The sequence below is a fragment of the Pseudooceanicola antarcticus genome, assembly GCF_900215355.1.
GTDB classification, from domain to species: Bacteria; Pseudomonadota; Alphaproteobacteria; order Rhodobacterales; family Rhodobacteraceae; genus Pseudooceanicola; species Pseudooceanicola antarcticus.
In genome coordinates this window covers 1-445,171 of sequence record NZ_OBEA01000004.1, presented here as the reverse complement: position 1 = coordinate 445,171, position 445,171 = coordinate 1, and the positions used below count along the sequence as shown (strand labels likewise).

General features: G+C 66.1%; 411 protein-coding genes, 6 tRNA genes, 1 other RNA gene, 3 pseudogenes and 1 riboswitch. Of the genes and pseudogenes, 187 read left to right on the top strand and 234 right to left on the bottom strand.

Going from position 1 to position 445,171, the window contains the following annotated elements:
* Positions 1 to 696: DNA adenine methylase (locus CRO50_RS12825; RefSeq protein ID WP_097146303.1), on the top strand; the 696-nt coding region annotated here is incomplete at its 5' end.
* A gap of 439 nt (positions 697 to 1,135) precedes the next feature.
* Here CRO50_RS12825 and CRO50_RS12820 read toward each other — a convergent pair.
* From CRO50_RS12820 to CRO50_RS12780, 9 genes are all read right to left on the bottom strand, one after another.
* A complete protein-coding gene (locus CRO50_RS12820) occupies positions 1,136 to 1,897 on the bottom strand; it encodes a MauE/DoxX family redox-associated membrane protein (RefSeq protein WP_179747274.1) in 762 nt (253 codons plus the stop codon).
* Positions 1,898 to 1,908: 11 nt separating this feature from the next.
* Complete coding sequence (locus tag CRO50_RS12815; protein ID WP_179747273.1) at positions 1,909 to 2,733, bottom strand: DUF305 domain-containing protein; 825 nt, start codon at positions 2,731 to 2,733, stop codon at positions 1,909 to 1,911.
* 76 nt (positions 2,734 to 2,809) lie between these two features.
* A complete protein-coding gene (locus tag CRO50_RS12810; RefSeq protein WP_143516919.1) occupies positions 2,810 to 3,214 on the bottom strand; it encodes a c-type cytochrome in 405 nt (134 codons plus the stop codon).
* Entirely contained in the window at positions 3,211 to 4,590 is a 1,380-nt protein-coding gene (locus CRO50_RS12805) for a multicopper oxidase family protein (protein WP_097146301.1), read from the bottom strand. The genes CRO50_RS12810 and CRO50_RS12805 overlap by 4 nt, the downstream gene beginning before the upstream one ends.
* A gap of 1 nt (position 4,591) precedes the next feature.
* Positions 4,592 to 5,032, bottom strand: coding sequence for a c-type cytochrome (locus CRO50_RS12800; protein ID WP_097146300.1), 441 nt, complete (start codon positions 5,030 to 5,032; stop codon positions 4,592 to 4,594).
* Between the two features lie 87 nt (positions 5,033 to 5,119).
* On the bottom strand, positions 5,120 to 5,440 hold the full coding sequence (locus CRO50_RS12795; protein WP_143516918.1) for a hypothetical protein: 321 nt from the start codon (positions 5,438 to 5,440) through the stop codon (positions 5,120 to 5,122).
* A 321-nt stretch (positions 5,441 to 5,761) separates the two neighbouring features.
* Entirely contained in the window at positions 5,762 to 6,091 is a 330-nt protein-coding gene (locus tag CRO50_RS12790; protein ID WP_097146328.1) for a helix-turn-helix transcriptional regulator, read from the bottom strand.
* Positions 6,092 to 6,102: 11 nt separating this feature from the next.
* Complete coding sequence (locus tag CRO50_RS12785; RefSeq protein WP_097146298.1) at positions 6,103 to 6,354, bottom strand: type II toxin-antitoxin system RelE family toxin; 252 nt, start codon at positions 6,352 to 6,354, stop codon at positions 6,103 to 6,105.
* A 1,526-nt stretch (positions 6,355 to 7,880) separates the two neighbouring features.
* A complete protein-coding gene (locus tag CRO50_RS12780; protein ID WP_097146297.1) occupies positions 7,881 to 8,585 on the bottom strand; it encodes a YoaK family protein in 705 nt (234 codons plus the stop codon).
* A 264-nt stretch (positions 8,586 to 8,849) separates the two neighbouring features.
* Between CRO50_RS12780 and speB (CRO50_RS12775) the strand changes: the two genes are divergently transcribed.
* From speB (CRO50_RS12775) to CRO50_RS12765, 3 genes are all read left to right on the top strand, one after another.
* The gene (gene speB / locus CRO50_RS12775; protein ID WP_097146296.1) at positions 8,850 to 9,812 is read left to right on the top strand and encodes an agmatinase; all 963 of its coding nucleotides are present in this window, start codon (positions 8,850 to 8,852) and stop codon (positions 9,810 to 9,812) included.
* A 693-nt stretch (positions 9,813 to 10,505) separates the two neighbouring features.
* Positions 10,506 to 13,913, top strand: coding sequence for a Hint domain-containing protein (locus CRO50_RS20150; RefSeq protein ID WP_179747272.1), 3,408 nt, complete (start codon positions 10,506 to 10,508; stop codon positions 13,911 to 13,913).
* A 593-nt stretch (positions 13,914 to 14,506) separates the two neighbouring features.
* Positions 14,507 to 16,237 (top strand): Hint domain-containing protein, encoded by a 1,731-nt coding sequence (locus tag CRO50_RS12765; protein ID WP_097146295.1) that lies wholly within the window; start codon positions 14,507 to 14,509, stop codon positions 16,235 to 16,237.
* Here the strand turns inward: CRO50_RS12765 and CRO50_RS12760 are convergent.
* From CRO50_RS12760 to ssrA, 10 genes are all read right to left on the bottom strand, one after another.
* On the bottom strand, positions 16,179 to 16,772 hold the full coding sequence (locus CRO50_RS12760) for a nucleotidyltransferase family protein (RefSeq protein WP_097146294.1): 594 nt from the start codon (positions 16,770 to 16,772) through the stop codon (positions 16,179 to 16,181). The genes CRO50_RS12765 and CRO50_RS12760 overlap by 59 nt on opposite strands.
* The gene (locus tag CRO50_RS12755; RefSeq protein WP_097146293.1) at positions 16,769 to 17,014 is read right to left on the bottom strand and encodes a ribbon-helix-helix domain-containing protein; all 246 of its coding nucleotides are present in this window, start codon (positions 17,012 to 17,014) and stop codon (positions 16,769 to 16,771) included. The genes CRO50_RS12760 and CRO50_RS12755 overlap by 4 nt, the downstream gene beginning before the upstream one ends.
* The gene (locus CRO50_RS12750) at positions 17,011 to 17,208 is read right to left on the bottom strand and encodes a DUF4169 family protein (RefSeq protein WP_097146292.1); all 198 of its coding nucleotides are present in this window, start codon (positions 17,206 to 17,208) and stop codon (positions 17,011 to 17,013) included. Before CRO50_RS12750 ends, CRO50_RS12755 begins: the two co-directional genes overlap by 4 nt.
* A 37-nt stretch (positions 17,209 to 17,245) precedes the next feature.
* Complete coding sequence (locus tag CRO50_RS12745) at positions 17,246 to 17,530, bottom strand: hypothetical protein (RefSeq protein ID WP_097146291.1); 285 nt, start codon at positions 17,528 to 17,530, stop codon at positions 17,246 to 17,248.
* A gap of 133 nt (positions 17,531 to 17,663) precedes the next feature.
* Positions 17,664 to 19,058: a class II fumarate hydratase gene (gene fumC, locus CRO50_RS12740; protein ID WP_097146290.1), complete on the bottom strand. Its 1,395-nt coding sequence runs from the start codon at positions 19,056 to 19,058 to the stop codon at positions 17,664 to 17,666.
* A gap of 181 nt (positions 19,059 to 19,239) precedes the next feature.
* Positions 19,240 to 19,797 carry a class I SAM-dependent methyltransferase gene (locus CRO50_RS12735; protein WP_097146289.1) on the bottom strand — a complete coding sequence of 186 codons (558 nt, stop codon included), beginning with the start codon at positions 19,795 to 19,797 and terminating at the stop codon, positions 19,240 to 19,242.
* 192 nt (positions 19,798 to 19,989) lie between these two features.
* Positions 19,990 to 20,508 carry an SspB family protein gene (locus CRO50_RS12730; protein ID WP_097146288.1) on the bottom strand — a complete coding sequence of 173 codons (519 nt, stop codon included), beginning with the start codon at positions 20,506 to 20,508 and terminating at the stop codon, positions 19,990 to 19,992.
* Between the two features lie 112 nt (positions 20,509 to 20,620).
* On the bottom strand, positions 20,621 to 21,889 hold the full coding sequence (gene chrA / locus CRO50_RS12725; RefSeq protein ID WP_232617819.1) for a chromate efflux transporter: 1,269 nt from the start codon (positions 21,887 to 21,889) through the stop codon (positions 20,621 to 20,623).
* Between the two features lie 162 nt (positions 21,890 to 22,051).
* Positions 22,052 to 23,167, bottom strand: a complete 1,116-nt coding sequence (locus CRO50_RS12720; protein ID WP_097146287.1) for a THUMP domain-containing class I SAM-dependent RNA methyltransferase — start codon at positions 23,165 to 23,167, stop codon at positions 22,052 to 22,054.
* Between the two features lie 149 nt (positions 23,168 to 23,316).
* Positions 23,317 to 23,666, bottom strand: a transfer-messenger RNA (tmRNA) gene (ssrA, locus tag CRO50_RS12715).
* Positions 23,667 to 23,746: 80 nt separating this feature from the next.
* On the opposite strand from ssrA, the gene CRO50_RS12710 reads away from it, so the two are divergent.
* The gene (locus tag CRO50_RS12710; protein WP_097146286.1) at positions 23,747 to 24,571 is read left to right on the top strand and encodes a GNAT family N-acetyltransferase; all 825 of its coding nucleotides are present in this window, start codon (positions 23,747 to 23,749) and stop codon (positions 24,569 to 24,571) included.
* Between the two features lie 51 nt (positions 24,572 to 24,622).
* On the opposite strand, the gene tyrS is transcribed toward CRO50_RS12710, so the two are convergent.
* A complete protein-coding gene (gene tyrS / locus CRO50_RS12705; RefSeq protein ID WP_097146285.1) occupies positions 24,623 to 25,876 on the bottom strand; it encodes a tyrosine--tRNA ligase in 1,254 nt (417 codons plus the stop codon).
* Between the two features lie 64 nt (positions 25,877 to 25,940).
* On the opposite strand from tyrS, the gene CRO50_RS12700 reads away from it, so the two are divergent.
* The 4 genes from CRO50_RS12700 (at position 25,941) to pgi (ending at position 31,179) form a co-directional block, all read left to right on the top strand.
* Positions 25,941 to 27,071, top strand: coding sequence for an anhydro-N-acetylmuramic acid kinase (locus tag CRO50_RS12700; RefSeq protein ID WP_097146284.1), 1,131 nt, complete (start codon positions 25,941 to 25,943; stop codon positions 27,069 to 27,071).
* 245 nt (positions 27,072 to 27,316) lie between these two features.
* Entirely contained in the window at positions 27,317 to 28,768 is a 1,452-nt protein-coding gene (gene zwf, locus CRO50_RS12695; RefSeq protein WP_097146283.1) for a glucose-6-phosphate dehydrogenase, read from the top strand.
* Between the two features lie 74 nt (positions 28,769 to 28,842).
* The gene (gene pgl, locus CRO50_RS12690; protein ID WP_097146282.1) at positions 28,843 to 29,514 is read left to right on the top strand and encodes a 6-phosphogluconolactonase; all 672 of its coding nucleotides are present in this window, start codon (positions 28,843 to 28,845) and stop codon (positions 29,512 to 29,514) included.
* Between the two features lie 60 nt (positions 29,515 to 29,574).
* Positions 29,575 to 31,179 (top strand): glucose-6-phosphate isomerase, encoded by a 1,605-nt coding sequence (pgi, locus tag CRO50_RS12685; protein ID WP_097146281.1) that lies wholly within the window; start codon positions 29,575 to 29,577, stop codon positions 31,177 to 31,179.
* Between the two features lie 473 nt (positions 31,180 to 31,652).
* On the opposite strand, the gene CRO50_RS12680 is transcribed toward pgi, so the two are convergent.
* Positions 31,653 to 32,081 carry a cupin domain-containing protein gene (locus CRO50_RS12680; protein ID WP_097146280.1) on the bottom strand — a complete coding sequence of 143 codons (429 nt, stop codon included), beginning with the start codon at positions 32,079 to 32,081 and terminating at the stop codon, positions 31,653 to 31,655.
* A 238-nt stretch (positions 32,082 to 32,319) separates the two neighbouring features.
* Between CRO50_RS12680 and CRO50_RS12675 the strand changes: the two genes are divergently transcribed.
* Positions 32,320 to 32,589, top strand: coding sequence for a DUF2798 domain-containing protein (locus tag CRO50_RS12675; protein WP_097146279.1), 270 nt, complete (start codon positions 32,320 to 32,322; stop codon positions 32,587 to 32,589).
* Positions 32,590 to 32,707: 118 nt separating this feature from the next.
* Here the strand turns inward: CRO50_RS12675 and eno are convergent, their stop codons facing one another.
* The 4 genes from eno to guaA form a co-directional block, all read right to left on the bottom strand.
* The gene (gene eno / locus CRO50_RS12670; protein ID WP_097146278.1) at positions 32,708 to 33,982 is read right to left on the bottom strand and encodes a phosphopyruvate hydratase; all 1,275 of its coding nucleotides are present in this window, start codon (positions 33,980 to 33,982) and stop codon (positions 32,708 to 32,710) included.
* 129 nt (positions 33,983 to 34,111) lie between these two features.
* The gene (locus CRO50_RS12665) at positions 34,112 to 35,011 is read right to left on the bottom strand and encodes a DMT family transporter (RefSeq protein ID WP_097146277.1); all 900 of its coding nucleotides are present in this window, start codon (positions 35,009 to 35,011) and stop codon (positions 34,112 to 34,114) included.
* A 138-nt stretch (positions 35,012 to 35,149) separates the two neighbouring features.
* Entirely contained in the window at positions 35,150 to 35,638 is a 489-nt protein-coding gene (locus CRO50_RS12660; protein WP_232617820.1) for a Fur family transcriptional regulator, read from the bottom strand.
* A gap of 185 nt (positions 35,639 to 35,823) precedes the next feature.
* A complete protein-coding gene (guaA, locus tag CRO50_RS12655) occupies positions 35,824 to 37,389 on the bottom strand; it encodes a glutamine-hydrolyzing GMP synthase (RefSeq protein WP_097146325.1) in 1,566 nt (521 codons plus the stop codon).
* A 144-nt stretch (positions 37,390 to 37,533) separates the two neighbouring features.
* Here guaA and CRO50_RS19950 point away from each other — a divergent pair, with 144 nt between their 5' ends.
* Positions 37,534 to 38,358 (top strand): universal stress protein, encoded by an 825-nt coding sequence (locus tag CRO50_RS19950; RefSeq protein WP_179747271.1) that lies wholly within the window; start codon positions 37,534 to 37,536, stop codon positions 38,356 to 38,358.
* Positions 38,359 to 38,502: 144 nt separating this feature from the next.
* Entirely contained in the window at positions 38,503 to 40,047 is a 1,545-nt protein-coding gene (locus CRO50_RS12645; protein ID WP_097146276.1) for a trimethylamine methyltransferase family protein, read from the top strand.
* Positions 40,048 to 40,067: 20 nt separating this feature from the next.
* Here the strand turns inward: CRO50_RS12645 and CRO50_RS12640 are convergent, their stop codons facing one another.
* The gene (locus tag CRO50_RS12640; RefSeq protein WP_097146275.1) at positions 40,068 to 40,367 is read right to left on the bottom strand and encodes a DUF6477 family protein; all 300 of its coding nucleotides are present in this window, start codon (positions 40,365 to 40,367) and stop codon (positions 40,068 to 40,070) included.
* Between the two features lie 522 nt (positions 40,368 to 40,889).
* Here CRO50_RS12640 and CRO50_RS12635 point away from each other — a divergent pair.
* Positions 40,890 to 41,741, top strand: coding sequence for a DUF6456 domain-containing protein (locus tag CRO50_RS12635; RefSeq protein WP_332835705.1), 852 nt, complete (start codon positions 40,890 to 40,892; stop codon positions 41,739 to 41,741).
* A 151-nt stretch (positions 41,742 to 41,892) separates the two neighbouring features.
* Here CRO50_RS12635 and CRO50_RS12630 read toward each other — a convergent pair whose 3' ends face one another.
* Positions 41,893 to 42,618 carry a VIT1/CCC1 transporter family protein gene (locus CRO50_RS12630; protein ID WP_097146273.1) on the bottom strand — a complete coding sequence of 242 codons (726 nt, stop codon included), beginning with the start codon at positions 42,616 to 42,618 and terminating at the stop codon, positions 41,893 to 41,895.
* Positions 42,619 to 42,779: 161 nt separating this feature from the next.
* Here CRO50_RS12630 and CRO50_RS12625 point away from each other — a divergent pair, with 161 nt between their 5' ends.
* Positions 42,780 to 43,703 (top strand): LysR substrate-binding domain-containing protein, encoded by a 924-nt coding sequence (locus CRO50_RS12625; protein ID WP_097146272.1) that lies wholly within the window; start codon positions 42,780 to 42,782, stop codon positions 43,701 to 43,703.
* A 20-nt stretch (positions 43,704 to 43,723) separates the two neighbouring features.
* On the opposite strand, the gene CRO50_RS12620 is transcribed toward CRO50_RS12625, so the two are convergent.
* Positions 43,724 to 44,266: a peroxiredoxin gene (locus CRO50_RS12620; protein ID WP_097146271.1), complete on the bottom strand. Its 543-nt coding sequence runs from the start codon at positions 44,264 to 44,266 to the stop codon at positions 43,724 to 43,726.
* A 254-nt stretch (positions 44,267 to 44,520) separates the two neighbouring features.
* On the opposite strand from CRO50_RS12620, the gene lipA reads away from it, so the two are divergent.
* Both lipA and CRO50_RS12610 read left to right on the top strand, forming a co-directional pair.
* On the top strand, positions 44,521 to 45,471 hold the full coding sequence (gene lipA, locus CRO50_RS12615; RefSeq protein ID WP_097146270.1) for a lipoyl synthase: 951 nt from the start codon (positions 44,521 to 44,523) through the stop codon (positions 45,469 to 45,471).
* A 244-nt stretch (positions 45,472 to 45,715) separates the two neighbouring features.
* Positions 45,716 to 46,228 (top strand): DUF2267 domain-containing protein, encoded by a 513-nt coding sequence (locus CRO50_RS12610; protein ID WP_332835706.1) that lies wholly within the window; start codon positions 45,716 to 45,718, stop codon positions 46,226 to 46,228.
* Positions 46,229 to 46,371: 143 nt separating this feature from the next.
* On the opposite strand, the gene CRO50_RS12605 is transcribed toward CRO50_RS12610, so the two are convergent.
* The 3 genes from CRO50_RS12605 to hpt all read right to left on the bottom strand — a co-directional run bounded on the left by CRO50_RS12605 (position 46,372) and on the right by hpt (position 48,109).
* The gene (locus CRO50_RS12605; RefSeq protein WP_097146268.1) at positions 46,372 to 47,262 is read right to left on the bottom strand and encodes a cytochrome c; all 891 of its coding nucleotides are present in this window, start codon (positions 47,260 to 47,262) and stop codon (positions 46,372 to 46,374) included.
* Between the two features lie 101 nt (positions 47,263 to 47,363).
* A complete protein-coding gene (locus CRO50_RS20145; protein WP_179747269.1) occupies positions 47,364 to 47,528 on the bottom strand; it encodes a hypothetical protein in 165 nt (54 codons plus the stop codon).
* Positions 47,525 to 48,109, bottom strand: coding sequence for a hypoxanthine phosphoribosyltransferase (gene hpt / locus CRO50_RS12600; protein WP_097146267.1), 585 nt, complete (start codon positions 48,107 to 48,109; stop codon positions 47,525 to 47,527). The genes CRO50_RS20145 and hpt overlap by 4 nt, the downstream gene beginning before the upstream one ends.
* A gap of 46 nt (positions 48,110 to 48,155) precedes the next feature.
* On the opposite strand from hpt, the gene CRO50_RS12595 reads away from it, so the two are divergent.
* Positions 48,156 to 48,599, top strand: a complete 444-nt coding sequence (locus tag CRO50_RS12595) for a type II toxin-antitoxin system RatA family toxin (protein ID WP_097146266.1) — start codon at positions 48,156 to 48,158, stop codon at positions 48,597 to 48,599.
* Here the strand turns inward: CRO50_RS12595 and CRO50_RS12590 are convergent.
* From CRO50_RS12590 to CRO50_RS12580, 3 genes are read right to left on the bottom strand one after another with little or no spacing between them, the layout of a single operon-like run.
* Positions 48,590 to 49,063, bottom strand: coding sequence for a CinA family protein (locus CRO50_RS12590; RefSeq protein ID WP_097146265.1), 474 nt, complete (start codon positions 49,061 to 49,063; stop codon positions 48,590 to 48,592). The genes CRO50_RS12595 and CRO50_RS12590 overlap by 10 nt on opposite strands.
* Complete coding sequence (locus CRO50_RS12585) at positions 49,060 to 49,557, bottom strand: phosphatidylglycerophosphatase A family protein (protein WP_097146264.1); 498 nt, start codon at positions 49,555 to 49,557, stop codon at positions 49,060 to 49,062. The genes CRO50_RS12590 and CRO50_RS12585 overlap by 4 nt, the downstream gene beginning before the upstream one ends.
* On the bottom strand, positions 49,554 to 50,678 hold the full coding sequence (locus CRO50_RS12580; protein WP_097146263.1) for a bifunctional 2-C-methyl-D-erythritol 4-phosphate cytidylyltransferase/2-C-methyl-D-erythritol 2,4-cyclodiphosphate synthase: 1,125 nt from the start codon (positions 50,676 to 50,678) through the stop codon (positions 49,554 to 49,556). Before CRO50_RS12580 ends, CRO50_RS12585 begins: the two co-directional genes overlap by 4 nt.
* Before the next feature lie 193 nt (positions 50,679 to 50,871).
* On the opposite strand from CRO50_RS12580, the gene dusB reads away from it, so the two are divergent.
* Genes dusB through ntrX form a run of 5 tightly spaced genes read left to right on the top strand, consistent with a single transcriptional unit; the run spans position 50,872 to position 58,179 of the window.
* Positions 50,872 to 51,891: a tRNA dihydrouridine synthase DusB gene (dusB, locus tag CRO50_RS12575; RefSeq protein WP_097146262.1), complete on the top strand. Its 1,020-nt coding sequence runs from the start codon at positions 50,872 to 50,874 to the stop codon at positions 51,889 to 51,891.
* Complete coding sequence (locus CRO50_RS12570) at positions 51,888 to 53,024, top strand: two-component system sensor histidine kinase NtrB (protein WP_232617821.1); 1,137 nt, start codon at positions 51,888 to 51,890, stop codon at positions 53,022 to 53,024. Before dusB ends, CRO50_RS12570 begins: the two co-directional genes overlap by 4 nt.
* Positions 53,024 to 54,397: a response regulator gene (locus CRO50_RS12565; protein WP_097146261.1), complete on the top strand. Its 1,374-nt coding sequence runs from the start codon at positions 53,024 to 53,026 to the stop codon at positions 54,395 to 54,397. The genes CRO50_RS12570 and CRO50_RS12565 overlap by 1 nt, the downstream gene beginning before the upstream one ends.
* 55 nt (positions 54,398 to 54,452) lie before the next feature.
* Complete coding sequence (locus CRO50_RS12560; protein ID WP_097146260.1) at positions 54,453 to 56,768, top strand: sensor histidine kinase NtrY-like; 2,316 nt, start codon at positions 54,453 to 54,455, stop codon at positions 56,766 to 56,768.
* Complete coding sequence (gene ntrX, locus CRO50_RS12555; RefSeq protein WP_097146259.1) at positions 56,761 to 58,179, top strand: nitrogen assimilation response regulator NtrX; 1,419 nt, start codon at positions 56,761 to 56,763, stop codon at positions 58,177 to 58,179. The genes CRO50_RS12560 and ntrX overlap by 8 nt, the downstream gene beginning before the upstream one ends.
* Before the next feature lie 80 nt (positions 58,180 to 58,259).
* Here the strand turns inward: ntrX and CRO50_RS12550 are convergent, their stop codons facing one another.
* The 3 genes from CRO50_RS12550 to CRO50_RS12540 all read right to left on the bottom strand — a co-directional run bounded on the left by CRO50_RS12550 (position 58,260) and on the right by CRO50_RS12540 (position 61,470).
* On the bottom strand, positions 58,260 to 58,835 hold the full coding sequence (locus CRO50_RS12550) for a retropepsin-like aspartic protease family protein (protein ID WP_332835707.1): 576 nt from the start codon (positions 58,833 to 58,835) through the stop codon (positions 58,260 to 58,262).
* 57 nt (positions 58,836 to 58,892) lie between these two features.
* Positions 58,893 to 59,537, bottom strand: a complete 645-nt coding sequence (locus CRO50_RS12545; protein ID WP_097146257.1) for a MarC family protein — start codon at positions 59,535 to 59,537, stop codon at positions 58,893 to 58,895.
* An 85-nt stretch (positions 59,538 to 59,622) separates the two neighbouring features.
* On the bottom strand, positions 59,623 to 61,470 hold the full coding sequence (locus CRO50_RS12540) for an ABC-F family ATP-binding cassette domain-containing protein (RefSeq protein WP_097146256.1): 1,848 nt from the start codon (positions 61,468 to 61,470) through the stop codon (positions 59,623 to 59,625).
* A 502-nt stretch (positions 61,471 to 61,972) separates the two neighbouring features.
* On the opposite strand from CRO50_RS12540, the gene ndk reads away from it, so the two are divergent.
* A complete protein-coding gene (gene ndk, locus CRO50_RS12530) occupies positions 61,973 to 62,395 on the top strand; it encodes a nucleoside-diphosphate kinase (RefSeq protein WP_097146255.1) in 423 nt (140 codons plus the stop codon).
* Positions 62,396 to 62,492: 97 nt separating this feature from the next.
* Here ndk and CRO50_RS12525 read toward each other — a convergent pair whose 3' ends face one another.
* From CRO50_RS12525 to CRO50_RS12515, 3 genes are all read right to left on the bottom strand, one after another.
* Positions 62,493 to 62,828, bottom strand: a complete 336-nt coding sequence (locus tag CRO50_RS12525) for a TfoX/Sxy family DNA transformation protein (RefSeq protein ID WP_097146254.1) — start codon at positions 62,826 to 62,828, stop codon at positions 62,493 to 62,495.
* A gap of 219 nt (positions 62,829 to 63,047) precedes the next feature.
* Positions 63,048 to 63,122: transfer RNA gene (locus CRO50_RS12520), tRNA-Asn, on the bottom strand.
* Between the two features lie 145 nt (positions 63,123 to 63,267).
* Complete coding sequence (locus tag CRO50_RS12515; protein ID WP_097146253.1) at positions 63,268 to 64,179, bottom strand: MBL fold metallo-hydrolase; 912 nt, start codon at positions 64,177 to 64,179, stop codon at positions 63,268 to 63,270.
* 39 nt (positions 64,180 to 64,218) lie between these two features.
* Here CRO50_RS12515 and CRO50_RS12510 point away from each other — a divergent pair, with 39 nt between their 5' ends.
* Positions 64,219 to 65,520, top strand: coding sequence for an ATP-binding protein (locus CRO50_RS12510; protein WP_097146252.1), 1,302 nt, complete (start codon positions 64,219 to 64,221; stop codon positions 65,518 to 65,520).
* A 22-nt stretch (positions 65,521 to 65,542) separates the two neighbouring features.
* Positions 65,543 to 66,472, top strand: a complete 930-nt coding sequence (locus CRO50_RS12505) for a glycosyltransferase family 61 protein (protein WP_097146251.1) — start codon at positions 65,543 to 65,545, stop codon at positions 66,470 to 66,472.
* Between the two features lie 55 nt (positions 66,473 to 66,527).
* Here the strand turns inward: CRO50_RS12505 and rsgA are convergent, their stop codons facing one another.
* Complete coding sequence (rsgA, locus tag CRO50_RS12500; protein ID WP_179747268.1) at positions 66,528 to 67,460, bottom strand: ribosome small subunit-dependent GTPase A; 933 nt, start codon at positions 67,458 to 67,460, stop codon at positions 66,528 to 66,530.
* Between the two features lie 305 nt (positions 67,461 to 67,765).
* The gene (locus CRO50_RS12495; protein ID WP_097146249.1) at positions 67,766 to 67,984 is read right to left on the bottom strand and encodes a hypothetical protein; all 219 of its coding nucleotides are present in this window, start codon (positions 67,982 to 67,984) and stop codon (positions 67,766 to 67,768) included.
* A 280-nt stretch (positions 67,985 to 68,264) separates the two neighbouring features.
* On the opposite strand from CRO50_RS12495, the gene CRO50_RS12490 reads away from it, so the two are divergent.
* Together CRO50_RS12490 and CRO50_RS12485 are read left to right on the top strand one after the other, a co-directional pair.
* Positions 68,265 to 69,212: an AraC family transcriptional regulator gene (locus CRO50_RS12490; protein ID WP_097146248.1), complete on the top strand. Its 948-nt coding sequence runs from the start codon at positions 68,265 to 68,267 to the stop codon at positions 69,210 to 69,212.
* 279 nt (positions 69,213 to 69,491) lie between these two features.
* Positions 69,492 to 72,632 carry an Ig-like domain-containing protein gene (locus CRO50_RS12485; protein ID WP_143516916.1) on the top strand — a complete coding sequence of 1,047 codons (3,141 nt, stop codon included), beginning with the start codon at positions 69,492 to 69,494 and terminating at the stop codon, positions 72,630 to 72,632.
* Positions 72,633 to 72,988: 356 nt separating this feature from the next.
* Here the strand turns inward: CRO50_RS12485 and CRO50_RS12480 are convergent.
* Positions 72,989 to 73,064, bottom strand: a tRNA-Ile gene (locus tag CRO50_RS12480).
* A gap of 337 nt (positions 73,065 to 73,401) precedes the next feature.
* On the opposite strand from CRO50_RS12480, the gene purM reads away from it, so the two are divergent.
* Together purM and purN are read left to right on the top strand one after the other, a co-directional pair.
* Positions 73,402 to 74,445, top strand: a complete 1,044-nt coding sequence (purM, locus tag CRO50_RS12475; RefSeq protein WP_097146246.1) for a phosphoribosylformylglycinamidine cyclo-ligase — start codon at positions 73,402 to 73,404, stop codon at positions 74,443 to 74,445.
* Positions 74,445 to 75,029 (top strand): phosphoribosylglycinamide formyltransferase, encoded by a 585-nt coding sequence (gene purN, locus CRO50_RS12470; RefSeq protein WP_097146245.1) that lies wholly within the window; start codon positions 74,445 to 74,447, stop codon positions 75,027 to 75,029. The genes purM and purN overlap by 1 nt, the downstream gene beginning before the upstream one ends.
* On the opposite strand, the gene CRO50_RS20140 is transcribed toward purN, so the two are convergent.
* Together CRO50_RS20140 and CRO50_RS12465 are read right to left on the bottom strand one after the other, a co-directional pair.
* On the bottom strand, positions 75,026 to 75,202 hold the full coding sequence (locus tag CRO50_RS20140; RefSeq protein WP_157791777.1) for a hypothetical protein: 177 nt from the start codon (positions 75,200 to 75,202) through the stop codon (positions 75,026 to 75,028). The genes purN and CRO50_RS20140 overlap by 4 nt on opposite strands.
* Before the next feature lie 102 nt (positions 75,203 to 75,304).
* Entirely contained in the window at positions 75,305 to 75,736 is a 432-nt protein-coding gene (locus CRO50_RS12465) for a winged helix-turn-helix transcriptional regulator (RefSeq protein ID WP_232617822.1), read from the bottom strand.
* A gap of 132 nt (positions 75,737 to 75,868) precedes the next feature.
* Here CRO50_RS12465 and CRO50_RS12460 point away from each other — a divergent pair, with 132 nt between their 5' ends.
* Both CRO50_RS12460 and rnd read left to right on the top strand, forming a co-directional pair.
* The gene (locus CRO50_RS12460) at positions 75,869 to 76,978 is read left to right on the top strand and encodes an NADH:flavin oxidoreductase (protein ID WP_097146244.1); all 1,110 of its coding nucleotides are present in this window, start codon (positions 75,869 to 75,871) and stop codon (positions 76,976 to 76,978) included.
* A gap of 101 nt (positions 76,979 to 77,079) precedes the next feature.
* A complete protein-coding gene (gene rnd / locus CRO50_RS12455; RefSeq protein ID WP_097146243.1) occupies positions 77,080 to 78,240 on the top strand; it encodes a ribonuclease D in 1,161 nt (386 codons plus the stop codon).
* A 3-nt stretch (positions 78,241 to 78,243) separates the two neighbouring features.
* On the opposite strand, the gene CRO50_RS12450 is transcribed toward rnd, so the two are convergent.
* Entirely contained in the window at positions 78,244 to 78,684 is a 441-nt protein-coding gene (locus tag CRO50_RS12450; RefSeq protein ID WP_097146242.1) for a GNAT family N-acetyltransferase, read from the bottom strand.
* Entirely contained in the window at positions 78,684 to 79,184 is a 501-nt protein-coding gene (locus CRO50_RS12445) for a hypothetical protein (RefSeq protein ID WP_097146241.1), read from the bottom strand. The genes CRO50_RS12450 and CRO50_RS12445 overlap by 1 nt, the downstream gene beginning before the upstream one ends.
* A gap of 147 nt (positions 79,185 to 79,331) precedes the next feature.
* On the opposite strand from CRO50_RS12445, the gene CRO50_RS12440 reads away from it, so the two are divergent.
* Positions 79,332 to 79,736 carry a SufE family protein gene (locus tag CRO50_RS12440; protein ID WP_097146240.1) on the top strand — a complete coding sequence of 135 codons (405 nt, stop codon included), beginning with the start codon at positions 79,332 to 79,334 and terminating at the stop codon, positions 79,734 to 79,736.
* A 22-nt stretch (positions 79,737 to 79,758) separates the two neighbouring features.
* On the opposite strand, the gene CRO50_RS12435 is transcribed toward CRO50_RS12440, so the two are convergent.
* From CRO50_RS12435 to CRO50_RS12425, 3 genes are all read right to left on the bottom strand, one after another.
* Positions 79,759 to 80,265: a hypothetical protein gene (locus CRO50_RS12435; protein ID WP_097146239.1), complete on the bottom strand. Its 507-nt coding sequence runs from the start codon at positions 80,263 to 80,265 to the stop codon at positions 79,759 to 79,761.
* Positions 80,262 to 80,903, bottom strand: coding sequence for a DUF1638 domain-containing protein (locus tag CRO50_RS12430; protein WP_097146238.1), 642 nt, complete (start codon positions 80,901 to 80,903; stop codon positions 80,262 to 80,264). Before CRO50_RS12430 ends, CRO50_RS12435 begins: the two co-directional genes overlap by 4 nt.
* 97 nt (positions 80,904 to 81,000) lie before the next feature.
* On the bottom strand, positions 81,001 to 81,699 hold the full coding sequence (locus tag CRO50_RS12425; protein WP_097146237.1) for a corrinoid protein: 699 nt from the start codon (positions 81,697 to 81,699) through the stop codon (positions 81,001 to 81,003).
* A 186-nt stretch (positions 81,700 to 81,885) separates the two neighbouring features.
* Here CRO50_RS12425 and CRO50_RS12420 point away from each other — a divergent pair, with 186 nt between their 5' ends.
* The gene (locus CRO50_RS12420; protein ID WP_097146322.1) at positions 81,886 to 82,980 is read left to right on the top strand and encodes a PA0069 family radical SAM protein; all 1,095 of its coding nucleotides are present in this window, start codon (positions 81,886 to 81,888) and stop codon (positions 82,978 to 82,980) included.
* A gap of 149 nt (positions 82,981 to 83,129) precedes the next feature.
* Here the strand turns inward: CRO50_RS12420 and bmt are convergent, their stop codons facing one another.
* The 3 genes from bmt to CRO50_RS12405 all read right to left on the bottom strand — a co-directional run bounded on the left by bmt (position 83,130) and on the right by CRO50_RS12405 (position 86,564).
* Entirely contained in the window at positions 83,130 to 84,140 is a 1,011-nt protein-coding gene (gene bmt, locus CRO50_RS12415) for a betaine--homocysteine S-methyltransferase (RefSeq protein ID WP_097146236.1), read from the bottom strand.
* 38 nt (positions 84,141 to 84,178) lie between these two features.
* Positions 84,179 to 86,074: a phosphatidylglycerol lysyltransferase domain-containing protein gene (locus CRO50_RS12410; protein ID WP_143516915.1), complete on the bottom strand. Its 1,896-nt coding sequence runs from the start codon at positions 86,072 to 86,074 to the stop codon at positions 84,179 to 84,181.
* Between the two features lie 178 nt (positions 86,075 to 86,252).
* Positions 86,253 to 86,564 (bottom strand): DUF1476 domain-containing protein, encoded by a 312-nt coding sequence (locus CRO50_RS12405; protein ID WP_097146234.1) that lies wholly within the window; start codon positions 86,562 to 86,564, stop codon positions 86,253 to 86,255.
* Between the two features lie 225 nt (positions 86,565 to 86,789).
* Here CRO50_RS12405 and purC point away from each other — a divergent pair, with 225 nt between their 5' ends.
* Together purC and purS are read left to right on the top strand one after the other, a co-directional pair.
* Positions 86,790 to 87,548: a phosphoribosylaminoimidazolesuccinocarboxamide synthase gene (purC, locus tag CRO50_RS12400; RefSeq protein ID WP_097146233.1), complete on the top strand. Its 759-nt coding sequence runs from the start codon at positions 86,790 to 86,792 to the stop codon at positions 87,546 to 87,548.
* 14 nt (positions 87,549 to 87,562) lie between these two features.
* Positions 87,563 to 87,796 carry a phosphoribosylformylglycinamidine synthase subunit PurS gene (purS, locus tag CRO50_RS12395; protein WP_097146232.1) on the top strand — a complete coding sequence of 78 codons (234 nt, stop codon included), beginning with the start codon at positions 87,563 to 87,565 and terminating at the stop codon, positions 87,794 to 87,796.
* A gap of 139 nt (positions 87,797 to 87,935) precedes the next feature.
* Here purS and CRO50_RS12390 read toward each other — a convergent pair whose 3' ends face one another.
* Complete coding sequence (locus CRO50_RS12390; RefSeq protein WP_097146231.1) at positions 87,936 to 88,400, bottom strand: GFA family protein; 465 nt, start codon at positions 88,398 to 88,400, stop codon at positions 87,936 to 87,938.
* Between the two features lie 143 nt (positions 88,401 to 88,543).
* Between CRO50_RS12390 and purQ the strand changes: the two genes are divergently transcribed.
* From purQ to CRO50_RS12370, 4 genes are all read left to right on the top strand, one after another.
* Positions 88,544 to 89,212, top strand: a complete 669-nt coding sequence (gene purQ / locus CRO50_RS12385) for a phosphoribosylformylglycinamidine synthase subunit PurQ (RefSeq protein ID WP_097146230.1) — start codon at positions 88,544 to 88,546, stop codon at positions 89,210 to 89,212.
* 366 nt (positions 89,213 to 89,578) lie between these two features.
* The gene (locus tag CRO50_RS12380) at positions 89,579 to 91,333 is read left to right on the top strand and encodes a sensor histidine kinase (RefSeq protein WP_097146229.1); all 1,755 of its coding nucleotides are present in this window, start codon (positions 89,579 to 89,581) and stop codon (positions 91,331 to 91,333) included.
* A gap of 20 nt (positions 91,334 to 91,353) precedes the next feature.
* Complete coding sequence (locus CRO50_RS12375) at positions 91,354 to 92,691, top strand: sigma-54-dependent transcriptional regulator (RefSeq protein ID WP_097146228.1); 1,338 nt, start codon at positions 91,354 to 91,356, stop codon at positions 92,689 to 92,691.
* 672 nt (positions 92,692 to 93,363) lie between these two features.
* Complete coding sequence (locus tag CRO50_RS12370) at positions 93,364 to 96,105, top strand: Rne/Rng family ribonuclease (protein ID WP_097146227.1); 2,742 nt, start codon at positions 93,364 to 93,366, stop codon at positions 96,103 to 96,105.
* Between the two features lie 105 nt (positions 96,106 to 96,210).
* Here the strand turns inward: CRO50_RS12370 and CRO50_RS12365 are convergent, their stop codons facing one another.
* Positions 96,211 to 96,456, bottom strand: a complete 246-nt coding sequence (locus CRO50_RS12365) for a sulfurtransferase TusA family protein (protein ID WP_097146226.1) — start codon at positions 96,454 to 96,456, stop codon at positions 96,211 to 96,213.
* Between the two features lie 136 nt (positions 96,457 to 96,592).
* On the opposite strand from CRO50_RS12365, the gene CRO50_RS12360 reads away from it, so the two are divergent.
* From CRO50_RS12360 to CRO50_RS12350, 3 genes are read left to right on the top strand one after another with little or no spacing between them, the layout of a single operon-like run.
* Complete coding sequence (locus CRO50_RS12360; RefSeq protein ID WP_097146225.1) at positions 96,593 to 97,339, top strand: cytochrome c biogenesis CcdA family protein; 747 nt, start codon at positions 96,593 to 96,595, stop codon at positions 97,337 to 97,339.
* A gap of 58 nt (positions 97,340 to 97,397) precedes the next feature.
* Entirely contained in the window at positions 97,398 to 98,639 is a 1,242-nt protein-coding gene (locus CRO50_RS12355; protein ID WP_097146224.1) for a hypothetical protein, read from the top strand.
* Entirely contained in the window at positions 98,636 to 99,976 is a 1,341-nt protein-coding gene (locus CRO50_RS12350; RefSeq protein ID WP_097146223.1) for a cytochrome P450, read from the top strand. The genes CRO50_RS12355 and CRO50_RS12350 overlap by 4 nt, the downstream gene beginning before the upstream one ends.
* A gap of 231 nt (positions 99,977 to 100,207) precedes the next feature.
* Here CRO50_RS12350 and CRO50_RS12345 read toward each other — a convergent pair whose 3' ends face one another.
* Positions 100,208 to 102,616 carry a GcvT family protein gene (locus CRO50_RS12345; protein WP_097146222.1) on the bottom strand — a complete coding sequence of 803 codons (2,409 nt, stop codon included), beginning with the start codon at positions 102,614 to 102,616 and terminating at the stop codon, positions 100,208 to 100,210.
* Between the two features lie 201 nt (positions 102,617 to 102,817).
* Here CRO50_RS12345 and CRO50_RS12340 point away from each other — a divergent pair, with 201 nt between their 5' ends.
* Positions 102,818 to 103,987: a DUF2254 domain-containing protein gene (locus CRO50_RS12340; protein ID WP_097146221.1), complete on the top strand. Its 1,170-nt coding sequence runs from the start codon at positions 102,818 to 102,820 to the stop codon at positions 103,985 to 103,987.
* A 133-nt stretch (positions 103,988 to 104,120) separates the two neighbouring features.
* Here CRO50_RS12340 and CRO50_RS12335 read toward each other — a convergent pair whose 3' ends face one another.
* The 5 genes from CRO50_RS12335 to CRO50_RS20135 all read right to left on the bottom strand — a co-directional run bounded on the left by CRO50_RS12335 (position 104,121) and on the right by CRO50_RS20135 (position 108,826).
* The gene (locus tag CRO50_RS12335; protein ID WP_097146220.1) at positions 104,121 to 104,570 is read right to left on the bottom strand and encodes a hypothetical protein; all 450 of its coding nucleotides are present in this window, start codon (positions 104,568 to 104,570) and stop codon (positions 104,121 to 104,123) included.
* 4 nt (positions 104,571 to 104,574) lie between these two features.
* Positions 104,575 to 105,903: an HlyC/CorC family transporter gene (locus CRO50_RS12330; RefSeq protein WP_097146219.1), complete on the bottom strand. Its 1,329-nt coding sequence runs from the start codon at positions 105,901 to 105,903 to the stop codon at positions 104,575 to 104,577.
* Between the two features lie 159 nt (positions 105,904 to 106,062).
* The gene (locus CRO50_RS12325; protein ID WP_097146218.1) at positions 106,063 to 107,001 is read right to left on the bottom strand and encodes a site-specific tyrosine recombinase XerD; all 939 of its coding nucleotides are present in this window, start codon (positions 106,999 to 107,001) and stop codon (positions 106,063 to 106,065) included.
* Between the two features lie 3 nt (positions 107,002 to 107,004).
* On the bottom strand, positions 107,005 to 108,687 hold the full coding sequence (locus CRO50_RS12320; protein WP_232617823.1) for a hypothetical protein: 1,683 nt from the start codon (positions 108,685 to 108,687) through the stop codon (positions 107,005 to 107,007).
* Positions 108,677 to 108,826, bottom strand: coding sequence for a hypothetical protein (locus CRO50_RS20135; RefSeq protein WP_179747267.1), 150 nt, complete (start codon positions 108,824 to 108,826; stop codon positions 108,677 to 108,679). The genes CRO50_RS12320 and CRO50_RS20135 overlap by 11 nt, the downstream gene beginning before the upstream one ends.
* Before the next feature lie 132 nt (positions 108,827 to 108,958).
* On the opposite strand from CRO50_RS20135, the gene CRO50_RS12315 reads away from it, so the two are divergent.
* Both CRO50_RS12315 and aroB read left to right on the top strand, forming a co-directional pair.
* Entirely contained in the window at positions 108,959 to 109,504 is a 546-nt protein-coding gene (locus CRO50_RS12315) for a shikimate kinase (protein ID WP_097146217.1), read from the top strand.
* Entirely contained in the window at positions 109,501 to 110,619 is a 1,119-nt protein-coding gene (gene aroB, locus CRO50_RS12310; protein WP_179747266.1) for a 3-dehydroquinate synthase, read from the top strand. Before CRO50_RS12315 ends, aroB begins: the two co-directional genes overlap by 4 nt.
* 237 nt (positions 110,620 to 110,856) lie before the next feature.
* Here the strand turns inward: aroB and CRO50_RS12305 are convergent, their stop codons facing one another.
* Positions 110,857 to 111,909 (bottom strand): aromatic ring-hydroxylating oxygenase subunit alpha, encoded by a 1,053-nt coding sequence (locus CRO50_RS12305; protein WP_097146216.1) that lies wholly within the window; start codon positions 111,907 to 111,909, stop codon positions 110,857 to 110,859.
* A gap of 139 nt (positions 111,910 to 112,048) precedes the next feature.
* Between CRO50_RS12305 and CRO50_RS12300 the strand changes: the two genes are divergently transcribed.
* From CRO50_RS12300 to CRO50_RS12230, 15 genes and pseudogenes are all read left to right on the top strand, one after another.
* Positions 112,049 to 112,963, top strand: a complete 915-nt coding sequence (locus CRO50_RS12300) for a LysR family transcriptional regulator (RefSeq protein WP_097146215.1) — start codon at positions 112,049 to 112,051, stop codon at positions 112,961 to 112,963.
* Positions 112,964 to 113,126: 163 nt separating this feature from the next.
* Entirely contained in the window at positions 113,127 to 114,149 is a 1,023-nt protein-coding gene (locus tag CRO50_RS12295) for an ABC transporter substrate-binding protein (RefSeq protein ID WP_097146214.1), read from the top strand.
* Positions 114,150 to 114,177: 28 nt separating this feature from the next.
* Positions 114,178 to 114,963 (top strand): ABC transporter ATP-binding protein, encoded by a 786-nt coding sequence (locus tag CRO50_RS12290; RefSeq protein ID WP_198431816.1) that lies wholly within the window; start codon positions 114,178 to 114,180, stop codon positions 114,961 to 114,963.
* A complete protein-coding gene (locus CRO50_RS12285) occupies positions 114,960 to 115,733 on the top strand; it encodes an ABC transporter permease (protein ID WP_097146213.1) in 774 nt (257 codons plus the stop codon). The genes CRO50_RS12290 and CRO50_RS12285 overlap by 4 nt, the downstream gene beginning before the upstream one ends.
* 230 nt (positions 115,734 to 115,963) lie before the next feature.
* Entirely contained in the window at positions 115,964 to 116,476 is a 513-nt protein-coding gene (locus CRO50_RS12280; RefSeq protein WP_097146212.1) for a DinB family protein, read from the top strand.
* A 35-nt stretch (positions 116,477 to 116,511) separates the two neighbouring features.
* On the top strand, positions 116,512 to 117,507 hold the full coding sequence (acuI, locus tag CRO50_RS12275; protein WP_097146211.1) for an acryloyl-CoA reductase: 996 nt from the start codon (positions 116,512 to 116,514) through the stop codon (positions 117,505 to 117,507).
* A 265-nt stretch (positions 117,508 to 117,772) separates the two neighbouring features.
* Positions 117,773 to 118,189, top strand: a complete 417-nt coding sequence (locus CRO50_RS12270) for a universal stress protein (protein WP_179747265.1) — start codon at positions 117,773 to 117,775, stop codon at positions 118,187 to 118,189.
* 12 nt (positions 118,190 to 118,201) lie between these two features.
* Positions 118,202 to 119,845, top strand: a complete 1,644-nt coding sequence (locus CRO50_RS12265) for a BCCT family transporter (RefSeq protein ID WP_097146210.1) — start codon at positions 118,202 to 118,204, stop codon at positions 119,843 to 119,845.
* A 177-nt stretch (positions 119,846 to 120,022) separates the two neighbouring features.
* Entirely contained in the window at positions 120,023 to 121,438 is a 1,416-nt protein-coding gene (locus CRO50_RS12260; protein WP_097146209.1) for a cryptochrome/photolyase family protein, read from the top strand.
* A gap of 46 nt (positions 121,439 to 121,484) precedes the next feature.
* Positions 121,485 to 121,790, top strand: a pseudogene (locus CRO50_RS12255) (FAD-binding domain-containing protein); the annotation flags it as partial.
* A 389-nt stretch (positions 121,791 to 122,179) separates the two neighbouring features.
* Complete coding sequence (locus tag CRO50_RS12250; protein ID WP_097146207.1) at positions 122,180 to 122,626, top strand: TrgA family protein; 447 nt, start codon at positions 122,180 to 122,182, stop codon at positions 122,624 to 122,626.
* A gap of 14 nt (positions 122,627 to 122,640) precedes the next feature.
* Entirely contained in the window at positions 122,641 to 123,768 is a 1,128-nt protein-coding gene (locus CRO50_RS12245) for an NUDIX domain-containing protein (protein WP_097146206.1), read from the top strand.
* A 57-nt stretch (positions 123,769 to 123,825) separates the two neighbouring features.
* Positions 123,826 to 124,863, top strand: coding sequence for a cysteine synthase A (locus tag CRO50_RS12240; RefSeq protein WP_097146205.1), 1,038 nt, complete (start codon positions 123,826 to 123,828; stop codon positions 124,861 to 124,863).
* Between the two features lie 4 nt (positions 124,864 to 124,867).
* Positions 124,868 to 127,381, top strand: a complete 2,514-nt coding sequence (locus CRO50_RS12235; RefSeq protein WP_097146204.1) for a DUF3772 domain-containing protein — start codon at positions 124,868 to 124,870, stop codon at positions 127,379 to 127,381.
* A gap of 102 nt (positions 127,382 to 127,483) precedes the next feature.
* A tRNA-Ser gene (locus tag CRO50_RS12230) sits at positions 127,484 to 127,573 on the top strand.
* Between the two features lie 163 nt (positions 127,574 to 127,736).
* Here the strand turns inward: CRO50_RS12230 and CRO50_RS20130 are convergent.
* The 3 genes from CRO50_RS20130 to CRO50_RS12215 form a co-directional block, all read right to left on the bottom strand.
* Positions 127,737 to 127,874 (bottom strand): hypothetical protein, encoded by a 138-nt coding sequence (locus CRO50_RS20130; RefSeq protein WP_097146203.1) that lies wholly within the window; start codon positions 127,872 to 127,874, stop codon positions 127,737 to 127,739.
* A gap of 91 nt (positions 127,875 to 127,965) precedes the next feature.
* Positions 127,966 to 129,591: a chaperonin GroEL gene (groL, locus tag CRO50_RS12220; protein ID WP_097146202.1), complete on the bottom strand. Its 1,626-nt coding sequence runs from the start codon at positions 129,589 to 129,591 to the stop codon at positions 127,966 to 127,968.
* A 124-nt stretch (positions 129,592 to 129,715) separates the two neighbouring features.
* Positions 129,716 to 129,952 carry a hypothetical protein gene (locus CRO50_RS12215; protein WP_097146201.1) on the bottom strand — a complete coding sequence of 79 codons (237 nt, stop codon included), beginning with the start codon at positions 129,950 to 129,952 and terminating at the stop codon, positions 129,716 to 129,718.
* Between the two features lie 147 nt (positions 129,953 to 130,099).
* On the opposite strand from CRO50_RS12215, the gene CRO50_RS12210 reads away from it, so the two are divergent.
* The 8 genes from CRO50_RS12210 (at position 130,100) to CRO50_RS12180 (ending at position 135,217) form a co-directional block, all read left to right on the top strand.
* Positions 130,100 to 130,834 carry a Crp/Fnr family transcriptional regulator gene (locus tag CRO50_RS12210; RefSeq protein ID WP_097146200.1) on the top strand — a complete coding sequence of 245 codons (735 nt, stop codon included), beginning with the start codon at positions 130,100 to 130,102 and terminating at the stop codon, positions 130,832 to 130,834.
* A 197-nt stretch (positions 130,835 to 131,031) separates the two neighbouring features.
* Positions 131,032 to 131,316, top strand: coding sequence for a hypothetical protein (locus CRO50_RS12205; RefSeq protein WP_097146199.1), 285 nt, complete (start codon positions 131,032 to 131,034; stop codon positions 131,314 to 131,316).
* 39 nt (positions 131,317 to 131,355) lie between these two features.
* A complete protein-coding gene (locus CRO50_RS12200) occupies positions 131,356 to 131,700 on the top strand; it encodes a hypothetical protein (protein ID WP_097146198.1) in 345 nt (114 codons plus the stop codon).
* A 197-nt stretch (positions 131,701 to 131,897) separates the two neighbouring features.
* Positions 131,898 to 132,641, top strand: coding sequence for a hypothetical protein (locus CRO50_RS12195; RefSeq protein ID WP_097146197.1), 744 nt, complete (start codon positions 131,898 to 131,900; stop codon positions 132,639 to 132,641).
* A gap of 25 nt (positions 132,642 to 132,666) precedes the next feature.
* Positions 132,667 to 133,473: a transglutaminase-like domain-containing protein gene (locus CRO50_RS12190; protein ID WP_097146196.1), complete on the top strand. Its 807-nt coding sequence runs from the start codon at positions 132,667 to 132,669 to the stop codon at positions 133,471 to 133,473.
* 94 nt (positions 133,474 to 133,567) lie between these two features.
* The gene (locus tag CRO50_RS12185; RefSeq protein ID WP_097146195.1) at positions 133,568 to 134,089 is read left to right on the top strand and encodes a hypothetical protein; all 522 of its coding nucleotides are present in this window, start codon (positions 133,568 to 133,570) and stop codon (positions 134,087 to 134,089) included.
* A complete protein-coding gene (locus tag CRO50_RS20390; RefSeq protein WP_143516914.1) occupies positions 134,086 to 134,292 on the top strand; it encodes a hypothetical protein in 207 nt (68 codons plus the stop codon). Before CRO50_RS12185 ends, CRO50_RS20390 begins: the two co-directional genes overlap by 4 nt.
* A gap of 46 nt (positions 134,293 to 134,338) precedes the next feature.
* Complete coding sequence (locus CRO50_RS12180; RefSeq protein ID WP_097146194.1) at positions 134,339 to 135,217, top strand: transglutaminase family protein; 879 nt, start codon at positions 134,339 to 134,341, stop codon at positions 135,215 to 135,217.
* Between the two features lie 49 nt (positions 135,218 to 135,266).
* Here CRO50_RS12180 and CRO50_RS12175 read toward each other — a convergent pair whose 3' ends face one another.
* Both CRO50_RS12175 and CRO50_RS12170 read right to left on the bottom strand, forming a co-directional pair.
* Entirely contained in the window at positions 135,267 to 137,579 is a 2,313-nt protein-coding gene (locus CRO50_RS12175; RefSeq protein WP_097146193.1) for a hybrid sensor histidine kinase/response regulator, read from the bottom strand.
* A gap of 72 nt (positions 137,580 to 137,651) precedes the next feature.
* A complete protein-coding gene (locus tag CRO50_RS12170; RefSeq protein WP_157791778.1) occupies positions 137,652 to 138,128 on the bottom strand; it encodes a putative pterin-binding protein in 477 nt (158 codons plus the stop codon).
* Between the two features lie 116 nt (positions 138,129 to 138,244).
* Here CRO50_RS12170 and CRO50_RS12165 point away from each other — a divergent pair, with 116 nt between their 5' ends.
* From CRO50_RS12165 to CRO50_RS12150, 4 genes are all read left to right on the top strand, one after another.
* Positions 138,245 to 138,799 (top strand): response regulator transcription factor, encoded by a 555-nt coding sequence (locus CRO50_RS12165; protein WP_097146191.1) that lies wholly within the window; start codon positions 138,245 to 138,247, stop codon positions 138,797 to 138,799.
* Between the two features lie 166 nt (positions 138,800 to 138,965).
* A complete protein-coding gene (locus CRO50_RS12160; protein WP_097146190.1) occupies positions 138,966 to 141,995 on the top strand; it encodes a methyl-accepting chemotaxis protein in 3,030 nt (1,009 codons plus the stop codon).
* A gap of 40 nt (positions 141,996 to 142,035) precedes the next feature.
* Complete coding sequence (locus CRO50_RS12155; protein WP_097146189.1) at positions 142,036 to 143,094, top strand: protein-glutamate methylesterase/protein-glutamine glutaminase; 1,059 nt, start codon at positions 142,036 to 142,038, stop codon at positions 143,092 to 143,094.
* Between the two features lie 90 nt (positions 143,095 to 143,184).
* The gene (locus CRO50_RS12150; protein ID WP_097146188.1) at positions 143,185 to 143,640 is read left to right on the top strand and encodes a chemotaxis protein CheD; all 456 of its coding nucleotides are present in this window, start codon (positions 143,185 to 143,187) and stop codon (positions 143,638 to 143,640) included.
* A gap of 530 nt (positions 143,641 to 144,170) precedes the next feature.
* On the opposite strand, the gene CRO50_RS12145 is transcribed toward CRO50_RS12150, so the two are convergent.
* The 28 genes from CRO50_RS12145 to CRO50_RS12010 all read right to left on the bottom strand — a co-directional run bounded on the left by CRO50_RS12145 (position 144,171) and on the right by CRO50_RS12010 (position 162,971).
* A complete protein-coding gene (locus CRO50_RS12145; RefSeq protein ID WP_143516912.1) occupies positions 144,171 to 144,368 on the bottom strand; it encodes a Pam3-gp28 family putative phage holin in 198 nt (65 codons plus the stop codon).
* Positions 144,343 to 144,543: a hypothetical protein gene (locus tag CRO50_RS12140; RefSeq protein ID WP_097146186.1), complete on the bottom strand. Its 201-nt coding sequence runs from the start codon at positions 144,541 to 144,543 to the stop codon at positions 144,343 to 144,345. Before CRO50_RS12140 ends, CRO50_RS12145 begins: the two co-directional genes overlap by 26 nt.
* Complete coding sequence (locus tag CRO50_RS12135) at positions 144,540 to 144,719, bottom strand: hypothetical protein (protein ID WP_143516911.1); 180 nt, start codon at positions 144,717 to 144,719, stop codon at positions 144,540 to 144,542. Before CRO50_RS12135 ends, CRO50_RS12140 begins: the two co-directional genes overlap by 4 nt.
* Positions 144,719 to 145,606, bottom strand: coding sequence for a lysozyme family protein (locus CRO50_RS12130; protein ID WP_097146184.1), 888 nt, complete (start codon positions 145,604 to 145,606; stop codon positions 144,719 to 144,721). Before CRO50_RS12130 ends, CRO50_RS12135 begins: the two co-directional genes overlap by 1 nt.
* The gene (locus CRO50_RS12125) at positions 145,603 to 145,833 is read right to left on the bottom strand and encodes a hypothetical protein (protein ID WP_097146183.1); all 231 of its coding nucleotides are present in this window, start codon (positions 145,831 to 145,833) and stop codon (positions 145,603 to 145,605) included. The genes CRO50_RS12130 and CRO50_RS12125 overlap by 4 nt, the downstream gene beginning before the upstream one ends.
* Positions 145,830 to 146,294 carry a hypothetical protein gene (locus CRO50_RS12120; RefSeq protein WP_097146182.1) on the bottom strand — a complete coding sequence of 155 codons (465 nt, stop codon included), beginning with the start codon at positions 146,292 to 146,294 and terminating at the stop codon, positions 145,830 to 145,832. Before CRO50_RS12120 ends, CRO50_RS12125 begins: the two co-directional genes overlap by 4 nt.
* Entirely contained in the window at positions 146,294 to 146,875 is a 582-nt protein-coding gene (locus tag CRO50_RS12115) for a hypothetical protein (RefSeq protein WP_097146181.1), read from the bottom strand. The genes CRO50_RS12120 and CRO50_RS12115 overlap by 1 nt, the downstream gene beginning before the upstream one ends.
* A complete protein-coding gene (locus tag CRO50_RS12110) occupies positions 146,875 to 147,234 on the bottom strand; it encodes a hypothetical protein (RefSeq protein WP_097146180.1) in 360 nt (119 codons plus the stop codon). Before CRO50_RS12110 ends, CRO50_RS12115 begins: the two co-directional genes overlap by 1 nt.
* 3 nt (positions 147,235 to 147,237) lie before the next feature.
* Positions 147,238 to 147,651, bottom strand: a complete 414-nt coding sequence (locus CRO50_RS12105) for a hypothetical protein (protein ID WP_097146179.1) — start codon at positions 147,649 to 147,651, stop codon at positions 147,238 to 147,240.
* A gap of 179 nt (positions 147,652 to 147,830) precedes the next feature.
* Positions 147,831 to 148,220: a hypothetical protein gene (locus CRO50_RS12100; protein ID WP_097146178.1), complete on the bottom strand. Its 390-nt coding sequence runs from the start codon at positions 148,218 to 148,220 to the stop codon at positions 147,831 to 147,833.
* 51 nt (positions 148,221 to 148,271) lie between these two features.
* Complete coding sequence (locus CRO50_RS12095; protein ID WP_097146177.1) at positions 148,272 to 149,084, bottom strand: major capsid protein P2; 813 nt, start codon at positions 149,082 to 149,084, stop codon at positions 148,272 to 148,274.
* A 12-nt stretch (positions 149,085 to 149,096) separates the two neighbouring features.
* Entirely contained in the window at positions 149,097 to 149,222 is a 126-nt protein-coding gene (locus tag CRO50_RS20480) for a hypothetical protein (RefSeq protein WP_269778121.1), read from the bottom strand.
* Positions 149,223 to 149,485: 263 nt separating this feature from the next.
* A complete protein-coding gene (locus CRO50_RS12090) occupies positions 149,486 to 150,127 on the bottom strand; it encodes a helicase HerA domain-containing protein (RefSeq protein WP_097146176.1) in 642 nt (213 codons plus the stop codon).
* Entirely contained in the window at positions 150,124 to 150,780 is a 657-nt protein-coding gene (locus CRO50_RS12085) for a hypothetical protein (RefSeq protein ID WP_143516910.1), read from the bottom strand. The genes CRO50_RS12090 and CRO50_RS12085 overlap by 4 nt, the downstream gene beginning before the upstream one ends.
* Positions 150,689 to 151,090, bottom strand: coding sequence for a hypothetical protein (locus CRO50_RS12080; protein ID WP_097146174.1), 402 nt, complete (start codon positions 151,088 to 151,090; stop codon positions 150,689 to 150,691). The genes CRO50_RS12085 and CRO50_RS12080 overlap by 92 nt, the downstream gene beginning before the upstream one ends.
* Positions 151,083 to 151,343 carry a hypothetical protein gene (locus CRO50_RS12075; RefSeq protein WP_097146173.1) on the bottom strand — a complete coding sequence of 87 codons (261 nt, stop codon included), beginning with the start codon at positions 151,341 to 151,343 and terminating at the stop codon, positions 151,083 to 151,085. The genes CRO50_RS12080 and CRO50_RS12075 overlap by 8 nt, the downstream gene beginning before the upstream one ends.
* Positions 151,340 to 151,537 carry a hypothetical protein gene (locus CRO50_RS12070; RefSeq protein WP_097146172.1) on the bottom strand — a complete coding sequence of 66 codons (198 nt, stop codon included), beginning with the start codon at positions 151,535 to 151,537 and terminating at the stop codon, positions 151,340 to 151,342. Before CRO50_RS12070 ends, CRO50_RS12075 begins: the two co-directional genes overlap by 4 nt.
* A 952-nt stretch (positions 151,538 to 152,489) precedes the next feature.
* Positions 152,490 to 152,678 carry a hypothetical protein gene (locus CRO50_RS12060; RefSeq protein ID WP_143516909.1) on the bottom strand — a complete coding sequence of 63 codons (189 nt, stop codon included), beginning with the start codon at positions 152,676 to 152,678 and terminating at the stop codon, positions 152,490 to 152,492.
* 630 nt (positions 152,679 to 153,308) lie between these two features.
* Entirely contained in the window at positions 153,309 to 154,001 is a 693-nt protein-coding gene (gene phoB / locus CRO50_RS12055; protein WP_097146169.1) for a phosphate regulon transcriptional regulator PhoB, read from the bottom strand.
* Between the two features lies 1 nt (position 154,002).
* A complete protein-coding gene (phoU, locus tag CRO50_RS12050; RefSeq protein WP_097146168.1) occupies positions 154,003 to 154,740 on the bottom strand; it encodes a phosphate signaling complex protein PhoU in 738 nt (245 codons plus the stop codon).
* A 34-nt stretch (positions 154,741 to 154,774) separates the two neighbouring features.
* Positions 154,775 to 155,572, bottom strand: a complete 798-nt coding sequence (gene pstB, locus CRO50_RS12045; protein ID WP_097146167.1) for a phosphate ABC transporter ATP-binding protein PstB — start codon at positions 155,570 to 155,572, stop codon at positions 154,775 to 154,777.
* 22 nt (positions 155,573 to 155,594) lie between these two features.
* Complete coding sequence (gene pstA / locus CRO50_RS12040; RefSeq protein ID WP_097146166.1) at positions 155,595 to 156,953, bottom strand: phosphate ABC transporter permease PstA; 1,359 nt, start codon at positions 156,951 to 156,953, stop codon at positions 155,595 to 155,597.
* Entirely contained in the window at positions 156,950 to 158,413 is a 1,464-nt protein-coding gene (gene pstC / locus CRO50_RS12035) for a phosphate ABC transporter permease subunit PstC (protein WP_097146165.1), read from the bottom strand. The genes pstA and pstC overlap by 4 nt, the downstream gene beginning before the upstream one ends.
* 101 nt (positions 158,414 to 158,514) lie before the next feature.
* Entirely contained in the window at positions 158,515 to 159,543 is a 1,029-nt protein-coding gene (locus tag CRO50_RS12030) for a substrate-binding domain-containing protein (protein WP_097146164.1), read from the bottom strand.
* A gap of 212 nt (positions 159,544 to 159,755) precedes the next feature.
* Entirely contained in the window at positions 159,756 to 160,796 is a 1,041-nt protein-coding gene (locus CRO50_RS12025; protein WP_097146163.1) for an ATP-binding protein, read from the bottom strand.
* 32 nt (positions 160,797 to 160,828) lie between these two features.
* Positions 160,829 to 161,350, bottom strand: a complete 522-nt coding sequence (locus CRO50_RS12020; protein ID WP_097146162.1) for a gamma carbonic anhydrase family protein — start codon at positions 161,348 to 161,350, stop codon at positions 160,829 to 160,831.
* Positions 161,347 to 161,988: a guanylate kinase gene (gmk, locus tag CRO50_RS12015; protein WP_097146161.1), complete on the bottom strand. Its 642-nt coding sequence runs from the start codon at positions 161,986 to 161,988 to the stop codon at positions 161,347 to 161,349. The genes CRO50_RS12020 and gmk overlap by 4 nt, the downstream gene beginning before the upstream one ends.
* Before the next feature lie 92 nt (positions 161,989 to 162,080).
* Complete coding sequence (locus tag CRO50_RS12010; RefSeq protein WP_097146160.1) at positions 162,081 to 162,971, bottom strand: YicC/YloC family endoribonuclease; 891 nt, start codon at positions 162,969 to 162,971, stop codon at positions 162,081 to 162,083.
* 246 nt (positions 162,972 to 163,217) lie between these two features.
* Between CRO50_RS12010 and CRO50_RS12005 the strand changes: the two genes are divergently transcribed.
* Positions 163,218 to 163,967 carry a PAS domain-containing protein gene (locus CRO50_RS12005; RefSeq protein ID WP_332835708.1) on the top strand — a complete coding sequence of 250 codons (750 nt, stop codon included), beginning with the start codon at positions 163,218 to 163,220 and terminating at the stop codon, positions 163,965 to 163,967.
* Between the two features lie 114 nt (positions 163,968 to 164,081).
* On the opposite strand, the gene CRO50_RS12000 is transcribed toward CRO50_RS12005, so the two are convergent.
* Positions 164,082 to 165,449, bottom strand: coding sequence for a class II 3-deoxy-7-phosphoheptulonate synthase (locus CRO50_RS12000; RefSeq protein WP_097146159.1), 1,368 nt, complete (start codon positions 165,447 to 165,449; stop codon positions 164,082 to 164,084).
* Positions 165,450 to 165,628: 179 nt separating this feature from the next.
* Here CRO50_RS12000 and CRO50_RS11995 point away from each other — a divergent pair, with 179 nt between their 5' ends.
* Together CRO50_RS11995 and CRO50_RS11990 are read left to right on the top strand one after the other, a co-directional pair.
* Positions 165,629 to 166,636, top strand: a complete 1,008-nt coding sequence (locus tag CRO50_RS11995) for a GlxA family transcriptional regulator (protein ID WP_097146158.1) — start codon at positions 165,629 to 165,631, stop codon at positions 166,634 to 166,636.
* 125 nt (positions 166,637 to 166,761) lie between these two features.
* Positions 166,762 to 166,980, top strand: a complete 219-nt coding sequence (locus CRO50_RS11990) for a hypothetical protein (protein ID WP_143516908.1) — start codon at positions 166,762 to 166,764, stop codon at positions 166,978 to 166,980.
* Between the two features lie 16 nt (positions 166,981 to 166,996).
* Here CRO50_RS11990 and CRO50_RS11985 read toward each other — a convergent pair whose 3' ends face one another.
* A complete protein-coding gene (locus CRO50_RS11985) occupies positions 166,997 to 167,272 on the bottom strand; it encodes a hypothetical protein (RefSeq protein ID WP_218844986.1) in 276 nt (91 codons plus the stop codon).
* Between the two features lie 289 nt (positions 167,273 to 167,561).
* Positions 167,562 to 168,341: an SGNH/GDSL hydrolase family protein gene (locus tag CRO50_RS11980; RefSeq protein ID WP_097146155.1), complete on the bottom strand. Its 780-nt coding sequence runs from the start codon at positions 168,339 to 168,341 to the stop codon at positions 167,562 to 167,564.
* A 702-nt stretch (positions 168,342 to 169,043) separates the two neighbouring features.
* On the opposite strand from CRO50_RS11980, the gene CRO50_RS11975 reads away from it, so the two are divergent.
* Positions 169,044 to 169,625, top strand: a complete 582-nt coding sequence (locus CRO50_RS11975; protein WP_218844985.1) for an invasion associated locus B family protein — start codon at positions 169,044 to 169,046, stop codon at positions 169,623 to 169,625.
* Between the two features lie 82 nt (positions 169,626 to 169,707).
* Here CRO50_RS11975 and CRO50_RS11970 read toward each other — a convergent pair whose 3' ends face one another.
* The 4 genes from CRO50_RS11970 to CRO50_RS11955 are packed head-to-tail and all read right to left on the bottom strand — an operon-like array spanning position 169,708 to position 173,969.
* Entirely contained in the window at positions 169,708 to 170,916 is a 1,209-nt protein-coding gene (locus CRO50_RS11970) for a beta-ketoacyl-[acyl-carrier-protein] synthase family protein (protein WP_097146153.1), read from the bottom strand.
* Positions 170,913 to 171,176 (bottom strand): acyl carrier protein, encoded by a 264-nt coding sequence (locus CRO50_RS11965; RefSeq protein ID WP_097146152.1) that lies wholly within the window; start codon positions 171,174 to 171,176, stop codon positions 170,913 to 170,915. Before CRO50_RS11965 ends, CRO50_RS11970 begins: the two co-directional genes overlap by 4 nt.
* Before the next feature lie 34 nt (positions 171,177 to 171,210).
* Positions 171,211 to 172,302, bottom strand: coding sequence for a UDP-3-O-(3-hydroxymyristoyl)glucosamine N-acyltransferase (gene lpxD, locus CRO50_RS11960; protein WP_179747264.1), 1,092 nt, complete (start codon positions 172,300 to 172,302; stop codon positions 171,211 to 171,213).
* Between the two features lie 29 nt (positions 172,303 to 172,331).
* A complete protein-coding gene (locus tag CRO50_RS11955) occupies positions 172,332 to 173,969 on the bottom strand; it encodes a L,D-transpeptidase family protein (protein WP_097146150.1) in 1,638 nt (545 codons plus the stop codon).
* Positions 173,970 to 174,344: 375 nt separating this feature from the next.
* On the opposite strand from CRO50_RS11955, the gene mepK reads away from it, so the two are divergent.
* A complete protein-coding gene (gene mepK / locus CRO50_RS11950; RefSeq protein ID WP_097146149.1) occupies positions 174,345 to 174,911 on the top strand; it encodes a peptidoglycan L,D-endopeptidase MepK in 567 nt (188 codons plus the stop codon).
* A 101-nt stretch (positions 174,912 to 175,012) separates the two neighbouring features.
* Here mepK and CRO50_RS11945 read toward each other — a convergent pair whose 3' ends face one another.
* Together CRO50_RS11945 and eutB are read right to left on the bottom strand one after the other, a co-directional pair.
* The gene (locus CRO50_RS11945) at positions 175,013 to 175,993 is read right to left on the bottom strand and encodes a cyclodeaminase (protein WP_097146148.1); all 981 of its coding nucleotides are present in this window, start codon (positions 175,991 to 175,993) and stop codon (positions 175,013 to 175,015) included.
* A complete protein-coding gene (eutB, locus tag CRO50_RS11940) occupies positions 175,983 to 176,966 on the bottom strand; it encodes a hydroxyectoine utilization dehydratase EutB (protein WP_097146316.1) in 984 nt (327 codons plus the stop codon). Before eutB ends, CRO50_RS11945 begins: the two co-directional genes overlap by 11 nt.
* A gap of 263 nt (positions 176,967 to 177,229) precedes the next feature.
* Between eutB and CRO50_RS11935 the strand changes: the two genes are divergently transcribed.
* From CRO50_RS11935 to CRO50_RS11925, 3 genes are read left to right on the top strand one after another with little or no spacing between them, the layout of a single operon-like run.
* Positions 177,230 to 178,414 carry a M24 family metallopeptidase gene (locus tag CRO50_RS11935; protein WP_097146147.1) on the top strand — a complete coding sequence of 395 codons (1,185 nt, stop codon included), beginning with the start codon at positions 177,230 to 177,232 and terminating at the stop codon, positions 178,412 to 178,414.
* A gap of 3 nt (positions 178,415 to 178,417) precedes the next feature.
* A complete protein-coding gene (argE, locus tag CRO50_RS11930) occupies positions 178,418 to 179,572 on the top strand; it encodes an acetylornithine deacetylase (RefSeq protein ID WP_097146146.1) in 1,155 nt (384 codons plus the stop codon).
* Positions 179,562 to 180,242 carry a GntR family transcriptional regulator gene (locus CRO50_RS11925; RefSeq protein ID WP_097146145.1) on the top strand — a complete coding sequence of 227 codons (681 nt, stop codon included), beginning with the start codon at positions 179,562 to 179,564 and terminating at the stop codon, positions 180,240 to 180,242. The genes argE and CRO50_RS11925 overlap by 11 nt, the downstream gene beginning before the upstream one ends.
* An 82-nt stretch (positions 180,243 to 180,324) precedes the next feature.
* On the opposite strand, the gene CRO50_RS11920 is transcribed toward CRO50_RS11925, so the two are convergent.
* Entirely contained in the window at positions 180,325 to 181,449 is a 1,125-nt protein-coding gene (locus tag CRO50_RS11920; RefSeq protein WP_097146144.1) for a 5-methyltetrahydropteroyltriglutamate--homocysteine S-methyltransferase, read from the bottom strand.
* A gap of 190 nt (positions 181,450 to 181,639) precedes the next feature.
* On the bottom strand, positions 181,640 to 185,434 hold the full coding sequence (gene metH / locus CRO50_RS11915; protein ID WP_097146143.1) for a methionine synthase: 3,795 nt from the start codon (positions 185,432 to 185,434) through the stop codon (positions 181,640 to 181,642).
* 324 nt (positions 185,435 to 185,758) lie between these two features.
* A riboswitch (cobalamin riboswitch) is annotated at positions 185,759 to 185,961 on the top strand.
* Between the two features lie 110 nt (positions 185,962 to 186,071).
* On the opposite strand from metH, the gene CRO50_RS11910 reads away from it, so the two are divergent.
* The 3 genes from CRO50_RS11910 to CRO50_RS11900 all read left to right on the top strand — a co-directional run bounded on the left by CRO50_RS11910 (position 186,072) and on the right by CRO50_RS11900 (position 189,510).
* Positions 186,072 to 187,307 carry an aromatic ring-hydroxylating oxygenase subunit alpha gene (locus CRO50_RS11910; protein WP_097146142.1) on the top strand — a complete coding sequence of 412 codons (1,236 nt, stop codon included), beginning with the start codon at positions 186,072 to 186,074 and terminating at the stop codon, positions 187,305 to 187,307.
* On the top strand, positions 187,304 to 188,386 hold the full coding sequence (locus CRO50_RS11905; protein ID WP_097146141.1) for an FAD-binding oxidoreductase: 1,083 nt from the start codon (positions 187,304 to 187,306) through the stop codon (positions 188,384 to 188,386). Before CRO50_RS11910 ends, CRO50_RS11905 begins: the two co-directional genes overlap by 4 nt.
* A 131-nt stretch (positions 188,387 to 188,517) precedes the next feature.
* Positions 188,518 to 189,510: a hypothetical protein gene (locus CRO50_RS11900; protein ID WP_097146140.1), complete on the top strand. Its 993-nt coding sequence runs from the start codon at positions 188,518 to 188,520 to the stop codon at positions 189,508 to 189,510.
* A gap of 21 nt (positions 189,511 to 189,531) precedes the next feature.
* Here the strand turns inward: CRO50_RS11900 and arsB are convergent, their stop codons facing one another.
* From arsB to CRO50_RS11860, 8 genes are all read right to left on the bottom strand, one after another.
* Positions 189,532 to 190,563 (bottom strand): ACR3 family arsenite efflux transporter, encoded by a 1,032-nt coding sequence (arsB, locus tag CRO50_RS11895; protein WP_179747263.1) that lies wholly within the window; start codon positions 190,561 to 190,563, stop codon positions 189,532 to 189,534.
* A 174-nt stretch (positions 190,564 to 190,737) separates the two neighbouring features.
* A complete protein-coding gene (dctP, locus tag CRO50_RS11890; RefSeq protein ID WP_097146138.1) occupies positions 190,738 to 191,715 on the bottom strand; it encodes a TRAP transporter substrate-binding protein DctP in 978 nt (325 codons plus the stop codon).
* Between the two features lie 21 nt (positions 191,716 to 191,736).
* Complete coding sequence (locus CRO50_RS11885) at positions 191,737 to 192,621, bottom strand: SMP-30/gluconolactonase/LRE family protein (RefSeq protein ID WP_097146137.1); 885 nt, start codon at positions 192,619 to 192,621, stop codon at positions 191,737 to 191,739.
* A gap of 41 nt (positions 192,622 to 192,662) precedes the next feature.
* Positions 192,663 to 194,555 carry a bifunctional sugar phosphate isomerase/epimerase/4-hydroxyphenylpyruvate dioxygenase family protein gene (locus CRO50_RS11880; protein WP_097146136.1) on the bottom strand — a complete coding sequence of 631 codons (1,893 nt, stop codon included), beginning with the start codon at positions 194,553 to 194,555 and terminating at the stop codon, positions 192,663 to 192,665.
* A 6-nt stretch (positions 194,556 to 194,561) separates the two neighbouring features.
* Positions 194,562 to 195,857 (bottom strand): TRAP transporter large permease, encoded by a 1,296-nt coding sequence (locus CRO50_RS11875; protein ID WP_097146135.1) that lies wholly within the window; start codon positions 195,855 to 195,857, stop codon positions 194,562 to 194,564.
* Positions 195,850 to 196,371, bottom strand: coding sequence for a TRAP transporter small permease (locus tag CRO50_RS11870; RefSeq protein ID WP_097146134.1), 522 nt, complete (start codon positions 196,369 to 196,371; stop codon positions 195,850 to 195,852). Before CRO50_RS11870 ends, CRO50_RS11875 begins: the two co-directional genes overlap by 8 nt.
* 85 nt (positions 196,372 to 196,456) lie before the next feature.
* Entirely contained in the window at positions 196,457 to 197,443 is a 987-nt protein-coding gene (gene dctP, locus CRO50_RS11865; protein ID WP_097146133.1) for a TRAP transporter substrate-binding protein DctP, read from the bottom strand.
* A 45-nt stretch (positions 197,444 to 197,488) separates the two neighbouring features.
* Complete coding sequence (locus CRO50_RS11860) at positions 197,489 to 198,367, bottom strand: shikimate dehydrogenase (protein WP_097146132.1); 879 nt, start codon at positions 198,365 to 198,367, stop codon at positions 197,489 to 197,491.
* A gap of 254 nt (positions 198,368 to 198,621) precedes the next feature.
* Between CRO50_RS11860 and CRO50_RS11855 the strand changes: the two genes are divergently transcribed.
* On the top strand, positions 198,622 to 200,196 hold the full coding sequence (locus tag CRO50_RS11855) for an alpha/beta hydrolase fold domain-containing protein (protein ID WP_232617825.1): 1,575 nt from the start codon (positions 198,622 to 198,624) through the stop codon (positions 200,194 to 200,196).
* 208 nt (positions 200,197 to 200,404) lie between these two features.
* On the opposite strand, the gene CRO50_RS20125 is transcribed toward CRO50_RS11855, so the two are convergent.
* Entirely contained in the window at positions 200,405 to 200,581 is a 177-nt protein-coding gene (locus tag CRO50_RS20125; RefSeq protein WP_157791780.1) for a hypothetical protein, read from the bottom strand.
* Positions 200,582 to 201,228: 647 nt separating this feature from the next.
* Between CRO50_RS20125 and CRO50_RS11850 the strand changes: the two genes are divergently transcribed.
* The 5 genes from CRO50_RS11850 to CRO50_RS11830 are packed head-to-tail and all read left to right on the top strand — an operon-like array spanning position 201,229 to position 207,364.
* Complete coding sequence (locus CRO50_RS11850) at positions 201,229 to 202,575, top strand: ABC transporter substrate-binding protein (RefSeq protein ID WP_097146130.1); 1,347 nt, start codon at positions 201,229 to 201,231, stop codon at positions 202,573 to 202,575.
* Positions 202,576 to 202,633: 58 nt separating this feature from the next.
* The gene (locus CRO50_RS11845) at positions 202,634 to 203,878 is read left to right on the top strand and encodes a carbohydrate ABC transporter permease (RefSeq protein WP_097146129.1); all 1,245 of its coding nucleotides are present in this window, start codon (positions 202,634 to 202,636) and stop codon (positions 203,876 to 203,878) included.
* Positions 203,879 to 203,883: 5 nt separating this feature from the next.
* Complete coding sequence (locus CRO50_RS11840) at positions 203,884 to 205,089, top strand: carbohydrate ABC transporter permease (protein WP_416061099.1); 1,206 nt, start codon at positions 203,884 to 203,886, stop codon at positions 205,087 to 205,089.
* Between the two features lie 5 nt (positions 205,090 to 205,094).
* Positions 205,095 to 206,360 carry an MGH1-like glycoside hydrolase domain-containing protein gene (locus CRO50_RS11835; protein ID WP_097146315.1) on the top strand — a complete coding sequence of 422 codons (1,266 nt, stop codon included), beginning with the start codon at positions 205,095 to 205,097 and terminating at the stop codon, positions 206,358 to 206,360.
* The gene (locus CRO50_RS11830) at positions 206,342 to 207,364 is read left to right on the top strand and encodes an ABC transporter ATP-binding protein (protein ID WP_097146127.1); all 1,023 of its coding nucleotides are present in this window, start codon (positions 206,342 to 206,344) and stop codon (positions 207,362 to 207,364) included. Before CRO50_RS11835 ends, CRO50_RS11830 begins: the two co-directional genes overlap by 19 nt.
* A gap of 109 nt (positions 207,365 to 207,473) precedes the next feature.
* Here the strand turns inward: CRO50_RS11830 and CRO50_RS11825 are convergent, their stop codons facing one another.
* From CRO50_RS11825 to CRO50_RS11810, 4 genes are all read right to left on the bottom strand, one after another.
* The gene (locus CRO50_RS11825; RefSeq protein ID WP_143516907.1) at positions 207,474 to 210,179 is read right to left on the bottom strand and encodes an Ig-like domain-containing protein; all 2,706 of its coding nucleotides are present in this window, start codon (positions 210,177 to 210,179) and stop codon (positions 207,474 to 207,476) included.
* Between the two features lie 625 nt (positions 210,180 to 210,804).
* The gene (locus CRO50_RS11820; RefSeq protein WP_097146125.1) at positions 210,805 to 211,872 is read right to left on the bottom strand and encodes an amidohydrolase family protein; all 1,068 of its coding nucleotides are present in this window, start codon (positions 211,870 to 211,872) and stop codon (positions 210,805 to 210,807) included.
* Positions 211,869 to 213,776 (bottom strand): TRAP transporter permease, encoded by a 1,908-nt coding sequence (locus tag CRO50_RS11815; protein ID WP_097146124.1) that lies wholly within the window; start codon positions 213,774 to 213,776, stop codon positions 211,869 to 211,871. Before CRO50_RS11815 ends, CRO50_RS11820 begins: the two co-directional genes overlap by 4 nt.
* A gap of 21 nt (positions 213,777 to 213,797) precedes the next feature.
* Positions 213,798 to 214,793 (bottom strand): TAXI family TRAP transporter solute-binding subunit, encoded by a 996-nt coding sequence (locus tag CRO50_RS11810; RefSeq protein WP_097146123.1) that lies wholly within the window; start codon positions 214,791 to 214,793, stop codon positions 213,798 to 213,800.
* A 110-nt stretch (positions 214,794 to 214,903) separates the two neighbouring features.
* Here CRO50_RS11810 and CRO50_RS11805 point away from each other — a divergent pair, with 110 nt between their 5' ends.
* Complete coding sequence (locus CRO50_RS11805) at positions 214,904 to 215,800, top strand: LysR family transcriptional regulator (protein WP_097146122.1); 897 nt, start codon at positions 214,904 to 214,906, stop codon at positions 215,798 to 215,800.
* A 78-nt stretch (positions 215,801 to 215,878) separates the two neighbouring features.
* Here CRO50_RS11805 and CRO50_RS11800 read toward each other — a convergent pair whose 3' ends face one another.
* From CRO50_RS11800 to CRO50_RS11780, 5 genes are all read right to left on the bottom strand, one after another.
* Positions 215,879 to 217,861, bottom strand: a complete 1,983-nt coding sequence (locus tag CRO50_RS11800) for a CocE/NonD family hydrolase (RefSeq protein ID WP_097146121.1) — start codon at positions 217,859 to 217,861, stop codon at positions 215,879 to 215,881.
* A gap of 82 nt (positions 217,862 to 217,943) precedes the next feature.
* Positions 217,944 to 219,596 (bottom strand): ABC transporter ATP-binding protein, encoded by a 1,653-nt coding sequence (locus tag CRO50_RS11795; RefSeq protein WP_097146120.1) that lies wholly within the window; start codon positions 219,594 to 219,596, stop codon positions 217,944 to 217,946.
* Positions 219,589 to 220,410: an ABC transporter permease gene (locus CRO50_RS11790; protein ID WP_198431821.1), complete on the bottom strand. Its 822-nt coding sequence runs from the start codon at positions 220,408 to 220,410 to the stop codon at positions 219,589 to 219,591. Before CRO50_RS11790 ends, CRO50_RS11795 begins: the two co-directional genes overlap by 8 nt.
* A gap of 8 nt (positions 220,411 to 220,418) precedes the next feature.
* The gene (locus tag CRO50_RS11785; protein WP_198431822.1) at positions 220,419 to 221,366 is read right to left on the bottom strand and encodes an ABC transporter permease; all 948 of its coding nucleotides are present in this window, start codon (positions 221,364 to 221,366) and stop codon (positions 220,419 to 220,421) included.
* A 116-nt stretch (positions 221,367 to 221,482) separates the two neighbouring features.
* On the bottom strand, positions 221,483 to 223,069 hold the full coding sequence (locus CRO50_RS11780) for an ABC transporter substrate-binding protein (protein WP_097146117.1): 1,587 nt from the start codon (positions 223,067 to 223,069) through the stop codon (positions 221,483 to 221,485).
* Between the two features lie 220 nt (positions 223,070 to 223,289).
* Between CRO50_RS11780 and CRO50_RS11775 the strand changes: the two genes are divergently transcribed.
* A complete protein-coding gene (locus CRO50_RS11775) occupies positions 223,290 to 224,093 on the top strand; it encodes a helix-turn-helix domain-containing protein (protein WP_097146116.1) in 804 nt (267 codons plus the stop codon).
* Between the two features lie 441 nt (positions 224,094 to 224,534).
* Positions 224,535 to 226,886 carry an autotransporter outer membrane beta-barrel domain-containing protein gene (locus tag CRO50_RS11770; RefSeq protein WP_143516906.1) on the top strand — a complete coding sequence of 784 codons (2,352 nt, stop codon included), beginning with the start codon at positions 224,535 to 224,537 and terminating at the stop codon, positions 226,884 to 226,886.
* A gap of 233 nt (positions 226,887 to 227,119) precedes the next feature.
* Here CRO50_RS11770 and CRO50_RS20385 read toward each other — a convergent pair whose 3' ends face one another.
* From CRO50_RS20385 to iscR, 17 genes are all read right to left on the bottom strand, one after another.
* Positions 227,120 to 227,758: an acetyltransferase gene (locus CRO50_RS20385; RefSeq protein ID WP_097146114.1), complete on the bottom strand. Its 639-nt coding sequence runs from the start codon at positions 227,756 to 227,758 to the stop codon at positions 227,120 to 227,122.
* A gap of 1 nt (position 227,759) precedes the next feature.
* Positions 227,760 to 228,827 (bottom strand): hypothetical protein, encoded by a 1,068-nt coding sequence (locus tag CRO50_RS11760; RefSeq protein ID WP_097146113.1) that lies wholly within the window; start codon positions 228,825 to 228,827, stop codon positions 227,760 to 227,762.
* Positions 228,824 to 229,669, bottom strand: a complete 846-nt coding sequence (locus tag CRO50_RS11755; protein WP_097146112.1) for a beta-keto acid cleavage family enzyme — start codon at positions 229,667 to 229,669, stop codon at positions 228,824 to 228,826. The genes CRO50_RS11760 and CRO50_RS11755 overlap by 4 nt, the downstream gene beginning before the upstream one ends.
* Positions 229,650 to 230,876 (bottom strand): dTDP-4-amino-4,6-dideoxygalactose transaminase, encoded by a 1,227-nt coding sequence (gene rffA / locus CRO50_RS11750; RefSeq protein ID WP_097146111.1) that lies wholly within the window; start codon positions 230,874 to 230,876, stop codon positions 229,650 to 229,652. The genes CRO50_RS11755 and rffA overlap by 20 nt, the downstream gene beginning before the upstream one ends.
* 419 nt (positions 230,877 to 231,295) lie before the next feature.
* A tRNA-Arg gene (locus CRO50_RS11745) sits at positions 231,296 to 231,372 on the bottom strand.
* Positions 231,373 to 231,454: 82 nt separating this feature from the next.
* Entirely contained in the window at positions 231,455 to 232,465 is a 1,011-nt protein-coding gene (locus CRO50_RS11740; RefSeq protein ID WP_097146110.1) for a methyltransferase, read from the bottom strand.
* A 212-nt stretch (positions 232,466 to 232,677) separates the two neighbouring features.
* Complete coding sequence (locus tag CRO50_RS11735) at positions 232,678 to 233,898, bottom strand: cysteine desulfurase (protein ID WP_097146109.1); 1,221 nt, start codon at positions 233,896 to 233,898, stop codon at positions 232,678 to 232,680.
* Positions 233,899 to 233,947: 49 nt separating this feature from the next.
* Positions 233,948 to 234,481 (bottom strand): YIP1 family protein, encoded by a 534-nt coding sequence (locus tag CRO50_RS11730; RefSeq protein WP_097146108.1) that lies wholly within the window; start codon positions 234,479 to 234,481, stop codon positions 233,948 to 233,950.
* Positions 234,481 to 234,972, bottom strand: a complete 492-nt coding sequence (locus CRO50_RS11725; RefSeq protein ID WP_097146107.1) for a YIP1 family protein — start codon at positions 234,970 to 234,972, stop codon at positions 234,481 to 234,483. The genes CRO50_RS11730 and CRO50_RS11725 overlap by 1 nt, the downstream gene beginning before the upstream one ends.
* Entirely contained in the window at positions 234,972 to 236,288 is a 1,317-nt protein-coding gene (gene sufD, locus CRO50_RS11720; RefSeq protein ID WP_097146106.1) for a Fe-S cluster assembly protein SufD, read from the bottom strand. Before sufD ends, CRO50_RS11725 begins: the two co-directional genes overlap by 1 nt.
* Positions 236,288 to 237,043: a Fe-S cluster assembly ATPase SufC gene (gene sufC / locus CRO50_RS11715; RefSeq protein WP_097146105.1), complete on the bottom strand. Its 756-nt coding sequence runs from the start codon at positions 237,041 to 237,043 to the stop codon at positions 236,288 to 236,290. Before sufC ends, sufD begins: the two co-directional genes overlap by 1 nt.
* A 26-nt stretch (positions 237,044 to 237,069) precedes the next feature.
* Complete coding sequence (locus tag CRO50_RS11710) at positions 237,070 to 237,675, bottom strand: O-methyltransferase (RefSeq protein WP_097146104.1); 606 nt, start codon at positions 237,673 to 237,675, stop codon at positions 237,070 to 237,072.
* A gap of 1 nt (position 237,676) precedes the next feature.
* Entirely contained in the window at positions 237,677 to 237,991 is a 315-nt protein-coding gene (locus CRO50_RS11705) for a heavy metal-binding domain-containing protein (RefSeq protein WP_097146103.1), read from the bottom strand.
* Positions 237,988 to 238,794, bottom strand: a complete 807-nt coding sequence (locus CRO50_RS11700; protein WP_097146102.1) for a polysaccharide pyruvyl transferase family protein — start codon at positions 238,792 to 238,794, stop codon at positions 237,988 to 237,990. Before CRO50_RS11700 ends, CRO50_RS11705 begins: the two co-directional genes overlap by 4 nt.
* The gene (gene sufB / locus CRO50_RS11695) at positions 238,794 to 240,323 is read right to left on the bottom strand and encodes a Fe-S cluster assembly protein SufB (protein WP_097146101.1); all 1,530 of its coding nucleotides are present in this window, start codon (positions 240,321 to 240,323) and stop codon (positions 238,794 to 238,796) included. The genes CRO50_RS11700 and sufB overlap by 1 nt, the downstream gene beginning before the upstream one ends.
* Positions 240,324 to 240,418: 95 nt before the next feature.
* Entirely contained in the window at positions 240,419 to 241,477 is a 1,059-nt protein-coding gene (locus CRO50_RS11690) for a cysteine desulfurase family protein (protein ID WP_097146100.1), read from the bottom strand.
* Between the two features lie 79 nt (positions 241,478 to 241,556).
* Positions 241,557 to 242,018 carry a Fe-S cluster assembly transcriptional regulator IscR gene (gene iscR / locus CRO50_RS11685; protein WP_097146099.1) on the bottom strand — a complete coding sequence of 154 codons (462 nt, stop codon included), beginning with the start codon at positions 242,016 to 242,018 and terminating at the stop codon, positions 241,557 to 241,559.
* 332 nt (positions 242,019 to 242,350) lie between these two features.
* Between iscR and CRO50_RS11680 the strand changes: the two genes are divergently transcribed.
* From CRO50_RS11680 to CRO50_RS11660, 5 genes are all read left to right on the top strand, one after another.
* Positions 242,351 to 243,007, top strand: a complete 657-nt coding sequence (locus CRO50_RS11680; RefSeq protein WP_097146098.1) for an alpha/beta hydrolase — start codon at positions 242,351 to 242,353, stop codon at positions 243,005 to 243,007.
* A gap of 37 nt (positions 243,008 to 243,044) precedes the next feature.
* A complete protein-coding gene (locus tag CRO50_RS11675; RefSeq protein WP_097146097.1) occupies positions 243,045 to 243,281 on the top strand; it encodes a hypothetical protein in 237 nt (78 codons plus the stop codon).
* Between the two features lie 150 nt (positions 243,282 to 243,431).
* Positions 243,432 to 244,571: an HD domain-containing protein gene (locus CRO50_RS11670; RefSeq protein WP_097146096.1), complete on the top strand. Its 1,140-nt coding sequence runs from the start codon at positions 243,432 to 243,434 to the stop codon at positions 244,569 to 244,571.
* 264 nt (positions 244,572 to 244,835) lie between these two features.
* A complete protein-coding gene (locus tag CRO50_RS11665; protein WP_097146095.1) occupies positions 244,836 to 246,527 on the top strand; it encodes a tetratricopeptide repeat protein in 1,692 nt (563 codons plus the stop codon).
* Positions 246,528 to 246,784: 257 nt separating this feature from the next.
* Positions 246,785 to 247,666, top strand: coding sequence for a helix-turn-helix domain-containing GNAT family N-acetyltransferase (locus CRO50_RS11660; RefSeq protein WP_097146094.1), 882 nt, complete (start codon positions 246,785 to 246,787; stop codon positions 247,664 to 247,666).
* A gap of 65 nt (positions 247,667 to 247,731) precedes the next feature.
* Here the strand turns inward: CRO50_RS11660 and mfd are convergent, their stop codons facing one another.
* Together mfd and CRO50_RS11650 are read right to left on the bottom strand one after the other, a co-directional pair.
* Complete coding sequence (gene mfd / locus CRO50_RS11655) at positions 247,732 to 251,202, bottom strand: transcription-repair coupling factor (protein ID WP_097146093.1); 3,471 nt, start codon at positions 251,200 to 251,202, stop codon at positions 247,732 to 247,734.
* A gap of 3 nt (positions 251,203 to 251,205) precedes the next feature.
* Positions 251,206 to 251,724 carry a component of SufBCD complex gene (locus CRO50_RS11650; RefSeq protein ID WP_097146092.1) on the bottom strand — a complete coding sequence of 173 codons (519 nt, stop codon included), beginning with the start codon at positions 251,722 to 251,724 and terminating at the stop codon, positions 251,206 to 251,208.
* A 263-nt stretch (positions 251,725 to 251,987) separates the two neighbouring features.
* Here CRO50_RS11650 and hemB point away from each other — a divergent pair, with 263 nt between their 5' ends.
* Both hemB and CRO50_RS11640 read left to right on the top strand, forming a co-directional pair.
* Positions 251,988 to 252,989 carry a porphobilinogen synthase gene (gene hemB, locus CRO50_RS11645; protein WP_097146091.1) on the top strand — a complete coding sequence of 334 codons (1,002 nt, stop codon included), beginning with the start codon at positions 251,988 to 251,990 and terminating at the stop codon, positions 252,987 to 252,989.
* Positions 252,990 to 253,155: 166 nt separating this feature from the next.
* On the top strand, positions 253,156 to 253,719 hold the full coding sequence (locus CRO50_RS11640; RefSeq protein ID WP_097146090.1) for a lipid-binding SYLF domain-containing protein: 564 nt from the start codon (positions 253,156 to 253,158) through the stop codon (positions 253,717 to 253,719).
* 63 nt (positions 253,720 to 253,782) lie between these two features.
* On the opposite strand, the gene CRO50_RS11635 is transcribed toward CRO50_RS11640, so the two are convergent.
* Positions 253,783 to 254,046, bottom strand: a complete 264-nt coding sequence (locus CRO50_RS11635) for an usg protein (RefSeq protein ID WP_097146089.1) — start codon at positions 254,044 to 254,046, stop codon at positions 253,783 to 253,785.
* Positions 254,047 to 254,240: 194 nt separating this feature from the next.
* Here CRO50_RS11635 and gyrA point away from each other — a divergent pair, with 194 nt between their 5' ends.
* From gyrA to CRO50_RS11620, 3 genes are all read left to right on the top strand, one after another.
* Positions 254,241 to 256,973, top strand: a complete 2,733-nt coding sequence (gene gyrA, locus CRO50_RS11630; RefSeq protein ID WP_097146088.1) for a DNA gyrase subunit A — start codon at positions 254,241 to 254,243, stop codon at positions 256,971 to 256,973.
* A gap of 35 nt (positions 256,974 to 257,008) precedes the next feature.
* Positions 257,009 to 257,848, top strand: a complete 840-nt coding sequence (locus CRO50_RS11625; RefSeq protein ID WP_097146087.1) for a LysR family transcriptional regulator — start codon at positions 257,009 to 257,011, stop codon at positions 257,846 to 257,848.
* Between the two features lie 490 nt (positions 257,849 to 258,338).
* A complete protein-coding gene (locus CRO50_RS11620) occupies positions 258,339 to 259,061 on the top strand; it encodes a hypothetical protein (protein WP_097146086.1) in 723 nt (240 codons plus the stop codon).
* Positions 259,062 to 259,137: 76 nt separating this feature from the next.
* Here the strand turns inward: CRO50_RS11620 and CRO50_RS11615 are convergent, their stop codons facing one another.
* From CRO50_RS11615 to CRO50_RS11600, 4 genes are all read right to left on the bottom strand, one after another.
* Positions 259,138 to 259,647, bottom strand: coding sequence for a GNAT family N-acetyltransferase (locus CRO50_RS11615; protein WP_097146085.1), 510 nt, complete (start codon positions 259,645 to 259,647; stop codon positions 259,138 to 259,140).
* A gap of 8 nt (positions 259,648 to 259,655) precedes the next feature.
* Entirely contained in the window at positions 259,656 to 261,137 is a 1,482-nt protein-coding gene (locus CRO50_RS11610; RefSeq protein ID WP_097146084.1) for a carboxypeptidase M32, read from the bottom strand.
* Positions 261,138 to 261,140: 3 nt separating this feature from the next.
* Entirely contained in the window at positions 261,141 to 262,274 is a 1,134-nt protein-coding gene (gene ctaA / locus CRO50_RS11605) for a heme A synthase (protein WP_097146083.1), read from the bottom strand.
* A gap of 62 nt (positions 262,275 to 262,336) precedes the next feature.
* A complete protein-coding gene (locus CRO50_RS11600) occupies positions 262,337 to 263,071 on the bottom strand; it encodes an RNA methyltransferase (protein ID WP_097146082.1) in 735 nt (244 codons plus the stop codon).
* 456 nt (positions 263,072 to 263,527) lie between these two features.
* Between CRO50_RS11600 and CRO50_RS11595 the strand changes: the two genes are divergently transcribed.
* Positions 263,528 to 264,145, top strand: coding sequence for a thiamine phosphate synthase (locus CRO50_RS11595; RefSeq protein WP_097146081.1), 618 nt, complete (start codon positions 263,528 to 263,530; stop codon positions 264,143 to 264,145).
* A gap of 39 nt (positions 264,146 to 264,184) precedes the next feature.
* Here CRO50_RS11595 and olsA read toward each other — a convergent pair whose 3' ends face one another.
* The 3 genes from olsA to CRO50_RS11580 all read right to left on the bottom strand — a co-directional run bounded on the left by olsA (position 264,185) and on the right by CRO50_RS11580 (position 266,208).
* The gene (gene olsA / locus CRO50_RS11590; RefSeq protein WP_097146080.1) at positions 264,185 to 265,021 is read right to left on the bottom strand and encodes a lyso-ornithine lipid O-acyltransferase; all 837 of its coding nucleotides are present in this window, start codon (positions 265,019 to 265,021) and stop codon (positions 264,185 to 264,187) included.
* Position 265,022: 1 nt separating this feature from the next.
* Positions 265,023 to 265,841, bottom strand: coding sequence for an L-ornithine N(alpha)-acyltransferase (olsB, locus tag CRO50_RS11585; RefSeq protein WP_097146079.1), 819 nt, complete (start codon positions 265,839 to 265,841; stop codon positions 265,023 to 265,025).
* 184 nt (positions 265,842 to 266,025) lie between these two features.
* Positions 266,026 to 266,208: a DUF3553 domain-containing protein gene (locus tag CRO50_RS11580; protein ID WP_097146078.1), complete on the bottom strand. Its 183-nt coding sequence runs from the start codon at positions 266,206 to 266,208 to the stop codon at positions 266,026 to 266,028.
* A gap of 55 nt (positions 266,209 to 266,263) precedes the next feature.
* On the opposite strand from CRO50_RS11580, the gene CRO50_RS11575 reads away from it, so the two are divergent.
* Positions 266,264 to 266,869, top strand: a complete 606-nt coding sequence (locus CRO50_RS11575) for a histidine phosphotransferase family protein (protein ID WP_097146077.1) — start codon at positions 266,264 to 266,266, stop codon at positions 266,867 to 266,869.
* Positions 266,870 to 267,042: 173 nt separating this feature from the next.
* Here the strand turns inward: CRO50_RS11575 and CRO50_RS11570 are convergent, their stop codons facing one another.
* The 7 genes from CRO50_RS11570 to CRO50_RS11540 form a co-directional block, all read right to left on the bottom strand.
* Positions 267,043 to 268,323: a glutamate-5-semialdehyde dehydrogenase gene (locus tag CRO50_RS11570; protein WP_097146076.1), complete on the bottom strand. Its 1,281-nt coding sequence runs from the start codon at positions 268,321 to 268,323 to the stop codon at positions 267,043 to 267,045.
* 38 nt (positions 268,324 to 268,361) lie between these two features.
* On the bottom strand, positions 268,362 to 269,495 hold the full coding sequence (proB, locus tag CRO50_RS11565) for a glutamate 5-kinase (protein ID WP_097146075.1): 1,134 nt from the start codon (positions 269,493 to 269,495) through the stop codon (positions 268,362 to 268,364).
* Complete coding sequence (gene obgE / locus CRO50_RS11560; protein ID WP_097146074.1) at positions 269,483 to 270,529, bottom strand: GTPase ObgE; 1,047 nt, start codon at positions 270,527 to 270,529, stop codon at positions 269,483 to 269,485. Before obgE ends, proB begins: the two co-directional genes overlap by 13 nt.
* Positions 270,530 to 270,577: 48 nt before the next feature.
* Positions 270,578 to 271,183, bottom strand: a complete 606-nt coding sequence (locus CRO50_RS11555) for a GNAT family N-acetyltransferase (RefSeq protein ID WP_097146073.1) — start codon at positions 271,181 to 271,183, stop codon at positions 270,578 to 270,580.
* A 105-nt stretch (positions 271,184 to 271,288) separates the two neighbouring features.
* The gene (gene rpmA, locus CRO50_RS11550) at positions 271,289 to 271,558 is read right to left on the bottom strand and encodes a 50S ribosomal protein L27 (protein WP_097146072.1); all 270 of its coding nucleotides are present in this window, start codon (positions 271,556 to 271,558) and stop codon (positions 271,289 to 271,291) included.
* 27 nt (positions 271,559 to 271,585) lie between these two features.
* The gene (locus tag CRO50_RS11545) at positions 271,586 to 272,230 is read right to left on the bottom strand and encodes a 50S ribosomal protein L21 (RefSeq protein ID WP_097146071.1); all 645 of its coding nucleotides are present in this window, start codon (positions 272,228 to 272,230) and stop codon (positions 271,586 to 271,588) included.
* A 261-nt stretch (positions 272,231 to 272,491) separates the two neighbouring features.
* Positions 272,492 to 273,418, bottom strand: a complete 927-nt coding sequence (locus tag CRO50_RS11540; protein ID WP_157791783.1) for a DUF2059 domain-containing protein — start codon at positions 273,416 to 273,418, stop codon at positions 272,492 to 272,494.
* A gap of 255 nt (positions 273,419 to 273,673) precedes the next feature.
* Between CRO50_RS11540 and CRO50_RS11535 the strand changes: the two genes are divergently transcribed.
* Positions 273,674 to 273,763: transfer RNA gene (locus CRO50_RS11535), tRNA-Ser, on the top strand.
* A gap of 354 nt (positions 273,764 to 274,117) precedes the next feature.
* Entirely contained in the window at positions 274,118 to 274,654 is a 537-nt protein-coding gene (locus tag CRO50_RS11530) for an AAA family ATPase (RefSeq protein WP_218844984.1), read from the top strand.
* Between the two features lie 108 nt (positions 274,655 to 274,762).
* Here the strand turns inward: CRO50_RS11530 and CRO50_RS11525 are convergent, their stop codons facing one another.
* The 6 genes from CRO50_RS11525 to CRO50_RS11500 all read right to left on the bottom strand — a co-directional run bounded on the left by CRO50_RS11525 (position 274,763) and on the right by CRO50_RS11500 (position 281,682).
* Positions 274,763 to 275,845 carry a hypothetical protein gene (locus CRO50_RS11525; RefSeq protein ID WP_097146069.1) on the bottom strand — a complete coding sequence of 361 codons (1,083 nt, stop codon included), beginning with the start codon at positions 275,843 to 275,845 and terminating at the stop codon, positions 274,763 to 274,765.
* Positions 275,846 to 275,858: 13 nt separating this feature from the next.
* Positions 275,859 to 276,653, bottom strand: a complete 795-nt coding sequence (locus tag CRO50_RS11520) for a hypothetical protein (RefSeq protein WP_097146068.1) — start codon at positions 276,651 to 276,653, stop codon at positions 275,859 to 275,861.
* Between the two features lie 52 nt (positions 276,654 to 276,705).
* Positions 276,706 to 278,691 (bottom strand): glycosyltransferase, encoded by a 1,986-nt coding sequence (locus CRO50_RS11515; protein ID WP_097146067.1) that lies wholly within the window; start codon positions 278,689 to 278,691, stop codon positions 276,706 to 276,708.
* Positions 278,692 to 278,694: 3 nt separating this feature from the next.
* Entirely contained in the window at positions 278,695 to 279,417 is a 723-nt protein-coding gene (locus CRO50_RS11510) for a hypothetical protein (protein ID WP_143516904.1), read from the bottom strand.
* 220 nt (positions 279,418 to 279,637) lie between these two features.
* Positions 279,638 to 280,429 (bottom strand): RlmE family RNA methyltransferase, encoded by a 792-nt coding sequence (locus tag CRO50_RS11505; protein ID WP_097146065.1) that lies wholly within the window; start codon positions 280,427 to 280,429, stop codon positions 279,638 to 279,640.
* 140 nt (positions 280,430 to 280,569) lie between these two features.
* Entirely contained in the window at positions 280,570 to 281,682 is a 1,113-nt protein-coding gene (locus tag CRO50_RS11500) for a Ppx/GppA phosphatase family protein (protein ID WP_097146064.1), read from the bottom strand.
* A gap of 345 nt (positions 281,683 to 282,027) precedes the next feature.
* Between CRO50_RS11500 and CRO50_RS11495 the strand changes: the two genes are divergently transcribed.
* From CRO50_RS11495 to CRO50_RS11445, 11 genes are all read left to right on the top strand, one after another.
* Positions 282,028 to 282,330 (top strand): virulence factor, encoded by a 303-nt coding sequence (locus CRO50_RS11495; RefSeq protein ID WP_097146063.1) that lies wholly within the window; start codon positions 282,028 to 282,030, stop codon positions 282,328 to 282,330.
* A gap of 117 nt (positions 282,331 to 282,447) precedes the next feature.
* Positions 282,448 to 283,353, top strand: coding sequence for a methylenetetrahydrofolate reductase (locus tag CRO50_RS11490; RefSeq protein ID WP_097146062.1), 906 nt, complete (start codon positions 282,448 to 282,450; stop codon positions 283,351 to 283,353).
* A 157-nt stretch (positions 283,354 to 283,510) separates the two neighbouring features.
* Entirely contained in the window at positions 283,511 to 284,470 is a 960-nt protein-coding gene (locus tag CRO50_RS11485) for a methyltetrahydrofolate cobalamin methyltransferase (protein WP_097146061.1), read from the top strand.
* A gap of 252 nt (positions 284,471 to 284,722) precedes the next feature.
* Positions 284,723 to 284,998, top strand: a complete 276-nt coding sequence (locus CRO50_RS11480; protein WP_097146313.1) for an STAS domain-containing protein — start codon at positions 284,723 to 284,725, stop codon at positions 284,996 to 284,998.
* The gene (locus CRO50_RS11475; RefSeq protein ID WP_097146060.1) at positions 284,995 to 285,360 is read left to right on the top strand and encodes a response regulator; all 366 of its coding nucleotides are present in this window, start codon (positions 284,995 to 284,997) and stop codon (positions 285,358 to 285,360) included. The genes CRO50_RS11480 and CRO50_RS11475 overlap by 4 nt, the downstream gene beginning before the upstream one ends.
* 14 nt (positions 285,361 to 285,374) lie before the next feature.
* Positions 285,375 to 287,558: a chemotaxis protein CheA gene (locus CRO50_RS11470; RefSeq protein WP_097146059.1), complete on the top strand. Its 2,184-nt coding sequence runs from the start codon at positions 285,375 to 285,377 to the stop codon at positions 287,556 to 287,558.
* A complete protein-coding gene (locus tag CRO50_RS11465; protein ID WP_097146058.1) occupies positions 287,551 to 288,009 on the top strand; it encodes a chemotaxis protein CheW in 459 nt (152 codons plus the stop codon). Before CRO50_RS11470 ends, CRO50_RS11465 begins: the two co-directional genes overlap by 8 nt.
* The gene (locus CRO50_RS11460) at positions 288,006 to 288,866 is read left to right on the top strand and encodes a CheR family methyltransferase (RefSeq protein WP_097146057.1); all 861 of its coding nucleotides are present in this window, start codon (positions 288,006 to 288,008) and stop codon (positions 288,864 to 288,866) included. Before CRO50_RS11465 ends, CRO50_RS11460 begins: the two co-directional genes overlap by 4 nt.
* An 18-nt stretch (positions 288,867 to 288,884) precedes the next feature.
* Positions 288,885 to 289,271, top strand: a complete 387-nt coding sequence (locus CRO50_RS11455; RefSeq protein WP_097146056.1) for a response regulator — start codon at positions 288,885 to 288,887, stop codon at positions 289,269 to 289,271.
* Positions 289,271 to 289,687 (top strand): hypothetical protein, encoded by a 417-nt coding sequence (locus tag CRO50_RS11450; protein WP_097146055.1) that lies wholly within the window; start codon positions 289,271 to 289,273, stop codon positions 289,685 to 289,687. Before CRO50_RS11455 ends, CRO50_RS11450 begins: the two co-directional genes overlap by 1 nt.
* 751 nt (positions 289,688 to 290,438) lie before the next feature.
* On the top strand, positions 290,439 to 291,194 hold the full coding sequence (locus CRO50_RS11445; RefSeq protein ID WP_097146054.1) for a LuxR family transcriptional regulator: 756 nt from the start codon (positions 290,439 to 290,441) through the stop codon (positions 291,192 to 291,194).
* 340 nt (positions 291,195 to 291,534) lie between these two features.
* On the opposite strand, the gene CRO50_RS11440 is transcribed toward CRO50_RS11445, so the two are convergent.
* From CRO50_RS11440 to CRO50_RS11425, 4 genes are all read right to left on the bottom strand, one after another.
* Positions 291,535 to 292,809: an MFS transporter gene (locus CRO50_RS11440; RefSeq protein ID WP_097146053.1), complete on the bottom strand. Its 1,275-nt coding sequence runs from the start codon at positions 292,807 to 292,809 to the stop codon at positions 291,535 to 291,537.
* A gap of 173 nt (positions 292,810 to 292,982) precedes the next feature.
* Complete coding sequence (gene tsf, locus CRO50_RS11435; protein ID WP_097146052.1) at positions 292,983 to 293,858, bottom strand: translation elongation factor Ts; 876 nt, start codon at positions 293,856 to 293,858, stop codon at positions 292,983 to 292,985.
* A 77-nt stretch (positions 293,859 to 293,935) separates the two neighbouring features.
* Positions 293,936 to 294,718, bottom strand: coding sequence for a 30S ribosomal protein S2 (gene rpsB / locus CRO50_RS11430; protein WP_097146051.1), 783 nt, complete (start codon positions 294,716 to 294,718; stop codon positions 293,936 to 293,938).
* A 232-nt stretch (positions 294,719 to 294,950) separates the two neighbouring features.
* Positions 294,951 to 295,919: a HupE/UreJ family protein gene (locus CRO50_RS11425; RefSeq protein ID WP_157791786.1), complete on the bottom strand. Its 969-nt coding sequence runs from the start codon at positions 295,917 to 295,919 to the stop codon at positions 294,951 to 294,953.
* 369 nt (positions 295,920 to 296,288) lie between these two features.
* On the opposite strand from CRO50_RS11425, the gene CRO50_RS11420 reads away from it, so the two are divergent.
* The 3 genes from CRO50_RS11420 (at position 296,289) to CRO50_RS11410 (ending at position 298,970) form a co-directional block, all read left to right on the top strand.
* Positions 296,289 to 297,197: a PfkB family carbohydrate kinase gene (locus tag CRO50_RS11420; RefSeq protein ID WP_097146049.1), complete on the top strand. Its 909-nt coding sequence runs from the start codon at positions 296,289 to 296,291 to the stop codon at positions 297,195 to 297,197.
* 38 nt (positions 297,198 to 297,235) lie between these two features.
* Entirely contained in the window at positions 297,236 to 298,138 is a 903-nt protein-coding gene (locus CRO50_RS11415) for a pseudouridine-5'-phosphate glycosidase (RefSeq protein ID WP_097146048.1), read from the top strand.
* Positions 298,139 to 298,268: 130 nt separating this feature from the next.
* Complete coding sequence (locus CRO50_RS11410; protein WP_097146047.1) at positions 298,269 to 298,970, top strand: DUF502 domain-containing protein; 702 nt, start codon at positions 298,269 to 298,271, stop codon at positions 298,968 to 298,970.
* A 137-nt stretch (positions 298,971 to 299,107) separates the two neighbouring features.
* Here the strand turns inward: CRO50_RS11410 and CRO50_RS11405 are convergent, their stop codons facing one another.
* Positions 299,108 to 300,181: a patatin-like phospholipase family protein gene (locus tag CRO50_RS11405; RefSeq protein ID WP_097146046.1), complete on the bottom strand. Its 1,074-nt coding sequence runs from the start codon at positions 300,179 to 300,181 to the stop codon at positions 299,108 to 299,110.
* Positions 300,182 to 300,234: 53 nt separating this feature from the next.
* On the bottom strand, positions 300,235 to 301,008 hold the full coding sequence (locus CRO50_RS11400; protein WP_097146045.1) for a 3-hydroxybutyrate dehydrogenase: 774 nt from the start codon (positions 301,006 to 301,008) through the stop codon (positions 300,235 to 300,237).
* 319 nt (positions 301,009 to 301,327) lie between these two features.
* Between CRO50_RS11400 and CRO50_RS11395 the strand changes: the two genes are divergently transcribed.
* The gene (locus CRO50_RS11395; RefSeq protein WP_179747261.1) at positions 301,328 to 303,175 is read left to right on the top strand and encodes an extracellular solute-binding protein; all 1,848 of its coding nucleotides are present in this window, start codon (positions 301,328 to 301,330) and stop codon (positions 303,173 to 303,175) included.
* 82 nt (positions 303,176 to 303,257) lie between these two features.
* Entirely contained in the window at positions 303,258 to 303,605 is a 348-nt protein-coding gene (locus tag CRO50_RS11390; protein ID WP_097146044.1) for a CsbD family protein, read from the top strand.
* A gap of 3 nt (positions 303,606 to 303,608) precedes the next feature.
* Here CRO50_RS11390 and CRO50_RS11385 read toward each other — a convergent pair whose 3' ends face one another.
* Entirely contained in the window at positions 303,609 to 304,232 is a 624-nt protein-coding gene (locus tag CRO50_RS11385) for a helix-turn-helix domain-containing protein (RefSeq protein ID WP_097146311.1), read from the bottom strand.
* A 78-nt stretch (positions 304,233 to 304,310) separates the two neighbouring features.
* Here CRO50_RS11385 and CRO50_RS11380 point away from each other — a divergent pair, with 78 nt between their 5' ends.
* The 4 genes from CRO50_RS11380 to CRO50_RS11365 all read left to right on the top strand — a co-directional run bounded on the left by CRO50_RS11380 (position 304,311) and on the right by CRO50_RS11365 (position 309,199).
* The gene (locus tag CRO50_RS11380; protein WP_097146043.1) at positions 304,311 to 305,846 is read left to right on the top strand and encodes a class I adenylate-forming enzyme family protein; all 1,536 of its coding nucleotides are present in this window, start codon (positions 304,311 to 304,313) and stop codon (positions 305,844 to 305,846) included.
* Positions 305,830 to 306,489 carry a DsbA family oxidoreductase gene (locus tag CRO50_RS11375; protein ID WP_097146042.1) on the top strand — a complete coding sequence of 220 codons (660 nt, stop codon included), beginning with the start codon at positions 305,830 to 305,832 and terminating at the stop codon, positions 306,487 to 306,489. Before CRO50_RS11380 ends, CRO50_RS11375 begins: the two co-directional genes overlap by 17 nt.
* Before the next feature lie 129 nt (positions 306,490 to 306,618).
* Positions 306,619 to 307,836, top strand: coding sequence for a multidrug effflux MFS transporter (locus CRO50_RS11370; RefSeq protein ID WP_097146041.1), 1,218 nt, complete (start codon positions 306,619 to 306,621; stop codon positions 307,834 to 307,836).
* A gap of 148 nt (positions 307,837 to 307,984) precedes the next feature.
* Positions 307,985 to 309,199: an NADP-dependent isocitrate dehydrogenase gene (locus CRO50_RS11365; RefSeq protein WP_097146040.1), complete on the top strand. Its 1,215-nt coding sequence runs from the start codon at positions 307,985 to 307,987 to the stop codon at positions 309,197 to 309,199.
* A gap of 414 nt (positions 309,200 to 309,613) precedes the next feature.
* Here CRO50_RS11365 and CRO50_RS11360 read toward each other — a convergent pair whose 3' ends face one another.
* The gene (locus CRO50_RS11360) at positions 309,614 to 311,680 is read right to left on the bottom strand and encodes a methyl-accepting chemotaxis protein (RefSeq protein WP_097146039.1); all 2,067 of its coding nucleotides are present in this window, start codon (positions 311,678 to 311,680) and stop codon (positions 309,614 to 309,616) included.
* 153 nt (positions 311,681 to 311,833) lie between these two features.
* A complete protein-coding gene (locus tag CRO50_RS11355; RefSeq protein ID WP_097146038.1) occupies positions 311,834 to 312,394 on the bottom strand; it encodes a type 1 glutamine amidotransferase domain-containing protein in 561 nt (186 codons plus the stop codon).
* 242 nt (positions 312,395 to 312,636) lie between these two features.
* On the opposite strand from CRO50_RS11355, the gene CRO50_RS11350 reads away from it, so the two are divergent.
* The 3 genes from CRO50_RS11350 to CRO50_RS11340 all read left to right on the top strand — a co-directional run bounded on the left by CRO50_RS11350 (position 312,637) and on the right by CRO50_RS11340 (position 314,292).
* On the top strand, positions 312,637 to 313,263 hold the full coding sequence (locus tag CRO50_RS11350; RefSeq protein WP_097146037.1) for a YitT family protein: 627 nt from the start codon (positions 312,637 to 312,639) through the stop codon (positions 313,261 to 313,263).
* A gap of 62 nt (positions 313,264 to 313,325) precedes the next feature.
* Entirely contained in the window at positions 313,326 to 313,949 is a 624-nt protein-coding gene (locus tag CRO50_RS11345; RefSeq protein ID WP_097146036.1) for a YitT family protein, read from the top strand.
* Positions 313,950 to 313,959: 10 nt separating this feature from the next.
* Complete coding sequence (locus tag CRO50_RS11340) at positions 313,960 to 314,292, top strand: DMT family transporter (protein ID WP_097146035.1); 333 nt, start codon at positions 313,960 to 313,962, stop codon at positions 314,290 to 314,292.
* A 192-nt stretch (positions 314,293 to 314,484) separates the two neighbouring features.
* Here the strand turns inward: CRO50_RS11340 and CRO50_RS11335 are convergent, their stop codons facing one another.
* Positions 314,485 to 315,357 (bottom strand): NAD(P)-dependent oxidoreductase, encoded by an 873-nt coding sequence (locus tag CRO50_RS11335; RefSeq protein ID WP_097146034.1) that lies wholly within the window; start codon positions 315,355 to 315,357, stop codon positions 314,485 to 314,487.
* Between the two features lie 133 nt (positions 315,358 to 315,490).
* Here CRO50_RS11335 and CRO50_RS11330 point away from each other — a divergent pair, with 133 nt between their 5' ends.
* From CRO50_RS11330 to hflX, 5 genes are all read left to right on the top strand, one after another.
* The gene (locus tag CRO50_RS11330; protein ID WP_097146033.1) at positions 315,491 to 317,983 is read left to right on the top strand and encodes a penicillin acylase family protein; all 2,493 of its coding nucleotides are present in this window, start codon (positions 315,491 to 315,493) and stop codon (positions 317,981 to 317,983) included.
* 225 nt (positions 317,984 to 318,208) lie between these two features.
* On the top strand, positions 318,209 to 319,585 hold the full coding sequence (gene trkA / locus CRO50_RS11325; protein ID WP_097146032.1) for a Trk system potassium transporter TrkA: 1,377 nt from the start codon (positions 318,209 to 318,211) through the stop codon (positions 319,583 to 319,585).
* Between the two features lie 9 nt (positions 319,586 to 319,594).
* The gene (locus tag CRO50_RS11320) at positions 319,595 to 321,145 is read left to right on the top strand and encodes a potassium transporter TrkG (protein ID WP_097146031.1); all 1,551 of its coding nucleotides are present in this window, start codon (positions 319,595 to 319,597) and stop codon (positions 321,143 to 321,145) included.
* Between the two features lie 132 nt (positions 321,146 to 321,277).
* Entirely contained in the window at positions 321,278 to 321,517 is a 240-nt protein-coding gene (gene hfq / locus CRO50_RS11315; RefSeq protein WP_010140812.1) for an RNA chaperone Hfq, read from the top strand.
* Positions 321,517 to 322,788, top strand: a complete 1,272-nt coding sequence (hflX, locus tag CRO50_RS11310; protein WP_179747276.1) for a GTPase HflX — start codon at positions 321,517 to 321,519, stop codon at positions 322,786 to 322,788. The genes hfq and hflX overlap by 1 nt, the downstream gene beginning before the upstream one ends.
* A 42-nt stretch (positions 322,789 to 322,830) precedes the next feature.
* Here the strand turns inward: hflX and CRO50_RS11305 are convergent, their stop codons facing one another.
* The 3 genes from CRO50_RS11305 to CRO50_RS11295 form a co-directional block, all read right to left on the bottom strand.
* Positions 322,831 to 323,343, bottom strand: a complete 513-nt coding sequence (locus CRO50_RS11305; RefSeq protein WP_097146029.1) for a c-type cytochrome — start codon at positions 323,341 to 323,343, stop codon at positions 322,831 to 322,833.
* A gap of 129 nt (positions 323,344 to 323,472) precedes the next feature.
* Entirely contained in the window at positions 323,473 to 323,937 is a 465-nt protein-coding gene (locus CRO50_RS11300; protein ID WP_097146028.1) for a DNA polymerase III subunit chi, read from the bottom strand.
* A 3-nt stretch (positions 323,938 to 323,940) separates the two neighbouring features.
* Entirely contained in the window at positions 323,941 to 325,395 is a 1,455-nt protein-coding gene (locus tag CRO50_RS11295; RefSeq protein ID WP_097146027.1) for a leucyl aminopeptidase, read from the bottom strand.
* 220 nt (positions 325,396 to 325,615) lie between these two features.
* Between CRO50_RS11295 and lptF the strand changes: the two genes are divergently transcribed.
* From lptF to CRO50_RS11260, 7 genes are all read left to right on the top strand, one after another.
* A complete protein-coding gene (gene lptF, locus CRO50_RS11290) occupies positions 325,616 to 326,770 on the top strand; it encodes an LPS export ABC transporter permease LptF (protein ID WP_179747260.1) in 1,155 nt (384 codons plus the stop codon).
* Positions 326,767 to 327,882: an LPS export ABC transporter permease LptG gene (lptG, locus tag CRO50_RS11285; RefSeq protein ID WP_097146025.1), complete on the top strand. Its 1,116-nt coding sequence runs from the start codon at positions 326,767 to 326,769 to the stop codon at positions 327,880 to 327,882. The genes lptF and lptG overlap by 4 nt, the downstream gene beginning before the upstream one ends.
* The gene (locus CRO50_RS11280; protein ID WP_232617827.1) at positions 327,882 to 330,140 is read left to right on the top strand and encodes an LPS-assembly protein LptD; all 2,259 of its coding nucleotides are present in this window, start codon (positions 327,882 to 327,884) and stop codon (positions 330,138 to 330,140) included. Before lptG ends, CRO50_RS11280 begins: the two co-directional genes overlap by 1 nt.
* A gap of 135 nt (positions 330,141 to 330,275) precedes the next feature.
* On the top strand, positions 330,276 to 331,538 hold the full coding sequence (locus tag CRO50_RS11275) for a peptidyl-prolyl cis-trans isomerase (RefSeq protein WP_179747259.1): 1,263 nt from the start codon (positions 330,276 to 330,278) through the stop codon (positions 331,536 to 331,538).
* Positions 331,539 to 332,381: a 16S rRNA (adenine(1518)-N(6)/adenine(1519)-N(6))-dimethyltransferase RsmA gene (rsmA, locus tag CRO50_RS11270; protein ID WP_097146023.1), complete on the top strand. Its 843-nt coding sequence runs from the start codon at positions 331,539 to 331,541 to the stop codon at positions 332,379 to 332,381.
* Between the two features lie 96 nt (positions 332,382 to 332,477).
* Positions 332,478 to 333,896: a GMC oxidoreductase gene (locus tag CRO50_RS11265; RefSeq protein ID WP_097146022.1), complete on the top strand. Its 1,419-nt coding sequence runs from the start codon at positions 332,478 to 332,480 to the stop codon at positions 333,894 to 333,896.
* Positions 333,893 to 334,273, top strand: coding sequence for a hypothetical protein (locus tag CRO50_RS11260; RefSeq protein WP_097146021.1), 381 nt, complete (start codon positions 333,893 to 333,895; stop codon positions 334,271 to 334,273). The genes CRO50_RS11265 and CRO50_RS11260 overlap by 4 nt, the downstream gene beginning before the upstream one ends.
* A gap of 99 nt (positions 334,274 to 334,372) precedes the next feature.
* On the opposite strand, the gene CRO50_RS11255 is transcribed toward CRO50_RS11260, so the two are convergent.
* The 3 genes from CRO50_RS11255 to prfA all read right to left on the bottom strand — a co-directional run bounded on the left by CRO50_RS11255 (position 334,373) and on the right by prfA (position 337,138).
* A complete protein-coding gene (locus CRO50_RS11255; RefSeq protein WP_097146020.1) occupies positions 334,373 to 335,044 on the bottom strand; it encodes a DUF4167 domain-containing protein in 672 nt (223 codons plus the stop codon).
* Between the two features lie 190 nt (positions 335,045 to 335,234).
* The gene (prmC, locus tag CRO50_RS11250; protein WP_097146019.1) at positions 335,235 to 336,092 is read right to left on the bottom strand and encodes a peptide chain release factor N(5)-glutamine methyltransferase; all 858 of its coding nucleotides are present in this window, start codon (positions 336,090 to 336,092) and stop codon (positions 335,235 to 335,237) included.
* A complete protein-coding gene (gene prfA / locus CRO50_RS11245) occupies positions 336,089 to 337,138 on the bottom strand; it encodes a peptide chain release factor 1 (protein WP_097146018.1) in 1,050 nt (349 codons plus the stop codon). Before prfA ends, prmC begins: the two co-directional genes overlap by 4 nt.
* Before the next feature lie 62 nt (positions 337,139 to 337,200).
* Between prfA and CRO50_RS11240 the strand changes: the two genes are divergently transcribed.
* The gene (locus CRO50_RS11240) at positions 337,201 to 337,488 is read left to right on the top strand and encodes a hypothetical protein (RefSeq protein ID WP_097146017.1); all 288 of its coding nucleotides are present in this window, start codon (positions 337,201 to 337,203) and stop codon (positions 337,486 to 337,488) included.
* A gap of 171 nt (positions 337,489 to 337,659) precedes the next feature.
* Here CRO50_RS11240 and speB (CRO50_RS11235) read toward each other — a convergent pair whose 3' ends face one another.
* Both speB (CRO50_RS11235) and CRO50_RS11230 read right to left on the bottom strand, forming a co-directional pair.
* Entirely contained in the window at positions 337,660 to 338,628 is a 969-nt protein-coding gene (gene speB, locus CRO50_RS11235) for an agmatinase (RefSeq protein ID WP_097146016.1), read from the bottom strand.
* Position 338,629: 1 nt separating this feature from the next.
* A complete protein-coding gene (locus CRO50_RS11230; protein ID WP_097146015.1) occupies positions 338,630 to 339,799 on the bottom strand; it encodes a M20 aminoacylase family protein in 1,170 nt (389 codons plus the stop codon).
* A 63-nt stretch (positions 339,800 to 339,862) separates the two neighbouring features.
* On the opposite strand from CRO50_RS11230, the gene mazG reads away from it, so the two are divergent.
* From mazG to CRO50_RS11205, 5 genes are all read left to right on the top strand, one after another.
* Complete coding sequence (gene mazG / locus CRO50_RS11225) at positions 339,863 to 340,690, top strand: nucleoside triphosphate pyrophosphohydrolase (RefSeq protein ID WP_097146014.1); 828 nt, start codon at positions 339,863 to 339,865, stop codon at positions 340,688 to 340,690.
* A 90-nt stretch (positions 340,691 to 340,780) separates the two neighbouring features.
* Complete coding sequence (locus CRO50_RS11220; RefSeq protein WP_097146013.1) at positions 340,781 to 341,791, top strand: Fe(3+) ABC transporter substrate-binding protein; 1,011 nt, start codon at positions 340,781 to 340,783, stop codon at positions 341,789 to 341,791.
* A gap of 188 nt (positions 341,792 to 341,979) precedes the next feature.
* A complete protein-coding gene (locus CRO50_RS11215; protein WP_097146012.1) occupies positions 341,980 to 342,918 on the top strand; it encodes a nucleoside hydrolase in 939 nt (312 codons plus the stop codon).
* Entirely contained in the window at positions 342,915 to 343,361 is a 447-nt protein-coding gene (locus CRO50_RS11210; RefSeq protein WP_097146011.1) for a GNAT family N-acetyltransferase, read from the top strand. Before CRO50_RS11215 ends, CRO50_RS11210 begins: the two co-directional genes overlap by 4 nt.
* 55 nt (positions 343,362 to 343,416) lie before the next feature.
* Complete coding sequence (locus CRO50_RS11205) at positions 343,417 to 344,844, top strand: protein adenylyltransferase SelO (protein ID WP_097146010.1); 1,428 nt, start codon at positions 343,417 to 343,419, stop codon at positions 344,842 to 344,844.
* On the opposite strand, the gene CRO50_RS11200 is transcribed toward CRO50_RS11205, so the two are convergent.
* Complete coding sequence (locus CRO50_RS11200; protein ID WP_097146009.1) at positions 344,841 to 345,497, bottom strand: DUF2238 domain-containing protein; 657 nt, start codon at positions 345,495 to 345,497, stop codon at positions 344,841 to 344,843. The two genes, CRO50_RS11205 and CRO50_RS11200, sit on opposite strands and share 4 nt — an antisense overlap.
* 36 nt (positions 345,498 to 345,533) lie before the next feature.
* Here CRO50_RS11200 and CRO50_RS11195 point away from each other — a divergent pair, with 36 nt between their 5' ends.
* The 13 genes from CRO50_RS11195 (at position 345,534) to CRO50_RS11135 (ending at position 359,360) form a co-directional block, all read left to right on the top strand.
* Positions 345,534 to 346,235: an endonuclease/exonuclease/phosphatase family protein gene (locus tag CRO50_RS11195; protein WP_097146008.1), complete on the top strand. Its 702-nt coding sequence runs from the start codon at positions 345,534 to 345,536 to the stop codon at positions 346,233 to 346,235.
* 53 nt (positions 346,236 to 346,288) lie between these two features.
* The gene (locus CRO50_RS11190; protein ID WP_097146007.1) at positions 346,289 to 347,551 is read left to right on the top strand and encodes a cation:proton antiporter; all 1,263 of its coding nucleotides are present in this window, start codon (positions 346,289 to 346,291) and stop codon (positions 347,549 to 347,551) included.
* Positions 347,548 to 348,069 (top strand): DUF1697 domain-containing protein, encoded by a 522-nt coding sequence (locus CRO50_RS11185; protein WP_097146006.1) that lies wholly within the window; start codon positions 347,548 to 347,550, stop codon positions 348,067 to 348,069. Before CRO50_RS11190 ends, CRO50_RS11185 begins: the two co-directional genes overlap by 4 nt.
* A gap of 77 nt (positions 348,070 to 348,146) precedes the next feature.
* Positions 348,147 to 349,028 (top strand): DMT family transporter, encoded by an 882-nt coding sequence (locus CRO50_RS11180; protein ID WP_269778122.1) that lies wholly within the window; start codon positions 348,147 to 348,149, stop codon positions 349,026 to 349,028.
* 260 nt (positions 349,029 to 349,288) lie between these two features.
* Positions 349,289 to 350,380, top strand: coding sequence for an OmpP1/FadL family transporter (locus CRO50_RS11175; RefSeq protein ID WP_097146005.1), 1,092 nt, complete (start codon positions 349,289 to 349,291; stop codon positions 350,378 to 350,380).
* A 242-nt stretch (positions 350,381 to 350,622) separates the two neighbouring features.
* A complete protein-coding gene (locus tag CRO50_RS11170; RefSeq protein ID WP_097146004.1) occupies positions 350,623 to 351,732 on the top strand; it encodes an OmpP1/FadL family transporter in 1,110 nt (369 codons plus the stop codon).
* 173 nt (positions 351,733 to 351,905) lie between these two features.
* Complete coding sequence (locus CRO50_RS11165; protein WP_097146003.1) at positions 351,906 to 352,778, top strand: ATPase; 873 nt, start codon at positions 351,906 to 351,908, stop codon at positions 352,776 to 352,778.
* Between the two features lie 35 nt (positions 352,779 to 352,813).
* Complete coding sequence (locus CRO50_RS11160; RefSeq protein ID WP_097146002.1) at positions 352,814 to 353,764, top strand: homoserine O-succinyltransferase; 951 nt, start codon at positions 352,814 to 352,816, stop codon at positions 353,762 to 353,764.
* A gap of 157 nt (positions 353,765 to 353,921) precedes the next feature.
* Entirely contained in the window at positions 353,922 to 354,890 is a 969-nt protein-coding gene (locus CRO50_RS11155; protein WP_097146001.1) for an alpha/beta fold hydrolase, read from the top strand.
* Between the two features lie 47 nt (positions 354,891 to 354,937).
* Positions 354,938 to 355,951, top strand: coding sequence for an alpha/beta fold hydrolase (locus CRO50_RS11150; protein WP_097146000.1), 1,014 nt, complete (start codon positions 354,938 to 354,940; stop codon positions 355,949 to 355,951).
* 57 nt (positions 355,952 to 356,008) lie between these two features.
* Entirely contained in the window at positions 356,009 to 356,878 is an 870-nt protein-coding gene (ppk2, locus tag CRO50_RS11145) for a polyphosphate kinase 2 (protein WP_097145999.1), read from the top strand.
* Positions 356,871 to 357,491, top strand: coding sequence for a TetR/AcrR family transcriptional regulator (locus tag CRO50_RS11140; RefSeq protein WP_097145998.1), 621 nt, complete (start codon positions 356,871 to 356,873; stop codon positions 357,489 to 357,491). Before ppk2 ends, CRO50_RS11140 begins: the two co-directional genes overlap by 8 nt.
* Positions 357,492 to 357,560: 69 nt before the next feature.
* Entirely contained in the window at positions 357,561 to 359,360 is a 1,800-nt protein-coding gene (locus tag CRO50_RS11135; RefSeq protein WP_097145997.1) for a methyl-accepting chemotaxis protein, read from the top strand.
* Positions 359,361 to 359,848: 488 nt separating this feature from the next.
* On the opposite strand, the gene rpsI is transcribed toward CRO50_RS11135, so the two are convergent.
* From rpsI to CRO50_RS11115, 3 genes are all read right to left on the bottom strand, one after another.
* Positions 359,849 to 360,337: a 30S ribosomal protein S9 gene (gene rpsI, locus CRO50_RS11125; RefSeq protein ID WP_097145995.1), complete on the bottom strand. Its 489-nt coding sequence runs from the start codon at positions 360,335 to 360,337 to the stop codon at positions 359,849 to 359,851.
* Between the two features lie 3 nt (positions 360,338 to 360,340).
* Positions 360,341 to 360,802 (bottom strand): 50S ribosomal protein L13, encoded by a 462-nt coding sequence (rplM, locus tag CRO50_RS11120; protein ID WP_097145994.1) that lies wholly within the window; start codon positions 360,800 to 360,802, stop codon positions 360,341 to 360,343.
* Positions 360,803 to 360,967: 165 nt separating this feature from the next.
* Positions 360,968 to 361,390, bottom strand: coding sequence for a PaaI family thioesterase (locus CRO50_RS11115; RefSeq protein ID WP_097145993.1), 423 nt, complete (start codon positions 361,388 to 361,390; stop codon positions 360,968 to 360,970).
* Between the two features lie 56 nt (positions 361,391 to 361,446).
* On the opposite strand from CRO50_RS11115, the gene CRO50_RS11110 reads away from it, so the two are divergent.
* The 4 genes from CRO50_RS11110 to gluQRS all read left to right on the top strand — a co-directional run bounded on the left by CRO50_RS11110 (position 361,447) and on the right by gluQRS (position 365,720).
* Positions 361,447 to 362,235, top strand: a complete 789-nt coding sequence (locus tag CRO50_RS11110; RefSeq protein WP_097145992.1) for an enoyl-CoA hydratase — start codon at positions 361,447 to 361,449, stop codon at positions 362,233 to 362,235.
* A 400-nt stretch (positions 362,236 to 362,635) separates the two neighbouring features.
* Complete coding sequence (trmFO, locus tag CRO50_RS11105) at positions 362,636 to 363,973, top strand: methylenetetrahydrofolate--tRNA-(uracil(54)-C(5))-methyltransferase (FADH(2)-oxidizing) TrmFO (RefSeq protein WP_097145991.1); 1,338 nt, start codon at positions 362,636 to 362,638, stop codon at positions 363,971 to 363,973.
* A gap of 266 nt (positions 363,974 to 364,239) precedes the next feature.
* On the top strand, positions 364,240 to 364,845 hold the full coding sequence (locus CRO50_RS11100) for a class I SAM-dependent DNA methyltransferase (protein WP_157791788.1): 606 nt from the start codon (positions 364,240 to 364,242) through the stop codon (positions 364,843 to 364,845).
* Entirely contained in the window at positions 364,842 to 365,720 is an 879-nt protein-coding gene (gluQRS, locus tag CRO50_RS11095; RefSeq protein ID WP_097145989.1) for a tRNA glutamyl-Q(34) synthetase GluQRS, read from the top strand. Before CRO50_RS11100 ends, gluQRS begins: the two co-directional genes overlap by 4 nt.
* Before the next feature lie 27 nt (positions 365,721 to 365,747).
* Here gluQRS and hisI read toward each other — a convergent pair whose 3' ends face one another.
* On the bottom strand, positions 365,748 to 366,107 hold the full coding sequence (hisI, locus tag CRO50_RS11090) for a phosphoribosyl-AMP cyclohydrolase (RefSeq protein ID WP_097145988.1): 360 nt from the start codon (positions 366,105 to 366,107) through the stop codon (positions 365,748 to 365,750).
* A gap of 79 nt (positions 366,108 to 366,186) precedes the next feature.
* Between hisI and CRO50_RS11085 the strand changes: the two genes are divergently transcribed.
* Both CRO50_RS11085 and CRO50_RS11080 read left to right on the top strand, forming a co-directional pair.
* On the top strand, positions 366,187 to 366,636 hold the full coding sequence (locus tag CRO50_RS11085; RefSeq protein ID WP_097145987.1) for an iron-sulfur cluster assembly scaffold protein: 450 nt from the start codon (positions 366,187 to 366,189) through the stop codon (positions 366,634 to 366,636).
* 57 nt (positions 366,637 to 366,693) lie between these two features.
* Positions 366,694 to 368,100 (top strand): methyl-accepting chemotaxis protein, encoded by a 1,407-nt coding sequence (locus CRO50_RS11080; RefSeq protein WP_097145986.1) that lies wholly within the window; start codon positions 366,694 to 366,696, stop codon positions 368,098 to 368,100.
* A 186-nt stretch (positions 368,101 to 368,286) separates the two neighbouring features.
* On the opposite strand, the gene CRO50_RS20475 is transcribed toward CRO50_RS11080, so the two are convergent.
* From CRO50_RS20475 to sciP, 5 genes are all read right to left on the bottom strand, one after another.
* Positions 368,287 to 368,409: a hypothetical protein gene (locus tag CRO50_RS20475; protein WP_269778123.1), complete on the bottom strand. Its 123-nt coding sequence runs from the start codon at positions 368,407 to 368,409 to the stop codon at positions 368,287 to 368,289.
* A gap of 126 nt (positions 368,410 to 368,535) precedes the next feature.
* Positions 368,536 to 370,626, bottom strand: a complete 2,091-nt coding sequence (recG, locus tag CRO50_RS11075) for an ATP-dependent DNA helicase RecG (protein WP_097145985.1) — start codon at positions 370,624 to 370,626, stop codon at positions 368,536 to 368,538.
* Positions 370,623 to 373,049, bottom strand: a complete 2,427-nt coding sequence (gene ligA / locus CRO50_RS11070) for an NAD-dependent DNA ligase LigA (protein ID WP_097145984.1) — start codon at positions 373,047 to 373,049, stop codon at positions 370,623 to 370,625. Before ligA ends, recG begins: the two co-directional genes overlap by 4 nt.
* Positions 373,050 to 373,161: 112 nt before the next feature.
* Positions 373,162 to 373,881 (bottom strand): response regulator transcription factor CtrA, encoded by a 720-nt coding sequence (ctrA, locus tag CRO50_RS11065; protein ID WP_097145983.1) that lies wholly within the window; start codon positions 373,879 to 373,881, stop codon positions 373,162 to 373,164.
* A gap of 94 nt (positions 373,882 to 373,975) precedes the next feature.
* On the bottom strand, positions 373,976 to 374,254 hold the full coding sequence (gene sciP, locus CRO50_RS11060; protein WP_097146308.1) for a CtrA inhibitor SciP: 279 nt from the start codon (positions 374,252 to 374,254) through the stop codon (positions 373,976 to 373,978).
* A gap of 180 nt (positions 374,255 to 374,434) precedes the next feature.
* On the opposite strand from sciP, the gene mnmA reads away from it, so the two are divergent.
* Positions 374,435 to 375,580, top strand: a complete 1,146-nt coding sequence (mnmA, locus tag CRO50_RS11055; RefSeq protein WP_097145982.1) for a tRNA 2-thiouridine(34) synthase MnmA — start codon at positions 374,435 to 374,437, stop codon at positions 375,578 to 375,580.
* 142 nt (positions 375,581 to 375,722) lie between these two features.
* Here mnmA and lpxB read toward each other — a convergent pair whose 3' ends face one another.
* The 13 genes from lpxB to pyrH form a co-directional block, all read right to left on the bottom strand.
* Positions 375,723 to 376,880 (bottom strand): lipid-A-disaccharide synthase, encoded by a 1,158-nt coding sequence (gene lpxB, locus CRO50_RS11050; RefSeq protein WP_097145981.1) that lies wholly within the window; start codon positions 376,878 to 376,880, stop codon positions 375,723 to 375,725.
* Positions 376,880 to 377,734: an LpxI family protein gene (locus tag CRO50_RS11045; protein WP_097145980.1), complete on the bottom strand. Its 855-nt coding sequence runs from the start codon at positions 377,732 to 377,734 to the stop codon at positions 376,880 to 376,882. Before CRO50_RS11045 ends, lpxB begins: the two co-directional genes overlap by 1 nt.
* 3 nt (positions 377,735 to 377,737) lie before the next feature.
* The gene (lpxA, locus tag CRO50_RS11040; protein WP_097145979.1) at positions 377,738 to 378,538 is read right to left on the bottom strand and encodes an acyl-ACP--UDP-N-acetylglucosamine O-acyltransferase; all 801 of its coding nucleotides are present in this window, start codon (positions 378,536 to 378,538) and stop codon (positions 377,738 to 377,740) included.
* Positions 378,539 to 378,541: 3 nt separating this feature from the next.
* On the bottom strand, positions 378,542 to 379,015 hold the full coding sequence (gene fabZ, locus CRO50_RS11035) for a 3-hydroxyacyl-ACP dehydratase FabZ (protein WP_097145978.1): 474 nt from the start codon (positions 379,013 to 379,015) through the stop codon (positions 378,542 to 378,544).
* Between the two features lie 132 nt (positions 379,016 to 379,147).
* On the bottom strand, positions 379,148 to 379,837 hold the full coding sequence (locus CRO50_RS11030; RefSeq protein WP_232617828.1) for an OmpH/Skp family outer membrane protein: 690 nt from the start codon (positions 379,835 to 379,837) through the stop codon (positions 379,148 to 379,150).
* 7 nt (positions 379,838 to 379,844) lie between these two features.
* Positions 379,845 to 382,193, bottom strand: a complete 2,349-nt coding sequence (gene bamA, locus CRO50_RS11025; RefSeq protein ID WP_097146306.1) for an outer membrane protein assembly factor BamA — start codon at positions 382,191 to 382,193, stop codon at positions 379,845 to 379,847.
* A gap of 154 nt (positions 382,194 to 382,347) precedes the next feature.
* Complete coding sequence (locus CRO50_RS20470; RefSeq protein ID WP_269778124.1) at positions 382,348 to 382,479, bottom strand: hypothetical protein; 132 nt, start codon at positions 382,477 to 382,479, stop codon at positions 382,348 to 382,350.
* 195 nt (positions 382,480 to 382,674) lie between these two features.
* Positions 382,675 to 384,033, bottom strand: coding sequence for an RIP metalloprotease RseP (rseP, locus tag CRO50_RS11020; RefSeq protein ID WP_097145977.1), 1,359 nt, complete (start codon positions 384,031 to 384,033; stop codon positions 382,675 to 382,677).
* Positions 384,034 to 384,039: 6 nt separating this feature from the next.
* Positions 384,040 to 385,224, bottom strand: coding sequence for a 1-deoxy-D-xylulose-5-phosphate reductoisomerase (gene dxr, locus CRO50_RS11015; protein WP_097145976.1), 1,185 nt, complete (start codon positions 385,222 to 385,224; stop codon positions 384,040 to 384,042).
* 1 nt (position 385,225) lies between these two features.
* A complete protein-coding gene (locus CRO50_RS11010) occupies positions 385,226 to 386,014 on the bottom strand; it encodes a phosphatidate cytidylyltransferase (protein WP_097145975.1) in 789 nt (262 codons plus the stop codon).
* A 4-nt stretch (positions 386,015 to 386,018) separates the two neighbouring features.
* Positions 386,019 to 386,693 carry a polyprenyl diphosphate synthase gene (gene uppS, locus CRO50_RS11005; protein ID WP_232617833.1) on the bottom strand — a complete coding sequence of 225 codons (675 nt, stop codon included), beginning with the start codon at positions 386,691 to 386,693 and terminating at the stop codon, positions 386,019 to 386,021.
* A gap of 134 nt (positions 386,694 to 386,827) precedes the next feature.
* Entirely contained in the window at positions 386,828 to 387,391 is a 564-nt protein-coding gene (gene frr, locus CRO50_RS11000; protein ID WP_097145973.1) for a ribosome recycling factor, read from the bottom strand.
* A gap of 145 nt (positions 387,392 to 387,536) precedes the next feature.
* Positions 387,537 to 388,268, bottom strand: coding sequence for a UMP kinase (pyrH, locus tag CRO50_RS10995; RefSeq protein ID WP_097145972.1), 732 nt, complete (start codon positions 388,266 to 388,268; stop codon positions 387,537 to 387,539).
* A 110-nt stretch (positions 388,269 to 388,378) separates the two neighbouring features.
* Between pyrH and miaA the strand changes: the two genes are divergently transcribed.
* The 6 genes from miaA to CRO50_RS10965 all read left to right on the top strand — a co-directional run bounded on the left by miaA (position 388,379) and on the right by CRO50_RS10965 (position 396,727).
* The gene (gene miaA / locus CRO50_RS10990; RefSeq protein ID WP_097145971.1) at positions 388,379 to 389,260 is read left to right on the top strand and encodes a tRNA (adenosine(37)-N6)-dimethylallyltransferase MiaA; all 882 of its coding nucleotides are present in this window, start codon (positions 388,379 to 388,381) and stop codon (positions 389,258 to 389,260) included.
* Between the two features lie 82 nt (positions 389,261 to 389,342).
* Positions 389,343 to 390,137: a helix-turn-helix transcriptional regulator gene (locus tag CRO50_RS10985; protein WP_097145970.1), complete on the top strand. Its 795-nt coding sequence runs from the start codon at positions 389,343 to 389,345 to the stop codon at positions 390,135 to 390,137.
* A 375-nt stretch (positions 390,138 to 390,512) separates the two neighbouring features.
* The gene (locus tag CRO50_RS10980) at positions 390,513 to 392,153 is read left to right on the top strand and encodes an ABC transporter substrate-binding protein (protein ID WP_097145969.1); all 1,641 of its coding nucleotides are present in this window, start codon (positions 390,513 to 390,515) and stop codon (positions 392,151 to 392,153) included.
* Between the two features lie 136 nt (positions 392,154 to 392,289).
* Complete coding sequence (locus tag CRO50_RS10975) at positions 392,290 to 393,333, top strand: ABC transporter permease (protein WP_097145968.1); 1,044 nt, start codon at positions 392,290 to 392,292, stop codon at positions 393,331 to 393,333.
* 13 nt (positions 393,334 to 393,346) lie between these two features.
* A complete protein-coding gene (locus CRO50_RS10970) occupies positions 393,347 to 394,543 on the top strand; it encodes an ABC transporter permease (protein WP_097145967.1) in 1,197 nt (398 codons plus the stop codon).
* A gap of 84 nt (positions 394,544 to 394,627) precedes the next feature.
* Entirely contained in the window at positions 394,628 to 396,727 is a 2,100-nt protein-coding gene (locus tag CRO50_RS10965) for a dipeptide ABC transporter ATP-binding protein (RefSeq protein WP_097145966.1), read from the top strand.
* An 89-nt stretch (positions 396,728 to 396,816) separates the two neighbouring features.
* Here CRO50_RS10965 and CRO50_RS10960 read toward each other — a convergent pair whose 3' ends face one another.
* Complete coding sequence (locus CRO50_RS10960) at positions 396,817 to 397,350, bottom strand: hypothetical protein (protein ID WP_097145965.1); 534 nt, start codon at positions 397,348 to 397,350, stop codon at positions 396,817 to 396,819.
* Between the two features lie 169 nt (positions 397,351 to 397,519).
* On the bottom strand, positions 397,520 to 398,122 hold the full coding sequence (locus CRO50_RS10955) for a lytic transglycosylase domain-containing protein (RefSeq protein ID WP_097145964.1): 603 nt from the start codon (positions 398,120 to 398,122) through the stop codon (positions 397,520 to 397,522).
* Positions 398,123 to 398,375: 253 nt separating this feature from the next.
* Between CRO50_RS10955 and ssb the strand changes: the two genes are divergently transcribed.
* Complete coding sequence (ssb, locus tag CRO50_RS10950) at positions 398,376 to 398,924, top strand: single-stranded DNA-binding protein (protein ID WP_097145963.1); 549 nt, start codon at positions 398,376 to 398,378, stop codon at positions 398,922 to 398,924.
* Between the two features lie 60 nt (positions 398,925 to 398,984).
* On the opposite strand, the gene mgrA is transcribed toward ssb, so the two are convergent.
* Positions 398,985 to 400,019, bottom strand: coding sequence for an L-glyceraldehyde 3-phosphate reductase (gene mgrA, locus CRO50_RS10945; protein ID WP_097145962.1), 1,035 nt, complete (start codon positions 400,017 to 400,019; stop codon positions 398,985 to 398,987).
* A 362-nt stretch (positions 400,020 to 400,381) separates the two neighbouring features.
* On the opposite strand from mgrA, the gene CRO50_RS10940 reads away from it, so the two are divergent.
* A complete protein-coding gene (locus CRO50_RS10940) occupies positions 400,382 to 401,167 on the top strand; it encodes a GNAT family N-acetyltransferase (protein ID WP_232617829.1) in 786 nt (261 codons plus the stop codon).
* A gap of 73 nt (positions 401,168 to 401,240) precedes the next feature.
* Positions 401,241 to 403,058 carry a translational GTPase TypA gene (gene typA / locus CRO50_RS10935; RefSeq protein ID WP_097145960.1) on the top strand — a complete coding sequence of 606 codons (1,818 nt, stop codon included), beginning with the start codon at positions 401,241 to 401,243 and terminating at the stop codon, positions 403,056 to 403,058.
* A 103-nt stretch (positions 403,059 to 403,161) separates the two neighbouring features.
* On the opposite strand, the gene CRO50_RS10930 is transcribed toward typA, so the two are convergent.
* Entirely contained in the window at positions 403,162 to 403,938 is a 777-nt protein-coding gene (locus CRO50_RS10930) for a pyrroline-5-carboxylate reductase family protein (RefSeq protein WP_097145959.1), read from the bottom strand.
* 194 nt (positions 403,939 to 404,132) lie between these two features.
* On the opposite strand from CRO50_RS10930, the gene CRO50_RS10925 reads away from it, so the two are divergent.
* Positions 404,133 to 404,933: an endonuclease/exonuclease/phosphatase family protein gene (locus CRO50_RS10925; protein WP_097145958.1), complete on the top strand. Its 801-nt coding sequence runs from the start codon at positions 404,133 to 404,135 to the stop codon at positions 404,931 to 404,933.
* A gap of 151 nt (positions 404,934 to 405,084) precedes the next feature.
* Here CRO50_RS10925 and CRO50_RS10920 read toward each other — a convergent pair whose 3' ends face one another.
* Positions 405,085 to 405,375, bottom strand: coding sequence for a DUF1330 domain-containing protein (locus tag CRO50_RS10920; protein ID WP_097145957.1), 291 nt, complete (start codon positions 405,373 to 405,375; stop codon positions 405,085 to 405,087).
* A 12-nt stretch (positions 405,376 to 405,387) separates the two neighbouring features.
* On the bottom strand, positions 405,388 to 408,039 hold the full coding sequence (gene alaS / locus CRO50_RS10915; RefSeq protein WP_097145956.1) for an alanine--tRNA ligase: 2,652 nt from the start codon (positions 408,037 to 408,039) through the stop codon (positions 405,388 to 405,390).
* A 677-nt stretch (positions 408,040 to 408,716) separates the two neighbouring features.
* On the opposite strand from alaS, the gene CRO50_RS10910 reads away from it, so the two are divergent.
* A complete protein-coding gene (locus CRO50_RS10910; protein ID WP_097145955.1) occupies positions 408,717 to 409,109 on the top strand; it encodes a DUF983 domain-containing protein in 393 nt (130 codons plus the stop codon).
* A gap of 80 nt (positions 409,110 to 409,189) precedes the next feature.
* Here CRO50_RS10910 and CRO50_RS10905 read toward each other — a convergent pair whose 3' ends face one another.
* The 3 genes from CRO50_RS10905 to CRO50_RS10895 are packed head-to-tail and all read right to left on the bottom strand — an operon-like array spanning position 409,190 to position 412,627.
* Positions 409,190 to 410,101 (bottom strand): SDR family NAD(P)-dependent oxidoreductase, encoded by a 912-nt coding sequence (locus CRO50_RS10905; protein WP_232617830.1) that lies wholly within the window; start codon positions 410,099 to 410,101, stop codon positions 409,190 to 409,192.
* Position 410,102: 1 nt separating this feature from the next.
* Positions 410,103 to 410,912, bottom strand: a complete 810-nt coding sequence (locus CRO50_RS10900) for an enoyl-CoA hydratase/isomerase family protein (RefSeq protein ID WP_097145954.1) — start codon at positions 410,910 to 410,912, stop codon at positions 410,103 to 410,105.
* Positions 410,909 to 412,627: an AMP-binding protein gene (locus tag CRO50_RS10895; RefSeq protein ID WP_097145953.1), complete on the bottom strand. Its 1,719-nt coding sequence runs from the start codon at positions 412,625 to 412,627 to the stop codon at positions 410,909 to 410,911. The genes CRO50_RS10900 and CRO50_RS10895 overlap by 4 nt, the downstream gene beginning before the upstream one ends.
* A gap of 120 nt (positions 412,628 to 412,747) precedes the next feature.
* Between CRO50_RS10895 and CRO50_RS10890 the strand changes: the two genes are divergently transcribed.
* The 4 genes from CRO50_RS10890 to CRO50_RS10875 all read left to right on the top strand — a co-directional run bounded on the left by CRO50_RS10890 (position 412,748) and on the right by CRO50_RS10875 (position 416,244).
* Entirely contained in the window at positions 412,748 to 413,245 is a 498-nt protein-coding gene (locus tag CRO50_RS10890) for a MarR family winged helix-turn-helix transcriptional regulator (protein ID WP_157791792.1), read from the top strand.
* Positions 413,246 to 413,329: 84 nt separating this feature from the next.
* On the top strand, positions 413,330 to 414,358 hold the full coding sequence (locus CRO50_RS10885) for a TRAP transporter substrate-binding protein (RefSeq protein ID WP_097145951.1): 1,029 nt from the start codon (positions 413,330 to 413,332) through the stop codon (positions 414,356 to 414,358).
* An 82-nt stretch (positions 414,359 to 414,440) separates the two neighbouring features.
* Positions 414,441 to 414,965 carry a TRAP transporter small permease gene (locus tag CRO50_RS10880; RefSeq protein WP_097145950.1) on the top strand — a complete coding sequence of 175 codons (525 nt, stop codon included), beginning with the start codon at positions 414,441 to 414,443 and terminating at the stop codon, positions 414,963 to 414,965.
* Positions 414,952 to 416,244, top strand: coding sequence for a TRAP transporter large permease (locus tag CRO50_RS10875; RefSeq protein ID WP_097145949.1), 1,293 nt, complete (start codon positions 414,952 to 414,954; stop codon positions 416,242 to 416,244). The genes CRO50_RS10880 and CRO50_RS10875 overlap by 14 nt, the downstream gene beginning before the upstream one ends.
* A gap of 41 nt (positions 416,245 to 416,285) precedes the next feature.
* Here the strand turns inward: CRO50_RS10875 and CRO50_RS10870 are convergent, their stop codons facing one another.
* The 4 genes from CRO50_RS10870 to CRO50_RS10855 all read right to left on the bottom strand — a co-directional run bounded on the left by CRO50_RS10870 (position 416,286) and on the right by CRO50_RS10855 (position 420,082).
* Positions 416,286 to 417,188, bottom strand: coding sequence for a DMT family transporter (locus CRO50_RS10870; protein WP_097145948.1), 903 nt, complete (start codon positions 417,186 to 417,188; stop codon positions 416,286 to 416,288).
* A gap of 88 nt (positions 417,189 to 417,276) precedes the next feature.
* On the bottom strand, positions 417,277 to 418,041 hold the full coding sequence (locus CRO50_RS10865; RefSeq protein WP_097145947.1) for an ABC transporter ATP-binding protein: 765 nt from the start codon (positions 418,039 to 418,041) through the stop codon (positions 417,277 to 417,279).
* A complete protein-coding gene (locus CRO50_RS10860) occupies positions 418,038 to 419,075 on the bottom strand; it encodes a FecCD family ABC transporter permease (RefSeq protein WP_097145946.1) in 1,038 nt (345 codons plus the stop codon). Before CRO50_RS10860 ends, CRO50_RS10865 begins: the two co-directional genes overlap by 4 nt.
* Entirely contained in the window at positions 419,075 to 420,082 is a 1,008-nt protein-coding gene (locus CRO50_RS10855) for an ABC transporter substrate-binding protein (protein WP_097145945.1), read from the bottom strand. Before CRO50_RS10855 ends, CRO50_RS10860 begins: the two co-directional genes overlap by 1 nt.
* A 295-nt stretch (positions 420,083 to 420,377) precedes the next feature.
* Here CRO50_RS10855 and CRO50_RS10850 point away from each other — a divergent pair, with 295 nt between their 5' ends.
* Complete coding sequence (locus CRO50_RS10850) at positions 420,378 to 420,959, top strand: hemerythrin domain-containing protein (protein WP_157791794.1); 582 nt, start codon at positions 420,378 to 420,380, stop codon at positions 420,957 to 420,959.
* Between the two features lie 113 nt (positions 420,960 to 421,072).
* Here CRO50_RS10850 and recA read toward each other — a convergent pair whose 3' ends face one another.
* Positions 421,073 to 422,146, bottom strand: coding sequence for a recombinase RecA (gene recA / locus CRO50_RS10845; protein WP_097145943.1), 1,074 nt, complete (start codon positions 422,144 to 422,146; stop codon positions 421,073 to 421,075).
* A gap of 180 nt (positions 422,147 to 422,326) precedes the next feature.
* Between recA and CRO50_RS10840 the strand changes: the two genes are divergently transcribed.
* Entirely contained in the window at positions 422,327 to 422,926 is a 600-nt protein-coding gene (locus CRO50_RS10840; RefSeq protein WP_097145942.1) for a sulfotransferase family 2 domain-containing protein, read from the top strand.
* A gap of 30 nt (positions 422,927 to 422,956) precedes the next feature.
* On the opposite strand, the gene CRO50_RS10835 is transcribed toward CRO50_RS10840, so the two are convergent.
* From CRO50_RS10835 to CRO50_RS10825, 3 genes are all read right to left on the bottom strand, one after another.
* Positions 422,957 to 425,302 (bottom strand): hybrid sensor histidine kinase/response regulator, encoded by a 2,346-nt coding sequence (locus CRO50_RS10835; protein ID WP_416061098.1) that lies wholly within the window; start codon positions 425,300 to 425,302, stop codon positions 422,957 to 422,959.
* A 121-nt stretch (positions 425,303 to 425,423) separates the two neighbouring features.
* Positions 425,424 to 426,590 (bottom strand): RsmB/NOP family class I SAM-dependent RNA methyltransferase, encoded by a 1,167-nt coding sequence (locus CRO50_RS10830; RefSeq protein ID WP_097145941.1) that lies wholly within the window; start codon positions 426,588 to 426,590, stop codon positions 425,424 to 425,426.
* Positions 426,587 to 427,996, bottom strand: coding sequence for an FAD-binding oxidoreductase (locus CRO50_RS10825; protein WP_097145940.1), 1,410 nt, complete (start codon positions 427,994 to 427,996; stop codon positions 426,587 to 426,589). The genes CRO50_RS10830 and CRO50_RS10825 overlap by 4 nt, the downstream gene beginning before the upstream one ends.
* Positions 427,997 to 428,770: 774 nt before the next feature.
* On the opposite strand from CRO50_RS10825, the gene CRO50_RS10820 reads away from it, so the two are divergent.
* The gene (locus CRO50_RS10820) at positions 428,771 to 429,697 is read left to right on the top strand and encodes a carbohydrate kinase family protein (protein WP_097145939.1); all 927 of its coding nucleotides are present in this window, start codon (positions 428,771 to 428,773) and stop codon (positions 429,695 to 429,697) included.
* A gap of 48 nt (positions 429,698 to 429,745) precedes the next feature.
* Here CRO50_RS10820 and CRO50_RS10815 read toward each other — a convergent pair whose 3' ends face one another.
* The 8 genes from CRO50_RS10815 to guaB form a co-directional block, all read right to left on the bottom strand.
* On the bottom strand, positions 429,746 to 431,179 hold the full coding sequence (locus CRO50_RS10815; protein ID WP_179747275.1) for a mannitol dehydrogenase family protein: 1,434 nt from the start codon (positions 431,177 to 431,179) through the stop codon (positions 429,746 to 429,748).
* Positions 431,180 to 431,259: 80 nt separating this feature from the next.
* Positions 431,260 to 432,264 carry an ABC transporter ATP-binding protein gene (locus CRO50_RS10810; protein WP_097145937.1) on the bottom strand — a complete coding sequence of 335 codons (1,005 nt, stop codon included), beginning with the start codon at positions 432,262 to 432,264 and terminating at the stop codon, positions 431,260 to 431,262.
* Between the two features lie 39 nt (positions 432,265 to 432,303).
* A complete protein-coding gene (locus CRO50_RS10805; protein ID WP_097145936.1) occupies positions 432,304 to 433,134 on the bottom strand; it encodes a carbohydrate ABC transporter permease in 831 nt (276 codons plus the stop codon).
* Positions 433,135 to 433,257: 123 nt separating this feature from the next.
* Entirely contained in the window at positions 433,258 to 434,130 is an 873-nt protein-coding gene (locus CRO50_RS10800) for a carbohydrate ABC transporter permease (RefSeq protein WP_097145935.1), read from the bottom strand.
* Between the two features lie 99 nt (positions 434,131 to 434,229).
* Entirely contained in the window at positions 434,230 to 435,540 is a 1,311-nt protein-coding gene (locus CRO50_RS10795) for an ABC transporter substrate-binding protein (protein ID WP_097145934.1), read from the bottom strand.
* Between the two features lie 132 nt (positions 435,541 to 435,672).
* Positions 435,673 to 436,629: a sugar-binding transcriptional regulator gene (locus tag CRO50_RS10790; protein ID WP_097145933.1), complete on the bottom strand. Its 957-nt coding sequence runs from the start codon at positions 436,627 to 436,629 to the stop codon at positions 435,673 to 435,675.
* A 15-nt stretch (positions 436,630 to 436,644) separates the two neighbouring features.
* Positions 436,645 to 437,352 (bottom strand): HAD family hydrolase, encoded by a 708-nt coding sequence (locus tag CRO50_RS10785; RefSeq protein WP_097145932.1) that lies wholly within the window; start codon positions 437,350 to 437,352, stop codon positions 436,645 to 436,647.
* A 169-nt stretch (positions 437,353 to 437,521) separates the two neighbouring features.
* The gene (gene guaB / locus CRO50_RS10780) at positions 437,522 to 438,970 is read right to left on the bottom strand and encodes an IMP dehydrogenase (protein ID WP_097145931.1); all 1,449 of its coding nucleotides are present in this window, start codon (positions 438,968 to 438,970) and stop codon (positions 437,522 to 437,524) included.
* Positions 438,971 to 439,403: 433 nt separating this feature from the next.
* Between guaB and CRO50_RS10775 the strand changes: the two genes are divergently transcribed.
* On the top strand, positions 439,404 to 441,452 hold the full coding sequence (locus tag CRO50_RS10775) for an ASKHA domain-containing protein (RefSeq protein WP_097145930.1): 2,049 nt from the start codon (positions 439,404 to 439,406) through the stop codon (positions 441,450 to 441,452).
* Positions 441,453 to 441,655: 203 nt separating this feature from the next.
* Positions 441,656 to 441,729: transfer RNA gene (locus CRO50_RS10770), tRNA-Gly, on the top strand.
* Between the two features lie 178 nt (positions 441,730 to 441,907).
* Here CRO50_RS10770 and CRO50_RS10765 read toward each other — a convergent pair.
* The 4 genes and pseudogenes from CRO50_RS10765 to CRO50_RS19940 all read right to left on the bottom strand — a co-directional run.
* Positions 441,908 to 442,021, bottom strand: a pseudogene (locus tag CRO50_RS10765) (IS5/IS1182 family transposase); the annotation flags it as partial.
* Between the two features lie 5 nt (positions 442,022 to 442,026).
* Positions 442,027 to 442,611: a DUF805 domain-containing protein gene (locus tag CRO50_RS10760; protein WP_157791796.1), complete on the bottom strand. Its 585-nt coding sequence runs from the start codon at positions 442,609 to 442,611 to the stop codon at positions 442,027 to 442,029.
* 142 nt (positions 442,612 to 442,753) lie between these two features.
* Positions 442,754 to 442,903, bottom strand: a pseudogene (locus tag CRO50_RS10755) (IS5/IS1182 family transposase); the annotation flags it as partial.
* A 1,063-nt stretch (positions 442,904 to 443,966) separates the two neighbouring features.
* Entirely contained in the window at positions 443,967 to 444,575 is a 609-nt protein-coding gene (locus CRO50_RS19940; RefSeq protein WP_143516901.1) for a hypothetical protein, read from the bottom strand.
* Positions 444,576 to 445,171: the final 596 nt, after the last annotated feature.

Here is a 445,171-nt window from a genome sequence, read left to right as displayed (position 1 = left end):
GAGCCCTTCGTGGGCATGGGCGGCGTCTTCCTGCGCCGCACCTGGAAGCCTAAGTGCGAGGTCGCAAACGACCTCAACGGCGAAATCACGAACCTCTTCCGCATCCTCCAGCGGCATTACCCGCAGCTAATGGACGTCATGCGCTTTCAGATCACCTCACGCCGCGAGTTCGAGCGACTGCGCGCACAGGACCCAGCCGGGCTCACGGACCTGGAGCGAGCGGCGCGCTTCCTCTACCTGCAGCGCCTGGCCTTCGGTGGCCAGGTCGGTGGTGTCTTCGGCGTGGCCAGCGACCGCGGTGGTCGCTTCAGCCTGGCGCGTCTTGAACCGCTGCTGGAAGCCGCACACGAACGCCTGGACGGTGTGATCTTCGAGAACCTGGACTGGAAGGATCTGCTGCAGCGCTACGACAGTTCGCAGGCGTTGTTCTACCTCGATCCGCCGTACTGGGGCGGGGAAAACGACTACGGCAAGGGCCTGTTCGCACGCGACCAGTTCGCCGAGATGGCCGAGCTGCTGGCGGGCATCAAGGGCGCGTTCATTCTTTCGATTAATGACCGGCCGGAGATCCGCGACATGTTCGCCGGTTTCCAGATCGAGCCGGTGAGGCTGAAATATACTGTCGCAAAGAGTGGCGCGTCCGAGGCGGCAGAGCTGATTATCTCGAACCGCGAGCCGACGGTCGGGTTGCTCTAGGTGGCGGTAGCGAGGTCGGCGGCTGAAGCTGCCGGCCTCTTATGATCGCCAAACAAACCGCAGTCGTGAGCCGCATAGGTGACTAGAACAGGTACGCCACGACCGGACCTTAGCCGACCTTCGCACCTGGCGCATCGGACGACCGGTCCCAGCCCTTCCACGACATTCGTGCAACACGCAGCATGACGCCAGGCACTTACACCAAGGGCGGAGAGCCGACATTCGCTGCACTTCGCACGGATGACCGTTTTGCGCAAAATCAGAAAGGCTGCACTGCTGTGGTTGTTAGTCAGCTGGACCCGACGCCTGCGTCGTAATCCTGCTGGTCACCGCCACCCTCAAATCCACGATCGCGTCAGAGCACGTTGCCTAAGTCATATCCTTCTCAGGCCGGTCAGCTGGAAACCGGGGCGTCACGACGACGCCCCGATTTTTCATCTTATGACCCGAGAGCACGCAGGCCCATCCAAAGGCCCATCAAGATCATCATCAGGTTCTCGGTCAGGGAAATGAAGCCGAGCGGCACGTTGGAGTTCCCGCCGACGCAAGCGCATTTTAACTCGCGCTTGTCGATATAGACTGCCTTGAACACGCTGACCGTCCCGATGGTCCCGATGACCAGGGCAACGGGCGCAGAAATCCATGTCAGGACGCCCGCGGTCATCAAGATGCCAGCCAGCGCCTCACCGTAAGGGTAGATCTTGCCGTAGGGCACCCAACGTTTCGCCAGCAAGTCGTAGTTCAGGAACATGGTCGAGAACTGCTCGACATCCTGAAGCTTCTGGATCGCAAGCACCGTCATCGACAGCGAGATGAACCACTGGAAGCTCTGCCAAGTCAGGATCGTCCCGTATTGGTGCCAGGCCAGCCCAAGCGCCAGCAGGGCACAGACTGAAAAGATCGCGATGACAGGGCGGTAGCTCGTGTCGCTCTGCTCTTCCTTGGGCGGGTCGATGCCAAGGAAGATGCGCAGGTCGTCATGCCCCCCGATCCGGTCCCCGTCGATGAAAGTCTGGGGTGTCGTCTTGACGTCGTGCTCGCGCTTGAAGGCCTCGGTCTCGACCTTGGTCTTAAGGTGGTGATCTTCGACGGTGTAGCCGTTGCGCTCCAGCAGATCCTTGGATTTCAGACCAAAAGGGCAAGTGTGCTCAGGCATGACCATGCGATAGAGAACGGCGGTTTTTTTGGTATCTTTTCGCATAATCGTCTTCCTCAATTCGTGCAGGTGTACTGACCGCGGAAACCGGCCTCGTAGTCAGGGCCCGCGCTGATGATGATATCCTGAAGGCTGTCATCTTCCGTATCGCGCATCTGAATCGTGATCGGGTCAGCCGTGAAGCTTTCTCCGCTACCATCCAGCTGGACAAGATCCCCGCTGATCTTGACCAGAGCAGTGCCGCTCCCCGCCACGAACACGGCCGGGCTCGTCTCGGTGTAGGTGAAGCTGCACGCAGCCCCATCCGGCAAGACTTGCGCAATATCTGCCTGCGTCAGGAATTCGGGATCGACCTTGGAGACGACCTCGCTGGACAGGGCGTCTCGAGCGGATTTCAACTCGGCTGCCGGTTCATCCCCGGCGGGGGTCGCCTGTCTGTTCGCCGATATGTCTGCGATCAGATAACGCATCTCCGCAATTTCCTTGTCCTGGGCGTAGATGATGTCATCCGCCAAGGCGCGCACCCTTGGATCGGTGATTTCCGCGCGCGACGACGTCATGATGGCGATTGAATGGTGTGGGATCATCGCCCGCATGTAAGCCCGGTCCTGCACCGTCACCTGACTGCGCACCAACCAAAGCGCCCCTGCGAAAACGATGATGGAGCCCGCGAAGATCGCGATATTTAGCCTGCGGTTCTTGTACATGCCAAGCATGAAGGCCAGCATGACGAAGGCCATCACCGCCCCCATGACAATGGCCATGTAGGCGCGCGTTTCCGACCAGAAGACATGGCTGACCAAGTAGGTGTTCAGGTACATCAACCCGAACATCAGGACCGTGGACACGCTAATCATCAGGAAAAAGCGGGAATAGGCCATCGTTACCTCCAAGTGCGTTTAAGGGAACAACAACCTTCCAGTGGGTGGATGTTCCCTAAAAGTTGACTTTTTCGGCCTATTCCTGCTGAGTTCTTTCACGTTGATAAGCGCGTTCGCGCTCGGGCCAGGTGGATTTGATGTATTCGAGGATCGCTCGAATTTCCGCATCCCTCAGGCTGTCGCCAAAGCCCGGCATGTCACTTTCATATCCCCCACCGACCACTGCGGCAGTCCCATCCCGCGTGATGCGGAACAGGGTGTTGTCGCCATGATGCCAGGTGTGCCCCGTGGCGTCATGGGGTGGTGCAGGTAGACGGCCGTCGGGACCGGGGCCGCGCCAGTCCGGCTGCCCCTGAAGCTCCGCCCCATGGCAGGATGCGCAGTACTGCTGATACAGAGCTGCGCCATCGATGCCTTCCTCTGCCGCGACAGCGTGAGCCCAGCTTGCAAGGGTTGCCGCAAGTGCGGTCAGCCCCTTCATGTGACCATGATCCAGTTCGTCATGCCCGACGCTGCGTGCCCCAGCATGTGGCAATGCAGCAGCCACTTTCCCGGGTTGTCCGCAACGAAGGCGATCTCCGTCGTCTCATTAGGCATGACCAGAACCGTGTCACGTAACGGACCAAGGCGTCCGTCTGCCCTGCGCACCCTGAAATGCATACCGTGCAGGTGCATCGCATGTGGGAAAATCGTGTCATTGGTCGTGCGGATGCGCGCAGTCTCCCCGCGCGACAGGGTGGCTAAAGGCGTATCTCCTAGCCCGGCCTGTCCGGCCAGCGCCCAGTACTGGCCTTTCTCCACCAACTCCTGCCAGCCCAGTCTTTGTCCGTTGAAGGTGGCGCTCTCCAAGCCACGCATTGCACCGCCCTGCAGCGGCATCTCAAGGACAGGCGCGGCGTCGACGCCCACAACCTCCATGCGTGGATTGCGTGGCAAGGGCTGAGGCGCACCGCGAGGCACCGACGCGGCACGTCCGTCAACAGAGACGTCCGCCAGTACGCGCCAGGTATCATCCGCTGCGGCAAAGAGGAGCCCTGCGGTTTCCCCTTCCGCTGCGATTACATCGACGATCAGATCCATGCGCTGTGCCGGTGCAAGCACAAGCGTATCCGTCACCGGTTCTGGTGTGTCGAGCGGCATGCCATCGAGAGCCACCTTCCAGCCAGTCAGCCCCTCCAGTTTCAGGCCGAAGATCCGGGCGTTGGCCGAGTTGATCAGTCGCACCCGCAGCCGCTCGTTCTGCCGGGCCGAAAGCCTGTAGTCGTAGCGCCCGTTCACGCCCACGAGGTTGCCGATCTGGCCTCCGTGGCTGCGCAGCATTGGCGCCGCGAAATTATCGATAAACAGGCCCGTATCGGGGTCAATCAACCAGTCGTCGATCATAAGGACCTCGTCCCGATCCACATCAGGCGGCGTCGCCTCTTCGATAATCAGGGCTCCGGAAAGACCCCGCGCGACCTGTTCCATCGAATTGGTATGGGCGTGATACCAGTAGGTTCCCGCATCGGGCAGTTTGAAGGCATAGTCGAAACTCTCGCCGGGCGGCACCGCGTTCTGGGTCAGCCCCGCGACACCATCCATGGCGTTGTCGATACGGATGCCATGCCAATGGACCGAGGTTGGCACCTCCAACGTATTCATCAGCCGGCGCTCCAACCGGCTGCCCTGAGCGGCGCGGATGACAGGGCCGGGAATCGTCCAGTCGTAGCTCCAGACCGGCGTCGCCGGATAGCCACCCGGGGCGAGCTGCACCGTGGCTGCCTTGGCCGTCAGGAGCGCCATATCCTGCGCCTGTGCAGGGCGCGCGAGCGGGACAGCGGCGAGGCCTGCGCAAAAGGCGCGTCGTGTCATCTTCATGTCAGTTGATCCCATTGGCGCGCTGTATTTCGCGGACGTAGGTGATGATGGACGTCACGTCCGCACGGGTCACCCCGGGCTGCGGCGGCATGTCTCCGAATTGCCAATGGTGCGCGCGAACGCCATTCGCAGCCGCCATCTGAAAGGCCATGTCGCCATGATGCGACGGTTCATAGATCTTGTGGATCAGAGGCGGGGCGATCCCCATTTTCCCGGCGGCATTATCGCCATGGCAATCGGCGCAGACCGCATCGAAGGCCCGCTTCCCCATCGTCCCCTCGGACGACAGCGTATCAGGCAGCGTGACGGCCACCATGGGCGCGCCATCCTCTGGCGCCGTGGTCTCCTGAACGGGGGCGATTTGCTCTGAGGAGCGGGTGACTGCATAGGCACCAAGCGCCACGACAATTAGCGCTGACCCGGTGAGGGTGAATTTGTTCATGGGAGTATCCTGATCTGCACGGCTTTGCAGGCCGCGCGCTCTGATGATGAGGCGACGGAAATCGCCCCAGGTTCAACTGGAGTTAGCTCAGGCGCGAGGAGGCGGGAGGTCCAAGGACAAGATGATCGTCATGCCACTTCGGGGCTCAGGCCACTTATGACCGAACGGCACTAGATCGCTTTCATGCAGGAGTTGACTGCAATCCAGAATGGCATGGGACGCACAGGTCAACATATCAGCGCAAGGCGCATCGACCTGGTGATGATTATCGGAGGTTTGCCGATCTGCTGGCAACATCGTTTCCGGACAGGCCGCACAGTCATGCACCTCCGCCGCCGCGGCAGAAATTTGCGGGAAGGCTGCCAGCAACAAGATGCTTGTCAGAAAGATGACGGCGATCAGACGCATCAAGACCCTCCATTCAAGCACCATAAGTGGGTTCTGACGACGCTGCGGTCAATCCCGAAATGAAGTATCGCCTGGGGCGGAGAGCGGACATCCGACACGCCAGGCGCGAAGGTCCGGTGTGGGCCGAAAGCTCCAGGTCGGGTGGACAGCGGCCCGCCCAAGTCTATGTCCGCTTCCTGCGCACAGCGGTCATTGATGCTGAGTGCAGCGAAGGACCGCTCCCCGCCCTTTATGTCAGTGCCTAGCCTTATACCGCGCCAAGCACGAATGTCGTAGAAAGGCTGACAGTTGCCTTCTGCCTTGCTTGCCTGGTCAACCTTCTCAGATCAGGTCATCGACCGCTACACCCAAGGCATCCGCTAGCTTCTTCATCGTTTCCACGGTACCGCCGCGCTTGCGGGTCTCGAGCTGGGTGATTTGGACTCGGTTCACCCCGGAGGCCTCGGCCAGGGCAGCAGCTGTCAGGCCGCGCCAGTCGCGATAGACCCGCACCGGGTGCTCTCCGTTCAGGATCCGGTTCACGTACTCGGCCGGGACGCTTCCGTCGCCGGCCTCCATGGCCCGATCATAGGCCTGCAGGTCAGAGAGATCCTCAGCCGCCTGGCGCAGACGGTCGTACTCTGCGCGGGAAATAGTCACCATCTCGTTCATCATCGCATCCTTCAGTCGTAGACCCCGCCGCGGGGGCCGATTGCCAGCACGTCCAGGACCTCGCCGTGATCGCTCATGATCACCCGCCAGTCACCGACCCGCAGCCGGATGCCCTCGCGGCCCTTCAGCGCCTTGACGTTGCTCGCCAGCGACGAGGGGTTTTCGGCATATTGCCCGATCTTGCCGGTGATCCTCTTGGCTTCGTTCCTGGGCATCTTGCGAAGAGTGCGGATCGCAGCAGGTTTGTAGGTGATCGGCTTCATATGATGCTTGTAGCTATTGAGCTACATTTTGTCAAGTGTGTGTAGCTATATGGCTACATTCTCGCCTATGTAGCCGCCTGAAGCCGTGGGACACTTGTCTTGCAACCCTTTGATTTCACTGATGCGGCGTATGCTGTGGCGCGGGACGCAATTTCGCTGATCTGGAAGGTTTTTTCAGTGTCCGCGCCTGTACGGGGCGGGGCACCACCTCCCTGCATGATGATTGAAGAGACACGAAATGGTCCGGGGTTTGCCCAGGCCGTCTGCACTTAGGGCGCTTTTGGGGGTTTGGCCGGACCTCGAAGGTCGCGGTCTGTGATCTGCTGACGTGGGTCCGGCTTCTGGTGGAGCGTGGAGGGGGAGGGAGACATGAGCGGTGGCCCACGCCAGGTGTCGTGCAAGCTCTCTGCCAGCCCCTCCGCCACATTCATCCCAAGAGCTGCATGAACGGGTGGCAACGAGTCGAAGGTCGGAGAGCGGGAGTTCGCTGCGTGTCAGACCAAGGTCTACTCAGCGGACAAAGCTTCCGTTCCCCTTAATCGTGCGAATGCAGTCTTTCGAAGACTGACTGTTTCTTGCAATTCCTGTTGACCAAGCCAGCTCAGGCATTTCGTGGTATACGAGGCAAAATAAAGGCCAACGCTGCACCAGAGATGTAAAAAGTACAAATCATCGGCTGGAATAGCAACGGGAGAACGATCGCAATGTACGCTCCGGATAAAATCCCGATGGGGTGCCCAAACGCAATGAAGAAACCTGCGATAGCACCGACGCAAGGATATGCAGCCACAATCCATAAAACGTCCGTGACCCAACCCTTACCCATCCTTGGGAAGACAGACAACGCCCAAACGCTTGCGGCGAAAGCTGCGATTCCTGCCATGTACCACGGGCTCATTGGCCCGTGACCCGGGTTGACGTCTGCTTCATAGATGAATGCTGAACCTCCAGCGCAGAGCGCTGCAAAAACCATGCTGATGCAGATTCTCACCGAGTTGATCCTTCCTTGGATCCGAGCATTACATGACGAGCCTTTCAAATTTACATACAAGAAGGAGGCGAAAATTGGAACCCCAAACAGATTAATCCGAGCAACCATCAAACACAGTGCTGCACTCGAAATGCTGAATTTCGTGCGTCGTGCAGCATGCGGCAATCTGGGCTCGGTTCCTGCCGTTCTCCGCGCCTCATCCAAAGGTCGGCTCCGGGCCGGGAGCGTTAATTCGCAGCGCCTGGCTCGGAGGTTTTCAAAGGCTCGGCAGCATCCCAAAGCCAGGCCATAGGCGCACCCACAACCATATCCGCTACGTGTCATCGTCCCCATTTGAGCGCGAGGCGCGAGGGCGGCCTAGAACATGGCGGGACAAAGCAAGCGGCGGGTCTTGATGCCTTGGGCGCCGGGGCCCGGTCTTCAGCCTGCACCGCGATCATGGCTGCGGCCCTTGGATAACCCTCGGCTCAGGGCCGTGCAGGGCACGCGGCGTATTCATCGTCCGTGCGAAATGGCGTGCCGCCTGGCGTCCGATCTAGTCGGAGCGCGGCAGCTGGCGCGCACGGAAGACTTCCGGCAGGGCGATGGCCAGGAGGCAGCCTCCGGCCAGGGCAAAAAGCCAGGTGCCCACGTGGTCATAGAGCATGGCGCCGCCGATCCCTCCGCAAGCGAAGGCAGAGAGCGTCAGGACATGCAGCCGCAGCTTCGGCAGGGCCGCGTCTTTTGAGCCTCCGGGTGACAGGAGCGCGGCCAGGCCGATGCCGATGTCCGTGGCCATCCCCGATACATGCGTGGTCCGGACGCGCGAGCTGGAGATCAGTGTCGTGACCGCGTTCTGAAGGCCCATCACGAGGCTCAGGCTGCCGACGAGAACCATGTGCGAGATGCTCTCTGAGGACGACAGGACAAGGCCCAGGGCAAGGACGATCCCCCCTTCGGCCGCAATGGCTGCGGCGTAGATTGATCGGATGCCACGCTGCTCTCCGAAGGAAATGAAGGCCGCGGCGAGGGCTGCCCCGCCGATGAAGAGGGCCAGGAGAAGCAGGAAGCCGACACTTGTTCGCCAGGAGCCGCGCGCAACTTCGTCGGCGAAGGCCGAGAGGTTGCCCGTCATATTGGCGGTGAAGGATTGCGCCACGAGAAAGCCAACGGCGTTCAGCGCCCCGGCGATGGTGGACAGGGCCGCCGCAAGGTAGCTGTCAATCGTCCCGTTTCGTTCATCGCCGACATGGATCAGCATGTTCCGGCCTCGCTCAGTTGCCTCTACCATCCTGGTGCCGCGACCTTGGTGCCGTGAATGCCAGATGGCAATGCGGCTCTTCTTCCGCCTGCAAGCTGTTGGCGGTCCTCGACAGGCCAGCGTCGGGGCGACGGTGGGTTGCCCGTGTTGCCCGATGCCTCGATTGCGGGCGGCAGGTCACGCGAGCCGATGCTTCGGGTCAGGGGCCCTCGACCTTGGGGGCGGGCTCTGTCTAACCTGCGGCGAAGTTGGATGGGGGTGCATATGACACGACATGGCTATGAAACCGGGCGGCTGAACCTGCCTTTCGTGGGGATCTGTACCTTCGGGAAGTACCCGCTTGTCGAGGATTGGAATGCCATCGACGCCGATGTGGCGGTCATGGGCGCGCCCTTCGATGCCGGCACCCAGTGGCGGGCGGGGGCACGGATGGGGCCGCGCGGCGTACGGGAGGCCTCGACGCTGTTTTCCTTCGGCCACGCCGGCGCCTATGACCACGAGGATGATGTCACCTATCTTGATCCGGCGCGGGTCAGCATCGTCGATATCGGTGACGCGGATATCATCCATACTGACACCCTGCGCAGCCATGAGAACATCGAATACGGGGTGCGCCGCATCCTGGCCTCCGGTGCGCTGCCGGTGGTCATCGGGGGCGACCATTCGGTCAACATCCCCTGCATCAACGCCTTCGAGGGGCAGGAGCCCTTCCACCTCGTGCAGATCGACGCTCATCTCGACTTTGTCGATGAGCGCCACGGGGTCCGCTACGGCCATGGCAACCCGATGCGCCGCGCCGCCGAGAAGAGCTATGTCACCGGGCTGACCCAGCTGGGCATCCGCAATGTCAGCTCGACCTCGCGCGAGGGCTACGAGGATGCGCGGGCCATGGGCTCGGACATCCTGTCGGTGCGCCAGGCGCGGACACTCGGCACCGAGGCGCTGCTGCGCCGCATCCCCGAGGGAGAGCGGATCTACCTGACCATCGACATCGACGCCTTCGACCCCTCGATCGCGCCGGGCACGGGCACGCCCAGCCATGGCGGCTTCCTCTATTACGAGGTGCTGGAGCTGCTGGACGGGATCGCGCGGCGCAACGAGGTGGTGGGGATCGACCTGGTGGAGGTGGCGCCGGACTACGATCCCACCGGCTCGACCTCGATCCTGGCGGCGCAGGTGCTGATGAACCTGATCGGCCGGGTGGCCCATCACAGGCAGGGCCTCTAGGGGCGGCAAGCGGGGTGAGAGCAGGGGGCAGGCAGGGGGTGCCCAGGCCGAATCAATGCCTCACCTCCTGGCGCTCCATACGAGACCGTTTGCATTTGCGATGCAATTTTCTCTGGCACTTTTGATGTAACTTGGCCACAGAAGTACCTGTGCACATGTGGAAAGTGGTCAAAATGTGGAGGGAATGGGGCCGCAATCGCAGGTAGAAACTGTTTCAACGATAGAAACGAATGCGGCAGCATTCTGGCGGCCGGCCTATGCGGTGACACCATAAGTCATTATTTATCATCAGCTTAGCGCAATTCACATGGCTTTTGCGTGTCAACAATCAGCGCCTTTCAGGGGCTGAAAGTGACTGAAAAGCGGCGGCGTCCGCGGGGCGGTGCCTTTTTCGTGCCTTTTTCTGGCCCGGTTTTCCCTTTGAGGGTGGGGTCATAAACGGTAACACCGTAGTGCCCGACTGGGAGGGCACCTTTTCGGGGCCATGGGGCGGTCCCTTGAGAAACGTCTTGCGTCTTGATGATGCGGACCGGGTTCAGAACCGGAACCGGCTTGGCCGGAGCGGTTCGGACATGCCTGTAACGGGACCCCGGTGTCATCGGTTGTCGGAAGACGTCTATTTTTCTTCGCGCAGACCCGGCAAGGGCGCGCGGCCGGTCGGGAAATGACCGGGGGTAGAGAGAGGGTGACGACATGGGCGGTTCGTACTGGTCCTATGGAGGCGGCTACGGCGGCGGCGACGACGACGATTGCCATGACGGCTACGGCGGCGGCTCCTCCCCGGACGGCTATGTGGACGGCACCTCTGGCGCCGACACCATCGACGCCGCCTATACCGGGGACCCGGACGGCGACCGGGTCGACAACGACGACGCAATCCTGGATGGCGAGACCGGCGACGATGATATCGTGCTGGCCGGTGCCGGTGACGATTCCGTCTCGTCCGGCGCCGGTGACGATGATGTCTATGCGGGCAGCGGCAATGATACGGTCTCGGCCGGCACGGGCGAGGACATGGTCTCGGGCGGGCTGGGCAGCGACAGCCTGTCCGGTGACAGCGGCAACGACCTGATCTACGGCGACACCGGCTCTGCCCCCGATGCGGGCGGGCGCGAGGATTTCGACTGGGACAAGCTGAAGGATTACTACGGCAACCGGGTCGATGACGGTGATTACCTGAAGGACCAGACCCAGGACACCGGCCAGGTCAACGTCACCTTCTCGACCGAGAACACCTGCTGGTCGCCCCAGACCTACTACCGCGACGATCAGCAGAACGTCGACGGGGTGGTGCCCGAGGACGGCAGCAGCAGCGTCGACAGCACCTCCGGCATGATGTCCTACCTGGACACCAAGGGCGAGACGGCGACCTACAGCTTCGACTTCTCCGCCGAAGTCGATGATGTCACCTTCCGGATCAACGACATCGACCTGAAGTCGAAGGTCATCATCCGTGCCTATGACGAAGACGGCAATCAGGTCGATATCGAGGTCGACGCGGGCAGCTATGTCATTGCCAGCGACAACGACGGCGCGGAGGGAACCGAGACCCTTCTCTCGGGCGTGCCCTACCACGACCTCTCCCCGACCTCCGGCCATACCTCGGCGCTGGTCACCATTCCCGGTCCGGTCACCAAGATCGAGATCGTGCACACCCAGGTCGACCACGGCACCTCGGGCATCATCCTGACTGACATGTCCTATGACGTGACCAGCAGCGTAGAGGATGGCTCTGTCACCACCCATTCCGATGGCAACGACGTCATCGACGGCGGCTCGGGCGAGGACACGCTCTTTGGCGAAGGCGGTGACGACACGCTTGCGGGCGGGGCCGGCGCGGACCTGTCCTATGGCGGCGCCGACCGCGATACCTTCCTTGGCGGCTCTGACGGCGATCACGTCGATGGCGGCGAAAGCGGCGACGATTGGGATACGCTGGACCTGCGCGGCTACAAGGTCTCGGTCGAGGAAGCCTCAGGCGATGATGAGGCCGGGACGGTCACCTTCTATGACGGCGACGACAATGTCACCGGCACGATGACCTACGAGAATGTCGAGGAGGTCCTTGTCGACCCCTCGCCGCCGGATCCCAGCAGTGACGGGATCGTTTCGGGCACCTCCGGCGATGACTCGATCGATGTCGGCTATACCGGCGACCCGGATGGTGATTTCGTCGACAATGACGACGCGATCATCGTCGGCGACAGCGGCGATGACGACGTGATCGACGCACGCTCGGGCGATGACACCATCGCGGCTGGCCAAGGCAGCGACGAGGTCTATGGCGGGGCGGGCAACGACTCCATTTCGTCCGGCTCCTCCAGCCAGCTGAACGATCACGAGACCTTCGACGGCATCCCCTACGAGACCGGCGCCGACCAGCTGGATGACCGGGACTACGTGGACGGTGGCACCGGCGATGACACGATCTCGACCGGGGACGATGCGGACACGATCATCGGTGGCGAAGGCCATGACAGCCTCGACGGCGGTATGGATGACGACGTGATCTATGGCGGTGCCGGCAACGACACCGTCGACGGCACGCTGAACGGCACGATCCCCGGCTCGCTCGGCAATGACCTAGTCTATGGCGGCTCGGGCGATGACAGCCTGGTCGCGGGCATCGACGCCTTCTCGGACTACTCGGGCGATGATCCGAACCTGCCGCTGTTCTCTGATCCGGCCACCTCGGATCCCAACCCCGATGACGGCAAGGACACCGTCTATGGCGGCATGGGCAACGACACGATCATCACCGGCGATGATGCCGACCTGATCGACGGCGGCTCGGGCGAGGACCTGATCTACGGCGGTATCGACGACGACACCATCACCGGCGGCCGTGACGCGGACGAGATCTATGGCGGCCATGGCTCGGACAGCATCGACGGCAACTCCGGCGACGACGTGATCGACGCCAGTGCCTCGACCAGCTCGATGGATTACGCCAACGAGCCCGATGCCACCGACCCGGTGCCGACCAACGACATGGACGTGGTCCGTGGTGGACGGGGCAATGACTCGATCACCACCGGCGACGACGATGATGTGCTCTATGGCGGCTCGGGTGACGATACGCTGGATGCGGGCATCGACGAGGACACCATCTATGGTGGCCGTGGCGCGGATGTGATCCTTGCCGGGTCTGGCGACGACTCGGTCGAGGGGGCCTCGGGCGATGACGCCATCTCGACAGGCACCGGTGCCGATGAGGTCCTTGGTGCGGCGGGCGATGACACGATCACCAATGACGAGGACGACCAGGCCGACCAGATCTACGGCGGCGGTGGCCGCGACGTGATCACCGGCGCCGGGATCGGCGACTTCATCGACGGCGGCGCCTCGGGCGACGACTACGATACGCTCGACCTGACCAGCGCGGCGCCCACGGGTGGCCATATCAAGATCAACTACACCTCGCCCGACAAGGAAGACGGTGAGGTCGAATACTACGACGCCGGCAACAACTACCTCGGCAAGTCGACCTTCGCGGATATCGAGAACATCGTGCCCTGCTTCACCCCCGGTACGCTGATCGCCACGCCGCGTGGCGAGGTGCGCGTCGAGGAGCTGCAGGAAGGCGACCGGGTGATCACCCGCGACAACGGCATGCAGGAGATCCGCTGGATCGGCACCCGCAACCTGAGGGGCGGAGAGCTGATGAAGGCGCGCCACCTGCAGCCGGTGCTGATCCGCCGCGGCGCCCTGGGCCGTGGCCTGCCCGAGCGTGACATGGTGGTCAGCCCGAACCACCGGATGCTGATCAACAACGACAAGACCGCGCTCTACTTCGAGGACCGCGAGGTTCTGGTCTCGGCCAAGCACCTGACCGGCCTCGACGGCATCGAGCGCCTCGAGACGGAGCGGACCACCTATATCCACTTCCTCTTCGAGCAGCACGAGGTCGTTCTGTCGGACGGTGCGTGGTCGGAAAGCTTCCAGCCGGGGCAGCAGACCATGGACGGGCTGGGCAATGCGCAGCGCAACGAGATCTTCGAGCTCTTCCCCGACCTGCGCCAGAGTGCCGGGCTCGAGGGCTACGCCTCTGCCCGCAAGACGCTGAAGAAGCACGAGGCCGAATTGCTGACCTTCGGATAGAAAGTGAGCTAGCAGCCGGGCCATGTCATCGGGGGACGACATGGCAAGGCCGCCGGATCTTTGTCCGGTGGCACCCGGCCCGCCCGAGGCGCTGTTGGCGGAGGGGACCTTAAGCCTGCCGACAGCTCCTCGGGTGCGGTTGGACCCCTCTGGGCCAGCGAACCCCGGCCATCGACCGTCTCGCGGATTGCGACAATATCGAGGCGTAACATGGTGAATAAAAAGTAAATTTCCTGACTGCACGCGCCTGGGTTGCGAATCAACGCGGCCAGGCGCCTGTGCTGATTGACCTATGGCGCATGGCTGACCTGCGCGTCAGTTGACGCTCCGGTCATTTGCACGTCGAGCGGAAAGGTAAATTGTTTGCCGTTGCGCGACAGATCTTGTTCGTACGCCATCATTGCGCTGCTTTCCGAGCAAATCACCCGGCACCGTTTGCGTTTTTCCGAAAAGTTTGTCTAAGTCAGCTCCGGGGGCGCAAAGGTCGGGCGCTGCCGGGGAGATCCCGGAAACCGGCCTTTCATGATGTCAAAGAACAAGAACCGGCATGACGACGCCCGGCAGGTAGAGATTCGTGCTTCGAGAGGTTTACGATGACTAGTAGATATGGCGGCAGCCACGATGGATCGGGTCGCTCGATCACCGGCACCGACCGCGATGACAACCTCGATGGCACCGATTGCGATGACACCATTCAGGGTGGCAACGGCAATGACGATCTCGACGGCCGGAACGGCGACGACAAGCTCTATGGCGGCCATGGACGCGACACGCTGTCCGGGGACCATGGCGACGACTACCTCGAAGGCGGTACGGATCACGACAAGCTCTATGGTGGCGAGGGTCACGATACGATCGATGCGGGTGACGGTGATGACACGATCATCGCCCATTCCGGCGATGACGTGATCTATGGCGGCTCGGGCCATGACAAGGTGCTGGGCGACGACGGCAACGACCAGATCTGGGGCCACGACGGCGACGACAGGCTGGACGGGGATTCCGGCGACGACACGATCTTTGGCGGCTACGGCAATGACGACATCGAAGGTGAAGACGGCCACGATGCGCTTTATGGCGGCGATGGCAGCGACACGATCACCGGCGAGAGCGGCGATGATCTGATCGACGGCGGCAACAGCCGAGACAAGCTCTTTGGCGGCGAAGGCCGGGACACCATCGACGGTGGCGGCGGAGAGGACTCGATCGAGGCGGGCCGGGGCGATGACTCGGTCTATGGCGGCCAGGGCCAGGACACGATCCACGGCGGTTCAGGCGATGACTTCCTGAACGCCGGCGACGAGGGCTGGAACCGCTCGACGGATACGCTCTACGGCGGCCAGGGCAACGACACGCTGGAAAGCAACGGCAACCAGGACCAGCTCTATGGCGGTTCGGGTGACGACGTGCTGCGCGCCGTGGCCGATGGCACCAACCTCAACAATCTCTACGTCTACGGCGGCGAAGATCCCGGCGATACCGATTGGGACGTGCTGGACCTCTCGGAATACTACGCCATGTATCCCGACCTGCAGATCATCTACGAAGAGGGTGGCCCCGGCCTGGAAGACGGCCGCATCCTGATGAAGACCGGCAGCGGCCAGGAACTGGGCCGCATCACCTACCGTGGCATCGAGCAGATCCGCACCACCAGCGTCCCGGACGGGACCATCTGCTTTGCCCCCGGTTCGCTGATCGCCACCATGCGTGGCGAGGTGCCGGTCGAGCAATTGCAGCCGGGCGACCGGGTGATCACCCGCGACAACGGCATGCAGGAGCTGCGCTGGATCGGGAAGCGGACCCTCGGCCCGCAAGAGCTGGCCGCCGCGCCGCACCTTCAGCCCGTGCTGCTGCGCGAGGGCGCGCTTGGCAACGGGTTGCCGCACCGGGACCTCGTGGTCTCGCCGCAGCACCGCATGCTGATCCGCTCGGACCGGGCCTCGTTGCTTTACGAGGAAAGCGAAGTGCTGGTGGCGGCCAAGGACCTGGCAGGCATGCCGGGGGTCGAGCGCCTGTCAAACCGGGAGGTCACCTATCTGCACCTGCTCTTTGACCAGCACGAGGTCATCCTGGCCAATGGAGCATGGTCAGAAAGCTTCCAGCCGGGCGATTACTCGATGAAGACGCTGGACCAGGCGCAGCGGGCCGAGATCCACTATCTCTTCCCCGAACTGGCCGAGACCCGTCATCTCGATGGTTTCGCCTCTGCCCGTCGCAGCCTGAAGTCCCACGAGGCCCAGGTCCTGCGCGCCGAGGGCGGCATCGTCAGCGGCCGCGAGAGCGCCGCCATTCTGACCATGCCTCGGGTGCATCGAGGTCGGTAGTGGCATGGGCGCCGGGCAGGGGCACCAGGCGCAGCAGATCCTTGTGAGCGGCGATCACGGGCGAGGCCCCGCGGTCGCCGTTCAGCTTTTCAAGCTCGGGCATCAGCGCGGCGGGAAAGAGCACCGGGTGCCCCGGTGTCTCGCCGCTGGCGCCGCGCAGGATGGGCAGGGGGGTGCCCTGGAAGGCAGAGGCGAGGCTCTGCAGATCCTCGGTGGTGATCTCGGGCATGTCGGCGGGCAGGATCAGCACGCCACGCAGGGGCATGTCGAGCGCCGCCACGGCGGTACGGATCGAGGCGCCCATGCCCTCGGCGGCCTCGGGCACGGCAAGGGGCCTCGCATCGAGGCCCTGCAGCACGGCGGCGCGGGGGTGGTCGAGGGCCGGCAGCGGGACCAGGACCGGGCCAAGCCGGGCCGCCAGGCAGCGCCGCGCCATCAGCCGCAGCAGCGGCTCTCCGTCGATCTCTTCCAGCAGCTTGTCGCCTCCGCGCATCCGGCGCGAGGCGCCTGCGGCCAGCAGCAGCGTGGCGATCATCGGCCCGGCTCTGGCCCGGCGGCCGCCTCGCGCTTCACCGCCCGCAGCACGTAGAGCCGGATCGCCGAGGCCAGCCCGATATCCACCCCGCGCGCATTGTCGATCTCTGCTGCCAGCTGGTTCACCGGCTTCTCTGCCGCCTCTGCCAGCCGCTTGAATTCCTTCCAGAACTCATCCTCCAGAGACACCGAGGTCCGGTGGCCCTGAAGCGTCAGGGAGCGCTTCACCGGCCGGGCGCTCATGCCTCGGGCTCATCCGTGCCGGGCTCGCGCTTGTGACCATCCAGCTGCCGCCGGGCGGCCTCTTCGCGCGCCTCGCTCTGCGTGCGTTCGGCGCGGGTGCGGCCGAACTTGGCCGCATTGGCATCGCCGCGCGCCTTCTTCTCGGCGCGGGCCTTCTGCTTGCGGAACTGGTTGAGGTTGGTGATCTCGGCCATGGAGAAATCCTAGCACGGCCCCCTCGGGGTGTCAGCGCTATTTGCGCATCGGCCCCTCGGGCCGGTAGCGGTCCATCACACGGTCCAGGGCCGCATTTGTGATCGCCGGATTGGCCGCTTGCAGGCAGGGCAGCAGGACCGCCTTGTTGGCCCTCTGGCGCGGCCCCGAGGGCGCATGGCCGGGATCGGGGCGGACATCGGCGAAACAGGCGACGAATTGCGCCTCCTCGATGCCGAGATCGGCGGCGATGAGATCGGTGGGTCGGGTCTGGGCGCTGGCGGCCAGGGGCGCGAGCATCAGCAGCAGGGCAAGGCGGGTCATCGGGGTTCCTCTCTTCCGGACCCTCCTGATACGCTGCGCGCCGGGCTTTCCGTCGCCAAAAGGCACGGGCCCTGCCGGAAACGCGAAACGGCGCCCCGAGGGGCGCCGTCTGCAAATCTTCAGGTCGAGGCGATCAGCCCTTGGGGCCGATCATGTCCTCGGGGCGCACGACGCGGTCGAAGGTCTCTTCGTCGACGAAGCCCAGGCCGATGGCCTCTTCCTTCAGGGTGGTGCCGTTCTTGTGCGCGGTCTTGGCAACCTTGGTGGCGTTGTCGTAGCCGATGGTCGGTGCCAGCGCCGTCACCAGCATCAGGCTTTCCTTCATCAGCTTGTCGATACGCTCGACATTGGCGCGGGTGCCCACGACCATGTTGTCGGTGAAGGCCGAGGCGCTGTCCCCCAGCAGCTGCATCGACTGCAGCACGTTGTAGGACATCATCGGGTTGTAGACGTTGAGCTCGAAGTGGCCCTGGCTGCCGGCAAAGCCGATGGCCGCGTCGTTGCCCATGACATGGGCGCAGACCATGGTCAGCGCTTCCGCCTGGGTCGGGTTCACCTTGCCCGGCATGATCGAGGAGCCCGGCTCGTTCTCCGGCAGGATCAGCTCGCCCAGGCCCGAGCGCGGGCCGGAGCCCAGCAGGCGCATGTCGTTGGCGATCTTGAACAGCGAGGCGGCGACGGTCTTCAGCGCGCCCGAGAACATGACCATCGCGTCATGGGCGGCCAGGGCCTCGAACTTGTTGGGCGCGGTGACGAAGGGCAGGTCGGTGATTTCCGCCATGTTGGCGGCGACCATCTCGGCCCAGCCCTTCTTGGTGTTCAGCCCGGTGCCGACGGCGGTGCCGCCCTGGGCCAGCTCGTAGATGTCGCCAAGGGCCGACTTCACGCGCTCGATGCCCTTGCGGACCTGGTGCGCATAGCCGCCGAATTCCTGGCCCAGGGTCAGCGGGGTCGCGTCCTGGGTGTGGGTCCGGCCGATCTTGATGATGTCCTTGAACTCTTCCGACTTGGCTTCCAGTGCCGCGGCCAGCTTCTCCAGTCCGGGGATCAGCGTGTCGCGGGCGGCCATGGCGATGCCCACGTGCATCGCGGTCGGGAAGGTGTCGTTCGACGACTGACCCATGTTGCAGTGGTCGTTCGGGTGCACCGGCGACTTCGAGGCCAGCTCGCCGCCCAGCATCTCGATGGCGCGGTTCGAGATCACCTCGTTGGCGTTCATGTTCGACTGGGTGCCGGACCCGGTCTGCCAGACCACCAGCGGGAAGTTGTCGTCGAACTTGCCCTCGATCACCTCACCGGCGGCGGCGATGATCGCATCGGCGATCTCGGGCTCCAGGGTGCCGAGCTCCTTGTTGGCCATGGCACAGGCCTTTTTGACCACGCCAAGCGCGCGGATGATCGGAACCGGCTGCTTTTCCCAGCCAATGGGGAAGTTCATGATCGACCGCTGGGTCTGAGCGCCCCAGTACTTGTCGGCGGGAACTTCAAGAGGGCCGAAGCTGTCGGTTTCGGTACGGGTCTGCGACATGTCAGGTCTCCGAAAAGGAACGTCGCAGGTGGTTTACCGTATCACGGCACGGTTTCAATGCCGTTCCCGCTAACATTTTCCATATGGAGGGGGCCTGAAGGCCCGGAAACGCCTCTTGTGATCACAAAGGGCGGGGCCTTGAGGGGAAACGGGCCGCGCCGGGCTGCGGCCCGATGCGGGCTCAGTTGGCGCGGCGGCGGAACTCGAAGACCCGCGCCGGGGGCAGGTTGGCCCAGACCGTGCCGCGCTTGCGGGCGGTGATACCCATCTCGGCCTGGGTCTCGGGCGGGATCGGGGCGTTCGGGCTATAGGTGATCTGGGCGAAGACACCGCCCGGCGCCATGACCTTGAAGGCATTGCCGACCACCTCGCGCTGGATCTGCGGACGGGCCAGCACCGGCACGCCCGAGATCACGCAGCCAAGGTTCGAGACGCCGATCTGTTCGATCTCCTGCGCGGGGCGGTTCAGCACCGTCACGCCGGGGAACTTCTGGCGCAGCTCGTCGCAGAACCGGGCGTTGAGCTCCATCAGGATCAGCCGCTCGGGGGCGATACCGCGCTCGAGGATGACCTTGGTGAAAGAGCCGGTGCCCGGCCCGATCTCGAGGATCGGTCCCTCGACGCTTTCGACCCCTTCGGTCATCATCCGCGCCACTGCCGCGGAGGAGGGCGCGATCGCCGAAACCTCTTTCGGCTTGCGCATCATCTGACCCAGAAACACCGTGAAATCGCTGGCCAATTGTCCATCCCCCTGGCTGCTGCCGACGTGTCGTGGCTTGGCTATGGAATGGCAATCCGGGCGGCGCCAAACAAGGGATCTTTCCTGAGTTTACAAAAAATTCACCGAAGTCCCGGCTCCGCCTGCAGGGGCCCGGATGCAAAAGGACCCGCGCCTGAGACGCGGGTCCTGAAATCTCTGGTCGCAGTGCGCCTACTTGCGGAAGGCGTCGAGGCTGACGACCTCTGCATCGCCGCTGGAGCCTTCGCCGTCGGACTTCTCGGAAGCCTTGGAACGGTCGCGCAGCGGCGGCGGGCTGTCGGGCGGGGTGGGATCGTCATCGCCCTCGTCCTCGTCGTCGAACTCGTCGTCGTCCTGATCCTGGGTCTCGAAGCGCAGGCCGAACTCGACCGAGGGGTCGACGAAGGTCAGGATCGCGTCGAGGGGGATATACATCCGCTCGGGGCTGTCGCCGAAGTTCAGGGTGACGGCGAAACCTTCTTCCGAGACATCGAGGTCTTCGAACCAGTGCTGCATGACCACCGTCATCTCGGTGGGGTAGCGGTCGCGCAGCCAGGCGGCGAGCTCGACCTGGTCATGGGTGGTATCGAAGGTGATGAAGAAGTGATGCGCGCCGGGCAGCCCGTTTTCAGCCACGTCCGTCAGTACGTCATGGATCAGCTTGCGCATCGCGCGGTGCATCAGGTTTCCGTAGTCGATGGATCGGGCCATTTTGTTCTTCCGGGGGACACTTTTGGCAGAGCATAGGGGATTCGAATTAAAACGGAAGGCGATGTGGCAGAATTTCCGGGCATCGCTCTCTTGCGGGGGGGGATCGGGCGGCTCACAGGGCCAGAATCTGCGTCGCCAGACCCAGCCCTGCCATCACCGCGAGGCTTTCCAGAAGGCCCCTGCGCAGCCCGATCAGAAGGCCCGCGGCGGCCAGGATCAAGAGCGCGGGGATGGGCTGGAAACTGCTGAGCTGGGGCAGCGGCAGCGGGCCCAGGCTGCCGATCAGCGCAAAGAGCACATGCAGCGCGAACCACAGCGCCAGCGAGGCGATGACGCCCACAACCGCCGCCGTTATTGCCGCCAGCGCGGCCCTCAGGCGGGGCTGGCCGAGCAGGCGCTCCACATGCGGGGCGAAGGTGAAGATGAAGAGGAAGCAGGGCAGGAAAGTCACCCAGAGCGTCAGCACGCCTGCCGCCAGCCCCAGCCCCGGCCCCTGCCGGAGCGCGCCCGCCACCATGGCGACGAACTGGGTGACCAGGATCAGCGGGCCCGGCGTGGTCTCGGCCAGGCCAAGGGCGTCGATCATCTGTCCGGGGCTCAGCCAGCCGTGGGTTTCGACCGTGACCTGGGCCATCCAGGCCAGCAGCGCATAGGCGCCGCCGAAGCTGAGCACCGCCAGGCGGGCGAAGAAGGCGCCGAGCTCGAACAGGAAGGTCTGGCCGGCAAGATGCAGCGCCAGCAGCGGTGCCAGCCACGCCAGCCCCCAGGCCAGCGCCACAAGCAGGCTGCGCCGCGCGCCGGGCCCCTGGGCGGGCGCGGGTGCGGGCGGGTTGGATGCGCTGGCTGGTTGCAGCAGCCCCCAGGTCCCTGCTGCCAGGATCAAGAGCGGGAAAGGCAGGGCGAAGGCGAAAAGCGCCACGAAGGCGCCCATGGCCCACAGCCGTTGCGCCTTGCCGGTTAGCGCCTTCTGCGACAGTCGCCACAGCGCCTGGCAGACCAGCACCACGACCAGCGCCTTGATGCCGAGGAAGGCGGCCTGCACTTCGGGCAGGGTGCCCCATTCCACATAGGCCAGCGCCAGCAATGCCACCACCAGCGCGCCGGGGGCCACGAAGAGCATCCCGGCCAGCAGCCCGCCCGCGATGCCACGCAGCCGCCAACCGGCATAGGTGGCCAGCTGCATTGCCTCGGGTCCGGGCAGCAGCATGCAGAAGCTGAGCGCGCCCAGGAAGCCCTCTTCCTGCATCCACCTGCGCCGCTCGACCAGCTCGCGGTGCATCACCGAGATCTGCGCCGCTGGTCCGCCGAAGCTGACCAGGCCGATGCGCCCGAAGGCGGCCAGCATCTGCCGCCACGAGGGCGTTTCCTGGGGGATTTGCATCGCTAGGTCCTCGGTCCTGGGGCTCCTGGCGGCACCATTTCGGCCGCGGCGAGGGCGGTCAAGCCCGCTTCGCGCACCGCGGATTTCAGGTGCTGCGGCGCGACCGCGAAGCCACGCCACCGAAGCCAGGTTGCCCGTCAGGCGCGCTCGCAGAAGTGATGCTCAGGGCAGGGGGGCAGTGTGGTAGAGCGTGACCTTCAGCCCGCCGTGATCGACCGGGGGCGTCGTCGGCAGGAAGGGCAGCCCGCTGGCCCGCGCCAGCCCGCCATCCGAGGTGATGATCGCCGCGCGCCAGCCACTGAACCGCTCGCGCAGGACCTCTCCGATCCGGGCGTAAAGGGCAAAGAGCTGCCGCCGGTCGCCGATCCGCGCGCCGTAGGGCGGGTTGATGATCACCAGGCCCGGCTTGCCCTCGGGCCGCGCGATGTCCGAGAGCGCGCGGTGGTGGAAGCGGATCGCCCCTGCCAGCCCGGCCGCGTCGGCGTTGCGCCCGGCCATCTCGACGGCACCCGCGTTGCGGTCAGAGCCGTGGAAGTCGGGCAGATCCGTCGCGGGCGCGGGGGCCTCGGCACGGATCTTGGCGTAGAGCTCGGGCTTGAAGGTGGCGAGATGCTCGAAGGCAAAGGCCCGGTCACGGCCGGGCCAGAGGCCGGCGGCGATCTCGGCCGCTTCCAGCACGAAGGTGCCCGAGCCGCACATCGGGTCCAGCACCGGCTCGTCGCCCCGGTAGCCCGCCTGGCGCAGGAAGAGCGCGGCCAGGGTCTCGCGCATCGGGGCCTTGCCGACGGCGGGCTTGTGGCCGCGCTTGTGCAGCCCCTCGCCGCTGGTGTCGACGCTGAACTGCACGTAGTCGCGCTGGATACGGGTCTTCAGGGTGAGTTGCGCGCCGGGGTCGATCGTTGCGCCGAAGTCCTCGGACAAGGCCCGCTCGATCCGCTCCTGGGCGGCCCCGGCGTGGTAGATCTTCGATTTCTTCGAGGCCACGACCTCGACCCGCAGCGGCACGTCCGCGCGCAGCACCTCGCCCCAGGCAAAGCCGCGCGCCCGCTTGTCGAGCTGCGCCAGGTGAACCGCCGGAAAGCCGCCGATCCGCGCCAGCACCGCATTGGCGCCGCGCAGTTTCAGGTTGGCACGCCAGACCGTGGTCCACTGGCCTTTCAGCACCGCGCCGCCGGGCACGGGCTCGGCATGGGTGAAACCGGAGTCACGGGCCTCCTCGGCCAGGATCTCTTCGAGGCCGGGGGCCCCTTGCAGGAATATCTCGAATGCAGCGCTCATGGCGCCTGATACAGCGAAGCGACAGCAGAGGCGAGAGCCAAGGCCGCGCTTTCGCCTTCCCGCCAGGGGGCCAATCGCGGACGGATCTTGCCCGCTTTGCAGAGGCGAAGCGCTTGGCGCGAAAAAAGCGATGGAATGGGGGGGAGGTAAGTGCAGGTTTCTGTTGCCAGGTACCTGCGAACCCCGCCTTAAGCTGCTAGGCCCAAGGGCTTAAGTTTCGGTATTTCTAACTGCTTACGCAGCCAGAGCAACCGGAGCACGATTGTTGTTGGCAATTGTACTTAGCGAACCGATAACGGTGGTATCTCACCGGGACAAAGCTACATCTTTACACGTTCGTCGATCCTATTTCGGCCCCATGATCCCCCAACAAGGGATGTATGGTGGAGCCGCCGGGTACCGCCCCCGGGTCCGATCCGCTTATTACATGCGCGTTTATGCCCATAGTCACCGAAGTGACAGCTGAGATATAGGGCGGCTGCAGGCGGATTTGAAGGGGGAAACTGAACGGATTTTCCTCTCTGCCTTGACCCGGCCCCACGCGGCGGCAACCCTGAGCCGCCACGAAGAGGAGCCCTGATGACCACCGCCACCTATCGAACCGCCCGCGCCGAGGACCTGGCACTGATGGCCGAATGGGCCGCCGCCGAGGGCTGGAATCCGGGCCTTGAGGATGCCGCGCCCTTCCATGGCGCCGACCCCCAGGGCTTCTTCCTGGCCGAGGTCGAGGGCGCTCCTGTGGCCTGTATCTCGGTGGTGAACCATGCGCCGGATTTCGCCTTCCTGGGCTTCTACATCTGCAAACAGGCGTTTCGCGGGCAGGGCATCGGCATGGGGCTCTGGACCCATGCGCTCGGGCATGCGGGCACGCGGACGGTGGGACTGGATGGCGTCGCGGCGCAGGAGGCGAATTACGTCAGGTCCGGTTTCACCCGGCAGGGCATGACCCGGCGGATGTCAGGCCAGCTCGAAGGGCAGGGCGATCCCGCCATCCGCTCCGTGACCCCGGTCGATCTGCCGCAGATCCTGGGCTTGGACCGCGCCGCCTGCGGCTATGACCGCGCGGCCTTCCTGACCGGCTGGCTGACCGAGACCGAGGCCCGCCGCAGCCTGATCGCCCCCGAGGCGCAGGCCTTCGTCACCATCCGTGGTTGCCGTGAGGGGGTGAAGATCGGCCCCGTGGTGGCCCCCGATCCAGAGACCGCCCTGCGGCTGATCCGCGCCGCCCTGGCCGCGCTGCCTGCAGAGCCGGTCTTCATCGACATCACGCCGCAGAGCCCCCTTGGAGCCGTGCTGGAAAGCCTTGGCTTCGTCGAGACCTTCGCCGCCGCCCGCATGTACAGGGGCCCGGCACCCAAGGGAGACGGCCGGCTGATGGCCGTGGCCTCGATGGAGCTGGGATGAACGCAAAAGGGGCCCGCAAGGGGCCCCTTCGCAATCCGTTTTCGGCTGGGCTCAGCCCGCCAGCTTGACCAGCGCGTGGCGCTTCTTGCCGGCGGAAAGCTTCACCGTCTGCGACAGCGCGGCTGCGTCCAGCATCAACCCGGCATCGGTCAGCGGTGCATCGTCCAGCTTGGCGCCATTGTCGGCGATCAGGCGCTTGGCCTCCTTGCCGGTCTTGGCCAGGCCAGAGCGCACGATGAGCTGCGCGATGGAGATCCCGTCGCCCACTTCCTCGGCGGTCAATTCCAGCGTCGGCAGATCACCCCCGACGCCGCCTTTCTCGAAGACCTCGCGGGCAGTGGCCTCGGCGGTCTTCGCGGCCTCTTCGCCGTGCAGCAGCGCGGTGACGGCATTGGCCAGGATCACCTTGGCTTCGTTGATCTCGGAGCCGCCGAGCGCACCCAGGCGGTCGCATTCATCCACCGGAAGCTCGGTGTAGAGCTTGGCGAAGCGGCCCACGTCGGCATCGGTGGTGTTGCGCCAGAACTGCCAGAACTCGTAGGGGCTCAGCATGTCGCCGTTGAGCCAGATGGCGCCATTGGCGCTCTTGCCCATCTTCTTGCCGTCCGAGGTCGCCAGCAGCGGCGTGGTCAGACCGTAGATCTCGTGATCCAGCACGCGGCGGGTCAGGTCGATGCCGTTGACGATATTGCCCCACTGGTCCGAGCCGCCCATCTGCACCAGGCAGCCGTAGCGCCGGTTCAGCTCGAGGAAGTCGTAGGCCTGCAGGATCATGTAGTTGAATTCGAGGAAGGACAGCGATTGCTCGCGATCCAGGCGCGACTTCACCGATTCAAACGACAGCATGCGGTTGACGCTGAAGTGGCGACCGATGTCGCGCAGGAACTCAAGGTAGTTCAGCCCGTCCAGCCATTCGGCATTGTTCAGCATCAGGGCGTCCGAGGGCGCTTCGCCGTAGGAGAGGTAGCGCGCAAAGACCTGGCCCATGCCGTCGATGTTGGCCTGGATCTGTTCCGGCCCCAGCAGGGGGCGCTCGTCGCTGCGGAACGAGGGATCGCCCACCTTGGTGGTGCCGCCGCCCATCAGCGTGATCGGCTTGCCGCCCAGCTTCTGGAACCAGCGCAGCATCATGATGTTCATCAGGTGGCCCACGTGCAGCGAAGCCGCCGTGGCGTCATAGCCGATATAGCCGGGCACAACCCCCTTCAGCAGCGCCTCGTCGAGGCCCTGGTAATCCGTGCAATCGGCCACGAAGCCGCGTTCCTGCATCACATTGAGGAATTCGGATTTGGGGGTGTAGGTCATCGCTCTTGTCCGTATCAGGGTTGCGCGGCAACCTATAGTCATAGGGACCTCGAAGGGAAAGACCATGTCGAAGCGCAATTCCAGCCGGCCCGTGCTGCGTGTCCTCGGCGCCATGTCGGGCACTTCGCTGGACGGGGTCGATGCGGCCGTGGTCGAAACCGACGGGCAGCGCATCACGGGCTTCGGCCCCTCGGCCTATCGCCGCTACAGCGATGCCGAGCGCGCCTGCCTGCGCGCGGCACTGGGCCTCTGGCCCGGCGAGGCGCCCGACCGCCTCGCCGCCGCCGAAGCGGTCATCCAGACCGCCCATGCAGAGCTCCTGTCGGGGTTCGAGGGCATCGACCTGGTGGGCTTTCATGGCCAGACCCTGGCCCATGAACCGCGCGGGCGGGGCACCTTCCAGGCGGGCAATGGCGCCGATCTGGCCCGCACCCTTGGCGTGCCGGTGGCCTGGGATTTCCGCTCCGCCGATGTGGCCATGGGCGGCGAGGGCGCGCCGCTGGCACCCTTCTACCACCACGCCCTGGCCCGCCACCTGTCCGGGACCCGCCCCATGGCCTTTCTCAACCTCGGAGGCGTCGGCAACCTGACCTGGGTCGATCCGCTGCACCCGGCACCCGAGACCCCCGGCGCGCTGCTGTCCTTCGACACAGGCCCGGCCAATGCGCCCATCGACGACCTGATGCAGGCCCGCCGGGGCCTGGCCTACGACAGGGACGGTGCGCTGGCCGCGCAAGGGACCGTCGCCGAGGGCGCGCTGGAGCTCTTCCTCGACGATCCCTATTTCTCGCGCCTGCCGCCGAAGTCGCTCGACCGCAACGATTTCGCCACCATGGTGCGCCTCGTGGGCGAGCTCTGCGATGCCGATGCCGCCGCCACCCTGACGGCCATGTCCGCCAGCGCCGTGCTGCGCGGGATGGAGCATCTGCCCCATCCCCCAGAGCGCCTGCTGGTCACCGGCGGGGGGCGGCTCAACCCGGTGCTGATGGAGATGCTGGCCGTCTCTCTCGATTGTCCCGTGGTGCCGGTCGAGGACGCGGGTCTCGATGGCGACATGCTTGAGGCCCAGGCCTTCGCCTTCCTCGCGGCGCGGGTCTATCACGGGCTGCCCACCTCCTGCGCGGGCACCACCGGGGTGAAGATGGCCATCGGCGGCGGCGAGATCTCGCGGCCGACCGCAGGGGCGCTGAGCTGATCTCATCACCAGGCTGAAAACACTCCCGCCGGAGGCGGCGTGCCTCCTGCAAGCTGCGGAAATGCCCGGCCCTTCAGCACCGCGCCCCGCATGTGTGGCCCCGATCCCGCACCCAGCCCCGATAGGGGAAGTTATCGCTAACACAACCCATTGGCAGCGCCGTGTTCTCTGCTATGGTGCGCCCGTGCCGCGGTGCGGCAGGGCCCCGGCCCGGATGTCTCAAAGCTCTAGGGAAAGGAGCTCCGATGGTCTCGCGCGTGATTCCCGTCGATCCCTTCGATCTGGTCATTTTCGGCGGCACTGGCGATCTTGCCCGACGCAAGATCCTGCCGGGTCTCTATCGCCGCTATTGCTCGGGCCAGATGGAGGACAACTCCCGCATCATCGGCGCCGCGCGCTCCGAACATGAGACCGCCGAATTCCGCCAGATGATCGCCGATGCCATTGCCGAGTTCGACCCGAAGAGCGGCTCTCCCGAGCAACTGGAAGGCTTCCTCGAGCGGCTGGAATACGTCCAGGTCGACGCCCTGGGCGAGGCCGGCTGGAAAGAGCTGGCCGCGCTCATGGGCGAGAACCGGGTGCGCGCCTTCTATTTCTCCGTCGCCCCCAGCCTTTTCGGCGCCCTGGCCGAGCGCCTGCACGCCCATGGCATTGCCGATTCCGAGACCCGCATCGTGGTCGAGAAGCCCTTCGGCAAGGACCTGGCCTCGGCCAAGGCGCTGAACGCGGCGCTGGCCGAGCATTTCGACGAAAGCCAGATCTACCGGATCGACCATTACCTGGGCAAGGAAACCGTCCAGAACCTGATGGCCGTGCGCTTCGGCAACATGCTGTTCGAACCGCTGTGGAATTCCCAGTACATCGACCACATCCAGATCACCGTGGCCGAGACCGTGGGGGTCGACGGGCGCGGCGAATACTATGACCGCTCGGGTGCGATGCGGGACATGGTGCAGAACCACCTGATGCAGCTCCTGTGCCTGACCGCGATGGAGCCGCCCGCCAAGTTCGACCCCGACGCGGTGCGTGACGAGAAACTGAAGGTGATCCGCGCGCTCAACGCCGTGCCGCTGGAGGACGTGGTGCGTGGCCAGTACCTAGCCGACGGCAAGAAGCCGGGCTACCTGGAGCACGCGGGCGATCCCGACAGCAAGACAGAGAGCTTCATCGCCCTGCGGGTCGAGGTCTCGAACTGGAGATGGGCCGGCACGCCCTTCTACATGCGCACCGGCAAGCGGCTGCGCGCCCGCAGCTCGGAAATCGCCGTGGTCTTCAAGGAGACCCCGCATTCGATCTTCGGCGAAGAGGCTGGCCGGCACCGCAACGTGCTGACGATCCGCCTGCAGCCGAACGAGGGCATGGACCTCTTCGTGACGATCAAGGAACCGGGTCCGGGGGGCATGCGTCTTGTCGACGTGCCGCTCGACATGACCTTCGCCGAGGCCTTGGGCCCCGAGGCCGAGGATGTGCCGGACGCCTACGAGCGGTTGATCATGGACGTGATCCGCGGCAACCAGACGCTGTTCATGCGCGGCGACGAGGTCGAGGCCGCCTGGGCCTGGGCCGATCCGCTGATCGCCTCCTGGGAAAACCGCGGCGACAAGCCGGTGCCCTATGAAACCGGCTCGACCGGGCCGGAAGAGGCGCTAGCGATGATGCACAGGGAAGGACGCCGCTGGCGCGACATCCGCGCCTGAGGCATTCTGGCCGCGACCAACGGGACAGCGCCCCCGCGGGCGCTCCCTTCACCACGGGCTGATGGGACAGGACTATGGAATTCAAGGAATATCCCGACCGGGATCTGCTGGCGCTGAGCCTGGCCGATTCCCTCGCATCCGAGCTGGGCGCTGCGCTGCGCCATGAGGACCGGGTTACCTTCTGTGTGCCCGGCGGAACCACGCCGGGGCCGATCTTCGACGCGCTGACCGCCGTGAAGCTTGAGTGGGACCGCGTTGACGTCGTGCTGAACGACGAACGCTGGGTGCCGGAAAGCTCGCCGCGGTCCAACACCGCGCTGCTGCGCCAGCGGCTGCTCCAGGGCCATGCGGCGGCGGCCAGCCTGCTGCCGCTGCACGTCGACGTGCCCGAACCCGATGCGGCCATGGATGGCCTCTCTGAGGGGCTGCGCCCGCATCTGCCGATCAACGTGCTTCTGCTGGGCATGGGCACCGATGCCCATACCGCCAGCCTCTTCCCCGGCGCCGACCGCCTGGCCGAGGCCCTGGCCCCGGATGCGCCGATCCTGCTGCCGATGCGGGCCGAGGGCGCGGGCGAGCCGCGCATCACCATCACCGCGCGCTACCTCAAGGGCGCCATGTCCACCCACGTGGTGATCATGGGCGACGAGAAGCGCCGGGTGCTGGAAGAGGCCCAGCACAAGAAGCCCGAGCAGGCGCCGATCGCGGCCATCCTGCCCGGCGCCGTGGTCCACTGGGCCCCCTGAACCCTTTCCCGTCGGGCCGGGGACACCGGCCCACCCCCGTATTCCAAGGAGCATCCAGCCATGTGGCAAGATATCTCTCGCCTCGCCGAGGCCTACGGCGACCGCGCCATCCTCGATCTCTTTGCTGCCGACAGTGCCCGTTTCGAGCATTTCTCGGTCAGCGCCGACGGGCTGCTCTTCGACTTCTCGAAAACCAATATCTGCGCCGAAACCCGTGAGGCCCTGCTGGCGCTCTGCACCGCGGCCGATCTGCTGGCCAAGCGCGAGGCCATGTTCGGCGGCGCGAAGATCAACGAAACCGAGGGGCGCGCCGTGCTGCACACTGCGCTGCGCAACCTCTCTGCCCAGCCGGTCGAGGTCGACGGTGCCGACGTGATGCCCGGCGTTCTGGCCACGCTCGAGCGCATGCAGCAATTCTCGGACGCCGTGCGGGCTGGGGACTTCGAGGGGCAGGGGGGCCGGATCACCGATGTGGTGAACATCGGCATCGGCGGCTCTGACCTTGGCCCGGCCATGGCCGAGATCGCCCTGCAACCCTTCGCCGACGGGCCGCGTTGCCATTTCGTCTCCAACGTCGACGGGGCGCATATCCATGACGCCCTGCGCGGGCTTGACCCGACCCGGACGCTGGTCATCGTCGCCTCGAAGACCTTCACCACCATCGAGACCATGACCAATGCCCGCACCGCCTGGGACTGGATGGCCGAGAAGGTCTCGGACCCCGGTGCGCAATTCGCTGCACTCAGCTCGAACCAGGAGAAGACCGCGGAATGGGGCATCGACACCTCGCGCGTCTTCGGCTTCGAGGATTGGGTCGGCGGGCGCTATTCCATGTGGGGGCCGATTGGCCTGGCGGTGATGATCGCCATCGGCGCCGAAGCCTTCCGCGAGTTCCTCAAGGGCGGCGAGGCGATGGACAGCCATTTCCGCTCTGCGCCGCTGCAGGACAACCTGCCGGTGCTGCTGGCCCTCGTCGGGATCTGGCACAACCAGGGCCTGGGCTATGCCACCCGCGCCGTGCTGCCCTACGAGCAGCGCCTGGCCCGTCTGCCTGCCTATCTCCAGCAGATGGAGATGGAGAGCAACGGCAAGCGCGTCGCCATGGATGGCAGCGACCTGCAGATCCACTCAGGCCCCGTCGTCTGGGGCGAGCCGGGCACCAATGGCCAGCATGCCTTCTACCAGTTGATCCACCAGGGCACCCGCGTGGTGCCGTGCGAATTCATGGTCGGCATCGAGGGGCACGAGCCCGAGCTTGCGCATCAGCACGATCTGCTGATTGCCAATTGCCTGGCCCAGTCCGAAGCGCTGCTGCGTGGCCGCTCGCTGGACGAGGCGACAGAGATCATGGCCGCCAAGGGCCTGGAGGGCGCCGAGCTGGAGCGCCAGGCGCGCCACCGCGTCTTCCCCGGCAACCGTCCCTCGACCACGCTGGTCTATCCCAAGCTGACGCCCTTCGTGCTGGGCCAGATCGTGGCGCTCTACGAGCATCGTGTCTTCGTCGAGGGGGTGATCCTGGGCATCAACTCCTACGACCAGTGGGGCGTCGAGCTGGGCAAGGAACTGGCGGTGAAGCTCTCTCCGATCCTCTCGGGCGAAGAGGGGACCGAAGGCAAGGATGGCTCGACCGCAGGGCTGGTCGCGGTGATCCGCGCGGCGCGCTGAGCAGCAGCTTCCGACCGAGATCCCAGCGCTGATGAAGGGGCCAGTGCAGGCTCGCCGAGAGCGGGCCCATGGCCCTTTGTCCGCGCTGGCCGCACGGCATGTCTGAAAAGGCAAAAATGGGAGGCGGGAGCGGGACCCCGCCCCCCAAGGACTTGTCCGCAAGGCGGTGTGGGGCGCCATATCGCACAAGCCCTTCGTGGCCCAGCTTCCGGCACTCGGGAAACGGCGCCAGGGACAGACGCTCTTCCGGAAACGGACCACGAAGCCTGTTCGGCGGACGCCCGAACAAGGGTCGCCCGCCTGACAACAGCAGAACTCTTACATGCCGAAACAATGGCACTCGTTACGCCAGCCTCTGAAGGCCTTGTGAGAGTTACGGCGCCTGCTCGGGAAGAGTTTCAGCCTCTGCGATGTTTTTCCGAAAAAAGTGCAATGGCATGAAATCCATGGTGAAGCTCATGCCGCCGCGCGGGTCATGCGCCGGGGATGTCGAAGCCCTCTGGCGCCAAGGTGAAGCCTGCGAAGTCGAAAGCGGGCGAGACGGTGCAGCCCACCAGGGCCCAGCCCCCAAGCGCCCTGGCCGCCTGCCAATGACCCTCGGGCACGATGCCTTGCGGGCGCTGCCCCGCGGCCAGGTCGGGGCCCAGGATCTGCGTCTCTGCCGGACCCTCGTCGCTGGCCGAGATGCGAAGGGCCACCGGGGCGCCGGCGTAGTGGTGCCAGATCTCTGCGGCATCGACATGGTGCCAATGGCTGGCTTCGCCCTCGCGCAGCAGGAAATAGATACAGGTGCCCGCCGCGCGGCTGCCCTCGTCGGCCCGGGCAATCCAGGTCTGGCGGAAATGGCCGCCCTCGGGGTGCGGAGCGAGGTCGAGAAGGGCGATGATCTCATCTGCGGTCATGGAGAGCTTCCTTGGTTGTCCGGCGGCGGGCCCGTGTCCCGGCCTACCCGCGATTGACACTGACATGGACCCGAGGTAGCCAATCGACGCCGAAAAACGCAAGGCCGGTTGGTTAGCCCGGTCACGATCTTCGCCCCGAGCGGCGGATGGATCGCGAGTGTATCGTTTCCGATTCCAGGCGCCCACCCCACGGGCGCCCGACGGATGATCTCCGGGGGTGCCCCCATCGGAGATAGCAATGACCAAGACCTCCCCGCCGCCCGCGGCACCTCAGACCAAAGCCGTGGTGATCCTGGCGCAGCTCTTCATCTCGTGCCTGATGGCGCTGGCGATGACCTTCTGCATGTCGATCCTGCCCTTCGGGTTCAACCCCGGTTGGTTCGCAACCTGGATGCAGCGCTGGCTGACCGCCTGGCCCGTGGCCTTCCTCTTCGCGCTGGTGATCGGCCCGATGTCCTTCAAGCTGGCCGGGCTGACCCTCGGCCTGGGGGCGCGCATCCGGGGCTGACCGGAGCCTGCGTTTCAGGGGCGCGCCTCAGGCCCCCCCTGAAACGCAACGCGCCCCGCAGCCAGGGGCTCGGGGCGCGCGCGAGAGATCAGGCATTTCACCTGATCGTCGGAAGGGCTTACTTCAGGATCGAGCGGCCGGCGTATTCGGCGGTCTCGCCCAGCATTTCCTCGATACGGATCAGCTGGTTGTACTTGGCCAGCCGGTCGGACCGGGCCAGCGAGCCGGTCTTGATCTGACCGCAGTTGGTGGCCACGGCGAGGTCGGCGATGGTGGCATCCTCGGTCTCGCCCGAGCGGTGCGACATGACGTTGGTGTAGCGGGCGCGATGCGCCATATCCACGGCCTTCAGCGTCTCGGAGAGCGAACCGATCTGGTTCACCTTGACCAGCATGGAGTTGGCCACGCCCTGTTCGATGCCCATGGCCAGGCGCTCGGGGTTGGTGACGAAGAGGTCATCGCCCACCAGTTGCACCTTGTCGCCCAGCAGGTCGGTCAGCAGCTTCCAGCCTTCCCAATCATCCTCTGCCATGCCGTCCTCGATCGAGATGATCGGGTAGGCGTCGCAGAGCGCTTTCAGGTAGTCGGCGTTCTCGGCCGAGGTCAGGGACTTGCCTTCGCCCTTCATCTCGTACTTGCCGTCCACGAAGTATTCGGTCGAGGCGCAGTCGAGGGCCAGGTAGATGTCCTCGCCGGGCTTGTAGCCGGCCTTCTCGATGGACTTCAGGATGAAGTCGAGCGCATCGGTGGTCGAGCCCAGCTCGGGCGCGAAGCCGCCTTCGTCGCCAAGGCCGGTGGACATGCCGGCGGCCGAGAGCTCTTTCTTCAGGGTGTGGAACACTTCCGAGCCCATGCGCACGGCTTCGCGGATATTCGCGGCCGAGACGGGCATGATCATGAATTCCTGGATGTCGATCGGGTTGTCGGCATGCTCGCCGCCGTTGATGATGTTCATCATCGGCACCGGCAGCACGCGCGCCGAGGTGCCGCCGACATAGCGGAACAGGGGCTGGGAGGTGAAATCGGCAGCCGCCTTGGCCACGGCCAGCGACACGCCGAGGATGGCGTTGGCGCCCAGGCGGCCCTTGTTGGGGGTGCCGTCGAGCTCGATCATGGCGGCGTCGATGCCCTGCTGCTCGGTGGCGTCGAAGCCGACGAGGGCCTCGGCGGTCTCGCCGTTGACCGCCGCGACCGCTTCAAGCACGCCCTTGCCCATGTAGCGCGACTTGTCGCCGTCCCGCTTCTCGACGGCCTCGTGAACGCCGGTGGAGGCGCCCGAGGGCACGGCGGCGCGGCCCAGGGTTCCGTCTTCGAGGATCACGTCGACCTCGACCGTGGGATTGCCGCGGCTGTCGAGAATCTCGCGGGCGTGAATGTCGATAATGGTGCTCATCTGGAAATATCCTCTGTCCAGGGGCCTTTGACCCGTTTTGTAGAGGCACAATCCAGGCTTGGAAAGGCGGGGCTGCAAAGATTGCCGCTTTCCGCGGAATGTTTGCAGCCGGGCACCGCGCCCTGCGCCTCAGGGCAGCGGAGTGGCGCGACTTTCAGCCAAGGTCCTGCGCGCCAGGCGGCGTTCGCGCAGGAAGGTGTAAAGGCCCGAGCCGAGGATCAGCGTGGCGCCGATGTAGGTCATCAGGTCCGGGATCTCTCCGAAGACCAGCGCGCCCATGATCAGGGTGAAGAGAAGCCGGGTATAGCGGAAGGGGGTGACAGCCGAGGCATCGCCAATGCGGGTCGCCAGCAGCACACAGTAATAGCCCGCTGCCATCGACAGGAAGGAGAGCAGCATCATGCCCGATTGCGGCAGGCTCATGCCCTGCCAGCTGCGCCCCTCGATGGCCAGCAGCACGAAGCCCGTGGGCACCAGGATCGAGAAGGCCAGGAAGGCCGCCACGGTCGAGGGCAGGGCCTCGGGCATGCGCCGGGCCGAGAGGTCGCGCACCGCGACCGACAGCACCGCGCCCAGCACCAGCAGCGCCTCGGGGCGGAAGCCTTCGAGACCCGGCCGGATCACGATCAGCACGCCGACGAAACCAACCCCGATGGCCGACCAGCGCCGCCAGCCGACGCTTTCACCCAGAAAGAGCGCCGCGCCCAGGGTGATCGCCAGCGGGGTGGCCTGGAAGACCGCGCCCACGGTGGCAATGGGCACCAGCGCCAGTGCCGAGATGAAGAAGAGGGTCGAGAACCCCTCGGCAATGGTGCGGGTGATCACCGCCGGATGGCGCGACAGCGGCCCCAGCACCGGGGCGCGTTGCCCCGCGCAGATGGCGCCGAAGAGGATGATCCCGCCGGTGCCGAGCAGCACCATGATCTGGCCCGCCGGAAGGCTGCCGGTCAGGAACTTGTTGAACCCGTCCTCGATGGTGAAGAAGACCATGGCAAGGATGACGAGGGCGATGCCCCTGAGGTTCTGCATTGTACGGGTCCGGAAACTGGGAGAGGGGCCGCGGCCCTTGGCAATGGCGCCGGGCTAGCACCGGCCTTGCGGGGCCACAAGCTCTGCCTGCGCATAGCCGGGTTCGCGCCCATGCGCGGGTCCCGGCCCCGGTGCGTCCTAGTGCCCGGCCTTCTTCGCGGGTGTGTCCCCGCCGATCGCATCGTCAGCCTCTGCGACCCGATCCTCTTCGGAGGTGGCCTCTGGCACGCCGTAGAGCTCCAGCCGGTGGCCCTGCAGCCGGTAGCCCAGCTTCGCGGCGATCTTTTCCTGCAGGGCTTCGATCTCGGGGTCGCAGAACTCGATCACCCGCCCCGTGGTCACGTCGATGAGGTGATCGTGGTGGGCGCGCTCTGCATCCTCGTAGCGCGCGCGGCCATCGCCGAAATCGACCTTTTCCAGGATGCCGGCCTCTTCAAAGACCTTCACCGTCCGATAGACCGTCGCCAGAGAGATCTTCGGGTCGCGGGCATTTGCGCGGGCGTGCAACTCTTCCACGTCGGGGTGGTCGCGCGACTGGTCCAGCACGTCCGAGATCACCCGGCGCTGTTCCGTCATCCTCAGCCCCGCGCCTTCGCAACGGTGTCGTATCGTGTCTCTCTTGGCCATCTGAACCTTGCGCCGGTGGTGGAGCCCTTTTTCTCAGGTCGCAGCCGGGGCGGCAAGGCTTTTGGCCGGACCGGCAGGCGGAGGCGCGCCGGCCCCGGATCAGCGCCGGTTCAGGCAGCAGAGAGCCCGAATGGAAAAGGGCGCCGCGATCTCTCGCAGCGCCCCTGAATGCGATACCGGAGGGATCACTCCAGCTCGATCGTCCCCGGAGGCTTCGAGGTGCAATCGTAGAAGACGCGGTTGATGCCCTTCACCTCGTTGATGATCCGGGTCGAGGTCTCGCCCAGGAACTCATGGGTGAACGGGTAGTAGTCGGCGGTCATCCCGTCGACCGAAGTCACCGCGCGCAGGGCCAGCGCGTAATCGTAGGTGCGGCCATCGCCCATCACGCCCACCGTGCGCATCGGCAGGATGGCGGCGAAGGCCTGCCAGATCTCGTCGTAGAGACCGTGCTTGCGGATCTGGTCGATGTAGACCGCATCCGCCTTGCGCAGGATCTCGAGCTTGTCGCGGGTGATCTCGCCGGGGCAGCGGATCGCCAGGCCGGGGCCGGGGAAGGGGTGGCGGCCGATGAAGCTGTCGGGCAGGCCCAGCTCGCGGCCCAGGGTGCGGACCTCGTCCTTGAACAGCTCGCGCAGCGGCTCGACCAGCTTCAGGCCCATCTTCTCGGGCAGGCCGCCGACGTTGTGGTGGCTCTTGATCGTCACCGAGGGCCCGCCGGAGAACGAGACGCTTTCGATCACGTCGGGATAGAGCGTGCCCTGGGCCAGGAACTCGGCGCCCTCGATCTGGTCGGCGTATTTCTGGAAGACGTCGATGAAGAGCTTGCCGATGGTCTTGCGCTTGACCTCGGGGTCCGAGACCCCCTCGAGCGCGCCGAGGAACAGGTCGCTCTCATCGGCGTGAATCAGGTTCAGGTTGTAGTTGTCGCGGAACATCTTCACCACCTGCTCGGCCTCGTTGAGGCGCAGCAGACCGTGATCGACGAAGACGCAGGTCAGCTGGTCGCCGATGGCCTCGTGCAGCAGGATGCCGGTGACCGAGCTGTCGACGCCGCCGGAGAGGGCGCAGATGACCTGCCGGTCGCCGACCTGTTCGCGGATCTTGGCGATCATCTCTTCGCGGTAGGCGCCCATGGTCCAGTCGCCGGTGAAGCCCGCATCCTTGATGAAGTTCTCGTAGAGGGTCGCGCCGTTCGGGGTGTGGTGCACCTCGGGGTGGAATTGCACGGCGTAGAAGCGGCGCTCGAGGTCGGCGGTGATGGCGAAGGGCGCGCCCGGCGAGGTGCCGTAGACCGCGAAGCCGGGGGCCAGCTTGCTGACGTGATCGCCGTGGGACATCCAGACCTGCTCGCGGCCTTCCAGGAACCAGCCGTTCAGCAGGTCGATGCGCTGCTCGGCAGGCTGCACGTAGGCGCGGCCGAATTCGGCAGTATGGCTTTCGCCGGCCTCCACCATGCCGCCGAGGTCCTGCATCATGACCTGCTGGCCATAGCAGATCCCCAGGATCGGCACGCCAAGGTCATAGACCTCCTTCGGCGGACGCGGAGAACCTTCGCGCACCACGCTGTCGGGCCCGCCCGAGAAGATCACGGCCTTGGGCGCGAACTCGGCCAGGAAGTCGGCGGTGACATTCTGGTAGGGGTGGATTTCGCAATAGACCTTCAGCTCCCGCAGGCGGCGCGCGATGAGCTGCGTGACCTGGGACCCGAAGTCGATGATGAGAAGGCGGTCATGGGATGTCTGGATCATGTCCACGCCATAGAACGCGGCGCGAAAGGAGGCAAGAGAGGAGCGCGCTCCGCAATGGCCAATCCTGTTGAATTGCGCCTCTCGGGGGATCATCTTGGGAAGATGGAGGGTGCAGGAGAGCGCCCATGCCGAAGGGAGGCCCCCATGCCCAGCAAGATCCTTGTTGCCACCGACCTGTCGATCCGCTCTGAACGGGCGCTGCGGCGCGCGGCGCAACTCGCGGTGCAGCACGAGGCCGAGCTCACCGCGCTCTGCATCATCGACGAGGACCTGCCGGTCAAACTCGCCCATAAGGTGCGCGAGGACATGGTCGACGAGCTGGCGCTGCATTGCGAGGGTCTGGACCACGGCCATGCCATCCAGCGGGTCGAGATCGCCGAGGTGGTGCAGGGCATCCTCAAGGTGCTCGAGGAAAGCGGCGCCGATCTGCTGGTGCTGGGCATCCACCGGCACCGTCCGCTCTGGGATCTGGTCTATGGCACCACGATGGAGCGCATCCTGCGGGTGGCCCAGGTGCCGGTGCTGCTGGTCAAGACCGTGCCCCATGCCCCCTATGCCCGCATCCTGGCCGGCATCGACATGTCCGAGGCCTGCGCCCTGTCGATTTCCGAGGCGCATGAGCTGTCGTCCGAGGCCGCCATCAGCGCCTTCCACGCCGTGCATGTGCCCTATCGCGGGCTGGTGGCGCCGCATGGCTCTGCCGAGGCGCTCTCTCCCTTCCTCGACGAGGCCGAGAGGGCGATGGAAACCTGGTGGGAGAGCGCCGATCTGCCTGCCGCCTGCGAGATGCCGCGCGCCGAATCCGCCGGGCGGACCGAGCTTCTGATGCAGAAGCTGAACGAGGTTTCGCCCGATCTGCTGGCTATCGGTGCCCATGGGCGGTCAAGCTTCACCCCAACCATGCTGGGTAGTTTCACCGAGCAGATCCTGCGCGATCCGCCCTGTGACGTGCTGGTGGTGCGCCGCTGAGACGGCGGGGTCCCTGACCCTCGGGCAATTTGACGCGTTCGCGCTTTTTCTGTCGCTTTTGCCCCGCCGATGCCGCTTGCGGCGGGCGACGGGGCGGGGCAGTTGGCTATCTAGAAGTCAGAATTCGGCAGGGAGGCATGCGGCATGACGGAAGCAGCGGAGCGGAAGCGCGGTCGAGGTGGTGGCGGCGCGGCACGGCGCGCGGCGCGTACGGCGGTGTCGATCGACTGCGCCCCGGTGATCCAGCGCGGCATTCCCAACATGGAGATGCTCTCGGAAGAGGCGCTCGAGATCATCGAGACCAATGCCGAGACGGTGCTGGAAGAGATCGGCGTCAACTTCGTCAACAATCCCGCGGCTCTGGAGCGCTGGCGCGAGGCCGGGGCCGACGTGCGTGGCGAGCGGGTGCATATCCCGCGTGGCCTGGCCCGCAAGCTCTGCAAGACCGCGCCCGGCAGCTTCACCCAGCTGGCCCGCAACCCCGAACGCTCGGTCGAGATCGGCGGCAAGGGGCTGGTGCTGGCGCCTGTCTATGGCCCGCCCTTCGTGCGCGACCTCGACGGCGGCCGCCGCTATGCCACGATGGAAGACTTCCGCAAGTTCGTGAAGCTGGGCTACATGTCCAAGTGGCTGCACCACTCCGGCGGCACGGTCTGCGAACCGACCGACGTGCCGGTGAACAAGCGCCACCTCGACATGCTGCACGCCCATATGACGCTGTCGGACAAGCCCTTCATGGGCTCCGTGACCGAGCCCTCCCGCGCCGAGGATTGCGTCGAGATGTGCAAGATCCTCTTCGGTGAAGAGGTGGCGACCTCGCAGCCGGTGATGACCTCGCTGATCAACATCAACTCGCCGCTGACCTTCGATGACGTGATGATGGGCGCCCTTGAGGTCTATGCTTCGAACATGCAGGCCTGCATCGTGTCGCCCTTCATCGTCGGCGGAGCCATGGCGCCGGTCTCGACCGTGGGCACGCTGACCCAGGTGCTGGCCGAGGTGCTGGCGGGCGTCGCCTATTCGCAGCTGATCCGCCCCGGTGCGCCGGTGATCTTCGGTGCCTTCGTCACCTCGATCGACATGAACTCGGGCGCGCCCACCTTCGGCACGCCGGAAGCGTCGCAGATCCTCTACGGTGCGGGCCAGCTGGCGCGGCGGCTCGGGCTGCCCTTCCGGTCTGGCGGCGGGCTCTGTGGCTCGAAACTGCCCGACGCCCAGGCCGCCTACGAGACCTCCAACACGCTGAACGCCGCCCTGCTGGGGGGCGTGAACTTCATGCTCCACGCCTGTGGCTGGCTGGAGGGCGGGCTGGTCTCGTCCTTCGAGAAATTCGTGCTGGATGCCGATCAGCTGGGGGTGCTGCACCGTCTCGCCGCGGGCGTCAGCCACGATGAAGAGGCCCAGGCCATGGATGCGATCAGAGAGGTCGGTCCGGGCGGGCACTACCTGGGCTGCGGCCATACCCAGAGGCATTTCCAGAGCGCCTTCTGGCGTTCCGACGTGCTGGACAACAAGCCCTTCGAGACCTGGTCCGAAGAGGGCGCGCGCGACAGCCAGCAACTGGCCAGCCTGCGGGTCCAGAAGCTGCTGGATACCTACCAGCAGCCCGCCATGGCCCCCGAAAAGGCCGAGGAACTGGCCGCCTTCGTGGCGCGGCGCAAGGCAGAAATGCCCGACGCCTTCGCCTGAGGTCATCGCACGCCCGAGGTTCAGCCCTCGGGCGTGCGGGACGCGGCAGAGACCAGCCGCGCCTCTCCGATCAGAGCCGCCAGCAGCCGGATGTGGCGCTGCGGCGAATAGGTCCCCGCGCCGATACGGCGCTGGTCGTCCAGCTCTGCCTCGCGCTCGAGCAGGTCCAGCGCCGCGGCGCCGTGCCGGCGCGGTGCCGGCTGACCCAGCAGGGGCGGCAGATGGCGCTCTCGCTGGTAGTCCTCGGCCAGTTGGCGCGCCGCGCCGACCAGGAGTTTCGGCCGTTTGAGCTGGCCGAGCATCGCGTGAATGTCCTGCATATCCAATCCTCGTCCTTGTTCTGGTGCTGGGCCGCGGCATGCGGCAGGCCGAACATGGCACAACCTATTCGGGTGTTGCGTCTCAGGCGGGGGCGCGCGCGGTGCTGCAAGAATAGTTTATGCTTTCGAAACAATGGTTGAGGGCGAGGTTAACGATTAACCTTTATGAAACCTTAACGCCTGACCTTGTGGATAAACTGGGGGTAACCCAGGTTAACGAGACTGCCGAACGAGACCGATATGAGCCCGACAGAGCATTGCGATGTCCCTGCGGCGGGTGGGTTGCCCCCCTGGGTCCCGACCGCCGCGCGCCATTATCTATGCCATACGGAACGCGGGGTACCGATAAGACAACTGGCGCGCGAAGCGGGCTGCCACCCGTCGACCGTGCTGCGTCAGATCCGCCGTTTCGAGACACTTCGGGATGATCTTCTGGTCGACTGCGCCCTTTCCCGGCTGGGACGGGAGGGCTGCGACAGGGCGGTTTCGGCACGGTCAGGCCAGACCGAGGATGGCTCGACCATGAAGACTGTTGCCAGGGAAGATCTCGACACTCCGATCACTGAAACCATTCTGCGGCGGGATGCGCTGCCGGTGCTGCGCCACCTTGCGCGCCCCGGCACCGTGCTTGCCGTGGCCCAGGACATGGACAAGGCGGTGGTGGTGCGTGACCGTATAGACGGCTCTCCGGACCGGCTGGACGTGGTGTCCCGCCAATTGGCCGAGGCCATGGCCCTGAAGGATTGGATCAGCTGCAAAAGCACCGGGCGCGTGGCGCGCTACAGTATCACCTCGCAGGGCAGGGCGACGCTCAACACCTTGATTGCAAAGTCGGAAAACGCCGCGCGTGGCTTCGCCGAGGGCATGGCGCGTTTCGAGACCGATGAAGAGGGCGAGGCGGGCGATGGCGCGGAAGAGGCATTCCGGGGCCGGGGCTGGGCCACCGATACCCCGGTGGCGGCGCTGGCCCGGCGGCGCGATCGCGATGGCCAGCCCTTCCTGCGGCCCGAGCTCGTCCGGGCCGGAGAGCGGCTGCGCGAGGATTTCGAGCTGTCCCAGATGGGCCCGCGTGTCACCCAGGACTGGGACCGCTTCATGACCGCAGGCGTCTCGGATGGCAGCGGCGGTCAGCCCTCGGGGCCGCTGCGCGGCGCAGAGGCGGCGCGCGCGCGGGTCTCGGAGGCGCTGCGCAATCTCGGGCCAGGGCTGGCCGATGTGGCACTGCGCTGCTGCTGCCATCTGGAGGGGCTGGAGACCGCTGAGCGCAAGATGGGCTGGTCGGCGCGCTCTGGCAAGATCGTGTTGCGCATCGCGCTGGAACGTCTGCACCGGCACTACCAGGAGCTGCCGCAGGAAAGCCGGATGATCGGCTGAGCCCTGGGCCCTGCCTGCCTCGCGTCCGGCACCCATGGGCGTCACCTGTTAGGCGACATTAACGGCGGGTCTGATCATGCGACAGGCCCGCCGCCTTTTTGTCTCTACTACGGAAACAAAAAATCTTAATCTTAACGATTGTGGCGCGGCTCTAGCCGCCGACCACCAGACCCACCACATAGGCCACCAGCGCGCAGGCGGTGCCGACGGCGATGGTCTCCCCCAGGGTGCGCAGCAGTTTCTCTCCGGTGGCGCTCCAGCGCAGCAGGCCGAGCGCGCAAAGCGCCGCCAGGGTCGAGAAGATCGAGGCCAGGAAGATGGTGTTCGACGGCGGGTAGAGGAAGTAGGGGATCAGCGGCGCCGCGCCGAAGACCAGGAAGCTGCAGAAGGTCACCAGCCCGTTCACCGCCGGGCGCTCTTCCGCCGGGTCGTGCATGCCGAACTCATAGGTCATCATCAGGTCGGCCATGATTGAAGGGTGGTGCACCATGATGTCGGCCGTCGCATGGGCGTCCTCGCGCGTCAGTCCGCGCTGATGCAGGATGGTCTCGAGCTCGTCGCGCTCATGGTCGGGGTTCTCGGCGATCTCACGCAGCTCCATCTCGCGGCGCGAATGGTAGAGGTCGTGCTGGGCGCGGCCCGAAAGGAACTCTCCCAGCCCCATCGAGACGGCGTCGGCGAAGAGGTTGGCCAGGCCGAAGACCAGCACCGCCAACCCGCCGATCTGCGCGATGCCATCGGATTGCGCCCCGGCGAAACCCGAGACGATGGCGAAGGTGGTGACGATGCCGTCATTGCCGCCGTAGACGATCTGGCGCAGATATTCCTGCGCGCGCCCAAGCTGATGTGCATCCCGCCGATGTTGTGCCCAATCCATGGTCGATCCCCTGTCTGACGGGGCGGGGTCTAGCGCGGGAGTGCCTTCAGGCAAAGCGCGAACGACTCGCAGTGGTTCGATCCTGCAACAATCCCCCTGAACAGGGGGTATGCCGCAGAGGATAGGCTTGAATTTCATTCCCGCGCGGATGAAGAAAATTCATGAACCTGACGATCCGCCAATTGAACTACTTCAAGTCGCTTGCGACGCATCGCAACTTCGGCCGCGCCGCGGAGGCGGTGCATGTCTCGCAACCGGCGCTTTCGGTGCAGATCCGGGACATGGAGCAGGCCCTCGGCGCGCAGCTGGTCGAGCGGCGCAGCCGGGATGTGGCGCTGACCCCCTTCGGGCGGCTGGTGCTGGCGCAGACCGAGAAGGTGCTGACCGAGATGCAGGCGCTGAAGGACCTGGCGCGCTGGAACGGCGGTCTCTCCGGAGAGCTGCGGCTCGGCATCATCCCGACCATCGCCCCCTACCTTCTGCCCGCCGCCCTTGGCGCCATCCGTGCCGATGATATCGGCCTGGTGATCCAGGTGCAGGAGGGCAAGACCGCGCGCCTGCTGGAGGATCTGCATACGGGCCGCCTGGATGCCATCGTCCTGGCCCTGCCGCTGGAGAACGAGAAGGGCCTGGTTTTCGAGCCGCTCTTCGAGGATCGCTTCCTGCTGGCCGGCACCGAGGCACGGCTGACCGCGCTCGGCGGGCGCGAAAACAGTCTCAGGCCGGATCACATCGGGCCCGATACGCTGCTGCTTCTGGAAGATGGTCACTGCCTGACCGACCAGGCGCTGGAAGTCTGCGGCCGCGGGCAGGAGCATGCGCAGATCAACATGGGGGCCTCGTCGCTCTCGACGCTGTCGCGGCTGGTCGCAGCGGGCTTCGGGCTGACGTTGCTGCCAGAGCTGGCGGTCGGTCGCGAGGCCGAGGGGCTGTCGCTGCGCCGTTTCGGCGGGCAGGAGCCCTCGCGGCAGGTGGCGCTGGTGCGGCGGGCCTCGTCCATCGACGACGGCTGGTTCCGTACCCTGGCGCATATCCTGGCCCGCGCGGGCCAGGAGATCACCGAAGAGGTGCGCGCCGCCCACTAGCCGGGGCGACGCATGGGCCATCAGGCCGCGGCGCGGGCCGCTTCCAGGTACGCCAGCAGGGTCTCGGGGGAGGACTCGCCGTAGGGGTCTTCGCCGTGGTTGTCGCTGATGCCGGGCTCTTCGAACCAGGCTTCGACGACACCGTCCTTGACGATGGCGGCATAGCGCCAGGAGCGCAGGCCGAAGCCCAGGTTGTCCTTGTGCACCAGCATGCCGACACGGCGGGTGAACTCGCCCGAGCCATCGGGGATCACCTTGACGTTCTTGATGCCCTGGGCCTTGGCCCACTGGTTCATCACGAAGCTGTCGTTGACGGACATGCAGTAGATCTCATCGACGCCGAGGTCCTGGAACTTGGCGAAGTTGTCCTCGAAGCCTGGCAGCTGGTAGGTCGAGCAGGTCGGGGTGAAGGCACCGGGCAGCGAGAACAGGATGACGCGCTTGCCGGCGAAGTAATCGTCGGTGGTCATGTCCTGCCAGCGGAAGGGGTTCGGGCCTTCGATGCTTTCGTCACGCACGCGGGTGCGGAAGGTAACCTGGGGGAGTTTCGTGCCGGGCTGCATGGCATCATCCTTTTCTCTGAGCGTTGGTCGGCCTCTTGTTAGAATTGTTCCAATCGCGGTGCAAGTCGGGTTCCGCGGTGCGGCATGGAGTTGCTGCTATTTTCTCTTGCGAATTCAGCTGCTAACAATGTTCGATGCCGCGCCTTTCTGCACCTGCATGGCAGCCATTCCGTAAATGCAGGACCGACATGCGCAACTGGTCCTTTCCTGTGCGCCCCGCTATGATAGCCCTCAGCCCGTAAGAGGAGCCAGATATGCGTGATCTCAAGATCCCCGAGCAGCGTCACCCGGAAAAGGCGCACCGCCCAGACAATGCCCAGCCCCGCAAGCCGGACTGGATCAGGGTCAAGGCGCCCACGTCGAAGGAATACAACGAGACGCGCAAGATCATGCGGGACAACAATCTCGTGACGGTCTGCGAAGAGGCAGGCTGTCCGAATGTCGGCGAATGCTGGTCCCAGGGTCACGCCACCATGATGATCATGGGCGAGATCTGTACCCGCGGCTGCACCTTCTGCAACATCGCCACCGGCCGTCCCGATGAGCTGGATGTCTTCGAGCCGGGCCGCGTCGCCCATGCGGTCGAGAAGCTTGGCCTGAACCACGTGGTGATCACCTCGGTCGACCGTGACGACCTGGACGATGGCGGTGCCGACCACTTCGCCCAGACCATCCGCGCGGTGCGGCATCGCTCTCCCTCGACCACCATCGAGATCCTCACCCCCGATTTCCTGAAATGCGCCCCCGAGGTGCTGGAGACCGTGGTCGAGGCGCGCCCCGACGTGTTCAACCACAACCTGGAAACCGTGCCCGGCCTCTACCAGGAGGTCCGCCCCGGTGCCCGCTACTTCCACTCGCTGCGCCTGCTGCAACGGGTGAAGGAGATGGACCCGACGATCTTCACCAAGTCCGGCATCATGGTGGGCCTGGGCGAAGAGCGCCCGCAGGTGCTGCAGGTGATGGATGACATGCGCGCTGCGGATATCGACTTCATGACCATCGGCCAGTACCTGCAGCCGACGCCCAAGCACCATGCGGTCGACCGCTTCGTGACGCCCGAGGAATTCGCCAACTACGAGAAGGCGGCCTTCAACAAGGGCTTCCTGATGGTCTCGGCCACGCCGCTGACGCGCTCGTCCTACCACGCGGGTGACGACTTCGCCCGCCTGCGCGAGGCGCGGATGAAGAAGCTGGGCATGGCCTGAGCAAACGCGGGACCTGAGCCCGGCAGGGGCGGGGGGAGACCCCGGCCCCGGTCCATTCAATTGCGAAAGGGCGCCCCAGAGGTGCAGCCCTTTGCAATGAATGGTGCGGCTGCGGTCTGTAGCCGAAATCATTTCTGAAATGACGCTGTGCGGGACAGTGGCGCCCTAGGAAGTCCTTCGGGGGCTTCGGCGCCTAAGGTCGGCTGTGCGAATGCAACGGTCATTCGTTTATTCGACAGATCTCGTGAATTTCGATATCGGTGTGGGAAACGATGCCGTTGAAGGGAACCAGCCCCCCATGCCAATGCCATGGACATATCGACACGCTTCCAAGGAATGGCGCGCTTTCCTCGATGATGTGAAAGAGCGCATGTCCCTTGAATCCGACAACATGGCGTACACGGCGGTCGATGCGGTCCTCCAGGTGTTTCGGCGTCGTTTGAACGCTCAAGAGGGTTTGGAATTCGCAAGTGTCCTGCCGAGCGTTCTTCGTGCGATTTTCGTGCACAACTGGGATGTTACGGAACCCCGCGCTGAATTTTATGACCGCGAAAAGCTCGTTTCCGAGGTCAAAGCGGTGAGGGTGAACCACAACCTGACGCCGGACAATGCCATTGAGGCAACGGCATGGGCGGTTCGGCGAACCACCAACCGGAGAGACTTCGAGCGAGTGTTAGCGAAGCTACCGGCCGAAGCACGCGACTTTTGGCAAGTGGATGTCACCGATCCTGCCGAGCTAGAGCAAAGGATCATCTAGCTGCTTTGCAGCATCCGTCACTCTGGACTCGAAGCGGACATTGCGCTTCAAGCTTCCGAGCTGCACCGGCATTTGCATAGGGCGCCGCGAGGGCGCCCTCTATTGCGTTTTCAATGAGACGGCAGGTTGTCCCGGCATTCGGCTCACTCCACCGCTGGAACCGCCTTCACGTAGGCGGCAATCGCGGCACGGTCCGTGGCGGAGAGGTTGGCGGTGTTCTGCACCACCTCTGCCATTTCGCCACCGGCAACGTCGAAGTCAGGCGTGAAGCCCGAGGCGAGGTATTCGGCGATTTCATCCTCGCTCCAGCTGAGACCGCCGGAGGTGATGTTGGGGATCGTGCCCTGACCCGAGGGGTTGGGCGCGCCGCCCAGCCAGCGGGAGGTGTCGAGCCCGCCAAGCGCATTGCGCGGCGTGTGGCACTCGGCGCAATGGCCAAGCGCTTCGACCAGGTAGCGGCCCCGTGCCAGGGGCTCGCTGTTGACCTCTTCCATGACGAACTCATCGCGGAAGAAGAGCAGCTTCCAGCCGCCAAGGCTGCGGCGGATGTTGAAGGGGAAACCAACGTCATGGTCGCGGCTGGCGGTCTCGGTCGCAGGCAGCGTGTCGAGGTAGGCGCGCAGGTCGGCCACATCCTGCGGCCTGGCCTTGGCGTAAGAGCCATAGGGGAAGGCGGGGTAATAGTGCTGCCCGGCCGGAGAGACCCCGCGCAGCATCGCATTGGCCAGGTCGGCCACGGTCCAGGCGCCGATCCCGGCGGTCTCGGAGGTCGAGATGTTGGGGGCGTAGAAGGTGCCGAAGGGGCTGGGGAAGGCCTTGCCGCCGGCCAGGATCAGCCGCGCCTCACCCTCGGCGCCGGGGGCCGCATGGCAGGAGGCACAGCCACCGGCGTTGAAGATCGCCTCTCCGTGCTCGGGATCGCCGGTGAGCCCGGCGGTGACCGACGGGTCCAGCGGCTTCGGCGCGGTCAGCACCCAGCCCACCCCGGCGGCGATTATGATCAGGACGATAAGGCTTGCCAGGATCTTGCGCATCGGATCCTCCCCCGTGCTGGCCGGGCACAGCGGCCCTTTGCCGCAGGGTTAACCCAGCACGGCCAGAGCGCAACAGGCAAATTCTGACGTTGCCGTGACGCCTAGCGCCGGGGCAGGCGTTCGGGCTCCAGCCACTCGGGGAATCCGAAGAGCTGTTCAAGCCCCCAGATCGCCAGGCAGAGGGCCACCACCGCGGCCACCAGCTTGACCCGCTTCGCCGAGGGCGGATTGCGGGCCCAGCGGGTGGCGCGCAGCAGCCAGATCATTCGGGCTCGGTGAAGCGCACCTTGCCGATGAAGGGCAGGTTGCGATTGCACTGGGCGTAGTCGATGCCATAGCCCACGACGAACTCGTCGGGGATCTCGAAGCCGATCCAGTCGGCCTTCATGTCCGCTTCGCGCCGCGAGGGCTTGTCGAGCAGCGCGATGGTCTTGATCCGCGCCGGATCGCGCGAGCGCAGCAGGCCCATCACGTGTTTCAGCGTATGGCCGGTGTCGACGATATCCTCGACCACCAGCACGTTGCGGCCCTCGATCTCGCCGCGCAGGTCCTTCAGGATGCGCACCTCGCGCGAGCTCTCCATGGCGTTGCCGTAAGAGGAGGCCTCGAGGAAGTCGACCTCGACATCGCGGTCCGACAGTTCTCGTGCCAGATCGGCGATGAAGACGAAGGAGCCGCGCAGCAGCCCCACCACCACCAGCCGCTCGTCGGCGGGGAAGGTGGCCCGGATTTCATGGCACAATGCCTCGATCCGCGCCGCGATGGCCTTGGCAGAGATCATTTCGTCGATGACATATGGACGCGTCACGGTCTTCCCCCTTGAATGTCGCGGCCTAGTATAAGACATGAAAACCCCAGCAGAAACCAGAACGTATGGGAAGCCCTGTCCGCCGATGCCGACCCATTCCGAGACCCGCAAGCTGCCCTATACGGCCCAGCAGATGTATGACCTGGTGGCCGATGTGTCCGCCTATCCCAAGTTCCTGCCCTGGTGTTCTGCCGCGCGCATCCGCTCGCGCAGGCACGAGGGCGACCACGAGGTGATGGAGGCGGACCTGGTGATTTCTTTCAAGGTGTTCCGCGAGCGGTTCGGCAGTCGGGTCGTGCTCTGGCCCGAGCAGATGAAGATCGACACCGAGTATCTCGACGGTCCCTTCCGCTACATGAAGTCCAACTGGACCTTCCGCGAGGCCGAAGCGGGCTGCGAGATCGACTTCTTCGTCGATTTCGAATTCAAGAACGCGGTGCTGCAGGGGATCATCGGGGTGGTCTTCAACGAGGCCATGCAGCGCATCGTGCGCGCCTTCGAGCGCCGCGCGGCAGAGCTCTACGGCTGAAGCGCCGCCAGCAGCATGTCCAGCGCGTAATCGGTTGCCCGGCGCCGTACCTCGGCGCGCCCCAGGGCGCCGAAATCCACCGTCACGCTCAGCGTGCCCTCGGCGCCGGTCAGGGCAAAGCAGACGCGCCCCTCAGGGTCATCGCCCGAGGGGCCGGGGCCCGCGACGCCGGTGGTGGCGACGACCAGATCGGCACGCAGTCCGGCGCGCGCGCCACGGGCCATGGCGCGGGCGACCTCTTCCGAGACCACGCCGTGTTCCACGATGACCTCGGGCGGGACTTCGAGCAGCGCTTCCTTCACCGCCACCGCGTAGGAGACCACGCCGCCCAGCACCACCGAGGATGAGCCCGGCACATCGGTCAGCGCGGCGGCGATCAGCCCGCCGGTGCAGCTCTCGGCCGTGCCGAGGCTCAACCCCCGTTCGCGCGCGGCGCGGATGACGGAGGCGGCAAGCGCGCTCATGCCATCAGCACCAGGTGCGATAGGGCGGCCAGGGCGACGACGACCACCGCCGCGAAGACGCCGGCGATCAGGTCATCCAGCATCACCCCCAGGGCGTCGTTGCGCCGGTCGGCGCGGCCGACCAGCCAGGGCTTCCAGATGTCGAAGAGACGGAAGGCCAGGAAGGCGGTGACCCAGCCGGGCCAGAGCGCCGAAAGCGGCGCGCCGACATGCGCGGCCCCCAAGGAGACGGGCAGGAAGGCCACGAAGATACCCACCACCTCGTCGACGACGATCTCCGAGGGGTCGTGATCCGCCTTGCCGGCGGTCTCGGCCTTCACCGACCAGAGGCCGGCAAACCAGACCACGATCAGCGCCAGGACCAGCAGCAGCGGCCCGCCCAGCCAGTGCAGCAGCACCGCCAGGAGTAGCCCCGCCGCGCTGCCCCAGGTGCCCGAGGCCGGTTTCAGGTGGCCGGTGCCACCGACGGTGGCAATGAGATGAGAGAGGGTCATGCCTTCACCAGCAGGGCCGTCGCGATGGACGCGATCCCTTCCTTGCGCCCGGTGAACCCGAGCTTTTCAGATGTGGTCGCCTTGACCGAGATGCGAGAGACCTCGAGGCCCATGATCTCGGCCATGCGGGCCTGCATGGCCCCGGCATGAGGCCCGATCTTCGGCGCCTCGCAGATGATCGTACAATCGACGTTCGAGATCGCATAGCCCTTCGAGGCCGCCAGTTCGACCGCATGGGCCAGGAAGATATGGCTGGCGGCGCCCTTCCACTGCGGGTCCGAGGGCGGGAAGTGACGCCCGATATCGCCTTCGGCCAGGGCGCCGTAGATCGCGTCGGTTACCGCATGCATGGCCACATCGGCATCGGAATGGCCCAGCAGGGCGCGGTCGTGGGGGATCTCGACACCGCAGAGCCAGACGCCGGCCCCCTCGGTGAAGGCATGCACGTCGTAACCATTGCCCAGTCGGATATCCATTTGGCCTCTCAGTATCTTCTCGGCCCGAGCGAAATCGCCGGGGTGGGTGATCTTCAGGTTCTCTTCGGCGCCCGGCGTGATGGTCACGGCAAGTCCGGCGGCGCGGGCGACCTCGACATCATCGGCGGCACCGCCGGGGTGGGCGGCATGGGCCGCCAGCAGCGGGGCAAGGCGGAACCCCTGCGGGGTCTGCGCCCGAAAGAGCCCCTCGCGCGGGGCGGTGCCGGTGACCTGGCCCGCCGCGCCGCGCCAGAGTGCATCGGTGACCGGCAGGCCCGGTGCCGCCGCCTCGGCCTGCTGCAGGGCGTCGCGCACATCGGCGATGACCTGTTGCGGGACGCAGGGCCGCGCCACGTCGTGGATCAGCACGGTCTCGACCTTCGCCGGGTCCAGGGCCGCAAGCCCCGCCCGTACCGAGGCGTCACGGCTTGCCCCGCCGGGCACGCGCAGGATATCAGACGGCAGCTCCCGGCCCATGTCCTCGGGGTGGAGAACCACCACGATGGGCCAGAGCCCGGCCTTGCGGATCGCCGCGATCGTCCAATCCGCGACCCGGCGCCCGGCCAGGGGCTGCCACTGTTTCGGCAGCGGTCCACCGGCCCGGCTGCCCCGGCCGGCGGCCACGATGATGGCGGCGTCGCTCATGTGTTGCGGTTCCGATCCTTGGGGTCCTTGGCAGAGGAATAGGCGCAGCAAGGCGCGGGGGCAATGGCGGGAGGCTCTGTCCCTCGCCTAAAAAACGGGCATGTGAGGTGCCCGCCAGGAAGTAATTAGGGCCGTTTTGTTGTTAGTCACACGGATTCGGTCTAACGCATAAGCGGATGCTCAAGGTTTAAGCATGTCTGTAACTGATCTCTTCGCAAACTCTGTTCCGCCGGTCTGCCTCGCGCCGCTGGCCGGGATTACCGACCGTCCGTTTCGGGACCTGGTGGCAGGGTTCGGTGCCGATCTGGTCGTTTCTGAAATGGTGGCCAGCCAGGAAATGGTCCAGGCCAAGCCCGGCACCCGCGAGCGCGCCGAACTGGGCTTTGGCGATGCCACGACCTCGGTGCAGCTTGCCGGCCGCGATGCCTATTGGATCGGCGAGGCCGCGCGAATGGTCGAAGGGCAGGGCGCGGGTATCATCGACATCAACATGGGCTGCCCGGCCAAGAAGGTGGTCGGTGGCCTGTCGGGTTCGGCGCTGATGCGCGATCTCGACCATGCGCTGACCCTGATCGAGGCGGTGGCCGAGGCGGTCTCGACCCCGGTGACGCTGAAGATGCGTCTGGGCTGGGACGACGACATGATCAACGCCCCCGAGCTGGCGGCCCGTGCCGAGGGCGCGGGCGTGCAGATGGTGGTGGTCCATGGCCGCACCCGTTGCCAGTTCTACAAGGGCTCCGCCGACTGGGCCGCGATCCGCGCGGTGAAAGAGGCGGTCTCGATCCCGGTGGTGGCCAATGGCGACATCACCGACCTGGAGAGCGCGCGCGAGGCGCTCAGGCTCTCCGGCGCCGATGGCGTCATGGTCGGACGCGGGGCGCAGGGGCGCCCTTGGCGGCTGGCCCAGATCCGCGACGCGCTTGCCGGAAGAACGCCCTGCAAGACCCCGGACGCAAATGAATTTTCCGACATGGTGGCCAGCCACTACGAGGCCGGTCTCGGCTTCTACGGCTCCGATCTTGGGGGCCGCGTGCTGCGCAAGCACCTGGGCTGGTACATGGACCATGCCGCCACACCTGCCGCCCTGCGCGGCCAGATCCTGCGCTCCACCGAGCCTTCGCAGGTCTTCGCCCTGTTGCCGGAGGCGCTTGCCGCCGGCCCCGACGCCCGAACTCAAGACGCCCATCCCCAACCGGAGGTACGCGCCGCATGAATACGCGGTCCATTCCCTTCGAGTCCGAGGAGATCGCCGCCGCCATCGCCGATGTCGAGAATACGCCCGTCTGGGCCTCTCTTCCCGTCCCGGCGCTGCTGCTCGACCCCGATGACTCGATCATCTCGATCAACGCAGCCGCCGAAGGGTTCCTGAATACCTCGGCGCGCTCGATCCGCGGCCAGAAGGTCTGGGAACGGGTGATGATCGACAGCCCGCTGGAAGAGGCCTTCCAGCGCGCCCGCGACACGGCCTCTCCGCTTTTCGTCAACGACGTGGACGTGGGCACCGGCGAGCGTGCGCCGCTGCATTGCAACCTGCAGATCTCTCCGCTGAACGACCGGCCGGGGTTCATGCTGTTCCTGATCTCGCCGCGCGAGCTGGCGGGGCGGATGACCCAGGATCACAGCGTGAAATCGGCGGCCAAGTCGGCCATCGGCATGGCCGAGATGCTGGCGCATGAGATCAAGAACCCACTGGCGGGCATTACCGGCGCGGCGCAGCTGCTGTCGATGAACCTCTCCAAGGAGGACATGGAGCTGACGGACCTGATCGTCAGCGAAAGCCGCCGCATCGTGAAGCTGCTGGAGCAGGTCGAGCAATTCGGCAACCTGACGATGCCCAACATGAAGGCGGTGAACCTGCACGACGTGCTGGACCGGGCGCGGCGCTCCGCGCTTCTGGGCTTCGGCGCCGAGATGAAGATCATCGAGGATTACGACCCCTCGCTGCCGCAGGCCCTGGGGGACCCGGACCAGCTGCTGCAGGTGGTGCTGAACCTGCTGAAGAACGCCGCCCAGGCTGCCGGCAGGGAGGGTGGCACCATCCGCCTGCATACCTATTTCGAACATTCCTTCCGCCTGCGCCGCGCAGACGGGAAGGGAAAGAGCCTGCCCTTGCAGATCGAAATCGAGGATGACGGCCCCGGCCTGCCGGAAGACATCGCCGGCGACATCTTCGACCCCTTCGTCTCGGGCCGGGAGAACGGCACGGGCCTGGGCCTGGCGCTGGTGAGCAAGATCATCTCGGACCATGAGGGCTGGATTTCGGTCACCTCGGTTCCGGGCAAGACGGTGTTCCGCATTTCGTTGCCGCGGGCGCCCAAGGAAATCCTCGAGAAGGAGAACAAGTGATGGACGGTACGATCCTGGTTGCAGATGACGATCGCACGATCCGCACGGTCCTGACCCAGGCGCTGACCCGCGCCGGTTGCAAGGTCCATGCCACCTCGTCGCTGACCACGCTGATGCGATGGGTCGGCGAGGGCAAGGGCGACGTGGTGATCTCGGACGTGATGATGCCCGACGGAAACGGGCTCGAGATGCTGCCCAAGATCGCCCAGGACCGGCCCGGCCTGCCGGTGATCGTGATCTCGGCGCAGAACACCATCATGACCGCCATCCAGGCCGCCGAGGCCGAGGCCTATGACTACCTGCCCAAGCCCTTCGACCTGCCGGACCTGATGAAGCGCACCGCGCGCGCGCTGGAGCAGCGCCAGCGTGCGCCTTCCTCCAAGCCCACCGAAGAGATCAAGGAACGGCCCGACGAGCTGCCCCTGGTCGGTCGCACGCCCTCGATGCAGGCGCTCTATCGCCTCGTGGCGCGGGTGATGAACACCGATCTTCCGGTGCTGATAGCTGGTGAAAGTGGGACCGGCAAGTCCCTGATCGCCAAGGCAATTCACGACTTCAGCGACCGCCGCAACCTGCCGTTCATCGCCGTCTCCGCCTCGGATCTGCAGGACCTCGAAGGCCCCGCCCGCATCCTGGCACGGGCCAAGGGCGGCACCGTGCTTTTCGACGAGGTGGCCGATATCGACCAGGAGGTCCAGGCCCGCATCGTGCGCATGATGGACGGTGCGACCGACAACCTGCCGCGCTTCATGGCGACCTCGCAGACCGATCTGAACCGCGCCATGGAAGAGGGCGACCTGCGCCAGGATCTCTTCTACCGGCTGACCGGCGCCACCATCAACGTGCCCGCCCTGCGTGAGCGCGTCGACGATATCCCGCTGCTGGTCGAGCATTTCCTGCAGCGCGCCGAGCGTGAAGGCGCCCTGCGCCGCTACCTGGCCGAGGATGCGCTCGAGATGATGCGCACCTACTCATGGCCCGGCAACGTGCGCCAGCTCGAGAACGCCATCCGCCGCCTGGTGCTGACCGCCCGCACCGACGAGATCAGCCGTGCAGAAGTGGAAAGCGTCCTGGGCAACCAGCCCGAGACCGAGCCACTTCTGGGCGGGCAGGGCGAGAGCGAGAAGCTCTCTGGCTCCGTCGCCCGTCACCTGCGGCGCTACTTCGACCTTCATGGCAACATGCTGCCCCCGCCGGGCCTCTATGCGCGCATCCTGAAGGAGGTCGAACTGCCCCTGATCGAGATCGCGCTGGAAGCCACGGGCGGCAATCAGGCGAAATGTGCCGATCTTCTGGGGATCAACCGGAATACCCTGCGCAAGAAGATCACCGATCTGGATATTCGCGTGACACGCCGTCGGAAGTTGATGTAAAAACGCCACAGAAGCGTGGCCTTCGGGGGACAGCCTCCCGGTAGAGCCACAATATATGGCGTTGGTGCCTCAAGGCACCACATCAGGGCGGGAGCAGCCTGTGGCTACGCGGGCACGACAATTGAACTGGAACAGGCTCGTAAGACTGAGCCGACAAAGGCGGGTCCAGAACATCGCGACCCTTGGCCTGGTGATCCTGGGCCCGGTTCTGGTGCTCTCGACCTTCTTCGTGCTGGGGCCCCTGGATCTTGGCAGCTCCTCGATGGCGCTGCGACTCGTCCTGCTGGCCGACTTCGTCTACGTCACCGTCGTCGCGGCGCTGGTGGCGCAGCGCGTGGCCCGCATGGTGGCCGCAAGGCGGGCCCAGTCGGCGGGTTCTCGCCTGCACCTGAGGCTCACCGGCACCTTCACCCTGATGGCGCTGATCCCCACGGTCTCGGTCGCCATCTTCGCCGCGCTGACGATCAACATCGGGCTCGAAGGCTGGTTCTCGGACCGGGTGCGGCAGGTGGTGGGCACCTCCATGGCCGCAGCGCGCGCCTATGAGGACGAGCACCGGCAGGACCTGACAGACGATGCCAAGCTGCTGGCCAATGCGCTGGACGGCGCGCGGGATGCCAACTTCTTCATCGGGGACGGAGAGCTTCGCCAGCTGCTGAATTCCGGCCAGTCGCAGATCCAGCGCGGCCTGAAAGAGGCCTATGTGATCAATGGTGCCGGCGAGATCCAGGCGCGCGGCGAACGCAGCTATCTCTTCGATTACGAGGAACCCAGCCGGTCCGATTTCGACCGGGCACGCGGCGCGGGCGTCGCCATCATCGAGGATTGGGACAACAACGAATTCCGCGCCCTGGTGCCGCTTCGCCGTTTCCCCGACCGTCTGCTTTATGTCAGCCGCGAGGTCGACGGCGGTATCCTGAGCCTGCTGGACGACACCCAGGAGACCGTGCGCCTCTACCAGCAGCTGGAAAGCGAGCGCGGGCGGGTGCTATTCGAGTTCGCGCTGCTTTACCTCGGCTTCGCGGTGATCCTGATCCTCGCCGCGATTTGGCTGGGCCTGTGGTTCGCCGAACGGCTGTCGCGTCCGGTGGGGCGCCTGACTTCGGCGGCCCAGCAGGTCGGTGGCGGCGATCTGGACGTGCGGGTCTACGAGGAGGCCGGCAACGACGAGTTCGCGCTTTTGTCACGCTATTTCAACCAGATGACGCGTGAACTTAAGCGGCAGCGTGAAGAGCTTCTGGAAAACACCGCGCAGATCGAGACGCGACGGCGGCTCTTTGACTCGGTGCTGAGCTCTGTCACCTCCGGCGTGGTCGGGCTGGATGCAGAGGGTCGCGTGACCTTCGTCAACCGCTCCGCCGAGACGCTTCTGGGCTGGGACGGGCTGGAAGAGGCGCGGCCGCTTTCGGTGGCGGTGCCCGAGTTCGGGCCGCTCTTCGAGCAGCTGCGCCGCGGCGGGCCGCAGGTGGTGCAGGAAGAGATCAAGGTGACCCGCAACGGACGGCTCGAGAACCTGCTGGTACGCATGGCGCTGCGCCGCAATGCCTCTGGCCTGCGCGAGGGCTACGTGGTGGCCTTTGACGACGTGACCGACCTGGTCTCGGCCCAGAGGATGGCGGCTTGGGGCGACGTGGCGCGCCGCATTGCCCACGAGATCAAGAACCCGCTGACGCCGATCAAGCTCTCGGCAGAGCGTATCCGGCGCAAGTTCGGCCGCTTCCTGGAGGAAGAGCAGGAAACCGACCTGGAGAGCCTGACCGATGTCATCGTGCGCCAGACCGATGACCTGCGGCGGATCGTCGACGAGTTCTCGAAGTTCGCCCGGATGCCGGAACCGACGCGGCGGGACGAGGATCTGACGAAGATCCTGCGGGATGCGGTGGTGCTTCAGCGCGCAGGACAGCCCGAGGTGACCATCAGCGCTGACCTGCCGGAAGAGCCGGTGGACGCCGAGCTGGATGCGACGATGATCAGCCAGGCGCTGACCAACCTGATCAAGAATGCCGGCGAGGCCACGGAGGTGCTGGCCGAGCGGGGCGCGCCGGACGGCTGGGCGCCCGAGATCCGCGTCTCGATGGCGCGGCAGACAGAGGATGGCCTGCCCATGGCCGAGATCCGCATCGCGGACAACGGCGTGGGCCTGCCCGAAGACCGGGCGCGGCTGTTTGAACCCTATGTGACGACGCGGGACAAGGGCACCGGCCTTGGCCTGCCGATCGTCAAGAAGATCATCGAGGAACACGGCGGCTCGTTGTCGCTCGAGGATGCGGAGCCCTTCACGGAGGGCGCCCATGCCGGGGCGATGGCGGTGATCCGGCTGCAACTGAAGACGCAGCCCGCCGAAGGACAGGCAAGAGGACGACATGAGTGACATTCTGATCGTGGATGACGAGCGCGATATCCGGGAGCTGATCTCGGATATCCTGAAGGACGAGGGCTACTCGACCCGGCTGGCGGCCAATTCGACCGATTGCATGCGTTCGGTCACCGATGAGACGCCGGCCCTGATGATCCTGGATATCTGGCTGAAGGACAGCGAGATGGACGGCATCGACATCCTGAAGTCGGTGAAACGCGACTACCCCGAAGTGCCGATCATCATCATCTCGGGGCATGGCAATATCGAGCTGGCCGTGGCGGCGATCAAGCAGGGTGCCTACGATTTCATCGAGAAGCCCTTCAACATCGACCAGCTGCTGGTGGTGATCCGCCGCGCCATGGAGACCTCCCGCCTGCGCCGCGAGAACTCCGCGCTGCGCAAGAAGGGCGGCGACAGCGCCGAGATGATCGGCAATTCCGCCGCCTTCCGCACCATGCTGAGCCAGCTCGACAAGGTCACCAAGTCCAATGGCCGCGTCATGCTGACCGGGCCGTCCGGGGCCGGCAAGGAGGTGGCCGCGCGTTATGTCCACGTGAACTCGACCCGCGCCGATGCCCCCTTCGTGGTGGTCAACTGCGCCCAGATCGAGGCTGACCGCATGGAAGAGGTGCTCTTTGGCCGCGAGAGCGGCGAGCGGGGCATCGAGCCGGGTCTGCTGGAACAGGCCGACGGCGGGGTGATCTATTTCGACGAGGTCGCCGACATGCCGCTTGGCACCCAGTCCAAGATCCTGCGGGTGCTGGTCGATCAGCAATTCCTGCGCGTCGGCGGGTCTGAGAAGATCAAGGTGGACCTGCGGGTGCTCTCGTCGACCTCCCGCGCGCTCGAGGCCGAGATCGCGGCCGGGCGCTTCCGCGAAGAGCTTTACCATCGTCTGAACGTGGTGCCCGTGCCGGTGCCTTCGCTCTCCGAGCGGCGCGAGGATATCCCGGTGCTGGCCGATCACTTCGTCGAGGTGCTGAACCGTTCCCAGGGCCTGCCGCTCAGGCGGCTTTCGGACGAGGCCTCGGCGCTGATGCAGACCATGGCCTGGCCCGGCAATGTCCGCCAGCTGCGCAACGTGATCGAGCGGATCCTGATCCTCGGTGATGGCAGCGACGAGATCGACGTGACAGAAGTGCCGGTCGAAGAAGAGCGCGGCCCTGACAAGGAGGGGCGCGTCGTGCTTTCAGGCTCGCTGGCCATGCTGCCGCTGCGCGAGGCCCGCGAGGCCTTCGAGCGGGAATACCTGCTGACCCAGATCAACCGTTTCGGCGGCAATATCTCGAAGACCGCGCAGTTCGTCGGCATGGAGCGCTCGGCGCTGCACCGCAAGCTGAAGAGCCTCAACGTGGTCACCACCAACCGTGCCGGCGGCCGGATTGCCCGCGTCGACGAGCTGACAGAGGATGCGGCGGAGTGAAGGTATCGCCTGCGAAGTGCAGTGCAGGCACCTGATATGCAAAGAGAAAGCGCCGTCCCGAGGGGGCGGCGCTTCTTTCGTCAGCGGGTCAGGCGCAGGGCCTGGCCGGTGATCTCGATATGGGAGAAGCGGCTGAGGTAGGACATGCCCAGAAGCGGCATGTCGAGTTCTCCATCGTTGACCATGGCGCGGACGTCGCGGTCCGTGACGGGGCCCAGGGTAACCTCGCGCAGGCGCACCGGGGCGACGCGGACGGTGCCATTGGCGGTGCCGGCCCGGCCCGAGAAGATCAGGCTCTCCATCGGCAGACCGGCGGCGCGGGCGGCGTCACGGGTCAGTACGATATCGGTGGCGCCGGTATCGACAAGGAAGCGCATCGGCGCGCCGTTGACCTCAAGCACCGCGTAGAAATGGCCATCGGCCTGTTGCGGCAGGGTGATCACCTGGCCCTCGACGCGCTGCGCCGGGGCGAGGGTGCTGCGCACCTGGTCCCAGAGGCCGACCCCGGCGATCACCGCGACGAAGATCAGCGCCCAGAGCAGCGCATGGCGCAGCAACTGGCCGGTCTTGTCCCGATGAGAAACGAAGTAATAGCCGCCGATGGCAGCCAGCAAGATGCCCAGGTAGGCCAGATTTCCGACGTCGTATCCGCTCATACACAGCATATAGGGGCAGGGGATGGCGCTGTCACCATCCCGACCGCCCGCGCGGGCTCACGAAGCGGCGAAGCCGAAGTCGCGCAGCCCTTCGAGGACGAATTGCACCGAGAGCGCCGCCAGCAGCATGCCCAGAAGGCGGGTCACCACGTTGATTCCGGTGCGGCCCAGGGCGCGTTCCATCAGGCCCGCGGTCAGGGCCAGGCCGAAGACCAGCAGCAGCACCGCCAGCACCACGGTCAGCACCAGCGCCAGCCCGGTCAGCCCCGGATGCTGCCCGGCCAGCAGGATGACCGAGGCGATGGCGCCGGGGCCCGCGATCAGCGGAATGGCCATGGGAAAGACCGATGGGTCGGCCTCGTCGGGGTCGCTCTCGGCCTTGGCCTCGGCCTCTTCACTGGTGTCCTCGCGGCGCTTGGTGCGCCGCTCGAAGAGCATGTCCAGAGCGGTCAGGAACAGCAGCAAGCCGCCGGCGATGCGGAAGGCGGGCATGGAAATGCCAATGAAACCAAGAACCTGCTCACCAAAGATGGCAAAGACCGCCAGGATGCCGAAGGCGATGATGCAGGCCCGCGCCGCGATCTCGCGCCGCCGCCTCTCGGTCTGGCCCTGGGTCAGGGCGGCAAAGAGCGGCGTCAGACCGATGGGGTCGATGATCACGAAGAGCGTGACGAAGGCGGTGATCAGGAAGGCTGTATCCATGGCAGGCTCCGGCGATTTGGTTCAGCTTGGCCGGGCAGGGACGCCGGGGCAAGCCCCCGAGGCACGCCCTCGCCGGGCCGGGGGATCAGGCCTCGGCCTTCTCCAGCTTCTCGAGCGCGGCCATCCACATGGTTTCGGCCTTGCCCATGGCGTCGCGGACCTCGGCGTACTTGCGGTTCCAGACCTCGAGCTCGCCCACCTTGCTGTCCTCGTAGAGGGCCGGATCGGCCAGCTTCTTCGACAGCTTCTGGGCCATGTCTTCCAGCTTCTTCACCCGCTCCTCGCACTTGCGCACATCGCTGCGCAGCGCCAGCACCTGGTCACGGGACGGCCGCTTGGGCTTGGGCTTCGGCGTCTCGCTCTTCACCGGCTTGTCGGGGGTCAGCAGCAGCTGGCGATAGCTCTCCAGGTCGCCCTCGTAGGGCTTCACATGGCCATCCTTGACCAGCCAGAGCCGGTCGGCGACGAGGCTCAGCAGGTGCATGTCGTGGCTGACCAGGATCACCGCGCCGGTGTAATTGGTCAGCGCCTCGACCAGCGCCTCGCGGCTCTCGATATCCAGGTGGTTGGTCGGTTCGTCGAGGATCAGCATATGCGGCGCATCGAGCGTCGCCAGCAAGAGCGACAGACGCGCCTTCTGCCCGCCCGAAAGCTTGCCGACCAGGGTCTCGGCCTGCTCGGCCCCGACCCCGAAGCCCGCCAGCCGGGCCCGCAGCTGTGCCGGGGCCTCGTTCGGGCGCTCGCGGCGCACGTGGTCGATGGGGGTCTCGTCCAGGTAGAGCTCTTCCACCTGGTGCTGGGCAAAGAAGCCGATGCGCAGCTTCGAGCTCTTGACGATTTCGCCCTCCATGGCCTGCAGCCGGTCCGAGAGCAGCTTCGACAGTGTCGACTTGCCCTCGCCGTTGCGGCCCAGCAGGGCGATGCGGTCATCCTGGTCGATGCGCAGATCCAGCTTCCGCAGCACGGGCTTGCCGTCGTAACCCACCGAAACCCCTTCGGTTTTCAGGATCGGCGGAGAGAGCTCCTCGGGCTGGGGGAAGGTGAAGCGGCGCAGCGCGGCTTCCTGCGGCCGGGTGATCGGAGTCATCTTCTCCAGCGCCTTGACGCGGGATTGAGCCTGCTTGGCCTTGCTGGCCTTGGCCTTGAAGCGGTCGACGAAGCTCTGCAGATGCGCCCGGCGGGCCTCCTGCTTGCCGGCCTCGGCCTCGGCCACCGCCAGCTTGGCGGCGCGGGTGCGGGCGAAGGTGTCGTAGCCGCCGGAATAGAGCGTCAGCTTGCGGTCTTCCAGGTGCAGGATGTGACCCACGGCGCGGTTCAGCAGGCCGCGGTCGTGGCTGATCACCAGCACCGTATGCGGATAGGTCTGCAGGTAGCTTTCCAGCCAGAGCGCGCCTTCCAGGTCAAGATAGTTGGTCGGTTCGTCGAGCAGCAGCAGGTCGGGCTGGCTGAACAGCACGCCGGCCAGCGCCACGCGCATCCGCCAGCCGCCCGAGAAGGCGGAACAGGGCATCTTCTGCTCGGCGTCGGTGAAGCCCAGGCCCTTCAGGATGCTCGCCGCACGGCCCTCTGCGGACCAGGCGTCGATATCGGCCAGACGGGTCTGGATATCGGCGATCCGCGTCGCGTCGGTGGCGCTTTCGGCCTCGGCCAGCAGGCCGGCGCGCTCGGTGTCGGCGGCCAGCACGGTGTCGATCAGCGAGACCTCGTTGCCGGGCACCTCCTGGGCGACGCCGCCGATACGGGCGCGAGAGGGCAGGGTGATCGCACCGCCGTCCAGCGTCAGCTCGCCCCGGATCAGGCGAAAAAGCGTGGTCTTGCCGGTGCCGTTCCGGCCGACGATGCCCACCTTGTGGCCTTCGGGAATGGTGACGGAGGCCTCTTCGAGAAGCGGGCGACCGGCGACGGAATAATTGATCGAGGAGATACGCAACATGGGCGCTCTCTGCCGGAAGCGGAGGGGGGCGTCAATGAGAGCTTAAGGCAGGGTGCGCAGGGACATGGCGGCTCTGGTGGCGAGCGCTGCGAATCCGGGCGGGTTAACAGGGACTTGGACCGCGAAAACCGCTGTCGGCATCGCGTCGGTATAACGTCGGTATTGCGTCGGTACTTCGCACCGATTGGCCCCGGTTAACGCAGCGCGCGCCGGGCTGCCACGCAACACCCCGCCCCCTCTGCCCATCACCAGGCAGAAAATACTCCGGGGGGAGGGCTCCGGTACGGAGACCGGGGGGGCAGAGCCCCCCACCTGCCTCGACCCCACCTGCCTCGACCCCACCTGCCTCGACCCCGCCTGCCTCGACCCCGCCTGCCTCGACCCCACCTGCCTCGGCGACAGCCGCCCCAGATACCCGCTTTTCAAAGCGCGGTGCCCATGCTACGCGGGCGCGGATATTTCCCGGCGGGCAGGACCCGCCCTGACTTCAGAGGACAGTGACATGGCCACCGAACGTACCCTTTCGATCATCAAGCCCGACGCCACCCGCCGCAACCTGACCGGCAAGATCAACGCCAAGTTCGAAGATGCCGGCCTGCGCATCGTCGCCCAGAAGCGCATCCAGCTGACCATCGCCCAGGCTGGCGAATTCTACGCCGTGCACAAGGAACGCCCCTTCTTCGGTGAGCTGACCGAGTTCATGGCCTCCGAGCCGGTCGTCGTGCAGGTGCTGGAAGGCGAAGGCGCCATCGCGAAGAACCGCGAAGTCATGGGCGCCACCAACCCCGCTGATGCGGCCCCCGGCACTATCCGCGCCGAATTCGCCGAGTCGGTCGGTGAGAACTCCGTCCACGGCTCCGACGCGCCCGAGACCGCGGCCCAGGAGATCGCATTCTTCTTTTCCGGCCTCGAACTGGTCGGCTGAACCCTGCTTGAGGGTTGAGATTGAAACGCGCGGGGGCAACCTCGCGCGTTTTTCGTTGAGTATTGCCGGTGATCTTGCCGACGCCAGTCGGGCCGCCTCAGAGCGGTCCGGGCAGGCCGATCCGGTCGAGGAACTGTTGGAGCTCCGACCCCGGCGTCTCGCGCCCGGCCTTCGCCTGCTCGCGCAGCGCATCGTAGCGCTGCCGCATCGCCGCCTTCTCGGGCCCCGCGGCATCGGTCCAGGGGCGTCCCTGCAATCCGAGGCAGAGCGCCATGTAGCCCGCGAAATGCGCCGCCATCCCGCTGCGCATCGCCGCCAGGTAGGCCGCATCGCACCCCATCTCCCTCAGCGCCTCGGCAGAGGTGATCCCGGCGCGGGCAAAGGCCCTTTCCATGGCGGGGCCAAGATTGCGGATGGTGGTGACGGGGCTCATGCCCGAAGCCTGCGCCGCCAGACGCCCCCCGTCAATGGCAGAGCCCGCATCCTGCGGCGGGCGAGGGGGCCTGGGGCTCTCGGGGCTGAGGAAGGCCCTGAGGACCGGCCTGGAACCTCCTGCATCTGAGATGATCCGATGTGCCCCGGCAGGCGGCAAGGCGGCCGAGGTCAGAGAAGCAAAAAAGCCCTCAAGTCGCTGGGACTTGAGGGCTTTTTATGGCTCCGGCGGTAGGGATCGAACCTACGACCAATTGATTAACAGTCAACTGCTCTACCGCTGAGCTACGCCGGAGCATCTGGCGTGAGGCTGGCTGGGAAGCGATGTTCCGTGGCCGCTGCCTCGCGGTGTGGGCGGGGTATAGCAATGCGATTCCGGCTCGGCAAGAGCCATTCCGACAGAAATCCGCGATTTTTTTCCTGCCCCTGCGACAGGCGGTTCAAAGCAGGGAAAAGCGCGAGGCGGGACCAAGGGGCTTGGCGCAGGAAACCTTGGATTTACCCATCAGATCAATGAGATGAGCCAGCACATTGCGCGCCGCTGCCGGCAGGAGCGACGGGTCGATGTCGGTATAGACACGGCCCGCGAGGGTGGTGGCATCGGCGGGGCCATGGGCGAGGGCGGCCAGAAGCGCGGCCTCGCGGCGCTCGCGGTGCTGGATCAGCCAGGCGAGGCGGGCGTGGGGCTCGGGCACCGCGTCACCGTGGCCAGGCAGGTAGAGCCGGGCCGGGATCTCCTGCAGGCGGCGGCAGGAGGCCATGAAGTCGGTCAGATCGCCATCGGGCGGCGAGACGAGGGAGCTGGACCAGCCCATGACCAGGTCGCCGGTGAAGATCACGTCGCCCATGGCGAAGCAGAGGTGGTTGCCGAAATGGCCGGGTGTCCAGAGCGCGCGCAGCGACCAGCCGGGCGCGGCGATGAGCTCCATGTCGGCCAGCGGGATGTCGGGGGTGAAGGCCAGGTCGGTGCCCTCGCCGCCGCCGAGATCGCCCGAGCCGGCGAGTTCCCGCATCACCGCCGAGCGGCCCGCCAGGGCATCGCCAAAGGCCAGCACCGGCGCCCCGGTGGAGGCCGAGAGCGCGCGGGCCAGCGGCGCGTGATCGGCATGGGCGTGGGTCACCAGGATATGGCTGACATGCTGTCCGGGGCCCACGGCCTGCAGGATGGCGCGCAGATGGGTGGCCAGGTCGGGGCCGGGGTCGATCACCGCCAGGGCGGTCTCTCCGACCAGGTAGGTATTGGTGCCCGGTCCGGTGAAGGGCGAGGGGTTCGGCGCGAGAATCCGCCGCACACCGGGCGCAACCGTTTCGGCGCGGCCGGGCACCGCGTTGAACGTCTTTTCCGAGGTCATCCCGCTTTCCTCTGCTTCCACAGGTGACTAGGGTATCGCATGTTCTTCGAATGGCTCAAACGATATGTGCCCCGCGGGCTCTATGGCCGGGCTGCCCTGATCCTGGTGCTGCCGGTGGTGACCATGCAGCTCGTGGTCTCGGTGGTCTTCATCCAGCGCCATTTTGAAGGCGTGACCGAACAGATGACCCGCTCGGTCAGCCGTGACGTGAACCTTGTGCTCTCGGAGATCTCGGACGGCGAGGAACTGGCGGTGGCCGAGGCGCTGGAGATGGAGGTCCTGGTGCTGCCCATCTCGGAGGTGCCGGCGCAGGACAGTATCCGCTGGTATGACCTCTCGGGCCGGGTGGTGGCGCGGACGCTGCGGGAGCTTGCGCCGGGGATGCTGGTGATCTCGTTGCCCGACGATTATGCGGTCGAGCTCTACCTGCGCTCGGATGGCCCGCAGGAGGCGCTCCTGATGACCTTCGACCGGCAAAGGGTGTCGGCCTCGAACCCGCATCAGCTGCTGGTCAACATGGCCTTCTTCGGCGTGCTGATGACGGTGATCTCCTTCATCTACCTGCGCAACCAGCTGCGCCCGGTGACGCGGCTTGCCAAGGCGGCGGAGGCCTTCGGGCGCGGCCGGCACATAGAGTATCGCCCTGCCGGGGCGGTCGAGGTGCGGGCGGCGGGTCACGCCTTTCTCGACATGCGCGCCCGGCTGGAGCGCCAGATCGAACAGCGCACCTTGCTTCTCTCCGGGGTCAGCCACGATCTGCGCACGCCGCTGACCCGGATGCGCCTGGCGGTGTCGCTGCTGGAGGACGGCGAACGCGAGGAGCTTGAGCGCGACATCGAGGACATGCAGTCGATGCTGGACGAGTTTCTGTCTTTCGCCCGTGGCACCTCGGAAGAGGCAGAGACCCGGGTCGATCCTTTGGCGCTGGTGCGCGAGATCGTCCATGACGCCGGGCGGGCGGGGCAGGATGTCAGGCTGGTCCTTGCCAGGGGCGAGGGCGAGATGGCGCTGCGGCCGCTGGCCATCCGGCGGGCGGTCGAGAACCTGATCGGCAATGCGGTGCGCTATGGCACCCGCGCCGAGGTCAGCGTCGAGCTGACCCCGCGCAGCCTGCGCATCCGGGTCGAGGACGACGGGCCGGGCATCCCGGCGGACCGGCGAGAGGAGGCGATGAAGCCCTTCACCCGGCTCGACACCGCGCGCAACCAGAACCGTGGTTCGGGCGTTGGCCTGGGGCTTTCCATCGCGGGGGATACGGCGCGCATGCACGGCGGCATCCTACGACTGGGCGACAGCGAGGCCCTGGGCGGGCTTTGCGCCGACCTGGTGATCGCCCGCTAGGCCGCTATGGGGAAGGAACCAGATGTCTCTTGATTTCAAGGTGGTCGAGGGGGCACAGGCCGCCCCGATGCAGCGCGATCCGCGCCGCCCGCACCGCTTGCTGACGCGCTTTTCGCTGCGCGATGCGCAGGGCCGGGCGCTGCGGGACTGGCCGCTGCTGACCTCGCTCGACACCACGTTCCCGGTCAACCGCCGCCTGCCGTCGCCGGCCGAGGCCCATGTGCCTTCCGCGATCTATGGCGGGTTCCTGTGCGATACCTTCGGGCACACCCTGACCGAGAGCATCGTGGATCTGGCCGCCGTGGCCGAGCTTGCCGCCGCCCGGCCCGGCTTGCCGATCCTCTGCCATATCGAGCCCCGGATGGGCGCGGCACCGCAGAAGATGCCGCAGGAGAAGGGCTTCTTTTCCTTCTTCCTTCGGCAACTGGGGCTGGACTATGCGCGCCTGCGTTTCATCACCGCGCCGATGACGGTGGGAGAGCTGCTGATCGCGCCCTCTCCCTTCCGCCGCAAGGCCCGCTACCAGCCCCATGCCGCGGCGCTGCTGGATCGCTACTTTGGCCTGCCGGGACAGGGACCCGAGAAGATCTACTTCAGCCGAAGCCGCTGGACAGCGTCGCGCCTGGTCGATGAGCCGAGCATCGAGGCGCAGGTGCGCGAACACGGCTACGAGGTCGTGCATCCGCAGGAGCTGAGCCTGGAGGACCAGCTTCGCATGATACGCGGCGCGCGCGCGCTGGTCGGTCCGCAGGGCACGGCGCTGCATTGGTCGCTCTACTCGGGCAGCCTGCGGCAGGTGATCTCGCTCGGCTGGGCCTCGGGATTGCAGAAAGGCATCTGCGCCCTGCGCCAGCAGCAGTATGTCGAGATATCGGGCCGCCGGCCCAGGGGCGAAGCGCTGCGCGTCCGCGCCGTCTCGCCCAGCCAGCTGGAGCGGTTCCTTCAGGAGTGATCGCGGGGCAGGCGGCCCTGTCGGCGCCTGGAGGGGCTGCGCCGCCCAATGACCGTCAGCGTCGCTTGCTGCGGGGCTTGGTGACCTTGTTGTTGCGGGGGCCGGTCTGCACCGGGGTGTTGGTCAGGTTCTCTTCCGTGAGCTTGCGCCAACGGCCCACCCGCGCCGGATCGACCGTCCCTGCCGCAACCGCGGCCTGAACCGCGCAACCGGGTTCATGGTCATGGGTGCAATCGCGGAACCGGCAGCCGTCGGCCAGCGCGACGATCTCGGCGAAGAGGGTATCGAGCCCGGCCGAGACGTCGGCGACATGCAGCGATCGCATGCCGGGCGTGTCGATCACCCAGCCGCCTCCGGCAATGGCGTGGAGCGAGCGCGAGGTGGTGGTGTGCCGGCCCTTGGCATCCCCCTCGCGGATGGTGCCTGTCAGCTGGGCCGTCTCGGCGGATGGTCTGGACAGGGTGTTCAGCAAGGTCGACTTGCCGACCCCGGAAGAGCCGACAAGGGCGACGGTCTGCCCCGCGCCGCACCACGGCGCCAATGTCTCTGCCGCCTCGGGCGCCTTGGCATTCAGCATGACCACGGCCAGCCCGCGTTGCAGCGCCTCGGCCTGCCGCAGGTATCCATCGGCATCGTCTGTCTGATCGACCTTGGTCAGGACGATCACCGGCGCAGCCCCAGAGTCGTTGACGAGCGCCAGGTAGCGCTCAAGCCGTCCCGGATTGAAGTCCTCGTTGCAGGAGGTGACGATGAAGAGCGTATCGACATTCGCAGCGATCAACTGCGCCTGCCTGCGGCCTTCGGTCTTGCGCTGCAAAAGCGTCTGCCTGTCCAGCCGCCGGACCAGCAGCCCGGTGTCGGGGGCCACCAGAACCCAGTCGCCGACAGCGAACTCGGTCGTCTTCGCCTGCGCGGGCAGGGTGAGCCTGACCGGCCCCAGTTCAGAGATCGCGCTGATCCGGTCCCGGTGTACGGTGGCGATGCGCATGGGCGCAAGCCCCGCTTCCTCGGGCTGCAACTGGGCGTGATGGAATGCCGACCAGCCGAGGGAGGTCAATGAGATTGCGGGCTGATCGGATGAAATGGTCACGCCAGACTGAATGGCCGTGGAACCGGGTCATTGCAAGCTTATCCTGCCGCAGGAGCGGGGCAGGACGGAGGCGGCCGTGGGACGAGGCTGGATCTGGAGTGGCGAGGATTGAGGAGAGGCCCGACAAGCTGACTTGGCGCGTCATTGGGGGCCGGCGGCTCGCCGAGGGTCGGGCGGGGTCTGGCCGGTCTCTGGACGCACCGCTAAAGCGCGTTGCGCAAATCGACGGTCTGTTTCAGCATCTGGATCTTGGCCTCGTAGAGGCGCCGCGCCTTCGGGAAGAGGTCGAGCTGCCTTTGATAGAAGTCTATCCATGTCTCCAAGTCATCGAGCGGGAAGCTGTAGGAGCTGCCCTCGACGTGAAGGGTCACATTGCCGCCACGCCAGTCGATTTCACAGTCTTGCTCTGCATGTTCTGACATCGTGCACCGTTTACCTGCTCAAGCACTTGCTACACGTCAGCAGTGTGCCGCTGAGTGGGTGGGGCCGTCCATCCGGATTTTTGTGTCAACTGGCCCGGCGCATTGTGCGGGGTCTTTTCCGTCTTCCGGACGCCGCGCCAAGAGCGAAGCAACCTGATGACGCACTGCGAAGCCTTGGTCGAGGCCAGTGCAGCGGGTCGGTCCAGAGCCTGCCTTGACCTTGCTTGAAGCAACGTCGATCATCGCCGGGACTTGTTGAGGCGTATGACTCGTGAATGACATGGCGGCAAAGGGCGGCACTTTGCAAAGGCAGTCCGCAGGCCGGGGTGTCGTTTCTGCGCAGGGCTCTCAATACCTCGACATGACCGTCTTCCCAGGCGGGGCCATGCTCGTGACCTCCTGTATCGAGGTCGATGAGCCGACCGAGATATGCTTTCCCCATGATGAAAATGGCCAGCATGTCTCTGCCCAGTATTTCCTGTCGGGCGAGGCCAGTATCGTCATGGGAAACGGGCAGCGGCAGCATTGGACGCAAGACGCAACATCCGTGATCCGCAGTGACACCCCCGGTTTCCGGCTGTTCGTGGAGCCGGGGCAGGTCCTGCGTCATGTTTGCGTGGCGATGTATCGTGACGATCTGAGTGAACGCCTGGATGAAACAAACGGCCCGCAGCTTGCGCGCCTGATGGCGTCTGATGCGACGGTCGATCTGGCTGTGCCTGTCCCAACGGAGATGCGGGTCCGCAATACCGCGCAGCGGCTGCATGACCTGCGCGCGGCGACCGGCCTGGACAGCGTCAAGGCAGAGGGCCTGGCGATCAGCTTTCTGTCCGAGGTTCTGACCAGCTATGTTCAATTGGCACTGGACGGGGCCGACACGCGCAGCGTCTTGCCATGGCAGGCCCACGGGGCACAACGGCTCAAGGCGGCCATTGATGCCGATCCGGACCACAGCTTCGCCGAAGGTGAAATGCTGGAGCGCTTCGCAATGGGCGATCAGATGGCGCGGCGGGTGTTTCAGGCAGAGTTTGGAACCACGCTTGCGGCCTACACACGCACCGCGCGCTTTGCCAAGGCACAGGCAGCGCTGCGCGACGGCATCACTTCGGTAAAGCAAATCAGCTTTGCCTGTGGCTATGCGCATATCGGCAATTTCACCCGCGCCTATAAGCAGCACTTCGGGGAAACCCCTTCGGAGACCCGCGCGCGGGCCACGCGGTCGCGCTAGCTCCTGCACGGGACCAAAGAATTATCATTCTAGGAAAAGATTTATCATAAGAGGCCCGGCCTCTTGCCAAAGCCTTGATCCCTTTGCAGAAATCCGGCGTCTGAGAACCCGGGGTGCGGGCCGCACCCCCAAGATGCTGATGCCAGGATGATCCGGGGGGGCCGCCCCTTTCAGCGCAGACGACAGGCCGATTTAACGCGACACCGGGTGGGTCGTGGTTGGATTGGTGTGGGTTTTCTGAACTGACATCAATGCAACCGCGGCAGGTATCCGACAATTATGGATGAACTTGCGATGGCTGGACTACTGATGCGGACTCTTTTTTCCGGCGGCGCTGGCAGCGACAAAGCCAACATGAGTGCCGGTAAACGCAATCTCTGTCTTGAATACATTGCCGTCATCTGCGCGACCCTGCTTGCCCTCGCATCCCCCGCAGCGGCCTTTGATGCGCCATCGCGTATCGAGCGAAATTTGGTCCTGAATTCCGGATGCCGGCTACGCGTCTTCGTCGAGAATTTGAATGGCGGCTTGGCAGCTGCACGCATTGAACCTTTGGGCTTTGGTTCTGCACAAATCCAAGTGGCAGGTGGGGCAGCTTATTTCAACGGAGGTATCAGCCCCACTTACTCGGCGATCACCTCTGCGAATTTGGAAGCGCACTGCGGTCTGGCAGATGTCGCAAACCTTGTTCAGCAAGGCGCCTCGGAGACCTATGCCGCCCAAGGCTATATGGGGGCTTCCTTTGAGGCAACACGGACCAGCGACGGTGCTCGCTATGCCTTCCTCGCCGAAATCAGCGGGGTAGCGGGAACCACGGCTTCAGTCGGTCAGACCCTTGTCAATACGGCACCGACGGTGTCGCTCGGCAGCCTCAGCGGGCCGGACGGCAGCGGCAAGTATACCGTGGTCGCCACGCTGTCTGAAAGCAGCTCTGATTTCACAGCCTCTAGCCTGAATTTGACAAACGCCACCGCGACAGTGTCCGGCAGCGGCAGCAGCTACTCCATCGTTCTGACCCCATTGCTGGATGGGGACGTCAGTGTATCCGTCGCAAAGGAGGGCTTTACCGACAGCGGAGGGCTGGGAAATTGGGCCGCCTCGAATGAAGTGACTTTTTCAGCTGACATCACCGCGCCTACGGTCAGCATTGGCGCCTTCACCGGTCCGCTGAACGGGGCGCAGTCGGCGGTGATTACCCTCTCCGAGCCCAGCACCGACTTCACCCTTGCCGACCTCTCCCTGACCAATGCAGACGCCACGCTGACCGGGTCGGGCACCAGCTATACCGCCGTGCTGACGCCGCTGGCGGATGGACCGGTGGCGCTGTCGGTGGCGGCGGGCACCTTCAGCGATGCCGCCGGGAACAAGAACGCCGCTGCGTCGAACGAAGCCACCACGACCTACGACGGCACCGCGCCCGTCATACGCCCCATTGGCGATATCTCTTTCGAAGCCGATCCATCCGGAACCCGGCAGATTGGCTTCTCTACAATCGTTGATGACAACGTCGACAGCGGCATAGCCCCCATCTTTACGCTGAATGGTGATGTGATCACCTCCCCCCACGACTTCCCGATCGGGGCGAACCTGATCAAGATCAACGCGACGGATGCGGCGGGAAATCAGGCTGTCGAGGAAGAGTTCACCATCACGATCACGCCGGGCGACGCGCCGGACAGCCCTGTCCTGACGACAACGGTGATCAATGCGAACCGCTCCATGACCATTGGGGGTACCGCTGAGGCGGACGGGACCGTTCGCGTCACGTTTCCCGACGCAACCGTGAAAACGGTCACGGCGACCGGCGGCACATTCTCTGTCACCTCGGCGGCGGACATGACCGGTGGGACCGTCTCTGTCACTGTCGAGGATAACCTGGGCTATGTGTCGCCGGCCGCAACGGTAGACTTGTTCCCGGATTATGAAGCGCCCACCGTCAGCATCGGCGCTTTCAGCGGCCCGCTGAACGGGGCGCAGTCGGCAGAGATCACCCTCTCGGAGGACAGTACGGACTTTACCCTCGACGACCTCTCCCTGACCAATGCCAGTGCAACGCTGTCGGGGTCCGGCAGCAGCTACACGGCGGTGCTGACGCCGCTCGCAGAGGGGCCAGTGGCCCTGTCGGTCGCGGCGGGCACCTTCAGCGACGCCGCGGGGAACCTGAACACAACGGCATCGAACGAGGTGACCACATCCTATGATGCCACAGCGCCATCGGTCAGCATCGCATCGTCCAGCACAACCTTTGCCGGGGCCGCGTCCATTGAGGTTGCGATCACCTTTTCCGAAGACGTGATCGGTTTCGCCGCAAGCGACGTGTCCGTTGCCAATGGCATGGCTACGGGGCTTTCGGGAAGCGGTGCGGACTATCTTCTAACGGTCACGACGAGCGGCAAAGGGGATACCCAGATCTCGATTCCCGCCGCCGTCGCAACAGATCTGGCAGGCAATTCCAACACCGCGTCGAACACCCTGTCCATTTCCAACACCGTCGTCGCGCAAACGCAGAAGGCCATCGCGCAGTTCATTCAATCGCGGGCGACGCAGCTGATCGCCAGCCAGCCAAACCTCACCGGGTTTCTCTCTGGCAGCAACACCGGTGCCATGACCGTGGATGTGACACGTGGCAGAGGTGAATTCGCGTTCGCCAGCGCGCCTGGCGCCGGCAATGGCGTCTGGGCACGGCTGACCGGTTCCTGGACACAGGAGGACACGCGGAGCACCCGCTATGCCTTCGGCGTCATCGGGAGCCACGTCAAACTGTCTCCGGATCTGCTGATTGGCGGCATGGTTGAATTCGACACCCTGAGCCAGGAGGAGGGCGCCAGCCGCATAGATGGCCATGGCTGGCTGATCGGTCCCTATTTCGTGGCGCGCAGCCCGGCCCATCCATTGTTCTTCGAGGGCATGCTTCTTTACGGGCAGACGAAGAACGATATTTCGCCCTTGGGAGCGGATGCAGACAGGTTCGAGACAGAACGGCTGCTTGCACAGCTCAAGGTGACCGGAGAAATCAACCAGGGTCGGACAACATGGATGCCTTCAGTTCAGCTGTCCTACACGACCGATACCCAGAAGGCCTACACCGATGGGCTTGGCAACCTCATTCCGGAGCAGGGTCTTGAACTGACCCAGGCCGAGATTGGCCTTGATGTCCGTCACCAGATTGGCCTGCCGGGGCGCAGCGGCGCATGGGAGCTGACGGGCGGCCTTTCCTTTGTCGGCTCTTCTGTCAAAGGGTCGGGGAACGCGTCGCTGGTCGTGCCGGAGTACGCGGGCGGACGTGGCAAGGTGAAGGCGGGGGCGAGCTACACACTCGCCAATGGCGCGATCTTGACGGTGGATGCCTTCCATGACGGAATCGGCACGGCGGGTTATGAAAGCTCAGGGGTGCAGCTCGGGTTCAATCTGACGTTCTGAACGAGCCCCTTCCCGCAGGGCACCGAGGGTTGGCTGAGTTTCAGAATTCGGCAGCTCGGAAACGGCGGCGAAGCCTCTGTTGTCAGGAGAAACCGACACGGCTTTCCGCCGAGGCTCAAGCCGCTCAGGGCTGGCTTGAGCCGATCGCGGCTGACCTCGGGCGGTTGGTGCCGGGCCTGGTGTGATGCTGAGGCTTGCACCAATGTCATGCAAGGGCCGGTCGCTGAGGTTCCCGCCTGTGGTCTCTCGGGCAAGCCGGGGCGCTTCGGCTGCCCCCGTTTGTCGGGTTAACGGCATCGAAAGCCCTCAGGCGTGGTCCACAACGTCATTCAAAACAAAGGGGAAAAGGGGAGTTTTGGTAGGCCCGGCAGGATTTGAACCCGCAACCAAAGCGTTATGAGCGCTCTGCTCTAACCGTTGAGCTACAGGCCCCCTTGGGCCATGGATATGGCGCGTCGCTGCGGGGGTCAAGCTTGTGCGGGGCGCTCGGGCGCGATGCGGGACGGGCAGGGGCCGGGGGCGCGTCGGAGGGCCAGTTCGGGCGGCAGGTTCGGGCATCGCGGGCCGATCGTGGGCAGGTTCCGCGCACCCGAGAGGGACGGGCCGGCGACCGGGCACCTGCCTCGCAGAGCGCTCCGAGCGCTGGATTGGGGCATGCGGAGGGGCCGGAGCTGGCCTCAACCACCCGCACGGGCCAGCTTTCCGATTGCGCGCGGGCTTCGGATCGGCTAGCCGAACGCTCAACCCAGGAGCACGCGCGGAGGTCCCGATGGACAAGGGCAAAAACGGCATCACCTATGCCGAGGCAGGGGTCGATATCCAGGCCGGCAACGATCTGGTGGATCGCATCAAGCCGGCCGCCAAGGCAACGCAACGGCCCGGCACCATGTCCGGTCTCGGCGGCTTTGGCGCGCTCTTCGATCTGAAGGCCGCGGGCTACGAGGACCCGATCCTTGTCGCCGCAACCGACGGCGTGGGCACCAAGCTGCGCATCGCCATCGACACCGGCAATGTCGACACCATCGGCATCGACCTGGTGGCCATGTGCGTCAACGACCTGGTCTGCCAGGGCGCCGAGCCGCTGTTCTTCCTCGACTACTTCGCCACCGGCAAGCTGGAGCTCGACGCCGCCGCGCGCATCGTCGAGGGCATCGCCGCGGGCTGCAAGGCCTCGGGCGCGGCGCTCATCGGTGGTGAGACCGCCGAGATGCCGGGCATGTATGCCAAGGGCGATTTCGACCTGGCGGGCTTTGCCGTCGGCGCCATGGAGCGCGGCCAGGACCTGCCCGCGGGCGTGGCCGAGGGCGATGTCCTGCTGGGCCTGGCCTCGGACGGGGTGCATTCCAACGGCTATTCGCTGGTGCGCAAGATCGTCGAGACCTCGGGCCTCGGCTGGGATGCCGATTGCCCCTGGGGCGAGGGCACGCTTGGCGCGGCGCTGCTGACGCCGACGCGTCTTTACGTGAAATCCTGCCTCGAGGCGGTGCGTGCCGGCGGCGTCCATGCGCTGGCCCATATCACCGGCGGCGGTCTGACCGAGAACCTGCCCCGCGTCCTGCAGGGGTTGGGCGCCGAGATCGACCTGGGCTCCTGGAAGAAGCCCGGCGTCTTCAACTGGCTGCAGGAGCAGGGCGGCATCGCCGAATCCGAGATGCTGAAGACCTTCAACTACGGCATCGGCATGGTGCTGGTGGTCTCTGCCGATCAGGCCGAGGCCCTGACCGCGCTGCTGACCGAGGCGGGCGAGACCGTCTCGACCCTGGGCCGGGTCACCGCCGAAGAGGGTATCCGCTACACCGGCCAGGAGGGCTGATGGTGTCCAACGGGCCGAAGCGTGTCGCCATCCTGGTTTCGGGTGGCGGGTCGAACATGGTGAAACTGGTCGAGAGCATGACCGGAGATCACCCGGCGCGCGCCGTGCTGGTCGGTTCCAACGATCATGGGGCAGGGGGTCTGAAGCGGGCAGAAGAGATGGGCGTGCCCACCTTCGCCGTCGACCACCGCCCCTTCGGCAAGGATCGCGCCGCCTTCGAGGCAGAGCTGATCCGCCACCTTGACGCGGCCCGGCCGGACATCCTGTGCCTGGCCGGTTTCATGCGTATCCTCACCCCGACCTTCATCAACCACTACGCGGGCCGGATGCTGAACATCCACCCCTCGCTGCTGCCGAAGTACAAGGGCCTGCACACCCATGCGCGGGCGCTCGAGGCAGGTGATTCCGAGGCCGGTTGCACGGTGCATGAGGTCACGGCAGAGCTGGATGACGGCCCGATCCTGGGCCAGGCGCGGGTGCCGGTGGTCCCGGACGATACGCCCGAGACCCTGGCCGCGCGCGTTCTGGCGGAAGAGCACAAGCTCTACCCGGCCATGCTGCGCAAGTTCGCCGAAGCGCTTTAACGGATCAATTCGAGCGAGGCCGAATTGCCCCGCCAGGCCATGTCGGGCGCCACATCGGCTTTCGGCATCACCTGTGCGAGCAGCATGAAAGCCAGAAGCAGGGCGGCGGCGGTCAGGCCTTTGACGGGAAGTCGAAAGGCGGGGGCTGGGGTATGGGCAAGGGACTGGGCCATGTCATGTCCTTTCGGTTTGAGGGCACCGGCAGGTTAGCGCGGGCTCAAACGTTACGGAAATGAATGGTTGTACGGATTTGCATTCCGGTTCGTGATGATGTGTCAGCGCTGGCGCGCGTCGAATTTCGCCCGTGCGGCCTCGACCATATGCATGTGCTCCTTGGTCCAGGAGTAGAACGCCAGGAAGGTCGGCAGCAGGCTGCGACCCAGCGGGCTGAGGCTGTACTGCACCGCCACCGGCGCCGTGTTCAGCACCTCGCGGGTGACCAGGCCGTTGCGCTCGAGCTTGCGCAGGGTCTGGCTGAGGCTCTTCTGAGAGATCCCCTCGAGCCGCCGCTTGACCTCGTTGAACCGGGTCGGGCCGGAGGAGAGCACGGAGAGGATCATCATCGACCACTTGTCGGCGATCTGATCGATGATATCGCGGCTGGGACAATCCGAGGCGAAGCACTCGGGTCGCAGCGGCTGGTCCGGAGAGCATGTCTCATGCATGGCGGGAATCGGGCCTTGATCCCTGGGGGCCATATCTTCCATGGGGTTACCTCCGGTTCAGCGGGTTTCCTGCAGGTGACCTGGTGCATCACAGGTGCCTGATTGACACTAGGTATCCAACTTATACCTAGGGGGCAACGACAGACTTCCTGTCTCAGCAAAAGAGGATAATCCATGAGCTCCCCCACCGAGACCCTGTTCCGCCCTTTCCGTCTGAAGGGGCTGGAGCTGAAGAACCGTATCGTCATGGCGCCGATGACCCGGGGCATGGCCCCGGAAGGCCAGCCGGGTCAGCCGCAGGTCGACTACTATCGCCGCCGCGCCGAGGGTGAGGTGGGGCTGATCCTCTCCGAGGGCACCGTCATCGACCGCCCGGCCTCGCGCAACCTGCAGGGCATTCCCTTCTTCCACGGTGAGGCCCTCGAGGGCTGGAAGCAGGTCATCGACGGCGTGCATGCGGCGGGCGGCAAGATGGGGCCGCAGATCTGGCACACGGGCTCGACCCGCGCCGGCGAATGGGAACCCGAGGCACCGGTGGAAAGCCCCTCGGGCCTGGTGGGCCCCGGTGATCCGCGCGGCAACGCCATGACCGAAGCCGATATCGAGGCCACCATTGCCGCCTTCGGCAAGGCCGCCGGCGATGCCAAGCGGCTTGGCTTCGACGTGGCCGAGCTGCACGGCGCCCATGGTTACCTGATCGACCAGTTCTTCTGGTCCGGCACCAACCTGCGCGACGACGCCTGGGGTGGCGCCTCGATCGCCGAGCGGTCGCGTTTCGCCGTCGAGGCCGTCCGCGCCGCCCGTGCGGCCGTTGGCCCCGACTTCCCGCTGATCCTGCGCCTGAGCCAATGGAAGCAGCAGGATTACACCACCAAGCTGGCCGTGAACCCGCAGGAGATGGAGCAATGGCTGCAGCCGCTGGTCGAGGCCGGCGTCGACATCATCCACGCCTCGCAGCGTCGCTTCTGGGAACCCGAATTCCCCGAGATCGACGGTGAAGAGGGCCTCAACTTTGCGGGCTGGGCCAAGAAGCTGACCGGCGTGCCGACGATCTCTGTGGGCTCGGTCGGGCTCTCGGGTGAATTCCTCGCCGCCTTCGGTGGCGAAGCCAGCCAGGTGACGCCGCTCGACAAGCTGGTGCGGCGGATGGAGAACGACGAGTTCGACCTGATCGCGGTCGGCCGGGCGCTGCTTTCGGATGCCGACTGGGTGTCCAAGGTCCGCGCCGGTGCCTCGGATCAGCTGCGTGGCTTCAACGCCGCAGACCTGGCAGAGCTTGTGTGACCGGGCAGGGGGGGCAACAGCCCCCCCTTTCCATCCGCGCGCAAGGCAAGTATGACGGGAATTTGAAGGCAGGACGTATCAGGATCAGCAGAAAGCGATAAATGCAGACGATTACCCGCACCGAGGAGCTGGCCGCCTTTTGCGCCGAGGCGAAAAACCATCCCTACGTGACCGTCGATACCGAGTTCCTGCGAGAACGCACCTATTATTCCCAGCTTTGCCTCGTGCAGCTTGCCATGCCGGGCGAGGATGACGAGACCGCCGTGCTGGTCGATCCGCTGTCGAAGGAGCTTTCGCTGGAGCCGCTCTACGAGCTCTTCCGCGATGAGAACGTGGTCAAGGTGTTCCATGCCGCGCGCCAGGATCTGGAGATCTTCTTCGTCGACGCGGGTCTGATCCCCAAGCCACTCTTTGACACCCAGGTTGCCGCCATGGTCTGCGGCTTTGGCGAACAGGTGGGCTACGAGACCCTGGTGCGCCGCATCGCGCGCGAGAGCCTCGACAAGTCGAGCCGCTTCACCGATTGGTCGCGCCGTCCGCTGACCGAGGCGCAGAAGAAATACGCCCTGGCCGATGTGACCCATCTGCGCCGGATCTACGAGTATCTCTCGGCCCAGCTTGAAAAGGACGGCCGCGCCGCCTGGGTGGCCGAGGAGATGGGCATCCTGACCAACCCCGAAACCTATATCGTCCGCCCCGAGGATGCCTGGCAGCGGGTGCGCACCCGCACCAATTCGGGCCGCTTCCTGGGCGTGCTGCGCGAACTGGCGAAGTTCCGCGAGAGCTATGCCCAGTCCCGCAACGTGCCGCGCAACCGGGTCTACAAGGACGACGCGCTGGTCGAGCTGGCCTCGACCAAGCCGCAGTCGCCGCAGGATCTGTCCCGCGCCCGGCTGCTGCTGCGCGAGGCCCGCAAGGGCGAAATCGCCGATGGTATCCTGGCTGCCGTGAAGGCCGGTCTGGAATGCCCCGAGGCGGATCTGCCGAAGCCCGACAAGAGCAAGGAAAAGCTGCAGGTGAACCCGGCGCTGGCCGATATGCTGCGGGTGCTGCTGAAGGCCAAGTCCGACAATGCCGGCGTGGCGCCGAAGCTCATCGCCGCGACCTCCGAGCTTGACGAGCTGGCCGCCGGTCAGCGCGACGTCCCCTCGCTCAGCGGCTGGCGGCGCGATGTCTTCGGAGCGGATGCGATCCGGCTCTGCGAAGGCAAGATCGGCCTCGCCACCAAGGGCCAGAAGGTGATCACCGTCGACCTGGGCTGAGCTCTAGAGCGCCTTTGCGAACCACACACGATCGAAGCCGCCCTCGACACGACGGGCGGTTTCTTCGTATCCAAGGTGCGGATAGATCGCCAGGTTCTCGACCATCTTCGCATTTGTGTAGAGCGTGGCGCGGCTGAAGCCCCGCGCCCGGCCGCTGTCCTCGAAATGCTGCATCAGGGCGCGCCCGATGCCGTGCCCCGCGGCCTCCGGCGCCACGGCGATGCTTTCCAGGAACCAGGCGTCTTCATGGGCGAAGGCCACGGTGTAGCCCAGCACACCGCCATCGCCGTCCCAGACCGAAACCTGTCCGGCGGCGATCTGGGCCGGGACATCGGCGAGCATGGGCGCGGGCTTGCGCCCGATCAGCGGGATGTAGCGGGCATAGGCGGACCTTGCGCAGGCGGCGACCTGAGCGGCATCCCCTGGTCGCGCCGCGCGGATCATCAGCGGCGCGAGGTCAGGGCGTTGGAGGCGCTCAGCACCTCGATGGTGCGGACCTGGGCCAGCTCGGTATCCGAGAGCCGGACCGCAGCGGTGTAGCGGCGGGTCTGGACCGGGCCGGTGGCGGGGAATTCGGGCAGGTAGGTGACCATCTCGTAGCGGGCCACGCCGGGGGTGCCGGGCAGCTCGCGCAGGCCTACGTCGAAGCTGCGCACCGAGCTCGAGATCCCGGTCACGCGGACGATGGCCCCGCCGGGGATGCGTTCGACCACCAGGCCTTCGAGGCCTGCAATGCGGTCACGCAGGTCTGCGTCGGGCTTGTTGGCGAAGGCAGATCGCTTGGGGATCAGCGGATTGTCCTGGGCGGCGGCTTCCGCGGCGCTCAGCTCTCGGGATTCGGCGCTGCCGAACCAGTTGAACGGGTTCAGGCGGCTGTCCCGCACGTAGCCGCAGCCAGAGACCCCGAGGGCCGCGATGAGCAGGACGGGAAGAAACTTGCGCATGGATGATCCCCTTGTCGTTCCCAAAACCTCTAGCGCGTTGCGGAGGTCTTGAAAAGCCGGGGCTTTTCGCCAGATGGGCAGGGGCAGGGGCTGGACCTTCGCCGCCGGCTGTCCTAGGCCCGGTGAGAGAGCGAAAAGGAGAGCCCCATGGCCCAGGAGGCCTTCGAAGACATCGTTGCCGATTTCGAGTTTCTCGAGGATTGGGAAGACCGCTATCGCCATGTGATCGAGCTTGGCAAGGCCATGCCGCCGCTCGATGATGCGCTGAAGGTCCCCGCCACCAAGGTGGATGGCTGTGCCAGCCAGGTCTGGCTGCACATGCGGCCCCAGGAGGGCATCTTCCATTTCGACGGCGAGAGCGATGCGATGATCGTGCGCGGCCTCATCGCCGTTCTGCATGCGCTTTACGACGGTGTGCCGATGACCGACCTCGGCAAGATCGACGCCCAGGCCGAACTGGCGCGGCTCAGCCTTCAGGATCACCTCTCGGCGCAGCGCTCGAACGGGCTGCGGGCGATGATCCAGCGTATCCGGGAACAGGCGACCGCCTGAACAGGCGGGACCGGGGCGGTCCTCAGCCGGGCAGATAGCCCCTGAGGCCGTGGAACCACAGGTCGATCTCGAGCGCGAGGCCGACCTCGAAATCATTCAGCTCCGCGCCGCTCCAGCGGTGCTGCTCGAGCCGGGCGAGGTAGTCGCGCCGGGCCTGGTCGTCCTTGCCGGACAGCGGTAGGGTCTCGGCGGCGCGCAGCAGGTCGATGCGCTTGTGCACCTCGCGCATGCCCGAGAAGGCCTCCATCATCGGGCGGGTCAGCTGCGGGTCCTTCTGCCAGGAGCGGCCGGCGAAGACCTCCTGCACCACGCGGTTGCCGGCGCCGAGGCAATCATAGGCGACACAGCCCGGAAAGCCCTCGGCGGTCAGCCTGTCGTGGATAGAGCACTGGTGGCCCGAGAGGTTGCGGCAGGGCTCGCCCGGATTCTTGTCGAAGGCGAAGTCATCCCCCTTGTCGAAAGCCAGCGCCAGGCAGCAGAGCGCGGCGCAGCGGGAACAATCGGTGGCGAGGATGTTGTCGTCGGTCACTTGGCTGTCCGTTCCAGGGCGGTGGCGAGGTCGCCATATCCCGTGAAACGGCGGGTGAATGCAAGGCCCAGCCTGTCGGCGGCCTCCTGGGCGCGGGCGGTCAGCGCCGGGTCCTCGGTCTGGGCCAGGTAGACCAGGCTTTCGTAGTGGCCGAAGTACATCGGCAGCAGCTCTGGATGACGGTCGAGGCCGAGGGGCTTCCAGACGAAGGCGTCGAACTGGCGGGCCAGGAAATCGGTGAGATAGAAGGCGGTGATCTCGTCGCAGGCCGCGAAGGTCTCGACCCCGTCGAAGAAGGCGTAGCAATGGGCGCCGGGCAGCATCTCGACCCCCAGCCGGTCGCATTCGGCCTGCAGCAGCCCCCCGGTGCCGCAATCGCCGTAGAGCACCATGATCCGTTCGTAGCGGCTGCGCTGCGCCTCGACGGCGGCGGTGACGGCGGGGGTGATGCGCTCGGGCGTGTTGTGCAGGATGGCGGGCAGGCAGAGCAGCTCGATATGCTGCCAGCCATTGAGCCGTTTCAGCGCCAGCACCTCATGGGCGAGAGCGCCGCAGGCGATCAGCAGAAGCGGCGCGCGGCCCTCGCTGAGGTCGGCGCCCTGGCTGGTCAGGATCTGGTCGCTTGGAATATCGGGCATGCTCTGGCCCCGGCCTTGGGGTGGGTGAAACCCACCACGTAGATGGGGGCGCGGGCTGGAAGCCCGCGCCACACGGGCGTTGATCAGGCCGGCAGGCTCAGGCGGGGGCCTGGTTGTGCTTGCGGGCGATGAAGGTCTTGGCGGTTTCGACCGCCACGGCAGCATCGCGGCAATAGGCATCGGCACCGATCGCGCGGCCAAATTCCTCGTTCAGCGGCGCGCCACCCACCAGGACGATGTAGTCATCGCGGATGCCCTGGTCCTTCATCGTGTCGATGACGACCTTCATGTAGGGCATGGTGGTGGTCAGCAGGGCCGACATGCCGAGGATATCGGGCTGCTCTTTCGCGATGGCTTCGAGATAGGCTTCGACGGCGTTGTTGATGCCGAGGTCGATGACCTCGAAGCCCGCGCCTTCCATCATCATCGAGACCAGGTTCTTGCCGATGTCGTGGATGTCGCCCTTCACCGTGCCGATGACCATCTTGCCGATGGTGCGGGCGCCGGTTTCGGCCAGCAGCGGCTTCAGGATGGCCATGCCGCCCTTCATCGCATTGGCCGCCAGCAGCACCTCGGGCACGAAGAGGATACCATCGCGGAAATCGGCGCCGACGATGGTCATGCCGCCGACAAGCGCCTCGGTCAGGATGCGGTAGGGTTCCCAGCCGCGTTCCAGAAGGATGTTCACCCCTTCCTCGATCTCTTCCCTCATCCCGTCATAGAGGTCGTCCATCATCTGCTGGACGAGTTCCTCGTCATCGAGGTCGGCGAGAATGATATCTTCTTCGTCGGACATTGGTCGGTCTTCCCATATTCCTGCGCGCTTACCCGAAGGCATCCTTCAGCCTTGTCGCAAGGTGGCCATCCTGACTTTCCGAAATGCGACAGATGAGTGAGTGCCGACGACCATTACAGGGCGAAGGGAAAGAATTTCTGAAAAGGAATCATGGCGCGGCGAAAGTGGCAGAGCTATGTTCCCCATATGTTCCATGATCCTGCCCATCCGATCGACAAGAGCCGCCGCAAGGGACGCGCCGCTGCCTCAAACGAGGCGGGGCGCTACGAGAAACTCGTCTCGGTGCCCGTGGATGACGGCTGGGAGGTGGTCGAGGACGAGGTGCCGCAGATCCGCACCGAGCTGCGCCAGGAACGCGCGCGTTCCATGATCAGCTACAACCGCTCGCCGGATCTGCCCTTCGACCGTTCGATCAACCCCTACCGCGGCTGCGAGCACGGCTGCATCTATTGCTTTGCCCGCCCCACCCATGCCTACCTCGGCCTCTCGCCGGGGCTGGATTTCGAGACCCGCCTGGTCGCCCGCCCCAATGCCGCCGAGGTGCTGGCCAGCGAGCTGGGCAAGCGCAGCTACAAGGTGGCGCCGCTGGCCATCGGCACCAATACCGATCCCTATCAGCCCGTCGACAAGTCCTGTGGCATCATGCGCGACTGCCTAGAGGTGCTCTGGGAACATCGCCACCCGGTGGCCATCGTCACCAAGGGCACCGGCATCCTGCGGGACCTCGATATCCTGCGCAAGATGGCCAAGCTGGGGCTGGTGCGGGTCGGGATCTCGGTCACCTCGCTGGACCGCGATCTGGCCCGCCGGATGGAGCCCCGCGTGCCACCACCCGAGAAACGGCTGCAGGTGATCCGCTCGCTGGCGCGGGCCGGGGTGCCGGTGCGGGCCATGGTCTCTCCGGTGGTGCCGGGCCTGACCGATGCCGAGATCGAGACGATCCTGGCCGCCTGCGCCGGCGCCGGCGCCAGCTCGGCCAGCTGGATCATGCTGCGCCTGCCGCAGGAGGTCTCTCCGCTGTTCCAGGACTGGCTGGCAGAGCATTACCCCGACCGCGCCAAGCGGGTGATGACCCGGCTGCGCGAGATGCATGGCGGCAAGGATTATTCCTCGGACTGGCACAAGCGGATGCGCGGCGAGGGAGCCTATGCGGCCATGGTGGCGCAGCGCTTCCGGGCGGCGGTGAAACGGCTGGGGCTGGATACCGCCCAGCCCGATCTGCGCTGCGATCTCTTCCGGGTGCCGGTGAAGCCGGGCGAGCAGCTGTCGCTTTTCGACTGAGGCGCCCGGTCAGGGCCCATTGCGCGCCATGACACGCGCAGGCGCCGGCCCAGGGACCGGCGCACAGCCGCGTTTCTCGCTGCCGCAAGTGACGTGCCATGCAGCAGGCGGGCCGCCCAGGGCGGCACCAGCCTGAAGCCTTTCGGCGCTCAGCCGCGGCGGCGGCGGTTGCGGCGGGGCGCGGGGACGTCGTCTCCGGTGCCGTCGGAGGCGGAAGAGAAGCCGCCCAGGAGCGCGGTGATCTGGTCCAGCGTCGGACGCGGGCCGCGCGGGCGGGTCGACAGGGCGTCATGCATCTTCTCGAGATGTGCCGCCATGGTGCCACAGCAGCCGCCGATGATCGTGGCACCGCAATCGCGGGCCATGACGGCATATTCGGCCATCAGCTCGGGCGTGCCGTCGTAGTGGATATGGCCATCCTCGTACTTGGGGATGCCGGCATTGCCCTTGGCGATGATCGGACGCTCCACCCCATGGGCCGAGAAGCCCAGCACGGTGCGCAGCAGGTCCGAGGCGCCGACACCGCAATTGGCCCCGAAGGCCATGGGCGGATTGTCGAGGCCGCGTACCAGCTTCACCATGTCTTCCGAGGTCAGCCCCATCATGGTGCGCCCGGCGGTGTCGAAGCTCATGGTGCCGCACCAGGGCATGTCGGCCAGCTTGAAGGCCTCGGCGGCGGCGGCATATTCCTCGGGCGCCGAGATGGTCTCGAGCCAGAGCACATCGGCGCCGCCCTCCTTCAGACCTTCGGCCTGTTCGTGGAACATCTCGACGGCGAGCTCATGGGTGAGCGGGCCCATGGGGGCCATGATCTCTCCGGTCGGGCCGACGGAGCCGGCGACCACCACGACGCGCCCGGAGGCATCCGCCACCTCGCGGCCGATCTCGGCGGCGGCGCGGTTCAGCTCGCGCACCTGGCCCTCTGCACCGTGTAGCTTCAGTCGAGAGGCATTGCCGCCGAAGCTGTTGGTCAGGAAGATATCCGAGCCGGCATCGACGGCGAGGGAATAGAGCGTCTTTATGCGGTCGGGGTGTTCGAGGTTCCAAATCTCGGGCGCATCGCCCGAGCTGAGGCCCATGTTGAACAGGTTGGTCCCCGTGGCGCCATCGGCCATCAGCCAGTCACGGGTTTCCAGCAGGCGGGACAGGGCATTGCTCATCGCGGCTCTCCTTGATGGCGCTTGTGCGGCAGCGGACCCTAGCGGGGCCGGGGTGAATCCCTCCCTCCATACGCAAGGGGGGCAGCCGAGGAAAGGGGATCATCGGCGGTGATCGCGGGCCGGCGCATGGCAAGCGCCAGATCAAGCGCGCCCAGCACAAGGGACAGGCGGCCCGGCGCGGCCATGTAGAGGCGCTGGCGGCGCGGTGCGAAGCTTTCCTTGAAGCGGGTCAGACCGGCGCCGCCGGAGCGCTGCGCCACGAGGCGGCGCAGCCGGGCCGAGAGCGGGGGCTCTTCCTCCCTGGCCGCGGGCATGGCGGCCAGCGAGAGCGGCAGCCGCAAGCGGCGGGCATCCTCGAGCGCGGCGCAGATCAGCGCATGCATGGTGCCATCCGGCAGATCCCCTCCGTGGCGCATCAGGTCGAGGCAGAGCTGGTTGTGGTTCTGATGGAAGGTGACGAAGGCAACCAGGTGGCCGTGCTGCCGCGCCCCGTAGACCCGCTGCGCCTGCACGTAGGAGGGGGCATAGCGCCCGGTCGAGAGGCCGCGTGCCCGGCCATGGGTGCGTTTCCACTCGGCGTCGAGGCGGGCCATCTCGGGGAAGGGAAGCTCGGTCGCGCGGGTCACCTCGATCCCGGCCTTGGCGGCCTGGCGCAGCTTGCGACGCAACTGGCGATGGCGCGGCCCCTCCAGCGAAAAGGCACCGGGGTCGATGAGCGCCTCGTCGGCCACATGCAGCAGATGCCAGCCCGCCCGGCGCGCCTCGACCGCCTGGCGGGCCGAGCACTTGTAGACGATCGGCATCCGGTTCGAGCCGCGCGCCGCCTGGACCAGCCGGGGCAGCAGCGGCGCCAGCGACCCCGCCAGCGGGTCGAAGAGCAGGGTCAGGGTCTGGGGGGTATCGACGCAGAGCCCGCCCGCGCTGGCCGAGCCCAGAAGCCGCGCGCCGTTCTGCCGCGCCACGCCGCTTTCGGCGCGCGGGGCGTGCTCCAGCAGCAGGTCGGGCACCTGTCGCGGCACCTGGGCGCGGTTCGCCGGGTCCTGTGCCGGGCGCGGGCGAAAGACATGGGCGGCGGCCAGGGCGCCGGGGATCAGGTAGTAGACCAGTCGGAAGGCGAGGATGGCCGCGATCAGCTCTTCTTCCGCGAGCTCGGGCAGCAGGGCCAGCAGCGAGAGCTCGAAGGGGCCGATGCCGCCGGGGGTGCCGGCAAAGAGCCCGGCGCCGAGCGCCAGCAGGAAGACCGGCAGGTAGCTGGCGAAGCCCGGCGCCTCGGGCAGCAGCACCCAGAGCGCGGCAGCGGCGGCGCAGGTGTCGATGGCGGCGAAGACGGTGATGGCGGTCATGGCCTGCAGCGAGGGGAAGCGGAAGCGCAGCCGCGCCACCTTGAGCTCGGGCACGAAGAGGGCGATGGCCGGCAGGGTGAGGAAGATCGCCAGCGCCATGAGCGCCAGCCACTGCGGCAGCAGCTGCGGCGCGAGAAGAAGACAGGCGGCGGCGGTGACCAGCGCCCAGGCCACCAGGAAGGAGGCCGAGACCGCCGCCGTCACCTGCGCCGCGCGCAGCGGGCCCAGCCGGGGCAGCAGACGCCAGCGCGCCAGGGTGCCGGTGACCACGCCGAGGCCCAGAAGCTGCGCCAGCGCGATGGCCGAGATCCCCGAAAGCTGCGCCTCGCGGTCCGGGATGGCGGTGCGCAGGTGGCGATGGATCACCCCGTCGTAGCGTCCGAGCGCCCAGAACGAGAGCGCCGTGGCCAGCCCGGCCAGCAGCCATTGCGCGGCCCGCACCTCGCTCAGCGCCTGGGAGATCTGTTGCGGATCAAGCCCGCCCAGCCTGTTGCGCAGCAGCCAGAGGCAGGCGATGCCCACCACCAGAGGGGCCACGTAGCGCAGCCCGCGCCGGTATCCGCGCTGCGGGACTTGCAGAACCTGCGTCATCACCTTCCCCTTGCTCCCCATCGGGGAACAGGAGGTAGGCAAGCTTTCTTGCCAGCCCCTTAACGCGGGACCAGCTGGATGCGCTGCATTCTATCGGCCGGCCATGGGCCGGATGCGACGGATGCGACGAGGGGGGTGCGAAAACCGGGCCCCTGTGGCGGGGCCCGGTTACCGTGTCTCAGGTGTCGGCGAGCGCGGCCTTGGCCTCGGCCAGGGCGCGGGCATGCCGGGCGCGTATGTCGGCCTCGTCGGCTCGCCCCGAGAGATCCTCGACCAGCTTGCCGATGACATCCTCATGGCCCGGCTCGCTCAGATCGGCCTTTACCAGCGAGGTGGCATAGGCCTCGGCGGCCTCGCCATCGAGTTCCAGGAGGCCGGCCGCCCATTGCCCGAGCGCCCGGTTGCATCGCGCCTCGGCGCGGAACAGCATCTCGCTGTCATGGGCAAACTTGGCTTCAAAGGCGGCTTCACGGTCTTTCAGACTGGACATACAGGCGTCCTCCTCTTCACAGTGACGGCAGCGGGATAGCGGCTGCGGGTTCAGGATACTGCCAGCCTGACCCTGCGTGAAGCGGGAATGCCCCACGCCCTATGACGTTTCCGCGACAGGGCGCAGCCGTTGCGACTGCCCGCTGCTTGCCCCGCGCCCGGGCTTCGACTAAGAGGGCCGGATACGGGGCCGAGTCCCGATTTCCCGCATGAAAGGCCAGTGCCCATGGCGCGACGCAAGAAAATCTACGAAGGCAAGGCCAAGATTCTATATGAAGGCCCCGAGCCGGGGACCATCGTTCAGTATTTCAAGGATGACGCCACCGCGTTCAACGCCCAGAAAAAGGACGTGATCGAGGGCAAGGGGGTTCTCAACAACCGCCTGAGCGAATTCTTCATGACCGGGCTGAACAACATCGGCGTGCCGACCCACTTCCTGCGTCGGCTGAACATGCGCGAGCAGCTCTGCCGCTCCTGCGAGATCATCCCGCTGGAAGTCATCGTGCGCAACGTGGCTGCGGGCTCCATGTCCAAGCGTCTCGGCATCGAGGAGGGCACCCAGCTGCCGCGCCCGATCGTCGAGTACTGCCTGAAGAACGATGACCTCGGCGACCCGCTGGTCACCGAAGAGCACATTGCCGCCTTCGGCTGGGCCAGCCAGCAGGACATGGACGATATCGTCCACCTGGCGCTGCGCGTGAACGACTTCCTCTCGGGTGTCATGATGGCGGTCGGCATCAAGCTGGTCGACTTCAAGATCGAGATCGGCCGGGTCTACGAGGGCGATTTCCAGCGCCTCGTGGTGGCCGACGAGATCAGCCCCGACAGCTGCCGCCTCTGGGATATCGAGAGCGGCAAGCACCTGGACAAGGACGTGTTCCGCCGCGACCTGGGCTCGCTCACCGATGCCTACACGGAAGTGGCCCAGCGTCTTGGCGTCCTGCCGCGCTCTGCCGGCACCACCAAGCCCACACTGATCAACTGAAGGAGCCAGGCGCGATGAAAGCCCGTGTCCATGTCATGCTGAAAACCGGCGTTCTCGACCCCCAGGGCGAGGCGGTCCGCCATGCGCTTGGCGGCCTTGGTTTCGACGGTGTCGAAGGCGTCCGCCAGGGCAAGGTGATCGAGCTGGATCTGGCCGATGGCACCTCCGAGGCGACGGTGACCGAGATGTGCGAGAAGCTTCTCGCCAATACGGTGATCGAAAGCTACTCGATCGAGATGAACGCCTGATCAGGCGTCATCCGCTTCGCAAGTTCTGAAAAGTCCCGCCGCGCGTCCCGCCGGCGGGACTTTTTCGTCCGGCACTGCCGAAAGCACGGCAGGCTTGGTCCGGGCTCCTGCCGGGACAGGTCTGCCCGGCGCGAGCCCGTCAGGGGCGGGCGCGGGCGAAGGCGGCGATCAGCTCGGGGAAGGCTGCGGGGTCCGGGAAACGGTCGAAGGCATGCGGTGCCAGCTCGGGCACCCAGGGCAGGGCCTCGGCCCGCTGGGTCTCGATGAAGGGCTCTGTCCAGGCGGGCGCGTCGAAGAGCGCCGGGCGCAGGTTGACGAAATCCATCCCGGCGACATCCGTGTAGCACCAGCTGTGGCACTGCGGGCAGGCGTAGTGGGTCAGCATATCGCTGTCGCCGCGCCCGGCCTCGACCGGCGCGCCAGCGGTGACCTTGAAGGCATCGCGCATGACCATCATGGTAAGCGAGAAGGCGCTGGAGGACATCTTTCGGCAACCGTCGCAATGGCAGGCGGCGGTCATGAAGGGTGGCGCGGTGATCTGCATCTGCAGGGCGCCGCAGCGACAGGACCCCGTGGCTGGTTCGTGGGCTGTGGGGTGTGGCATGCGCGCTCTCCGTCCCTTGCAGGGCCGGGGCTAGCATATCGCGCCGGCACGGGCGAGCTTTCTCTCGGCGGCGCAGGCTTGATCCGCCAGCACCTTGCGCGTAAGAGCCTGATCAGATCCCATCCCGCGCCACGGAGCCTGCCATGAAAGCCGCCGTCCTCGTCTTCCCCGGTTCGAATTGCGACCGTGACCTGCAAGTGGCCTTCGAGAAGGCCGGCGCCGAGGTCTCGATGGTCTGGCACAAGGAAGCGGAGCTGCCAGAGGGGGTGGATATCGTCGGTGTGCCGGGCGGTTTCTCCTATGGCGACTACCTGCGCTGCGGCGCCATCGCGGCGAACAGCCCGATCTGCGCCTCGCTGAAAACCCATGTCGAGCGCGGTGGCTATGCCATCGGCGTCTGCAACGGCTTCCAGGTGCTGACCGAGACCCGCATCCTGCCCGGCGCCCTGCTGCGCAATGCCAACCTGAAGTACATCTGCAAGACGGTGCCGCTGAAGGTGCAGACCTCTGACAGCATCTTCACCCGCGCCTACAACGCCGGCACTGTGGCCCATATCCCGATTGCCCACCACGACGGCAACTACCAGGCGGATGCGGAGCTTCTGGCCGAACTGCGCGGTGAGGATCGGGTGGCCTTCACCTACGAGGACAACCCCAATGGCTCGGCCGGCGATATCGCCGGCGTGCTCTCGGCCAACCGCCGGGTGCTGGGCATGATGCCCCACCCCGAGCGCGCCGCCGATGCAGGCCATGGCGGTGTCGATGGCGCGGGCGTGTTCCAGGGCATCATGGACGCCCTGGTCGAGGCCTGAGGTCCTGACGCCTGAACCCGTGACGGGCCGGGCAGGGGGCGCTGCCCCCGTCCGCTGACGCGGACTCCCCCGGAGTACTTTCAGCCTGGTGATGAGACCAGGGCCGCAAGGACAGGCGGCCTCCTTCTCCGTGAAGAGCGTGCCACGCTCCCCTTGCGAAAGTAGGGGGCCCGGAAGGGCTCTGACCCGCTGCATCACCAGGCCTGAAATACTCCCGCCGGAGGCCTCCGGACGGTGCGGCGCATCACCTCCGCCGGCTCACGGGGCGCTCGGCTCTGCCCCGGACCCGGCAGATCGGCGCTTTGCCGCCTGTCACCATGCGGAGCCGCCTTGAGCGCCCCCCTGCCGCCGGTGTAATTTGCCGCAATGGATGCAACTTCCGCCCCCGGCGGCCTGCCTGGCCGCACCATCTCCTGGCGTGCGCGCATCGCGCTGGCGCTCTTTCTCGTCGTGGTGGTGGCCATCATGGCGGTGACCAACGTCATGCTGATGAGCCGCTACACCGAGCCGACCCGCACGCGGGCCGAGCTGAGGCTGGCGCTTTTCGGGGCCAACATCGTCAGCGAATTGCAGCTGAATTCCATCGTGCCGCAGCTGCTGGCCCGCGACCAGGAGCTCATCGGGGCGCTCAACTCCGGCGATTACTCGAGCTCGACCCAGCGGTTGATGTCCTTCCTCGACGAAATCAGCGCCGCAAGCCTCGTGCTGCTGGACGAGGACGGGCGCATCGTGGCCGCCACCGACCGCACCCGGCTTGGCGAGAACCACCGCCAGAGCCGCTACTTCGTCGAGGCGCAGCGCGCCAATGGCACCGTCTTCAGCACCATCCCGCGCGAGAGCAGCGGCTATTCCTTCTATTATTCGCGCCGGATCGAGTACCAGGGCCAGATGATCGGTGTGATCATGGTCGAGGCCGACCTGGCCAAGTTCGAACGCTCCTGGGCCGGCATCTCGGATGCACTGGCGGTGAAGGACAGCGAGGGCCGGGTGATCCTGTCGACGGAACCGCTGTGGCGCGGGCTGACCGAGGAAGAGGCCGTGGCGCGCGAAACGCCGGCCTCGGCCATAGAGCGGGCGCTCTTTGCCACCACCGACTGGACCACCGACGTGGATGGCTACCTGGAGGGCGAGGCGGTGATGCGTGTCGCCTCTCGCATTCCCTTCCGCGGCTGGCAGGTTGTCAGCTACACCTCCTACCAATCGGTGCGTGAGCGGGTGAACGGGGTGCTGGCGCTCGAGATCATGGGCTTTGCCATGCTGCTGGCGCTGGCCTTCTACGTGCTCAGCCGCAAGACCATGCTGCGCCTGGCGCTCTTCCAGCGGGAATCGGCGGACCTGCGGGCGCTGAACGAGCGCCTGCAGCGGGAAATCGCCGAGCGTGAACGGATGGAAAAGAACCTGGAGGTGGCCGAGCAGACCATCGCCCAGAGCCAGAAGCTGGCCGCCCTGGGCGAGATGTCGGCCGCCGTGGCCCATGAGTTGAACCAGCCCCTGGCGGCGATGAAGACCTACCTGGCGGGCGCGCAGCTTCTGCTGCGCCGGGCCCGCCCCGACGAGGCGCTGGCCTCGTTCAGCCGCATCGACGACCTGATCGGGCGCATGGGCGCCATCACCCGGCAGCTGAAGAGCTATGCGCGCACGGGCGGCGATGCCTTCACCCAGGTCGACGTGGCCGAGGCCCTGGCCTCGTCCCTGTCGATGATGGAGCCGCAGCTGCGCCAGCGCCGGGTGCGCATCACCCGGGCGCTGCCGGAAAAGCCGGTGCTGGTCATGGCCGACCGGGTGCGGCTCGAGCAGGTGATGATCAACCTGCTGAAGAACGCCCTGGATGCCACGGCCAACGTGGACCAGGCGCAGATCGACATCATCCTGTCGGCGGGCGAGACGGCCATGCTGACGGTGCGCGACAACGGCGAGGGGATCCAGGATCTCGATGCGCTGTTTGAACCTTTCTACACCACCAAGCAGCCCGGTGACGGCACCGGGCTCGGGCTGGCGATCTCCTCTGGCATCATCGCGGATCTGGGCGGCAGGCTCACGGCACGGAACGCAGAGGCGGGTGGGGCTGTTTTTGAAGTACAGCTTCCTATCTTGTCCGAGGACATCGAGGCAGCCGAATAAAACATGAGCGGAGAAAAACCATGCAGAAGGCCATGAAGATCGCGATCGTCGACGACGAGCAGGACATGCGTCAGTCGATCAGCCAGTGGCTGGCCCTCTCGGGCTATGACACCGAGACCTTCCCCAGTGCCGAAGAGGCATTGAAGAAGCTCGGACCCGACTATCCCGGTATCGTCATCAGCGACATCAAGATGCCGGGGATGGACGGGATGACCTTCCTGAAGAAGCTCATGGGGACCGACAGCTCGCTGCCCGTGATCATGATCACCGGCCATGGCGATGTGCCCATGGCGGTGGAGGCCATGCGCCTTGGTGCCTTCGACTTCCTGGAAAAGCCCTTCAACCCCGACAAGATGACCCAGCTGGCCAAGAAGGCCGCCAATGCGCGGCGCCTGACCATGGACAACCGCCAGCTGCGCAAGGAGCTTTCGGACGGTGGCCAGCTGATGAAGAAGCTGATCGGCACCTCGCCGGTGATGGAGCGCCTGCGCGAGGACATCCTGGACCTGGGCCAGGCCGACGGTCACGTGCTGATCGACGGCGAGACCGGCACCGGCAAGACGCTGGTGGCCCATGCGCTGCATGCGGTCGGCGCGCGGGCCGGCAAGAAGTTCGTGCTGCTGTCCTGTGCCGCGCTTGAGGAAGAGCAGCTGTCGAAGCGGCTTTTCGGCCCGATGCAGCCCGAGGACGTGCAGCTGCCGGCCATCGAGGAAGCCCGTGGCGGCACCCTGGTGCTGGAAGATGTCGAGGCGCTGTCGGAAAGCCTTCAGGCCCGGCTGCTCTCGGCGATCAACGAGCAGGGCACGCCCGCCGAAACCCGCATCGTGGCGATCTCGAATCTGCAGGAGCAGGATCGCACCTGCGAGGACGTGCTGCGCCCCGATCTCTTCTACCGGCTCGCCGCCCTGCGGATCACCGTGCCGCCGCTGCGCCAGCGCGGAGAGGACATCCTGGCGCTCTTCACCCGCCTCAGCGAGCAATTCGCCGATGAATACGGCTGCGACGCGCCGCAGGTCACCGCCCAGGAAGCCGCACAGCTGCTGCAGGCGCCCTGGCCCGGCAACGTCCGCCAGCTGATCAATGTCGCCGAACGCGCCGTGCTGCAATCGCGCCGGGGCTCGGGCACCATCGCCTCGCTGCTGATGAGCGAGAACGAGGAGATGCAGCCGGTGATGACCACCGAGGGCAAGCCGCTGAAGGAATACGTGGAAGCCTTCGAGCGCATGCTGATCGACAACACCATGCGGCGCCACAAGGGCTCCATCGCCTCGGTGATGGAAGAGCTCTGCCTGCCGCGCCGCACGCTGAACGAGAAGATGGCCAAGTACGGCCTGCAGCGGGCCGACTACCTCGGCTGAGCACCCTGTTTGGTGATGGAGAGGGGGGAAGGGGGCTCAGCTTCCTTCCCCCGGAGTTCCTGGGGCCGCCCTGGCGAGCGTGGCAAACGAACGTCTCGGGGCGGGGGACCTGATTTCAGGGCCTCTTCTGGGCCCCGGAACAGGGGCTGAGGGCCGGTGATCCTTGACCGTGTGATCAAAAGCGCATCGAAACGCTGCTTCGCGCAGCAGTTGTGTGATTTTCTGCATTGTCATGTACCCTCTCTGCACCTTATGTTCATGGAACGGCCATATGCGCAGTCCCGGAAGGACCGCAGTGGCTTTCGAGAGTTTCGCTGGCAGGAGATGTGACGGATACGACCTCCGTCTTCGTGCCAGATGGATAGACCCCAAGGGGTTTTGCACTTGCCGGATGGTCCGAGGACCGCTCCGGTTCAGAATGGGCGGCACGAGCCGGCACCAGGAAGTTTCGGCCCAATACTGGCCGGGCTTAACCGGGCCGAAGCGCCGTCGGAGAAGAAACGCGATGAGGCGCGAGAGGATCGAGACAGGCAGGAGGCACGCCCATGCAGGCGGCCCTTGCCCCGTCGACGCCCGTGACCAAATCGCCCCTGACAGTCACCCCGCAAGTCACCTCGCTCCGCCCGGATACGTTCCGGGGACCGGGGCTCTTGCGGTGTGCAATTGGTACCCATGGCAAAGAAAATGCTCATTGACGCCACCCACGCGGAAGAAACCCGCGTCGTGGTGGTCGACGGAAACAAGGTTGAAGAGTTCGACTTCGAATCCGAAAACAAGCGCCAGCTCGCTGGCAACATCTACCTCGCAAAGGTAACCCGTGTAGAACCTTCGCTGCAGGCGGCCTTCGTCGACTACGGCGGAAATCGTCACGGCTTCCTGGCCTTCTCGGAAATCCACCCGGATTACTACCAGATCCCCGTCGCGGACCGTGAGGCCCTGATGGAGGAAGAGCGCGCCTATGCCGAGGCACAGCGCGCCCGTGAGGAAGACGAAGACAAGCCGAAGAAGCGCTCGCGTTCGCGGTCCCGCTCCTCTTCCAAGGCCGAGAAGACCGAAAGCGGCGACGCCAAGGTCACGCAGGACGTCGACTCCGGCTCTGCAGAGGCGCCGGAAAGCGATCAGATCGAGGGGATGGAAACCATCGACCTCGGCGACGAGAGCGGCGACGAGGGCAGCTCTCCGATGATGACCGTGCGCGACACGCCGGTCGAGGAACCCGAGGAGGAGACCTCCGAGGACAGCGCTGACACCTCCGGTGATGACAACGCCGATGATGCGGACGACAGCGACGAGGACGACAAGCCCCGCGCCAAGCGCAGCACCGCCGGTGAAAAGGACAGCGACATCGAGTCGGTGGCCGACGACGACGAGCCCGAGGACATCCGTCCGCCGCGCAAGCCGCGTCCCAAGCGCTACAAGATCCAGGAAGTCATCAAGGTTCGCCAGATCCTGCTGGTGCAGGTCGTCAAGGAAGAGCGCGGCAACAAGGGCGCGGCCCTGACCACCTACCTCAGCCTGGCCGGTCGCTATTGCGTTCTGATGCCCAACACCGCCCGTGGCGGCGGCATCTCGCGCAAGATCACCAATGCTGCCGACCGCAAGAAGCTGAAAGAGATCGCCACCGAGATCGACGTGCCATCGGGTGCCGGTCTCATCGTGCGGACCGCCGGTGCCAAGCGCACCAAGTCCGAGATCAAGCGCGACTACGAATACCTGCAGCGGCTCTGGGAACAGATCCGCGAGCTGACGCTGCAGTCGATTGCTCCGGCGAAGATCTACGAGGAAGGCGACCTGATCAAACGTTCGATCCGCGACCTCTACTCGCGTGAGATCGACGAGGTTCTGGTGGAAGGCGAACGCGGTTACCGCAACGCCAAGGACTTCATGAAGATGATCATGCCGTCCCACGCCAAGAACGTGAAGCACTACACCGAGCAGCTGCCGCTCTTCGCGCGCTTCCAGGTGGAAAGCTATCTCGGCGGCATGTTCAACCCGACCGTGCAGCTGAAATCCGGTGGCTACATCGTGATCGGCGTGACCGAAGCGCTGGTGGCGATCGACGTGAACTCGGGCCGGGCGACCAAGGAAGGCTCGATCGAGGAGACCGCGACCAAGACCAACCTGGAGGCCGCCGAAGAGGTGGCACGCCAGCTGCGTCTGCGTGACCTTGCCGGCCTGATCGTCATCGACTTCATCGACATGGACGAGCGCAAGAACAACCTCGCTGTCGAGAAGAAGCTGAAGGACAAGCTGAAGACCGACCGCGCCCGCATCCAGGTGGGCCGCATCTCGGGCTTCGGCCTTCTCGAGATGTCGCGCCAGCGTCTGCGCCCCGGCATGATCGAGGCGACGACCCAGCCCTGCCACGCCTGCCACGGCACCGGCCTCATTCGCTCGGACGACAGCATGGCCCTGCAGGTCCTGCGCCAGATCGAGGAAGAGGGCACCCGCCGCCGCTCGCGCGAGGTGCTGGTGAAATGCCCCGTCGGCATCGCCAACTACCTGATGAACCAGAAGCGCGAACATATCGCCGTGATCGAGGCGCGCTACGGCATGTCCGTGCGCATCGAGGGTGACGTGCACCTGGTCTCGCCGGACTTCGAGCTCGAGAAGTTCAAGACCGCGACCCGCAAGGTGGCAGAGCCCACCCATGTGGTTTCGGTGAACACCTCGCTGATGGAAGAGATCGACGAGATCGTCGAAGCCGAAGAGCAAGAGGAAGAGAAGGCCGAAGAGGACACCAAGGAGCAATCCTCGGGTCAGAGCCAGGCTCAGCCCGCTCCGGAAGCTGCCGAGGGCGAGGAACAGCCGAAGAAGAAGCGCCGTCGTCGGCGTCGTCGGCGGAAGAGCAAGAACGCCTCTGAAGGCGGTTCGGGCGATGACGCGATGAACTCGGGCGATGATGCGGTGAGCGGCGACGACAATGACGCCGGCGCTGGCAAGACCGAGGCGAAGTCCGACGCGGCCAAGTCTGACGAGGCCAAGCCGGAAGAGACCAAGGCAGAGGCCGCACCTGCGGAAGCCGAGGCCCCTAAAGCCGAAGCCCCGAAAGCTGAAGCTCCTGAAGCCGAAGCTCCCGTGACTGCAGAAGCCTCCGAGGCCCCCGCAGAGACTGCGGAAGCCGAAGCGCCCGCTGCCGAGGCACCCACTGAGGCAGCCGTTGCCGAAGAGGCCCCCGCAGAGGAAGCGCCCGCGGAAGAGGCCAAGGCCGAAGCGCCTGCCGCCGAAGCTGAAGCCGAAGCGCCGGAAGCCGAGGCCGAGGTGACGCCTGAACCCGAGGCCGCCCCGGTGGCCGAAGAGGCACCCGCTGCCGAGGAAGCTCCGACCCCGGAGCCCGTCGCGGCGGAAGAGGCCCCCGAGGTCCAGGAAGAGCAAAAGCCCAAGAAGCGCGGCTGGTGGTCCCTGGGGGGCTGATCCCCGCAGGACCCGAGATCCAGCTAGGCTGAAACGATGAAGGCCGCGCCCCAGGGCGCGGCCTTTTCTCTTGTCTCGTTGCCTCTGGATCGGCCGCCTGTCGCTTCAGCTCTGGGCGTCGGGCGCGCCCCGCAGGATCAGGAAGCTCAGGGTCTCGCCGCTCTCTTCGGACGAAAGCAGCTCATGCCCCGCCTCGGCGCAGAAATGCGGCAGGTCGATGCGCGCCATCGGGTCGTCTGCCAGCAGCCGCAGCCGGGTGCCGGGCGCCATCTCGCGCAGGCGCTTCTGCGCCCGCAGGACGGGCAGGGGGCAGCGCAACCCGCGCGCGTCGATTTCAGTGATCTCTTCCATGGGTCCTTGCTAGGCCGCGCCGCCTGGGCTGTCCAGATCCCCGCGATGTCGCAGCTGACCCGATCCATGCCCCGAAACACAGGCCTGTGACAGGATGACAGGTGACGCCGCGCGCTTCGCAGGATACTCGTTTGCCATGTTCGGAATCGAGATCATGGACGCCGCGCTGCTGCCGGCGATGTTCATCGCGCTGATGGCGGGGCTCCTGTCCTTCCTCAGCCCCTGCGTGCTGCCCATCGTGCCTCCCTACCTGGCCTATATGTCCGGCGTCTCGCTGTCGGATCTTGGCCAGCATGCGCGTGGCAAGAGCCTTCTGGCGGCGCTGTTCTTCGTGCTGGGGCTCTCGACCGTCTTCCTCTTCCTCGGCTTCACCGTCTCGGCGGCGGGGCAGATCTTTCTCAGCTGGCAGGGCTGGTTCAATACCGCCGCCGGCATCGTGGTGATGATCTTCGGCGCCCATTTCGTCGGCGTCTACCGGATCGGCTTCCTCGACCGCGAAGCCCGCCTCGACGCCGGGGACCGGGGCGGCAGCGCCTTTGGCGCCTATGTGCTGGGCCTGGCCTTCGCCTTCGGCTGGACCCCCTGCATCGGTCCTCAGCTCGGCGCGATCCTGTCGCTGGCGGCACAGGAGGCCTCGGTCACCCGTGGCACGGCGCTGCTGGCGGTCTACGCCGCGGGGCTGGGCATTCCCTTCCTGCTGGTGGCGGCCTTCCTGCCGCGGCTCACCGGGCTCATGGGCTGGATGAAACGCCACATGGAGCAGATCGAACGGGTCATGGGGCTTCTGCTTTGGACCATCGGCCTGCTGATGCTGACCGGCGGTTTCTCCCGCTTCTCCTATTGGCTGCTCGAGACCTTCCCGGCCCTGGCCAGCCTCGGCTGAGCCGAGGGCGCTTCACCCGCGCGTCACCCCGCGTTAAGCTGCGGCCAAGCGAGGGTAGATGAGCAGCCAGACCCCAGAGAGCAGAGCACAGGAAAGCCCGCAGGCGGGACTGCGCCGCCATGTCTTCTACATCCCCGGCTATGACCCGATCCATCCCCGCCGCTACCGCGAGCTTTACCGCCGCGAGGCGGCCGAGCAGGGGCGGATCTCGGGCTACGAGGTCACGCTGAAGGGGCGGCAGGGCCAGCAGAGCTACGGCTGGGAGGTCACCGGCCAGATCGAGGGCGCCCGGAGCCATGCAGATATCGAGGTGCTGGTCTGGTCCGACATCGTGCGCGGCTCCATGGGTCACGGCATCGCCGCCACCTACCTGGCGCTGGCGCGCACGGCCTGGGTCTATGTCTCGACCGGGGCGCTCTTCCGGCTGATGCGCCTGCGCAAGGGGCCGGTGATCGCGGCGCTCTATCCGGTGGGGTTCCTGCTGCTGCAACTGGCCCTGGCCCTGGCGCTTGCCTGGGGGATCTTCGACGCCCTGGCCTGGCTGGGGCCGCTGGCGCAGCTGCCGGGTGCCCTGGCCGGGCTCGCTGCTGCCTATGCGGTGCTGCGCTGGTTCAAGGCGCGCGACGGCAAGTTCTTCGCCTACTACCTGATGCATGATTATGCCTTCTCGGCGCGCTATCGCGGGGCCAACCCGCCCGCGCTCGAGTCCCGGCTCGACAGCTTCCGCGCCCGCATCGCCGAGGCGCTCGCGGGCGATGTCGACGAGGTGCTGGTGGTGGGCCATTCCTCGGGGGCGCATCTGGCGGTCTCGATCCTTGCCGACCTGATCCGGTCGGGCGCGCGGGCCAAGGACGGACCGGCGCTGTCCTTCCTGTCGCTCGGGCAGGTGGTGCCCATGGTCTCTTTCCTGCCCGAGGCGGGGCGGCTGCGTGGCGATCTCGCCTATCTCTCGACCCGGCCGGAACTCTTCTGGCTCGATGTCACCGCCCCCGGTGACGGCTGCGCCTTCGCGCTCTGCGATCCGGTCAGCGTTTCCGGCGTGGCGCCCGAGGGCAAGCGCTGGCCGCTGGTGATCTCGGCGGCCTTCACCCAGACCCTCAGCCCCGCGCGCTGGCAAGAGCTGAAGCGGCGCTTCTTCCGGCTGCATTTCCAGTACCTCTGCGCCTTCGACCGGCCCGGAGACTACGATTATTTCCGCATCACCGCCGGACCACGGACCCTGGCCGAGCGCTTCGCGGGGCGCGCGCCCTCGAAGAGCCGCATAGAGACGCCGGTGAACCGCTACAGGGGCACGACATGACGCCGCCTAAGCCTCCGTCCCGTCCTGACCGGGTGGCGCTCTGGCGCTATGCGAAGCTTTTCAGGGCGGACCTGCTTTCGGCCCAGCCGGCGCGGCTCTACCGGGCCTGGATGGCCGAGTTCCGCACGCCCTTCTTCCGCTCTTTCCTGGTCAACCAGCCGGATCTGGTGGCCGAGGTGCTGAAGGCGCGCCCCGAGGATTTCCCGAAAAGCGACCGCGTGGCCGAGGGGCTGCGGCCGATCCTCGGCAATTCGGTCTTCCTGACCAATGGCGCCACCTGGGAGAGGCAGCGCCGCATCATAGATCCGGCCTTCGAGGGCGGGCGTCTGCGCGATACCTTCCCGGCGATGCAGGCGGCGGCGCGGGCCTGCGCCGACAGGCTCGGGCCCGGCGAGGTCGAGTTCGAGGCCGAGGCCAGCCATGCCGCCGCCGACGTGATCTTCCGCACGCTCTTCTCGATCCCGATCGAGCACGAGATGGCGGCGCAGGTCTTTGCCGAGTTCCGCGCCTACCAGCAGGCCCAGCCCATCGTGAACCTCGCGGCCTTGGTGCCGCTGCCGCGCTGGATGCCGCGCTTCCTGCCGCGCCGCGCGCGCCGGGCGGGGCGACGTATCCGCGCCCTGATCACCGCGCTGACCGAGGCCCGCATGGCCCAGATCCGCGCCGGGACCGCGCCCGACGACCTGGCCACCAAGATCATGACCACCCGCGATCCCGAGACCGGAGAGACCTTCTCGGCCGCCGAGATGGTCGACCAGGTGGCGATCTTCTTCCTGGCGGGCCATGAGACCTCTGCCTCGGCGCTTGGCTGGACGCTTTACCTGCTGGCCACCCATCCCGACTGGCAAGAGGCCCTGGCGGACGAGATCGCCGGGGCGGGCGCGCTCGACTTCGCCGCCATGTCGAAGCTGCGCCTGACGCGCGATGTCTTCCGCGAGGCGCTGCGGCTCTACCCGCCGGTGCCGATGATGGTGCGCCAGGCCGCCTGTCCCGAGCATTTCCGCGACCGCGAGGTGCCTCAAGGCAGCCAGATCGTGCTCAGCCCCTGGCACCTGCATCGGCACGAGCGGCTCTGGGAGGCGCCCGACGCCTTCGACCCGGCCCGCTGGCAGAGCGAGAACGGCAGGAAATGCCAGCGCGAGGCCTTCATTCCCTTCTCGGCCGGGGCCAGGGTCTGCACCGGGGCGGGGTTTGCCATGCTGGAAGGCCCGCTGCTGCTGGCAGAGATCCTGCGCCGCTTCCGCGTGATCCCGGTCGAGGGCAGGGTGCCCGAGCCTGTGGCCCATCTGACCGTCAGAAGCCGCACGGGGATCTGGTTGCGGCTGGAACACAGGTAGGGGGGCTCTGCCCCCTTGGTCCCGTGCCGGGACCAATTCCCCCGGAGGTATTTTCAGCCTGGTGATGAGGCGGGACAGCGCCTGGTGAGGCGGTGGATTTGCTTGACCGAGAGCGTCCAAGCTCCCGTGATCGAAAGTCCGGCGCCCCGAAGGAGGCGTCTCTTTCCTTTCACCCGTAGCTGAACTTGTGCAGTGGGGAGCGCGGCAGGCGGGGGCGGGCGCCCTGCGACGTCAGCCTCTCATGCGCCGCGCCTCGGGGTCGAAGTCGGTTTCGGTGATCGTCACGGCCTTGCGCATCTGGCCGAGGATCTCGACCTCGACCTCGGTGCCCGGTCGGACGACCTCCGCAGGCAGGAAGCCATGGGCTAGGGATTGGCCGAGGTGGTGGGAATAGCTGCCCGAGGTGCAGAAGCCCATGACCTCTCCGTTAAGCCAGATCGGTTCGTCGCCGTGGATATCGCTATCCGCGGCGTCGATCTTCAGGCCGATGAGCTTGCGCGCCGTGCCTTGCTGGCGCTCGGCCTCGGCAGCAGTGCGGCCGATGAAGTCGACGGGTTTGGACCATTGGATGAATCGGTCGAGCCCGGTTTCGCCCGGCGTGTAATCGGGGCCGTACTCCCTGAGCCAGGAGCCGAAGAGCCTGTCCATGCGCAGGGACATCATGGCCCGCATGCCGAAGGGCTTCAGCCCCAGGGGCTGGCCTGCCTGCCAAAGCACCTGCCAGAGGGCGCGCTGTGCCATGGGATCGCAGTAGATCTCGTAACCGAGATCCCCGGTGTAGGAGACGCGCTGGACGATGCAATCCGCCATGCCCACGGTCATCCGCGCCACGTCGAGGAAGCGCAGCTTAGAGATGTCGGCCCGCGTGCAGCTCTGCAGCAGCTCTGCCGCCCTGGGGCCCGCGATCTGGAAGCCGGTGGAGCGGTCCGAGATGTTCTCGACGCCGACGCCTGCCTCGGCATGGGTCTCGAACCAGCGCATGTGGTAGCCCTGCGCGCCATAGGAGGCCGTCAGGCGGAAGTCCCCCTCGGCCAGGCAGGAGATGGTGAAATCGCCGATGATGCGGCCCGAGCGGGACAGCATGGGCGTCAGCGAGATCCGCCCCGGCGCGGGCACCCGGCCTGCCATGAGGCGATCGAGCCAGGCGCGGGCACCGGGGCCGGTGACGCTGTACTTGCCGAAGTTCTGCACCTCGTTGATGCCGACGCCCTCTCGCACCGCGGCCACTTCGCGCGCGGTGGCGGCGAAGGCGTTGGAGCGGCGGAAGGAGGGGGTCTCGTAGCGCGGCTCGTTGCCCTCGGCGAAGTAGTTGGGCACCTCGAGGCCGAACTGCTGGCCCCAAACCGCGCCCATCTGGTCGAAGATGTCGTACATCGGCGTGGTGCGGAAGGGACGGGCGGCGGGCTTTTCCTCGTTCGGGTAGGAGACCGAGAAGCGGGTGCGGTAGTTCTCCATCACCTTGGGCAGGGTGTAGCCCGCCGTGGTCCAGGAGCCGTAGCGGGCCACGTCCATGGCCGAGGTGTCGCGTTCGCATTCACCCTCGATCATCCATTGCGCCAGCATCAGCCCGACGCCGCCGCCCTGGCTGAACCCGGCCATGACCGCGCAGGCGGACCAGTAGTTCCTGAGGCCCGTCACCGGGCCAACCAGGGGGTTGCCATCGGGGGCGAAGGTGAAGGGGCCGTGGATCACGCTCTTCACGCCTGCGGTCTGCAGCACCGGGAAGCGCTCGTAGGAGAAGGCGATGGAATCGGCGATCTTGTCGAGGTCGTCGGGCAGCAGCTCGTGGCCGAAGTCCCAGCGGGTGCCGTCGACCGCCCAGGCGCGGGGCTTTTTCTCGTAGAAGCCGATGCAGAGGCCACGGCCCTCCTGGCGCAGGTAGCTTTCACCGGCCGGGTCGACCACATGGGGGTGTTCGGTCTCGCGTTCGTAGATCTCGGGGATATCGTCGGTGACGATGTAATGGTGCTCCATCGGCATCAGGGGCAGGTAGAGGCCCGCCATGGCCGCGACCTCGCGCGCCCAGAGACCACCGGCGTTGACCACGTGCTCGGCATGGACTGTGCCCTTGTCCGTGACCACGTCCCAGGTGCCATCGGGGCGGGGGTTGGTCTCAATCACCTTCGTGTGCGTATGGATCGTGGCGCCGCCCATCCGTGCGGCCTTGGCATAGGCATGGGTGGTGCCCGAGGGGTCTAGGTGGCCATCCAGCGGATCCCAGAGCGCCCCCACCACGCCGTCGATATTGGTGATCGGGCAGCGTTCCTTGATCTCGGCGGGGCCCAGGATCTCGGTGTTCAGCCCCATGTGCCGGTGCTTGGCGCGTTCGGCCAGCATGTAGTCGAAGCGATCCTGGGTCTCCGCAAGCGTCAGACCCCCGGTCTGGTGCAACCCGCAGGACATGCCGGTGATCTCTTCCAGCTCGCGGTAGAGCCCGATGGTATAGCCTTGCAGGGCCGCCATGTTGGTATCGCCGTTCAGCGTATGGAAGCCCCCCGCCGCATGCCAGGAGGAGCCGGAGGTCAGCTCGGAGCGCTCCAGCAGCATGACATCGGACCAGCCGAGCTTGGTCAGGTGATAAAGCACCGAGCAGCCGACAACGCCGCCACCGATGACCGCAACGCGGGTCGTGGTTTGCATGGGAACCTCCTGTTGTTGACACGATGCTGAGGCGCAAGCGGGGCAGGCGGCTAGTCCTTCTGCGACAGGGGGTGTCGTTTTCCGTGCCGGGGCCGTCGGCTGCGGCGCGCAGGGCCGGGCGGTGCCGTGGAAACGTGCAACGGGCAGAGCGCTCTTTCCCGCCGGCGCCAATGCGCTAGGTTTGGCGGGAAGGAGATCCCAATGCTGCCAACGCTCTTGCGTCGCCTGCACGCCTTTTCACGCCGCCTGGTGGTCCGCGTCGCGCTCATCGCCGCGCTGGCCTTCCTGGCGCTGGCGTTGTCGAAACTGGGCGCGCGGGTGATCCCGGAGGGGCTGGACCCGCTGGTCGGTGGCGAGGCGGTGGACAATATCCTGAAGATCATCGCCAACTCCATGCTGACGGTCACGACCTTCTCGCTGACGGTCATGGCGGCGGCGCATCGCATGGTGGCCTCGAGCTGGACGCCCAGGGCGCACCAGATGCTGCTGCAGGACACGGTGACCCACACCGTGCTGGCCACCTTCGTCGGCGCCTATCTCTACGCGCTCTCGGCGATCATCCTGCGCGATCTCGAGGTCTTCCAAGGGCGCGGGCTGATGGTGCTCTTCGGCATGACCCTCTTGGTGGTGGCGCTGATCGTGGTGGCGATCATCCGCTGGATCTCGCATCTCGAGATGCTGGGCAGCCTGATCAACACCGCGCAGCGGATCGAGGAAAGCACGATCGAGGCGATGCGCATGCGCATGTGCCACCCGGCCCTCGGCGCCCACGCCCTGGACCCGGAGAAGATCCCCGAGGGCGCGGAGGAGGTGCGCGCGGACAAGAGCGGCTACCTGCAACAGCTTTTCCAGGACCGGCTGCAGACGGCGGCAGAGCACCACGACGCGCGGATCTGGCTGCTGCACCCGGTTGGTGGCTTCGTGCATCGCGGCGAGGTGCTGGCGCGGATCTCGGGCGGCGGAGAGGCGCTGGCGGGGAAACTGCGCGAGAATGCGGTGCTGGGCAGCCTGCGCAACTTCGACCAGGATCCCGGCTTCGGCCTGACCTGCCTGTCCGAGATCGGCGTCCGGGCGCTGTCGCCCGGCGTCAACGACCCCGGCACGGCGCTGGACGTCCTGCACCGCATCCTGCGGATATTCCTCGATACCGAGGGCGAGGCACCGGATGAGGTGCGCCTGGACCGGCTCTATCTGCCCGCGCTCGACCGCGCTTCCTTGCTGATCGAGGCGCTGCGCCCGCTTCTGCTGGACGGCAAGGACCGTCCTGAACTGCAAACTCCCTTCACCCGCGCGCTTCAGGCCCTGGGTGAGCAAGATGACCCGGCGCTCTCAGAGAGCGCCCGCGCTCTCGGCAAGGACTTCCGCACGTAACCCCCGGCAAAGCGCCCGTCAAAAGCGCCTCTTCCCTCTCCATCCGATGGCTGAAAATACTGCGGGGGGAGGCTCCGGCACGGAGCCGGGGGGCTGGCCCGCCCCCCTTTGCCCGCTCACCTCCGGCGCATGCTCAGCGCTTTCGCGCGGCCTCTTCGGCAGCGATCTGGGCGTCGATCTCGCGGTTCAGCCGGATGGCGAAACGCTTGCCTTCATCGCGGAGATTAGAGGGAAAGAAGCCGTTGGCCAGAGCCAGGAACAGCGCCTCGTGGCTGGCGAAGGTGCCAAGGGCTGCGATGTACCACAGCACTTCGCCCCGCTTCTGGCGCGCCGCCAGGTCGGCATTGCCACGCGCCCGGAAATGACTGCGCAGGCGCCCGCGCACCCCTTCGCGGCGGCTTTCCGAGATCCCGACGTAGAGGCTCGTGAAGTTCTCGGGCCAATTGTAGAGATAGGCGTCGATCTCTTGGCCCGCCTGCACCTTCCGTACCGGGTCGCTGGCATGGCCTATGACGTAGATGCCCGGCCCCTTGGGCAGCGCGAGGTAATCGGCCAGCAATCGGGGCTCGGACCAGCGCAGCACGGGCTCAGAGCGGATCGAGCGGGCGGATCTTCAGCCGGGTCAGGCGGTTTTCCTTGCGCGCGGTCACCTCGAAGCGGAAGCCGTGGAACGAGAAGACCTGCCCCACGGTGGGGATCATCTGCGCCTCGTGGATGACCAGGCCGGCGATGGTATTGGCCTCTTCATCGGGCAGCGACCAGTCCTGCGAGCGGTTCAGGTCGCGGATCGTCATCGCCCCGTCGACCAGGAAAGAGCCATCCTCGGCGCGGCGCACCGTGTGTTCGGCGGTGGCCGGGTCGAACTCGTCGGTGATCTCGCCGACGATCTCTTCCAGGATATCCTCGAGCGTGATCAGGCCCTGCAGCGCGCCGTATTCATCCACCACCAGCGCGAAGTGGGTGCGGATGTGCAGGAATTGCCGCATCTGCTCGTCCAGCGAGGTGGTGTCGGGGATGAAATAGGGCGCCATCATCACGTCGGTGATCTTGAAATCCGCCAGCGCCTCGGCCGGGGCCTCGCCCTCGGTGGCCAGCTTGTAGGTGGCGCGGAAGAGGTCCTTGGCGTGCAGGATGCCGATGATGTTCTCGGGGTCGCCATCGTAGACCGGCAGCCGGGTGTGGCTGGAGGTCAGACATTGCGCCAGGATCTCTTTCGGGGTGTCGGCGGCCGAGATCATCTCGATCCGCGAGCGGTGCAGCATGATCTCTTCCACCGTGCGGTCGCCCAGGTCCAGGGCGCCCAGGATGCGATCGCGGTCCTCCTTTTCGACCACGCCTTCGGAGTGGCCCAGGTTCAGCGCGCCCGCGATCTCTTCGCGCACCGCCAGGATCTGGCTGTCGGGGTCGGTCTTTACGCCGAAGACGCGCAGCACGCCACGCACCAGCAGCCGCACCAGGCTGACGATGGGGGCGAAGATGGCGATGATGAAGGCAATCGGCGCCGAGACCTTGCTGGCCGCGGTTTCCGCATTGGTGATGGCATAGGTCTTGGGCAGCACCTCGGCAAAGATCAGCACCAGGAGCGTCATCACCAGCGTGGCGATGGCGACGCCGCTGTCACCGTAGAGCGCGGTAAAGAGCGAGGTGGTCAGCGAGGTCGCCAGGATGTTGACCAGGTTGTTGCCCAGCAGGACAGAGCCGATCAGCCGCTCGTTGTCCTCGGTGATCTGCAGCGCCCGTTCCGCCCCGCGCGAGCCCTTGTCCGCCTGCGCCCGCAGCTTGCCCCGCGAGGCCGCCGTCAGCGCGGTTTCCGAGCCCGAGAAGAAGGCCGAGAAGACCAGCAGCGCAAGGATGGCCCCGGCGGTGATCCAGAAGGCGCCGTCGAGCGAAGTGGCAAATGTGGATGCGGATTCCATGAGATCTCCCTTTGGAAGGGGTTATGGGGTGCCGCGCGGCCCGGTTCAAGCGCCCACGGGGCCGGGCGATGGCAATCAATGGCATGGCGGCGGCGACAGGGCGCAGCAGGGTGCAGTCAGCAGGCCGTCGGCAGGTGGTCCGGGCCGGGCACGAAGGGCCTACTTGCGGGCCAGCGGGTGGTGGGTCTCGACCAGCTCGCGCAGGCGGGCCTCCAGCACATGGGTGTAGATCTCGGTCGTGGCCAGGTCGGCGTGACCGAGCAGGGCCTGGATGGCGCGCAGGTCGGCGCCGTTTTCCAGCAGGTGGGTGGCGAAGGCATGGCGCAGCCGGTGCGGCGTGACGCGATCGGTGGGAATGCCGGCGGCCTTGGCGATCTCCTTGATCAGCGCGTAAAAGCGGTGCCGGGTCAGATGCCCCTCCGAGGAATGGGAGGGGAAGAGATAGCGGCTCTCGGTCAGGCCCTTGGCGCGGGCCTCCGCCTCGGCGGCATCGCGGGCGGCCAGCCAGTTCTGCAGCGCCTCGCGGGCGGGTTCAGAGAGCGGCACCATCCGCTCCTTGCCGCCCTTGCCCGAGATCAGCAGCATCTGCGGATCGCCCCGCGTGGCGGCGACGGGCAGCGAGACCAGCTCGCTCACCCGCATGCCGGTGGCATAGAGCAGTTCCATCAGGCAGGCATTGCGCAGCCGGTCGGCAGGGGAGCGCCCCTGCGCGGGCGCGGCGCTCAGAAGCGCCTCGACCTCTGCCATGCTCAGGGTCTTGGGCAGGGTCTTGGCGCGGCCCGGACCGCGGATCTGGATCGCCGGGTTCTCTTCCCGCCAGCCTTCCTCGAAGGCGAAACGATAGAGCTGGCGCAGCGCCGAGAGCCGCCTTGCACGGGTGGCGCGCGACAGCCCCTCGGCATCGCAGAAGACCAGGTAGTCCTCGATATCGCTGCGGCTTGCCCCGGCCAGACCCGGCCCCCGGCGCTCGAACCAGCGGGCGGCATCCTTTAGGTCGCGCCCGTAGGCCAGCAGCGTGTTGCGCGCGGCACCGCTTTCGGCGGCCTGCGCCTCGAGGAAGGCCGAGATCCAGAGATCTGGGTCAGAGGGCCCGGCCATGGCTCAGCCCCTCTCGTCGAGCAGCAGCAGCTGCAGCGCGGCGGAGCGGGCGGTTTCCTCGAGCCCGATGGCGCGGAAGGTGGCCAGCGCCGGGGCGATGTCGGGCAGGTTGCCCTGCATGGCGAAGGCATAGAGCTGCATGGCCTCCAGGATCGCCTCGCCCAGCTGGCCGTCGCTGATCAGCCGCTGGATGCGCTCCGGCGGACGGGTGGTGGCGGCGAAGCCTCGGGTGATGATCTTGGCACGGGTCGAGGGGGCCTCGACGGCAGAGGGCTGCCCCTTGGCCAGCGCCAGCAGGAAGGCCTCGGTGGGGCCGGCGGGCGCGATCTGGCGCGAGAGCGCGGCGGCCTCGGGGGCGAGCAGCACCGCGCGGGTCGCCAGCCGCCCGGCGAGATCCTCGCGCTCGGTATAGGGCACCAGCCGCTTGCCATAGAGCGCCGCGAAGGTGGTCTCGAGCCCGGCGTCCTGCATCGCCTGCCAGGCCTCGGGCAGGCGCTCGGCGACGATCTCGGGGTCGGGGCGGGGCACGGCGATGGCCGCATCGAAGGCCTGCACCGCCGCGACCCGGTCCCAGATCCCGCCCGAGGCAGAGGGCTTGCCGCCGGAATAGAGGCCCAGCAGGCGGTTCTCGGGCAGCGCCCCGGAGCGCGCCAGCCGTTCGGCCGCCTCGAGCGCCGCCTTCCAGCCGGCACGGCCGCGCAGGTCGTAATAGGCATAGGCGCGCGGCAGGTCGGAGGTGGGCAGGGGCTCTCCGATGGCCTCGGAGAGGCGGAAGAGCAGGGGGGTGATATTGGCCGGCGGCGGCAGGGCCAGGGCGGTGTCGTCCAGGTCCACGTGCAGGAAACGGGTCAGCAGCCGCTCTTCCGAGGGCTCCAGCGTGCCGAGCGCGCTGGCGGTCTCTAGCAGCAGCGCGGCGGTTTCCCAGTCGCGGTTGCGGGCCAGGCAGAAGATGCGGATCGACTGGCTGGGGGCGACATCGGGGTCGCCCGCCACGCGGCGGCAGGGCTGGGTCTCGATCCCCGCCAGCAGAGACAGGTCGAACCAGCGCGAAAACAGCGCAGGGCTGCGGGTCTGGCCGGCACGTTCTATCAGCGCCAGGGCCGGATCGAGCGCGCCGATCTCGGCCAGCCTGTCGATCCGTGCCAGCAGCAGCGGGTCCTCGGCCTCGGGATCGCGCGCCGCATCGGCGGGCGGATCGGCCTCGGCCAGCAACAGGGTGAAGAAGAGCGCCTGCATCGCCGGCAGCCCGGTGACATCCAGCAGGTCGATGCGGCGCAGCAGGGTCTCGGTCTCGGAGCCCTGCCAGAGGGTGACCGGCAGCCCGGTGACAGAGGCGGGCAGCAGCCCGACCGCCCCGGCGTTGGAAGCGCCAAGGGTCACGGTCCGCACCTCGGGCACCAGGGCAGAGGTCGCCACGTCAGGCTCGGGCGGGGTGATGCCGGCCTGGTTCAGCGCATCCAGCCAGTCGATGGCCGAGATGGGCTCCCCGGCGGCCGAAGACCCCGACCCGGAGCCCGCGCGTCGCTCGGGCTGGGTCACCGGATCGGCGAAGGTCACGTCGAAACCACCCGAGGGGCGGCTGTCGCGCATCTGCTCAAGCCCGAACGACTGCGCCACGGCAGCACCCGGCCCGAGGGCCAGCGCCAGGGCCGTGGCACGGCAGAGCTGGCGCCTGCTAGTCAGCATCCAGCACCACGGGGGTTCGGATCTCCTGTTGGGGCGGCGCGAAGTCCGCGCCCAGCCAGGGGCCGACATAGGCGTAGGCCACGAGGGCGATTCCCGCCAGGAAGGCGAGGAAAAGCAGCCATTTGAGGATGCGGAGCATGAAGTTTCAGTCCTGTTTGCCTGTAGTTTTGACAAGTTATAACTGGCCTTTTACGCAAGATCACGTCATTCAGGCGCGAAACTTTTCAAATGGCAGTGCGGTGCCGAAGGGTCGGCGCCGTTCAGGGGTAAGATGGGCTGGAAGCTGAAGAAAAGCGTGGTGATGGTGGGGATGATGGGCGCCGGCAAGAGCGCCGTCGGCAAGGCCACCGCACAGCTGCTTGACGTGCCGTTCCGTGATTCCGATGCCGAGATCGAAGCCGCGGCCAATATGACCATCGCCGAGATCTTCGCCCGCGACGGAGAGGACTTCTTCCGCAAGAAGGAACGCCAGGTCATCGCCCGGCTCCTGGAAGAGACCCCTTCGATCCTTTCGACCGGCGGCGGCGCCTACATGTCTGAGGAAAACCGCCGGTTGATCTCGGATCATGGCGCGGCGCTCTGGCTGGATGCGGATCTCGATCTGCTCTGGAACCGTGTGCGCCACCGCGACACGAGGCCCCTGCTGCGCACCGCCGATCCGCGCGCCACGCTGCGGGATCTCTACGACCGGCGGGTGCCCATCTACCGCATGGCCGAGATCGCGGTGCAGAGCCTGCCCGGTCTGTCGGTCCATGAAATGGCGGGCCGCGTGGTCGAGGCCCTGTCCGAACATCAGGATTTGCTGGAGGCAGCATGAGCGAGCAATTGCGGGAAACCCTGCGCGTGGAGCTTGGCGCGCGTGGCTACGATATCGTCATCGGGCCGGGCCTGCTGGCCGAGGCCGGCGCCCATGTGGCGCCGCTCCTGCGCCGCAAGCGCGTGGCGGTGCTGACCGACGAGACCGTCGCGGCGCTGCACCTTGAGGCCCTGCGCGACGGCCTGGCCGCCGAGGGGATCGAGATGGTCTCTCTGGCGCTGCCCGCGGGCGAGGCCACGAAATCCTGGCCGCAGTTTTCCCGCGCCGTGGAATGGCTGCTGGAACAGAAGATCGAGCGCTCTGACGTGGTGGTCGCCCTGGGGGGCGGCGTGATCGGCGATCTTGCGGGCTTTGCCGCAGCCGTGCTGCGCCGGGGCGTCCGCTTCGTGCAGATCCCGACCTCGCTGCTGGCGCAGGTCGACAGCTCGGTCGGTGGCAAGACGGGGATCAATTCCCCCCATGGCAAGAACCTGGTGGGCGCCTTCCACCAGCCCAGCCTGGTGTTGGCCGATACCCAGGTGCTGGCCAGCCTCACCCCGCGCGATTTCATCGCCGGCTATGGCGAGGTGGTGAAATACGGGCTGCTTGGCGACGCCGCTTTCTTCGACTGGCTGGAAGAGAACGGCCCGGCGCTGGCCGCGGGCGACATGGCGGCGCGGGTCGCGGCGGTCAAACGCTCCTGCGAGATGAAAGCCGAGATCGTCGCCCGCGACGAGACCGAACAGGGCGACCGGGCGCTGCTGAACCTCGGCCATACCTTCGGCCATGCGCTGGAATCGGCGACCGGATACAGCGACCGGCTGCTGCACGGCGAAGGCGTGGCCATCGGCTGCGCCCTGGCCTTCGAGCTCTCCTCCCGCCTTGGCCTCTGCGCGCAGGAAGCGCCCTCGCGGCTGCGCCAGCACCTGCGGGCCATGGGCATGAAGGTCGACCTGAAGGACATCCCCGGAGACCTGCCGGGGGCTGAGGCGCTGATGGCGCTGATGGCCCAGGACAAGAAGGTGGTGGACGGCAAGCTGCGCTTCATCCTGGCGCGCGGTATCGGCGAGGCCTTCGTGACCTCCGACGTGCCGGGCGAGGCGGTGCGCAAACTGCTGGACGACGCGCTGGCTTGAACCAGCGAAGGGGGCCTTGCCCCCCGCGCCTGCGGCGCTCCCCCCACAGTATTTGTGGCCATCGGATGGAAGCATGGATTTCTCTATCCGATGGCTGAAAATACTGCGGGGGAGACAGGCGCAGCCTGACGGGGGCGGAGCCCCCGACCTTTTCTCTGTCGCCATCCGGCGACGGGGCGGAGCCCCCAACCTGTTCTTTGTCGCCATCCGGCGACGGTGGCAGAGCCCCTCCCGATGTCAGATCGCGGTGACGATGCCCAGCTTCTCGAGCCATTTCTGATACTGGATCAGCGGCAGGTCGCCGGGCCGGATCGGCAGTTCCACCTTGCTCCAGAAGGGCGGCAGCAACCAGGGGCGCTGGCTCTCGATGATCGGCTTGTCCTGCTGACGGACATGGGCGGCCATCTCGGTATAGGTGGCGTCGCGCTCCGGGGCGGTGTCGTAGTCGCGGGCGAAGATCCAGAAATTGCGGGTGCGGTTCCAGTCCACCGGGCAGGTGGCCAGCCAGATCACGTAGCGCCCGCCGGGGCTGTCCTTTACCAGCCGGATCACGTTGGGCATGCCGACGTAATCGGTGTAGCGCAGCTTGACGGGCGCCGCCCCAGCGCCGCCGCCGGTCATCAGCCCGGGCGGCTGTTCGGTCTCGTAGCTGAGCACCAGCTGGCTGCCCTCGCGCCAGACCTCGTGCTCGGGCGGTTTGGGATGATCCTGGGACCCCAGGATGCCTTCGTGGACCCAGGGAAAATGCGTATCGTCGAGCGTGCCCATGATCATCCGGGTCGCGGAGGTGCGCATCTCTTCCGCCTCGTTGAGACGTATCTTGCGGAAGGCGGGATCGTCGTGTTCGGGGAAGGGGGGCAGGTCGTAGGTGGCCTGCTCGGCCAGGCAGACCCAGATCAGCCCATAGGCCTCGCGCGCCCGGTAGGCCGTCAGATCGGCTGCGGCGGGGATCTTGCGCCCCTCGGGCAGCTGCGGGATGCGCGCGCAGCGACCGCCCTCGCCGAAGGCCCAGCCGTGGTAGGGGCATTGCAACGCCGGCTTGCCATCCACCGTGACGACCTTGCCCAGCGAAAGCTGGGCCTGGAAATGAGAGCAGGTGTCGGGAAAGACCTGCACCGTCGCTCCCATCCGCGCCAGCACGAGGCGCTGGCCAAGCAGGCGGACGGCGACGGGTTTGTCGCTCAGGTCCGCCCCGGCCAGGACCGGGTGCCAGAAGGGCCGCATGCCTGCGCGGAAGCCCGCGATGGCCTCTTCGCTTGGCTGGTCTTCGGTAAGATGGGCGCGGGCCATGGGCGTCTCCTTCGATCTGACCTGGCGGGTATGGCGGTCCTGAGCGCTCAGGGAAATTGCCGTTTTGCGGTGCAACACATCGAAAAATGTGTACGGTCTGCCGCAAGGCCCCGGTGCACGGGGCGAAGGAGAGCCGCCCATGCACAACCGTTCCCTGCGCTACATTGATGCCGTTGCCCGCCATGGCTCGATCCGTGCCGCCGCCGAAGCGGTGAACGTCGCGCCCTCGGCCATCAACCGCTACGTGCTGGAGCTCGAGGCCGACCTCGGCGTGCCGCTTTTCGAGCGTCTGCCGCGCGGCATGCGGCCGACGGCGGCCGGAGAGATCCTGCTGATGCACATCCGCGGCACGCTGAGGGAATACGACCGCGCGGTGTCCGAGATCGGCCAGCTGAAGACCGGCACGCGGGGGCAGGTGACCATCGCCTCGGTGGCCAGCCCGCTTTGGGGTCTGTTGCCAGCGGCCATCGACACCTTCTCGCAGCGCTACCCGCGGGTCGAGTTCTTCGTGCGCGAGTTCGACATGGACCAATGCGTCCGCGAGGTGGTCGAGGACCGGGCCGACCTCTGCCTGATCTTCAATCCGCCGCCGCGCCTTTCGTTGCGCCAGGTGGCGGGGGCGGATTTCCCGCTGGGGGTCATCGCCGCGCCGGATCACCCGATCACACAGAGAAAGACCGCCAAGCTGGACCACCTGCTGGGCTACGAGCTGGTGCTGCCAGACGGCTCGACCTCCATCGCGCGCGAGATCGACCACGTTCTGGAAACCCGTGACCTGCGGCTGAAGGCGCAGTTCGTCTCGTCCTCGGTGGCCTACATGATCGCCCATGCGGCGCGGGGCGGGGCCCTTGGCATCATGACCCCGGTGGGGATCGAGGACTACCTGCGCGACGGACGGCTTGTCTTCCTGCCGCTCACCGATCACGGAATCCGCCCGCAGCGGCTGATCGCCGGGGCGGCGGATGCGGCGGTCTCGGTCGCCGCCGCCAACTTCAGCCGCCACCTGCGCGGCCACCTCCAGGCCTGGGCCGAGACCGGAGATCTTCCGGCCTGACCCCCGTACCGTACTAAAAATTAGAACGCATCAGTCCAATTTATGCTCTGGATGCGTTGTCAGTGCGATGGTTCTCTACGCCCATGCAAGGTTCCGGCCGGCCCAGGAGACGGGCTTGGCCGGTTCCGGTGCGGATAGAACCAACCAATGGACGGGACTTCTCATGTATCTTGGCAGGAAAGCCATTCCCCTGATCTCTGCCCTTGCCCTGAGCGCAAGCGCCTTTGCCGCGCAGGCCGAGACCGATCTGAAATTCGCCCTCGACTGGCGCTATGAAGGCCCCGCCGCAGGCTTCCTGCTGGCCGAGGACATGGGCTTCTTCGCCGAAGAGGGCCTGAACGTCACGATCGACACCGGCACCGGCTCGGTCAACACCATCCCGCGCGTGGCCTCGGGGCTCTACGACATGGGCTTCGGTGACATGAACAGCCTGATCAAGTTCCTCGACGCGGACCCGGCCCAGCCGGTGACCGGCGTGGCCATGGTCTATGACAAGCCCACCTTCGCCATCGTCGGGCGCAAGTCGCTTGGCATCACCGAGGATCCGAAGTCCGTCGAGGGCAAGACCCTGGGCGCTCCGCCGCCCGATGGCGCCTTTGCCCAATGGCCGATCTTCCAGGAAGTGGCCGGCATCGACACCTCGACCGTCACCGTCGAATCCATCGGCTTCCCGGTGCGTGAGCCGATGCTGGCCAATGGCGATGTGGACGGCGTCTTCGGTTTCGCCTTCTCGGTCATCCTGAACCTCAAGGCCCAGGGCACGCCGGAAGAGGATATCGTCAACATCCTGATGGCCGACCACGGGCTCGAGCTCTACGGCAACGCGATCCTCGCCAACGAGACCTTCGCCGCCGAGAACCCCGAAGCCGTCACCGGCTTCCTGCGCGCCGTGATCAAGGGCTTCGCCGCCGCGATCGAAGACCCGGCTGCAGGTGCCGCCGCCGTCGTCGCCCGTGATGCGACCCTGGACCCCGCCGTCGAGGAAGAGCGCCTGCAGATGGCCATCGACATGAACATCAACACCCCCTGGGCACAGGAAAACGGCATGGGCGGTATCGACGCGGCCCGTCTGGATGCCTCCTTCGAGGCGCTGAAAGCGCCCATGGGCCTGACCGGCGCCGTCGGCCCCGCGGATGTCTTCGACAGCTCCTTCCTGCCTGCGGCGGAAGAGCGGATGCTGCCGTAAGGCACCCTTCGACCCGGAAAGACTGCATATGCATCTTGTGAATATTGATGACGTCGAGATGCGCTACGGGGGGCCGGAAGGCACCCTGGCGGTCTCGGGGTTGAACGTGAAAATGGACCGCGGCGAGTTTGTCGCCGTGGTCGGCCCCTCGGGCTGTGGCAAGTCCACCCTTATGAAACTGACCACCGGCCTGCAGCGCCCCCAGAAGGGCGCTGTCGTCGTGGCGGGGCAGGAGGTGACCAAGCCGATCTCGATCGTCGGCATGGCCTTCCAGAACCCGATCATGCTGCCCTGGCGCACCACGCTCGACAATATCCTGCTGCCGCTGGAGATCGTCGAGAAACACCGCCGCCGCATCCGCACGCACCGCAAGGAATACATCGAGAAGGCCGAGCACCTGCTGGAGCTCGTCGGTCTCAAGGGCTTCGGCCCCAAGTATCCCTGGCAGCTGTCGGGCGGCATGCAGCAGCGCGCCAACCTCTGCCGCGCGCTGATCCACGAGCCCGAGCTTCTGATGCTGGACGAGCCCTTCGGTGCGCTCGACGCCTTCACCCGCGAAGAGCTCTGGTGCGTGATCCGCGACCTGCATGCCAGCAGCGACGTGACGGTGATGCTGGTGACCCATGACCTGCGCGAAAGCGCCTTCCTGGCGGATCGCATCCTGGTGCTCTCGGCCCGGCCTGGCCGGGTCATCGCCGATCACCGGGTGCCCTTCGAGCGCCCGCGCGAGCTGGATCTGCTCTTCGACAACGACTTCAACCACCTGGTGCAGGACCTGCATTCCGAGATCGCCCGCGCGAGGGACGCCGCATGAGCGCGCAGAAGAAGGGGCTGACCTTCATCCAGCTTGCCCCCTGGATCTATACCGCCGCGCTTTTCGCCCTGTGGGAGGCTGCGGTCTGGCTCTTCGATCTGCCGGTGACCTTCCTGCCCGCGCCCTCGCGCATTGCCGAGGCCATCGTGCAATACTGGGGTGCGATCTGGTCGAACTCCCTGCAGACGCTCTACACCACTCTGCTGGGCTTCGCGCTGGCCATGGTCGGCGGGCTCGCCATCGGGCTTCTGATCGGCTGGTCGCGCTCGATCTATGCCGGTCTCTACCCGCTGATGATCGGCTTCAACGCCATCCCGAAGGTGGCCGTGGTGCCGATTCTCATCATCTGGTTCGGCATCGGCTCGGTGCCCGCGATCATCACCGCCTTCCTGATCTCGTTCTTCCCGATCGTGGTCAACGTGGCCACGGGCCTTGCCACCATCGAGCCCGAGACCGAGGACATCCTGCGCGCCCTCGGCGCCAAGAAGATGGACATCATGATCAAGGTCGGCATCCCGCGCTCGATGCCCTACTTCTTCGCCTCGCTGAAGGTGGCGATCACCCTGGCCTTCGTCGGCTCGGTGCTGTCGGAGACCGTGGGCTCTAACAATGGTCTGGGCAACATGATGGCGGCGGCGCAGAGCCGTTTCAACGTGCCGTTGGTCTTCGCGGGCCTTGTCATGCTCGCCATAGAGGGCATCGTCATGTACGCGATCATGGCCTGGATCGAGCGCCGCATGACCGGCTGGGCACACCGCTCGTCGATGTAGTGAGACCCGTCTCGGAAACGCTCCGGGGGAGCGTGTCAGGGTCGAACGGGCGGAGCCCTGACCCGCGCAGGACAGGCTCCCGGCGACACATCGCCAACGGTCCTTAGGCAAGGACTGACAGAAGCGGCGGGGCCGGTCCGGGTCCGCCGCTTTTTCTGTCGCAGGGAAGGGGGCTTGCATTCGGCGCGGCGGCGCGTTGATATCCGGTCACGACGCGACGGGAGGCCAAGATGATCAGCCCCGAATATTGCTGTACCATGGCGCAGTACAACGCCTGGCAGAATCGCCAGGCCGGCGCCGCCATGGCGAAGCTTTCGCCCGATGAGCTGAGCCTTGACCGTGGCGCCTTCTTCGGCTCGATCCTGGGCACGGCGAACCACCTCCTGTGGGGCGACACCATCTGGATGTCGCGCTTCGCCGGTCTGCCCGCACCCTCCGTTGGTATCAAGGAGAGTGCGAAGCTCCACGGCACCCTGGCCGAATGGCAGGCCGAGCGCTTTCGCATGGACGGTCATATCCAGGTCTGGGCCGAGGGCCTGGGCGCGCTGGATCTGACCGGCGCGCTGACCTGGTTCTCGGGCGCGGCACAACGCGAGATCAGCAAGCCCCTGGCGACGCTGATCCTGCATTTCTTCAACCACCAGACCCATCACCGTGGACAGATCCACGCGATGCTGACCGCCGCCGGGCAGAACCCCGGCGATACCGACCTGTTCCTTATGCCCGAGACCGGGCGAGGTTGAGACGGCCCCAAGAGGAGGGGGAGAAAGGGAGTGAGATGTTCAAGGCCTTGATGATGGAGAAGCCCGAGGGCGCGGAGGAGGCGCAGGCCGTGATCCGCGAGATCTCGGAAGCGGACCTGCCGGCTGGCGAGGTGCTGGTGGCGGTCGAATATTCGACCGTCAACTACAAGGACGGGCTCTGCCTGTCGGCCAAGGGCGGCGGGTTGGTGCGCAACTACCCCCATGTGCCCGGCATCGACTTCGCCGGCACGGTCGAGGCCTCGGACGATCCGCGCTACAGCCCCGGCGACAAGGTGGTGCTGACCGGCTGGCGGGTCGGCGAGGCCTATTGGGGCGGCTACGCGCAGAAGGCGCGGGTGAAGGCCGACTGGCTGGTGCCGCTGCCCGAGGGGCTGACCCCGCGTGAGGCCATGGCGGTCGGCACCGCCGGTTTCACTGCCATGCTGGCGGTGATGGCACTTGAGGACCACGGGCTGGTGCCGGGCAAGGGCCCGGTGCTGGTGACCGGGGCCGCCGGTGGCGTGGGCTCGGTCGCCACGGCGATCCTGGGGCACCTGGGCTACGAGGTGGCCGCCGTCACCGGACGGCCCGAGACCGCCGACTACCTGACCGCGCTCGGAGCCACGCAGATCGTGCCCCGCGCCGATCTGGCCGAGACCGTGAAGCGGCCCTTGGAAAGCGAGACCTGGGCCGGCTGCGTCGACGCCGTCGGTGGCGAGATGCTGGCCCGTGTGCTGGGCCAGATGTCCTATGGCGCCTCGGTCGCCGCCGTGGGTCTGGCGGGGGGCTCCAAGCTGCCTGCCACGGTCATTCCCTTCCTGCTGCGCGGCGTGAACCTGCTGGGCATCGACAGCGTGATGCAGCCCTACGAGAACCGCCTGCGCGCCTGGGAACGGGTGGCGCGGGACCTGCCGATGGCCAAGCTCGAGGGCATGATCCAGCCCGCGACGCTGGAGGATCTGCCGAAGCTGGGCGCCGAGATCCTCTCGGGCCAGGTCAAGGGCCGCGTCGTCGTCGACCTGGGCGCCTGAGCCCCCGCTTCCGGCCGGAAATGTACCGAAAGGGCCTCGCGCATGCGGGGCCCTTTCAGGTTGCACCCGAGGGAATTACCCGTTCTGGTAGAGCTGCGGGCAAGGAGCGACGTGGAAATGTCGTTTTTGCGCGCAAAGGCAGCGCGTCACGTCCTTGTCACGGCGTGAAACGTCCTAGTCTTTGCCCAGGGGCAATACCGCCCCGCAGCGGTTCGGGACCAGATCCCGCCAAGAGAACCCTGCACGGAACGAGAAGGAGGTCAGAATGTACACCAAGATCATGGTGCCGGTGGATCTCGCCCATGTCGACAAGCTGGAGAAATCCCTGAGCACCGCGGCCAAGCTCGCGGATAGCTTCGGGGCATCGCTTGTCTACGTGGGCGTTACATCGGCGCTTCCCGGCTCGATGGGGCATACGCCCGACGAGTACCGCGAGAAGCTGGAGGACTTCGCCAAGGCCGAAGGCCTGTCCCATGGTGTCAGCACCGAGGCCCTTGCCAAGCTGGACCCGGATGTCACCGCCGACCTCAACCGCGCCCTGCTGGAAGCGGTCGACGAATGCGGCGCCGACCTGGTGGTCATGGAAAGCCACGTGCCCAACATCACCGATTACATCTGGCCCTCCCACGGGGGGCACCTGGCGAGCCACGCCAAGGTATCCGTGATGATCGTGCGCGGCTGAGGGAGAATAGAAATGAGTGACGATATCGACGAACAGGGTATCCCGGCTCCGGAAGGGGCGGCGGATATCATCGACACCGAATACGAGATCGGTCAGGACAATATCGACGGCCAGGTCGGGCCCTTCGGCTTCGACATCCACAACCCGGTGTTCCTGGTCTCGGGACTGGCGGTTGTGGCCTTCGTCTTCTACACGCTGGCGCTGCCGGAACAGGCCGGCACCGCCTTCTCATGGCTCTTCGGAGCGGTGACCAAGGGCTTTGACTGGTTCTTCCTCGGCGCCGCCAACATCTTCGTGCTGTTCTGCCTGCTGCTGATCGTGACCCCGCTGGGTTCGGTCCGCCTCGGTGGGGCAGAGGCGACGCCCGATTACAGCTACATCGGCTGGTTCGCCATGCTCTTTGCCGCCGGTATGGGCATCGGGCTGATGTTCTACGGCGTCTCGGAACCGATGAGCCACTTCTCCAGCTCCCTGGGCGGCACCGCCGCAGAGGGCGGCGTACGCACCGACTGGGCCCCCCTGGGTGCCGCGGCAGGTGACGAGGCCGCGGCCATCCGGCTGGGCATGGCGGCGACGATCTTCCACTGGGGGCTGCACCCCTGGGCGATCTATGCCGTGGTGGCGCTGGCGCTGGCGCTCTTCAGCTACAACAAGGGTCTGCCCCTGACCATCCGCTCGGCCTTCTACCCGGTCCTGGGCGAACGCGTCTGGGGATGGTGGGGCCATTGCATCGACATCCTCGCGGTCTTCGCCACGCTCTTCGGCCTGGCCACCTCGCTTGGTTTCGGCGCGACGCAGGCCAACGCCGGCCTGGCCGAGCTCTTCGGCATCCCGGTCAACGACACCGTCGAGGTTCTGCTGATCACCGGGATCACCGCCATCGCCCTGATCTCGGTGCTGCGTGGTCTCGACGGCGGGGTGAAGATCCTGTCCGAGATCAACATGGGCCTGGCCTTCCTGCTGCTGCTCTTCGTGCTGATCGCAGGGCCGACGCTGGCCATTCTGACGGGCTTTGCCGACTACCTGGTGGCCTATGTGGAGTACCTGCCGGCGCTGTCGAACCCGGTGGGCCGTGAGGACGTCAACTTCATGCAGGGCTGGACCAGCTTCTATTGGGCCTGGTGGATCTCCTGGAGCCCCTTCGTCGGCATGTTCATCGCCCGTGTCTCGCGCGGTCGTTCGGTGCGCGAATTCGTCATCTGCGTGCTGCTGATCCCCTCGCTGGTCTGCGTCCTGTGGATGTCGGTCTTCGGCGGCGTGGCGATCCAGCAGGTCGTGCAGGACGGCTACACCGCGGCGCAGGACGCCGATCTGCCGGTGCAGCTGTTCAAGATGCTCGACGCGCTGCCGCTGGCGGGGATCACCTCGCTGATCGGCATCGTGCTGGTGATCGTCTTCTTCGTCACCTCCTCGGACTCCGGTTCGCTGGTGATCGACACGATCACCGCGGGCGGCAAGGTCGATGCGCCGGTGCCCCAGCGGGTCTTCTGGTGCATCTTCGAGGGCGCCGTGGCCATCGTGCTGCTGCTCTCGGCCGGGGGCTTGGCATCGCTGCAATCCATGGTGATCTCGACGGGTCTGCCCTTCACCATCGTTCTGCTGGTGATGTGCTTCGCCATCTGGCGTGGCCTGCGGGCTGAGCGCAACGGAAGCTGAGGCTTGCGACCGCGAGGCGCCCCATTGGCGCCTGGCACCTGAAAGAACAAGAGGGGCGGCGCGTCATTCCGGCGCGCCGCCCCTTCGTCTCTCTGCCCCGCGCAATCGCCCTGATGCGGGCCGCTGCGAGTGATCCGCAAGGCTTGCGCCTGCGTAATCTCCGCACAAGGAGACCCAATGCCAGATCCCTGCCTTCTGTGGCTGCGCCGCGACCTGCGGCTTGCCGATCATCCCGCGCTCTGCGAGGCCATCTCCCGCGGCGCGCCGGTCATTCCCATCTACATCCGCGATGACAGCGTTACCCGGCTGGGCGCCGCCCCGGCGCTGCGGCTTGAGCTGGGCCTCGCGGCGCTCCAGTCCGAGCTCGAGGCGCTCGGCGCGCGGCTGATCCTGCGCACGGGCGATGCGCTGGAGGTCCTGAACGAGCTTGTGGCCGAGACCGGCGCAGGCGCGGTCCACTGGCAGCGGCTTTACGATCCGGCCGCGATCCGCCGCGACAGCGCGGTGAAGACCGGGCTCTCGGAGGCAGGCGTAACCGCGCGCAGCTTCGCCGGACATCTGCTGTTCGAGCCCTGGCAGGTGGAGACAGGGCAGGGGAGCTACTACAAGGTCTACTCGCCCTTCTGGAAGGCGGTGCGCGGCCGCGACCCCGGCGCGCCCCTCGCCGCGCCTTCCAGCTGGCCCGCGCCCGAGGACTGGCCTGACAGCGAGCGGCTGGAGGACTGGCAGCTTTCGGCGCCGATGCGTCGCGGGAGGTCGGTGGTGGCCTCTCATGTCCGGGCGGGCAGCAGCGCGGCGATGGCGCAGCTCGACAGTTTCGTCGCCGACCGGATCGACCGCTACGGGGCAGAGCGTGATTTCCCCGACCGCCCGGCCACCTCGGACCTGTCGCACCACCTGACCGTCGGAGAGATCTCTGCACGCCAGTGCTGGCAGGCAGGATGGCGGGCTCTGGAAGAGGGCAAGGCCGGGGCCGAGACCTTCCTGAAAGAGCTGGTGTGGCGCGAGTTTGCCTACCACCTGATGTACCACACCCCCCATATCCTGGAGCAGAGCTGGCGCGACGGCTGGGAGGCCTTCCCCTGGCAGGCCGACGAGGACGCGCGGGTGCTGGCCTGGAAGCAGGGCCGCACCGGGGTGCCATTGGTCGATGCGGCGATGCGGGAGCTCTTCGTCACCGGGCGGATGCACAACCGAGCGCGGATGATCACCGCCTCTTATCTGACGAAGCATCTGCTGGTGCATTGGCGGATCGGCCAGGCCTGGTTCGAGGATTGCCTGGTCGACTGGGACCCGGCCTCCAATGCCATGGGCTGGCAATGGGTGGCGGGCTGCGGACCGGATGCCTCCCCCTACTTCCGTATCTTCAACCCCGAGACCCAGGCCGAGAAATTCGACCCCGAGGCGCTCTACCGCCACCGCTGGCTGGCCGAAGGGCAGGCAAAGCCCTCGCCCGAGGCGCTGCAGTTCTACGAGGCGGCGCCGCTGTCCTGGGACCTGTCGCCCGAGGATGCGGTGCCGGCGCCTCTGGTGGGATTGAAGGAAGGGCGTGAGAAGGCGCTGGAGGCCTATGAGGTCGTGCGGTCCGGATAGCCGGAGGAGGTTGGTGCGCCGGGTGAGTATTCATGTTTAATGCATTTGGGACCCGGCCTCCAATGCCATGGGCTGGCAATGGGTGGCGGGCTGCGGCCCGGATGCCTCCCCCTACTTCCGCATCTTCAACCCCGCGACCCAGGCCGAGAAATTCGACCCCGAGGCCCTCTACCGCCACCGCTGGCTGGCCGAAGGGCAGGCAAAGCCCTCGCCCGAGGCGCTGCAGTTCTACGAGGCCGCGCCGCTGTCCTGGGACCTGTCCCCCGAGGATGCGGTGCCCGCGCCTCTGGTGGGATTGAAGGAAGGGCGTGAGAAGGCGCTGGAGGCCTATGAGGTCGTGCGGTCCGGGTAGAAGGAGGAGGTTGGCGCGCCGGGTGAGCGTGCATGTTTAATGCATTGTACCTAAACGGAAATATAGGTTTCTTAATGCATTGGTTGAGCTTTGTTGCGCCATGGTCCAGGCCGCCCGACGCGGCCGGAGCCGCAGGTGTTTGTGCCTGCCAATTCAGCTTTGAGATGTGCTCAGGATCGGAAAGCCGACTGCGGATCGGGCTGATCCAATGGTCATCCATCGCCTGAATTGGCCCCGATTTGGCCATATTCGTATAGGCTTATGCCATACCGTGCAGGGCCCGCGCGAATGCCGTTCAATTGCGAATGGCGAAACCTGCGACTTGCCATCTTCACCGCGAAGATGCGAAGTCTTCTGGCCGGGCAGGAAGAAATGGGTGAGGGCAGCATATGTTCACCATGGGCAAGGTGAGTGCGGCAGTGGTCTTGGGGGGCACCGGGTATCTGGTGGCCACTCAGGTCATGGATGTCTGGGAGGAAGAGTTCCGTTTCGGCTACTTCCCCTGGGTGAGCCTGGGCATCGGGCTCTGGGCCGGCTGGACCATCATCGGCCGCCGCATCTCGGGGCGGTCCAACCTGTCCCATGTGGTGGCCTACGGGCTGACCGGTATGCTGATCATGGTGCTCATGGGGCTCTTCATCTTCGCCGGCAACGAGGCCCTGCGAAAGGCGCTCGGCCGGCGCTATGACAACCCCGCCGAGGCGATCGTCGACATCTTCCCGATCGCCGGCGACTGGGGCATGAACCTGCTGCATCCGCATATCCTTGCCACACTGGTGGCGGGTGGGGTGCTGGCCGCCCTGGCGGCGCGCGTCATCGACCGGATCTGGAAGTGAGGCCGGGGCGCGAGATGGGCACAAATCTCTTCATCTATGGCCCCCTTTGCATCCCGGTGATGATGCAGATCGTCGCCGGATGCCGCCCGCAGGAGGAACCGGCGTTCCTCGAGGGCTACCGCGTGGCCCCGCGCCAGCCTGACGGGGTGCCGCTGCTGGTCCAGGCACCGGGCGAGGTGGCCGAGGGGATGCTTCTGCGCGGGGCGAGCGACGAGATGGTCGAACGGATCGCCCATTTCGCCGATGCCCATGGGCTCGAGCCCGCCTCGCTTTTGATTTCCGCGCCCGAGGGGCCTCTGCGGGCCATGGCGTTTCGCGGCCAGACCGGGCGCTGGCCCGTGGCACCGGGCAATTGGTCGGCCGCCACCTGGGCCGAGGTCGCGGGCGAGGAAGCCTGCCATGCGGCCCATGAAATCATGAAGTTGCGCGGCCGTTTCTCGGGCGAGGCGCTGCGCTTCCGGCTGGGACAGATCCGTGCCCGCGCGGCCTCTCGCGTCGCGGCGCTGCATGAGCAGGTACCGCATCGGGTGGGCAGGGGGCCAAAGGACCCCTGGGTCGAGGAGATCGGCCAGCGCGATGACCACGCGGGCTGGTATTTCACCCGCACCTTCGATCTGCGCCACCAGACCTTCGCCGGGATGGGCTCGCCCCAGATCCGCCGCGAGGTGCTGCTGGCCCCGGATGCGGCCATCGTGCTGCCCTATGACCCAGAGCGCGACAGCGTGCTGCTGGTCGAGCAGTTCCGCCTGGGCCCCTACGGGCGCGGCGAAATGCTGCCCTGGATGCTGGAGCCCGTGGCAGGCCGCCTTGATCCGGGCGAGAGCCCCGAGGATTGCGCTCGCCGCGAGGCGCGCGAAGAGGCCGGGGTGGCGCTCGGCGCGCTGCATCATGTCGCCGGATGCTACCCCAGCCCCGGTTGCAGCACCGAGTTCCACCATTGTTTCATTGGGATCTGCGAGCTGCCGGAGATCGGCCAATATGGCGGCGGGCTGGCCGAAGAAGTCGAGGACATCCGGACCCATATCCTGCCTTTCGACAGGGCCATGGAATTGATGTCCTCGGGCGAGGCCAGAAACGCGCCGCTTATCCTCTCGCTGCTCTGGCTTGCGGGCAAGCGTTCCGAGTTGCGGGGGGCCGCTTGAGTTGCCCCCCCGTCGCGGATACATCTGGGCCAACTAGAGTTTGGAAGGATATCCCCGATGCATATCGCTCAGGACCTGGCACAGGCGGTCGGCAACACGCCCCTGATCAAGCTGCGCCGCGCCAGCGAGGAGACCGGCTGCACCATTTTGGGCAAGGCGGAGTTCCTAAACCCCGGACAATCGGTGAAGGACCGGGCGGCCCTGTTCATCATCAAGGATGCCATCGCCCGCGGTAAGCTGGCTCCGGGCGGCACCATCGTCGAGGGCACCGCCGGCAACACCGGCATCGGCCTCGCGCTGGTCGGTGCCTCCATGGGCTTCAAGACGGTCATCGTCATCCCCGAGACCCAGAGCCAGGAAAAGAAGGACATGATCCGCCTGGCCGGTGCGGAACTGGTGCAAGTGCCTGCTGCGCCCTATAAAAATCCGAACAATTATGTCCGCTATTCGGCACGGCTGGCCGAGGAGCTTGCCAAAACGGAACCGAATGGTGTGATCTGGGCAAACCAGTTCGACAACGTCGCCAACCGTCAGGCGCATGTGGAAACCACCGGCCCCGAGATCTGGGAACAGACCGACGGCAAGGTCGACGGCTTCGTCGCCTCGGTGGGCTCTGGCGGGACGCTGGCCGGCGTGGCCATGGCGCTGCAGCCCAAGGGCGTGAAAGTGGCGCTGGCCGATCCCTCGGGCTCTGCCATGTACAACCACTACACCAATGGCGAGCTGCGCGCCGAGGGCACCTCGATCACCGAGGGGATCGGCCAGGGCCGGGTGACCGCGAACCTCGAAGGTTTCACCCCCGACTTCGCCTACCAGATCCCCGACAGTGAATCGCTGCCGCTGGTCTTCGACCTGCTGGCGCAGGAGGGGCTCTGCCTCGGTGGTTCGACCGGGGTCAACATCGCCGGCGCCATCCGCATGGCGAAGGAGATGGGTCCGGGTCACACCATCGTGACCGTGCTCTGCGACTACGGCAACCGCTACCAGTCGAAGCTCTTCAACCCCGAGTTCCTGCGCGCCAAGGGTCTGCCGACCCCGTCCTGGCTGACCGAGGCGCCGCGCTCGATCCCCGGTGTGTTCTCGGACGAGGAGTAACCTGATGCAGGCAGCGCGCAGAGGCGTCACCGTGGCCTTGCCGATCCATCGCCCCGGCGCGCTGCTTCGTCTTTTCGTCCTGATACTGACCGCCCTGGCATTCTGCTGGGGCGCACCGCTTTCTGCCCAGGAGGGGCAGGGCAGCCCTGCCGCGCTCTCCGCCGAGGATATCTCGGCCTGGGAAGCGGTCGCCACCCGCGCCGAAGATGCCATCGAGAGCGATCGGGCGTCGGATGCGGCCTTTGAAGAGCTCAGGTCGCAGCTGGCCGGCTGGCGCAGCCGCTTCGAGGCGGCGCGCAGTGCCAATTCCGCCGCCATCAGCGCCGTCGAGGCGCAGATCGACACCCTGGGGCCGGTGCCCGAAAGCGGGGAAGAGCCGCAGGCGGTGGCCGAGCAACGCGCCATGCTGGAAGAGCGGCGGTCCGAGTTGCAGGAACCCGTGCGGCGCGCCGAGATCGCCTTCAGCCGCGCCGATGCGCTGATCCGTTCCATCGACACCAGCCTGCGCGCCCGCCAGGCCAAGGCGCTGTTGCGGCTCGGGCCCTCGCCGCTGGACCCGACCAACTGGCCCGGCGCGCTGGACGACCTGGGCGGCTTCCTGCGCGCCATCGGTGTCGATGTGCGGGATCACTGGAAGACCCCGGTGCAGCGCGACATCTTCCGCCAGAACCTGCCCGTGGTCATCTTCCTGGTCATTCTGGCGCTTGTGCTGGTCGCCCGAGGCCGCGGCTGGATCGAGACCCTGGCCCTTCGTCTGCTCGACCAGGAGCGCTCGGCCGCACGCTGGCTGGTCTCCTTCATCGTTTCCCTGGGCCAGATCCTGCTGCCGGTGCTGGGGCTGGTGCTTCTATCCACAGCCGCGATCTCGAGCGGGCTCCTGGGCACGCGGGGCGAGACCATGATCTCGGCGCTGCCCGGTGCTGGTTTCATGATCTTCGCCACCCGCTGGCTGGGCGATTTCGTCTTCCCAGTCTCGGAGCGTTCGGGCCTGATGCTGGCTCTCAGCCAGTCGCAGCGCCGCGAGGGGCGGGTCTATGCCAATGTGCTGGGGCTTCTGCTGGGCGTCTACTGGCTGGCACAGGAAGCCAGCGACCTCGAGGACTGGCCCGCCCGGACCACCAATGTGCTGATCTTCCCGCTGCTGGTGGTGCTGGGGCTCTTCCTGCTGCGGATCTCGCGCTTCCTGATCCTGCATGGTCGTGCCGAGGCCGAAGAGAGCGACGGCAGCACCAGCTTCCGCCAGCAGCTGGTGTTCTTCCTTGGCCAGTCGGTGGCCGTGCTTGCCGTCCTTGGGCCGGCCCTGGCCGCGATCGGCTACTTCCACGCCGGCACCGCGCTGGTGCTGCAGATGTTCTACTCGCTCGAACTGCTGGCACTGGTGTTGATCCTGCAGAAGGCCTTCGTCGAGATCTTCGTGGTGGTGACGGGCGACCGCACGCGGGCCTCCGAGTCGCTCTTGCCGGTGATCATCGCCTTCGTGCTGAACCTCATCGCCTTGCCCTTCCTGGCGCTGATCTGGGGCGCCCGGCAGACCGACCTGTCAGAGCTCTGGACCAAGTTCCGCGCCGGCTTCACGGTCGGAGAGACCCATATCTCTCCCAGTGACTTCCTGCTCTTCATCCTGGTCTTCGTGCTGGGTTACGGGCTGACGCGCCTCGTGCAGGGCGCCATGCGCACTTCGGTCCTGCCCAAGACGCGACTGGATATCGGCGGGCAGAACGCGGTGATCTCGGGGCTGGGCTATGTCGGCATCTTCCTCGCCGCGCTCATCGCCATCACCTCTGCCGGCATCGACCTGTCGTCGCTGGCCATCGTCGCCGGCGCCTTGTCGGTCGGCGTCGGTTTCGGCCTGCAGACCATCGTGTCGAACTTCGTCTCGGGCATCATCCTGCTGATCGAGCGGCCGATTTCCGAAGGCGACTGGATCGAAGTGGGCGGCGAGATGGGCTTTGTCCGCTCGATCTCGGTGCGCTCGACGCGGATCGAAACCTTCGACCGGACCGATGTGATCGTGCCCAATGCCGATCTGATCTCGGGCAAGGTGACCAACTGGACCCGTGGTAACCTGATCGGTCGCCTGATCGTGCCCGTGGGCGTGGGCTATGGCAGCGACACCCGGCATGTGGCGAAGATCCTGCAGGAGATCGCCGAAGAGCAGCCCCTGGTGCTGCTGAACCCGCCGCCCGGCGTTATCTTCACCGCTTTCGGGGCGGATTCGCTGAACTTCGAGATCCGCGCCATCCTGCGGGACGTGACCCAGATCCTCGTGGTCCAGACCGAGATCCTGCACCGCATTGCCGAACGCTTCTCGGAAGAGGGCATCGAGATCCCCTTCGCGCAGCGCGATATCTGGCTGCGCAATCCCGAGGCGCTGCAACCGAAACAGGACACCCCATCGAAGGGACCCGTGGCAAGCCAGCCCTCCGAACCGACCTCCGCAACGCCCCCGACGGGCCCCGCGCCGAGCCATCTGCGCGACCCGGACGCGGGCGGAGAGGGCGACGGCGGGGACCGTTGACAGCCCCATTCGGCTGCGCCGCGAAGTCATCGGAAAAACCTTCGTTTTTTTGTCCGAGGCCTCTTGCAAAGCCCCGCCGTTCACGGCTAAAGACGCCTCCACGGAGAGGTGGCCGAGTGGTCGAAGGCGCACGCCTGGAAAGTGTGTAGGCGGGAAACCGTCTCCAGGGTTCGAATCCCTGTCTCTCCGCCACTTACCCAAGTGACAACGTTGAAATGATCCGGCCTCGGCCGGATTTTTTCGTTGTGGCGGGGGGATGTGGCGCGCGCGCCGGCCGCGCTGCAGTAAGCGGGCGGGGGGCGATCACCACCAGGCACCTGGCCCGATGGTGATCTGCGTGGACGCAGGGATGCGTCTATTTCTTCTTCTTGTGCTCACCGAGACTGACGACGGTCTTGGACTTGCCGAAGTCGGAGGTCGCAAGGACCTTTTCCTTCACCTTCTTCGGTTTCTTGGCTTCCCGGTTGCCACGTTGCTTGTCACCTTTGGACATTTTCTTCTCCTGGATCTGGGGTGTCATCTGACTGACAGATTGATTGCTGTGGTGCCTGGCCCCGCGGGGGCAGGCAGGGGGCGGCGGCGGTCTACATCATCCCGGCCATCTCCATCTCGTGGCCGGACGCGAAGGGGCGGGCCTTCTGCGCCACCATGGCCTCGGTTGTGATCAGCAGCCCGGCGATGGAGGCGGCGTTCTTGAGCGCGATGCGCACGACCCTTGTCGGGTCGATGACGCCGGCCGTCAGCATGTCGCCATAGCTCTCTGTCTGGGCGTCGAAGCCGAAGCTGGGGCTGTCGTTCTCGATCACCTTGCCGACCACGAGCGAGCCATCGGCCCCGGCATTGGCCGCGATCTGGCGCAGAGGCGTCTGGATCGCGCGGCGGATGATCTTGATCCCGGCGTCCTGGTCGGCGTTCTCGCCGTTGAGGCCTGCCAGGATCTTGCCGGCATGGACCAGCGCCACGCCACCGCCGGGCACCACGCCTTCCTGCACCGCCGCGCGGGTGGCGTTGAGCGCATCGTCGACACGGTCCTTGCGCTCCTTCACCTCGATCTCGGTCGCGCCACCAACCCGGATCACCGCGATGCCGCCGGCCAGCTTGGCCAGACGCTGCTGCAATGCCTCCTTGTCGTGGCCCGCATCCGCGTCCTCGATCTGCGCGCGAAGCTGCGCCACCCGCGCCGCGATCGCCGCCTTGTCACCCGCACCGTCGATGAGCGTCGTGGAATCCTTGGTGATGGTGGCCTTCTTCACCGTGCCCAGCATGTCCAGGGTGACGGTCTCGAGCCTGGTGCCCATCTCTGCCGAGATCACCTGGCCGCCGGTCAGCACGGCAATGTCCTCCATCAGCGCCCGGCGGCGGTCTCCGAAGCCCGGCGCCTTGACGGCGGCAACCTTCAAGCCGCCGCGCAGCTTGTTGACCACTAGGGTTGCCAGCGCCTCGCCCTCGATGTCCTCGGCGATGACCAGCAATTGCTTGTCGGCCTGGATCACCGCCTCGAGCAGCGGCACCATGGAGACGAGAGAGCTGAGCTTCTTCTCGTGCAGCAGCACGACGCAATCCTCCAGGAGCACCTCCATCTTCTGGGGATTGGTGATGAAGTAGGGGCTGAGGTAGCCGCGGGGGAACTGCATGCCCTCGACCACTTCGGTCTCGGTCTCCAGCCCCTTGTTCTCTTCGACGGTGATGACGCCTTCCTTGCCGACCCGGGCCATGGCACTGGCGATCTGACGGCCGATCGCGGCGTCGCCGTTGGCGGAGATAGCGCCGACCTTGGCGATCTCGTCGCTGTCGCCGACCGGGCGGGACATGGACTTGATCTCGGCCACGACGGCGCTGACCGCCTTGTCGATACCGCGTTTCAGATCCATCGGATTCATCCCCGCCGCGACGGATTTCATGCCCTCGCGGACGATGGCCTGGGCCAGGACGGTGGCGGTCGTGGTGCCGTCACCGGCCTCGTCATTGGTGCGGGAGGCGACCTCCTTCACCATCTGCGCGCCCATGTTCTGGAAATGATCCGAGAGCGCGATCTCCCTGGCGACCGAGACGCCGTCCTTGGTGATGCGCGGTGCGCCGTAGGATCTGTCGAGAATGACGTTTCGGCCCTTGGGACCGAGGGTGACCCTGACGGCATTTGCCAGCGTGTCGATGCCCTTGAGCATCTGGTCACGGGCATCGGTACTGAAGCGAACTTCCTTGCCGGACATATGTGAATTCCTGGAATTGAGGTTGGAAAAGAGGGGCAGGGCTCAGACAAGCACGCCGACCCCGGTGGCGTACGCCGCGGCGCGGTGCCCTTGCGGGGCTCCAGGCGCGGGCGACCGCACCGGTTTAAGGGCGTTGGACAGAGCTTTCGCTGGCGATGATTGCATTGATCAGATCGGCGACGGATCGGTGGTGGGCCATTTCGACCTCGGTGCCGACTGCGCCCAGATGGGTGGCGGCCGCGTCGCGAAGGACGCCCTTGATCTCGTGCTCGGGCAGCAATCCGCGCTCGTGCAAGGCAAGCAGCAGCGCCTCGCAGATCGAGAGCGCAGCCTGGCCTGCGGGTTCGCTGGCGGTAGACATCCGGGTTTCCTTCCCTGGCACCCCGAGCCGAACGAAGCTGAGGCTCAAATGCATCCGTACTTCTGACAGGAAGTGGTCTAAGCTGGACTGATCCAAAGCAGTGTCCGGGCCGAATTCCGCTTTTGGTCAAGCAAGCCAAGAGGCGATATGACGTCGGTTGAACACAGCCCCCTGACCCGCAAGCTTTCGGCCTTCGTGGCCCTGACCAAGGCCGAACTGGCGGTGCTGGACCGTTTGCACAAGCGCCGCCGGATCTTCCGGGCCGGGCATGACATGGTGCATCAGGGCCAGTCGGCGCAGACCGCGTTCATTCTCTATGAGGGCTGGGTCTGTTCCTACAAGTTGCAGGCGGACGGCACCCGGCAGATCGTCGATGTGCAGGTGCCGGGGGACTTCCTTGGCCTGCGCAGCGTTCTCCTGCGGACCTCCGATCACAGCTTCGAGCCCATCGTCGATATCGAGGCCGTCGAGGTTCGCGCCAGCGATCTGCTGGAGGCTTTCGCCCAGACCCCGCGTCTGGCCACCGCCATCCTCTGGGCCGCGTCACGGGACGAGGCCATGGTGGTCGAGCACCTGGTGGGAATCGGTCGGCGGGACGCGGATGTGCGCATGGCGCATTTCCTGCTGGAGCTGGGTGCCAGGCTGGCGCTCGTCGGCATGGGCCGCGCCGAGGGTTTCGACTGCCCGCTGACCCAGTACCACCTGGCCGACACCCTGGGGTTGAGCGCGGTGCATGTGAACCGCACCCTGCGGCAACTGCGTGAGCGCGGGCTGGTGACCTTCCGCGATGGCCACGTGCGCTTCCACGACCACCAGGGGCTGGTGGATCTGGCCGAGTTCGATCCGGCCTACCTCGATCAGACCGGGCCTCTGCTGACCTAGATGCTGCGCCACTGGCCTCGGCGGGACGGGCGAGGGGGCTGATCGGGCCACTTTGCGCGGCGGGACTAACATACGTCAGCGCCGCTCTGTCCGGAGCCGCGTAGAAGGGAAGAAATCGTTCCACTGGGCACGCCCCGATCCGAGGGGCCGTCACCAGGGTGAGCGACGGATCTGCCAATACATATCGGAGACTTGAGATGACCATGCGGTCGACCAGATCGACGGTGACCTTTGCCCATCCGTTCACCTTGCCGGGATACGCGGGCGATTTGCCTGCGGGCGACTACGAAGTCCTGGCCGAAGAGGAGCTCCTCCAGGGGCTGAGCTTCGAGGCCTACAGGCGGACCTCGACCTTCCTCATGGTGCGCGGCTTCGGCGCGCGCGCCGGACGAAGCGAGATGCGTCCAACGACAGAGAACGACCTGCAGGAAGCGCTGAGCCGCGATGCGGCCACCACCTCTCGCACTCAGACTGAACATTAATCACAGCGTGGCGGCGCTTTCTCCGCCGGAGGACAGAATATGAACACTCCCGCATGGCTCAAGCCTGGTATCTACGGCGCCGTTTTCGGTGCGATCTTCGTCGGCGTTGTCGGCTTCACCTGGGGCGGCTGGGTCACCGGCGGCACCTCGAACGACAGGGCGGTTGCCATGGCGCATGACAACGTCGTCGCCTCGATGGTGCCCGTCTGCCTCGACATGGCGCGTTCGGACCCGGCCCGCATGGCGAAGCTCGAGACGATCCGCGCCGCATCGAGCTACCAGCAGCGCAATGCGCTGATGGAGGCCGGCTGGTCGACCATGCCGGGCACCGATGCGCCGGACCGCGACATTGCGCAGGCCTGCCTGAAAGAGCTCAAACTTTGAGAACCAGGCGCGCTCTTCTTGACGACAACGGGGCCCGTCGGGGCATCCGGGCAGATCGCGGGCAGGGGCGTCATGCGCCCACTCGCGATGATGCCGCCGGGGTGTCCCTTGGGCCCAGGGCCGCAACGGCCATGCCCATGACCCGTCCGGTCGCGCGGGGGGCGGGGCTGTTGGCCCGCTCCCTCGCAGGACTTTCCATGCTGGCCAGTGTCCTGACGGCGCTCGCCTTTCCCGCCTTCGCGCAGGACGGCAGCGGACCGATCCCCGACAATGCAGTGGCGCGAAGCTATGGCGGCGGCTGGGTCTGCGAATTGGGCTACCGTGTTGAAGGCGCCAGGTGCCGCGCGCTCGATATCCCGGAAAACGCCTATCCGACCGGGCGCAGCTACGGCGCCGGCTGGGAATGCATCCGTGGCTATGAGGACGTGAGCGGGACCTCCTGCAGTCCGATCCCGGTGCCCGCCAACGCCTTCCTGAGGTTCTCGGGCTACGACTGGCAATGCGAACGCGGCTACCGCGAAGAGCGCGACGCCTGTGTTCCCATCGTTCTGCCTGACCATGCCTATCTGAGCGACGAGCGCTCGGGCACGGGCTGGACCTGCGATCGCGGCTATGCGCCCTTTGCCGGTGCCTGCATCCCGATCGCCGTGCCCGCCAACGGCTATCTGACCAACGCGAGCTATGGCGCCGCCTGGGCCTGCGAGCGGGGCTTTGTCAGGGTCGAGGACCGATGCGACGCCATCGTCCTGCCCGAAAACGCCTATCTCGATCCGGCCTCCTACGGGCCGGGCTGGCGTTGCGAGCGGGGCTACACGCCGCAATCTGGCGCCTGTGTCGAGATCGTTCTGCCGCAGAACGCCTACCTTGACCAATCCGGCAACAGGTGGAGCTGCAATCGCGGCTTCCGACGCTCTGAGGGGAGGTGCATTCTTGGACGCTGACGTTTCACGACCTGGCGATACTGCGATGCGTGTCAGCATCGGCTGCCGCTTGCGATACACCTTCCCGCAGCCCACACCGCTGATCGCGCTGCTGAATGTCCACTACTCGCGCTTCGGCGATCTGGAACGCGCGGACCACATCGTCACCTCGCCCAGCGTGCCGCTTGAAAGCTACCGGGACGGCTTCGGCAACTGGTGCACCCGGCTGCTGGCACCAGAGGGGGATTTCACCCTCTCGACCAATGGCATCTTCCGCGACACCGGCTTGCCCGACCAGGCCACGCCCGGCGCAGAGCAGTTGAGGGTCGAGGACCTGCCGTTCGAGACCCTCGTCTTCCTGCAGGGCAGCCGCTATTGCGACACCGATCTGCTCTCGGAAGAGGCCTGGCAGCGGTTCGAGCACATTGCGCCCGGATGGGGCAGGGTGCAGGCGATCTGCGACTTCGTGCATGGGCACGTCCGCTTCGACTACATGCAGGCGAAGGCCACGCGCACCGCCTCTCAGACCCTGGCCGAACGCCAGGGCGTCTGCCGCGACTTCGCCCATCTGGCTGTCGCGCTCTGCCGCTGCATGAACATTCCAGCCCGCTATTGCACCGGCTACCTCAGCGATATCGGCGACCCGCTGCCGCATCCGCCGGGGGATTTCGCAGCCTGGATGGAGGTCTTTCTTGGCGGCGAATGGCACATGTTCGACCCGCGCAACAACAAGCCGCGGATCGCCCGGATCCTGATCGCGCGCGGCCGCGACGCTGCCGATGTGCCGCTGACCCAGACCTTCGGCGCCAACACGTTGACCGAATTCGAGGTGTGGACAGATGAACTGCCCTGATCGCCCCGCGCTTTTTGACCATTGCACAGGCGTCGCGCCCCGGTCCTCCGTGGCGCGCGCTGCATCCCAGGCATCATCGGAAAGGAGCACGCCCATGGACAAGCTGACCAGCAAGACCATCGCCGTCTTCGCCCGAGAGTTCACCGTTCCGGGCTTTGCCGAAACCCTGCCCGCCGGGGACTACGAGATCGAGACCGAACTGGCCTCGCCGCCCGACACGCAGCACCCCGAAGCCTGGAAGGCCTCTGTGCTGGTGAAGCTTCATCCCCGAAGCACCCATCCCGGATTGTCCCGCACCCTGACCGTCTCTCTTGCCGACCTCGAGCTTGCGCAGGCCAGGGACAAGCTGACCGACCGGGCTCTTGCCGATGTCTTCCTCGAAGAGATGCTGGCCGATCCGATGGTGCGCCTGGTGATGCAGGCCGATGGCGTCTCTGAGGCGCATCTGCGCCACCTCTATGCTTGGCAGGCGCCCCTTGAGGGCGATGCTTCGGCGGCCAGCACAGGCGCTCCGATGCTTGAGGAGGCCTCGAGCCAGGCGAGCGCAAACGAAGGCCTGCCATCTGGCCCTGACGCGCCAGCCGAGCGCCACCCCAAGCTGGAGAGCCAGACGTGACCAGAAAGTCCAACGCCGCCCGCGCAGGGGATCTGCAGACCAAGCGCGCCACGGGCGATGTCCCGCAGCAACGCCAATGCCTGCGTTGCGAAGCCAGCTTCTGGAGCGAAGGCTTCGGAGAGCGGATCTGTCGGCGCTGCAAGGGATCGAACTCCTGGCGCAACGCCGTGCCCGCCGGTCCATCCTCTACGCGCCGCCGCTGATCCGCCCGCGCGGATTCTGCGCTCTTCTGCCGATTGGACCCCCGCCTTGGCCTGTCTCGACATCCTTCACACCACCACCTACCGCTACCGGCAGGCGGTCTCTCTCGGGCCGCACCGGATGATGCTGCGCCCACGCGAGACGCGGGAGCTGCGGCTGCTCAGCTATGCCCTGACCACCACGCCGGAGGCGCATGTCACCTGGGCCCATGACGTGGCCGGCAATGCCATCGCCACGGCCAGTTTCACCACGCCCACCGATCACCTGGTGATCACCAGCCGCGCCCGCGTGGAGTTGACCGCGCCCGCCTGGCCGGTCTTCGCCATTGCCGCTGCCGCCACCCGCTTTCCCTTTGTCTATGCCGACGACGATTGGACGGACTTGGGCGCGCTGACGCTGCCGCAATATGCCGACGCCGGGGGCCGCCTTGCCCTCTGGGTCGAAACCTTCGTCATGGCGCGCCCGACCGATACCCTGGCCCTGTTGAAGGACATCAGCTTCGGGGTCTTTAGCCAGATTTCCTATCAAAGCCGCGATGACGAAGGCACCCAGTCGCCGGGGCAGACCCTCGACCGGGGGTGGGGCTCCTGCCGCGATTTCGCGGTGCTCTTCGCCGAGGCCGTCCGCCACCTCGGGCTCGGGGCGCGCATCGTCTCGGGCTACCTCTCGGACGCCGAAGCGGGGTTCGTCGGCTCGGCGGGTTCCGGGTCGACACATGCCTGGGTCGAGGTCTTCCTGCCCGGTGCCGGCTGGATCGCCTTCGACCCCACGAACCGCAGCGTCGGGTCGGGCAACCTGATCCCGCTCGCCGTGGCCCGCAACATCGCCCAGGCGACGCCGGTCGCGGGCACCTTCCTGGGAACCAACGCCGACTTGATTTCGATGGAGGTGCTGGTCCGGGTGGAGAACGCCACCGCGCCCAGCTGAACCACGGGGCAGGTACGCACCCGGACCCGCACTGGCGGAAAGAGCCCGCTCAAAGGGCAGGGGGGCCGCCTCCACGATCCCGCGCCAGGCGCCGCCGGCGGCGTCCGGGGCCATCGGCCTGGTCTTCGGTCAGCAGGCGGCGGATGACCTGCGCCCGGATCGGCTTGGCGATCACGTCATCCAGCCCGCTGGCCAGCAGCCTTTCCGAGACCTCCTCTCCGACATGGGCGGTCAGAGCGACGATCCGCGCCTCGCGGTTGGGGCCCTGGCCATTGCGGATGGTCGCGGCAGCCTCGATCCCGTCCATCACCGGCATCGAGACATCCATCAGGATGCAGTCGAAGGGCCGCTCCTGGGCCGCGCGCACGCCGGCGGCACCATCGGCGGCCTCGATCACCACGTGGCCATCGCGCTCCAGCAGGCGGCGGGCGACGAAGCGGTTGGTGGGATTGTCCTCGACCAGCAGGATATGCTGCGGCCGGATCGGCCGTTGGGTCGGGGCCAGCTGCGGCGCGCGGGCCGCGGGCGGATCGGTCGCGGGCAGCGGAAGCCGCAGCGTGAAGACAGAGCCCTTGCCCGGCGCGCTGGCCACCTCGATCTCTCCGCCCATGGCGCGGGTGAGCTGGCGGGCGATGCCCAGCCCCAGCCCGGTGCCCTGGATCTGGTGCTGCAAGGCACCGTCAAGGCGGACGAAATCGTCGAAGATCCGCTCCAGCTCGGCCTCGGACATGCCAAGGCCGGTATCGCGCACCAGGATCTCGACCATCTCGTCCTCGCGGCGCAGCTCGATGCTGACCGAGCCGCGCCGGGTGAATTTCACCGCGTTGGAGACCAGGTTCAGCAGCACCTGCCGCAGCCGCGTCCCGTCGCCGGTCACCCAGCCCACCTCTGGCATGCCGATGCGGAAAAGCCTGTTGTTCTGGGTCTTTGCGCGGGGCATCTCGCTGGTCAGCACATCTGCCACCAGCCGATCCATGTCGAAGGTCGCGCGCCGGATGGTGATGTCTCCGCCCTCGATCTGGGTGATGTCCAGCACGTCGTTGACCAACTGTAGCAGGGTCTGGGCGGAGTTGCGGATCACCTCGAGGAAGCCCGGCACCTCACGCGGGTCGTCGTTCTCGGCCAGCAGGTCGATGGTGCCGAGAATGCCATTGAGCGGGGTCCGCATCTCATGGCTGATCACCCCGAGGAAGCGCGCCTTGGCCCGCTCCGCGGCCAACGCCTTGTCGCGTGAGGCCTTCAGCTCGGCCTCGACGGCCACCTGGTGCGAGACGTCGCGGATCATGCAGACCAGCATCGAGGCGCCGAAGCTCTCGGTGCTGTCCATCGACAGCTCGACCGGAAAGCGCTGGCCTTGGCTGTTGCGCCCGATCAGCCGGTAGCCGGTGCGGATACCCTGTTCGCAGGCCTCGAAGAGGGTGGATCCGGTCGCCGGACGGGTCCCCAGGGGCAGGTCATGCCGCAGGAAGCGGCCCACGGGCAGGCCGTCCAGCGGCTGCCCCGCCTCGCCGAACATCTTGCGGGCGGCGCGGTTGGTGTTGCGGATCATGCCCTTGCGGTCCAGCATCAGGATCGCATCGCGCGAGGTCGAAAAGATCATCTCGAGCCGGGTCGAGGCCACCTGCTTCTGCGCCAGCCGTTTCTGCGAGATCCGCGCCAGTGACCGGAAGAGGATCACCATGGCGGTCAGCGCCGCCAGCAGCACCAGGCTTGCGGCGGCAAGTCCTTGCAGGACCGAAAGAACCTCCAGCCGGGCCTGGTCGGACTCCGTGACCAGCTCCAGGTTGGCATGCGACAGCATGCGCCGCAGTGCAGGCCGCTCGGCCTCCAGCCGGAAGTACAGATCATCCAGCCGCGTCTTCAGCGCGTCGTTCGGCAGATCGATGATCTCGGCCTGCCCATAAACCTCGTCGCGCAGGTGCGCGAAGGCGCCCCCCAGGGTCGTGTCGCGCAGCGCGCGGCTGTAGAGCGCCGAGGCCGAAAGCGTATCGACACGACTATAGAGGATATCGTAGCGCCGCCGCACCTCCGACAGGGCTTCAGGGAGCGAAGAGGGGGCCAGGCCCCCGTCCGTGGCGAGCGGCCCCGCCGCAGGGGGGAGGTCGGCGGCGGCCAGTCGCGCCACCCCCGTGGCCCCCTGCAGCTTGAGATATTCTACCTCGAGCTGCGCCAGCGTCCATTGCACGTTGTCGGCGGGGGAAGACGCGAGCTCATCCAGCTTCTGGCGCACCTCGGTCAGAAGAAAGACGATCACCATGATGCAGATGGCCGAGATCGTGCCAAGGATGGCCAACCGGATGACCCCGGCGTCGAGGCTGGTGCCGCTGCCCGTCCTCCGATCCGCTGTGCTGCCCCTTGCCATACGGCCCTGCCTTCTGCTGCCGCGCCAGCCCGGCGCCCTTGGCCGAGCGGAGGCCGGCGGCCCCCGAGGGCCCTATTTCAGCGCCATGCGATCGAGCTGCCAGATCGAGTTGGAATAGATCACCTCGGATCGAAACTCAGGTGAGGAATCATAGGGATAGACGAGCCAGAGCGGCCCCTTGCTGCGCAGCGTCATGGGCGCGCCGTTCCGCTCATAGGCCAGGATTGCGCCATCGGGCCGGAAGCTTTCGACGTCGATCTCGATCGAGTAGTCATTGGCGGCGGTCAGTTGCAGTTGCCCGTCGGTCACCCCGAGATGGGCCAGCAGATCGACCATCCGGACGCCCCGGAACCGCTGCATCCCTTCGGTCCAGATCGTGCTGGTCTCGAACTCCGCCACCGGCAGTCCGGCAAGCGCGTCGTGGTCGAAGCTTTCGATTCGGTCGGGCAGGGTGAAGGTCAGAAGAATGTCACCGGCCCGCGCCGGCAGCGCGGCCAGGGACAGCCAGAGGCCAAGCACCGCCACAGCCTGCATGAGATATCTCGTCATGTTCAGCATTCCTACACTGTGATTGGCCAGACAAGGCTGCGCCGTTAAGGGAATGGCTAGCGGCAATATATTAATGTTCCCTCTAGCGCGCCGATGACGCGCGGATCGGAGGGGCAATGACCCGGATTCTCTTCGTCGACGATCATGCGCTCCTGCGTGATACGCTTGCCGCATGGCTGCGCGCGCGCGGCTGGACGGTCGATTGCCATGACAGCCTGGCGCAGGCGCTGGCCGCGCCGGGGGCGGACCTGATCATGGTCGACCTTCGTCTGCGCGGCCTGAACATGCACGACGGCCTGTCCCGACTGCGCGCAGGTTTCGGCTCGCTGCCGATTGTGATCATGGCCGGCGCCCACGACGCGGAAGAGGCCGGGCAGGCGTTGAGCGCCGGCGCCGATATCCTGCTGGGCAAGGCCCGGCCGCCCGAGGAAATCCACCGCGAACTCAGAGGTTTGATCGACGAAGCTGCCCACCCCGGTCCCGATCTGAGCACCCGCGAGATAGAGGTGCTCTCCGGTCTCACCGCAGGACTATCCAACAAGGAGATCGCCCGCGATCTGGGCCTTCAGGAGGTTACGGTGAAGCTGCATATGCAGCGGCTCTGCCGCAAGCTGGGCGCCCGCAACCGTACCCATGCCGCGCTGATCGGGCGGGACATCGGATTGGTGTGAAGGCACCGGATTGGCTGCAATTCTTTGCAAATCAATGGGCTCTCACCGCGAAACACCTGTGCGGATTAAAGCAATCTTCACGGCTCTCGCCCATACCGAGCCGGATCCCGTCGCTCTGGCGGGGCAAAGGTAACTTGCTTGGAACTCGGGCTTTCAGGGGAAACATATGGGTATTTCAAGAGTGCGCATCGCCTTGCGTCTACCGGCAGCATTCTTCCTGATCGTGGCCATGTCGCTGGGATTCATGGGGTATCTCACCTATTCCTCGGCCAAGCACACGCTGATCGAGAACGGCGAAAGCGAATTGCTGCAGATCGCAGAGGCGCGCTCGGAAGCGCTGGAGAACTGGTCGGCAGAGGCCACCACGGATCTCGAGATCCAGGCGCACAACCCCTTGGTCAAAAACGCCCTGCGTAGCTTCAACGCGGCCTGGCAAACCCTCGGCCCGGAGGCCGCCGACCGGCTGCGGGATCTCTTTCCCGCAGAGCAGGGGGCGGCCCTTGTCGATCCGGCGGACGGTTCGGTCTATTCCCGTATCCATTCGCGTTTTCACAGCCATTTTGAAGGGGTTGCACGGCGCGGCGCATATGCCGACGTGATCCTCTTCAACCCCGCCGGAGAGGTGGTCTATTCCGTCCAGAAGGCAGAGGATTACGCTGCCAGCGCCAAGGACCACCCAGGCGTGCCATTCTTTGAAACCCTGCTTGAGGTTCTGGACGCAGAGGGCGGAAACGAAACAACTTTCGTCGATTTCTCAGGCTACGGATCAACCGGGCAGAGCTCTGCCTTCCTGATCGCCCCTGTGATGCAGGGGGAAGATGTGACCCTCGGTGCCATCGCCTATCGGATCACCGCGGCCACCATCATGAGCAACCTCGGACGCCTGGGCGGGTTGGGTGAAACCGGCACCGATTTCGTGATCGGCGCGGACGGGATCGCCCGAACGCCGGCCGCGAACTGGGGCGGCTCGGCTCCCGATGCTGCCTCGCCCCTGCAAACGGCGCTCGCGGGCTCAAGCGGAGTTACCCTGGCGCCCTTGGCTCAAAGCCTCATCGAGGGCCAGGCCACCGGCTTCGCTCCGGCGGATGTCTTCGGCCAGCGGTGGATCTGCGTCGTCCAGATGGCCGAGGCGGAAATGCTCGAGGCGGTCTCGGGTGTCCTCGGATCGACCCTGACCTATGGCACGATCATCCTGCTCCTCGCCGCGGTGATCGGCACCTTTATCGCCCTGAGCGTTACGCGCCCGTTGCGTGACCTCTCGGGAAGTATCGCTGCGGTCAGCCAGGAAGACTACGCGACGCCGGTCCCCCATGTGGCGCGGGGCGACGAGCTTGGTGCGATCTCGCGCTCGCTCGATGCGCTCCGGGGCAAGCTTCTGGAAACGCAGGCCATGCAGCGCGACATGGCCTTCCAGAGCGCCGCACTGGCGTCGACGTCGGCGGCGCTGATGATCACGGATGATGACTTCAACATCACCTACATGAATGACGCCGTGCGAGAGATGATGCGCGGGCAGGTCAACGAGTTCCGCAAGATACAGGCCAGCTTCGACCCCGATGCCCTGATCGGCGTCAACATGGATATCTTCCACGGCAAACCCGACCAGATCCGCGCCCTGATCAACAAGCCGGAACGCCTGCCGTTCCGCACAGACATCCGCGTCGGCGATGCCCGCGTGCAGATCGAGCTGAACGCGGTCTGGGACAGCGAGAAGACCTTCTGCGGCCTCGTTGTGGAGTGGATCGACGTGACCGAGCTGCGCCGGCGCACCGCTGTCCTGAATGCTATCGACAGCGGACAAATCTTCGCGGAATGCGATGCGCGGGGCATGTTCCTCAGGCTGAACGACAACTACCTCGATCTGGCCGGTGTGCAGGCCGAAGCGGTGCTTGGTCAGCGCTTTACCGATCACATCCATCTCGAAGGCGGCGAAGGTGATCTGCATGCCCAGGTCATGAGGGGCGAAACCGTCCAGGGTCGCTTTGTCATCAGCCGCAAGGGTCAGGACGATGCCTTGGTCGAAGGCGGCATCTACCCGATCACAGACCGGCGCGGCGACACCACCGGCATGACCCTGATCGGCTCGGACGTCACCGCGGCGCAGCAGTTGCTGCGCGAGGCCGAGGCGCGTCAGAAGGCGATGCAGGAGGCGCAGCAGAGCGTGGTCGAGGCACTGCGGGTCGGCATGCGCGACATTTCCAGCGGCGATCTGACCTCGCGCCTCAACACACCTTTCGCCCCGGAATACGAGCAGTTGCGGACCGATTTCAACGACGCGCTCGAGAACCTGACCCGCGCCATGGCCAATATCGCCCAGCAGACCAACGCCATGCACAATGAAACCGCCGAGATCGTGAAGGCCGCCGATGAGATGTCGGTCAGGACCGAGCGCCAGGCGATGACCCTGCAAGACACAGCCTCGAGCCTGGATGAGCTGACCACGAACATCGGTCAGACCGCCGATGGCGCGGCCCGTGCCAACCAGGTGGTGACCGAGGCCCGCGCGCGGGCCGAAGAGAGTGGCTCCATCGTCGACGAGGCCGAGACCGCAATGGCCGAGATTTCGGCCTCCTCCAAGGAGATCGTCAAGGTGATCTCGGTGATCGACGACATCTCCTTCCAGACCAATCTCCTGGCGCTCAACGCCGGGGTCGAGGCCGCGAGGGCAGGGGAGGCAGGCAGGGGCTTTGCCGTTGTGGCCACGGAAGTGCGCGCCCTGGCGCAGCGCTGCGCAAATGCCGCCGCAGAGATCAACCAGCTGATAACTGTTTCAGGTCAACATGTCTCCCGCGGGGTCGAGCTGGTTGGCGTTACCGGTGAAACCCTGAAGAAGATCGTAAGCTCGATCTCCGAGATTTCGGACTACATCGCCGAGATCGCGCAGGCGGGCAAGGAACAGAGTATCGGTCTGAACCAGGTGAACTCGGCGGTAAACCAGATCGATCATGTGACGCAGCAGAATGCCGCCATGTTCGAGGAAACGACCTCGGCCAGCCACGAGCTGGCGCGTCGGGCCACAAGTCTCGCGGAAACCATTGGCCACTTCCGTGTTGGAGAGGAGACAGCGCCGCTGCCAAGCCGCAGCAAGGCCAGTTCGCCGCCTGCCAGGCGACCCTCGGCGGTTCCGAGTGTCCAGGGCAACCTGGCCGTGGCGCCACGTGCCACGCCGGAAGCAAGTGACTGGGAAGATTTCTGAAACGCGATGATCCCGAAGCCTCAGACCGGATGGAGTTTCGATGAACCTGTCGAGCCCGCAAGACAAGACCCGCGTGTTGATCGTGGACGACCAGCCTTCGGTGCAGAGCCTGATCCGCCACGCGTTGAGTACGGATCCGACAATCGAGGTCGTCGGTGTCGCCAATGATGCCTATATGGCCCGCGAGATGATCAAGAAGCTGGACCCGGACGTGCTGACCCTGGACGTCGAGATGCCGCGCATGTCGGGCCTGGACTTCCTTGAACGCCTGATGCGGCTTCGTCCGATGCCGGTCGTGATGTTCTCCTCGGTGACCCAGCAGGGCAGCGAAAATGCGGTGCGGGCGCTGTCTCTCGGCGCGGTTGACGTGCTGCCAAAGCCAGTCAGCGGGGTCACGGCCGATGGGTTGGAGAAATTGGTTTCGCGGGTCAAGACGGCGAAGCGCTTCAAGCGCGGGACGGACGCCACCCAGGTCCCGGACCGTGACGAACATGCGCCGCAAGCCGAATTCGGGCGCTGGAACGGAAAGATCGTGCTGGTCGGAGCTTCCACCGGCGGTGTTGCCGCGGTCGAGACCGTGCTGCGACGCATGCCGCGGAACACCCCTCCGATCGTGATCTCGCAACATATGCCCGAGAGCTTCCTGGTGAGCTTCGCACGACGGCTCGATGACATCCTGCCGCAAATCGTGCAGCTGGCCATGGATGGCACAACGCTGGAGCAAGGGCATATCTACCTTGCGCCGGGTGGCAATGAACACACGGGAATCCGCCGCGCAGGCCGTGGGTACCAGATCATGGGGATCGCTGCGCCGAAGCGAAATGGGCATATCCCATCGGTGGATGAGCTCTTCCTGTCGGCGGTCGACGTGGCCGAGAACGTGGTGTCGGTGCTCTTGACGGGCATCGGCAAGGATGGCGCTTCGGGAATGAAGGCGCTGAAGGAAAGAGGTGCCTATTGCATCGGTCAGGACGAGGCGACGAGCGTGGTTTACGGCATGCCGCGCGCGGCGGCGGAGTTGGGCGTTCTGGATGAACAATTGCCTCTGGACCGGGTCGCGCAGTCCATCTGCGCCTCATGCGATAGCCGACGAAGCTGACGGGAGCAGAATGTGAAACAGGCAAGAGGCAATGGCCCACACATTAACATAACACAGGGCGAATGGGCCGTCTCAGACGTGAAGGGCGGGATGATCACGACCATTCTGGGAAGTTGTGTCGCCACTTGTATATGGGACCCGGTGCGCGGCGTTGGCGGGATGAACCACATCCTGGTCGCGCGCTCTCATACCGCACTCGGGGTCAATGACTTTGCCGGCGTCAACGCGATGGAGCTGCTGATCAATGGACTGGTGCGTTTAGGTGCGGTCAGGTCGCGGCTCAACGCCAAAGTGTTCGGCGGCGCCAACATGATCAACGGTCTTTCCGACATCGGGCATACCAACGGGAGCTTCGTGATCGAGTTCCTCGAACGCGAAGGCATCCCGTTGATTGGCAAGAGCCTTGGCGGCACCTCGGCGCGCCAGATCAAGTTCATCGTCGACGAGGGGCGCGTGATGCAGCGGACCGTCGCCGCAGCGCCCGAAGTGGTTGCCACGGCACCGAAGCCCGAGCGGGAAGAGCGCAATGGCGTCGAGCTGTTCTGAGAATCCCAGGCCGGGGCTGGTTGGTCCCGACCTCGTGTAGGTACCGACGGGCTGAGACTTCGCATGGGGTTGCCTTGCAGTCTTTAGGAGCATTCCGTTTTGAGCGTAGGAGCGTAGCGTCGGAGTAGTTCTTAGGTGCGCGAAGCTCTGTCTCAGGATCACCGGGATCCCGGCTCTGGCTTGGGGGAGAGAACACAGTGCGATATCGCGGACCTCTCGGGTGAGGATTTCTGTTTCAAGATAGCTACATGCGCTGCAGAGTGTAGCCAGAGGCTCAAGGATGTTCTCGTGTATCGCTGTTGTCCGAGCGCTCTCTGCATTAACCAAATATTTACATAATACTGATTATCGCACTTTGCAGGATACCAAGATTGCCCCTTTGCCTGAGCTCTGACACCACATCTAGACGTTAAGTTTATTTACCGTCAACCCCCGTAAGCTCGAAGACCAGGACAGCGGGAACGGTAACTAAGGCAAGGAAAAGCCCCGGAGCTTAAAGCGCCGAGGCCAAGACGCCGCATAGTGCGTTGTTACCAAAGCGATTTCAGGGCGCTGCGCTTCTCTGCGATGGAGAGACCCAGGGCACCGGCCCCGGTCAGCGCGCCCGCGATCTGCTGCGCGGCTTCCGCATCGGCGTAGCCGTTTGCCAGGAGAAACCCGGCGGCGACCGTGGCAGCGTGGCGGATGATCGCCCCGCCCGCCTTACGCAGCAACATGGCTTTGAGCATGAAATTTCCTTTCGTTTTCGATGGTTGCAAGACGTTCCTCTGCCGCGCTCATGCGCCGCTCTAGGCTCTCGGTCTTCGCCAGGGCCATTCCCAGGCGAAACCAGATCCCCCCGACACCGGCGGCGGTGATCAGCGATAGGCCAGCCTGCGCGGCGTCCAGGAGCTCGGCGGTCACTTGAGCGCCCCCGAGGCTTTCAGGGCGCGGTAGCTCACATAGAGGCCACCGGCGACCGTGACCCACTTGGCAAGCTTGGCCCCGCTCTCGGCAGCGTCTCCGGCCTCATGAGCGGCCCAGCCAGCGCCCAGGACGCCAGCGACGGCCAGCCCGCCCCAGATGATCGGCGCAACCATCAGACCCACTGCCCCGACGCCTGGCGCAGCGCGTTGAGTACGCTCGACGTGCTGACGGTGGCGCTGTTGCCCGCATAGCCGTCATAGTAGGAGCGTCCCGCCTTGGTCCCGGTCAGCACCGGCAGACCGGCCCAGACACGTGCCAGGCGATTGCCGAAGTCCTCGGCGGACATGTTGCCCGACTGGTAGGAGTTGAGGCCCTGCGCCTCCATCAGGCTGACCGCAATGCGGTCCTGGGTGTTCGCGTCGAAGGTATCGGAAAGCGAAACCGTGCCCTGTCGCACCTGATCCCGGAGCGTGCCCCGGATCACCTGATAGCGACCTGCCGCGCTCGATGCCGACCCGGCGGCGACGCTGCTATCCTGCCAGTTGAGCACCTCGCCCACGGTCATCGTGGTGATGGGACGCGGCGGGCTGAGCTTCGATCCGCCGTACACCTGGTTGTAGCCGCCCGGCGCTTCTGCGCTGCCGATCAGGTCCAGAATGTTCTGGACATTGAAGGCCCCGGCGGAACCGCCCGCGCTCGCGCCTCCGCCCGTCGCCACTGCGCCGCTGTCACTTCCCCAGGAATGCCCAGGCAGCGGCGATCCGGTGCCCGAGCTGCCGCCCGAGTTTTTACCAAAGCCGCCCGATCCGATCTTGCCCAGGACCCAGCCCAGGAGAGGTGCGAAATTGAAGCCCATTTGGCCCCCCGATTGCTGTTGCTGTTGCTGCTGCTGGTCGGCCTGCCACGCCGAATAGGCGTCCATGGCGGTGCCGTTCGAGTATTCGTCACCGGCACCCACCATGGGCGCGCCGGTGGCGCTCATGCCTTCGGCCTGCTGCTTCCAGATCAGGAAGCCAGCGCCCAGGAACATGACAGCCGCAAGGCCCCCGCGTCCGCTCATGGCGCTTCCTCCGGCTCGGGCGGCGGTGCTTGCCACTCAGCCCCGTCCCACGTGTGCTCGGGCGTCGGGCGCGGCGGCACCTCTATGGTGCCTGCCGGGTAGTCTGCCGCCGTGATCTCGGGCCGGAGCTCGACGAGTTGACCATCGGGCAACGTCACCGATCTTGCCGCGCAGTCGATAGCGACGAAGTAGCCAAGCGCAGGGTGCCAGAAGTGCTTTTCGGTCATTGGCGAAGCTCCGCGAAATCGCTTGCGCTGCTGAAGCGGTAGTAATGGTTGGGCGGAATGATCGCGCTGCCGCGCGCCTGGTAAATCGTGGTGCCCGTGTGCGAGGTCGTGCCGCCGCCCGAGGCCCCGACAGTCACCCAATTGGCGGCATCAGTGGAGACGCGCACATTTGCGCCGTTGCCGGTGAAAGTCACCACGATCGGGCGCCCGGTGGTGTTGTGGTAGTTGGTGTTGTTGCTGCGGCTGACGCTCTGCCAAGTCTCTCCGGCCATCCCCAGGGGTGCCTGAATTTCGTTCCCGTTCATGTCGGTCAGCGACATGCCGAATTCCAGCATCTTGACCCCACGCCAGAAGATCCCGGCGAGACCGGCCCCGACATGCTCAAGGCTCAGTTCTTCGCCGGTCGGCGCGTCGGCCAGGGAAAGCGGCAGACTCGGCGGCGGTGCGCTAAAACCACTCATCACGCGCCCCTTTCGATTTCGGCCACGCAGATGCTCACGGCGCTGCCGCTGTCATTGCGCGCGTAGACCGCTGCGGACGTGTCCAGGGAAAGCGCCTGGCCAACGGCCAGGGGAAGCCCCTGCCCGGCCACCGCTGCCGCTGTGCCGCCGATATAGACCTTGCCCGCGCCGTCGTTGGCCAGGATCAATTCCGCCCGGTTGCTGTTGGCCGCGGCCAGGAGCGTAACCGCGGCGTCGCCAGCAGACACCGGCAGCGGAGTGTTGAACATGTCGCCCGGTTCGATATTGGCCGCGATGGATCCGCCCAGGGTAAGGCGGCTGTCCTGAATTTCGCCCTTGCCAAAGGCCAGCTTGACCCGGTTGTCAGTTGCGCCGGTGTTCCGAAGCTCCATGGTGCGAAGCCCGCCGGACGGCGTAAGGGTCAAGCCCGCTTCAAAGTCCGAGGATTGCCCGCCCTCGAAAGCGATCTTGAAAGGTGCCTGTGCCTCCAGGCAGGTCACGAAGGAGGCATCCCGGAAAGTCTCGATGGAGCCGCCCGCAGGGATGACAAGCTCTCGCGTGGTATAGCTGACGTCCGCCATTACTTCCCCCAGATTTTCGACACGGCGAAGGCCAGAGCCGCCGCAGGGATGCCGATCTTAATCAGTTGGTCGGAGAGCTGCGCGCCCTCGGTGCGCCCGGCCTGCTGGGTCTGGTGCAGTGCCAGGGAAAGCGCGTCGGAGGCCGTCTGAGTGGTCTGCCCACCCATATCGACCACGCCGCGCGCCAGGTCGGCAAATTCGGCCAGGGCCTCCTTGCCCAGCTCAAAGGCTTCATCCGCGACCATGTGTACGGACACGTCGCCTTCGGCGCTGACGCCCAGGGCGCCATTGTCGCCCGCGACTCGACCGTCGCGGGTGTTGTTCGTCGTCGCGCTGCTGCTACTGCTGCTGCTGCCCATTCGTCAGGCCTCCAATTCGACCACGTAGGAGGCAATGCCCCCCTCTTGTTGCAAAATCCGAACCAGGCCGGGGCGCTGCGTCCAACACCGCAGGCGACGGGCACCCAAGCCCCTTGCCATTGCGCGCCAGCGCCAAAGGACTTCGCGCGCCAGGCTCACGCCTTCCACCGGCCGCGCGGCGACCGCGTTGAGCACCAGGTCGCAGCCATCGGGTTCATGGGCGAGCGACCACACCAGGCAGCCGACGCGCTGACCGTTTGCCAGGATATCCATGGCCTGCATTTCGCCCGCCTCGACCTGGCGGCGGAAGGCCGACACGTCGCGCTCATCATGGGCGGCGATACTGCGGAGATCCGCCGCGATCTGGTCTGACCAGGACACGGGCGAAAACCACAGCTTCAGCGCATCAGAAGCCACAGCGCGCCCCCCACGATTGCCCAGGGCAGAACCTGCTGCGCGAGGCTGCGGTTCTGTTCCTGGAAGAACGGCGCGAAGGTCACGGAATTGCCCCCGCTCTGCGCGTCCGAGATTGCCGGACCCGAGGAAAGGGAGAGCCCAAGGCTCGGCATAGGCCCCGCTGCTGACATGCCGCCCCCTTACTTCTTGAAGGCGAAGTAGATGCCAGCGCCGACGAGCCCGACCATCAGCAGGGTATCCAAGGGAATGCCCGCCGCGCTGGTCTGCTGGCCGCCCCAGGATGCTTGCTGAACCGTGGCGGTCCCCTCGGGCTGGACGCCCATCCCGGACAGGATCGCAGAGCCGAACCCGGAAAGGGCGTCGAAGAAACCGGTTTGGCCGTCCAGCTGGGTCGTATTGACGCCAGCCGCCGCCGCTGCCGTGGTGCCGGTGGCGCCAACCGGGGTGCCGAAGTCGAGACCCAGACTCGACCAGAGGTCGACAGCCGGAATATTGGCGCCGAACGACAGGTTCGGGCCGGAGGCGGTGCCGCCGGTGGTCCAGGCGGGATTGCCGAAGGAGAGAGCCATTTTGTCCCTTTCGTTGATCAGGCGCGCCCCATGAGGGGCGCGCGGTTACGCTCAGACGGCGGTTCGGCCCTGTACACTCTCGGTGTAGATCGAGAAATTGCCGGTGGCGGTGAAGTCGGCTTTCAGCCGGAAGTCGGAAACCGCCATGGGCAGTGCTTCGGCCAGGATGTTCTCTGCCAAGAAGTCCACGTGCGTGAAGCCTGCCTGCGGCACCCGGTCGATCACATCGTAGTGGGCCGCGCGGATGTTCTTGGACATTTCCAGGATCTTCCGGTTGTCCCAGAGGATTTCGATTTCCCCGATATCGTCGGTGGTGACGTGCATGGCGCACATCGAGTAGCCGCCGCGCATGATGTCGGAGATTTCGGCCTCGCCGATGACGCCCTGATTGTGGACGTAGCGCTGCATGCGCAGGTGCGGCCCGAAGGGGCGACCCGGCGACTGCATGGCGTAGACGTTCAGGCTGTTGACGGTGATCCCGTCGGCCAGGTCCATTTCCAGCGAAAAGGACGTGATGCCGCCTTTGGTGCCGTATGCGGTCTGCTGCTGGCCCGCAATCGTCTGCATCCAGGGCCGCGCCAGGAAGAGAGGCAGAACGCCCGCTTTCATGGCCTGGCCGTAGTACTTGTTCAGCTTCACCAGGTCGGCGGCAGTGATCTGAATTTTCGTGTCGCCATCGACCAGGAGGCGGATTTCGTCGATGTAGGAACCCCAGTCCGCAACCGGCACATCGCGCGGCACCGCGTCCACGTTCATCTCGATGTACAACCGCTCGTAGGTCAGGCCCAGGGGCAGCTGCACGGATGCGGTTTGACCCGCGCCGATGCCCAGGGGCGTCGGCATTTTCTTGATGGGCTTGGCCATATCAGCTCCCCCTTAGTTGCCGTAGCCCTGGCGGGCGTTCGAGATGCCCGGCACGTCCGCGAATTGGGCCATGATCGCGCCAGCGATCAGGACGCCAACGGCGACGATTGCCACGCCTTTCACATCGGTTTTCTTCATCTTGTGGGCCTCCTAAACCCAGTAGCCAGTTTGCGTTTCGGTCGCGGCCTCGCGCCGCTTCATGGCGCTGGTGATCGCAATGACGATCAGCCCCGAGGCGACCCCCGCAACGATGGTTTTCAGCATGTGTCACGGCCCCCTTGCCGCTGTTTGCCTGGTCAACGTGGAGGCCCAGAAGGCGACCAGACAAACGCATTGCGCCCCGGCTGCGGGACGTATCCGCAACCGGGGCGCAACAGGTCCGAGACAGGACCGGACAGGGCCTAGAACGTGATCTTGCCGCGCTCGATCTGCCCGGCTTTCTCGTGGATGTATTCGAGGTTTCGGAGTGCCTGGACGGTGCCGCGATCCTGCCCCAGCACATCGGCGGCGGCGCTCACATCGCGCGGCCCGTTCTGGCGCAGGACGTAGCTTTCAGAGCAATTGCCCCGGAACCTGGTCGAGACTTCGGCCAGGCGCTGAGACAAGCCCAGGACTTCGATTCCGAAGTGCCGCCCCCGGCTGCACACATTGGCGAAGCCGGGGCATTTCTCAGCGCCGCCATGAACGGGAAAGCTCAGGTTCATTTCCTCAACTACCAGCGTCAGAGGCCAGCCCTTCCGCCCGCCGCTGTCCTTGTAGATCGCCTGGGCGGCCAGGAGGGTATCACAGAGCTGGTCCAGGTGTTCGGCTTCGGCACCGGCGCGCGGCACGTATGCCAGGCGAAACCCGCGCACGTTCTCTGCCATCTTGCCCAGGAGCTGCCGCCCGTTGGAAACCCGCGCCATGCGCTGCGCCTGGTACTCGTCCAGGGGATCGAAGACGACGACGCGCCCCCGCCCCTTGAGGATCTGCTTTGCCAGGCTCGACTTGCCCGACCCCGACGCGCCCCAAATGCCGATCCGGCCTGCGTTGCTTGCGCTCATGCCGCCTGCCGCTCCTCGTCCATGAAGTCGAAGGCGCGCGACGGATCCGGCGCGCGCTCCTGCGTGTCCGCTTTCTCCTGGGCCGGGCCCTGGTCCCGGTTCGCCGGCCGCGCGCGCTCGGCCCGCATTTCAAGCATGATCGTGCGCACCACAAGCGCCTTAGCGACCAGGAACGGCCCGGCGGTCAGCAGGTGCCCGAGGGTTTCACTGCCTGGCTGGAGTGCTTGCGGGTAGTAGATCCGCAGCAGCTCGTAACAAGCATCAGAGGCCGCGCGCGCGGTAGGCTCTTCGCCGGGCTGGATTGCCAGCGGCGCAAAGCGCGGCATGACAAGGCCCGGCACGTTGAAGGCTGCCGAAAAGACGACGCCATAGAAGGTTTCTTGGTCAATCGGGGGCGCGGGTGGCGCTTCTCCGATCTCCTGGCCTTCGGACATGACGCGCGGCGCGGTCGGTCGGGAAGGCCCGTCGGCGTCCAGGTCGGGCACTTCGATGCGCCGAAGGTACGCGGCAAGCTCGTCCTCATGCCCCCCGGCTTCCGCCTGCGGTGTGGCGTGGAGCTGGTCAGTTTCCGAGGAAGTCGCGGCCTGCATCCGTGTCGGTTGCGGGGGCGCTTCGCTCGGGATGCGGTTCAGGTTCGCCGGGTTCATGTTCAAGGGGTGCCTCGCTTTCGGTCGTAGTGCGTTCGGTTTTTGCGCTTTCGCGGGGGGAGTGCGTGAGGTTTGCGGCGTCGGGCGCTTTCATGCCCCCGGTGCCCATGTGGAGCTTGACCAGCTCGGCGCTGTCACGTGTGCCCCACTTCGCATGAAAGTGGCACGGGTAGACCGTGCCGCTGGCGTCCTGACGCCAGGAGCTGCAATGCAGATAGGCCTTGCCGCGCTTGTCGGTCTTCAGCTCGACGGGCGAGCTGCAGCACGGGCATTCGATCCGGCCCAGGATCGCGGAACGGGTGACGGCATTAGGCATTGGGCGCGCCCTCCTCGTCGAAGGCGGCGAGGATCGCGCCGCGCTGAATGTGGGTGTAGAGGCCCGAGATTTTCGGCCCATCCGTCCAGGCGACCCAGATATTCGCCCATCCCCCGATTTCGCCCAGCCTGACTGTACCAGGTGCGAGCGCGCGGGCGCGCTCGGCGGCGTAGGCAATGGCGCTGCTCAGATGCAGGTATCGGCGCGGCCTCTCCTGGTCTGGCGTGTCGACAATCCATTTCCAGTAGCTCACGCGCTCCCCTCCCGTTCGTCCAGGTACGGCGTGATCCGGTCCACGCGCTCGGCCATTTCCACCAGAAATTCCGCCATGCGATCCACCAGGGCCGAGGCCATTTCGGCGCGCACCAGGAACGGTGCGGATTTTACCTCCTGGGCAGACTTAGCGAGCGCCCGCGCTTGCTGCGCGAGTCCGGTTGGTTCGTTCATTGTCCCTCTCAGTTCTGACGCGAGTGAGCGTCATGGATATGTGATCACATAACCTTTCGTGAGGGAAGCCATTTTCCGCCCCGTGGAGTGCGTCCACCCCTGTCGGGCTACCCGAGGTCACAAATACCCCTCAAGGCCTCCCCTGCCCCCGGAAATCGGCCCTCTCGGGCTTCTGGGTGTCACCCCTGCCCTACCCTGCCCTCTTCTAAGCAATTCACGGTTGCAACATGCGCCAGCGTATCCATTAGGGCGCGACCAGAAGAAAGCGGAGGCCCGCCAGGGCGTCCGGTTTCCATCTCGCCCGGCGACTAGCCGGGCACCTCGTATCCTACCGGAGCGAAGCGCCGGGGGGTGGTTCCTATGGGAACCATGGAGGGGGGGTGCAAATTGCACCCCCTTTAAGATGCAAATTGCACCCCCTTTAGGGTGCAGGATGCACCCCCTTTTATTTCTGGGCGCCGGAGTTATCCACAGGCGCTTTCATCTTCCCTCGGTCCCATCATTTCCATCGCCTTCAATGGGCCATATTTCGCGCTCAGGAACCGCCACGCGGCGTCCCTCTGGCGAGCCTCTTGGACCCTGTGAGCCTCGTGGTCGGCTGGGGTGTCCGCTGCACCTGGGACGCGTAGAAGCCAGGTCGTTGGCACACCTCGCCCCCCCTTCCAGTTCCGCGCGGGGCGGATGCAACCTTCGTCACGCAGCGCCCGAAACGCTCTCTTCACGCTGTCCAACGAGCAGCCCGTATCGGCCATCAGTTGCTCTCGCGTGACGGTGACGCTGGGCCGGTCAAACTCAGCCCGGCTCCACATCTTTTCAAGGATTAGAAGCCTTGTTCCTTTGGCGCTAGTCGCGGCCATTGCGGCCTTCTTGGTCTGCCGGGTTGCGGCGCAGGCCGCACGGTATTCAGCATCTGAGGCGTAGCCCTTACGCTTCCAATGAGGATCTCGCCTGGTCATTTCCGACCACCTTCGCGCCTCAGCATTTCGGCCAGCTTGTCGGCCGCGTAGCAGGTCGGAAGATTGCCGATTGTCTCGTCCTTGATCATCCGTCGGACATGGGTTCCAACCGCTGCTTTGGTCCTCCCGAGCGCCCTGGCAATCGTCGCATTGTCGATTCCGGCCGCGTGCCCGATCCGGATCATGTCCGCCTCGAAACCACTAATAAACCGCCCTCTCGCCATATCTTGACCCCTTACTCCCGCAGGTGTATTTTACGAGTCAGGCCCTATTGGGGTGATGCGTCCCTGGTCGGGCGCGTCGGCTGGCCTCCGGGGCCAATTTGCGTCCCCGGACTGCCAGCCCCCCTACTCTCTCAACCTCCTGAAACTGCAATGAAATCAGTTACCTATAATACTGATTACCGAGTTTATTCACGCCCGCTCAGCCTCTCTGTATGACGTTCCAGTTCTGGCAACTACGGCGTCAATGAGGAGCGTTGATCTCGACGGTTGTGACGCAGACCTTGATCAGGCGCCTATAAAGCCCGGCCTCAAGATGTTGCGAAGCGCGGGCGGCGGCTGCCCCGTTTGGAGGACCGCGTTCAACTTTCACGGCTCGCTTCGAAGATGCAAGACATCGAAGCGAGCATCCGAGCCGAGGTGATCCAGGGGTCCGCCCCAAACCGCCGCCATGAGCGACGCAGAAACCTGTCGGGCCAAAGATAGCCGAACCGACCCAGCCAAGAAGAAGAGCGGCGTCAGGGAGAACTCATCTCGTCCGACGCCGCCCTGAACCTCAGTGGTCAGTGGTTCTCACCGCCCTGCCCCATGCCCTCAGCCGAGCGCGTAGCCGGCGCCGCGGACGGTGCGCAGCGGATCCTCGCCTCCATGGGCGCAGAGCGCCTTGCGCAGCCGACCGATGTGGACATCCACGGTGCGGGTGTCGACGTAAATGTCACGCCCCCAGACCCTGTCCAGCAGCTGCTCGCGCGACCAGACGCGGCCGGGTTTCTCCATGAAGGTCGAGAGCAGACGGAATTCCGTCGGGCCCAGCTTCAGCTCCTTGCTGGCGCGCGTCACCCGGTGGGTCTCGGCGTCGAGGATGATATCCTGGTATTCCAGCCGCTCGCCCATCGAGGCCGGACGGGTGCGCCGGAGCTGGGCGCGGACCCGTGCCATGAGCTCGATCACCGAATAGGGCTTAACCACGTAGTCGTCGGCACCGGTCTCGAGACCGCGCACGCGGTCGACCTCTTCGGAGCGCGCCGAGAGCATGATGATCGGAACCGCACGGGTCTCGCTGCGCATCTTCAGCTGACGGCAGACCTCGATGCCCGAAAGATTGGGCAGCATCCAGTCCAACACGATGATATCAGGGGCAATTTCATCAACGAGAAGGATCGCCTCCTCGCCGTTTTCGGCACGTGACACACGGAAGCCTTCGGCCTCCAGGTTGTAGGCCAGAACCTCCCGCTGTGCCGGTTCGTCTTCGACGACCAGAACGGTGGGTTGCTGATCTGCAGCCATATTACTCTTCTCCACTCATCGGCGCGCGGGGCGCCACGTTCAGATCGGTTGAGGTCTTGTCACCCTTCTGGCGGGCTTCCTCGGGGGCGCTGCCGGTGACCAGGTAGACCACCTGTTCGGCGATGGAGGTCACATGATCCCCCATGCGCTCGGTGTTCTTTGCGATGAAATGCAGGTGCATGCAGGCGGTGATGTTGCGCGGATCTTCCATCATGAAGGTCAGGAATTCGCGGAAGAGCGCGTTGTACATCTGGTCGATGTCGCGGTCGCGGTCGATCACGTCCTGGGCCAGCACCGCATCCCGCTGGATGTAGGCGTCAAGCGCGTCGCGCAGCATGGCCTCGACCTCTCGGGCCATGCGGCGCAGCGCGGTATGGGCGCCGGCAATGGGCTGCATCTGGACCAGCACCGAGGTGCGCTTGGCCATGTTCTTGGCGTAGTCGCCGATGCGCTCGAGGTTGCCGGCGATCTTCAGGATCGACAGGACGATCCGCAGGTCGGTTGCGGCGGGCTGGCGCAGGGCGATGATGCGCGCGGCCTCATCCTGGATCAGCTCTTCCAGCTCGTCGATGACCAGGTCGGCCTTGCGGACCTGCTCGGCCATCTCCTCGTCCCGCGCCTCAAGCGCCTCGGACGCATCAAGGATGGACTGTTCGACCAGCCCGCCCATCTTCATGATACGCGCCTGGACGGCCTCCAGATCGCGGTCATATGCGCTCGCAATATGCTGTTCTACCATGGGAAATCGGGCTCCTCACCCTTTGCGGTCCGGATCAGCCGATCCGGCCAGTGATGTAGCTTTCGGTGCGCGGGTCGACCGGGTTGGTGAAGATCTGGCTGGTTTCGCCATATTCGACCAGGTTGCCCAGGTGGAAGAAGGCGGTCTTCTGACTGACGCGGGCGGCCTGCTGCATCGAGTGGGTCACGATGACCACCGAGTAGCTGTCGCGCAGCTCGTCGATCAGCTCTTCGACCTGGCCGGTGGCGATCGGGTCGAGCGCCGAGCAGGGTTCGTCCATCAGCAGCACCTCGGGCTCGGTCGCCACGGCGCGGGCGATGCAGAGGCGCTGCTGCTGACCACCCGAAAGCCCGGTGCCCGGTGCGTGCAGCCGGTCCTTGACCTCGTCCCAGATGGCGCCGCGGCGCAGGGACTTCTCGACAATCACGTCGAGATCGGCCTTGGACTTGGCCAGGCCATGGATGCGCGGGCCATAGGCGATGTTGTCGTAGATCGACTTCGGGAAGGGGTTCGGCTTCTGGAACACCATGCCGACCTTGGCGCGCAGCTGCACCGGGTCGACGCGCTTGTCGTAGATGTCTTCTCCATCCAGCAGGATCTGCCCCTGCACGCGGCAGATGTCGATGGTGTCGTTCATCCGGTTCAGGCAGCGCAGGAAGGTGGATTTGCCGCAGCCCGAGGGCCCGATGAAGGCGGTGACGGTCTTGTCCTGGATCTGGACGTCGACATCCTTGATGGCATGGGTGTCGCCGTAGAAGACCTGAACCTTGTCGGCGGCAATCTTGATGGCTTTGTCGGTCACTTCGTTCTCCAGGGAAGGCGAGTCGTACATGGGTCTGTCCCTATCCTATCAGTTACCAGCGGCGCTCGAAGCGACGGCGCAGGATGACTGCAATGATGTTCATGGTCATGAGGAAGAGCAGCAGGATGATGATGCCGCCCCAGGCACGCTCGTAATAGGCAGGATCGGCGCGCTTGGCCCATTCGTAGATCTGCGCGGGCATGGCCGAGTTCGGATCGAGGAAGCCCGAGGCCACCCCGTCGGGATAGTTCGAGGCGATATAGCCCACCATGCCGATCAGCAGCAGCGGCGCGGTCTCGCCAAGGGCCTGGGCCAGGCCGATGATGGTGCCGGTCAGGATGCCGGGCATGGCCAGCGGCAGCACGTGGTGGAACACCGATTGCATCTTCGAGGCCCCTACCCCGAGCGCCGCATCGCGGATCGAGGGCGGCACCGATTTCAGCGAGGCGCGGGTCGAGATGATGATCGTCGGCAGGGTCATCAGCGTCAGCACCAGGCCCCCGACCAGCGGCGCCGATTGCGGCAAGTGCATGAACTGGATGAACACGGCAAGGCCCAGGATACCGAAGACGATCGACGGTACAGCGGCCAGGTTCGAGATGTTCACCTCGATCAGGTCGGTCCAGACGTTCTTCGGCGCGAATTCCTCGAGATAGATCGAGGCTGCGACACCGATGGGCAGCGACAGCAGCAGCACCACCAGCATCATGAAGAGCGAGCCCAGCATCGAGACGCCGATCCCGGCCTGCTCGGGGCGGCTTTCCGAGGCATCGGCGCCAAGGATGAATGACCAGTTGAAGGTGCGCGCCACGGCCCCGGCCTCTTTCAGCTGGTCGATGATGTCGAGGTGCTCGGCATCGAGGTTCTTGTCGCGGGCGAGATCCTCGCGGGTGACGCGGCCCTTCAGGTAGCCATCCACGCGGGAGGAGGCCAGCACGCGGAAGCTCACCGTCTCGCCGATCTTCTCGGGGTTGGCGATCACGTAGTCGCGGATCTCGGCTGCGGCAGAGGCCGAGACCATCTTGCGCAGGTCGGCGCCCTTCTCGAAGGGGCTTTCAACGCCGTTCTCTTCGAGCACGCGGAACAGGGCCTGATCAATCAGGGGGTTATAGCCGAAGGTCGAGACCTTCTTGATCTCTTCCGGGTCGCGGTTGCCGTTCTTGTCCAGCTTCTCGGCCTGCAGTTCGACCGGCAGCGAGATGAAGGTCTGGGTGTAGGCGGGCACGCCGTTGCGGACGATGGAGACCAGCAGCAGGACCAGGAAGAGCAGGCCGATGCCGACGGCGGCCATGCCGTAGAACTTGAAGCGGGCCTCGGCGGCATTGCGGCGCTTGGTGCGGGCGTCGAGCTCCAGCAGCGAGCCCGAGGCGGGCTTTTGCGGCGCGGCACCGGATGCGGTTGCGTCGGTCATTCGTATTGCTCCCGGTATTTGCGCACGATCCAGAGCGCGAAGACGTTGAGGCAGAGGGTGATGACGAAGAGCGTCATGCCGAGGGCGAAGGCCACCAGCGCCTCGGGAGAGGCGAAATCGGCGTCCCCGGTCAGCTGGCTGACGATCTTGGCGGTGACGGTGGTCATCGCCTCGAAGGGGTTCATCGACAGCCGTGCGGCGGCGCCGGCGCCAAGCACCACGATCATGGTCTCGCCGATGGCGCGCGAGGCGGCCAGCAGGATGGCCCCCACGATGCCCGGCAGGGCGGCGGGCAGCACCACCTGCTTAACGGTTTCGGACTTGGTGGCGCCCAGACCCAGCGAGCCGTCACGCATCGCCTGGGGCACGGCGTTGATGATGTCATCGGAGAGCGAGCTGACGAAGGGGATCAGCATGATCCCCATGACGAGGCCCGCGGTCATCACCGCGCGGCCGCCGCCCATCCAGCCCGCGCCGTCGGGACCGAAGGCCTGGAACAGCATCGGACCCACGGTCAGCAGCGCGAAGAGGCCGTAGACAATGGTCGGGATACCGGCCAGCACCTCGATCATCGGCTTGGCGAAGCTGCGCACCGTCGAAGAGGCGTATTCGCTGAGATAGACCGCCGCGAAGAGGCCGATCGGCACCGCCACCGCCAGCGCGATGACAGAGATGTAGAGCGTGCCCCAGAGCAGCGGCAGGATGCCCAGCTCTGAGCCGCCGCCGAAGGAAGGCGCCCAGGTCAGGCCGAAGAAGAAATCGAGCGCCGGGTAGAGCTTGAAGAACTCGATGGTGTTGAACAGCAGCGAGGCGATGATCCCGACCGTGGTCAGGATGGCCAGCGAGGCGGCCAGGATCAGCAGCGCCAGGATAACCTTCTCGACCGAGTTGCGGGCGCGGAAGTCCTTGTCGGCGCGCACCATCCCCAGGCCGAAGCCCGCCAGCGCAATCAGCAGCACGACGCCGGTGCGGATCATGTTGCCGGTGGCGTTCATCTCGCGCCAGGCTTTCGCGGCGACCAGGATGGGCGCTTCGACGTCAGAGCCAAGCGCCACGCCGACCGCGCCGAGGCGGTCGCGGATGTTGGTGGTTTCAACGCGGATGTCCGTGGCCTCGGCCTCGGTCATGGCGCCCTGCTCTACCGCGAGGTCCAGCCCCTCTGCGATGCGGCGGACGTCGGACATGACAAGGCTCAGCTCGCCTTCGTTGGCGTAGCTGGTTTCGGGCACGAGGTGCTCGACCCGGTTCTGGATCACCATGGGCTGGGCGAAGAGCCAGAGCACCAGCGCCAGCAGCGCGGGCACGCTCACCAGAAGCGCGGCATTGGAACCGTAGTAGGCCGGCAGGGAATGCAGGTGACGGCTGTCCCCTCCCGCCGAGACCAGGGCGCGGCGGCGGCCCAGCAGGTATCCGGTGGCGGAAAGCGCCAGGACAATGAGGAAGATCCAGGTTGCCGGCATGAAATACTCGCTGGATGGTCGTTGCGGCGAAAAGGCTCCTGGCCGGGTAACGGCCAGGAGCCCGGAGACGAGCGGCCCCGAGGGGAGCCGCCCAGAGAGACTTACATGGTCTCTTCGTTCTCGATCATGGCCTGGGTATCGGCCAGCTCGGGATCGGAGACGAGGCCATAGGCGCTCAGCGGGCCATCGGGGCCGGCGATCTCGTCAGCGACGAAGAACTGCGCGAACTCTTTCAGGCCGGGGATGACGCCGATGTGGGCCTTCTTGATGTAGAAGTACAGCGGACGCGAGACCGGGTATTCGCCGGAAGCGATGGTGGCGGTCTCGGGCTCGACGCCGGACATGGTGGCCACTTTCAGCTTGTCGGTGTTGTTCTCGTAGAACGCCAGGCCGAAGACGCCGATTGCGTTCGGGTTGCTGTCGATCGAGGCCAGGGTCTCGGTGTAGTCGCCGTCGATATCCACGGACTTGCCGTCGGTGCGGACCGCGATGCAGGCGTCTTCCGCGTCGTCTTCGGACATGCCGGAGGCGATCATGGCTTCCAGAGCGCCGGTGGTTTCGCAGCCAGCCGCCAGGACCTTCTCTTCAAAGACCTCACGGGTGCCGTGCTTGGTGCCGGGGATGAAGGCCAGGATCTCGGCTTCGGGCAGCTCGGCGTTGAACTCGGACCACATGGTGTAGGGGTTGTCGACCAGCTCGCCATCGACGACCACTTTCGGGGCCAGGGCGTTGTAGAGGTCGGCGGGCTCGAAGGCGGTGAAGGCCGGGCCGTCCAGCTGCGAGGCGAAGACGATGCCGTCATAGCCGATGCGGACCTGGATGATGTCGGTCACGCCGGCTTCGGCACAGGCCTTGATCTCTTTTTCGCGGATGGCGCGCGATGCGTTGGCGATGTCGATGGTGTTTTCGCCGACGCCTTCGCAGAAACGCTTGAGACCAGCGGAGGAGCCACCGGACTCGACCACCGGGGTCGGGAACTCGAAGTTCTCGCCGAAGGCTTCTGCCACGATCGAGGCGTAGGGCAGAACGGTCGAGGACCCGGCAACCTGCAGGTTGTCACGGGCAGCGGCCGCAGAGGCGGAAACGGCGGCGACGGCCAGGGCCGAGGCGGTCAGCTTCATGAAGGACATTGAATGCTCCTGTTATCTGAGAGACCGCCATCCCCCGGCGGCCTTGCCCCTTGCTCCTAGAGCGGGCTCGCAATGGTTTTGCGACAGATACGTAACAGTTACATGACAGTGTTTATCCTTATTCTGCCGAACCTTAGGGAAAGCGCCCCGGAGAATCGGCCGGAAATATAGACAAATCTCTGCCGTTGTTGACAAATCCCTGACAGGAAAGCTCAGCCGAGGGGCAGGACGATGCGGATCGAAGTGCCCTCTCCGAGCACCGAAGAGATCCGCATCCGGCCGCGATGGCGGTTCACGATGTGCTTCACGATGGCGAGGCCCAGGCCGGTTCCGCCCATTTCGCGCGAACGGTGGCTGTCGACACGGTAGAATCGTTCGGTGAGTCGCGGGATATGGATCTCGTCGATGCCCGCGCCGTGGTCGCGGACGGTCACCGCGACCCCCTGCCCCTGCAGCTCCGACATCTGCGCCACGGCCGAGAGGGTCATCTCGACCCGCTTGCCGGCGCGGCCGTACTTGATGGCGTTCTCGACCAGGTTGGTCAGCACCTGGCGCAGCTGATCGGAATCGCCTTTCACCTCGACCGGGCCATCCTCGGCGGTGATCTCGAGCTCGACATCGGCGTCACGGGCCAGCGGCGCCAGCGCGTTGCGCACCGATTCCATCAGCCCCAGGATCTCGACCCGCTCGGTCGGACGCACCCGCGCCTCGCCTTCGACCTGGCTCAGCGACAGAAGATCGCGGACCAGCCGCTCCATGCGCCCGGCCTCGTTGGCCATGATGCCAAGGAAGCGCGCGCGCACCGCTTCATCGTCCTTGGCCGGGCCCAGCAGGGTCTCGATGAAACCGATGAGCGCCGTCAGTGGCGTGCGCAGCTCGTGGCTGACATTGGCCACGAAGTCGCGGCGCATCTGTTCGGCCTGGGTGAGCTCGGTGATGTCGTGGAAGACCACCACCGCCCCCTGTCCCAGGGCCGTATCGACGTAGGTGCAGGTGACCTCGAAGTTCTCCTCCTGCCCGCCGCGAGAGGCCAGGTACTGGGTCTTGTGGACCTGATGGTCGCCCAGGCAGTTCTCGACGGCGTCGAGGACGGCGGGCTGCCGGATGACGGTGATGAAGTGGCGCCCGGTGATCGCGGGGCCGAGCAGCGCGGCGGTCAGCGAATTGGCGGCGATGACGCGCTCTCCGTGTCCGACAAGCAGGGCGGGCATCGGGATGGCGGCCAGCAGGGCCGAGATCGAAGCTTCGGTCATGTGCGGCGGTCCCCCTGCCGATGCACGGGCGCTTAGAGCGCTCGCAGCCCGGCGCGGAAGCGGCGGGCGTTTTCCTGGTAATGCAGTGCCGAGGCGCGCAGGCGCTGTTCCCAGTCGGGGCCCAGTTCCTTCACCACCTTGCCCGGCGCGCCAAGCACCATCGAGTTGTCGGGGATCTCGCGCCCTTCGGTGACCAGCGCGCCGGCGCCGATCAGGCAGTTGCGCCCGATCTTCGCCCCGTTGAGCACGATGGCCCCCATGCCGATCAGCGAGTTGTCCCCGATCACGCAGCCATGCAGCATCGCCTTGTGGCCCACGGTGACATTGGTTCCGATGTGCATGGGAAAGCCCATGTCCGTGTGACAGACGGTGTTTTCCTGTATGTTCGACCCGGCGCCGAGGCGGATCTCCTCGTTGTCACCGCGCAGGGTGGCGCCGAACCAGACAGAGCTGTCCTCTTCCAGCACGCAGCTGCCGATGACATTGGCATCGGGCGCCACCCAGGCGCTGCCGGCAAGCGCGGGGATGCGGTCGTCCAGCGCGTAGATGGTCATGCCTCGCCCTCGTATTCCGCGTTCAGCTGGCGCACCACGTCGACCACGCCGGGCTGCTGGCTGAGCCGCAGGCGCTCGGCCTCGATGATGGTGCGCAGGCGGGTCTCTGTCGCCTCCAGGTCGTCGTTGATCAGCACGTAGTCATATTCCGGCCAGTGGCTGATCTCGTCGCGGCTTTGCTGCATGCGCTTCTCGATCACCTCGGCGCTGTCCTGGGCGCGGCTGATCAGGCGGCGCTCAAGTTCTTTCATCGAGGGCGGCAGGATGAAGATTGACAGCACGTGCTTGCCAAGCGCCGAGGCGCGGATCTGCTGCCCGCCCTGCCAGTCGATATCGAAGAGCAGGTCCTTGCCCGAGTTGATCGCATCTTCCACCGGCCCGCGGGGGCTGCCGTAGGAATTGCCGAACACCGTGGCGTGCTCCAGCATGTCACCGCGAGAGACGAGATCCTGGAACCCCTCCTTCGACATGAAGAAGTAGTGCACGCCATCCACCTCGCCGGGCCGCGGCGCACGGGTCGTGGCCGAGACCGAGAAGCGGATGTCGCGATCCCATTCCAGCAGGCGGCGCGACAGCGTCGATTTGCCGGCGCCCGAGGGGGAGGAGATGATGATGAGAAGGCCGCGCCTCTGGGACATGTCTTTCGTCTTTCGGGATAGCCGTGTCAGGTCGCCTTCGCCTTATGCAGGTTTTGCCCCGGCGGACAAGTGCGGCGATGCGGACGGCCGGCTTACTCGATGTTCTGCACCTGCTCGCGCATTTGGTCGATGAGGGTCTTCATCTCGAGCCCGATGGCGGTTAGCGCCTTGTCCTGAGCCTTGGAACACAGGGTATTGGCCTCGCGGTTGAACTCCTGGGAAAGGAAATCCAGCTTGCGGCCCACGGGCCCCTCCTGGGCCAGAAGCGCGCGGGCGGCACCGACATGGGTGCGCAGCCGGTCCAGCTCTTCGGTGACATCGGCCTTGATCGCCAGCAGGGCCAGTTCCTGAGCGAGGCGGTCGGGGTCCTGGCCCCCTGCCCCCTCGAGCACCCGCGCCATGGCGGCCTGCAGCGCCTCTTTCTGACGAGGCGCGCGTTCGACGGCGGCGCGCTCGGCCTCGCCTGTGAGTGTCTCGATCGCATCGAGCTGCGCCGAAAGCACCGAGGCGACCGAGCGGCCCTCTCCGGCGCGCATCTGCAGGAAATCCTCGAGCACCGCATCGAAATCGGCCAGCAGCGCGCCGCGCAGGGCCTCGTTGTCTTCCTCGGGCGCGCTGGCCTCGAGCACGCCGCGCATGCCGAGGATCTCGGCGGCGGAGCTGGGACGCAGCGCCAGCCCCCTGGCCTCGGCCCGGCTTTCGGCAAGGCTCAGCGCCTCAAGCATGGCGTCCAGCTGAGCGGTGTTGACCGCAAGCGTGCCGCTGCTGTCATCCCGCGACAGCCGCAGGTTCAGCGTGACAGAGCCGCGCGACAGCGCCTTTGTCAGCGTCCCGCGCAGCGCCGCTTCCAGCCCCGGCACCCAGTCGGGCACCCGCAGTCGCAAATCCAGCCCCTTGGCATTGACCGAGCGCAGCTCCCAGCTCCAGCCATGGCCCAGACCTTCGCCCCGCGCGGTGGCGAAGCCCGTCATTGAATAGGTCATGGCCCCTCCGTTGTGCCTCGCTCCGGGCGACCTGGTGCCGTCAGTGGCGGTTAACCATTGGTCGAGAAATCCCGGAAATTTCCTCTCGATACTGGCATATTAATGGATACGTAACCTCTGTGAAGATAGCTTTAACCATAGGTGGTGCGGCCTCTGGCCCCGCTGCCGCCGGATGTCTTCCGGCGCAGGCTTTGGCTTTGACGTGAAACGACAGAGGGTTGCCATGAAAAAAGCTGGAGTTTCGAGATGTCGCAGAGCGGAGGCGACGGGCGCACCGTCATCAGCATGGCCGGATTCGTGAATCAGGCCCGCTTCACCACCGTCCAGGAGGTCGAGGCCTATTGGGAGGCGATCCGCGGCGGCCGCCTCGTGCCGCGACGCTCGGACATCGACCCGCGCGGGATCGAGCGGGCGCTGGAATACGCCTTCATCCTGGAACGGGTCGCCCCCGGTATCGCGCGGTTGCGCATCGCCGGCTCTCACCTGTCGGACCTGATGGGGATGGAGGTGCGCGGCATGCCGCTCTCGGCCTTCATGACGCCCCAGGGCCGCAACCAGCTGGGCGAGATCCTGGAAGAGGTCTTCGACAACCCCGCCAAGGCCACCATCGACCTGCTGGCTGAACGCGGCATCGGCAAGCCCGAGATCGAGGCCAAGCTGCTGCTGCTACCGATGAAGAGCGACCTCGGCGATATCTCTCGCGTGCTGGGCTGTCTGGCCACCACCGGAGAGATCGGCCGCGCGCCGCGCCGCTTCGAGATCACCGGCAGCCGCGTCACGCCCCTGCTTGGCGACTTCATGCAGAACGAACCTGCCGAGGAAGGCTCTGACCCCGGTCCCGAGATCCCCAAGCGGATCGAGCCCGCGCCCCGCCGTGGCCTCTCAGAGCCCCCCGCGGCGCCTTTCCTCCCGTCCAGCCAGGGTGCCACAGGTTCTACCCGGCCCAGGCTGAAGCCCGGCCCCCGGCCTTACCTGCGGGTCGTGGACGACGAATAGGCCCGCGCCCGGCGCTCTCGTCGGTGACCTGAGCCCCGGAATGAAAACCGCCGCCCGGTCTCCCGGACGGCGGTTTTGTTTTTCTGCAATCGCGGACCCTGGCCCGTGCCCGGATCAGCCGTTGGCGGCCATACGGGTTTCGCGCAGGCTGACAAGCTCTTCGGCGACCATGAAGGCCAGTTCGAGGGCTTGCGAAGCATTCAGGCGCGGGTCGCAGGCGGTGTGGTAGCGATCCGAGAGATCCTCTTCGGACACCGCGTAGACGCCGCCGGTGCATTCGGTGACATCGTTGCCGGTCATCTCGAAGTGGACGCCGCCGGGGACGGTGCCATGGGCACGGTGCGTGGCGAAGAACTCCTGCACCTCCGAGAGCACGGTGTTCACCTGGCGGGTCTTGTAGCCGGTGTTCGACTTGATGGTGTTGCCATGCATCGGGTCGCAGACCCAGACCACGTTGGCACCTTCGCTCTGAACGGTCTCGATCAGGCGCGAGAGATGCTCGGAGACCTTGCCGGCGCCGAAACGGGCGATCAGGGTCAGACGGCCCATCTCGTTGTTGGGGTTCAGCTTCTCCATCAGGACCTTGAGGTCCTCGGCGGTGGTCGTCGGGCCGCACTTCAGGCCGATGGGGTTCATCACGCCCGAGCAGAACTCGACATGGGCACCATCGGGCTGACGGGTCCGGTCGCCGATCCAGATCATGTGGCCGGAACCAGCCAGCCACTTGCCCGAGGTCGAATCCATCCGGCAGAGCGCTTCTTCATATTCCAGCAGAAGCGCCTCGTGGGAGGTGTAGAAATCGACCTGGCGCAGCGCATGCTGACGGTCGGACTGGACGCCCGCGGCCTGCATGAAGTCCAGCGTGTCCGAGATCCGGTTCGCCATGTCGCGGAACTTCTCGGCCTTGTCGGAGGCGGTGAAGCCCAGGGTCCAGCGGTGGACCTGGTTCACATCCGCATAACCGCCGGTCGAGAAGGCGCGCAGCAGGTTCAGCGTGGCCGCGGCCTGGGTGTAGGCCTGCAGCATCTTGCCGGGGTTCGGGATACGCGCTTCCGGCGTGAAGGCCAGATCGTTGATGATATCGCCGCGGTAGCTGGGCAGCTCGACGCCGCCGATGGTCTCGGTCGGAGCCGAACGGGGCTTGGCGAACTGGCCGGCCATCCGGCCCACCTTCACCACGGGCACCTTGGCGCCGAAGGTCAGCACCATGGCCATCTGGAGCATCACCTTGAAGGTGTCGCGGATGCTGTCGGCTGAGAATTGATCGAAGCTTTCGGCACAATCGCCACCCTGCAGCAGGAAGGCCTCCCCCCGGCCTGCTGCGCCCAATGCGTCACGCAGACGGCGGGCCTCCCCGGCAAACACCAGGGGCGGATACTTCGAAAGCTGAGCCTCTACGGCGTGCAGTGCTTCCTGATCCTGATAGTCAGGCATCTGCACCCGCGGCTTGTTGCGCCAATCGGACTTCTGCCAGGTCCCCATCTTTTCCTCCGGGTTCAAGCTTCTTGAGGCGTCACCCTATAAAGGAGATAGCGCTAAAGGGCTACAAATCTTTTGCGACGCTTGACGTCGCAGGTTTGCTCTGCGCTCATATCCGAATTCCGGCGGCAGCCCCCCTGCCCGGCGGGACCCAACCGACACTCTCAAGACCAGGTGCAAGCATGCCGGAGCCCCGCAGCCCGCTCTCTTCGGTTTCCAGCTCAAGCCCGCGGCCGCGGCGCTTCCTTTTCATCCTTCTGGACAGGTTCACGATGCTCTCCTTCGCCTCGGCGCTGGAGTGTCTGCGCATTGCCAATCGGATGGCCGGGGAAACCGTCTACAGTTGGACCCTGCAAAGCGAAGACGGCGAGCCGGTGACCTGCTCTGGCGGCGTCAGCTTCGGCGTCGACGGCCCGCTGGGAGAGGTCGGGCGCGAAGATTTCGTCATGCTCTGCGGCGGCGTGGCGATCCAGGAGACGGCGACGCGCAAGCTGCTGGCCTGGCTGCGCCGCGAATCCCGCAAGGGCGCGGCCCTGGGCGGGCTCTGCACCGCCGCCCATGTGCTGGCCCGCGCCGGCCTTCTGGACGGCAAGCGCGCCACGATCCACTGGGAAAATCACGACAGTTTCGCCGAGGAATTCGACGAGGTGACGCTCACCAAGTCGGTCTTCGTGGTCGACGGCAACCGCATGACCACCGCCGGCGGGACCTCCTCGATCGACCTGATGCTGAAACTGATCGCCGATCACCTGGGAGAGGACATCGCCAATGCGGTGGCCGACCAGCTGATCTATTCCTCGATCCGGACCGACCAGGACACGCAGCGGCTGTCCGTGCCGACCCGCATCGGCGTGCGCCACCCGAAGCTCTCTCAGGTCATCCAGATGATGGAGGCCAATATCGAAGAGCCGATCAGCCCGGCGATCCTGGCCAAGGAGGTGGGCATGTCGACCCGCCAGCTGGAGCGGCTCTTCCGCCGCTACCTCAACCGCTCGCCCAAGCGCTACTACATGGAGCTGCGCCTGCAGAAGGCGCGCAACCTCTTGATGCAGACCGATATGTCGGTGATCAACGTGGCGCTTTCCTGTGGCTTCGCCTCGCCCTCGCATTTCTCCAAATGCTACCGGGCGCAGTACCAGACCACCCCCTACCGCGAACGCGGCAGCCAGGGCACGCGCCTGTCGATCTGAGCCGGGTCGCCCGCCGATATTGCAACGATCTCCGTGACTTCAAAGATCACGCCTTGCAAAGAGGGTGGCGCAAAGCCCATAATTCCACCCGTGAGGGTAATTGTGACCAAGCCGGGAGGGTCCTGATGCAAACGAACAGAGCCAAACGCCGCGTGCAATTCGTCTGCGCCGTTTTCCTGCACATTCCGCTGGTGGCAATTGCCGCCTATGCGATCTCGGAAGGCTTCATGGATCACCTGCGCATCCTGCTGGTCGGCCTCGTGGCGACCCTGCTGGGGACGGGCATGATCGTTCCCTATATCGGGCGCGTGCTTGAGGGTGGCGAGATGGAGCCCTCTGCCTGAGCCCCTGCCCGTTGGGTCAAAGGAAGAGGTAGAGAACCCAGGTCAGCAGCAGGACCTTCGCGGCCAGCACCATGAGCACCAGGCCACGGTTTTCCGGCGCGCGCAGCATGTCCCAGAAGCTTTCCTTGACGGCCTCGGCCTGCGGCGCGAAGAGCTCCGCCTCGATATTGGTGTAGACATGGGCACCTGGGCCCTGCGCCGGATCAGGCTGGGCCATGCAGAGCGAGGCCAGCCGTTCGTTCCAGCTGCGGAAGGCTTCGCGCATCTCGGGATCGGCGGTTACGTCGTGCAAGGCCTCCTGCCTCTCGCGCCCCTCCAGGAGACCGATAGCCAGTTCGGCAGCGCGTGCGCTCTTGTCATCTGTCACGCTGTTTAACGCCTCCTTCCCCGGCGAGGATTCTGCAAAACTTCGGACCGACTGTGAATCACCTGCTCCGTCGGTTCAATGCAACTCTTGTCTGCAGGCTTCAAACTGCAGTTCGGGGAAGACACGTCCAGCGTTACGTCGGAGTTTCAGGTTTGGATCAAAAAAGATCTTGCCGATGTTCCGGGGAGCCTGCTGGCGCCCCGGAGCCCTCTTCCTACTGGTTGAAATAGGCCGCCACCGCATCTTCGGCAACCTGCTGAAGGAAGGCCGCATCCTCGTCCGAGATCGCGCCCTCGTATGTGTAGGGGTTTCCGACCACGCTGTCGTCATAGAGCGTTGCCACAATGGTGGCCGCACCGAGGTAGCTGCCAAGAAGCGTGGGATGGCTGTTGTCGGACTTGTGCAACGCGATCTCCGGACGCCGGGCCTTGGCCAGGGCGAAGGCCTCACCGGTCGGAATGACCAGAGCGCCGACGCGGTTGCCCTCTCCGGTGTAGCCATCCGAAATCAGCTCGGTCATCTCGGGATCGTAACGCTTGTGACCCTCGGCATAGGCCGGGGTCATGTAGAAGGCTGCCTCGCCGCCGCGCTCGGTGATCCGCGCCACGAGGTGATCTGCGGCGTCGGCAAAGCGCTGGTGCTTGTCCTCGCTCAACATGGCGCCCGAGTTGCCCTGCAGGATGACAAGGTCATAGCCCTTCGCTCCCCCCAGATCGAGATAGGCGTCGATGGGCTGCTGATCCAGGTAGCCCCCCGAGATCGCGGCGAGCTTGTAGCTGAAATCCCGCTCGGGGTAGAGCGCGCGGGCCATGCGGACGGCGTGGTTGTGCAGGCTGTCACCGTAGTAGAAGTAGCTGTTGCCGACGAAGAGGACCCGCGCCGGGGCCTCGGACGGCGGCAGGACCTCGGGTCGCGCCTGGGCAAATGCCTGGCTGCCAAGGGTGCTCAGACCCGCCAAGGCGAGCACGGCGGTCATACGGAAAAATCCGGTCATTCTATCTCCTCCCAAAAGTGGGTCGAGCATAGGAAGCTGCCGTAGTTGCGACTATTGGAATTAACTCAACGACAGTTGCACCAATCGCATCTTTCAGTTCCGGCGCATTTGAGAAGAACCTGAGCGAGTTTCCCGCGATTTCCGGGCCGACCCGCCCCTGCGCGCGCTGCCGCGAAGGCTTCCTTTACCAAATCGTGCCAGCTTGTCGGGGTGTCCTTCGTCTCATGTCCTCTTGACGAAGGGCAGACTTCCTCCCTGTCTGACTGGCCGCGCCTTAGGGCGCGGCTTTTTTCCGCCGGTGGACCGGCAGAGGCCTGCCGATGCCTGTTCCGGGCCACTGCGAACCGGCGCCGGACTGGGGAAAATCCTTCAAATGCCTGCAAAACAGACGCTGATCACGCCCGCTACAGGGCTGTCATATTTCCGTGTTGACTACCCCCGGCAAACCTCCTAGCGTGACCTCAAATACAAGTCGGCCAGTCCGACGGGGAGCATAAACTACGGAAAAAGGGGCCTTTTCGGGCTCCTTTTTTCGTTGGGCAAAACGCCTGTCGCCTTGCCCCGCGCAACCCATCCGAGAGCGCTGAAATCCCGGCGCATCCGGGGCGAGCGGCGGCCTGAAGCCACCCCACCAGGGGGGCCTGACTCGGCCCATCTGTCATGTTAAGCGGGCCGTAACGCAATCACTGAATGGGATACAAGATGCGCTCTCTCTTCACCTTGCCGGCCTCTGCCCTGGCTCTTTCGCTGCTGGTCACCCCCGTCCTGGCGCAGGACGCAGACCTGGACATGGGACAGGGCTCTGACGCAGAGCCCCAGGTGGGCCAGACCTACAGCCGCGAACAGATCGGCGATTGGAACATCGACTGCGTGAAAGCCGAGGATGGCCAGGAAGAACCCTGCCAGATGACCCAGCTGATGACGCGTGAAGATGGCAACCCGATCGCCACTGCCGCCTTCTTCAAGACGCCCGAGGGCTCTCAGGCAGCCGCCGGTGCCACGATCATGGTCCCGCTCGAGACCCTGCTGCCCGCCGGCCTGCTGCTGAATGTCGATGGCAACCAGGACAAGGCCTACAACTTCAGCTTCTGCAACGCCTCGGGCTGCGTCGCCCGCGTGGGCTTCACCGAAGCGGAGATGGCCACCTTCCGCGCCGGCGCCGTCGCCACCCTGACGATCCGTCCAGCGGCTGCCGCCGACGTGGCCGTGCCGATGAAGCTGTCGCTGACCGGCTTCACCAAGGCCTTCGAGCAGGTGACCGCAGTGCCCTCGATCGGCAACTGATCTCCGCCCCCGGATTGCGAGACGCCGCGGCCCGTAAGGACCGCGGCGTTTTGCTTGTCAGAAAGTAAGAAGGCGGCGCGGGTCAGATCCGGCGCAGCGCCATGACCGCGTTCAGCCCGCCGAAGGCGAAGGCGTTGGACAGGGCCACCTCGACCTGCACTTCGCGGGCCTCGTTCGGCACAACGTCCAGGGCGCATTCGGGGTCGGGCTCTTCGTAGTTGATCGTCGGTGCGACCACACCGTCGCGCAGTGCCATGATGCAGGCCAGCAGCTCGACCGCGCCGGTGCCGCCGATCAGGTGGCCGTGCATCGCCTTGGTCGAACTGATCATCACCTCGTCCGCATGACGCCCGAAGACATCCGCCACGGCGGCGCTTTCGGTCTTGTCGTTGGCGGCGGTGCCGGTGCCATGGGCGTTGATGTATTGCACGTCCTCGGGGTTCAGCCTGGCATCCTTCAACGCGCCCGAGATCGCCCGCGCGGCCCCCTGCTTCGAGGGCATGACGATGTCGGAGGCATCCGAGGACATGGCGAAGCCCACCACCTCGGCCAGGATCTCTGCGCCGCGCTTCTTGGCGTGCTCAAGTTCCTCGAAGACGAAGATGCCGGCACCTTCGCCCTGCACCATGCCGTTGCGGTTGGCGCTGAAGGGGCGGCAGCCGGACTTGGACATGACGCGCATGCCCTCCCAGGCTTTCACGCCGCCGAAGCAGAGCATGGATTCGGAGCCGCCGGTGATCATCGCCGGGCTCATGCCCGTGCGCACCATCTGGAAGGCCTGGGCCATGGCGTGGTTCGAGCTCGCGCAGGCCGAGGAGACCGTGAAGGTCGGGCCCTTGAGGTTGAACTCCATCGAGACATGGCTGGCGGCGGCGTTGTTCATCAGCTTCGGCACGACGAAGGGGTGAACGCGGTTCTTCCCCTCCTCGTAGACCGAGCGGTAATTCTCGTCGATGGTGGTCATGCCACCACCGGAATTGCCGAGGATGGCGCCGGTCTTGTGAGCCAGCTCTCCGGCGAAGGTCAGCCCGGATTGCGAAATCGCCTCGCGGGCGGCGACCAGGGCAAACTGGGTGAAACGGTCATAAAGCGCCATCTGCTGGCGGTTGAAGAGCCCCTCGGAAGAGAAGCCCTTCACCTGGGCGCCGATATTCACCGAGAGGCGGTCGGCGTCGCGCACGTCCAGCTCGGCGATGCCACAGCGGCCCTCGCGCATGGCCTCGAGGGTTTCGGCCACGTCATGGCCCAGGGCATTGATCGTGCCTGCGCCCGTAATGACGACCCGTTTCACGAATTCTGTTCTTTCACCAATTTCTCGACGCCGGCGACGATCGAGGCGACATCCGAGATGTCGAAGTCGCTTTCCTGCGGATCATTGGCGTTGAAGGGGACCTGGATGTCGAAGGCTTCCTCGATGGCGAAGATGCTTTCCACGAGGCCAAGGGAGTCGATCCCCAGGTCCTCCAGCGTGCTTTCCATCTTGACGTCAGAAGGCTCGAGTACCGCCTGTTCCGCGATGATCTCGACGACCTTTTGCTTGATGTCCGACATGGATGCGATCCCCTCTCGCTGGCTCGCTGTGGATTTAGTCGTTCTGACCCGACTTGAAAACAGCTTTCTGCAAGTCGGCGACCTGTTTCAGCAGGCGTGGCAGGCGTCTCAGCGCCTTGTAACTCTCTATATGGCTGTCCATTTTGACCGCCGGGTAGCCCATGACGACGCGTCCCGCGGGCACGTTCGACAAGATCACGCTGGCGCCTGCGGCAACCACGCCGTCGCCCACGAAGACATTGTCGGAAACCCCCACGCGGCCCCCCAACACCACGTTGTTGCCGATCCGGGTGGACCCCGCCACGGCGACGCCCGAGGCCATCAGGCAATCCCGGCCGACGGTCACATTGTGGCCGATCTGGCATTGATTGTCGATCTTGCAGCCGTCGGCGATGCGGGTGGCGCGGATCGTGCCCGCGTCGACGGTGGTATTGCAGCCGATCTCGACATCCGCGCCGATCTCGACCGCGCCCAGGGAATGGATGCGCACCCAGGCCTGGGCCTTGGCGTCGGTCTCTCCGCCAAGGCTGGAGCGCGCCATCTCGACCGAGCCCGCCTCGGGGGTGACGAAGCTGAAGCCGTCGCCGCCGATCACCGCGCCGGGATGGGCGGTGAAGCGTGCGCCGATCTTGGCCCGCGGGCCGATCTTGACGCCCGCATGCAGCAGCGCGCCTGCGCCGAGGCTGGCGTCCCAACCGACATAGCATTGCGGCCCGATGACAGAGCCCGCGCCGATCTTCGCCCCCTTGGCGATGAAGGTGAAGGCCCCGACCGAGACCCCCTCGCCCAGCTCGGCCTCCGGCGAGACCTGCGCCAGCGGAGAGATCCCCGGCTCGTAGCCCCAGCCCGGATCGAGCATCGAGGTGACCGAGGCCAGCCCCATGCGCGGACGTGGCACCATGACGGCGGCCTCCAGTCCGAAAGCCTGCCAGTCGGCCCCCTCCCAGAGCAAGGCCGCGCGAGCCTGGCCCTTGGGCAGGCCGGCCGCGAACTCGGGTTTCATGGCGATGGCCAGATCGCGCGGGCCGGCCTCGGCGGGCTCGGCCACGCTGTCGATCTCAAGGGTGCCCTTGCCCAGCACCTCGGCGCCCAGGGCACGGGCGATCTCGTTCATGGAATATGGCATCTGGGTCCTTCCCGCACTTGCGCGAAGGTTTAGCTGTTCCCCAGTTCCAGCACCACCCCTTCGGCAGCCAGGGCGCGCCAGATCCGGGCATCGCGGCCATAGATATCGTCGCGGTACTGGATGTGACCGCGCGCATCCGAGAAGGCGGTGCGGTAGACAAGGTGCACCTGCAGCGGATGTTCCAGGTCGATCTGGGTTTCGCGGCCCGTCGCCAGAGTGCTCTGGAAGACGCCCTTTGGGTCGGCCTCCTGGTAGCCAAGCAGCGTATAGGCAAAGTCGAAGGGATCGGCGAGCCGGATGCACCCGTGGCTGAACGCCCGGACCGAGCGGGCAAAGAGGCTCTTGGACGGGGTGTCATGCAGGTAGATGTTGTTGGCGTTCGGGAACATGAACTTCACCAGGCCAAGCGCGTTCGAGCGCGAGGGCGGCTGCTTCATGTCGAAGGGGAAGTTGGCTTCGGTGAACTGGGTGAAGTCCACCGCGTCCCGAGGCACGATCCGCCCGCGCGCGTCGATCAGGTTCAGATGCCCTGCGGCATTGGGGTTCTGCTGGATCTGCGGCAGGTATTCCCCGACGACGATGGAGCGCGGCACGTTCCAGGTCGGGTTGATGATCATGTGCTCCATGACATCGCTGAACTCGGGGCTGCGACGGCCCTCCATGGCGCGGCCGACCACGGCGCGGGTCTCGAAGACCACCTCGCCCTTGTCGATCAGCTTGGCGCGGAAATCAGGCAGGTTCACCCAGACGCGGCGCTCGCCCAGGGGGCGGTTGATCCAGCGCTCGCGCTCCATGGCGACGATGATGGATTGCAGCCGCTCTTCCTGGCTGGTGTTGATTGCCTCCAGCGTGGCCGGGCCTACGACGCCGTCGGGCTCCATGCCGTTGTCGCGCTGGAAGCGCTGCACCGCTTCGACCATGGCCTTGTCGTAACGGGTCGAGGCGCGCGGCGCGAGATAGCCCATGCGGATCAGCCGGTCGCGCAGCGCCACCACGGCGGAACCGCTGTCGCCCTCTTCCAGCTTCTTGGCCCGCACCACGGGGCCATAGCCGCCAGCCGAGAGATCGGCCTGCATGCGCATCTTGGCCCGCATCAGGTTGCGGTATTCCTCGGTCTGCGGCGGCAGCGCGCGCACGAAGGCCAGCGGCGCGTCGCCGGTGATCCCGAGCAGGTATTGCGAGGCATCGCGCAGCGGCACCTCGCGGACGATCTCGTCATCGACCTCCGAGGGAGTCAGGATACCGGTCTGCAGATCGGTCGCCACGTCCAGCCAGATCTCGCTGAGCAGAACGTCGAGCCGCCCGCGATCCCGTTCGCTGACCGCGGCCGCCATCTGCGCCGTCAGATCCGCGGTGTCGAACTTGTCGCCCGGCAGCCCGTGCAGCGGCGCCATGCGGATCGCCTCGAGCAGGGCCGCGCGTCGCGCGGCGTGGTCTGCCCCTGCGCCGGTCCAGATCGGCGCGTAGTCCCGGCTGCGGTAGAAGGCGGCAAGCGCCCGGTCGCGGGACGCGCCTTCGGCCACGGCGGTCTTGAAACCGGTCAGGGCAAAGCCCGCGTCATCCTGGGCCCGCGCGCCGGTTCCGGCCGAAAGCGCCAGGGCGCTGGCCAGAAAGACCGCAGTTCCGAGGCGCGAGAGGCCTGAGGCGGGATGGAGCCGAAAATTCATGGGCGATCTCCTGGAAACCGGGCTGGAACACATACAAATCGAAGGTGTGCCAAGGGCTTGTGACTGTCCACTCACATTTGGGTCAGGGCCGGATTCGCCCCTGCCCCGATGCATAACGGCGACGTGGCCGGCTGAAAATGGCGGAAATCCGGTAGTTTTATGGGCAAGATTCAGCCGAAAACCGCTGATTTGATACAATGCTACAGGTTCCCCTGTTTAAGAAAAAAGAGAACCGTGTCATAAAAATCCCGCATCTGGGGGGATGCAGATGTGAACCGCCGCCAAGGCGGGAGATAGGTAAACCGCTGGTAAGGCGGACGAAATGATCGGTCTGACAGGTTGAACAGGCCGAACAAGCGACGGGACAGCGCTACAATGACCAAAGGCACAGCGAGCATTTCGCGCCGCGCCCTACTGGGTGCATTCGCCGCGACAGCACTCACCGCGGCTCCGACATTTTCGAAGGCAGCAGGCTTCCTTCGCAATGCGGGCGACATCCGACGTATCCGCATGTACTCGGCCCGTACGGGCGAGCACCTGGACATGATCTACTGGATCGAAGGCGAATACCTGCGCGACAGCCTCTCCGAGATTTCTCATTTCTTCCGCGACTGGCGCACCGACGAGGTGAAGACGGTCGATCTGCGGACCATCGACATCATGGCGGCGTCGCATTCGCTGATGGAGGTCGACGAGCCCTACCTGCTGCTGTCGGGCTACCGGACGCCCGCCACCAACTCGATGCTGCGCTCGAAGTCGCGCGCCGTGGCGCGCAATTCGCTGCACATGCAGGGCCAGGCCGCGGATCTGCGACTGGCGACGCGCTCGGTCAACCAGATGGCCTCGGCTGCCGAAAGCTGCCGCGCCGGCGGTGTCGGCCGCTACTCCGGTTCCAACTTCGTTCACATGGATTGCGGCGACCTGCGCCACTGGGGCGCCTGAGCGCTCCACTCTCCTACCAAAATGGAAACGCCGTCCGGGTCCCACGGGCGGCGTTTTTCGTTGCGGGCCTGCCGGAAGCCAGGCCGTCCGCGTGACAATGCTCAGGTTTCGATCAGGGTTCCCGCGCCCCCCGTGGCCTCCAGCGCATAGGTTGCAATGGCCGTGTCCTGCACGCCGGTGCCGGTCAGATCGCAGATCGTCACCTCCTCTGCAGAGCGCCGTCCCGCGACCTCGCCAAGGATGACCTGCCCCAGCTCGGGTGGCTCGTCTGCCATCAGCCCGGCCGCGCGGGCAGCGCGCAGCTCTCCCATCGTCTCGCACTGGCTGACCCGGTCGCAGACGTAGAGATCGGCGCGGGCCACGGCCTCTGGCTCCAGCTCTGCCTTGCCCGCCTGGTCAGAGCCCATGGCGGTGATATGCAGCCCCGGATGCAGCCACTCGGCGCGCAGGATCGGCTGGGTCGACGGGGTGGTGGTGATCACCAGCTGGCTGCGCCGCACCAGCGCTTCGGGGTCGTGGGTGGCCTGGGCCCGGGCGCCGGTGGCCCGGGCGATGTCCGCGGCGCAGGCGCGGGCCTTTTCAGGATCGCGGCCCCAGACCAGGCAATGCCGATAGGGCCTGACAAGATAGGCGGCGCGCGCCTGCAGACGCGCCTGAACGCCGGTGCCCATGATACCGCAGACGCGCACCTCCGGGGCCAGGTGGCGCGCAGCGACCGCGCCCGCGGCGGCAGTCCTGAGGTCGGTCAGATAGCCGTTGTCGAGAAACACCGCCTGCACCAGCCCGGTGCTGGCCGACAGGAGCACCATGAGCCCGTTGAGACTGGACAGCCCCAGCGTCGGATTGTCGAAGAAGCCCGGAGAAACCTTCAGCGCGAACCCCTCGAGCCCCGGCACCCATGCGGTCTTCACGTCGACCTCGCCATTGACCTGCGGCAGGTGCATCGACAGCACCGGCGGCATCACCACCCCGCCGCGCGCCAGGGCCGCGAAGGCGGTCTCGACCCGGTCGATCAGGGGCAGGTCCAGGTCCAGCGTGGCGCGCAGCTGGGTCTCGGTCAGGATGCGGATCTCATGGCTCATGGTGTTGTCCTTCCAGCTCCAGCGCGCCGAGGGTCACGGGCTCTCCGTTGATCACCCGCTTGAACTGCGCCATGTCGACATTGCGCCCCGTCAGGACGGTGGCGGCAGGCCCTGTCAGCTTCAGCTTGCCCGCCAGCAGCGCCGCGATCCCAACGACAGAGCCGCCCTCCGCCACCAGCCGTTCCGCATGGAAGACCGCCTGCATGGCGCGGTAGATCTCGGCCTCCGAGACCAGCACCACCTCGTCGAGCAGCGCGGCACAGAGCGGATAACTGAGCGCATTCTGCAGCCCGATCCCGCCGCCCAGGGAATCCGCCAGGCTGGCGACCTCGGTGACATAGACGGGATGACCCGCGGCCAGCGCCTCGGCCATGGCGGCACCGCGATCCATCGAGACGCCGATGATGCGGATGCCCGGCTTGATCGCCTTCGCCGCCAGCGCGATGCCCGCGGCCAGGCCGCCGCCCGAAAGCGGGATGATCAGCGCCTCGAGGTCGGGCCGGGCCGAAAGCAGCTCCAGCCCGATGGTGCCCTGCCCGGCGATGACATGGGCATTGTCGAAGGGCGGGATCTCGATCAGGCCCTCGGCCTCGGCCAGCCGGGTTGCCTCGACCTGCGCCTCGTCCTGGCTGCGGCCCGCCAGGTGGACCTCGGCGCCCTGGGCGCGAATGCCCTCGACCTTGGCCTGGGGCACCAGTTCGGACAAGCAGACCACCGCGCGCAAACCGCGCTGGCGGGCGGCAAAGGCCACCGCGCGGCCATGGTTGCCGGTAGAGCAGCAGACCACCCCCGGCCCCTCGACCTGCGCCACCGCATTCACCGCACCGCGCAGCTTGAAGGCCCCGGTGGGCTGACAAAGCTCGAGCTTCAGCAGCAGCTCGACGCCCAGCCGATCCGAAAGCGCGGCGGGCACCAGCGGTGTGGCGTCGGCCAGCCCACGGATGCGGGCGGCCGCTGCCATCACGTCGCTCATCCCCGGCGCGCCGGGGATGGCATCGGGCGCGGGTCCGGCCCGCTTATCCGCAAGGCGCCGGGTCGCGGCGCTGGCAAGGTTTTCGGGGCTCATCGCATTATCCGTATTGACCGGCCTTCAAGGCTTCTGGCTGATGATGTGCACAACAGATCCGAGTCGCAAAGAGCTCCTGTCAGATTCGCGCCCCTCCGGGCACCCTTGACAGCGAAACCTCCAAAGCGCCCAAGATCCCTGCCCATGATGTGTACAAATCAGAGGATATCATGTCCGCCAGCAAGGCCCCCTTCTCTGCCGCCGAATACCAGCGGCGTCTGCGCATCACCCGCAAGGCCATGGCCGAGGCGGGGATCGACGTGCTCTTCATCACCAACCCCTCGAACCAGAACTACCTGACCGGCTATGACGGCTGGAGCTTCTACGTCCACCAGGGCGTCATCCTGCCCATGGACGGAGAGCCCTATTGGTGGGGTCGCCTGCAGGACGCCAACGGCGCCAAGCGCACGGTCTGGATGGATCACGAGAACATCCTCTTCTACGCCGACCGCTACATCCAGAACCCCGACAACCACCCGATGGAGGACCTGGCCAGCCACCTGCGGATCATGGGCTACGGGGACTCCAGGATCGGCGTCGAGATGGAGACCTATTTCTACACCGCCAAGGGCCATGCCGTGCTGCTGGACGGTCTGCCCGAAGCCGAGATCGTCGACGCCTCGACGCTGGTCAACTGGCAGCGTCTGATCAAGTCCGACGAAGAGCTGGCCTTCATGCGCCGTGCCGCCCGGATCTCGGAGCTGGTGATCGAGCGCGCCATCGAACTGGCCGAGCCGGGCATGCGCAAGCACGACCTGGTGGGCGAGCTCTTCAAGACCGCCGTGCAGGGCGAAGATGACAGCTGGGGCGACTACCCGGCCATCGTGCCGCTGCTGCCTTCGGGAGAGGACGCCAGCGCCCCGCACCTGACCTGGAACGGCGAAGCGCTTCAGCGCGGCGAATGCACCTTCATCGAGCAGTCGGGCTGCTACCGCCGCTACCACGCGCCGCTCTGCCGTTCGATCTTCTTCGGCAAGCCGCCCAAGTTCATGTCCGACGCCAGCCAGGCGCTGACCGAAGGTCTGAACGCCGGGATCGAGGTCGCCCGCGCCGGCAACCGCGCCTGCGACATCGCCCGTGCGCTGGATTCCGAGCTGCTGAAGGTGGGCATCGAACGGCCCAACCGGGCGGGCTATGCCGTGGGTCTCTCCTACCCGCCGGACTGGGGCGAGCACACCGTCTCGATCCGGGCGCTGGACGAGACCGTGCTGGAACCCGGCATGACCTTCCACTTCATGCCCGGCCTCTGGATGGACGACTGGGGTCTCGAGACCACCGAGACCATCCTGATCCGCGAGGACGGCGCCGCCGAGACGCTGTGCAACATGGAACGCAAGCTCTTCGTGAAGGACTGATCCGTGCTGGAACGCAGCATCGACATCCTCGGGGACCTGGTGGGCTTTCCCACCATCTCTTCGGACAGCAACATGGATGCCATCGGCTATATGGCAGAGATCCTGCGCGCCGCCGGGGCGCGGGTCGAGATCCTGCGCGACGCCTCGGGTCAGAAGGCCAATCTCTGGGCCACCATCGGGCCCGAGGCGGATGGCGGCCTGGTCCTCTCGGGGCATTCCGACGTGGTGCCGGTGGCGGGCCAGCCCTGGAGCCGCGACCCCTTCGCCATGGTGCGGCAGGACGGGCGGCTCTACGGGCGCGGGACCTGCGACATGAAGGGCTTCATCGCCGCCTGCCTGGCGCTTGCCCCGCAGATGGCGGCAGCGGTCGGCGACAGGCCCTTTCATTTCGCCTTCACCCATGACGAAGAGGTCGGCTGCCTCGGCGGACGGGCCCTGGCCGAAGAACTGTCGCGCCGCGAGGTCCGCCCCGCCATGGCGCTGATCGGAGAGCCCACCTCGATGCAGCTCGTCGAGGGGCACAAGGGCTGCTGCGAATACACCGTGCGCTTCACCGGCACCGGCGGTCATGGGTCCTCTCCCGAGCTGGGGGTCAACGCGGTGGAATATGCCACCCGCTACATCACCCGCCTGCTGGAACTGCGCGCCGAGCTGAAGGCCCGCGCGCCCGAGGGTTCGCCCTTCGAGCCTCCCCATACCACCATCAACATCGGCGCCCTGCATGGCGGTACGATCCACAACGTGATCCCCGCCGAGGCGCAGCTGGACTGGGAGATGCGGCCGGTGAACATGGCCGACCAGGACTTCGTGAAAGAGACCATCGCCCGCTTCGTCGCCCAGGACCTGGTCCCCGAGATGCAGGCCCGCGCAGAGGGCACCGGGATCTCGACAGAGGTCATGGGAGAGGTCTGCGGGCTACTGCCCATGCCGGAAAACCAGGTCCGCGACATGATCCGCGGCCTTACCGGCGCCAACGGGGTCAACTGTGTGCCCTTCAACACCGAGGCCGGGCTGTTCCAGCAGATCGGCATGGATGCGGTGATCTGCGGGCCGGGCTCGATCGCCCAGGCGCACCAGCCGGATGAATACCTTGAGGTCGACCAGCTGGCGAAATGCCTCGAATTGCTCGACGGGTTGATCGCGGCCCATGGGCGCTGAGGGCACCCCCTCGGCACTGGACCGCGCCGATGCGCTGGAGGCCGAGCTGCGCGCGCGCATCTGCCTGCTGGACTACGCCCCCGGAGAACGCCTGTCGGAAACCGAGCTGGCCGCCGAATTCGGCATCTCACGCACCCCGCTGCGCAAGGTGCTGGCCCGGCTGGAGGGGGCGGGCCTGCTGGTCTCGCGCCACGGGGTGGGCACCTTCGTCACCGAGCTGGACGATGAAGAGCTTGACCAGGCCTATGCGCTGCGGCTCGAGCTGGCCAGCCTGGCCGCCCGCCTCGATCCCGCCCTGCCGGACCCCGAGGCCCTGTCGCGGTTCCGCCACCTGGCCGAACGGGCCCGTTCGTTGCGGCCGAACCCCGACAGCCCCCGCCCGCTGGCTCAGCTGATCTACGATTTTATCCAGGCCCAGGCGCTGCTCTCGACCAACCGGCCTTTGATGGATTTCGCCACCCATCTCTACACCCAGACCGCGCGGCTCTGGGTGCATTCGCTCTATACCTCGGATCTCGACCTGGCCGAGGAGATCCAGCTCTTCGCGCGCGAGGTCGAGGATATCCTGCAAGCCCTGGAGGCCGGCGACCTGGAGGCCGCGGCCCTCATCCACCGGGCTCATGTGTCCCTGTCCTGGCGACGCCTGCGGGCCCGGCGCGGCACCGGGTAAACCAGATCACCCCCCTGCCGGGCAAAGGAAAAGGGCGGCGCCAGTGCAGCGCCGCCCTTCCTGTCTGTCGGTCCGGGAAAGATCAGGCGTCGTCCCAGATCTCTTCCGCGACCTTGATCACCAGCTCAAGTTTGCGGCGCTGGTCATCCATGGTCAGGTTGTTGCCCTCTTCAGTGGAAGAGAAGCCACACTGCGGCGCGATGCCCAGCTGGTCCATGTCGACGAACTTCGAGGCATCCTCGAACTTGCGCTTGATCTCGTCGATGGGCTCGAGCTCGGGCGTCTTGGTGGTGATGAAACCGGCCATGATGCGCTTGTTGCCCTTGGGCAGCAGGCGCAGGGGCTCAAGCCCGCCGGCGCGGTCGGTGTCGTACTCCATGAAGTAGACGTCCACGTCGGCCTTGTTGAAGATCGCATCCGCGGCGGCCTCGTAGCTGCCTTCGGCGGCGTGGGTCGACTTGAAGTTGCCGCGGCACATGTGCATGCCGATGGTCATGTCGGCGGGACGGTCCTTGATCGCCTCGTTCAGCATCCAGGCATAGCGGTCGATCAGCCAGTCGGGGTCCTGGCCACGCTCGGCCCAGATCGCGCGGTGCTTGGGGTCACCGAGGTAGGCGAAGAAGATGTCGTCCAGCTGCAGGTAACGGCACCCGGCGGCATAGAAGGCGTCAACGGCCTCTTTCCAGCAATCGGCCAGGGCCGCGGTGAAGGCCTCGGGATCCTTGTATTCCTCGACGAAGATGTCTTCCGGCGCGGTGCGGAAGTGAGCCGCCGAGGGGCCGGGGATCGAGATCTTGGGGCAGACGCCGGTGTGTTCCTTGACGAACTTGAAATGCTCGAGCATCGGGTGATCGGCCGGGAACTTCAGCTTCTGGGTGATCGTCGACACGGTCGGCGCGGTCTTCACGCCGTGGAAGGCGATGCCCGCCTCAGGGTCGCGCTGCTCCAGGTCCAGGCCATTCAGCATGCCCATGTAGTCGAAATGCCAGAAGGCGCGACGGGCTTCGCCGTCGGTGACAACCTTCAGGCCGACCTCTTCCTGCATCTTGATCATCGCCGGGATCTCGCGGTCCTCGATCTCCTTCAGCGCGTCGCCGGTGACACCGGCCTTGCGGGCCTCGGCAATGGGCTTGGGCCGCAGCAGCGAGCCCACGTGATCGGCGCGAAACGGCGGTTTGAGGTCAGATTTGACCAGCTCGTCCTTCATCTTGATCTCCTTCCCGGAATCTGTCCCGGTTGGCCGGGCTCTCGGCAATATGTATACACAATCCGTGCCAGAGGTGAACAGGCTGACGCCACTTCCCGGCAAATAATCACCATGAAAAACAAGTGTTTCGCCCCATGCCAAAGGACCCCGCCGGCTGGCGGGGCCCTGCATGCATTCCTGTCCCTCCCGCCTATTCGGCGGCGATCACCTGGGGCGCTTTTCCGGGCACGTAGTTGAGGATCGGCCCCAGCCAGCGCTCGACCTCTTCCACCGCCATGCCCTTGCGGGCGGCGTAATCCTCGACCTGGTCGCGTTCGACCTTGGCAACGCCGAAATAATAGCTCTCCGGATGCCCGATATAGAGCCCCGAGACCGAAGAGCCGGGCCACATGGCATAGCTCTCGGTCAGCTCGACGCCGGTGGCGGCGGTGGCATCCAGAAGCTCGAAGAGCGTTGTCTTCTCGGTGTGATCGGGCTGGGCGGGATAGCCGGGCGCGGGACGGATCCCGGCATAGGGCTCGCGGATCAGCTCTTCGGGGGTGAAGGCCTCTTCCTTGGCATAGGGCCAGAGCTCTCGCCGCACCTTCTCATGCATACGCTCGGCGAAGGCCTCGGCGAAGCGATCGGCCAGCGCCTTGACCAGGATCGAGGAGTAATCGTCGTTCTTGCCCTCGAAGGCCTCGGCGATGGCGATCTCTTCCACGCCCGCCGTCACCACGAAGCCGCCGACGTAATCCGCCACGCCGTCGGGCGCCACGAAGTCGGCCATGGCGACATTGGGCCGGTCGCCCCGCTTGCTGGTCTGCTGGCGCAGGGTAAAGAGCTTCGCCTTCTCCTCGGTCCGCCCCTCGTCCTTCCAGAGCCGGATATCGTCGCCCTCGCCATTGGCCGGCCAGAAGCCCACCACGGCGCGCGGGGTGAACCATTTCTCGTCGATGATCCGCTGCAGCATGGCCTGGGCATCCTCGAAGAGCGATCGCGCGGCCTCGCCCTGTTTCGGATCTTCCAGGATCTTCGGGTAGACGCCCTTCATCTCCCAGGTCTGGAAGAACGGGGTCCAGTCGATGTAGCGGGCCAGTTCGGCGAGGTCCCAGTCCTGGTAGACCTTGGTGCCAAGGAAGCTGGGCTTGGCGGGCGCATAGCCCGAAAAGTCGATCTTCAGCTTGTTGGCCCGCGCGGCCTCCAGTGGCAGGCGGGTCTTGGCGGCTTCGGCGCGGGCGTGTTTCTCGGCCACGTCGGCATACTCGTCGCGGATGTTGGCGACGTATCCGGCCTTCACCTGCTTTGACAGAAGCGAGCTGACCACGCCGACCGCGCGGCTTGCGTCGGTGACATAGATCGCCTGGCCCAGGTCGTAGCGCGGATGGATCTTCACCGCCGTATGCACGCGGCTGGTGGTGGCGCCACCGATCAGCAGCGGGATGTCGAAGCCCTGGCGCTCCATCTCCGAGGCGACATGGACCATCTCGTCCAGCGAGGGGGTGATAAGGCCCGAGAGGCCGATCACGTCGACCTTCTTCTCCTTCGCCACGGCGAGGATCTTTTCGGCAGGCACCATGACGCCCAGATCGATGATCTCGTAATTGTTGCAGGCCAGCACGACGCCGACGATGTTCTTGCCGATGTCATGCACGTCGCCCTTCACGGTGGCCATCAGCACCCGACCCGCGGCCTGCTGCTCTTCGCCGCCATTGAGGCGCTTTTCCTCTTCCATGTAGGGCAGCAGCACGGCCACGGCCTGTTTCATCACGCGGGCGGATTTCACCACCTGCGGCAGGAACATCTTGCCCGCGCCGAAGAGATCGCCCACCACGTTCATCCCCGCCATCAGCGGACCTTCGATGACATGCAGGGGCCGTTCGGCCGCCTGACGCGCCTCTTCGGTATCGGCGTCGATATATTCGGTGATGCCGTTGACTAGCGCATGTTCCAGCCGCTTCTCGACCGGCAGCTCGCGCCAGCTCAGGTCTTTCTCGCGGCCCTTGGAGCCGCCCTGCCCCCGGTAATCCTCGGCGATCTCCAGCATGTTCTCGGTGGCGGAATTGCCATTGGCGGGGGTGCGGTTCAGCACCACGTCCTCGCAGGCCTCACGCAGCTTCGCGTCGATCTGGTCGTAGACCGCCAGCTGACCGGCGTTGACGATACCCATGTCCATGCCGTTCTGGATGCCGTGGTAAAGGAAGACCGCATGCATCGCCTCGCGCACGGGTTCGTTGCCACGGAAGGAGAACGACAGGTTCGACACCCCGCCCGAGATATGCACATGCGGGCAGGTCTCGGTGATGCGCTTGGCGGCCTTGATGAAATCCAGCCCGTAGTTGTCATGCTCCTCGATGCCGGTGGCGACGGCGAAGACGTTGGGATCGAAGATGATATCCTCGGGCGGGAAGCCCACCTCTTCGGTGAGAATCCTGTAGGCCCGCTGGCAGATGGCGACCTTGCGGTCCTCGGTATCGGCCTGGCCTTTCTCGTCGAAGGCCATGACCACCACGGCGGCGCCATAGGCGCGGCACAGGCGGGCGTGATGCAGGAAGGCCTCTTCGCCCTCCTTCAGCGAGATCGAGTTGACCACCGACTTGCCCTGCACGCATTGCAGCCCGGCCTCGATCACCTCCCACTTTGAGCTGTCGATCATGATCGGCACACGGGCGATATCGGGCTCGGCGGCGATCAGGTTGAGGAATTCGATCATCGCCTGGCGCGAGTCGATCAGCCCCTCGTCCATGTTGATGTCGATGATCTGTGCGCCGTTCTCAACCTGCTGGCGGGCGACATCCAGCGCCTCGGCATAATCGCGGTTGGTGATCAGCTTGCGGAACTTCGCAGAGCCGGTGACATTGGTCCGTTCGCCGACGTTGACGAAGGGGATCTCCCTGGTCAGGACGAAGGGCTCCAGCCCCGAGAGACGCATCTGGGGCACGTGGCCGGGGATCGCGCGCGGGGCGAGGTCCTTCACCGCTTCGGCCAGGGCGCGGATATGGTCGTAGGTCGAGCCGCAGCAGCCGCCGACCACGTTGACCAGCCCGTCGGCGGCAAAGCCCGCGATCAGCTCGGCCATCTCTTCCGGGGTCTGGTCGTATTCACCCATCTCGTTGGGCAGGCCGGCGTTCGGATAGGCGCAGATCAACGTATCTGCGACGCCCGAGAGCTCGGCGACATGGGGGCGCATGGCATCGGCGCCAAGGGCACAGTTCAGACCCACGGTCAGCGGCTGCGCATGGCGCACCGAGTGCCAGAAGGCCGTCGGCGTCTGCCCCGAGAGCGTCCGTCCCGACAGGTCGGTGATCGTGCCCGAGATCATCACCGGCAGCCGCTCGCCGCGCTCGGCGAAGACCTCTTCGCAGGCAAAGATCGCGGCCTTGGCGTTCAGCGTGTCGAAGATCGTCTCGATCAGCAGGATATCGGCTCCGCCCTCGAGGAGCGCGCGGGCCTGTTGGGCATAGGCCTGGCGCAGGTCGTCGAAGCTGACGGCGCGGTAGCCGGGATTGTTCACGTCGGGGCTGATCGAGGCCGTCCGGTTGGTCGGCCCGAGCGCCCCCGCCACGTAGCGCTTCCGCCCGTCCGCCGCCTCGGCGCGATCCATGGCGGCACGGGCCAGTCGTGCGCCTTCGACATTCAGCGCATGCACCTGGCTTTCCAGACCATAATCCGCCTGGGCGATGGTGGTGGACGAGAAGGTATTGGTCTCGACGATATCGGCCCCGGCCATGGCGTACTGGAAGTGGATCTCTTCGATCACCTCGGGCCGGGTGAGGTTCAGCAGGTCATTGTTGCCCTGCTGGGGCTTCTCCTCGCCGCCCGGCACCGGGGGCAGGCAGCCACAGCCGCAACCGCATCCGGCACCATGGCCGTGAAAGTCCTCCTCGGCGAGCCCGAGCTTCTGGATCTGCGTGCCCATGGCGCCGTCGAGGATCAGGATACGCTCGGCGGCAGAGGCACGGATCTGCGAGAAGACGGGAGAGAGGCTGAGGGGCTTGGATGACATGATCACTCGCGGCTGCTGAAATTCCGGGCGCTACGGCAGACGCACCGCCCCAAGAGCTGAGTAACGCTCCGTTCTCCGCGCATCCACCTCATATCCGGCATGGAAAACATGAGGTTCATTCATATTCACCCGGCCGCGCCCCGGCCCGGCGCTTGATTCTGCCCCTCCGGGTGCCCTGCGGCCTCCGCCCGAGGGGGACGCCCCGCCAAACCCTCTCCGCCACTGTGGATTTTGCGCTGCGGCATGCCATGCTGCGAAGCCGAAAGTCTCGATTGTGCGCTACCATGTCGCAATTGCCGGATCGCGTCATGGGGACCGCCCTATCCTTCGGAGCAGATGTAGGGTGCGGCCTTTCGGGGCCGAGAATTGGGAAGCCGGTGAAAGGCCGGCGCTGCCCCCGCAACGGTATGAAACGCAAGGCATTCCACCAGCAGCCACCGGAGAGGATTATCCGGGAAGGCGGCGGAATGCGGGGGGATCTCCCAGGTGTTTCAAGCCCGGAAACCAGCCCTGCATGACGTCAAACCGCGGGCGGCGGTGGCGACGGTCATGTGTCGCGCGCTCCTCCGTGCGGCCGGGCCGCCAGCCGTTGTCCAAGACCCAGATCCGGGCGAGACCCGGCCAAGGAGGCAAGGCCATGGACCCTCAGGCCAAGGCACGAGACATGCTCAGCCGGCGCAAGCCCGGCCATTCGCTGGAACAGGGGTTCTATACCGACCCCGAGATCTTCCAGTTGGACATGCAGAACATCTGGTACCGAGACTGGCTCTTCGTGACGCCTGCGGTCGCTCTGCCCAAGACCGGCAGCTATGTCACCCACAAGGTCGGCCCCTACCGCGTGGTGATCGTCAAGGGCAGCGACGGCGAGATCCGGGCCTTCCACAACACCTGCCGCCACCGGGGCTCGGTGCTGTGCAAGGCGCAGCAGGGCCAGGTGGCGAAGCTGGTCTGCCCCTACCACCAGTGGACCTACGAGCTGGACGGCCGCCTTCTGTGGGCGCGCGACATGGGCGCCGACTTCGACGCCTCCGCCCATGGTCTGGGGCCGGTGCATTGCCGGGTGGTCTCGGGGCTGGTCTACATCTGCCTTGCAGAGGACGCGCCCGATTTCGACGCCTACGCCGAGATGGTCACCCCCTACCTCGACGTGCATGAGCTGACCAACGCCAAGGTGGCACATCAGTCGACCATCATCGAGAACGGCAACTGGAAGCTGGTCTGGGAAAACAACCGCGAGTGCTATCACTGCGCCGGCAACCACCCGTCGCTCTGCCGCACCTACCCCGAGGATCCGACGATTTCGGGCGTGGCCGCTGACGGCAAGTTCCCCGAGAAGGTCGAGACCCATTTCAACCGGCTGGAAGCCGCCGGGGCGCCCTCGCGTTTCCAGCTGGCCGAGGGCGGCCAGTACCGGATCGCACGGATGCCGCTGCTGGACGGTGCGCAGAGCTACACGATGAACGGCAAGATCGCCGTGCAGAAGCGCCTGGGCCGCGTGCCCTTCCTCGATGCGGGCACCCTGCTGAAGTTCCACTACCCCACGACCTGGAACCACTTCCTGTCGGATCACTCCATCACCTTCCGCGTCACCCCGATCAGCGCCACCGAGACCGAGGTCCAGACCACCTGGCTGGTCCACAAGGACGCGGTCGAAGGCGTCGACTACGACCTGGAAAAGCTGACCGAGGTCTGGACCCACACCAATGACGAGGACCGCCAGGTGGTCGAGGACAACCAGCAGGGCATCCTCTCGCCTGCCTACAAGCCCGGCCCCTATTCCTCCAGCCACGAAGATGGTGTGATCCAGTTCACCGACTGGTACTGCGAGACCCTGGGCAACCGGATCGACCCGGTGAGGCTGGCCGCGGAATGAACGTCCCCAACCGTACCCTCGCCCAGCCGATCAGCACCTGGGACGGCTCTGCCATGCTGGAATGCGTGGCCGTGCTGCCCGAGGCGCCCAATGTCGTGACCTTCAGCTTTGCCGCCGAGGATCGCTCGATCTTCTCCTACCTGCCCGGCCAGTTCATCACCCTCGAGCTGCCGGTGCCCGGCGGGCCGCTCTATCGCACCTACACGATCTCATCGTCGCCCTCGCGGCCGCTCTGCCTGACGATCACCGTCAAGGCGCAGGAGGGCTCCATCGGGACGCGCTGGATGCTGGACAACCTGACCCCCGGCATGCGGCTGAAATCCACCGCGCCGGGCGGCACCTTCACCAGCCACCACCACCGGGCGGACAAGTACCTGTTCATCTCGGCGGGCTCCGGCATCACGCCGATGAAGTCGATGACCACCTGGTTCTACGACACCGGCCGCGCCTCGGATATCGTCTTCGTCAATTGCGCCAAGCGCCCCTCCGAGATCATCTTCCGCGAAACGCTCGAGCACATGGCCTCGCGCACCGATGCGCTGAAGCTGAAATGGGTGGTCGAGGAAAGCGACCGCTACCGGCCCTGGGCTGGCTACGAGGGCATGTTCAACCAGCTGATGCTGGGCCTCATTGCCCCAGACTACCTGGAGCGCGAGGTCTTCTGCTGCGGCCCCGAACCCTTCATGCAGGCCGTCCGCGAGGCGCTGCAGGGGCTGGGCTTCGACATGGAGCACTACCACCAGGAAAGCTTCGGCGCGCCCGAGGCCGATCAGCCCGCCGACCCCTCCGAGGACGATGTCATCCCCGACGAGGCGATCTCGGCCCAGGTCCATTTCGCCGCCTCGGATGTCACCGCCACCTGCGCCGAGACCGACACCGTGCTTTCGGCAGCGCGCGGCGCGGGGCTCAACATCCCCTCGGGCTGTACCTTCGGCGTCTGCGGTACCTGCAAGATCCGCAAGACCAAGGGCGAGGTGCATATGGTCCACAACGGCGGCATCACCGATGACGACATCGAGGCCGGCTATATCCTGGCCTGCTGCTCGCATCCCATCGGCGAGGTCGAGGTCGAGGTCTGACATCCCCGGACCGTTCCCTTCGGTCCCATCTCGGGCCGGTCCTCTCCTGGGCCGGCCCATTTTTCCCACCCATGGCTCTGGGCGGCAGGCCACGGCTTCTGTAGCCTGCGGTCAGCAGCACGGGGGAAGCGATGACGGGCCATCCATTTGAAGAACGCGCGCCGCATGAGGCGGGATTTTCCGCGCGCTTCCGATCAGAGATCCTGCCGATCTTCCGCCAGAGCCGCGAAGAGGCCCGCCGCAAGGCCAGCAACGCCCGCATCGCGGTACGGATCATGCTGGTGTTGGGCTTCGGCGGCGCCCTGTGGCTGTTCCTCTTTTACCCATTCACCAATATCGTGCCGCGTATTGTCGCCCCGGCCTTCGTGATGATCTTCACCGGCGTGATCGCGGCCCTCACCTTCCAGTGGACCAGGAAGGCTTTCAACAATCGCATCAAGCAGGCCATCACGCCGAGCTTTCTGCGCCACCTCGAAATCGACCACTACCAGAGCCGCCCCGAGCAAGACTTCCGGCACCTGCGCAAGCTGCGCCTTCTGCCTGCCTATGATCACAGCCGTGCCGAGGATGGGTTCAGCGGGCACTGGCGCGACGTGCCCTATGAGCTGGTCGAGGCAGAGCTGGACGAGAGGCGCTCTCGTGGTGATGACGAAACTGAATATGTCACGGTCTTCAAGGGGCTGGTGATCCGGATCGGCTGCCCCACGCCCATGCCCCTGACCCGTTTCGAGCCCAACGAGGAAGGCCTTCTGGGGCGCTTGCAGTCGGGCTGGCTGAAGGCCCAGGGACTACGCCGCGTCGACTATGGTCCGGGGCAAGGCGCCCTGCCCTTCGCGGTCTTCTCGACCGATCCCGAAGAGGCCCGCGCACAGCTGCCGCCGCCCTTCCTGCGCATGCTGGAAACCCTGGCCCAGGGAGAAGGTCTCGCGCCCCGGCGGCTGGAGGCGGCTTTCGACGGACCGAACTTCTACCTCTGCCTGCCCCGCACCGAGAGCTTTCTCGAGATCGACGCCTTCGAGCTCAGCGAAGAGGACTTCGCGCTAAGTTGCCGCGAGGCACTGGCGGACATGGCCCTGCCGCGCCAGATCATCGACCTGCTGATCGACGGGCCGCAACCGGCCTGAGCTGCCGGCCCCCGCCGGGTCTCAGCCCGGAAAGCGCTTGCGGGTACCGTTGGCCAGGGCCACGAGCGAGAGCATCACCGGCACTTCGACCAGCACCCCCACCACCGTGGCCAGCGCCGCGCCGGAAGAGAGCCCGAAGAGCGAGATCGCCACGGCCACCGCCAGCTCGAAGAAGTTCGAGGTGCCGATCAGGGCACAGGGTGCGGCGATGCGGTGCGGGACGCCCAGCAGGTAGGCCGCGCCATAGGCCAGCGCGAAGATGCCATAGCTCTGGATCAGGATCGGCACGGCGATGAGCGCGATGAGACCGGGCCGCGCCAGGATCACGTTGCCCTGCAGTCCGAAGAGGATCGCCACCGTGGCGATCAGCCCCACCATCGACCAGGGTTTGACCCGCGCCGAAAAGGCCTCGATCTTTGCAGTAGTGCCCAGGGCGCGACGGGTCAGCAGACCGGCGGAAAGGGGCAGCACGACGTAGAGCAGCGTTGCCAGCAGCAGGGTCTCCCAGGGGACGGTGATCTCGGTCACGCCCAGCAGGAAGGCCACGATGGGGGCAAAAGCCACGATCATGATCAGGTCGTTTACCGAGACCTGCACGAGGGTATAGGTGGCGTCACCGCGGGTGAGCTGCGACCAGACAAAGACCATGGCCGTGCAGGGCGCCGCCCCCAGCAGGATCAGCCCGGCGATGTATTGCGAGGCATCCTCGGGGGCGATCCAGGGGGCGAAGACATGCTCGAAGAAAAGCACCGCCAGCAGCGCCATGGTGAAGGGCTTCACCAGCCAGTTGACCACCAGCGTGACCAGCAGGCCCCTTGGCTGTCTTGCCACCCCGGCGACGGCGGTGAAATCGACACCCACCATCATCGGGTAGACCATGGCCCAGATCAGCACGGCAACCACCAGGTTGATCGAGGCGACCTCGGCCGCCGCGATGGCAGTCACCAGGCCCGGTGCCAGGAGGCCGATGACGATGCCCGCGACCATCGCCAGCGCGACCCAGAGGGTCAGGAAGCGTTCAAAGCGGCCCATGGGGCCAGAGGTCTCGGACATCTCGGTCTCCTGCAGCGGCGGGCCATTGCCCTGCCTCCGCATTGCGACCTTGCGCGGGTCAAGGCAAGAGCCTTGGCAAAACCCGCGTCCAGGCGTTGCAGCGGCGAAACGAAAAAGGCCCCGCCGCGAATGCGGCGAGGCCCGGTCAACTGCCCCAGGAGCAAGCCAAATGACTTAGAGGTCGTTGATCGCGTCGACCATGCCCTCGGGCCAATTGTCGGACAGCGGCGAGCTCAGGTACTGCTCCTGCGCGTAGGCCCGGAAGGCGTCGAGATCGGGGGTGTAGACCTTCAGGCCTTCGCCCTCGAAGAAGGCGACCAGCTCGGCTTCCTGGTCGAGGTACTGCTGATCGGACCAGGCGGTGGCCTTGTCGGCAGCCGCCTGCATGGTGGCCTTCTGCTCATCCGTCAGTTCGTCCCAGACCATCGACGAGACCAGCAGCATGCCGAAGCCGACGTTGTGGCCGGTCAGGGCGATCTGGTCGGTCACCTCGTGGAACTTCATCTGCCGGTTGTTGGGCAGCGGGTTGTCCTGGCCGTCCACGACGCCGGACTGCAGCGCGGTGTAGAGCTCGGTGTAGGGGATCGGCACGGGGTTGGCGCCCAGGGACTTGCCGAGGAACTGCCAGCTTTCGCCGCCCGGCATGCGCAGCTTGACGCCGGAGAGATCCGCCGGGGTCATGTAGTCCTTGTCGCCCTTCAGGTTCAGGTGACGGGTGCCGTAGTAGAAGGTGCCGAGGATCTCGACCTTCAGCTTGTCGCGCGCGATGGCCTTCAGCTCTTCGCCCACTTCGCTGTCGAAGATGGCCTTCAGGTGGGCCTGGTCACGCACCACGTAGGCGGCGCCCAGGATGTCGAACTCGGGCGCCTGCTGGGCCAGGTCCGACGGCGGCAGACCGGCCATCTGGATGTTGCCGCGCTGCAGACCGATGAGCTCGGTGCCCTGCTTCATCAGCGTGGCGCCGAAGTAGGGCTGGAAGGCGAAGTCGTCGCCCAGCTCCTTGGCGAAGATCTCGGTCATTGCCTTGGAACGCGGCACTTCGGCCGGGTTCACGTCCGAGAAGATCAGCTCGACCTGGGCCGTGGCGGCGCCGGTCATGGTGAAAGCTGCCAGAGCGGCGGCAGCCAGGGTGCGGAAGCTATATTGGATCATGGTATCCTCCCTTGGAGAGCTTCAAAGTGCGAAGAGATTTTCCGGCACGCCCTGCCCCACGCCCTCGATGGCAAAGACGGAACCGGCCAGAGGCTCGGCCGCCAGTTGCTCGGGACTGAGGAACTTGAAGGCAGAGGTGACGAAGAGGGTCTTGTGATCCCGCCCGCCGAAGCAAAGGCAGGTGGGATTGGTGACCGGCAGAGAGATCTGCCGGTCGATCCGGCCATCCGGTGCATAGCGCACCACCTGGCCGCCCGCGAAGAAGGCCTGCCAGAGACAGCCATCGGCATCCACACAGGCCCCGTCGGGGCGAATGCCGGTGCTGGCGTAATCGGCCAGGACCTCGCGGCTGGTGATCTCGCGCCCGGTCTCGTCGAGACCGAGCCGCCAGGTCACATGCCGGCGGGTATCGGTGAAATACATGCTGCGCCCGTCAGGCGCGAAGGCGATGCCGTTCGAGACGATCACGTCGTCCAGCATCCGGGTCATCGTGCCATCGGGATCGACGCGGTAGAGACCGCCCAGCCCTTGGGCAAGACCATTGTCCATGGTGCCGATCCAGAGCGACCCGTTGGCATCCACCCGCCCGTCGTTGAGACGCGTGGCCGGCATCGCCTCACCCGGCGTGCGGGCGAAGGGCAGCCACTCGCGGCTCTGCGGCGCGCGGTGGACGAGCTCCAGGTCACGGGCGGCCAGCAGCCCTCCGGACCGGGTCATGGCGATGGACCCAAGGTAGGTGCCGGGATGGGCCTCTGCCTCGGCCGCGCCGCTTGCGGGGTCGAGCTGCCAGAGCGTCGGCTGCTCGATGTCGATCCACCACAGCAGCCCGCGCGTCGCGTCCCAAAGCGGGGTTTCCCCGAGCTGGGCATCGACCTTCTGAATCAGTTCCACGTTGCGGTCGGACATCCTGTCTCCTGTTCTTGACCTGGGCACGAGGGCGAGCGGCGTCATAGGCGGGGCATTCCCGGCTGCGGCGCCAGGCGGCGCTGAGCGGCGATGCGGAAGGGTGCGTTCGGCGCGCCGTAGCCGGCGTAGCCGTTCTTGCGCTGGCAGATCTCGATGAAGATCCCGTCGCCCACGGAGCGCGAATAGACCTGGAAGAAGGACCCGCCCTTGCCGTCCTCGTCATAAAGGATGTGCTCGGCCTTCAGCCTTTCGGTGAAACCGGGCGAGAGCGAGAGCCTTGCGGCCAGGTCATCATAGTAGTTCTCGGGCATCGGCAACGGCTGGAAGCCGCAGAGCCGCATCTCGGAGACGCAGGCAAAGATGTCATCGGTGGCAAAGGCGACGTGTTGCACGGACGAACCGAAGCTGTCGGCGATGAAGCGCCCGGCGAAGGTGCGGTGCGTCTCGGCGCCGTTCAGCGTGACACGCAGCCCGCCGTCGGGGCTCTCGATGGCCTGGCTGCGCACCAGCCCGCCGGGGTCCACCACGTCGACGGTGGCCTGTTTCTCGACCTCGAAGAGCGACAGGTAGAAGAGCGACCAGGTCAGCATCTCCTCGTAGTTCATCGTCTGGCCAATGTGGTCGATGCGGGTCAGGCCGGCCTCATGGGCGGCACCGCCGGGGGCGGGTTGGAACTCGATCTCCCAGACCTTGCCCAGATCCGAGCTGCGGTCGATGAAATGCAGCAGACCAGAGCCGACACCGCGGATGGCGGGGATCTCCAGCTCTCCGGGACCGACGGGCTGGCTGAAGGGGGTGGCCCCCAGGGCGCGGGCGCGGGTCACCGTGGCCTCGGCGCTTTCCACCGTCAGGCCCACGTCGCAGATGTTCAGGCCATGGGCGATATGCGCGGTATGGGCGAAGCCCTCCTGCTCGGTGTTCAGCACGATGCGGATCTCGCCCTGCTGCCAGACCTCGACCTGCTTCGAGATATGCTTGCCGGCGCGGTGGAAGCCAAGCGAGCCCAGAAGCTTGCGCAGGCTCTCGGCCTCGGTCTCGGAGGCGGCGAATTCGACGAAGGCAACGCCCTCGGTGGCAACGCGGGCGGGGATGTCGGGCAGGCTCTGGGCCAGCCCCGGTTCGCTGCGCTTGACCTGATCCATCAGGTAGATCAGCGAGCGGTGGCCGTCCTGGGCGATGGCCTTGGGGCTGCCGCCGCGGAACTGGTCGTTGAAGACCTCGAGGCTGATCGGCCCGTCATAGCCGGTGGCGGCCACGGCGCGCATGAAGCCCGTGACATCCAGGTCGCCCTCTCCGGGCATGTTGCGGAAGTGGCGCGACCAATAGAGCAGGTCCATCTCGATCAGCGGGGCATCGGCCAGCTGGACGAAGAAGATCTTGTCTCCCGGAATGCTGCGGATGCTCTCGGGCGAAAGCTTGCGACCCAGAGTATGGAAGCTGTCGACGATCAGGCCGATGTTGTCGTGATTGGCGCGGCGCACCACCTCCCAGGCATCGCGGTGATCCCAGACATGCCGGCCCCATGCCAGGGCCTCGTAGCCAACGCGCAGCCCGCGCGCCGCGGCGCGCTCGCCCAGCTCGGAGAAGTCGGCGGCCATACGGTCGATGCCGCCAAGCGCCTTGGGGTGCACCGAAGAGCAGACCAGCACCAGGTCGGTGCCCAGCTCCTGCATCAGGTCGAACTTGCGCTCCATGCGGTCGAAGGCGCGGCCCCGCTCGGGCTCGGGCAGGCCTTCAAAATCGCGGAACGGCTGGAACAGCGAGATTTCCAGCCCGTGGTCCCGCACCATGGCGCCCACCTCTCGCGGAGAGGCGTCGAAGGTGATGAAATCCTGCTCGAAGATCTCGATTCCGTCGAAGCCCGCCGCCGCGATGGCGGCGAGCTTTTCCCGAAGGTCCCCTGCGATGCAGACAGTGGCGATCGAGGTTTTCATGGTGCCTTACCCCTTGTACCCAAGCAGACGCGGCAGCCAGAGCACGAAGTCCGGCACGAAGGTGATGATCCCGAGCGCCACGAAGAGCGCGAAGAGGAACGGCAGCAGGTCGCGCACGATCTTGCCCAGGGGCTGCTTGGTGATCGACGACACGATGAACAGCAGCAACCCGTAGGGCGGCGTGATCAGGCCCAGCATCGCGTTGACCACGCAGACCACGCCGAAATGCACCAGGTCGATGCCCAGGGCCTGCGCCGTGGGAATGAAGATCGGCACGATGATCAGCAGGATGGCCCCGCTCTCGAGGATGCAGCCCAGCACGAGGAAGAGCACGTTGAGCGCCAGCAGGAAGCCCACGGGGCCCAGGTCGTATTGCGCCAGGAAGGCGGCCAGCTGATCCGGCACGTTCTCGCGGGTGACCACATACTGGAAGGTCAGCGCCCCGGCGATCAGGATGCCGACGGTGGCGGTGGAGCGGGCCGAGGCCAGGAGGGTCTCGAAGAACTGCCCGGCGGTCACCGAGCGGTAGAGCACCACCGAGATCGCCAGCGCATAGAAGGCGGCGACGGCGGCGGCCTCGGTCGGGGTCATGACCCCGCCGTAGATCCCGCCCAGCAGGATCACCGGCAGCAGCAGCGCCGGGATGGCGCGGAAGGTGACGCCCGGCATGTCGCGCAGCGGGATCGCCTCGTCGACATCGAAGCCCCGGCGGTGCGCGATGATCATGTTCATGGTCATCATCGCCACCCCCATGAGCAGCCCCGGCATGATCCCGGCGGCAAATAGGTAGCCCACCGACTGGTCCGAGACGAGCGCGTAGAGCACCATGGGAATGGAGGGCGGGATGATCGGACCGATGGTCGCCGAGGCGGCGGTGATCGCTGCGGCGTAGGACTTGGTATACTTCCCGTCCTTGGTCATCATGTTGATGATGATCTTGCCCATGCCGACCGCATCGGCCACGGCCGAGCCCGACATGCCCGAGAAGATCAGCGAGGACACGACGTTGACGTGGCCGAGGCCCCCCTTGAAGCGCCCGACCAGCGCCTGGCTGAAGCGCAGCAGACGGTCGGCCAGAGAGCCGATGTTCATGATGTCGGCGGCCAGGATGAACAGAGGGATCGCCAGCAGCGTGTAGCTGTTGAACAGGCCCTGCAACAGGGTTTCGGAGGCAATCGACGGGTCGAAGCCGCGCATGATCAGGTAGACGGACGAGCCGCAGATCATCGCCAGCCCCATCGAGAGGCCGCCGAAGGCAAGGAAGGCGATCAGCAGGATCGAAACGGTAAATGGATCAGTCATAGTCGTGGGTATCCGCCGTTTTGGGCGTGTCGAAGGCCGGGCCTGCGCCGGTGATGCCGCGCCAGATGGAGATGCCGCAGCGGATGACAACGGAGATTGCGAAGGGGACGTAGATCGCGAAGACATGGTCGAAGCGGATCTTCATGTAGGACGTCTTCTCGATCGCCATGAAGTCGATGTAGCCCCAGACCTGGGGCAGCGTCCAAAGGAAGATCCCCGCGCAGATCGTGCCGGTGATCACGTCCAGCGCGCGACGGGCCCAGCGGGGCAGCGCGGCATAGAGGATGTCCAGCCGGATCACGTCGCTTTCGCGCACCACGAAGGCATAGCCGAAGAGAATGCCCCAGAGCCAGGCGATGGAGACGAACTCGACCGTCCAGCCCAGCGGGAGGTTCAGCAGATAGCGGAACACGATCTGGATCAGGAAGCTCATGAAGAGCGCCCCTAGGATCAGCGCCAGAATGACCTCGGCACCTTTCCCGCCCCATTTAAAGAGTGATTTCAAACGCTCCATTCATACCCCGTTCAGCTTGCCGTGCACGGCGTGTCGTTGAGAGTGCCCGAAGCCGGCTGTCCGCGGCTCCGGGCACCCCGTTGCATCAGAGCCCGTTAATCCCTTCAAGCACGCCCTCCGGCCAGTCGACCGAGAAACGCGAGTTCTTGAAGACGTCGAGCACATGGGTGCGGAAGGCGGCCTTGTCGGGCTCGTAGACGTCGAGCCCCTCGGACACGAAGAAGTCAACCAGCTCGGCCTCCTGGCGGATGGTGTCTTCGTCCATGGCGGCCTGGAACTCCAGCGCGCATTCCTGGACCTTGGCCTGTTGGGCCTCGTCGAGGCTGTTCCACTTCTGCGACGACATCGAGAAGGTGTTCGAAGCGATCAGGTGGCCGGTCAGGATGATCTGGTCGGTCACCTCGTAGAACTTCATCTGCTTGTCGGCGGGCAGCGGGTTGTCCTGGCCGTCAATGGCGCCGGTCTGCAGCGCGGTATAGACCTCGGTGAAGGCCAGCGGGGTCGGGTTGGCGCCAAGCGCCTCGCCGACGAATTGCCAGCCCTCGCCGCCGGGCATGCGCAGCTTGATGCCGGCAAGATCCTCGGGCGTCATGATCTTCTTGTCGCCACGGATGTTGACGTGGCGGGTGCCGATATAGGGCCAGGCCAGGACCTTGACGCCGGTCTTCTCCTCGATCTCGGCGATCAGCCCGTCCAGCACGTCGCTGTCGAAGGTCGCGCGCATGTGCTCGTAGTCGCGCCACAGGTAGGCGGTGCCCAGGATCGAGGTCGCGGGCACCTGGTTGTAGAAGTCGAAGATGGCGAGGTTCGCCATGTCCAGGTTGCCGCGCTGCAGGGCGGTCAGCTCGGTGCCCTGCTTGAACAGGGTGGCCCCGAAGTAGGGGGTGAAGGTGAAGCCCTCGCCCAGGCAATCGCCGAAGTGGTCCTTCAGCAGCCGCGAGCGGCGGTCGGTCTCCTGCACGGTGTCCGAGTAGATGATCTCGACCGTGTCGGCGCTCGCGACGGACGCGCCCGTGCCGGCCATGATGGCCAGCGCAAGCGCGCTTGCGGTTCCCTTGAAAGTGATATCCATGCGTTCCTCCCTATGACGCATCCTGTCGAGGCCGGCGGGCCGACCTCAATTGAACGAGTCGAATGCCTCCCGCATCCGCTCGATGTCCGCTTCACGGCCCGTGAACAGGCCGAAGGCGCGAACAGCCTGGTAGAGAGCCATGCCCGACCCCGGCAGCACCGCGCAGCCCTTGGCGCGCGCTGTGGCCAGCAATTCCGTCTCCAGCGGGAAATAGACGATGTCGGCGACCCAGTGGTCCGGCCGGATCATCTCTTCGGGCAGTGGCAATCCTGGTAGTTTCTCCATCCCCACGGGGCTGGCATTGACGATCCCCGAGGCCTCGGCGGCGGCGGGGGCGATATCGGTGACAAGCCGGGTACGGCCCTGGCCGTAGTGCTCAGTCAGCAGAGCCACGAGGTCGGCGGCGACCTGGTCATTCACGTCGCGGACCGCCAGCTGTTCGACGCCGCCATCCAGCAGCGCATGGGCCACGGCCCCGCCTGCCCCGCCGGCGCCCAGCAGAAGCACCTTGTCGCGCGGCGCCTGCGGCAGGCCCTGGCGCAGACTCTCGCCGAAGCCCCAGTGATCGGTGTTGTGACCCGAGCGGCGCCCGTCGCGCAGCACCACGGTATTCACCGCGCCCACGTTGCGCGCCGCGGGCGAAAGCTCGTCCATCAGCGGCAGCACCGCGCGCTTGAAGGGATAGGTGACATTGAGCCCGTCGAAGCCCTCGGCCTCGAGCATCGCAAGGATGTCTGCGGGATCTTCCGGCAGGTCGCGGACCTGGGAATCGACCAGGTGGTACTCGTAGGACAACCCCGCCGCCCCGGCCGCAGCCAGGTGCATGCGCGGCGTACGGGAGCCCCCGATACCGCTGCCGAGAAGTCCGATCTTCAGGGCGCGTGCAGGGCTGTCGCCTGCCTGCGCCACCATGGTGCCAGTCACTTGCGGAAATCCTCCCAGGCGCTCCGTCTCTTGACGACACAATGGACTCGATGGTTAATTAAGTCAACGCTATGTTCGCTACGGTACAATTCCGCACCGCAGCATGGCTGGAAGACCTTGGTTTCGCGTCTATTTGCCAATAGGTTGCCGAGGCGCGTTAAGGGTGAGGGAGGGCGAAAGCCATGGGAGAGGCGGGCCAGAGCGGCAAGTCGGCAGAATCAACGCGAGGGGGCTGGAAGCAGAACCCAGACGCGGTGCGCGACAATATCCTGCAGGCGGCCCGAGAGGTCTTCGCCCAGCACGGGCTGTCCGGGGCGCGGATCGACGAGATCGCCAAGCGCACCCGCACGTCCAAGCGGATGATCTACTACTACTTCTCCGACAAGGAGACGCTCTATCAGGCGGTGCTCGAGGATGCCTATGCGCGCATGCGCAAGGCAGAGGATGCGCTGGATCTGGCGCGGCTGAACCCGGTGGCGGCGCTGCGCCAGCTGGCCGAGTTCACCTTCGAGCACCACAGCCACGCCAAGGACTTCGTCCGGCTGGTGATGATCGAGAACATCCACGAAGGCGATCACATGTCGAAGCTGACCTCGATCTCGGGGCAAAACAGCTCGGCCATCGCCCACCTCGAGGACATCTACCGACGCGGCGTGGAAATGGGGCTTTTCCGGCGGGGCCTCACGGCCTCGGAGCTGCACTTCCACATCTCGGCGGCCTCGGTCTTCAACGTCTCCAACCGCGCGACCTTCTCGCACATCTTCGGAGACGACCTTTTCACCGATCGCGGCCAGCAGAAGCTGCGCCGCCAGGTTGGCGACATGATCCTGGGCATCGTGATGAAGCCCGGCCTGTCCGCCGAAACCGATGTGCCACGCGCAAGGGAGGAAGCACGCATGATCAACCCGGACATCTTCCGGTTCCTGGAAGTATGGGACGCCAAATGGGCGACACTGGCGAAGGGGGCCACCGCGGCCGACCGCCGGGTCCATTTCGAAAGCATCGCGCGCGACATGCGCCTGCCCACCCCCTCGGATGTCGAGACCGACGAAGAGCATTGGATCGACAGCGACGGCGGCCCGGTGCGCGTGCGCATCTTCCGCCACGACAGCGGCGGCACCCAGCCGGCACTGATCTACATGCATGGCGGCGGCTGGATGCAGGGCAGCCCAGAGACCCATTGGGACATCACCGCCCGCATCGCCTCGTGGAACCGGCAGACCGTGATCTCGGTCGATTACGCCCTGGCCCCCGAGCACCCCTTCCCCGAGGGCTTCCTGCAGATCCTCGCCGTGGCCCGATGGGCCCATGAGAAGGCCGCCGATCTGGGCATCGACCCGGCCCGCATCGCCATCGGCGGCGACAGCGCCGGCGGCAACCTGGCCGCGGCCGTGGCGCTCTCCTGCCGGGACGAGGGCATCCCGCTGGCGGCACAGCTGCTGATCTACCCGGCCTGCGATTTCGACCGCTCGCGCCCCTCCTACGAGGAGAATGCCGAGGGTCCGCTGCTGAAAGTGGCCGGGATGGCGGCGACCAATGCGCTCTATTGCGACGACGTAGAGCAGCTGAACTCCGACCCGCGCATCGCGCCGCTCTCTGCCGAAAGCCACGCGGATCTGCCGCCCGCCTATGTCGCGGTGGCGCAGAACGATCCGCTGCGCGACAGCGGCCTGGCCTATGCCGAGGCGCTGGAGGCGGCAGGCGTGTCCGTCACCGTCGAGCGCGGCGAGGGGCTGATCCACGGCTACCTGCGCGCAATGGAATACTGCGCCGCCACCGAGACCCGACTGCGCGAGATGTCGGCCTGGCTGGCCAAGACCGTCGGCTGACAAAGCGGGGGCGGTCCAAGGCCGCCCCCTGCCCTTGCCTCTGTCCGCGTGGGGTCCGGGCATGCCGGCCCAGGTGCGTTACCTGCCGCCGGCGACGGCACCGCAGCTAGGGCCAGACACCAAAGAGCACCGTGCCAAGCTGGCAGAGGCCAGGCCCAGGCATTGCCGCCGCTCCCTCCACGGCCGCCCTTTTCGATGACATTCCGGATCAGATGAATAGCGAAATAGCGGCGGATTTCGCGTCGTAAAACCGCTTGGCCTGCAGGCGAATCAGCCCGGCGCGCATATTGCCATTGAGCTTGGCAAACACGCGATCCAGACGATCCGGCCTCACATCCAGCAGGCGTTTTGAATGAGCAGGCCGCACGTCTTGCGGGCCCGGCATTTGAGTTCGGGGAAATGAATTCCCGCGCCAGCAGGACGAAATTTGCCACCTTGCGAAAGGGCGATTTCGCCGGGCCCCACGGCGCATTTTCATATCAACACCCAGCAAACTGGTAGGTCAGCGATTTGGGCCAACAGGTCACTTCGGCCAACCCCTTGCCCTGTTGGGAGATAGCGCCAACATTTCTGGCACTTATCAAGGATCGCTGCCCAATCTCTTCGCAACGCACCTGCTAACCCCACAGGCGGGAAACGATAATATCAATACCGCGCAAAAGCGCCACTCATTGCGGCACTCTCCCATTTTTTGATCATCCGGTCAGACAATCCGCCCCCGAATGCAATTGAGTCTTGCCCCAAGGTAAATCAACGGGCCAGCCTGAAAGCGGAGGAGAATCGTGTGTCCCTGACCTGTCATCAGAACGGGCTCGACGCCGCTTGGCAGCGTGTGACCCATTCGGCTGAGCCCCGTTTCGGCGGGCCGGTGGACAGGGCCTGCATGCGACGCGGGACGCGTCGGGCAGCGCTTACGACATGCAGACATTCTCAATGCGGCAACCGACCTCTGACCGCCCGGCGCCATTTGCGTCCGGGACCGGGGGCGATTTGCCACGCGGCACTTATTGCAACCAAGGGGAGGAACCCAAGATGACTATCAAGACAGCCATGTGGTCCGGAGCGGCTCTGGCGCTCGCACTGACGGCCACCAGTGCCGGGGCGGACACCATCCGCTTCTGGACCACCGAGGAACAGCCCGAGCGCCTGGCCAAGCAGGAAGCCATGGCCGCTGCCTTTGCCGAGGAGACCGGCAACGAGGTCGAGGTTATCCCGGTGACCGAAAGTGATCTTGGCACCCGCGCCACCGCGGCCTTTGCGGCAGGCGATCTGCCGGACGTGATCTATCATACCCTGCAATACGCCCTGCCCTGGGCCGAGGCCGGTATCCTCGATACCGATGCCGCCACCGACGTGATCGAGGACCTGGGCGCCGACACCTTCGCGCCCGGCGCGCTGAACATGGTCGGCATGGACGGCAGCTTCGCCTCTGTTCCGGTCGATGGCTGGACGCAGATGATCGTCTACCGCAAGGACCTCTTCGAGGCCGCGGGCCTCGAGGCGCCCACCACCTACGCCGCCGTCGAGGCCGCGCTGGAAGCGCTGCATAATCCGCCCGAGATGTTCGGCTTCGTCGCCGCAACCAAGGTGGACGAGAACTTCATGAGCCAGGTGCTGGAACACGTGCTGCTGGCCAATGGCGTGACCCCCGTCGACGAGACCGGCTTCAAGCCGCTGGACGAGGCCAAGACCACCGAGGTGCTGGAGTTCTACAAGAAGATCGCCGAGGCCTCGCCTCCGGGGGATCTCTACTGGGACCAGTCGCGCTCGCTCTACTTCTCGGGCAATGCGGCGATGATCATCTGGTCGCCCTTCATCCTGGACGAGCTGGCCGGTCTGCGCGACAGCGCCCCGCCCACCATCAACGATGATCCCACCTCGCCCGAACTGGCCTCGCTGACCGGCATCGTGACTTCCTTCGCCGGTCCCTCCAATCCCGATGGCGCCGCCTGGGGCGATACCCGCTACTTCGGGATCACCGCCGATGCCAACACGGACGTGGCCATGGAATTCGTCGAATACTCGATGGGTCCGGGCTACATGGAGACGCTCTCCATCGCGCCCGAGGGCAAGTTCCCGACCCGCCGCGGCACCGCCGAGAACCCGACCGAGTTCGTCGAGGCCTGGGCCACGCTGCCCGTCGGCGTCGACCGCAAGGCGCCGCTTGGCGATCTCTACGCCCAGGAGATGATCGACGAGATCGTCGCCGGTCTGGACACCGCGCAACGCTGGGGCGTGGAAGCGGGCCAGCTGGCCCTGGCCTCGAAGATGATCAACAGCCAGATCATCAACCGTGTCGTGCGCGAGTACATCGACGGTCAGATCGATGCCTCTGCCGCCGTGGCGAAGATGAACGAGGAGCTGGGCGCGATCGAGTGATCGCCCCGGCCCGGCAGGCCCTTCGGGGCCTGCCATCCCCTTCCGGAAGAGCAAAGACATGTCCGAAATGACCCCACCCACAGGCTCCGGCCCGCTGGCGCGGCGCGAGGCCCGGCTGGCCTGGTCGCTGCTGGCGCCAACGCTGTTCGCCGTGGCCGCCGTGGTGATCCTGCCGCTGCTCGCCGTCTTCTGGATCAGTTTCAAACCCGTGGCGCTGGCCGACCTGCGCGCCCCCGCCCCGGTGGTCCGCGAGGACCTGCGCGGCCGCCCCGAAGCCGCCGGTGACGAGGCCACGGTCCGCTACCGCCTGCGCAACTCCAGTCAGGATCAGGTGGTCGCCGATGTCGTGCTGACAGACACCTGGACCGAGGGCCTGACAGTTCTCGAGATGGACCCGCGCTGTACGCTGCAGGGCACCGCCTTCCGCTGCGAGTTCGGCGACTGGGAGGGCGGCTTCCGCGACCAGCTGACCATCCCCGTGACGGTCGAGCAGGCCTATTTCGACAATGGCGCCGAGGTCGACGAGACAGAGGTGGTGATCACCGGCAAGGCGCAATCGGTGCTGACCTCGAACGAATTCACGCTGGAGAACTTCGCCGCCATCTTCGACGGCCAGGAGTTCTGGAATGTCCTCTGGGTGACCCTCTTCTACACCGTCGTGGGCACCGTGGGGGCGCTGGTCACCGGGCTTTTCGCCGCCATGCTGCTGAACCATTCCTTCATGGGCCAGGGCATCCTGCGCGGGCTCTATCTCTTCCCCTACGTGGCGCCGGTGATCGCCGTGGCCTTCGCCTGGCTCTTGCTGCTCGATCCCTTCTCGGGCTCGCTCAATGCGCTGCTGGTGCAAATGGGCGTGACCGATCAGCCGATCAACTTCTTCGGCCAGCGCCCGCTGGCGCTCTTCACCGTCACCGGCTTCGAGATCTGGCGCTATTTCCCGCTGTCCTTCCTCTTCATCCTGGCGCGCATGCAGTCCATCGACACCGACATGTACGAGGCCGCCGACATGGACGGTGCCTCTCCGTTCCAGAAGTTCTGGTACCTGTCGCTGCCGATGCTCCTGGGCATCCTGTCGGTGCTCTTCCTGCTGCGCTTCATCTGGACCTTCAACAAGTTCGACGACATCTTCCTGCTGACAGGCGGCAACGCGGGCACACGGACGCTGACCGTGAACGTCTATGAGCAGGCCTTCGCGCTGTCGAACATCGGCGCCGGTGCCGCCGTGGCCGTGGTCATCTTCGGCTGCCTGCTGCTCTTCTCGGCCTTCTTCTTCAAGTTCATCAGCCGGGAGGAAGGTCTGTGAAATACCTGCGCTTCGGATATATCACCGCGCCGGTGCTGGGTGCGCTCTGGCTTTTCGTGATTGCCACCACGGTCTCGGTCGCCATGTCCTTCGCCACCGGCGCCGCCTTCCGCCCCTCCTTCACGCTCTCGGTGGCGATCGGTGCCCTGCTGGGCTTCGGCGCGCTCTACCTGCAATCGGCCAGCATGAGTGCCGCCGCCGCGGTGCTGGGCCTCGCCGTGACACTGGCCGCAGGCGCGGCCCCGGTGGTGGTGGGCGACGGTGTGGGGCTGACGGCGCTCGCGCTCACCGCGCTGGCCACCGGCCTCGGCGCGGGGGTGCCGCTGGCGCGGTTCCTCGACGAGATGCCGGCGGGTGCCCTGACCCGTCACGAGTTCGAGGGCGCGGTGCTGAAATTCCTCATGGGCTTCGGCTACATCTTCTTCACTGCGCTGGTGGTCATCCCCTTCTACGTCATGGTCATGACCAGCCTGAAGAACCAGTCCGAGCTGATCCAGAACCCGCTCGATTTCTCCATCGACCTCAGCCAGGGCTGGCTGCTCTTCCGCTCCTATGTCGAGCTGATCCGGGATTTCCGCTTCGGAGAGTATCTCTGGACGTCGTTCTACATCTCGGTGCTGACGGTCTTCATCACCCTGGCCTTCGCCATCCCCGGTGCCTACGCCGTGGCGCGGCTGCGTTTCAGGGGCCGGGCGGCCTTCTCGCGCTCGATCCTGCTGATCTACATGGTGCCGATGATCGTGCTGGCGCTGCCGATCTACATCGCCTTCTCGATGACAGGCCTGCGCAACTCCATCGCCGGGATCGTGATGATCTACCCTGTGACGACGATCCCGGTGGCGCTCTACATGCTGCAGGGCTACTTCCGCGGCCTGCCCGCCGAGATCGAGGAGGCCGGCCTGATGGACGGGCTGTCGCGCCTGAGGGTGATCTGGCTGATCACCCTGCCGCTGTCGCTGCCCGCGCTGGCCTCGGTGTCGCTTTACGTCTTCATGATCGCCTGGAACGAGTTCCTGCTGGCCTTCATGCTGCTGGATGACCCGTCGAAGTTCACCCTGACGCGCGGCATCGCCAGCCTCAATTCGTCAGAGATCCCGCGACAGCACCTGATGGCGGGGTCGGTCATCGCCACCCTGCCTATCATGGCCATCTTCCTTGGCCTCGAACGCTTCATGACCAAGGGCCTGACCGCAGGCTCGGTGAAAGGATGATCATCGTGGACGATCTGGACGAGCAGGCTCGCGCGATCCTGAAGGGCAACGACCGGGGCGGCTACACCGTGCCGACCGGGGGCCTCTATCCCTACCAGTGGAACTGGGACTCGGTCTTCGCCGCCGCCGGTTTCGCCGAGCATGACCTGTCCCGCGCCTGGGAGGAGATCGAGACGCTCTTCTCGGGGCAGTGGTCCACCGGGATGGTGCCCCACATCATCTTCCACAAGGTCGATCCCTCGTATTTCCCCGGCCCCGACATCTGGGGCGGCGTCGGGCCCCTGCCCTCGTCCGGGATTTCCCAGCCGCCGATTGCCGCGACCTTCATCCGGGCGCTGCATGCGCTGGACCCCGAGGGCAGCAAGGCCCGCGTCCGCGCCCTGATCCCGCGCCTGCGCGACTGGCACCGCTGGTTCTTCGACTGGCGCGGCGAAGGCGGCGCGATCTGCGTCAGCCATCCCTGGGAGACCGGCCGCGACAATTGCCCCGACTGGGACGGCCCCTTCGCCAACATCCAGCCCGAGGGGGTCGAGCAGTACTATCGCCGCGACACCACCCACGTGAAGGAGGACGAGCGCCCGCGCTCCTACGATTACGACCGCTATCTCTACCTGGTGAAACTGGGCCATGACTGCGGCTGGGACGAGGCGCATCTGAAAGAGGTCTCTCCCTTCCGGGTCGCTGATCCAACGATGACCTTCACCCTGCTGCGCGCCAACCGCGACCTGCTGGCGCTCAGCCAGGCCTTCGGCGAACCCACCGACGAGATCGAGGGCTGGATCGCCGCCATCGAGGCGGGCTCCGAGCAGCTCTGGAACCCCGAGATCGGCGCCTACGACTGCCTCGACATGCGGACCGGAGAGCACACCGGCGTGATCTCCTCGGCCTCCTTCCTGCACTGGTTTGCGGGCGTCGGCGAGGACCGGATGCTGGCGCATTACGACCGCATCACCAGTGATGTGCGCTTCTCGATGCCCTCGACCGATCCGGCGCATCCGCAGTACGAGCCGCGCCGCTACTGGCGCGGGCCGGTCTGGGGGATGATGAACTGGCTCATTGCCACCGGCCTGCACGAAGCCGGTCACGAGGACCGCGCCGAGGCGCTGCGGCTCAACACCGCCGAGGTCATTCGCACGGGCGGCTTCGCCGAATACTTCGACCCCCGCGACGGCAGCCCCGCCGGGGGGCGCAACTTCACCTGGACCGCCGCCACCTGGCTGGGCTGGGCCTCTCCGAATACGAAAGGGATCACATGTCCAGTATCGAGCTGAAATCGGTCGAGAAATGGTTCGGCCCGCTGCAGGTCATCAAGGGCGTGGACCTGGCCATCGAGGAAGGTGAGTTCATCATCTTCGTCGGCCCCTCGGGCTGCGGCAAGTCCACCCTGCTGCGCATGATCGCCGGGCTCGAGGAAACCTCGCGCGGGCAGATCATGATCGACAGCCGCGACGCCACCGCCGAGCCGCCCTCGAAGCGAGGGCTGGCGATGGTTTTCCAGAGCTACGCGCTTTATCCGCACATGTCGGTGCGCGACAACATGGGCTTTTCGCTGAAGGCCGCGGGCGCGCCCAAGTCCGAGATCGACGAGAAGGTGAACCACGCCGCCGCCGTGCTGAAGCTGGAGCCCTACCTGGACCGGCGGCCCAAGGACCTTTCCGGCGGCCAGCGTCAGCGGGTGGCCATCGGGCGCTCGATCGTGCGCGACCCCACGGCCTTCCTCTTCGACGAACCGCTGTCGAACCTCGACGCCGCCCTGCGCGTCGAGATGCGCTACGAGATCGCCAAGCTGCACCAGTCGCTGAAATCGACCATGATCTACGTGACCCACGACCAGGTGGAGGCGATGACCCTGGCCGACCGTATCGTGGTGCTGGATGGCGGTCGGATTGCCCAGGTGGGCTCGCCGCGCGAGCTCTATGAGCGGCCCGCCAACCTCTTCGTGGCGCAGTTCATCGGCAGCCCGAAGATGAATGTCTTCCCCGCCTCCGCCGTCGCCGCCGAGGCACGCCCGGCCGAGGCCGAGAGCATCGGCATCCGGCCCGAGCACATCTCGATCACCGCGCCTGGCGCCGGGGTGCTCGACGGTACGGTGGACGTGGTGGAATACCTGGGCGCCGACACCTTCCTCATCGTCGATTGCGGCGCGGCGGGTCAGATGACCCTGCGCATCACTGGAGATACCGAGCTGGCGCCGGGCACCGCCATCGGCCTGGCCTTCCCGCCCGAGAAGACCCATGCCTTCAACGCCGAAGGCCTGGCGATCCCCGCCACCTGACACGGCCCGCCCCCGTATCTGTGGCGCTGCCTCGGTCGCGTCCAATCCGAACGAAAAAGCCCTGCCCCGAGTGATCGGGACAGGGCCTGTCTTTCAGCGCGGCGCGGTCTCAGAAACCGTAGTTCACCGAGACACTGGCCGAGTAGGTCTCGCGGCCATTCAGGTGCTCACCCGAGAGCGACAGCCGCAGGGCGCCGTCCTTGCTGGCAAGCGCCGTCAGGTCCAGGCCATAGCCACAGCCCTCGACCGTTCCATTGGCCTCGTAGCGCTCGCAGACGAGGCTGGGCGAGATGCTCAGCTTGGCCGAGGCGCCATCCCTGGCCGACAGCGGCAGGTCCAGCGTCGGGGCCATCTGCACCCGCGCCAGCGTCACCGTCGGCACCATCAGGCTCAGGCCGTTCTGGCTCAGCCCATAGGCCTCGCCGTAGAAAGCCAGCTCGCCGATCCGGGTCTCGCCGTAGCTCATGGAAAGTTCCGGTGCGAAGGTGGCCCAGCCCAGATCGACAGAGCCTTTCAGCGCCGCGCCCAGCTCGAAGCTCTCGCTGTGGTAGTCACCGCTGAGCGAGAGGATGTCATCGGCCATCTCGAGACCATGTTCGCCCATGCCATAGCTGGCATAGGCCTGGCCCAGGAGCGTGTCCGAGAAGGCATGCAGCACATAGGCCCCGGCCAGCAGCGAGTTGCTGTCCTCGCTGCCCGAGAAGGCACCGGTGAACTCGGAGCTTGCGAACTCGGCCTCCAGGAAGACACCGGCCATGGTGGCTGCGCTCAGGTCCTTCTCGAGCGCGCCGCGCAGGTAGAAGTAGCTGCTGTCGATGTCATCCTCGCCATCCGTGCTCGAGAACTCCATCTCGCCTTCCAGCACGGCACGCATGCCGTTGCCCAGCACGCCAACGCCGTTGATCGAGCCGTCGCCCGCATAGCCCTGGCCGTTGGCCGCGAAGTTGAGCGTCCCGCTCAGCGGCTCGCTGCCGGCGCCCTTGCGCTCTGCGGCCTTCGCCATCATGCCGGAATGGCGACGATGACGCTGACGCAGGTGACCCAGCATCTGCTTGACCATCACGTCGCGCACCTGGTTCTCGCGTTCCGCCAGCACGTCGGCCACGGTCAGCCCCTCCACCGCGTAGGTGTTGGAGAGCTCGTTGCCATTGCCGGCCGCGTCCTCTGCCACATCGGCGGGTATCGAGATGGCGATGTCGTCGCCGATCACCGGCTCCACGGTCAGGTGGTAGACCGAGGTTCCCGGAGTCTGCACTTCGAGGTCGGTGATCTGACCGCCGACGATCTCGATATCCGAGATCTCGAGGCCGGTGACATCCTCGCTGAAGGTGGCGACCACGAGGAAGGGATCAATGGCGATCTTCGCGGGGCCCTGCAGCGACACGGTGGGCGCGGTGCCGTCGTAAAGCCGCGAGAGCTGCTTGGCCGCGGTGCTGAGGTTGCCCGCCGCATCCTCTGCGGCCTCGGCTGCCACGTCGACCGTCACATCGCCATCCGTGGTGACCTCGACGTCGAAGGTGTAGACGCTGCCGCTGCCCGCAAGGTTCTTGGCCGCGCCGTTGCCGACCACGATATCATCCAGCTGGAAGCCGGTGACGTCTTCCGAGAAGGTCGCCTTAACCTCGAAGGTATCCGAATTGGTCGGGTTGGCAACGACCGCCGTCAGCTCGAGCGTCGGCGCGACGGAGTCGTAGCTGATGCCGTAGGGCTGTATCGCGGCGTTGGTGTTGCCTGCCACGTCAGAGACACTGCCCGTAAGCATGCCGACGCTTACCGCGCCCTGGCCCGCGGGAACCACATCGAAGGTGTAGGAGTCGCCAGAGCCGGCAAGGTTCTCGGCCGCGCCATTGGAGACCGAGATGTCCAGAAGCGAGAAGCCGGTGATCTCTTCCGAGAACTCCACGGTCATCTTCAGGGGCGAGCTGTTCGTCGGATCGGGGTTGGTCGAGGTGATCTCGCCCTCGGGCTTGGTGCCATCATAGAGGCGCGTCAGCTCGGTGGCGGCGGTGTTGGTATTTCCCGCGGCATCCTGGGCCCCTCCGGCGGGGACACTCACGGCAACGGTGCCATCCGACGACGGGCTCACCTCGATGAAGTAGAGCGTGCCCGATCCCGAGACGGAGGTCACGGTGCCATTGCTCACGGAGACGTCCGGTTTGCCGAAACCGGTAACTGTCTCGCTGAACTCCGCCTTCACCGTGAAGGCGGAGTTGATTGCAGACGGGTCCTGCGAGCTCAGCGTGACATCGGGTCTGGTGGCATCATAGAAGCGCGTGAGGCTCGAAGCCGCCGTATTGCCGTTGCCCGCAGCGTCGCTGGCCCGATCCGCTGCCACGTCAACTTTCACCGTGCCGTCAGCTTCCGGCTCCACGGTAAAGGTGTAGGTGTCCCCGGAACCCGACAGGCTCTTGGCCTCGCCATTGCCCACGGTGACGTCACCGATGGTAAAGCCGGTCACGGATTCCGAGAACTTGGCCTGCACGGTGAAGGAGCTGTTGAGCGGGCTGCTGGATGTCGAGGTAAGAGACAGGCTCGGCGGTGTCGTGTCCGGCAAGCTCACCCCATCCGTGCCGATCGTGTAGTTGCCCGCCGGCGCGATTTCCGTCCCGTTCAGCAGCGTGAACGAGTAGCCGATATAGGTGTCTTCAGCGAAGGATACCGAAGGGCCTGTCTGGCTGAGCCCGGTCACATCAGAGGCATCGACACCGATACATGCAGCGATGAACGCGGTCGTCAGCTGGCTGGATGCGGGTTCAGGGGTCGTGCTGTAAGCGTAGAGGGCGCCACCCGCGAACTGGCTCTCAGGGGGATCCAAATTGAAGTTGCTCAGCCGTGAATAGGCATGTTCCTGGCCAGCATCGGTTTTCACAAACGCAGTCGCAAAGCAATTTTCCGCCAGAACGGTGCTGAACGTGCCACCGTCGCCCTCCGAAAATGCCAATGCGCTTACCGGCATCAAGCTTGTGACCGCCGCAAGGCCTGCAGCGGCTATCCTGCTCAAACTCATATGACTTATCCCTTAGGTTCTTCTTCGTTCGTCCCCTGTACCGGAACGTGCCGATATCGAACGCGCAGCTGCACAGGCCCGGCGCAGACGACAGATCGCCGCAACCAGGTCAGGATGCTGAAATCAAACGATTATTTCGGATACACACTCAATGCAGGGCAGGAATCCGAGCAGGCCGCCAGTACATTGACAGTACACCGGCGTATACGCCGCGGCAGCAGCGCCGAAAAGGGCCAGCCCCCCGCTTTCAAATGGAAAGATGATCTGTAGCCAGTGGGCCACAGATCCCGCTCACGGCCTCCGCCCGTTGCAGCAACGGCAGTGCCCTACCCGCCCCTGGCGGCATGCAGGACCGGAACCGCGCAACGCGCAAGGCCGGGGCCACCGCCTCGCCGCGTCGCCCGGAGCGACAGGGCCGCTCCGGGTCGCATCGTCAGATCTTGAAGACCTTGCGCGCGACGTCCTCGTAGAAGGACTTCTTCGCCGCGTCGCTGACATCCATGTGGTCGAAGACCCCGACCTCTTCGGGAACGTACTGCCAGGGGTAGTCCATGGCGTACATCATGCGATCCTGGCCGATCACCTCCTGGACATATTTCACCGGCGGGGCCCAGCCCACGCCCGAGGAGGTGTAGTAGAAGTTGTCGATCAGGTAGTCCCAGGCCCGGCGCTTCAGCGGCTGCACGTTGGGATGGCGGCCCGTCTTCGAGATATGCCCGTGCATGTAGTCGATCCGGTAGAGCCAGTAGGGCAACGCCTCGCCGCAGTGGCCCAGGACGATGTTCAGCTTCGGGAAGCGGTCGAAGAGCCCCGAGACCACCAGCCGCAGCGCATGCAGCCCGGTTTCACAGGCGAAACCATAGACGGCAGCGTCGAGGCAGCGCGGCAGGAAGGGGTCGATCATGTCGGCGGGCGGCGTGTTGGGGTGCAGGTAGATCGGCACGTCCAGCGCCTCGGCCGCCTCGAAGAGGCCCCAGTACTTCTCGTCATCCAGGTAGACGCCAAGGGTGTGCGAGTTCAGGATGCCGCCGCGCAGGCCCAGCTTGGTCACGCCGCGTTCCAGCTCCTTCTCGGCCTCGCCGATGTCGAGCGGCGAGAAGGCCGCGAGACCGACGAAACGGTCGGGGTTGGCGGCGATGCCCTCGGCCAGCATGTCATTGGCCATGCGTGCCAGCGCGGTGCCCTGGCTGGGCTCGAAGACCTGCACACCGGGGCTGGAGAGCGCCAGCACCGCCATGTCGATACCCGCTGCATCCATGTCGGCCAGCCGCTCTTCGCCCAGCGAGGTGATGCGGCGGTTGTGGGCCTGTGCCTTCTCGGTCGTCGACTTGCCGAAGAAGCCCCAGAGGCTCTGGAAGCCCGGATCATTGATCGAGCCGTCGTCGAGGCCCTTGATGTAGAGATCCTTGATCTCCTTGGGCAACCAGGCCTCTTCGGTTGCGATCCGCTTGTAGGGCGGATTGGGGTTGCGCGGAGGCATGTCGGGATAGCGCACACTCATGTCGTTCGTCCTTCTTCAAGTGTCTTGTCGTCAGGTATCCGGGAAGAGGCCCCCTGCCCGCTGCCCGCGAAGCGGGTCAGCAGCCAGGCAGCCGGGATGGAGGCCAGCGCGCCGATCAGCGCGGGCAGGCTTGCGGGGGGCAGCACGGCGGTCATCCCGCCGATACAGAGCGCCAGGGCGCCCACCATCAGGCGCCGGGCACCGCCGCCATAGGCGCGGCGGTTGGCCAGCACCTCGGCCAGCAGGAAGCCCGCCACGGCGATGGTTATGACCGAGACCGCGATCTCTTCCCATGTGCCGTGCCAGACAAGCGCCGGGTTCAGCGCGAAGACGAAGGGCAGCAGGTAGGCGGTAACCGCCAGCTTCACGCCCGTGACGCCGGTCTGCCACATGTCCGATCCGGCGATCGAGGCCGCCGAGTAGCTGGCGATGGCCACCGGGGGCGTCAGCATCGACAGCAGGCCGAAGTAGAAGATGAAGAGATGCGCGCTCATCTGCTCCACGCCCGCCTTGACCAGCGCAGGCGCCAGCAGCACCGAGATCACCACGTAGACGCCGGTGGTGGGCATCCCCACCCCCAGGATCACGGCCAGGGCGGCGGTGGCGGCGAGCAGCGACATCAGGCCTCCGGCGGCGGCGATCTTGCCAAGCGCCAGGGTCAGCGCGAAGCCCAGGCCGGTGACGTTGATCGTGCCGATGACGATGCCCGCCACGGCGCTGACCAGGATCACCGGCACCAGCGTCCGCCCGGAGGTCGCCAGAAGGTCGGCGAGGAAACGCAGCGACAGCGTCTGGCGCGGCGCGCGGATGAGGTTCAGCGCAAGGGCCGCGAGCGCCGAATAGAGCGCCGCCTTGCCCGCCCCGTAGCCCAGCACGAAGAGGAACCAGATCAGCACACCGAGCGGCGCCAGCAGCGGCCAGGCGCCAAGCAGCGCGGGGCCGGGTTTCGGCAGGTTCTCACGCGGTTCGCCCTCGATCCCGTGGGCCACGGCAAAGCGGTCGACCTGGCGATAAAGCAGGTAGTAGTAGAAGAGCGCGGGCAGGAAGGCGGCGATGACCACGTCCCCGTAGCCCACTTGCAGGAATTCGGCGATGACAAAGGCGGTGGCGCCCATCACCGGGGGCGCGATCTGCCCGCCGTTCGAGGCCACGGCCTCGATGGCGGCGGCATAGCGCGACGGGAAGCCCGCCTTCTTCATCATCGGGATGGTGACCACCCCGGTGGACATGACGTTGGCCACGGTCGAGCCCGAGAGCGTACCGAAGAGCGACGAGGCCAGGATGGCCACCTTGGCCGGTCCGCCCCGGCGGTGCCCCATGAGCGAGAGCGCCAGCCGTGTCATGGCGTCCGAGCCTCCGACGGCGGTCAGTACCACGCCGAAGAGGATGAACCCCATGATCTGGTTGGCGGCCACGTTCAGCACGAGGCCCGGCACGCCGTTCGAGTCGTTGTAGACGTAAAGCAGGTAGCGCGCGGGTTTCAGGTAGGCCCCCTCGAAGAGCCCCGGCGCCAGCCAGCCCCAGAAGCCATAGGCCATGAAGACCACCCCCAGCACCGCCAGGACCATGCCGCAGTGACGGCGTGTGGCCTCCAGCATGCCGGCGATGGCAAGGGCTGCGGGCACCCACTTCTCGGGCCCCCGCAGATGGGCCGTCAGCAGCCAGTCCTCGTAGTTCCAGGCCAGCCAGACCCAGCCGCCCATGGCGGCCAGGGCAAAGGCCAGGTCGGGCCAGCGCCAGGCCCCGGAAAGGGGCTTGGCCACCAGGCCCGCCAGCACCGCCAGCCCCAGCACGACGGCCAGGTACTGCTCGGTGATGACGACGGCGCCGAGGCGCCCCGGCAGATCGAGGATCCAGGCGATCCCCAGCACCGGCAGTAGCCCGGTGACGATCCGACTGCTCATGTCAGCTCTCCTTCGCCGCGCTTACTGCAGGGCAGCGTCGCGGGCGGCGTTTTCCTCGGACCAGATTCCCTTCTCGGTGAAGAAGGCGACGGCGGCCGGGTGGTAGGGCACCGTGTTGGTGGGGGCGGCCATGCGCTCCTGCGCGGCGGCGGCCAGCGGCGGGTAGTCCGCCTTGAGCCCCGGCAGACCGTCGTAGAGCGCCGTCAGGATCTCCGTCGCATCCTCGTCCGAGAGATCGGCAGAGGTGGTCAGGTAGACGTCATAGGCCGAGACGGTGACCGGCTCGGTGATCTCGGGCATGCGCGGATTGGGCGCGACGGTAAGCAGGTAGACACCGTTGAAGAGGTCGTTGATCCCCTCGCTGGTGGCGCCCTCGCCGGTGATCGACAGGTAGCGGATGCCGCCGGGGATGGTGGCATGGGCCTGCTGGGTCAGCGGAATGCCGACGGCCACGCCGGTGGCATCCACCGCGCCCTCGGTCAGCGCCTCGATCCCCTGGCCCAGGCCGGCGACGGTGACGCCCTCGACCTCGTCCAGCGACAGGCCACCGGCCTGCAGGATCGCCGTGTTCACCCGCCCCGTGGCCGCCTGGGCCGAGAGCTCGGTGATGACCTTCTTGCCGGCCAGATCCGACACTTCGGTCATGCCACTGTCGGCGCGCACCACCAGCGCCTGGCGCAGGGGCCAGAGCCGCGCCAGCACGCGGATGTCGGTATAGGGGTCATTGCCGTATTCCCCACGATACCACGCGCCTGCGTCGATCGAGGAATTCAGTCCCAGCGTCACCTCGCCCGCGTCGATGAGCGGGATGTAGACCGAAGAACCGGTGAACGGCTGCACCGTCACCTGTCGTTCCAGGCTCTCTTGCAGCGAAGCGGCGATGCCGCCGCCGATGGTGTAGTACAGCGTGCCTTGCGGATTGGTGCCCAGCGTGATGCGCCCCTGAGCCTGAGCGGGTGATGCCACGCCAATGGTGGCGGCCATCGCGCAAGCGGCGGCCAGATAACGTACAATCATGATTTTCCTCCCTTGCCGACGGCTCCTCTTCCGCCGGGAGGTCAGGTTAGCATTGTTCGATTGTCCCTTTTGATGAATGTTTGGTAGATATTCATTCAGGAGCTTTATGAATGACCGTCTCTCACCTCACCCTGCGTCAACTGCAGGCCATCCGGGCGATCTATGACGCCGGGCAGATCTCGGCAGCGGCAGAGGCGCTGGCGGTCAGCCAGTCCGCCGCCAGCGTCCTGCTGGGCCAGGCCGAGGCGACCCTGGGCACGCGGCTCTTCGACCGGACCACGCGGCGGGTGACGCCCACCGAGGCGGTGGAGCAGATCATCGGCATCGTGAACCGCATCCTGTCGGACGTGGCCTCGATAGACGCGGTGATGACCGACCTGAAGGAGCTGGAACGCGGGGTGGTGCGGATCGCCGCCACCCCCGCCACCGGCATCGCCCTGCTGCCGCGCACGGTCGAGCGGTTCCTGTCGGCGCATCCGCGCATTCATCTGGACATGAACGATTGCGCTCCGGACCAGTTCTTCAGCCTGATCCGTGACGAGAAGGTGGATTTCGGCATCGGCATCCCGCCCGGCGACCGGGCCGATTTCGACTACCGGGTGCTGCACCACGATCCCGTCCACCTGGTCTGCCACCGCACCCATCCGATGGCGCAGCGCAGCGAGGTGCCCTGGCGGGCGCTCGACGGAGAGCCGCTGATCCTGGCGCGGCGCAACTATGGTGTCAGGGAACAGGTCGAAACCACGATCCGCGCTGCGGGCGGCACGCCCAACGTGATCACCGAGATCGGCTTTCTCTATTCGGCGGAATGGATGGTGGCCAGCGGCATGGGCATGGCCGCCTTCCCGGCCCGGCTGGCCCAGGCGATCCACAACCCCGAGGTGGTAGTGCTGCCGCTGGTCGAGCCGGTGATCACCCGCACCATGGCGGTGATCAGCCGCAGGGGCCGCAGCCTGTCTCCGCCCGCCCAGAGGTTCGTGGAAATGCTGGCGGCGGATCTCAGGTAGACCCGCCCCCCGGTGGCATCGCGTGGCATGGCAAAGGGCCCGGCCGCTTGCGCAACCGGGCCCTCTTTTCCCCTCGACTTACATGAAGTCGCGCGGGATCTCCTTGTCGAAGCTCTTGCGGTGAACTTCCACGCCGTTCTCGAAGCCCACGACCTCTGCCGCGATCTGCCAGTGGGTCGCCGTGCTGCTCATCGAGACGCTGGACTTGGTCAGCGTCTCCCAGCCTTCGCGCTGCACCCGGATCTCCCAGGCGATATCGCCGCGCGACGACAGCGGGTCATTGCCGATCGACCAGTCCTCGCTGCGGATCTCCTGGCTTTGCAACCCGCTCTCGGGGTGCACCTCAAGGCCGGTGTCCTCGTAGATCCGGAAGTGGGTCAGCCCGGTGACCTGATCGCGCACCACCTCGCGGCGGGTTTCGGGATCGGCGAGCATCTCGTACTCGGGCAGCGGGCTGGGGTTCTCGGGCTCGGGCACGGTGATCTTCTCATGCGCACCCAGCTCGGGCAGCGACAGGCGGATCGAGCCGGTGTCGATGGTCAGTCCCGGTGCCTCGGGCGAGGGCAGGATCTGCGGCCAGTAGGAGGTCGAGAGCGCCAGCTTGATCCGGTGACCCGGCGCGAAGCGGTAGCCCATGGCGTCCAGCTGCATGCGCACCTCGACCATGCCCTCGGGCATCGCCTTGGGCTCGGCATAGCTGTCGCGGTGCGCCAGGTTGAGCACGCCATAGCAGGCGCGGGTCTCGGTGCCGTCGGGATGCACGTCGATGATCCGCACCGCCAGGTTCTCGCGGTCCGCCGTGCAGGAGAGGTCGAGCGTCAGCGTCGGCGCGCCGAGGTAGACCGCCTCGGCCTCCAGCGGCGCCGTCTCGAAGTAGAGCGAGCCGCCATTGTCGACCCGCTGGTCGCCTGCCACTTCGGCATCGGGCTTCAGGGTGAACCACTCGCCGGCGGCGATGCCGGTATCGAGCGGCGAGCGCAGGTAGTGCGCGCCCACGCCCTCGCCCTGCCCCGGCACCAGCGCGCCGGTGCCCGATACGGACCAGAGCGCTTCGCTCGGGCTGTCCCAGCTCTGCTTGGCGATCCAGTAGCCCGGATCACGCTCCCGCCAGGCGGCGGGCTTCGGTCCATCCAGGATATAGGCGCGCATCTGCGGGATGGCCTCGGCGCCGGTGTCCTCGTCCGCCAGCCACTTCTTCCACCAGGCGATGGCCTCGCCGTGGAAATCGGCGCGCGGCTTGGGCCAGGCGAAATGCGGGTACTTGTGGACCCAGGGGCCAAGCAGCGCCTTGGCGTTGTCGGGCATCCCCTCGACCGCCTTCAGCGGCGTGTTGCGGTAGCCGTCGGCCCAGCCCGCGATCACGAGGGCGGGCACCGGGAAACCCTCGAAGTCCTCGCAGATCGAGCCATGCTCCCAGAAGGCGTCACGGCGCTGGTGCGACAGCCATTCCTCCATGAAGAAGGGCTGATCGCGTAGGCGCTCCAGCCACATCCCGCGCCAGGCGTCGCCCACCAGGTCGCGGTCGGGCGTGCGCGACTGGTAGGCCAGCATGGTGGCCGCCCAGGAGAGCTGCGCAGAAAGGTGGGTGCCGTTCTTGTAGTGGATGTCGTCGTTGTAACGGTCCACCGTCGAGGCGATCGAGATCACCGCCTTCAGCTGTGGCGGCTTCAGGGCGGCCACCTGCAGGCAGTTGAACCCGCCCCAGCTGATGCCCATCATGCCGACATTGCCGTTGGACCAGGGCTGGGCCGCGATCCATTCCAGCACCTCGCAGGCGTCGGAAAGTTCGCGCGGGGTATATTCGCCGTCGATCACGCCCTCGCTCTCGCCCGAGCCGCGTATGTCGACGCGCACGCCCGCGATGCCGGCCTCGGCGAAGACCGGATAGGTGCTTTCGTCGCGCGGGTCGGTGCCACCGCGCTTGCGGTAGGGCAGATACTCCAGCACCGTCGGCACGGGTGTCTCCAGCGCGCCGTCGGGCATCCAGATGCGGGTGGCCAGCCGGGTGCCGTCGCGCAGGGTGATCCAGGTCTCTTCCGAGACGCTGTGGGTCTTGGACATGTCTTTCGTCCTTTGGTTCGGGTGGCTTTGGATTGGTGTGTCATGCGGAGGAGCCGCCTGGCGGCTCCCCCTCGGGCCTGGGTCAGCCCTGGGCCGGAGCGGTCTGCCCGTCCGCGGTCTTGCGGCGGGAGAGGACCTCTTCCAGCCAGCCCAGCTCCATCTCGGGAACCGAGGCCAGGAGCTCGGCCGTGTAGTCGTCGAAGGGCGGAGAAAGCACCTGGGACTTGGGTCCGAAGCGCACCAGCCGCCCGCGATGCATCACCGCCACGCTGTCGGCGATGGCGCGCACGATGGCGATGTCATGGGTGATGAAGACATAGGACAGCCCCTTCTCGGCCTGCAGCCTGAGCAGCAGTTTCAGGATGCCATCCGCCACCAGCGGATCCAGCGCCGAGGTGGGCTCGTCGCAGATGATCAGCTCGGGCTCGGCGGCAAGGGCACGGGCGATGGCCACGCGCTGCTTCTGCCCGCCCGAGAGCTCTGCCGGGTAGCGGTCGATATAGGCAGCGCCCAGTTCGATCTGGTCCAGCAGCTCGACCACCCGCGCCCGGCGGGCGGCGCCGCGCAGGCCGGTGTAGAAGCCGACGGCACGACCGATGATCTGGCCCACGGTCTGGCGAGGGTTCATCGCGGTATCTGCCATCTGGTAGATCATCTGCATCCGGCGCAGCTGCTCACGCGAGCGGTGCTTCAGCTTGGGCGGCAGCGGGGTGCCGTCGAAGGTCACCGTGCCCGCCGCCTGCGGCAGCAGCCCGCAGGCCACCCGCGCCAGCGTCGACTTGCCCGAGCCGCTTTCGCCGACAATCGCCAGGGTCTGGCCACGCGGCACATGCAGGCTCACGTCATGCAGCACCTGGAAGGCGCTGTAGAAGGCGTCGATCCCGCTCATCTCGAGGAAGTGGCCCGACTGGTCGGGGGCCTCCTCGTGGCGGATCGAGCGGACGTTGACCAGCTTGCGGGTGTACTCCTGCTCGGGCGCCTCGATGATCTGGCGGGTCGTGCCATGTTCCACCGTTTCGCCGTGGCGCAGCACCATGATGTCGTCAGAGACCTGCGCCACCACCGCCAGATCGTGGGTGATGTAGAGCGCCGCTGTGCCGGTCTCTTCGATGGCCCCCTTGATCGCGGCCAGGACCTCGATCTGGGTGGTCACGTCCAGCGCCGTCGTGGGCTCGTCGAAGACGATCAGGTCGGGCTGGGGGCAGAGCGCCATGGCGGTCATCGCCCGCTGCAGCTGCCCGCCAGAGACCTGGTGCGGGAACCGCTCGCCGAAGCTGTCGGGATCAGGCAGGCCCAGCAGGGCAAAGAGATGCCGGGCGCGGGCCATGGCTTCCTTGCGGGTCGCCAGACCGTGGCGCAGGGTGGCCTCGATCACCTGGTCGCCCAACCGGTGCGCCGGGTTGAACGAGGCCGCCGCCGATTGCGAGACATAGCAGACGCGGGCACCGCGCAGGGCGCGCACGCCGGATTTGCCGAGCTTGAGGATGTCGGTGCCGTCCAGCAGCACCTCGCCGCCGGTGATCCGCACCCCGCCCCGGCCATAGGCCAGCGCCGCCAGGCCGATGGTGGATTTGCCGGCACCGGATTCCCCGATCAGCCCCAGCACGCGGCCGGGCTCCAGGTCGAAGTCGATGCCCTTGACGATCTCGATCTCATGGGGCGCCTCGCCCGGCGGATAGGCGGTGGCGCCGATCTTCAGGCCACGGACAGAGAGAAGAGGTTTCGGATCAGCCATCGCCGCGTCCTCCCTTCAGGCTGGAGGTGCGCTTCAGCAGCCAGTCCACCACCAGGTTGATCGAGACGGTCAGCACCGCGATCGCCATGCCGGGCACCAGGGCCGCGGAGACGCCGAAGATGATGCCATCCTTGTTGTCCTTCACCATGCCGCCCCAGTCAGGCGTAGGCGGCTGGATGCCGAGGCCCAGGAAGGACAGGGTCGAGATGAAGAGCACCGCGAAGGCCAGGCGCAGGCCGAACTCGGCCAAGAGCGGGGTCAGCGCATTGGGCAGCACCTCGCGGAAGACGATCCAGAGGGTGCGCTCGCCGCGCAGGCGGGCGGCCTCGACGAACTCCATAGCCACCAGGTCCATGGCCAGGGCGCGGCCCAGGCGGAAGACGCGGGTGGCGTCGAGCACGGCCATGACGACGATCAGCACGCCCAGGGTCTGCGGCAGGGCCGAGAGCACGATGAGCGCGAAGATCAGCGTCGGGATCGACATCAGCAGGTCGTTGAGGCGCGACAGGCCCACGTCGACGAGGCCGCGCATGACGGCGGCCACGAGGCTCAGCACGACGCCCAGGGTGAAGGCCAGCAGCGTTGCCACGACGGCCACGAAGAGCGTCATGCGTGCGCCCCAGATCAACCGCGACAGCAGGTCCCGGCCGAGGTTGTCGAGGCCCAGCGGGAACTCCGCCGAGCGCTCGGCCCAGGGGGCGCCCAGCACAACGTTGGGATCGTAAGGAGCAACCCAGGGCGCCAGCAGCGCGCCCAGCACGCAGACCGTGATGCCGAGGATGCCGACCCAGGCCGATACGGGAATGGTTTTCAGCGTCTGTTTCATCGCGGATGCCTCAGGCGCGGATTGGCGAAGATCGACAGGATGTCGGCGGTCATGTTGAGCAGGATGTAGATGGCGGCAAAGACCAGGCCGCAGCCCTGCACCACGGGCAGGTCGCGCACCGTCACCGCATCGACCATGTACTGGCCCATGCCGGGATAGACGAAGACCACCTCGACCACGACGACGCCGACGATCAGGTAGGCCAGGTTCAGCGCCACCACGTTGATGATCGGCGCCAGGGCATTGGGCATGGCGTGGCGCAGGATGATGCGCCAGGCCCCCAGGCCCTTGAGAGCGGCGGTTTCCATGTAGGCCTGCGACAACAGCGACAGGATCGCGGCGCGGGTCATCCGCATCATGTGCGCGATCACCACCAGCACCAGCGTCGCCACCGGCAGCGCGATGGTGTGCAGCTTCTCGATCAACGACATGGAATCGTAGACGGTGGCCGGGAAGACCGCGAGCGGGGTCTGCACCACCAGCCAGAGGATCAGCAGGTAGGCCACGAAGAACTCGGGCAGCGAGACCGCGGCGAGAGAGACCATGTTGATCAGCTTGTCGGGCCAGCGATCGCGGTAGAGCACCGCCACCAGCCCCAGGCCGACGGCCAGCGGCACGGCGATGACCGCGGCGCAGCCTGCCAGCAGAAGCGAATTGCCCATGCGCGACCACAGCTGGTCGGCAATGACCTGGCCACTGGCCCAGGAGGTGCCGAAATCGCCCTGCAGGATGCCTCCGGCCCAGGCGAGATAGCGCGAGACCATGGGCTCATCGAGGCCCAGTTCGGCGCGGATGTTGGCGACGGCCTGCGGCGTGGCGGCCTGACCGAGGTAGGTCGAGGCGAAGTCTCCGGGCAGCGCCTCGATGCCGCAGAAGATCAGCACCGAGCTGGCAAAGAGCAACAGCAGGCTGAGACCCAGGCGACCCAGGATGCGGCTCGACATCGGGTAACGGGCCCTCAGCGCCTGAAGGCGTCGCAGCGCCAGCAGCGAGGCGGGAATATCGGAACGGGTTTCACTCATGATTGTTGGCGGGGGGCGCGAACGCCCCCCTTGCCTCCTCAGGCTGCGATCCAGCAGCGGCTGGCCACCTGGCCGTTGGACAGGTCGTTGCCCATGTCATCCACCCAACCCTTCAGGTTGGAGGCGCGTGCGTTCAGGTAGTTGTTGAACACCGGCAGGATCAGACCCGAGGTGTCGCGCACCATCACCGCCATCTTGCGGTAGAGATCGCGGCGCACTTCCTGGTCGGTTTCGGCACGGGCCTTCAGCAGCATGGCGTCGAACTCGGGGTTCTTGAAACGGGTGTCGTTCCAGGTCGAGGTCGAAAGCTGCGTGGTGGTGTAGCGGATGTCCTGGGTCGGACGGCCACCCCAGTAGGAGGCGCAGAAGGGCTTCTTGTTCCAGACGTTGGACCAGTAGCCGTCATCGGGCTCGCGCTTGACCTGCAGGTCGATGCCGGCGGCCTTGGCGTCCTGCTGGAAGAGCACGGCCGCATCCACGGCGCCGGTGAAGGCGGCGTTGGAGGTGCGCAGTTCGATCGGGCCCGAGTGACCGGACTTCTTGTAGTAATGCGCGGCCTCTTCGGGATCGTAGACGCGCTGCTCGATATCGGTGGGCGCCAGGGCATAGGCCTCGTTCACCGGGTAGTCGTTGCCCAGGGTGCCGTAGCCGCCCAGCACCTGGTCCAGCATCGCCTGGCGGTTGATCGACAGCTTCAGCGCCATGCGCAGGTCGTTGTTGTCGAAGGGCGCGGTGTCACCGAACATCAGGAAGGAATAGAAGCCCTTGCCGGGGGTGCTGATGGTCTCGACGTTGGGGGCGCGGCCCAGCAGGCCCATGGTCTTGGGATCGAGCGAGTTGATGAAGTGCACCCGCCCCGAGGACAGGGCCGCGATACGCGCGGTGTTGTCGTTCATCACCAGGATCTCGACGCTGTCGGCAAAGCCGCGCTCTTCGTTCCAGTCGTCCTCGTTCTTCGTGAAGGCGATCCGCACGCCGGGCTCGAAGCTTTCCAGCTTGTAGGGGCCGGTGCCGATGACATTGTTCGGGTCATCCATGCCACCGTTCTTCTGGATCTGCAGGTGGTAGTCCGAGAACAGCAGCGGCAGGTCGGCATTGCCGTTCTTCAGGGTGACCACCAGGTCCTTGCCGTCTTCCTCGATGGTCTCGATATCGGCCAGCAGGCCCAGGGCGGCGGACTTGGAGTTCTCGTCGCTGTGGCGGCGCAGGGTCTGGGCCGCATCGGTCACGGTGAAGGCGGTGCCGTCGTGGAAGCGCACGTCCTCGCGCAGCTTGAAGCGCCAGGTCTTGGCGTCGGAAGAGGACTCCCAGCTGGTGGCCAGCGCCGGCAGCGCCTCGCCGGTGGCGGGCTCGGTGGTGACCAGGCGGTCCCCCCAGGTGAAGGCGACGGTGAACATGGTCGAGCCGGCATAGGTGCCCGGATCAAGCGTGTCCGTGGTCTGGCCGCCGTCGAGGCCCAGCTTCATCGTGCCACCCCGGTTGGGCGTTTCCTGCGCCTGTGCGCTGCCCGGCATCCAAAGCGCCGAGGCCCCTGCTGCGGCCATGGCGGTGCCAAGGAAGCGGCGGCGGTTCAGGCCCCCGGTAAGGGTGGATGAGATGAGGCTCTGGGGAGTCTTCTTGTTCATGGGCGGGTCTTCCTACCTTGTTGACATGACGAGACCTCCGGCAAATTGCTCCTGCCGGACGATGGGCGTCTCTGACTCTGACCGGGTCCTGTTGACCCTGCGGCAGAGACCGTCGACGCGGATCTCTGAGTGTTGTGCCCTTCGGTGCCATGGCTTCCAGAGGCTCGACAACTTCGCAAACTGACGCTACCTGAAGCGAAATGACGCGAGATCGGGGCTCATGACCGCAAAAAATGATGTGTATGCCAACAATCTCAGGTACGCTTGCGACAGCCGCGCCTCGATTGCGCAGATCTGCCGCGAAATCGGGCTGAACCGGCAGCAATTCAATCGCTACCTCTCGGGTCAGAGCCGTCCGTCGGGTCACAACGCGCAGAAGATCTCGCGCTACTTCGGTATCCGCGAAGATCTGCTGGATCTGCCGGTCGAGAAGTTCCGCGCCGCCTTCGACGGCTCGGGGCGCATCCCGATCCTGTCGCCCGGCAATATGCTGGACGATGGCTTCCCCGGAGACCTGGTCGAGCTGCGCCAGTACCTCGGCTACTACGAGACCTATCACAAGTCGCTGTCCTGGCCGGGCATGATCGTGCGCTCTGCCACCTTCCTGCGCGAACAGGGAGGCCGGGTCTACACCAAGTCAATCGAGCGCATGAGGGACCCCGCCGCCGGCATCCGCCAGATGTCGAAATACGTCGGTCAGGCCGCCTACTGGCGCAACCGTGTGTTCTTCTCGGAATACCACCACCACGCCCACCCCTTCCTGTCGCAGGCGATCCTGCTGCCCTTCGGAGAACACCAGAAGAGCTACCTGCGCGGGATCTCCACCGGGGTGGCCTGGCGGCACGAGAACATGCCCTACTCGACCCGCATCATCCTTCGCGCGGTAGGCCGCACCCCGGACACGCGGCTCCTGCTCCAGCAATGCGGGCTGGTCCCGGAAGAGAGCCCCGCCATCCCCCTGCCCGTCCGCCGCTACCTGAACACCGACACCGCGCCGCAGCTGTTGACGGTGCCGCAGGACTAGGCGTGAGACAGATCAAAGGCGCGCATTCGGGGCGTCTGGCAGGCGCATCGACCTCCTTGGCATCGGCCTGGCATTGAGGTGCGTCTGCGCTGTTCACTGAGGGCGCCGAGGGCCTCTGCCCACGCAGGGCACGGTCGGCGCGCGCCGTCTCGCCTTGCTCAACTCCCCGCCCCGCTTCAGCAACACCTCGTTGCCGCCAGAGAGCGCTGCCCTCGTCTGACCTCCTCTCCGGGTGACGGGTTCCGGCACGGCAAGTGACTGGAAGATCAGGAAAATGCAGGCGCATTCGGTTGCCCCGCCTCGGCCGAACGAGACAATTCGGCAACGAATGGTTTCTATCCCCTCAAATCCATACTGAGCCGTATTTTGCCCCCTCGAAGCGGCATAGCTTGCGCTTGGGACACGCAAACTGAAACCGGAAGACGAGATAGGGACATGCTCATGCTTCGACCAACCACCCAGATTTCATTGATCGCGCTACTTGCCGTCGCACCGCTCGGGGCTGCCGCCGACCTGCCGACCTCTGCCTGTACTCCGTCCTTCCCCGTGGATTCGGACGTGGTGACCTGCACAGGTACCGGGGAAGGCTTCATCGCCGAGGATGCCGACAACCTTGTGGTCACCGTGGAAACCGGCGCCGTGATCTCGGAGGTCGAGAAAGAAGCGATCTACGCGGACGATGGACTGGACCTGACCAACAACGGCACTGTCACCTCGAGCGAGGACGACGCCATCTACGCGGGCGACGGATCGAAGGTCACCAACAATGGCACCATCACTTCGACCTTCTACGAGGACGGGGATGGCTACGACGCGGTCGACCTGGGCGACGATGCCGTGGTGATCAACCGCGGCACCATCTCGGCCGAGGACAATGGCGTCGAGGTCAACAACGACGGCGACATCACCAACTCGGGCAGCATCACCGGCCGTGATAGCGGCGTGCGCGGCCAGGACGGCACCAAGATCGTCAACGAGGAAGGTGGCGTGATCACCGGCACCTTCAAGGACGCGATCCACATCAACGGCGACGATGATGGCGACGACGCGGACATTACCAACTACGGCGAGATCTACGGCGGCGACGACGGCATCTACATCGACGATGACGGCATCGTGCGGAACTACGGCACGATCCAGGCCCTGGAGGACGCCATCGACGCCTGGGACGATCTGCAGGTGATCAACGAAGGCACGCTCGACGCGGGCGACAACGGCATCGAGGCCGAGGACGGTGCAGAGATCACCAATGCCGAAACCGGCGAGATCTATGGCGAAGAGAATGGCATGGATCTCGAAGATGGTGCGGTCGTCCGCAACTTCGGCAAGATCCAGGGCCGTGCAGAGATCGGCATTGAAGCCGGCGATGATGCCGAGATCACCAACTGGGGCAGCATCCTGGGCGACGGCGACGCGATCAACGTCGACGACAACGCCACCATCGTGAACATGGCCGCCGGCACCATCATCTCGGACGAGGAAGACGCCATCGACCTCGACAGCGGCTCGGTGCTGAATTACGGGCTGATCCAGTCGTCCAACGGCGAGGCGGCGATCGACTTCGACGAGTCCGATGTGCTTGTCTCGACCATCACCAACCATGGCATCATCACCGGCATGGTGGCGATCAACGTCGCGCTCGGCGATGACGAGAAGAGCCAGGCAGTCGAGAACGCCATGACCCAGGTGGTGATCAACCACGGCACCATCACCGGCACCGGCGACTACGCGATGCAACTGGGCGCCGGCGCGGACACGCTGGACATCTATTCCATGGACATCAACGGCCTGGTCGACCTGGGCGATGACGAGGACACCCTGATCGTCCGCGAGACGGTACAGAACGGTGTGGTCTACTTCGCGTCCGACCCCGAGATCCTGAACATGGACGAAGCCCCCGATACCGCGGTCTACGATGACCTGAAGCTGGTCGTCGCCTCGCGCGAGAGCTTCGCCAATGCCGATGCCTTCACCTCGGGCCAGATGATGCAGCTTGGCAAGTCCGCGCTGGTGCCGATGCCCGAAAGCACCGGCGGGCTGGCCTTCGCCGACGCCGGGATGGGTCATGGGTCCTGGTGGGCCACAGGCTCGGCCGGGGTCTTCGACGGTGACGCCTCCGGGCGGGTCAGCATCGGTCATGACTTCGACAAGGCCGGTGTCTTTGTCTCCTACGGGCGGCTCTCGGCGGCCTCCTCGGCGGATCATGACGTGATCTCGGGCACCACGGTGCTGGGTCTGCACGGCGGCCATGGCTCGGACAGCGGCGCAGAGATGGTCGGCATCGCCTACATGGGCTTCGGCGACATGGAAGTGCGCAGCCCGGCCAGCGCCAGCGGCGACGGCACGGCAGAGACCCGCGTCTTCGGCCTGGCCGGCTCGATCTCGACGGCACCGACGGCCTCGGGTGTCTCGCTGGTCGCTCGTGCGGGTCTGGAGCGCCTGCAGATCGGTGCCATGACCATGTCCGGCCTCGGCGGCGCCACCTTCGGCGCGCGCGACGTGACCACCGGCTTCCTGTCGCTGGAAGCACGGCTCGAGCACGGCCTGTCGGGCGGAATGATCCTGACGCCCTTCGTCGGCGTGGATGTGCTGCATACCAATGGCGAGGATGTCTCGATGACCCTCGGGTCCGGCAGCACCACCTTCGCCACCGGCGCCGGGGGCACCAAGGCGCAGATGAGCATCGGCACCGAGCTGAGCCAGGTCGGCCAGCCCTGGCACCTGCGGCTTGAAGGTCAGTACGACGACACCGGCGCAGCCGGTGCCAGCGTGACCGCCGGCCTGCGCTTCTGATCCTCGCGCCAGGCGCCAGGAGAAACGGCAATGCCCCGCAGATCCTGCGGGGCATTTGCCTGCGGCCCGCGTGGCAACGGCGCATGCCGAGACTGTGCGTCTCTCAGCCAGAAGAGATCGCTCGTGTCACCGCTCCTTTTCGGAGCCGTGGCGCATGCAGCGCGACTTAAATCAGTGCATCCTGACCCTGGAAAACACGAGGCTGTTCTTGTGGAGTGGCCTGCAAGGTCACTCTAAGTTTGGTCAGTTCTGCGCTTGAAGACTGCAGGGTTGCCAGCGACCATAGTGTAGGGCGGCACATCCTTGGTGACGATCGCCCCTGCGGCCACGACAGCACCATCGCCGATCGTCCGCCCGTCAAGGATCACAGAACCCGTTCCCAAGACTACCTGGGAGCCGATCTTGCAGTTTCCAGACACGATGCAGCCGGGGTGAAGCGTCGTGTAGGCGCCAACTTCGGTATGATGTCCGAAAGAGACCCTCCGCCCCATGCGCACATGTCCGGAGATGCGGGAATATCCCGCAACAACGCAACCGGCATCAATAGAAGAGCCCGCCCCGATTTCGGTCCGCTTCGAAACGGTTGCCGAGGGGTGGATCAAGGTTTCGAACTCGAAACCCGCCTCGGACATTTCGACGATCCAGTCGCGCCGCTGCGGAGTTGCAAGGGAACAGATCAATCTGGCGTTCCCGGCCACAGCATGCACATCTTCATGCCAATGGACGGGGAGGCCCGCCACGTTGCCCGCGCATTTGGCTCTGTCCAGGTTCTCGATGCATCCGACAAATTCGACATCCGCAATGGCTTCGAACATGTCGATGAAAACCTCGGTGTAGGCGGTTGTTCCCATGATCAGAACGGTACGAGGCATGTCAGGATCCAGTCGAAATGAGTGACCGCAGATGCGGGGTCATGCGCGAGACGGAGATCGCGCAGGTCATCTGATCTGCGATGGTGGATTGGCAATTTTCAACCATGGCGCGGCGTCGGGGTTCGTCCCGAACCAGAGACAGGATTTCTCCGGCCAGCTCATTGATCGGTGCGGAAAGATAGTCGATGCCGGGACGCATCGGGACAGGCACGGACAGAGGCACCGAGGCAACCGCGGCCCCATTTGCTGCGGCAAGGCACCATCGCATCCAGGGCGTATCCCAATGCATCTTGTGAAGGTGCACCAGAACCTTCGCTCTGTTCACCAGTTTGGTCCTTTCCTCTCCCCAGATTGGCTTCTCCGGGACGACAACCGTCAAACCCAACCTTTCGAGTTGCTCTCGCAAATTGCCCAGTTCCGCCCTCCGGCTTGCGGATTTCAGCGAGCCGATGAACACGACGTCGATATCTCGTTGCAGTTCCAGGTCTCTGCCAAAGGCGGGTTGCTGCCCGACCGGAGCAAATTCAGCCTCGATGCCCAGCCCTTGCAGATAGAGACGTTTCTGCTCGGTGCTCGTGAAGATGCGATCGAGCCAGCCTTTTCTCAATCCCCGTTCGAGCATGGCGAAGTTGTCGACCAGAAAGCGAAAGAGCTGGACCGAAACCTCATGTCGATACGGGCGGTATAGTACACGATCGAAAGGGCGGGAAAGGAAGTGGAGAAACGGTTTCGTCCAATGGCGCCCTGTATGGACGGGGCTCAGGCGGCTTGCGAGGTGCAGGGTTCGCATGGGAACGTCGGGGGGCGGAAGGGGCTCGAATATCCATACGGCGACTTTCCGGTCGGAGCTTGGGTTGCGCTCCAAGAGGCGAGATGTGCGTCGCATTGACCCGACCGCGCCCATGATCAGGACAAGTTCGCCCCTGAGCAGATCCGGATCACCGTCGCCGCAGCACGACACCCTGAAACCCTGTTGCCTTAGTTCATCCGCGGCCTGCTCTTGAAACAGCGCTTCAACCCCTTGCTGTCTTGAGACGAGAACAACGTGGCCTGAACTCTCGCCAGTCATGCGGTCAGAACCTCGGCCCGAAACTCCCGCGCTGTCATCAGGGGCCGTGCAGACAGCCTCGCCAGTTCGGCAGCATGTTTGACCAGCTCTTCATTTGTCGTCAGCGACTTGCCACCTGGGCTACGTAAGTTGTCTTCCAGTCCCGTACGCAGTCCATTTGCCTGCGCCACGGCGAAAAGGTGCGCAGGCAGTTGCCATCGACCGACACCGCCAAGGCTCAGAACGGTCTCTTGCGGCAGTTGTGCGTGCAACGCCCCGATTGTCAGTGCATCCGCCTGCGCACCGGCCGGAATGCCCAGAATGGCGTTTACGTAGAGCGGCTGGGTCAGCACGTTACGGCTGATCAAGTGATTGAGATATGACACCATGCCCAGGTCAAAGACCTCAAGTTCGGGCGTGACGCCGTTCTCTTGCATCCGCTGCGCCAGGGCGATGATGTCGTCAGGGTGATTGACACTCGGCCCGGTCGAGAAGTTCAGGGAAGACAGGGTAAGTGACGCCATATCGGGACGTGCATCTGCGGGGAGATCAAGTACCGCGGCGCGCTCTTGCAGCGTTTGGCCATGGCGTCCACTGGTCGATGCGACCAGGACCATGTCGGAGGTCGCGGGATTGGCGCGCAGGGCACGGAACAGATCGGCATAGAGCTTGGGGTCATTGGTGGCTTCACCGGTTTCCGTCCTGACATGGAAATGTCCGATCGCGGCACCCGCAGATGCGCAAGCGGCAGCATCCGAGACGATCTCATCCACGGAATATGGAACGGCCGGATTGCGCGACTTGTCCGAAACGGCTCCGGTAAAGGCCACGTTGACGATGAGTCTATTGTCCAATTTGGGCATAGGCGTTGCGACTTCCCTCTTTGCTGCACCAGTCCAATATCGCTTCTATGACGACCTCCTGATCCGAACCGAGATCATGCCAAAGCGGCAATCGTAGAAGGCAATCGGCCGCCCTTTGCGTGTTTGGCATCGGCCCGACCTGACGTCCGAAGCGTTGGCCGGCAGGCGAGCTGTGCAGCGGTACGTAGTGAGACACGGCATTGATACCGAAAGCCCTGAGGTGCTGCATGAGGTCTGCGCGAATTTCACGGCTCGGGAGAACGACAAAGAAGCAATGCGCATTGTGTTTGCAATTCCGGGGCGGGTCGGGAAGTGAAAAGTGACCCTGCGCGGCGGGCTCTGCCAGTGCGGCCTTGTACCGGCGCCACTGTTCCAGCCGGCGTTCTGTTATGTGCGCTGCTGCGCGCAGTTGGACCGAAAGGAACGCCGCCGTCATCTCATTGACGACCATGGACGATCCAATATCCTGCCAGGTGTAGAAAGCGGTCTGACCAGTCAGAAACTTGGCTCGGTCTGTACCTTTCTCCCGGATGATTTCGGCGCGTTCCAACAGGTCTCTGTCGTTGATGACCAGCGCGCCACCTTCGCCTGAGCTGATGTTCTTTGTCCCATGAAAGCTGAAACAGCTAAGGTGCCCATGACTTCCGGCAGGTTGCCCATTGTAGAAAGAGCCGTAGGCCTGTGCCGCGTCTTCAACCAGCTTGATACCGTGCTCACGTGCAATCAGGAGAAGGCTCTCCATGTCGGCCGGAACACCGGCGTAATGCACGACAAAGATCGCGCGAGTGCTGGGCCCGATTGCCCGGGCGACCGCTTCCGGGTCGAGGTTGAAGGTGCTGGGGTCAACATCGACGAAGACGGGACGGGCGCCACGCAATACGACGGAGGTAGCCGTTGTTGAGAAAGTGAACGAGGGCATGATGACCTCGTCGCCGGGTTGCAGATTCAACAAGATCGCAGCCATTTCGAGGGCGGCAGTGCAAGACGGAACCAGGAGCGCTGGCGCCTTGCCGACCTGATCGGAGATCAGGGCCTCGCAGAGTTCGCTGTAGGGGCCGGGAGCCGCGATGGAGCGGTTCTTGATTGCATTGGCAATTTCGTTTTCTTCGGTCCCGACAAGGTACTGTCTGCAAAAAGGTATCAAACATGGCCTCCAAAACGTCTCTGCGGGTCGCAGATGGCGTAGCGCGCCAAGAAAGACGCGCATCACCTCAATCGTACTACGAATGTACTATGCGTAGTCCGTCAGCGGAGGCTGATGCAAGCGTAGTGTAGCAGGTCACCAGCTCTGCAGAGTGCTCCTCCAGTCGGCGAACGGCTCAAGGCCTGATAGCGTTGGGAAGGCCGAGGCGGTGTGTATATGGCGGGCACGACAGCTCAATCCAACGGAGCTTCGATCAAGGCCATCAAGCTTGGCCTGCCGCATCTGTCCCCGCCGTATTCCTTGCCGAACACAGCTGGACCCCGAACGAAGTCGGAGCCTGTATGGGGGCATGAGAGCCTGACTGAAATCGCACATTATAAGCGTGGCGCGAATAAGAAGGCGATGATCTTGAGAAAACGGGTTGCAAAGCCCGAGACACAGCAAACGCAAGCAGCTGATAGATACAACAAATACGAGTAAAGTGGCGCACCCGATAGGATTCGAACCTATGGCCTCTGCCTTCGGAGGGCAGCGCTCTATCCAGCTGAGCTACGGGTGCCTGTCGCGGCTCTATAGCCCGACCGGAAGCAGGCCGCAATGGTCCCCGCGTCCGGTCGCGCAACTTTCTGTCAGGATGCCGGTCAGGCGCGGGTGGCGGTCGCCAGCATCGTCATCTCGGGGATCATGCCGCGCACTTCGACATTCGCGAAACCGGCCTCCGTCAGGGTCTCGGCCAGCCAGCCGGCGTCGAGAGAGCGCGCCTCGGGCGTGAAGGCCGTGTGCTGCAGCTGCCAGAGCGCGGCCAGCGCCGGGCCGGTACGATCGGCCTCGACGATGAAGTCGTGGATCAGCAGCTTGCCGCCCGGCTTCAGCGCCGCCATGGCGCGGGCGATGAGATCCGCATGCGCCTCGCCCGGCACACCGGAAAAGAGATAGGACATCAGCACAAGATCCTGGCCGCCTGGGAACTCGGTCTCAAGCGCATTGCCCTCGAGGTAGGTGATGCGATCCGACAGCCCCGCCTGCTCGACATACTTGCGGCCCAGGGCCGCGACATTGGGGAACTCCAGCACGGTGGCCGTCAGGCCGGGGGTCTTGCCGCAGAGCACGATGTCGAAGGCCGCGGTGCCGCCGCCCACGTCCAAGAGCTTCTTCTCGCCCGAGAGGTCCAGCAGCTTGGCCAGCTGGCGCGCCGGCCCCAGAGAGCCCGCGTGCTGACTTTCGGAATAAAGCTTGGCCTCTTCCGGGTCCGAGAACCAATCGGCATAGGAGCCCGTGTCTTCCTCGCCAAGCTCGCCCTTCAGCGCGCCCTCGATCTGGTCCAGCAGCGGATACATCTGCTTGCCGACCTGCAGCCGCAGGTAATCGCCGAAATCGTATTTCGCCCCCTTCACCAGGAAGGCCTCTGCCGCCGGGGAATTCGAGAACTTCCCCCCCTCGACCGAGACCAGCCCCATCCCCGCCAGCGCGGTCAGCAGCGTCATGGCGCGATCCTCGTGCACCCCTGCCGCACGCGCCAGCTCCGCGGCGCTCCGGGCGCCGCCTGCGAGTTCGGTGAAGACCCCAAGTTCCAATGCCGCGAATAGCGCCTTGGATCCCATGAATCCAAAGGCAATCTGGGAAACTTCGTCGGCTTCGGTCAGCAGGGTCATGTGGGGCTCCTTTGGTTGTTGCCTATGCCCCGCAGCCTAACAAGCCTCAGGCATATTGAAACCCGAGGGCCGGAAAACGACGTGCAAAATGTCGGAAACGCACAATGCGCCCGCAGCACGACGCGAAACGGGGGCGCCCCAGCGGATGCGCCCCCGTTCGATTTGCAGTCCGGATGCCTCAGCCGATGGCACGCGCTCCGGGGATTACCGCCTCAGGCGAAGAGATCATGGGCCAGCTCCAGCGCCTCGATCAGCGTGTCGACCTCGGCGCGGGTGTTGTACATGGCGAAGCTGGCGCGGCAGGTGGCGGTGACGCCCAGGTGCTCCATCAGCGGGCCGGCGCAATGGTGGCCGGCGCGGACGGCGACGCCCTTCTTGTCGAGGATGGTCGAGATATCGTGGGCATGGGCCGCGCCCTCGAGGGTGAAGCTGAAGATCGCCCCCTTGCCCTTCGCCTGCCCCTGGATGTTCAGCCAGTTGAGCCTGTGCAGCCGGGCCGAGGCATATTCGGCGATGTCGCGCTCGTGGGCGGCAATGGCCTCCATGCCGATGTCCATGATGTAGTCCAGCGCCACGCCCATGCCGATCATCTGCACGATGCCTGGGGTGCCGGCTTCAAACCGCATCGGCCCGTCGGCATAGCAGATGCCGTCGCGGGTGACTTCCTTAATCATGTCTCCGCCGCCCAGGAAGGGGCGCATCTCGGCCATCCGCTCCTTGCGGATGTAGATCGCGCCGGAGCCCGAGGGACCGTAGAGCTTGTGACCGGTGATGGCGTAGAAATCGCAGCCGATGGCCTGGACGTCGACGGGCATGTGCACCGCCGCCTGGCTGCCGTCGATCAGCGTGGCGATGCCGCGCGCGCGGGCGGCGGCGCAGACGGTGGCCACATCGACCACGGTGCCCAGCACGTTGGACATCTGGGTCAGCGCGACCAGCTTGGTCTTCGGCCCCATGGCCGCGATGACCTTCTCGGGATCGAGAGAGCCATCGGCCTCGGGCTCGACCCACTTCAGCACCACACCCTGGCGTTCGCGCAGGAAGTGCCAGGGCACGATGTTGGCGTGATGCTCCATCACCGACAGGACGATCTCGTCACCGGCCTCAAGGCGCGGTGCGGCCCAGCCGTAGGAGACCAGGTTGATCCCCTCGGTGGTGCCCGAGTTCATCACGATCTCGTCTTCGGAGCCGGCATTGAGGAAGCGGGCGATCTTGCCGCGCACGCCTTCGTATTTCTCGGTGGCGAGGTTGGACAGGAAGTGCAGGCCACGATGGACGTTGGCGTATTCCTGGCTGTAGGCCTGGGTCACCGCGTCGATCACCGCCTGCGGCTTCTGCGCAGAAGCGCCACTGTCGAGATAGACCAGCGGCTTGCCGTTCACCTCGCGCGAGAGAATGGGGAAATCCGCCCTGATCGCGTTTACATCAAACATATCTTCCTCCAGTCCCGAGGGCCGCGCCCGCGGCGCGCTGCGGGACACGTCAATCCATCAAGAAGGCCGGCTCTCCGACGCTGGCCACCAGCAGGGAGGCCAGCACAAGGGTCAGCACGAAGACCGCCGCCAGCAAGGCGACCGCCTTCCAGCGTGTTTCAAATCCATGCGCCGCGGCGATGAAGCAGACGGCCATGTAAAGCATCCAGATCCCGGCCACCATGCTGACGATCGGGGCCAGTGGCGGGATGGCGAAGCCGATCACCACAAGCGCGATCTGCACGGCGAGGCGGATAAGTTGCAGCCAGAGCACCACGCGCAGCATCACCGAGACACCCGCATGCCCGCCGAGCTGCGCGCCGATGACGCTGAGCAGCCAGGCCGAGACCCAGATCACCCCGCCCGAGACCAGCGCCAGCAGGATCGGCGAGAGGATCAGACCGTAGACCAGCCCGTTCATCACCGAGACCAGCGCCAGCACCAGCATCGGCACCTGCGCCGGGATCTCTGCCGCCAGCAGGCGCAAGGCCCCGCTGCGCGGATCGAGCAGGCTTTCGCGTGCCAGGTTGAACCATTCGCGCATCAGCCGGACTCCCCGCCGCGTTCAGAGCGCAGCAACCCCGCGATCCAGATCCAGAGAAAGGCCGCGCACCAGAGCGCGCCGACCAGGGACTTTGCCGGACCGGGGCCGATGAAGCCCCCGACCAGGCCGTAAAGCAGCATGATCGGCGTCGCCGCCACCAGCGCCCAGAAGAGCGCCAGCCGCGCCGAATAGCCAGAGCCCTGCCCGCCCAGCACACCCGCCACCAAGCGCGTCAGCCCGGCCAGCAGGTAGAGCACCAGCGGCAGGATGAAGACGATCCCCATAAGGGAGGCGCCGAGCAGCATCGGCAGGTCGTCACCGGTCAGATGCGCTTCGCGGGCCAGGCGCGGCCATTGCGCGACGAACATCGCAATGCAGCCGCCCATGCAGAGCGCCAGCGCCCGGTCCTCTCGCGGGCCATCCGCCAGCAGGCGGTCCAGCACCGGGCCGGGGGCCCGGTAGCTGGCCGCGATATTGCGCAGCAGTGACATCAGCCCCGACGACGTTCCAGCCAGGCGGTCAGCCGCTCCAGCAGGGCCTCGCGCAGGGTCTCGTCCTCGATCTCGTCCAGCGCTTCGGCGAGGAAGGCGATGGTCATCAGGTCCTGCGCGGTCTCGGCATCGACCCCGCGCGACCGCAGGTAGAAGATCGCCTCTTCGTCGATCGCCCCCGAGGTCGAACCATGCGAGCAGGCCACGTCATCGGCGTAGATTTCCAGCTCGGGCTTGGCCAGGAAGGTGCTGTCACCGTCCAGCAGCAGCGACTGGCTGATCTGGTAGCCATCGGTCTTCTGAGCGCCCTCCTTCACCAGGATCTTGCCCTGGAAGACACCCGTGGCCCCGTTGCGCAGCACCTTCTTGAAGACCTGGCGGCTTTCGCAGTTCAGCGCGTCATGGGTCACGAAGACCGTGTCGTCGTGATGGAACTCGCGCCCGTCGCCCATGCAGGCGCCGGCCACGTGGGCCATGGCGTCATCGCCGGTCAGCTCGATCACCGCTTCATTGCGGGTCATCACGCCGTTGGCGGTCAGGGTGAAGCTCTTGAACAGGCTTTCCCGGCCGAGACGGGCGAAGATATGGGTGGCGGCACGGCGTTCGTGGTCGCGGCCCTGGGTGCGGACATGGTGGAAGCGCGCCTCGTCGGCGACCTCGACCTCCATGACCTTGTTGAAGCGCGCGGCGGCGGGGCCGTTCTCCAACAGGGTCAGCTCGGCGCCCTCTTCCAGCTTGATCACGTGGTGCAGCATGACATCCGAGGTCTCGGACTCGTGCCGGTAGATCAGGCTGACGGGCTTTTCGGCCTTGCCCGAAACGCGGATCAGCACGCCATCGGTGGCAGCCCAGGTGTTCAGGGCGGCCAGCGGACGCTCGACCGGATCCTGGCCGCGTTCTTCGAGCACACCATAAAGATCCTTGGCCCAGTGGATGTCGCTGGTGGCCTCGGCCAGGCGCTCGATGCTGACACCGGCCAGCTCCAGCGGATCGCTGTCCTCGGCCGAGAAGACACCGTCGACGAAGACGATCTTCACCCGGTCGATCTGGTCGAAGGTCGGCGCCTCCTGCGGATCGAAAAGAGCCGCCTGCGGGGCCTCGGCCTGCACCAGGCCCTGCGGCTTGGTGAAGCGCCAGTATTCGTCACGCGGCTGCGGCAGGCCCATGGACTGCACGCGGGCCAGCGCGGCCTCGCGCGCGGGCACCGACCAGCCCGAGCTTGCGCCCGGCGACAGCGCGGCCATGCGGGCCTCGGTCGCCGTGGTCCGGGCAGCCGAGGGCTTGGTCTTGATGGAACGGGAGAGGATCGCAGACATTACTGCACCTCCGCCAGCAGGTCGGCATAGCCGTTCTGCTCGACTTCCAGGGCCAGCTCGGGGCCGCCGGTCTTGATGATACGGCCATCGGCCATGATGTGGACGACATCCGGTTTGATGTGGTCCAGCAGGCGCTGGTAGTGGGTGATGACCAGGAAGCCGCGGCCCTCGTCCCGCAGCGCGTTGACGCCTTCCGAGACCAGCTTCATCGCATCGACATCAAGGCCGGAGTCGGTCTCGTCGAGGATGCAGAGCTTGGGCTCGAGCATCGCCATCTGCAGGATCTCGTTGCGCTTCTTCTCACCGCCGGAGAAACCGACGTTGACCGGGCGCTTCAGCATCTCGGCGTCGATCTTCAGCGCCTTGGCCTTTTCACGGACAACCTTCAGGAACTCGGTCGAGGACATTTCTTCCTCGCCGCGCGCCTTGCGCTGCGCGTTCACCGCGGTGCGGAGGAAGGTCATGTTGCCGACACCGGGGATCTCGACCGGGTACTGGAAGGCCAGGAAGACACCCAGGGCGGCGCGCTCTTCGGGGTCCATGTCCAGCAGGTCTTCACCCAGCAGCGTGGCCTCGCCCTCGGTCACCTCATAGCCCTCACGGCCGGCGAGCACATAGGACAGGGTCGACTTGCCAGAGCCATTGGGGCCCATGATCGCATGCACCTTGCCGGCTTCGACCTTCAGGTCGACGCCCTTCAGGATCTGCTTATCTTCTTCTTCCAGTTTGACGTGCAGGTTCTTGATTTCCAACATGTTCTTGCCTTTCCTCACGCAACGCCTCAAGCGTGCGTCATCATACGGATAACATCCAGAAGCCGGTCGGAGGGGACCGGCATGGGGTTGATTTCAAAGACGGCCAGGCGGCCGATCAGGGTCGGTTGCCCCACGAAATCCTCGATCTCGTGGTATTGCTCCCGTTTGCGGTAATCATCGAGCAGCAGGGTCACCGGCTGCGTGATGTTGAAGGCCGTGGCCAGGACGCAGCCCGTCCGGAAACGCCCGTCCACCAGCACCACATCCGGCTGGGTCGCCAGGCGGCCCTCCTGCCAGATGCCAAGCGGGTAAGCGGCGAAGCGGCGCCAGTCGCGGTCATCCACCGGATGCCCCCACTCGCGGGTCGGCCCGACCTCGGCATGGATCACCTCGACCTGCCCGCGCGGCGGGTTGGCCTCGAAATAGGCGCGCATCATGCGGGCCCAGTTGCCGTCACTCTCGACCGAGGTCACGGTCTTGCCCATCTCGGCCGCCATCACCGTCGAGCCCCCGGAGCCATACTCCAGGATGGCCTTCGCACGGGAATAGGCCAGGGCCACGGCCTGGCCCTCTGCCTCCGGGAAGGTCAGTTCGGGGCGCTCGGGCGCTGAGAGATGGGCGGCGCGGGTCACTTTACTCGATGACCACCGCGGTGCCCGAGACCGAGACCATCAGCATGCTGTCGCCGACCACCTCGTAGTCCAGATCGACGCCCACCACCGCATTGGCGCCGAGGCGCGCGGCGCGTTCCTCGAGCTCGCGCATGGCGGTGTCGCGGGCATCCTGCAGCTTGCTTTCGTAGGCCCCGGAGCGGCCACCGATGATATCGGTGATGCCGGCGAAGAAATCGCGGACCACATTGGCACCCATGATCGCCTCGCCGACCACCACACCACGGTAATCGGTGATGCGACGGCCCTCGATGGAATTGGTCGTGGTGATGATCATTCTAGGCTCTCCTCAACGGATTTCAGAGCGGCGGGGAAGCTCTGCAGCAGATCCCCCTTGGAACGGGCCACGCCCGCGGCATAGGGCAAGGCGCCCGTGGGCAGCTGCGCCAGCATCCCCGGCAGGTCACCCAGCTCGACCGGACGCGGCAGCGCCCGCTCGACTCCGGCGGCATAATCCAGGAACTTCAGCGCCGGAGAGGCATGGATGCCTTCCGGGTTCAGCCAGGTATTGGGCACCCCGAAACTGTCGGCCACGATCAACCCGTGCAGGGACGAGCTGACCACATGGGCGCAGGCGGCGATCTGGCGGCAGACCTCCAGCGCCTCGCCGCGCACGTCGATCAGCTCCAGCACCGGATGCGCCGCGACAAGGGCGCGGAAGGCCGGATCCTGCAGCTGCGCGTAATGCGGGATCAGCCCGATGCGGTCCTGGCGCGCGGGCGCGTCCATGACCTCGGACATCAGCAGCCCCGGATCGCCGTAGCCCGGCACCGAAACCCCCAGCAGGCTTTCCGAGATCGGGCCGCGCAGCAGTGCCACGTCGACATTCTCAAGGAAATCCGTCTGCACGGGCTTCAGCATCCCCGTGCCCCAGACCACCGGCTTGCGACCATCGGCGCGCGGCGCACGATTGCTCCGCCGCACTACATGCATGATCGAACCGATGGCGAAGACATCCACCTGGCCGGGCTTGCCCCACGCCACCTCACGACCCGAAACACGGGCCACGATGGCGCGGGAGATGGCGTCGCCGAAATTCGGCTTCGCCGCCCACCAGTAGAGCTTCAGGGGCGCGTTCATCAGCCGACGGAGCCTTCCAGCGAGATCGCCACCAGCTGCTGCGCTTCCATGGCGAACTCCATGGGCAGCGCCTGAAGCACGTCCTTGCAGAAGCCGTTGACGATCAGGGCCACGGCCTCTTCCTCGTCCATGCCGCGGCTCTGGCAGTAGAACATCTGATCGTCATCGACCTTCGAGGTGGTGGCCTCGTGCTCGACGCGCGAAGAGTTGTTCTTCACCTCGATGTAGGGAACCGTATGCGCCCCGCAGTCGGAGCCGATCAGCAGGCTGTCACACTGGGTGTAGTTCCGGCTGTTCTGCGCCTTGGGGTGCATCGAGACCTGGCCACGGTAGGTGTTCTGCGCATGGCCGGCAGAGATCCCCTTGGACACGATGCGCGAGCGGGTGTCCTTGCCCAGATGGATCATCTTGGTGCCGGTGTCGGCCTGCTGGTAGTTGTTGGTGATGGCGATCGAGTAGAACTCGCCCTGGCTCTCGGCACCGCGCAGGATGCAGGAGGGGTACTTCCAGGTCACCGCAGAGCCGGTCTCGACCTGGGTCCACATGATCTTGGAGCGGTCGCCACGGCAATCGGCACGCTTGGTGACGAAGTTGTAGATGCCGCCCTTGCCCTCTTCGTCGCCGGGGAACCAGTTCTGGACGGTCGAGTATTTCACCTCGGCGTCCTCTTCGACGATGATCTCGACCACGGCGGCATGCAGCTGCGCGGTGTCGCGCTGCGGCGCGGTGCAGCCTTCCAGGTAGCTGACGTAGCTGCCCTTGTCGGCGATGATCAGCGTGCGCTCGAACTGGCCGGTGTTCTCGGCGTTGATGCGGAAGTAGGTCGACAGCTCCATCGGGCAGCGCACGCCCGGCGGCACGTAGACGAAGGAGCCATCCGAGAAGACGGCCGAGTTCAGCGTGGCATAGAAGTTGTCGGACACGGGAACGACCGAGCCGAGGTACTTCTTCACCAGCTCGGGGTGCTCGCGGATCGCCTCCGAGATCGAGCAGAAGATGACGCCGGCCTTCTTCAGCTCTGCCTGGAAGGTGGTGCCCACGGAGACCGAGTCGAAGACCGCGTCGACGGCGACCTTGCGCTCGGGCGCGGCCTCGTCCTTGATCTCTTCGGCGCCCTCGACACCGGCCAGGATCATCTGCTCTTTCAGCGGGATGCCCAGCTTCTTGTAGGTTTCCAGCAGCTTGGGGTCCACGTCATCGAGGGACTTGGGCTTTTCTTCCATGCTCTTGGGGCGGGCATAGTAGTACTGGTTCTGGAAGTCGATCGTCGGGTATTCGACCATCGCCCAATCGGGCTCTTCCTTTTCCAGCCAGCGGCGGTAGGCCGCCAGGCGCCATTCGGTCATCCACTCGGGCTCGAGGTTCTTGGCCGAGATCAGGCGGACGATATCCTCGTTCAGACCGAGGGGCGCATAGTCCATCTCGATATCGGTATCCCAGCCATACTTGTAGGTGTTGATCTTGGCGACGGCATCCACCGTTTCCTGATCGACGCCTTCCTTGACTTCGGGCGTATCCATCTTGCTCATGTCATCGTCCTGTTCGCTTCGTCTTGCGACGCTTCAATCGTCCTGGCCCGCCCGGATCTGCTGTCCGGGTCCGGCCCTTGTGGCGTGTCGGTCCGTCAGGCGGCCCGGTCGCGCCGTTTCCTGCGTTGCGCCAGCCAGGCCTCGGCCAGGCGCAACGTGTCATCTTCCGTCGTCTCGGGCCCCAGGCTGACACGCAGCGCGCCCGAGGCGGCCTCGTCATCGTAGCCCATGGCGCGCAGCACCTGGCTGGCGCGGACCTTGCCGCTGGAGCAGGCCGACCCCGCCGAAACGGCGAAGCCTGCGAGGTCCATCTGCATCACCTGCGTCTCGCCCTTCCAGCCGGGCGTGACGAGGCAGGTGGTATTGGGCAGGCGCTCTGCCCCTGCCCCGGCGATTTCCGCCGCCTCGCCCATCTGGGCCAGGCCTTCGCTCAGCCGGGCCTCGAACCCGTCGCGCAGGGTCCGCACCCGGTCCCAGGCGCCATCCGCCAGGTCGGCGGCGGCAGCCTCGGCAGCGGCCCCGAAGCCCGCGATGCCGATGACGTTCTCGGTGCCGGCGCGACGGCCCATCTCCTGGCCTCCGCCCTTCAGCTGGGCCGGGATATCCGTGCCGCGCTTCATCACCAGCGCGCCCACGCCCTTCGGGCCACCCAGCTTGTGGGCGCTGACAAGACCCATGTGGCAACCCAGCCAGTTGAAGGCAATGGGCAGCTTGCCGAAAGCCTGGGTCAGATCCGACAGCCACAGCCCCTCGGGCAGTTTCTGGATCACCCCGGTCTCGCTATTGGCCAGTTGCAGCGCAGTGGCGGCGGGATCGGCGACGCTGACCCGACCGTCGCGGTCAACCGGCAGCGGATCGCCCACGCCCCAGGCCCGCACGGCGTCATGTTCGATATCGGCCACCGCAAGGCCCCGGCCAGCCATGGCCAGCGCCGCACCTTCGGTGGCTGAAGAGACAAAGACCACATCGGCGCCATCGGCACCAAGCGCCGTGGCCACCTGGGCACGGGCCTTCTCGATCAGCGCCTTGGCCTTCCGCCCCTCCTGGTGCACCGAAGAGGGGTTACCGGCCACATCCATCGCCGCGACCATCGCCTCGCGCGCCTCGGCGCGCAGCGGGGTCGTGGCGTTGTAATCCATGTAGGCGCGTCTCATGGCCAGACCCTCGCACAGTGCGCCCAGGCGCGGGGGGCAACGCTCGCGCCCCCGGGCAGGTGATATGCAGCGCGGATCGTCATTCCTCGTCCACGACCTCGAAGAGGGTCGGCACCGCCGGGCAGGGTGCCAGGCCGTTCTTCACCACGTCCCCGAGGGTGGTCTGATGCAGGAAGACATAGACATGGGCCGAGAGCCCCTCCCACAACCGGTTGGTCACCGACTGCGCGCGCGAGCCCGAAAGCCCGCCCGAGACCCCTGCCCCCTTGTGCATCGCCGAAACCGTTTCATCGACCGCCGAGAGCACGTCAACGACGCGGATCTCGCTTGCCGGACGGGCCAGCTTGTAGCCGCCGCCCGGTCCCCGGACAGAGCTCACCAGCCCGGCGCGACGCAGTTTGACGAAAAGCTGCTCGAGATAGGGCAGCGATACCGACTGGCGCTTCGAGATATCTCCGAGCGCCACCAGGCTGCCCTCGGGCTGCAGCGCGATATCTGCCAGTGCAACCATGGCATAGCGCCCCTTGGTGCTGAGCTTCATCAGCCTTCTCCCATCGTCACGATATGCCCTGGCTGCAAACGGCCCAGGCCCGGCCCCGGTAATGCCCCGTTCCAGGGCGCCCGGAAAGTTGATTTCATTGACCTTCGCCCCGGCGCGGATTATCTCGCTTTGCAACCCGTCGCCAGAGGAGAGACCTCTTTAGAATTCTTCTAAGGTGGTCGACTATATTCGTCAAGAATGAAGCGACGCCGGAAAGGGCTTTCCACCGGGGACCGAACCGGGGGCCTTTCCGCGCACCGCCGCGGCGTGAGAGACAGAGAAATTACAGCCGGAGCCGCGAAACGGCCCGCGCCAAGGTGAGGACGTACTGAATGCCCGAGGTCATCTTTCCCGGACCTGAAGGCCGCCTGGAAGGCCGCTACCACCCCCAGAAAGACAGAGACGCGCCGATCGCCATCGTGCTTCATCCGCATCCCCAGTTCGGCGGGACGATGAACAACAAGGTTGTCTACAACCTGCATTATGCCTTCTACAACATGGGCTTCACCGTTCTGCGCTTCAATTTCCGCGGCGTCGGACGCAGCCAGGGTGAATACGACCAGGGCGTGGGCGAGCTGTCGGACGCCGCCTCGGCGCTGGACTACCTGCAGTCGATGAACTCGAACTCCAAGCATTGCTGGGTCGCCGGTTTCTCCTTCGGTGCCTGGATCGGCATGCAACTGCTGATGCGCCGGCCCGAGATCACCGGCTTCATCTCGGTCAGCCCGCCGGCCAACATGTACGACTTCTCGTTCCTCGCGCCCTGCCCCTCGTCGGGCCTGATCATCAACGGCGCCGCCGACCGTGTCGCGCCGCCGGCCGACACCCAGACCCTGGTCGGCAAGCTGCAGGAACAGAAGGGAATCACCATCACCCACGAAGAGGTCGATGGCGCCGGACACTTCTTCTCGGAAGAAGAGCAGATGGAGACCATGCTGGGCTCGGTCAGCGACTACGTGAAGCGCCGCCTGACCGAAACCTCGCGCTGATGCGGGGCCGGGCGAGGAACAGGATGGGGGCACAGCGATGAGCAGCAGCCTGGAAACCCTCGCGGCCAAGCTGGCGGAAGATTGCCTGAAGGCGATGAAAGCCACCGGCCACGAAAGGCTCTACGTCGAACTCGGCAACGTGATCGGCGCCTCGTCCCAGACCCTGGAAGAAGCCTTCCTGACCGAGGTCCGCATCCGCCTGTCCGACCAGGCCGCGCGGGAATTCCTGATCCGAAGGGTCCGGGAACTGAAAGACCAGGGCGCGCCGGAGTAACGGCGCCCCTATCCCGGCGGCGCGCAGCTGCCGGGCCCCGCCCTTCGGCGGCTTCCCACTCGCAGCCTTCCCCCCCGCAGTCTTTCCGGCCACCCTTGCCCTTTGCCGCCGCGCGGCCTAGGCCTCGGACGACGCCGAAAGGACCTGCCCATGGATCACCTCCGCCTTGCCCGCCAGCTGGACTTCCTCAGGGAGGCCGACAAGCTGAAGGGGGTCACCCGCGCCTCCACCCTGACCGACCAGTCGCGCCCCGAGAACTCGGCAGAGCACTCCTGGCAGGCGGCCCTCGGCGCGCTGATCTGGCTGCCCGAGGTCGAGACGGAGATGATGGACCGCATCATCGCCATGCTGCTGCTGCATGACCTGGTCGAGATCGACGCGGGGGATCAGCCGATCGACCTGCCCCATGATGCCCAGGCCCTTGCCCTGGCCGAGACCGCCGCCGCCGACCGTCTCTTTGCCCTGCTCCCCGAAGACCAGGGCCCCGGCCTGCGGGCGCTCTGGGAAGAGTTCGAGGCCATGCAGAGCGAGGCCGCGCGCCTGGCCAAGACCGTCGACTTTGCCATCCCCGTGCTGCAGGTCTGGGCCGCCAACCCGCGCCGCGCCGATCACGAGCTGGTCGCCCGCGACAACACCGCCACTGGCCGCGCACGCCATATCGCCACCACCCGGCCCGCGCTCTTCGACTACCTGCACGCAGAGATGACCTCGGGCGCGCCCGAGACCGTCGCCCGCAGCGCCTTCCTGGCCGAGGCCGACCGGCTGAAGGGCATCGACCGCGCCACCACCCTCTGCGACGCCTCGCGGCACGAGAATTCGGCCGAGCATTCCTGGCACCTGGCGCTCTATGCGCTGGTGCTGGGCGAACATGCACCCGAGGGGGTCTCGCTCAGCCGCGTGATGCGCATGCTGCTGCTGCACGACCTGGTCGAGATCGACGCGGGCGACGTGCCGATCTACGCCCAGACCGCCGAGGGCCAGGCCGAGACCGAAGCCGCAGAGCTGGCCGCCGCCACCCGCCTCTTCGGCCTGCTGCCCGAAGGCGAAGGCGCGCCGCTGCTGGCGCTCTGGCAGGAATTCGAGGCCGCGCGGACCCCCGACGCGCAATTCGCCAAGGCCCTCGACCGCTTCCAGCCGCCGCTGCAGAACCTCGCCTCGGGCGGCGTCTCCTGGAGGGCCCACAATGCGACATTCGAGATGGTCGAGGCCCGTGTCGGTGCCCCGATCGCCCGCTCGATGCCCGCCTTCTGGGATCACATCGCCCCGCAGATCCGGGATTTCCTGGGCTGAGCGCCCACCGAGACGCAGGGACGCCTCCGGCGGGAGTATTTCCAGCCTTGTGATGAAGCAGGTCGTGCCCCGGAAGCGGCCTCCGCCTGCCTTCGGGCGCTTGGACCACCTCCATGGCAAAAGTAGGCCGCCTCTCCGGGCCCACGCCCAGCTCATCACAAGGCTGAAAATACTCCGGGGGAGTCTCCGCAGGAGACGGGGGCAGAGCCCCCTTTCCCTCGCCCCGCCAAGCGGCCATTCTGCCGCCAACTAGCGGAGCCTCCCATGACCTACCCTTTCGATCTCGGCAGCTATTCCCTGCCCATCACCACCACCTCCGCCGAGGCCCAGCTGTGGTTCGACCGGGGCCTGGCCTGGACCCATGGCTACCACCACGAAGAAGCGATCCGCTGCTTCCAGCGCGCCCTGGAGGCAGATCCGGCCTGCGCCATGGCCCATTGGGGCGTCGCCTATGCGGCGGGTCCGAACTACAATTACCCCTGGCGACTGATGGATATGCCCACTCGCCAGCAGGGCCTCTCGACGGCACGGGGGGCGACCCTGGCCGCGCTCAGGCTCGCGGATGACGTGACCCCGGGTGAAGCGGCGCTGATCCGGGCGCTTGCGGCGCGCTACCCCCAGGACACCCCGATCCAGGACATGGCCGCATGGGACCGCGACTTCGCAGATGCCATGCGCGCGGCCCATGCCGCCCACCCCCTTGACCCCGACATCGCCTGCATCTTCGCCGAGGCGCTGCTGAACCTCACCCCCTGGCAGATGTGGGACCTGAAGACCGGCCAACCCGCGACGTGTGCCGCCACGGAAGAATGCCGCGCGGTGCTGGAGGCCGCCCTGGCGCGGCCCGGCGCCATGCGGCATCCGGGGCTGCTGCATCTCTACATCCACCTGATGGAGATGTCGCCCACCCCCGAAGCCGCACTCAAGGCCGGGGATGCGCTGCGCTCCCTGGTGCCCGACGCCGGGCACCTCGTGCATATGCCCACCCATATCGACGTGCTCTGCGGCGCCTACCAGGACGTGGTGTTCTGGAACCAGCGCGCGGTCGAGGCCGACATGAAGTGGTACGCCCATGCGGGCGGGATGGATTTCTACACCGGCTATCGCCAGCACAACCTGCATTTCGTGCTCTATGGCGCGCTCTTCCTCGGACAGATCGAACCGGGCCGAGAGGCGCTGCGCCTGCTGGAGCAGACCACCCCCGAGGCTGTGCTGCAGATAGAAAGCCCACCCATGGCCGACTTCTTCGAGAGCTTCCTGGCCATGGAGCCGCACCTGCTGATCCGCTTCGGTCGCTGGCAGGAGCTGCTGGAGCTGCCCCTGCCCGAGGACCCGAAGCTCTACGCCTCCCGCATGGCCTATACGCTCTATGCCAAGGCGCTGGCCCATGCCGCGCTCGGCCAGGTGGATGCGGCGCTGGAGATGGAACAGCGCTACCTTTCCGCCGCCGCCGCCGTGCCCGAGTCCCGGCTGATGCATAACAACCGGGTCATCGACCTGCTGGCCGTGGCCACCCAGATGCTGCGTGGAGAGATCCTCTATCGCCAGGGCGCTTATGACGAGGCCTTCGCCGCGCTGCGCCGCTCGGTCGCGCTGGACGATGCGCTGCCCTACGACGAACCCTGGGGTTGGATGCAGCCCGCCCGCCACGCGCTCGGTGCACTGCTGTTTGAGCAGGGCCATGTGGCGGCGGCGGAAGAGGTCTACCGCCAGGACCTCGGCCTCGTGCCGGGGCTGGCGCGCGCGGCGCACCACCCCGACAACGTCTGGTCGCTGAAGGGCCTGGTGGATTGCCTCGAGGCCCGCGGCGACAGTGCCGAGCTGCCCCAGCTTCGCCAACGCCTGGACATGGCCCTGGCCCGCGCCGACGCGGGAATCGGCGCCTCCTGCTTCTGCGCGCAGGCGGCCATGGCGGCGCAGAGCGCCTGTTGCAGCAGTGCTGGGAAGGAGAAGTGAAGCACCGGATGGTGGGGTGACACCCATCCGGCGCCCTGTGATCGACAGGTCACAACCCATACGGGCAAGTATTGAGGAAGGGGAAGGAAGGGCGCCGAAATTCCCTCTTAGCGGTCAAACATGTTCGCAAATCACCAGCGTCCAGCAGGCCTTTCGGGGTGAAAATCGTTGTCTGGCCTGGTCCCGCCCGGACCGTTACCTGACCAATGTCAGATACCCATTGACCTACGGCTATTGCCTGACTTAAGTCAGGCACCATGAGCAACGACCCGATCGCCCGCTATCGCCGTTTCAGCCGCGCCGTCACCAAGGAGGTGGGCGCGCTGGATCAATCCTTTCTCGGCCGTGGCCGCCCGCTGGGAACCGCGCGGGTGCTGAATGCCATAGGCCATGGCAAGACCGAGGTCTCGGTCCTGAGGGATTACCTCGGGCTCGATTCAGGACTGCTCAGCCGCCTGCTGCGCGGGCTTGAGACAGAGGGGCTGGTGACCACCAGCGCCCACCCGGAAGACGCCCGTGCCCGCGTTGCGCGGCTGACAGAGGCCGGAGAGGCGGAATTCCAGGCCTATGAGGCGCTGTCCAACGACCGCGCCACCCGCGCCCTGGCCCGTCACCCGCATCCCGAGGCCCTGCTGGCCGCCATGGACCTCGTGGCCTCGGCCCTGGGGCGGGACTCCATCGAGATCGTCGAGGCCGATCCGCGCGATCCGGCCTCGCGCCTCTGCCTCGAGGCCTATTACGCAGAGCTTGCCGCCCGTTTCGACACCGGCTTTGACGTGTCGCTGTCCCGCGACCCCGAGGCGACCGACATGATCCTGCCGCGCGGCAGCTTCCTGCTGGCGATGTCCGACGGCATGGCCATCGGCTGCGTCGGGCTGAAGGGCTCGGGCGGGCCGGTGGCCGAGATCAAGCGTCTCTGGATCTCTCCCTCGGCCCGCGGGCTGGGCCTGTCGAAGCGCCTGATGACAGAGATCGAGGCGCGGGCACGGGCGCTTGAGATCACCACGCTCAGGCTCGACACCAATTCCAAGCTGCCCGAGGCCGTAGCGCTTTACCGCAATACCGGCTGGAGCGAGATCGACCGCTTCAACGACGACCCCTATCCAGATCATTTCTTTGAGAAAAACATCTCAAGTTAAAGTAAAGGGGCAGCGCCGACAGACGCTGCCCCAATGCCTTTCCCTGCCGTCGCCCCAGGCCTTGCCTAGCGCTTGGCGCGCGCCTTCTCGGCGGCGATGACCTTCTCGGCCAGGTCGCGGGCAATCGAGAAGGCGCCCTTGATGCGGTCGGCCTCGCTCTTCCAGTCGCGGCGCAGCACGATCTTGTTGTCCTTGACCTTGGCCAGGCCGCGCTCGTCGCGAATGAATTCGACAAGGCCCTCGGGGCTGGCGAACTTGTCGTTGTGGAATTGCACCGTGGCCCCCTTCGGCCCGCCGTCGAGCTTGGCGATGCCGGCGCGTTTGCACATGGCCTTGATGCGGACCACCAGCATCAGCGTGTTGACCTCCTTCGGCAGCTTGCCGAAGCGGTCGATGAGCTCTGCGGCGAAGCCCTCCAGCTCGACCTTGGTCGAGAGACCCGAGAGGCGACGGTAAAGCCCCAGGCGAAGGTCCAGGTCGGGCACGTAATGCTCGGGGATGAGCACCGGCACACCGAGGTTGATCTGCGGCGCCCATTGATCGTCGCTGTCGGTCAGACCCTCGGCCTCGCCCGATTTGATCTTGGCAATCGCCTCCTCCAGCATCGACTGGTAAAGCTCGTAGCCCACATCGCGCATGTTACCGGACTGCTCTTCGCCCAACAGGTTGCCGGCGCCGCGAATGTCGAGATCCTGGGACGCCAGCGTGAAGCCCGCGCCCAGGGTATCGAGGGAGCCCAGCACCCGCAGGCGCTTCTGCGCCGTGTCGGTCAGCTTGGCACGCGGCTTGGTGGTCAGATAGGCATAGGCACGGGTCTTGGCGCGGCCCACGCGGCCACGGATCTGGTAGAGCTGCGCCAGGCCGAACATGTCGGCGCGATGCACCACCATCGTATTGGCGCGGGGGATATCCAGCCCGCTCTCAACAATGGTCGTCGCCAGCAGCACATCGAACTTGCCGTCGTAGAAGGCGTTCATCCGCTGATCCAGATCGCCCGCCGCCATGCCGCCATGGGCGGTGACGAAGCTGACCTCGGGAACCTGGGTCTTCAGGAAATCCTCGATCTCGGCCAGGTCGCTGACGCGCGGCACCACGTAGAAGCTCTGTCCGCCGCGGTAGTGTTCGCGCAGCAGGGCCTCGCGGATGGTCACCGCGTCGAATTCGCTGACATAGGTGCGGATGGCCAGGCGGTCGATCGGCGGGGTGCCGATGATCGACAGGTCGCGCACGCCGGAAAGGCTGAGCTGCAGGGTCCGCGGGATCGGCGTCGCGGTCAGGGTCAGCACATGGACATCGGTGCGCAGCTGCTTCAACCGCTCCTTGTGGGCCACACCGAAGCGCTGCTCCTCGTCGACGATCAGCAGCCCGAGGTTCTTGAAGCGGATGTTCTTGGCCAGCAACGCATGGGTGCCAACGGCGATATCGACGGTGCCATCGGTGATGCCATGCCGGGTGCGCGTTGCATCCGATGCGTTAACAAAGCGGGACAAGGGGCTGACTTGAATGGGGAAACCCCGAAAGCGCTCAGCGAAGCCCTGGTAGTGCTGACGGGCCAGCAACGTGGTCGGCGCGATCACCGCCACCTGCACACCGGACATGGCTGCCACGAAGGCCGCCCGCAGCGCCACCTCGGTCTTGCCGAAGCCCACGTCGCCGCAGACCAGCCGGTCCATCGAGTGGCCCGAGCTCATGTCCCCCAGCACGTCCTCGATGGTCGAGAGCTGGTCGTCGGTCTCCTGATAGGGGAAGCGCGACAGGAAGGCGTTCCACTCGGCCTCGGGCGGCTCCAGGATCGGGGCGCGGCGCAGGGCGCGCTCGGCGGCGACGCGGATCAGCTTGTCCGCCATCTCGCGGATGCGCTCTTTCAGCTTCGCCTTCTTGGCCTGCCAGGCGCCGCCGCCCAGCTTGTCCAGCAGCCCCTCTTCATGGCCGTAGCGCGACAGCAGCTCGATGTTCTCGACCGGCAGGTAGAGGCGGGCGTTCTCGGCGTATTCCAGCAACAGGCATTCATGCGCCGCACCGGCGGCGGTGATCACCTCCATCCCGTGATAGCGCCCGATGCCGTGATCGACATGAACCACCAGGTCACCGGGGCTGAGGCTCTGCGCCTCGGTCAGGAAGTTCTCGGCCTTGCGCTTCTTGCGGGCCGAGCGGATCAGCCGGTCGCCCAGCACATCCTGTTCCGAGATCACGGTCAGCGGCCGGTCGTGCCAGCGGCCGGTGAAGCCGTGCTCCAGCGGCCAGACGGCCAGGTGCAGGCCGGTCCTGCCGATCCGGGCGGCATCCCTGACGTGGATCGCCTCGGCCAGACCCTCATCGGCGATCAGCCCCTCGAGCCGCTCCCGCGCGCCTTCGGAATAGGAGGCCACGACCACCGGACCCTCTTGAAGTCTTGCCTGAATATGCTTCGACAAGACATTGAAGAGGCTTACGTTTTCAAGCTGCCGCTCGGGTGAGAAGTTGCGCCCCTGGCGGCCGCCGGCATCCAGCACGCCAGGCCCCGGCGACTGCGCCAGCGGCGACAGCTGCAACACGCGGCGGGCGGCGATCTGCTTTTCCCAGGCGGCATCGTCGAGATAGAGCAGCCCCGGCGGCACGGGCTTGTAGACCGAGTCCATCCGGCCGCGCTCGCCCATGGCGATGCGGCGGCTCTCGTATTGATCGGCGATGGTATCCCAGCGGGAAAGCCGCGCCGGGGTGGCCTGATCGTCAAGCGAGATCGTGGCGCCCGGCAGATAGTCGAAAAGGGTTTCCAGCCGCTCGTGGAAGAAGGGCAGCCAGTGCTCCATGCCCTGCTGCTTGCGCCCGGCGCTGACCGCCTCGTAGAGCGGATCATCGGTGCCGGCGGCGCCGAACTCGATCCGGTAATTCTGCCGGAAGCGGGTGATCGCCGCCTCATCCAGGATCACCTCCGAGACCGGGGCCAGCTCGACCAGCTCCAGCTTGTCGGTGGTGCGCTGGCTGCCCGCATCGAAGCGCCGCGCGCCGTCCAGCACATCGCCGAAAAGGTCCAGCCGCACCGGGCCGGAGGGGCCCGGCGGGAAGATGTCGATGATGCCGCCGCGCACGGCATAGTCGCCCGGCTCGGCCACCGATTGGGTCTGCGAAAAGCCCATGCGAACCAGGAACTGGCGCAGCGCGGCCTCGTCGATGCGGTCGCCGACGCGGGCCTGGAAGGCGGCGTCCTTCAGCACCTCGCGCGCCGGAATACGCTGGGTCGCGGCATTGAGCGTGGTCAGCAGGATGAACTGCTCGGGCATGCCATGGACCAGCCCCGCCAGCGTCGCCATCCGCGTGGCCGAGATATCGGCATGGGGAGAGACCCGGTCATATGGCAGGCAGTCCCAGCCGGGGAAGGTCACCACCGGCATCTGCGGCGCGAAGAAGCGCAGCGCATCGGCCATGGCCGCCATGCGCTTGTCGTCGCGTGCGACGTGGATCACCGGGGCGCCACGGCCCTCGACCTCCTTGACCAGCAGCGCTGCGTCGAAGCCCTCGGGCGCGCCGCCCAGGGTGAAATGTCTTTGCTCGGCCATGGATCAGCCCCCAAGAACGCCCAGAGAGGCGTTGACATACATGCCCCAGAAGGCCGTCACCAGCACCGCCAGCATGCCGATGGCCTGGATGGCCAGGCGCAGCCCGCGCAGGCGGGAATAGATCTGGGCCATGGTCAGCTCCTGCCCGGCAATCCGCCGCGCGGTGCGCACCGACAACAGCCAGACCAGGCTCATCGGGAAGCCGATGAGCAACAGCGCCTGGCAGAACTCGACCCAGTAGAAGAAGCCCAGGATGCCCAGCACGGTCAGCACGAAGCTGAGCACGCCGACCACGATCACCCCGGCATTGTCCGCGATATAGAGCATCCGGCCGGCGTTGATCCGCACCAGCTCGCGCAGGTCGGCCTCGACCTGGCCGCCCTTGCGATGCGCCCGCATCACCATGTCAAAGGGCACGCCCATGACGAAATGGCTGGCCGAAGACCAGACGACAGCCAGCGCAATCCAGAACCAGAGGTTGGAGAAGGAACGCAGGTCGATCAGTTCGAAAATCGTGGCCATGCCGCTCACGGGGCGTTGTCCTTTCCGTCCGATCCTTCCGCTCCTGCCCGATATAGCCTCCGCATCGGCGATTGCCCACCCCCTCGAAAGCCCGCGCCGTGAAAGCCCCCTCCATTGAGGCCCGTGCCGCGAACGCCCGCCCCGCCTGAGGCGCGCGCACCAAGGCCGCATCGTCGCAGCCCCGCCCATGGGCGGCGGAAAGGCTTGAGCCCGGCTGCCGATCCGTGGCACCTCTCGGTCAACAGCCACCCCGGAGCACCCGCATGCAGCCGATCCACGCCCCCTTCCCCGCCACCCGCCTGCGCCGCACCCGCAGCTCCTCTGCGATCCGCGACCTGGTGCAGGAACACCGCGTCTCGGCGGCGGACATGATCTGGCCGGTCTTCATCTGCGAGGGCCATGGCGTCGAACAGCCGGTGCCCTCGATGCCCGGCGTCCTGCGGCGCTCGGTCGACAAGGTGGCCGAGGCGGCCTCGGAGGCCTATGACCTGGGCATCCCCGCCATCTGCCTCTTCCCCTATACGCCCGACGAGGGCCGCACCGCCGATGCCGCCGAGGCCTGGAACCCCGACAACCTGTCAAACCGCGCCACCCGCGCCATCAAGGCCGCCTGCCCCGAGATGCTGGTGATGACCGACGTGGCGCTTGATCCCTATTCCGACACCGGCCAGGACGGCTACGTGGTGGATGGCGAGATCGTCAACGACGAGACCGTGGCCGCGCTCGTCAAGCAGGCGGTCAGCCAGGCCGAGGCGGGCGCCGACATCATCGGGCCCTCGGACATGATGGACCACCGGATCGGCGCCATCCGCGATGCGCTCGAGGCGGGCGGGCATCGCAACGTGATGATCCTCTCCTATGCGGCGAAATATGCCTCGGCCTTCTATGGGCCCTTCCGTGACGCGGTCGGCGCCTCGGGGGCGCTGAAGGGCGACAAGAAGACCTACCAGATGAACCCCGGCAACTCGGACGAGGCCCTGCGGCTGGTCGCCCGCGATCTTTCCGAGGGGGCCGACATGGTGATGGTCAAGCCCGGCATGCCCTATCTCGACATCTGCCGCCGGGTGAAGGACCAATTCGGCGTGCCGACCTTCGCCTACCAGGTCTCGGGCGAATACGCGATGATCATGGCGGCGGCGCAGAACGGCTGGATCGACGAGGAGCGCGCCATGGTTGAAAGCCTGCTGGCCTTCAAGCGCGCCGGCTGTGACGGGGTGCTCAGCTACTTCGCCCCCGCGCTTGCCCGCCTGACCGGCGGCGCCTGAGTGGAAACCCGCCCTTTTCGAGGGGCGGGTGATCAACACTTGGTGACAGCCCTGCCGGGCAACGCTATGAATGGTGCCATAACAAGCCGGGACACCCGGCAGAGGCAGCATCCATAGGGCTCCGCGTGTCGAAGACGCGTCGTGAGCCGGGCAGAAGGGCAGAGACATGACCCAATTCACGCGACGCGCGTTCACCTTTTCCGCGCTGGCCGCCGTGCCGGCGCTCAGCGCCTGTTCGGGCAATGGCTACAACAACAACGGCGGCGCCACGATCGACGCCCGCGTCGACGCCACCCTGGCGCAGATGTATTCGCAGTTCCCGCAGACCCGCGACCTGGCCCAGAAGAGCGCCGGCATGCTGGTCATGCCGCTGCTGACCGAGGCCGGTTTCGGCATCGGCGGCGGCTACGGCCGCGGCGCCCTGCGCGTCGGTGGCGCGACGGTCGACTACTATTCGGCCACCCGCGCCAATATCGGCATCCAGATCGGCGCCCAGCAATATGCCCATGTGCTGTTCTTCATGACCGAGCAAGCGCTGCAGGATTTCCGCATCAACGACGGCTGGGCCGCCGGTGCCGATGCCGAGGTGGTCTTCTCGAACCTCGGAGAGACCATCCGCGCCGAGACCACCACCGCACTGGCCCCCGTGGTCGCGGTGATCTTCGCCCAGGCGGGCCTGAAGCTGGGCGCGACCATCGAAGGCCTGAAGTATTCGCGCATCATTCCCTGAGAGGCGTGAGAGCCGAACCATTCAAGGGGCGCCTTCGGGCGCCCCTTTCTCATTCCGCCCCCTTCAACAGTACCGCAGCTCACCCACCACGTTGCGCCATTCCCCTGCCCCCAGCATCTTCCTGTGTGCGAAGCGGACCGAGTGCAGCGGGCCCTCGATTTCCTCCTGCCAGAACTCGATGAAGGCGAAGAGCTTGGGGTGGTCCGGGGCCAGGTCGTACTCCTGCCAGATGAAGCTCTGCAGCACGTTCTGGTAGTCCGGCAGACGGTAGAAGATCTCGGCCGTGGTCAGCCCGTATCCGCGCAGCATCAGCTCGGTTTCACGCATGCGTCTCTCTCCTTTTCCAGCACCTGTGGAAAAAGCTTCGCTCGCGAGAATTAAAAATCAACAAAAACAGTATGTTGGCAGCCGCTTGGGCTGGCTGCCAAAAGCCTGTCCCGGCAAGGATTGCACCCCAGATAAAGGCGGTGCTATAGTTGAGCCAACAAGATATAGAACCGCGCGAAGGCAGGCTTCATATAGTGACCGATACCCCGGAAATCCCTGAAAACGAACAGGAAAATCCCCCCGCTCCGCTCAGCGGCCCGTCGATCTCGATCGCCGATGAAATGCGGTCTTCCTATCTCGACTATGCCATGTCGGTCATCGTCAGCCGGGCGATCCCGGATCTGCGCGATGGCCTGAAACCTGTGCACCGTCGGATCCTCTTTGCCATGCACGAGGTCGGCAACACCCACGACAAGGCCTACCGCAAGTCGGCACGCCCCGTGGGCGACGTGATGGGCAAGTACCACCCGCACGGCGACAGCGCGATCTACGACGCGCTGGCCCGGATGGCGCAGGACTTCTCGATGTCGCTGCCGCTGCTGGACGGCCAGGGCAACTTCGGCTCCATGGACGGGGACAAGCCCGCGGCCATGCGTTACACCGAGGTGCGCATGGACAAGCCGGCCGCCTACATGCTGTCGGATATCGACAAGGATACGGTCGACTTCCAGGACAACTACGACGGCAAGGACCGCGAACCCTCGGTCCTCCCCGTGCGCTTCCCCAACATGCTGGTCAACGGTGCGGGCGGTATCGCCGTCGGCATGGCGACCAACATCCCGCCGCACAACCTGGGCGAAGTCATCGACGCCACCCTAGCCCTGATCGAGGACCCGGACCTGTCGACCGAGGAACTGATCCAGTACGTGCCGGGCCCCGACTTCCCGACCGGCGGCGTGCTGCTTGGCCGCTCCGGTGCGCGCAAGGCCTACCTCGAGGGCCGTGGCAGCTGCATCATCCGCGCCAAGACCCACGTGGAAGAGCTGCGCAAGGACCGCTACGCCATCGTCGTGGACGAGATCCCCTACCAGGTGAACAAGTCCGCGATGATCGAGAAGATCGCCGAGCAGGTCCGCGACAAGAAGATCGAGGGCGTGGCCCACGTCCAGGACGAATCCGACCGCGAAGGCGTGCGCGTGGTGGTCGAGCTGAAGCGCGATGCCACCCCCGACGTGGTGCTGAACCAGCTCTTCCGCTTCACGCCCATGCAGACCTCCTTCGGCTGCAACATGCTGGCGCTGAACGGCGGCAAGCCCGAGACCCTGACCCTTTACGGTTTCCTGTCGAACTTCGTCGACTTCCGCGAAGACGTGGTGGCGCGCCGCACCGCCTACCTGCTGCGCAAGGCGCGTGAGCGGGCCCATATCCTTTGCGGCCTGGCCGTCGCCGTCTCGAACGTGGACGAAGTCGTGGCCACCATCCGTGCCTCTGCCGATGCCGCCGAGGCGCGCGAGAAGCTGATGACCCGCAAGTGGCCGGCCGAAGAGATCGCGCCCTACATCCGTCTGATCGACGATCCGACCCACAAGATGAACGAGGACGGCACCTACAACCTGTCCGAAACCCAGGCCCGCGCCATCCTGGAGCTGCGCCTGCAGCGCCTGACCCAGATCGGCGTGAAAGAGGTGACGGACGAGCTGCAGGAGCTGGCGGGCAAGATCAAGGAATACCTGGAAATCCTGGGCTCGCGCGAGCGGATCATGCAGATCATCTCGGACGAGCTGCGCGAGGTGAAGGAGCTCTTCGCCGTGCCGCGTCGCACCGAGATCGTCGACTGGTCCGGCGACATGGAAGACGAGGACCTGATCGAGCGCGAGGACATGGTCGTCACGGTCACCGCCGGTGGCTACATCAAGCGCACCCCGCTGGCCGACTTCCGCGCCCAGAAGCGCGGCGGCAAGGGGCTTTCGGGCGGGGCGATGAAGGATGATGACGCGGTCACCAGCCTGTTTGTCGCCAATACCCATACCCAGCTGCTGTTCTTCACCACCGAGGGCATGGTCTACAAGATGAAGACCTGGCGTCTGCCGCTTGGCGGACGGACCTCGAAGGGCAAGGCGGTGGTGAACATCCTGCCGATCCCGACCGGCGTCTCGATCGCGGCCATCATGCCCGTCGACCGCCCGGAAGAGGAATGGGCCGACCTGCAGATCGTCTTCGCCACCTCGGCCGGCGATGTGCGCCGCAATGCGCTGTCGGACTTCACCAACGTGATGCGCAACGGCAAGATCGCCATGGACCTGCCGGAAGGCGTCAGCCTGGTGAACGCCCGCATCGCCTCGGAAGAGGAAGACGTGATGCTGGTCACCGCCTCGGGCCGCGCGATCCGCTTCCCGACCACGGCCGTGCGCGTCTTCAAGGGCCGCAAGTCCACCGGCGTGCGGGGCATTCGCCTGTCCGAGAACGACGCCGTCGTCTCGATGTCGGTCATCCGTCACTTCGAGGCCACCTCGGACGAACGCGCCACCTACCTCAAGATGCGCCGCCTGATGGCCGGCGTCACCGAAGAGGCCGAGTCCGACGAGGAAGAGGGCAACGCCGACAGCCTGCTGTCGCAGGAACGCTACGCCGAGATGTCGGCGGCAGAGAACCTGCTGCTGACCATCACAGAGGGCGGCTCGGGCAAGCTCAGCTCCTCGCATGACTATCCTGTACGCGGTCGGGGTGGCATGGGGGTCACGGCGATGGATAAAGCGATGCGCGGTGGCGCAATTGTTGCCTCCTTCCCCGTGGATATGGATGATCAAATCATGCTCGCTACGTCGCGCGGACAATCCATCCGCGTGCCCGTCGACGGAATTTCCTTCCGTTCCCGTAGCGCAGGCGGTGTACGTGTGTTTAATACCGGTGCAGAGGAACAAGTCGTCTCCGTCGCTCGCATTGTCGACCAGGGCGACGAGGAAGACAGCGAGGGCGCAACCGACTGAAAGGTCGGGCGCTCTCTGCCTGGGGGCAGAAGGCTTTGAAGAACTGGGACGATCTCCGCTATCTCGTCGCCGTCCACAAGACGGGGTCGATGAGCGCCGCGGCAAGGTTGCTGGATACCAATCCGGCAACCGTGTCCCGCCGCCTCGCCCGCCTGTCAGAGACCCTGGGCTTCGATCTCTTCCTCAAGACCCCGCAGGGCTGGACCTCGAACGAGGCCGTCGGTGAGCTGATCGAGACGATCACCACCTTCGAGAACGAGATCTCCTCCTACCTCAATGCCCGCGACAGCCTGGACGAAGAGGTCTCGGGTCATGTGAACGTCGGGTGCTCGCCCTCGATCATCAACTACGTGCTGTTTCCGGGGCTGAACGAGTTCCTGACCAAGAACAGCAACCTCAGCCTGTCGTTCACCAACAACTTCTACCAGGATGCGCTCGGCGACAGCGACATGTTCATCTCTGCGGTGCGCCCGCAGCAGGGCCGCCTGGTCGTGCGCTTCATCGGCAAATACGCCACCAACGTCTATTGCTATCCCGACAGTCCGCGCAGCGGGCAATGGATCGGGCTGCAGCCGATGCATGATCGCTATCCGCCGCAGCAGCACGCACGCACCATCATGGGCGGACGCGACCCCTCGGTCCGGCTCGAGACCCTGATGGATACGACCAATGCAGTCCGCACCACCCGATTCCCCGGAATCATGCCTGTGGTCGCCGCCAAGACAGATCCCGAGCTGGTTCTCTACGATTCCGACAGCCGGCCGCTGCATACGCCGCTCTATCTGTGCTTCCACGAGACCCGCCGCAAGGACCCGCTGCTACAGCTCGTCGCGGACTGGATCACCGAGCGTTTCAGCACATCCGAGAACGTCTGACCTCTTGCAGTAATGCAACCACAGGTATGCGACAGACACGTATTGTACGCGTCGTTCTCTACTCCCATAATAAACTCCAATGATTGATCAAAGAAACGGTAATCAGTTTCGTGTAACCAGTAACCCATTGGATTTCATATTCATTCCGCGTGCTGTCGGGGCGGCCCCTCGGCGTTCTTCCTTCGGCAAACGGTTCTGAGGTCCCTCGAAAGCCCCTCTACGCGCCTGTTCAGCGGCGGATGTCAATCTCCGCAGGAGCTTTCACCAAAGGCTTGACGCTTCTACCCCGTCAAACCCTTCACTGGGCCGGCAGGAACAGCCGGCCCACTTTCTTTTCGGCAACAGCGCAACGGCGACATACGGTAGCATATCTTTACATTTGCGGCTCCGAGACCAATTAAAGGGAGATTATCTCCTCCCGGACCGTCCCGGAGGTGGCCTCTGGCCACCGCTCACAGACACTCCCGCGCCGCCCAAGAAAGCCAAAGCCATGCCGAAGCACCTTCTCAAACTCTCCTATCTCCTGTTCGCCATGGGGCTCGGCCTCTCTGCCGCTCCGGCCTCGGCCCAGCTCGTTCTCGACGGCGGCGTCAAGGTCGAGCTCGCCCATAACGATGGCTCCGGGGTCAACACCAAGCACATCGCAGGCTCTTTCTCCGGGCTGGTCTACAATGACATCGGCCTGCAGCTGGATCTCAGCGTCGGCAAGCACGAGCAGTTCACCTCGACCCAGCCCGCCGCGACGCTGCACCTCTACCATGCCGCCACCGAGAGCCTGACCTATGGTGTCTTCCTCAGCGCCGAGGACCGCCGTCCGGGGAATTCCTATTTCTACGGCGCCGAGATCGCCTATGCCTCCAACGGTTTCGGCATCGAGGCCTTCGCCGCCTACCGCGATGATATCTCTTCCTCCACCGATGGCACCCGCTACGGGATCGACGTCAGCTATCGCCCCGATGACAGCAAGTGGACCTTCTTCGGCGGCGCGCGGGCCGATGACGGCATGCCGCTGGAACAGACCTACGCCTTCCTCGGCGCCAGCTACGAGATCCGCGATGGCGTCAACCTGGGCCTGACCGCCGGGCGCAACGACGACGGCGACACCATCGCCTCCGCCATGTTCACCCTGCAGTTCGGCCAGGGCAGCACCTTCCGCGCCCGCGACACGATGGAGCTCTTTCCGGGCAACCGCTCGCTGCTCCCCCTGAGCTGAGCCTTCCCGCACAGGACACCGAAAGGGCCGCCCCCGGAAGGGAGCGGCCCTTTTTCAATTCCGGCGCAGGCGCGGATCAGGCGCGGCGGAAGTGGCGATAGACCAGGTCGGCGGGATCGTTGCGCGGCGCCGCCGGGTCGAGCACGGCGCCCAGCCTATCGGCCAGGCGTCGCGAGCGGGTGTTTTCGGCATCCACGTAGCTGACCAGGGTCTCCAGACCGCGTCGGTCGCGGGCCCAGTCTCGCAGGGCGGCCGCCGCCTCGAAGGCGATGCCAAGGCCTTCCGCGCCGGGATAAACCATCCAGCCCAGCTCCCATTCGGGAAAGAGCGGGCCCGAGTTGATGCCGACACTGCCCAGCACCGCGCCCGTCGCGCGCTCTTCGATCATCAGCGAGCCTACGCCGAAGAGGCTCCATTGCGCGTGATCGGAACAGAAGATCCCCCAGGCCCCTTCGGTATCGAAGGGGCCGCCCATGTAGCGGGCCCGCTCGGAGGCCATGAAGGCACCATAGGCCGGCCAGTCTCCGGCCCGCATCGGGCGCAGCACCAGGCGCTCGGTGCCAAGGGTGGGGATCTCTTCTGCCATGGGCCCTGTCAGAGCCCGTAGAGATCGCTGAACTTGGTCTCGATGTAATCCAGCAGCGGCCCGGCCGAGGGGGCCTCGCCGCAGGCACGGGTGATGACCTCTTTCGGCTCGTAGAGCCCACCGTGACGCTGCACCTTCTCGCCCAGCCAGCTGGTGGCAGAGCTGGTCTCGCCCTTGGCCAGCGCCGCATCGAGATCCGGAAGGTCCTTGCGCATCGCCTGCGCCAGACAGCCGGCATAGACATTGCCCAGCGAATAGGTGGGGAAATAGCCGAAAAGACCCAGCGACCAATGCACGTCCTGCAGGCAGCCGAGCGAGGCACGCGGCACCGCATAGCCGAAATCGGCCTCGAACCGCTCGTTCCAGGCCGCTTCCAGGTCAGCCGCCTTCAGATCACCCGAGATCAGCGCGCGCTCCAGGTCGAAGCGCAGCATGATGTGCAGGTTGTACTGCAGCTCGTCCGCCTCGGTGCGGATGAAGTCCTTCTGCACCCGGTTCACCGCCGCGTAGAAGGCCTCGGGGCTGTCGACGCCGATATCGCCGAAGGCCTCGCGCATCTGCTCGTAGATCCAGCCGGTGAAGGCCCTCGAGCGGCCAAGCTGGTTCTCGTAGATCCGGCTCTGGCTTTCATGCACCCCCATCGACACCCCCTGCCCCAGCGAGGTCAGCAGATAGCCCTGGTCGATGTTCTGCTCGTAGCAGGCATGGCCCACCTCGTGGATGGTCGAATAGAAACAGTTGAAGGGATCTTCCGGGTTGGTGCGGGTGGTGATGCGCACGTCATTGCCCGAGCCCGAGCTGAAGGGATGCACCGCCTTGTCGATCCGGCCCCGGTTCAGGTCATAGCCGAAGGCCAGCGCCAGGCGCGAGGCAAAGGCCATCTGCTCGGCATCGGGGAAAGAGCCCTTCAGCCCCGCCGGCGCGGGCTTCTCCAGCACCTTGCCGCGCAGCTCGACCAGGCGCGGGCGCATCTCGTCGAACATGGCGCCGAGCTCGGCCGCGGTGGCGCCGGGCTCGTAGTCATCGGCCAGCGCGTCATAGAGATCCCCGCCTTGCGAAAGCGCCTGGGCCTCCTGCTGGCGCAGCTCGATGACGCGGGCCAGCACCGGGGCGAAGGCGGCGAAATCGTCCTTGGCGCGCGCCTCGGCCCATTGGCCCTGCGCGACCGAGGTGACGCGGGCGATCTCGGCCGAGAGCGCCGCCGGCAGCTTCGAGGCCCGGTCGAAGCTGCGCCGGATATGGCGCAGCTTGGCCGTATCGGCCTCGGTCATCTCGCTGCCTTCGCAGGCGGCAAGCCAGTCGCCGACGCGCGGATCGGTGCGGCGCGCATGCAGGACCTGCTCCATCGCGGCCATTTCCTCGGCGCGCTGCTCGGCGGCGCCACGGGGCATCACGGTTTCCTGGTCCCAACCGAGACGGCCGGCGACCTGGCCCAGGGCCTCGGTGTCCTTCTGGAAGGCAAGAAGATCGGCAAGCGGGGTATTGGTCATGTCTCAGCCTCGGACGCTGGTGGAAACGGGATAGGCGGCGGCGAAACGGGCGCGCAGGATCAGCACCCACAGCAGCACGGCGACAACCTGGTGGGTGATCGCCACATGCAGATGCGCGGCGGTCATCACGGCGGCGATGCCCAGGGCGATCTGCCCCCAGAGCGCGATATAGGCCGCGGTGAAGGCGCGGCGCGTCGCCTTGTTGGCACTGCGCCGGCCGCGCAGGAAGACCACGGTACCGAAGATCAGCAGCAGGTAGCCCGACATGCGGTGGATGAACTGCACCAGCCCGGGGTTTTCCAGGAAGTTGCGCCATAGCGGTTCGATATCAAAGGCATAGGGCGGGAAGAACTGCCCGCCCATGGTCGGCCAGTCGGTGTAGGAGCGCCCGGCATCGATCCCCGCCACAAGCGCGCCCAGCAGGATCTGCAGGAAGGCGAAATGCATCCAGCCGGTGGCCAGGGAGAAGGCCTTGGCCTCACGCGCCCGGCGCGCCTGCATCAGGTCCCGCTCTTCCCGGCTCAGCTCGAAGATGTACCAGGCCAGCAGGCCAAGGATGATGAAGGCCAGCCCCAGGTGCGTTGCCAGCCGGTAGGAGGCCACGCTCAGCATGCCCTCGCCGAGGCCGGAATGCACCATCCACCAGCCGATCGCCCCCTGCAGGCCACCAAGCGCGCCGACGACGAAGGCCTTCCCCTTCCAGCCGGGCGGGATCTTGCCCGCCGCAAGGAAGCCAAAGAAGCCAATCGCCCAGACCAGGCCGATGACACGGCCCAGCTGACGGTGGCTCCATTCCCACCAGTAGATCTGCTTGAAATCGGCAAGCGCCATCCAGGAGTTCATCTCGGTGAACTGCGGGATCTGCTGGTAGAGCGCGAACTCGGCCTCCCAGTCCGCCTGGTTGAGCGGCGGCAGCGCGCCCGTGATGGGCTTCCACTCGGTGATCGAAAGGCCGCTGTCGGTCAGACGGGTCATGCCGCCGACGATGATCATCGCCGCGACCATGAGAAAGAGCAGGACCATCCAGATCCTGACCGCCCCGCGAGAGCCCCGCTTGGCGGCGTCGATCCCCCCGGCCCGCGTCTCGGGACGGGTGTCGCTACCCACCTCTTCAAAGATGCTGCGTTTCTCGCTCATGAGGCCCTCATCTGGCTGTGCTCGGCCAGCGGAACCTAGTCCTCGACAGGGACAGGGGCAAGTCAGTCGCCGCGTTCCTTCCAGCGGACCATCTGACGCAGGATGCCATGCAGCATCTGCACGTCCGAGCGCGTCATCGCCATGCGGGACCAGAAGTTGCGCAGCACCAGCTTCATGCCCTCGGCCTTGGTCTCGGGGAAGAAGAAGCCCGCCTCTTCAAGCCGTCCCTCGTAGTGATCGGCCAGCTTCTCGATCTCGACCTGGCTGGCCCAGTCGGCCCCGGCCATCTCCATGCGCTCGGGTTCGACATCCACGGCGCCACGACGCCACTCATAGGCGGTCAGCAGCACGCATTGCGCCAGGTTGAGAGAGGCGAACTCGGGGTTCACCGGCACGTTGATGATCGCATTGGCCTTGGCGATATCGTCGTTTTCCAGGCCCGCGCGCTCCGGGCCGAAGAGCACGGCGACCCTCTCGCCGGCGGCGATCTTCTCGCGCGCCATCTCCATGGCCCGCTCGGGCGTCACCACGGGCTTGGTCAGCCCCCGCGCCCGCGCGGTGGTGGCGAAGACAAAGGTGCAATCCTCGAGCGCGCCGGCGGTATCCTCGGCCAGCACCGCCTCGTCCAGCAGCCGCCCCGCCCCCGAGGCCAGCGCCACGGCACGCTGGTTCGGCCAGCCGTCGCGCGGCGCCACCAGGCGCATCCGGTCCAGCCCGAAATTCCACATCGCCCGCGCAGCACCGCCGATGTTTTCCCCCATCTGGGGGCGGACGAGAACGAAGACAGGCTGGGACATTGGATACCTCGGACAGTGAAAGCCCTCTCCTAGCCGCGCCGGCGCGCCCTGTCGAGGCCCGGACCGCCCGCCGCAACCGGACGATGCCTCCGGCGGGAGTATTTCAGGCCTTGTGATGATGCGGGACAATGCCCCTCCGGGCGGCCTCCTTTCCAGCCGGGAGCGTGGCACGCCCCTGAAGGAGACGGAGGGCACCCGGAGGGCTCCACCTGCCGCATCACCAGGCTGGAAGTACTCCGGGGGTGAATTGAGCCCGGAGGGCTCAAGAGGGGGCAGCGCCCCCTGCGCCCTGTCGAACCTGCGCACCGTCAGGTTGAAAGGTTCGATGCCGCGCGGCTGACACCGCCAAAGCAAGGGGCGCTGCAAACAGCGGCAAGGCTGGGCCCCCTGGCCCCGCAATCCCTTGGCAAGCCGGGCCCTTCCGCGCTATAGCAGCCTGAAATTCAAGAGGATCGCATGTCCCAGGAAGAGCAGCCGCAGATCTACCTGATCTCCCCGCCCGAGTTCGATCTCATGGCCTTCCCCGAGCAGCTGGCCGCCGTGCTGGATGCCCGGGAAGTCGCCTGTGTGCGCCTGGCCCTGGCCAGCCATGACGAGGACCGCATCTGCCGCGCCGCCGACGCGCTGCGCGAGGTGACCACGCCGCGCGACGTGGCGCTGGTGATCGACCGGCACTTCCTGCTGGCCGAACGGCTTGGGCTGGACGGGGTGCACCTTGATGACGGCGCGCGCTCGGTGCGCAAGGCGCGCAAGGCGCTCGGGCCCGATGCCATCGTCGGCGCCTATGCCGGGGCTTCGCGCCATGAGGGCATGAACGCCGGGGAAGCCGGCAGCGACTACGTAGCCTTCGGCCCCATGGGCCCCTCCTCGCTTGAGGATGGCGAGACCGCCGCCTTCGAGATCTTCGAGTGGTGGTCGCAGATGATCGAGATCCCCTGCGTCGCCGAAGGCGGCCTGACCCAGGAGCTGGTCACCAAGCTGGCCCCGGTCACCGACTTCTTCGGCGTCGGAGCAGAGATCTGGGACAACGAAGATCCCGTCGGCGCGCTTGCGGCCCTCACCTCGGGCTTCTGAGAGGCCCCGTAGGGCGGGTTTTCAACCCGCCTTTCGCGCCTAACCCGCCTGTTGCCAATCCCAGGGCATGCCCTCGCGCACCCGGCGCTCGCATTCGGCCGCCAGCGCCTTGCGGTCGGGGAAATCGGCCACCCGCAGCGGCGGGTGGTAGATCACCTCGACCCCGCCCTGGGGCCGCGCGGCCATGACTTTCAGGAAGTTGCCGCCGAACTCCATGTCGCCCCACCATCCGTATAACCGCGCCGGCGCGCCCTCGGGCGCCCTGTAGAGCAGCGTCACGGGTTGCACCTGGAATAGGGGGTCCAGACCCTTGTCCAGGAAGACCGCGAAGAGACTGGTCTTGAACGGCAGCACCCGCTTGCCATCGGTCGAGGTGCCCTCGGGGAAGACCATCAGCCGCTGACCCGCTGCCAGCCGCTCGCGCAGCTGATCCTGCTGCCGCTTCGCCTCGCCGCGCTTGCGGTCAATGAAGACGGTGCCCGCCGCGCGGGCCAGGTGGCCGATGCCGGGCCAGTTGCGGACCTCGGATTTCGACACGAAGAACACCGGACCCGGTGCAGAGAGGCTGAAGATGTCCAGCCAGGAGACATGGTTCGAGACCATGGCCCCGGCGCCCTTCATCGGCTTGCCCGTCACCTTCAGCCGCATGCCGGCGCAGCGGAAGAACATCCGGCAGACCAGGTGCTGGAAGACCGGCGTCACCGGGCGGCGCAGGCCGCAGAGCGGGGCCTCGACCATGCGCACCAGCAGCAGTGCGGCCAGGCTGACCAGCAGGATCAGCGCCAGCGGCAGCAGGCGCAGCACCGCCCGCAGCTTGTCGGCGGTACCGAGGTGGACGGGATCGGGCGGCTCGGGCGAATTCCAGGTGGTGGTCATCTCAGCCCTCGCGCCGGAACAGCTTGCTCTGCTTCTCGTTGAGCAGCGCAGTATCCAGGATCAGGCAGACATCCGTGGTGTTGAAGGCGTGATCGACGAAGGCCCCCTCGCCGATGAAACCGCCAAGCTTCAGGTAGCCCTTGATCAGCGGCGGCACGGCGCGCATCGCGGCCACCCGGTCGAGCTTCTCTTCGGGCACCAGGTCCATCGGCTGGAAGGCCTCTGCGCGGGCCCGCACCCGCACCGGCTCGGGCGCCAGGTGGCGGGCGTGCAGCACCGAGAGCGGCGCGGCCAGCGCCTCGATATCCGTGCCGTGGAAAGAGGCGGTGCCGAAGAGCAGCTCGATCCCGCGCTCGGTCACGTAATCGGCCAGGGCGGCCCACATGAGCATCATCCCCGCCCCGCCCCGGTAATCCGCATGCAGGCAGGAGCGGCCAAGCTCCAGCAGCTTGCGCCCCGAGGTGGTGAGCTTGGTCAGGTCGTATTCATCGGCCGAGTAGAACTGGCCGACCTTCTCGGCGGCCTCGCCGGTCAGCAGACGGTAGACGCCCACCACCTGCGCCTCCAGCCCGCCGGGGCGGGCGTGGTCGATCAGCAGCAGGTGGTCGAAATAGGGGTCGAAACGGTCCTGCTCCAGCTGTTGCTCATGGTCGACCATGGCACCGCCGCCGCCCAGTTCCTCGACGAAGACCCTGTAGCGCAGATGTTGCGCGGCGCGCAGATCCGCCGCGTCCCGCGCCAGCCGGGTCTCGAACTGAGGCGCCTGTCGGGCCGGGCCCGAGAGATTCGGGTGGTCTGGTCTGTGGCCGGTGCCGGTCATCGAGAGATTGCGCGTCCTGTAAGCAGAAACTCCGGCAGTCCCACGCCGGAAGGCCGACGCCCCCGCGCCGGTAGCGCGGTTTTAGGCAACGAGGCCCGGTGAAGCAAGAAGCGCGGTCCCGGAGAGATTAGGAATTTGGTTGCAACGACAAGTTGTCTTAACCTTTCGGTTACCATTGAAGGGTTCAGTGATCGAAGACCGGGATCAGGTCGATCCTGGAGCCATCAATGACGACCTTGCCGGCCTCGGGGAAGTTCACCGTGATCCGGCCGGCGATATTCGACTGGACCTGGCCCAGCCCCCAATCCGGTTGCAGGGGATGGCGCACCATCATTCCGGGTTCCAGCAGGTTGTTTAAATCGCTCATCCAAGGCCTCGTGGCTGGGGGTGGGTGTCATGTTACAGAGTAAGGGGTCACATCAGTGCAGACCACGCATCTTCTCGCATCTCTCATCGGATCACGCATCTGTCACGATCTGATCTCACCTGTCGGTGCGATCCAGAACGGGTTGGAGCTCCTGTCACTCGAAGGCGCCGTGCGCGGCCCCGAGATGATGCTGATCTCCGACTCGGTCTCGGCGGCCTCCGCCAAGATCCGCTTCATGCGCATCGCCTTCGGCATGGCCGGCCAGGGCCAGAAGATCGGCCGGACCGAGGTCGCCTCGGTGCTGGAGGATCTCAGCCAGTCGAGCCGCATCACCTATGACTGGACGCCCACGGGCGATTTCGACCGCGGCCAGATCCAGGAGGTCTTCCTGGCCCTGCTCTGCATCGAAAGCGCCATGCCCCATGGCGGGGTGATCTCGGTCACCCGTGCCGATCTGCCGGGCAAGACATGGGAGGTCTCGGGCCCCGCCCTTGCCGCCCGCCCCGACCCGCAGCTCTGGGAGGTGATCCAGGGCCGTGCTGATGGCACCGCCATAGCGCCCGCCCATGTGCAATTCGCCCTGCTGCCCGCCCTGGTCGCCGAGCGGCATGAGAGCATCGATCTTCTGGTCACGGAGGACAGCCTGACCCTGCGCTTCTGAGGCGGCAGAGAGCGCTGTCCGGCGCGGCAGGAGCCTGCGTTCCAGAGCCTGCCGTCCCAAGGCGCGCGGCTGGCCGATCCGGGCCTGCGGCGACGGGCCTGCGGCCCCCTCTTCGTGACATGCAAACGGCGCGGCCCGGGGGCCACGCCGTTCACCCTGTTGCCGTCCCCGGATCAGGCGCGGGTCGTACCGTCGCCCACCACCAGGTACTTGAAGCTGGTCAGCTGCTCGGCCCCCACGGGGCCGCGCGCATGCATCTTGCCCGTGGCAATGCCGATCTCGGCTCCCATGCCGAACTCGCCACCATCGGCGAACTGGGTCGAGGCGTTCCACATCAGGATCGCGGAATCGATGCGCTGGAAGAAGCGCTCGGCCACGCTGGCATCCTCGGTCACCACGCCCTCGGTGTGGCTCGAGGAATACTGACGGATATGTGCGATCGCCTCATCCACGTCGGCCACCACCTTGGCGGCGACGATGCTGTCCAGGTATTCCTTGCCCCAGTCCTCTTCCGTGGCCGCGACCACGCCGGGGATCTGCGCCAGCGTCTTGTCGCCGCGCACCTCGACGCCCTTGTCCACCAGCGCGCGCAACACGCCCTGGCCGATGGTCTTCACCACGTCTTCGTGGATCAGCAGGCATTCCACGGCGCCGCAGATGCCGGTGCGCCGGGTCTTGGCGTTCAGCACCACGTCCAGCGCCTTCTGCGGATCGGCGGCCTTGTCGATGTAGATATGCACGATGCCCTCGAGGTGGGCAAAGACCGGCACCCGCGCCTCGCGCTGCACGAGACCCACGAGGCCCTTGCCCCCGCGCGGCACGATAACGTCGATGTAGTCGACCGCCTTCAGCATCGCGCTGACCGCCTCGCGGTCGCGGGTCGGCACCAGCTGGATCGCCGCCTCGGGCAGACCCGCAGAGCGCAGGCCCTCTAGCAGGCAGGCGTGAATGGCGCGCGAGCTGTGGAAGCTCTCCGAGCCGCCGCGCAGGATCACCGCATTGCCTGCCTTGAGGCAGAGCGCACCCGCATCGGCGGTCACATTGGGGCGGCTTTCATAGATCACGCCGATCACGCCCAGGGGCGTGCGCACGCGGCGGATCTTCAGTCCCGTGGGCTGTTCCCATTCGGCGATGACTTCTCCGACCGGGTCCTTCTGCTCGGCGATGGCACGCAGGCTGTCGACGATGCCGCGGATGCGCTCCTCGTCCAGCTTCAGCCGGTCCATCATCGCCGGGCTCAGGCCCTTCTCGGTGCCATAGGCCAGGTCCTGCTCGTTCGCCGCGATGATCTCGCGGCGGGCGGACCACACCGCCTCGGCGGCGCCGATCAGCGCCGCATGCTTGCGCTCGGCGCTGGCAAAGGCCAGCTCGGCAGAGGCGGCCTTGGCGGCGGCCCCGATGCCGTTCATCATTTCTTCAATGCTCTGGTCTTGGTTTGTCTGGGCGTCTTTCATCCCGGTCTCCTCTCGCGCGGGCGGCGGCCTCCCTCAGCCTAGCCTGCCCGCTGGATCATGGCCATGTCATCCCGGTGCACAAGGGCCGCACGGCCCGGATAGCCCAGGAGTTCCTCGATCTCGCGGCTCTGGTGACCTGCCAGCGCCCGCGCCTCTTCGGCGGTATAGCGCGTCAGGCCCTGCCCCAGAACCGCCCCCGATGGGCCAAGGATTTCGACCGGTTCGCCCCGGCCGAAGCTGCCCTCCACGCCCGTGACCCCCGCCGGCAACAGCGAGCGTCCCTTCTCCAGCGCCGCAACGGCGCCCTGATCGACGATGATCCGACCCTGCGGCTTCATCGAGACAATCCAGCCCTTGCGCGCCGCAGAGGGATCGCCATGAGCGCTGAACCAGGTCGCCGCGGCGCCGGTTTCCAGCGCCATCAGCGGGTTGCCGCGCGATCCCAGGGTGATCGCCATGGCGCAGCCCGCGCCGGTGGCGGTCTTGGCGGCCATCAGCTTGGTCTTCATGCCGCCCTTCGACAGGCCGGAGCCCGCGTCGCCCGCCATGGCCTCGATCTCGGGGGTGATGCGCTCGACCAGGTCGAAACGGCGCGCCTCCGGGTCGGCATGGGGGTTGGCGGTATAAAGCCCGTCGACATCCGACAGCAGCACCAGGCAATCAGCGCCCACGGTCACGGCGACCTGGGCCGCCAGCCGGTCGTTGTCGCCATAGCGGATCTCGTCGGTGGCGACGGTGTCGTTCTCGTTGACGATGGGCACGGCGCCGAAGCCCAGCAGGGTCTCCAGCGTGTTGCGAGAGTTCAAGTAGCGGCGGCGGTTGGCGCTGTCTTCCAGCGTCACCAGCACCTGCGCCACCTTGATGCCATGCTGGCCGAGCCCGCCCTGGTAGGCGGCGGCCAGGCCGATCTGACCGACCGCCGCGGCGGCCTGCGCCTGTTCCAGCGGCAGCGCGCCAAGGCCCAGACCCAGCACCCCGCGCCCGAGCGCGATCGAGCCCGAAGAGACCAGCACCACCTCGGTGCCGCCCGCCTTCAGGGCTGCCACGTCATCGCAGAGCGATTGCAGCCAGTCGCGGCGCAGCTCGCCGGTTGCGGCATCGACCAGAAGGGCCGAGCCGATCTTCACCACGAGGCGCCGGGCGCCTTTCAGAGAAGGTCTCAGGGCTGCCACGCGCTCTCTTCCTCATCACCGCCGTCTTCCTTCTTGCGGCGCAGGCGGTCGTCGTCGATCTGCGCGCGCAGGGCCCGCAGCACCTCTGTCGTGCCCTCGCCCGAGGCGCCGGACATGTACATGACGGGGCCGCCGGTCACCTCTTCGAGGAATTCGCGCTGCATCTCGCGCAGCTCGTCATCCAGGGCATCGACCTTGTTCAGCACGGTGATGCGCGGCTTGTCGGCCAGGCCCTCGCCATAGGCCTCGAGCTCTCCGATGATGGTCTCGTAATCCTCGGCCACCTCGTTGGCGGTGCCGTCCACAAGGTGCAGCAGCACGGCGCAGCGCTCCACGTGGCCCAGGAACAGGTCGCCCAGGCCGCGGCCCTCCGAGGCGCCCTCGATCAGGCCGGGGATGTCGGCGACGACGAATTCCACGCCATCCACGCCGACCACGCCCAGATTGGGGTGCAGCGTGGTGAAGGGGTAATCGGCAACCTTGGGCCGCGCGTTCGAGGTCGCGGCCAGGAAGGTCGACTTGCCCGCATTGGGCAGACCCAGCAGGCCCACGTCGGCAATCAGCTTCAGGCGCAGCCAGATGGTGCGCTCGACCGCGTCCTGGCCCGGGTTGGCCCGGCGCGGCGCCTGGTTGGTCGAGGTCTTGAAATGGGCGTTGCCGAAACCGCCATTGCCGCCCTTGGCCAGCACGAAGCGCTGGCCGACCTCGGTCAGGTCGGCGATCACGGTCTCTTCGTCCTCTTCGAGGATCTCGGTGCCGACGGGCACGCGCAGGATGATGTCTTCCCCATCCCGGCCGGTCGACAGGCGGCCCATGCCGCCCTGCCCGTTCTGGGCGAAGAAGTGCTGCTGGTAGCGGAAGTCGATGAGGGTATTCAGCCCCTCGACCGCGACGGCGATCACATCGCCTCCGCGGCCACCATTGCCGCCGTCGGGGCCACCGTATTCGATGAACTTCTCGCGCCGGAACGAGATACACCCGTTCCCGCCCGCGCCCGAACGAATATAGACCTTTGCGAGATCGAGGAACTTCATGACTTTATCCCTGCCGCAAAGGTCGCTTAACTCAGGCGGACCGGCGGCTCAATCGAGTTTTCTGATATAGGTCCAGGTGGGCACCTTTGCCCCCCTTGCGACCGAATAGGCTTCGGCATCGCCAACATAGCCGAAACCGGACTTTGTCAGCACCCGGGCAGCGCCGGGATTGTCCTGGAACACCGAGGCAAAGAAGCTGCGGTCCCCCAGCGGGTTTGCCGCCACCAGCGCCTGAACGGCGGCCGAGGCGACGTTGGAATTCCACCAGCTTGGCGCGACCCAGTAGCCGATCTCGCTCTGCTCGCCGTCCATGCGCTTCAGGCTGATGACGCCCTTCAGCTCTGCACCACCGGCGCGGCTGCTGTCGATGGCCCAGATCACTTCCCGCGGCGAGGGCTGCAGGGCCCGCGCGATGAAGCTCTCGGTCGAGCCCGGTGGCAGCGGATGCGGAATCGAGGTGGTCATCTTGGCCAGCCGCTCGTCCGCCGCGTATAGATCAATCAGACCGCTGTCGGAATAGCGCAGCGGGCGCAGGTCCAGCTCGTCGCCCGGAACGGTCGGCTGATCATAGGCCGGCGCATCCTGCTTGGCCGAGGCCGCCAGGATGGCGCCACTGCGGGACTTGATCGGGTCTTTGATACTCGCGTCGCTCATTGGAGGTGCTCCTCTCAGGGGGTCTGGGACCCCTCACCACCGAAACGGCTAAGGGGACCGGCTGGCTGCCGATCCCCTTTTTCTCATGCGCGAATGAAGGTCGGCTTACTCGGCGGCTTCTGCCACTGGCAGCACCGAGATGAAGGTCCGGCCCTTGAGGCCCTTGTGGAACTTCACGTTGCCGTCGACGGTTGCGAAGATCGTGTGATCCTTGCCCATGCCGACGCCTTCACCGGGGTACCACTTGGTGCCGCGCTGACGTGCCACGATGTTGCCGGCGATGACTTGCTCACCACCGAATTTCTTGATGCCGAGGCGGCGACCGGCAGAGTCGCGACCGTTGCGGGAAGAACCGCCAGCCTTTTTGTGTGCCATCTTGCGTGTCTCCTGTTAACGGGGCCCTTACTGGGCCAGTTCCTTGGCTTGCTCGACCCAGCCTTCGCGCTGGATACGACCCTTGAACGACAGCTCTTCATCGAACTTCTCGATGTCGGCTTCGGTCCAGGCGGCGATCTGGGCGAAGGAGGTGATGCCGGCGGCAACCAGCTTCTTCTCCAGCGCCGGGCCAACGCCCGAAAGCTTCTTCAGGTCGTCTGCACCCTCGGCCTTGGCGGCCTTCGGAGCAGCGGCTTTCTTCTCGGCCTTCTTCTCGGTCTTCGGAGCGGCAGCAGCAACGGCTGCGCCCGAGATCGAGCCGGCACCGACGGCTGCCTTGACACCGGACTTGTCGCCACCTTCGGCGAGGATCTCGGTGATCTTCAGCAGGGTCAGCTGCTGGCGGTGGCCCTTGGTGCGCTTCGAGCTGTGCTTACGGCGGCGCTTGACGAAGTTGATGACCTTGTCGCCCTTGACCTGATCAATGATCTCGGCCTGGACGGCAGCGCCGGCCACGAAGGGGGCGCCCACGGTCACGCTGTCGCCACCCAGCATGAGAATCTCGTTGAATTGGACTTTTTCACCGGCATCGGCTGCCAGCTTTTCGACGCGCAGCAGGTCACCAGACTGGACCTTGTACTGCTTGCCGCCGGTTTTCAGAACCGCAAACATGTGCTCTTCCTTTACTTCTGACGCGTCCTGCGGCCCCCTGACGGGTGTTCATGACCTGGTGGTCGCCGGTGAACTGCGCGCCCTGTCCTGGGCGAAATTGAAACGCCCGGCGAAGCGCGGAGGCCTGCCGGGATGGCGGGCTTATCATCGCAGCGAGGCATCTTGTCAAGCCGGAACTTCCCGGTTTTCCCAGCCGCAGAGGGCTTTGCGCCAAGGCTCCTGTCCGGCCCGCCCCGCCGTAGCACCGGCAGGTCCCGGTGCCTAGAGCTCCTCGCTCGAGTTCGCCCCCACCATCAGCGCCGCGGCGGCCTCGAAACGATCGGCCATCACCTCGTATTGCACGGCGTTCATCAGCTCGTAGACGCGCTGCATGTCGGGATCTTCCAGCGCCTCGGCATAGGCGTCGATCTCTTCGGTGGAGAAGTCCTCGTAGGTCAGCGCCGCGCTGGCCATGCCGGCCTCGATACCGTCATCGGCGGCCATCTCGCGAAACTGCCCGGTGATCAGCGCGCGCAGCTCGTCGTCGCCGACGCTGAGCTCGATCACCCCGGCATTGCGCGCCGCGATCATGAAGCGGCTCTGCACCTCGGCCATGGCGAGCGCACCATCGCTGGTCTCATCCAGCGCCGAGATCAGCCGCTCCAGCGCCGACAGCCGCGCGATGTCCCGTGCTGCCATCACTTCTGCCAGGGCCGCCTCGGCCTTCTCGCCTCGCTCGGCATCGGTCGAAAGATGCGAGGCGTTCTCGACCTCGACCAGCCGCTGCCCCAGGTCAGAGCCGTAGAACTCCTGCGCCGTGGCCATTTCCTTCTCGGTCAGCGTGGCCGAAAGCATGTCCAGCGCCAGGTCCTGGATCGGATCGTTGCGGAAGACACGGGCCGCCATCACGTCCCAAAGCGTGCGGAAGCCGCGATCCTCGATGCCCAGCATGGCGGGCCCGTTGTCGGCGCTCTGCACGATGCTTTCCAGCGCCGCGTCGAAGCCGGTGACCTTCAGAAAGTCCCGCGCCTCTTCCCGAGTCGCGCTCTGTCCGGGCAGCACGCCCGACAGCAGCAGCGCCAGCGCGGTCAGCAGCACCATCCCCAGGGGGCGCAGGTCCGGCAGGGGGCGGCTCTGCGCGCGGGCCCGTGCGGACGCGGGCGCACAGTCGCGGTGACGTGGCGTCAGGGCGGGTCGGGACGGTCTCATACGGTCTCTCCTCATGTCTTTATCCAGATTGAAGGACGCGGCGCCCGAATATCAAGGGGCTTCGCGCTCACAACCCCGCGCGCATGGCCTGCACGGGGCCTCAGCGGGGGCCTTTCCGGCGCACTGCGCCGCCCTGCCCCGCGGCACCCGCGACAATCCGCTGAGCCTGCCTTTCGACATTTCCTGCATCTTGCGGTGAAAACCCCTCTTGAACCCTCTCGCGTTTCTCTTTAGACGGCCCTCCACGACCCCCGCGGAGAGGTGCCGGAGTGGTCGAACGGGGCGGTCTCGAAAACCGTTGATCCTTCACGGGATCCCAGGGTTCGAATCCCTGTCTCTCCGCCACTTACCTTGGTAAGTCGCTGCTTTCACACACAGCTTTATGGCATTTGGGGGTTCCACACCCCCAGCCTGCCCCATGATGGCCCTGCGCCTTCTGCACGCGTCTGTCTCGATTCCCGGTCAGCTTGCAGGATTTCAGGAAGTGCTGCGCCTTGTGTCAGGCCACCAGCCACGCGATTGGCTCACGCCTCGGGCATGGTGAGTTTCCAACCAGCTGCAGGCCAGAAACGACGCCCGGCTCCTGCCGGCCCTTGGCGGACCTCCGTGGCGACCGCGGCAAAGGTCGGCCCATGGCCCATGGCGCAGGTTTCGGCGTCGCGGCACCAGATGAATCACAAGCACTGTAGGAGCTTTGCCTTGAACCGAAGGTTTGTACTGCTGACGGGATGTTCCGGCGGCGGGAAATCAACTTTGTTGCAGGCCCTGAGCGAGCGCGGCTTTGCCACGGTCCAGGAGCCTGGCCGACGCATCGTGGCAGAACAGCTGGCGGGAGCAGGCGATGCCCTGCCATGGGTCGATATGAAAGCCTTCGCACGGCGGGCCATCGAGGTCGCCCTGTCCGACCTGGAGGCTGCGCAATCTGTTGATGATATCGTGTTCTTCGACCGTGGCTTGATCGACGCCGCCGTTGCCTTGGCGCACGCAGGCGGCCCGACGATAGAGCAGACACTCGGAGAGACCCTCGTCTACGAGAGGCGGGTCTTCATTGTCCCGCCATGGCGGCAGCTCTTTGCTGCAGACGCCGAACGCAGGCACGGTTTCGATGCTGCCGTGCAGGAACACCATCGAATTGAAAAGGCTTTGGAGACTCTCGGCTATTTGCCAACAGAGCTGCCCAAGGTGGCGGTTCAAGAGCGGGCCGAATTCGTGCTGAAAGACTGCGGAGTGCTCTGAGACAGAGGTCCGCCCCGTCCGCGCAGCCTTTCCTGCGCAGCCTCGGCGCTCGTCCGCTCCTCCCGTTCAGCGCGCCTCCCCCTCCGGCCCATTCCCTGCGCATGTCCCTCATGCCGCGGGCCTTGCCGCGTCCTTCGCCGCCGGCCGCGCCAGGGGTTCGGGCGGCGGATCGCCGTGCAGCCTGGCCAGTTCGCACCATTGCTGGTGATAGCGCAGCACCTTGGCGAACCTGGGATCCAGGTGCTGCTGGTAGCCCGGCGGCGGCGGCGCGCCGTGAAGGCGGGCGTAAAGCTGGTCATGCAACAGATGCGCCTCGATATCGGAAGGGTTGAGGGCGCGGGCGCGGGCCGCATGATCCAGCGCCAGGTAGGGGTTGCCATGCGCCCGCGCCCGCTGGCCGAGGCGCAGGTGCAGGATGGCGCGGCCGTAGAAGCCCTTCGGCAGGGTCTCGATGAAAGCCTCGACGCGGGCGGCGGAGAGGCGTTTTTCCTCGAAGAGATAGAGCACCGCGCCCAGGTCGGGATAGCGCGAAAGCTCGCCCAGGATCGGTTTCAGCACCTCTGCCAGGCGTCCCTCGAGCAGCGGGTCGACTACCCCCTGCATGCCGCCCATATGCGCCGACACCACCGCCGCCACCTGGTGATAGCCATTGCGGACGGTCAGCAGGCGGTTGCGGGGCACCTCGCTGGTGCAGAAGAAATCCGCCGCGTTCCGCTCTCCGGTGATGACCGTGTAGTCGAGCGCCGGGTCGGCCAGCAGGCGTGACAGGCCCGGTGGCAGCCCCTCGGCCTGGCTGAAGCGGATGAAGGCGCCGCCGGCGAGGCCCGCGTAGGTCTCGGGCGACATGGCCAGGATGCGCGCGCCGGGGATCGCCTGGCCGAGGATCAGAGCGCCATAGGCCCCCATCGAGCCGCCGATCACCACCACCTCGTCATAGCCCGCCGCAAGTTCGCAGAGATAGCGCTGCGTCGCCGCCAGCGAGGGCGCCCCGTCTCCAAGCGGCACCCCGTTGAAATACCAGCCATTCTCGGGGCTGTTCAGCAACAGCAGGTCATGGTCCGGCCCCTCGAGCACCTTGAAGTAGTCGAACCGGCGCGGAGGCTTGCCGACCGCCGAGACGCCGATCACCAGCCGCCGCGCGCCACGGCGCATCAGCAGGGCGTAGTCGGAAAGCCATTGCCGCTCTGCCATGCCAAGCGCCCTCCTAAACCGCTGCCGCCAGCATCCACTCATGCGGAGTGCCCTCCAGCCGGGCGGCGACCTGGGCGTAATTGCCCAGGATCTGGCTCAGCGGTTCGGGGTTCATCTTGCGATGCGAAGGGGCACGGGGGACCTCCTCGCAGCCCATCACCCGGCCGGCCAGGGCGCGCGTCGCCTCGGCGAAATTGCCATTGGCGGCGAACATCTCTTCGTAGATCAGCTCATGGGCGTTGGAGAGCGGCATCAGCATCCTCTGGATCGCCCGATCCATGGCAATCAGCCGCTCGATCTCGGGCAGCAGCGCCTCGACCGGCAGCTCGATCATGGGCTTCTCCTCTTCGACCTCGCCGGCGGCGGCGAACCACTTGCCCGAGGCATTGAGCAGCGCCTCCGAGACGATCAGGCGCAGCTTGTTGCGGCGGATGATCTGGATGATCGGGCTGTCGCGCTTGTCGATGAACTCGACCAGGAAGGGCCGCGCGCCGGTGACATCCTCCGAGACGGGGATCAGGTTCAGGCCCCAGTATTTCAGGTCGAGCAGCAGCTTGCGCCCGCGCGCCTCGCCGCGCAGCTCTTCGATGTAATCGGCAAAGAGCCTCTGGTGGCGGATCGGCCAGACCCATTTCGGGTCCTCCGCCACGCGCCGGGCCACGTAGCCGTAGAAGCCGCGCTCGGCCTCCAGCTTGGCGCTCATGATCTCGTGGCAGTTCAGCCCGCCGCAGCGTTCCAGCAGGTCGCGGAAGACCGTGGTGCCGCTGCGGTGGCGCCCCAGCAGGAAGATCAGGTCGGTCTGGGCCATCGGCCTCTCCTTTCATCGCGGAAATTGGCGGAACCTGCGCGCCAGCTCAGGCTCATTGGGCGACCCCCTCGGCATAGAGGGCACGCGCCAGCGTCTGGGCCTGGGCGGGATCGGCGCGGCACATCTCTAGGGCGGCCTCGCGCACCATCATCCGGCTGCCGGCGTTCTGCCCGCGCGACCAGGGCCAGGACATCGAGCCCCTGCGGAACCGGTAGTGGAACCCCTCTCGCGGCAGCATCGCCGCCTGGTGGCCGCGCGCGGTGAAGCGCAGCCAGAAGGCCCAATCGTCGCCCTCGCCATTGCGGCGGGTGGCGTCGAAGCCGATGTCGCGCAGGATCGCCGTGGGGATCAGCGCGGTCATGCGGTAGTCGTTCTCTAGCAGATGCAGGTGATCGCCCAGCAGGTGGCGCAGCACGGGCTCGGCGCTTTCGCCGAAGTTGCGCCGCTGCGGGATCACCGCCTGGGGGCGGGCGGGATGTTCGTTCCAGGCCTCCAGCGCCTCGGCCAGAAGCTCCGGCGCCAGCAGGTCATCGGTATCGAGGAAAAGCGCCAGCTCGGTCTCGCAGGCGGCGATCAGCGTGTTGCGGGCCGCCAGTAAACCGCCGTTCGGCTGACGGATCACCCGGCAGTCGGGCAGCAGGGCGCTGGCGTAGTCGAACCATGGCCGATGGCTTTCGGGGCTGCCATCATCGCAGATCAGCACCCGCGGCGGGCCGGCGCTCTGCCAGGCGAGGCTGTCGATGGTCTCGACGAACTCGTGATCGGGGCGAAAGGCCGGGATCAGCACGGTCACATCCTCTATCCCGGCGCGGCGCCGGGGCGCGGCATGCAGGGTCCGGCCACGCTTTGCGCCGAGCGCACGGTCGTAGACCTCTCCCATCTGCCGGGCGATGCGCTCGGGCGCCAGGGTCTCGCGGCAATGGGCGCGCAACTCGGCGCAGAGCGGCGCGGCCTGCTCCAGCATGCGGGCCATCTGCCGCTGCACCCCGGCGACCGAGCGCATCTCGGCATCAAGCACATGGTGCAACTGGCTTTCGGGGAAGAACTCGGCCATCGGGGTGCCGTCGCGCACCACCGGCAAGAGGCCCGCGTCAAGGCTTTCCACGCAGGCATAAGAGAAAGTCTCGGCCGAGCCCAGGTGCGGGGCGATGGCGCCGGGTTCCAGCAGGTCCAGGGCGCGCTCGCGCGGCAGGTAATCGCTGAAGAAGACCGTATCGCGCAGGCCGGGCGCCAGGCGGGCGCGGACATAGGCCTGCATGTCGTGCTGCCGGAAGGGCGTCTCGACGATGCGCCCAATGAGCCGGATCTGCCGCAGCGGGTGGACGTCGTGCAGCAGGTTGGCCAGGTAGATCAGCTTGTCGATCCCCTTCGACAGCGAGATCCGGCCCATGTAGAGGATCTCGTCCCTGAGGCCGGCAAAGCGGTCCTCGGCGTGGCGGAAGACGTAGGGCTCGCGCACCACTTCGACCTGGCGCCTGATGCCATAGCTGCCCAGCCTTTCGGCGGCGGCGAAGGAGGGGGCGATCACCAGGTCCGAGCCCCTGGCCTGCTGACGTTCGCAGAGGTTGTTCATCCGCGCGGGCCCCGGCAGGGGCAGCTGGTCGGCCTCGAAGAAATCCTCGATGAAGCCGTGGTTGTAGGTCACCAGAAGCTGGTCGTGCGCCCCGCGTTCGGCCTGCAGCTTCTGGAAGGCGGTCAGGCAGGGGGCGAGGAAATCGGTGGCCTCGACCACGTCGATGCGCCAGTCGCGCACCTTCTCGGCGATACGATCCGCAAGCCAGGTCGAGACGAAGAGATTATGCGCCTCCACCGGACAGATGCGCCAGACCTGGCGCGGGTCCAGCGCCTCGACATGGACGTTCTCGGGCGCGAAGGGCGCGTAGGAGACGGGGCGCTGGAAGGGCTGCGCCTCGGACCAGGTGAAGAGGAAGACCTCGTGCCCCGCCGCGCGCATCGCCGGCACCATGTATTCGAGGTAGGTGGCGATCCCGCCCGAGGGGGCCAGCGGCGTCTCGCGGGAGACATAGAGGATGCGCATCGCTCAGCCCTCGTCCAGGGCAAGGACAGCGAAATGATCGAGCTTCAGGGTATAGGTGCCCGCCAGCGGCAGCTCGAGGATCAGCAGCGCCTCGGTCACATCCCCGAGCGACAGCTCTTCCATCGCCGCCGGGCCGATCCGCGCGGAATGCTCGAAAGGCATGGTCGAGACGGGGATACGGTAGTTCAGGTGGTCGGTGACCTTGCCGCCCTGCCGGTGCAGCCGCAGGTTCAGCGTCACGCTGCGCGGGATCTGGGCGCTGTTGCCGGCCGCGATGTCGAAGAAGGAGACCGTGTCGATGCGCAGCCCGGCCGCGCGCTTCAGCGCCTCCAGCGAGACCGCGGTCTCGAGCGTGACCCAGCCGGGCTTCACCGCCATGGGGAAGACCGGGTTGACCGAAAGCCGCGCCACGCCGCGTCCGTTGCCCCCCATGCCATCATGCAAAGCCTTCATAGAGACGGTGGCCCCGCAATCGCCGTTCTCGGTATCGAGCCCCATCCAGACGCCCTTGGCGAAATGCTTGTAGGGTTCGACCGAGACCGGCGCGATGGGCCGTGCCTCGGCAAAGAGCTGGCCCAGCCCCGTCTCGATATCGCAATAGCTGTCCAGCTCGGCCGGGGCGATGGCCGCGATATGCCCTTCGACCTCGGCGCGCAGGATACGCATCATGCGTTCCATCCCGCCCATCTGGGTCCTGATCCGGCCCAGGCTCCTTTGCACGTCCATTGCCACCTCCGCTGGCCGTTCCGGCAGCGCGCGCCCCCCGCATGAGGGCCGCCGCCATGGAGGCGACTCTGGGTCAGAGGTGGTTAATTGCCCGTAAAGGGCCGCGAGGAAGCCTGGTCGGATGCCGCTTCTGCGTCATCCCGCCGCGCCAAGGGGGCCGGGCTGCCCCGTCCCGTGCGAGGCACGCAACACCGGGGGAGCCGCCGTTTGGGACCTGCGCTCAGTAGCGCGGATCTTCCGGGTCGTGCTCGTCCGCCACCTCGCCGCGGCCCCGGAATCCGGTTGCGACGACGAACTTCTCGGAGCTGTCGGAGCGCGACGAGGGCGGCTTCATGTGATGCACCTTGGTGAAGCGCTGCTTCAGCACCTTCTGCAGCTCGCCCTCGGCGCCGCCGGCCAGCACCTTGGCCACGAAGGTGCCCCCCTCGCTGAGCACGTCGAAGGCCAGGTAGGCCGCGGCCTCGCAGAGGGCGATGATCCGCAGGTGGTCAGTCTGCTTGTGGCCCGAGCTCGCGGCGGCCATGTCGGACATCACCACATCGGCCTCGCCGCCCAGCCATTCCTTGACCTGCGCATCGGCATCGTCGCTCATGAAATCAAGCTGGTGGACCTCGGCGCCGGGGATCGGATCGACCTCCTGCAGGTCGACGCCGACAATGCGGCCGACGGCCTTGCCACTCTTCTCGCCCAGGGCGTTGATGCGCGGCACGGCGACCTGGATCCAGCCGCCGGGGGCGCAGCCCAGGTCGACGACACGGGCACCGGGCACCAGGAAGCGGAACTTGTCGTCAAGCTCCATGATCTTGAAGGCGGCGCGGCCGCGGTAGCCCTCGGCCTTGGCGCGCGCCACGTAGGGGTCGTTCAGCTGGCGCTGCAACCAGCGCGTCGACGAAAGCTTGCGCCCGCGCGCGGTCTTCACCTTCACGGTCAGGTCGCGGTACCCACGGCCCGAGCTGTTCTTGCCAGTCGGTGACTTGCCAGTCGGTTTCTTGGCCACGGCCTGCCCTTTCATCTTACCCAAAATACGCCGGGGAAAAGCCGGTGCTGCCCCCAGGGGGCGGAAATCCACCCCGATATGCGTCGAGATCCTGCGTAGAATAGCAAAATGGACCCGCTGTCAAAGCCTCAGCGGCACATCCCGGCCGCGGGCGCTCAGAACGGGCCGTCCTCCAGCGCGCCATCCGCTGACATCTGCGCATAAAGCAGCCCCTCGCGCAGGCCCCGGTCGGCAACGCTGAGCCGGTCGGTGGGCCAGCAGCGCAAGAGCGCCTGCAGGATTGCAGAGCCCGACATGATCAGCGTCTGGCGGTCCTGACCGATGCGCGGATCGCGGCGGCGGCCCTCGGGGCCGAGGTCCAGGTAGCCCCGGATCACCCGGTCGATCTGGTCGCTGGTCATCTGCAGCCCGTCCACCTTGGTGCGGTCATAGCGCTTGAGCCCGAGATGGCTGGCGGCGACGGTGGTGACCGTGCCCGAGGTGCCGATGATCTGGAACCCCTCGCGGGTCTGCTCGTCCTTGTAGGGGGCGAATTCGGCCAGGCTTTCCTCGAAGAACCAGGACATCAGCGCGAAACGCGCGGAATCGTCCTCGACGTCGCGGAACTGGTCGCGCAGGGTCGCCACGCCCAGGGGCACCGAGATCCAGTCGACCACCTTGGCCGCCGGGAAGGGGCTCTCGGGCGGGTGGAACCCGGCGTGCAGACGCATGATCGCCCGCGGGCGTTCCCGGTGCGGCACCGAGGTCAGGTCGATCCAGACAAGCTCGGTCGAGCCGCCGCCGATGTCGACCACCAGCAGCTGCTCGGTCCGCGTGCTGACCAGCGGCGCGCAGGAGATCACCGCCAGGCGGGCCTCCTCCTCGGGCTCGATGATCTCCAGCTTCAGGCCGGTCTCACGGCGGACCTGGTTGATGAAGCTCTTGGCATTGGTCGCACGGCGGCAGGCCTCGGTGGCCACCAGCCGCATGTGCCGGACCCTGTGCCGCTTCAGCTTCTGCTGGCAGATACGCATGGCCTGGATCGTGCGCGCCATGGAAGAGCGCGACAAACGACCAGACCGCTCCAGCCCGGACCCGAGCTGGACGGATTTCGAGAAACTGTCGACCACATGAAACTGCGAGCCCTTGGGTTGGGCAATCAGCATGCGACAGCTATTGGTTCCCAGATCCAGCGCAGCATAAAGCTCCGAGGGATCATGGGGTTTTGATGCGGGGCTCTCGACCGGTTTCGGGAAGGCGCCCGCACCTTTGGGACGCCTGGGCGCCATCGTTGCGCCCTCCATTTTCGTGTTACCCGTGAAGGTAGTCACTTGCAGAGGGCAACGCAAGATGATTGCGCGCCCGCGGACATGCGGCAACGTAGGGAAAGCGGCGATCCATGGGGCCGGGCGCGACCAGAGGTGGGTTGGCACCCACCCTGCCCTCACGGCCTCTTCCGCCCTTTGACCGGCACCCGAAGCGCGAGGTTCCGGCGGGTAGGTTCACCCCGCCGTCCCTGCCCCGCAGGCGCCGCACCGGCCTCCCGAAGGTCGCTTTCCCGCCCGGCCAGGTCGCGCCCCGGCAGGCCTGCCGCGCAAGACCGCCGCAGATTGGACAAAACCCGAGGAGCCCAAATGCCCCAGCTCACCACACTCTACTGGCGCGACATTCCCGCCCAGGTCATCGTCGGCAAGGGCCGGCGCGCCGCCAAGGCCCCTCTGCCCGAACGCTTTGAACAGGCCATTGACCGCGCGGCCATGGTCTCGGGCGCGGCGGGAACGGACGATTACCTCGCCGAATGGCGCAAGGGAGACCCCCGCGACGTCGAAGGCGACGCACAACAGGTCGCAGACGAGGAAATCGCCCGGCTCGACGCCGCCTATGATCAGGAACGACTCAAGGCGCTGATCGCCAATGGCGGCCACGCCCCGGACTGACGCGAACCCCGGCCCTGCGCCGTTCCATCCGACACGACGCCCCACAACCGCCCGACCCACAACCGCCCGACCGATAACCGAAAGACCCGATCCCCCAGACCAACGCGGAGAAACACCTTGGCCCTCGTCCCCTTCCGCCGCCGCACCGCCGGCCCGACCGCCGACCTTGGCGCCCTGCTCGCGGGGTATTCGATCGAGGTCATGCCCCGCACGGCCGCCAAGATCGACGACTTCCGTCCGCTGCTGCCGCAGGGCACCCGCGTCTATGTCGCCCATATCGAGGGCACGCCCATCGACGAGATGGTCGCCACCGCGGCCCGGCTCTCGGACGAGGGCTTCGACGTGATGCCCCACTTCCCGGCCCGCATCATCAAGGATGCGCCGACGCTGGAAGACTGGATCGCCCGTTACCAGGGCGAGGCCGGGATCTCCCAGGCGCTGCTGCTGGCCGGTGGCGTGAAAGAGCCGCACGGCGACTTCCACTGCTCCATGCAGCTGCTCGAGACCGGGCTCTTCGACCGCGCGGGCTTCACCCGGCTGCATGTCGCGGGCCACCCCGAGGGCAACCTGGACATCGACCCCGACGGCTCGGACGCCAAGGTCATGGAGGCGCTGCGCTGGAAGCAGGCCTTCTCGGAGCGCTCCGATGCGCAGATGGCCATGGCCACCCAGTTCGCCTTCGACGCCGACCCGGTGCTGGCCTGGTCCCGCCGCCTGCGTGACGAGGGCATCTCGCTGCCCATCCACCTCGGCATCGCCGGACCCGCCAAGCTGCAGACCCTGATCAAGTTCGCCATCGCCTGCGGTGTCGGCCCCTCGCTGAAGGTGCTGCAGAAACGCGCCCTCGACGTGACCAAGCTGATGCTGCCCTACGAGCCCACGGAGCTGCTCTCGGACCTCGCCCAGGCGGAGGACCTGGGCCTGATCGAGCAGCTGCATGTCTTCCCCCTGGGCGGCATTCGCGCCTCGGCGGACTATGCCGCACGCCATGGCGCCCCCGCCACCCGGACCGCCAGCGGATGACAGAGGGGGCTGGCGGCAGACCCGTCAGCCTCTCATGGCCCGCTTACCGGAAGGTTGGCGGACCGTGCGCCCGGCACCGACGTAATACCGACGTGATACCGACCGGCTGCCGACTGGCCACCGCCCCCGGTTTCACCGCCCCCAAGGGAAGAGACCAATGACCCGCACCATTCTCGAATCCGCGACCAAGACCGTGACCATCGGCTTTGACGAGCCCTTCTGCGTCATCGGCGAACGGATCAACCCCACAGGCCGCAAGAAGCTGGCCGCCGAGCTCGAGGCGGGCGATTTCTCGACCGTCGAGAGGGACGCGCTGAACCAGGTCGCCTGCGGTGCTGCCGTGCTCGATATCAACGCCGGGGTGGTCTATAACTCCAACCCCAATCCCAACGAGACCGAGCCGCCCCTGATGCGCAGCATTGTCGAGCTTGTTCAAGGGCTTGTGGACACGCCGCTCTGCATCGACAGCTCCGTTCCCGGTGCGCTGGAAGCCGGTCTCGCGGTGGCCAAGGGCCGCCCGCTGGTGAACTCCGTCACCGGCGAGGAGGACCGGCTGGAACTCGTTCTGCCGCTGATCAAGAAGTACAACGTGCCGGTGGTGGCGATCTCCAACGACGATACCGGCATCTCCGAGGATCCCGAGGTGCGCTTCGCCGTGGCCAAGAAGATCGTCGAACGCGCCGCCGACTACGGCATCCCCGCCCATGACATTGTCGTCGATCCGCTGGTCATGCCCGTCGGCGCCATGGCCACCGCCGGCCGCCAGGTCTTTGAACTTGTTCGCAAATTGCGCGACGAGCTGGGCGTGAACACGACCTGCGGCGCCTCCAACATCTCCTTCGGGCTGCCGCATCGCCACGGCATCAACGCCGCCTTCCTGCCCATGGCGATCGCCTCGGGCATGACCTCGGCGATCATGAACCCGGTCCGCCAGGTCGAGATGGAGGCCGTGAAGGCCGCCAACCTGCTGATGAACGCCGACCCGAACGGCGGCGAATGGATCGGCTTCTCGCGGGTGATCGACGCCGTGGCCGAAGGCGCGACCTTCCCCGATGCCGCCCGCGCCGCCGCCGCCGCGGGCAGCGGTCGCGGAGGCCGTCGCCGCCGTCGCGGCTGAACCATCCTGCAAGATTGAAACGGCGCGCGGGGCTCTCTCCGCGCGCCGTTTTCCTTTTCGCAACACATTAATTTATCTCATATTTTCCGCTTTCCTGTGGCGACCACGACGCGCTTCGCGGCAATTGGTCCGGAAAGCCTCGGGGCGCGTAACTTCGTCTTAACGCGCCCGGCCCTATGACCTTCGTGACGCAATGGAACGATGGGAGTCTGGCATGTCGATGCTGCGCCTTCTGGTACCGGGCAGGTGGCCATGACTGAGCCGCTGGTGCTACAACCCAAGCTGGATCTGCCAGCGGCCGCCCCGCTGGCGGAAGAGCTGAAGGCACGGCTCGACGGTGATCTCGTGATCGACGGCAAGGAGGTGACGCAGCTCGGCGCCCTTTGCCTGCAGGTGCTCCTGGCCGCGGCGATCTCCCTGAAGGGCAAGGGTCACAAGATGACCATGACCCACTTCAGCGACAAGGTCGTCGAACAAATGGCCCAGATGGGCTTTTCCCCCGAAACCTTGGCGGAGGGCCGGGCATGAGTTTGAAAGTTCTCGCAGTCGATGACAGCCGCACGATGCGTGACATGATCCGCATGGCGCTGATGCCCGCAGGCTTCGATGTCCACCTGGCCGAGGACGGCGTTCACGGCATCGAGGTGCTCGACGGTCTCGAACCGGACGCGATCATCACCGACATCAACATGCCCCGCATGGACGGCTTCGGCTTCATCGACGCGGTCCGCGACCAGGCGGAACACCGGGCGACGCCGATCCTGGTGCTGACCACCGAAAGCGCCCCGGAATTGAAGATGCGCGCGCGCGAGGCCGGGGCCACCGGCTGGATCGTCAAACCCTTTGATCCGGCGAAATTGGTCAAGGCACTTCAGATGGTTGCCGGATAGGAGGAGGGCTGGAGATGTCCGATCAGAACGACCCGATGGCGGAAATCCGCGCCTCCTTCTTCATCGAATGCGAGGAACTGATGGAGGCCCTGCAGGACGGCCTGCAGGAACTGGACGACGGCAGCGAGGAACCCGAGACGATCAACGTCGTCTTCCGCGCCGTGCATTCGATCAAGGGCGGCGCCGGGGCCTTCGGCCTCGAGGCGCTGGTGCGTTTTGCCCATCGGTACGAAACCGTTCTGGACGAGGTCCGCAACGGCTCGCTGCAGCCCGACAGCGAGGCGATGAAGCTCTTCTTCCTTGCCGCCGACCACCTTTCCGACCTGGTGCGCGCCTGCCGCGACGAGACAGAGCTGGACGAGGCCACCAGCGACGAGCTGCTGACCCGCCTCGACGCGCTCTTGGGAGAAGACGGCGGCAGCGAAGAGGTGGAACCCGAGGAGTTCGAGGTCCAAGGCCTCAGCCTCGCGCTCGACCTGCCGGATCTCGACGTCGACGACACCGAGGCGAACGACAGCACCCTCTACACGGTCCGTTTCAAACCCGAGCAGGAGCTCTTCGCCACCGGCAACGAGCCCCTGATGCTGCTGCGCAATCTCTGTGATCTCGGTGAAGCGACAGTGCGCTGCAACTTCGACGACCTGCCCTCTCTCACCGATCTCGCCCCCGAGACGCCCTATGTGGAATGGATCATCGAGCTGAAGACCGAGGCCGCGGAGCCCGAGATCCGTGACATCTTCGAGTTCGTCGACGGCCTCTGCGAACTCGAGATCACCGGCCCCCAAGGTGAAGCCGCCGCGCCCGCGCCCGACGCCCCCGCCGAAGAGCCGCCCGCGCCGCCCGAACCCGCCGCCGAAGCAGCAGATCCCGCACCCGCGCCGGAACCGCCGGCCAATGTCGTGCCCATGGGCAACAAGGAGCCGCCTGCCCCGGAAACCGCCAAGGAACCCGAAGCGGAAAAGAAGCCCGCCACCCCTGCCGCCAAGTCCGTGGTCCGGGTCGATCTCGAGCGGATCGAACGGCTGGTGAACCTCGTGGGCGAACTGGTGATCAACCAGGCCATGCTGTCCCAAAGCCTCGACGAGGCGGGTCTCTCCCCCCATTCCGATGCGATGAACGGGCTGGAAGAATTCCAGCGCCTGACGCGCGACATCCAGGATTCGGTGATGATGATCCGCGCCCAGCCGGTCAAATCCCTGTTCCAGCGCATGTCCCGGATCGTCCGCGAATCTTCCGCTGCGGTGGAAAAGGAAGTCCGCCTGGTGACCGAGGGCGAGGCGACCGAGGTCGACAAGACCGTGATCGAACGCCTCGCCGATCCGCTCACCCATATGATCCGCAACGCGGTTGATCATGGGCTGGAGGCCACCGAGAAACGCGAGGAACTGGGCAAGTCCCGCGCCGGCACGGTCACCCTGACCGCCGCACATCGCTCCGGTCGCGTGATCATCGAAGTGGCCGACGATGGTGCCGGCATCAACCGCAAGCGCGTGCAGGAGATTGCGGCCAACAAGGGCCTAATCTCTCCTGACGCGCAGCTCTCCGACAGCGAGATCGACAACCTGCTGTTCCTGCCCGGTTTCTCGACCGCCAAGCAGGTGTCGAACCTCTCTGGGCGCGGTGTCGGCATGGATGTGGTCAAGACCTCGATACAAAGCCTTGGCGGCCGGATCACCATCAATTCGGAACCCGGCAAGGGCACGACCTTCTCGATCAGCCTGCCACTGACCCTGGCCGTTCTCGACGGCATGGTGGTCAATGTGGCCGAGGAAACGCTGGTTTTGCCGCTCAACGTCGTGGTCGAGACCCTCTCGCTTGGCCCGGATGATGTCCAGATGCTGCGCCCCGGCAACTACGTCGTACGCTGGCGCGGCGGCTTCGTGCCGCTCTACGATCTCGGCGTCATGCTGGGCTACCGCAGTCATCGCAAGACCGATCCCGGCTCGATCGTGCTGCTGATCGTTCTCGAAGACGGCAGCCGCGCCGCGCTGGTGATCGACGGCATCCAAGACCAGCGCCAGGTGGTGATCAAGGGTCTCGACGACAGCTTCTACCGGGCGCCTGGCATCGCCGCGGCGACCATCCTCGGCGACGGCCAGATCGCCCTCATCCTCGACCCCGCCGACGTCATCTCGGGCATGGGTCATATCCGCGGTACGGATCTCATGCTTTCGGAAAGGAAGATCGCAAATGAGTGAACAGGGCCAAAACAAAGACCTGGAATTGCTGACATTTCGGGTCGCCGACCAGGAATATTCACTGGACATCATGTCGGTGCGGGAGATCCGAGGCTGGACCCGCACGACGCCCATGCCCCATGCGCCGGACTACATGCGCGGGGTGATCAACTTGCGTGGCACTGTCCTGCCGGTGATGGACCTGGCCAGGCGCCTCAACCTGCCGTCACAGGAGACCAATGAGCGCAACGTGATCATCGTGGTAAAGCTTAGCGGTACGCTGACCGGGCTCCTGGTCGACGCGGTCTCCGACATCGTCGCCATTACCGAAGACGATCTTCAGCCGCCGCCGGATATCTCCTCGGATCCGCAAATGTCCGTCGTCCGATCCCTGACGGTCATCGACGATCAGATGATCCGCGTTCTCGACCTCGCCGCCGTCGTGCCGGTTTCCAGCGACGAGGCCGCATGACGCGCAGTGCAGGTGATACCTCGGCCCTGGTGATGGACGACAAGTCCTTCGCAGCGATCGCCACCATGGCCAAGGATGAGGCCGGGCTGGTCCTGCCGGAAGGCAAGATGACCATGGTGCAGTCGCGTCTACGCAAACGCCTGCTGGCCACCGGGCAGCCGGACTATGAAAGCTACTGCCGCTTCGTCACATCGCCTGCCGGCGAGAATGAACGGCGCTATATGATCTCCGCCCTGACGACCAATGTCTCGCATTTCTTCCGCGAGTCCCATCACTTCGACATCCTTCGCGACAAGGTCGTGCCGGTACTCCTGCAAAAGGCCCGCAACGGCCAGCGGGTACGCATATGGTCCGCCGGCTGCTCCTCGGGCCAGGAGCCTTACTCGATCTCAATGTGCCTGCATTCCGCCGCACCAGAACTGGTGTCGAAGGACGTGCTGATTCTCGGCACCGACATTGACCCGGCAATCCTCGAGAAGGCCGAGGCCGCGGTCTACTCAGAGCAGCAAGTCTCCGGGATTCCCGGCGAAATGCGAAACAGCTACATGGAGCTGGACCGCGGGTCGGGGCAATACCGGGTCAACTCGGCAATTCGCAAGATCGTTCGCTTCCGCGAGCTGAACCTGCTCAGGGACTGGCCCATGAAGGGCCAGTTCGACGTGATTTTCTGCCGCAACGTGGTGATCTATTTCGACGCACAGACCCAGGCCTCCCTCTGGCCTCGGTTCCGGCAACGGATCATCGACAATGGATGGATCTTCCTTGGCCATTCCGAGCGAATCTCGGATTCAGCCATGAGGCTCTTCGAACCCAATGGAATGACCGCCTATCGCGCGGCCGCCAACAAGGCACCCTAAGTCGGGAAGGATGATTGAATGGCCCTGAGAGACCAGATCAGAATCATGGTTGTGGATGACATGTCCACCAGTCGCGGGCTTATCACCCAGGCGCTGGACGCCTTCGGAGTGCGCAATGTGGCGACCTCCTCTGATGGCCCGACCGCGCTGAAGACGCTCGAATCGAAGCCAGTCCACCTGGTCATTTCGGACTTCAACATGCCGGGCATGGACGGGCTGCAACTGCTTCATCAATTGCGCAGTGGCGCCAAGACCAAGGGGGTCGGCTTCATCCTGATCACAGGCAAGGCCGACAAGGCGATCATCGACAAGGGTAAGCAATTGGGAATGAATAACTTTCTCAAGAAGCCCTTCGAGCCAAATGATCTAAGAGCCTGTATCGAGGCGGTGGTCGGACGGCTCTGATGTCAGATGCACCAGATCCATATGCCTCGGAGGCACCGCTGGGTCATCTTGACCTGCCCGCACCGGAACTAGCCGAGATCCTGGCCGGCCAAGTCGCCGGTCTGCGCGGGCTGACCTCGGGTCTCGAGGAGGCGCTTTCGGCCAGCCTGTGCTCGTGCAAGCCTCTGACGGAGGACGCGTTCCTGACGCTGCAGCGGATCGACTACATGCGACAGGCCCTGAAAGACCTGGAGGGCATCCTGCAGCGATTTGGCCCCAGCCTGGACTGGTCCGAGGGCCATGGGGTCACCCATGAAGCGCTGCATGCCTCCGTCGACATGGGCGATTCCATCAAGCCGATCCTGAAGGCCTCGAAGAACAGGCCCCAGGAGGAAGATACGCCGACACATGGCTCTGGGGATCTCGATCTCTGGTAGCGGGGTGTCTTGTCGGCTCTCGGTCTCGGAGGGCGCTCCGTCCTGCGGCAGAGGATTGAGCCTTCTGCATGTGATGGACCAGCCATGTGAAGGTCGTGCCACCGCGACAATGCGCTGGCCAATCGGGCATTTCCGCCAGATCCTCGGGCTGGCGCCTCTTCCCGGCAGGTCCCCGAAGTCCGCCTCCGAATGGCGGGTTTCCGGGGCCTGCGCTCAGGCTATGCGGCCGGGCGGCCTCACCTTTGGGACGGTAGCCCGAGGCCAACGCAAGAAGGCTCACAGTCTGTGCCCCGGGGCTTGAGGAAATCTACTTCGACGACAAGGATCTCTGCGCAGGCTCCAATCCTTAAAGCCCCATTTTCGCACAACCGACCCTGAGCGCTGCATCAAGCTTTGGAAGCGTGAGCAAGACGGTTCCGCAGCAGCGCCGTAGTCACCTAAAGCGGACCGCTCACCCCGCGCCCGGCTTTCGGTCCTATCCCCTCTTTCGGAGACTGCCGCCCCTGAACAGACCCCGCGGCCAGTCCATTCCCCGCATGACCTCTGCCGTATCCTCTCCGGGTTCGGGAGACCATGTGCAGGTCTAGCGGTACCCAAGACTCCTCTCGCACGGCTTGACCCTGCGTCTCGACAAAGTAGCGTCACTCGGGATAAACCCGCTTGTGAACGAATTACTTATCGAGTGCCTGAATCGAACCAGATTTTGCTGGTCAGGCACGCCGGGCCCTGTGCCGAGAGGTTTTGAAACGTCATGTTGCGCCGAGAATATCTCGAACAAATTACCAACGCGCCGTCCATCGAAGCGCTCTGGGAATTGCATTGCGCGCGCATGGCCACCTACGGCTTCGACCGGCTACTCTACGGCTTCACCCGCTATCGCACGGCGACCTCGCTCGGCGACCCCGAGGATTTCGTCATCCTGACCAACCACTCCGAAGCCTACCGTCAGGCCTTCATGGACAACGGGTTGTATTTTCACGCACCGATGGTCCGCTGGGCGCTGGACAACGAGGGCGCCTGCTCCTGGCGTATCCTGGGTGAGATGACCGCCTCGGGCGTGCTGACCGAGAGTGAGCGCAAGGTGATCGAGTTCAACCGCTCGATGGGCGTGACCGCGGGCTATTCGATCTCGTTCCGCTCGATCTCGCCCCGGACCAAGGGGGCCATCGCGCTGACCGCACGGCCTGGCATGAGCCAGGAAGAGGCCGATGCGGTCTGGGCCGAACACGGCCGCGACATCGTGATCTTCAACAATGTCGCGCATCTGAAGATCCTCACCCTGCCCTATTCCGGCCCAGCCCGAGAACTGACCCGCCGCCAACGCGAGGCGCTGCAATGGGTGGGCGACGGCAAGACCATGCAGGATATCGCCCTGCTCATGGGGCTGACCACGGCCACGGTGGAGAAGCACCTGCGCCTGGCCCGAGAGAATCTCAACGTCGAAACCACCGCCCAGGCGGTGCTGAAAGCGGCGTTTCTCAACCAGATGTTCATCTTCGACGCCTGATGCGACCCGGTTTGGCTTACCAAAGGTAAGGTATTCCAGCATTTTTGCCCGATTCCGCTAACCAATTGGTATCAGGTAAGGTTTCCCATACTTCCGAATATGTACGTAAGCGAGCAATCTGAACGCGTTCCGTGAGTGGTGGCTTTGAGCCATGGAACATCCGGTTCGCAACCTTGTCATTTCAAGGCCCTGCGGATCGGCCGGGAAACCGGAGCCGGCGGGCGGGGGCGTATTGATCAGCCCTCGCTTCCGGCACATTGGGGGGCCCTCGTCCCATCCCCTTTCGACGAGCCCCTGCCAGGGGCGGTGCCGATTGTCCCGATCGGCACCGCTTCACATTTCAGGCCGTCCGCCCCGGAAAGCCGCGTCCGATGCCGCGCCAGCCCGCGAGGGTCAGCACGAAGACCCCGATGGTGGCGATCAGGAAGGGCGCCAGCAAGGCGGTCTCTCGCGGCACCAGCTGCGAGGCCAGCTCGACCGACAGGCCCGACAGCGCCAGGCCGACCGGCATCATCCCCCAGGAGCAGAGCCGGTAGAGCGAATTGACCCGCCCCAGAAGCGCATCCGGAACCGCCCTTTGGCGGAACGAGACCGAGACCGTATCCCAGAGCAGCCCGAAGAAGGAAAAGAGCATCAGCGCCACCGAGAGGCCGAGCCCGCTTTCTACCAGCAGGAGCAGCCCAAAGGCGAAGCCGCAGGCCAGCGAGGCGCATTGCGCCACCCGCGCGCCCCCCAGCCAACGGATGATCGGGCTTGCGACGAAGCCCGCGACGATGCCTCCGAAGGCGCCGGCAGAAAGCACCAGCCCGAAGGCCTCGGCCCCAAGGTGCAGGTTCTCCTGCGCGTGCAGCACGAGGCCGACCACGATCATCTGGTGCAAGAGATTGAAACCGCCGGTGAAAACCGCCAGCAGCCGCAGGGTTGGCTGGTTGACGAGAAAGCGCAGCCCCTCGCCCAGCTCCTGGCGGATCGAGGCCCTCGCGGGGCGCTCTCCGCGCCGGGGGATGGTGATCCGGGCGAGGATCAGCGCCGCCACCAGGTAGGCCGCCGCATTGACCACGAAGGGCAAGGGCAGCGCCAGGCCGATCAGGAAGGCCCCGAGCGCCGGGCCCAAGAGGGTGTTGCCGACCAGTTCGACGGTCCAGAAGCGGGCGTTGGCGGCCTCCAGCCGGTCGTGATCGACGATCGAGGGCAGCACGGTCTGGGCCGCCGTATCCCGGAAGACCTCTGCGATCCCGATGACTGCGGCGCAAAGCGCCAGGGCCGTGAAGAGCAGCGGGTCAGAGACCCCCTCGGCCTGCGGCGGCTCCAGCGGCAGGGCTTGCCAGATACAGGCGGCTGCCATGCCGAAGGCCAACCCGCGGATCAGATCCATCGCAAGCAAAAGCCGCTTGCGCTGCACCCGGTCGGTGACGAGGCCCGCCGGAATGGCGAAAAGGAACCACGGCAGGCGCAGGGCCACGGGCATCAGGGCGATCAGGAAGGGGTCTCGGGTCAGGTGGGTCGCAAGCCAGGTCCAGGCCAGCGTGGCGATCCCGTCGCCGAGGTTGGTGAACCCGGCCGCCAGCAGGAAGCGGCGGAAAGGGCGCCTGTCATGAGGGGAAAGAGCAGTCATCGGTGGGGGTCTTCTGTTGGTCCTGCCGTCAAGCTAGCGCCTCAAGCGCGGTTGAGCACAAGCGCAAAAGACCCAGCCTTGCCAAGGGCTTCCTGGTGCACCCCGAGGCTGCATGCAAAAAGGGCCGGGAAAACCCGGCCCTTTCGCAAACGTCCACCCGAGGGCGGAGAGGATCAGCCCTGAGCGGCCTTGGCCACTTCCGCGGCGAAATCCTCTTGTTCCTTCTCGATGCCTTCGCCGACCTGCAGGCGAATGAAGCCAGTGATCTCGGCGCCGGCTTCCTTGGCGGCGGCCTCGACGGTCAGGTCGGGGTTCACCACGAAGTCCTGACCCAGCAGGGTCACTTCGCCGAGGAACTTCTTCATGCGGCCGATGATCATCTTCTCGATCACGGCTTCCGGCTTGCCGGATTCGCGGGCGATGTCGATCTGAACCTGACGCTCTTTCTCGACGACGGCGGGGTCCAGCTCGGCTTCGTTCAGCGCGGCGGGGTTGGCCGCTGCGATGTGCATGGCAACCTGCTTGCCGAAGGCTTCGTCGCCACCCTTCATGGCAACCAGCACACCGATCTGGCCGAGGCCCGGAGCAGCGGCGTTGTGGACGTAAGCGGCCACGACATCGCCTTCGATCTTGGCCATGCGGCGCAGGGTCATGTTCTCGCCGATCTTGGCGATCTTGTCGGTCAGGACCTCGGAAACCTTCTTGCCGCCCATGTCGGCATCGGCCAGCGCTTCCACGCCATCGACGCCGGCTGCAACCTTGGCGATGCCCGAGACCATTTCCTGGAACTCGGCATTCTTGGCAACGAAGTCGGTCTCGGCGTTCACTTCGACGGCAACGCCGGTGGTGCCGGCGACTTCGACGGCCACGAGGCCCTCGGCCGCGGTGCGGTCAGACTTCTTGGCGGCCTTGGCCAAGCCCTTGGTGCGCAGCCAGTCGATGGCGGCTTCCATGTCGCCGTCGGTCTCGGTCAGCGCCTTCTTGGCATCCATCATGCCTGCGCCGGTCATCTCGCGCAGTTCTTTAACCTGTGCAGCAGTGATCGCCATGGGGAGATCTCCTTGTCTGGAAGTAGAGTCCGGCCGCGGATATCACGCGGCCGGTGACAGTTCTGTAACGCGGGCGCTTACGCCTGGGCTTCGGTCGCAGCAGCTTCTGCGGCCACGGCTTCTTCTTCGTAGCCTTCGACCAGCTCGCCGACGTCCACACCTGCGGCACCCAGCTGGGCGGTCATGCCGTCCAGTGCTGCGCGCGAGGCCAGGTCGCAGTAGAGCGCGATGGCACGGGCCGCGTCATCGTTGCCGGGGATGATGTAGTCCACGCCTTCGGGCGAGCAGTTGGTGTCGACGATGGCGACAACCGGGATGCCCAGCTTCTTGGCTTCGGCGATGGCCAGCTGCTCTTTCTTGACGTCGATGACGAAGAGCAGGTCGGGCACGCCGCCCATTTCGCGGATACCGCCGAGGGAGGCTTGCAGTTTGGTCTGCTCGCGTTCCATCTGCAGGCGCTCTTTCTTGGTCAGGCCTTCGGCGCCGCCTTCCATGCGTTCGTCGATTTCCTTCAGGCGGTTGATCGACTGGGAAACGGTCTTCCAGTTGGTCAGCGTGCCGCCGAGCCAACGGTGGTTCATGTAATACTGGGCGCACTTCTCAGCCGCTTCGGCGATCGGTGCGGAGGCCTGACGCTTGGTGCCGACGAAGAGAACGCGGCCGTTCTTGGCCACGGTTTCGCGGATCACGTTCAGAGCGGCGTCCAGCATCGGGACGGTCTGGGTCAGGTCGAGAATATGGATGCCGTTGCGCGCGCCATAGATGAACTCGCCCATGCGGGGGTTCCAACGCTGCGTCTGGTGGCCAAAGTGGACGCCAGCTTCGAGGAGCTGACGCATGGAGAACTCGGGAAGAGCCATGCTGTTTACCTTTCCGGTTTGCGCCTTGGCGGGGGTGTGAGACCAGATGGTCAACCGGTGGACTTCAGGGATGTCTCCCCTGAACGCCCGACCCCGCCTGCGGGATTGAATGGCGGTCCTATAAGGCCAATCTCAGCGCTGCGCAATCCCCTCTGTCACGCTTTGTTGAGCAAAGCTGAAAAGGGCCCGCCGCCGGGGTGTGCCCGGGGGTGCGCACAGAGCTGCGAATGGCTCAGGCCAGGGCGCGACCGAGCAGCAGGGCGATGGCGCCCGCGCCGACCAGAAGCGAGCCCAGGTGGCGGATCCTGCGCGGCATGAAGCGCTCGTGCCCGACCCAGTTGCCAAGCAGCACGAAGAAGCCCAGCAACACGATGGCATAGCCCGCCCAGAGGCCCATACCGGCGCCGAGGATGGCCGCGATCTCGTTCTTCACGGGCAGGCCGAGGCCGCGCAGCGCCTGGCCAAGCGCCAGGCCGTGCAGCGCGGAGGCCAGCGCTACCAGCGCCAGGCGTCCCGCGCCGATGTAGGGACGAAGGAAGTTCGCCGCGACCACCGCCAGGGTGACGCCGATACCCATCATCAGCAACGGCAGGCCCGAAAGCCAGACCGGCAGCGTGGTGACCAGCGCGCCCACCCAGAGCGCGATCGTGCTGCCCGCCGCGTAGAGGCCCACTTGCATCAGCTGCGGCTTGGAGCGCGGGCTGACCATGCAGACCGCCAGCAGGAAGAGCACATATTGCGCCCCCTGCCCCAGCACCAGGCCGAAGCCACGCGGGATATAGGCCAGGAAGGCCACGGCCGGCGACAGGACCGACTGCCCCTGGAAAGAGATGCGCTCGCTGCGCTGACCGGGGTTGACCAGCACGGCCTCGGACTTGTCGCTTGCCAGCGCGGGCTGCAGCATCAGCCGCCCGGCGCCGTCGAACCAGTTGAATTGCAGGGTCTCGCGCGGGCCGATCTCGGGGAAGGAAAGCCGCAGGCGCCAGCGCTGCGAAAGGCCAGCACCGGGTTTGGCGCCAAGCTCGGCACTCAGCACCTTCGGCATGTAGAGACCGTCGAGGGTGACCAGCGTCAGCGGCGCCGTGGCATCATGCCAGGCACGAACATCCCCGGCGCTCGTCGAGACGGCAGAGACCGGCAGCACCAGCTCGAGGGTCAGGGTCTGATCGGAGACGGCGAAGCTGGCCGTGGACAGCGGCATCGCGTCGCTGGCCTGTACAGGCCGGGACGGCAAAACCGCGGAAAGGCAGCAGGCAAAGAGAGCCAGCGAAAGAAGAAGGCTGGCCCGCAGGACCAGGCGCGGCGCGCGCATTCCCGGGCGGGACGCGACTTCGACCTTTTTAAACAACAGCTTACTCGTCTTCACTTAGGAACAGGTTCTTGGTCTTCGCTTCTCACCCGGTGCTTTGCCACAGCAAGCAGGAAGCCGTCAATCTCACTCATACGTGAGCGAGTTGAAACCCCTAACTCGCCTTAAAAGCGAAATTCCGCCGTTGCGAAGGTCGCTGACGCGATGGCGCGACAGCCGCCCGAGGCTTGCGCCGCGCCGCGTTCAGCGCCAAAAGAACGCATGACGCGGAAAACCCCTCCCTCCTCTTCGGATATCCTCTGCATCGGCTCGGTCCTGTGGGATATCATCGGCCGTTCGGCCAGCCACATGCGCCAGGGCTCTGACGTGCCCGGACGCATCACCAGGCTGCCCGGCGGCGTTGCGATGAACATCGCCATGACCCTGGCGCGCTTCGGCATGCGCCCGGTGCTGCTGACCGCCATCGGCCAGGACCCGGAGGGCGACGAGCTGATCCGCGCCTGCGCCGAGCTGGGCATGGAGACGGCGCATGTCTACCGCTCCGAGGATCTGCCGACCGACCGCTACATGGCGGTCGAGGGGGCCAACGGGCTGATCGCGGCAATCGCCGATGCCCATTCTCTGGAGGCCGCCGGTGCCAAGATCCTGCGTCCGCTGAACAATGGCGCCCTGGCCAGTGCCGAGGCCCCCTATCGCGGCCCCGTGGCGCTGGATGGCAACCTGACGCTGTCGCTGCTGGAAGAGATCGCCGCCTCGCCCGCCTTCGCCGAGGCCGATCTGCGCGTGGCGCCGGCCTCGCCCGGCAAGGCCGAACGGCTGCGGCCCTTCCTGACCCACGGCAGGGCCCTTCTCTACGTCAACCTGGAAGAGGCCGGGCTGCTCTGCCAGCGTGAGTTCTCTTCCGCCGAAGAGGCCGCCGCCGGGCTGCTGTCGCGCGGCGCACGCCGGGCGCTGGTGACCGATGGCGGCAAGCCCGCCTGTGACGGCACCGCCGAGGGGCTGGTCTCGGGCTGTCCGCCCGAAGTGCTGGTGACCCGCGTGACCGGTGCCGGCGATACCTTCATGGCCGCCCATATCGTGGCCGAGGCCCAGGGCGCCTCGCGGCAGGAGGCGCTGGATCGCGCCCTTGGCGCCGCCGCCCGCTATGTTTCGGGCGACACCGGGCTCTGAGCCCCCGCCCCTCTCCGACTTCCTCCCAAAGGTTCCCCATGTTGAAACTCAAGAAATCCTCCGAACTGGCCACCGCACAGGCCCAGGGCAAAGCCGTCGTGGCGCTGGAAAGCACCATCATCACCCATGGCATGCCCTATCCGCAGAACCTGGAGACCGCGCGCCAGGTCGAAGACGACATCCGCGCCGAGGGTGCGGTGCCGGCCACCATGGCGGTGATCGACGGCACACTGCACGCGGGCCTCGAACCCGCAGAGCTTGAGGCGCTGGCCCAGGCCAAGGACGTGGCCAAGCTGTCGCGCGCCGATTTCGCCGCCTGCATGGCACGCGGCGGTACCGGCGCCACCACGGTGGCCGCGACGATGATCGCCGCCCGGCTGGCCGGGATCGAGGTCTTCGCCACCGGCGGCATCGGCGGCGTGCATCGCGGTGCGGAAGAGAGCTTCGACATCTCCGCCGACCTCTCGGAGCTGGCCCAGACCGCCGTCACCGTGGTGGCCGCAGGCGCCAAGGCGATCCTGGACATCCCGAAGACCCTGGAAGTGCTGGAAACCAACGGCGTGCCGGTGATCGCCTACGGCCAGGACGAGCTGCCCGCCTTCTGGTCGCGCAGCTCCGGCCTGGCAGCGCCGCTGTCGATGCAGACCGCAGAAGAGATCGCCGCCGCGCATCGCATGCGCGCGGCTCTCGGCCTGCCCGGCGGCCAGTTGGTCGCCAACCCCGTGCCCGAGGCCGACGAGATCCCGCGCGCGGAGATCGAGCCGATCATCACCCAGGCGCTTTCCGAGGCCGAGGCGCAGGGCGTCACCGCCAAGCAGGTCACCCCCTTCCTGCTGCAGCGCATCTTCGAGCTGACCGAGGGGCGCTCGCTGGCGACCAATATCGCCCTGGTGCGCAACAATGCCCGCCTGGCAGCCTGGATCGCCCGGGCTCTCAGCTGATTTGCTAGGCTGCCCCGCCCCTGGCGGGCACGCGGGGGGCGGGGCGCGCAGCATTTCGCGCGCGCCCCATTGCGGCCCGGCACTTTCATGCCTACCTTCCTGAGCCGAAACCCCTTTTCGCGGTCCCCAGATGAACGATCCCCTGCAAGATCCCCACTCCACCCATGGCACGCCGCGACCCGGCCTCTTCGCGCGCCTGCGCTCGTCCTTCCTGACGGGCATCGTGGTGATCCTGCCGGTGGCGCTGACCATCTGGCTGCTCTGGTCGCTTCTGGGCTGGGTCGATGGCTTCGTGCTGCCGCTGGTGCCCTCGCGCTTCCAGCCCGAGCAGTACATCGGCATCAACCTGCGCGGCGTCGGGATCATCTTCTTCCTGATTTTCACCATCATCATCGGCTGGATCGCCAAGGGCCTCATCGGCCGCTCGCTGATCCGCTACGGTGAGGGGGTCGTCGACCGCATGCCCTTCGTGCGCTCGATCTACTCGGGCGCCAAGCAGATCGCCGAGACCGTCTTTGCCCAGACCGAGCGCAGCTTTGAAGAGGCCTGCCTGGTGCAATATCCGCGCAAGGGCATCTGGGCCGTCGGCTTCGTCTCCACCGCGGCCCGCGGCGAGGTGGCCGACAGGGCCGAGACCGGCTCGAAGCTGCTCTCCGTCTTCGTGCCCACCACCCCCAACCCGACCTCGGGCTTCCTGCTCTTCTTCCCCGAAGAGGACGTGGTGCTGCTGGACATGTCGATCGAGGACGCGGCCAAGCTGGTGATCTCGGCGGGCCTTGTCTATCCCAACAGCACCGACCCCACCAAGCTGCCCGCCCCGAAGAAGGGCTGAGAGCGAACGCTGCGCCTCCGGCGGGAGTATTTTCAGCCTGGTGATGACAGGTGGGTTTCACCATGACGGCCTGCGCATGCCCCTGACCCACTGCGGACCCGTCTGCCCGGACAGGGCGACTACGCCATGGGCCCCGCCTAGTTGAACATCTCGCGCAGGTTCACCGTCGAGTGGTCGTTCAGCGCATCCCTGTGCTCTGCCAGGAAGCGCCCGGCGGAGCTGCGCCCGGCCTCTTTCAGCTGGTTCAGCAGGTAGCCATTGGGGAACATCTTGGTGGCCACCGAGAGGTTCTGCATCACCTCGTCCTCGGCGATCATGTGAACCAGCACGCGTTTCTTCTCGTTCGAGCTGATCCGCCCATCGTCGATCAGCCGCTGCACGTATTCCACCGCCCGCAGCTCGCGCAGCAGCGAGGAATTGAAGCTGATCTCGTTGATCCGGTTCTGGATCTGCCCCGGCAGCATGGGGATCTCGTCCCGCTCGAGCGGGTTGATCGAGACGATCAGCACATCGTCCGGCAGATCCGGATCGAAGAGCGGAAAGAGCGCCGGGTTGCCCGCGTAGCCGCCGTCCCAGAAGGCCTCCTTGCGGCCCGACTTCTCGTCGAAGAACTCGACGGCGGTAAAGAGCGTGGGCAGGCAGGCGGAGGCCAGGAGCGCCTCGGCGGTGAGCTCTTCGCCCTCGAAGATGCGGATCTTGCCATCGCGCACCTTGGTGGCGCAGACGAAAAGCTCCGGTCCGCCGTCGCCGCAGACGGCGCTGAAGTCGAAGCGCTCGACGATGGGGCGCAGCGGGTTGCGGTAGAAGGGGCCGAGCGCATAGGGCGTGGTGACCAGCGCCAGCATGTCGGCCAGCTGCCCCGCCATGGAATATTCCACCGCCTGCCCGATCTCTCGGGTGCCGGGCACCGGCAGGCCCGACAGGAACCAGGGCCAGAAGCCCTGGTCCTCGACCGCGCCCATCTGGGACCAGAGCCAGGCCAGCTCGGCGCGCGCGCCCTCGCGGCCGTTCTTGGCCCAGCCCGCCTTCAGCGCCGCCCCGTTCAGCGCCCCCGCGGAGGTGCCCGAGATCGCCGCGATCTCGAGCGCCTCATCCTCGAGCAGCCGGTCCAGCACCCCCCAGGTGAAGGCGCCATGGGCGCCACCGCCCTGCAGGGCCAGGTTGATGCGCTTGGTCTTGGGGCTTGCGGAGCGGGATTTGCGCGGGGCCATGGTGCCCTCCTGTCACGGGGTAGCAAAAAGCCCCGCCGAAGCGGGGCTTTTCATCAGAGTGCCGTCCAGCCACCGTCGACGCTGATCGTCGTGCCGGTGATCTGCTCGGCCGCTGCCGAGCAGAGGAAGGCCACCGTGCCGCCGATCTGCTCGGTGGTGGCGAAGGCCTTGGAGGGCTGGCGCTCCAGCAGCACGTCGCGCACCACCTCGTCGCGGCTCATGCCGTATTTCTCCATCGTGTCGGGGATCTGCGCCTCGACCAGCGGGGTCAGCACGTAGCCCGGACAGATGGCATTGCAGGTGATGGGCTCTTCGGCGGTCTCCAGCGCCACGGTCTTGGTCATGCCGACGATGCCGTGCTTGGCGCTGACATAGGCCGACTTGTAGGGGCTTGCCGTCAGGCCATGGGCCGAGGCGATATTGACCACCCGGCCCCAGCCCGCCTTGCGCATCATCGGCAACGCCGCCGCGATGGTGTGGAACGAGCTGCTGAGGTTGATGGCGATGATCGCATCCCACTTGGCCACGGGAAACTCGTCGATGGCCGCCACGTGCTGGATACCGGCGTTGTTGACCAGGATATCGCAGGCCCCCGCCTTCTCGATCAGCGCCCGGCACTGGTCGCCCTTCGACATGTCGGCCTGGATATAGCGCACCTCGGTGCCGTATTTCGCCGCCATGTCGGAGGCGATCTTGTGATCTTCCTCGCTGTCGGTGAAGGAGTTCAGCACCACCTTCGCGCCCGCCTTGGCCAGTTCCTCCGCCACGCCCAGGCCGATGCCGCTGGTCGATCCGGTCACCACAGCTGTCTTGCCGCTTACACTCATTGGTCTCTCCTCTGACGCAGGGCCCGAAAGCCCCCTTGTCCGAGACAATAATGCTGCGACCGCGAAAAGCGAGGGAAAGAGACGCTAATGCGCTGGATCTCGCAGGGTGACCAAAGGGGAGGACTGCGCAGAAAAAAACGCCGGCACGAGGCCGGCGTTCAGTTATTGAGGCAGGTTTCATACAGGCAAGAAACCTATCGAGCAGTGATCTCTTTATAAGCAATCCTGCCTCGTCATGAAAGCTAAAAGTTTGAAAAGGCGTGAAACCGCAGGTACCGTGAGGGCCAAGAAAACAAGGTTCACAGGGAGCAGCAACAAAATGATCCTTTTCCATTCCGCCGGGCAAAACGGCCTCTTGCGGCGGGCAGGCGGCGCGCTCGCGGGGGCGATTCTCGGGCTTTCCGGGGTGATTCCCGCCATGGCAGAGCCCTCTCATGGTCTTGCCATGTATGGAGAGCCGGAACTGCCGGCAGATTTCAGCCACCTGCCCTATGCCAATCCCGATGCGCCGAAAGGCGGCACCTTCGTCACCGGCAATACCGGCGGTTTCGACAGCCTGAACCCTTATATCATTCGCGGCAACGTGCCCTGGCAGCTGCGTTTCATGACCGTGGACAGCCTGGTCTACCGCAGCCAGGACGAGCCCTTCACCGTCTACGGCATGATCGCCGAATCGATCGAAACCGGCCCCGAACGCGACTGGGTTGAATTCACCCTGCGCGAAGAGGCGCGGTTCTCGGACGGCAGCCCGATCACCGTCGAGGACGTGATGTGGTCCTACGAGACCCTCGGCACCCAGGGGAATGCCCGTTACCTGGGTCTCTGGGGCCTGATCGAGAAGATGGAAAAGACCGGCCCGCGCTCGGTCCGTTTCACCTTCAACAGCGACGACCGCGAGCTGGCGCTGATCGTCGGCCTGCGCCCGATCCTGAAGAAGGCGCAATGGGAGGGGATCGAGTTCGATCAGCCTGGCTTCGACGTGATCCCGATCACCTCTTCGCCCTATGTGGTCGACAGCTATGAAGCGGGCCGCAACGTGGTGCTGAAGCGCGATCCCGATTACTGGGCCAAGGATCTGCCGATCAAGCGCGGCATTGCCAATTTCGACGAGCTGCGGATCGAGTTCTTCGGTGATCAGAATGTGCTCTTCGAGGCCTTCAAGGCCGGAGAAATCTCCTTCGTGCGCGAATTCAACGCCGAGAAATGGGACCGCGATTACGATTTCCCCGCCGCCCAGGCCGGCGAGATCGTGAAATCCGAGATCTCCTCCGAACGCCCCTCGGGCATCACCGGCTTCGTGATGAACACGCGCCGCGCGCCCTTCGACGACATCCGCGTGCGCGATGCGCTGCTGCATGCCTTCAACTTTGAATACATCAACGAGGCGATCACCGGCGGCAAGCAGCCCCGCATCACCTCGTACTTCTCGCATTCGGTGCTGGGCATGAAGGACGGTCCCGCCGAGGGGCGCGTGAAGGAGCTGCTGGCCCCCTTCAGCGACGTGCTGGCCCCCGGTGCGCTCGACGGCTACACGCTGCCGGTCAGCGATGGCTCGACCCGCAACCGCGCCAATATCGTCGCCGCGGCGGAGCTGCTGAACGATGCGGGCTGGCCCGCGGGTGATGACGGCATCCGGCGCAATGCCGCCGGAGAGGCGCTCTCCTTCGAGATCCTGCTGCGCCAGGGCGATCAGATCAACCAGTCGATCATCGACATCTACATGGATGCGCTCGAGCGCCTCGGCATCGAGGCCAGCGTCAACGTGGTCGACAATGCCCAGTACACCAGCCGGATCGAGACCTTCGATTTCGACATGACCGACATCCGCCGCCAGGTCTCGCTGTCGCCGGGCAATGAGCAGAAGCTCTACTGGGGTGTCGAAAGCGCCGATCAGAATGGCTCCCGCAACCTGATGGGGGTGAAGAACCCGGCCATCGACGCCATGGTCGACGCCATGCTGGCCTCTCGCTCGAGCGAGGATTTCACCGCCGCCGTGCGGGCGCTGGACCGTATCCTGACCTCGGGGCGCTACGTGATCCCGATCTTCATGTACGACAAGGGCCGCATCGCCCATGACGCGAAGCTGAAGTATCCCGAAGAGCTGCCGATCTACGGCGATGGCGTCTACTGGCTGCCCGAGGTCTGGTGGATGGACCCCGAGGGCTGATCCGCCTCTCTCATGTCGCGACACGGAACGCCGGGCCCCTGCCCGGCGTTTTGCTGTCGAATGACACCGAAAGGAGGCCCCCATGAACTGGCCCGAAATCGCCCGCAACTGGTCGACCCTGGTTCCCGCCGTGATGCAACAATGGCCCGAGGCCGCAGAATCCGACCTGCTGGCCCTGGATGGCTCGCGCGATGCGCTTGCGGGGTATCTCAGCCAGGTCACGGGACGCGACTATGCCGATATCCAGGACGAGATCTCGGAATGGCGCGAAGGCGCGATGCCCGCCGATCTGCGCATGGATGAAAGCGAGGACATGCAGGCCATCTCGGCCTCCGGCAAATATGTGCCGGTCGGAGAGGACCCTTCCGACGACGATGCCGCCTTCGGAGATGACGACCAGCCCGCGACGCCCATCGGGCGCAAAGGCTGAGGCTCAGGTCAGCGAGGTCACCCAGAGGATCGTCGCATCCTCCGGGCTGAGCGAGATCACGTTGTGACCCATGGAGGCGTCGTAATAGGCGCTGTCGCCACGGCGCATCTCCAGCGGCTCGTAGAACTCGGTATAGAGCCGGATCACCCCGGTCAGCACGTAGAGGAATTCCTCTCCGTCGTGGCGCACCCAGCCGTCGAATTCCTCCATCGAGCGGGCGCGGATGCGGGCGTGATAGGGCAGCATCTGCTTGCGGGTCAGCTGCGCCGCCAGCAGCTTGTGCTCGTAGGTGGCCGTTGCGTGGTCCTGGCCCTCGCCCTCGCGGGTGGCGGCCATGCGGCCCATGACCTGCTGTGCCCTGGGCGGGGTGAAGAGCTGCGGCACCGGGATGCCGAGGCCCGTGGCCAGCTTCTTCAGCGCATCATAGGTGGGCGACATCTGCCCGTTCTCGATCTTCGACAGGGTCGAGCGCGCCATGCCCGCCTTCACCGCCGCCTGCTCTAGCGTCCAGTCGCGCTCGCGGCGCAGCTCACGCACGCGATGGCCCAGGTCGAGCGGCTCGGCCAGGGTCTCTTCCCCGCTTTCACGGGCGATCTGGATCAACATGCGGGGGTCTGTTTCGGTCATGGCGTTTTCCATAGCCCGCTTTGGCGGGTCTCTGCAACGCTGCTTGTCAGGCCGCGCCTGCCCGCCTAGCAAGGAGAAATGGAAGAGCTTTCGATCTGCGACCGCGGCCCGGCGCCGCGCTGCCCAGCCCCCTTCAACCTGGCCCGCCACGTGATGGCCGCCGGGCAACAGACCCCGGACAAGGTGGCGTTGGCCATCCTCGGCCTGGGCCGCGCCGAACGCTGGAGCTTCGCCCGGCTGGAGGCGGCGATCCGCGGCACCGCGACCGGGTTGCTGGACGCGGGGCTTCAGCCCGGACAGCGCATCCTGCTGCGCCTCGGCAACGAGGTGGACTTTCCGCTGGCCTTCCTGGGCGCGATCTGCGCCGGCCTCGTGCCCGTGCCCACCTCGGCCCAGCTCACCGCCCGCGAGCTGGCAGAGGTCATCGCCATCGCCGAGCCCGCGGCCCTGGTGCTTGGCCGGGGGCTCGAGACCGATCCCTCGCCCGCCCTGCCGGTCATCGCCCAGGATGCGCTGCGCAAGATGCGCGACCTGCCGCCCGCCGACTGGCAGATGGGAGATCCCGAGCGCCCCGCCTATATCGTCTTCACCTCCGGCACCTCTGGCAGCCCCCGCGCCGTGGTTCATGCTCATCGCGCGCTCTGGGCGCGGCAGATGATGCATGAAGGCTGGTACGGCCTGCGTCCCGACGACCGGTTGCTGCACGCGGGCGCCTTCAACTGGACCTACACCCTGGGCACCGGGCTGCTGGACCCCTGGAGCCTTGGCGCAACCGCGCTGATCCCCGTCGCCGGGCTGGCGACTGAGACCCTGCCGCTGCTGCTGAAGCGCCATGAGGCGACGCTTTTCGCCGCCGCGCCCGGCGTCTACCGCAAGCTCCTGTCACATCACCCGACGCTGGACCTGCCGAAGCTGCGCCACGGGCTCTCGGCCGGAGAGAAGCTCTCGGCCACCCTGCGCGAGGCCTGGCGCGAGGCCAGCGGCAAGCCGATCCACGAGGCCTTCGGCATGTCCGAGATCTCGACCTTCCTGTCGGGCTGCCCCTCGGACCCGGCGCCCGAGGGCACCCTGGGGCGGCCACAGCCCGGCCGTCACGTGGCGATCCTGGGGGACGCGGGCCCGCTGCCCCTGGGCCAGCCCGGCACCATCGCCGTGCATCGCTCCGATCCCGGCCTGATGCTGGGCTACCTTGGCGCGCCCGAGGCCACGGCCGAGCGCTTCCGGGACGAATGGTTCCTGACCGGGGACCTGGGCGCCATGGATGCCAGCGGCGCCGTGACCTACCTCGGGCGGCGCGGCGAGATGCTGAACGCCGGCGGTTACCGGGTCTCTCCACTGGAGATCGAGGCGGCGCTGGCCGATCTGCCGGGTGTCACCGAGATCGCCGTTACCGAGGTAGAGGTCAAACAGGATGCAAGGGTGATCGCTGCCTTCTATACCGGGCAGGCGCAGGATGACCTCACGCTATCGGCACTGGCCGAGGCGCGGCTGGCCCGGTACAAGCAGCCCCGGATCTGGAGGCATGTTGCGGCATTGCCCCGAAATGCAAACGGAAAACTGCAGCGCGCCGCCCTGGCCGCGCTCTGGGAGAACGGACATGACGGTCAAGCTTGATATCATCTCGGACCCTATCTGCCCCTGGTGCTACATCGGCAAGACCCTGCTGGACCGCGCCCTGGCCGAGCGTCCGGGCCATCCCTTCGTCGTCGAATGGCACCCGTTCCAGCTGAACCCCGACATGCCGCGCGAAGGCATGGACCGGCGCGCCTACCTGGAAAGCAAGTTCGGCAAGGGACGCGCGGACGAGGTCTACAATCAGATCGCCGAACGCGCCCGCGCCGAGGGTATCGAGGCCGATTTCCCGCAGATCACCCGCACCCCCAACACCGTGGACGCGCATCGGCTGATCCATTGGGCGGGGCTGGAGCAGGTGCAGAACAAGGTGGTCGACGCGCTCTTTGCCGCCAACTTCCGCGAAGGCCGCGATATCGGTGACCGCGAGGTGCTTTGCGATATCGCCGACAGCTGCGGCATGGATGCCTCGGTCGTGGGGCGCCTGCTGGAAAGCGACGCCGACGAGCAGGCGATCCGCGACCGCGACGCACACAGCCGCAAGATGGGCGTGAACTCGGTGCCCACCTTCATCGTGGCGCAACAGCACGCGGTGCCGGGCGCCCAGCCGGTCGAGCTCTGGCTGCAGGTGATCGACGAGATCATCGCCCAGGTCGCCGCAGCCGAGGACCAGCCGACAGGCTAGACCCCGCACGAGAGCCCTGCGCGTTGTTCATCCCCGCAGGGCTTCAGGCGTCAAAGCGGCCCGCCGCGCTCTGGTGCGCGGGCCGGAAAACTGGTAGCGCCTTGCTGTTTCATCAAGGAGTTATCCCCCATGGCGCAGCGTCTGCATCCGGCTGAATTCGTGGCCCTGATGGCGATGATGATGGCGACCGTCGCCTTCTCCATCGACTCGCTGCTGCCTGCCCTGCCCGAGATCGGGCGCGAACTGGCCGGGGGCGAGGCCAACGACGCCCAGCTGGTGCTTTCCGCCTTCATGGTGGGCATGGGCGTGGGTACGCTCTTCACCGGGCCGCTGTCGGACAGCTTCGGACGCAAGCCGGTGATCCTCTGGGGCGCGGTGGTCTATATCTCGGGCGCACTGATTTCCTGGCAGGCGCCGTCGCTCGAGGTGCTGATCCTGGGCCGCGTGCTGCAGGGCCTCGGCGCCTCGGCGGCGCGCGTTGTGGCCATCGCCATCATCCGCGACCTCTACGCGGGGCGCGAGATGGCCCGGCTGATTTCCTTCGTGATGATCGTCTTCACCGTCTTCCCGGCCATGGCCCCGCTCATCGGCAAGGGCATCATCGAGGCCGGTGGCTGGCGCAGCATCTTCCTGGCCTTCCTGGTCTTCTCGCTGATCGCCTCGACCTGGCTGGCCACCCGCCTGGACGAGCCCCTGCCCCGCGAACGCCGCCAGAAATTCCGCGTGGTCTCGCTGTGGCATGCCCTGCGCGAGATGTTCTCGATCCCGATGGTGCGCCTGTCGCTGATCGTGCAGACCTCGATCTTCTCGGTGCTCTTTACCTCGATCTCGTTGATCGAGCCGACCTTCGGACGCATCTTCGGCCTGTCAGAGGCCTTCCCCTATTGGTTCTTCGGCATCGGCATGCTCTGCGCCACCTCCTCGATGGTCAACGCCTCGCTGGTGCGCAAATACGGCATGCGGGCGATCATCACCGTGACCCAGGCCATCTTCCTGGTGCTGACGGTGGCGCTCTTCCTGGGCTACTTCGCCATGCCGCATGAGCCGGGCTACGGCATCTATTTCTACACCTACTTCGCCTGGCAGGCCGCCGCCATGTACCAGATGGGTCTGACCATCGGGAACCTGAACGCCCTGGCGATGGAGCCGATCGGCCATATCGCCGGGCTTGCCGCCTCGGTGCTGGGCGCGGTCTCGACCGTGGTGGCCGCGGTGATCTCGACCGTGGTGGCCCAGGTCTTCGACGGCACCATCATGCCGCAACTGCTGACCTCGCTGGTGCTGACCGGGCTCGCCTTCCCCATCCTGATGCGCATGCGCAAGCTGGAGCGGCACAGCGACAGCTGAGACTGGGCGGAACATCGCCGGACCCGGAATTTTCGGTATACGTCCGCATACAAGACTTTCCGCTAACAAAGCTTTAGGCTATGCAGGCGCAGAAAGCCGTACGCGGCTTGATTCCAGCCCGTTCCGCACATCGCAGGGAGCCAGCCTCATGACGAAGATCAAGGTGGACAATCCCGTCGTCGAACTCGACGGCGACGAGATGACCCGCATCATCTGGGATTTCATCAAGAAGAAGTTGATTGAACCCTACCTCGACATCGACCTGCTCTATTACGATCTGGGCATCGAAGAACGCGACCGCACCGAGGACCAGATCACCATCGACGCGGCCGAGAAGATCAAGGAAGTGGGCGTTGGCGTGAAATGCGCCACGATCACCCCGGACGAGGCGCGGGTCGAGGAATTCGGCCTGAAGAAGATGTGGCGCTCGCCCAATGGGACGATCCGCAACATCCTGGGCGGCGTGGTCTTCCGCCAGCCGATCATCTGCCGCAACGTGCCGCGCCTGGTGCCGGGCTGGACCAACCCCATCGTGGTTGGCCGCCATGCCTTCGGCGACCAGTACAAGGCCACCGACTTCACCTTCCCCGGTGCCGGCACGCTGTCGATGAAATTCGTAGGCGAAGACGGCACGGTGATCGAGAGGGAGGTCTACCAGGCGCCCTCAGCCGGGGTCTTCCAGTCGATGTACAACCTCGACCAGTCGATCCTCGACTTCGCCCGCGCCTCGCTGAACTACGGCCTCAACCTGGGCTGGCCGGTCTACCTCTCGACCAAGAACACCATCCTCAAGGCCTATGACGGGCGCTTCAAGGACCTGTTCCAGCAAGTCTACGAGAAAGAGTTCGAGGAAAAGTTCAAGGCTGCCGGGATCTGGTACGAACACCGCCTGATCGACGACATGGTGGCCTGTGCGCTGAAGTGGAACGGCAAGTTCGTCTGGGCCTGCAAGAACTACGATGGCGACGTGCAGTCGGACACCGTTGCCCAGGGCTTCGGCTCGCTCGGGCTGATGACCTCGCAGCTGATGACGCCGGACGGCAAGATCGTCGAGGCCGAGGCGGCGCATGGCACGGTTACCCGCCACTATCGCCAGCACCAGCAGGGCAAGTCGACCTCCACCAACTCCATCGCCTCGATCTACGCCTGGACCGGCGGTCTGAAGCACCGTGCCAAGCTGGATGGCAACACCGCGCTGATGGCCTTTGCCTCGACGCTGGAGAAAGTGGTCATCGAAACGGTCGAGAGCGGTCATATGACCAAGGACCTGGCGCTGCTGGTCGGCCCCGACCAGGGCTGGCTGACCACCATGGGCTTCCTCGAGAAGGTCGACCAGAACCTGAACAAGGCCTTGGCAGGCTGATCTGCCCAGAGCCGAAGACCGGAAAGGCCCGCGCTCTGCGGGCCTTTTTCTTTTGCCCCCTGCGCTGTGCCTCTGGCGGGAATTGGGCGCTCATGCGCGGGCACCGCGCAGAAGGCGGCACGGCCCGGCAGAGGAAAACTCGGCCGGTCGCGCAGTAAAGAACCGAGCATGATCCTCGGTCCGGAGGATCTCGCATCACCTGTTAACACCGCACTTGCGGACCAGGGCAGTCTCCCCCACCCAGGGCCGCCGCCCTGAGGCCGGAGGGGACTCCCCCACAGCAACCTCTACCCATCAAGAAAGCTGCGTTACGGCCTTTCCTGCCACAGCCCCGGTTCCACGACGCGCGGACATGGAAAAGGATCTATCCGTGCCTCGCCCCCGGAAACCTTGGCCTCGCTCCCTTGGCGCAGATCAACTCGCCGCGCGATAGGCTGGCCGCGCCGGGCTCCTGCCTTGCTCGGAACTGAAGAACGACACCGCGGCCTGCACATCGGCGATGCCGCCTGCCAGGGTCTGGGTCGCGGCATTGGTCTCTTCCGCCATGGCGGCATTTTCCTGGGTGGCGTGGTCGAGCTGGTTCACCGCCGTGTTCATCTCCGAGATCCCGCGCGCCTGCTCGCTGGCGGAACCGGCGATCTGTGCGACGATATCGTTGATCTCTCCGAACATGGAATCGATGGTGCGGATCGAGGTCCCGGCCTGGCCGACAAGATCCACCCCGCGCCCGACCTGGCGGGTCGAGGCCGAGATCAGCTCGGCGATCTCGCGCGCCGCCTCGGAGGAGCGCTGCGCCAGCGCCCGCACTTCTTGCGCCACCACCGCGAAGCCGCGCCCGGCGTCGCCGGCCCGCGCGGCCTCGACGCCCGCGTTGAGCGCCAGCAGGTTGGTCTGGAAGGCGATGTCGTCGATCACATTGGTGATCGAGGTGATCTTGTTCGAGCTCTCCTGGATCTCGGTCATCGCGCCGACGGCATTGTCGACCACGCGCCCCGATTCCTCTGTGCTCTTCTTGGCCAGGTCGGCCTTGGTCTTGGCCTCGTTCGCCGCCTCCGCCGCATGCTGGACCGAGACCGAAAGCTCCGTCAGGGCCGCCGCAGTTTCCTGCAGCGTCGCCGCCTGCTGTTCGGTGCGGCGCGAGAGCTCGGTGGTGGCGCCGGTGATCGCGCCGGTCTCGCTGTGCACGTCGTTGGAGCGCACCAGCACCTGGCCGATCACCTCTTCGATCTTGCTGACCGCGCTGTTGAAGCGCTGGCGCACCGTGTCCAGCTGGCCCAGGTTCTGCTCCAGCCGGACGGTGAGATCGCCGTCGGCCAGCCGGTCGAGCCCGGCCTGCATCGTGTCCACGGTCTGCTGCAGGGCCGTGGTGTCGATGGCATATTTCACCACCTTCACCACCTCGCCCGAGGCATTGTAGATCGGATTGTAGCTGGCGCGGATATGGACGACCCGCCCCCCCTTGCCGAGGCGCTGGAAATTGCCCGAGACATCCCGCCCGGCGCGCAGGTCGGCCCAGAAGGTCTCGTACTCCGGGGACTTGGCATAGGCGCGGTCGACGAACATCGAGTGATGCTTGCCGACGATCTCGTCCCGCTCATAGCCCATGGCCGCACAGAAGGTGTCGTTGACAGCGGTGACCTTGCCGCGGGTGTCGAACTCGATCACCGCCTGCACGCGGTTGATCGCCGCGATCTGGCTGGCGGCATCGGCGGCCAGGTTCTTGGCATCGGTCGTGTCGAAGGCGTAGCAGACCACCTTGAAGGGCCGCCCCTCGGGGTCGATCAGCGTCTCGTAGGTGGCTTCCAGCCAGCGATAGGCGCCGTTGCGATCCCGCCGGCGCACCTGCCCGCTTTCCGAAGAGCCCTGGCGCAGTCGGGACCAGAAGTCGGCATAGGCGGGGGCCGCGGCTTCCTCGGGGTCCATGAAGGTGCGGTGGTGCTTGCCCTTCACGTCTTCCAGCTTGTAGCCCATGGGCTTCAGGAAAAGCTCGTTGGCGTCGATCAGCCGCCCGTCGAGTTCATATTCCGCCACCGCCATGGAGCGTTTCACCGCATCCACCTGGCTGCGATTGTCGCGCCTGCGGAAGTGGTTGCGAGAGATCTCGCGCGCGACGCTCAGGACATGGGTATAGCCACCCTCGGGCCCTTTGACCGGCGTATAGGTGACGTCGAACCAGATCTCCTCTCCGGCGCGGTTCAGCCGCGGGACGATCCGGTTGACCGACTTGCCTTCGCCCATGTCGCGCCAGAGCGTGCGCAGCTCGGGCAGGTCGTGATCCTTTTCGCGCACGAAGACCTTGTAGGACTTTCCCACCACCTCGCCATGCGAATAGCCGGTCTCTTCGCAGAACTTGTCATTCGCATCGAGGATCGTGCCCTCCATGTCGTACCAGACCATCAGGTGGGACCGGCAGATCGCGTCGATCTCGGCCGAAGTGTCGCGGGTCTGGGTCTGCGAAGACCTGGATAGGAATGAAAGCATGCCAGCCTCTCGTTTCACAACCTCGGCTGACGCTAGGGCACGGCAGTTTAGGTATCGTGAACGAGGGCTGGCGGCATGAAGGCAATTTGACAGATCCCGCACATGCGGGACCTGTCGCGGCAGGGGCTCCCCCCTTGCAGGACGCGGAGGGCTTCAGGCCGCGTGGCGCTGGTGACGGCCTTCGCGGATCTCTTCGACGATCTTGTCGACGAAGGCCTGCAGGTCGTCGGGGCTGCGCGAGGTGACGATGCCGCGCTCGCAGACCACGGCGCTGTCCTCCCATTTGCCACCGGCGTTTTCCACGTCGGTGCGGATCGAGTGATAGGAGGTCACGGGCAGGTCCTTCACGATACCCGCCTCGACCAGCAGCCAGGGGCCGTGGCAGATGGCGGCGATGATCTTGCCGGCGTCATGGAACGCCTTCACGAGCGAGACCGCCTCGGGCTTCGTGCGCAGGATGTCGGGGTTGATCTGGCCACCGGGCAGAACGATGGCATCGTAGTCTGCTGCAGTGACATCGGACAGCGCGGCGTCGGCGGGCACCTCGGTGCCCCAGTCGCTGCCCTGCCAGCCACGGATCGGCTTGCCGTCCAAGCTGACGACATGGACCGTGGCGCCACGGTCCTTCAACGCATCACGCGGCACTTCCAGTTCGGATTGCTCGAAGCCGTTGGTGGCCAGGACAAGGACGCGGGACTGATCGATTGCGGGCATGGGATGTTCCTTTTCATGCATGTCTCGTGGGGCAGAGAGGCCGCCCCCTTCATGCGATCAACGGTACCGACTGCCGTCCTGTTCCATCGCGCCGGGGCCCCTCCCCGACCGCAGGCGGGAATTTGCCCGATGTCCGGGCACGTTGCGTCGCAGGCAGCGCCTGAAGCGCTTTCTCTATGGGATTCGCCGTCGCGGCGGGATACAAGGGAAGCATTGCTGACCCATTATTGACGGAGACTGCGATGCCGGCCCCGATGCCGATCCCCACCGAATACCGCTACAGCCACACGCCCATCGAAGATGCCCAGGGGTTCGCCATCGCCCTGCTGACCTCGGCGACGGGGATCATCTTCCTGTCCTCGCTTGGCTTCATCACCGGCCAGACCGCCGGCCTGGCGTTGATCATCGCCTATGCCTCGGGCTGGAGCTTCGGCACGGTCTTCTTCCTGATCAACCTGCCGTTCTACGCCTTCGCCTGGAAGCGCCTGGGGGCCGAGTTCACCCTGAAGAGCTTTTTCTGCGTCACGGCGCTGTCGCTGCTGGTGGACTACCTGCCCATCGGGCTGCAGTTCGAGACGCTGAACCCGATCCTCGGTACCACGATCTTCGGGGTGCTCACGGGCTACGGCCTGCTCGGGGTCTTCCGGCACAAGGGCTCGCTCGGCGGGCTGGGGGTGATCGCGCTGATGATCCAGGACCGCACCGGCTTCCGCGCCGGTTACGTGCAGCTGATCGTCGATGCGGTGCTCTTCACCGTGGCCTTCTTCCTCTTCGACACCCGCACCGTCGCCTATTCGCTCTATGGGGCGCTGATCCTCAACGGAGTCATCGCCTTCAACCACCGCCGCGATGTCTACATAGCCGACTAGCGGCACTGGACAGCGAATTTGGCCACAGCTAGAGGGGGTCACAAGCCACCCCGGAGACACCGATGAGCAAGACCCAGACCAAGGATTCCCAAGCCCAGGGCCATTCGCCGCTGGCAGATGCCCAGGGGCTGCTCTTCGGCACCTCGATGTGCGGGCTTGGCATCGTGATCCTGACCCACCTCGGCCTGGTGACGGGCCAGACGGCGGGGCTGGCGGTGCTGCTTTCCTATGTCACGGGCTGGAGCTTCGGGCTGGTCTTCTTCCTGGTGAACCTGCCCTTCTACTGGCTGGGCTATGCCCGCATGGGGCTGCGCTTCACCATCAAGACCTTCATCGCCGTGGCGATGCTTTCGGTGCTGTCGAAGTTCCTCGGCACCCAGGTGGTGTTCAGCGAGCTCACCCCCTGGGTCGGCGCCATCCTCTTCGGCTTCATCACCGGCGCGGGCCTGCTGGCGCTCTTCCGCCATGGCGCCTCTCTGGGGGGCATCGGCATCCTGGGGCTCTACCTGCAGGAAAAGACCGGCTTCCGCGCCGGCTGGACGCAGCTCAGCTTCGATGCCGGCCTCTTCGCCGTAGCCTTCTTCGTGCTGCCGGGCACGGCCTTCATCTGGTCCCTGCTGGGGGCCGTGGTGGTGAACTTCGTCATCGCCATCAACCACCGCAAGGACTGGTACGTCGCCACCTGAGGGAACCTCAATGCCCGCCTATCTGACCCTGATCATCGCCGTGGTGCTCGAGACCATCGGCACCTCGGCCCTGACCGCCAGCCAGCAGTTCACCCGGCTCGCGCCCTCGGCGCTGACGCTGGTGGCCTATGCGCTCAGCTTCTACTTCCTGTCGCTGACCCTGCGCCACATGCCCGTGGGGGTGGTCTATGCGCTCTGGTCGGGTCTGGGCATCATCTGCATCGCGGCGATCGGATACCTGGTCTTCGGCCAGAAGCTGGACCTTCCCGCGGTGCTGGGCATGCTGATGATCGGCGGCGGCATCGCGGTGATCCAGGTCTTCTCCAACACCACCCCGCACTGAGGCGCGCGTCCGGCTCGACCGGCGGCTTTCGCCAGCCGCCCATGACAAAGGGGCGCAATGCGCCACTTTCAGCTTCTCCGAGGCATGCCCGCCCAAGGCGTCCTCCAGCCGCGCGACCTAAGCCTTAGATGAACCGGGGGGCGGCGTGGCCGCAGGCCGCGCCGCCCCCCTCTTCGTGCCCCGCAGGGGGTCTCAGCCGAAGGCCTTCAGCCGCTTCAGCAGCGCCGAGGTATCCCAGCGACCGCCACCCATGGCCTGCACGTCCTTGTAGAACTGATCGACAAGCGCGGTGAGCGGCAGGGCCGCCCCGATCTCGTCGCCGGTGGACAGGCAGATGCCCAGGTCCTTGCGCATCCAGTCAACGGCGAAACCGTGCTCGTAGTGATCTTCCAGCATGGTCTGGTAGCGGTTCGACATCTGCCAGGAGCCCGCCGCCCCCTGGGAGATCACCTCGATCACCTTCTCGCCGTCCATGCCGGATTTCTGGGCAAAGTTCACCGCCTCGGCGAGACCCTGCACCACGCCGGCAATGGCGATCTGGTTGCACATCTTGGTGATCTGACCGGCGCCCGAGGGCCCCATCAGGCGGCAGACCTTGGCATAGGCGTCGATGATCGGCGCGACCGTGTCGAAGGTCTCCTGCGCGCCGCCGCACATGACCGAGAGCGCGCCGTTCTCGGCACCGGCCTGGCCGCCCGAGATCGGCGCATCGACGAAGCCCAGCCCCTTGCCTGCGGCAATGGCGGCCAGCTCGCTGGTGACACGGGCCGAAACGGTGGTGTGATCGACCAGGATCGCGCCCGGTTTCATCGCCTCGAAGGCGCCGCCCGCCCCGGCGCAGACCGCGCGCAGGTCGTCGTCGTTGCCGACGCATGTCATCACCACATCGGCACCGGCCACCGCCTCGGCCGGCGTGGGCGCCATGGCGCCACCGTGCTGCGCGACCCAGGCCTCGGCCTTGGCCGTGGTGCGGTTGTAGACGGTCACGTCGTGACCCGCGGCCACCAGGTGTCCGGCCATCGGATAGCCCATGACGCCGAGACCCAGAAAGGCTGCTTTCACCATCGTTCATTCCCCTGTATTGGTGCTCGCGCCGGTCCCTGCCGGACGGGCGCGGTCGTTTCGGCCGCAAGACTGTCCGGCACCGCGCCGGAAGGCAAGAGCCGGAATTTGGGGACCCGTCGGGGCAGGAGAACACATGTCGACGCTATTCCGCTGGCTGCTGCGCATCGCCGGAGGCCTTGTCTTCCTGACCGTGCTGGCTGTCCTCGGGGTCTATTACCTGGCCTCCCGTTCGCTGCCCGACTACGACAAGACCCTGCGCGTCGCCGGGCTCTCCGCGCCGGTCGAGATCGTCCGCGATACCGCCGATGTGCCGCATGTCTTCGCCGAGAGCGACCGCGATGTCTTCTTCGGGCTGGGCTACGCCCATGCCCAGGACCGGCTCTGGCAGATGATCACCCTGCGCCGCACCGTGCAGGGCCGCCTGTCCGAGGTCTTCGGCGCCCGCACCCTGCCCGTCGACCGGCTGATGCGGCGTTTCGACCTCTACCGGCTGGCCATCGCCTCGGTGCCGGCGCAGGACGCGCGCACCTCTGCCGCCCTCACTGCCTATGCCGCAGGCGTCAACGCCCGCCTGGCCGAGATCAACCGCGACGCCCTGGGCCGTGGCGCGCCCGAGATGTTCCTCTTCGACGCCCCCGTCGCGCCCTGGCAGCCCGCCGATTCCATCGCCATCGGCAAGCTCATGGCCGTGCAGCTGTCCGGCGCGCTCGAGGACGAGGTGCAACGCGCCCGCGTCTCGCTCTCGCTGCCCGAGCCCTCGATGCTGCAGGATATCCTGCCCGATGCCCCCGGCGCCGCCATCGCCGCACCTGGCTATGCGCAGGTCATGCCCGGCGTGATCCCCGGCGCCGCCTCCACCCGCCTGGCTTCGGCCGCGGGTCTCGATGACTTCGGCCTGCCCCGCAGCTCTCTCTCGCCCTTCCCGCGACCGGGACAGGAGGGCGCCTCGAATGCCTTCGCCGCAGCACCCTCGCGCTCGGCCTCGGGCGGCACGCTGCTGGCCAATGACCCGCACCTGGGCTTCTCGGCCCCGGCGATCTGGTACCTGGCGCGGCTCGAGCTGCAACAGGGCGGCGTCATCGGCGCCACCATCCCCGGCATCCCCTCGATCCTTTCGGGCCGGTCGCATTTCCTGGGCTGGGGCCTGACCTCCTCCTACCTCGATGACCTCGATGTCTTCATGGAAGAGGTGAACCCCGAGAACCCTGAGCAATACCGCACGCCCGAGGGCTGGGCCCCCTTCGAGAGCCGCAAGTCGATCATCAACGTCAAGGACGGCGCACCCGTCACCCTGACCCTGCGCTGGACCGAGAACGGCCCGGTGCTGCCCGGCAGCCACTTCCGCCTCGCCTCGGTGACGCCCCAGGGCCATGTGGCCTCGGTCTCGTGGACGGCGCTTTCGGAGGCGGATACCACGCTGAGCGCCGGTGTGGGCCTGATGTATGCGCGCAATATCGACGAGGCCATCGCCGCGACCGAGGCCCATGTGGCGCCGTCGCAGAACCTGACCCTGGCGGATGCCTCGGGCATCGCCATGAAGACCATCGGCGCCATGCCGGCCCGCGATCCGGCCAGCGATACCCAGGGCCGCCTGCCCGCCCTCGGCTGGCAACCGCAGAACCGCTGGCAGGGGATGCTGCCCTATAGCCGCAACCCCGAGTTCGTGAACCCCAGGGGCGGGCTTCTGGGCAATACCAACAACAAGTTCATCGACCGCCCCTTCCCCGAGCATGTCACCTTCGACTGGGGCGACACCCAGCGAATCCATCGCTGGCAGCGCCTGATGCAGACCCGCCAGGTGCATACCCGCGACAGTTTCATCGAGGCGCAGCTGGACACCGTGTCCTTCACCGCGCGCTCGCTGCTGCCGCTGATCGGCCGCGACCTCTGGTTCACCGGCGACCCGGCCCCCGAAGGCACGCCCGAGCGGCTGCGCCAGGATGCGCTGACCCTGCTGGCCGAGTGGAATGGCGAGATGAACGAACACCTGCCCGAGCCGCTGCTCTACGCCGCCTGGCTGCGCGCGCTGCAGGAAAAGCTGATCCGCGACGAGCTGGGCCCGGTGGCCGATGACTTCATCCACGTCGACCCGGTCTTCATCGAGCGCGTCTTCCGCGACATCGACGGGGCCAGACGCTGGTGCGACATCCTGCAATCGACCCCGCGCGAGAGCTGCTCGGACATCGCCCGCCAGTCGCTGGACACGGCGCTGCTGTGGATCTCCGAGCGCTATGGCGATAACCTGGAGAGCCTCCGCTGGGGCGATCTGCACCAGGCCGCCCATGACCACCCGGTGCTGGGAGATGTGCCGGTGCTGCGCTACTTCGTCAACATCCGCCAGAGCACCTCGGGCGGGGACAACACGCTGATGCGCGGCCGGACCGTCGGCACCGGAGAGAACCCCTTCCTCAACGTCCATGGCGCGGGCTTCCGCGGGGTCTACGACTTCGCCGATCCCGACAGCTCTGTCTTCATCACCTCGACCGGCCAGTCGGGCCACCCGCTGAGCCGCCACTACGACGACCTGGGCGAGCTGTGGCGGCGCGGCGAATACATCCCCATGTCCCTGGACGAGGCCTTGGCCCGCGCCGCCTCTGTCGGCGTGACCCGGCTGGAGCCGCGCTGAGCATTCGGTCTGCGCAGCCCCCAGAAACCCGTGCCGGACAGGAGTATTCATGGCCGTCGCATGGATGAAAGGGCCACCGCGCCTGGCAAAGCGCGTGCGGGATCGGCAGCCATGGGGCAGGATATCGCTGCGGGTTTGAATTGAATTGACCGCCTGCGCGGGCTCTGCCACAGAGGTCTCTCAGACAGTTTCAGGATAGGGCGCCCGCCTCGGCGGTCGGAACTCATGAAAGTCATCATCTGCGGCGCGGGCCAGGTCGGCTGGCAAATCGCCCGCCATCTTTCCGGTGAAAACAACGACGTGACGGTGGTGGACAGCAACCCCGACCTGGTGCGGCGAGCCACGGATACGCTCGACGTGCAGGGGATCGCGGGCTTTGCCTCCTACCCCGACATCCTCGAGCAGGCCGGGGCGCGCGATGCCGACATGATCATCGCCGCGACCTTTTCGGACGAGGTGAACATGGTCACCTGCCAGGTGGCGCATTCGGTCTTCTCGGTGCCGCGCAAGATCGCCCGCCTGCGCGCGCGCAGCTATCTCGACGCGATCTATTCCGACCTCTACCGCCGCGACCACATGCCCATCGACGTGGTGATCAGCCCCGAGCTGGAGGTGGCCGAGGCCGCTCTGCAGCGCCTCTCGGCCCCCGCTGCCTTCGACGTGGAGCAATTCCTCGGCGGGCGCGCACAGCTGCTGGGTATCCAGATCGACCCCGATTGCCCGGTGGTGAACACGCCGCTGCGCCAGCTGACCGATCTCTTCTCGACCCTGCGCGCCGTGGTCGTCGGCATCCGCCGCGAAGGCCGCCTCTTCGCGCCCGAGCCGGGCGACCAGATCTTCCCCGAGGACGAATGCTATATCTGCGTCCATGCCGAGGACGTGAGCCGCTGTCTCGAGGTCTTCGGCAAGTCGAACAAGCAACAGGACCGGGTGGTCATCGTCGGCGGCGGCAACGTCGGGCTGACCGTGGCCAAGCGGCTCGAGACCTCGGGCCGGCGCATCCGGGCCAAGGTGGTCGAGAAGAACCGCAAGATCGCCGAGAAGGCCGCCGATGCGCTGGAGCGGACCATCGTGCTGAACGGCGACGGGCTGGACAGCGCGCTGCTGGCCGAGGCCGGGATCAGCCGCGCCGATGCGGTGCTCTGCGTCACCGATGACGACAAGACCAACATGCTGACCGCTGTGCGGGCCAAGAACCTGGGCTGCCCCATGGCCATCGCGCTGATCAACGACCCGACGCTGACACCGCTCATGGGCCCCCTGGGCATCGACGCCTATATCAATCCGCGCGCCACCACCGTCAGCTCGATCCTGCGCCATATCCGCCACGGTCGGGTGCGCGGGGTCTATTCCATCGGCGATGCCGAGGCCGAGGTGATCGAGGCCGATGTGCTCTCGACCTCGCCCATGTCCGGCCGCCCGATCCGCGAGATCGCCTTCCCGGAAGGCGTGCTGGTCGGTGCGGTGATGCGCGCCGAGAAGGTCATGCGGCCCAATGCCGACCTGGTGATCGAAGAGGGCGACACCATCGTCATCTTCGCGCTCACCGCCGATGTGCCGGAAGTGGAGCGCCTTCTGCAGGTCTCCATCGACTACTTCTAGGGCCGGGCGATGCGCCGCTCCCACTCTGCCCGGCAACCGCTGGCGCGCCGCCTGGAAGGGCAGCCGCTGTTCCTGCTGCTCTTCGCCGCTCTCTGCGTCTCGATGCTGGTGCCCGCCGGGCTGGCGCTGGCGATGGAGGAGTTCGCCACGGCGCGGGCCTTCTTCTACTCGGCGCTCATGGGCACCGTGCTGGCGGTGATGATCGGGCTGGCGCGGGGGTCTTCGCCGACCGAGGCCACCGGGCGGGCCGATCTCTTCGCGCTGCTGGCGCTTTTCTGCGCCTTCCTGCTGCTGCCCCTGCCCCTGGCCGTGCCCTTCGCCGAGAGCCTGCCCGACACCCGCTTCCTCAATGCCTATGTCGAGATGGTCTCGAGCTTCACCACCACCGGCATGAGCTTCTACGACGACCCCCGCCGGCTTTCGGCGCCGCTGCACCTGTGGCGGGCGCAGGTGGCCTGGATGGGCGGCTTCCTGATCTGGGTCTCGGCGGCGGCGGTCATGGCGCCGCTGTCGCTCGGCGGCTTCGAGGTCACCGCCGCGGGCCGTGACGAGGGCGAGACGCGGATGTCACGTTTCGAGCGCGCCGGGGTGATCCGCCGGGTGCTGAAGGGCGCGGCCCGGCTGGGCCCCATCTACCTGGGCCTGACCGCCCTGCTCTGGCTGGCGCTGCTGATCGCCGGCGACAGCCCCCTGACCGCGCTGATCCACGCCATGTCGACGCTTTCGACCTCGGGCATTTCCCCCGTGGGCGGGCCCGCGCATTCCGGCGCGGGCGTTGCCGGAGAGCTGATCATCGCGGTCTTCCTGCTCTTTGCCCTGTCACGGGTGACCTTCTCGTCGGACACGCTGACGGCGCGCATGGGGCTCTACCGGGATCCCGAGTTCCGCATGGGCCTGGCGCTGGTCATCGCGGTGCCGGTGCTACTCTTCCTGCGCCACTGGATCGCCGCCTTCGAGGTCAGCTCCGGCGAGGACCTGGGGCTGGGCTTCGGTGCCTTCTGGGGCTCGGCTTTCACCGTACTTTCGTTCCTGACCACCACCGGCTGGGAGAGCCTGCACTGGCAGACCGCGCAGAGCTGGTCCGGGCTCGCGACGCCGGGCATGGTCCTGATGGGGCTGTCGATGATCGGCGGCGGCGTGGCCACCACTGCGGGTGGGGTAAAGCTCTTGCGGGTCTATGCGCTTTACCTGCAGGGGCGGCGCGAGATGGACCGGCTGGTGCATCCTTCCTCGGTCTCGGGCAGCGGCAAGGCGGGGCGGCGCATCCGCCGCCATGGCGCCTTCCAGGCCTGGGTCTTCTTCATGCTCTTCGCCATCTGCCTGGCCGCCTCGATGACCATCCTCGCGGCCTTCGGCATCAGCTTTGAAGAGGCCACGGTGCTCTCGGTGGCGGCGCTGGCCAATGCAGGCAACCTGGCCACCCATGGCGGCACGGAGCCCGTCGCCCTGCTGGATCTGACCGATGGCGCCAAGCTTGCGCTCTGCGCCTTCATGATCCTTGGCCGGCTGGAGCTTCTGGCCATCCTGGCGCTCTTCAACCCCGACCTGTGGCGTGAGTGACGCAGCTTGGCGTCAGGCTGAAACTATTGCGATATCGGGGCTGGAAACTTCCGCCGCAGGCCCCCATAATCTGAGCGCTAATTGCAGAAAGCCGCGGACGGCAATAATAAACTTAAAAAAGGCGTAACAAGAATGGCTTCCGATAGACAGAACCTTCAGGACGCATTCCTGAACCACGTTCGGAAAACCAAGGTTCCGGTGACGATTTTCCTGATCAACGGTGTGAAGCTCCAGGGCGTGATTACCTGGTTCGACAATTTCTGTGTGCTGCTGCGCCGCGATGGCCAGGCACAGCTTGTCTACAAGCACGCGATCTCGACCATCATGCCGTCGCAGCCGATTTCCCTTTATGAAGGCGACGGCGAAAATTGATCGGACATGAGCAGGCGCCGACGCGCGCCTTCGTGATCCACCCCGAGTTCAAGGGTGAAGAGGCGCGTCATGCGCCTCAATACGCATTGGCAGAGGCCGTGAGCCTCGCCCATGCGCTGCCCGGTCTCGAGGTGGTCGGCGACCAGCTGGTCCGTATTGCCACGGCCCAGCCCAAGACACTCTTCGGCAAGGGCAAGGTCGAAGAGCTCCAGCAGATCCTGAAGACGGCCGAGGCCGAACTGGTGCTGATTGACGGGCCGGTCAGCCCGAAGCAGCAGCAGAACCTGGAAAAGGCGTGGAACGTCAAGATCCTGGACCGCACCGGGCTGATCCTCGAGATCTTCTCGGATCGCGCCCGCACGCGTGAAGGCGTGCTGCAGGTGGAACTGGCGGCCCTTGGCTACCAGCGCACACGACTGGTGCGCGCCTGGACCCACCTGGAACGGCAGCGGGGCGGGCTCGGCTTCGTCGGCGGCCCCGGCGAAACCCAGATCGAGGCCGACCGTCGCGCCATCGACGAACAGATGGTGCGCCTGCGCCGGCAGCTCGAGAAGGTCGTCCGCACCCGCGAGCTGCACCGCGCCTCGCGCGCCAAGGTGCCCTTCCCCATCGTCGCGCTCGTGGGCTACACCAACGCCGGGAAATCGACGCTGTTCAACTACCTGACCGGCGCCGACGTGCTGGCCAAGGACATGCTTTTTGCCACACTGGACCCGACCATGCGGCGGGTGAAGCTGGAAACCGGGGCCGAGATCATCCTCTCGGACACCGTGGGCTTCATCTCGGACCTCCCGCACCAGCTGGTCGCGGCCTTCCGCGCCACGCTGGAAGAGGTGCTGGAAGCCGACCTGGTGCTGCATGTCCGCGATATCTCGCATCCCGAAACGCGCGAGCAGAAGGCCGATGTCGAGGAGATCCTGGCCGAGTTGGGCCTGCGCGAAGAGGTGCCGGTGCTGGAGGTCTGGAACAAGATCGACCTGCTGGAGACGGACGAGGCCGAGCGCCTGCTGACTGCCTCGGAGCGGGACGAGAGCATCCTGCCGATCTCGGCGATCACCGGCGCGGGCCTGCCCGCGCTGCTGGCCGAGGTCACCCGCGCGCTGGATTCCGAGCGGCACGCCGAAACCGTGCTGCTGCCCTTCTCGGACGGCAAGCGCCGGGCCTGGGCCTTCAAGGAAGGCATCGTGCAGGCCGAGCGGCAGACCGAAGAGGGCTTCGAGCTGGATGTGCTCTGGACCGCGCGCCAATCGGCCCGCTTCCGCGACATGTAAGACAATCGGCGGGTCCGCTCCGCGGGCCTGCCGTCTTGCCGCTCACGATCCGCCGTTTTCCAGCAACTCCCGCGTGGCGGCATTCTGGGCGGCGTAGATCTGGTTCGTGGCCTCCTGCCGCGCACGCACCTCCTCGGGCCAGGTCGACTTGATGTAGGACAGCACGTCAAGGATCTGGCGGTCGTTCAGCGCCTCGGCGAACTCGGGCATCTCGACATCGCCATTGCCGGTCAGGCAGAGCTCTGCCACCTCTCCCGATTTGGTCAGTCCGAAGAGCACGTAATCGGGATGCTTCCAGCTATGGCCGTTCTCGTCGTGGGGCGGGGCCGAGGGTTCGGGCGCATCCGCCGCAGGTGCCGACCCGTCGAGCCCGCCGTGACAGCTGCTGCATTCCGAGCGGTAGATCTTGGCACCGCGCCCGATGATCTCGGGGTCCTGCCAGGCCAGCAGGCCGGTCTCGGGCTCTTGCTTCAGCGCCACCGAGGCCAGCACGGCCACCACGCCGAGCGCCGCGGCGCCGGTGATCCCGAGAACGATGAGAGAGGCTGGCTTCATGGTCTTGTCCGTCAATTGCCCCGTCAGGTTAGGCGCCCCAACCGTGGGCTGGCAATTGACAAAGCTCCGGGCCCGGATCGCGATGGCTGCCACCTGCCCGGTCCGCCTGCCCCGTGGGCATCGCCGCGATCAGGCGCCGGCGCTTTCAGCCTTCTTCTCCCAGCGGCCTGATTCCTCGGACCAGTAGACGGCGGCGCAGCCGGCGGCGGTGAGCGCCTTCCACTGCCCCCTGGCATGGACCAGCGCCGGCTCGTCATGGCCGTCGAAGAGCACGCAGGCCCGCTTCACGCCCTCGATCTCGGAGGGCTCCAGCGCGGCGCCGTCGATGCTCATCAGGCAATCGGGCTGGTTGGCGGGCTGGCCCAGGGTCAGCAGCACCGGCTGCAGCTCGGGATGGGGGTTCTTGTCCTGGCCATGGGGCAGGAAGCTTTCCTCGGGGCCCAGCCACAGCTTCTGGTCCAGCCAGTCCAGCCGGTCCGCGTCCGAGCCGCGGACCGCCACCCGCCAGCCCGCCGCCAGCGCGCGCGGCAAGAGGGCCTGCAACGCGCTGTCGACCGAACTTCGGGTCAGGTGGTAGAAGTAGACTTCGCCCAAGGATCAGACCTCGAAACTGTCGGCGACAAGCCGGTTCAGCGCCAGCACACCCCAGCCCGTGGCACCGCCGGGCGCCAGGTCGGTGCCCGCCTTGACCATGGCGGTGCCGGCGATGTCGAGGTGAATCCAGGGGGTCTCGTCCTTGACGAAGCGCTTGAGGAACTGCGCCGCGGTGATCGAGCCCGCAGGCCGCCCGCCGACGTTCTTCATGTCCGAGATCCGGCTTTTCAGCTGCGCGTCGTAGCCCGCTGCCAGCGGCATCCGCCAGGCGCCCTCGCCCTCGGCCTCGGCGGCCTTCAGGAACTTGCCGCAGAAGGCATCGTCATTGGACCAGGTGCCGGTCATCTCGTGTCCGAGCGCGATGATCACCGCGCCGGTCAGCGTCGCCAGGTCGACCATGCCCGCGGGCTTGAAGCGCTCCTGCGCGTACCACATGACATCGCAAAGCACGAGGCGGCCTTCGGCGTCGGTGGTGATCACCTCGACCGTGTCGCCCTTCATCGTGGTCAGCGCATCGCCGGGGCGATAGGCATTGCCCGCCAGCGTATTCTCGACCAGCCCGACCAGGCCCACCACGTTGGCCTTGGCGCCGCGCAGGGCCAGGGTCTTCATGGTGCCGGCGACGGTGCCCGCGCCACCCATGTCCATGGTCATGTCCTCCATGCCGCCCACGGGCTTGATCGAGATGCCGCCGGTGTCGAAGACCACGCCCTTGCCGATCAGCGCCAGCGGCGCCTCGTCCGCGCCGCCCTTCCACTGCATCACCACCACCTTCGAGGGCATCTCGGAGGCCTTGCCGACCGCCAGCAGCGCGCCCATGCCCAGCTTCTCGAGATCGGGTTCCTCCAGAACTTCGACCTCGACGCCAAGGGCGCTCAGCTCTTCCAGCTGATCGGCAAAGCTCTGGGTTGTCAGGATGTTGGCCGGCGCATTGACCAGGTCGCGGGTGAAGAAGACGCCCTCCGCCAGCGCATCGACGGCTGCGGCCTCGGGCAGGTCGCTGCCCATGATCGTCACCGCGCCCTTCGGGCTGGCCTTGGTGGTTTTCTGGGCATCGTATTCATAGGCGCGCAGCTTCAGGCCCAGGGCCAGGTCCTCTGCGCCCTTGAGGTTGCCGGTCAGCACCAGCATCCCCTCTTCGCCCAGGAGCTTGCCCAGGGCGGCACCAGTGCGGCGCAGCAGCGCCATCTCGGGCTTGCGGGACAGCACCACCACGTCCAGCGCTTCGGCGGCCAGGCCCTGCGGGAAGGCCAGGGTGATCACCTCGCCCTCCTTCACCTTCGACCAGCGCGCCGAGCCGGTCAGCCGCACCAATGCGCCCTTCGTCAGCTTGTTCACCCTGCGCGCCGGGGCCGAGAGCTTGCCATCGGGCGAGACGACCACGGCGAGACGGCCCTCCTGCCCCGGCAGGGCGTCAAGATCGGTCTCGGTGAAACGGAGGGAAACGGGTTGGGTCACTGGTCATTCCTTGGCTGATCGCGGGAGCCGGGCGCCTCGGGCCCGTCGAAGCGGGCGGCGCGCACAGGCGGGTTGTCGCGGGAAGCTAACGCGGGGCCCACGGTTTGACCAGATTGCAGTTTTCCCGAGCGGGGAAACCCGCTAGACTTTCCCGAAGGTTCGCCGGGGGGCGGGCCGCTGCTGCTGATTACATCAAGAACCAGAAGATCCGGGGGTGCGCGTGGCGCGATTCGACAGATACCTGCTGTCGCAGCTTATGACGCTCTTCGGATTCTTCGCCCTGATCCTGGTGGCGATCTACTGGATCAATTCCGCAGTGCGCCTCTTCGACCAGCTGATTGCCGACGGGCAGTCGGCCTGGGTCTTTCTGGAATATACCGCGCTCACCCTGCCCAATGTCATGCGCATCACCCTGCCGATGGCGGTCTTTGCCGGAGCGGTCTACGTGACCAACCGGCTGGCCTCGGAATCCGAGCTGGTGGTGATGCAGGCCACCGGCTTCTCACCCTGGCGGCTGGCCCGTCCTGTGCTGAGTTTCGGGCTGATCACCGCCGCCATGATGTCGGTGCTGACCCACCTGCTGGTGCCGATGAGCCATTCCGAGATCGTGACCCGCAACAAGGAGATCTCGCGCAATGTCACCGCGCGGATGCTGACCGAGGGCACCTTCCTGCACCCGGCACCGGGGATCACCTTCTACATCCGCGACATCGACGCCGATGGCGCGCTGCATGATGTCTTCCTGTCGGACCGCCGCGACAGCGAGGAGGTGCAGAACTACTCGGCCGCCCGCGCCTACCTGGTCAACACCGCCGAGGACCCCGAGGCAGAGCCTGAGCCGAAGCTGGTCATGGTCGACGGGCTGGCGCAGACGCTGGATCTGCAGACACGGCGGCTCTACACCACCCATTTCGAGGACTTCGCCTATGACGTGGGCGCGTTGATCGACGTCTCTGACGAGGTGAAGCTCGGCATCCGCGACCTCTCGACCTGGCGGCTGCTGGCCCGGACCGAGACCGCCATGGCGGTCACCGGCCGCAGCGAGGGCTGGGTCGTGCAGGAGGCCCATGGCCGCTTCACCCAGGCGCTGCTCTGTGTCGTGGCGGCGCTCATCGGCTTCTCGGCGCTGCAGGTCGGGGGCTTCTCGCGCTTCGGTGTCTGGAAGCAGATCGTCTTCGCCGTCTCGCTGCTGATCGTGGTGAAATTCGTCGAGGGGCTGGTGACCGATCCCGTGCGCAAGGATGCCGATCTCTGGCCGCTGCTCTACCTGCCCACCCTGGTGGGCGCGCTGCTGTCGGTAGGGTTGCTCGCCTGGGCGGCCCGCGCGCATCGCCCCCGTGACAGGGCCCTGCCCGAGGCGGAGGCCACCGCATGATCCTGCACGCCTATTTCGCCCGTCGCTTCGCCAAGTCGTTCTTCCTGATCTTCGGTATCTTCTTCCTGCTGACCGCCATGATCGACCTGGTCGAGCAGAACCGGAAGATGTCGAATTACGACGTCTCGCTGGACCAGGTGCTGGGGCTGGTGCTGCTGAACCTGCCCGCCGGTCTCTACGAGATCCTGCCGCTGATCATGATCCTTGCCACCGTTTCGCTTTTCCTGGCGCTGGCGCGCTCGTCAGAGCTGGTGGTTGCCCGCGCCGTCGGGCGCTCGGGGCTGAAGACGCTGCTGGCACCGCTGGCGGTGGCGCTGCTGATCGGGCTGGTCTCGGTCGGCATGATGAACCCCATCGTCGCCTCGACCTCGAAACGCTTCGAGGCGGTGGCCGAGAGCTATCGCTCGGGCGGCGTCGACACGCTCTCGGTCTCGGCCGAGGGGCTCTGGCTGCGCCAGGGCGGCAGCAACGGCCAGACGGTGATCCGCGCGGCCCGCGCCAACCCCCAGGCCACGGAGCTCTTCGATGTCACCATGCTGGCCTATGCGCCCTCAGGCCCCGATGGCGAGGGCGGCGGGCCGCTGCGCCGCATCGAGGCCGAAAGCGCCAAGCTGGTCAGCGGTGCCTGGGCGCTGCGCGGGGTCAAGCTCTGGCCACTTGGCGAGGGCATCAACCCCGAGGCCCTGGCGGAATACCATGACAGCTACTCCCTGCCCTCGACCCTGACCGAAGAGCGCATCCGCGACAGCTTCGGCGACCCCTCCGCGATCCCGGTCTGGGAGCTTCCGGCCTATATCTCGCAGCTGGAAAGCGCCGGGTTCTCGGCCCGCCGCCACATGGTCTGGCTGCAGATGGAACTCGCCCGGCCGCTCTTCCTGCTGGCCATGGTCGTGGTCTCGGCGGCCTTCACCATGCGCCCGGCGCGCTTCGGCAAGACCGGACAGTCGGTGCTGGTGGCGATCATGCTGGGCTTTTCCCTTTACTACATCCGGAACTTCGCACAGGTGCTGGGCGAGAACGGACAGATCCCGGTGATGCTGGCGGCCTGGGCGCCGCCGGTTGCAGCGCTTCTGCTGTCCACCGGGCTCTTGCTACAGATGGAGGATGGCTGATGGCGGCTCCTTTCCGCCCCGCCCCTTGCACCACCGACGCAGGGGCCCGTGCCCCCCGGCGCGGGACTGCCCGGCGCCCGCTGGCGACCGTGACCCTTGCCGCCGTGCTGGGCCTCGCCCCGGTGCTGCTGCCGCCGCACCAGGCGCAGGCGCAGACCGAAACCCAGGCGCAGGCGCGCTCTGAAGCCGCCATGCTGGTGGCCGACCGCATCTGGCTGGCCGGCAATGACCGCATCGTGGCCGAGGGCAACGTCGAGGCGCTGCAGGGCGATGTCCGGCTCAGCGCCTCGAAGATCTCTTTCGACCAGTCGACCGGAGAGCTGGTCATCGAAGGCCCGATCCGCCTGACCCAGGAGGGCGGCGAGACGGTGATCGTCGCCGATGCCGCGCGGCTCGACGCCGATCTGCGCAATGGCCTGCTGACCGGGGCGCGGATGATGCTCTCGTCGCAAGTGCAGATGGCGGCGGCGCAGATCACCCGCAGCGAAGAGCGCTACTCGGAACTGGTCAAGGCCACGGTCTCGTCCTGCCACGTCTGCGACGACGGGCGCCCGCCGCTCTGGCAGATCCGCGCCAGGCGGGTGACCCATGACGCCGAGGCGGGCCAGATCTACTTCGACGCAGCGCGCTTCGAGGTGCTCGGGGTGCCGCTGCTCTACCTGCCGCACATGCGGATGCCCGATCCGAACCAGACGCGGGCGACTGGGTTCCTGATCCCCTCGATCAAGCGCAATTCGCGGCTGGGGACCGGGCTGAAGCTGCCCTATTTCTGGGCCATCGGCGAAAGCCGTGACCTGCTGCTGACGCCCTATATGTCGCAGAACAGCCGCACCCTGGAATTCCGCTACCGCCAGGCCTTCGCCGAGGGCGCGCTTGGCATCTCGGGCGCGATCAGCTCGGACGAGCTGCTGCCCGACGAGGCGCGCGGCTATATCGAGGCGGCGGGCCGCTTCCTGCTGCCCCGCGACCTGGTGCTGAGCTTCGACATCGAGGCGGTGGCCGATGACGGATACCTGGCCGACTACGCCTATTCCAGCAAGGACCGCCTCGACAGCCGGCTGGCGGTGGAGCGCGCGCGGCGGGACGAATGGCTCAGCCTCTCGCTGACCCACTACTATTCGCTGCGCGACGACGAGGACAACTCGACCCTGCCCTCGATCATCGGCGATGCCAGCTACGAGATGCGCCATTTCCCGGCGATGCTGGGCGGAGAGCTGCGCCTGGGCACCGAGTGGCACCATCACCACCGCTATTCCGACAGCGATATCGACGGGCCCGATACCGATAGCGTGACCGACGGGCGTGACGTGACGCGGCTCTCTGCCAGCGCCGACTGGCGCCGCTGGTACACCCTGCCTGCCGGTCTGCGCGCCGAGCTGGTGGCCGGGGTCGCCCTGGATGCCTTCCGCACCGGCCAGGATGCCGGCCTGCCCGTCAACCAGACCGGCGTCACCCCGATGGGGGCCCTGACGCTGAGCTGGCCGATGCTGCGCCAGCTGCCCGGCGGCGGAACCCAGGTGCTGGAACCCGTCGCCCAGCTCGCCTGGTCCGGCGGCACCGCGCTGGATGTGGCCAATGACGAGAGCACCCGGCTTGAATTCGACGAGGGCAACCTGCTGGGCCTCACCCGTTTCACCGCCCCCGACCGGCGCGAACGTGGCTGGCGTGGGGCCTACGGGGTCTCGTTCAGCCATTTCGACCCCTCGGGCTGGGAAGGCCGCCTGGTGCTGGGCCAGGTGGTGCAGGAAGACCCCGACCCCGCCTTCAGCGAGTCCTCAGGCCTCAGTTCGCAGTTCTCGGATCTGCTGATCGCCGGGCAGATCAGCACCGACGACGGCTTCAGCCTCTCGGCCCGCGGCCTTTTCGAGGGCGGCATCGACCCGCACAAGACCGAAGCCCGCGCGGCCTGGAACAACGAGAGCGTCTCGCTCGCGGCCTCCTATGTCTGGCTGGCCGGCGACCTGGACGAGGATCGGCCCAACGTGATCTCGGAATGGGTGGTCGCGGGGGATTACCGCTGGAACGACAGCTGGCTGACCTCGGCGAACGTGCGCTACGATGTGGCCGACGACCGCCTGGCCCAGGCGGGTTTCGGCGTCAAATGGTCCAATGAATGCGTCGACGTGGCCTTCTCGGTGTCCAAGAGCTTTGCCTCTTCCACCGTGCTGTCCCCCTCGACCGATTTCAGTTTCACCGTCGGATTGCGCGGCTTCCAGGCCTCGGACGGCAGCAAGGTATCCAGCAAGTCCTGCAAGTAGGGCACGGGCCTTGACGGCCCCCGCGGCAGGAAGCGATTGAGAGATCGGCCCGATCCGATATAGATAGGGCTAAAGGGCGGAGCCATTCACCTATTCCGCCGGAAAGTGACGAAGGCAGAGATGAGCAGGGCAGACATGACAAGATCCCATTCGCAAGGTCCCCGTCCCCGCAGGGCCAGCCGCAGGCTCTCGCGGTTGCTGTCGCCGCTGGCGGCCTGCCTCGCGCTCATGGGCACCGCCCTGCCCGCCGCGGCGCAGAGCTTCGGCCCGGCGATCCGCGTCAATGACAAGGTGATCACCGAATACGAACTGGACCAGCGCGCCCGCCTGCTGCAGGTCTTCAACGCCCCCGGCGACACCGCCGAGCTGGCCCGCGAGCAGCTGATCGAGGACCGCCTCAAGGCCGGCGCCGCCGAACGCTTCGGCCTTGCCGCCAACCCCGAGGACGTGCGCACCTCGATGGAGCAATTCGCCTCGCAGGCCAATCTGCCGCTGGAGCAATTCGTCGCCGCACTGGAGCAGGAGGGCATCGCCGCCCAGACCTACCGCGATTTCATCGCCTCCAACGTGGTCTGGCGCCAGGTGGTGCGGGGTCTCTTCGCGGGCAAGGTGAATGTCTCGGAAGAAGAGATCGACCGTGCCATCGCCAGCCAGGCCCGCGAGGGCGGCGTGCAGGTCCTGCTGTCCGAGATCTTCATTCCGACCGCCCAGAACCCGCAGGCCGCGGGCGATCTGGCGCGCCAGATCTCGCAGCTGACCAGCATCGACGATTTCGCGGCCGCCGCGCGCCAGTATTCTGCCGCGCCGAGCCGCGATGAGGGCGGCCGCATCAGCTGGATGAGCATCTCTAACCTGCCCCCGGCGCTGCAGCCGGTGATCATGGGCCTGCGCCCCGGTGAGGTGACCGCTCCGCAGCAGGTCAACGGCGCCTTCGCCCTGTTCCAGCTGCGTGCGATCCAGGAAAGCGGCGCCGCGCGCCAGGAATATTCCGCCATCGAATATGCCCGCTACTTCATCCCCGGTGGCCGCTCCCCCGAGGCGCTGGCAAAGGCCGCCGAGATCGAGGCGCAGATCGACACCTGTGACGATCTCTATGGTCTGGCACTTGGCCAGCCCGAAGAGGTCCTGGCCCGCGACACGCTGACCCCGGCCGAGGTGCCCTCGGACATCGCGCTGGAGCTCGCCAAGCTCGACGACAACGAGGTCTCGACCGCGCTGACCGCCAACAACGGCCAGACCCTGGTCTTCCTGATGCTCTGCGGACGCACCCCCGGTGGGGTCGCCGAGGGCGAGATCGACCGGGGTGCCGTGCTGCAACAGCTGCAGAACCGTCGTCTGGGCTCCTATGCCGAGGGCTATCTGGCGCAGCTGCGCTCCGAAGCCCGCATCGTCGAGTAGATGGCCGCCATCGACGGCCTCCCGCCCCTGCGCGAGGTGATCTCGACCCATGGCCTTGCGGCGAAGAAATCGCTGGGCCAGAACTTCCTGCTGGACCTGAACCTGACCGCAAAGATCGCCCGCCAGGCGGGCGATCTGACGGAGTGCGACGTGCTGGAGATCGGCCCCGGCCCCGGTGGCCTGACCCGAGGGCTGCTGTCAGAAGGCGCGCGCAAGGTGCTGGCGATCGAGAAGGACGCCCGTTGCCTGCCCGCGCTCGCGGAAGTGGCGGCGCATTATCCGGGCCGCCTGCAGGTGATCGAGGGCGACGCCCTTCAGATCGACCCGCTGGAGCATCTGACGCCCCCGATCCGCATCGCCGCCAACCTGCCCTACAATGTCGGCACCGAGCTTCTGGTGCGCTGGCTGACGCCGCCCGAATGGCCGCCCTTCTGGGAAAGCCTGACGCTGATGTTCCAGCGCGAGGTGGCCGAGCGCATCGTCGCCCAGCCCGGCTCGAAGGCCTATGGCCGCCTGGCGCTGCTGGCCTCCTGGCGGGCCGAGGCGCGGATCGCCATCAGCCTGCCGCCCGAGGCCTTCACCCCGCCGCCCAAGGTCTCTTCCGCCGTGGTGCATCTGACCGCCCTGCCCGAGCCGCGCTACCCGGCCGATCCCAAGGTGCTGGAGCGCGTGGTCGCCCGCGCCTTCAACCAGCGGCGCAAGATGCTGCGCGCGGCGCTGAAGGGCATTGCCCCGGACCTGGAAGACCGGCTGCTGGCCTCGGGCATCCAGCCCACCGACCGCGCCGAGACCGTCGGGCTTGAGCAATTCTGCGCATTGGCCCGCAATATCGCCGCCGGCTAAGCGGGCAGCGCGCTCCGGCACGCCCCTGCCGGGTCCCGCAATGCTTGCCCGGCCCGCGCCACGTCACTAGGTTCAGCGGGACCCAATGGACGCCGGATGATCGACAGAATTGATGCAGAAACCGCGCTTGCGCGGCAGTGGGATGTGGTGATCGCCGGCTCAAGCTTCGCGGCGATGTTCTTCTGCATGGGTCTGCCACGTGAGCTCTCGGTGCTGATCGTCGAGAAGGGCGATGTCGTCCCCTGGCAGGACCAGATCCTCGAGGGCAAGCGACCGCTCGAGAGCATCCCCGTCCGCAACCGCTCGGACCGCCAGAAGACCTTCGGGGCCCATACGCTCTTCGGGGGCAACTCGAACTGCTGGTGGGGGCAGACCCCGCGCTTTCACCCCAGCGACTTCCGCCTCGCCTCGCTCTATGGGCAGGGCCTCGACTGGCCGCTGTCCTACGAGGACCTCTCGCCCTTCTACGACGAGGTCGAGACGGTGATGGAGATCGCGGGCGAGGCCAATCGGGCGCTGATACCGCGCGAGACGGACTATCCTCACCCGCCCCATGCCCTGTCGCGGACGGATGTGCTGATGATCGCCGATGACCCGTTGCACTGGACCCCGGTTGCGACAGCGCGGGCCAGCGGCGGCTCCCGCGCCTCCTGCTGCGCCAACGGGATCTGCCACGACTGCCCGGTGGAGGCGAAGTTCACCGTGATGAACGGTATCCACCATTTCGCTCGGCCCGGCGTGCACTTGCTGACCGGCACTGAATGCCACCGCATCGAGACCCGCAACGGCAGGGCCGAGGCGATGATCCTGCGCCACGACGGCGGCGAGCATCGCCTGAGAGCCGGGCATTTTGCCCTGGCGACCAATGGCTATTTCAATGCCGCCATCCTGATGCGCTCGGGCCTGGGCGGGCCAGTGGTCGGATGCTACCTGCATGAGCAGGTCTCGTACACGCTGTCGGTGGACATCGATCAGCCCAACTGGTTCGGCGGCTCCTCGATCACCCTGCACGGTTACCAGGCCTATGACGGCCCGCACCGGCGCGACCAGGCAGCGGTGCTGATCGAGAACTACAACGCCCCCAACCTGCTGCGCAACGCGCGCGGGCGCTGGACCGAGCGGATGCACATCAAGCTGATCGCCGAGGATCTGCCGCGCGCCGAAAACCGCGTGCGGCTGAACGAGGACGGAGAGCCCTTCGTCGAATGGGTGGGCCATTCGGACTACGCGCAGCTCGGGCTGCAACGGACCCTCGAAGGGTTGCCCGACATTTTGCCCTTCACGGTCGAGAATATCGAAACCCTCCACGAAGCCGATACCGAGTTCCACATTCAGGGCACGCACCGCATGGGCACCGACCCCGACAGCTCCGTCACAGATCCCGACCTGCGGCTGCACGGGCTGGAAAACCTCTTCGTGCTGGGCAGCGGGGCCTTTCCCAGCTGCTCTCCCGCCAATCCAACCCTGACGCTCTCGGCGCTGTCACTGCGCGCGGGCCGGAGGTTTGCCGCATGAGTCCCACACGTCGCCTTTTCCTGCTGGGCAGCGCAAGCTTGGCCGGTGCCTCGGCGCTCGGCCTGGCGGTCTGGAAGAATATGTTTCCCCCCAAGCCGGCGCCCGGCCAGGTGGTCAACCAGCCCCACCCGATCCGCAACCTGATCCACCGAGAGTTCGGTGACCGCATCGCGGAGTCCGAGGCTGCGCAGGATTTCGTGCGCGATCTGGGCGACATGGAGTCGGCGACCTTCCCGGAAGAAACACTGATCTTCGCCTTCATCCACACCACCACGGTGATCCGGGCGCTGGAAACGGGCGAGGCACCGATCTATCTCGGCCCTGAGCCGCTGCTCTCTGCCCCCTGCCGCAACCCGTTGAGCGCCAACTGGATCTGAACGCCCGCGTCACCTGCTTCGGCCACGAAAAAGGCGGCCCCGAAACCTCGGGACCGCCTTCTTGATATTCCTGTCCGTGGCGCGCGGGCCACGCGGGGATCACTCCACCGCTTCAGGCCCTTCGGCCGCCGGCGCCTCGGCGCTGGCTTCGGCCTCGGGGGCCTTGCGGGGCGCGCGCTTGCGGGTGGCAGGCTTGTCCGCGGCATTCTCAGGGGTTTCGACCAGCATCGAGTCGGCATCCTCGCCGGACATCTCGATGACGTCGTCGCCGCCCTTCTTGCGCCGGGCGGGCTTGGCCTCGACCGTGTCGTCACCGGATCCGCGGGGCTTGCGGCTGCGCGAGCGGCTGGACTTCTCAGGCTTGCCGCCTTCGCCCCCGGTCTCGACCGCCTCGGGCTTGCCGCCCTCGGCCTTTTCCTCGCCGCCGCCGGTGTTGCCGTCACGATCCTGGCGCTGTGCGCGCTCACGGTCGCGCTCGGCCTGGCGCTGGCGATTTTCCTGTTCCTGCTGCTCGCGGCGGTTGTCCTGCTCGCGCTGAGCTTCGCCCAGCATGCGCAGGTAATGTTCCGCATGCTGCTGGAAGTTCTCGGTGGCCACTCGGTCACCCGAGAGCTGCGCATCGCGGGCAAGCTGGTTGTACTTGTCGATGATCTGTTGCGGGGTGCCGCGCACCTTGCCTTCGGGACCCGAGGAATCGAAGACCCGATTGACAATATTCCCGACGGAACGGTTACGCGACTTGTTCCGCGAACGTGATTTCGAAGATCTCATAAGGTCAGATGTCCAGCCTTGTTGTATCTAAGGTACCGGCTCGCTGTCTCGGCGCATCCTGCGTCGGATCTGGGCGAGCGGTTTCTCTCTGGCTTGGCATCCGGGGGGCGCTGACTAACGGCGCGTCCACTGCCCGGATAGTCTCGAATAAACATGCCCGGATGCAGATGACAAGGGGGAAGTGACAGTTTTACGCAGATTGTGCGTCTTTCGACGCTGCAATCGGCCTCCGGGCGGTAACCACCCTGTCTCTACCATCCATGTCGGCATGCACAGCGACATCTTCAAGCCCTGCCGCGCGGAAAAGCTCGGCGACCTGGGGGCCCTGCTTCCAGCCGATCTCGACCATGAGCCGCCCGGCAGGTGCCAGGAAGCCCCCTGCCCCCGCCGCGATCACCCGGTAGCTGTCCAGCCCGTCGCCGCCCGGCGTCAGCGCCATTGCAGGCTCGTGCAGCACCTCGGGAGAGAGCGCGGCCATTTCCTCTTCGGTGATATAGGGCGGGTTCGAGACGATCAGGTCGAAGCGCCCGGAGACACCGGTGAACCAATCCGAAACCCGAAGCTCGGCCCGTGTCTCCAGCCCCAGGGCCACGCGGTTCTGCCCTGCCACCTCCAGCGCCTCCGGGCTGAGATCGACCCCCAGCCCCTGGCCCAGGGGACGTTCGGCCAGAAGGGTCAGCAGCAGGCAGCCCGAGCCGGTGCCCAGGTCCAGCACCCGGTTGAAGGGCGCGTCGAGCGCCAGGGCCACCAGGGCCTCGGTCTCGGGGCGCGGATCCAGCACATCGGCGGTGACGGTGAAGCTGCGCCCCCAGAAGAGGCGGCTGCCAGTGATATGGCTCAGCGGCTCACGCGCGGCACGGCGCGCCACGGCCTGCTCGAAGGCCGGGGCCAGGGTGCCCAGCTCGGCGGGCATGTCGATGGAGAGCCGCTCCTGCGGGATGCCCAGCACATGGGCCAGCAGGCGGCGGGCGTCGCGGCCCGCGTCGGGAATGCCCTGCCCGGCCAGGCGGCGGCTGGCCTCGGCCAGGGCGCGCCGGGTGTCGGTCATTGCCCGTCCTCGGCCAGAAGCCTGGCCTGGTGATCCGAGATCAGCGCGTCGATGACCTCGTCCAGGTCGCCCTGCATCACCTGGTCCAGCTTGTAGAGCGTCAGGTTGATGCGGTGGTCGGTCATACGGCCCTGGGGGAAGTTGTAGGTGCGGATACGCTCGGACCGGTCGCCCGAGCCGACCTGCGCCTTGCGGTCGGCGGCGCGTTCATCGGCCACCTGCTGGCGCTGCGCGTCAAAGAGCCTGTTGCGCAGCACCTGCATGGCGATGGCGCGGTTCTGGTGCTGGGACTTCTCCGAGGAGGTCACCACGATCCCGGTGGGGATATGGGTGATGCGCACCGCCGAGTCGGTGGTGTTGACGTGCTGGCCGCCAGCGCCCGAGGCGCGCATGGTGTCGATGCGGATCTCGTTCGGGTCTATCTTGATATCGACCTCTTCGGCCTCTGGCAGCACGGCCACGGTCGCGGCAGAGGTGTGGATACGCCCGCCGCTCTCGGTGGTCGGCACGCGCTGGACCCTGTGCACGCCGCTTTCAAACTTGAGCCGGGCAAAGACCCCCTCGCCGCGCACCGAGGCCGTGACCTCCTTGATGCCGCCGAGCTCGGTCAGCTGCTCTTCGACCACCTCGAACTTCCAGCCGCGCGCCTCGGCGTAGCGCTGGTACATGCGCAGCAGGTCACCGGCAAAAAGCGCTGCCTCGTCGCCGCCGGTGCCGGGGCGGATCTCGATCATCGCCGGGCGGGCATCGGCCATGTCCCGCGGCAGAAGCGCGATGCGCAGGGCCTGCTCCATCTCGGGCAGGCGCGTCTTGAGGGCGGGCAGCTCCTCTTCGGCCAGGGCGCGCATCTCGGGGTCCGAGAGCATCGCCTCGGCCTCCGCCATGTCAGAGCGCAGCGCCTCGTAATCGCGCACCGCTTCCACCACCGGCTTCAGCTCGGCATATTCGCGGGCCAGCGCGGCGAAATCGCCGCCGCCCTCGGCCATCTTCGCTTCGATGAATTCGTATCGGCCCTTGATGCGGGCCAGCCTGTCCTCGGAGATCATGGGGCGAAGCTCTCCCTCAAAGCTGCGCTTTGGTCAAGCGGAACCCCGTGATACACTAGGCCATGTTGCGCTCTGTCCTGATCTTGCTGGCCCTCTTCGTCCCCGCCCATCTGGCGCGGTCGCAGGAGGCCCCGCCCCTGAAGCCGGTGGAATGCTATTGCACCGACAGCCGCGGCGCGCGCATCGAACTGGGAGAGACCATCTGCATGAGCGTCGGTGGCCGCAGCTTCCTTGCGCAATGCCAGATGTCGCTCAACAATCCCATGTGGAGGGAGGTCGGCCCCTCCTGCCTCTCGTCGCGCAATCTGGAGACGGAGCGGGGGGCCAGCCCCCCGTCAGCCAGCGGCTGACTCCCCCCGCAGTATTTTCAGCCATCGGATAGAGGGAAATGGCACCCTGAATCCATCCGACGGCCCTGGGCTCCGCCCGTTCACGCCTGAAACTCTCCCCCGGAGAGTTTCCGAGACGGCGCTCACACTGCCGCCGGAGGCTTCGCCCCTGCAAGGGGCGAAATCCGGCTCTCAGCCCTTGCGCCGGGTCCAGCACCAGAGCGCGATCAGCTCCATCGCCACATGGGCGCCGGCAATCGCCGTGGCACCGGTGGTGTCGAAGGGGGGCGAGACCTCGACCACGTCGCCGCCCTGCAGGTTGACGCCGGCGATGCCGCGCAGGATCGCCGCCGCCTGGGCCGAGGTCAGCCCGCCCCAGACCGGCGTGCCGGTGCCGGGCGCATAGGCCGGATCGAGACAGTCGATGTCGAAGGTCAGATAGGCCGGGTGATCGCCGACGATCTCGCGGATCTTCGCCGCCACGGCCTTCGGTCCTGTCTCGTGCACCTCCGGCGCGTCGATAATGTTCATCCCGAAGGCGCCATCCTCGTTCACCGTGCGGATGCCCACCTGGACCGAGCGTGCCGGGTCGATGAGCCCCAGCTTGATCGCCTTGTAGAACATCGTGCCGTGGTCGATGCGGCTCATGTCGTCATCGCGCCAGGTGTCGCTATGGGCGTCGAAGTGGATCAGCGAGAGCGGCCCGAACTTCTCGGCATAGGCCTTCAGGATCGGGAAGGAGATGTAGTGATCGCCGCCGAGCGCGATGGAGCCCGCGCCCTGCGCAAGGATGCCCCGGATGTGCTGGGTCAGCGTCTCGGGGAAATCCGCCACCTTGGCATAGTCGAAGGCCAGGTCGCCGTAATCGGCCACGGCGAATTCCCCCAGCGGGTCGAAACCCCAGCCATATGGCGGATCGTAGGGCTGCAGGGTCGAGGCCTCGCGGATGGCGCGGGGGCCGAGGCGCGTGCCGGTGCGATTGGTCACCGCCTGGTCGAAGGGCACGCCCGTGACCGCCAGGTCGAAGCCGGTCAGATCCTTGGTGTACTGGCGCCGCAGGAAGGAGGTGGCCCCGCCGAAGGCGTTCTCGTAGCTGAGGCCTCGGGCCTCGGTGCGGGTGAAAGCCTGGTCGACCTGGGTCTTGGCGTCTTCAAGGGCCATCTCAGTTTCCTTTCAGCGGCAGGGCGGTTTCCACGGCGCGGGCAAAGAAGCTGGCACCGACAGGGGAAATCTCGTCGTTGAAGTCGAACTTCGGGTGATGCACCGGGGCGGTATCCCCCTGGCCCAGGAACAGGTAGGCGCCGGGACGGGCATTGAGCAGGAACGAGAAGTCCTCGGCCCCCATCTGGCGCTCGTCGTTGAACAGGACCGCGTTCTCGCCCACCACCTCGCGCGCCACATCGGCGGCGAAGGCGGCCTTCTCGGGGTTGTTGATGGTCGCCGGATACCAGCGTTCGTAGATGAGCTCTGCCTTGACGCCATAGGCGGCGGCCTGGCCCTGGACGATCTCGTTCAGGCGGCGTTCCACCAGGTCCTGCACGGCCGCGTCGTAGGTGCGCACGGTGCCCATCATGTAGGCCTTTTCCGGCACCACGTTCTCGGCGCTGCCGGTGTGGATCTGGGTGATCGAGATCACCAGGTCCTTGACCGGATCATGGTTGCGGCTGATCACCGTCTGGATGGCGTTGTAGATGCCCACGGTGGCGGCGATGGGGTCGACGGTCTCATGCGGCGTGGCCGCATGGCCGCCGGTGCCCGTGACGTGGATGTGGATCGTGTCGACCGAGGCCATCATCGCACCCGGCGCGGTGCGGAAGGTGCCCACGGGCATGCCCGGCGCATTGTGCAGCGCATAGACCTCGGAAATGTCGAAGTCCTCCATGATGCCGGCCTCGACCATGCGGCCACCACCGCCGCCATCTTCTTCGGCAGGCTGGAAGATCAGCGCCACGCGGCCGGCGAAATTGCGCGTCTCGGAAAGGTACTTGGCCGCGCCCAGAAGCATCGTCGTATGGCCGTCGTGGCCACAGGCATGCATGGCGCCCTCCCTGGTGGAGGCATGGGGCAGACCGGTTTCCTCGGCCATGGGCAGCGCGTCCATGTCGGCGCGCAGCCCGATGGTCGGGCCCGGCTCACGGCCCTCGATGATGGCCACGATGCCGGTCTTGGCGATGCCCTCGTGCACCTCGGTGATGCCGAACTCGGCCAGCCTGGCCGCCACGAAGGCGGCGGTCTCGAAACAGTCGAAACCGATCTCGGGGATCTGGTGCAGCTGCTTGCGCCAGCCTTCCATTTCCTCGGCAAGACCGGCGATGCGATTGACCACGGGCATGGTCTGGACTCCTTGGGGTTCTCTCGTCAGGGTGCAGGAAATCCCAAACCGCGAGGCGCTGCAATGGCCGATGACAGCCGTGATCCCATCCATGACGTCGAGGCAGGGCTGCCCCGCCTGCTGGAGGTCATGCGCCGCCTGCGCGACCCCGAGACCGGCTGCCCCTGGGACATCGAGCAGGATTTCGCCTCGATCGCGCCCTATACCATCGAAGAGGCCTACGAGGTCGCCGATGCCATCGAGCGCGGCGAGATGGGCGAGCTGGAGGGAGAGCTGGGTGACCTGCTGCTGCAGGTGGTCTTCCATGCCCAGATGGCCGAGGAGGCCGGGCATTTCAGCTTCGACAGCGTGGCGGGCGTCGTGGCGCAGAAGATGATCGACCGCCATCCGCATATTTTCGGCAGTGAGAGCCGCGACAAGAGCGCCGCACAGCAGACCCTCGACTGGGAAAAGATCAAGGCCGCCGAGCGTGCCGCCAAGAAGGAGACCCGCGTGCTGGATGGCGTGGCGCTCGGCCTGCCCGCCCTGATGCGGGCGGTGAAGCTGCAGAAGCGCGCCGCGCGGGTCGGCTTCGACTGGCCCGAGGTGGGCCAGGTGGTCGACAAGATCGCCGAGGAAGCCGCCGAACTGGTCGAGGCGCGCGACGAATTGACCCCCGCCGAGGTGGCCGAGGAATACGGCGACCTGCTGTTCGTGATGGCCAACCTGGGCCGCCACCTAGGCGTCGACCCGGAAGAGGCGCTGCGCGCGGCCAATGGCAAGTTCACGCGTCGTTTCAATGCGGTAGAGGACGCTCTTGCAGCTGAGGGGCGCCGCCCCGAGCACAGCGACCTGGCCGAGATGGATGCGCTCTGGGATGCGGCAAAGGTCGCCGAGAAGGCGGCGGAGTAGCGCGAAGTTTCCCTGATAACTTCTGTCAGGCATTGACCCGTGACGGCAATGCGGGGCATATCCGGCGCGACCGTAACCGGAGGAGCCTTCATGTACCCGCGTTTCCTGCCTGCCCTCGCCCTTTGCGCCGCCTCGGCCCTGCCCGCTGCCGCCGCCGAAGAGGTGAACCTCTATTCCTACCGCCAGCCCGAGCTGATCGCTCCGCTGGTCGACGCCTTCACCGCCAAGACCGGCATCCCGGTCAACGTGGCCTACCTGGAAAAGGGCATGGTCGAGCGGCTGAAGGCCGAGGGCATGCGCTCTCCGGCGGACCTGGTGCTGACCGTGGACATCTCGCGCCTGTCGGCCATCGTCGATGCCGACGTGACCCAGGCGGTCAGCGATCCGGTGCTGGAAGCCGCCATCCCCGCGCATCTTCGTGACCCCGAGGGCCGCTGGTTCGGTGTCACCACCCGCGCCCGCGTCGTCTACGCCAGCAAGGAGCGCGTCGCCGATGGCGAGCTGACCAGCTACGAGGATCTGGCCGATCCAAAGTGGGAAGGCCGCATCTGCACCCGCTCCGGCACCCACCCCTACAATGTCGCCCTGGTCGCCGCCTACCTGCACCACCACGGCGAAGAGGCCACCAAGACCTGGCTGGAAGGCGTTAGGGCGAACCTGGCGCGCAAGCCGCAGGGCAACGACCGCGCCCAGGTGCGCGCGATCTGGGCCGGCGAATGCGATATCTCGCTGGGCAACACCTACTACATGGGCAAGATGCTGGAGGACCCCGAGCAGCAGGAATGGGCCGACAGCGTGCGCATCATCTTCCCGACCTTCGAGGACGGCGGCGCCCATGTGAACATCTCGGGCATCGCCATGACCAAGGCCGCTCCGAACAAGGAAACGGCAATGAAGTTCATGGAATTCCTCGTCTCCCCCGAGGGGCAGGAGATCTATGCCGAGAAGAACTACGAGTACCCCGTGACCGCCGACAGCCAGCCCTCCGAGCTGGTGGCCTCCTGGGGCAGCTTCGAGGCCGATGACGTGGCTCTGATGGACCTGGCCGCCCTGCGCCCCGACGCGCTGCGGCTGATCGAGGAAGTCGATTTCGACAGCTGAGCCCCTTGCTACCGGGTCGGGGGCCTGTCCCCCGCCCGGAGTATATGGGCTATCGAACAGAGAGGGGCGCGTTCTGCCTGCCGGGCGAGCGCGCCCTTCGCTTTTCCGCCGATGGTGTACGGGGACGATGGACAATTCCTCCGCGCCGGACCAATCTCCGCCACTCAGAAAAGACCGAAGGAGCGGACATGGCGCGCAAGATCATCATCGATACGGACCCCGGCCAGGACGATGCCGTGGCGATTCTGCTGGCACTGGCCAGCCCCGAAGAGATCGAGGTGCTGGGCATCACCGCCGTCGCCGGCAATGTGCCGCTGCCGCTGACCCAGAAGAACTCCCGCATTGTCTGCGAACTGGCCGACCGGCCCGACGTCAAGGTCTTCGCCGGCTGCGACGCGCCGATGAAGCGCAAGCTGCACACCGCCGAGCATGTCCACGGCAAGACCGGCCTCAACGGCCCCGTGCTGCCCGATCCCACCATGCCCCTGCAGGACCAGCACGCGGTCGATTTCATCATCGAGACCCTGCGCACCGAGCCCGAGGGCACCGTCACGCTCTGCCCCCTGGGCCCGCTGACCAATATCGCCACCGCCTTCGAGAAGGCCCCCGACATCGTCTCGCGCGTGCAGGAGATCGTGTTGATGGGCGGCGCCTATTTCGAGGTGGGCAACATCACCCCGGCGGCCGAATTCAACATCTATGTCGACCCGGAAGCCGCTGATATCGTTTTCAAATCCGGCATTCCCCTGGTGGTCATGCCGCTGGATGTGACCCACAAGGTTCTGGCCACCCGCCCCCGGATCGAGGCGATCCGCGCGCTGGATACCAAGGTCGGCCATGCGGTGGCCGAGATGACCGATTTCTTCGAGCGTTTCGATGTCGAGAAATACGGCTCGCTCGGGGGGCCGCTGCATGATCCCTGCGTCACCGCCTACCTGATCCGCCCCGAGATCTTCGAGGGCCGGCATATCAACGTCGAGATCGAGACCTCCTCGGAACTAACCCTGGGCATGACCGTCGCCGACTGGTGGCGGGTCACGGATCGCGCGCCGAATGCGCTCTTCATCGGGTCCGCCGATGACGAGGCCTTCTTCGATCTGCTGACGGAACGGCTCGGCCGGTTTTGACAGCACTTCACCTGGCCCGGATGGGCGACGAGGAGCGGTTGCTGCCGATGGTCCGGGCCTGCCACACCGAGCTGGGCCTGGCGACGGAGGATTGGGCCGTGCGCGAGGCGCTCGGGCCGATCCTTGATGGCGCGCCGCATGGGGCGATCTACATCGCCGGCCCGACGCGGGCGCCTATCGGCTATGCCGCGATCTCCTTCGGCTGGTCGCTGGGGGCCGGTGGCCTCGCGGCGGACCTAGACGAGATCTGGGTGCGCCCGGCCATCCGTGGCCGCGGCATCGGCGGAGAGCTCCTGTCGATCCTGCCCCGCGCCCTGGCCGCCGCCGGACTGAAGCGCCTGCGGGTGGTGGCGCCCGGCGCGGATCACGCCCTGGCGCGGCTGGCCCGCGTCGGCGGATACCGCGCAGCCCCCGACGGGCTGATCTGGTCGCGCGCCTTCTGAGCGCAACGGCGCGGCGGCTCTGGCAAAACCCGCTCATCGGCCCTAGCTATGGGCCATGAGCATCGCCTTCCCCTTCGACAACAGCTACGCCGCCCTGCCCGAGGGCTTCTTCCTGCGCCAGCCGCCGCGCCCCGCCAGCGCGCCCGAGCTGCTGGCCTTCAACGCGCCGCTGGCCGCCGAGCTGGGCATGACCGGCGAGGCACCGCCGGAAGAGCTGGCCCAGGTCTTCGCGGGCAACTGCCTGCCCGAGGGCGCCGACCCCCTGGCCCAGGCCTATGCCGGCCACCAGTTCGGCGGGTTCTCTCCGCAACTTGGCGATGGCCGCGCGCTGCTGATCGGCGAGGTGGTGGACCGGAACGGCCAGCGCCGGGACATCCAGCTGAAGGGCTCTGGCCGCACCGCGTTCTCGCGCGGCGGCGACGGCTTGGCGGGGATCGGTCCGGTGCTGCGCGAATACCTGGTCTCCGAGGCGATGGCGGCGCTTGGTGTGCCGACCACGCGCTCGCTGGCTGCCGTGGCCACCGGCGACACGATCTACCGTGAAACCGCCCTGCCCGGCGCCGTGCTGACGCGGGTTGCCAGCTCGCACCTGCGCGTCGGCCATTTCGAGTTCTTCGCCGGACGCCGCGATCCGGCCCGCATGCGCCTGCTGATGGAGCACGCCATTGCCCGCCATGACCCGCAGGCCGACAGCCCGCTGGCCTTCCTGAAGGGCGTCATCGCGCGGCAGGCCGAGCTGGTGGCGCAGTGGCTGTCGCTCGGCTTCATCCACGGCGTGATGAATACCGACAATACGACGATCTCGGGCGAGACCATCGACTACGGCCCCTGCGCCTTCATGGATGCCTACCATCCGCAGACCGTCTTCTCTTCCATCGACCGGCAGGGGCGCTATGCCTACGATAGCCAGCGCCATATCCTGCCCTGGAACATGGCCCAGCTGGCCTCGGCCCTGCTGCTGCTGGAAGAGGACGCCGAAGCGCAGGTCGAAGCCTATACACAAGCCGTCCATGCCATGCCCGCGCTCATCGACGCGGCCACGCTGAGGCGCTTCGGCCAGAAGCTTGGGATCGCGCAGGCGCAGGAGGAAGACCGTGCCCTGCTGGAGACCCTGCTGAGCCTGATGCAGAACGAGGGCGCCGATTTCACCAACAGCTTCCGCGCGATAGGCGATGATCCGGCGAAGGCCGAGGAGCTCTTTTCGGACAAGGCAGGTTTCTCGGCCTGGCGGAAGGACTGGGAGGCCCGTATTGCCTCCGAGGCCGATCCGCAAACTCTCATGGCGCGGGTGAACCCCGCCGTCATCCCGCGCAATCACCGGGTGGAGGAAGCCCTGGCCGCAGCCCATGAGGGCAATCTCGCGCCCTTCCGCAAGCTGCACGAGGTGCTCGCAGATCCCTTCACGCTGAGCGAAGAGAACAGCGCCTATGCCGCCCCGCCGCGCCCCGAAGAGGTGGTCGAGGCGACCTTCTGCGGCACCTAGAGGTCGTGCCGGTCCTGCCACTCCTTCAGGTGCCGGAAGAGACGAGGGTTGCGGTCGACGAACTGGTGGATGAGACCCGTGAGGCCGCCGCGCTCCTGTCCCTTGAGATAGGCAAAGCCCACCGAGGCGCCGAAGATCGCGCCGACATGGTCGACGATCAGGTCCCACATGGTGTCTTCCAGCCCCGATTTCTGCATGTTGAGGCCAAAGATCTGGTCCATGGCGAACTCGAAAACCTCCCATGTTGCGCCGATGGAGACGGCGAAGGCATAGGCGAAGAAGGCGATGGCAATGGGCGGCGCGGCGTAGCGGTCGCCCTGGAACATGGCAAAGACCAGGATGAAGCCGATCATGCCGAAACCGATGGCCGAGCCGCCATGCATCACCACGTCCCACCACCAGTAACGGTTGTAGAAGTCGAAGACCTCACCGAGGAAGAGCGTGCCCCAGATGAAGGCCACCACGGCGGCCATGAAACTGGGCGGCACGCGCAGATGCATCCAGCGGGCAACGAGGAAGGGGGACATGGAGACGGTCAGGGTCATCGCCGCGATGAAGGCCAGGGACCAGCGTCCGAGGATCAGCGACTCCGCGATGGAAAACAGCAACGACAGCCATATCAGCTTCGTGACAATGGATAATTCCCGAAACATCTGGAAGCCTCACCCGGACAATGGCACACAGTCCCCATGAAAGCGCCTTCGCTTGGGATCGCAAGCTACAACCTGCAAAAATGTGTCGGCCTCGATCTGCGCCGCAACCCCGGACGCAGCCTTGACGTGATCGACGCCACCGGCGCCGAGGTGGTCATCCTGCAGGAGGCCGACAAGCGTATGGCCCCCCGTCCCGCCGCCCTGCCCCACGACATGATCCGCGCCGAGGGCTGGCAGATCGCGCCATTCGGACAGGGGCCCTCGCTGGGCTGGCACGGCAATGCGCTGCTCTTGCGGCAGGGGATCTCGATCACCCGTTGCGAGCGGCTGGAGCTGCCCGGCCTCGAGCCGCGCGGTGCCATCCTGGCGGAGCTGGAAACGGCGATCGGGCCGCTCAGGGTCATCGGCGTCCACCTTGGCCTGGTGGCGCGCTGGCGGCGGCTGCAATGCGCCGCCCTGCGCCGCGCCTTCGAGCCGCTGCCGCGCATGCCCACCCTGATCGCCGGGGATTTCAATGCCTGGGGCAAGGCCCGCGACCTGGATGCAGAGCTGGGCTGGGTCGATCTGCAGGTCTCTCCGGCAAGCTTCCCCTCGGCCCGCCCCGTGGCGCCGCTCGACCGCATCGGGATCAGCCGCGACCTGAGCGCCTCGCCCGTCGAGGCGGTGACCACGCGGCCCGCGCAGGTGGCCTCGGACCACCTGCCGATCCGCTGCCGGATCTCGCGGCGCGGGGAATAGCCAGCCCCCGGACCGCGTGCTAGGTCTGGCAGATATCCAGCACTGGTTTTCACATGAACATTCTTCAAATCGCTTCGCTTCTGATCGTGCTCGCCGCGGGTTTCGGCACGGTGAACTACTTCTTCCTCAGGCTGCCCTCCTCCATCGGCATCCTGCTGGTGGCGCTGGCCACCTCGCTGGCGATGCTGGGGATCGACCTGGCGCTGGCCGATTTCGCCCTGGCCGACCAGATCCGCAGCCTGGTGCTGGGCATCGACTTCTCGGACGCGCTGCTTGAAGGGATGCTGGGCCTGCTGCTCTTTGCCGGGGCGCTGCATGTGAAACTCTCGGACCTGCGGGCGCAATGGCCGGTGGTGCTGTTGATGGCCACGCTCGGCGTCGGCATCTCGACCGCCATCGCGGGACTGGGCTTTGCCTGGATCACCGGCATGCCGCTGCTGGTGGCGCTGGTCTTCGGGGCGCTGATCTCTCCCACAGATCCGGTGGCGGTGCTGGGCGTCCTGCGCGAGGCCAACCTGCGCCGCAGTCTGGAAACCACCATCGCCGGAGAGAGCCTGTTCAACGATGGCGTGGGCTACGTGGTCTACCTGGTCCTCGTCGGCATCGCCTTCGGCGCCACCGCCGGCCACGGCAGCGGGGAAGAGACCAACCAGCTGGCCGCCGCGGCACAGCTCTTTGCCCAGGAGGCGCTTGGCGGCGCGGTCCTGGGGCTGGTGCTGGGCTACCTAGTCTTCCGCGTCATGCGCCGCATCGACGATCCCTCGCTCGAGGTGCTGATCACGCTGGCGCTGGCCTTCGGCGGCTACGAGCTGTCGGTGGCACTGCATGTCTCGGCGCCGATCATGGCGGTCTGCGCCGGTCTGCTGATCGGCGACATCGGTGCGCGCCACGGCATGTCCGAGAAGACCCGCGATTATGTCGAGACCTTCTGGCACCTCATCGACGAGATCCTGAACGCGGTCCTCTTCCTGCTCATCGGGCTCGAGGTCTTCGCCGTGCAGCTGGAGCCCAACTACTTCGCCGCCGCGGCCCTTGCCATCGTCCTGGCGCTGGTGGCGCGCCTGGGGGCAGTGGCGCTGCCGCTGCTGATCCTCAAGCCCTTCCGCGATTTCGGCCCCGGAACCCTGCCGATCATGACCTGGGGCGGGCTGAAGGGCGGTATCTCGGTCGCCCTGGCGCTGTCGCTGCCCGAGGGGGAATGGAAGCCGCTGATCCTGACCGCGACCTATGCCGTGGTGATCTTCTCGATCCTGGTGCAGGGGCTGACCGTCGGCAAACTGGCGGCCAAGGTGGGGCGGGAGCCCGACCTGGTATGAGATGGCTGATCTTCCTGCGCGCGGTGAACGTGGGCGGCACCGGCAAGCTGGCGATGGCGCCGCTGCGTGACGCGCTGGCCGGGGCGGGCGCCGGCAATGTGCAAAGCTACATCCAGAGCGGCAACCTTGCGCTCGACCTGGACGAGACCTCTGCCGCCGCGGTCGAGGACTGGCTGGGCGGGCAGATCGAGGCGCTGGCGGGGTTCCGACCCGGTGCCGTGGCGCTAGAGGCCCCCTTGCTGAAGGCGGCCCGCGCCGCCCTGCCCTTCGCGGGCACCGCCCCCAGGATGACCCACATGGGCCTCTTCCGGGGCGCCACTGCCGGGGATGCGCTCGACCGCCTCGCGGGCTATTGCACCCAGGGTGAGGAACTGGCCCTCGGGGATCATTGCCTCTACCTGCATACGCCCAATGGCATCGGCAGATCGAAGCTCTCGGGCAGGATCGAGCCCGCCATGGGGCTGCCGGTCACCCTGCGCAATCTGAACACGGTCGAGAAGATGCTTTCGCTGGCCTGAGCGCCGAGGGTTGCACCCGGAGACGCTCCGGTCCATTAGAGCGTCTGACCAGTCAAGCAAATCTGCAGGCACCCCCCGTGACGACCCGTCAAGACATCCTGCGCGCCGTCCTCTGGATGAGCGGCGCGGTGGCCTCCTTCCTGACCATGGCTTTCGCCGGCCGGGCCCTGTCAACGAGCCTCGACACCTTCGAGATCATGACCTGGCGGTCGCTGACCGGCGTCGCGATCATGGTCACCCTGATCACCCTGCGGGGAAGCTGGGGCAAGGTCTCGACCAGGCGGATGGGTCTGCAGATTGGGCGCAACATCGCCCATTTCACCGGCCAGAACCTGTGGTTCTTCGCCGTGGCCTCGATCCCGATCGCGCAGGTCTTCGCGCTGGAGTTCACCTCTCCGCTCTGGGTGCTGGTGCTCTCGCCGCTGGTGCTGGGCGAAAGGCTGACGACGATGCGGGTGCTGGCCGCGGGCCTTGGCTTCATCGGCATCCTGATGGTCACCCGCCCCGGCGCGCAAGAGCTGTCGCCCGGCGTCATCGCCGCCGCCTGCTGCGCCATCGCCTTCGCGGTGACCATGGTCACCACCAAGCGGCTAACCCGTGACGTGTCGACCCTGTCGATCATCTTCTGGATGACGGTGACCCAGACCGTGATGGGCCTGATCTGCGGCGGCTACGACTTGGACTTCGCCCTGCCCACCGCGCAGACCCTGCCGCTGCTGGTGCTGGTCGGCTGCTGTGGCCTCTTCGCGCATTTCTGCGTCACCACGGCGCTCAGCTTTGCGCCCGCCACCGTGGTGGTGCCCATCGACTTCACCCGCCTGCCCCTTGCGGCCCTGCTCGGCGTTCTCTTCGCCTCGGAGCCCTTCGATCTCTGGGTTCTGGCCGGTGCCGTGGTCATCTTCGCCGGGAACGTGATCAACATCCGTTCCGAGACCCGGCCCCGCGTGGCCGCCAGCTGAGGCCTTCGATTCGCTGCTGCGCAGCGTGATTTTCGTTTGCTTCCAAGCAGTTCAGCCCCGCAAGAATTCCGCCTGCCGGAACGAGATTTTCGCTGTGCAAAAGCGATATGGCAGATTGGCCACAGATATTCCCGCTTGGCGAAATTTCATTCCGCAAATCTGATCTTCATTTGATCTGTCATTGATCCGCACCACTGCGGTCGCAAGAATGTTGCCCACAGAATGGTCTGCACGACATTCTGTTTTGGGAGGAACATGAAATGAAACTGCAAGCTGGCGCCTTACTGGCGCTGATCGGCGCGTCCATGGCGCATGCCGGAGGGACCGAACGCACGCCGCAATCCGCGATGATCCTGTACCAGAAGGGGAACCTGGTAGAGCTGGGCGTGGCGCGGGTGATGCCGAAACTGTCCGGCGTCATGTCGGACACGAACCCCTCGGGCGACATCGCCCAGGATTTTACCTCGCCCTCGCTCTCGTTGAAGATGGATCTGAACGAGAAATGGGCCATGGCGCTCATCCTGGACAAACCCTGGGGCTCTGACATCGTCTATGGCTCGTCGAGCGCCGTGCTGGACGGGCAGGAAGCCTATGCCGACACCAGCGCCGCGACGATCCTGGCCAAGTACCAGGCCAGCAAGAACTTCAGCGCCTTCGGCGGTCTGCGAATCCAGCGGTCCGGCGGCTACACGATCCTGGACGGCGCGGCCTATGCCGGCCTGCCCGACCAACCCTACGAGGTCACCTTCGAGGACCAGACCGGGCTCGGCTACGTGCTGGGTGTCGCCTACGAGGTGCCCGAGCGCGCCATGCGGCTGGCCCTGACCTACAACTCCGAGGTCAAGTACGACTACCCCACCACCGAGACATTCGACGGCGCCTCCTTGGGCGCATCGGCGGATACCGCCAGCGTGACGCCGCAGTCGATCAACATCGACTTCCAGCACGCCCTGGACGCCCGCACCATCCTGACGGCCTCGGCCCGCTGGGTCGAACATTCGGCCTTCCAGCTGACCCCCTCCGTTCTGGGCAGCAACCTGGTCAATCTGAACGACAGCACCACCTACCGCATCGGTGTCGGCCGCGCCTTCAGCCGCAAGCTCTCGGGTTCGCTGACCTATGCCTTCGAGCCGAAGGTGACCCAGGATGCCAGCTCGACCTCGCCCTATGACGGCTACAAGCAGCTCTCCCTCGGGGTCTCCTACAAGGCGACCGAGCAGATGGAGATCGCGGGTGGTCTCAGCTACCGGCTCTACAACGATGCCAATGCCACCGTTGGCGGCAGCACCGTGGGCCGCTTCGAGGACAATTCCCTGACCGCCGTCGGCCTGAAGATGACCTATCGTTTCTGATCGCCGCGTGATCCCCGGTGTCGCCCGTTTCGGGCGGCACCTCGCCCTATTGCCGCTTTGCGGAACCTGAAACCGTTGTATTTCCGCAATGCGGTATGACATGGGCGCCACATTCCGCAGAATCCGACGCTACGTTACGTAGACTTCCCCCAACGTCAACTTCCTGGCGCGATTGCCCCGCTCCGAGTGCCGGGCTTAGGCTGAAGGCTCGCAGACGCAAGTCTGAGTTGGGAGGAGACAACATGAAAGTTCAAGCAAGCGTCCTTTTGACGTTGCTCGGCGCGACGGCGGCCCATGCGGGCGGCATCGAGCGCACGAGCCAATCCGCCATGCTTCTGTTTGCCGAAGGCAACCGGATGGAGCTGAGTTACGGCGCTGTCAGCCCCTCGCTGACGGGGCGTGACTATTCCGGCAACGACATCGGCAACGTGGGCAACAGCTACGGCCTGCCCAGCTTCGGCCTGAAGTTCGATCTGTCCGAGAAGGTGGCCGTGGCGCTGATCTACGACACCCCCTTCGGCGCGGATATCGAATACGACTACGGCGGCGCCAACCAGCGGCTGGATGGCACCATGGCCAAGGCCGATGTCACCGCGCTGACCCTGCTGGCCAAGTACCAGGCCACCGACCGGGTGAGCGTCTTCGGCGGCATCCGTCGCCAGACCGCCGAAGGTCAGATCACCCTGGACGGCCTGGCCTATGGCGGCGCACCGCCGGGTGGCCTCACCGGCTATTCGGTCGAGCTGAACAACGGCGCGGGCACCGGCTACGTGCTGGGTGCGGCCTACGAGATCCCCGAGATCGCCCTGCGCCTCGCGCTGACCTACAACTCCGAGATCAGCCATGATTTCGATACGGTCGAATACGGGCTGGCCCCGATGGGCCTGGCGGGCACCATGAGCTCCAAGACCCCGGAATCGCTGCAGCTGGAATTCCAGACCGGCATCGCGGCGGACACGCTGCTGATGGCCAGCATCCGCCATGTGAAGCACTCGGCCTTCAAGATCCGCCCGCAGTTCTCGGACACCGACCTGGTCGACCTGAGCGATACCACCACCTACCGCCTGGGCGTCGGCCGCCGCTTCACGCCGAAGCTCGCGGGGCAGGTCTCGGTTGCCTACGAGGCGGCAGGCGATCCGCTGGTCTCGCCGCTGGCCCCCTCCACCGGCTCGACCCAGCTCTCGCTGGGGCTGAGCTACCAGGTCACCGAGGCGCTCGAGGTCTCGGGCGGGGTGAGCTACGTCTGGCTGGGTGACGCGACGCCGGAAACCGGCACGCCCGACACCCCCCACGCGGACTTCAACGACAACAGCGCCACGGCGCTCGGCCTGAAGATCGCCTACCGCTTCTGAGACCGGCACGGCCTGCGCGCCCTGCCCGAGGCTTCGGCAGACCCCCGGCCCAGATGGGCCGGGGGTTTCGCGTTTCGCCCCCCGCCGGGCATTCGGGTTTGACCCGCGCGCGCAGGTCCCCTAACGCTCTCCCTACCGGTCGTGACCCGGCCGCGGGGATGCAAGGGGGCGGAATGCTTTACAAATCGGCGCAGGACTGGCGCGCGGCAAAAGAGAAACGAGTGCTGCTTTTCGGCATGTCGGGACTGGGCAAGACCCATGTCTCGAACCTGCTGCGCGATGACGGAAGCTGGTTCCACTACTCGATCGACTACCGCATCGGCACCGGCTACATGGGCGAGCACATCGCCGACAATGCCAAGCGCCATGCGATGCAGGTGCCCTTCCTGCGCGACCTGCTGATGACCGACTCGATCTACATCGGCTCGAACATCACCTTCAACAACCTGACACCGCTCTCGGCCTACCTGGGCAAACCTGGTGACCGCGCCAAGGGCGGCCTGCCCTTCGACGAATACATGGTGCGCCAGGAACAGCACCGCCTGGCCGAGATCTATTCCCTGATGGACACCCCGCGCTTCGCCCGCCGCGCGGTCGAGCTCTATGGCTACCCGAACTTCGTCTGCGACAGCGGCGGCTCGATCTGCGAGGTCGTCGATCCCTGGGACCCCGAGGACGAGGTGCTCAACACCCTGTGCGAAAGCACCCTGCTGGTCTGGATCAAGGGCGATGACGCCCATACCGAAGAGCTGGTGCGCCGTTTTGACCGCGCGCCGAAACCGATGTACTACGAGCCCGGCTTCCTCACCCGCGCCTGGGAGGAATACCGCGACGAGACCGGCGAGGCTCCGGAAGAGGTGGACCCCGACGCCTTCGTGCGCTGGACCTATGCGCGGGCCCTTTCGCATCGTCAGCCGCGCTACGCGGCGATGGCGGAACGGGGCGTGACCGTGCTGGCCGACGAGGTCGCAGCGGTGCAATCCGCCGAGGATTTCGAAAACCTGATCGAAAAGGCGCTTGCACGGCGCGAAATTGAGCTTAGCTAAGCGGCCTCCACTGCCGTCACAGGACCAGACCTGACATGCCCATCAAGATCCCCGAAGACCTGCCCGCCTACGACGTTCTCACCCGTGAGGGCGTCATGGTCATGTCCGAGGATCAGGCCGCGCGTCAGGACATCCGTCCGCTGCGCATCGGGCTGCTGAACCTGATGCCGAAGAAGATCCAGACGGAGAACCAGTTCTGCCGCCTGATCGGTGCCACGCCGCTGCAGATCGAGCTTTCGCTGATCCGCATGTCCGAGCACCAGACCAAGAACACCGCCGCCGACCACATGGAAAGCTTCTACCGCCCCTTCGAGGAGGTCGCGGCCTCGGGCGAGAAGTTCGACGGTCTGATCATCACCGGCGCCCCGATCGAGCACCTGCCCTTCGAGGCGGTGACCTATTGGCAGGAGCTGGAGCAGGTCTTTGCCTGGACCCAGAGCCACGTGCATTCCACCTTCGGCGTCTGCTGGGGCGGCATGGCGATGATCCATCACTTCCACGGGGTGCCGAAGCATATCCTGGCCGAAAAATACTTCGGCTGCTATCCGCAGGCCAACTTGGATCCGGCCTCTCCCTTCCTGCGCGGCTTCTCGGATTCGCTTTCGGTGCCGGTCAGCCGCTGGACCGAGATGCGCGAGGACGACATCCGCGCCGCCGGTGGCGGTCTGAAGACCCTGCTCGGCAACGAGACCACCGGCCCCTGCCTGGTCGAGGACCCGGCACATCGCGCGCTCTATGTCTTCAACCACTTTGAATACGACAGCGACACGCTGAAGCAGGAATATGACCGCGACGTAGAGGCCGGCAAGCCGATCCTGCTGCCGGTCAACTACTTCCCCGGAGACGATCCGACCCGGAAGCCGCAGAACCGCTGGCGCAGCCATGCGCATCTGCTCTACGGCAACTGGATCAACCAGATCTACCAGACCACGCCCTTCGACATGGCGCGGATCGGCCATGAGATGACGCCGCAGGCCTCCGCCTGAGATCATAGACGAAAAGCAGCAAAAGCCTTGCCCGAGCCCTCGCAACCATACGGTTGCGGGGGTTTTTCTTGCCAGGTCCCGCGAGCGGGCCTACTGCAGTCGGGACGCGCCCGCATCGCTCACTGCCGGGCCGAATTGAAGAATAGGAATTATTAGTATGACAGAGGCTCTCGCCTGGCTCGCCGGCGGCCTGTGCGTCGCCGTTCTCGCCTTCGTCCTTGCCACCTGGATCAAGGGCATGCTGAAGCGGCGCCGGGTGCTGGCGACCTATCCGCCCCTGGGCCAGTTCCTGACCATCGACGGCCACCGGGTGCATTACCTTCAGTTTGGCGCGGGCCCGGACCTGGTGATCCTCCATGGCGCGACCACACAGATGCGCGAAGCGATGGAGACCTATGCGCCGGACCTCGGCCGCGACTTCCGCGTCACCATCATCGACCGCCCCGGCATGGGCTACAGCGACCGGCTGAGCCGCGAGGGCGAAAGCCTCAAGCAACAGGCGGCGCATCTGGATCGCGTGCTGGAGGCGCTCGGGATCGAGCGCACCACCCTGCTGGGCCAGAGCTTCGGCGGCAGCATCGCCCTGGCCTGGGTGCTGAGCCGGCCTGCCCGGATCGAGGCCCTGGCGCTCACCGCCACCCCCACCTATCGCTGGATTCCCAGGATGCCCTGGCGCATCAAGGGGCCCGCCATGCCCTATGTCGGCCCGCTGATCGCACAATTCGTGTTCGTATGGTTCCCCGAAAGCTACTATGCGCGGAAATACCGGGAACACTTCTTCCCCGCCGCCGAGCCCGAGGACTACACTACCCGTATCGGGACGCCATTGTCCGTGTTGCCGGGAAGCATTGTCTCGGACAACCGTCAACTGGCCCGCATGGAGGACGACCTGACCGAACTCGCGCCGCATTACAGCGAGATCTCGGTGCCGGTCGAAATCGTCAACGGGGCAGAGGATATGATCGTGGCACCTGATCTGCATGCGATCCCGCTGGGAAGGGAAATCCCGGGGGCACGGGTGAAGCTGCTGAAGGGGCTGGGACACATGCCCCATGTTGGCGACCCCGACGGGATCAACGGAGCGGTCCGCCGCGCCGCCCGGAGGGCCAGGACCAAGGCCGGCTGAGGCGTCTTTTTCTCGGGCATCACGGTCGGCGTTCCGGGGGACGGAAAATGACATTCTTTCTGAGCGGCGCAGCCGGGCTTCTGGTCCTGCTCGCCGGATTTGTCGTTGCGAGTATTCTGAGAAACCGGCGCCGGGTGGCGCGCTGGACCGCGGCCTTCCCGCCGCGGGGACGCTTCATAGAGGTCCAGGGACAGCGCCTTCACGTGGTGCAAGACGGCCCCGAGGACGGACCCGACGTTGTGCTGCTGCATGGTGCCTCGATCAATCTCCGCGATCTCGAGATCACCCTGGTACCCGGCCTGGTCAGGGCCGGCTTCCGGGTCACGCTCTTCGACCGGCCGGGGCTTGGCCACTCCTTGCCCTGCGATCTGCATATTTCCCTGCGTCGCCAGGCCGAGCTTCTGGACGAGGCCGCGGGCAAGCTGGGACTGGAGCGCTTCATCCTCACCGGGCAGAGCTTCGGCGGTGCGGTGGCCACAAGCTGGGCGGTGCATCGCCCGGAACGGGTGGCGGGGCTGGTGAGCATCTCTGCCCCGGTGCTGCCCTGGCCGCCCGAGATCCCCAGGCACTTCCGCCTGCTGGCGCGACCGCTTGCCGGACCTCTTCTGGCGCGGCTGATCGCGGCCTGGCTGCCGCTCGCCCGGCTCGAGCGCGAGCTGGCAGAGCAATTCCATCCCGCGCCCCTGCCCGCCGACTACCTCGCCCGCTCCGGCGCGCTGCTCGCGCAGCGCCCCGAGACCCTGCACAACGATGCCTGCCAGCGCCTGCGCCTGCTGCGGGACCAGCGCGCCATGGTCGAGGCCCTGCCGCGCCTTCGGCTGCCGGTCGAGCTGGTCCACGGCACGCAGGACACGAAGGTGCGCCCGGACCGCCACGCCGAACCGCTCAGGGAAGAGATCCCGGGCGCGCGGCTGAAGCGGCTGGCGGGGCTGGGCCACATGCCCCACCATGCCGAGCCGGAGGCCTGCGTCGAGGCGATCCGCCGGGCCGCGCGACGCGGCGGGCTGCTGCCGGCCGTGCAGGCGCCCCCAAGGGCCCAACTTCTGGAGGCCCATCCCTAACCCATACATTGCGAAAGACCTTTTCCCCCGCCATATAGGGGGAAAAGGACATGCCAGATGGACCTTCCCTTCGCCGGGGCGATCAGCGCCTACTATCTCAACGAAGCCCCTGAATCCCTGCGCAATGCCATCCGGCGCGCCGAGAAGGGCGATATCCTGGCCGGCTCCTACCCCTATTCCGAACGCATGCCCCGCAAGGCCTACGAGACGCAGTACAAGGCGCTGCAGATCGAGCTGGTGAAGATGCAGGCCTGGGCCAAGGATACCGGCGCCCGCGTGGTCTGCCTCTTCGAGGGCCGCGACGCGGCCGGCAAGGGCGGCACCATCAAGCGCTTCCGCGAGAACCTGAACCCGCGCGGCGCCCGCGTCGTGGCCCTGCCCGCCCCCTCGGACACCGAGGCGGGGCAATGGTATTTCCAGCGCTACACCGCCCATCTTCCGGGGCGCGGAGAGCTGACCTTCTACGATCGCTCCTGGTACAATCGCGGCGTGGTCGAGCCGGTCTTCGGCTTCTGCACCCGTGAGCAGCGCGAGACCTTCTTCTCGCAGGTGCCGCGCTTCGAGAAGATGCTGGTCGAGGACGGTATCCACCTGTTCAAGTTCTGGCTCAACCTGGGCCGGGCCGAGCAGCTGCGCCGCTTCCTCGCCCGAGAGCAGGATCCCCTGAAGCAGTGGAAGCTCTCGCGCATCGACGTCGACGGGCTGCCGCTCTGGGGGGCCTATTCCGATGCCATCGCCGAGACCCTGACCCGCAGCCACACCGCCGAGGCCCCCTGGACCGTGATCCGCGCCGACGACAAGCGCCGCGCCCGGCTCGAGGCGATCCGGCGGGTGCTGCATGCCCTGCCCTATACAGCCAAGGACGAAAAGGCGCTCGGGCCGCTCGATCACCAGATCGGTGGCGGGCCGGAGATCTGGGATGTCTAAGAAGCGCGGCTATCACCACGGCAACCTGCGCCAGGCGCTGGTCGAGGCGGCCCTGCAGCTGATCGAGGTGCGCGGCCCCACGGGCTTCACCCTGTCGGAGGCCGCCAAGCAGGCTGGTGTCACGCCTGCCGCCGTCTATCGCCACTTCGAGGGCCGCGAGGACCTGATCGCCGAGGCGGCCCGTCAGGGCTACGAGATCTTCGCCGACGTGATCGACTATGCCTACCAGAAGGGCCAGCCCTCGGCGCTGGCGGCCTTCGAGGCCACGGGACGCGCCTACCTTGCCTTCGCCCGCAAGTACCCCGGCCACTACATCGCGATGTTCGAAAGCGGCATCTCGGTCAACCGCACCCCCGAGCTGGCCGCCGAATCCCGCCGTGCCTGGGAGGTGCTGGAACGGGCGGCGCACGACCTGTCGCAGCATATCCCCCCCGACAAGCGCCCGCCGGCCTCGATGTTCTCGGCCCATATCTGGGCACTGAGCCACGGCGTGGTCGAGCTCTTCGCGCGCAACTCTCCCGGCCGGCAAAGCCCCTTCCCGCCCGAGGACCTGCTGGAAACCGGTATCGGCATCTACCTGCGTGGCCTGGGGCTGATCGAGGAAGATCGCTGAGGGCGGCGTTAACCTGCGGAAAAGGCGAATCTGCGACACCCGGTGAGGACAGACATCGGGGTGTAGATCTTGACTGCCGCAGCCAAGCGCCGGGAACCTCCGGTCATCAATGAGACCACTCTGGGCCCGCGTTTCGGCAAGGCCCGGACCCAGGCGCAACGCCTCGTCGCCTTCTCCTGCCTGGCTTCGGTGCCGGTGGTGGCCGCGCCCGGCCTGCTGCTGGACAACGGGATGCTCTGGGCCACCCTGCCGCCATCCCTGCTGCTGGCGATACTGGCCTTCGTCACCCTGCGCATGCCGGGACCTGCGGCGCGGGTGCTGGTATCTCTGGCGCTGCTCGGCCAATGCGTGCTCTTCAACGCGGCGATGCTGGGCCACCCGATGCAGCCCGACGCCCACATGACCTATTTCGTCGCGCTGACGGCCATTGCGACATTGTCGTCGCGCCCGGCGCTGATCTGGGCGGGGGCGGTGGTGGTGGGGCATCACCTGACCCTGGCCCTGTTCGCTCCCTCGCTGGTCTTCCTGTCGGAAGGTCTTGGGTTCAACATGATGCGGGTGGCCTTTCACGGCGTGACCGTGCTGCTGGCCTGCATCAACCTGATGATCATCGTCCATTTCCGCCTGCTGCAGACGGTCTATTCGGAACGCCGCGCCGGGCAGCTGGAAGGCGCCATGGGCGAGGCGCAGCAGGCGCTGCGGGAAGCCCGGCGGCAGAAGGAGGAAGCGCAGGAGGCGACACGCCGCGCCGAAGAGGCCCGCGAGGATTCGACCCGCGCCCGCCAGCATGCCGAAGCCGCCCTGAAAGAGGCCGAAGAGAACGCCCGCGCCGCCCGTGAGGCCGAAGCGCGCAATGCCGAAACCCAGGACCGCCACGCCCGAGAGGTCGAAGAGGTGATCGCGCATCTGCAGCAGAAGCTTTCGTGCCTGGCGCAGGGCGACCTGACCACCCGGATCGACCGCCCCCTGCCCGCAGCCTTCGCCGATCTGTCGCAGAGCTTCAACATCGGCGTGGCACGCCTGGAAGAGGCCTTCGCGGCGGTGCAGGAAGAGGTCGTCTCGATCCGTGCGCAATCGCGCGAGATCAACGATGCGGCCGAGGATCTGGGCCGGCGAACCGAGAAACAGGTCACCACCCTGTCGGAGGCCGCGGGCACCCTGCAGCAACTGACCACCCTCATCGGCGAGATCGCCACGGACACCGGCGCGGCCCGCACCGCGACCGAGGAAACCAGGGGCGAGGCCACCTCGGGCACCGAGGTGATGACCCGCACCGTCTCGGCCATGGATGAGATCGAGGGGTCGTCCTCAGAAATCCGCAAGATCATCACGGTGATCGACGGGATCGCCTTCCAGACCAATCTCCTGGCGCTGAATGCCGGGGTCGAGGCGGCGCGCGCCGGCAATGCCGGGCGCGGCTTCGCGGTGGTGGCCAACGAGGTCCGCGCTCTGGCGCAGCGCAGCTCGGAAGCCGCCAAGGAAATCGACGCGCTGATCAACAGCTCTGCCGGCCATGTCGGGCGCGGGGTGAACCTGGTGAAGACCACCGGCAGCGCGCTAGACTCAATCCGCCAGGCGGTGGAGCGCACAGCCGAGCGCATGCAGGCGGTGGCCGACGCCACCCAGGACCAGTCGCGCGGCCTCAGCGAGGTCAACGCCGCCATCAAGGAGCTCGAGGCCTTCACGCAGCGCAATGCGGCGATCTTCGAGGAAACGATGACCGCCAATGCCTTGCTTTCGGAAACAGCAGAGAGCCTTGCCTCCCGCGTAGGCGAGTTCCGCATCGGAGAGCGACAGGCCGCCCGCGCCGAGGAAGCCTGGCTGAACGAGGGCAAGGATCGCCGCATCGAACAACGCAGGCGCGCCTGACGCCTGCGGCGGCAGCCGCCCCAGGGAAGGCAAGCCGGGAAGGCACTCAGCCTGAAGCTTGGAGCCTGAAGCTTGGAGCTTGGAGCTTGGAGCTTGGAGCTTGGAGCTTGGAGCTTGGAGCTTGGAGCTTGGAGCTTGGAGCTTGGAGCTTGGAGCTTGGAGCTTGGAAAAAGCAACTCTCCTGCCCCGCCGCACACAAGCTGAAATGTTCCCGCCGTGTCGGGATGCTGCGGACATTGCCCCGAAGCTCTGCCGCATCGGGCAGGACTTGGGCCGATCCGGCCGGCCATACCTGCGACCCGAAATCCTGTCCTGGCACAAGACATCGAGTCCGCGCGCCCAAACCCTCAGCGGCGCGCGCGGCAGGCGCCTCTGGCAGTCCGATCCGGGCCGGGATCGCCTGAGCGAGCCAAGGCGCAAGAGCTTCCCCGCAATAGCAGAAAGGCCGCCCCGAGGGGCGGCCTTTCGTATTTCGCAAGAGTTGAAGATCAACGCTTGGAGAACTGGAAGCTACGACGCGCCTTGCGCTTACCGTACTTCTTACGCTCGACGACGCGGCTGTCGCGGGTCAGGAAGCCTGCGGCTTTCAGAGCGCCACGCAGCGAGGGATCGTAGAGCTGCAGAGCCTTCGAGATACCGTGCTTCACGGCACCGGCCTGGCCGGACAGACCGCCGCCCTTGACGGTGGCGTAGACGTCGAACTCGCCTTCCACACCGGCAACGGTGAACGGCTGGCGCAGGATCATCTGCAGAACCGGACGCGCAAAGTACTTGTCCATTTCCTTGCCGTTGACGGTGACCTTGCCGGAGCCCGGCTTGATCCAGACGCGCGCAACGGCGTCCTTACGCTTGCCGGTCGCATAGGAGCGGCCCAGCTCGTCACGGACGGGTTCACGCGGGGCGTCGAGCTCGAGGGTGGTGCCCTCTTCGGCGACGACGTCCTTCAGCTCTTCCAGGGAATTCACTTGATCGGCCATCTATCAGCTCCGCGTGTTCTTGGAGTTCATGGATTTGACATCCAGCACTTCCGGCGCCTGGGCCTCGTGCGGGTGCTCGGAACCGGCATAGACACGCAGGTTGGTCATCTGCTGGCGGGACAGGCGGTTGCCCGGCAGCATGCGCTTGACCGCCAGGGTCACGACGCGCTCGGGGTGTGCACCCTCGAGGATCTGGCCCGCGGTGCGGTCCTTGATCCCACCCGGGAAACCGGTGTGCCAGTAGTATTTCTTGTCGCCACGCTTCTTGCCGGTAAGCTGGATCTTGTCGGCATTGATGACGATGACGTTGTCGCCCATGTCCATGTGAGGAGTGAACGACGGCTTGTGCTTGCCACGCAGGCGCATGGCGACGATCGAGGCGAGACGGCCCAGCACGACGCCTTCAGCGTCGATGATGATCCATTTCTTCTCGATGTCTGCAGGCTTTGCAGAGAAGGTTTTCATGACGGGTGCCCTTTGGAAACTGGCAGCCCGCGTGGCCAATGGACCCGCGGGCGAAGTGATGGGCGGGTTATACAGCCGCCCACAGGCCAGTCAAGCACCACATATCCAAATTATGAAAGCATTTTCAATGCCTTGCAAAATAGGTATCAAAATACCCCACTAATTTCACCGCTCCGGCGGCAGCGAATAGGTCAAAGTGGCCCGCGCGACCGCCGCGCCGCCGTCTGCGGGCAGGATCATCACGTCCCCGACCGCCAGCACACGGCCCAGCTTGAGAAGCCGCGCCTCGGCCACCAGGTCCTGCCCCGCCGCCGGTTTGCGCATGAAGTCGATGGAACAATTGGTGGTCACGGCAAGCGCCTTTGGTCCCACCATGGCCAGCACTGCCAGGTAGACCGCCACATCCGCCAGCGAGAACATCGCCGGCCCCGAGACCGTACCTCCGGGACGCAGGTGCCGCTCGGCCACCGCCAGGCGCACCCGCAACGCCATCTCCGAGACCTCTTCGATGACATAGTCTTCGGCGACCTGGGGAAAGGCCTCTTCCAGGAAGCGCGCCAGCGCCTCCGCATCCATTGCGATTGCCATGTTTCCTCCCTCGCTCCTCGGGCCTAGACTTCCCCAAGGAAGAGGGAGGAGACAAGATGGCAATTCTGGAACGTCACGACAGCGGGGCCATTGCCCATTTGCGCCTGAACGCGCCCGAGCGGCTGAACGCGCTGAGCGACGAGATGCTGGAGGCGCTGCAAGAGGCGCTGGACCGGCTGGCCACCGAGCGGCAGATCCGCGTGGTGCTGCTTTCCGGCGAGGGGCGCGCCTTCTGCGCCGGCCATGACCTGAAGGAGATGCAGCAGGCCCGGCAGGCCCCCGACAAGGGCGCGGCGAAGTTCGAGGAGCTGTTCCGCCGCTGCGCCAGGGTGATGACCACGATCGGCGCCCTGCCGCAGCCGGTGATTGCCCTGCCCCATGGCATCGCCACCGCCGCCGGCTGCCAGCTGGTCGCCGCCTGTGACCTGGCCGTGGCCGCCGAGGGCACGCGCTTCGGTGTCAACGGCGTCAACATCGGGCTCTTCTGCTCGACCCCCATGGTTGCGCTCAGCCGCAACCTGCCGCGCAAGCAGGCCTTCGAGATGCTGACCACCGGCGCGATGATCGACAGCGACAGGGCGCTGGAGCTTGGGCTGATCAACCGCGCCGTGCCCGCCGAAGAGCAGATGTCGGAAGCCATGGCCCTGGCCTCGACCATCGCCGAGAAGCTGGACACCGCGATCCGCATCGGCAAGCAGGCCTTCTATCGCCAGCTCGAGATGCCACTGGAGGCGGCCTATGACTTCACCGCCGAGGTGATGGTCAGGAACATGCTCGACAGCGACACCGACGAGGGCATCCAGGCTTTCCTGGAAAAGCGCCAACCGGGGTGGAAATCGGGCTGAACGACGCCCCTGGGCGATCAAAGCCGGGGGTCTCGGGGAAGTGTTTCCATATCGTGACCAGTGTGGTTCGGATTTCGCCACTATTCGGTCCCAATCCCTTCCACTACCTATGAGTGCAGGGACGAAGGGACGCGTCCCTTGAAACCGCGAGATCGGGTCACCTCGGCAACCCTCCATAGCCATGCTCTCTCTGGCTGCCGATACGTGGGAAGGTGACCCGCTCGCAGAACTCCCCGTTGGATGATCGTCATTGACGGCCCCGCAGCCTCATTGCGCGCCGCCTGCCCTGCGCCGGAGGAGCGATCCTGACGCCCATCCAATGCGGAATGTGATCGCGCGCTGCGGGCTGCCCGGTGCGAAGCCCCTTCCAATCATGCCCCCTTTGCCCTAGATCGCGCCCATGACAGAGAGACTCCATATCATCGGCGGCGGCATGGCCGGGTCCGAGGCCGCCTGGCAGGCCGCACAGGCCGGCATCCCCGTGACCATCCACGAGATGCGCCCCCAGGTCGAAACCTTCGCGCATCGCACCGGCAACCTGGCCGAGATGGTCTGTTCCAACTCCTTCCGCTCGGACGACAGCGAACAGAACGCCGTCGGCCTGCTGCATTGGGAAATGCGCCAGGCGGGCGGTCTCATCATGCAGATGGCCGACAAGCATCGTCTGCCCGCAGGCGGCGCGCTGGCGGTGGACCGCGATCCCTTCTCGGAAGACGTGACCGCGGCGCTGCGCGCGCATCCGCTGGTCGAGGTCGAGGATGGCGAGATCTCGGAGCTGCCCTCGGACGGGCACTGGATCATCGCCACCGGCCCGCTGACCTCCGGCGCGTTGGCCGAGGCGATCCGCGCCGAGACCGGCGCCGAGAGCCTGGCCTTCTTCGACGCCATCGCCCCCATCGTCTATGCCGAAAGCATCGACATGGATATCGCCTGGATGCAGTCGCGCTACGACAAGGGCGAGACCGAGGAAGAGCAGAAAGCCTACCTCAACTGCCCGATGACCAAGGACGAATACGAGGCCTTCATCGACGCGCTTCTGGCCGCCGACAAGACCGAGTTCCACGAGGGCGAGACGGCGGGTTACTTCGACGGTTGCCTGCCGATCGAGGTCATGGCCGAACGTGGCCGCGAGACCCTGCGCCATGGGCCGATGAAGCCCGTGGGCCTGACCAATGCCCACAAGCCCGACGAAAAGGCCTGGGCCGTGGTGCAGCTGCGCCGCGACAACAAGCTGGGCACGCTCTACAATATCGTCGGCTTCCAGACGAAGATGAAATACGGCGCCCAGACCGAGGTCTTCAAGATGATCCCCGGCCTGCAGGACGCCAGCTTCGCGCGCCTGGGGGGCATCCACCGCAATACCTTCATCAACTCCCCCACCCTGCTCGACGACCAGATGCGGCTGAAATCGCGGCCCAACATCCGGTTCGCCGGCCAGATCACCGGGGTCGAGGGCTACGTGGAAAGCGCCGCCATGGGCCTGCTGGCAGGCCGCCTTGCCGTGGCAGAGATGACCGGCAAGACCCTGCCCCCGGTGCCCGCCGAGACCGCCATGGGCGCTCTGGTGACGCATATCACCGGCGGTGCCGAGGCAAAGACCTTCCAGCCGATGAACGTCAACTTCGGGCTCTTCCCGCCCGTCGCGGGCCTGAAGGCCGGCCGTCGCGGCCGCAAGGACCGCTACAAGGCCTATACGGATCGGGCAAAAGAGCTCTGGACCGGCTGGCTGGCCGTCTGACGAGTGGGCAGAGGTGGGATCTCCCCACCCTGCGCCTGCCCGCCGAGCCGTCACCATTGCTCACCCTGCGGCCCAGCCCCGTGGGGTGGGAGCCATGCCGCCTTCCCCCACTTACCTCGCTCCCTCAGCAGCCGGCGACCCACCGGGGCCCAGGTGCCGCGTCATCGGCATGACCGGTGGCCCGTTCACCGGGCAGTCCGGTTTCCGGTCATCGGGTGGAACTTCCGCGTGGAATATGCATATTCCGCCCCATGGCTGAAAAATACTTGGACAAGATCTACGGCGTCTCCGACGCCGAAACGCAACGCGCCCTCTATGACCAATGGGCAGAAAGTTACGACAGCGAGCTCGACGACGCGCGCTATGCCACGCCCAGCCGGATTGCCCGCGCCCTCAAGCCGCTCTTGAAGGAGGCCGAGCTTGCCGCCCCGGTGCTCGACTTCGGCTGCGGCACCGGTCTTTCCGGCGAGGCCCTGGCCGCCGAGGGTTTCACCCGCATCCATGGCGCCGATGTCTCGACCGGCATGCTCGAGATGGCCCGCGCCAAGGGCTGCTACGAGACCCTGACGCCCCTGCCCTTCGGCAACCCCGACCCCGGCCTGGTGTCGCGCTACCGCACGGTGACCGCCGCCGGCGCGATCTCGCCCGGTGCCGCCCCCGCCTCCTGCCTGCCTGCGATCTTCATGGCCCTGCCCTCTGGCGGACGGCTGGCGCTCAGCTACAATGAGAAGGCCCTTGAGGACGAGGAGTACATGAACATGCTCACCCGCATCACCGAGAGCTCGGAAGCGGTGCTGGAGGTCAGCGAGGACGGACCGCATATCGAGGGGCTGGGCTCTGTCTCGCGCGTCATGGTGATCCGCCGGCGATGAGCTACCGCACCCGCTTTGCCCCCTCGCCCACGGGGCCGCTGCACCTGGGCCATGCCTATTCGGCCCTGGTCGCGGCGCGCCGGGCCGAGGCGGCGGGCGGGACCTTCCTTCTGCGCATCGAGGACATCGACCAGAGCCGCGCCCGCCCCGAGTGGGAGGCGCAGATCGACGAGGACCTCAGCTGGCTGGGCCTCGACTGGCCGCGCCCGGAGATGCGCCAATCTCAGCGCCTGCCCGCCTACCGGGCGGCGCTGCAAACCCTCTGGGACATGGGCCTGCTCTATCCCTGCAGCTGCACCCGCCGCGACATCGCCGAGGCCGCCTCGGCCCCGCAGGAGGGCGCGCCGCAACTGGGACCCGACGGGATTGTCTACCCCGGCACCTGTCGCCCCGAAACCGCGCCCGAGGGGCCGCTGCCCGACGCGGTGCTGCGCCTCGACATGGCCCGCGCGCTGGAACGCGCCTGCCGCCACCAGCCGCTTTTCTTCACCGAGACCGGCAAGGGACCCAATGGCGAAAGCGGGGCCCGGCCGATTGCCCGGCGGCGGATGATCGAGAAGGTCGGCGACGTGGTGCTGGCGCGCCAGGGCATGGGCACCTCCTATCACCTCTCGGTCGTGGTGGATGATGCCGAACAGCAGATCACCGAGGTGGTGCGCGGCCAGGATCTTTTCGAAGCCACGCCGATCCATGTGCTGCTGCAAAGGCTTCTGGGCCTGCCCGTGCCGCTCTACCACCACCACCGCCTGATCCGCGACGAGGCGGGCAAGCGACTGGCCAAGCGCGACGATGCCCGCGCCATCCGGCTTTACCGGGACGAGGGCAAGAGCCCGGCCGACATCCTGAAGATGATCGGTCTCGCGCGCAGCGCCTGAGCCGGCCCTGGCCCAGGCCTGGCTGCCTCAGACCATGGGCTCGGAGATCACCACCTCTTCGCCGTCGCGCACGGCAGTGTAGAAGCAATCGCGGCGGTTGGTGTGACAGGCGGGACCGGTCTGATCGACGATCAGCAGCAGGCAATCGCGGTCGCAATCCACCCGCAGCTCGATCAGCTTCTGCACATGGCCAGAGCTCTCGCCCTTGGCCCAGAAGCTCTGCCGGGAACGCGACCAATAGGTCACATGGCCGGTCTCCAGCGTCTTCTCGATCGAGGCGGCATTCATCCAGGCCATCATCAGCACCTCTCCGGTGCCCTGTTGCTGGGCAATGGCGGGGATCAGCCCCTTGTCGTCAAACTTCAGATTGCTCGGATCGAAACGCATTTTGCTCACCTGTCCTGCGGCCCCTTTCCAGTGGCGCCCTCCCGGCCTATCTAGGGAAGACGCGCCGAAAGGACCAGAGATGAGCGAGAGCGACCTGATCAAACTCTATTCCAACCGGATCCTGGCGCTTGCCGCCGAGATCCCGCACCAGGAGCGTCTTGCAGACCCCGATGCCACCGTGCGCAAGCGCGCGCCGCTCTGCGGCTCGACGGTGACGGTGGACGTGGCGCTGAAGGACGGCAAGATCGACCGTTTCGGCCAGGAAGTGCGCGCCTGTGCGCTTGGCCAGGCCTCCGCCTCCGTGGTGGGCGCCGCGGTGCTGGGACGCACGAAACCCGAGGTTCTGGCCGCCCGCGACCAGTTGCGCGCCATGCTCAAGGACGAGGGCCCGGTGCCCGAGGCGCCCTTCGACGGGCTGGAGGTGCTGCTGCCCGCGCGCGAATACAAGAACCGCCATGCCTCGATCCTGCTGACGCTCGAAGCGCTTTCGGAGGCGCTGGAACAGGCGGCGGAAAGCGACTGCGCTTAACGGCTTCTCAGGTTTTCACGCCTAAGCCGGGGTCGATGCAACCAGCAGCGGCCCGGCATGGAACACGACCCGACCTTCCCCGACCCGCAACCGGCGGGGATCTCTCTTGACCGCCTGGCGACCAACGCCTCCGCGCTCGGACAGGAGGTGGTGGATGTCGACGGCTTTCTCGAGGATCTGACCTCTCGCACAGAGGTGCTGCTGTCGCAGCTCAAGCAGGTGCGCGAAGGCACGGGGCACGTCTTGCAGATGAATGCCTCGGTGATGACCACGATCCAGGATGCCTACCGGCAGCTGGAAGACACCCAATCCAGCTTCGAGACCCTGATCCGCACCTCGGATATCGCCGGCAAGCACGCCTTCTCGGTGCTGACCTGGGTGCTGACGCTCGACAGTCGCACCAGGGATGTCGAGACCGTGCTGGAGGACGTACAGGCCAGCAATGACCAGATCGCCGCCATCGCCAGCCAGGTCAACATGCTGGCGATCAACGCCAAGATAGAGGCCGCGCGGGCGGGTGAGGCCGGCAAGGGGTTCTCGGTGGTGGCCGATGCGATCAACACCCTGTCGCAGCAGACCGGCACCGCGGCCGAGACGATCAGCGACAATATCCAGCGCCTCGTCGACTGGATCATCCGCTTGCAGCAGGAAACGGGATCGGTCTCGGAAACCTCGCGCGAGCTGGCGCGCGCCGGCGAAGAGGTCGCCACCCGCAACGCCGAAGTGAAGGATGCTATGGACCGCTCGGTGGCGCGGATGAAGCTGGTGCGCGACGATGCAGTCGATGCAGACAAGGCGCTGCGCGAATATACCCCGCAGATCGAGGGCACCTTCGGCATCATCCGCGAAAGCACCGGCGCGGTCGAGGACGTGCACGAACGGGTGCGCAGCCTGCGCGACCGCTCCGAGGCGCTGGTGCAGGATGCGGTCTTGGCCGGCGGCGACAGCGCCGACAGCCGCTTCATCACCGACGCCAAGGCGCGTGCGCATCGGATCTCGCAGCTTTTTGACACGGCGGTGGACGAGGGACGCATCACGATCGACGACCTCTTCGATACAGACTACCGGCCCGTCCCGCGCAGTGACCCGGAACAGGTGGTGACCCGCTTCACCAATTTCACCGACACCGTGCTGCCGCCGATCCTGGAGGAGGCGCTGGAGCTCGACAGCAAGGTCACCTTCTGCGCCGCCGTCGACCGCAACGGCTACCTGCCGACCCACAACCGGAAGTTCTCTCACCCGCAGGGGGATGACCCGGTCTGGAACATGGCCCATTGCCGCAACCGGCGCATCTTCGACGACCGCGTCGGGCTGAAGGCCGGGCGCAACAAGGACCCGTTCCTGCTACAGGTCTACCGCCGCGACATGGGCGGCGGCGACTTCGTGATGATGAAGGATCTTTCGGTGCCGATCTTCGTCAAGAACCGGCACTGGGGCGGGCTGCGGCTGGCCTATCGGTTCTGACCGGCCGCAGGGCCAAGAAAAAACCGCCGCACTCCGGGGGGAGGCGGCGGCGAAGTATGCTTGTCGCTTGGGACAGCGGGCCAGGCTCCGGGGAATGAGGCGACCCCGGACGGGCAGACAGGCCATCTACCCACACATCGGGGAATGAGGCCCGGCCTTGCTACGACATGCAGGCAGAAACGAGGCTCAGGTCAGCGCCGGAAGGTAGAGAGAGCCGACGAGCAGCACCACCAGCGCGGCCGCACCAAACAGGTCCTGAAGGAAAGCGGCGGGGGCGCGACGGGCAGTTTGAAGAATGTCGTTCAGCATTTCTCTGTCCTCTCCGATCAAAGCGTTCAGCTCCGTTGCCCTTTTGTTCTCATATTGAGCCGAGTCGGTAAAGAACTTTTTAGGAACTTTTGTGAACAAAATGGATTTATCCACAGAGTCAGGCGTTTAGCCGACCGTGATCAGACGGATCGCCTCGTCCTGTCCCATGAGCCAGAGCAGCGTTCGCGCCGCCCGCCCCCGCTCGCTTTCCAGGGCGGGATCCTTGGCCAGCAGCGTGCGCGCATCGCTCTGGGCGATGGCCATCAGCGCGGTTTGGGTTTCCAGATCAGCGATGCGGAACCGCGGCACGCCGCTTTGCGCCGTGCCGATCAGATCGCCCGCCCCGCGCATCTCAAGGTCCGCCTCGGCAATGCGGAACCCGTCTTCGGTCTCGCGCAGCAGGGTCAACCGCTTCAGCCCGCTTTCCGACAGCGGCGCCTGGTAGAGCATCAAGCAGGTCGATTCCGCCGTGCCGCGCCCGACCCGGCCGCGCAGCTGGTGCAGCTGCGCCAGACCGAAGGTCTCGGCCCGTTCGATCACCATGATCGAGGCATTGGGCACGTTGACCCCGACCTCGATCACCGTCGTCGCCACCAGCACATCGGTCTCGCCCCGCTGGAAGGCGGCCATGGCTGCATCCTTCTGCTCGGGCGGCATCTGGCCATGGACCAGGCCGACCCGGCCCTCGCCCAGCTTGGCGCGCAGCACCTTGAAGCGTTCCTCGGCGGCGATCAGGTCGCTCTTCTCGCTCTCTTCGACCAGCGGGCAGACCCAATAGGCCTGCCGCCCGTCCCGCGTGGCGCGGTCGAGATGGTCGGCAATCTCGTCCAGCCGTTCAGTCGAGGCCAGGGTGGTCTTCACCGGCTTGCGCCCTGGCGGCTTCTCGTCCAGCACCGAGATATCCATGTCGCCATATTGCGCCAGGCTCAGCGAGCGCGGGATCGGCGTGGCCGTCATCACCAGGATATCGGCCCGCTGCCCCTTCCGCCCCAGCTCGAGCCGCTGACGTACGCCGAAGCGGTGTTGCTCGTCGACGATGGCCAGGCGCAGATCCGAGAAATGCACATCCGCCTGGAAGACCGCATGGGTGCCCACCAGGATGTCGATCCGCCCCGCGGCCAGGTCCGCCAGTTTCGCGCGCCGGTCGGCGCCCTTGTCACGGCCGGTCAGGATCTCCAGCCGGACGCCTGCGGCCTCGGCGAAGGGCGCGAGCCCCTCCATATGCTGCCGCGCCAGGATCTCGGTCGGGGCCATCATCACCCCCTGCCCGCCCGCCTCGACGGCGATGAGCAGCGCCATGAAGGCCACCAGCGTCTTGCCCGCGCCCACGTCGCCCTGCAGCAGCCGCGACATGCGGTCCTGCCCGGCCATGTCGGCGGCGATCTCCTCGACCGCCCGCAGCTGCGCGCCCGTGGGAGTATAGGGAAGCGATTTCAGCACCTTGCCCCGAAGCCCACCGTCGCCGCTGCTGGCGCGGCCAACCCGCTTGCGCTCGACATTGCGGGCCAGGGCCAGGGTCAGTTGGTGGGCGAAAAGCTCGTCATAGGCCAGCCGCTCGCGGGCGGGATCTTCGGGACGCAGGGCCTGGGTGCTGTCGGGCTGATGCGCCTGCCGAAGTGCCGAGAGCCAGTCGGGCCAGAGCTTCGTGGCCCGCTGGCCCGGATCTATCCACTCGGGCAGCACCGTCGCACGGACCAGCGCCGAGTTCGCGGCCTTCGCCATCAGGCGCTGCGTGACCCCGGCGGTCAGCGGATAGATCGGCTCGAAATCCGGGATCTCGTCGGCCTCTTCCACCGGCAGCACGTGGTCGGGATGGGGCATGTTGGCCATGCCGTCGTAGAGCTCCAGCTTGCCCGAGACCAGGCGGCGGCTGCCCTCTGGCAGGATCTGCTGAATATAGGCGCTGCGGGCGTGGAAGAAGATCAGGTCAAACTCGGTCTCGGCATCGGCGACGCGCACGCGGTAGGCGCCGCCCCGACTGCGCGCCGGGCTGTGGCGGCCGACCTCGACCTCGACCGTGGCCGTGGCCGGCAGGCTGAGCCCCAGGATCGTTTCGCGGCGCCGGCGGTCCACCAGCCCGTGCGGCAGCAGGAACAGCAGGTCCCTCGGGATCGAAACATCCAGCTGCGCCAAATGCTTGGCCGTCTTCGGCCCAACCCCTTCCAGGGTTTCGAGCCCGGCGAAGAGCGGGAAAAGGACCTCTGGCCGCCCGCTCATGCCGTGCCGATCAGGGCGATCCATTCCTCTTCCGAGAGGATCTTCACGCCCAGGCTTTCCGCCTTGGTGGCCTTCGAGCCGGCGCCGGGTCCGGCGATCAGCATGTCCGTCTTGGCCGACACCGAGCCCGAGACTTTGGCGCCAAGCGCCTCGGCCCGCGCCTTGGCCTCGGACCGGGTCATCTTCTCTAGCGTGCCGGTGAAGACCAGGGTCAGCCCCGCGACAGGGCTTTCGCCCGCCGTCGGCGCCTCGACATCGAGGATGGTCAGCTGCGCGGCCAGGCGGTCGATCGAGGCGCGCTCGGCCGGTTGCGCGAAGGCCGCGACCAGGGCGGCGGCGACCTTGGTGCCGATGCCGTCGACGCCGGTGATCTCGTTCCAGGCCGCGAAGGCCTCGCGCGAGACCGCCGGTTCGCGGCCCCAGACCGCATCGCGGGCCGCCTTCAGGCTGGCGCGGCGCCCTTCGCGGCTGGCCGCGGCGCGTTCTTCCGCCTCGGCCGCCTCGGCCAGCAGGTGGCGCTCCTGCGCGGTGCGGGCACGGTCCAGCACCTCGGTCAGACGCTGCCAGGAGTTGAAATGCCGCGCCAGGTCGGCGGCGACCACCTCGCCCACGTGGCGGATACCCAAGGCAAAGAGCACACGGTTCAGCTCGATCTCGCGGCGGGTCTCGATGGCAGAAAAGAGGTTCTCGGCAGATTTATCCCCCCACCCCTTTACCTGCGCCAGCGGCTTTTCTGCCAGTTTCACCATCGCGGCAGAGACCTGTTCGGGGTCGCTTTCATCGACGGGGAAGCCGGCGCTGCGCAGGTGAAGGGCCAGCTCCGAGAGCAGCTCATGCTGGCGTTCTGCATCCTGGGCGTGGCGCGAGACGATCTTTTCGGGGCGGGTCACCAGCCGTTCCCCCGCGGCATCGCGGGCGCGCAGGGTGAAGATATCGGCGGGCTCGGCGATCCAGCACATGTCGTAGAGGAATTCCGCCTGCTTGGCCCCGAGGCCTTCGATGTCGAAGGTCTTGCGCCCGACGAAATGGCGCAGTCTTTCAACGGCTTGCGCGGGGCAGATCAGCCCCCCGGTGCAGCGGCGCACGCTGTCGCCCTCTTCGCGGATAGCCTCGGAGCCGCACTCCGGGCAGATCTCGGGGAAGGCATAGGGTGCGCTGTCGTCGGGACGTTTGCCAAGATCCACGTCGGCGATCTTGGGGATCACGTCACCGGCGCGGTAGACCTGCACCCAGTCGCCGGGGCGGATGTCCTTGCCGTCGCGGATCGCCTCGCCCTTGTTGTCACGGCCGGCGATGTAATCCTCGTTGTGCAGCGTGGCGTTGGAGACGACCACGCCGCCCACGGTCACCGGCAGCAGCCGCGCCACGGGCGACAGCGCCCCGGTCCGCCCGACCTGGATGTCGATCGCCTGAAGACGGGTCCAGGCGAGCTCGGCCGGGAACTTGTGGGCAATGGCCCAGCGGGGGGTGGTGGAGCGGAAGCCGAGCCGCCCCTGCAGATCCAGGTCATTAACCTTGTAGACGACGCCGTCGATATCATAGCCAAGCGTCGCGCGCTGCGCCTCGATCTGCCGGTAATGCGCCAGCATCTGCTCCGGGCCATCACAGAGCTGGGTCAGCGGGTTGGTCTGGAATCCCAGTGACTTGAGGCGGTCGATCGATCCCATCTGGGTCTCTGCCAGCGGCTCGGAGAGCACGCCCCAGGCATAGGCGAAGAAACGCAGCGGGCGGGCCCGCGTGATCTCGGCGTCCAGCTGGCGCAGCGAGCCCGCGGCGGCGTTGCGCGGATTGGCGAAGGTCTTGGCGCCCGCCTCTTCCTGGCGGGCATTCAGCGCCTGGAAGTCCTCGTGGCTCATGTAGACCTCGCCGCGCACCTCCAGCCGCTCCGGCGCCCCTTCGAGACGGGTCGGAATATCGGCGATGGTGCGGGCATTGGCGGTGACGTTCTCGCCCTCCTCGCCATCGCCGCGGGTGGCGGCGCGGATCAGCTCTCCGTTCTCGTAGAGTAGCGAGAGGCTGAGGCCGTCGATCTTCGGCTCGGCGGTGTAGGCAAGCGGCGCGTCGAAGGCCAGGCCAAGATAGCGCCTGATCCGGCCATCGAAGTCAGTGACATCGCCATCCTCGAAGGCATTGCCCAGAGAGAGCATGCGCACTTCGTGGCGCACCTTGCCGAAACCTTCCGAAGGCGCGGCGCCTACCTGATCCGAGGGGCTGTCGGCGCGCTTCAGCTCGGGGAACTTCCGCTCGATCGCCTTGTTGCGCAGCTTCATCCGGTCGTAGTCGGAATCCGCGATCTCGGGCGCATCGGCCTGGTGATAGGCAAGGTTCGCCTGCCCCAGCAGATCGGCCAGTCGTGCAAGCTCTGCCTCGGCCTGTGCCTCGGTCAGGTCTTCCACCGCAATATCGGCCGTCTTCTCGGACATCTGCGCCCCTTTCACTCGTCTCATCAGATTCAATGAGAATGTGATAGGCGGCGCGCCTCATGACGTCCAGACGGGTCTTGGTCTTCCGTGAGCGGTAAGCCCCGAGACAGGATCACCCCGCCCCGAGTGCCATCTTCTTTTCGTCGATATGTTCGGGCTCGGGGTCGCGCAGCACGTAGCCCCTGCCCCAAACCGTTTCGATGTAATTATCGCCTTCGGTCGCGGTCGAGAGCTTCTTGCGCAGCTTGCAGATGAAGACGTCGATGATCTTCAGCTCGGGCTCGTCCATGCCGCCGTAGAGATGGTTGAGGAACATCTCTTTCGTCAGCGTGGTGCCCTTGCGCAGGCTGAGCAGTTCCAGCATCTGGTATTCCTTGCCGGTCAGATGCACCGGCTTGCTGTCGACCTCGACCGTCTTGGCATCCAGGTTCACCTCGATGCGGCCGGTGCGGATGATCGACTGCGAATGGCCCTTGGAGCGGCGAATGATCGCGTGGATGCGCGCCACCAGCTCTTCACGGTGGAAGGGCTTGGTCAGGTAGTCATCGGCGCCGAAGCCGAAGCCCTTCAGCTTGTTTTCCGTATCATCGGCCCCCGACAGGATCAGGATCGGAGTCTCGATGCGGGCCAGGCGCAGCTGGCGCAGCACCTCGTGCCCGTTCATGTCGGGAAGTCCCAGATCCAGCAGGATCAAGTCGTAGTCATAGAGCTTTGCAAGATCTATGCCCTCTTCGCCAAGGTCGGTCGTATAGACGTTCAGGTTGGCATGGGTCAGCATCAGCTCGATGCTTTTCGAAGTGGTCGGATCATCTTCTACCAAAAGCACGCGCATGCCGAGTTCTCTCCGTTAATCCCTTGGACGTGAATGACCTTGACGCCAATTGGTTAACCTCCGGTTACCGTGGGGATGGTCTTCACGCCGCACTCTAGGGCTGTCTGAATTTCTGCAAGGCGGTCGCCTTCAGCGCCTCTTCACCGTGATTGGCGACGGCACTGACCCATTCCAGGAACTCCTCGGGTGACAGAGAGTATCGCTCCAGCGCCTCGTCCTGCGAAATAAGACCATGGACCACCCCCCGCACGACGGCAGCCTTGCGCGAGGCCACCCAGCGACGGGTCTCCGGCGGGGGCAGATCCGCCCTCGTCATCACGCGGCCATCGGGCAGCGTCACCGCCCGTGGACCCTGGACCTTCTTCAAGTACATTGCTCCGACCCTCATAGCCCGCAGCAATTCTTCGCGCAGGGATTTAACACCCGGTGAAACCGCACCTTGAGAGTGTGTCGCATTTTCCTATATTCACTTGGTCTTACCGCACCGGCAGGGTGAGTCCCCCTGTTACCCTTCACGTGACAGCTCTCCACGCCGGGCAGATCAGGAGCATCCATGGCACTCGACAAGGGACCCGAGCTCAACTCCCTGGGCTTTGCCAAACCGCCGTCCGAAACCCGCGTTGTCGTCGCCATGTCCGGTGGCGTCGACAGTTCCGTGGTGGCCGCGAAACTGGCCGAGGAAGGCTATGACGTCGTGGGCGTGACGCTGCAGCTCTACGACCATGGTGCCGCCCTGGCCAAGAAGGGTGCCTGCTGCGCCGGCATCGACATCCATGACGCGCGCCGGGTCGCCGAAGAGATGGGATTCCCGCACTATGTCCTTGATTATGAAAACATCTTCCAGGATGCGGTGATCGACGAATTCGCCGACAGCTATCTTGCGGGCGCAACCCCCGTGCCCTGCATCCGCTGCAACGAGCGGGTGAAGTTCAAGGACCTGCTGGAGACGGCGAAGGACCTGGACGCCGATTGCATGGCCACCGGCCACTACATCCAACGCATGGAGGGCGCCTCCGGGCCCGAGCTGCATTGCGCCGCCGACGCCAACCGCGACCAGAGCTATTTCCTGTTCTCGACCACGCCCGAGCAGCTGTCGTTCCTGCGCTTCCCCCTGGGTCACCTGCCCTCGAAGGACGCCACGCGGGAGCTGGCCGCGCAGTACGGTCTTGCGGTCGCCGACAAGCCCGACAGCCAGGACATCTGCTTCGTTCCGAACGGCAACTACGCCTCGGTGATCGAGAAACTGCGCCCCGGCGCCGCCGAGCCGGGCGAAATCGTCCATGCGGATGGCCGGGTGCTGGGCACGCACGAAGGTGTGATCCACTACACCGTCGGCCAGCGCCGCGGCCTGGGCATCGGGGGCCTCTCCGAGCCGCTCTACGTGGTCAAGCTGGACGTCGACGCCAAGCAGGTGATCGTCGGCCCGAAAGAGATGCTGGCCACCCGCACCATCCCCGTGCGCGAGATCAACTGGCTGGGCGACGATGGTTTCGCCGACATGAAGGAGCGCCATGTCTCCGTGCGTGTCCGCTCGACCCGCCCCCCGCGCGAGGCGATCATCCGTCCGATCTCGGCCACCGAGGCCGAGGTGGAGCTGCTGACGGCCGAAGAGGGTGTCTCACCGGGTCAGGCCTGCGTCTTCTACGAGACCGGCGGCACGCGCATCCTGGGCGGCGGCTGGATCTGGCGCGGCTACTGAGCGTCCCTGGCACTTTGAAAATCGAGACGCGCGCCCTTCGCGGCGCGCGTTTTCGTTTGAGGGCGATGGTGGGGGAGCCCCCGCCTCTGCGCGGCTCCCCATGAGCATTTCCAGCCTCGGAATGGGCCGGGCGCGCCTGGCGTCAGAGGCGCGCCAGGATGGCGCGTGCGGCGCGCAGGCCCGGAGGCTCTCCCTCGCGGCCAAGACGCTGCATGGAAAGCTCCATGGCCTCGTATTGCGCCTCGGGGGCCTCGTAGACCGATGCCAAGGCCGGGGCGATCTTGTCGGGGTCGCAATCGGCACCGATGAACTCGGGCACCACGCGGGTCTCCGAGACCAGGTTGACCAGCGTCACCGTGTCCGTCAGCAGCATGCGCTGCATGATCACGCGGGTCAGCCAGGCCATGTCATAGGCGATGACCATCGGCGTATTGGCGGCGGCCAGCTCGAGCGAGACGGTGCCCGAAGCGGCAAGCGCCACATCGGCGGCGGCGAAGGCTGCGCGCTTGGTCACGGCGAAGTTCTCGGGCGTGCTGTCGCGCGGATCGAGGACGACGATATTGGCAGGCCAGTCGCGCACCTTCTCTTCCACCAGGTCGGCCACGCCCGCGGCAGCGGGCAGCACGAAGACCAGCTCGGGATGCCTGGCGCGCAGCTTCTCGATCACCGGGCCGAAGATCGGCGCCAGCCGCGTCACCTCCCCCGCCCGCGAGCCGGGCAGGATCAGCGCGATCGGCGCATCGCCGATGCCGCTCTCCTGGCGGAAGGCCAGGATCTCGTCGAGGCTCGCCTGCGGCTGGGTGGTCACCGGGTGGCCGACGAAATCGCACTCCATCCCTGCCGCCTGCATCAGCGGCGGCTCGAACGGGAAGAGCGCGAGGACATGGTCGATCACCTCGGCCATCTTCGTCGCGCGCTTCGGGCGCCAGGCCCAGACCGTGGGCGCCACGTAGTGGACGGTACGGATGGAGGGGTTCGCGGCCTTCACCAGGCGGGCCACCCGCAGGCAGAAATCCGGGCTGTCGATGGTTAGCAGCACATCCGGCGGATCGGCCAGCACGGCCTCGGCGCATTCGCGGATACGGCGCTTGAGGTGGAAGTACTTGGGCAGGATCTCGGCCAGACCCATGACCGAGAGCTCGGACATGGGAAAACGAGAGCTGAGGCCCTCGGCCTGCATCGCCGGGCCGCCCACCCCCTCGAAGGACACATCGCCCCCGGTGAGCTCCTTCAGCCCTGCCATGACGGCGGCGCCCAGGTTGTCGCCCGAGGGCTCGCCCGCGATGGTGAAGATGCGCATCAGATCTCGACCGCGTGGAAGGCGAGGCCCAGCTCGGCGGCGAGGTCCGGCAGCGCCGGGCCGTCGATCAACAGGACACGGTCGGCGGCGATGACCACGGCCTCGAGCCCGGCAGCGGCGGCGGCGCGCAGGGTCTGGGGGCCGACGGCGGGCATGTCGACGCGCAGGTCCTGCCCCGCCTTCGGGGCCTTCACCAGCACGCCCTTGCCGGGACGGCGCTCTTCCGGGGTCTCGCCCACGAATCGCAGCAGCGCATCGGTGCCCTGCACCGTCTCGATGCCCAGGCACTGGCCGGCGGCCACCACGCAGCCCTGACCGATGTCCAGCGGGGCCAGCGTCGAAAGGATTTTCTGTGCCTGCTCGACATCGCCACGGGCCGCACGCGACAGCGCCGGTCCGCCGATCTTGCCGGGCCGCGCCGTCATCTCGGGCAGGATCTGGTGTGCGCCTTCGACGGTAAAGCCCTCGTCCTCGAGGATCGACACGATGAGCCGCAGCACCCCGTCATCGCCCTTGGAGCCAAGCGCTGCCATCAGCTTGGGCGCCAGCATCATCACCTTGCGGTCGACCTGTTTCATGTCCAGCTGAGGCCGCGCCATGCCACCGGCCATGACGATCCGCTCGACGCCCTCGGCGCGCAGCCGATCGAAGAGACCGCCCAGCTTCTCGAAGCGGAACCGGGTCAGCCGGGCTTCGGGCAGCTCGCAGGGGGTGCCCTCGAAGGAGACGAGGAAGGCCCCCGGCTCGGCCTCGGCCAGCCGCACCGGCAGACGGCCACCGCCGGCGATGATCGCCAGCCGGGGTCCGGTCGCAGCATTGGAGGCGCCGGCCGCGCGACGTTTCAGCAGGCCCATGGATCAGCCTCCGGGGGTCAGGAAGGAGCGGTCGCTCTGTCCGAGGATGAAATCGACGATCTCGCGGACGTAATCGCTTTCCGTCTCGTCGCCCAGGCGGCGGGCCCGGTCCTGGAAGGCGCCCTCGCCCTGGGCCAGCATCTGGAAGGCGGCGCGCAGGGCGGTGATGTCGGAGCGCGCGACGCCGCGACGCTTCAGCCCCACCAGGTTCAGCCCGTCGAGCTGACCGCGCGGTGCCTGCACCAGGCCATGGGGGATCACGTCGTTGGTGACCATGGTCACGGCGCCGATGATCGCGCCCCGGCCGATGCGCACCCATTGGTGCACGCCAGAGAGGCCGCCGATGATCACCTCGTCCTCGATCACGCAATGGCCCGCCAGGGCCGCGTTGTTGACGATGATCACGTTGTTGCCGACTCGGCAGTCATGGGCCACGTGGCAGCCCGCCATGAAGAGCCCGTCATCGCCGACCGAGGTCAGCCCGCCACCGCCCTCGGTGCCGTTGTTCATCGTCACGTGCTCGCGGATGCGGTTGCGCTTACCGATGGTCAGGCGGGTTTCCTCGCCCTTGAACTTCAGGTCCTGGGGGATGCCACCCAGAACGGCGAAGGGATGCACCAGGGTGTCCTCGCCGATCTCGGTGATGCCCTGGACGACCACGTGGCTCATCAGCTCGACGCCCGCGCCGATCACGACCTTCGGGCCGACATGGCAGAAGGGGCCGATCTTCGCGCCTGCGCCGATCTGCGCCCCGTCCTCGATCAGCGCCGAGGGATGGATCACCGCTTCGTGGCTGATCGCCATGGCTCAGGCCCCCGCGTCTGCGGGCAGGTCGAGCATGGCCATGAACTCGGCCTCGCAGGCCAGTTCGCCGTCCACGGTGGCCTTGCCGCCGAACTTCCACATCTTGGCGCCGGGCTTGCCGCGCAGGGTCTCGACCTGCATTTCCAGCACGTCACCGGGCACCACCATGCGGCGGAACTTGGCCTTCTCGATCGACATGAAGTAGATCAGCGCGTTCTTGTCTTCCAGGCCGAGCGCCGCGCCGACGATGACACCGGCGGTCTGGGCCATGGCCTCGATGATGGTGACGCCGGGCATGATCGGCTTGCCGGGGAAATGGCCCTGGAAGTGGGGCTCGTTCATGGTGACGTTCTTGATACCCTTGCCGGTGCTGTACCCGTCGATATCGACAACCTTATCGACCAGCAGGAAGGGGTAGCGGTGCGGGATGATGCGCTGGATACGGTGAATGTCAGCGCTCTGGAGCGTCTCGGTCATGAATTCTTTCCTCAAGGAGAGCCCCGAGCCTTTCGCTCCGGGGCAAGGCCCGTGTCACCCTTGTCCCTAGCAAGTCGCCATTCTGGCGGCAAGCTCGGGCATGGCCCGGCGGTAAAGAGCCTGGACGGGATCTCAGGGGTTTGCAGGCGCCTCCGCGGGGCTCTCGGGGGCGGTGCCGCCATCTCCCTCGACGGGGGCTTCAAGCACCGGAGCCGTCTCCGTGGGCGCGGTCTCGGGTGCAGCTTCCGGCGCATTTTCCGGCGTGGCCTCGCTCTTGAGGAGCTGGGCATCGATGCGGTTGATCGCCTCGTCGGTGATATCGACCACCTCGCGGGTGACGAAGACCGTGCGCCGTTCGAGGATCACCGCGCTGCCGGCTTCCTGCATGATGGAATAGAGCACCGGCTCTACCGCCAGCAGGAAGCGACGGCGCAGGGCCTCGCTGCTCTGGCTGAGGTCGGCGGCGGCCTCATCCCTTTCGCGGCGGATGCGGGTGACCTTCTCGTCGAAGGTATTGGCCATGGTGCGGAACTCGTCCGGGGTCATGGTCGGGCGGCGCTCGGTCAGCGCCTGCTCTTCCTTGGCCAGCTCGGCTTCGATGCGGCGGTTCTCGGCGGCAATGGCCGCCGCCTGCGCCTCGACGCGGGCGGCCAGTTGCTGGCCGAAGGCGCTGTCCGAGAACATGCGCTCGCTGTCGACCACCAGCACCGGAGAGCGCGGGATGACGATATCGGTCTCCTGCGCCAGGGCATTGCCCGCCAGCGCGGCAGAGAGCACGCTGGCGGCAAGGCTGGTCAGGAAACGGCGGCGCAAGCCAGGCAAGGCGACCTCAGAATTCCGTCCGGATGGACAGGTCGAAGGTCTGTTCCTTGTCGAACTCTTCCTTCTCGAGCGCCTTCGACCAGTTGAACCGCAGCGGGCCAATGGGCGTGGTCCAGAAGATCGAGACGCCGACCACCTGGCGCACCGAGGCATCCTCGTAGAGCACGTCGCCCGCGCTCTGATCGAGGCCCCAGGCCGAGCCGATGTCGTAGAAGACACCGCCGGTGATCCCCAGCTCTTCGGGCAGGCCAAGCGGGAATTCCGCGTCGAACTGCGCCACGGCGTACATGGTGCCGCCCAGGGCGTCGTCGTAGTTGCCGGCCGAGTACTGGCGCGGGCCGATGCCGTCGGGCGTGAAGCCACGCATGATCGAAGAGCCGATCAGGTAGCGGTCGGTCACCTGCGAGTTGCTGTCGCCCAGCATCGAGATCGCCCCACCCTTCAGGGTGGCGCGCAGGGTGATTTCCTCGTTCCAGACCTTGGTCTGGGCCACGGCGCGGCCGGTCGAGCGGATGAACTCGACATCGCCACCGACACCGCCGAAGTCCTGGGCGAATTCCAGCAGCAGGCCGGCGTTCGGGTTCAGACCGCTGATGCGGGTGTCGTAGGAATACTTGTAGCCGATCGAGGACGCATAGCGCAGGTCCTCAGCCGCTTCGGCGGTCAGCAGCGAGCCCACGGTGGCCCCGGAATCCAGGGTCAGGTCGTTGGCAGCCAGCTTGTAGTTCACGTTCAGGCGCGACTTCTCGGTCAGCGGGAAGGTCAGCCCGGTGGTGAAGGAGCCGTTCAGCGAGCTGTAGTCGGAATAGCTCGACTCGGTTTCCGAGTAGGAGAGCCCGAAGTTGAGCGCCACGTCGCGGCCCAACAGATGGGGCTCGGTGAAGCTCACGGCATAGGTGCGGTCGTCGGTGGCGCCCGAGAAGGTGACGCCGACGCTCTGGCCACGGCCCAGGAAGTTGTTCTCCCGGAACGAGATCGCCAGCCCGAAGCCGTCGGTGGTCGAATAGGTACCGCCGAAGGAGAGCGAGCCCGTGGGCGCCTCTTCCACGTCCACGTCGACGATCACCTGGTCGGGGCGCGTGCCTTCGCGGGCATTAACCTCGGCGGTCGAGAAATAGCCCAGGGCGCGGATGCGTTCGGCGCTTTCACGGATCTCGCGCGGGTTGAAGGGATCGCCTTCCGCAACCTTGAACTGCTGGCGGATGACCCGGTCCAGCGTGGTGGTGTTGCCCGCGATATCGATACGCTCGACGAAGACGCGGGGGCCGCGCGACAGGACGAACTCGACGTCCAGGGTCAGGGTGCGGTCGTTGCGGGTGATGCGCGGTTCGATCCGCAGGAAGTCGCGGCCCTCGCGGTTGGCCTGGCGCTCCATACGGGCGATGGCGCTTTCGATGTCGGAGGGCGAATAGATCGAACCGGACTTCAGCTTTGCCACGTCCTGGTAGACCGAGGCCTCGACGCCCTCGTATTCGCTGACCGTGGTGATCTCGCCGAACTTGAACTGCTGACCTTCCTGCACGTTGAAGGTCACGGTGTAGCCGTCACGCTCGCGCGCCAGCTCGGCATTGACGCCGGTGACGCGGAAATCGACGAAGCCGCGCGACTGGTAGAAGTCCTGCAGCACCTGCTTGTCGAACTCGATACGGTCGGCGACGAAGGTATCGCTGCGGAAGAAGGCGCGCAGCAGGCCGGCCTGCTTGGATTGCAGCACCTGGCGCAGACGGCGGTCGCTATAGGCGGTATTGCCGACGAAGGAGATCCGCTCGACCTCGGTATTGCCGCCCTCGAAAACCTCGAAGATCAGGTCGACGCGGTTGTCGCTGCGGCGAATGATGCGCGGCGTCACGCGGGCCGCCAGGCGGCCCTGCTGGGAATAGGCTTCCGAGATCAGCGCCGCATCGGCCTCGGCCCGCGTGGGCGAGAAGACCTGCCGCGAGGTCGATTGCACGATCTCGGTGAGCGCATCATCCTTGATCCGCCGGTTCCCCTCGAAGGAGATGCGGTTGATGGTCGGGAATTCGGTGACCACGATCACCAGCGTCCCGCCGCGCGGCGTCAGCTCGACGGTCTCGAAAAGGCCGGAATTGACGATGTTCTGATAGGCTTCGTTCAGCTCTGCGGCGCTGACGCTCTCACCCTGGGCGATTCCCGCGTAGGTCAGGATCGTGCCCGCCGGAATCCGCCGGTTGCCCTCGATGGAGACGTTCGAGAAAACGTAGCTCTGCGCCAGGGTCATCTCCGGGGCGGAGATCGAAACGCCTGATACAATGGCGAAAATCGCAGCCGCCAGAGGAAAGGAAAACTTGTTGCGGCGCACGGTGGTGGCAGCCCCGGCTCCAAAGGTATTCGTCATATTCCAGACCCACTCAGACATCCCAGTTGAGAAGTGAGTATCGGGTTAATAAGCACTTGTCAAAACTGGAAAACGCGCGCCCGCTTCCGGGTCGCGCGTTCCGCTTGTGACTATGTCCGACTGCCTTCCGGCGCAGCTTTCGCCGCGCGCGGGATCAGTAGAAGAGCTGCGCCATGTAGCCCGCGCCGGCCAGCGCCAGCACGATAGTGCCCACGTAGAGCAACAGGTCAGAGTTCAGGTCGAACAAAACGGCGACGCCGCGATAGCTTTTTTGAAGAAGTGTCATAGGGCCCCACACGATCTATTACCCTAGTACCGGGGGAATACCCGGTTTTCACCCCCTGATTGGTGCCGAAATGAGGCGCATTTAGGGTGTGAATTGCGGCAAGAGTTGGGCACCCCTGCTCGACACACGGCCCGTTGCAGGTCCTGCACAGACCCCTGGCTGCCCTGCCCCGACCGGCCGGGGCACGCGCTCTGCTCAGGGGCAGAGCACGTCGTTGCTGAGGGCAAAGAGCATCACCGAAAGCACCAGCGCCAGGCCCGCGGCCATCAGCACCCGCAGCGCGCGGTCCGAGGGCGGCTTGCCGGCCACCGCCTCGTAGGCGTGGAAGACCAGGTGGCCGCCGTCGAGGATCGGCACCGGGAAGAGGTTCAGCAGCCCCACCCCGGTCGACAGCGCCGCGACGAACCAGACGAAGCTGACGAGCCCCTGGCTGGCCATCGCGCCCGAGGTCTTGGCGATGCCGATGGGACCCGACATGTTGCACGAGGAAATCGCCCCGGTGATCATGTGCCACAGTCCCGAGAGCGAGCTGCCGATGACGCCCCAGGTCTGCACCACCCCGCCCCAGAGGGCGCTGAGGAAACCAGCGCGTTCGGTCGCCAGCTCGAAGGCCATGCCGCCGGCGATGCCGATGCGCCATTCGGTGCGGAACCCGCCCTCGGGCGCGGGCTCGTCGACACGGCGCGGGGTGAGCACGAAATCGAGCTCCTCCGCGCTGCCCTCGCGCCAGACCTGCAGCAGCAGCGGCGCGCCCTGGGACCCTTCGACCCGCGACTTCAGCTGATCGAAGGCGAAGATCGGCTCTCCGTCGATGGCGGTGATCACGTCGCCCTGCTTCAGGCCGATGTCATAGGCGGCAGAGCTGGGCGCCAGCTGGGTGATGATGGGCGGATAAGGATAGGGGCCGGTGACCTCGCGCTCGACGCCGTCGCGGCGCACCAGGTAGGGCAGCTCGGGCGCGGAGGGCAGCTTGTCGCCGAAGGCCGACATGCCCTCGGCATCATCGAGCGAGGGCAGCGTGACCCCGCCGATGGCCAGGATCTGGTCGCCCTCGGCCAGGCTCTCCGTCGCCGTCAGGCTGGGCGGCAGCGGCCGCAGCTGACCCACGGCCAGCGGATCGGCCACCTCGCCTCGGGCGAAGAAGAGCATGGCGAAGAGCAGGATCGACAGGATGAAGTTGAAGATCGGGCCGGCGGCCACGGTGGCCGAGCGGGCCCAGAGCGGCGCGCCCAGCATGGTGTGGCGTCGATCCGCGTCGGAAAGCTGAGAGATCACCTCTTTTTCCGCCCCGGCCGAGGCCGCATCCCCGTCGCCCAGAAACTTCACGTAGCCGCCGAAGGGCAGCGCGGCGATCTGCCAGCGGGTGCCGTGGCGGTCGGTACGGGCGAAGATCACCGGGCCGAACCCCAGCGAGAAGACCTCTGCCTTGATGCCCGAGACCCGGCCGATGATGTAGTGGCCATATTCATGGATGGCGACGATGATCGACAGGGCGACAACGAAGGCAACGATCACGTAAAGCATGTTGCCGAATTCGGGCAGAAAACTCGTCATATGGTCTTAAACCGTCCCTGTTCTGGTCACCTCGGAAATGCTCTCTTCGGCATATCTTCGAGAGATCTGGTCCATGTTCAGCACGTTATCAAGGTCGAAGGCGGCATCAATGAGACCGGAATCGGTCTCTATGTGGTCAAGAACCCGTGTGACGACATCCGCCATCTCCATGAAGCCGATGCGCCCCGCCAGGAAAGCATCCAGCGCCACCTCCTTCGCCGCGTTCAGCGCGCAGCCCGAGAGCCCGCCGCGCTCCATCACCCGATGCGCCAGGGCGAGCGCGGGAAAGCGCTCGGGGTCGGGGGCCTCGAACGACAGGCTGCCGATTCGCGCCAGGTCGAGCCGCTCCAGCGGCAGTTCGGCGCGCTCGGGCCAGTTCAGCGCATAGCCGATGGCATGGCGCATGTCGGCGGGGCCGAGGTGGGCGATCATGCCCGCATCCACATGGCCGATCAGCGCATGGACCAGGCTTTCGCGGTGGATCAGCACCTCGAGCTGGTCCGGGGTGAAGCCGAAGAACTCCTTGGCCTCGATGAGCTCGAGCGCCTTGTTGAACATCGAGGCGGAATCGATGGTGATGCGCAGCCCCATGTCCCAATTGGGATGGGTCGCGGCCTGTTCGGGCGTGGCTTTGCGCATCTTCTCGAGCGGCCAGTCGCGGAAGGCCCCGCCGGATGCGGTGATGATGACCCGCTCCACCGTCGCCGGATCGTCGCCCAGGAGTGCCTGGTAGATGGCGGAATGCTCGCTGTCGACGGGCAGCAGCTCTGCCCCGGAGCGGCGGGCGGTCTCGAGCACCAGCGGGCCTGCGCAGACCAGAGTCTCCTTGTTGGCCAGCGCCAGCGAGGCCCCGCGCTCAAGCGCCTTCAGGCCGGGGGCGAGCCCCGCCGCGCCGACGATGGCCGACATCACCCAGTCGGCGGGACGATCGGCGGCCTCGACCAGGGCGCCCTGCCCCGCTGCGGTCTCGATCCCGGTGCCGGCCAGCGCCTCGCGCAGCTCGGGCAGACGCGCCTCATGGGCGGTCACCGCAAGCTTGGCACCCAGGCGCTTGGCGTCCTGCGCAAGCTGCGCGATGTTGTGGCCGCCGGTCAGCGCCTCGACCTCGAACTCGTCGGGGCGGCGGGCAATGAGGTCGATGGTGCTCTGCCCGATGGAGCCCGTGGCCCCGAAGATCGTGATCCGGCGCATATTACCCCGCGATGAAGAAGAGCCCCGTCCAGGGCCCGGTCAGCAGCAGCATGAGCGATGCGCCCAGCATGCCGTCGAAGCGATCCATCAGCCCGCCGTGGCCGGGGATCAGGTTCGAGCTATCCTTGACGCCGGCGCGCCGCTTCAGCGCGCTCTCGGCCATGTCGCCCATCTGGGAGGCCATGGACAGGGCCACCGAGACGCCTGCAAGCGCCAGCCCCTCGCCGATCCAGAGACCGAAGCCCAGGCCGACAAGACCCGCTGCGACCCAACCCGCGACGGTGCCGGACCAGGTCTTCTTGGGGCTGACGCGGGGCCAGAACTTGGGCCCGCCGATCATCCGGCCGGCGAAGTAGCCCGCCACGTCGGTCACGACGACCACGGCCACAAGCCAGCCCAGCCAGAGCGCGCCCTGGTCGGCGCGCAGACGCGCCATGCCGTAGCCAGAGATCAGGATCATGGCGCAGAACACCAGGAAGAGCGTGCGCCGCCGGGGCACCAGCGAGAGGCCCACCATGGAGGGCGCCAGCAGGAGCGGCAGCGCGAAGGCACCGGGCAGGAAGAGCGACAGCGCCAGCGCCAGCCCCGCCACGCCGCCCATCTGAAGCGCCACGGTGTCGCGCTCGGGGGCGCAGATGCGCGAGAGCTCCCAGACCATGCCGCCGCAGGTCAGCGCGATGAAAAGCTTGAACCAGAGGCCGCCGGCCCAGATCACCAGCAGGCCGGTGAGGACCAGCACCACCCCGGAGGCCACGCGAGGCGCCAGGTCGGACCATTTGCGATCTGCCATCGGATCAGCCCTTGGCGCCGCCGAAGCGGCGGTCCCGGCTGCCGAAGTTCTCGAGCACCCCGGCGAAGACCTCCTTGGTGAAGTCGGGCCAGAGCGTGTCGATGAACTCGTATTCCGCATAGGCCGACTGCCAGAGCAGGAAATTCGAGATCCGCGCCTCGCCACTGGTGCGGATCACCAGGTCGGGATCGGGCAGCACGCAGGTGTCGAGGTACTTGGGCAGGGTTTCTTCGTCGACGCTTTCGGGATCGAGACGTCCCGCCGCGACATCATGGGCCAGGCGCTTGGTGGCGCGGGCCACCTCGTCGCGGCCGCCGTAGTTCAGCGCGATGGTCAGATTGGTGCCGGTGCAGCCCTCGGTCATCTCTTCGAGCTCGTCCATCAGCTCGCGCAGCTTCTGGTCGAGACCGGGGCGGTCCCCGATGAAGCGCACCCGCACGTTGGAGTCGCGCAACGCGCGCGCCTCCTTGCGGATATAGGAGCGGAAGAGCGACATCAGCCCCGCGACCTCGATCTGGGTGCGTTTCCAGTTCTCGGTCGAGAAGCCGAAGATGGTCAGGTACTTGACGCCCAGGTCCGGGCAGGCCTGGACGATCTCGCGCACCCGGCGGGCACCCGCGTGGTGGCCGAAGAGCCGCGGACGGCCGCGCATGGTGGCCCAGCGTCCATTGCCATCCATGATGATCGCCACGTGACAGGGGCTGGCCTTGCCGCCCCCGTCCGCCCCGTCCGTATCGGAGCCGGTCGTGAGTGCCTCTGCCTTGTCTGCCATGGGCCTCTTCTCCCCGAGCTGCCGTTCGCCGGGCCTGAGCCTCAGACCTGCATGATTTCCGCTTGCTTGGTCTCGAGCGCCTGATCCACCTTCTTGATGTAGGTGTCGGTCAGCTCCTGCACCTCGACTTCCCAGAACTTCTGGTCGTCTTCGGAGAGGCCGTCGGCCTTGGCCTTCTTGATCTGGTCCATGCCGTCGCGGCGCAGGTTGCGCACGGCAACGCGGGCATGCTCGGCATATTGCGCGGCGACCTTGCCCAGCTCGCGGCGGCGTTCCTCGTTCAGCTCGGGGATCGGCAGCATGATGATGGTGCCGTTGAGCTGCGGGTTGATGCCGAGGCCGCTTTCGCGGATCGCCTTCTCGACCTTGTTCACAAGGCCCTTGTCCCAGACGTTCACGGTGACCATGCGCGGCTCGGGCACGTTCACGGTGCCGACCTGGTTGATCGGCGTGGGGCTGCCGTAGGCGTCGACCATCACCGGCTCCAGCATCGAGGCAGAGGCCCGGCCGGTGCGCAGGGACGCAAATTCGGTCTTGAGGTTCGACATCGCGCCATCCATGCGGCGCTTGAGGTCATCGGTGTCGAGTTCAAAGTCTTCAGACATGGTAAATTTGCCCGCTGAGCTGGTTCGTCATTCCGAGGCGTTCTAAGTCAGCACACTCGGGATGTATAGTGAATTGCGAAATTCGCAGGGTCCGGCGGGGCCCGGCGCATCCTCGCGCACCGGGCTCCGCGGGGCGACCGAATGGTCAGCCCTTGACGATGGTGTAAGAGCCCTTGCCCTCCAAGATGCCCTTGAACCCGTTGGGTTCGTCAAGCGGGAAGACGATGATCGGCTTGTGGTTGTCGCGCGCCAAGGCGATCGCCGAGGCATCCATCACCTTGAGGTTCTTCTGCAGCACCTCGTCATAGGAGACGGTCTCGTAGCGCTTGGCATCGGGATTGGTCTTCGGGTCCTTGTCATAGACCCCGTCGACACCGTTCTTGCCCATGAAGATCGCCTCGCATGCCATCTCGTTGGCGCGCAGCGTGGCGGCGGTATCGGTGGTGAAATAGGGGTTGCCGGTGCCGGCGGCGAAGATGCAGACCCGCTTCTTCTCGAGGTGACGCACGGCGCGACGGCGGATGTAGGGCTCGGCCACCTCGTTCATGGTGATGGCGCTGATCACTCGGGTATAGACCCCCAGACCTTCCAGCGCGGCCTGCATGGCCAGGGCGTTCATCACCGTGGCCAGCATGCCCATGTAGTCGGCGGTGGTGCGTTCCATGCCCTGCGCCGATCCGGCCAGGCCGCGGAAGATATTGCCGCCGCCGATGACCATGCAGATCTCCACGCCCATCTCGTGGACGCTCTGGACTTCACGGGCGATACGCTCCACGGTCGGGGGATGCAGGCCGTAGCCCTGATCTCCCATCAGTGCCTCCCCCGAGATCTTCAACATCACCCGCTTGTAGGTGGGCTCCTGCTTCTCTGCGGCCATGTTGCGCTCCTTCACGGCGGGGGACTAGGATCGCGCGCAAAATGTCGGAAAAGGCGGTTGGGTTCAATGCGGGAAATGGTGCGGACAGGCGCAAAATCGGAGCTTTCGGCATGAGCGGCCTCACCCTGCCGCAGGGAATCCCCTCTTCGCGCCATGTTTTGATCGCCGGGCCGACCGCCTCGGGCAAGTCGGCGCTGGCGATGCGGATCGCAGAGCGCGACGGCGGGGTGATCGTCAATGCCGACGCGCTGCAGGTCTATGCCAACTGGCGGCTGCTCTCTGCCCGCCCCTCAGAGGCCGAGGAGGCGGCGCTGCCGCATCGGCTGTTCGGCCATGTCGGCCGCGACGAGACCTATTCCACCGGCCAGTGGCTGCGCGAGGTCGAGGCCCTGCTGGACGGGCCCGAGCGGCTGGTGATCGTCGGTGGCACCGGGCTCTATTTCGCTGCCCTCACAGAAGGGCTGGCCGAAATCCCCGCCATCCCGCCCGAGGTCCGCGCCGAGGGCAACGCGCTGCGCAGCGGGGACCTTGCCGCGATGACCGCGGCGCTCGACGCCGAGAGCGCCGCCCGCATCGACCTCAACAATCCCGCCCGGGTGCAGCGCGCCTGGGAGGTGCTGCACGCCACCGGACGCGGCATCGCCGCCTGGCAGGACGACACGCCGCCGCCGCTGTTGCCGCCCGACGCCTGTACGCGGTTGCTGCTGGATGCCCCGAAGGACTGGCTGACCCCGCGGATCGAGGCACGATTCGACCAGATGCTCGCCATGGGTGCACTTGAGGAAGCCCGCCACAACCTTGAGGGCTGGGACCCTGCCCTGCCCTCGTCCAAGGCCATAGGGGGACCCGAGCTAATTGCCCATCTCAACGGAGAAATTTCTTTCCAAGAGGCGCGCAAGCGGTCCATAATACAGACACGTAGATATGCGAAAAGGCAAAGAACCTGGTTCCGCGCCCGCATGTCGGGTTGGCAGGCTCTCTCACCCTCGTGAGCCTTTACTTATCAGTGCATTCCCGTTCTATTTCGACACCAGAACCGCTCCGGTTTTTCACTGAGAAAACAAGACCCAACACGTGGCTGATTATGCGCCCTCAACCGTCCGTAGCCAGACGCTCGCCCAGCTCTCTGCAAATGAGGACTGGCGGCTTGAGCTTCCCCATGCGCGCCCGTCCCATCTCTTCGTCTACCTGAGCAAAGGCCAGGGCCGGACCATCGTGCTGGGGCGCCGGCGCGGGCTGACGATGAACACCGCGCTCTTCGTGCCGGCGGGCACGCTGATGATGCTGGACATCTCGAAGCAGAGCTACGGGCTGGCGGTGACGCTGCCCACGGACCTGGGCCTGCAACTGCCCGCGGAGCCGGTGCAGTTGCGGCTGCGCGACAGTCTTGCCCAGGCCGAGCTGGTGGCCATCATCGAGGCGATGCAGCGGGAACAGGCGACGCACCGCCCCTTTGGCGGCGAGGCCCTGCAGGCCCATGCCGGGCTGCTCTCGGTCTGGCTTCGCCGCACCCTGGCGGCGGAACCGGCGGCCCTTGGCACGCCGCGCGCCGCCGACCGGCTAGCAGCGGCCTTCTGCGCCCTTGTCGAGCGCGACTTCCGCTCGGGCCAGACCATGGCCGACGTGGCCATGGCACTTGGCGTGACGCCCACCCATCTGACCCGCACCCTGCGCCAGACCGCCGGCATCACCGCCGCCGAGATCCTCACCGGGCGCAGCCTCTACGAGGCGCGGGTGATGCTGCAGGACGGCACCCTGCCCATCGGGCTCATCTCCGAGATGCTGGGCTTCTCCTCTGCCGCTTATTTCACCAGGTTCATCCAGAAACACACCGGCAAGACCCCGACCGCCCTGCGCCGGCGCAGATGAGGTTCGACCGCGGCCAGCCGGCGGGGACCAGGCATCGCAAACCCTTCGGCGCCCGCCCCTCGGGACCGCGAAAATGAGGCCGCCGAAGGCTTTCCGCCCAGCCAGCCGCCGCAGTCGGCACCCGCGCACCGGCATCGGTGACGTGCAGGGCACTCACGGTCGAGAATGTCGTTTTTAGATAGCGAGCATGTCGCATCTGAACTACCAATAGGCGGAGACACGAATTGACGGATGCATCTTTTCCTGCGGGAATGGGTGAAGCGAGAGGCCCGCGCCCTACAATGGGAAGAACAGGGCCATCGCACCTCTTTTCAGTCGATCGCGGGGGGCCCTCTCCGCGAGACAACCGGGATTGAACGTCACAGGGAGAATGACATGACCGATACCCCTCAATCGCAGGGCCGGGTACACCCCGCCGCCCGCATGTATGCCGAAGAGTTCAAGACCGGCAAACTCAGCCGCCGCGAGTTCATGGCCCGTGCCTCGGCGCTTGGCGTGGCCAGCGCCAGCATCTACGCGCTCGGCGGCCTGGAACGGCCCCTGGCCGCGCAGGAGACGCCCAGCATGGGCGGCACCCTGCGTGTCCAGATGGAGACCAAGGCCCTCAAGGACCCGCGCAACTTCGACTGGTCGCAGATGGCCAACTTCGCCCGCGGCTGGCTGGAATACCTGGTCGAATACCAGAATGACGGCACCTTCGAGGGCCGCCTGCTGGAAAGCTGGGAAGCCAACGAGGACGCCACCGAGTACACCCTCTACGTGCGCAAGGGCGTGACCTGGAACAACGGTGACCCCTTCACCGCAGAGGATGTGGCCTTCAACATCGGCCGCTGGTGTGAAAAGGGCGTGGATGGCAACTCCATGGCCTCGCGCATGTCGACCCTGATCGACGACGAGACCGGCATGGCCCGCGACGGCGCCATCACCGTGGTCGACGATCACACCGTCAAGCTGGTCTGCGCCTCGCCAGACATCACCATCATCGCGGGCTTCGCCGACTACCCGGCAGCGGTCGTGCACCAGAGCTACGATGGCGGCGATCCCTCCGACAACCCGATCGGCACCGGCCCCTTCCTGCCCGAGACCAACGAGGTGGGCGTGACCCAGGTGCTGGTGAAGAACACCGAGCATGACTGGTGGGGCGAAGGCGCCTACCTGGACCGGATCGAGTTCATCGACTTCGGCACCGACATGGCCTCCTGGGTGGCGGCAGCGGATTCCGACGAGATCGACATGACCTACCAGTCGACCGGCGAATTCATCGAAGTGCTGGACGCCATGGGCTGGAAGAAGTCCGAGGCGGTCACCGCGGCCACCATCTGCGTGCGCTTCAACCAGAGCCAGGAGCTTTATACCGATCCCGAGGTGCGCAAGGCGCTGGTGCAGACGGTCGACAACAACGTCATCCTGGAGCTGGGCTACGCGGGCTACGGCACCGTCGCCGAGAACCACCACGTCTGCCCGATCCACCCGGAATACGCCGAGGTTCCCGCCATTCCCACCGATCCGGCAGCCGGCATGGCCAAGCTGAAGGAGCTGGGCCATGGCGATACCGAGTTCACGCTGATCTCCATCGACGACCAGTGGCAGTCCGAGACCTGTGACGCCGTGGCCGCCCAGATGCGCGACGCCGGTGTCAACATCAAGCGCGAGATCCTGCCCGGCTCGACCTTCTGGAACGACTGGCTGGTCTATCCCTTCTCGGCCACCGAGTGGAACATGCGTCCGCTGGGTGTCCAGATCCTGGCCCTGGCCTACAAGTCCGGCGTTTCGTGGAACGAGACCGCGATGTCGAACCCCGAGTTCGACGCCCTGCTGGACGAGGCGCTGTCGATTGCCGATGCGGACAAGCGCCGCGAGGTGATGGCCAAGCTGGAAACCATCATGCTGGACGAAGGCGTCATGGTGCAGCCCTACTGGCGCTCGCTCTTCCGCCACGTGAAGGAAGAGGTCATGGGTGCGGACCAGCACCCGACCTTCGAGATGCATCACTACAAGTGGTGGATCAACGCCTGATCCGCTGAACTTCGCGGGGCCACGGATCTCTTCGTGGCCCCGGTTTTCTTCCTGCGGCCGCCATGAAACGAAAAGCCGGGACAAACCCGGCTGACAGGACCGGGTAGCCCCCGGCCGCTACTGACAGGGACCGTGCATGCTTCTATTCCTGCTCAAACGGGTCGGCACGATGATCCTGACGGCGCTCTGCCTCAGCTTCATCGTCTTCTTCCTGACCAACCTGCCGCCCAACCTCGAGAAGATTGCCAAGTACGAGGGCAACAGCCGGATGACCGATGAAGAGGTCACGAGCTGGCTCGAGAACAGCGGCTTCAACCAACCCACCCTGCTGCGCTACGGCGAATGGCTGGGGGTGGTGCCGGGCTGGACCAACGAGCGGGACGACCGCATCACCGGGCGCTGCATCTCGGGCGAGCTGACCGCCGAGACCGCGCCCAGCTTCTGCGGCGTGCTGCAGGGCTACTGGGGCGATAGCCGGGTCTTCCGCGAGGAGGTCTCGACCATCGTCGGCGTGCGCCTGTGGATGACCGGCAAGCTGATGCTCTGGGTCATGCTGCTGATGGTGCCCTCGGCGCTGATCATCGGCGTGCTGGCGGGCATGCGCGAGGGCTCGAAGCTGGACCGCACCCTGTCCACCGTCTCGATCGCCACCACGGCGACGCCGGAATATGTCTCGGGCGTGATCCTGATCGCGGTCTTCGCCTCTTCCGCCGTCGGCCTGAAATGGTTCAAGGGCACCGCCACGGCGGCCATGGAGAACGCGACCTTCGAGAATTTCTTCCTGCCGGTGCTGACCATCTCGCTTTACGGGATGGGCTATATCGCGCGGATGACGCGGGCCTCGATGGCCGAGGTCATGACGGCGCAATATATCCGCACCGCGCGACTGAAGGGCGTGAGCTTCCGGAACATCGTGCTGAAGCACGCCCTGCGCAATGCGCTCATCGCCCCCTTCACCGTCATCATGCTGCAGTTCCCCTGGCTGCTGAACGGCGTCGTCGTTGTCGAGACGCTGTTCAACTACAAGGGCCTGGGCTGGGCACTGGTGCAGGCGGCGGGCAACAATGACGTCGACCTTCTGCTGGGCATTTCGGTCGTCTCGGTGATGGTGGTGCTGGTGACGCAGCTGATCTCGGATATCGGCTATGTCTACCTGAACCCCCGTATCCGGATATCCTGAGGAGGCGCCGCGCATGGAACCCTTGTCCTGGGGCCAGATCGGCCTCCAATTGCTGATCCAGTTCATCCCGGTCTGGATCGCCCTCGCCCTCACCTTCGCGCTGTCGATCACCTACAAGCGCCGCCTGGGGCTTTACGGCAAGCTCTTCGACAATGTCATCGGCATGGTGGGCTTCGGCCTGGTCATGTTCTGGGTCTACACCGCGCTGGCAGTGGGGCTCTTCGACTGGGTCGTCACCCATGACCCGCTCAGCGCCGCCACCGGCATGAAGAACAAGGTCCCCGGCACGCCGCTGCGCGGCGCCGAGGACGGAGACTATGCCTATTACCTGCTGGGCGGCGACACCCTGGCGCGGGATGTCTTCTCGCGCATGGTGGCCGGGGCCTGGGTGGTGATCCGCATCGCACCGCTGGCAACGCTCTTCGCCTTCATGGTGGGGATCACCCTGGGCCTGCCCGCCGGCTACTTCGGCGGTCGCCTGGACAGCGCGCTGAGCTTTGCCGCGAACCTGATCCTGGCCTTCCCGGTGATCCTGCTCTTCTACCTGCTGGTGACGCCCGAGATGGTGCAGACCGGCATCCCGAGCTACATGGCGATCGTGCTGTTCCTCTTCCCGATCATCTTCCTGACGGTGCTGATCAATGCGCGCTACCGGACCCAGCCGTCGCGGCGCAACCTGATGCTGGCGGTGCTGCTCTTCGTGCTGGGCTGGGCCTACCTTTCGCTGATCTCGGACCCCGAGACGCGGGTGGCCTTCCTGCCCGAGAGGCTGGATCTCTTCAACATCCCCGGCGGCATCCTGGTGGTCTTCGTCTCGGTGGTCTTCGTCAATGCGCCGACGGTCTTCCGCATCGTCCGGGGCCTGACCCTGGACATCAAGACGCGCGACTACGTGGCCGCCGCGCAGACACGTGGCGAGGGCCCCTGGTACATCATGCTGTGGGAGATCCTGCCCAACACCCGCGGGCCGCTGATCGTCGATTTCTGCCTGCGCATCGGCTATACGACGATCCTTCTGGGGACCCTCGGCTTCTTCGGCCTCGGCCTGCCGCCCGAAAGCCCGGACTGGGGGACGACGATCAACCAGGGCCGCAAGCTGCTGTCGATCTACCCGCATCCCGCCATCGTGCCCGCCGTGGCGCTTCTGAGCATGGTGCTGGGTCTCAACCTGCTGGCCGACGGGCTGCGCGAGGAAAGCCTGAAAGACTGAGGCCGAGGGACCGGGGCCAGCCCCGGCCCCCGAAGTATTTTCAGCCATCGAATGGGAACAAGGTGCTTCCCGAGGAGAGGTGTCATGAGCGAGACAACGCCCGACTATGACGGACCCATCCTGGAGATCGACCGGCTGTCGATTTCCTTTTTCACCCGCCTGCGGGAGATCCCCGCGGTGATGGACTTCTCGGTGTCGGTCAGGCCCGGAGAGGCGGTTGGCCTCGTGGGCGAAAGCGGCTGCGGCAAGTCCACCGTGGCGCTTGGCGTGATGCAGGATCTTGGCGTCAACGGCCGCGTCGTCGGCGGGTCGATCAAGTTCAAGGGCCGGGACCTGGCCGGGATGTCGGCCTCCGAGCTGCGCCACATCCGCGGCAACGAGATCGCCATGATCTACCAGGAGCCCATGGCCAGCCTGAACCCGGCGATGAAGATCGGCCAGCAGCTGATGGAAGTGCCGATGATCCACGAGGGCATCGGCGAGAAGGAGGCTTGGGCGCGCGCCCGCGAAGTGGTCGAGGACGTGAAGCTGCCCGACCCCGAGCGCATCCTGAAGAGCTACCCGCACCAGCTTTCGGGCGGTCAGCAGCAGCGCATCGTCATCGCCATGGCTCTGATGTCGAAACCCGCCCTGCTGATCCTCGACGAGCCCACCACCGCGCTGGACGTGACCGTCGAGGCCGCCATCGTCGAGCTGGTGAAAGACCTGGGCAAGAAGTACGGCACCTCGATGCTGTTCATCAGCCACAACCTCGGGCTGGTGCTGGAGACCTGCGACCGGCTCTGCGTGATGTATTCCGGCGAGGCGGTAGAGCGCGGCTCCATCGAGGATGTCTTCGACCAGATGCGCCATCCCTATACGCAGGCGCTGTTCCGTTCGATCCCGCTGCCGGGCGCCGACAAGACCTCTCGCCCGCTGGTGGCGATCCCCGGCAACTTCCCCCTGCCCCACGAACGCCCACAGGGCTGCAACTTCGGGCCGCGCTGCGATTACTTCGAGGCGGGGCGCTGCGATGCCGGGCATATCTTCATGGCGCCGGTCAAGGGCGACGAGCGCCACGAGACCCGCTGCCTGCGCCAGGAAGAGATCGACTGGGACGCGCCGATCGCCGCGGCCCAGACCAATGCCAAGGCCGAGATCGGTCGCACGGTGCTGAAGATGGAGAACCTGAAGAAATACTACGAGGTCGCGGCCTCGGCGCTTTTCTCGGGCGGAGAGAAGAAAGTGGTGAAGGCCAACGAGACGCTCTCCTTCGAGGCCCGCGAGAGCGAGACCCTGGCCATCGTCGGCGAAAGCGGCTGCGGCAAGTCGACCTTCGCCAAGGTGCTGATGGGTCTGGAGACGGCCACCGAGGGTACCATCCTGCTGGATGGCCGCGAGATCCAGTCGACCCCCATCGAGAAGCGCGACACCAAGACGGTGGCCGATGTGCAGATGGTGTTCCAGAACCCCTTCGACACGCTGAATCCCTCGATGACCGTGGGCCGGCAGATCATCCGCGCGCTGGAGGTCTTCGGCGTCGGCGCGGATGATGCCGCGCGGCGCGAGCGCATGCTGACGCTGCTCGATCTGGTGAAACTGCCCCGCGCCTTTGCCGACCGCATGCCGCGCCAGCTTTCGGGCGGTCAGAAACAGCGCGTCGGTATCGCCCGCGCCTTTGCCGGCGATGCCCGCATCGTGGTGGCGGATGAACCCGTCTCGGCGCTGGATGTCTCGGTGCAGGCCGCCGTCACGGACCTGCTGATGGAGATCCAGCGCGAGCAGAAGACGACACTGCTGTTCATCAGCCACGACCTCTCCATCGTGCGCTATCTCTCGGACCGGGTGATGGTGATGTACCTGGGCCACGTGGTCGAGCTGGGCACCACGGACGAGGTCTTCGCGCCCCCCTACCACCCCTACACCGAGGCGCTGCTCTCGGCGGTGCCGATTGCCGATACCTCGGTGAAAAAGAAGCACGTGGTGCTGGAAGGCGATATCCCCTCGGCGGTGAACCCGCCGCCGGGCTGCCCGTTCCAGACCCGCTGCCGGTGGAAATCCATGGTGCCGGGCGGCAAGTGCGAAAGCGAAGTGCCGCCGATGCGCGACTTCGATGGCCACCAGATCAAGTGTCACCTGAGCGACGCGCATTTCGCCGAGATGGAGCCGGTGATCACCTCTGAAAGCGAGATCGCCGCCGAGTAGTGAGCGCCCTGAGGATCTAGGCACGCAAGGCAAAAGGCCCCCGCACATGGCGGGGGCCTTTCGTCAGACTGGATCACGAGGGAACGGGATCAGCTTTCGGTTTCGCCTTCTTCTTCGGCGTCCATGGCGTCGTCGTCGTTACCCTTCGGGGCTTCGCCTTCGACCAGCTTGCCGTCCATGATCGGCAGCGCCATGACCTTGTCGGCTGCGATCTCGGCGAACTTGTCGACCATGGGACCGTAGTAGATCTCGGGGTCGGTGCCGTCATAGGCGGTGTCGGCTTCCAGCTCGACCGGGAAGGTGGTGATGATGTCACCGTTCTGACCGAAGACGGCCACCTGGGCGGACATGGTGCCCATGTTGGGGCTCAGGTCGACGCCCAGCACCGAAGCTTCGATGGAGATGCCTTCGCCACCTTCGACCGGCTCGGGCAGGTACTTCATCATCGCCGTTTCCACGTCGTCGGAGACGCGCGGCAGGTAGGGTGCGGGGACCTTGCCCTCGGCCACGGAGGCTTCGGCAACATCGGCGGTCACCGATGCGACGGGGCCTTCGTAGGCGAAGGCCGGAATGGCGGTGAGGGAAGCTGCGGCGATGGCGGGGATGATCATTGCCTTGCGCATTTTGTAGTCCTTTCCGTTCTTTCTCTGACGCGGGGCCCGAGGGAGACCCGTTTGCGTCGCGGTGTGGAAAGGAAACGTGCGCACCCCGGTCCAGTTCCTGAAACCGGCGCAAATTTCGCCTGAAAAATAATGGAACTTTTTGCCCGGAGGCTGCATGGCCCGCCGGGTCTCAGCTGCCCCAGATCGCCTTCACGTAGGCCTTTGTCTCGGCATATGGCGGGATGCCCCGGTGGCGTCTGACCGCCTCGGGACCGGCGTTGTAGGCCGCCAGCGCCAGGGGCCAGGAGCCGAAGTCGCGGTATTGCATCGCCAGGTAGCGCGCCCCGCCATCGAGGTTCTCGTAGGGATCAAGCGCGTCCACGCTGAGCACCCGCGCAGTGGCGGGCATGAGCTGTGCCAGACCCTGCGCCCCCTTGTGCGAGACGGCGGAGGGGTTCCAGCCGCTCTCCTGCTGTACCAGCCGCAGGAAGAGTCCTTCGGGGATGCCGTTGCGCTGGGCCGCGCTTCGCGCCATGTCCAGGTAGGGGCCGGAATACTTGCCGTTCCAGGCCACGCCATCCCACATGGTGGGGGTATGGAAACTGGGCGGCGCGATCTGCACCGTGGCCGCGAACTGCGTCGAGGCGCGCCGGTCCAGAAGCCGGGTCTGGCTGCCGAACTGGCTCTTGCGGGACTTCGAGGCCAGCACATCGGCCTCTGCCGCCGTTGCCAACAGCCCCAGGCAAAGCCCGACACCAACGCCGTGCTGCAAGCTGGACAAGAGCCTCTTCATCCGCACATTCCCTTGTTAACCTCAGGTCAGGGCCGAAGCCTACGGGGCCGCATCCTATCGCCGTTGCCGTGAAATGGTAGCCCCGGCGGCCCCGACCGGCAGGCTGCCGCCGAAATGCGCAACCCCGTCCGAGACCGAAGTCGGGCTCCAACTTCCTTGCTCTTTGTGGCCCGCTTTGGTGTAACGCTCTGAACACGCGCTCCGGATTCGGAGCGAGCCGACACCAAACACGACAGACACGGGGAGAAGCGCCATGGCCGGTTCCGTCAACAAGGTCATCCTGATCGGCAACCTGGGACGCGATCCCGAAGTCCGATCCTTCCAGAACGGGGGCAAGGTCTGCAACCTGCGCATTGCCACCTCCGAGAACTGGAAGGACCGCAACACCGGCGAGCGCCGCGAGCGCACCGAGTGGCACACGGTTGCCATCTTCAACGAGCCGCTGGTCCGCGTGGCCGAGCAGTACCTGCGCAAGGGCTCCAAGGTCTACATCGAGGGCAAGCTGGAAACCCGCAAGTGGCAGGACCAGTCCGGCCAGGACCGCTATTCCACCGAGATCGTCCTGCGTCCCTTCGCCGGCGAACTGACCATGCTCGACGGTCGCGGTGAAGGCGGCGGCGGCCAGGGTGGCGGCGGTGGCGGCTACGGCGGCGGTCAGGGTGGCGGCGGCTACGGCGGCGGTGACTACGGCGGCGGCTCCGGTGGCGGCGACTTCGGTGGCGGCTCGGGCGGCGGCTACGGTGGCGGCCAGGGCGGCGGCGGCGGTGGCCGCAACGACCTCGACGACGAGATCCCCTTCTGATCCCGCGACATTCGACGAAAAGCACCGCCGCCGAGGGTCTCCCCGGCGGCGGTGCTCGTTTCAGACTTCCGAGCTTTCCTTCCAGCCGCCCAGGATGACTTCCTTGTCGGTCAGGTTCTGGTCGATGAGCGCCAGCTCCTCATCGGTGAAAGACAGGTTCGACACGGCGCCGACGCAATCCACCACCTGCGAGGCGCGGGATGCCCCGATCAGCGCCGAGGTCACGCGGTCGCCGCGCAGCACCCAGGCAATAGCCATCTGCGCCAGGGTCTGCCCGCGCGACTGGGCGATCTCGTTCAGACCGTTCAGCTTGGCGATCATCGCCTCGTCCACCAGGTCGGGGTTCAGGCTCTTGCCCTGGGCCGCACGCGATCCCTCGGGGATGCCCTTCAGGTACTTGCCGGTCAGCAGCCCCTGCGCCAGCGGGGTGAAGACGATCGAGCCCATGCCCAGCTCGTCAAGCGTGTCCAGCAGCCCGTCCTCTTCGACCCAGCGGTTGAACATGTTGTAGCTGGGCTGGTGGATGACGAAGGGCGTCTTCAGTTCGCGCAGGATGGCATGGGCCTCGCGGGTGCGCTCGGAGTTGTAGGAAGACACGCCGACGTACAGCGCCTTGCCGGCCCGCACCGCCGCATCCAGCGCCAGCATGGTCTCTTCCAGCGGCGTCTCGGGATCGGCGCGGTGGTGATAGAAGATGTCGACGTAATCGACCCCCATCCGCTTCAGCGACTGGTCCAGAGAGGCGGTCAGGTACTTGCGCGAGCCCCAGTCGCCATAGGGGCCGGGCCACATGTCATAGCCGGCCTTGGTCGACAGGATCAGCTCGTCCCGGTAGGGGCGCCAGTCCTCGGTCATGAGGCGGCCGAAGGCGGTTTCGGCGCTGCCGTATGGGGGGCCATAGTTGTTGGCCAGGTCGAAATGGGTGATGCCGTGATCGAAGGCCGTGCGCAGGATCTCGCGCTTGGTCTGATGCGGCGTGTCATCGCCGAAGTTGTGCCAGAGCCCCAGCGAGATCGCGGGCAGCTTCAGTCCCGAGCGCCCGAGACGGCGGTAGGGCATGGTATCGTATCGGCTCTCTGCCGCGACATAGGTCATGGGGGCGGTCCTTCTGTTAGCGCATGACAGAGAGACACCCCATTCCGCCGGAAAGGTAAACCCCCGCCTCCGGTTTCACGACCCAGGTTTCACGGGCCAGGTTTCAGAGGCCCAGGGTTCCATTGGCCGGACCCTGACCGTCTCAGGGCCAGAGCGCCCCTGCCAGCATTCCCAGCCCCCATCCCGGCCCGGCAAGCAGCAGGAACAGCAGAAGCGCCGCCTGCCAGGTGGGTCGCGGGCGGGGCGTCGGGGGAAGCGAGGATCGGCGGCGCATGGCCCCGGTTAACCACAGAGAAGGTTTTCACCGCCTTAATCGCCGCATGAAACATGCCAGCGAGCTCAGCGCGGGACAGGACGGGCGGATGCGCCGGCATCCCCATTATGCCCGCACGCTGGAGCATATGGGCCGCCCCGTCACCCGCCTGCCCGGAGGGGCGCTCTGCCTGATGCGCCACTGGGGACCGCTACACCTCAGCTGGGTGCCCGAGCCCGCGGTGCTGCCCGACCCCGGTGCCCTGCGCGGACCGGCGCTGATCCAGGCCGCCGATGCCGCCCAGGACGCAGCGCTCCGCGCCCGAGGGGCGATCCCGCTGATGACCCCGCAATACCGCGCCGTGCTCGACCTCTCGACAGATGCGGAGCGGGACATGGCCCGGCAACGGCAGAAATGGCGCAACCGGCTGCGGCACGGGCAGCGGCAGAGGCTGGAAGTCACCCATGCCCCCCTGCCCCGCGATCCGGGCCACTGGCTGCTGGCCGCCGAAGCCGCGCAGCAGCGGGCCCGTGGCTACCGCGCCCTGCCCGCTGATTTCTCCCGGCTCTGGCCGGTCACCCGGCTCTTCACCGCCCGCCGTGGGAAGGAAGTGCTGGCGGCGCAGCTCTTCCTGCTGCATCCGCCGGGGGCCAGCTACCACATCGGCTGGAGCAGCGAGGCGGGCCGCGCCGCCTCGGCCCACAACCTGCTGCTGTGGCAGGCGGGCCGCTGGCTGGCGGCGCGCGGGATCACGCGGCTCGACCTTGGCGTGCTGGACGATGCCGCGCCGGGGCTGGCGCGGTTCAAACTTGGCGCGGGGGCAAGGGTGGAAAGCGGTGGCCATCTCTGGCTTGCCAGCCGCTTTCTTGCGCCTTTGGGCCGCCTAATCGGCTGATACGCCCCTTTCGCACTGGCTTTTCCCACGCTACCGGGCTAGGGGCAGCGCGAGACTCCCTAAAGGACGCCCCATGGACCTGCGCAATATCGCCATCATCGCCCACGTCGACCACGGCAAGACCACGCTCGTGGACGAGCTGCTGAAACAATCCGGTGCCTTCCGTGCCAACCAGGCCGTTGCCGAACGCGCCATGGATTCCAACGACCTGGAACGCGAGCGCGGGATCACCATCCTCGCCAAGGCGACCTCGGTCGAGTGGAAAGGCACCCGGATCAACATCGTCGACACCCCCGGCCACGCCGACTTCGGCGCCGAGGTGGAGCGGATTCTCTCGATGGTCGACGGCGTGGTCCTGCTGGTCGATGCCGCCGAGGGCCCGATGCCCCAGACCAAGTTCGTGACCTCGAAGGCGCTGGCCCTTGGCCTGCGTCCCATCGTGGTGCTGAACAAGGTCGACAAGCCCGACGCAGAGCCCGACCGCGCCCTGGACGAGGTCTTCGACCTCTTCTCGGCGCTGGATGCCAACGAAGACCAGCTGGACTTCCCGCATATGTATGCCTCGGGCCGTTCCGGCTGGGCCGACAACGAGCTGGACGGTCCCCGCAAGGACCTGGACGCCCTGTTCCAGCTGATCGTGAACCACGTCCCCGCGCCCAAGCAGATCGCCAAGCAGAACGACGATTTCCGCATGCTGGCCGTGACCCTCGGCGCCGACCCCTTCGTGGGCCGCATGCTGACCGGCCGCGTTGAATCCGGCAAGCTGAAGGTCGGACAGACCGTGCAGGCGATCTCGCGCATCGGCCAGAAGGTCGAGCAGTTCCGCTGCACCAAGATCCAGGCCTTCCGTGGCCTCTCCCTGCAGGACATCGACGAGGCCGTCGCCGGCGACATCGTCTCGCTCGCCGGGATGACCAAGGCGACCGTGGCCGACACCATCTGTGCCCTGGCCGTGGACGAGCCGCTGGAAGCCCAGCCGATCGACCCGCCCACCATCACCGTGACCTTCGGCATCAACGACAGCCCGCTGGCTGGCCGCGATGGCAAGAAGGTCCAGAGCCGTGTCATCCGTGACCGCCTGATGAAGGAAGCCGAGACCAACGTCGCCATCAAGGTCACCGACACCCCCGGCGGCGAGGCCTTCGAGGTTTCGGGCCGTGGCGAACTGCAGATGGGCGTTCTGATCGAGAACATGCGCCGCGAAGGCTTCGAGCTGTCGATTTCGCGTCCGCAGGTGATCCTGCGCGAAGACGAGAACGGCAACAAGATCGAGCCGATCGAGGAAGCCACCATCGACGTCGATGACGAATACTCTGGCGCGGTGATCGAGAAGCTGACCGGCGCCCGCAAGGGTGACCTCGTGGAGATGAAGCAGGCCGGTGCGGGCAAGACCCGGATCATCGCCCATATCCCCTCGCGCGGGCTCATCGGCTACCACGGCGAATTCCTCACCGACACCCGCGGCACCGGCGTGCTGAACCGCGTGTTCCATTCCTGGGCACCGTTCAAGGGGCCGATCCCCGGCCGTCGTGCCGGTGTGCTGATCTCGATGGAGAACGGCCAGACCGTGGCCTATGCGCTGTGGAACCTGGAAGACCGCGGCAAAATGTTCCTCGGCGCCCAGGCGGATGTCTACCAGGGCATGATCATCGGTGAGCATTCGCGCGAGAACGACCTGGAAGTGAACCCGCTGAAGGGCAAGAAGCTGACCAACGTGCGGGCCTCGGGCACCGATGACGCGGTCCGCCTGACCACGCCGATCACCCTGTCGCTGGAAGAGGCCATCGCCTACATCAACGACGACGAGCTGGTCGAAGTGACTCCCAACGCGATCCGTCTGCGCAAGCGCCACCTGGACCCCCACGAGCGCAAGCGCGCCGCCAAGTCCTGACAGGACTGAGCCCCTGTCGGAGGTTCGCCTCCGGCGGGAGTATTTTCAGCCTGGTGATGAATGCAGGGGCGTCGGAGAGAAATCTCCGGCGCCCTTCTTCGTGTCAGATCTCGCGGGCGCGGGCGGCGGCGGCGCTCAGCGCCTGAGAGAGCGCCTGGTCGAAGGGGCTGTCCTTCAGCGCGAGGAGCCCGGCGGCGGTGGTGCCCGCGTAGTCGATCATCTCCTGCACCTGTGCGGCCGGTGTCGCGCCCTCTTTCAGCATCTCGCCCGAGGCCAGGAAGAGCTGGCGGATGGCGCGCTTGGCCACCTCGGGGGCGATGCCCTGGGCCATGGCATGGCGGATCATGCTGTCGGCGAAATAGGCCACGAAGCCCGGCACCGGGCCGGTCATGGCGGTGAAGTGATCGATATGGGCCTCGTCCGTGATCTCGTCCGTCTGGCCCATGGCACCGAAGAAAGTACGGGTGGCAGCGCGGTCGGCCTCGGTGACCTCTGCGCTGGCGACCCAGGGTGTATAGGCGAGGCAATGGGTGGCGGCGGGGCTGGACATGGCGCGGATCACGCGGGCGCTGCCGGTGGCCTGCGAGATCCCCTCAAGCGTCAGCCCCGCGACCACCGAAAGGACCAGCTTATCCGATGCGTCGATCTTTAGCGCGGGCATGGCGGCGGGCGGAATGCAGAGCAGGATCACGTCGCAGGCCTCGGCCAGTTCCTGCGGATCGGCGGTGAAGGAGACCCCTGCCCCACCGGTCAGCGGCACCGGCTGGCCCGAGCGGTTCGCCATCCAGAGGCTGCTGCCCGCCACGCCCCCGGTGAGCGCGCCCTGCGCCATGGCCTGTCCGAGCATGCCTGAGCCGATGATGCCGTAGGTGAGGGTCATGGGGGCCTCCTGTTTGGGGGGAGTCTAGCAGGCGTGGGTTGGTGGTGGGAAGAAGGGGTTGGGGGTCAGCACTCGCCGACGAAAAGAGCAGAACAAATACTCCATGCCTGACCAAGGCCGCATGATCGCTTCAAACCCAGCTTGCTACGTGCTGCCATATTGACGAAGGTCAGCATCGAGGAGGCTGACGGGCCATGAAGATCATGTGTTTGAACGGTTGGGGTGGCAAGCTTCATGATGTGATGCTGCCCTATCTGGCCGCGACCGCGCCCGATGTCCTTTGCCTTCAGGAGGTCGTCCACAGCCCGACGTCGGAAAAGGACTGGCTGACCTATCGCGACGGCGATCACGTCCTGCCACAACGTGCGAACCTGTTTCGCGACGTTGCATCGGCGCTGCCGGACCACGTCGCTATCTTTTGTCCTGCGGCGCAAGGCGTCCTGTGGGACGGCGACGTGTCGATTTCTTCGCAATGGGGCTTGGCGACTTTCGTTCATCGCTCTTTCCCGATCATCGGACAGGTCCAGGGGTTCGTTCACAAGGACTATTCTCCCTCAGGCTTCGGCGATCACCCGCGCTCTCGCAGCGCCCATGGGGTGCGCGTGTGGGACTACGACGCGGACCGCGCCGTGAGCGTCACGCAGATGCACGGGCTGCGAGACCTCGCTGGAAAGATGGACACGCCCGAACGCCTTGAACAGGCTCATCGGCTGCGAGATCTATCTAGCCAACTGGCAGAGCCCGACGATTTGATGGTGATCTGCGGCGACTTCAACGTCGAGCCGGACAGCGAGACGCTCTCGATCCTGGCCGCTGCCGGAATGACCGAACTCGTGACGACCCACGGGTTCAAGGGCACCCGCAACTCGCACTACAGGAAGCCGGGACGCTTCGCCGACTACATGCTGATCAATACACAGGATACCGTGAAGGGGTTTGACGTCATCTACGATCCCGAGGTCTCGGACCACTGTCCGATCATCCTCGAAGTGTAGCGCGTACAAGAACGGTCTGCCTCTGAAGGATCTGCGATGTAAGAAGGGTCTTAGCTCCCGACAGCCATCACGACCCCGGCCCCGCCAACACTCCCCCACTAAAAAGCCGCCCCCACCGGGAGCGGCCCTTAATGCTCAGTGACGCAGAGCCTTACTCCACGCCCTCGACGATCAGCAGATCGCGTTCCGAGGCGCCCTTGGCGTGGCTCATGGCCTCCTGGTAGTCGGGGCCGTGATAGCAGGCCTCGGCGTCTTCCAGCGAGGGGAACTCGGCCACGACGTTGCGCGCGCGGTCCTTGCCTTCCAGCTGAACGTAGCGCCCGGCGCGGGCCAGGAACTTGCCGCCGTGCTTGGCGATGGCCGGGCCCGCCAGCTTGGCGTAGCGGCCGTAGGCCTCTTCATCGGTCACATGGACATGGGCGATCCAGTAGGCTTTGGGCATTCGACCCTCCTCTTAGCCGGCGATATGGGCGCGGGCGGCGGCCAGCGCCTCTTCCGCACCAGAGAAATCCTTGCCGCCGCCCTGGGCCATGTCGGGACGGCCACCGCCGCCCTTGCCACCCACGGCAGGCACCGCGGCGCGCAGCACCTCGACGGCAGAGATCTTGTCGGTCAGGTCATCGGTGACACCGGCGGCGACGGCGACCTTGCCATCGTCCTCGGCCACCAGCAGCACCACGCCCGAGCCGATCTTCTGCTTGTGCGCGTCGATCAGCGCCCGCAGATCCTTGCCCGAGACGCCCTGCAGCGCCTGGCCCAGGAACTTGACGCCACCGATGTCCTCGGCTTCGACGCCTCCGCCCTGGCCACCGCCCATGGCGATCTCGCGCTTCAGCTGCGCAACCTCGTTTTCCAGCTTGCGGCGGTCGTCCATCAGCGCCTTCACGCGGTCGACGGCCTCGGCGCCCTGGGCCTTCAGCATCCCCTCGATGGAGGAGAGCGTCAGGTCACGGCCCCGCAGCTCGGCCAGGGCCGCCGCACCGGTCAGGGCCTCGATCCGGCGCACACCGGCAGAAGAGGCGCTCTCGGCGGTCAGGGCGAAGGCCCCGATGTCGCCGGTGCGCGCCACATGGGTGCCGCCGCAGAGCTCGATCGACCAGGTGTCGCCCTTGGGGCCCTTGCCGGTATCGGCACGGCCCATCGAGACCACGCGGACCTCATCGCCGTATTTCTCGCCGAACAGCGCCTGGGCGCCGATGGCGCGAGCGTCGTCGGGGGTCATGATGCGGGTCTCGACCGGGGTGTTCTGACGGATGTAGGCGTTCACCTCGGCTTCGACGCGCGCCAGTTCCTCGGCCGAGACGGCAGCGGAATGGGAGAAGTCGAAACGCAGGCGATCCGGCGCATTGAGCGAGCCGCGCTGAGCGACGTGATCGCCAAGCGCCTCGCGCAGGGCCTCGTGCAGCAGGTGGGTGGCCGAGTGGTTGGCGCGGATCTTCGAACGGCGGTCGTGGTCGACCTCGAGGATCGCGGCCTCGCCGGTCTTCACGCTGCCTTCGGAAACCTCACCGATATGCAGGAAGACGCCTTCCACCTTGCGGGTGTCGGTGATGGTGACAACGCCTGCTTCGGTGCGGATCACGCCGGTGTCGCCGACCTGGCCGCCGCTTTCGCCGTAGAAGGGCGTCTGGTTCAGCACCAGTGTGACCTTCTCGCCCTTTGCGGCGGTCTCGGTCAGCTCACCCTCCTGGACCAGCGCGAGGATCTGGCCCTCGGCGGTTTCGGTGTCGTAGCCGAGGAAGTCGGTCGCGCCGTGCTTGTCGGCGATGTCGAACCAGACGCGGCTGTCGGCGGCCTCGCCCGAGCCGGACCAGGCAGCGCGGGCCTTGGCCTTCTGCTCGGCCATGGCGGCGTCGAAGCCGTCGGTGTCGACGGTGCGGCCCTGCTCGCGCAGCGCGTCCTGGGTCAGGTCGAGCGGGAAGCCATAGGTATCATAGAGCTTGAAGGCCGAGGCACCGGGCAGCTCGGCCCCCTCGGGCAGGCCGGTCAGCTCTTCGTCCAGCAACTTCAGGCCACGGTCCAGGGTCTGGCGGAAGCGGGTCTCTTCCAGCTTCAGGGTCTCTTCGATCAGCGGCTGAGCTTCACGCAGCTCGGGGTAGGCCTCGCCCATCTGGCGGACCAATTCGGGCACCAGGCGGTGCATCAGCGGGTCTTGCACACCCAGCAGGTGCGCATGGCGGGCGGCGCGGCGCAGGATGCGGCGCAGCACGTAGCCCCGGCCATCGTTGGAGGGCATGACGCCATCGGCGATCAGGAAGGAGGTCGAGCGCAGGTGATCCGCGATCACCCGGTGGTGGGTCTTGCCGGGGCCATCGGGGTCAGAGCTGGTGACATTGGCCGAGGCCTCGATCAGCGAGCGCATGAGGTCGGTGGCATAGTTGTCGTTGGTGCCCTGCAGCAGCGCCGCGACCCGTTCGATGCCCATGCCGGTGTCGATGGACTGCATGTCCAGCGCCCGCATCGAGCCGTCCTCGAACTGCTCGTTCTGCATGAAGACGACGTTCCAGATCTCGATGAAGCGGTCGCCGTCCTCTTCGGGCGAACCCGGAGGGCCGCCCCAGAACTTCTCCCCATGGTCGAAGAAGATCTCGGTGCAGGGGCCGCAGGGGCCGGTCGGGCCCATCTGCCAGAAGTTGTCCGAGGTGGCGATGCGGATGATCCGGCTTTCGGGCACGCCGATCTTCTTCCACAGCTCGAAGGCCTCGTCATCGGTGTGATAGACGGTGGTGTAGAGACGCTGGGGCGAGATGTCGAAATGCTTGGTCACCAGCTCCCAGGCGAAGGGGATGGCTTCGGACTTGAAGTAGTCGCCAAAGCTGAAGTTGCCCAGCATCTCGAAGAAGGTGTGGTGGCGGGCGGTATAGCCCACGTTGTCGAGGTCATTGTGCTTGCCGCCGGCACGAACGCATTTCTGCGCCGTGGTGGCCCGCACGTAGTCGCGTTTTTCGACGCCGGTGAAGCAGTTCTTGAACTGCACCATGCCCGAGTTCGCAAACATCAGCGTGGGGTCGTTCCGGGGAACCAGCGGAGAGGAGGGCACGACGGTGTGCCCCTGCTTCTCGAAGTAATTGAGGAAGGTCGAGCGGATCTCGTTGAGCGTCTTCATTCTTGGCGGCCCTTGTCCCGGTTGCCTGACGGTTCCGCTGATTTAGCGGGCGTGGCAGGGAGTGTCTACCGCTTGGAGCCCCTGGCGGACATTTGGCCGGGGACCCGGCTTCGCCGATGTCTGCAGTGCTCCTTGCGGCAGCGCCGCTCCCGGCGCGACATCCGCCCTACCGTTTCGCTGGTGCGACGGCTTCGGATGGGACCTGAGCCGCCAGGGTCGCGGACCGGAAAAGCGGCGGCCCTCGCGGGCGCTCGGCAAGCCATGCCGCCCGCCCTCTCGTCACCTGACCTGGTCTGCCGTCCCGCCTTCAAAGGCTGCGCGATGCCCTTCGATGGTTTCGCAGTTGAGCGCCGACTCTTCTAGGCCGCAGGCGTCGAGCGCGTGCTCTTCGACTGAGGCGCTCGCGGCAGGTCGGGGGCGCTGCCCCCGTCCGCTTGCGCGGACTCCCCCGGAGTATTTTCAGCCTGGTGATGGCATGGGGCCTCGTGCTCTCAGGGCAATCTGTCGCGGAGGGTCAGGCCATGGCCGGGATTGACGAGCTGGCAGGTCAATGCATATCCGATCCTGCGTCACCGTGGGTTCCTGAAAGGCGCTCTCGGGTATAGATTGTACGCCGCCCCCACACGGCCCGAAACGGCCTTCTACAGCGACAGCCATGGCTGTCAGGGAATTGGAACATGACCACGCAAACCCATGCCGAACCGGAACGCGAGCTGAAGCCAGCTGTCCTGCGAGGCCTGAAGTCGCGCTGCCCCCATTGCGGCGAGGGAAAGCTCTTTTCGCGCTATCTCAAGGTGCGGGATTGCTGTTCGGCCTGCGGTGAGGAGCTTTACCACCACCGTGCGGACGACGGCCCGGCCTACCTGACCATCCTGATCGTCGCCCATGTCATGGGCTTCGTCATGCATGCCAGCTTCGGCTACCTGAAGGATGATCCGCTGACCCTGGCCCTGCTGCTCTGCGCCATGGCGACGGTGCTCTCGCTGCTGATGCTGCCCCGGATGAAGGGTCTGCTGGTCGGCATCCAGTGGGCCAAGAGGATGCATGGTTTCGGCCGAAAGCCCGCCTGATCCCACCTGGCCCTGGCCGGCAGCACCGGCCAAGGCCATTCGTCTTGCCGGGCGGGAGACCTTTCCCCCCGGAGCGGGCCCTATTCGGGCAACACCACCCCAAAGCTCTGCAGCCGGTCTTTCGAAAGCGCGGGCCAGGCCTCGGCGATGCCGGCCGCCGTCCAGCCGCCGGGCTGGATCAGCGCGCCCAGCTCCTGCGGATGGGACCAGATCGACAGCCGGTCGCCGCCTATCCCCAGGCACTGGCCGGTGATGGCGCGGGCGGCGGGCGAGGCCAGGAAGGCCACCAGCGGCGCGATATCCTCTGGCGTGCCGATGCCCTGCTCTGCCCGAAGGTGATCCGGCAGGGGCTCTCCCTGACGGAGCTTCTCGACGTAGCCCGCCAGCGCGGGCATGGTCTCGGTCATCCGGGTCAGGGCCGTGGGGATGATCGCATTGACCGCGACCCCGGCACGCTGCAACTCGACCGCCCAGGTGCGCGCCATGCCGACGATCCCGGCCTTGGCCGCCGAATAGGCCGACTGGCCGAAGTTGCCCAGCTGGCCGGCCGGCGAGCCCACGCAGATGATCGCGCCCCCCTCCCCGGCGGCGCGGAAGTGACGGGCGGCGGCGCGGCCGCATTGGAAGGTGCCCCGAAGGTGGGTGCGCAGGACCAGGTCGAAGGCCTCGTCCTCGGTCTTCCACAGCACGCTGTCGCGCAGCACCCCGGCATTGGCACAAAGCACGTCGAAGCGGCCGAAGGCAGCAAGCGCGGCCTCGATGCAGGCCTCGGCACTGCCCTCGGCGCCGATCTCGGCGGCCCGCGCAATGGCCTGGCCGCCGCCGGAGAGGATCTCGTCGCGGACCGCCTCGGCCGGCGCGCTGTCGATGTCGTTGACCACCACCGCGGCCCCGGCGCGGGCGAGATCCAGCGCGATGGCCCGGCCGATGCCGCGACCCGCGCCGGTCACCAGCGCCACCTGGCCTGCCAGCGATACGTTCACTTCACTCACCTCAATACCCCCTGTAGCGCGGCGCGCGTTTTTCTATGAAGGCGCGCGGGCCTTCGCGCGCGTCCTCGGTCTCCATGACGATGGCCTTGGCGCGGTCTTCCAGGGCATAGCCCTCGTCCAGGGGGCGGCCCATGGCCTCGGTCACCGTCTTCTTGATCTGCTGCACCGAGACAGGCGCGGCGGAGGCGATCCGTGCGGCCATCTCGCGGGCCGCCTGCATCAGCTCTTCCGGCGGCACGATGCGGTTGATCAGCCCGTGCCGCAGGGCGGTCTCGGCGGGCATGGGCACATTGGCCACCATCATCTCCATCGCCGCCGCATAGGGGATCTGGCGCGGCAACCGGGCCAGCGCCCCGGCGAAGGGGATCACGCCGCGCGCCGCCTCCGGCAGGGCGAAGCTGGCCCCCGGCACGGCGATGCGGATGTCGGTGGCCAGCAGGATCTCCATGCCGCCGGCCATGCAGGGGCCGTTCACCGCCGCAACGATGGGCTTGGTCATCTCGAAGCCGCGCAGGGCGGTGCGCGCATGGACGCTCTCGTCGCCAAGGAAGCGGTGATCCCACTCGGTCTCGGGAGCCCGCGCCCCAGAGAGCAGCGGCAGCGACAGCGCCAGGTCACCGCCGGAGCAGAAGGCCTTGTCGCCCGCGCCGGTCAGGATGACGACGCGGATCGCGTCATCCTCGGCGATCTCGCCCATGGCGTCGGCCAGCCGGCAGGCGACCTCGGGGCTGATGGCATTGCGCCGCTCGGGGCGGTTGAAGGTCAGCGTGGCGACATGGCCGTCGCGTTCAAAGAGGAAGGGGCTGGTCATCGGCGCACCGGAACCAGGGCGCCCGAAGCCACGAGCTTCGCGGCCTCCTCGCGCAGGGCGAACTTCTGCACCTTGCCATTGGCGGTCAGCGGCAGGGCGTCCATGGCCTGGATGTACTTCGGCATCTTGTGGCGCGCCATGCGGGTCCGGCAGAAGGCCTGCAGCCCCTGCGGGTCGAGCTCCGCCCCCGGTGCGGGCATCACGAAGGCACAGATCTCTTCACCCAGATCGGGGTCGGGCACGCCGACCACCTGGGCCTGGCTCACGGTTTCATGGTCCAAGAGGCACTCCTCGATTTCGACCGGATAGACGTTCTCGCCGCCCCGGATGATCATGTCCTTCAGGCGACCGACGATCTTCAGGTGCCCGGTCTGCGCCAGTTCGGCCAGGTCGCCCGAGTGCAGCCAGCCGCCCGCGTCGATGGTCTCGGCGGTCTTCTCGGGCATGTCGAAATAGCCCGCCATGGTGTTGTAACCGCGAATGCAGAGCTCTCCGCTTTCGCCCCAGGCACAAAGGTCGCCGGTCTCGGGATTGACGATGCGGATCTCGGTGCGCGGCAGCGGCGTGCCGGCGGTGGCGAGCTGCTCCTCGAAGCTGTCGGCCGGGCTGGTGAGGGTGATCACCGGGCTGCATTCGGTCATCCCCATGAGGATCAGGGGATCGCCGCCGGTCCTCTCCTTCATCTGCCGCATCAGGCTGGGGGCAATATTGGTGCCGCCGGTGAAGGCCTTGCGCAGGGTGCGGGTGCGGTAGCTGGTGAAGTCGGGATGCTCAAGCATCCGGGTCATCATGGTGGGCACGGCATTCAGCACCGTCGGCGCATGGCTGTCCCAGAGCTGCAGCATCCGCGTCGCCTCGAAGCTGTCCATGGTGACCAGGTGGCCGCCGACGACGAGCATGGTCATCACGTTGCAGACGCAACCGGCGGTATGGAAGAGCGGCATCGCCGAGAGCAGCACATCGGTGGGGCCGAAATCGCCCCGGTCGGCGGTCAGCCGCGCGTTGTTGACGGTCGAGCGATGGGTCAGCATCGCGCCCTTGGGCTTGCCCGTGGTGCCCGAGGTATACTGGATCTGGCAGACGTCGCGGCTTTGCACCTCGGCCTGGCGGGCCGCGAGCGCCTCTGGCGTCACCGCCCCTGCGCCCTCGCGCATCGCCTCGAAGCCCATGGCAAAGCCCGGCGCCTCGCCCAGACCGATGAGCAGCTCGAGCCCCGGCAGCTCTGCGCCCCCCTTGCGGCGGCCGCCGGTGAGGCCATCCAGATCGGGCATCAGCTGCGCCAGCGAGGCCGCGATATCATTGGAGCGGAAGCTCGGGCTGAAGATCAGCGCGCGGGCCCGGCTCTGGCCCAGCACATAGGCAAGCTCATCGCGCAGGAGCGCCGGGTTGACCGTGACCAGCACCGCGCCCACCTTGGCCAGCGCATATTCCAGCAGCACCCAGGCGGCACAGTTCTGCGCCATGACCGCCACGTGGTCCCCCCTGGCAATGCCCAGGGCCATCAGCCCGCGCGCCACCTCGTCCACCTCGGCGCGCAATTCGGCATAGCTCCAGGCTGCGCCCCCCGCCCCGGCATCCTCGTCGATGGTCACCGCCGGGCGATCACCAAAGGTCGCCGCCTGGCAATCCAGCATGTCGCCGAGCGTCACGTCCAGGATCTCTGGTCCGGTCTCGTCGGGTTTCCACCAGGCTCGGGTGTCCATTTCGGTCGTCATCTTCAGGTCTCCTCCTCGGTGCCCCGCCTCCACCAGCGTCAGGTCGCTGGACAGGTCACGAAAGGGATGCTATCGAATAGTTCGACATCAATCAATCTGACATCGAACAATAGGCAGGACATGAGCGACGATCTCGACATCTCGACCGCCCGCAGCGCCGCAGAGAGCCCCGATGCCCTTCTGCCGCTTGGCTCCGAGCTGCAGCATTCGCTCAACTTCCAGATCCGCATGGCGCAGATCCTGTCCTACCGGCAGTTCGAGAAGAAGCAGCCGGGCTACGGCGGCGCCGCGCGCTTCCTTGGCCTGCTGTCGATCATCAAGAACAACCCCGGCGCCCCGCAGCATCGGCTGGCCGAGGCCGTCGGGCTGCAGCGCTCCAGCGTCGTGCCGATTCTCGACCGAATGGAGAGCGAAGGCATCGTGGAGCGCCGCGACGTCGAGGGGGACCGCCGCGCAAAGGCGGTCTACCTGACCGGCAAGGGCGACCAGGTCGTCGCCGAGCTCAGCGACTCTGCCCTGCAGATGGAGCGCTACATGACCGCCGGTCTCAGCCCGGAGCAGATCCGGGTCATGGTCGAGGGCCTGTCCCAGATCGTGGAGAACCTGCGAAAGCTCTGACAGAAAACCTCCGATCCGCGTGGAGGAGATGCGGGCCGGATTTCAGACGCCGCCAGGAGCGGCGCACACTCTAGGGAGGACTACATGAAGAAGTTTATGCTCGCCGCGGCTGCCACCACGGCCCTGACCGCTCCGCTGGGTGCCAGCGCGCAGGAGGTCTCGCTGGCCTTCTCGCATTGGCTGCCGCCGGTGCATGCGCTGCAATCCACCGGCTTCGAGCCCTGGATCGAGTCGATCTCCGAGGCCTCCGAAGGCCGCATCGGCATCGACCTCTACCCGGCGCAACAGCTGGGGGCCGCGCCCGATCACTACGACATGGCGCGTGACGGCATCGCCGATATCACCTTCATCAACCCCGGCTACCAGGCCGGCCGTTTCCCGATCATCGCCGCCGCCGAGCTGCCCTTCCTGGTCTCCAATGCGACCACGGCCAGCAAGGCGCTGCACGAATGGTACATGGACTACGCCGAGCAGGAGATGCCCGAGGTCAAGGTCTGCCTCGTCCACCTGCATGATCCGGGCATGTTCCACGGCACCGCGGGCCCGCTGGCCGCGCCCTCCGATCTCGAAGGCAAGAACGTCCGCCCGCCGCAGGGCACCATCGCCAAGATGATCGCCACCGCCGGCGGCAGCACCGTGCAGGTCCCCGTGCCCGAAATGCGCGAGATCCTGTCCTCGGGCGGCGCCGACATCACCTCCTCGCCCTGGAACTCGCTGATCCTCTTTGGGGTTGATGATGTTGTCACCCACCACCTCGACCTGCCGCTCTACTCGGTCGCCTTCGTCTACGCGATCAACAAGGGCGTCTACGAGGGGCTCTCGGACGAGAACCGCGCCGTGATCGACGATCACTGCACCCCCGAGTGGTCGCAGAAGATCGCCACCGGCTGGGCCGATGTGGAAAGCGGCAGCCGCGCCGATTTCGCCGCCCGCGAAGACCACACCTTCTACACCCCGGACGAGGCGCAGATGGCCGAGTGGATGTCCCTGTCGGACACCATCCGCGCCGGTTGGGCCGAGGATGCGGCGAAGGCCGGTCTTGAAGATCCGCAGGCCGCCCTGCAGGACCTCGTTGACGGTCTGACCGAGGCCGGCGGCGCCTTCGGCCAGTAAGCCAGCCCCGCTACAGGCACCGGGCTCCGGGGGCACGCGCCTCCGGAGCCCCCCTTCCCTTCCGAGCACACCGGAGGTCGCCTTGCGCGCCATCAATCTCTTCATTCGCGGGATCGAGGTCGTTTCGGCCCTCCTGCTGGGGGCGGTCATGCTGCTGATCGTGGCCTCGACCCTGGGGCGCTACGCCTTCGCGGCGCCCATTCCCGACAGTTTCGACATTGCCCGCCTGCTGGTCGGCGCCTGCCTCTTCTGGGGCTTCGCGGTGATCGGCTTTCGTGGCGGCCATATCCAGGTCGACCTGCTGGTCGATGCCACCGGCCCGCGCCTGCGCCGGGTGATCAACAGCTTCGCCTGGGCGGTGCTGCTGCTCTTTGCCGGGCTGCTGGTCTGGAAGGTGCTGGGCGCGACGCTCTCGGCCATGCGCTCGAACCAGCTGACCTACGATCTCAGAATTCCCATCTGGCCCTTCTACGGGCTGATCTGGCTGGGCATGCTGGCCAGCCTCTTCACCATCGCGATCAAGCTCTGGCGCATTGTCAGCGGCCGGGATCATCTGACCTCTGCCGAAGCGCAGGAGATCGAGGACGTGACCCATGACACTCGCTGACCTCACGGCCATTGGCGGCTTCGTCGCGCTCTTCGCCCTGCTGCTGGTGCGGGTGCCGATCGGCGTGGCCCTGGGCCTGGTGGGCCTGGGCGGCTTCGCCATGATCCGCGGTACGGGCCCGGCCCTGAACCTGCTGGCCTCGGCACCGGTGCGCACGGTGACCGACTTCAACCTGACCCTGGTGCCCTTCTTCATCCTGATGGGGATCCTGGCCACCAACTCAGGGATGAGCCGCGAGATGTTCCGCGCCGCCAACGCCTGGTTCGGACAGTTCCGCGGCGGCCTGGCGCTGTCGACCGTGGCGGCCTGCGGCGGCTTCTCGGCGATCTGCGGCAGCTCGGTGGCCACCGCCGCCACCATGACCAAGGTCGCCCTGCCCGAGATGCGCCGCCATGGCTACCGCGAAGACGTGGCCACGGGCGTCATCGCCGCCGGCGGCACCCTTGGCTCGATGATCCCGCCCTCGGTGATCCTGGTGATCTATGCCTACATCACCGAGAACGACGTGGGGCAGCTCTTCATCGCCGGGGTGATCCCCGGACTGATCGCGGTGCTGCTCTACATGGCGACGATCCTCACCATGCACCGCCGCGGCCTGCCCGAAGGCACCCCCTTCAGCTGGCGCGAGGCGATGACGGCCCTGGCACCGATCTGGGCCGTCAGCCTGCTCTTCATTGCGGTCATCGGCGTGATCTACACCGGCATCGCCACCCCCACCGAGGCCGCCGCCGTCGGCGCCTTCGTCACCCTGGTGATCGGCGTGGCCCGAGGCAGGCTCAGCGCCCGCGTCATCCTCGACAGCCTGGTCGAGGCGCTGCGCACCTCGGTCTCGGTCTACACGGTGCTGATCGGAGCGGTTCTCTTCGGCTACTTCCTGGCCATCACCCGCGCCCCGCAGAAGCTGACCGACTGGCTGGTCGGGCTGGACTTCTCGGCCTATGGCACGCTCGGGCTGATCCTGGTGGCCTTCATCCTGGCGGGCTGCATCCTGGACACCATGGCGATGATCCTGCTGCTGGTGCCCATCGTCTACCCGGTGGTGATCTCGCTCGGCTTCGACCCGATCTGGTTCGGCATCATCGTGGTGATGGTGGCAGAGCTGGGCATGATCTCTCCGCCGGTGGGGATCAATGTCTTCGTCATAAACACCATCGCCAGGGACGTGAAACTGACGACGATCTTCCGCGGAGTGATACCCTTCATCTTCACCGACCTGCTCAGGCTGGCGCTGCTGATCGCCTTCCCCGCGCTGGTGCTCTGGCTGCCGAGCACCATGTAAGCCTCCGACCGCGCCGCCTTGCCGTGGCGCGGTCCCCCGGCCTAGCGCGCCCTGCCGGGGCGCGCAATGAAGGCCCCGATCAGCACCAGCGGACCCGCGACGACGAAGGCCAGCCCAGGCACTTCGGCGAAGAAGGCGAAACCCAGGATCACCGCCCAGAGCACCGAGAGATACTCGAAAGGCGCCAGCGCCGAGGCATCCGCATGGGCAAACGAGAGCGTCATCAGGATATGGGCCAGCCCGCCGGCAAGACCCGTGGCGATCAGCAGGGCCAGGCCCGAGGGCCCCGGCCAGCTCCAGCCCCAGGGCAGCGTCGCCAGCCCGCCCAGGGCCGAGACCACGGCGAACCAGAAGGCAATGGCCCCCGCCCCCTCGCCCAGCATGGTCAGGCGGCGCACCTGCAGAAGCGCTCCGGCGGTCAGCACGGCGGTGACCAGACCCAGCACCACCCCCAGGCCGCCCGCATCGGGCAGCACACCGGCAAAGGCCGGCAGGCAGAAGGCCGCCGCCCCGGCCAGGCCAAGCGCCACGCCGGCGATCCGGCGCGCCGTCAGCTGCTCTCCCAGCAGGGCCCAGGCCAGCAGCGCCAGCACCACCGGCGCGAGGTAGGACAGCATCGTCGCCTCGGCCAGAGGCAGCAGCCGGATCGTCGCGAAGGAGGTGAACATAGCCGCCGCCCCCATCAGGCAGCGCCCGATATGGCCCAACGGGCGCGAGGTCCTCAGCCCGCCCGGCCAATCGCCGCGCCAGTACAGGTAGGCCACGAGCGGCAGCAGCGCCACCGCAGAGCGGAAGAAGACCACCTGGCCAAGCGGCACGCTGTCGCCAAGCGCCTTGATGCAGACCCCCATCAGGGCAAAGGCCAGGGTCGACAGGATACGCAGGATGACCCCCAGCCTTTCATTCGAGACCGGGCGGGAGGCGGAGTTGAGCGGTGCCCTCATGGCATGACATCCTGGACAGGGAAGAGAGAGGAAGGGCCCCGCGCCGGGACCCCGAAGGCGCGCCGGGTCATCCGGCAGGCGCGCCCGGTCATTCCGCGGTGAAGCGGATATGCGGGCGGCCCGCATCTGCCGAGGCGTCGATATGCGCCGAGACCCGGAAGACATCGCGCAGCAGATCCGGCGTCAGCACCTCTTCGGGCGTGCCGCAGGCACAGACAGAGCCGCCCTGCAGCACCACGATCCGGTCACAGTACATGGCCGCGAGGTTGAGGTCATGCAGGGCGACGATGCTGGTCAGATCGAGGTCGCGCACCATGCGCAGGATCTCGATCTGGTGGTGGATATCGAGGTGGTTGGTCGGCTCGTCGAGAAACATCACCTGCGGCGCCTGTGCCAGGGCACGGGCGATATGCACCCGCTGACGCTCTCCGCCTGACAGGGTCTGCCAGGCCTGCCTGCGGCGCGAGGTCATGCCGACGCGTTCGAGCGCCTCGGTGACGGCGGACTCGTCGGTCTCGGACCAGCCCGCGAGGGCGGAGCGGTGCGGTGTCCGGCCAAGCCGCACCACGTCGGCCACGGTGACATTGGTGTCGGTGGCCGCGCTCTGCTGGACGAAGGCCACCTCGCGCGACAGCGCCTTGCGCGGCACCTGGCCGATGTCGCGGCCGTTGATCTCGACCTGTCCGGTGGCCGGACGGCGCAGCCCCGCCAGAAGGCGCAACAGCGACGACTTGCCCGATCCGTTGGGCCCGATCAGGCCAAGGGTCTCTCCGGGTGCGACGGTCAGCGAGACATCGGACACGATGGTCTTGCGCCGCACGCCCCAGCTCAGGTTCCGGGCAATCACGCTCATGTCTGCGGCCTCGCACGGTAGAGGATGATGGCGAAGAAGGGCACGCCGACCAACGCGGTGACGACCCCGATGGGCACGGTCTGCTGGGTGGCGATGACCCGAGAGACGATATCGGCCACCACCATGAAGACCGCGCCGACCACGGCGCAGGCTGGCAGCAGGCGCAGGTGCAGCGGGCCCACCACGTAGCGCGCCGCATGGGGCACGACGAGGCCGACGAAACCGATGGCGCCGACCATGCTGACGATGGTCGCGGTCAGCAGCGCGGTCACGCCGAAGAGCACCAGGCGGATACGCCCCACGGGCACGCCGAGCGAGGCCGCGTCCTCGTCCCCGAAGGTGAAGGCGTCGAGCGAGCGCGCCATCCAGATGCAGACCGCGAGGCAGGCGAAGACCACCACCAGCAGCAGCTGGAAGTCCGGCCAGCGCACGCCGCCGAAGCTGCCCAGAAGCCAGAACATTACGTCCCGCGCCTGCTGCGCATTGCCCGAGGTGGTGACGATATAGGAGGTCAGCGCGTTGAAGAGCTGCGAGGCCGCCACCCCGGCCAGGATGGTGTGGTTCGGCCCGCTCGTCGCGCCATTGGACAGCATCGCCACCAGGGCGAAGGCGGCGAAGGCCCCGGCAAAGGCGCCAAGAGACAGCGACAGCCCGCCAGCGCCAATGCCCAGCACGATCACGCAGACCGCCCCGGTCGAGGCCCCGGCAGAGACGCCCAGCACGAAGGGTTCGGCCAGCGCATTGCGCAGCAGCGCCTGAAGGATCGCCCCGCAGATCGCCAGGCCCGCCCCCGCCAGCGCCGCCACCAGTGCCCGGCTCAGGCGCAGGTTCCAGACCACGCTCTGCTCGATGGGTGCGATCTCGGCCCCGGTCAGCCCCAGCTCGTTGGTGACCGACAGGAAGACGGTGCGCAGGCCAATGTTGTAATCGCCAATCGCCGTCGCGGCGGCGACGGCGAGGGTCAGGACGATCCCGGAAAGGCAGAGGAAGAGGGCGAGCCGTCCGGCTCCGCCCTCTGTTCGATCAGAGCCCATCACTTGAGGTCGAGGGCCTTGAGTTGCTCGGCCACCTGCTCGGCACCGTAGAGCGTGCGGATGCTGGGGTTCATGGCGGCACCGCTCATGACCACGATCCGGCCTTCGCGCACGGCCTCCATCTGGCTGACGGTGGGATCGGATTCCAGGAAGGCGATCTTGTTCTCGGCGGTGTCCAGGTCCCAGCGGTTGCGGTCGACCTGGGCGGCAACGAAGACGGTGGGATCAGCGGCCATGATGCCTTCCCAGCCGAGGGCGGGCCAGTCGGCCTCGGTCGTGATGGCGTTGGAGCCGCCGAGGATATCCGCGATATAGCCCGAGGGGCCGTTGCCACCACCGAGATAGGCATCGTCGGCGGGCGAGGCGCTGGAGAACCAGAACAGGAAGGTCAGGTCCTCGTTGTCGGCGAATTCGGCGCGCAGGGCGGCCTCACGGGCCTTGAAATCCGCGATCAGCGCGTCGCCGCGCTCGGTGACGTCGAAGATCTGCGCCATGTCCTCGATCTCCTTGTAGAGCAGGTCCATGCTCCACAGTTTATCGCGCGAGCCGTAGGCGTCGCTGCCGTCCAGCGTGGTCGAACATGCGCTCGGCGAGAGGTAGGAGGGAACGCCCAGGTCGGCCAGGTCAGAGCGCTTGGCGACCTTGCTGTCGGGGCCAAGCAGCGTGGTCAGCATCGCTGCCACGAAGTCGGGCTGCTTCGACAGCACCGCTTCCAGGGTGGGGAATTCCACCGTCAGCAGCTCGACGCCCTCGTTGGCCTCGGCCAGTTCGGGCAGCACCCGGTTGGGCCAGAAGGCCGTTGCCGCCATCCGGTCCTCGAGCCCCAGGAGCAGCATGATCTCGGCGCTGTTCTGGCCCAGGGCCACGGCGCGCTGCGGCGCGGCCTCGAAGGTCACGCTCTGGCCGCAGTTCTCGATGGTCAGCGGATAGTCGGTCTGGGCCTGTGCGCCAGCGGCCGAAAGGGCCAGCGCGGCGGCTGCAAATGCCATGGTCGAGGTGTTGGACATGGTGGAATCTCATTGTTGAGTAGTTCTGTCGGATACCGCCTACAGGTATCCACAGGGGGTTTCAAGGGATGTTCTTGGCCCCGACTTCCGGGCAGAAAGAGGACCTCGGGTTCGCCTTCCACTGGCGGTTGTGTACCCGGCCGGGCGGTCTGCATTGGAGCCGGAGGCGCCCGCCCTGCCCGCTTTCGGGCCGCGGCCGGCAGATATGCGGCAATCCTCCGCTAGGGCAGGCTCGCGCCGCCCGCGCCGGACCGATCTCCTTGACTTGGCGGGGCGAAAGCCTTTGTTACCAGTCATGACTGACCTATCGACCCAATCGCTGGATGAGCTGAGCCTCGACGAGGCCGCCCGCCCCAAAGCCCCGCCCGTGCCCGAGGCCACCGACATGCATCGTCGCCAGGGCAGCCAACTGGCCGCGATCCACCGTCACTACCTGATGGAAATCGCCCAGATCGCCGCGGTGCTGACGCGGATCGAGGCGGGCGACACGCCGCCCGATCATCTGAAGCGTATCGTGCTCTCGCTCGACATGGCCGAGAATTTCCGCGCCTTCGGCTCGCTTTGCGGGCGCGAATGCCAGGTGCTGAAGTTCCACCACGACATCGAGGGCGCCGACATGTTCCCCCGGATCGAGGCGGCCGGCGGCGGCATGTTCCGCCAGGTGGTGGCCAAGCTGCAATCCGAACATGAGGTCGTGCACGAGCTGATCATTCGCCTCGCCCGCGCCGCAGAGGCCCTGTCGCAGGACCCCAGTGACGAGAATTTCGCCCATGCCGGGGCCACCTTCCGCAAGCTGGAAGAGGTCGTGCGCTCTCATTTCGGCTACGAGGAAACCGAGCTGGCAGAGGCCATCGGCTATTACCTCGGGGCAATCTGATCCCTCGCGGCGATCCGGCAGCGCGACCGTGATCGCGCGCCTGGCAGGCATGAAAAAAGGCGGCGCCCCGGGGGCACCGCCTTTTTCTTTGCGCAGAGCTTAGGCCTCGGGCCTCAGCCCTCCATCACGTCGTCGCTGTCGTCCTTGAGCGCGGCACCGAAATCCAGGCCATGGGCGGCGCGGATCTTGTCCTCGACCTCGTAGGCGATATCGGGGTTCTCCTTCAGGAAGGTCTTGGCGTTCTCACGCCCCTGCCCGATCCGCTCGTCGCCGTAGCTGTACCAGCTGCCCGATTTCTCGACCACGCCAGCCTTGACGCCCATGTCGATCAGCTCGCCCATCTTCGAGATGCCCTCGCCGTACATGATGTCGAACTCGACCTGCTTGAAGGGCGGGGCCACCTTGTTTTTCACCACCTTGACGCGGGTCGAGTTGCCGACCACCTCGTCGCGGTCCTTGATCGAACCGATGCGGCGGATGTCGAGACGCACGGAGCTGTAGAACTTCAGCGCGTTGCCGCCGGTGGTGGTTTCGGGGCTGCCGAACATCACGCCGATCTTCATGCGGATCTGGTTGATGAAGATCACGGTGCACTTGGTGCGCGAGATCGAGCCGGTCAGCTTGCGCATGGCCTGGGACATCAGGCGGGCATGGACACCGACAGAGCTGTCGCCCATGTCGCCTTCCAGTTCCGACTTCGGCGTCAGCGCCGCGACCGAGTCGACGATGACCATCGACACCGCCCCCGAACGCACCAGCGTATCGGTGATCTCGAGCGCCTGTTCGCCGGTGTCGGGCTGCGAAATCAGCAGCTCGTCCAGGTCGACGCCCAGCTTGCGGGCATATTGCGGGTCAAGCGCATGTTCGGCGTCAACGAAGGCGCAGACGCCGCCCTTCTTCTGCTCTTCGGCCACGCAATGCAGCGTCAGCGTCGTCTTGCCCGAGCTCTCGGGGCCATAGATCTCGACGATCCGCCCCTTGGGCACACCGCCGATGCCGAGCGCGATATCAAGGCCGAGCGAGCCGGTCGATGTCGCCTCGATCTCCTGGATGGCATCCTTGCCCCCCAGCTTCATGATAGAGCCCTTGCCGAACTGACGTTCGATCTGCGACAGCGCCGAATCCAGCGCCTTCTGCTTGTTGGGGTCTTTCTTGCCGTTCATGGAAAGTAGATCTGCCGTTGCCATTGTTTGCACCCTTATTTCACACCCCGGAAGGGGCGGCAATCTCTGCCGATGTTCGCCTCTTGTTCCCAAAGGTATGGGGGCAAAAGTAGAACATTTCAATAAATTTCTTCGCAGCGCGACTTTGCGACGACGGGGTTAAAGAGTAGTTTACGGCGAAGAAACGCGGCTAAGGGGACGGGAATGCTGGTATTTTCCAAGGCGCGGCTGGTGTTCCTGTCGGTGCCCAAGACCGGAACCACCGCCTACGAATCCGCTCTGGCGCCGCTGGCGGACATCCATGTGGCCAATCCGCCCGAGCTGAAACATGCGCCGGTCTATCGCTACAACCGCTTTTTCCGCCCGATGATCGACAAGTTCATCAGCGACGAGATGGAGATTCTCGCCGTTGTGAGAGAGCCCATCTCCTGGCTCGGGTCCTGGTATCGTTTCCGCCAGCGGCCCTTCATGCAGGGCAAGCCGAACGCCACCCATGGCATCAGCTTCGACAGTTTCGTCGAGGCCTATTGCAAGGGCAAGCGGCCGGGGTTCGCCAATGTCGGCAGCCAGGCCAAGTTCCTGGAACCGGCGGGCAATGGCACCTGCGCCACCAAGCTCTTCCGCTACGAGGATCAGCCCGCCCTGCGCGCCTGGCTGGAGGCACGGCTTGAGGTGAGCATCGAGACCGGACGAGAGAACGTCTCTCCGACGATGGAGCTGACCCTCTCGCCCGAGATCGAGGCCAAGCTGCGCCGCAAATGCGCCGAGGAGTTTGCCCTGTGGGAGGGTATCCCCCGCGCCTGACGGCCGGCCCGGGCACCCCGGCGCATCAGCTCAGACCATCTGGCGCCGCACGGTCTCGGTCAGCTCGGCCAGCGAGAAGGGCTTGGGCAGGAAGATCGAATTCGGGATCTTGTCGGCAAACTCGGCGAAACTGTCCTCGGCATAGCCCGACACGAAGACCACGCGGGTGTCGGGGTGGGTCTTCAGCGCCTCGCGCACCCAGCTGGGACCGTCCATTCCGGGCATGATCACATCGGTGACGAAAACGTCGATCCGCTGTGTCGTACTGTCCAGCACCTCGAGTGCATCTTCGGCGTTCTCGGCCTCGAGCACCGTGTAGCCGCGCAGCCGCAAGGCGCGGCTGGCGAAGGCGCGCACCGGCGCCTCGTCCTCGACCAGCAGCACCACGCCATCGCCGCGCGCGGTGGTCGGCTCGTCGGTCTGCGGCGGCAGCACCTCCGGCTCGGGTTCGGCCTCGGCCGCACGGGCGGGGAAGAGCAGCGTGAAGCAGGTCCCCTGGCCGGGGGTGCTGTCGACGAAGATGAACCCGCCCGATTGCTTGATGATCCCGTAGGCTGTCGAAAGGCCCAGGCCCGTGCCCTCTCCCACCCGCTTGGTGGTGAAGAAGGGCTCGAAGACCTTGGGCAGCTTGTCGGGCGGGATGCCGCAGCCAGTGTCGTCGACGCGGACAGAGACGTAGTCTCCGGGCGCGACCATGGCGCGATCGCGGTGCATCTCTTCCTCGAGGTGCAGCACCTCGGTGGTGACCCGGATCTCGCCGCCCTCGGGCATGGCGTCACGGGCGTTCACCACCAGGTTCATCAGCACCTGTTCCAGTTGGCGCTTGTCGGCGCGGATCTGCGGCAGCACCGGGTCATGGCTGAGCGAAAGCGTCACCTTCTCGCCGACCAGCCGGTTCAGCAGGTGGGTCAGGTCCGAGAGCGTGTCGCGCAGGTCCAGCGGTTCGGGCCTGAGCGTCTGCTTGCGCGAGAAGGCCAGCAGCTGGCCGACCAGCGCGCCGGCGCGATTGGCGTTCTGGTTGATCTGGATGAGGTCGCCGTAATCCGGATCGCCCTGGTCGTGGCGCAGCAGCAGCAGGTCGCAATGGCCGGTGATCGCGGTCAGCAAGTTGTTGAAGTCATGAGCCACACCGCCCGCCAACTGACCGATGGCCTGCATCTTCTGGCTCTGGACGAACTGCGCCTCAAGCGTCTTCAGCTCTGTGGCATCCGAGAGCACGGCGATCAGCGCCACCCGCCCGTCGAAGGGCATCGGCTTCACCGCGACCTGCACGAAGACCTCGATCTCGGAGCGCGACAAGCGCAGGAATTCCGAGCGCGGCTTCGAGGGGCTCTCGACCGGCTGCGAGGCCGCCTCGGCCAACCATTCGCGGATCGAGCGGCCCAGCCCCTCCATCAGGTCGCCTAGCTCGGCCTCCGGGCGGGCGGGGATCGACAGCAGGTGGCAGGCGGCAGCGTTGGCCAGCTCGATCTTGCCTTCGACGGACAGGCGCAGGATCGGCACCGGCAGGGCATCGACCATGGACCAGATCGTGCCGGCCTCTTCGCGCGCCGCCTCGGTGATCTCGGCGTCCATGGGCAGCAGCAGGATCTCACGCCGTCCGGCAGCGCGCGAGATCTCGGTCATGCGACGGTCTTCGGTGCCATCGGCGGTGCGGATCAGCACCCGGCGCTCGGCCCCTTCAGGGCCCTCGATCACCAGGTCGCTCAGCCGCCTGGGGCGGCCGCCGGCAAGCTGTCGCGCCGCCGCGTTCATGTAGAGGATCGCCTCACCGCGCCCCACTGTCAGCACCGGCAGCTGGCCCGCTTCGGCATCCTCGGCCGTCCTGCCCAGCTCCTCGATCCGCCAGAGCGACTGCCCGGCCTCCAGCCGCTGCACGCTCAGCCGCATATGTCCCGTGGGGGTCACCAGGTCCTCGCTGGCCGAGCCATCGCGCTGCAGCGCCACCGTGAGGCGGCGCACCACCGCTTCGGCGGCATTGACCCGGCAGGACAGCGCGGCTTCCAGCGTCTCGGGTGTCTCGCCCGAAAACATGGCGCGCGCGGCACGATTGATAAAAACAAGCTCACCTTCGCCGCCGGCGATCAGGCAGGGGGCCGCGTCGCCCTCGAGCAGTGTCGGCAGATCAGAGACCTCGGCGGGCGCATCGGCGCGCGCTGGAGCCTGCCCCGCGCGGCGCAGGAGCAGCACCAGCGCGCCAAGGCTGAGACCGCTCAGCAGCAGCACCAGCGAGAGCATGGTATCGGGGATCAGCGCCGCTGAGGCGACGAAGAAGAAGGCAAGCACCAGCACCGCCTGCCCGCGCGGTCCAGTCCCCCGCCGGGCCAGATCGAGCTGCCCTTGCTCCGTCCCCGCCTGAGCCAAACCGCCCTCCATCCGCCAAGCTCGTCCCTGCGGCAGTCTGGGCCGCAAGAGCTTAAACGAAGGTTAACAGTCGGTCGGCTTTCGGCCTATTTCGCCAAAGGTTGTAGGCCAAAAGTTGTAGGGCTGCGCGACTTTAGTCGCGGACGAATTGCGCCAGGAAGAAACCGTCACCACCGTCAAGCGGGGTCAGCGAGAGGCTTTCGCGAAGGCTCCAGCCGGGATTGCGGACCAGGAAGCCCTCGACCTGAGCACCGTTCTCGGCCTCGAAGAGAGAGCAGGTGGCATAGGCCAGCGTGCCGCCCGGTGCCACCAGAGGCGCGGTCTCATCAAGGATCTGGGCCTGGATCGCGGTCAGCTCGTCCAGCCGTTCACGGGTCAGCCGCCACTTGCCCTCCGGCGCGCGGCGCCAGGCGCCACTGCCGGAACAGGGTACATCGCAGAAGACCAGGTCATAGGGCCCCTGCCCGGCGACCTCGTCGGTCTCGAGCAGCGTCACCCGCAGCCCGGCGCGACGGGCGCGGGCCGGCAGGTCCTTCATCCGTTGCGGCGCGGCATCATGGGCAAAGAGGCGCAGTTCAGCGCGCGCGCCGAGCGCCAGGGATTTGCCGCCACCCCCGGCGCAATAGTCCAGCAGCTTCATGCCATCCGCCAGGGGCACCGCTTCGCAAATCGCCTGGCTGGCGGCATCCTGCATCTCGAAGCGCCCGGCCTCGTAGGCGGGGGTGCGTTGCAGCCTGCGGGCGCCGCTGGTCACCTCCAGCGCGGCGCGGGCCAGCTCGGCGGGGCGGGTCTCGATCCCCTCCTCTGCCAGCTCGTCGGCGAGGCCCGCGCGGGTGGTCGCGGCGCGGTTCACCCGGATGAAGACCGGGGCCCGTGCGCGCAGGCTCCGGCCGACCTCCTCGGCCCTGTCACCGAGCGAGGCCGCGAAGTCCTCCCAGAGCCAGGCGGGGATATCCAGCCGCTCGGCCGGGGTCTCGGGCTCTGCGCCGGCGGTCGCCTCGGCCTCGGTCAGCGCCGAGGGCGCATGACCTTCGCCGGTGAAATAGCCCGCCGGGTCCTCGCCCGCCTCGCGCAGCATGCCCAGCATCAACCCCCGGCCCGTGAGGGCCCCACCGAGCGCCGCGAAGGAGTTGAGACAGCGCAGGGCGTCAAAGACATGGTCGCGGATCGCCGCGCGGTCCTTCGAGCCGGCGTAGCGTGCGCCACGGGCCCAGCCGGTCAGCGCCTTCTCGGCGGCCTCTCCCTCGAGCACCCGGTCCAGGATCTCTGCCGCCGCCGCGATGCGGGCCGCGGGGGTCACTGGGACACCTCGAAGATCTTGCCGGGGTTGAGGATATTCTTCGGATCGAGCGCCTGCTTGACCGCGCGCATGACGGCCACGGCGGGGCCGGCCTCTTCGGCCAGCGCGCCGATCTTGCCCTGCCCGATGCCGTGCTCGCCGGTGCAGGTGCCCCCTGCTGCCTGGGCGCGCAGGGTGACACCGTGCAGAAAGTCCTCGACCCTGCGGGCCTCGTCGGCGTCCTCGGGGTCGGTCATCAGCACGACGTGGAAGTTGCCGTCGCCCACGTGGCCCAGGATGGTGCCGATCAGCCCCTTGGCCTGCAGATCCTCCTGCGCGGCGGCGATGTTCGCGGCCAGCGCCGAAATCGGCACGCAGGCGTCCGAAACCAGCCCCTTGCAACCGGGGCGCAGCGCCAGCGCGGCCCAATAGGCGTCATGGCGCGCCTGCCAGAGCTTCGAGCGCGTATCGGGATCGGTCGACCAGTCGATATGGGTGGCGCCGGCGTCGCGGGCCAGCTCGGCGAAGGTCTCGGCGGTGTCGCGGGCCACGGCCTCGGACCCGGTGCATTCAAAGAAGAGCGTCACGGTCTCTTCCAGATCCAGCTTGGAATAGGCGTTGCAGGCGCGGATCTGCATGCCGTCCAGCAGCTCGACCCGACCGATGTCGAGCCCCATCTGGACCAGCAGGATGACGGCAGAGACCGCGCTGTCGAGATCCGGGAAGGCGGCGATCCCGCCCAGCACCGTCTCGGGGATGCCGCGCAGGCGAAGCGTCGCCTCGGTGATCACGCCGAGGGTGCCCTCCGAGCCGATCATCAGCCGCGTCAGGTCATACCCGGCCGAGGACTTGGCCGCGCGCGATCCGGTGCGGACCACCGTGCCGTCGGCCAGCACGACCTCGAGCGCCAGCACATTATCGGCCATGGTGCCGTAGCGGACCGCGTTGGTACCCGAGGCCCGCGTCGCGCACATGCCGCCGACGGAGGCATCGGCACCGGGGTCGATGGGGAAGGTCAGGCCGGTGGCGCGCAGCTCTTCGTTCAGACGCTTGCGGGTGATGCCGGGCTGGACCACGGCCAGCAGATCCTCGTCGCGGACCTCCAGCACCTGCGCCATCCGCGACATGTCCACAGAGACCCCGCCCCGCGGCGCATTCAGCTGCCCTTCGAGCGATGAACCGGCGCCAAAGGGGATGACCGGCACGCCATGGGTCCAGCAGGCCCGCAGGATGCGCGAGACCTCTTCGGTGGTCTCGGGCCAGGTGACCATGTCGGGGGCCTGGGTGCCGCGCCCGGTGGCCGTGTTGGCGTGTTGCTCGCGGATCGCCTGGCCGGTTTGCAGCCTCTCGCCCAGCAGGTCCTCCAGCTCATGCCGCAGGGCATCAAGCGGGGTCTCGGCCAGGTGCTGGGTTTCGGTCTGGGTCATGTCATCCTCCGGCGCGTCATGCGGGCCGGGCGAGCGTTCCCCGGCAGAGGCTTTTCCCTACTCCCGCACCCGCAAAGGCGCAAGCATCCGCGCTTGTCCGGGCCAGGACCGGGGCGCATCGAAGCGCCCGCGCGGCGCGATTTCATATCGGATGCGCGCTAATAAAATGGATTAAGAAATAGATATATCCGCACTAACTCACATAGTTACCTCACACTCCTAAAGTTCACATCCCCTTGTCCACTCCGGGTATTCCCGCAGGCAAATACCCCCATGGCAGCCCCTCGAACCACAGGCTGGCACCGCCGCGGCCGCGGCTCCCGGCGAAGTTATCCACCCTTATCCACAGGCTGGTACGTTGACCCAAGGCAAGCCGATTTGCCCCTAAGAGCAAGCTTAGAGAGCGCGGAGCTATACGGAACAGCTATGGAACAAGGGCGAAACCATCACCTCAACTTGCTGAATTAAAATAACTTTAAAGTTCATCTTGGGCACCATACTCCGGACCCTTGCGTATTGCCCGCCGAACGGACCTTCCCCGCACGTAAAGCGCCGTACAAGTACGGTCGGAGCCCACCCCGACAAGACGCTCCACAAACTCCCCAGACTTATCCACAGGCTTGCACAAATACGACCGACAGCTCCCTGCCGAAACCGGCGGAATCCGACGCCCGAGAGCGCATTCCTCTCGACCCGTCAGGCGGAAGTCTTTAAGTGTTTCCAAGAGGAAACGCCCTCTTGTTCGACCATTACCCGCACTTCAAGGAGCCCCCTATGCTGATCTGCTGCGGCGAAGCCCTGATCGACATGATCCCCGCCAGGACCACCGAGGGAGAAGAGGCCTATGTGCCCCACACCGGCGGTGCGGTGTTCAACACGGCCGTGGCGCTCGGACGTCTGGGCAGCGATGTGGCGATGATCTCGGGCGTGTCGACCGATCTCTTCGGCGCGCGCCTGGTGGCGGACATGGAGGCCTCGAAAGTGGGCTCCGACCTGCTGATCCGCTCGGACCGTCCCACCACGATGGCCTATGTGAAGCTGACCAACGGCAGCGCCACCTATTCCTTCCACGACGAGAATTCGGCCGGGCGGATGATCGCCCCCGACGATCTGCCCGCCCTGCCCGAGGCCTGCAAGGCACTGTATTTCGGCGGAATTTCCCTGGCGGTCGAGCCCGGCGCGGAAACCTATGCCGCGCTTTGCACCCGCGAGGCTGCGGGCCACGTGGTGATGGTCGACCCGAACATCCGTCCCGGTTTCATCCGTGACGCAGAGGCCTTCCGGGATCGCATGGCGCGGATGCTGGGGGTGGCCGATATCATCAAGATCTCGGACGAGGACCTGGATTGGCTCCGCGACGGCCCCGACAGCCCCGAGGCCAAGGCCCGCGCCCTGCGCGCCGAGACCGGCGCCATGGTGATCCTGACCCGCGGCGCCGAGGGGGCGACGGCCTTCTACACGGGCGGCGAAGTGCATGTGCCCGCCCGGCGCGCCGAGGTGGTGGACACCGTGGGCGCAGGTGACACCTTCAACGCCGGCGTGCTGGCCAGCCTCTCGGAACAGGGGCTGCTGAGCAAGGCGGCGCTCCGGGAGATCTCGGAAGAGGCGCTCAGCCAGGCGCTTGATTTCGGGGCACAGGTGGCCGCGGTCACCGTCTCCCGCGCCGGGGCCAACCCGCCCTGGCGGCAAGAGCTGGAATGAAAACGGGGCGCCACTGGGCGCCCCGGCTTGCAGCTATCCGCAGCATGCTCAGTCGATGAAAGCTTCAAGGGCTGCGGCGACGCCGTCGTGATTGACGATTTCGAACCATTTGGCGAAAGCGCCCGCGAAGCGCGGGTTCTCGCCCAGGCCGCCATAGACATCGCGCATCTCGAGCCAGGCGGCGGGACGCAGCTTCGCTTCCCCCGCGCGGATCACCAGTGCCTGCCAGTTGGGGTCATTGGGCGCCACCGGCGTGCCGTCCTCCAGCACGCCTTGGCAGTAGCGCGCCCAGAGCGCCGAGATCAGCGCCAGCCCCTCGACCGGGGTGCCGGCCTCCAGCCCGTCGCGGATCGAGGGCACGATGAACTTCGGTTGCCGGTTCGAGCCATCCAGGCAGAGCCGCCGCGTCGTGTCCTCGACCGCGGGATTCGAGAAGCGGGCGTCGATCAGGTCCAGGTAGCTTTCGGGGTCGAATTCGGGCACCGGATGGACATGGGGCAGGATCTCTTGCGCCTCGACCTTGCGGAAGAAGCCGTGCACCAGCGGATGCGCCATGGCCTCATGCGCCAGCTCGACCCCCAGAAGCGCCGCCGGGTAGGCGATCAGCGCGTGGCCGCCGTTGAGGATGCGGATCTTCATGCGCTCGTAGGTGTGCACGTCGCTGGTGAAGGTCACACCGACCTTTTCCAGCGCCGGACGCCCGAGGGGGAAGTTGTCTTCCAGCACCCATTGGCGGAAGGGCTCGCAGGTGACGGGCACCGGATCATCGAGACCCAGCTTGCCTGCAAGGGCACGTTCCCGCGCGCCGGTGGCGGGGGTGATGCGGTCAACCATGCCGTTCGGGAAGGCCACCTGCCCCTCGATCCAGTCGGCAAGCTCGAGGTCGACGAGCTGGGCGAAGCCCACCACCGCGTCGCGGGTCACCTCGCCATTGCCCGGAAGGTTGTCGCAGGACATGACGGTGAAGGGGTCGATCCCGGCCGCGCGGCGCTGCTTCAGCGCGGCGACGATGGCGCCGAAGACCGTATGCGGCGCCTCGGACCGGGCCGCATCGGCCCGGATCTCGGGGTGGGTCGGATCGAAGGTGCCGGTCTCGGCAGAGACGAAATACCCGCCCTCGGTCACTGTCAGGGAGACGATCCGCGTGGCGGCATCGGCCATCTTGGCAATCAGCGCGCCATTGCCCTCTTCCACCGGCAGGAAGTCGATCATTGATCCCACGATGCGCGCCCGCGCGCCGGTCTCGTCCAGCTCGATCACCGTCGACAGGCAGTCCTGCGCCAGCAGCACTTCGCGCATGGCGGCATCGGGGGCACGGACGCCGGCGCCGGTGATGGCCCAGTCGTGCCCCTCGCCCAGGGCGAAGAGATCATCCAGGTAGACCGCCTGGTGGGCGCGGTGGAAGTTGCCCAGCCCCACATGGACGATGCCATGGGTCAGTGCCGAGCGATCATATCCGGGCCGGGCGACCTGGGGGGACAGGTTGCCCGGTGCAGTGTCGGAGAGTGTCATCTCTGCCTCTTGTCTGATGTGCCACCGGGCGCAGGGCCCGGCAGGTCTGGTCACTCGACCCGCAGGCCCGCGGCGTCGAACTTGTGGATCTTGTCGGCTTCCGGCGTCAGCCAGATCGTGTCACCGTGGCGCAGGGCCATCTCGCCGCTGGCGCGGACGGTGATGGTCTCGGCCAGGCCGGTGTCATGGACATGCAGGAAAGTGTCCGAGCCCAGGTGCTCGCCCACCCCGACGGTGCCCTTCCACATGCCGCTCTCGGTCGAGGGCTGCAGGTGCTCGGGGCGGACGCCGATCTCGTGCACGCCGAAGGCCTCGGCGGCGGCCCCCGTGATGAAGTTCATTTTCGGAGAGCCGATGAACCCCGCCACGAAGCGGTTGCGCGGGGCGCGGTAGAGTTCCAGCGGGCTGCCCACCTGTTCGATGCGCCCGGCCTGCAGCACCACGATCTTGTCGGCCATGGTCATGGCTTCGACCTGGTCGTGGGTGACGTAGACCATGGTGGTCTTCAGCTTGGCGTGCAGCTCGGAGATCTCGAGGCGCATGTTGACGCGCAGCGCCGCGTCGAGGTTCGACAGCGGCTCGTCGAAGAGGAAGGCCGCCGGCTCGCGCACGATGGCCCGACCGATGGCGACCCGCTGGCGCTGGCCGCCCGAAAGCTGGCCGGGCTTGCGGTCGATGTAATCGGAAAGGTTCAGCACCTCGGCGGCGTAGTTGACGCGCTTGTCCTGCTCGGCCTTGTCCATGCCGGCCATCTTCAGCGGGAAGGCGATGTTCTTCCTGACCGACATGTGCGGATAGAGAGCATAGCTCTGGAACACCATGGCCAGGCCGCGCTTGGCGGGCGGCAGGTGGGTGGCGTCCTGGCGGTCGATGCGGATCTGGCCGCTGCTGACATCCTCGAGCCCGGCGATCAGCCGCAGCAGGGTGGACTTGCCGCAGCCCGAGGGGCCGACGAAGACGACGAATTCGCCCTCGTCGATGGTCAGGTCCAGCGGCGGGATCACCTCGATATCGCCAAAAGACTTGGTCACCTTGTCCAGCGTGATACGTCCCATGTTCTTGTCCTTTATTTTCAGACCCTTGCAGGGCGTTCTTTACTTGACGGCGCCGAAGGTGAGGCCACGGACGAGCTGTTTCTGGCTGAACCAGCCCATGATCAGGATCGGCGCGATGGCCATGGTGGAGGCGGCCGAGAGCTTGGCGTAGAACAGTCCCTCGGGCGACGAGTAGGAGGCGATAAAGGCGGTCAGCGGCGCGGCCTTGGCGGCGGTCAGGTTCAGCGTCCAGAAGGCCTCGTTCCAGGCCAGGATGATGTTGAGCAGCACGGTCGAGGCCATGCCCGGCACCGCCATCGGCAGCAGGACGTGCACCACCTCTCCCTTAAGCGTCGCCCCATCCATCCGCGCCGCTTCCAGGATCTCGCCCGGAATTTCGCGGAAGTAGGTGTAGAGCATCCAGATGATGATCGGCAGGTTGATCAAGGTCAGCACGATGACCAGCCCCAGCTGGGTATCCAGCAGGCCCAGGGACTTGAACATCAGGTAGATGGGCACCAGTACGCCGACGGGCGGCAGCATCTTGGTCGACAGCATCCACATCAGCACGTCCTTGGTGCGCTTGCCCGGCACGAAGGCCATCGCCCAGGCGGCGGGCACGGCGATCACCAGGCCCAGCAGGGTCGAGCCCAGCGAGATCACCACCGAGTTCCAGAAGTGGCGGAAGTAGTTCGACCGCTCCTGCACCTCGACGTAGTTCTCCAGCGTCCAGTTGAAGCCGAGGAAGATCGGCGGATCGGCGATCGCCTGGGCCTCGGTCTTGAAGCTGGTGAGGATGGTCCAGAGGATCGGGAAGAAGATCAGCAGGCCAATGGCCCAGGCCAGGACGGTGTTCAGCGCCATTCGTTGCGTGGTCACTTTACGCGCCATGATCGGTCCTCCTTGTCCGGCCCCGTGCCATCACCAGGCTGAAAATACTCCGGGGTGAATGCGCCGCAGGCGCAGCGGGGCAGCGCCCCTCCTGCCGCGGCTTGTGATCGACATGCTCCATGGTCATGCCTCCAGGTTCTTGCCGATCATCCGCATCAGGAAGATCGCCACTATATTGGCCAGCACGATGGCCACCACGCCGCCTGCCGATCCGGTGCCCACGTCGAAGCGCAGCAGGCTCTCGGCATAGACCAGGTAGGTCAGGTTGGTAGAGGCATTGCCGGGCCCGCCATTGGTGGTCACCAGGATCTCGGCGAAGACCGAGAGCAGGAAGATGGTCTGGATCAGCACCACCACGGTGACGGCGCGCGCCAGGTGCGGCAGCACGATGTAGAAGAAGCGGTTGAAGGGCCCCGCGCCGTCCATCTCGGCGGCCTCCAGCTGCTCGCGGTCGAGCGACTGCATGGCCGTCAGCAGGATCAGCGTGGCGAAGGGCAGCCACTGCCAGCTGACGATGCCGATGATCGACATCAGCGGCGCCTGGGCCAGGAAGTCGAAGGGCTCGAGGCCGAGGAACTGCGCCAGGTAGGCAAAGAGCCCGTTCACCGGGTTCATGAACATGTTCTTCCAGACCAGCGCCGAGACGGTGGGCATGACGAAGAACGGGGCGATGACGAGGATACGCACGATCCCCTGCCCCCACATCGGCTGGTCCAGCAGCAGGCCCAGCAGGATGCCACCGACCACGGTGATCAGCAGCACGCCGCCGACCAGGGCGAGGGTGTTGAAGATGGCGGCCGAGAAGGCCGGATCGGTGAGGAAGTACTTGTAGTTCTCCCAGCCCACGTAGGGGTTGTTGCCGGGCATCAGCAGATTGTAGCGCAGCAGCGAGAAGTAGATCGTCATCCCCAGCGGGATGAGCATCCACCCAAGCAGCAGCAACACCGCCGGTGAGATCATCAACCGCGCCGCGGCACGGGAATGCTGGGTTGCCATCGGGCCGTCCCCCTCGTTCTTGCTTTGGGTCCTTGGGTTGGGCGGGACGGCGGTAATGCCGTCCCGCCCGGGGTCTCGGGCCAGGGACGCGGCCCGAGATCAGTAGCCGGAGCGTTCCATCTCGCGGGTGGTCAGCTTCTGGGCATTCTCCAGCGCCTGCTGCGCGGTGATCTGGCCTGCGAGGGCCGCCGAGAACTGCTGGCCAACCGCCGTGCCGATGCCCTGGAACTCGGGGATCGCAACGAACTGGACGCCGACATAAGGCACCGGGTCCACGGTGGGGTTCTGCGGGTCGGCCGCGTTGATCGACTCCAGCGTCATCTGCGCGAAGGGCGCCGCATCCAGGTAGTCCTGGTTCTCATACAGCGAGGTACGGGTGCCCGGAGGCACGTTGGCCCAGCCTTCGTTCTCGGCAACCAGCGCGGTGTATTCCTTGCTGGTGGCCCAGGCCACGAAGGCCTTCGCCGCATCGACCTTCTCGGAGCCGGCGGGGATCGCCAGGTTCCAGGCCCAGAGCCAGTTGCCGCGCTTGCCGAGGCCCTTGTCGGGTGCCAGGGCGAAACCGACCTGGTCGGCCACGGTGCTGTCAGCGGGGTTGGTCACGAAGGAAGCCGCCACGGTGGCGTCGATCCACATGCCGCACTTGCCTTGCTGGAAGAGCGCCAGGTTCTCGTTGAAGCCGTTCGAGGAGGCACCCGGAGGGCCGTAGTTGTTCATCAGCTCCAGGTAGTCGGTCAGCGTGGCTTCCCACTCGGGGCTGTCGAACTGGGCGTTCCACTCTTCGTCGAACCAGCGTGCGCCGTAGGAGTTGGACATGGCGGTCAGGAAGGCCATGTTCTCGCCCCAGCCGGCCTTGCCGCGCAGGCAGATGCCGTAGATGCCGGCGTCCTCGTCCGTCATCGCCTCGGCGGCGGCGCGGATCTCGTCCCAGGTGGGGGCTTCGGGCATTTCCATGCCGGCGGCCTCCATCAGGTCCTTGCGGTACATGACCATCGAGCTCTCGCCGTAGAAGGGCGCGGCGTAGAGGGTGCCGTCGGTGGTCAGGCCGCCTGCGATGGCAGGCAGGATGTCGTCGGCGTCATAGCCTTCGGGCATGTCGTTCAGCGGCACCAGCCAATCCTGGCCGGCCCAGATCGGAACCTCGTAGGTGCCGATGGTCATGACGTCGAACTGGCCGCCATTGGTGGCGATGTCCTGGGTGACGCGCTGACGCAGCACGTTCTCTTCCAGGGTCACCCACTCCAGCTCGATGCCGGGGTTCTTGGCGGTGAAGTCGTCCGTCAGCTTCTGCATGCGGATCATGTCACCGTTGTTGACGGTGGCGATCGTGATGGTTTCGGCGCCAGCTGCGGATGCAGTCAGGACGCCAGCGGCACAGGCGAGAAGCCCGGCCCGGATGGTCGTGGTCATGAAATGTCCTCCCTTGGTCACAACCAGACAGTGCGTGAGCAACTGCCCAAGTCATGAGCCATTACCCACACCAAGCCACACGACAAGTCAATAGAGTTTTAACGCTGCAGTGCAGAGAGAGCGCGGCCTGGCCTAGTCTGCCAGGAGGGCGGCGGCAGTGTCCTCGTCGGTGATCAGCCCCGAGAGCAGGCCGCCGGTCAGAGCCCCCCGCAAGGGCTTGATCTTGCTGGCTCCGCCCGCGATGCAGAGGGTCCGGCCCTGGGTCACGGGCACCCGCACCCCGACCATCATGCGGTTCACCGGGTGGTCCAGGTACTGACCCTCCTCGTTGAAGACATGGCCGCAGATCTCACCCGCCGCGCCGGCGGCACGCAGGCTCGAGAGTTCCTCGGAGGTGATGAAACCGTCAACGAAAAGAGGGGCATCGTCCTCGATCTGGCCGATGCCGACGATCACCGTGTCGGCGGTCTTGGCCAGCTCGCGCGCACTTCGCACGTGCGGCAAGGATTGATAGAGCGCCAGCTCGTCATCATCGCGCGCCATGACCGGCACCGACATCGGGTAATGCGCCGCCTTGGTGCGATCGGCGAATCGCATGACCACCTCGTAGAAGCTGGCAGAGCCGTCGGGGGCCACGTTGCCGATTAGAGAGACCAGCTTGTGCGCCGAACCATCCAGCGCCTGCATCTCGTCGGCCACGGCCTTCAGGGTCCGCCCGGTGCCCAACCCCACCACCTGGGGTTCAGAGCTGGCAAAGAAGCTTTCCAGGTAACCCGCCGCCACCGGCGTGATGGCCTTCAGCGCATCGCCCGAGCCGCGCAGGCTGGGGGCGATCCGCACCATCTCCAGCCCGTAGCGCCGCGACAGGTCGCGGCCCAGTTGCTGGCAGGCGGCGATGGGGTGTTCGATGCGGACCCGGATCATGCCTTCCTGCGCCGCGCGGGCGACCAGGCGTTGCGCCCCCTGGCGCGAGATCCCCAGCTCCTCCGCGATCCGGTCCTGGCGCATGCCCCCCACGTAGTAGAGCCATGCCGCCCGAGCCGCGTCATCCTTGCGTCCCCGATCCTCGTCGCCGTTGCCTGCTGCCATGTCGTACCGTGCTTCCTAGAATAGATCCGGAGCAAGATGCGGCATCCGGGCGAAATCTGCAAAGATCATCTTGGGCGCCAGCCGCAGCTCGGTGGTTAGATCGAGCCCGTCGAGATGGCTGCCCCCCCGGAAATGCCAGACCTCCATGCCCGCCGTGCGGGCGGCGCGTATGCCCGGAAGGCTGTCCTCGATCACCAGGCAGGCCTCGGGCGGGACCCCCGCCTTCTCGGCGGCACGCAGGAAGAGATCCGGCGCGGGCTTGCCGCGGGCCACCTCCGAGGCGGTGGTGTAGCGTGGCCCGAAGTGAGCGGTCAGACCGGCGATCTCCATCGAGCGCTTGAGCCGCGGCTCGGACGAGGAGGTGGCGATGCAAAAGGGCACGCGCAGGCTCTCCAGCACCGGGACCACGCCGGGCATGACGCGCAGCTCGGCCTCGAAGGCGGCAAGCAGGCGGGCGCGGTAGGCGGCCTCGAAACCATCGGGCAGCTCTATGCCGAATTCGGCGCGGATCTGCGCCAGCACCACGGGGTAGGAGCGGCCAAGGAAGTGCCGCGCGATATAGGCCAGGTCAACCTCGATGCCGTGCAGGGCCAACTCGGCCACCAGCATCCGCGCGCTGATCACCTCGCTGTCCACCAGCACCCCGTCGAAGTCGAAGATCACCAGTTCGACCGGCTGCCTGCGTGTCGCGGCCGTTCCATCGGCGAAAGTGGAGCCTGTCACGCCTGCCTCCCCGGATTGCGTTTTCTCCTGATGCCCCTTTCGCCACGGCCATGCAAGGGCCCTGCGAGGCGGAGGATCGGGGGCGCAACCCCCTGCCCCGGCTGGAAAAGCCGCAAGAAAAAGGGCGGCCCCGCAAGACCGCCCGAATGCGCTTTCATCCGCGAAGGGATCAGCCGATGCGGTAGTTCGGGCTCTCGCGGGTGATCTGCACGTCGTGGACGTGGCTCTCGCTCAGGCCCGCGTTGGTGATCTTCACGAAAGAGCAATTCTGCCGCATCTCGTCGACGGTGGCGCAGCCGGTGTAGCCCATGGCCGCGCGCAGACCGCCGACCAGCTGGTGGATCACCGCGCCCGCGGCGCCCTTGTAGGGCACCTGGCCCTCGATGCCTTCCGGCACCAGCTTGTCGCTGGCCGCATCCTTCTGGAAGTAACGATCCGCCGAGCCGCGTGCCATGGCGCCGAGCGAGCCCATGCCACGGTAGCTCTTGAAGGAACGGCCCTGGTAGAGGATCACCTCGCCCGGAGATTCATCGGTGCCCGCGATCATCGAGCCGACCATGGCGCAGGAGGCCCCGGCGGCAATCGCCTTGGCGAAATCGCCCGAGAACTTGATGCCACCATCCGCGATCACCGGCACGTCACCGGCCGCGCGGGCGCAATCCATGATGGCGGTCAGCTGCGGCACGCCGACACCGGCGACCATGCGGGTGGTGCAGATGGAGCCCGGCCCGATGCCGACCTTCACCGCATCCGCGCCCGCGTCGATCAGCGCCTTGGTGGCCTCGGCGGTGGCCACGTTGCCCGCGATCACCTGCACCTCGTTGGACAGCCGCTTGGCGCGGCGCACGGCGTCGATGACGCCGGCGCTATGGCCATGGGCGGTATCGACCACGAGGATATCGACCTCGGCATCGACCAGCGCCTCGGAACGCTCGAAGCCCGAGTCGCCCACCGAGGTGGCGGCGGCGACGCGCAGGCGGCCCAGGTCGTCCTTGCAGGCCGTCGGGTTCAGCACGGCCTTCTCGGTGTCCTTGAGGGTCAGCAGGCCGGTCAGCTTGCCGCTCTTGTCGGTGACCAGCAGCTTTTCGATCCGGCGCTCGCGCATCATGTCGATCGCCTGGTTGCGGTCCGCAGGTTCATGCAGGATGGCCAGGTTGTCCTTGGTCATCATCACGCGAACCGGGGTTTCGTCCTTCTGGGCGAAGCGCATGTCGCGGTTGGTGACGATGCCGACGACCTTGTGGTCCTTGTCGACCACCGGGAAGCCGGTGAAGCCGTATCGCTCGGTCAGCGCCTTGGCGTCGGCCAGGGTCTGGTCGGGGGTCAGCGTCACGGGATTGTAGACGATCCCCGATTCGAAGCGCTTCACGCGGCGCACTTCCTGCGCTTGGCGTTCCACGTCGAGGTTCTTGTGGATCACCCCGATCCCGCCGGCCTGGGCCATGGTAATGGCCATCCGGGCTTCGGTCACGGTATCCATGGCCGAGCTGAGCAGCGGGATATTCATGGAAATCCGCTTGGTGACCCGTGTCCGTGTATCAGCGGTGCTGGGCAGCACCGAGGAAGCAGCAGGAACGAGCAGTACGTCATCGAAGGTGAGAGCCTCGCGAATCTCCATCGGGTATCTCCATGGCATGATCACTTGGCGCTTCCCTATTACATGTCTTCCGGGCAGGGGAAAGTCGAAAAGCCCCGCAGGGCTTGCGCGCCCTCGCAGGTGTGACCCGACCTCGCACGAGGGACGTTTTCCCGAGCCCGGCACCCGCCCCAACCCTGCCCCGTGTCGCCCCGGTGTGGGCCTATGTCGCCCCCATGAGGCGCACCGCCCGCCACGGGCGCCCGGGGGCCCTGCCCCCCGCCGCCGCGCGGGCTCGATGCCCGCGTGGCGGCGCCCTGGCCTCTGGGGGCCTAAGCTGCGGCACGGGGGGGGGTGGTCGGCGCCGGTATCGCCTCTGAGCGGCCCCGATGTCGCCTCCGCCGGGTGCCATGTCGCGGGCAAGCTTTCGCCAGCGCCCCCGGCAGCCTATCTCTTGGCAAAGGAAAGGCCCCACATGAGTGACCAGGACCCGCTCGTCATCTTCACCCCCTCCGGCAAGCGCGGCCGCGTGCCCCGCGGCACGCCCGTGCTGCAGGCGGCGCGCAAGCTCGGGGTCGACCTCGATTCCGTCTGCGGCGGACGCGGCATCTGCTCGAAGTGCCAGGTCACGCCCGCCTTCGGTGACTTCCCCAAGCATGGCGTGCATGTCGAGCCCCAGGCGCTGTCGGACTGGAACGCCGTGGAAGAGCGCTACGACCGGGTGCGGGGTCTGAAGGAAGGCCGCCGCCTTGGCTGCCAGGCCTGCATCGAGGGCGATGTGGTCATCGACGTGCCCGCCGAGAGCCAGGTCCACCGTCAGGTCATCCGCAAGCGCGCCGACACCCGCGCGCTGCACATGAACCCCGCCGTGAAGCTCTGCTATGTCGAGGTGGCCGAGCCGGACATGCACGAGCCCTCGGGCGATTTCGAGCGCCTGTCGCAGGCGCTGCAGGCGCAATGGGGGATCGAAGGCGTGACCGCCGATCTGAGCCTGCTGGCCGGCCTGCAACAGGTGCTGCGCAAGGGCGGCTGGAAGGTCACCGTGGCCCTGCACCGGGATCACACCGGGGCGGCACCCCGCATCCTCCAGCTCTGGCCAGGCCTGCACGAGGGCGGCATCTTCGGCCTGGCCGTCGACCTGGGCTCGACCACCATTGCCGCCCATCTGACCGACCTCGACACCGGCGAGGTGCGGGCCTCGTCCGGGCTGATGAACCCCCAGATCCGCTTCGGCGAGGACCTGATGAGCCGGGTCTCCTACGTGATGATGAACCCCGGCGGCACCGAGGAAATGCGCGACGCGGTGCGCCGGGCGCTCGCCACCCTGGCCGCCGAGCTGATCGCCGAGGCCGGGCTTGCGCCCGAGCAGGTGCTGGATGTGGTCGTGGTCTGCAACCCGGTGATGCACCACCTGCTGCTGGGTCTCGATCCGACCGAGCTGGGCCAGGCGCCCTTCGCCCTTGCGGTCTCCGAGGCGCTTTCGCTGCCCGCGGCCAAGCTGGGCCTAGACACCATCAACCCGCGCGCCCGGGTCTACCTGCTGCCCTGCATCGCCGGCCACGTGGGCGCCGATGCCGCCGCCGTGGCCCTGTCCGAGGCGCCCGAGCGTTCCGAGGACCTGGCGCTGATCATCGACGTGGGCACCAATGCCGAGCTGCTGCTTGGCAACAGGACACGGGTCCTGGCCTGCTCCTCTCCGACCGGGCCGGCCTTCGAGGGCGCGCAGATCTCCTCGGGCCAGCGCGCCGCGCCGGGGGCCATCGAGTCGGTCGAGATCGACCCGGTGACCAAGGAGCCCCGCTTCCGCGTCATCGGCTGCGACCTCTGGTCCGACGATCCGGGCTTTGCCGAGGCCACCGCCGCCTCGGGCGTCACCGGCATCTGCGGCTCTGGCATCATCGAGGCGCTGGCCGAGATGCGCATGGCGGGGCTGATGGACGGCTCGGGCCTCATCGGGTCTGCCGAACAGACCGGCACCGCGCGTTCGCGCCCCGAGGGGCGCACCCATGCCTACCTGCTGCACGACGGCAGCGCCGAGGGTGGGCCGGTGATCACCGTCACCCAGGGCGACGTGCGGGCGATCCAGCTGGCCAAGTCGGCGCTCTATGCCGGGGCCCGGCTGCTGATGGACGAGATGGGTGTGGATCATGTCGATCGCGTGGTTCTGGCCGGGGCCTTCGGCGCCCATATCTCGGCCAAACATGCCATGGTGCTGGGAATGATCCCCGATGTTCCGCTCGAGAAGGTCACCTCGGCGGGCAATGCGGCGGGCACCGGCGCGCGGATCGCGCTCTGCGACACTGCCGCGCGCGCGGCGATAGAAGCCAACGTGCGCCGCATCACCAAAATCGAGACCGCCATCGCGCCAGCCTTCCAGGCGCATTTCGTCGCCGCCAATGCGATCCCCCACGCCAGCGATCCCTTCCCCGAGTTGCGCCGCATCGCGCCGCTCCCCGAGGTCAGTTTCAACACCGGCGGCGGAGATGGCGGCGGACGCGGGGGCCGCAGGCGGCGGAGAGGCTAGGCCCACCGGGGCACTTACCCCGCGCCCGGTCCAAAGGGCGCGGGGCGGCACGGCCCGCAGCCTATCCACAGCGGGCTGAAAGACTGGGCCGCCGCCCGCTGAGCATGCCGGGAGTATGACAGCGCCCCTCTCGCGCCCTCAGGCCCGCGCGCTGCTTTCGGCTTGACCTGTCGGCGGCCTTGGCATAGCTCACGAATTGCGCGGCGGGTATGATGTAATGGTAGCCTGTCAGCTTCCCAAGCTGAACGCGCGGGTTCGATTCCCGCTACCCGCTCCATATTTCATCACAATATCATTATAATTCAGCGCCTTAAGCGCCGATGTGTCCCATGCTGAATTGGTACGTGGGACACTATCCGCTCGATACTTGAACCCGAGATGTACCAGGGCGCGTTGACCAGCGAATGCCCGGTACCAGCCCTACGCGCCTGCATCCCGGGCCGAAAGCAACGCAAGATAATCCCACTCGACACGCGCCAGTCATCGACGCGCGGCTTGCCATAGAACTTCGGGAGGTAGGGCTGCAGACGCGCCATCTGCGCATCGTTCAACCAGAAGTGATAAGACATATCACCTAGACCTGTGGGGCGGGACCGAACTGGTTGTCTTCAGCCGCGCCACGCCTTGCCAGCCACAGGATGCTGAGAACCAGGACCCCTAGCGACACGACCCAGGACGCAAGGAACAGGTTCGCCGGAGGCTGCGGCACCAACATGCTTGCGCCGACGGAGGGCATTGCCGCCTGCGCGGCCTCGGAGATCGGCACCTCGACCCTGAAGGCAAAGAGCGTGAAGACCAGCAGCGCAAATGCCATGGCCCAGGCCACAACAAGGTGCCAGCCCGGCCGGCCGATATCGTGAAGTCGGCGGTTCGCAACTGCCAAAAATGGCACTAAGACGGCGATCGACAGAAGGTTGCTCAACGGTCCCGAACCATATTTCCTGTTCTCCACGAACCCCTCCGAGGCCCCTTCAGCCGTCATCTGAACGACGAACTTCGTTTCGATCAACGGCCCGAAGAACACCACGTTCGCGACCGAGGCCACGATAGAGGCCAGAAAGATCCCTACGACGAATTTCCAAAACTCTGCCCGGGAAGCGCGCCCGGAGAAGACAAAGTATTTCCTCAGGCAAACCTTTACGGCCTCGATCAACGTCAAATTTCCGCTCCCAAAAACTCTGTCCGTGATATCCGGATCAATGAATGAAGAATAGAGCAGTTCTTTCCGAAAGGGCAATCGACAATATCCGCATTTCCCAGTTCTAACGAGGGAAAGCCGGGACATTCACAGGGCTCAGGAATTATAGCCAGTAGATGACGATAACGGCGAGAACGATCGCGGGGAGGAAGACCTTGGGGCACCTGTCGTTTCGCGTGGCGACCCGCCGCGAATCCTTGAGCCCGCCGAACACGATCTCGATGCAATTGCGCTGCTTGTATCGGCGCTTGTCGCTCCACCGCTTCCAAAGATTGTAGAGTGTCTTGTGGGGTCCGGAAGTACTTGGGCGCGCGAATCGAGACAGCCCGCTTGCCATGTCCGCCTTCTGCGCTAAGCGGCCATCTGTGCCAGGCGCAGCGAATGGCCGGTCCCAGCCCATCCGCGACATTCCTGCCAGTCGCAGCATGTCCGCAGGCCTGGACACAACGGGCGGATAGCAGACGATTGAAGTGACTTGAGTCGGCAGACTCGCTCGGCAACGCGAACGAAACTTTCGATGAGTAGTGTAGTGCAGGCTTCTTTCGAGGGCAGAGTTCAAATCCGCGCGAACTGGACATGCCTTACACAAAGCCGCTAGAGTTATCTTGTCTGGGTCAAGCCGACATAACACGCTGCCGATCTACGTGACGTGTGACCCGGGATGGATACTATTATTTGGTTTCGATCCGGTTGTCGAAAACCGCAGATAGAGGTCTGCGCCATGCAAATTGACGATGCTATAGTTCTGGGACCGAAAGCGTTTCTTGTGGCGCTTGCACTGTGGCTTTCGGTGCCACTTTTTTTCCTTTTCCGCTCGAAGGACTATAGACAGGCGACCCTTGATTACCTGTCCTTCCGTGATCCTCTTGGCCTCAATATGATAAAGAAATTCCCCAAGATCTTTGCCTTCCAGATCGTTTCATTTTTTTGCATTGGGATTATCTTCGTGTTTTTTGGGGAGTAAGGGTTGCGTCTGGCGCGATCGCGATGTCTCCGCGCGCAGTGGCCGACTGGTCTTCGACATACGCGACATCGCTATGTCCGCTTTGGCCTGATAGCGCCAGCCGCACCGGGCTTGCCCCTGTCGAACGCCATTCCCGCTACCCGCGCATAGCCGCCACCCCTGCCAGGCGCAGCGCGGGACTGATCCCAGCCCAGAGCGGACGCTGGCGCATGGCGCAGCGAAGGACCGCTCTCAGCCCGAAACGGACATCAGCGTAAGGTGCGGCGGAGGTCAGTTCTAGAGCGTGTTTCACGCCGACAGGGTAGTTGCAAGCAGACTAATGGGTCCAGATCCTAAAGCTATGCTGTCCTCTCTAACAAGAAGCGAAAACCAAGACACCAGTATCTGAGTCCATAGATGTGCCATTTAGGCATTGCCGAATCTTTTGAAAATCTTGGGAGAGCAACTCTCGCGAAGGGTTAGTTAGACCTGTGGTGAAATTGAGGTACACTTGGCGGTCAAACCCGGAAAGAATACCCTCCTCAAGAGCAAATTTTCGAGCGGCGAATATGAAAAACTCAAGATCCCTCCGTGAGCAGAGATTGCTTTCCCATAGCAAATAAGAAGCTAAGTCAATATGTGCGATGGCAACTTCAAATTCTTTGTCGTCAATAGACTTCACGCCCAAAAGTAACTGCGATATCGGATTTGAGAAATATCGCACGCCATTATTCAGCAGTCGTCCGGACGCGGTCTGTCCTCTCCCTTCAAATATGAACTGCTTAATGTCAGCGACGCTAGCTTCTCCATATTTACTTTTCCCATACCCGATGCACGTGCCAGCGGAACTGAAATTAGGAAACAGAGTGGTGGTCGCCGCCAAGAAAAATGACAGCACTAAAACCGATGACCGCTGCCCAGTTGACACTTGTTTATCCTCCGCCCCGCTTTGTACGATCCCGCTATAGGTATGTAACTTCATGCTCAATTTGTACTCGCGTTTATTTGGACGCTAGTTGAAAAAGTCACCTTTTGCCAAGCTCAATCTATGCGCGAGCGACAAAATGATAGTCGCTCCAAAAACCTATGGCAAAACGTTTGGGGCTCTGGGAGGTTCTTGTCTTTATAGAACCGTTAATCGGTCATGCGCGCTTTTCAGCTTCAGACCAAGAACTTGACGCTCAGACCGATGTGCTAACGGCGGCGGGAGCTGAACGCTTGTCGTCCTGTATTCCTCATCAGTTCCTCTGCGTTGCTGCTGTCTGCGCAAAGCCGCCGCTCATGTCAGGCGCAGCGAACGTCCTATACCAGCCCTTCCACGACACTGGTGCGAGACGCATCACGACGCCAGGCGCCGACACTAAGGGCGGAGAGCTGCCATTCGCTGCGGATGCAATTTCAAACTGCGCACCTGAAGGAAGCGGAAATTCAATGCTGCAACGGACAATCTTTTGATGGTGTAGCCGCGGCGAAGGTCTGGTCTGAGCCCAAACCTACCGTGACGATACATCTTGCTTCCTGAGTTTCCGCATGAGATCTTCTAAGTCATGGAAAATAGATCGCTGCATCCGGAAGTAG

Bases quoted from the DNA above. Each gene is read 5' to 3' on its own strand.
- CRO50_RS12820 (WP_179747274.1), bottom strand. From the start codon at position 1,897: ATGCGAAAAGATACCAAAAAAACCGCCGTTCTCTATCGCATGGTCATG.
- CRO50_RS12815 (WP_179747273.1), bottom strand. From the start codon at position 2,733: ATGGCCTATTCCCGCTTTTTCCTGATGATTAGCGTGTCCACGGTCCTG.
- CRO50_RS12810 (WP_143516919.1), bottom strand. From the start codon at position 3,214: ATGAAGGGGCTGACCGCACTTGCGGCAACCCTTGCAAGCTGGGCTCAC.
- CRO50_RS12805 (WP_097146301.1), bottom strand. From the start codon at position 4,590: ATGAAGATGACACGACGCGCCTTTTGCGCAGGCCTCGCCGCTGTCCCG.
- CRO50_RS12800 (WP_097146300.1), bottom strand. From the start codon at position 5,032: ATGAACAAATTCACCCTCACCGGGTCAGCGCTAATTGTCGTGGCGCTT.
- CRO50_RS12795 (WP_143516918.1), bottom strand. From the start codon at position 5,440: ATGCGTCTGATCGCCGTCATCTTTCTGACAAGCATCTTGTTGCTGGCA.
- CRO50_RS12790 (WP_097146328.1), bottom strand. From the start codon at position 6,091: ATGAACGAGATGGTGACTATTTCCCGCGCAGAGTACGACCGTCTGCGC.
- CRO50_RS12785 (WP_097146298.1), bottom strand. From the start codon at position 6,354: ATGAAGCCGATCACCTACAAACCTGCTGCGATCCGCACTCTTCGCAAG.
- CRO50_RS12780 (WP_097146297.1), bottom strand. From the start codon at position 8,585: ATGCTGATCCATGTCGGCGATGAACGAAACGGGACGATTGACAGCTAC.
- speB (WP_097146296.1), top strand. From the start codon at position 8,850: ATGACACGACATGGCTATGAAACCGGGCGGCTGAACCTGCCTTTCGTG.
- CRO50_RS20150 (WP_179747272.1), top strand. From the start codon at position 10,506: ATGGGCGGTTCGTACTGGTCCTATGGAGGCGGCTACGGCGGCGGCGAC.
- CRO50_RS12765 (WP_097146295.1), top strand. From the start codon at position 14,507: ATGACTAGTAGATATGGCGGCAGCCACGATGGATCGGGTCGCTCGATC.
- CRO50_RS12760 (WP_097146294.1), bottom strand. From the start codon at position 16,772: ATGATCGCCACGCTGCTGCTGGCCGCAGGCGCCTCGCGCCGGATGCGC.
- CRO50_RS12755 (WP_097146293.1), bottom strand. From the start codon at position 17,014: ATGAGCGCCCGGCCGGTGAAGCGCTCCCTGACGCTTCAGGGCCACCGG.
- CRO50_RS12750 (WP_097146292.1), bottom strand. From the start codon at position 17,208: ATGGCCGAGATCACCAACCTCAACCAGTTCCGCAAGCAGAAGGCCCGC.
- CRO50_RS12745 (WP_097146291.1), bottom strand. From the start codon at position 17,530: ATGACCCGCCTTGCCCTGCTGCTGATGCTCGCGCCCCTGGCCGCCAGC.
- fumC (WP_097146290.1), bottom strand. From the start codon at position 19,058: ATGTCGCAGACCCGTACCGAAACCGACAGCTTCGGCCCTCTTGAAGTT.
- CRO50_RS12730 (WP_097146288.1), bottom strand. From the start codon at position 20,508: ATGGCCCGATCCATCGACTACGGAAACCTGATGCACCGCGCGATGCGC.
- chrA (WP_232617819.1), bottom strand. From the start codon at position 21,889: ATGCAAATCCCCCAGGAAACGCCCTCGTGGCGGCAGATGCTGGCCGCC.
- CRO50_RS12720 (WP_097146287.1), bottom strand. From the start codon at position 23,167: ATGAGCGCTGCATTCGAGATATTCCTGCAAGGGGCCCCCGGCCTCGAA.
- CRO50_RS12710 (WP_097146286.1), top strand. From the start codon at position 23,747: ATGACCACCGCCACCTATCGAACCGCCCGCGCCGAGGACCTGGCACTG.
- tyrS (WP_097146285.1), bottom strand. From the start codon at position 25,876: ATGACCTACACCCCCAAATCCGAATTCCTCAATGTGATGCAGGAACGC.
- CRO50_RS12700 (WP_097146284.1), top strand. From the start codon at position 25,941: ATGTCGAAGCGCAATTCCAGCCGGCCCGTGCTGCGTGTCCTCGGCGCC.
- zwf (WP_097146283.1), top strand. From the start codon at position 27,317: ATGGTCTCGCGCGTGATTCCCGTCGATCCCTTCGATCTGGTCATTTTC.
- pgl (WP_097146282.1), top strand. From the start codon at position 28,843: ATGGAATTCAAGGAATATCCCGACCGGGATCTGCTGGCGCTGAGCCTG.
- pgi (WP_097146281.1), top strand. From the start codon at position 29,575: ATGTGGCAAGATATCTCTCGCCTCGCCGAGGCCTACGGCGACCGCGCC.
- CRO50_RS12680 (WP_097146280.1), bottom strand. From the start codon at position 32,081: ATGACCGCAGATGAGATCATCGCCCTTCTCGACCTCGCTCCGCACCCC.
- CRO50_RS12675 (WP_097146279.1), top strand. From the start codon at position 32,320: ATGACCAAGACCTCCCCGCCGCCCGCGGCACCTCAGACCAAAGCCGTG.
- eno (WP_097146278.1), bottom strand. From the start codon at position 33,982: ATGAGCACCATTATCGACATTCACGCCCGCGAGATTCTCGACAGCCGC.
- CRO50_RS12665 (WP_097146277.1), bottom strand. From the start codon at position 35,011: ATGCAGAACCTCAGGGGCATCGCCCTCGTCATCCTTGCCATGGTCTTC.
- CRO50_RS12660 (WP_232617820.1), bottom strand. From the start codon at position 35,638: ATGGCCAAGAGAGACACGATACGACACCGTTGCGAAGGCGCGGGGCTG.
- guaA (WP_097146325.1), bottom strand. From the start codon at position 37,389: ATGATCCAGACATCCCATGACCGCCTTCTCATCATCGACTTCGGGTCC.
- CRO50_RS19950 (WP_179747271.1), top strand. From the start codon at position 37,534: ATGCCCAGCAAGATCCTTGTTGCCACCGACCTGTCGATCCGCTCTGAA.
- CRO50_RS12645 (WP_097146276.1), top strand. From the start codon at position 38,503: ATGACGGAAGCAGCGGAGCGGAAGCGCGGTCGAGGTGGTGGCGGCGCG.
- CRO50_RS12640 (WP_097146275.1), bottom strand. From the start codon at position 40,367: ATGCAGGACATTCACGCGATGCTCGGCCAGCTCAAACGGCCGAAACTC.
- CRO50_RS12635 (WP_332835705.1), top strand. From the start codon at position 40,890: ATGAAGACTGTTGCCAGGGAAGATCTCGACACTCCGATCACTGAAACC.
- CRO50_RS12630 (WP_097146273.1), bottom strand. From the start codon at position 42,618: ATGGATTGGGCACAACATCGGCGGGATGCACATCAGCTTGGGCGCGCG.
- CRO50_RS12625 (WP_097146272.1), top strand. From the start codon at position 42,780: ATGAACCTGACGATCCGCCAATTGAACTACTTCAAGTCGCTTGCGACG.
- CRO50_RS12620 (WP_097146271.1), bottom strand. From the start codon at position 44,266: ATGCAGCCCGGCACGAAACTCCCCCAGGTTACCTTCCGCACCCGCGTG.
- lipA (WP_097146270.1), top strand. From the start codon at position 44,521: ATGCGTGATCTCAAGATCCCCGAGCAGCGTCACCCGGAAAAGGCGCAC.
- CRO50_RS12605 (WP_097146268.1), bottom strand. From the start codon at position 47,262: ATGCGCAAGATCCTGGCAAGCCTTATCGTCCTGATCATAATCGCCGCC.
- CRO50_RS20145 (WP_179747269.1), bottom strand. From the start codon at position 47,528: ATGATCTGGCTGCTGCGCGCCACCCGCTGGGCCCGCAATCCGCCCTCG.
- hpt (WP_097146267.1), bottom strand. From the start codon at position 48,109: ATGTCTTATACTAGGCCGCGACATTCAAGGGGGAAGACCGTGACGCGT.
- CRO50_RS12595 (WP_097146266.1), top strand. From the start codon at position 48,156: ATGCCGACCCATTCCGAGACCCGCAAGCTGCCCTATACGGCCCAGCAG.
- CRO50_RS12590 (WP_097146265.1), bottom strand. From the start codon at position 49,063: ATGAGCGCGCTTGCCGCCTCCGTCATCCGCGCCGCGCGCGAACGGGGG.
- CRO50_RS12585 (WP_097146264.1), bottom strand. From the start codon at position 49,557: ATGACCCTCTCTCATCTCATTGCCACCGTCGGTGGCACCGGCCACCTG.
- CRO50_RS12580 (WP_097146263.1), bottom strand. From the start codon at position 50,678: ATGAGCGACGCCGCCATCATCGTGGCCGCCGGCCGGGGCAGCCGGGCC.
- dusB (WP_097146262.1), top strand. From the start codon at position 50,872: ATGTCTGTAACTGATCTCTTCGCAAACTCTGTTCCGCCGGTCTGCCTC.
- CRO50_RS12570 (WP_232617821.1), top strand. From the start codon at position 51,888: ATGAATACGCGGTCCATTCCCTTCGAGTCCGAGGAGATCGCCGCCGCC.
- CRO50_RS12565 (WP_097146261.1), top strand. From the start codon at position 53,024: ATGGACGGTACGATCCTGGTTGCAGATGACGATCGCACGATCCGCACG.
- CRO50_RS12560 (WP_097146260.1), top strand. From the start codon at position 54,453: ATGGCGTTGGTGCCTCAAGGCACCACATCAGGGCGGGAGCAGCCTGTG.
- ntrX (WP_097146259.1), top strand. From the start codon at position 56,761: ATGAGTGACATTCTGATCGTGGATGACGAGCGCGATATCCGGGAGCTG.
- CRO50_RS12550 (WP_332835707.1), bottom strand. From the start codon at position 58,835: ATGAGCGGATACGACGTCGGAAATCTGGCCTACCTGGGCATCTTGCTG.
- CRO50_RS12545 (WP_097146257.1), bottom strand. From the start codon at position 59,537: ATGGATACAGCCTTCCTGATCACCGCCTTCGTCACGCTCTTCGTGATC.
- CRO50_RS12540 (WP_097146256.1), bottom strand. From the start codon at position 61,470: ATGTTGCGTATCTCCTCGATCAATTATTCCGTCGCCGGTCGCCCGCTT.
- ndk (WP_097146255.1), top strand. From the start codon at position 61,973: ATGGCCACCGAACGTACCCTTTCGATCATCAAGCCCGACGCCACCCGC.
- CRO50_RS12525 (WP_097146254.1), bottom strand. From the start codon at position 62,828: ATGAGCCCCGTCACCACCATCCGCAATCTTGGCCCCGCCATGGAAAGG.
- CRO50_RS12515 (WP_097146253.1), bottom strand. From the start codon at position 64,179: ATGACCTCGGAAAAGACGTTCAACGCGGTGCCCGGCCGCGCCGAAACG.
- CRO50_RS12510 (WP_097146252.1), top strand. From the start codon at position 64,219: ATGTTCTTCGAATGGCTCAAACGATATGTGCCCCGCGGGCTCTATGGC.
- CRO50_RS12505 (WP_097146251.1), top strand. From the start codon at position 65,543: ATGTCTCTTGATTTCAAGGTGGTCGAGGGGGCACAGGCCGCCCCGATG.
- rsgA (WP_179747268.1), bottom strand. From the start codon at position 67,460: ATGCGCATCGCCACCGTACACCGGGACCGGATCAGCGCGATCTCTGAA.
- CRO50_RS12495 (WP_097146249.1), bottom strand. From the start codon at position 67,984: ATGTCAGAACATGCAGAGCAAGACTGTGAAATCGACTGGCGTGGCGGC.
- CRO50_RS12490 (WP_097146248.1), top strand. From the start codon at position 68,265: ATGGCGGCAAAGGGCGGCACTTTGCAAAGGCAGTCCGCAGGCCGGGGT.
- CRO50_RS12485 (WP_143516916.1), top strand. From the start codon at position 69,492: ATGGATGAACTTGCGATGGCTGGACTACTGATGCGGACTCTTTTTTCC.
- purM (WP_097146246.1), top strand. From the start codon at position 73,402: ATGGACAAGGGCAAAAACGGCATCACCTATGCCGAGGCAGGGGTCGAT.
- purN (WP_097146245.1), top strand. From the start codon at position 74,445: ATGGTGTCCAACGGGCCGAAGCGTGTCGCCATCCTGGTTTCGGGTGGC.
- CRO50_RS20140 (WP_157791777.1), bottom strand. From the start codon at position 75,202: ATGGCCCAGTCCCTTGCCCATACCCCAGCCCCCGCCTTTCGACTTCCC.
- CRO50_RS12465 (WP_232617822.1), bottom strand. From the start codon at position 75,736: ATGGAAGATATGGCCCCCAGGGATCAAGGCCCGATTCCCGCCATGCAT.
- CRO50_RS12460 (WP_097146244.1), top strand. From the start codon at position 75,869: ATGAGCTCCCCCACCGAGACCCTGTTCCGCCCTTTCCGTCTGAAGGGG.
- rnd (WP_097146243.1), top strand. From the start codon at position 77,080: ATGCAGACGATTACCCGCACCGAGGAGCTGGCCGCCTTTTGCGCCGAG.
- CRO50_RS12450 (WP_097146242.1), bottom strand. From the start codon at position 78,684: ATGATCCGCGCGGCGCGACCAGGGGATGCCGCTCAGGTCGCCGCCTGC.
- CRO50_RS12445 (WP_097146241.1), bottom strand. From the start codon at position 79,184: ATGCGCAAGTTTCTTCCCGTCCTGCTCATCGCGGCCCTCGGGGTCTCT.
- CRO50_RS12440 (WP_097146240.1), top strand. From the start codon at position 79,332: ATGGCCCAGGAGGCCTTCGAAGACATCGTTGCCGATTTCGAGTTTCTC.
- CRO50_RS12430 (WP_097146238.1), bottom strand. From the start codon at position 80,903: ATGCCCGATATTCCAAGCGACCAGATCCTGACCAGCCAGGGCGCCGAC.
- CRO50_RS12425 (WP_097146237.1), bottom strand. From the start codon at position 81,699: ATGTCCGACGAAGAAGATATCATTCTCGCCGACCTCGATGACGAGGAA.
- CRO50_RS12420 (WP_097146322.1), top strand. From the start codon at position 81,886: ATGTTCCATGATCCTGCCCATCCGATCGACAAGAGCCGCCGCAAGGGA.
- bmt (WP_097146236.1), bottom strand. From the start codon at position 84,140: ATGAGCAATGCCCTGTCCCGCCTGCTGGAAACCCGTGACTGGCTGATG.
- CRO50_RS12410 (WP_143516915.1), bottom strand. From the start codon at position 86,074: ATGACGCAGGTTCTGCAAGTCCCGCAGCGCGGATACCGGCGCGGGCTG.
- CRO50_RS12405 (WP_097146234.1), bottom strand. From the start codon at position 86,564: ATGTCCAGTCTGAAAGACCGTGAAGCCGCCTTTGAAGCCAAGTTTGCC.
- purC (WP_097146233.1), top strand. From the start codon at position 86,790: ATGGCGCGACGCAAGAAAATCTACGAAGGCAAGGCCAAGATTCTATAT.
- purS (WP_097146232.1), top strand. From the start codon at position 87,563: ATGAAAGCCCGTGTCCATGTCATGCTGAAAACCGGCGTTCTCGACCCC.
- CRO50_RS12390 (WP_097146231.1), bottom strand. From the start codon at position 88,400: ATGCCACACCCCACAGCCCACGAACCAGCCACGGGGTCCTGTCGCTGC.
- purQ (WP_097146230.1), top strand. From the start codon at position 88,544: ATGAAAGCCGCCGTCCTCGTCTTCCCCGGTTCGAATTGCGACCGTGAC.
- CRO50_RS12380 (WP_097146229.1), top strand. From the start codon at position 89,579: ATGGATGCAACTTCCGCCCCCGGCGGCCTGCCTGGCCGCACCATCTCC.
- CRO50_RS12375 (WP_097146228.1), top strand. From the start codon at position 91,354: ATGCAGAAGGCCATGAAGATCGCGATCGTCGACGACGAGCAGGACATG.
- CRO50_RS12370 (WP_097146227.1), top strand. From the start codon at position 93,364: ATGGCAAAGAAAATGCTCATTGACGCCACCCACGCGGAAGAAACCCGC.
- CRO50_RS12365 (WP_097146226.1), bottom strand. From the start codon at position 96,456: ATGGAAGAGATCACTGAAATCGACGCGCGCGGGTTGCGCTGCCCCCTG.
- CRO50_RS12360 (WP_097146225.1), top strand. From the start codon at position 96,593: ATGTTCGGAATCGAGATCATGGACGCCGCGCTGCTGCCGGCGATGTTC.
- CRO50_RS12355 (WP_097146224.1), top strand. From the start codon at position 97,398: ATGAGCAGCCAGACCCCAGAGAGCAGAGCACAGGAAAGCCCGCAGGCG.
- CRO50_RS12350 (WP_097146223.1), top strand. From the start codon at position 98,636: ATGACGCCGCCTAAGCCTCCGTCCCGTCCTGACCGGGTGGCGCTCTGG.
- CRO50_RS12345 (WP_097146222.1), bottom strand. From the start codon at position 102,616: ATGCAAACCACGACCCGCGTTGCGGTCATCGGTGGCGGCGTTGTCGGC.
- CRO50_RS12340 (WP_097146221.1), top strand. From the start codon at position 102,818: ATGCTGCCAACGCTCTTGCGTCGCCTGCACGCCTTTTCACGCCGCCTG.
- CRO50_RS12330 (WP_097146219.1), bottom strand. From the start codon at position 105,903: ATGGAATCCGCATCCACATTTGCCACTTCGCTCGACGGCGCCTTCTGG.
- CRO50_RS12325 (WP_097146218.1), bottom strand. From the start codon at position 107,001: ATGGCCGGGCCCTCTGACCCAGATCTCTGGATCTCGGCCTTCCTCGAG.
- CRO50_RS12320 (WP_232617823.1), bottom strand. From the start codon at position 108,687: ATGCTGACTAGCAGGCGCCAGCTCTGCCGTGCCACGGCCCTGGCGCTG.
- CRO50_RS20135 (WP_179747267.1), bottom strand. From the start codon at position 108,826: ATGCTCCGCATCCTCAAATGGCTGCTTTTCCTCGCCTTCCTGGCGGGA.
- CRO50_RS12315 (WP_097146217.1), top strand. From the start codon at position 108,959: ATGGGCTGGAAGCTGAAGAAAAGCGTGGTGATGGTGGGGATGATGGGC.
- aroB (WP_179747266.1), top strand. From the start codon at position 109,501: ATGAGCGAGCAATTGCGGGAAACCCTGCGCGTGGAGCTTGGCGCGCGT.
- CRO50_RS12305 (WP_097146216.1), bottom strand. From the start codon at position 111,909: ATGGCCCGCGCCCATCTTACCGAAGACCAGCCAAGCGAAGAGGCCATC.
- CRO50_RS12300 (WP_097146215.1), top strand. From the start codon at position 112,049: ATGCACAACCGTTCCCTGCGCTACATTGATGCCGTTGCCCGCCATGGC.
- CRO50_RS12295 (WP_097146214.1), top strand. From the start codon at position 113,127: ATGTATCTTGGCAGGAAAGCCATTCCCCTGATCTCTGCCCTTGCCCTG.
- CRO50_RS12290 (WP_198431816.1), top strand. From the start codon at position 114,178: ATGCATCTTGTGAATATTGATGACGTCGAGATGCGCTACGGGGGGCCG.
- CRO50_RS12285 (WP_097146213.1), top strand. From the start codon at position 114,960: ATGAGCGCGCAGAAGAAGGGGCTGACCTTCATCCAGCTTGCCCCCTGG.
- CRO50_RS12280 (WP_097146212.1), top strand. From the start codon at position 115,964: ATGATCAGCCCCGAATATTGCTGTACCATGGCGCAGTACAACGCCTGG.
- acuI (WP_097146211.1), top strand. From the start codon at position 116,512: ATGTTCAAGGCCTTGATGATGGAGAAGCCCGAGGGCGCGGAGGAGGCG.
- CRO50_RS12270 (WP_179747265.1), top strand. From the start codon at position 117,773: ATGTACACCAAGATCATGGTGCCGGTGGATCTCGCCCATGTCGACAAG.
- CRO50_RS12265 (WP_097146210.1), top strand. From the start codon at position 118,202: ATGAGTGACGATATCGACGAACAGGGTATCCCGGCTCCGGAAGGGGCG.
- CRO50_RS12260 (WP_097146209.1), top strand. From the start codon at position 120,023: ATGCCAGATCCCTGCCTTCTGTGGCTGCGCCGCGACCTGCGGCTTGCC.
- CRO50_RS12250 (WP_097146207.1), top strand. From the start codon at position 122,180: ATGTTCACCATGGGCAAGGTGAGTGCGGCAGTGGTCTTGGGGGGCACC.
- CRO50_RS12245 (WP_097146206.1), top strand. From the start codon at position 122,641: ATGGGCACAAATCTCTTCATCTATGGCCCCCTTTGCATCCCGGTGATG.
- CRO50_RS12240 (WP_097146205.1), top strand. From the start codon at position 123,826: ATGCATATCGCTCAGGACCTGGCACAGGCGGTCGGCAACACGCCCCTG.
- CRO50_RS12235 (WP_097146204.1), top strand. From the start codon at position 124,868: ATGCAGGCAGCGCGCAGAGGCGTCACCGTGGCCTTGCCGATCCATCGC.
- CRO50_RS20130 (WP_097146203.1), bottom strand. From the start codon at position 127,874: ATGTCCAAAGGTGACAAGCAACGTGGCAACCGGGAAGCCAAGAAACCG.
- groL (WP_097146202.1), bottom strand. From the start codon at position 129,591: ATGTCCGGCAAGGAAGTTCGCTTCAGTACCGATGCCCGTGACCAGATG.
- CRO50_RS12215 (WP_097146201.1), bottom strand. From the start codon at position 129,952: ATGTCTACCGCCAGCGAACCCGCAGGCCAGGCTGCGCTCTCGATCTGC.
- CRO50_RS12210 (WP_097146200.1), top strand. From the start codon at position 130,100: ATGACGTCGGTTGAACACAGCCCCCTGACCCGCAAGCTTTCGGCCTTC.
- CRO50_RS12205 (WP_097146199.1), top strand. From the start codon at position 131,032: ATGACCATGCGGTCGACCAGATCGACGGTGACCTTTGCCCATCCGTTC.
- CRO50_RS12200 (WP_097146198.1), top strand. From the start codon at position 131,356: ATGAACACTCCCGCATGGCTCAAGCCTGGTATCTACGGCGCCGTTTTC.
- CRO50_RS12195 (WP_097146197.1), top strand. From the start codon at position 131,898: ATGCTGGCCAGTGTCCTGACGGCGCTCGCCTTTCCCGCCTTCGCGCAG.
- CRO50_RS12190 (WP_097146196.1), top strand. From the start codon at position 132,667: ATGCGTGTCAGCATCGGCTGCCGCTTGCGATACACCTTCCCGCAGCCC.
- CRO50_RS12185 (WP_097146195.1), top strand. From the start codon at position 133,568: ATGGACAAGCTGACCAGCAAGACCATCGCCGTCTTCGCCCGAGAGTTC.
- CRO50_RS12175 (WP_097146193.1), bottom strand. From the start codon at position 137,579: ATGGCAAGGGGCAGCACAGCGGATCGGAGGACGGGCAGCGGCACCAGC.
- CRO50_RS12170 (WP_157791778.1), bottom strand. From the start codon at position 138,128: ATGACGAGATATCTCATGCAGGCTGTGGCGGTGCTTGGCCTCTGGCTG.
- CRO50_RS12165 (WP_097146191.1), top strand. From the start codon at position 138,245: ATGACCCGGATTCTCTTCGTCGACGATCATGCGCTCCTGCGTGATACG.
- CRO50_RS12160 (WP_097146190.1), top strand. From the start codon at position 138,966: ATGGGTATTTCAAGAGTGCGCATCGCCTTGCGTCTACCGGCAGCATTC.
- CRO50_RS12155 (WP_097146189.1), top strand. From the start codon at position 142,036: ATGAACCTGTCGAGCCCGCAAGACAAGACCCGCGTGTTGATCGTGGAC.
- CRO50_RS12150 (WP_097146188.1), top strand. From the start codon at position 143,185: ATGATCACGACCATTCTGGGAAGTTGTGTCGCCACTTGTATATGGGAC.
- CRO50_RS12145 (WP_143516912.1), bottom strand. From the start codon at position 144,368: ATGCTCAAAGCCATGTTGCTGCGTAAGGCGGGCGGGGCGATCATCCGC.
- CRO50_RS12135 (WP_143516911.1), bottom strand. From the start codon at position 144,719: ATGGTTGCGCCGATCATCTGGGGCGGGCTGGCCGTCGCTGGCGTCCTG.
- CRO50_RS12130 (WP_097146184.1), bottom strand. From the start codon at position 145,606: ATGAGCGGACGCGGGGGCCTTGCGGCTGTCATGTTCCTGGGCGCTGGC.
- CRO50_RS12125 (WP_097146183.1), bottom strand. From the start codon at position 145,833: ATGACCGAAAAGCACTTCTGGCACCCTGCGCTTGGCTACTTCGTCGCT.
- CRO50_RS12120 (WP_097146182.1), bottom strand. From the start codon at position 146,294: ATGAGTGGTTTTAGCGCACCGCCGCCGAGTCTGCCGCTTTCCCTGGCC.
- CRO50_RS12115 (WP_097146181.1), bottom strand. From the start codon at position 146,875: ATGGCGGACGTCAGCTATACCACGCGAGAGCTTGTCATCCCTGCGGGC.
- CRO50_RS12110 (WP_097146180.1), bottom strand. From the start codon at position 147,234: ATGGGCAGCAGCAGCAGTAGCAGCAGCGCGACGACGAACAACACCCGC.
- CRO50_RS12100 (WP_097146178.1), bottom strand. From the start codon at position 148,220: ATGGCTCTCTCCTTCGGCAATCCCGCCTGGACCACCGGCGGCACCGCC.
- CRO50_RS12095 (WP_097146177.1), bottom strand. From the start codon at position 149,084: ATGGCCAAGCCCATCAAGAAAATGCCGACGCCCCTGGGCATCGGCGCG.
- CRO50_RS20480 (WP_269778121.1), bottom strand. From the start codon at position 149,222: ATGAAGAAAACCGATGTGAAAGGCGTGGCAATCGTCGCCGTTGGCGTC.
- CRO50_RS12090 (WP_097146176.1), bottom strand. From the start codon at position 150,127: ATGAGCGCAAGCAACGCAGGCCGGATCGGCATTTGGGGCGCGTCGGGG.
- CRO50_RS12080 (WP_097146174.1), bottom strand. From the start codon at position 151,090: ATGCCTAATGCCGTCACCCGTTCCGCGATCCTGGGCCGGATCGAATGC.
- CRO50_RS12070 (WP_097146172.1), bottom strand. From the start codon at position 151,537: ATGAACGAACCAACCGGACTCGCGCAGCAAGCGCGGGCGCTCGCTAAG.
- CRO50_RS12060 (WP_143516909.1), bottom strand. From the start codon at position 152,678: ATGATCCGGATCGGGCACGCGGCCGGAATCGACAATGCGACGATTGCC.
- phoB (WP_097146169.1), bottom strand. From the start codon at position 154,001: ATGGCTGCAGATCAGCAACCCACCGTTCTGGTCGTCGAAGACGAACCG.
- phoU (WP_097146168.1), bottom strand. From the start codon at position 154,740: ATGGTAGAACAGCATATTGCGAGCGCATATGACCGCGATCTGGAGGCC.
- pstB (WP_097146167.1), bottom strand. From the start codon at position 155,572: ATGTACGACTCGCCTTCCCTGGAGAACGAAGTGACCGACAAAGCCATC.
- pstA (WP_097146166.1), bottom strand. From the start codon at position 156,953: ATGACCGACGCAACCGCATCCGGTGCCGCGCCGCAAAAGCCCGCCTCG.
- pstC (WP_097146165.1), bottom strand. From the start codon at position 158,413: ATGCCGGCAACCTGGATCTTCCTCATTGTCCTGGCGCTTTCCGCCACC.
- CRO50_RS12030 (WP_097146164.1), bottom strand. From the start codon at position 159,543: ATGTCCTTCATGAAGCTGACCGCCTCGGCCCTGGCCGTCGCCGCCGTT.
- CRO50_RS12025 (WP_097146163.1), bottom strand. From the start codon at position 160,796: ATGACCGAAGCTTCGATCTCGGCCCTGCTGGCCGCCATCCCGATGCCC.
- CRO50_RS12020 (WP_097146162.1), bottom strand. From the start codon at position 161,350: ATGACCATCTACGCGCTGGACGACCGCATCCCCGCGCTTGCCGGCAGC.
- gmk (WP_097146161.1), bottom strand. From the start codon at position 161,988: ATGTCCCAGAGGCGCGGCCTTCTCATCATCATCTCCTCCCCCTCGGGC.
- CRO50_RS12010 (WP_097146160.1), bottom strand. From the start codon at position 162,971: ATGACCTATTCAATGACGGGCTTCGCCACCGCGCGGGGCGAAGGTCTG.
- CRO50_RS12005 (WP_332835708.1), top strand. From the start codon at position 163,218: ATGTCGCAGAGCGGAGGCGACGGGCGCACCGTCATCAGCATGGCCGGA.
- CRO50_RS12000 (WP_097146159.1), bottom strand. From the start codon at position 165,449: ATGGGGACCTGGCAGAAGTCCGATTGGCGCAACAAGCCGCGGGTGCAG.
- CRO50_RS11995 (WP_097146158.1), top strand. From the start codon at position 165,629: ATGCCGGAGCCCCGCAGCCCGCTCTCTTCGGTTTCCAGCTCAAGCCCG.
- CRO50_RS11990 (WP_143516908.1), top strand. From the start codon at position 166,762: ATGCAAACGAACAGAGCCAAACGCCGCGTGCAATTCGTCTGCGCCGTT.
- CRO50_RS11980 (WP_097146155.1), bottom strand. From the start codon at position 168,341: ATGACCGGATTTTTCCGTATGACCGCCGTGCTCGCCTTGGCGGGTCTG.
- CRO50_RS11975 (WP_218844985.1), top strand. From the start codon at position 169,044: ATGCGCTCTCTCTTCACCTTGCCGGCCTCTGCCCTGGCTCTTTCGCTG.
- CRO50_RS11965 (WP_097146152.1), bottom strand. From the start codon at position 171,176: ATGTCGGACATCAAGCAAAAGGTCGTCGAGATCATCGCGGAACAGGCG.
- lpxD (WP_179747264.1), bottom strand. From the start codon at position 172,302: ATGCCATATTCCATGAACGAGATCGCCCGTGCCCTGGGCGCCGAGGTG.
- CRO50_RS11955 (WP_097146150.1), bottom strand. From the start codon at position 173,969: ATGAATTTTCGGCTCCATCCCGCCTCAGGCCTCTCGCGCCTCGGAACT.
- mepK (WP_097146149.1), top strand. From the start codon at position 174,345: ATGACCAAAGGCACAGCGAGCATTTCGCGCCGCGCCCTACTGGGTGCA.
- CRO50_RS11945 (WP_097146148.1), bottom strand. From the start codon at position 175,993: ATGAGCCATGAGATCCGCATCCTGACCGAGACCCAGCTGCGCGCCACG.
- eutB (WP_097146316.1), bottom strand. From the start codon at position 176,966: ATGAGCGACGTGATGGCAGCGGCCGCCCGCATCCGTGGGCTGGCCGAC.
- CRO50_RS11935 (WP_097146147.1), top strand. From the start codon at position 177,230: ATGTCCGCCAGCAAGGCCCCCTTCTCTGCCGCCGAATACCAGCGGCGT.
- CRO50_RS11925 (WP_097146145.1), top strand. From the start codon at position 179,562: ATGGGCGCTGAGGGCACCCCCTCGGCACTGGACCGCGCCGATGCGCTG.
- CRO50_RS11920 (WP_097146144.1), bottom strand. From the start codon at position 181,449: ATGAAGGACGAGCTGGTCAAATCTGACCTCAAACCGCCGTTTCGCGCC.
- metH (WP_097146143.1), bottom strand. From the start codon at position 185,434: ATGTCATCCAAGCCCCTCAGCCTCTCTCCCGTCTTCTCGCAGATCCGT.
- CRO50_RS11910 (WP_097146142.1), top strand. From the start codon at position 186,072: ATGGACCCTCAGGCCAAGGCACGAGACATGCTCAGCCGGCGCAAGCCC.
- CRO50_RS11905 (WP_097146141.1), top strand. From the start codon at position 187,304: ATGAACGTCCCCAACCGTACCCTCGCCCAGCCGATCAGCACCTGGGAC.
- CRO50_RS11900 (WP_097146140.1), top strand. From the start codon at position 188,518: ATGACGGGCCATCCATTTGAAGAACGCGCGCCGCATGAGGCGGGATTT.
- arsB (WP_179747263.1), bottom strand. From the start codon at position 190,563: ATGTCCGAGACCTCTGGCCCCATGGGCCGCTTTGAACGCTTCCTGACC.
- dctP (WP_097146138.1), bottom strand. From the start codon at position 191,715: ATGATCCAATATAGCTTCCGCACCCTGGCTGCCGCCGCTCTGGCAGCT.
- CRO50_RS11885 (WP_097146137.1), bottom strand. From the start codon at position 192,621: ATGTCCGACCGCAACGTGGAACTGATTCAGAAGGTCGATGCCCAGCTC.
- CRO50_RS11880 (WP_097146136.1), bottom strand. From the start codon at position 194,555: ATGAAAACCTCGATCGCCACTGTCTGCATCGCAGGGGACCTTCGGGAA.
- CRO50_RS11875 (WP_097146135.1), bottom strand. From the start codon at position 195,857: ATGACTGATCCATTTACCGTTTCGATCCTGCTGATCGCCTTCCTTGCC.
- CRO50_RS11870 (WP_097146134.1), bottom strand. From the start codon at position 196,371: ATGGAGCGTTTGAAATCACTCTTTAAATGGGGCGGGAAAGGTGCCGAG.
- dctP (WP_097146133.1), bottom strand. From the start codon at position 197,443: ATGGATATCACTTTCAAGGGAACCGCAAGCGCGCTTGCGCTGGCCATC.
- CRO50_RS20125 (WP_157791780.1), bottom strand. From the start codon at position 200,581: ATGCCGGGCCCGCAAGACGTGCGGCCTGCTCATTCAAAACGCCTGCTG.
- CRO50_RS11850 (WP_097146130.1), top strand. From the start codon at position 201,229: ATGACTATCAAGACAGCCATGTGGTCCGGAGCGGCTCTGGCGCTCGCA.
- CRO50_RS11845 (WP_097146129.1), top strand. From the start codon at position 202,634: ATGTCCGAAATGACCCCACCCACAGGCTCCGGCCCGCTGGCGCGGCGC.
- CRO50_RS11830 (WP_097146127.1), top strand. From the start codon at position 206,342: ATGTCCAGTATCGAGCTGAAATCGGTCGAGAAATGGTTCGGCCCGCTG.
- CRO50_RS11820 (WP_097146125.1), bottom strand. From the start codon at position 211,872: ATGAGTGTGCGCTATCCCGACATGCCTCCGCGCAACCCCAATCCGCCC.
- CRO50_RS11815 (WP_097146124.1), bottom strand. From the start codon at position 213,776: ATGAGCAGTCGGATCGTCACCGGGCTACTGCCGGTGCTGGGGATCGCC.
- CRO50_RS11810 (WP_097146123.1), bottom strand. From the start codon at position 214,793: ATGATTGTACGTTATCTGGCCGCCGCTTGCGCGATGGCCGCCACCATT.
- CRO50_RS11805 (WP_097146122.1), top strand. From the start codon at position 214,904: ATGACCGTCTCTCACCTCACCCTGCGTCAACTGCAGGCCATCCGGGCG.
- CRO50_RS11800 (WP_097146121.1), bottom strand. From the start codon at position 217,861: ATGTCCAAGACCCACAGCGTCTCGGAAGAGACCTGGATCACCCTGCGC.
- CRO50_RS11795 (WP_097146120.1), bottom strand. From the start codon at position 219,596: ATGGCTGATCCGAAACCTCTTCTCTCTGTCCGTGGCCTGAAGATCGGC.
- CRO50_RS11785 (WP_198431822.1), bottom strand. From the start codon at position 221,366: ATGTCGAGCCGCATCCTGGGTCGCCTGGGTCTCAGCCTGCTGTTGCTC.
- CRO50_RS11780 (WP_097146117.1), bottom strand. From the start codon at position 223,069: ATGAACAAGAAGACTCCCCAGAGCCTCATCTCATCCACCCTTACCGGG.
- CRO50_RS11775 (WP_097146116.1), top strand. From the start codon at position 223,290: ATGACCGCAAAAAATGATGTGTATGCCAACAATCTCAGGTACGCTTGC.
- CRO50_RS11770 (WP_143516906.1), top strand. From the start codon at position 224,535: ATGCTTCGACCAACCACCCAGATTTCATTGATCGCGCTACTTGCCGTC.
- CRO50_RS20385 (WP_097146114.1), bottom strand. From the start codon at position 227,758: ATGCCTCGTACCGTTCTGATCATGGGAACAACCGCCTACACCGAGGTT.
- CRO50_RS11760 (WP_097146113.1), bottom strand. From the start codon at position 228,827: ATGACTGGCGAGAGTTCAGGCCACGTTGTTCTCGTCTCAAGACAGCAA.
- CRO50_RS11755 (WP_097146112.1), bottom strand. From the start codon at position 229,669: ATGCCCAAATTGGACAATAGACTCATCGTCAACGTGGCCTTTACCGGA.
- rffA (WP_097146111.1), bottom strand. From the start codon at position 230,876: ATGCGCGTCTTTCTTGGCGCGCTACGCCATCTGCGACCCGCAGAGACG.
- CRO50_RS11740 (WP_097146110.1), bottom strand. From the start codon at position 232,465: ATGACCCTGCTGACCGAAGCCGACGAAGTTTCCCAGATTGCCTTTGGA.
- CRO50_RS11735 (WP_097146109.1), bottom strand. From the start codon at position 233,898: ATGTTTGATGTAAACGCGATCAGGGCGGATTTCCCCATTCTCTCGCGC.
- CRO50_RS11730 (WP_097146108.1), bottom strand. From the start codon at position 234,481: ATGCGCGAATGGTTCAACCTGGCACGCGAAAGCCTGCTCGATCCGCGC.
- CRO50_RS11725 (WP_097146107.1), bottom strand. From the start codon at position 234,972: ATGTCACTGCTGCGCAATATCGCGGCCAGCTACCGGGCCCCCGGCCCG.
- sufD (WP_097146106.1), bottom strand. From the start codon at position 236,288: ATGTCTGCGATCCTCTCCCGTTCCATCAAGACCAAGCCCTCGGCTGCC.
- sufC (WP_097146105.1), bottom strand. From the start codon at position 237,043: ATGTTGGAAATCAAGAACCTGCACGTCAAACTGGAAGAAGAAGATAAG.
- CRO50_RS11705 (WP_097146103.1), bottom strand. From the start codon at position 237,991: ATGATCATCACCACGACCAATTCCATCGAGGGCCGTCGCATCACCGAT.
- CRO50_RS11700 (WP_097146102.1), bottom strand. From the start codon at position 238,794: ATGAACGCGCCCCTGAAGCTCTACTGGTGGGCGGCGAAGCCGAATTTC.
- sufB (WP_097146101.1), bottom strand. From the start codon at position 240,323: ATGAGCAAGATGGATACGCCCGAAGTCAAGGAAGGCGTCGATCAGGAA.
- CRO50_RS11690 (WP_097146100.1), bottom strand. From the start codon at position 241,477: ATGAGACGCGCCTACATGGATTACAACGCCACGACCCCGCTGCGCGCC.
- iscR (WP_097146099.1), bottom strand. From the start codon at position 242,018: ATGAAGCTCAGCACCAAGGGGCGCTATGCCATGGTTGCACTGGCAGAT.
- CRO50_RS11680 (WP_097146098.1), top strand. From the start codon at position 242,351: ATGCCCGAGGTCATCTTTCCCGGACCTGAAGGCCGCCTGGAAGGCCGC.
- CRO50_RS11675 (WP_097146097.1), top strand. From the start codon at position 243,045: ATGAGCAGCAGCCTGGAAACCCTCGCGGCCAAGCTGGCGGAAGATTGC.
- CRO50_RS11670 (WP_097146096.1), top strand. From the start codon at position 243,432: ATGGATCACCTCCGCCTTGCCCGCCAGCTGGACTTCCTCAGGGAGGCC.
- CRO50_RS11665 (WP_097146095.1), top strand. From the start codon at position 244,836: ATGACCTACCCTTTCGATCTCGGCAGCTATTCCCTGCCCATCACCACC.
- CRO50_RS11660 (WP_097146094.1), top strand. From the start codon at position 246,785: ATGAGCAACGACCCGATCGCCCGCTATCGCCGTTTCAGCCGCGCCGTC.
- mfd (WP_097146093.1), bottom strand. From the start codon at position 251,202: ATGGCCGAGCAAAGACATTTCACCCTGGGCGGCGCGCCCGAGGGCTTC.
- CRO50_RS11650 (WP_097146092.1), bottom strand. From the start codon at position 251,724: ATGGCCACGATTTTCGAACTGATCGACCTGCGTTCCTTCTCCAACCTC.
- hemB (WP_097146091.1), top strand. From the start codon at position 251,988: ATGCAGCCGATCCACGCCCCCTTCCCCGCCACCCGCCTGCGCCGCACC.
- CRO50_RS11640 (WP_097146090.1), top strand. From the start codon at position 253,156: ATGACCCAATTCACGCGACGCGCGTTCACCTTTTCCGCGCTGGCCGCC.
- CRO50_RS11635 (WP_097146089.1), bottom strand. From the start codon at position 254,046: ATGCGTGAAACCGAGCTGATGCTGCGCGGATACGGGCTGACCACGGCC.
- CRO50_RS11620 (WP_097146086.1), top strand. From the start codon at position 258,339: ATGCCGAAGCACCTTCTCAAACTCTCCTATCTCCTGTTCGCCATGGGG.
- CRO50_RS11615 (WP_097146085.1), bottom strand. From the start codon at position 259,647: ATGGCAGAAGAGATCCCCACCCTTGGCACCGAGCGCCTGGTGCTGCGC.
- CRO50_RS11610 (WP_097146084.1), bottom strand. From the start codon at position 261,137: ATGACCAATACCCCGCTTGCCGATCTTCTTGCCTTCCAGAAGGACACC.
- ctaA (WP_097146083.1), bottom strand. From the start codon at position 262,274: ATGAGCGAGAAACGCAGCATCTTTGAAGAGGTGGGTAGCGACACCCGT.
- CRO50_RS11600 (WP_097146082.1), bottom strand. From the start codon at position 263,071: ATGTCCCAGCCTGTCTTCGTTCTCGTCCGCCCCCAGATGGGGGAAAAC.
- CRO50_RS11595 (WP_097146081.1), top strand. From the start codon at position 263,528: ATGTCCCAGGAAGAGCAGCCGCAGATCTACCTGATCTCCCCGCCCGAG.
- olsA (WP_097146080.1), bottom strand. From the start codon at position 265,021: ATGACCACCACCTGGAATTCGCCCGAGCCGCCCGATCCCGTCCACCTC.
- olsB (WP_097146079.1), bottom strand. From the start codon at position 265,841: ATGACCGGCACCGGCCACAGACCAGACCACCCGAATCTCTCGGGCCCG.
- CRO50_RS11580 (WP_097146078.1), bottom strand. From the start codon at position 266,208: ATGAGCGATTTAAACAACCTGCTGGAACCCGGAATGATGGTGCGCCAT.
- CRO50_RS11570 (WP_097146076.1), bottom strand. From the start codon at position 268,323: ATGAAAGACGCCCAGACAAACCAAGACCAGAGCATTGAAGAAATGATG.
- obgE (WP_097146074.1), bottom strand. From the start codon at position 270,529: ATGAAGTTCCTCGATCTCGCAAAGGTCTATATTCGTTCGGGCGCGGGC.
- CRO50_RS11555 (WP_097146073.1), bottom strand. From the start codon at position 271,183: ATGAGCGACGCGAGTATCAAAGACCCGATCAAGTCCCGCAGTGGCGCC.
- rpmA (WP_097146072.1), bottom strand. From the start codon at position 271,558: ATGGCACACAAAAAGGCTGGCGGTTCTTCCCGCAACGGTCGCGACTCT.
- CRO50_RS11545 (WP_097146071.1), bottom strand. From the start codon at position 272,230: ATGTTTGCGGTTCTGAAAACCGGCGGCAAGCAGTACAAGGTCCAGTCT.
- CRO50_RS11540 (WP_157791783.1), bottom strand. From the start codon at position 273,418: ATGAGACCGTCCCGACCCGCCCTGACGCCACGTCACCGCGACTGTGCG.
- CRO50_RS11525 (WP_097146069.1), bottom strand. From the start codon at position 275,845: ATGGCAGAGCGGCAATGGCTTTCCGACTACGCCCTGCTGATGCGCCGT.
- CRO50_RS11520 (WP_097146068.1), bottom strand. From the start codon at position 276,653: ATGGCCCAGACCGACCTGATCTTCCTGCTGGGGCGCCACCGCAGCGGC.
- CRO50_RS11515 (WP_097146067.1), bottom strand. From the start codon at position 278,691: ATGCGCATCCTCTATGTCTCCCGCGAGACGCCGCTGGCCCCCTCGGGC.
- CRO50_RS11510 (WP_143516904.1), bottom strand. From the start codon at position 279,417: ATGGACGTGCAAAGGAGCCTGGGCCGGATCAGGACCCAGATGGGCGGG.
- CRO50_RS11505 (WP_097146065.1), bottom strand. From the start codon at position 280,429: ATGAAAGGGCAGGCCGTGGCCAAGAAACCGACTGGCAAGTCACCGACT.
- CRO50_RS11500 (WP_097146064.1), bottom strand. From the start codon at position 281,682: ATGGCGCCCAGGCGTCCCAAAGGTGCGGGCGCCTTCCCGAAACCGGTC.
- CRO50_RS11495 (WP_097146063.1), top strand. From the start codon at position 282,028: ATGCCCCAGCTCACCACACTCTACTGGCGCGACATTCCCGCCCAGGTC.
- CRO50_RS11485 (WP_097146061.1), top strand. From the start codon at position 283,511: ATGACCCGCACCATTCTCGAATCCGCGACCAAGACCGTGACCATCGGC.
- CRO50_RS11480 (WP_097146313.1), top strand. From the start codon at position 284,723: ATGACTGAGCCGCTGGTGCTACAACCCAAGCTGGATCTGCCAGCGGCC.
- CRO50_RS11475 (WP_097146060.1), top strand. From the start codon at position 284,995: ATGAGTTTGAAAGTTCTCGCAGTCGATGACAGCCGCACGATGCGTGAC.
- CRO50_RS11470 (WP_097146059.1), top strand. From the start codon at position 285,375: ATGTCCGATCAGAACGACCCGATGGCGGAAATCCGCGCCTCCTTCTTC.
- CRO50_RS11465 (WP_097146058.1), top strand. From the start codon at position 287,551: ATGAGTGAACAGGGCCAAAACAAAGACCTGGAATTGCTGACATTTCGG.
- CRO50_RS11460 (WP_097146057.1), top strand. From the start codon at position 288,006: ATGACGCGCAGTGCAGGTGATACCTCGGCCCTGGTGATGGACGACAAG.
- CRO50_RS11455 (WP_097146056.1), top strand. From the start codon at position 288,885: ATGGCCCTGAGAGACCAGATCAGAATCATGGTTGTGGATGACATGTCC.
- CRO50_RS11450 (WP_097146055.1), top strand. From the start codon at position 289,271: ATGTCAGATGCACCAGATCCATATGCCTCGGAGGCACCGCTGGGTCAT.
- CRO50_RS11445 (WP_097146054.1), top strand. From the start codon at position 290,439: ATGTTGCGCCGAGAATATCTCGAACAAATTACCAACGCGCCGTCCATC.
- CRO50_RS11440 (WP_097146053.1), bottom strand. From the start codon at position 292,809: ATGACTGCTCTTTCCCCTCATGACAGGCGCCCTTTCCGCCGCTTCCTG.
- tsf (WP_097146052.1), bottom strand. From the start codon at position 293,858: ATGGCGATCACTGCTGCACAGGTTAAAGAACTGCGCGAGATGACCGGC.
- rpsB (WP_097146051.1), bottom strand. From the start codon at position 294,718: ATGGCTCTTCCCGAGTTCTCCATGCGTCAGCTCCTCGAAGCTGGCGTC.
- CRO50_RS11425 (WP_157791786.1), bottom strand. From the start codon at position 295,919: ATGCCGCTGTCCACGGCCAGCTTCGCCGTCTCCGATCAGACCCTGACC.
- CRO50_RS11420 (WP_097146049.1), top strand. From the start codon at position 296,289: ATGACGCGGAAAACCCCTCCCTCCTCTTCGGATATCCTCTGCATCGGC.
- CRO50_RS11415 (WP_097146048.1), top strand. From the start codon at position 297,236: ATGTTGAAACTCAAGAAATCCTCCGAACTGGCCACCGCACAGGCCCAG.
- CRO50_RS11410 (WP_097146047.1), top strand. From the start codon at position 298,269: ATGAACGATCCCCTGCAAGATCCCCACTCCACCCATGGCACGCCGCGA.
- CRO50_RS11405 (WP_097146046.1), bottom strand. From the start codon at position 300,181: ATGGCCCCGCGCAAATCCCGCTCCGCAAGCCCCAAGACCAAGCGCATC.
- CRO50_RS11400 (WP_097146045.1), bottom strand. From the start codon at position 301,008: ATGAGTGTAAGCGGCAAGACAGCTGTGGTGACCGGATCGACCAGCGGC.
- CRO50_RS11395 (WP_179747261.1), top strand. From the start codon at position 301,328: ATGATCCTTTTCCATTCCGCCGGGCAAAACGGCCTCTTGCGGCGGGCA.
- CRO50_RS11390 (WP_097146044.1), top strand. From the start codon at position 303,258: ATGAACTGGCCCGAAATCGCCCGCAACTGGTCGACCCTGGTTCCCGCC.
- CRO50_RS11385 (WP_097146311.1), bottom strand. From the start codon at position 304,232: ATGACCGAAACAGACCCCCGCATGTTGATCCAGATCGCCCGTGAAAGC.
- CRO50_RS11380 (WP_097146043.1), top strand. From the start codon at position 304,311: ATGGAAGAGCTTTCGATCTGCGACCGCGGCCCGGCGCCGCGCTGCCCA.
- CRO50_RS11375 (WP_097146042.1), top strand. From the start codon at position 305,830: ATGACGGTCAAGCTTGATATCATCTCGGACCCTATCTGCCCCTGGTGC.
- CRO50_RS11370 (WP_097146041.1), top strand. From the start codon at position 306,619: ATGGCGCAGCGTCTGCATCCGGCTGAATTCGTGGCCCTGATGGCGATG.
- CRO50_RS11365 (WP_097146040.1), top strand. From the start codon at position 307,985: ATGACGAAGATCAAGGTGGACAATCCCGTCGTCGAACTCGACGGCGAC.
- CRO50_RS11360 (WP_097146039.1), bottom strand. From the start codon at position 311,680: ATGCTTTCATTCCTATCCAGGTCTTCGCAGACCCAGACCCGCGACACT.
- CRO50_RS11355 (WP_097146038.1), bottom strand. From the start codon at position 312,394: ATGCCCGCAATCGATCAGTCCCGCGTCCTTGTCCTGGCCACCAACGGC.
- CRO50_RS11350 (WP_097146037.1), top strand. From the start codon at position 312,637: ATGCCGGCCCCGATGCCGATCCCCACCGAATACCGCTACAGCCACACG.
- CRO50_RS11345 (WP_097146036.1), top strand. From the start codon at position 313,326: ATGAGCAAGACCCAGACCAAGGATTCCCAAGCCCAGGGCCATTCGCCG.
- CRO50_RS11340 (WP_097146035.1), top strand. From the start codon at position 313,960: ATGCCCGCCTATCTGACCCTGATCATCGCCGTGGTGCTCGAGACCATC.
- CRO50_RS11335 (WP_097146034.1), bottom strand. From the start codon at position 315,357: ATGGTGAAAGCAGCCTTTCTGGGTCTCGGCGTCATGGGCTATCCGATG.
- CRO50_RS11330 (WP_097146033.1), top strand. From the start codon at position 315,491: ATGTCGACGCTATTCCGCTGGCTGCTGCGCATCGCCGGAGGCCTTGTC.
- trkA (WP_097146032.1), top strand. From the start codon at position 318,209: ATGAAAGTCATCATCTGCGGCGCGGGCCAGGTCGGCTGGCAAATCGCC.
- CRO50_RS11320 (WP_097146031.1), top strand. From the start codon at position 319,595: ATGCGCCGCTCCCACTCTGCCCGGCAACCGCTGGCGCGCCGCCTGGAA.
- hfq (WP_010140812.1), top strand. From the start codon at position 321,278: ATGGCTTCCGATAGACAGAACCTTCAGGACGCATTCCTGAACCACGTT.
- CRO50_RS11305 (WP_097146029.1), bottom strand. From the start codon at position 323,343: ATGAAGCCAGCCTCTCTCATCGTTCTCGGGATCACCGGCGCCGCGGCG.
- lptG (WP_097146025.1), top strand. From the start codon at position 326,767: ATGATCCTGCACGCCTATTTCGCCCGTCGCTTCGCCAAGTCGTTCTTC.
- CRO50_RS11280 (WP_232617827.1), top strand. From the start codon at position 327,882: ATGGCGGCTCCTTTCCGCCCCGCCCCTTGCACCACCGACGCAGGGGCC.
- CRO50_RS11275 (WP_179747259.1), top strand. From the start codon at position 330,276: ATGACAAGATCCCATTCGCAAGGTCCCCGTCCCCGCAGGGCCAGCCGC.
- rsmA (WP_097146023.1), top strand. From the start codon at position 331,539: ATGGCCGCCATCGACGGCCTCCCGCCCCTGCGCGAGGTGATCTCGACC.
- CRO50_RS11265 (WP_097146022.1), top strand. From the start codon at position 332,478: ATGATCGACAGAATTGATGCAGAAACCGCGCTTGCGCGGCAGTGGGAT.
- CRO50_RS11260 (WP_097146021.1), top strand. From the start codon at position 333,893: ATGAGTCCCACACGTCGCCTTTTCCTGCTGGGCAGCGCAAGCTTGGCC.
- CRO50_RS11255 (WP_097146020.1), bottom strand. From the start codon at position 335,044: ATGAGATCTTCGAAATCACGTTCGCGGAACAAGTCGCGTAACCGTTCC.
- prmC (WP_097146019.1), bottom strand. From the start codon at position 336,092: ATGACCGACACCCGGCGCGCCCTGGCCGAGGCCAGCCGCCGCCTGGCC.
- prfA (WP_097146018.1), bottom strand. From the start codon at position 337,138: ATGATCTCCGAGGACAGGCTGGCCCGCATCAAGGGCCGATACGAATTC.
- CRO50_RS11240 (WP_097146017.1), top strand. From the start codon at position 337,201: ATGTTGCGCTCTGTCCTGATCTTGCTGGCCCTCTTCGTCCCCGCCCAT.
- speB (WP_097146016.1), bottom strand. From the start codon at position 338,628: ATGGCCCTTGAAGACGCCAAGACCCAGGTCGACCAGGCTTTCACCCGC.
- CRO50_RS11230 (WP_097146015.1), bottom strand. From the start codon at position 339,799: ATGCCCGTGGTCAATCGCATCGCCGGTCTTGCCGAGGAAATGGAAGGC.
- mazG (WP_097146014.1), top strand. From the start codon at position 339,863: ATGGCCGATGACAGCCGTGATCCCATCCATGACGTCGAGGCAGGGCTG.
- CRO50_RS11220 (WP_097146013.1), top strand. From the start codon at position 340,781: ATGTACCCGCGTTTCCTGCCTGCCCTCGCCCTTTGCGCCGCCTCGGCC.
- CRO50_RS11215 (WP_097146012.1), top strand. From the start codon at position 341,980: ATGGCGCGCAAGATCATCATCGATACGGACCCCGGCCAGGACGATGCC.
- CRO50_RS11205 (WP_097146010.1), top strand. From the start codon at position 343,417: ATGAGCATCGCCTTCCCCTTCGACAACAGCTACGCCGCCCTGCCCGAG.
- CRO50_RS11200 (WP_097146009.1), bottom strand. From the start codon at position 345,497: ATGTTTCGGGAATTATCCATTGTCACGAAGCTGATATGGCTGTCGTTG.
- CRO50_RS11195 (WP_097146008.1), top strand. From the start codon at position 345,534: ATGAAAGCGCCTTCGCTTGGGATCGCAAGCTACAACCTGCAAAAATGT.
- CRO50_RS11190 (WP_097146007.1), top strand. From the start codon at position 346,289: ATGAACATTCTTCAAATCGCTTCGCTTCTGATCGTGCTCGCCGCGGGT.
- CRO50_RS11185 (WP_097146006.1), top strand. From the start codon at position 347,548: ATGAGATGGCTGATCTTCCTGCGCGCGGTGAACGTGGGCGGCACCGGC.
- CRO50_RS11175 (WP_097146005.1), top strand. From the start codon at position 349,289: ATGAAACTGCAAGCTGGCGCCTTACTGGCGCTGATCGGCGCGTCCATG.
- CRO50_RS11170 (WP_097146004.1), top strand. From the start codon at position 350,623: ATGAAAGTTCAAGCAAGCGTCCTTTTGACGTTGCTCGGCGCGACGGCG.
- CRO50_RS11165 (WP_097146003.1), top strand. From the start codon at position 351,906: ATGCTTTACAAATCGGCGCAGGACTGGCGCGCGGCAAAAGAGAAACGA.
- CRO50_RS11160 (WP_097146002.1), top strand. From the start codon at position 352,814: ATGCCCATCAAGATCCCCGAAGACCTGCCCGCCTACGACGTTCTCACC.
- CRO50_RS11155 (WP_097146001.1), top strand. From the start codon at position 353,922: ATGACAGAGGCTCTCGCCTGGCTCGCCGGCGGCCTGTGCGTCGCCGTT.
- CRO50_RS11150 (WP_097146000.1), top strand. From the start codon at position 354,938: ATGACATTCTTTCTGAGCGGCGCAGCCGGGCTTCTGGTCCTGCTCGCC.
- ppk2 (WP_097145999.1), top strand. From the start codon at position 356,009: ATGGACCTTCCCTTCGCCGGGGCGATCAGCGCCTACTATCTCAACGAA.
- CRO50_RS11140 (WP_097145998.1), top strand. From the start codon at position 356,871: ATGTCTAAGAAGCGCGGCTATCACCACGGCAACCTGCGCCAGGCGCTG.
- rpsI (WP_097145995.1), bottom strand. From the start codon at position 360,337: ATGGCCGATCAAGTGAATTCCCTGGAAGAGCTGAAGGACGTCGTCGCC.
- rplM (WP_097145994.1), bottom strand. From the start codon at position 360,802: ATGAAAACCTTCTCTGCAAAGCCTGCAGACATCGAGAAGAAATGGATC.
- CRO50_RS11115 (WP_097145993.1), bottom strand. From the start codon at position 361,390: ATGGCAATCGCAATGGATGCGGAGGCGCTGGCGCGCTTCCTGGAAGAG.
- CRO50_RS11110 (WP_097145992.1), top strand. From the start codon at position 361,447: ATGGCAATTCTGGAACGTCACGACAGCGGGGCCATTGCCCATTTGCGC.
- trmFO (WP_097145991.1), top strand. From the start codon at position 362,636: ATGACAGAGAGACTCCATATCATCGGCGGCGGCATGGCCGGGTCCGAG.
- gluQRS (WP_097145989.1), top strand. From the start codon at position 364,842: ATGAGCTACCGCACCCGCTTTGCCCCCTCGCCCACGGGGCCGCTGCAC.
- hisI (WP_097145988.1), bottom strand. From the start codon at position 366,107: ATGCGTTTCGATCCGAGCAATCTGAAGTTTGACGACAAGGGGCTGATC.
- CRO50_RS11085 (WP_097145987.1), top strand. From the start codon at position 366,187: ATGAGCGAGAGCGACCTGATCAAACTCTATTCCAACCGGATCCTGGCG.
- CRO50_RS11080 (WP_097145986.1), top strand. From the start codon at position 366,694: ATGGAACACGACCCGACCTTCCCCGACCCGCAACCGGCGGGGATCTCT.
- CRO50_RS20475 (WP_269778123.1), bottom strand. From the start codon at position 368,409: ATGCTGAACGACATTCTTCAAACTGCCCGTCGCGCCCCCGCCGCTTTC.
- recG (WP_097145985.1), bottom strand. From the start codon at position 370,626: ATGAGCGGGCGGCCAGAGGTCCTTTTCCCGCTCTTCGCCGGGCTCGAA.
- ligA (WP_097145984.1), bottom strand. From the start codon at position 373,049: ATGTCCGAGAAGACGGCCGATATTGCGGTGGAAGACCTGACCGAGGCA.
- ctrA (WP_097145983.1), bottom strand. From the start codon at position 373,881: ATGCGCGTGCTTTTGGTAGAAGATGATCCGACCACTTCGAAAAGCATC.
- sciP (WP_097146308.1), bottom strand. From the start codon at position 374,254: ATGTACTTGAAGAAGGTCCAGGGTCCACGGGCGGTGACGCTGCCCGAT.
- mnmA (WP_097145982.1), top strand. From the start codon at position 374,435: ATGGCACTCGACAAGGGACCCGAGCTCAACTCCCTGGGCTTTGCCAAA.
- lpxB (WP_097145981.1), bottom strand. From the start codon at position 376,880: ATGCGCATCTTCACCATCGCGGGCGAGCCCTCGGGCGACAACCTGGGC.
- CRO50_RS11045 (WP_097145980.1), bottom strand. From the start codon at position 377,734: ATGGGCCTGCTGAAACGTCGCGCGGCCGGCGCCTCCAATGCTGCGACC.
- lpxA (WP_097145979.1), bottom strand. From the start codon at position 378,538: ATGGCGATCAGCCACGAAGCGGTGATCCATCCCTCGGCGCTGATCGAG.
- fabZ (WP_097145978.1), bottom strand. From the start codon at position 379,015: ATGACCGAGACGCTCCAGAGCGCTGACATTCACCGTATCCAGCGCATC.
- bamA (WP_097146306.1), bottom strand. From the start codon at position 382,193: ATGACGAATACCTTTGGAGCCGGGGCTGCCACCACCGTGCGCCGCAAC.
- CRO50_RS20470 (WP_269778124.1), bottom strand. From the start codon at position 382,479: ATGACACTTCTTCAAAAAAGCTATCGCGGCGTCGCCGTTTTGTTCGAC.
- rseP (WP_097145977.1), bottom strand. From the start codon at position 384,033: ATGACGAGTTTTCTGCCCGAATTCGGCAACATGCTTTACGTGATCGTT.
- dxr (WP_097145976.1), bottom strand. From the start codon at position 385,224: ATGCGCCGGATCACGATCTTCGGGGCCACGGGCTCCATCGGGCAGAGC.
- CRO50_RS11010 (WP_097145975.1), bottom strand. From the start codon at position 386,014: ATGGCAGATCGCAAATGGTCCGACCTGGCGCCTCGCGTGGCCTCCGGG.
- uppS (WP_232617833.1), bottom strand. From the start codon at position 386,693: ATGGATGGCAATGGACGCTGGGCCACCATGCGCGGCCGTCCGCGGCTC.
- frr (WP_097145973.1), bottom strand. From the start codon at position 387,391: ATGTCTGAAGACTTTGAACTCGACACCGATGACCTCAAGCGCCGCATG.
- pyrH (WP_097145972.1), bottom strand. From the start codon at position 388,268: ATGGCCGCAGAGAAGCAGGAGCCCACCTACAAGCGGGTGATGTTGAAG.
- miaA (WP_097145971.1), top strand. From the start codon at position 388,379: ATGAGCGGCCTCACCCTGCCGCAGGGAATCCCCTCTTCGCGCCATGTT.
- CRO50_RS10980 (WP_097145969.1), top strand. From the start codon at position 390,513: ATGACCGATACCCCTCAATCGCAGGGCCGGGTACACCCCGCCGCCCGC.
- CRO50_RS10975 (WP_097145968.1), top strand. From the start codon at position 392,290: ATGCTTCTATTCCTGCTCAAACGGGTCGGCACGATGATCCTGACGGCG.
- CRO50_RS10970 (WP_097145967.1), top strand. From the start codon at position 393,347: ATGGAACCCTTGTCCTGGGGCCAGATCGGCCTCCAATTGCTGATCCAG.
- CRO50_RS10965 (WP_097145966.1), top strand. From the start codon at position 394,628: ATGAGCGAGACAACGCCCGACTATGACGGACCCATCCTGGAGATCGAC.
- CRO50_RS10960 (WP_097145965.1), bottom strand. From the start codon at position 397,350: ATGCGCAAGGCAATGATCATCCCCGCCATCGCCGCAGCTTCCCTCACC.
- CRO50_RS10955 (WP_097145964.1), bottom strand. From the start codon at position 398,122: ATGAAGAGGCTCTTGTCCAGCTTGCAGCACGGCGTTGGTGTCGGGCTT.
- ssb (WP_097145963.1), top strand. From the start codon at position 398,376: ATGGCCGGTTCCGTCAACAAGGTCATCCTGATCGGCAACCTGGGACGC.
- mgrA (WP_097145962.1), bottom strand. From the start codon at position 400,019: ATGACCTATGTCGCGGCAGAGAGCCGATACGATACCATGCCCTACCGC.
- CRO50_RS10940 (WP_232617829.1), top strand. From the start codon at position 400,382: ATGCGCCGGCATCCCCATTATGCCCGCACGCTGGAGCATATGGGCCGC.
- typA (WP_097145960.1), top strand. From the start codon at position 401,241: ATGGACCTGCGCAATATCGCCATCATCGCCCACGTCGACCACGGCAAG.
- CRO50_RS10930 (WP_097145959.1), bottom strand. From the start codon at position 403,938: ATGACCCTCACCTACGGCATCATCGGCTCAGGCATGCTCGGACAGGCC.
- CRO50_RS10925 (WP_097145958.1), top strand. From the start codon at position 404,133: ATGAAGATCATGTGTTTGAACGGTTGGGGTGGCAAGCTTCATGATGTG.
- CRO50_RS10920 (WP_097145957.1), bottom strand. From the start codon at position 405,375: ATGCCCAAAGCCTACTGGATCGCCCATGTCCATGTGACCGATGAAGAG.
- alaS (WP_097145956.1), bottom strand. From the start codon at position 408,039: ATGAAGACGCTCAACGAGATCCGCTCGACCTTCCTCAATTACTTCGAG.
- CRO50_RS10910 (WP_097145955.1), top strand. From the start codon at position 408,717: ATGACCACGCAAACCCATGCCGAACCGGAACGCGAGCTGAAGCCAGCT.
- CRO50_RS10900 (WP_097145954.1), bottom strand. From the start codon at position 410,912: ATGACCAGCCCCTTCCTCTTTGAACGCGACGGCCATGTCGCCACGCTG.
- CRO50_RS10895 (WP_097145953.1), bottom strand. From the start codon at position 412,627: ATGACGACCGAAATGGACACCCGAGCCTGGTGGAAACCCGACGAGACC.
- CRO50_RS10890 (WP_157791792.1), top strand. From the start codon at position 412,748: ATGAGCGACGATCTCGACATCTCGACCGCCCGCAGCGCCGCAGAGAGC.
- CRO50_RS10885 (WP_097145951.1), top strand. From the start codon at position 413,330: ATGAAGAAGTTTATGCTCGCCGCGGCTGCCACCACGGCCCTGACCGCT.
- CRO50_RS10875 (WP_097145949.1), top strand. From the start codon at position 414,952: ATGACACTCGCTGACCTCACGGCCATTGGCGGCTTCGTCGCGCTCTTC.
- CRO50_RS10870 (WP_097145948.1), bottom strand. From the start codon at position 417,188: ATGAGGGCACCGCTCAACTCCGCCTCCCGCCCGGTCTCGAATGAAAGG.
- CRO50_RS10865 (WP_097145947.1), bottom strand. From the start codon at position 418,041: ATGAGCGTGATTGCCCGGAACCTGAGCTGGGGCGTGCGGCGCAAGACC.
- CRO50_RS10860 (WP_097145946.1), bottom strand. From the start codon at position 419,075: ATGGGCTCTGATCGAACAGAGGGCGGAGCCGGACGGCTCGCCCTCTTC.
- CRO50_RS10855 (WP_097145945.1), bottom strand. From the start codon at position 420,082: ATGTCCAACACCTCGACCATGGCATTTGCAGCCGCCGCGCTGGCCCTT.
- CRO50_RS10850 (WP_157791794.1), top strand. From the start codon at position 420,378: ATGACTGACCTATCGACCCAATCGCTGGATGAGCTGAGCCTCGACGAG.
- recA (WP_097145943.1), bottom strand. From the start codon at position 422,146: ATGGCAACGGCAGATCTACTTTCCATGAACGGCAAGAAAGACCCCAAC.
- CRO50_RS10840 (WP_097145942.1), top strand. From the start codon at position 422,327: ATGCTGGTATTTTCCAAGGCGCGGCTGGTGTTCCTGTCGGTGCCCAAG.
- CRO50_RS10835 (WP_416061098.1), bottom strand. From the start codon at position 425,302: ATGGAGGGCGGTTTGGCTCAGGCGGGGACGGAGCAAGGGCAGCTCGAT.
- CRO50_RS10825 (WP_097145940.1), bottom strand. From the start codon at position 427,996: ATGACCCAGACCGAAACCCAGCACCTGGCCGAGACCCCGCTTGATGCC.
- CRO50_RS10820 (WP_097145939.1), top strand. From the start codon at position 428,771: ATGCTGATCTGCTGCGGCGAAGCCCTGATCGACATGATCCCCGCCAGG.
- CRO50_RS10810 (WP_097145937.1), bottom strand. From the start codon at position 432,264: ATGGGACGTATCACGCTGGACAAGGTGACCAAGTCTTTTGGCGATATC.
- CRO50_RS10805 (WP_097145936.1), bottom strand. From the start codon at position 433,134: ATGGCGCGTAAAGTGACCACGCAACGAATGGCGCTGAACACCGTCCTG.
- CRO50_RS10800 (WP_097145935.1), bottom strand. From the start codon at position 434,130: ATGGCAACCCAGCATTCCCGTGCCGCGGCGCGGTTGATGATCTCACCG.
- CRO50_RS10795 (WP_097145934.1), bottom strand. From the start codon at position 435,540: ATGACCACGACCATCCGGGCCGGGCTTCTCGCCTGTGCCGCTGGCGTC.
- CRO50_RS10790 (WP_097145933.1), bottom strand. From the start codon at position 436,629: ATGGCAGCAGGCAACGGCGACGAGGATCGGGGACGCAAGGATGACGCG.
- guaB (WP_097145931.1), bottom strand. From the start codon at position 438,970: ATGGAGATTCGCGAGGCTCTCACCTTCGATGACGTACTGCTCGTTCCT.
- CRO50_RS10775 (WP_097145930.1), top strand. From the start codon at position 439,404: ATGAGTGACCAGGACCCGCTCGTCATCTTCACCCCCTCCGGCAAGCGC.
- CRO50_RS19940 (WP_143516901.1), bottom strand. From the start codon at position 444,575: ATGAAGTTACATACCTATAGCGGGATCGTACAAAGCGGGGCGGAGGAT.